Genomic DNA, 461373 nt, shown 5'->3' with positions numbered 1-461373 from the left:
GCAAACGTGCCGTGCGCTAGAAAGTTCCGGGATCAGAGTAAGTGCCGAACACTTCCCGGTAGAGATCGCAACATTCCTGTTCTGTGGCACCGGCCCGGACGGCGTCGATAAGGGCCGGCATCACGTTGTTTTCCCAGCACGGGGGGCCTTCGCATCGACGGCGCAGCTCATCCATGGCTTTCTGCAGCTTGATCTTGTCTCGTCGGGCCTTGAACTGCCGGGTTCTCTCAATCTGGAAGTTTTCCAGCTCGTCGTCAATCTTGAGCACGAACTCCAGATCAGGCCGGGCGCTGGGAAACTTATTTACCCCGATGATGATTTTCTCGCCCTTTTCCACTTGTTGCTGGAAGTGGTAGGCGGCGTCGGCGATTTCCATCTGGGGATAGTCTTTTTCGATGGCGGCCACCATGCCCCCAAGCTCGTCGAGCTTGCGGATATAAACCATCGCTTCCTCTTCCATCTTATCCGTCAAGGCTTCCACAAAATAGGAGCCCGCCAGGGGATCGATCACGTTGGCGACGCCCGTCTCGTCGGCCAGGATCTGTTGGGTTCTTAAAGCGATCCTCACCGCTTCCTCGCTGGGGATCATGTAGACCTCGTCCAGCGAATTGGTGTGGAGCGACTGGGTGCCACCCAAAATGGCGGCGAGGGCTTCTGTGGTGGTGCGGATGATGTTGTTGTAAGGCTCCTGGGCAGTGAGGGAACAGCCCGCCGTTTGGGTGTGGAATCGGCACATCATCGAGCGTGGCTTTTGGGCCTTGAAGCGGTCCCTCATCAGGCGCGCCCATAGGCGCCGGGCGGCGCGCATCTTAGCGATCTCCTCAAAGAAATCAATGTGGGAGTTCCAGAAGAAGGAGAGGCGTCCGGCAAAGTCGTCCACCTTAAGACCCCGCTTGATGCACTCCTCCACGTACGTAATCCCGTCGTAAATTGTGAAGGCCAGTTCCTGCACCGCTGTGGCGCCGGCTTCCCGAATATGGTAGCCGCTGATGCTGATGGTATTCCATCTCGGCACTTCATAGGTGCCGAATTCCACCGTGTCCACGACCAGGCGCAAGCTTGGCTCGGGCGGGAGCATCAATGTTTTTTGGGCGATAAATTCCTTGAGGCAGTCGTTTTGAATCGTGCCACCCAACTTTTTTCGGTCATAACCTTCATTTTCCGCATTGGCGATGTACATCGCCCAAATCACCGATGCCGGCGGGTTGATGGTCATGGAAGTGGTGACTTCCTCCAAATTGATGCCGGCAAAAAGCCGCTGCATGTCATCAATGGTGTCGATGGCGACGCCGCACTTCCCGCATTCACCCCGCGCCAGAGGAGATTCTGTGTCGTAGCCCATAAGCGTGGGAAAGTCGAAGGCCGTGCTGAGGCCTGTTTCCCCGTGTTCGATGAGGTAATGAAAGCGCTTGTTGGTGTCTTCTGCGGTCCCTAAGCCTGCGAACATTCGCATGGTCCAGAGTCGGGCACGATACATGGTCGGTTGGACGCCTCGGGTGAAAGGAAATTGTCCAGGAAATCCAAGATCTTCAAAATAATCTTTTCCCTTGATGTCCAGAGGCGTATAGAGGGATTTTACCTCCATGTCGGAGACGGTCGAGAACCGCTCCAGCCGTTCTGGCATTTTCTGGAGAGCCTTTTCATACTCCTTAAGCCAATCCGCGTATTCCTTCTCCATGCGATCCAATTGCGCTTCCGAAAACATTTTTTGGCCCATAGTGCTTTTCCTCCTCCCACGATGAAAACCAAGGCCCACGGTGCAGATGCAGCGCTGGTGGACGAAGCCTCGACCTACGGTAAATGAACGGCTTCACGTTGCGGGCAGGTCACCCCTCCTTGGCTCACCCCTCGTCCATTAACCTTTGACAATGCAAAAGAGCAGTTTCGGAGCGTGCGGTCAAGGTTTCTTTGGTAACGCTTTGTCATATTAACAACGTTTGGGTTTTGAGGGCACGCGGCGGAAGGCCTTCATGCGGGGATGGTGTCCCTGGGCCTTGAATGGTGTGCGGTTGTGGTGCACCGCGTGCGGCATGGAATGTGCTCGCATTCCTTAAAGGTTGTAACGGGGTGTCGGTGTGCCTGCAGTTTCAAAAACCTATGCTCAACCATTCGGGACCTTAATGGACGGAGTTATGCATTGTCAAACAAATTTTTTTTCTCTTGACCATCCCAAAAATCCTGATGTAGGAAGGACCCGTACGGGTACCAATGACCTAAATGCGCGCGTCTTCACCCACTCTCACGATGGTTCTCTCTGGAGCTCTTGCGCTGCTTCCGCCACATAGACTCCCCTAACGTTGGTACCTCCCTAACACGAAACAATTCCTTCTTCGCAAGCCGTACCCTCGGCGCGCCGGGCATGGGAGCTGCTGCTTTGGCGACTCGGCGAGTTGGTGATGTGGATGCTGAGTGCAACAGACCTTGTCAACGCCTTATTCTCAACGTCCTTTGGAAGGTACGGTCTTCCTATGGTCACCTGACACAACTAGACGATGAATTTCTGCCCCGCAGGTTGTCGGCCTTTCGGGCGACGGCCTGATATGGGGGCACGGGGCGGGTAAGGTGGGGTGGTCTTGTGCTTTTTTTCAAGAGCAGGTGTTTTTTTGAAACGCGTGGAAAGGAGGTGATGGAAAGATTGGGCGTGTTGCCAGGGGTTATGGTGTGGATCGTTTTTACCAGCGAGTGCATAGGAGGTCACAATGTTTAAAGGGATGCCGAAAGTATTCTGGGCTGGTATGGCGCTTCTTTATGGGTATTTTTTTCTGTTTTTTATCTTAGAGATTACGGTCCCGAAGTTCCCTTTAGCAAAATTTTTAGGGGTCCCCGCATGCTATATTTATAACTGGCTCATCGGCCTATGGGTCATCAACTTGATCGTGGCGGCGCTCTTTTACATCGCTGAGGAAGCTCGAGAAGCTCGGCTCGCCAAGAAATAAGGAGGCTAGAATGGGTGCAAATCCAGTCGTTATCATCGGGGCCTTGATCTATTTTGCCATTATGATCGCCATTGGGTACTTTACCCGAAAGGCCGCCCTCAATGCGTCCGATTACTACGTGGCCGGCCGCAAAGTCGGCTCCTTCATCAACGGGGCCGCTTTAGCCTCAACGTATTTGAGCCCCGCGAGTTTCCTTGGACTCCCAGCGTTCATCTTCCTTTTGGGTTACCCGTTCTGGTGGGCTCTGGTCGGCATCATTGGAGGGATGCCCATTGCCACGCTGCTTACAGCGGCTCCGTTGCGTAAATACGCCCCGACATCGTTCACCGACTATTACGCGGATCGTTATGACACCAAATGGATGCGCCTGATCGCCGGGGTTCCCACCATTATTGCCGGATTTGCCTATGTGACCTTGTCCATCGTTGGTACCGCTCTTTTCATGCTCGCCATCTTGAAGCTGAACTACAACATTTCTGTGGTCATCGGCGCTTTGGTCGTCTTTATTTACGTGTTTTATGGCGGCATGGTGGCCACGACCTGGTCGGCAGCCTTCCAAGGTGTCACCATGGCGGTGGCGGCGATAGTGGGTGCCATTTACACTATTGCCCATTTCGGCGGCCTCAATCCCATGACGGACGCCATTTTGAAAGTGACGCCCAACTTTTTTAACTGCCCCTATGTCAGCGAAAAGCCCTCCAGTGCCCTCATGGGCATGTGGACAGGGATTGTGGGTTTCTACTTTACCTGGCACTTTGGTTTCGCAGCCATGCCGTACACCGTGGTGCGCTTCTTTACCGCGCAGGACATCAAGTCGGCGCGCCGCAGTGTCTTCTGGGCCATCTTTTTCGGCGGGTCCATGTATGTGGGCTTGATTATCATCGGCTCGGCCGCGCGCGTGCTCATTGAAACGTTGCATCCCTATATGTCCGTTGAAGGCGTCAAGGATGCCATGGGAGTGCTCAAGCATATGAAGGGCGTTTATGGTGTGGGTGGTGCGGCTGTCACCGACTACTCCATGATCGCCGCCATGGAGGGTCTCAAGAGCCCGTTCCTGTTGGCCGTGATCTGCGCAGGAGGTTTGGCCATTGCTATGTCGACGGCGGCAGGCTGGACCATGGTGCTCAATGTGCTTTTGGGCCGCGACCTTATCGGAAAAGTCTTCGGAAGCAAGTGGCCTGAGGAAAAGCCTGTTCAGGTGACCCGGGTCATGACGGTCATCATTACTGTCATCTGTACGCTCGTGGCCTTCAGCCCTCCGGCGTTGGTCTTGGACATTTCTGGAGCTGCCTTTATCGTGATTCTCTGCTCCGTGGGACCGCCTCTCGTCCTGGGTATTTGGTGGGATAAGGCCAACACCACCGCGGCCGTCATCAACATTATCGTCATGACCGTGCTGTCCACCTATTCATGGATGTATGCCAACACGAAGCTCGGAAGCGCCCATTGGTTCTTCTTGGGTCAAAAAGGTGGCATTGTCACACCGCACCAGTTTTACTGGGTCTTTGTGGGGCTCATTTTCTTTATACTCATCAGTTTGGTGACCAAACCCAACAGGCCTGAAGTCATCCAGAAATACTCTTACAACTTGAGGCCCGAAAACTAGGCGCCTAGTGAAAGGCCGGGAGGGCGACCTCCCGGTCCATCCGTGATCAGATAAACCTCATTGGGGTGAACTTTTGGGGCTGTCCATGGCTGAACATCATCGGAATGAAAGATTGGAGCGCTGGGAACGCCATCGTCGAAGATGGTATCTTTTGTATTTTTACGTGGGTGTTGGAGTCAACCTTTTGCTTTATTTCACGAAACCTTATGGATTCGATCCCAGCGGAAGTCTTTTTTGGGGGTCTTTTTACGGCCTCGGCATACCACTGTGCACCATGTTTCTAGGAGTTTCCATTCATCGAAAACTTCTTGGCGCCTAAATTCTCTCATGAAATTAAGTCCAATGGTTTTCCGATTCCTTCTGATGTGTACGGTCTGGCTTTGGCCCGTGGTTCCCTCCGCCCGAGCGGATATCACTTATGTCCATGAGGTGGAAGCCGAAGACCTGTTCACGGGCAAGAAACTGCTCGCGGTGACGACGAGCTATCGGGCCGATGGGATGTACATGGACCAGAGACGTCAGTACACGGGATCCTGGATGCAGCTTCTTTTCGGAGGAGTGCGAGAGGATCGCCGGACGGTGCATATCTCTTTGGCGACTCAGGATATCCGGGAGGTCGATTGGGGGCGGGATAAATGCCGTATTTTCCCCTTGGCTCGACTGAAGGATCCCGCGTGGATCCGTAGCCTGGAGAAGGCTCAGGAAGATGACCAGCCACTCATGCCCGATCGGTACGATGTACGACCTCCGCAATTGTCCATTACTGCGGATAGGCCCGACGAAAGCTGTGGGAAGTACCGATGCCGCCGGGTCTCAGCCCGTCTCCTCCAGCATACGTACGACCGACTCAGGGAAGCCCACAGCATCACGGAAGTGCAGCAGGAACTGTGGCTTTCGGACGAGGTGCCGGGTTGGGATGAAGGCACTCGGGTCCATCGGGAACTGGGTGCGATTTTGGGGTTGGAGGAGGAGCGTTTGGGTCCCTTGTCTTTTCTCTTGTCCTATTGGCAGGGATCGTTACAGCCGCTTGCCAAGGACTTGGAAAAGATTCGGGGTTATCCGGTCAAGAGTAGGGTGCGCGTGACGGCGCACTACGTCCCCAAAGAAGGGGAATCCAAGAGAGTCAGTCGTGTTGTCAATGAAGAAACCAGTATCTTAAAGGAGGTCATACCCGCGTTTGATCAAGGTCTCTACGAGGTCCCACCCCATTTCACGACAGTTCGTGTTCCTTAGGTGATGGAGTTGTCAACGCAAAGCTTTAATGAAAGGGAGTTGTCCATGGCACGAGAAGACTATTTCAAATGGGCGGAAAGCGTTCTCGATCCTTCCAAGACGTTCGAAAAACCAGAAGCTCTTGCGGATATTAAAATCGTCGAACTGTGCACGTTGATTTTGGGTCCGTCCCTTCCTAGTTACCTTTCCGAACTCGGGGCGACGGTCTTCAAAGTGGAATTGCCCGGCATGGGAGACACCATGAGGTCGCTGACGCCCTTTGCCAAGTTTTTCAACGGCGCGGCCATGGGGTGGCTCAAAGAAGCCCGCAACAAATACCATTTGGCCATCGATGTCCGTGTCCCTGAAGGTGCGGAACTTTTCCGGGAATTGGTCAAACGCTCGGACGTGGTGGTGGAAAATCTCCGTGCCGGAACCATGGACAAGTGGGGTATCGGCTATCGGCAACTGCGGGAAATCAACCCAAGGATCATTTACATCGCCCTAAACGGTTTTGGGCAATGGGGACCGTATCTGGAGCGGCCTTCCTACGATGCCATCGCCCAGTCCGAGTCCGGCGAAGCCTGGATCAGCGGTTTTCCGGACAAGCTGCCCATGAAAGCCGGGATTTGGTTGGCAGATTACTACGGAGGCCTTGTGGGCGCTGTGGGGGTGCTTGCCGCTTTGGCCCATCGGGACCGGACGGGACGGGGCCAGTACATCGAATACTCTCAGGCGGAAAACCTCATGCGCGCGATGGATTGGACGTGGCTCTACCAGCATTTTACGGGCAAATGCCGTGAGCGGTATGGCAATCGGGATGTGAGCATTTGTCCGGCGGATATCGTCCCCAGCAAAGATGGGGAAATGGTGGCCATTGGTGCCGCAACGGACACGCAGTTCCAAGGTTTGTGCCAAGCCATGGGGAAACCGGAACTCGCTCAAGATCCCCGTTTTGCCACCCACCTGGAACGGCTGAAAGAAGAAAATGCCGTGGAACTCCTGGCAATGATCCGCGATTGGGTTGCGGGCAAGACCTATGGGGAAATCGACCAGCTGGCCTGCCAGTATGGTTTTGGCGCCCAAAAGGTGGCTAACGGCAAGGATCACTTCGAGGATGAACACCTGCGCACGCGCAATTTCACTTATTATGTGGACGATCCCATTTACGGAGAGCTCTACGAGGAAGGCATCGCGCCGAAGCTGTCGGAAACCCCAGGTCGCATCAAGTGGGCCGGGAAACCGGTGGGCTTCGACAATGAATTCGTTCTTAAGCGTTACCTCGGCTTGAAAACCAAGAAAATCAAGTACCTCAAAGAAAAGAACATCATCGGCAAATGGGTGGACGTGCCTCCCGGCCGCAAACCGCCCCAAAACTGGGACGGCAAATCCGGCGTTCTCTTGGCATGAGCTTCCACATTCTTACGCGCGACACATGAAGAATAACTCTGTGGACCTATGGAGGATCGCAATGCATATGGAAAAGGAAAAGAGCTGGGGGGATTGGATTCGCGAACTGGACGATCCGGCCAAGAATCGCGAAAAGCCGGAAGCGCTGGATCATATCACGGTTTTGGATGTGAGTTATGCCAACATGGCCGGATGCTTTTGCACGTCCACTTTGGCCGAATTCGGCGCGACCGTGATCCGTATTGAGCCACCTGGGGGAGACCCCGCCCGCACGTTCACCCCTTGGGGCTATATGCACATGGGTACCGGTTTGGGGTATCTGAATGAAGGGCGTAACAAGCTCCATGTGACCTTGAATTTGGAATCCGAGGAAGGGCAGGAGATCTTCAGAAAACTGGCGAAGCGGGCGGACGTTCTGGTGGAGACGTTTTTGCCTGGCACCATGGATGCCTGGGGTCTAGGCTACCGGCAGCTCAAGGAGCTCAATCCCCGACTCATCTACTGTGCCCTGTACACTTACGGCCAGTTCGGCCCCAAGGCGGCCTGTGGCAAGGCCGATGTGGACGTGGTGGACCAGGCCTATTCTGGGGTGGTGTCGGTCAGCGGTGAGCCACCGGAAGATCCGCAAAATCCAAAGCCCTCGGAAGTTCCCACCAAGCAGGGCAATTGGATGGGATGGTACGCTGGTGGTGCATGGGCCGCTGTGGCCATCCTTGCGGCGCTTCACTACCGGGTCAACTCCGGGAAGGGCCAGTTTATCGATGTTTCTCCTGCGGAAGCTTACGGTAGATGTATCAATTATGCCATAACCTATTATTATGGCTTCAAAGACACCATCCCTCGAGTGGGCAATTACGATGTCGGTGTATTCCCTTACACTTATTTCAGATGTAAAGACGGTTTCGCCTTCTTGTCCGGATTCGCGGATCCTAACTGGAAGGCGTTGTGCACCATTATCAACCGTCCTGATCTTCAGCAGCAATTTCCGACCATTTTCGAACGCCTCAATGTGGACAACATGAAAATCATGTACAAAGAAATTGAAAAATGGACTATGGCGCACACTTACGATGAGATCTTTGATGCGGTCATGGACTACAATAAAAACATCGGACAAGGTGTCGTCGTCCCCGGTCGGATTTCCTCGCCCATGGATACCATGAAGGCGGAAAACTGGTGGGTGCGCATGGCCTTGGAAACCATCGACGATCCGCATTACGGCGAGGTCACTATTGCCAATCACGCCCATAAGATGACGGAAACCCCGCCTCGCGTTAAATGGATCTGCCGACCGGTCGGGGCCGATAACTATTACGTTTACGCGAAAATGCTGGGTTATGGCACCAAGCGGCTTGAGGAACTTAAGGCAAAAGGCGTGGTGTGACCCCCCAACCCTTCAATGACAAAGAAAAAGGCCACATGGTGGCCTTTTTCTTTGAGATGCCGAGAGGGGGTGCAGAGATGATTCCTCCAAAGGAATTTTTAAGGAAAATTAAACCATTTTCCTTCCTTTCCGAGGACCATCTGGCCACGTTGACCAGCAGTTTGGACGTGGCCATGTACGGTTCAGGGACGGTGATTTGTTCCAAGGAGGACGTCTGCCCCTACGTTTTTCTTGTCTTTTCCGGTCTTGTCGGTCTCTATGACGATGATGAACTGGTGGATCTCGCCTCCAAGGGTGAGATCTTCGGCTTGTTGTCTGCCATACACCAAACTCCATCCTATTACGAAGCTCGAGCCCTAGAAGATACTATCTGTTATCTCATCGACGCCGAGGCTTTTGATCGGGTGTATCGGGCCCACAGCGCCTTCTCTTCATTTTTCAGCACTTTTATCGAGAGGCGTTTTCGATCCTTTTCCCGATTGGCTCGGGATCAGGAATCCACTCAGGAGGGTGCCGTCGGGGTTTTGGTGGAGACCCTTGTGACCAAAGCGCCGGTCGTCTGCGGCCCTTTTCAGACCATGGCGGAAGCCGTAGCCATTATGGACACCCACCACGTGGGATCCGTGGTGGTGACCGAAGGCGGCAAACCCATAGGCATCCTCACCAACAGGGACATGCGACGGGTCCTCCTGCAAGGAAGCCCGAACAGTTACGTCAAGGACTTCATGTCCGCTCCAGTCATCACCATAGATCGCCAGGCTTCAGTTCTGGATGCCTACACCACCCTTCTTCGCACCGGCATCGACCATTTGGTGGTCGTCGATGAAGATCGCGTGCACGGCGTGATCACCAGTAAGGACGTCCTGTCTCAACTGGAGCCCTCATCGTCCATCCTGGCCTTGTATCGAAAGATCCTCAAGGCTCTGGACCTCGACGAACTGCAGAGCGCATTTCAAGCCATCCGGGTGGCCGTTTCGGAAATGGCTTTAAAAGGGACCCACTTTTATCAGCTCTCCCGCATGATTACTTCCGTGTATGACACCGTTGTCGTCAAAGTCATCCAAAAACACACGGTTTCCGGCGAACCGCCGGATTTTCTATGGGTTCATGTGGGCAGCTCTGGCCGGAAAGAACAGATTCTTACCACGGATCAAGACAGCGCGCTCATTTGCGGCGAGTCGGGGGGATGCCTTGGCGTCGCCGAGGCCATTACGAGGGATTTGGATCGCATCGGCATTCCCCGGTGCCCTGCGGACTACATGGCCTCAAATCCTCGTTGGCATTTGTCGCTTGAGGAATGGAGGGAAAACTTTCGGCGGTGGTTTTTGGAACCCATTCCGGATCACGTGCGGTATTTGACGGTTTTCCTCGACTTGAGGGCGATTTATGGCCATGGTGAGTTGCTCGGTCGGCTCCTCGACGGGATTCATGAGTCCGTGACCAACCAAGCCGTGCGTTTCCTCGCTTACGATGCGGCACTGCACGAACCCCCCATTGGCATTTTCGGAATCAAACATCGAGACCGAGGCATCGATTTGAAACGATTCGGCATCTATCCTATCGCCAACGGGATCCGCGTGATGGTTCTGGCCAACAAGATGCTGCGGATCACCAACACGCGCGAGCGCATCGAAGCCTTGCGCGACGCCGGCGTTCTGGGCAAGGAAACGGCCGGGGATCTTTTGGAGGCCTACGCCTTTTTGCAAGATCTTCGCCTAAGACATCAGGCTCGATCGCTGAAGAATGGCAGCGCAGGGGCCAACCTCCTCATGGCTGACCAACTGGACAAGATGGATTTACTGATTTTGAAAGAATCCTTGAAGGTGGTGGCGTCTTTTCAAAAAAACCTCAAGGCCCTCTATGGTGTGGATCGAGGGCTTTGATGCGGTTAAGCGAAGCAACTTTTATCTCTGTGGATGTGGAAACCACGGGGCTGGACGTGCGCCGCCACGACATTATCGCCGTGGCCCTCGTGCCCATGGCGGGCCTGAAGATCCGTGTTCGAGATGCTTATTATACGCTCGTCAAACCTCGGAATTATCGACTGGAGACGATGAAGTATCATGGCATTGCTCTGGAAGCCCTGCAACAAGCTCCAGCCTTTGAAGAAATCGCCCAAGACCTTCTGGGAAGATGTCACGGCATTCTTTTGGGACACTGCGTTCACATCGACTATCAATTTCTGCGGCGCCACTTTAAGGACCTCGGGATCTCCTTTGAGCGGCAACTGGTGGACATTGCGGAGGTGGAAAAATGGATCGGTCAAAAAACCTCACGCAGGCGCTGTTGCGATGAGCTCAGCTTGGATGCCTTGATCGGTCGTTATGGACTCAAAGAGCACTACCGCCATCACGCTCTGGCCGATGCCTTCTTCGCTGCCCAGATTTTTCAAATTCAGATGACCAAATACGCCGTATCCACAGTGGAACAGCTTCTCAATGTGCTCAAGAATCAGAAAGTCTGCGAAACGCATTTCCTTCTCTAGGGACAGCCCAGAGGTCGCGGTCATTCGTGGGTTCAGAAAAAAGCTTTGTGATGCTCTCCCGTTGTGCTAGTCAAAAAAATTGAAAGGGAGATCATCGACAATTCATCTCGATGGGGTGGGAGACGTTTGGCAAAAGTTTCGAGAAAAGGAGGCGGAGCATGAAACGATGGCTAATGGTTTTGGGAGTTGTTGCGGCAATCGGTTTCGGGATGACCTTTCACGGATGGGCAGCGGACATCGAATTGGCCAAGAAGTCCACATTGGAAGAAATCCTGAAACGAGGGGAGCTCCGTGTGGGATTCGAAGCGGGGTATATGCCTTTTGAGATGACCGATAAGAAAGGCAATTTTGTCGGCTTTGACATCGATATGGCGAAAGAAATGGCCAAGGCCATGGGCGTGAAATTCGTTCCAGTGAACACCGCATGGGACGGCATTATTCCCTCGTTGATTACCGGGAAATTTGACATCATCATGAGCGGCATGACCGTTACACAGGAACGGAATCTCAAAGTCAATTTTGCCGACCCCTACATCATTGTCGGGCAGACGATCCTCTTGAACAAGAAGCACGAAGGCACGGTGAAGTCCTACAAAGACCTGAACGACCCAAAATACATTGTGACGTCCAAATTGGGAACGACAGGGGAACAGGCCGTGAAACGCGTGATTCCCAAATGCACTTACAAGTCTTTCGAAACGGAAACGGAAGCTGCCCTTGAGGTCGTTAATGACAAAGCGGACGCCTTTGTTTACGATTTGCCCTTTTGTGTGGTCTTCTTGGCTCAACAGGGGGCCGGGAAATTGGTGTTTCTCGACCAGCCGTTCACTTATGAGCCTTTGGCCTGGGCCATCAACAAAGGGGATCCTGATTTTCTGAACTGGTTGAACAACTTCCTGCGCCAAGTGAAAAACGACGGCCGATACGATCAAATCTATAACAAATGGATCAAAAGCACCGATTGGATCCAAGATGTGGCACAATAAGATCGAAGGTCTTCCGGATCCGACGGTTGCAGGATAAACGGCTTTTCTGAAACCGGCCTTTTGGGTCCAGGAATGTGGGAGCTGGCGTGTCGGCCTTTAGGGTTCCGAGCCGGCACGCTCCCTCTGCTGTGCCCCCTCCCCCGTGCATGTGGGCAAGCCCTCTACGATTCCGGCGAAAGGACAATTTCGGATAAGCATTAAGGAAAGAGTCCCATGGCGAGAGCAGTGCAGCACATGACTCGAGGGGCTTACGCCTTTTGGGTCATGGTTTTCTTCATCATGATCCTCGGGGTTTTGAGCGTCCTTTATTACGCGACCCGAAAAGTGGATTATGTGTGGCGTTGGTATCGTGTGCCCCAATACTTCTACTATAAGGAGAAAGTCGAAGTTCGATCGGAGATCCAGGGGCGCGTCGAAGACATCGTCCAATCCGGAGAGAATGCGATAGTACGTGTCTCGGGGGATGGGGAAACGGCCCAATACACCATCCCGACAAAGGGGATTCGGGTGGACGCGGGGGATACCGTCTATCCCGGAGATGTCTTGGGTGTCTCTCAGCGATGGAAAGTGGGCATTCTCATGCAGGGTTTGTGGCTGACTCTCAAGGTCAGCGTGATTTCCATCCTACTGGGAATTCTCATCGGCCTCGTGGCCGGACTGGCGCGGATCTCCTCTAACCCGGCACTCAAGTGGTCGGCCGTGACCTATGTGGAGCTCATCCGGGGGTCTCCGCTCCTCGTCCAGATCTTTATCTGGTACTTCGTCCTAGGCACAGTGATCAACACCCTTTTGGCCAAGAACGGACTCGAACAGCTCCCGCCCATTTGGTATGGCGTGGCGTCTCTGGCGTTTTTTTGCGGTGCCTATGTGGCCGAGATCGTCCGCGCCGGCATTCAGTCCATTCATCGAGGACAGATGGAAGCGGCACGATCGCTGGGGATGAGTTATCCCCAAGCCATGAGGCACGTGATCTTGCCCCAAGCTCTCCGGCGGATCCTGCCTCCTCTGGCGGGACAGTTCATCAGTCTCATCAAGGATTCTTCATTGCTGGGTATCATCGCCATCCGGGAACTCACGAAAGCGACTCGTGAAGTGGTCACGACGAGCCTGCAACCCTTTGAGTTATGGTTCATGTGCGCCCTGCTGTACCTCGTGCTGACGTTCGGTCTTTCGATGTTTGTCCAGTACTTGGAAAGGAGGACGGCGGTCTCGTGATCACGGTGGATAAGGTTTCTAAAACCTTTCATGCCCCTCATGAAGTCAAGGCCTTGCAAAATGTTTCGTGCCAGGTGGCCAAAGGCGAGGTGGTGGTGATTATCGGCCCGTCGGGGTCCGGCAAGAGCACACTGCTGCGGTGCCTCAACCGCTTGGAACATGCGGACACGGGCCACATCTACATCGACGGCGTGGACATCATGGACCGCAAGACGAACATCAACAAGGTCCGAGCCGAAGTGGGCATGGTCTTTCAATCCTTCAATCTTTTTCCTCACAAAACCGTGCTGCAAAACGTGACTTTGGCCCAAATGGTGGTTCGCAAGAGGGCCGAAAAGGAGGCCGTGGAGAAAGCCATGGCCCTTTTGCACAAGGTCGGTATTCCAGACAAGGCGTCGGTGTACCCAGATCGTTTGTCCGGCGGCCAGCAACAACGGGTGGCCATTGCCAGAGCTTTGGCCATGGATCCGAAGGTCATGCTTTTTGACGAACCGACCTCGGCACTCGACCCTGAAATGATCGGCGAGGTTTTAGATGTCATGAAAACCCTTGCCCGAGAGGGCATGACCATGGTGGTGGTCACCCATGAGATGGGCTTCGCCCGGGAAGTGGCCGATCGGGTCATCTTTATGGACCAAGGCTGCATTGTGGAAGAAGGCACTCCAGAGCACTTCTTTACCAATCCAACCCACAAAAGGACCAAGCTCTTTTTGAGCCAAATTTTGTGATTTGGGGGGGAGAAACGCTATGGAAAAGCATCTCCTGATCACCGTCAGCGACGAGATGTCCCATCTGTTCGGCGTGCGATTCGTGGCAAAGTTTTTTCAGCATAAAAAGCCCTTTCGCTTGACGCTCCTTTATGTGGCCCCGACGCAGATGAGTGGGGATTGGAAAAGCGGCAGACCTTCCACAAAGGCCAAGGTCCCAGAAGAAACGCGGATTCGCGGCGAAAAAGCTTTGGAGTACAGTGCCCAACTCCTCATGGAAGCAGGGTTTTCCCAAACCCAGATCGAATCCAAACTCATTCCCAAGGAGATGGAGACGGTCAAAGAAATCGTCATGGAAGCCCGCCGTGGGCGCTACGACGCCGTGGTCTTAGGCCGACGGGGCTATGCCGCCTTTGCGGGGGTCTTTTCCACCAGTGTCAGCACAGAGGTCTTACGGCAGCCCTTGCCGTGCCCTTTGTGGATTTGTCGCAATCCGGGATTGGAAGGGGAACGTATTCTTTTATGCGTCGATGGATCCGAAGCGAGTGAGCGGATCACGGATCACGTGGGTTTCATGGTCCAAGATGAAAGCCATCAGATTTGTCTTTACCACGTCATCACCGATCAGGGCCGGCACACCCGTGAGATTTTAGACCGGGCCAAGACCGTGCTCGGTGAAAATGGGGTGGCTCCCGAACGCATTGATTGGAAAATCATGGTTTCGCAAGATGTTGCCGAAGCCATCATCGACGAGTGCCGGGAATCATCTCCATCGGTCATTGCCATGGGCCATGAAAATGACGGCGGCAAGGGCTTTTTCGGCGGGATCTTTTCCGGATCCGTCTGTTCAGGGGTGCTCAAACGGTTCGAAAACGGCGCGCTCTGGATATCGAAATAGAAAGATTGCCCGTTGCCGTGGCACAAGGGCCGTTGAACCGGCGCGGCTAGTTTCTTCAAAGAAAGGCTTTATCCCAACCGGAAGCGTGTGCGGAGTCTTCGGCTCAAGGCCCTGACTGCCTCAAAGGCATTTTCGACGGTTTGCGTTCCATCGGGGTTCACCAGGCAGCAGGTCGCCGGGGACAAAAGGCTGCGCTCGATCAGTTCCTCTTGGTCGATGCCTTTTCGGCTCAAAGAGTTCCAAAGCCCGAGCAACCGAGCCTCCAGGGAGTCTAAGGACTCGGCTTTGAAAGGTTCCACATTGGTGGGCACCATGCCCCACACCACAACACCCCCCCGCTGCAAAAACCGCCGGATGGCCTCTGCATAAGACACAAAAATCTCTCCGTTGGAATACACGTCGAGGGACAACACGTCGAGATCCAGATTGAGGAGGAAATCCCAATCTGGGTTTCCGCACAGGTGGATCCCGCGGGGTCTTTCGATCATGGCGAAAAAGGCTTCCAAATCGTTGCGGGCGGCGATGTGGTTGTAGCCGCTCAAGGCGCTGAAGATGAATTGAAGACCCGGCTCGTCCACAAACATAAAAGCGTTAGCATTCAGGGTCTTAAGCCGTCGAAGCTGCACATTGACCCGCTGGGCCATGAATTCCATAAGAAAAGGGCGGACCGAGTCATGAAACAAAATGGGGCGCTCGGATTCGTCTTGGACGTTGAAGCCGAAGCTGACAGGCCCTTCCAATTGCCCACGGATCGCGGGCCGTTCTGAAAAATCCATTTGCAAAAACCGGTGATAGACTGCCGAGTATTGCGGGCTGATATCGAACAGCAATGGATCGTCAAACCGTTGAAGAACCGCTGGGAGATCTTGGATGAACTTCTCGGTGGAGAAACGCAGTGTGCGTTGCTGCATGTCCAAGATGATCCCGGGAAAATTCTCGGAGGCCTGGACATACATGTCTTCGTAATAGCTGAGCAGGGGCAACTGCGGCCAGAACGGGATATCCAAAGATAGAGCCAGGGCGAGGGCGCGATCCACGTCGCGATGGGGCATAACCGCCATGGCAGTTGTCATGAGATTTCCAGGTATTGGCATAAAACCCTCCCGAGGGTGTCCAGGCGGTCCTGCGATGCACGGGGAAGCTCTTTTCCAGGTCAGCTGGGCGCCAGGTCAATGATTGCCCCGTCCCATCGCACTTTAAACAGGGGTTTATCGAAGGGGTCGGCAGCCCGGTCCTAGCCCGGACTGCCTCTCCTTGCCAGATCCACGTTCCTTGTTGCAGGAACAACGTTCTTTTACGCGCCCAGAATGGCCTTCAAATCTTCCTCAGGGGTGCTGATGGGCTTGATGTCGAAGTTCTGCACCAAGAACTGGAGGACGTTCGGGCTGAGGAAAGCCGGCAGCGACGGCCCGAGCCGGATGTTCTTGATGCCCAGGTGCAACAGACTGAGAAGGATGGCCACCGCTTTTTGCTCATACCAAGAGAGCACCAAGGAAAGGGGCAGTTCGTTGACACTCACATTGAAAGCTTGAGACAGCGCCAAAGCGATTTGCACCGCGGAATAGGCGTCGTTGCATTGGCCCACATCCATAAGTCGGGGCAGTCCTCCGATGGTTCCCAAGTCTTTGTCGAAGAACCGGAATTTGCCGCACGCCAGTGTGAGGACAACGCAGTCTTTAGGGACGAGTTCCACAAACTGGGTGTAATAGTTCCGGCCAGGTTTTGCCCCGTCACATCCCGCCACCAAGAAGAAGTGGCGGATGGCTCCGTTCTTGACGGCCTCAATGACCTTGTCGGCCACACCAAGCACGGCGTTTCGGGCAAACCCCACCATGACGTGGCTGCCGTTGCTATCTTCAGCAAAACCAGGGAGTTCCAAGGCCCTTTGAATGACCGGCGAAAAATCGTCCCGATTCACATGGCGCACGCCGGGCCATCCCACCACCCCGCTGGTGAAGATGTTGTCCTTGTAGCTTTCTTGGGGCTTTTGGATACAGTTGGTGGTCATGAGGATGGCCCCGGGAAAGGCGGCAAATTCTTTGGCCTGATTCTGCCAGGCGGTGCCGTAGTGGCCGTAGAGATGCTCATATTTTTTCAACCCCGGATACCCATGGCACGGGAGCATCTCCCCGTGGGTGTAGACGGTGATGCCTTGGCCCTGAGTTTGCTTGAGGAGTTCTTCCAGATCCTTCAGGTCATGACCGGAAACCAGGATGGCTTTCCCCTTTCGGTGACCCAGAGGCACTTTGGTGGGCACAGGGTGGCCGTACGTGTTTGTGTTGGCGGCATCCAAAAGTTCCATCGCGCGGATGTTTATTTCACCGACCCGCAGCACCCGCTGGACCCAATCGTTCAAACCGAGATCGGCACGGACGGTGTCCGCAAGAATCTCTTGGATGGCCCCATAGACGGTTTCGTCTTCCTGACCAAGAATGTGGGCATGATGTGCGTAGGCGGCCACGCCTCGCAGCCCGAAAATGGCCGTGTGCTTCAATGATCGGATATCCGGGTCGGTTTCCGGATCCTTGTCAAACCCTACCGCTTCTCCCTGGCGGACGAGCTCGCCCAGTGTAGCTCCCGGCTGAAAAGACGCGGGACCCTCCCCGAAATCCACCCGTCCTCCGGCCGTGTGCACTTTTCCTTTCAAAGTCTCCCGCAATCTCACGGTCTCTTGGATGAAACGGACCAGATCGTCTGGGTCGAAATTGACGTTGGTGAGAGTTGTAAAAAGGGCTTCGCAGGTGAACACGTTGGCGGTAGGATCTTGCACGCCGACCTTTCGGCCTTCTACGGCGATTTGGCTGAGACCCTTGAGGAGGTGAGTGAGGAGATCCTGAAGAGCCGCCACATCGGGCTGCTTGCCGCACACGCCCAGCTTCGTGCATGCTTGACTTTTGGCCGTTTGTTCACATTGATAGCAAAACATGGATGCCTCCTTTGTCTTTTTTTCCTGAGGTCTGCCATCGAACAGTTCCTTCTTCCATGGCCACACCTTAAAGAGCAGCGGCCCCCAAGTCCTTGACCTAGGTCAAGAAACCCTTTTTTAGAGATATTGTCCTCCCAGCTCATCAATCACCACGTCGATGGGCTTTCCGGTTTCCTGTTCCAACTCTCGGCGGGCTCTCTCCAAGCGCGAGCGGTAAGCCGGCAGGTCATCCACACCGCGGAGGGCCCCTCCGTAACGGCCCAAACGGTACAAGATGCGATCGTCTTCGGGGAGAGACAGATACTGATCGATAGTGCCCAGCATTTTGTTTTTATCTTGGGGGAACGTCCCTTCGAGGTCTTCCAGCAGGTTGCGCATGTGGTCTGAGGTGAGTGTGCTTCGGATGTTGGAGAGATTTTCGATCAGCAGCCGGATTTCTCTTACCGTGTCGTCGTCCGATAGGGGCTGGAAAGCTCCGGACTGGAGATGATCCCACAGCGGTGTGTGAGGCGGGACACGCAATGTGCGGAGCCTGATAAAATGAGGGTCAATGGCTTCGAGCACTCGAGCAGTTTCCAGGGCATGTTCCCTGGACCACCGGGCGCCTCCGAGTCCCGGCATGATGTACTCCGATAGGGTCATGCCCGCCTCTTTGACTTTAATTCCCGCCTCGATGTGTTGGGCGGCGGTGGCTCCCTTCTCCATAAATTTCAATACCGCATCGGAGCCGCTTTCCAGCCCGATATGGATCCGGTCCAACCCCGCTTCATGAATTTCCCGCAGTTCCTGCACGCTTTTTCGTGCCAAGGTGGTACTGCGCCCATAGGAGGTCACGCGCCTTATTCCAGGCACTTTCTCCTTGAGGTAGCGTAAAGCCTCCACAAGGTCGTGGGAGCGCATGACGGGGTTGTTGGCATCTTGGAGAAAAACGGTGCCGTCCCCGTGATAAAGCCAAACGGCCACATGCCGGTAGCAGCCGCTGGTGGTCGGATCTGTAAGAATTCGATTGATGACCGGTGGACTGACTGCACCCCCTTCCCCCATGGACCAGGACAAGGCTTTGACATCGTCTACAATGGCGCACACCGTGTCGATGTCTGCCTTAATCTCAGCGAGGGATCTTCGGCTGAAAGGCCGTCCTTTGTAAACGGGGCAAAAGGCGCACCGGTTCCACGGGCAATTGCGCGTCCAGCGCAGGAGCAAACTCCGCGATTCGCTGGGTGGCCGAATCGGTCCTTGTTCGAAATGAAAACGCATATGGCAACCTCCCTTTCCGCACAGGTGCCGCCGTGTGATTGTGTTTTGTGGTTCAGGTCAGTATATTTTATAAAGTCATTGAGTTTGAGGAAAAAAGGCCATTCAGGACGAGGAGTTGAGTGCATGACGGAAGAGAAGTTTACGGCTGTTTACCTCATGGTCAGGCAGAATGAACTTCGGCCTGAAGACCAAGGATCTTACGAGAAACCCCTCGCCGCTCAGCGCGAAGCCTGCCTTGCTTACATCAAGGAAAAGCTGCCGCCGGAAGAGCAGGAGCCGATCAGCGTTTACACCAGCCGGTCTCAACTTTTTATGGACATCGATCGCAAGAAGGTGAAACGTGTGGTCGTTTACGAGCTGGAACGCCTGGCGGCCGATCGGAATGAGCTGGAAGGGATTCTCTTTGAGTGCCGTTCCGCCGGGGTACCCATACTTTCCGTGCGGTAGAAACGCAAAAGGCCGGTGGGCCACCACCCACCGGCCTCCTTAATGCCGTGACTTCATGCGGTCTTGACAGTCACCTTACGTGGCTTTGCCTTGTCCACTTTAGGCAACGTCAGGGTTAAGACCCCGTCCTTCATCGCCGCTTCAATTTTATTCTGATCGATGATGCGGCCGAGTGTGAATTGTCGAAAATAATCCCCCACGCCGTACTCACGGAGCAGCATTGTTTCGCCCTCGCGCTCCAAGGTCACGGTGCCGCGGATGGTCAACTGATCATCTCGAATGTCGATGTCCACATTCTCCGGCGACACCCCAGGCATATCGGCCACTAATGTGAGAGCCTCTTCGGTCTCATAAATATCGACAGCCGGAACATAGACAGGGATATTTCGCGTGGTTTCCGCCGGCGTCTGCACTTCCTGCTTTTCTCTCACCTGAATATCTTTGTCGGCCATGATCGTCACCCCCTTGTGGCTTCAAGACGTGAAGATCTTCGATTTTACACAGTCTTGACCGTGATTTGTTTCGGACGAACCTCTTCCGCCTTGGGCAGCGTGATTTGGAGAATACCGTTCTTGAAGACTGCTTCCACCTTGTCCACGTCAATGCGCGTCGGCAAGGTCAAGCTTCGGCGGAAACGGCCGAATTCCCTTTCGCGGCGATGGAAGCTGACATTATCCCCCACCTCCGCGCTCTTCCGTTCGCCCCGAAGTGTGAGCGTATCTCCTTCCACCGAGATTTCAATGTCACTTGCCTGGATACCCGGCAGCTCCGCACGGATATAGAGATTGTCCTTATCTTCGCTGACGTTCATCAATGGGAACACCCCGAAACGCAGGGGACGGAAGCCACGAAAACCACTGAAGAGACGATCCATTTCCCGACGTAGACGATCCATTTCCCGTTCCATTTCCTCAAAAGGTCGGAAGAAATCCCCTTGGTCGGACCAGCGGATCAGTGCCATGGCGATATCCTCCTTAGTTGTTGATTTTACAACATAACTTGTTCTGTTTGTTCCGACGAAAAACTAAGTTCCCTGGATCACCCTGTCAAGGGATCCCCATGGTCGTTGACAACCCGTGGGGATTCTTTTAGGTGTCCTCCTGACACTCGATTCAAGAAAGGAGGATGAAGCCGAGTGAGAACGTTCGAAAAGGAGGATCCACGACTGGAAGGAATCGGCTGGGTTGCTGATTCGGGTCCATGTTCCGGGGCGTATATCTTAGGCGGAGGGCGTCTGCTCATTGACACGGGCAACATGCTGGGACTTGTGGATGAGATTGAGGAAATGGCCCCTTTGGAGAAACTGGAAGCCATCGCACTGACCCACACGCATTTCGATCATGTGGGGGGCATGGCAGAAATTTATCAGAGGGTTGCCCCAGACGTCTTCTTACATCCAATGGCGCGAGAATACGCACGATGGCTGCGGTCTCCGTTTCCGGAATTCTTTCAAAGCTTGCAAGACTCAGGGAAAATCCATTACGTTCAAGACGGCGGGGATATCGCAAACTTCGGACTTCAGGCTCTCCATCTGCCAGGGCATACGGCGGGAGATCTCTGTTTCTACCTCGAAGGCGCTCAGGCGCTTTTCAGCGGAGACGCCGTCCTTCCCTATCAGTTGCGCTTTGCGGCCATCCTGTCCAAGCCGGATGAAGTGTGTGGCGGCCGGATCAAGGATAAGATGGACAGTCTTCGAAGGCTTCTTCGTCTCCCCATCAAACATTTGTTTCCAGGTCATGGCGAGCCCGTGCTCCACAAGGGGGCGCACCAGATTAAAATCGCATTGCTGACCCTGTACCAAGCCCTCTACGAGGATCCACCGGAAAAGGCGTGGCTCCTGATGGCAAAAGATCTGCTCGCTGCGGACCAGCCAGAAGAAGCCCGGGAGTGCCTCAAAAAGGCGCGCAGCATCGCACCGAACTCGGAGGCCGTAAACCGGTTTGCCGAAAAGCTCCGTTAGCACGCCGGTTTAAAGCCCAAAAACCGCTGTCTTATCCACTGTGTCTTACGAATTCTTCAAGAATTCATCTCCGCGAGGGCGCAAAGCGGGTAGCGTTTAATGCACAATGCCTTAGTTGCCGGTTCCCAACAACAAGACGATCTGGGTTTTCTCTGCATCCTTACCAATGACCACGTGCAACATTTTATCGCTTTTCTTCCAATGCCCTTGCTGACCGTCTTTGTGGGTCATCTCCATCTGGGCTTCCCAGCCGGTCTTGGTCAAGCTTTCTTTATAATAAGAGTACACTTTCTCTGCGGGATCGGAGGTGGTCATGACCACGTGGGAGCCTTGCTCGGTTTTCATGGCCATTTCGACCTGGGCACCTGGATACGGGGCCACGACATTTTTGAGATCGGCGGGGTAATCCACTTGGGCCGCGGCGGGAAGGACGAGGAACAGACAGCCCAACAGCGCAAACACAGTCCAGAGCCGAGGGTTCATGCGATTCTCCTGTTTCAAGGGGTTGGGAATCCATCATGGAACTGAGGGCATCGGTCGGGCATAGCCAACACATTTTAGATTTCACATGAAACAGCGGCAATGAAAAAATGTATGAGGGAAGGCCTGATTCGTAAAACGCGGGAGGTGAGGGGGCTGGATCAATGGCGGCCGGATCATTGTGAGATTTTGGGGCGCCGAAGCGCCCCTTACCGGCCACCGAATGCCCACGACCGCGCCGCCCATGGAAGAAAGGAACATAGCTCTCCCATAGGGGCGGCACTGGTGGGGCTTGAACTATTTCCAGCCGAGGTCGAAACGATCGAGATTCATGACCTTGTGCCACGCCGCGACGAAATCCTGCACAAATTTTTCCTGTCCGTCATTGCAGGCGTAAACCTCTGCAATGGACCGAAGTTGCGCATTATGGCCGAAAATCAAATCCACCCGTGTGGCTGTCCACTTGATTGCGCCGGTGGCGCGATCCCGTCCTTCAAATACATGGGCATCTTCCGAGATGGGGTGCCATTCCGTGCCCATGTCGAGAAGATTGACGAAGAAGTCATTGGTCAAGGCCTCCGGGCGATTCGTGAAAACTCCATGGGGGGACTGCTGGTAATTGGCATTGAGGACGCGCAGGCCACCGACAAGTACCGTCATTTCCGGGGCGGTCAGTGTCAACAGCTGGGCCTTATCCACCAGGAGATGCTCGGCAGGCACACTGTATTTCGCCTTGAGATAATTTCGGAAGCCGTCATAGAGCGGCTCGAGGACGGCAAATGAGGCAACGTCGGTTTGTTCCTGCAGCGCGTCCATCCTTCCTGGGGAGAAGGGGACCGTAATTTGGAAACCGGCATTGCGGGCCGCTTGTTCCACAGCCGCGCAACCTCCAAGCACAATCAAATCGGCGAGGGAGATCTTCTTACCTCCCGTAGCGGTGGCATTGAACGCTTTCTGGATTCCTTCGAGCACGTTAAGCACTCTGGAGAGTTGCTCGGGCATGTTGACGTCCCAGTCCTTTTGCGGCGCAAGACGGATGCGCGCGCCGTTGGCTCCTCCGCGTTTGTCGGATCCGCGGAAGGTGGACGCCGATGACCATGCCGTATAGACGAGCTGGGGCAAAGAAAGACCCGATGCCAGGATCTTGGCTTTAAGGGCAGCGATGTCCTCTTGGTCAACCAGCGGGTGGTCTACCGGTGGGATGGGATCCTGCCAGATGAAGACCTCCGAGGGGACGTCAGGGCCGAGATACCGTGAGCGCGGGCCCATGTCTCGGTGGACGAGCTTGAACCACGCCTTGGCAAATGCGTCGGCAAACTCTTCCGGGTGCTCCATGAAACGCCGAGAGATCCTTTCATAAACGGGATCGTATCGCAGCGAAAGATCCGTGGTCAGCATGGTGGGTGGATGCTTCTTGTTGGGGTCATGGGCGTCGGGAACAACTGCCGGTGCTCCCTTGGCCACCCATTGGTAGGCACCCGCCGGGCTTTTGGTGAGTTCCCAATCGTATCGGAACAAGTTGAAGAAGAAATTGTTGCTCCATTTGGTCGGGGTGACGGTCCAGGTGACTTCTAAGCCGCTGCTGATGGTGTCAGGGCCTTTGCCTGTGCCAAAGGTGCTTTTCCAGCCCAAGCCCTGCTGCTCGATGGGGGCCGCCTCGGGTTCCGGCCCCAGGTGTGATGCCGGACCCGCTCCATGACACTTGCCGAAGGTATGACCGCCGGCAATGAGGGCGACCGTTTCCTCATCATTCATCCCCATGCGTGCAAAGGTTTCTCGGATGTCCTTTGCAGCGGCCACCGGGTCTGGATTCCCCCCAGGACCCTCGGGGTTGACGTAAATCAGCCCCATCTGCACCGCGGCAAGAGGATTTTCCAGGTCACCCTGGGCGGTGTGTCGCTTGTCCTGGAGCCACTGACCTTCTGAGCCCCAATAGACACTCTCATCGGGCTCAAACCAATCTTCGCGCCCTCCGGCAAACCCGATGGTTTTGGCTCCCATGGATTCCAAAGCCACGTTCCCGGCCAAGATCATTAGATCTGCCCAGGAGATCTTGCGGCCGTATTTTTGCTTGATGGGCCATAGGAGTCGCCGCGCTTTATCGAGGTTGACGTTATCCGGCCAGCTGTTGAGCGGCGCAAACCGCTGTTGGCCGGACCCGGCGCCCCCGCGACCGTCGCCGATACGGTATGTGCCGGCACTGTGCCAGGCCATTCGGATGAACAGTGGTCCGTAATGACCAAAGTCCGCCGGCCACCAGTCCTGGGAGGTGGTCATCAGTTCTCGAAGATCCTTTTTGACAGCCTGCAGGTCGAGGGACAAAAACTCCTTGGCGTAATTGAAGTCTTCGCCCATGGGATTGCTTTTCGGGCAATTCTGGTGAAGCATTTTCAAGTTAAGCTGGTTCGGCCACCAGTCTTGAATGGATTTGGTTTCGGCAAGGCTGGCGGGGGACACGGGGTTCTTAGGGCGATCGTGTTCCATGGTCGCTCCTTTCATGGATGTCTGGGGTGAGCGGGGATCAGCCCTCCCGAGAAGAACGATCCTTCTTAGGGAGATTTTCTCTTGGAAGGGCTACGGGGACACCTAGGCATCGTGCCGATCACGGCAGGTGGGGCAGATGCCGAAAAAATCAAGCCGATGAGTAACGATTGTAAATCCCGTCGTGCGGGCAATTTCCTCCGTCAAATCCGCCATGCTGACCAATTCAGGGTCTAAGATCTTCTTGCACTGAAGACACACCACATGGGGATGGGGATAAGGCTTCAAACCATCGTAGCGATTACCCATGTTCGGAAAACCCAACTCCAAAACCTCATTGAGTTCTTTAAGTAGGGACAAGGTCTTGTAAACCGTCGCGAGACTGGTGGTCGGAAACCGGCGGTGCACCTCTGTGTAGATTTCCTCGGCACTAGGATGTGTTTCCGTGGAGACTAAAACCTGGACGATGGCCAGTCGCTGCGGCGTCATGCGCAATCCGTGATCTTTAAGCTTATCGACCATATGGCGAAAACGCTGATCCGGATCAGGTGATGCGGCAACGGGAACCATGCGACGGATTCCTCAATAAAGGTCGTGAGCAGACTCTGGAAAATGGTTATTAACAAATACAAAACATTTTTAAAGAAGGAAAGTCAAGAAAAAATGATGCCTGTTGGGGTGAAGAATGGAAAAATGGTTTGCAGGCAAATAATAAGAATGCTAAGGGGAATGAGCTCTTCCCGATGAGGATGGAAAGGATGAGTCATGCTCTTCAAAGACTGCCTATGCTTCCAATTGTCCTCCCTCAGTCGATCCATGGCGCGGCATTATCGAGAGCGCATCGCCCCGTATGGATTGACCCATACCCAATTTTTTATGCTCATCGCCCTATATGAGGAAGAAGGCGCCCCGCCGAGTGCCCTTGCGGACAAAACCCATTTAGACCGGCCGACGGTCACGGGGATGATTGACCGTCTGGAAAGGGACGGATGGGTGGAAAGGCGGCCGGATCCTCACGATCGTCGCTCATTTCGCGTTTTTCTCACCTCCAAAGCTCACGAGCATCGACAGGCGCTTCTGCAGATTTACTACGACGTGAACGGGATGCTTCTGGAGAAGTTTGGCCGAGACGAGTGGGAGCGTTTCCGAGCGTTACTCGAGCGGTTTCGGGATAGCGCGGACTCACAAAGTTCTGAAGGACCGTAAAGAGGTCTGACCGGCTTTGTTCTTGAAGGGGGGGGTAGGGTCTTTCATGCGTTGGGAACACCATGGTCCCATGGCCCTTGGTGGAAAGGAGGACATCCGATGAAAATTCTTGCCATTAACGGGAGCCATCGGAAAGGACAAAACACGGCCACCCTGCTTCGATTGGTTTTGGAGGAATCGGAAAAAGGTGGTGCAGTGACGGAGTTGGTGGAACTCGTGGACTATCGGATCGACTACTGCCTGTCCTGCAATCGGTGTCTTCGAGAGGCGCGTTGTGCCATCGAAGACGACGACATGGCCCTGCTGGCCGAAAAAATGCGTTCCTCGGATGCTCTGGTTTTGGGTTCCCCTGTGTATTTCGGAAACGTCACAGGGAGACTCAAGGTTTTTATGGATCGGACACGTTGGCTGCACATGCGGGAGAACCTTTTGGCAGGCAAACTCGGGGCCGTTGTGACTCATGCGGCACTGCGTAACGGCGGCCAGGAAATGACCCAGATGATCCTCGAACGTTTTCTCATCTCCCACGGCTTCCGGCTCGTGGAGCCTCGAGAACCCGGACGACCGATCTACAACGGGGGTGTTTCGGGCACAATGTTCGGCTCCCTGGATCAGGGGCGTTTTCAATGGAAAAGTCGTGTGTTGGAGGACGAAGTTACTGTGGAAATGTGCCGGGCTCTCGGCCGAAATCTGCTTCGATACCTAGGCCGAGGCTCCCTGTAAGCTTGTGGGCGTTGGAGGCCGTTGTCATGGATACGTTATTCAATCCCTCATCGGTTGCTGTGGTTGGGGTATCCACGTCTACGGAGAATCTGGGCAAGAATATCGTCAAGAACCTCGTGTCCTTCGGGTTTAAAGGGAAAATACATCCTGTGGGGCCACGAGGCGGCACGGTGGAGGGGCTCAGCATTTGCCCCTCCGTCGGAAAAATCGGCGAGATGGTTGACATCGCCGTGATCCTGACCCCGGCACGGACTGTCCCGGAGATTGTGGCTGAGTGTGGCGAAATAGGAGTCCGGTGGGCTGTCATCCAGGCCGGTGGTTTTCGGGAGTCAGGTGCCGAAGGGATTGAGTTGGAAAATAAACTGCTCGAAGTGGCAACCCGTTACGGCATACGATTTGTTGGCCCAAATTGCCTCGGGGTGATTGACACGACCACAGGGTTTTCCGTTCCGTTCATTGCCTTGCCGACTGTGTACCGCTGCGGCCGCATGGCGATCATGGCCCAAAGCGGTGGAATGGGCTTATCTTTGGCGGAGAGACTTACCACAGCCGGGGTCGGGTTCGGCAAGTTTGTCAGTTTGGGGAACAAACTCAGCCTGGATGAAGTGGATTATTTAACCTATCTGATGAACGACTCGAAGACGGACATCATTTATTTTTATCTTGAGGATTTCAAAAGGGGGCGTGAGTTTTTCGAACTGGCCGCCTGCAGTCCCAAGCCGATCCTCCTTCACAAATCCAATACCTCAGCTCTCAGCCGCACCATAGCGCAGTCTCACACCGCCGCGCTTGCCGCCGATGATCGTCTGGTAGACCATTTGGCGCAGGAGGCCGGGGTTGTCCGGGTTCGGTCTGTGTCAGAGGCCGTTAAACTGGCCAAAGGATTTTCCTTACCGCCGCTGCGCGGACGCAGGTTGGCCGTGCTTTCGCGATCCGGAGGACACGCTGTGGTGGCAGCCGACACGTGCGGGGAATTCGGCTTCGAATTTCCTCCTTTGGGTGAGAACGTGCTGGAAACCATTCGACAGCACGGCCGCGCTGGTGTGATCCGCCTGGGAAATCCTTTAGACCTTGGAGATATCTACAACCTTGATGTCTACTCCGGCGTGGTGGAACGGGTCCTGGAACAGTCGGGCATTGACGGTGTCGTCCATATCCATGTGTCCCATATGCGCGTTGAAAAGGACGCTACCCGTAGATTGCTGGGCGAGCTCAAACGCTTGACAGAGGCTTTCGGGAAACCCGTTGCCGTCGTCGTGGAGGTTCCCTTGAGCGATCGTGTGGACTTGGAGAAAGAGGCTTCTTTCCCGTTTTTCATGGATGTTCGGGAAGCCGTTGAGGCTTTGGGCCTCCAAGTCGCTTATTTTTCTCGCCCACCGAAGGTCTCGACATCCGGGGCGCTGAAGGAAAGCCGACCGACATGGTTGGAGTCCGCTGATGCGTGGGTTCGGGCACGGGAAGGCGACGGGCGCCAGCCCGCGATTCACGAATGCTTGGAACTTCTTGAGATTCTTGGTGTTCCGACGGCTCCTTGGCGGGTGGTGGGTTCTTTACCCGAGGCACACGATATTGCCCGGGCTATGGGCTATCCCGTCGTTTTGAAAGCCGTGGCGAGTTCTCTTTCGCATAAGAGCGACAGAGGGGGAGTGGTTCTGGGCATCGAGGATGCGTCGGCCTTGGATCGAGCATGGCAGATCATCATCGGACGGGGTTTTAAACTGGAAGGCGTGGTGGTGCAGCAGATGATCAAAGGAAGCCGGGAGATGATCGTGGGGGCCTACCGGGATTCCATCTTTGGACCAGTGGGCCTGGTGGGGATGGGAGGTGTGCTCGTCGAGCTCCTCCGGGATGTTTCCTTCCGCTTGGCGCCTCTCGCCTCCCAGGAAGCTCTCGAGATGATTCGCGCTTTGCGGTGCGGGGCCGTGTTCGGGGCGTATCGAGGCATGGAGCCGGTTGATTTGGCAGGCGCCGCGGAGGTGCTATCTCGTCTTTCCTTGTTCGTTCATCATTTCCCAGTGGTTCACGAAGTGGACATCAACCCGATTCTGTTCGCCGATCACGGGGGAAAGGGCGTGGCTGTGGATGGGCGCATCCTTCTCGCCCACGCGTAGGTGCCCGACGTTGCCGTCGAGGTCATATTTGGGAAAAAGAGACAAGGAGATGCAATAAGGGATGTCAACCCTGAAGCGACATCACCTATGTGGGCTGACTCCTGTGCTGGCGAATGCCCGCGCCTGCGAGCCGCCGGCCCATCGCGGCACGGATCGTCTCGTCGTGCTCGCCCGCGTCAAGGGTGCGCTCGCTGCGCTCGCCGGCTTTGCCGCCCTTGACACGATCTGTGCGCGACGAGCCGCCATTACCGTGGGCGATGGGCATACGGGTGCCTCCGGCGGGGGCTCCGGGCTCCAGGTTGCCTCGCCACTGTTAGGGTGCTATCCTAGAAAAGCGGGCGGTCCGGGACCTCGAGTACGCCTGCGGGCCTTTACGGCGCGTCAGGATTTCTCCAATGGGGCATGGAGCGCCCGCAACCTGTTTCTACGCGGCCTTGACCATGGCGGCGGCTTTGCGCATGCCGCGCATCGCCTTGTGGGCCGACCACGGCTCGTTGCGTACCAGCAATGTGAACACCAGCTCCGCCAGCTTGCGCGCGATGGCACCCCCGGCGGCCTTCTTGGTCTTGCCGCGGGCCCGCAACCGCTCGTAGAAGCTTCCGATGACCGGGTTGTACTGCCGGGCGGCCGCCGAGGCCACCAGCAGCGTCATCTTCAGCATCCGGTTGCCCTTGTACGTCATGCGATAGCGGCGCTTCGCCTCGCCGCTCTCCCACACAATCGGGTACAGACCGCAGTAGCCCACGAAGTCGCTCTTCGTCTCAAAGCGTGCGATGTCGCCCACCTCGGCGAGAATCGCCGCCGCCGACACCGCGCCGATCCCCGGGATGGACGTCAGCACCTGGTCGGGAAAGACCCGCTCGAGCAGTTCGGAAATGGCACCATCAATCTCCACGAGCAGGGCATCCAGGTCGAGAATCCGCCGCGCCGTCATCTCCACGAGCATACGCGTGACCTTGGCAAGCTCAGCACAGGGTGCCTCTGCCGCCAGGGCGTGGAGCTTTTCAGCGAAGGCCGTGCCCACGCGGTGCCTGGGGCCGTAGCGCATCGCGGCCAGATCCTCGACGCTGCGCTCGATCAACAGGTGCGGCGAGCCAAACTCGGCAAGCACGACCAGCAGGCGCTTGGAAAACGTCTGGATGCCCAGCACCTTCCGGTAGCCCGGCAGGTGGTAGCGCAGCAGCTTGTGGAGCCGGTTCTTGTGGTCGGTGCGCTCTTCGACGAGACGACGCCGCGTCCGCGTGGCCTCCTTGAGCTCCTCGAACAGCTCGGGCTGGACGGCCTGCGCCCTGGGCTGCATCCGCAGCAGGAACAGCGCGATGAGATGACTGTCCAGGCGGTCGGTCTTGGCGTCCTTGAGCAGTGCCTTGCCGAAGTGCTTGACCGCCCGCGGGTTCAGCACGTGCACCTCGACCTGCCGCCGCTTCTCGCCACGCAGGGCCTGCTCCAAGCGCTTGTGCATGTTCGAGGTGGACTCCATACCGCAGACCACCTGCGCCTTCGGGCCGACCAGAGCACTGGCCGACACGATGGCAGCCCGCAGCTCTGTCCAGCCCTGCTGATCGTTCACGTAGGTCGAAGGTTGGCGCACTGTGCGCCCCTCACTGTCGACAAAGGAGGCGTCGATCTTCGCGTTCGATACGTCCAGACCCACGCACAGTTTGTCTCCATTCATCGCATACCTCCATGTGCAAACTGTTACCACCGGCGAGGGAAATCCCCCAACGCGCCAGCCCCGCTTCGCCTCCTGAATTGCGCGGTCGTGCCGCAGGTTGCAATCAAAGCTCCGGGCCGGGCGCCGAGGGGTCAGTCTCCTTGTCGCGCTCGTAGCGCACGGACCATGACGACCTGGTTCCCGACGCCGTGGCCCGGACAACTTAACCAACCACAAACCGCCTGGTCCACACGTCCGAGCGACCCACACTACTTATAGGAGAAGGCCATGCATCGTGAGCGTCAGGACCAGAGTGAAGTGTTCGAGGCCATGTTTCATCCGCGGGCGGTGGCAGTTGTCGGTGCGTCAACCCACGTGGGCAAGGTGGGGAATTTCGTTCTGCGCTCGGCTTTGGCATCTCAAGCGGAGAAGGTTTATCCTGTCCATGCTGGAGGGGCGCAAGAGATTTTGGGCGTAAAAGCCTACCCTTCGATTGCGGCGATTCCGGATGATCATGTGGATCTTTTTCTTTTCGCCATTCCCCATGAACACATCCTGCCAAACTTTGAGGCCGCCATTCATAAGGGATGCCGGGGAGCGGTCATCTTCACGGCGGGTTTTCGTGAAGCGGGAGAGGATGGGCTGCAAAAGCAATTGGCATTGCGCCGCATGGCCGATGAGGCCAATGTGAAAATCATCGGGCCCAATACCATGGGGTTTTATCGTGCCCACAGCCGGATGAACGCCACATTCATGCCGGTGCTTTCTGACTTTTTTCAAAAGAAAGGAAAAATCACCGTCATCAGCCAAAGTGGGGGGGTGGCAGGGTTTGCGGCCATTCGGTTCCTTGAGGATCACATCCCCATCGGGACGCTGGTTTGCCTGGGCAATCGGGCCAATGTGGAATTTGCCGACATGTTGGACTTTTGTGCGCAAGACGCCGAAACGTCCGTGGTCGCCCTCTTTATCGAGGGGTTGGACGATGTGCGACGTTTTTATGAGTCGGCGGTGCGTTGTGCGTCCCGAAAGCCAGTGGTGGTCCTTGGAGCAGGTTACACGGCGGCAGGGAGTCAAGTTGCCCGATCTCACACGGGAAGCATGGCCCAGTCCGAAGCGATCTATGAAGCCACCTTCCGCCAGGCCGGCCTGGTTCAGGTGCGCACGGTGGAAGAACTGGTGGACACAGCCAAAATCTTGGATCTTGCGCCCCCACCGCGGGGCAACAGGGTTGCCATGATTACCCATACGGCCGGCCCCGCGGTGCTGGCGTCCGACGTGATTTCGCGGAAAGGTCTTGTCCTTGGGGATTTGAGTGAAAAGACCAAAAAAGCATTGGTTTCACGGAACATGCTCGCGCCTTTCATGCCCCCGGGCAACCCCGTGGATCTCACCACATTCGGCTACCTAGACCGACGCCTCTACGTGGATGTCTTGGAGCTTTTGGGGGCGGATCCTGGAGTGGATGCCGTTCTGGCCATTTGCATCTCGGGATTGGGAGATCCCGGAGTGGTTCCCTTTCCCGTCGAAGCTTTCGGACGAAAAGCCAGAGAGTCAGGAAAGCCGGCCGTTTTTGTCTGGGGGGCTCCGTCCGGGGCGAAAGAAGAGTTTCAAGCGTGGATGCAGGCCGGTATTGCGGCGTATCCCACGGCGGAGCGGGCGGCGGCCGCCTTGGCCAATCTCTATGCGGCGAGCCGACACGTGGCCGAGGTCCCTTTGTCGGACGCGTCGGAAAGGTTTTCCAGAGAATTGAATGCGTTGGTGGATGATCTCCGAGCCTCCGGCGCGCCAATGGTTTTGGAAGCCGAGGCCAAACGTGTCCTGGAGGGGGCGGGGCTTAGGACGGCCCGCACTTTTGTGGCCAAGGACGAGGAAGAGGCGGTCGCCGCGGCCCGAACGCTGGGCTTTCCCGTGGCGATGAAGATCGCCTCTCCGGATATCGTGCACAAGAGCGACGTGGGCGGAGTAAAGCTGGGTATCGGAGACGAGGCAAGTCTGAGAAGGGCCTTTCGGGACATGATGGAACAGGTCCGGAGCGCATGTCCCGGCGCGCGCATCCTCGGCACGGCCGTTCAGCCCATGGTGCCGGAAGGCACCGAGGTCATTGTGGGCGGTTACAGGGATATCCAGGCTGGTCCCGTGGTCATGTTCGGTTTGGGTGGGATCTGGGTGGAAGCTCTTAAGGACGTCGCCTTCCGGTTAGCTCCCGTGTCGGAAACGGAGGCCCGCCGGATGATCGAAGAAATTCGCGGTGCAAAAGTCTTGGATGGGATTCGTGGCAAATCCCCCGTCAACAAAGAGGCATTGGTGTCTCTGATTTGTACCTTGGGCCGGCTCATGGATCAGCTCCCCATTCAGGAAATCGACTGTAACCCGGTCATCTTCCATGGAGACACCTACACCATCGCGGATGCCCGCATGAGTTGGCTTGAGGATAAACGTGACAGCCGAGAGTGATCGGGACGGCGACGGCGCGAGACCTTCTGGGCGTCCTGGGGGAAACAGCCTTTCTGTTCGGATTGCTTTGTCCGCTCGACACGTCAGCAGCGAGTCCTTCTCCTGGTCGGGACCGTTCTCCAGCCGAAAGAACGGGGGGACGAAGGCCTTCGAAGCGTTCCCGAGGGACCACAGCCTGAGGAAACGCATGGGGAAGATCGAGCCGAAGCTCACGACTTGGAGAACGATATTCAGGTTCAAATCACTGGATCAAAATGATCGTCAGACCCACAATCGGTGGACATGTCTCGTCCCCACCTTTTGTAACTCGGTTGAATCTCATCCTCGGTCTGTAAGGAGGCACTGGAGTACAGTTTTTGGGGAGGTTCAAAGGCCGTTCCATCGAGCACGGTAAAGGTCAAGAAACGCGAGCCAAGGACTGCGCCCATGTGAAATCGGCGCGGGGTCCAAGGCATCGTTTTCGACCTCTGGAGTGACTTTGGCTTGAGGGGATTGTCGTGCCACCGATTCGGTTGCGTATCATCGACAGGCGACTGTGGATCGGTCTCTGGGTGCGGCCAGGCCGAGCTTGTGTGGTCCGTGTTCACGGACACCCGGCTGTGGCCGAGATGGGGACCGAGTATCACCGGCGTCCTCGTCGATGGACCGAACATTGTGGTCCACAAAGGAATGCGGGGTCGCGTGCGGACGGTACTCGGTTTCTCTGCGCCTTTTGAAATTGACCGCGTCGAAGCGGGAAAGTTCTGGAGCTGGCGGATAGGGCCGTGGACGGCCACGGGGCACGAGGTTCATGATGACGGTCCCCGTGCCTCGTGGATTGTTTTTACTGTGCCCCTTTGGGGATTTTTCTATGTGCCGGTATGTTTGATGGCGGCGTGGAGGATCTCCATTCTGGTCCGCCGCCTCCCCGTGGGGCCGAATCACGCCGCGCCGATCAAAGGCAATTCTTTTTCGATGGTAAAAAATACGGCAAATTCCTGCGCCCCCACTCCTTCCGATGTGGACGGGTAACTTTTTCTCCGCAGAGATTCGATGAGCTCCGGATCTTGGGATTCCCTGACCTTCTTCAAGAAGAAGCGCTTGCCTTTATAGCCGCCGCCATCTTCCCTGAAAAGATAAGCCGCCCGAGGGTTGGACTGGAGGTTGTGGTGCGTCAGCCGATCCTTCATGATGAAGACCAGACTTCCATCGTCCATCACATGCGGCCTCGCGTAGACCGCTGCGTCCACCCGACCCTCCGAGTCGGCTGTCGCGAGAACGCCAAAGCCTTTTGTCTGCTCGAAATACTCTTTGAGGTTCATGGCCTGCTCCTTTTGTATATCAACCCGTTTAAGCGCCTCATGACGCATCCATTGCGTTGACTCGACGTTGAACGCACTTAATCTAAGGCGGTTTTGGAAATCCGCCATGGATCGGTGTGCCGATCCACGGGTTTTTCATGAAAGCTTTCGCCGAGCCGATACGGGTTTGGATGGGAAGGATCTGAAGCCGCCGTGAGCCGAGTCCATGGTGAGACCGGGTGGACCCCGGTGAGCCATAAATGACCTCCATGGGTCAACGCCGCGTGGGCTGAATCGCGACCGTCTGAGCCGTCCCGGATCAGACGGAACGTTTGAAAACCGAAGGGTTTTCAGCCACTCGGCGATGCCTCCTTTGGCTGAATGTCCTAGGGTGGGGAAAGGCCTCGGGGTTCCGTAACCGGATATTCAAAGTCTACTCCAAGGACGTGCCGATCTATTCCACCTCGATAGGAGTCGCCTTTTTCTCTCGGTGCCTATCTGATTTTTTCTTTTCCAAACTGTCGATCCGTTCATCAATCAGGCTGCGCACCGCGCGCAAGACTTCAATGCGGGCATTGGTGAGGTGATCCCAGAAAGGTCCGCCGGGACCTTTGGCCTTGCCCACAACATGCATCATCTGGCACATGGGACAGCGGCACCGGACATCCTTCGGCTGATCCGATCCCTGAGCATGTTCATCATCACGACTCATGACCCCCTCCAAAGGTTATGGTCAAGGTTTCATGTTCCAGTCGAGCCTTCTCCGGGTACAGGCGGGCAAAGGCTCGAGGCAGAACCAAATTTTTCTTGAAGGCCCCCATGCGGATGATGAGTTCGTCACCGACCTTGGTGAGGGCGATTTCTTCCCGGCTGACGAAAGGAAAGTGGATGCGGACGCTGTGCGATCCGTTCTCGCAAACAAAGGTGACCGGCTGGTGATGATAAAGAATGTCATGCGGCGGTGTTTCGCCATACAGGGCTCGGGCCAGCTCTTTCAAACGGTGATAGCCGAGGGTTTCCTGCTCATAGTAGGGTGCTGTCAGCACCGGAATGGGCTGGAAGGATGTGGTCACCAACTTGAGGTATTTTTGCTGCTGCTCGAGCAGCGCCGTGAGAAAAGGATCGCGGGCGTCTGCGGACAAGACACGGTTGACCACTACCGCATCAATGCCCAATTGGTGCAGAGAAAAGAACATGAAGCTTCTCTGAGTTTCCCGAATGACCATTTTTTCCAGATTGGTTACTAGGCGGACCGATGTGGTCTGCGTGTCGGTCAAAACGGCATCCACGCCGCGCAGCTTCTGGAAAAGGTTTTCGATGGAGGCGAAGTAGGCGTCTTCCGGAAGAGGCACATCGGACAAACGCCGCACCACGGGGCGGGCGACGCGGAATAGGTTCCTTTCCATTCGGAAAATCTTTTCCATGTACCATTCGAGAGCTTTGGGGACGCTGACGAAACGAATGGATTCCGCCGTCGGGGCACAGTCCAAAATGAGCACGTCATAGGCGTTTTCCCGGACATAACGGTTCACATAAAGAAGAGCGCTCACCTCCTCCATCCCCGGTAGCACTGCCAATTCCTCGGCAAGCACTTGATCGAGACCGGAGATGTTCAACAAAAGGCTGAGGTAGCGGTGAACTTCCCCCCAATGTTTTTGGATCTCTTCATGGACGTCCAGTTCCTGGATCCATAGGTTGTCGGCGACGACTATCGGCTGACCTCGGTTGACATCCATGAGCCGCCGATCCAAATCAAAGGCATCGCTCAGGCTGTGGGCGGGATCCAGGGACATGACCAAAGTCTGCAGTCCCTTCTCCGCCAAAAGCACTCCCGTTCCTGCAGCTATGCTGGTCTTGCCTACACCGCCTTTTCCTGCGAAAAGAAGAATGCGCATTGCCGTTGTCCGATCCGGCTTTGTTCATCGCGGGCATTGCTTTGATTCTATGCCTTCCCATTAAAATCGATATGCCGCTGAGTTTCAAGTCCAACAGGGACGCCTTGAACCGGTTGCACAGGGAAGGATGTGGGTGTAGAACCCAAACACTGAAACCTATTTGTGGTCAGAGGAAGGACGGTGTCCGAGACGACTCACGCATCACAATCTTTGGCCCCCGTGGATCTGTCCATTGTGATTCCGGTGTACAACGAAGCCGATAACGTGCTCGATTTGGCCGTGGAGATCGAAGAAGCCTTAAAGGGCTGTGGCATGCGTTGGGAGTGCCTTTGGATTGATGATGGGTCAACGGACGGGACGTGGGACCGGCTGCTCATGGTCGCCGGGCGAGGCCCGACAGGAACTCATCGTGTGTATGCCCTGGAGAAAAATACCGGACAGTCGGCCGCACTGTGGGTGGGATTCCAGAGGTCTCGTGGGGCCTTGATTGCCACGTTGGATGGTGACGGCCAAAATGATCCTTGTGACATTCCCCGTCTCGCGAAAATCCTGTCGGACGGTGACTGGGATTGTGTCCAAGGATACCGGGCAGCCAGAAAAGACGGATTCCAGAGGCGGGTGGCTTCTCGCATCGCCAACGGTTTTCGAAACCTGATCACGGGCAGATGCGTTCGTGACGTGGGCTGTTCGACGCGTATTTTCCGCAGGCAGTGCGTGCCTTATCTGCCGCCATTCAAGGGCTTGCATCGGTTCCTGCCAACGCTCATCCTGTATCAGGATTTTCGAATTACGGAAGTCCCTGTCAATCACAGACGCCGGCGTAAAGGGGTCACTAAATACGGGATCTTCGACCGCCTTTGGGTTGGGATCTTCGATCTCTTCGGGGTCTATTGGCTCCGTCGGCGGGGCTTTCGCTATCGAATTCAAAAAACCTTTCCGGAACAGGAATCGCCATGAATCCGGAAAAGATATGGTTGGGTGTCGGATTTTTTGCACAGGGTCTCTTTTCGGCCAGGTTTCTTGTCCAGTGGATTGCCAGCGAACGGGCGGGACGGAGCATTGTCCCCGTGGTTTTTTGGGTTCTCAGCCTGTTCGGTGGAACGCTTCTGTTGGCTTACGCCCTGTGGCGTCGGGATCCGGTCTTTATCGTCGGGCAAGGGGCGGGGCTTGTCGTCTACAGTCGGAATCTCTATCTCATTCATCGGGAAAAGCGTTTGAGGGGGAAGACCGGGAGTGTCTGAGGGAGATTGGCGAACCGGCGTGTTTTGGTGGGCCATCCTGTGCGCCGTCCTTGTCGCCGTGGCCTTTCAGGGGAGTCGAGGCCTATACGATTCCACTGAAGGCCGATATGCCGAATGCGCCCGTGAAATGCTCGTTTCCGGGGATTTTCTTCGTCCCACACTGGATTTCGCCCCCCATTGGACGAAACCTCCTTTGACCTATTGGGCCATTGCGGCCGGTGTTCGGGTTTTCGGTCGGAATGCATGGGGAGCCAGAGCTTATCTCGTTCCGACCTTTGTTTTCACGGCTCTTGGGGTCTTTTGGTTAGCCCGATGGTTGTGGGACCGTCCTACGGGAGCCATTGCGGCTCTCCTCTATGCCACCATGTGGGGACCCGCAGGGGCGGCCTTCACGGTCAACTCGGACTCCCTCCTCACATTGTGGGAAACTTCAGCGCTCGCCAGTTTTTGGTGGGGAGTTCGGAGCCGCCGCAAATTCGCTTTTATCCTAATGTGGCTCTTTTTCGGTTTGGCTTTCTTGACCAAAGGCCCGCCGGCTCTGCTTCCGGTTGCCGTCGTGGTGGTCTTCCGCATCCTTGGGCGGAAGACGATCCCCGAAACAATCAAACCTTTCGTTCCAGCGGGCATCGGTCTGGGGCTGGTTGTCGGCATGTGGTGGTACGTGTGGGCTGTGGCGCGCTATCCGGGGCTTCTTTCTTATTGGGTGAAGCACGAGATTGTTGGCCGGGTGGCTACGGAGGAGTTCTCTCGGCATCCCCATTGGTACGAAGCATTTACGGTCTATTGGCCGTTTCTATTAGGGGGGTCGCTCCCATGGCTTGCCGTGGTGTTCTGGCTTGAGCGCAGGACCTTCAAGGAATGGCTCCAGGGAGTGAGGAGCCGAGGGTTTCAAAGTGCCGTGGACCGCTTTCAATCCACTTTCCGGAACATGTCTCCTGAGACTTCGTTTTTGACGCTTGCTTTCTTCGTGCCGCTGGTCGTCTTTTCCATCAGCCGTTCAAAACTGCCCCTCTATGTCCTGCCTCTTTTTCCCGTAGGGTGCTGCACTCTAAGCCGCACAATAAGCAACTTCGCCGCTCGCGGTATTCTGAGTCGAAAAGGTCTTTTGACTCTCGCTTTGGCGAGCAGTGCGGTGATCGTTTCGGGAAAAGGCGTGCTGGCGGATTGGCCTTCCAAGAGGGATATGGGAAAAGTCGCCTGGGCTCTCCAATCTGCATGGCCTGAAAAGGAAGGATCTGACCGGCCGCCGTTGTACATTTTTTCTAAGAGTCCATGTTGGGGGCTGCAGTTTTATTGGGGTGATCCGGTGATTCGCGTGTATCCGGAACCTGGGGCGATTCCCCCTCCGGGATATCTTCCGTCTTCGGCTCTGACGACGGACAAGGGAAACTTTGAAACTCCCGCCGGGGTCCCGCGGAGAATGGTATTGACGAGAAAAGAGAATGCCTCCCTGCTGGAGAACATTCTTCGACAAGAAGGCCATAACGGGATGTCCCGAGAACTCACCCGACATTGGGTTCTCGTGGAAATGACCGTGGGATCCTCAAGTTCGGCCTCCTCGCAGGTGGGTGCTGGCAAGATCACCCCAGGATTTACTGCGAAAAATTGAACCTTGTCCATGTCTTGTGGAACGCCGGCGGTTGAGGCGGGACTCCGCACGCAGGTGGGGCCGCATTTGCCGGTACCGGGGCGTGGGGAACCACACCCCGGTCGGCCTTCACTTCTTATTTACCAGGACGCATGGGCATGAAACCTGGGCCCGAAGGACCGGCGGCGCGTTCCTCCAACCATGCCTGCACCTTGCCCCTCTGTTCATCGGTGAGCAGACTCATGACTTCTCGACGGACCTTGGAGCGCAGAACGGCCAAATCTTCTTGAGCCGATGCCACACTCTTGTGCGCTTCTCGAATAGCCGATTCCGTCGCATTGTCCTGAGCGATGGTGTCATTTAACTTCTGATGGGCTTCCGCCATCTTTTTCATGGTGTGCTGAAAATCCTCTCGATGTTTTCTGAGCACGCCAAGGATCTTTTCCTGTTGATCCGGGGTGAGTTTCAGCTCCACGATTTTTTCGAGGAACTGAAAGAACATGCCGCCGCGTTCCCCCACAAAGGGTCCGGGTCCACGGCCTGGAACGTCAAAGGCACGGCCTTCGGCCTTCAGGGCGAGGGTGAGACTCAAAGCCGTCAAAAACACTCCCAACAGTAGCTTAGGGGCACCGTTTTTCATCGAACACTCCTTTCCTCACCAGTTGTTGAGACGTGTGGCAGATTCCTCGATCATGTCAGGCATCGACGACTGCTTCAGGCGATGTCTTTTGAAGAAATTTCACCTCCTTTGCTCAGGTTTTGGGGAACGCAGTTTTTCTCCGGCACGGGCTCCCCTCAAAGGGGGCGGCCGATGTCACACGCATGGATGGGATAGCCCGTTCATTTCTGAATGTGTGTGAAGATTCGGCCAAGAACAGAAAAACATTGTAAAGGGCTCCGAAGAAACCTTTACAATTCTTGACATGCCCCCGGGCGTTCGGTGCGATAGGCTGAAACATAACAAAACAGCCTGAAATCCATGCAGGTGGTGGAAATGGAAAAGGGGATCCGCGTTCTTGTCATCGATGATGACTGGGAGCTGTGCTCACTCTTGGAAGAGTACCTTGAGCCTTTAGGGTTTTCGATCACGAGTGTGCACGATGGAGAAAGAGGAGTCCGTGCCCTCGAAGAACGGCCGTTCGATGTGGTGATTCTTGATGTCATGCTGCCCGGGCGCGACGGATTGGAAGTCCTGAAATCCGTCCGAGCTCGAAGCGACGTGCCGGTGATGATGCTGACGGCTCGGGGGGAGGATGTGGACAGAATCGTTGGGCTGGAGCTCGGGGCTGATGATTACCTGCCTAAACCTTTCAACCCTAGGGAGCTTTTGGCCAGGCTGCGGGCTCTGCTTCGTCGCGTTCATCGAGCCTCTTCGGAAAGGACTCCGGCGGTATCGGAAGAATCGGGTTCGTGGGCCGATCCCCTTGTGATCGGTGATGTGGCCTTGTCCCCGGCCACACGCACGGTAACGTGCCGAGGAAAGATCGTCCCGTTGACCACGGTCGAATTCAATCTTTTGGAAGTCTTGATGCGATCGGCAGGCCAGATCGTGTCCCGGGAGGACCTCAGTATCAAGGTGCTTGGCCGCAAGTTGCATCCGTATGACAGAAGTCTCGACGTCCATGTGAGCAATTTACGAAAAAAACTGGCGGATTCACAGCATGGGGTCGAGAGGATCAAGACGGTACGGGGCGTGGGGTACCTCTATGTGTTCTCGGGATGAAACGAGTCCGGCCTGGTGTGAGGCCGGCACAGTTCGTGCCTGGGTTGAGGAACCGGGATGAGAGGGGTCTTTGGAAAGATTTTCTTAGCCTTTTGTGCCAGTATTTGTGCGGGAGCGTTGTTGTCCGCAGTGGTGCTGGGGTGGATGTTTCCGAGGAGGAATTGGCTCGAGGGCTGGCGGGAGGCCACGCGACACACGGTGAGGTTCGTGGGAATGACCGGCATAAAGATCTACGAGGAACAAGGCCCAGGAGCTCTCGCCCGTTTTGTGGACCAAATGGAACAAGACCTCTTGGTTCGCTATTTTTTCCTCGACGCCTCAGGCAGAGAGCTCATAGGACGTCCCGTACCCGAGGTGCCACGGACTTCGCCATCTTCTCGAGTCCCGAGTCCGTGGCGGGGCGTCCGACTGTTCCCACCTCCCCTTGAAGTCATGGAACTCACCGGACCTTCCGGAGCCCATTACACGCTTGTGCGCCACCTTCTTGCGCCGGTTCCTCCTCGACCTCCTTCTCGTCTCATGGTGCAAGGGGTGACTCTGGGGGCGCTCCTGTGTGCTGCCGGTGTTTTATGTCTGTTTCTCGCCCGACATTTTGTGAAGCCCCTGAAAGCCCTGCAGCACACGGCCCGTCTGTTGGCGCAAGGCGATTTCGGCGTCCGTGTCGGGGAGCAGATTCGCCGCCGAAAGGATGAATTCGGCGCTTTAGCTGGGGACTTCGATCACATGGCCGAGCGTTTGGGACGCCTCGTGGAATCCCAACGCCAGATTCTTCGGGATATCTCTCATGAACTTCGCTCCCCGCTGACACGCCTTGGAGTGGCTGTGGAATTGACTCGAAAACAAGCCCCGGAAGAGCTTTCGCCCTTTTTCGACCGCATTGAAAAGGAATCGGAAAGACTCAACACGTTGATTTCCCAGCTGCTCACGTTGGCACGCCTGGAGCATTCCGGGCCTCTATGTCTCGAAAACCGTGTGGCCTTGGATCGACTTGTGGAAGAAGTGGCTCGGGACGCGCATTTCGAGGCCCAAGGAAAAGGGTGTGCCGTGCACTATGAGCTGGAACCGGCGGATGTTCTCGGATCGGTGGATCTCTTGCGCAGCGCCGTGGAAAACGTCATTCGAAATGCGGTCCGGTATTCTCCCCCCGAGCGCACGGTAACCGTAACCTTGAGGCGGAATGCAGAAAGAGGGGAACATCGGGTGGTCATCCTGGTGGAAGACGAAGGTCCCGGCGTTCCGGAAGGACACCTGGAAGAAATCTTTCGACCCTTTTATCGGGTGGGCGAGGATCGGGATCGTAGGACGGGAGGATCGGGTTTGGGTTTGGCCATCGCGCAGAAGGCTGTTCAAGGCCACAAGGGGAAGATAACCGCCTGGAATCGGCCTGGAGGCGGGCTGTGCGTTGCCATGGAATTGCCCGCCGCACCACACCCTCAGGATTCGGGGCGCTGATACGGCGACGTTAAGACCCCGTTTGACTTGTCCAGGGGAGCGGCCGTATCAATGCAACCGCCGGCCCCACGAGGATGTGGGTCACCGATGGGGTGAGATGCCGACAGGCGTCATGCTTGAACCGAAAACAATGGGGTTTCTGCGAGGTGTCTGAAAGCATGACCCACCACCCTGGCCCGTTTGAGAGGCAAAACCGTTGCCGATTGACTTTTGAGGTCGGTCGCCCAGAGAGTGGAAGTTGCTTGTGTCCTCAATTATATGCCAACCGTACCGGGGACCTCGTGGGGGAGAACACGTCGTCGGGTGAGTGCCACAGAAAAATTACCAGCGAGACGGGCCCTTTGCCCACCGTGAATCCGATGAGAATAGGGAGCCCTTCGACTCGTCTTGGCGAATGCCACCCCGGCGGCTTGTCGAAGATCAGCGACGGATGTCATCGGGCACCCTCGGTGGCCTGGCTCATCCCAACAAAAAGACGCTGTGATCGGACGGCTGGACATGTTAAAGATGGAATAGGCGGATCAGCGCCGTCGGTACCAATACCATGCAGACGGATGACCTTTTTCTTCCCCGATGACATACTTCTCTCTGACGAAGGACGCTCCGAAAAGCGCCTGCACCTCCTCAACGGAAATGCCCCAGAAGCCGCCTCGCCATGGGCGTGGAAGCCAGGCGTACAGCATGTAACACGCCTGAGGCGCGGTCAGCCGTTCCAGTTCTCTGGCGTAACGGATCCGCCTGGCATTGCTCAAGGCAAATAGGCAACCAATGTCCAAAACATAATTATAGGGTCCCTGGAGCATGGAAAGATTTGTGACATCGGCGACGTAGAAGGTAATGGAAAGTCCTTGGGAATCGGCCTTCTTGCGCGCCCGGCGGATGGCTCTTGGGGAGAAATCGACTCCGGTGACGTCCCAGCCGTGCCTTGCCAGCGTGACGGCGTTCGTTCCTGTGCCACATCCCAAATCCAAAGCTTTCCCGGGCGGGTTTTGCGCGAGGAATTCCATGACTTCCGGAGGTGTGACCCCCGTATCCCACGGTGTCTGACCGCGCAGGTAACGCCATTCGAAGGCCCAACGGCTTCTCATGAGCTGATCTTTGAGGCGCTGCCACATGCTCAATTCCCTCGGCAAATGGTACGAGCTCATTTTGTCATAGGATGCTCCGTTAAAAAAATGATCTCACGAAACACCACCTCACACAAGTTTGTTCAGGAAATGCGGTGAGCTCCACGGGGTTCACAATAAAGCGGGTCTGTGACATAGTGGCCTGCGCAGTATCTGCCGTTTTGAGGTCAAATCGTGGGAAGGAATGGGGTTGTGCACGTCCGGAAGTGGGCTTTTGTGACTGCGGCACCGCAGAGCGGTTCGGGAAAAACAATAGCCACGCTGGCCATATTGGCGGCGCTTCGACGTCGCGGTTTTCAGGTGCAGGCGTTCAAAATCGGCCCTGATTTCATTGATCCCGGCCTGCACAGCCGCGTGACCGGAAGGGTGTCTCGGAATCTGGACGGATGGATGCTTTCCCGGGAGACCAATCGGGCGCTTTTTCGGCGTTTTCTGCGGACTGCCGACGGAGCGGTCGTTGAGGGTGTCATGGGCCTTTTTGACGGCTATGACGGCAGGACGGAGTCGGGGAGCACTGCCGAAATGGCCAAATGGCTGGGGCTGCCGGTCATTCTTGTTGTGGACGCCCGCAGTATGGCCCGAAGTGTCGCGGCTTTGGTCCATGGGTTTTGTACTTTTGATCCGGAACTTGCCTGCGCGGGCGTCATTTTCAACCGAGTGGGCAGTCCAGCTCACTTGGATTTTCTTCGGGAAGCCATGTCCGTATCTCACCCGCATCTTCCGGTTCTCGGAGGGTTGCCGCGGGATGAGCTTTTGCGCCTTCCAGAACGTCATTTGGGACTCGTAACGGCCGAGGAAAGTCAGCTGGATGAGGCGTTCTTGGATCGATTGGCCCGCACGGCCGAAGACCATTTGAGTTTGGATCGACTGCTGACCCTGACGACATGGGAACCTGAGGAGGCTCAGGAGGCTTCTTCTGTTCCCCAGCCCCTGTTTTCGGCAAGCCGGGATCATTCAGGGACACCTTCACAAATGAAGGTATGGGGAAATCTGTCGACATGCGGGAAACCGCCTTTGCCGGCGTGGGGTATCGGGCAAGAGGGTGTCCCTGCAATGGAAGTCCGTCCGGGCCCGGGGAGTGAGCAAAGGCACGTCGCACCGGACATGCTCTCAGCCGGGGGGGCTCATGGGGAGCTTGACCAGGGTCCGTTGATTGCCATCGCGCGGGATGCGGTTTTTTGTTTTTATTATCAAGACAACCTCGACTTTTTGGAAGCGTTCGGAGCTCGGCTCCGTTTTTTTTCTCCCCTTGCCGGAGAAACCATTCCTGAAGATGCGGCGGCGTTGTATTTGGGTGGGGGGTATCCGGAAGTTCACGCAAAGGATTTGGTGCAAAACAAACGCTTTTTCAACGATCTTCGAGCGTTTGCCGTCAAGGGCCGTCCCATCTACGCCGAATGCGGCGGTCTCATGGTTCTCAGCCGGTATATCGAGCTGCTGAGCGGGGAGAGGGTGCCCATGGCGGGCATTCTTCCTTTTGGTACTCGGATGTTGCCGAGGAGGAAAGCCTTGGGCTACGTGGAGGTTGAGCTCACCCGTTCGTGTGTGTTGGGTGAACCCGGAATGCAATTGCGCGGTCATGAGTTTCATTATTCAGAAATCGTCGAGCCGGTGATGCCATCGGTCGTTTCCTACTGCTACCGCCTTAAGGCACGAAAATACCGTCTCGACCAAAACGAAGGCTATCAAATGGGATCGGTGCTTGCCAGCTATGTCCATCTTCATTGGGGCAGTGCTCCGCATGCTGCGGCCTCTTTTACGGCGGCCGCGGGAAAGGTTTCCCGCTCATGAAGTCGCGGCGTGCCAAAACTCTCATGTTTCTCGGGACCGGCTCGGATGTGGGCAAAAGCGTTCTTGCGGCCGCCTTTTGCCGCATTTTGAAGCAAGACGGCTATGCCGTGGCGCCTTTCAAAGCCCAAAACATGGCGCTCAATTCCTACATTACGCCGGAAGGCGGGGAAATGGGTCGAGCCCAGGTCGTCCAGGCGGAAGCTGCCGGGGTCGCCCCTCATGTGGATATGAATCCCATTCTTCTCAAACCCACATCCTCCATGGGATCCCAAGTCATTGTCCTTGGGAGGGCCGTGGGCAATTTTTCTGCAATGGAGTATTACGCTTACAAGAAAAAATTGGTTTCAGTGGTGCAAAACGCGTTTGACCGGCTTGCTGCCCGCTACGATGTGGTGGTGCTGGAAGGGGCGGGGAGTGCCGTAGAACTCAACCTCAAGGAGCACGACCTAGTCAATCTGGCCATGGCCCGGCTGGCTCAAGCCCCCTGCATCCTTGTGGGAGACATTGATCGAGGAGGGATTTTTGCGGCCCTGCTCGGGTCCCTCATGCTTATGGAGGAGGAAGAGCGGAAACAGATCGCGGGCTTCATCGTCAATAAATTTCGCGGTGATCCCGAGCTGTTCCGCCCTGGGGTGCGTATTCTTGAAGAGCGTTCGGGGCGACCGGTCTTCGGAGTGGTGCCTTTTTTTCAAGACATTGCCCTCCCGGAAGAAGACAGTGTGGCTCTCAGAAAGCGAATGGCGAAGAGACCGGAAGGTGACGAGGCGTGCGAGCTGTGGCGGATTGGAGTGGTTCGGCTGCCTTACGTTTCCAACTACACGGACTTTGACTGTCTGGAGCGGGACCCCAGGGTGCACTTGGCCTACTTCGACAAGCCCGCCGAGGTTTTCGGCTATGAGGCCGTCATTCTTCCAGGAAGCAAGAACACGATCGAGGACATGCTGGCTTTGAAACAGTCCGGCATGGCCGATGCTCTTCGCGCCTACCATAAATCCGGCGGAGTTCTTGTGGGGATTTGCGGGGGCTACCAAATGCTGGGGCGTCGCATTATTGATCCTTATGGGGTGGAAAGCCGACATAGGGAAACGGAAGGACTCGGCCTGTTGGATGTGATTACGGAGATGGCACCGGAGAAAATCACCACCCAAGTCACCGCCCGCCTCTTATATCCCAACCCTTTCGGTCTGGAACAAGACTTGTTTCCCCTTGCGGGCTATGAAATTCACATGGGCCGGAGTTTTTTTAAAGGGGAGGGGGAAGGCCGTCCCTTGTTTGAGATCGTCCAGCGAAACGGCCGGGATGTGCCGCGCAATGAGGCGGCCGATGGAGCTTGGGCCGGCGATGGTCGGGTGTGGGGCACGTACATTCACGGCATCTTTGATAACGACGCCTTCCGGGACATTTTTCTCACCTCTCTTGCCATGCGGAAGGGTGGGAGCGTGGAAAAGATCACCCCGCCACCTTTTCGTTTTGCGCCCTGGAAGGAGCAGCAGTACGATGCATTGGCGGATTTGGTCCGCCGGCATTGCGATGTCGACCGTGTCTACCGTGTGATGGGCATAAAGTAAGGACGACCGTGACGGACTTTCCTTATCTTTCCTCTGCTTCTCTCCTTGCTGCTTTTATATTGGATCTGATTCTGGGCGACCCGCCCAAGTGGCCGCATCCCGTGCGATGGATCGGTCAAGCCATTGAGGCGACAGAACCTGTTTTCTACGGAAAGAACGCTGGGGCGGCGGGACAAAGGTTTCGAGGGGTCCTTTTTTGGTGCTTTCATGTTTTTTGGGTCGTGGCTGCTGTGACGGTCCTTCATGAGCTGCTTTCGCGGATCCATCCCACATTGACCACGATCTGTGCCGTCTGGCTGGCTTACACGACACTGGCGACACGCAGTCTTTACGACGAGTCCAAGGTCGTGGCAACGGCTCTGGAATCGGGTCAATTGGAGGAAGCCCGTCGAAGGCTTTCCCGGATTGTCAGCCGAAACACAGAGCATTTGGACGAAGAAGGCGTCTGGAGAGCATTGCTCGAGACGGTATCCGAAAACTTCTCGGATGGTGTGATCGCCCCGCTTTTCTATCTGGCGTTGGCGGGTCCCGTGGGGGCCATGGGCTACAAGGTCGTGAATACTCTGGATTCCATGGTGGGCTACAAGAACGACCGGTATTTGAACTTTGGATGGTGGGCGGCCAGAGCCGATGATGCCTTGAACTGGATTCCTGCCCGTCTCAGCGCCCTTCTGCTCCTGGCGGCCGGGGCCGTGTGGGGCCTGGATTGGCGGCGCGGGTGGGCGGTGATGCAACGGGATGCTCGGAAAACCTCCAGTCCCAATGCCGGGTATCCCGAGGCCGCTGCGGCCGGGCTCTTGGGGGTGATTTTGGGGGGTCCTGCAGTCTATTTCGGCAAACCCGTGGAAAAACCGACTTTGGGAGACCCTTTGAAGGCCGCGGACCGGGATGCCTTTCAGCGCATGACTCGCTTACTTTTTGTCGGTGCGGCTTTCGGGATGCTCTTGGCCACGGCCGTCCGATGCGGAGTGTAAAGACAAGGAGCCTTCTTTGACGGGAAAGGAAAATCGCGACGGGTCGTGGACTTCGATCCATGGAGGCAACGTTTTCGAGACGGCGCGTCGTCTTGGGTGTGCTCCGGAAGACATTCTGGATTTCAGCGCGAGCATCAATCCCTTGGGTCCCCCGGAGGGACTCGTGGACATCCTGACGAAGGCGTACCGTTTGCTGTTGCACTATCCGGACATTGCCGTTCGTGCCTTAGGGGAAGCCATTGGCCATCGGTTCCAGGTGGACCTGAACCGAATTGTCGTCGGCAACGGGTCCACGGAGCTGATCTATGCCCTGCCCATGGCCCTTCAGGCCGACCGCGTGCTGGCCGTGGTGCCGACGTTCAAAGAGTATCTCAAAGCCTTCGCGCTTCATGGGTGCAGGGTGGAGTTTTGCGTTTCCGAGGCGGCCAATAACTTTCAGCCCACGGTGTCCCAGCTGCGGCGGGCCCTGGAAATCGTGGACCCTCAGGTACTTTTGGTGACCCACCCGGGAAGTCCCAGCGGTGCCCTGATTCCTGAGGACGTCCGGCAATTTCTGTTGGATGAGGCCCGCACTCGAGGTTTGGTCCTGGTCGTGGATGAAGTCTTCATTGACTTTTGCGAAGAGGCGTCGTTTCTCGAAGCTTTAAGAGACCACGAGCGACTGATTCTTATTCGCTCCATGACGAAATTCTATGGCATTCCAGGATTGCGCCTGGGGTATGTGCTCACGTCCCCAAAATGGGCCGAAGCCCTACGACGTTACGTGCCGCCGTGGTCGGTGAATACTTTGGCGCAGGCCGCCGGGGTGTTTTGCCTTCAGCAGGAAAAGTATCGTCGCGAAACCCTGGCGGTGGTTTCTCAGGAACGAGCGAAGCTCCGCACCGCTCTAGCCCGGATGCCTGGGTTGACCGTCTTTCCTTCGGCGGCCAATTACCTTCTTGTTCGGCTCGGCCGAAACCTTCCACCAGCGTCGGCGCTCAAGGAAGACCTCCTGCAGCGCCATCGATTGTTGATTCGGGATTGTGCCAATTTCGACGGCTTGACTTTCCAGGATTTTCGCATTGCCGTGCGTTTACCCCAAGAAAACGATCGACTCCTTTCGGCACTGGCCGAATGGCATCGGAGCCTCCCTGTTTCGCACACAAATTGAAAACTTTCCCGAATCCGTACCATCCCCGCCATCGCTGTATTGTCTTGTGGGCATGATAGGCAATCGATGCCGACCCTGAGCAAAAATGCCCTGGGGGGCAGGCCCCCGTGCCTGGCCTGAATCACTGCGGACCACCGGATCAGGGCGACCACGGGAGGTCGCCCCGACGAGGACAACACTCCCATAGCTGTGTTTTGGCATGACGATAAACCTGAATCGGTGGAACGAGACGGTGTGGGCTGACCTTCCGAAATCCGAACGGATGCCCCTGCCAGGTGAAAATGTGGCAGAAGATCCTAAGGCATAAAAGTTACGGACGTTCAGCACGATATCTTCGATTACACGGTTTTATTCTTAGAGGCTATCCCATGGATTTAGAGACTTTGAAAATCATGGCACGGAAGGTTGACATGCGCAAATCCGGGTGAGCTGTGGAGCGTGGGCATCGAAAATCGGGCGCGGGGGCCGGCGCTTTTTGCGGCGCCGCCCCCAAAATGTCGGTCCATTCTCTGGCAAGCGGTTCGGCTTCAGTGGCTCTCCGTCTCCTCCTTAAGGAAATACGCATGATATTCTTGGTCGGTGAGATGTTTACGCATGAGAGTGGAGAGCATATCGAAAAGACCGGTCATTTCATCGTTCGAAAGGCGAGGGACGAGAATCTTTAACAGACCGTCATCGGAAAATTTCTGCAGATAGACCATCAAGGATTTCTCGTCCACCTCCCGCGAGAATCCAAAGGCCACCATGCCGTCGTAGGTTTCCACAAAGCGGTGGGAATGTTTTGCCCCCATGCCGCGTCGCCTCCGTTACTGTCGTTTAGGAGAGATCGTTCATGTAATAGTCCAGGCCGAAGTGGGTGATTTGTTCTTCGCCCATGAGGTATCGCAGGGTATTTTTGAGCTTCATCAACTGGATGAACAGATCGTGTTCGGGATAGAGACCTTCTTTGTGCATTGGGCTCTTGAAGTAAAAAGACAGCCATTCTTGGATGCCGTACATGCCCACGCGTTGGGCCAAGTCTGTAAAAAGCACCAAGTCCAAGCATAGAGGAGCGGCCAGGATACTGTCTCGGCACTGAAAATCCACTTTGATCTGCATCGGGTAGCCCAGCCAACCGAAAATATCGATGCAGTCCCATCCTTCCTTATTGTCTCCGCGGGGCGGATAATAATTAATGGTCACCTTGTGATAGTAATTTTTGTAGAGGTTCGGATAAAGTTGGGGCTGGAGAATGTATTCCAGTACAGACAGTTTACTTTCTTCCTTGGTCTTGAAAGAGTCTTTGTCGTCCAGCACCAACCCATCCCGGTTGCCCAAGATATTGGTGGAATACCAGCCTTCCAGGCCCAGCATGCGCGCTTTCAGGCCTGGGGCGAGGATGGTCTTCATCAGGGTCTGTCCGGTCTTGAAATCCTTGCCGGCGATGGGAACCTTTTTCTCCTTGGCCAAAGCCACCATGGCGGGGATATCCACCGTAAGATTCGGCGCCCCGTTGATGTAGGGGATGCCGCTCTCCAAGGCTGCCAAGGCATAGATCATGCTCGGGGCAATGCGAGGGTCGTTTTTTTCCACGGCGTCCAGCAAGGCTTCCAGCGATTGATGCGGTTCATCCGGCCGGAGATAGACTTCCGTGCTGCCGCACCAGATCATGATGCACCGATCGATGCCGTGATCCTGCTTGAAGCGGGCGATGTCTTCCTTGAGCGCTTCTGTCAGGGCTCGCAGACTGGTTCCCGACTTGATGTGGCTTCCATCAAGGTTTTTGACGAACCGTCGGTCAAAAACCGCTTTCATGGGTTGGATGGTTTGGAGGAAATCCCGGATAGGATCCAAGTGTTCTCTTCGGAGCACTTTGGCAAACAGGGCGGCATCATATCCATTGGCTTCATAAATGTCCCAGCCGGCGAAAACAATGTCATCAAGGGGCGCCAGAGGGACGAAGTCCTTGATGCGGGGAATGCGGTATTCGTGGCGTTTTCCCAAACGAATGGTGCCCATTTGCGTGAGTGAACCGATGGGTTCTGCAAGGCCGCGGCGGACAGCTTCCACGCCGGCGATGAAAGTCGTGGCAACGGCACCGCCGATGCCCGGAATGAGCACCCCCAGTTTCCCACGGGGCGGTTCGATATCTCCTTTGCGCTTGAGGTCTTTTTCCTGCACGGTGTCCCTCCGATTTGCTCGTAGATGTGGTGTGTCCCCGGAATGGCCGGAGCAGGGTGCGTGTTGAATTTGCTGCCCTTATCCGGGCGGATTCCCTATAGGCTTCGGGTCAATCACGTGTCAAGGGAAACGCCCGGTCTCCTGATGGAAGAAAAGGCGCAGATCCATGACACGGCCACTTGTCTCGCTCTGGCGGCTTCCAGCGTTGCTTTTTTGAAAACTGTTGGATGTTGAGTCATTCTACTTTTTAGCCCGATTTGTGCGGCAGACAGCCCTCCAAGGTGAGCAGTGCCCTTTTGATGTGGAGCCCTCCGGTAAAGCCTCCCAGGGAGCCGTTTCGACCGACGACCCGGTGGCAAGGTACGACAATGGAGGTAGGGTTTTTACCACAGGCTTGCCCCACGGCCCGTGCCCCCCGAAGGCGTCCCACCCGGCGGGCGATGTCCCCATAGGAAACGGTTGTCCCGTAAGGTATTTGGCACAATTCCTTCCAGACGCTCTGCTGGAACGATGTGCCGAAAGTCCAAGAGAGCGGAATGTCGGGGTGTTTCCCCGAACCCTGGAAGTATTCCGCTAGGCCTTTGCGGGCGGCCAACGAAAAGTCATTGGGTTCCCAAACCAATTTCCCGTCCGGGAACAGTGTGTGGACAAAACGATCCGCCGCCTTCCACACTTCCGGAGGATACGATTTCTCCTCGGATTGCCGGGAATCGAGAGTCACCACATGGCAGGCGCACAGGCCTTTTGTGGTGGCTCCCGTGAGGATCCATCCCCAGGACGGTTGACAATACAGGTCCACCCAGATGCGTGTCATGGCATTTATCCTCAGTCGTCCGTGAGAAAATCCGTAATATAGGGGTTGGTTTGCATTTCTCGGCCTATCGTGGAGGTGGGTTGGTCCCCGTAGTCGTGCCCTGGCCAGACGATGGTTTCCGGAGGAAGCCGAGTGAGTTTTCGCAAGGATTCGAGGAGCTGCTCAAACGAGGCTCCCGGAAGGTCCGTTCGCCCCACGGCGCCCACAAAAAGAGTGTCCCCCGTGAAAAGGTGGCCGTCGATCAAGATGCAGCACGCTCCCGGGGTGTGACCCGGGGTGTGGATGAACTGCATCGTCAACGTCCCAAAGGTCAAAGTGTCCCCGTCGTGAACGCGCACATCCGCCGGCGGGCTGATGGGAAACCCCATGGCACGGGCAAAAGCCTGATTTTCCGGCATCTGAAAAAAATCATCGTCCAAAGCATGCATGACGATGGGGGCTCCGGTCAGTTCCTTCATGCGCTGATTCCCGCATGTATGATCCGCATGCCCGTGAGTGTTGACAATGTAACGGCAAACCGCTTTATTGGCTCGAAGCCAGGCTGCCACTTCGTCCTCGTTACCCGCTGGATCAATGAGGATTGCGTCTCCTGTGGCTTCGTCAATCACGAGATAGCAGAAGACTTCCATCATCCCGACCGGTTTTTGCAAAATCTTCATCATGCCCCCCTCTTTGGAGACCGCCAAGGCCCGGCACAATAACCGTTCTGGACTGTCTGTATTTCCCGGAAAGGTCATTACAATGGCTCAGGATGACCAGAATGTCAAAAGATCTGCACGACCTCTGACTCGACAACCACCTCTTGGTGACAAAAAACCTCCGCACCGACTTTATGTCCTGGAATGCCGGATGGAGCCCGGCGGACATTGGGATATTGCCTGTGAGGGGCTCGTGGGGTGTTGGCGAGAACCGCCTTATGTGTACCTTTTTTTGGATCGGTGGGCCGCGGAGCCCATCGTGGCATGTCTTGAGGCCAAAGGGGCAAAAGTCACGGGACATTATGAAATCAGCTATGCGCAATGGCAAAAAATTCCCGGTCGTATCTTTCTTGTGGGCCCGTTTCGGATCGTCTTCGACCCTGCGGAGAAAGAATCGGTTCCAGATTGCCACAAAACCATCGTCTTGAACCCCGGTTTGGTTTTCGGCTTGGGTGTGCATCCAACAACCCGGCTTTGTCTTAAGCTCCTTGGGAAGGTCTTTGTCCCGAACCTCATGGAAACGGTCGTTGATTTAGGCACAGGCACGGGGATTCTGGCGCTGGCGGCGGCTCGATTGGGCGCCCGTCGCGTTTTGGCTCTGGATGTCAACCCTCTCGCAGCTCAAGAAGCGGCAGGCAATATCCGGAGAAACCGGCTGCAACGGCGGATCTTTCCCATCGCCGCCGAGAATCTGGATGCCGTCGGCGGCTTCGGCACTTTGCTTCTCATGAATTTGGAATGGCCGAGCCTCTTTTCCGTATTTCAGTCTCCAGGCTGGAGGCGTTTCCGTTGGGTGTTGTGCAGCGGTTACCTGGAGGGACAAACCCGGACGGTCCAAGACGTCATGTCACCGACCCACATCATGGAGGCGGACATGCAGATGGAAGGCTGGGTGGCATCCTTCTGGGGTCGCCGATCATGAACCTCACCGAACGATCCCAAGATTCCAGCCGGTGCGACGTATAATTTCACCCCCAAAGATGAAAAGACCTCAGATCCTGCCATCCTGTGGGGTGTCGTCCCATTCTGTTCAGGAGTCGATGTCCCCCTGATGCTCACCCGTGGCGCAGGTGTTCCGGCGGGTGATGAGGACGGGTTGTTGGAAAGTGGACGAGATGTTCTCTCGGTCGGAACAGCATTTCGTGAAGAAAATTTCTTCAAGTGTTCGTTATTGACAAACTTTGGGTGGTCAAATAAAAACAATTGACCCCGATGGCTGAAGATCTCTCCTGTTCGCCCTGCCTTCCCTCCAGTTCCTGCGGCTCCAGCACCGGGATCCACTCCGCTCATGTCTCAACTGGCCAACCCTGGGTGGAGCGTTGAGCTTTTTCGATTAAATGTAGTCGGGCTCGTTTTGGAAGATCGACGGGTTTATTCGGGTGAGACGAGGAGGTTCCCATGGATTTTCAACTGACTGATGAACAGCGCATGATCAAGGAAACGGTCTACAAGTGGTCTGTCAACGAGCTGGGACCCATCCAGGAAAAGGTGGACGAGGAAGATTGGTTTCCCCCGGACTTTTTCAAGAAATGCGCAGAAATCGGAATCCTCGGCATCACGATTGACGAAAAGTACGGCGGTCTTGGGGGCGACGTCCTCATGCAGACCCTGGCGGTGGAAGAGATGAGCCGCATTTGTCCCGGTTTGGCCATGACCTACGCGGCCCATTCCAATTTGTGCATGAACAACATTCATAAGAACGCCAGCGAGAAGTTGAAAGAGAAGTATCTGCCCGCCATGGTCCGCGGTGAGAAGATCGGCGCCTTGGGCCTCACCGAGCCCAATGCGGGTTCAGACGCCATGAGTTTGCGCACGAGGGCGGAAAAGAAGGGGGATAAATACATCCTCAATGGCACGAAAATGTTCATCACCAACGGTCCCATTGCGGATGTGATCCTGGTGTATGCCAAGACGGCGCCGGAAAAAGGGGCGAAGGGGATCAGCGCGTTTATTGTCGAGAAAGACTTTCCCGGTTTTTCGGTATCCCGAAAGCTCAAAAAGTGCGGGATGCGCGGTTCTCCCACGGGTGAACTGGTTTTTGAAGACTGTGAGGTCCCGGCGGAGAATCTGGTGGGCGAAGAAAATATGGGTGTTCACGTCATGACCAGCGGGCTGGACATCGAGCGCATAGTTTTGGCCGGCGGGTCCATCGGGATGGCGCAGCAAGCATTAGATTATTCCGTGCGTTATGCTGCGGAAAGGGAACAGTTCGGCCAACCCATTGGCAAGTTTCAAATGATCCAGCAGAAGTTGGCGGACATGTATGCCCGCACGGAAGCGGCCCGGCTCCTGGTTTATCGTGCGGCGCAAGTGGCGCAGAACGCGCCTCGGGGTGGCAAGGGCACCGAGTTGACCCGCCAGGCGGCAGCGGCCATTCTTTTTGCTTCTGAGACCGCCACCTGGGTGTGCAATCAGGCGATTCAGATCCATGGCGGCTACGGCTACTGCCTCGAATTTCCCGTCCAGAAACTCTGGCGTGATGCCAAGTTGTATGAAATCGGGGCAGGGACGAACGAAATCCGCCGGATTGTGGTGGCCCGGGAACTTCTTCGTGAGGCGTTCGCCCGCGCAGGAAAAGCCTAAGATTCGGCCTTTTGTCTCCAGGTCTCTGGAAAATGTCCTCGTGGGGTGCTGTGGTTTGGAAAGTTGAGGGAGGGGGGTATGGATCAGCCCGTGGTTTTGGAAGAACGCAGAGACCAAACTGTAATTCTGACGCTGAATCGACCGGAGGTGATGAACTCGTTCAATTTTGCCATGCTCCGTGGGCTTCAGGAAAAAATCGAGGCCTTACGTTTCGATCCGGAGATTCGCGTGGTGATCATCACGGGGGCCGGGGATAAAGCCTTTTGCGCCGGAGCGGATCTGAAGGAACGGGCGACGCTCTCAGAGGTTCAGGTCAAGGAGTTCATTTTTACGATCCGAAACCTTTTTACCGCCATTGAAGACCTCCCCAAGCCGGTGATTGCCGCCGTGAACGGCGTCGCGCTGGGCGGGGGAACGGAATTGGCTTTGGCCTGCGACATTCGCATAGCGTCGGCTACGGCGACCATGGGGCTGACCGAGACGCGGCTGGCCATCATCCCCGGCGCCGGCGGTACCCAGAGGCTTCCTCGACTTGTGGGGAGGGGTAAGGCAAAGGAGCTCATCTTTACAGGGCGACGGGTTGGCGCCGAAGAGGCGTTTCAGATCGGGTTGGTGAACAAGGTGGTTCCCCTGGAAAAACTTTTGGAAGAATGCCTGGCCATGGCGGCCATGATCTGTGAAACCGGCCCCATTGCTATTCAGCAGGCCAAGTACGCCATCAACTACGGACTGGAAACGGACCTGCACACGGGCCTGGCGATTGAATCCAACGCCTATTGGATCACCATCCCAACGGAGGACCGTCTGGAAGGGCTTGCCGCTTTCCGCGAAAAGCGCAAACCCGTTTACAAGGGCAAATGATAGGGCGCTTGACCGACCCAATCCTTCGGGAAGGAAAAAGGTGACGCTATGAGCGATGCGCGAGCGGAAAACAGGGCTTTTTGGGAAAACGAAGAGCTCAAGCTGGACGAAAGGGTCTACGAAGCCATGTGGCCCGGAGGGGAGGCGGCCGTCCAGCGTCTGGCCAAACAAGGTAAACAGCCGGTGCGGCAGCTCATCCAAAAGCTGATTGATCCCGGCACGGAATTTTACGAGCTCAGCCGTTTAGCCGGTTTTGGCATGCATTATCCTGAAGTGGACGATGTGCCCTGTGGGGGTATCGTTACGGGAATCGGCAAGATCTACGGCAATTGGACCATGATCATTGCCAACGACAGCCGGGTCAAAGCCGGAACTTACTTTCCCATCACCCTGAAAAAACATCTGCGGGCTCAGGCCATTGCGGAACGGTGCGGCCTCAACTGCGTCTACATCGCCGATTCTGGAGGCGCTTTTCTGCCGATGCAGGCGGATGTGTTTCCGGACGACGGCCATTTTGGATCCATGTTCTACAATATGGCTCGCATGTCCGCCAAAGGGCTGAAGCAGATCACCCTCAGCACGGGGGGCAACACGGCCGGGGGCGCCTATATCGTCTTTATGGCCTGCCAGGCTGTGATGATCGAAAAATTAGCCTATTCCTTTCTCGGCGGCCCACCTTTGGTGAAGGCGGCGACCGGAGAAGTCATCTCCGCGGAGGATTTGGGAGGCGCCCGTGTCCACACCCAGATCTCGGGGGGTGCCGATCATTTCTGCCGAACCCAGGACGAAGCCATTGAAAAGGTTCGAGAAATCCTTTCCCTGGAACCTCCGCAGAAGCTGCATATCCATCGCTATGCCGAATCGCCCCCGGTGATTCCGGTGGAAACCATTTATGAAGAACTCCCGGCCAAGATTCATCAGGGGATCAATGTGCGGGCGGTGATCCAGGCCTTTGCCGATGACAGCCACTTTATTGAATACAAAAAGAATTATGCCCCCGGTCGGGGCGACAATATCGTCACGGGAAAAATACGGCTCAAGGGCATACCCGTCGGAATCATTGCGGCCAACGGTTTGGGGATAATTTTTGTGGAAGCGGCTCGCAAAGCCACCGAATGGATCGTGCGGTGCTGCCAGGAAAAGGTGCCGCTTCTCTTTATTCAAAGTTCTCCAGGATACATGGTGGGTTCGGAATCGGAACACATGGGGATCGGCAAATACGGCGCGGATATGGTGCGTGCCGTCTCCTGTGCCCAAGTTCCCCGGGTCCAACTGGTCATTGGGCCGGACAATGGTGCGGCCAACTATGGCATGTGCGGGCGGGCGTACAGGCCGCATTTTCTGTTCGCCACCATGAGAGCCCGGACTTCGGTGATGAGCGGGCGTTCGGCCGCCGAGGTCCTTCTTTCCATTGAGGAGCGCAAGAGGGCGGCGGAAGGCAGGCCCATGAGCGATGGAGAAAAGCAGGCTTTCCGCATGCAAATGATCGACAAATATGACGGGGAGGCCCATCCGTTTTTCTGCGGGGCCAGACTTCTTAACGACAGGGTTTTGAAGTTTCGAGAAATTCGGGACTGGCTGGCCATGGCTTTTGAGGTCAGTCTGCTTCAACCAATCGGTGATCCGGCTTTCGGCAATCTGAGGTTCTAAGGTGGGACTGAGTGTCCGAAAATGTCGGGATGATCCCGCATGGAGCCGGCGACTCCCTTTAGGGTGGGGCCACCGGAGGCGGCGTGTGTGGAGAACCGGTGGGACACGCGCCGCGGTTCGCAAGCCGTGGGGGACAGCCGATTGCACCGAGGGAACCTTTTGCAAGATGCCGAAGGTGTGAAACCGCCTCACATGCCGCCCAACGAAGGAAGCTGTGTATGGCGACCCGATCCAATCCCAATTCGATGTTCAAGGAGGACACAATATGGCAATCATGAATTATCCGAAGAAAGTGGTTTTGGGCGACATCACCGTTCGAGACGGCTTCCAACACGAAGAAAAATACATTCCTCTTGAAGCCAAGCTGTGGGTGGCCGAACAGCTGGTGCTTGCAGGTTTCCGACGCATCGAACTCACGAACTTGGGGAACCCCGCCGGAATGCCCCAGTTCAAAGACGCCGACGAGCTTTTGAAGCGTTTTCGAAACAGCAAGAAAATCGCCCACCTCCTAAAGGACGTGGAGGTCACGTGCGTGACGATCCGCGAAAAGGCCGTAGAACGCGCCATCAAAGCTCGGCAGGAAGGCTATGGCCCGGACCGGATTCTTTTCATGGTCTCCACCAGCGAATCGCACCACAAGAAGAATTCCGGGACGACTCTGGCCGAGTACTGGAAAATGTGCGAAGAGTACATCCCTAAGGCCCATGCCGTAGGGATGAAGGTCTGCGGTACGGTGAGCACCATCTGGGGCTGCCCCATCGAAGGTCCAACGGAGCTGAAAAAAGCGGTGGAATTTACCCAGCGCTGGCTGGATATCGGCGCGGACGACATCGAGCATGCCGATCACGACGGGTCGGCGCCACCCAATAAGGTTTACGAGTATTTCTCCATGATTTTGGACGCCATTCCGGATACATCCAAGCACATTGCCCACTTCCACGTGACCCGCGGCTGGGGTCTGGCCAATGTGCTGGCGGCGCTGCAGGCGGGCATCACCCATTATGAAGGCACCATGGGCGGCATCGGGGGACAGCCGGCGAACTTTGTGGATGGCGTCCCCGTCGCCGGCACGGGTTCCTATTACTACGTGGATCCCTCCATTGTCGGTTTGGTGTGCATGGAAGACATGGTGGTCATGATGGACGAAATGGGAATCGACACGGGGCTTGATGTGGACAAGGTCCTGGAAATCGGCCGCTGGGTGGAAAAGATTGTCGGCCGGCGTCTGCGCTCCGAGTGTGTGCGGACAGGACGCATTCCCAAATCCATGACCGGTCGCGGCTAGACTGAATCACTTCTCGGGGGGAGGGCGGCCCAAGTCACCTTCCCTCCTGTTTTCCATCCCATCCCGCACACCGATTCCGTTCCATAGAGGTTCATCCCGCTCTGCCGTCGTTCCCTCAAAATTGCCGTTGCCTCCGTGACCTGCCGTGCCGTATTGATGGCACGGTGACGCATCGAAGGGGGCATCCATGGATTACGGTATCCGGCGCTATGAGTCGACCCAGCGGTTGTGGTGGTTTGCTTTTCTACTCTTGTGCCTCGCGGCGGGACTACCGCTCTCCACGCAGTTGCGCTCGTGGTGTGCCGCTCCGCTTGTCACAGAATCCGTGAAACCGAAAGAAATCCTGCAAGGACTGTCCTTTTGGCTCAGCACGCCCTGGGCGTCTCAGGGTTTCATGGGACCGGCGATTTTCTACCTGGCCGGTGTGTTGGCGGCCTGTCTGATTTTTCGAAGCATATGGTTGATTTTTCAAGTGGTGGGTACGGCGCAGGTGTCTCTCGCCCTGAAAAAGCACTTGGGTTCCGGTCCCCAAGGGCGGAAACCGGCCCGGCCCGAATGGTTCATGGAAAATCCCGCCGGGGTCTTGCCTGTGGAGCGCCTGGCCAGCGAAGCCGCTCAAATCCCGTGGTCTTTTTTCTCTTTGGCGCACAAGCGTCTGCGTCTCCTGGTATCGGACGGCCGCGGGGTCCCCTCTTCCGATGAGATGGTCCATCGGGAACAGCGGCTGGAGGGCGTGGATTGGCACCTGGTGAGCTCATCTTGGAATGCGTTTCGGTCCATCAATCGGGCGCTTCCCCTCGTAGGCTTCGTCCAGTCTGCGTGGGTGTTCTACCTCTGGCTCCAGCCCGTGATGGACGGCACCCATGACGTCAGTCACAGTGCCGTCGCCGGCATCGCGAGCCTGCTCGCCCTGGTCCAAACGGTGGGGGCGGCCCTAGCCTTTGCTCTCGGCTCGGGTCTTCTGTCTCGCCTGGAAAGTCTTTATCTATCGAGGTTGGACGGGCTTTTCTACGATCAACTTCTTTCCCGTGTCCCCCTGCACAATGCGGATACCCTCCTGATTCTCAGAACCTTGGCGACCTACTTCCAGGAGATCCAGGAACGCCTCGGGAAGCTCGAAAAAGCCTTGTTGCGGGACCGTTTCTGAAACGTTCGGGACCCCGACATTCAGTGTAAGATGTCCGGCGACGATTCATCGATGGGCATGATGCCCATTTGACGCAGAAGCCGTCGGTCTCGAGGGCTTTTGGTTTTCAGCCATCGTTCGTAAATTCTCAGGATCCCTCCTGCGTGCTGTCGGCCTGACGCGTCTCCGATTTCAGCGAACAAATCGACGAGGCGCAAGAACTTCTCACTGAGCTCCTGAAAGACCCCTTCAAAGCCCCAGTCCACGATGCGAGCGGCCAGCAAAGCCTCCAAGGATCGATAGGCCGTGCTGCCGATGGCTGCGTAATAATCGATATCCACCAATCGGCGCTGAAAACTGTCGGAAAAGAAACCCGAGACGAAAAGCGTGGTATCCCCGATTTGTCTCAAGATGCGGGCCCTTTTTTGGCTGGAGACCCCATAGCTTTCCATGAGGGCTTGGGCGAAGGGTTTATCCCTTTCTCCCCATTCCGGTTCCCGAAGCGGGGTGCTTTGGGTGTATCTCGACAGCAAGTCCACTAGGTAAAATTGGGCCAGTTGGGAGATCTCCACATGGAGATCCTGCGAAGCCTTTTCCACGGCATCCTTAAAATATTCCAGGAGACTGCGGGTTTCCAACATGGACATGTGAACCTCCTTGCCGAAGACGCCTCGAAACATTCCCAAAAGGTCCCCGAATCCCTTGTGTTTCCTTACCCATGACATCGGCGGTTCGGTCACTGTCCTAAAGACTTCCGTTCTGTTTCGTGCCGACGCCTGGGGCCGCATGAGCCACTACCCCCTCACGTGGGGAGCGGGGTGCTCCACCAGCGGGTCCCTGAAAATCATGTTCCAAAAGGATGCATGGAATTACGGAATGAACCTACAATGCCCTGAAGCGCCTAAGCTGGTTGTCGTGATTGTCGAATAAATTATGACAAATGACAGGCTGGGGGATCAAGGGTGGAGCGCCCGATGTGCCACGGTGCGGAGGAAAAGATGTTTCCGTTCACCGAAACACCCTTTTCCCGCGCCTGGGGACGGCGCCCTCGGATGCACTGGGAACCGGTGTCGGACCCTCACCACGACCCACTGGGGAATGCATGCCCGGAAAGACCGGCTTGCGGAAGGCGGGGAGTGCATGGCGTGGAGCCGCCGGAATAAAGAGCTCAAGGCGTACGGTTCGGCTCGTGCGCGGCTCCTCACGTGACTGTCTTTGAGATGGGTAAGCACTCCACGAGGGGACGTGCCCCTAGGAAAAGTGAAGCCCCGTGTTTTTTTTGCGGCGCTGTCGGCCCATGATGAGACCGATCACCCAGCCGCTCAGGAGGACCAAGGCCCCCGTTAAAAACCATTTGATGTTCTGCGCGAAACGGAGACTCTCATTTTCCTGGGCCAGCCTTTTCGCCAATGCCTGGCTTTCCGCCAAGGCGGCCTGGGTCTTGTCGAATTGTTCCTTAAGACCGAGATAATCGGCCGAACCTTCTCGAAGAGCCTGATATTCCTTCTTCAGGGTCTCCAGTTCGCGAGTCGTTTTTTCCAAGGTTTCCGTAAGCTCCTTTTCCCGCGTCTGGTAACGCAACCATTGGGAATCGGATCCTGTCAGCGCCGATTTGATGGCCGTGTTTTCTTGGCGCAACTGGGCAGCCTGTTTTTCCCACGGCACCCGTTCCATGAGGTAGCGGCTGATGACCCAGCCTTCTTTGTCTTTCGCCGGGCCGTCCAAAACGCGGACAAGGACCCAGCCGGCATCATTCTTCTGCAGCACGCGGACTTCCTGGCCCGAACGGAGCATGGCGATAATCCTATGGGAACTCGAGGGGCCGCTGTGGAGTGTGATTTCAAAGGTATCCGTCACATAAGCCGCCCACGCCGTCCCCCATAGGAGGATCGTGACAGCGGCCCAAACGAGGCCACATTTGCGAAAGAGGCGATAAGAGCGGTGCACGGGGTTCCCCCTGTTGTTGTCATCACGGCACAGCCAAAAACTTCCACCGACCAGAGGCACTATAGAGGGTGCGCGGGCTTTCCCGCAAGGGAAAGGAAAGAGCTGTGCAGAGGAGCACAAAAAAGTGACAAAATTGTTCTCCGATACTGGCATTCCGTCGAGGGATGATTAACTTCACTGAGGAATGCAACCCACTGAAAAGGCTTCCTTTTGGGTTAATTTTTCACTGCAGGAGGCAGTAAGACTATGGCAAGAGCAGTCGGCATTGATTTGGGCACGACCAATTCAGTGGTGGCCGTATGGGAGAACGGGAAAGCTACGGTGATTCCCAATGCTGAGGGTTCCCGCACGACCCCATCTGTGGTGGCCTATATGGAAGACGGCCAGAGGTTGGTGGGACAGGTGGCCCGCCGACAGGCGATCCTTAACCCACAGGCCACGATAGCCTCTGCCAAGCGCTTCATCGGGCGTCGTTGGGACGAGGTGGAGGAAGAGTCAAAGATTGTCTCGTACAGGGTTGTCCGCGGTCCCAACGATGCGGTGCGGTTTGATATCCGGGGCAAACTGGTGGCGCCGGAAGAGGTGTCTGCCCAGGTTCTAAGAAAGCTTGTGGATGATGCTTCGAAATACCTGGGGGAAAAGGTCACGGAAGCGGTCATCACCGTCCCCGCGTATTTCAACGACGCCCAGCGGCAGGCAACGAAGCAGGCCGGAGAGATCGCCGGTTTAAAGGTCCTTCGCATCATCAACGAACCCACGGCGGCCGCTTTGGCTTATGGTCTCGAAAAGAAAAAGAACGAGACCATTCTGGTGTTCGACTTGGGAGGCGGCACTTTCGATGTGTCCATTCTGGACGTGGGTGACGGAATCTGTGAGGTTCGGGCGACGGCAGGAGATACGCATCTGGGGGGTGACGATTTTGACAAACGCGTGGTGGATTGGCTGTCCGAGGAGTTCCTGAAGGACACGGGAATCGATCTGAGAAAAGATCGGCAATCGCTGCAAAGGCTTTACGAAGCGGCGGAAAAAGCCAAGTGTGAGCTTTCTTCGACCATCGAAACGGAAATCAATCTGCCGTTTATCACGGCCGATGCCACAGGGCCGAAGCATTTGGTCAAGAAGCTGACCCGAGCCAAGTTTGAGGCCCTCACCCAGGACCTGGTGGAACGGTGCATGGGCCCGGTCCGACAGGCCCTTGCCGATGCCAAGCTCACGGCCAGTGACATTGATGAAGTCATCCTTGTGGGAGGCTCGACCCGCATTCCGGCCGTGCAGGAGCTGGTCAAGCGGCTGACGGGCGGGAAACAACCCAATATGAGCGTCAATCCGGACGAGGTGGTGGCTGTTGGGGCCGCCGTCCAGGCGGGGATCATTAAAGGGGATGTGGACGATGTGCTCCTGCTGGATGTGACCCCTCTGTCTTTGGGCGTGGAGACCTTGGGTGGTGTTATGACCAAACTCATTGAGCGGAACACCACCATCCCCTGCCGTCGCGAGGAGATCTTCTCGACGGCGGAAGACAACCAGACTGCCGTGGATATCGTGGTTCTCCAAGGGGAGCGGGAGATGGCCCGGGACAATCGCGTGCTCGGCAGGTTCCGCCTGGAAGGTATTCGGCCGGCGCCGCGCGGCGTGCCGCAAATCAAGGTGACCTTCGACATTGATGCGAACGGGATTTTGCACGTCACGGCGCGTGATGAAGACACGGGCAAAGAGCAGAAAGTCACGATTTCCGATTCCACCAATTTGGAAAAGAGTGAAGTGGAGCGCATGCTGCGGGAGGCTCAGGCGCATGCCGCCGAGGATCGTCGGCGCCGAGAGACCGTCGACGCGCGCAACCATCTGGATTCTCTGGTTTACCAGCTGGAACGCACCCTGAAGGATCTCGGCGACAAGGTGCCGCTGCATGAAAAGGCCCGATGTGAACGGTTGATTGAAGATGCCCGTAAGGCTGTTGCTGATGAGGGCTTTACCAAAGAGGGATACCAATCTCTGGCAGGTGATGTGCAACAAGCGTTGCACGGATTGGCGGCTTCGGCCTACCAGAAAGCCAGTGCATCGGCTCAAGGGGCTGACTCTCAGGGTGCAGCGAAGGCTCGCTCGCGGGCTAAGGACGACGACGTCATCGACGCGGAATTTACGGAAAAATGAGGTGTCCGGAGACAGTGAGCCGCCGGAGGTGGCGTGAACCGGGGCGCACCACCGTGCGCCCTGTTTTTTCGCCTTTTTTTCTTTAGAGTGATAAAGAAAAGCTTAAAGACAAGATCTTGGCCCGCATCGGGCTTATCCTGCAAGAACGAACAAACCGAGGTGGCATCCCATGGCTGTCAAGTTTCGAGATTACTACGAAGTTCTCGGGGTTTCTCGAACGGCGAGTCAGGAAGAGATTCAGCGGGCCTATCGGAAGTTGGCGCGCAAATACCATCCGGACGTCAATAAGGATCCAGGCGCCGAGGAAAAGTTCAAAGAAATCAACGAAGCCTATGAAGTTCTCAAAGATCCGGAAAAGCGAGCCAAGTACGACCAATTGGGGAGCCATTGGCGTGCCGGTCAGGATTTTCGGCCACCTCCGGGCTGGGAGGCGCATTTCGATTTTGGCGGCGGGCCGGGGCAACAGGAGTTTTTCTGGTCCGGAAGCGGAGATTTCAGCGACTTTTTCGAGATGCTTTTCGGGGGGCAGACCTTTCGACGGGCGCAAGCGGCCGGACGCTCTCGGGCCGGTGCCACATGGAGACAGCCGGGAGCCGATCGCCACGCGACCCTGCGCATCTCTCTGGAAGACGCTTTCTGCGGCGCCACCCGAAGCATCACTTTGCAGGGAATGAGCACGGCCATCGATGGGAGTGTGCGACCCGAAGTCAAGAATCTCGAGGTCAAGATTCCCCGAGGTATTCTCCCCGGGCAAAAGATTCGACTCGCCGGGCAAGGGTTTGAAGGCGTAGGCGGGGGACCCTCAGGGGACTTGTACCTTGAGGTCGAAATTGAACCCCATCCCGTGTATCGGCTGGAGGGTCGGGATCTCTTCATGGATCTCCCCGTGTCTCCATGGGAAGCGGCTTTGGGGGCCGAAGTTTCCGTGAAGACTTTAGGGGGAGCTTTTTCCCTGAAAATCCCCGCGGGTTCGCAGTCCGGGCAGAAGTTGCGTCTGAGAGGAAAAGGCATGCCCAATCCTAAAGGCGGTGCGGGGGATCTTTACGCGGTCTTGAAGATCGTTGTCCCGAAAAAACTCACCCGTGAAGAAAAGGTTCTCTTTGAAAAACTGATGGAGACATCGACTTTTGACCCTCGAGCTTAACGCAGCGCAGCACCGGCGTGGTTATTTCCCCATGCCCCTGAGGTTTTTATCGGGGGGTGAAAAGATCCACGGCGAAAAGCTGCACCTCCTGTTTTGCTCGAAACCAGGGGGTGGGCTGTTGTGAGGGTGTGGGCAACAACGAGAGGCGAAAGGATAGGGTGGTCAACCGGGCTCAGGATCCCGAGGTGGGTATCCGGGCGATATTGTGAGGAGGCGGCGTCATGGTGGAAAGACGCTACGGCATTGTGCTCAAGAAGTGGCCCCGAGATCCGGGCCTGTGGGAACTGACCTTGCCACAGCTGGCATCCTTGTGTGGAGTCCATCCGGATCTTATCGTTCGATTCGTCAAGCTGGGGCTCTTGGATCCGTTGGAAGAGCAGGCCGGAGTGCCACGATTGTTCGAGCGGTCCGCGGTCGACGTGGTGCTCAAAATCCTTAGACTTCGTCGGGACTTAGGGATCAATTACGCGGGGATCGGCGTGGTGCTTGAATTGATGCACCGCATTGACGTCTTGGAGGCTCGAGTTCGCGAGCTGGAAAGTCAAATGATCGGCCGGTGTTCGGACCGGCCGTGGCCATAAAAAAAATGAGGAGGAAAGCGATGGACCTCAACAAATTCACCATCAAATCTCAGGAAGCCTTGCAATCGGCTCAGACAAAGGCCGTGAAATACGGACACGTGGAAGTGGACGGGGAACATCTCCTCGTGGCACTTTTGGAACAGCCCGAGGGGTTGGTGCCTCGAGTGCTCAAAAGGATGGATGTTTCCCTGAACGCCGTCGTCGAAGATTTGGTCAAGGAACTGGAAAAAAAACCGAGGGTGAGCGGCCCCGGGGCAGAACCCGGCAAAGTCTACATCACCCAGCGACTCAATAAACTTTTGGTCAAGGCGCAAGAGGAGGCCCGTCATCTCAAGGACGAATACGTTTCGGTCGAGCACCTTCTTCTTGCTTTCGTGGAGGAAGGCCCGACGACGCCCGCTGGGCGAATCCTCCAAAAGCATGGGGTAACCCGGGACGCCGTGCTCAAAGCTTTGACGGCCGTTCGGGGGCATCAGCGGGTGACCTCGGCGGCACCGGAATCCACTTACGAGGCCCTTCAGAAGTACGGTCGGGACTTGGTGCAGGAGGCGCGCAGCGGCAAACTGGATCCCGTGATCGGTCGTGACGGCGAAATCCGGCGCGTCGTTCGGATTCTCAGCCGAAAGACAAAGAATAATCCTGTGCTTATCGGTGAGCCGGGTGTGGGCAAAACGGCCATCGTGGAGGGTTTGGCCCACCGAATTGTGCGCGGTGACGTCCCCGAAGGGCTGAAAGACAAGACGATCTACGCTTTGGACCTCGGGGCTTTAGTGGCCGGGGCCAAGTATCGTGGTGAATTCGAAGAACGCCTGAAGGCCGTACTCCAAGAAATCAAGGAATCTGAAGGGAGGATCCTGCTCTTTATCGATGAGCTTCACAACATCGTCGGTGCCGGAAAGGCGGAAGGGGCTATGGATGCCGGCAATATGCTCAAACCCATGCTGGCCCGCGGCGAACTCCATTGTATCGGTGCCACGACTCTGGATGAATACCGCAAGTACATTGAGAAGGATGCCGCCTTGGAGCGCCGTTTCCAGCCGGTTTTGGTGGATCAGCCTTCGGTGGAAGATACCATCTCTATTCTCCGCGGCTTAAAGGAGCGTTTCGAAGTCCACCATGGTGTGAAGATTCAGGACAGTGCCTTGGTGGCCGCGGCTGTTTTGTCCAACCGCTACATCACTGAACGGTTCTTGCCGGATAAGGCCATCGATCTTGTGGATGAGGCCTGTGCCATGATCCGGACCGAAATCGATTCCATGCCGGCGGAGCTGGACGAAGTGACTCGGCGCGTGATGCAGCTGGAAATCGAAGAGGCGGCCCTGAAAAAGGAACGGGACAAGGCCAGTCAGGAGCGCCTGGAGAACCTTCGGAAGGAATTGGCTGACCTTCGGGAAAAGGCCAACGCCATGAGGGCGCAGTGGGAGGCGGAGAAAGAGGCCATTAAGAGGGTTCAGGCCCTCCGGGAAGAGATCGAGAAGGTCCGTCATCAGATCGAAATCGCCGAACGTCAGTACGACCTGAATCGTGCGGCGGAACTCAAGCATGGCCGGCTGCCGGAACTCGACCGCCAGCTCAAGGCCGAAGAGGAAAGATTGAGCGCCCAGCAAGGGGGCAACAGGCTCTTGAGGGAGGAAGTGACGGAGGAAGAGATTGCCGAAATTGTCTCCCGATGGACAGGGATTCCGGTGACCCGCCTTGTGGAAGGTGAACGGGAAAAGCTGCTCAAGCTCGACGCCGTGCTCCATCGACGCGTGGTGGGGCAGGACGAAGCCGTTCAGCTCGTGGCTGACGCCGTGCTGCGAGCCCGCTCCGGGATCAAGGACCCGCGACGTCCCATCGGTTCGTTCATTTTCCTTGGGCCCACCGGCGTGGGCAAAACGGAGTTGGCCAAGACATTGGCCGAGGCTCTCTTCGATTCCGAAGACAATTTGGTCCGGATCGATATGAGCGAATACATGGAGAAGCACACGGTGTCCCGCCTCATCGGGGCGCCGCCGGGATACGTGGGCTACGAGGAAGGCGGCCAGTTGACCGAAGCCGTGCGTCGCAAACCGTATAGCGTGATCCTTTTCGACGAAATCGAAAAAGCCCACCACGATGTGTTTAACGTGCTCCTGCAAATCCTCGACGACGGTCGCCTGACGGACGCTCAGGGCCGCACAGTGGATTTCAAGAACACGGTCATCATCATGACAAGCAACATCGGGTCCCAATATCTCCTGGACGGCATCACAGATCGTGGGGAGATTCGAGAGCACGCCCGCGAAAAGGTCATGGCGGATCTGCGTCGCCATTTCCGGCCCGAATTCTTGAACCGGGTGGACGACATCGTCCTTTTTAAACCTCTGACCTTGGAAGAGGTCAAGAGCATCGTGGATTTGCTCACCAAAGACCTGGAGCGGCGCCTCAAGGACCGTCGCATTCGTCTGGAGATCAGCGATTCCGCACGGGAGTGGCTCGCCCGGACGGGCTACGATCCGGTCTATGGCGCTCGGCCGCTCAAGAGGCTTTTGCAGCGAGAGTTGGAAACCCGGATTGGGCGGGCTCTCATTGCGGGCGACATCTTGGAAGGGGCGACCATCCATGTCAATGTGGGAGACGGCGGCTTGGTTGTCTCCCACACCAACCCGGTCAACGCCGATGCTGCGTAAATGCCGCAACGTCATGGGAAGGTCCGGGCGGTTTCGGCGTTCTGATGGGTCTGAACGCCCGTTCGCGGGGGGCTGGTCATGAAAGATATTTCCGTGGCGATGAATGCCCAATACATTGAAGAGCAATACCGGCGATGGAAGGCGGATCCTCAGAGTGTGCCCGAAGACTGGCGATGGTTTTTTCGAGGTTTCGAGCTGGGAGCGGCCGGGGAAGCCGTAAAGGAGGCGGCCCCTGCCCCCAGCCCCGACGATATCCTTCGTCAGGTGCGTGTCGCGGAGCTTGTCCGACGCTATCGGGAATTGGGCCACCTTCTGGCTTGTTTGGACCCTTTGCTGGAATCCTGTGCGCTGGAACATCCCCTGCTGGCCTTGGAAGCGTTCGGCTTGGAGCCGGCGGACTTGGAAAGGGTTTTTCACATCCCGGACATTTTCTTTGGGGGGGCTCCACCGGCAAAAGACGCCGTGCAGGAGGGCAAAGACGATGACCCCCGGCAGACGACCGACGCCCAGGATGACGTCCTTTCCAGAAGCGTGGGCCGCGGTCTCGGGACCATGGCCGATCAGGTGTCCTCTCCCGACCTCCTCGGGAACAGACTTCCCCTTCGGGACGTGGTGGCTTTCCTGAGGGAAACTTACTGCGGTTCGGTGGGCGTGGAATTCATGCACCTTCTTGATCCCGACGAGCGTCGATGGCTTCAGGAGCGCATGGAGTCCTCCCGGAATCGGCCATCCATGTCGGCTGCAGAGCGCCTTCGGATTCTGGAAAAACTTTGGCAGGCAAACCGTTTTGAGCAGTTTCTGCACAAGACCTACCTGGGGCAAAAGCGTTTTTCGCTGGAAGGGGCGGAGACCGTGGTCCCCATGCTGGACGAGCTCATCCGACACGCAGCGGCCCAGGGGTGCGACACCATGGTCTTCGGCATGGCCCATCGTGGCCGGCTCAACGTGCAGGTGAACGTTCTGGGAAAACCGCCTGCTGCCGTTTTTTCGGAGTTTGAAGAAAGCTGCGATACAGAATCGCAAACGGGCAGCGGAGACGTCAAATATCATAAAGGATTCAAGGGGTGGGTGGACGCCTCAGGAGATGGTGCGAAAAAGGTCAGGACGATCCTGGTCCCCAACCCGAGCCATTTGGAATCCGTGGACCCGGTGGTGGAGGGCTTGACCAGAGCGCTCCAGGATGTTCGCGGACAAGAAGGCACCCGTCGGGTTCTTCCCGTGCTGATGCATGGGGATGCCGCTTTCGCCGGCCAAGGGGTGGTCTACGAAACCATGAATTTTTCCCAGCTCCCCGGATATCGCACCGGTGGCACCATTCACATCGTCATCAACAACCAAATCGGGTTCACCACCGTCCCCGAAGAAGCTCGGTCCACACGATACGCCACCGATGTGGCCAAAATGCTCCCGGCTCCCATCTTCCACGTCCACGGGGAAGACCCGGAGGCCGCCCTGCATGTCATTCGGTTGGCCTGCGATTATCGGTACCGGTACGGAAAGGATGTGGTCATCGACGTGGTGTGTTATCGCCGCTACGGGCATAACGAAGGGGATGAACCCTATTATACGCAGCCGACCATGGTGGAAAGGGTCCGCAAACGTCCTCCGGTCAATGAGCTGTACGGCGCGCGGCTGCAAAAGGAGGGCATAATCACGGCACAAGACGTCCAAGAGTTGGATCGAAGAATTTTGTCCGCCTTGGAAAGTGCCCTGGCGGAGGCTCGAAGCGTCGGCTGCGTCCTGGTTCAGGACGAGCCCTTAGAAACCTGGACGGCACCGGCGGCAATGAAGCCACAAGGGGTTTCCCCGGGCACAACCGGGGTATCTTCGGAAAGGCTTTTGGCCATTGCCCGGGCTGCGCACACCTACCCGCCGGGATTTCATGTGAACCCGAAGTTGGAAAAGATTCTCGAAAAACGGCGCGAAAAAGTAGAAGAGGGCAAAGATTTGGATTGGTCCACAGGGGAACTCTTGGCTATAGGATCCCTTCTCCTGGAAGGCCATCCGGTGCGTCTGAGCGGTCAGGATAGCGCCCGAGGGACTTTCAGCCACCGGCACGCGGTCTTGTACGATGTTCGGACCGAAGAAACCTATGTGCCCCTTAATCACTTGGCTCCCGATCAAGCCTTCTTCGCTGTGTACAATAGCAGCCTGTCCGAATACGCCGTTTTGGGCTTTGAGTATGGATACTCCCTGCGTGATCCATCAACATTGGTTCTGTGGGAGGCTCAATTCGGAGACTTTGCCAACAATGCCCAAACCGTCATCGATCAGTATGTGAGCGCTGCGGAAGCCAAGTGGCGGTTGCCCAGCGCCCTGGTCATGCTTTTGCCCCACGGTTATGAAGGGATGGGTCCGGAACACTCCAGCGCTCGTTTGGAACGCTACCTCCAACTGTGCGCCCAAGACAATCTGCGGGTTTGTCAGCCCACCACGCCGGTTCAGTTTTTCCATCTGTTGAGACGGCAAGTCCACCATCCCGAAAAAAAGCCCCTGGTCGTCATGACGCCCAAAAGCTTGCTTCGTCACCCCAGAGCGGTCTCCGACTTGGCGGCGTTTGTCCAGGGACGTTTTGAACCGGTCGTGGATGATCTTCAAGGTTCTGCATCGGCTGTGGTCGGTGTCTTGTGCACAGGGAAAATTTTCTATGACCTGGAGGCGCATCGGGAAAAACTCCAACGGGACGACGTCGTCCTGGTGCGGGTAGAGGAAATCTATCCCTTCCCGGAAGAGGCGCTGACTGCTGTTTTCTCCAAATACAATGGCGTGCGGCACTGGGTTTGGGCGCAGGAAGAGCCGCGAAACATGGGCGCGTGGGCGTTTGTGTGCCCGCGGCTTGAAAAGCTTCTCGGGGATAAACCGATTTATATCGGTCGGCCGGCATCGGCCAGTCCCGCGACGGGGTTTCATCGACGCCATAAAGAAGAACAAGAGCACCTTGTGGCCGAAGTTTTTCGAAGGCCATGAACATTTTCCCCCAAGACGGGTTTGGCGCCGACAAAGGAGGTCTTGGGGGATCGGGGAAAGGCAACGCGTGCGGGGACGGTGAGTGACAGCCGTGGACTGCATTGGGCACGACCAAGGAGTGGGGCATGCATTATGACATCGTCATTCCGGAAGTGGGGGAATCCGTTCGAGAGGCTCTATTGACGGAATGGTTCGTGAAGCCGGGAGAACGGGTGAGCAAGGGGACCGTGCTCTTTGTTCTGGAAACGGACAAAGTTACCCTGGAAGTTCCTGCGGACGCGGAAGGTGTTGTGGAGATTTTGGTGCCGGCAGGAGAGAAGGTGACCGTGGGAACCGTGGTCGGACGCCTTCGCACAGAGGCGTCGGTGACAGAATCCCCGCCGCCTGCGGAGCCGTCGCCCATAGAAAAACCGGCACCGGCCCCACTCCAGATGGAAAAGGAACCCTTAAGGTTTCTCAAACCTCAACCAAGTGCCGTCCCCCCGGCCCCGCTCGACGTTTTTCCCTCCGTGGCTCAACTGGCCTTGGAAAAGGGAGTGGATCTCGCGACAGTGAGAGGCACGGGCCCCGGCGGGATGATCACGCGGGGAGACGTGCTGCTGTTCCTCGAATCCCAAGGGGTTTCCAAGCCGGCCACGCCCATGCCGTTCGCCGGGACCCATGGAATGGGCAAGCCGGTCCCGGCGACACAGGAGCCTTCTGGGATCACCGGCCGTAAAGCCATTCCGGCAGGCTCCCCCGGCTCCGGCTCCGAGGGCGTTCTAGAAGAGACACGAAAGCCCATGAGCCCCATCCGGAAACGGATTGCGGAAAGACTCTTGCATGCGAAGCACTCCACAGCCATGCTCACCACATTCAACGAAGTGGACATGAGCCGCGTTATAGAGTTTCGGCGTCGGTTCAAAGATGCCTTCAAGGAAAAGTACGGGGTTTCCCTCGGATTTATGAGCTTTTTTGTCAAGGCCTGTGTCCAAGGGCTTCAAGAGATTCCTGAGGTCAATGCTTTTATCGACGGCGACGATATCGTCTATCACTCTCATGTGCACATGGGGATTGCCGTGGGAGCCGAACGCGGTTTGGTGGTGCCGGTCATACGTTATGCGGACACACTGAGCTTTGCCGAGATCGAGAAAGCTATTGACGACTTTGTCCAAAAGGTTCGTGAAAATCGCTTGCAGTTGCGGGACCTGGAGGGCGGCACTTTCACCATTACCAACGGCGGAGTTTTCGGATCGCTTTTGAGCACTCCCATCTTAAACCCTCCCCAGAGTGCCATCCTAGGGCTGCACAAGATTGAGGATCGTCCCATCGCACTGGGAGGGCAGGTGGTCATTCGTCCCATGATGTACGTGGCCTTGAGCTATGATCATCGGATCATTGACGGTCGGGAAGCTGTGACGTTCCTGAAAAGAGTCAAGGAGTGCATCGAAGATCCCGAACGGCTGCTCGTGGGGATCTGAACCGGGAGAGGAGCCATGGAGACGGCGAGATGACAGCCGAAAATCGTTACGACCTAGTGGTGATTGGTTCGGGCCCCGGCGGTTATGTGGCCTGCGTGCGCGCGGCCCAATTGGGCATGAAGACAGCCTGCGTGGAAAAGGACGAACGCCTCGGCGGGGTCTGCTTGAACGTGGGCTGTATTCCCAGCAAGGCCCTTCTGGATTCCAGCGAACTGTATCATCTGGCGCATTTTCGCTTTCAGGATCACGGGATCCGTCTTCACGGGGTGAGTCTGGATCTCGGGGCGATGATGGCCAGAAAAGACAAGGTGGTTCAGGAGCTGACCGAAAACGTTCGTAAGCTTTTGGAAAGGCATCATGTCACCGTTATTCACGGGACAGGTCGGCTGGCCGCGCCGAACCGGGTCATTGTGGAGCCAGCCGCGCCGGAGGGCGGAGTTCTTGATCTGGAAGCGGGGTCGGTGCTCCTGGCCACTGGAAGTGAACCCATTGCGGTAGCTGGCATCCCAACCGATGGGAAGTTGGTAGTTTCCTCAACGGAAGCGCTGGCGTTTGAGGAAGTTCCCAAGCGTTTGGGGATTGTCGGCGGGGGCTATATTGGGCTGGAGTTGGGGGCGGTATGGAAACGCCTGGGATCTGAAGTCACCGTCATTGAAATGCTCCCGAGGATCGCCTCCCTGCTGGACGGTCAGGTATCCCGGACTTTGGAGCGCATTTTGCGTCGGCAAGGCTTCCGTTTTCTCTTGGAAAGCCGAGTTTTGGAAGCTTCCGTGGATCAGGGGGAGGTTGTCGTCAGGGTCGAGACCCCAAACGGGGAAGAGCGACTCGTTTTCGACCGCCTCCTGGTGGCCGTCGGGCGTCGGCCGCGCACCCAGGGCTTGGGCTTGGAAACCGTGGGCGTGGCCACCCATCCTCAAACCGGTCATATCCTCGTGAATACCCGGTATCAAACCTCTGTTCCCGGCGTCTACGCCATCGGGGATCTCATCGCCGGTCCCGCTTTAGCCCACAAAGCGTCCGCGGAAGCCATCGCCTGTGTCGAAGGGCTCGCAGGAAGGGCCAGCGAGGTGAATTATGATGCGGTCCCCGCCATTATCTATACGTCGCCGGAGGTGGCCATGGTGGGGAAGACGGAAGAAGAACTCCGGGCCCTCAACGTCCCGTATTGTGTGGGCACTTACCCCTTCTCAGGGGCAGGGCGTGCGCGGTGCATGGGCGAAACCGACGGGTTCGTCAAAGTTCTCTCCCACGCCCTTTCAGGCCGCGTCCTCGGCGTGCACATCATCGGCCCACGAGCGTCGGACATGATCGCGGAGGGTGTGCTCGCACTAGAGTGCGGAGCCACGGCGGCCGATATCGGTCGGATCATGCATGGCCATCCAACGTTCGCTGAAGCGCTTCAGGAAGCCGCCCGGGTAGCCACAGCCTGCGCCATCTACGGGAAGGATTGATTTTGGAGAAACGCCACGGCGCGTTTTTCTGACCACAGGGTGCCGTCGGAGGACATTTCCCAAAATCCGACATGGCTGCCCCGTGCCGGGGTTTCCAAAGTCAGGTGCGGATTCCGATAAGCTTCCCGATAAGGAAAACATTCCGGACTAAGGAAAGGATCGTCCAAGGCGTTCACGAGCAAGGTCGGAATGGCGATTTTTTCCAGAAAAGGTTTGCAGGAGGCTTTGGTGTAGTAGTCTTGTGCGTTGAGGAAGCCATGGAGTGGGGCCGTGTAGCGGTTGTCAAAGTCCTCCAAGGTGCGGAGGTTCTCATAGCTGGCCGTGCTCAGCAGATCAGGGAAAAGAGGCCTTTTGGCCTCGATTTTTTCTTTGAGCATGCGGAGGAACCGCTTGAGATAAAATCTGTTTCCGGGCTTTGAGATTTCCCTGGCAGAGGCACCAAGGTCGCAGGGCACCGAAAAGGCCACAGCCCCAAGGATCCGAGAAGAGAGGGTGTTGCTCCGTTCGCCGACGTATTTCAGCACCAGGTTGCCCCCCAGACTAAAGCCCACCAAAGCAATCCCATGGTAGTCCTCCGATTTCAGGACGTGATGCACGACGGTTTCCACATCCTCGGTCATGCCGCTGTGATAGAAAAAGGGCTTTCGATTGGGTTCCCCGCTGCATCCCCGGAGATTCATGGCGCACGCGTCCCAGCCCGCCCTGTTCATAGCCCGAACCATACCCAAAACATAAGGTCGTCGGGAATGCCCTTCCAGTCCGTGGCAGATCACTGCGACGCGCCGAAAACCGCGACGCGCCCAATCCACGTCCAAGAAATCGCCGTCAGGGGTGTCCAGCCGTTCACGGTGGTACGCGACCCCCGGGACCAGCCGCATTCGGTTGGCAAGAATCATGTGCACATGAGGGTTACGGACCCCGCGGGGCGTTTTGTAAGAGCACGGCTGCACCATATTCCACTCCTCCCTCCATGAAGCTTGTGGACGGTCTCTTCCAAGGCGGTCGGGTTCATCCCATACACTGCGATCCCACGGGAACACAAGCGTCTTGGCGTCTGAGTCGGCATGAGGTTTTGCCAGCCCTGTTGACTTTCACCGAATATTCACTTATGAAGTCCATCAAGAGGGAAAGCAGGGTAGTCAAGGAGGTCGAGAATGCAACTCACGCCGGCTCAAAAAAAGGTGCACGATTTTCTCCACACCTACATGGCCGTGCATGGCCATGCCCCGTCCTATGAGGAAATCCGCAAGCACTTGGGATTCCGGTCCCTGAACGCCGTGTATAAGCACCTCAAGCAGCTGGAAGAACGCGGATATGTGCGAACCCTCGGGAAAAACCGAAAACGGGCCCTGGAGCTTGTGGAGCTTCGCCCGGCAGGGGCATCGATTCCTTTCCTGGGTGTTGTGGCTGCCGGAACACCCATTGAGGCTGTGGAAGTGCCGGAAACGGTGGACGTTCCGGAAAGCCTTCTTGCGGGCGGGGAGCACTTTGCCTTAAGGGTTCGGGGCGACTCCATGATCGAAGAAGGGATCCGAGAGGGGGATATCCTGATTGTCAAAAAGCAACCCACGGCCGAAAACGGCCAAACGGTGGTGGCGTTGGTGGATGGGGAAGCCACCGTGAAAAGATTCTATGTTCAGGGAGACTTTGTAGAGTTGCGTCCCGCCAACAGCACCATGGATTCCCTGGTGGTTCCCGCGCACAGGGTGGAAATCCTAGGGGTGGTGGTGGGTTTGGTGCGCCATTATCGGCATCGATTGGGGCTATGACGCACAACACACCCACGCTTGGGCATTATCGGTGCATTTTGCTCCCGGAAAACCGTATGGGCGTGACGTCCCTGGATTCGCGAAGGCCGAGGAATTCAAAGAAAAACGGGATACGCATGTTCCGGCATGAGGATTGCCTTTGAAGAATGCGAAAAATTCGCATCGGTGAAAGGAGGATGGACTTATGCCGGCAGGAGACGGAACAGGACCTTTGGGAAGAGGCCCTCGAACGGGTCGAGGATTGGGATGGTGTTCTGCGCCCATCGCGGAAGGCGCCCGGCCTTACTTTGGAGGTTTCGGCTTAGGCTGGGGGTGGCGAGGCCGGGGAATCTGCAGGGGATGGGGTCCGAGAGGCGGTGTCCCCGGATTCGGCTTTGGGCCGAGATGGGGATGGCGTGCCCTTGGGCCCATGAGTCGTGAAGAAGAGCTCCAGTGGCTTAGAGGCTATACGGCCAACCTAGGACAAGCTCTGGAGCAGGCCCGCAAACGGATGGCCGAACTGGAAGGAGAAGCCCAAACGTAGGGCGGAATCATCCAAACCCACGACGTAGTGGGATCGGCACAGGCAACGAGAGGACGGAGGCGGCCTCGGCGAGTGTCCTGGGCCGATCCTTTCGGTTCTCGATCTCGAAGAACTTTGGGATGCCCCGGGGCATGACAGACAGCCCTTTTCCTGCTATAGGAAAAGGGCCTCGCGTTTATAAGGGCCCAGATTGATCCACCTGAGCCGTCGCAACTGGCCGTCCGATGCCCGATCATCCATTGGACCGAAACATCGGTCTGTTTGTCGCGTATCGCGTTCTTTTCAATCTGCGCTTCTACTATCCCGTTTTCGCCCTCTTTTACAGAGACGCCGGGGTTGGTCTGGAGGAATTTGCGTGGCTCCAGGGGCTGTGGTCGGTAAGTATCCTTGTTTTCGAAGTGCCTTCTGGGATGCTGGCCGATACCTTGGGCCGGCGCACCACCCTGCGGTTGGCCGCGTTCTCCGCGGTGCTGGAGATGATCGTGTTCGCCATGGCTTCGGATCTTTGGGGTTTCGCCTTCAACCGCGTTCTCAGCGGCTTGAACGAAAGTCTGGCTTCCGGCGCCGACTCGGCTCTGCTTTACGATTCTCTCAAGGTTCGCGGTCGTGCCGAGGAATACAAGAAATGGGTGGGGACGGCCCAGTTTTACGGTCTCGTTTGTGGATCCTTGTCCACTGTCCTGGGAAGCTACATCTATTCTTGGGGAATTCGGTATCCCATTTGGGCCACAGCTGTGTGCATGGGAGCATGTGCGGTGGTGTCGCTTTTTTTCCGCGAACCCACTGTTGCCGCACATCGGCTCACGTGGCGTGATGAAAAGCAGCTGTTGAAGGACAGTCTAAAGGAGCTTGCGGGCTGTCGTGCCCTGCTTTTCCTGGTCTCCCTGATCGTCGTGGCCGACTGTGGAGCTCGGATTGTTCTTGTGCACAATTCCCTCTACTACGAGGAGCTGCTCATTCCCATCGTGTGGTTCGGCGTTGTGGGTGTGGGGGTGCGTCTCATCACCTCTGTGGTCTCCAAGAACGCCTATCGAGTGGACCGCAAACTGGGTTTTTTCCCATCATCGGCGCTCATGTTGGGGCTGATGACCTTTGGATTGTGGGGTATGGCCGCCATGATTCCTTTCTATGGCATCGCATTTGTTCCCGTGGTGACTTCCGGCATGTATTTTTTGACACTCACTGTTGAAGGGGAAATCAACCGAAGGATTTCCAGCGATCGGCGCGCCACAGTTTTGAGCCTGAAAAACATGGCCCTCAATATCGCCTTCGCCGTGGGCATGCCTGTGTTCGCTATGGCATCCCGTGGTGGCCTTCAGCGCGGATTCCAGAGCCTCGCTGTGGTCTTTACGGTGCTCTCCGCGCTGGTTCTTCTTTCTTCATGGTGGTTATGGAAACCTGCAAACGGAGCGGCTCAAGAAATCGAAGACGACATCCGTTGAATGGTTGTGGGCGATTTTTCATCGGCGTGGCCGCTTCAGATGGGGATGAGTCGGTCTGAATGCCTCATCTGGGTGGGCCGAGGCCGCGGTCCCGTGATCGAGGGCGCAAGACGGGCCAAAACTGTTAGGGGCGTGAGCCCTCATGGCGCCGTTTTTTCCCGGACCCTCGACACGTGGGGCAGACGGCATTGGCATAATCCACGCAGCATGCGCCCGGCGTGATGACTGGTTCGGTACCGCACACGAGCCCTGTGCCACAGCACTGAGGGCAGACCTCGTCGGGGTGGCTCACATTTTTGGAAAGGGATGGGCCGTTTTCCTCTGTTTTCATGACGTGTGATCGCTCTTCCACGCGCCGTTCCTCCTCGGCAACCGACCCGTGAGGCATCGGGGGGTCTTGAAGCGGGAGCACCTTTCAGCTTCGGTCTAACCGAGTGGAAAGGATTTTCTGCCGTTGTCAATTTCAACCCATGGCACGCAGCCTTTTCTTCCGTCCGATTTCCTCTGTGTTCAGGCCGTCCCATTCAAGGAACTGCGCTTTTGAAAGCTTCCCCATTCTCCAAGCCAGCTTAGAATCTTCGGTGTGCCGGACGAACACCGGCAGAACTCGGGCGCCTTTTTTCGATGGACTTTTCGAACTGCCGCCTTTCCAAAAAAAATCTGGCACGTTAATAAAGGCAAGGCAAGACATTTCCCTGAGAAGGGTGACTTTCGATCCAGAAGAGGTCTGGTGACGGTGGGGATACGAGCGCCGAAAGTGCTTTTTGTGGAGGACGATGCCTCCCTGCGGCTCACCCAGAGCCTCTATCTTGAGCAGGAAGGATTCGCGGTGGTGCCCGCCTCCAGCCGGCTGGAGGCGCGTCGAGCACTGCGCGAGAACTCCTTTGATGCCGTCGTGACGGACCTTCGCCTTGGCGATGCGAGCGGGCTCGACGTGCTGGCCGATGTGCAATCCCTGAGGCCCGATGCGGAAACTGTGGTCATTACCGGCTATGGCTCCGTGGAAACTGCCGTGGAAGCCATGAAGAGAGGTGCCTACGACTACCTCACCAAGCCTGTGGATCCCGAGCTTTTGGTCCGCATTCTGCGAAAAGCTCTGGAACGGCGGAAACTGCGCCGCCAAGTCGATTCCCTCGCTCGGCGCTTCGCGGAAGAAGCCGGGCTCAATCGAATCGTGGCGGAAAGTCCCGCCATGAAGGCGGTAATGGAACGGCTGGACAACGTCGCGGCCACCGATGCGCCTGTTCTCATTGAAGGAGAAAGCGGCACGGGGAAAGAACTTCTGGCCAAATGGATTCATCAGCGTAGTCCTCGGTCCATGGGGCCTTTTGTGGGAATCAACTGCGGTGCCGTCCCGGAGACATTGCTGGAAACGGAACTGTTCGGCCACGTGCGGGGAGCTTTTACCGGAGCGGTTCAGCCCAAGAAAGGTCTTTTCGAGGCGGCCGACGGGGGGACGCTCCTCTTGGACGAAATCGGCGAAATATCGCCGGCTTTCCAAGTCAAGCTGCTGCGGACCCTTCAAGAAGGGACGATCCGTCGTGTGGGGTCGGTGAAGGAAACCCCTGTGGATGTCCGGCTCATTGCCGCCAGTAACCAAAGCATCATGCGACTCGTTCAGGAAGGCCGCTTCCGTCAGGACCTCTATTACCGCATCAATGTCGTGCCCATTGTTTTACCGCCCTTGCGGGATCGCCGGGAAGACATCCTGCCTCTCGCTCGCGCCGTGTTGGAACGGCTGAGCCGACGGATGGGGAGGAAGGTTCCGGAACTTACGGAAGCAGCGCGACGACGTCTTTTGGACTATCCTTGGCCGGGCAACGTCCGTGAGTTGGAAAACGCCTTGGAGCGCGTGCTCATTTTCAGCCGGTCCGATGTCCTTGATGCGGGTGATCTCCAGCTGGAATTTTTGGGGCAAGGACCTGGAAAACTTTCGGCCATGGGGCAGGCGGGGACTTCTGCCCTCGGGCCTCGGGAAGACGGTCTCGGGAACCCGGCCTGTCTGGAAATGAACCCCCATGTGGAAAGGGCATCCTTCAAAGAGCCATCGGATATCGAAGGGACCAGGGGTGGCGGCGATTGGGGCCTTTCGCCCGATTTGCCCTTGGCGGAAGTGGAGCGGCGCCACATCCTCGCCGTTCTCTCCCGCTGCGGGAACAACAAGACAAAAGCTGCCGCCATTTTGGGCATCGGGACCAACACCCTTTGGCGGAAATTGAAAAAGTACGGCCATGAAAAGCCCGAATCCTCGTGATCGCACCGCCCTTGACAGGGAAAGCCTTCTCGCCATGCTCGACAGCATGGAGGATCGGATCTACGTGGTGGACCGCACGTATCGCATTCGTTTCATGAATTGGTCTTTACGGAGCGAGATGGGGGACGGGGAAGGAGCCCGGTGCTACGAGTTTTTCGGGCATGAGCCGGAAACCTGTGATGAGTGCCAGCATGGGATGAGCTCTTTCGAACCGGAGAGGCGGCGGGAGTGGGTTTCACCCAAAGACGGTCGGGTTTACGAGGTGTCCGTGTCTCCGCTGCACGGGCCGGACGGCAGTATTTTTCGGCTCCACATCATGCGGGACATCACGGAACGGAAAGCCCTGGAAAGGGAACTCCACGAACAAGCCCGGTGCCTCGAGGCCAAAGTCAGAGAACAGGCGGAAATCCTCTTTCGCCAAGAACGGCTCTCTTTGCTGGGAGAAATCGCGGCCGGACTGGCCCACGAACTGCGCACACCTTTGGGAGCGATCCTCACGGGCGTGAAACTCTTGGAAAAAGAGCCTAAGGATCCGAGCCGCGAGGCGATGATCCTGGATCTCATTAAGAAGGAGACTGTGCGCCTGGAAAGAAAGCTTTCCGAGTTTCTTCGGTATGCGCGGGGGCGGCGACCGGAAAGAAGGCCGACGCTCGTGAGTGCCCTCTTGGAAGACGTTCGCAACGTGCTTATCACCGATGATTCCGTGCGTGGCCGTGTCTCGATTCACGTCCATGCCGCCCCGGGCACGGATCCCTTCCCTTTGGACCCCGACTTGATCAAAGAAGTGCTTCTCAATTTGGGCCAAAATGCCCTCCAAGCCCTTGGAGGCTCGGGAGAACTGCGCCTGGAAGCCAAGCCGACAAATGAGGGTTTGGAAATCCTTGTCAAAGACAACGGCCCCGGCATTTCCTCCGCGGACATCCCGCATCTTTTCAAGCCTTTCTTCAGTCGCCGGTTGTCCGGGACAGGACTTGGGCTTGCGGTGTGCAAGGAGATCGTCGAAGCGCATGGAGGCTGCATCAGCGTCTCCAGCCTCCCGCAGGTTCAGACCACCTTCCGCATCGTCCTCCCTCGGTAACCATTCCACTTTGGTAACATCCACCGCGGTGTCTTCCATAATGGAATGAGCCTTTATCCAAGATGGAAGATCTTCGAGGTGGATGGACAACGGACACTAGGCGCCCAAGTCCCGGTTCCGCTGCGGCAGGTGACTTTCCTACCGTGCCGAACTAAAGACTGTTGCTCTCATATTCGTTTTCTGTGCGACCGGATCGCAAGGTTTTTCGAGGCTACGGAAGTCCTTTTCGGCGACAGGCCCCATGGGGGAGCGATCAGACCGAGGGGGCATGTTATCCGAGGAGATCTCGGAAATGTTTTTTGGCACGGACTTTGTCTCTTTCACGGGAAGACATTGCGGGAGAACTCGTCGGGCGTGCGTGTCCATCGGTGCGCACGCCGACAGAGGAATCACAAATTGTCGGGCTGACGACAACCATGGAGGACGATGATGGCCGAGGAAAAAGAGAAGAAGCAGAAGGCGTATAATTTCCGGGAGTTTTCGACGTGTGAGGCGACCATTCAGATGCTGCAGAAGGCGGCGGCGGATGGTGTGGAGACGGCGTTTCAGCGGGCGGCGGAGATGAAGGCGTGCCCGATTGGGGCGGATTCGGCGTGTTGTAAGCACTGCGCCATGGGGCCGTGCCGGTTGAACCCGAAGGATCCGTATTCGAAGGTGGGGGTGTGCGGGGCGACCATAGACACGATAGCGGCGAGGAATTTTGCGCGGATGGTGGCCTCGGGGTGTGCGGCGCACACGGACCACGGGATGGCGATGTTGGATGTGTTTCGTGAGGTGGTGAACGGGAAGATTACGGACTACAGGATCAAGGATGAGGAGAAGCTGCGCAGTGTGGCGCGCAGTGTGGGCATAGAGGTGGAAGGTCGCGAGACCATGGAGATCGCGAAGGATCTCTACAAGGAGTTGGAGCGGACATACACGCAGGTGGAGGGGGAGATTCCGTTTGTGAGCCGGGTGCCGGCGAAGACGTTGGAGACGTGGCGCAAATACGGGGTTGTGCCACGTGGGGCGATGCGGGAGATCATGGAGATCATGCATCGGACCCATATGGGGGTGGACCAGGATTACGAGAATTTGGTGCGGCAGTGTTCTCGGACGGCGTTGGCGGACGGTTGGGGCGGGTCGATGGTGGCCACGGAGATTTCGGACATTTTGTTTGGGACGCCGAAGCCTTTGGTGGCCGGGGTGAACATGGGGTTTTTGAAGGAAGACCATGTGAACATCATCGTGCATGGTCACGAGCCGAATTTGTTTGAGTCGATGATCGATTCGGTGAACGATCCGGAGCTGGTGGCGAAGGCGAAGGAAGCTGGGGCGGCGGGGATCAATTTATTGGGGATGTGCTGTTCCGGGGCGGAAGTGCTTTCTCGGCACGGGGTGCCGCATGCGGGCAATTTCATGAGCACGGAGGCGGTGATCGCCACGGGGGCGGTGGATGCCATGGCGGTGGACGTGCAGTGCATCAAGCAGGCTCTGGTGCAGATGAGCGAGTGTTATGGGACGAAGTTTTTCACGACGAATCCTCGGGCGAAGATCGAGGGGGCGCAGCACATCGAGTTTCATGAGCATCATCCGCGGGAGTGCACGAACAAGGTGGTGGAGTTGGCCATTGAGCGGTTCAAGAACCGTCCTGGGCGGGTGGTGATTCCTCAGCGACGGGACATGGGGGTGCACGGGTTCAGCCATGAGTACATCAACTACATGTTGGGCGGGACGTTCCGTGGGAGCTACACGCCGCTCAATGAGAATATCATCAACGGTCGGATTCGGGGTGTGGCCGGGGTGGTGGGGTGCACGAACCCTCGGGTGAAGCAGGATTGGGTGCATGTGGAGTTGGTCAAGGAGCTGATCAAGAACAACGTGCTGGTGGTGCAGACGGGCTGTTCCCAGATTGCCCTGGCCAAGGCGGGGTTGATGAAGCCGGATGCGGCGGTGTTGGCTGGGGATGGATTGGCGGAGGTGTGCGAGACGGTGGGGATGCCGCCGGTTTTGGGGTGTGGGTCGTGTGTGGACAACAGCCGCATTCTCATTGCGTGTGCGGAGATGGTGCGCGTGGGGGGATTGGGCACGAGCATAGCGGATCTTCCCGTGGCGGGGGCGGCTCCGGAATGGATGAGCGAGAAGGCCATCAGCATCGGGCAGTATTTTGTGGCCTCTGGGGTGTACACGGTCTTTGGGGTGACGTTCCCGACCCTGGAGGGGACGAAATTCCACAAACTCTTGTTCGAGGGTTTGGAGGAGATGGGGTTTGGCAAGTGGGGGTTTGCGACGGATCCGTATGAGATGGCCCACATGATGATCGCCCACATCGACAAGAGGCGGGAAGCTTTGGGGATCATGGGCCCGCGCGAACGCAAGCTCTTCGATATGGCCGATCGGCGCGCTTTGGACTAGCCGCTTTGTCGGATAGCGGGAACGCGGAGGCCGAGTGCCAAAGGGGATGTCTGGATGGGCAACCCGCACTCGGCCTCAATGGGACGGGCCCCGTTCTCGAGGTCCGGCGGGGAGTGGAGGAGCGGGTGGCCCTGAAGGAGCCCGCCGGACTCCGAAATCTCTGACAAAATCCCGTCTTCGGGCCCGAAGCTTGGAGGTCTCAAGGGAGTTTTCGCCTTCTAGACAGCCTTTCACGCCGGCGGGCGTGGACCTACCGGCAGGTAGATTTCGAAGGCTGTTCCGAGGCCGGGGATGGAGCTGGCCAAAATTTTTCCTTGATGATTTTCCACAATGCCATAGACCACGGAGAGCCCAATCCCTGCCCTTCTGCCGAAGGGCTTCGTGCTGAAGAAGGGCTCGAAAATCTTCTGTAAGGTTTCGTGGTTCATCCCTATGCCGGTGTCGGCGACCGTGAGCACGGCATAGGTGCCCGGCTTCAACCCGGCCGCCGGAAGATCGCTTTCGTGGTGGAACGTCCGTTGTTCCAAGAGGATCGACAGCGTTCCCCTGTCCGGCATGGCGTCCAAAGCGTTGGCGATGAGATGCTGGAGCATGCGCTCCACTTGCCCGGGATCGGCCCTAACCCAAACAGGGGTGGCGGGCACGGAAAGGGTGAAATGGATGTCTCGGGGCATTGTGCCCGCCAGCGTGTCTTGAAAATCTCGGAGTTTCTCGGCCAGGTTCAGGATCTCAAAAGTGGATGCGTGGTCGCGACTGAAGGCCAGAAGCTGTTCCACGAGCTGTCTGGCTTTGAGCGCTGCTTCGCAAATGGTTTTTGCTTGTCGTTTCAGCGGGCTGGCATCGTCCAGAAACCGGGAGAGCATGTCCCCATAAGCAAGAATTGGAGTGAGCAAGTTGTTGAAATCGTGCGCGATGGCTCCGGCCATCCGCCCGACGGATTCCATTCTCTGGGCGTGCCGCAGATGCTCTTCCAACCGTTCCTTTTCCTCCTGAGCCCGGAGTCGCGCCGAAATATCTCGAGCCATCAAGAACAGCACGGGCTCTCCCCGTACAGTGAGCGGCTTGGCGCTGATTTCCACCGGGACCGTGAGGCCCTGTCGGGTTCTGAGGTAGCCTTCCACGAGGCACGCGTCCCGCTCGTTGAGCTCGGCAAGGCATCGGTCCACCAAGTCTTCTGTTTCTGAAGCATCGATCATGCCGTCCCATGGGGTGTCCACCAGTTCCCTTTTGGAAAACCCCAAAAGATGAGACGCCGCCTGATTGGCATCGACAATTCGGCGGTCGCTGATGCGCACCACCAAAAGGGCATCTCCGGCCAGCTCGAAAAGCGCCGCATATTGCCTTGTGGATTCTTCCAGATCCTGCCGGGTGCGGATGCGTCCGAGGGCGTTCCCCAAGTGGGCTGCGGCGGTTTCCAGAAACGTTTTTTCGCCCTGAGAGATGACCGTTCGAGTGCGCGATGCCGCGTTGAGGCAGCCGACCACCCGACCTTCGTAGTGGATGGGCACGACGGCTATGGCTTTAAGGCCTTCCCTCGCTTGAGGATCGGACTTGATAACGGGCAATTCTTCATAAGTGGTGTATAAGGGCCTGGCCATGACCAGCTTCATAGTGGGGGAGTCCGAAGGGTAGGTCCCAACGGCCTTGACAAAATCTTCAGACACCCCCTGGTGACACACTAGCCGCAGTATGCCGTTTTTCTGATCCAAGAGATAGATGCCGCCGCATTCCATGTCCACCGTCTGGAGGATGGCATCGAGCACAAGTTGGATACGCTCATCCAAGTGGGTCATCGTCGAGAGAAGCGCGGCGATCCAGCGTTGCATGTTTTCCCGACGTTCTCCCTCCTTGATGCGCGTGATGTCCGTATGGGTGCCGATCATTCGCAGGGCTTTCCCTGAATCGTCCCTTTCCACCGCCATGCCCCGGCCGAGGATCCATTTCCAGCCGCCGGACTTGGTCCGCATGCGGAATTCGACGGCGAACTGCTGCACTTCGTTGTCGATGCAGCGCTGGTTTTCTCTCAGGGCCCGTTCACGGTCGTCAGGATGCACTCTTTCCAGCCATTCGGTGAGATTTCCGCTGAACTCCTCAGGATCGAAGCCGAGCATGCGAGTATACGCAGGGTTGTAGTGGACCCGATGAGTCCGTACATCCCAGTCCCAGATACCGTCGGACGTGGCTTCCATGACCAAACGGTAACGCGTTTCGCTTTCCTGCAACGCCTCATGGAGCGCATCGATCTCGGCTTTGCGTGAAACCGTCTTTTTGGACCTGTTGATCATATTCGAACCTTCCCTCATCGGATCGTTGGGGCGGATCGAATCGTTCCACCGTGACGGCCGGTTCCGGCCCAGGACCGGCCGCAAAGTGAAGATTCGATCGGCATGTTGCCGAAAGAGATCCAGATGGTGGTGACTGATGACCAGGACCTGAAACCCGAGCTTGTGGGCGATGGTGTGGACAATACGCATCAGGCGAGGCACCAGGTCGGGCCGAAGCCAGCAGTCCTGCTCGTCCAGCACAAGAAACCGGCGGTGTTCACACTCGTCCAACTCGGACAGGGCGATGAATCGAAGCCCCACGGAAAGAACGTTGCAGACCGATCTCCCTTGTCCGCGCAGAATATCTTCCGGTTTGCCGTCGCGTTCAATGCCGAAGTGAATGTGCACCTTGCCGAATCTGACTTCTCGGGACGACACCACCCGAAGATCCTGTCCCAAGATGTCCTGCAAGGCATAGGTCAGGTTGGTTTCCACCGCGTGCAGAATGCCTCCAAAATATCCGGTGGCGAGTTCTTCCAGCTTGTCGGCGACTGCCGGTTGCATTTTGAGGAACTCTTCCAGGCGCTGGAGAGCCTCCTCTTTTTCGCGGATCTCCTTTTCCATGATCTCGGCGCGAAACTTTAGAGCGGTGAGGCGATCCCGCAGCGTCTTGAGCTCGGACAGCGCCTCATCGGTAAGGTCGTGGTGTAGTTGTCCGTTCACGCCGCCGTCTCCGCTTCCGAAGCAGCGTCAATCTCGTCCAAAGCCTCCTTGATGGAACGGATGTGTTCTTTGTACTCGGCGACTTTGCGGGCGTTTTCTTTTCGCCATTGGGCGAGCAAAGTTTTGAGTTCCTCCACGTCGCTGGTGCCGTATTTGGCTTCGGCCTCTTTCCTCAGCTCCTCTAAACGTTCTTTCAGGTTTTGAAGCGTCGTGTCGGTCTCGATTTTTTTCCTGTGAAGCTCTTCGTATTCTTTTCGGAGACTTTCTAAACTTTTTTGAATTTCCTTGTCTTCCTGAGAAGCCGACAGGTTGGGCATGCGTTCAGGCTCTGGGGACATTTTTCATGACCTCCTCGTATAGATCCCAGATAATGGGCGTCACAGGGTCTCCAGGGTTGAGATTTTCTTCAAGAAAAGCTTTCAGCCCGATGCCTTCTGTGGTCTTCCTCAGGGCGAGGTTTTCCAGGCCCCGGATGAAACGCGAGACATCCAGAGGACCATCTCCGGGGGGGAATGTCGCCTCCAAAGGTGGGAAGACCGCATGGAAAGGCTCGTGAGGCACCTCAATCCTGGAAGGTTCGACATTTGGCGGAGTCCAGACGGCCACGGCGGGCCGCAGGTTTTTTGTGATCTCGCTTCGGGTGATCCGCGTGAGGCTTCCTGGGTTGATCCAGAGCGTTTGCCCGCGTTTTTGCGGTGGTTTGGGCGTGTGGATATGACCGTTGACCAGGAGGTCTACCCCGGGAATCTCCCGTAGGGCGATCCGGCCGGCCTCGTAATCGGGAAAGCTGATATTGTGGTGCGTCACCCAGACCACCCAGTCGTGCCCGTGACGGTCAACAGCCGAAGGGATTTCTGTCCAGTCAGGGGATGAGCCTATAAGGACTCGTGTGTTTCCCATTTGGAGGCTCGCGACTGGGCCCGCTCGGTCCAGGAGAACAATGACGCGGGCAGCGTTGAGAACGGCTAGAGATACGTCCGGAGTCAAACGGGCCTCGTGTTTGTCGTGGTTTCCCACCAAAACCCATGGGCGCACCGTTCGAAACAGATCCATGAGCTCCACGAGAAGACTGTTGGGATTGTCCCTAGGGACGTGAAAAAGATCTCCGAGAATTACGGGAAGGAGGCCGTTTTCTTGGGCTTTTTCAAGACAGAAAGTCAGCTTTTTGAGGACGGTGGCCCGGTAGTCGTCCATGCGGTGCCCTGGTGGATACGCCGCCACATGGGGGTCTCCGATGAACATGAAGCCGCAAAATTCCGTATATACCGGCAAAGCGTCCTTAGGCGGAGCCGCCAAAAGAGTTCGATCAGACATGACCAGCCTCCAGGAAATGATCCGGGTCCATGGGCTGTCGACAGAAGGGGCATATGGGCAACTTCTTCATGATCTCTTGCACCGCATGGCGTCTGAGTTCCAATTCATCTTCCAAATGGCGCTGTTCGTCTCGGAGGCGGCTGTATTGTTCTTGACTTTGCGTCATGGCGCCCACCAGCTGCAGGAGCGGTTCCAGGTCGCGCAGACCTGGCGGCGGCTCCAGACGTTCCAGTCGACGGCGCTTTGATTCCCCCTCCTTTATTATTTCGTGAAGATCCTTTAGTGCCTGGAGTGTTTGAAGAAGTTCCGCTGTGGGGTGAAGCTCCGGTGGAGGAGTAAGCGAAATCAATTGTTCATGCCTGGCGCCGGTATTTTCAAAGCTGGACTGTATGGCGCTTAACGCTCTGCAGGTGGATTCGAGCCCCTGGACACCCTGAAGCTCGGGAGGCGTGCGAAGATTGTGCGCAGCCTGGTTTCGCTTTCCCTCCACTTGCAGGCGCCTGAGCGCGTCATCCAGGCGTTCGATCACATTTGTTAATATCTCCGTATCCATGAGCTGGGGTGGCTCCTTCATCCGACCGTAGACTTGCGAACGACGGGAATCGCGATCGATGGTACGGCCCGTGCCCTCGAGGGCACTGACTAAAGCGTCCAGTATCGCGGCATCCTCGAGTTGAGGGGGACGACGCAGAGGTGTGAGGCATGCGGAAAATCCTTGGGTTCTGTGGATGAGACTATCGATTTTTTCCAATGTGTGGGTGATCTCCTCCAGGGGTGTGAGATCGATCAGTGGGGGAGGGTTCCTCAGATTTTGGAGCTCTCGGGATTTTTTGGAAAACGTTTCAAGACGACGCAGAAGACTTTGTTCCTGATCGATGAGGGCTTTCAGGGCGGGGATTTCCCGATGGGCGGCCTTAATCTGGTCGGACAAGTTCTCGGCCTTCTCCATTATTTGGGCAGCGGCCGCCAAGGATGCAAATCCGGCGAGTTCCCTCTTCCGCTGGCTGATGTCATTCTCTAAGCGCAGACGTTCTCTTTGCGCATCGGCGGTGCGATCCCTAAGAGCCTGCTGCATGGCCAGCAGATATTCGGCTTCTGTGGAAGCGGCAAAGAATCCGGCGGCTTGGCTCCCCGATTGATCCAGCAAAAAAATAGGGGTTCGTTGATTCCCGATATGGATATCCACGGAGCCTTCGTTCGTCCTCAGGCTGCGAATGCGAAGGATGGCTCGTATCTCCTCCGGCACGTTGCCGCGGCCAAATTTGGCGTAGGTTTCTTCTCTCCCGTCGGCAAAACGCGCCTTGTAGAGCGCCGAGCTCGCCGTGCGTTCCCACTGGACCCACGAGCCATCGTCCAGTTCCAGGCGCACAACGGCTTTTGACGCTCCATGGCGGATGAGTTGGGGCGAAGGCGGGTTTTCGGTGAGACAACGTAAAGCTTCCACGACTGCGCTCTTTCCCGTATTGTTCGGTCCGGTCAGAACGTTCACATTCCGGTGGAGTTCCAGGACCGTGTGTTTGTGCGTCATGAAATTTTCGATCACCAGACGGCGGATCATACATTTCCCCAAGACGTTGTGTGGTTGGATGCCAATGCTTTTGACCTTATACTTGTTCCGGAGGTTTCCTGTAAACTCACTTTTACCTTAATCCATGCGACCGCGTCTGTTTTAAAGGATATATCATATTGAATGTGCCTATTTTGTATACTCTCGGGTATCCCATCAAATTTTCACCTGGTAGGTTCATCCATTCGGATGTCGGAAGGCCGTCCCGCTCCGTCCCGTTCCACGGATTCGGGTTTATCGTTATGTCAAACCCCGCCATGTCACTGATATTCTTATAGGGTCGCCCCCCGTGGTCGCCCCGATACCGAGTCTCACCCTCATCCAGCGGACTGCAGCGATTCAGGGCAGGCACGGGGGCCTCCCCCTACGGCATCGTTGCCCGAGGCCGGCATTGATTCCAAATCATGACCAAAAGCTCATATCCAATGGCGGCATGCCACGGATTCGGGGGGATGCCGATGCTTTTGACTCTATACTTGTTCCTGAGGTTTCCTGTAAACTCACTTTCCAATCGGCATGGCGTCCAAGGTGAAGGTGAACCCTTTTCCCCTTAGATTTCGGCGGAAAGGTTCGTGATGGATTCCAAGAGTTTGCGCCCATACGGAAGGAACGAAGTCCCATGGAAAATCTAAGTCCCGGCAGGAGGCCGTTATCGTTCACTCAGCCGAACGAAGACATCGACCCCCTCATCGAGGAGTTGATCACAAGGGCCGGCCAAATCCAGCACCGTTCCCTGGTGCGCGAAATGATTTTAGCGGCGCTCAAAGCGGGCCAGGAAAGCCAATCCATCCTCGACCTCAAACTCATGAACACCACCCTGAAGGAAATGCGCTTCACGGCCAAAATTTTTTCGCCCTACCGTCATGTCCGGAAAGTCACCGTGTTCGGATCCGCCCGCACCTCTCCTGGAGAACCCATCTATGAAATGGCCCGGTCTTTTGGCAAGAGCCTTGCCGAGGCGGGTTTCATGGTCATCACGGGCGGTGGGCCTGGGATCATGCAGGCGGCCAATGAGGGCGCCGGGCCGGACCGCTCTTTCGGCGTGAATATTCGGTTGCCATTCGAGCAGGCCGTTAATCCGGTCGTCGGACAAACACCCCGATCCATTACATACAAGTATTTTTTCAATCGAAAGGTGGCTTTTCTCAAGGAAGCCGATGCAGTGGCCCTCTTTCCCGGAGGGTTCGGCACCCTCGATGAAGCCATGGAAACCTTAACTCTGCTTCAGACGGGAAAGCATAATCCCATACCTTTGGTGCTCCTCGAAGAACCGGATGGGACCTACTGGGTCCGATGGACCCAATTTCTTCAGGATGAACTCTTGTCTCGCGGGCTGATTTCCCCGAGCGACTTTTTCCTCTTTCGACGCATTCCATCAACGGATGGAGCGGTCGAGGAGATTCGACAATTCTACCGGCGCTACCACAGTCTCCGTTATGTCAAGGAAAGCCTGATTCTCCATTTGTCCGAACCGTTGCCCGTTGGCGCCGTGGATCGCTTGAGCGAATCGTTCCGAGACATTCTCCGGCCCGGCGGGACGATCCGCATTGGGCCGCCTCATGATGTGGAAAAAGACGATCCCGCGTGCATGCGTTTGACGCATCTGTACGTGGATTTCAACCGCCGGGACTTCGGTCGGCTGCGGCAGCTCATTGACGCCGTCAATGCGGCATGAAGCCGGTTTTTCAAATACATTTCCTGCAGGACATGGCGAAACGGTCTTCCGCTTCTCATGATTCCCGCATGGGCTCCACCACAGGATAGGAGCTCCCGAGTTTCTGAAGAAACTTGCGGACTTCGGCCCAGGTCTCCATCGCCTCGCGTGGGGCTCGGCACCGCACGCACACCGTCGGGCCTTCCTCCGTGATGCTCGGGTAGAGACCGATGTCCACTTCCGTGTGCTCGGACGCGAAGCGCTCGACCTCTTCGGCGATCTCTCCTTCAGGGATTTTTAGCGTGATTTCCAGCACCCGGGTCTTGGGCCCGTCATCCGGTCCGAAGAGACGGGTCAAAGTTGCCTGCGCCATGGGGTGGAGCATCTCAGGAAATCCCGGGAAGGCATACACAGGGTCGACGAAAAACCCGGGTGCGCCGATGGGATTGTCGATGAGTTGGGCTCCTTCGGGGAGCCAGGCCATCCTTTGGCGTTGGGCCGTGAACTTGTGCCCGTAACGCCTAGCCAGTATCTGAAAACATTCCTCGTGTTGGACCAGGGAGCGTCCCAAAGCTCGGGCGACACCCTGTCGGGTGCGATCATCGTGGGTGCCGCCGATGCCCCCGGATACGAAAATCGGACGGTAGCCTTTGTGAACGAGTGTCGCGACATGATCCCCGATGGCAATTTCGTCGTCGGGCAGAACCATGGCCACCTCGGCGGGGTGGCCGAACCGCGCAAACGTCCGAAGCAACCAAAGAAGGTTGTCGTTCGATCTTTCCCCATAGAGCAGTTCCTGCCCTACAGTTGCGACGGCAGGCCTCCAAGGTTGCGTCTGTTCACCCATGGGAAATCCTGATTGTGTCCCTTGTGATTCGGGTTCTAGACGACAAGCGGTATGTGCCGGTCCCATGACCTATGAACTGGCTGAATCATTTCCACCATAAAAAATCCTTAATTCTTTTTCCAGAACCTTCCGATGAGGCATACCAAAGGCGTCTTGAGGCATTCCATTTGGCTTGAGAGGGAGACAAGTTATGACAGACGGCGCACAAGTTTTGACGGGTCGGCGGGTGTTAGCGTTCTGGCTTTTGTTTTTCGTCATGGGGATGTCGTCCGCTTGGGCCAAGGACTATAAACAATGCGTTCTCCTAGACGTTCAGCAGCCATCGAACAAGATTGTGTTTGAGTCAGACAACACGACAAACAGTGTGGTTCTTGATTCCAAAATGCTCTTCTTCAATACCGGCGACAGTTTCAACGTGAGCGTCACCAACAAATGCAATGACCCCGGGACGCTCTATGTGACCGTTCAGGTTCCTGAGCCCGGTGGGGGGGCGAGCCGCTATTATCACAGTTTGAACACGGACAGTCTCTTACCGGTCATTGAATTAACGGAGGAGAAAAAGGCCTATGCCGAGGATTTCCCCAAAGGGGCGACCACCTTGTGGTCATTTGTCGTCAGCGAAGAACTCCATTTTCAAGGGCCTGTGATCTTCGAAGCTTACTTGATCAAAGACGGTCAGACCGTCGGCTTCGATTCCAAGACGGTCTACATTAATTTTGACATTACCGATCCCTGAGAATTCACCCCAGGGGTGGGATGCCGGCACGGCCCCCGAGGCGGCGGGCAACCTGGGCCGCCGCCCAAGATGCCCATCGAAAGCGCTTTTCCACGGGCCAAGCTTCCAGTAGCCCGTAGACGTAGGCTCCATGGAAAACATCTCCACAACCGGTGGTGTCCAGCACGTCGACCGCAAAAGCCCCTTGGAATTTCATCTCGCCATCGGCGCAATAGAGACTCCCCTTCGGGCCCAAGGTCACCGCCGCGATCTTGGGCCCGAGAGCGGCCAGTTTTCGGCAGGCTCCTTCTGGATCGTCACCCCCCATAAGACTCCGGGCAAAGGTTTCCGAAGCGATGAAATGATCGCTCCATCGGGCCAGCTCCAGCATGCCGTCCCGGAGGGAACCGGCGTCCACCACGACGGGTATTTCCCAGGCTCGGGCTCTTTGGGCGAGAGCCACGGCTGCCTGGATGAACAACCCATCGGTCAGGATGACCCGGCACCGGCACACGGCCTCCCAGGGTATTTCATCGGGCTGAAGGGGTGCTCCCGTCGGCCGCCGCCAAAAAATGGTGCGCCGTGCCGAGGCGGGTTCAGCGACGATAAAGGCGAATTGCGACCCGCACCCTTCCCGCACCCGCACCCCTTCTGTCTGGATCCCTTCACGTCGGAGTGATTCCACGATTTCGGCGCCGAATGCGTCATCACCGACAAGCCCGCAAAAAAAGCAGCGTTTCCCCCAGCGGCTCAGGGCCACCAGAGCCGTGGCCACGGGGCCGCCTCCCTGGACGGTCAAATCCCGAAATTCACACTTTGTGTCCGGTTGGGGAAACCCATCGATCACACCAAGGTAGTCGAGAGAACATTGACCCAGTCCAAAGACGTCCCACTGCGGATCCTCAAGTCTTTTCTCCGGCTCTTCAAGCACCTCGCCGAACTGTTCGTGGGGTGAGGCCATAAGAGGGAGCTCCTCGGAAGGGAACCGGGCGCCCGAGACGACTCCTGTCGGACAAGCGGCTCGGGGGCTGACACCTCAATGCAAAATTTGGCTGAGAAAGAGTTTGGTGCGCTCGTGTTTCGGATTGGAGAAAAACTCTTCGGGAACGTTTTCTTCCACAATGCGGCCGCCGTCCATGAAGAGAATGCGATGAGCGACACTTCGGGCGAAGCCCATCTCGTGCGTGACCACAAGCATGGTCATGCCTTCCTGGGCCAATTCGATCATGACGTCCAAAACCTCCTTGATCATCTCTGGGTCCAGAGCCGACGTCGGTTCGTCGAAAAGCATGACTTTGGGGTTCATGCATAAGCTTCGGGCGATGGCCACGCGTTGCTGCTGGCCGCCGGACAATTGTCCCGGAAACTTCCGAGCTTGATCGGCGATATGGACCTTGTCCAGATAATACATTGCGGTTTCCTCGGCCTGCTTTCTCGGGACCTTGCGCACCCAGATAGGGCCTAAGGTGAGATTTTCGAGGACGGTCAGGTGCGGGAACAGATTGAAGTGCTGAAAGACCATACCCACTTCCGAACGGATCTTCTCGATGTTTTTGATGTTGTGGGTGAGTTCGATGCCGTCCACGATGATGCGACCCCGCTGGTGTTCCTCGAGTCGGTTGATGCATCGAATGAGGGTCGATTTCCCTGAGCCTGAAGGGCCGCAGATGACGATCCGTTCCTTGGCGCGCACTGTGAGGTTGATTCCGCGAAGCACATGGAATTCGCCGAACCACTTGTGCACATCCATCATTTCCACCATTGGCGTGGCGTCGGGGGGCGGTTGTTGTGGCTGAGGTTTCGTCATGAATGGAGATCCTTTTTGTGGCCGTGCGGGGTTCAGCGGTCCGTGGAAAGCTCCCTTTCCAGCTTTCGGCTATAGTGGGACATGGAAAAGCACCCGGTAAAATAGAGGAGTGCGAGGAACAAATAAGCTTCCCGGCTGAAACCCATCCATTCCGGATTGGACAGCACGGTTTGGGTTGTCTTGAGCACATCGTACAAGGCGATAATAACCACGAGAGAGGTGTCCTTGAAGGCCGAAATGAGGATGCTCACCGTAGGGGGGATGACAATCTTCAAAGCCTGGGGAAGCACCACGAGCCGCATGGTGAGATAGTAATTGAGCCCGAGGGATTCGGCGGCTTCGTACTGACCTCTAGGGATGGCCTGAAGTCCGCCACGGACGACTTCGGCGATGTAGGCGGCCGTAAAAAGGATGATGGCCGCCTGGGCTCGCAGAATCTTGTTGATGGTGATGCCCGCAGGCAGAAACAAGGGAAAGATGATGGAGGACATGAAGAGCAGGCTGATGAGCGGCACACCGCGGATGAGTTCGATATAGACGATACAGAGGGTTTTCATGGCCGGCATCCGGGACTGTCGGCCCAAGGCCAGCAAGACTCCCAGCGGATAGGCCGCAGTGAGGCCGAAAACGGCAAGAAGAAGGGTGAGCGGTAATCCCCCCCACTGGGTGCTTTCCACGCGAGCAAGGCCCGGAACACCGCCGGCCATGAGGGTTCCCATGGCGGCCAGGCCGACGATCCAGGCATAGGCCAAAGTTTTGGTCCAAAACCTGCGTTCCCTGGAAAAAAACAAAAGCCCCACCAGGATAATCATGGCCACCGTCGGGCGCCATTGCTGATCGTAAGGGTAAAAGCCAAAAAGGATGAACCGGATGTTCTGACTGATGATGGACCAGCAGGCCCCATCGGCCTGTCGGCACATGGCCGACGGCGTGGCCCAGAGGGCCTCTGCGAAGGCCCAACGCACGAAGGGTGGGACCGTTTTCCAAAGAAAAACGAGGGTCAGTAGTGTCAATACGGAATTGAACGGGCTGCTGAACAAATTATGGCGCAGCCAGCCAAGGGGGCCGACCGTGGTCACCGGCGGTCTCACCGCGTCAGATGCGGCCGCATCGCGGCTCGGGATCGTCTGCCCGGATCCGCTCATCGTTCCACCAATTTTGCTTTTTTGTTGTACCAGTTCATGAAAGCCGACGTGGACAGGCTGAAAAAGAGATACACGATCATGATCAAAGCCACCCCTTCGATGGACTGCCCCGTCTGATTGATGGTCGTGTTGGCGACGGAGACGAAGTCCGGGTATCCGATGGCCACGGCGAGGGAACTGTTTTTGGTCAGGTTGAGCATCTGGCTCGTCAATGGGGGGATAATCACCCGAAGGGCTTGCGGGAGGATGACCAAGCGCAGCACCTGGGCCGGTCTTAAACCCAAGGACATGGCCGCTTCGCGTTGGCCTTTCCCCACGGCTTGAATGCCGGCTCGAACAATTTCCGCCACGAAAGCCGCCGTATACAGCACCAATCCCAGCAGCAAGGCCGTAAATTCCGGACTGAGAGTTTTCCCGCCGGCAAAATTGAACCCCTGCAACTCAGGAAGTGTGATCGCCCGGGGGCTGCCAAAGGCCCACCAGGTGAGGACGGGACTACCCAAGAGGAGAGCCACAGAGACCCGAAAGACGGGGAAGGTGCGACCTGTGCGGTCTTGACGCCTTCGAGCCCAGACACGTAAGCCGATGACGGCAAGCATGGCCGCCACGAACGCAAGGATCATGAAACGCCAGGCCGGGTGAGGGTCGACCGAGGGGACGATCAGACCGCGGTTGCACAGGTACACGCCTGTGAAGGGACTTAGGGCGTGGCGCGGCCCCGGAAGCATCTCGTAGAACAGAGCGTACCAAAAGAAAAGTTGGAGCAGGACCGGAATATCCTGCAAAACCTCAATGTAAACCGCCGCAAGGCGGGCGACGAGCCAGTTGGAGGAAAGCCGTGCGATGCCGATGAACGTCCCGAGCACAACCGTCAGCAGAATCCCTAAGGCGGCGACTTTGATTGTGTTCAGGGCGCCGACGAGAAGAGCTCGCGCATAGGTGTCCGCCGCGTTGTAGGGGATCAGCGATTCACCAATCTCAAAGGCCGCCTCTTTTTCAAGGAATCCGAACCCCGTGGCAATCTTTTGCCGTTGGAGATTTGCCACGGTATTGCTAATAAGATACCAAGCCAGAAGGGCCACAGCCGCCAGCACCAATACCTGAAATAGCACGGCCCGGAATCTCGGATCCAACCAGAAAGGCTCGTGGGGACCAGAATCATGGGTGGATCCTTTGGAAAGCGGATGCAAAATAAACCTCCGTCCACTGGCAAATCGGGCTTCTAAAAAATACCGATGGACTCCCCCGCAGAGGCTCGTTTTCGACTGGCCTCAGTCCTGATGCGGGTGTCTCCGCTCAGCCCGAAGCCCCGTAAAACCGCTGACAATTAGAAAACCACCCTCCGGCATGGTGTTCAATCGTTCAGTAGACCAGGGGGAGCATCGTTCTCCCCCTGGAGTCACGGGTTTCATTGTCCACAAGCGCGTTTTTGCCGGTATGACGGGTCCCACCCGTGGTGTCTTCCATGGGCGGCCCTGGAGCAAGTTTCCCGGAGAAGGCCGGCGGCCTATGGAATCAACGGAAAGGTGCGGCATACATGAGGCCGCCTTTGTTCCAGAGGGCGTTCAGGCCCCGTTCCATGGCCAAGGGTGTCTTGGGGCCGACATTCCTCTCAAAGATTTCCCCATAATTGCCCACCTGTTTCACGATGTTATAAGCCCACTTGTCGTCCAAACCTAAGGCGGCGCCGAGTCCGGGGGTCACGCCCAAAAAGCGTTGGATTTCCGGATCGGGGCTCTTGAGCATCTCATCCACGTTTCGGGATGTAATCCCGAATTCTTCCGCCTGGATCAAAGCCATGACGGTCCAGTTGACGATGTCGAACCATTGGTCATCCCCGTGGCGGACCACCGGCGCTAGAGGCTCTTTGGAGATGACTTCCGGAAGGATAATGTAGTCTTGAGGATTGGGGGCGACGGCCCGATGGCCGGCCAACTGGGAGACATCCGAAGTGAGACAGTCGCATCGGCCGGAGAAGAAGGCTTTGTTCAATTCCGCATTCTGTTCGATGACCACGGGTTTCCATTGAAGGTTGTTTTTGCGAAAGAAGTCCGCGGCGTTCAATTCCGTGGTGGTTCCGGGAAGAACGCACACCGTGGCGCCGCTCAACTCTTTGGCGCTCTTTACCCCTAGTTTCTTGGGGACCATGAACCCTTGTCCGTCATAGAAATTGACGTGGGCGAAGTTCAGACCGTTGGTGGTTTCCCGCAGGAGCGTCTGGGTCGTGTTCCGGCACAGGACATCCACTTCTTTAGACTGCAGGGCGGGAAGCCGCTGGACGGCCGTCAAGGGCACGAACTTGATCTTGGTCGCATCCCCGAAAATGGCTGCAGCGATCGCCCGCGCCGTATCGACATCCAAGCCTTTCCATTCTCCTTTTTCGTCAGGCATACTGAAACCGAAGACCTGGCCGTTCACGCCTACGGTGAGGTATCCCCGGGCCTTGACCTCGTCCAGGGTGCCGGCGGAGGCGTTGATGGCCCAACCCGCGAGCACTGCGATGACCAAAAACCATCTGGCTGTCTTCATAAAGCTTTCCTCCTTGCTGTGTCGGTTTGCGTGAAGCGTGGCCTCTGCTTCCTCCCATCCGGTGCCGAGGGCCACTGCTGACCCACCGGCATGACCGTCGTTTCCGGGATCACGCTCCCGTGAAACGGTTTTCCGTAAAGCTTCGGAGGACTCCTCAGGTGTTCACCGGCGACGTGCCTCACGACAACGGCCCGGTGAGGCAAAACCGCCGTTCGTGGCCCCTTGCGGGCACGGCCGGCCGGTTGTTGGGTTTGCGTCGTTTCGTTGGGCCCGGAGCAGGGAGGCAAAGGCGGGATTCCATGAAATGGCACAGGGCCCACTCTTATATACTGCGACAGCCGATCTTCGCTCAATGATTTTTCACTCCCTGCGCCGTGGAATCCGGCTAAGAGCTTGTGCTATAAGCCGAAGGGGCAAAGACGACGTGTGGGCGTCGCTCTTTTTCCCGCGGGCGGATCGGTGCCGGGCTCGAGCGCACCTTGCCGTCCTTGCTCCGAAAAGGATTCTTCCAGAGGCTCGGCCGAACTCCGGTCCGCCGCCCAGAAAACACGCTGCGGGAAAGGCTCTGTCCGAACAAGGGAAGACAGCACAGGCCGAAGAAAAAAAGAGGTGACTTATGGGTTTGACGTTTTTGGACGGCAATGAAGCGGTGGTCCGTGGGGCTGTGTATGCGGGCTGCCGTTTCTTTGCAGGATATCCCATCACGCCGGCGAGCACCATTCTGTCGGGCATGTTGGAGGCCCTTCCCCCCTTGGGGGGGATCGTCCTCCAGGGGGAGGACGAATTAGCCTCCATTGGAGCCTGCCTCGGCGCCTCCATGGCCGGACTCAAAGCCATGACAGCCACCTCCGGCCCGGGGATCAGCCTGTATAGCGAAAACATTTCCTTTGCCGTCGGCAGCGAAATTCCCCTGGTCATTGTCAACGTGATGCGTCAGGGGCCGTCTACGGGGGCGGCGACACGCGGCGCCGACGGCGATGTCCAGTTCATGCACTGGGGGCATTCTGGAGGGCTTCCTGTCGTCGTGCTCGCGCCCACATGTCCGGCGGACTGTTTCACCTTGACGGTCCATGCCTTTAACTTGGCGGAAAGACTACGCTGCCCGGTTTTTGTCGCTTCCAGTAAAGAGATTGGTATGACGCGGGAAACGGTGGCCTTCGATGAGGTGGAAAAACCCGAGGTGGTCCATCGAAAAGCCCATGTCGAGGGGCCTTATCTTCCGTTTGCGGCCGGTCCCGACGGTGTGCCGGCATTTCTTCCCATCGGCGGGTCGGTGTGCGTCCGCCAGACCTCTTCCATGCACGGTCCTGACGGTTACCTCACCAACAGTCCCACGGTCATGCAGGCGGTGGTGGAACGGTTGAAGCACAAGGTGGAATCCCAGATCGAATCGTTTTCCTTCTTCGATTGGGACGATCACGCAGGGGCCCGCACCCTGATCGTCACCTACGGCGTGACGGCTCGATCGGCACGTGCGGCCGTCTCGCGACTCCGCGCTCAAGGAAGGGCCGTGAGCCTGCTGATCCTCAAGACATTGTTCCCCGTCCCGGAAAAGGTTCTCCGTGCGGCCGCCGAGCCGGTCCGAAAGGTGCTCGTTGTGGAAGCAAACCTTGGGCAGTACGTGGATGAGGTCAGGCGCGTGGTGTGTCCCAAGGTGGTCGACTTTTTCGGACTCATGTGTGGCCGCATGATTCAACCCGATGAGATTGTTCGGGAGGTGATCCGTGCCGAGTCTTCTTAATCCGTCGCGTCCCCCGGTTTTTTGTCCTGGGTGCTCGCACGAGCGGAGTCTTCATGCGTTGGACAGGGCTTTTCAGCGGCTGGGTCTGGCGGCTCATGAGGTGGTCATCGTGAGCGACATCGGCTGCTCTGGGTTATTCGATGTCTTTTTTGCCACACACGCGTTCCATGGCTTGCATGGCCGAGCGCTCACCTACGCAACAGGCATCAAGCTCGCCTGTCCCCACACCACGGTCGTGGTCGTCATGGGGGACGGCGGCATAGGCATCGGAGGGGCTCACCTGCTGGCCGCATGCCGCCGCAATCTGGATTTGACCCTCCTCGTCCTCAATAATTTCAACTTCGGCATGACGGGCGGGCAATACTCATGCACGACGCCTCAAGACGCTCGAGTGGGATCGGCCTTTCTGAACACGTTGGAGATTCCATTGGACTTGTGCCGCACAGTCGCTGCGGCGGGGGCTCCGTTTGTGGTGCGTCGTTCCATCTACAGCCAGGACCTCTCGGACAAACTCGTTCAAGCCCTGCGATACCCCGGATTTTCCGTTGTGGACATCTGGGGAGGGTGTCCCGGCCGATATCTTAAAGCGAACCCCATGTCACCCGAGGATTTGCAGACCTTGGTGGAAAAAGCTGGACTGTGGGACGGTCCTGTCCCGGGCAATGAAAGGCGGGAGTACGGATCCACCTACGCCGAACATTTGGGGAAGGCCGAGCCCAGGTGGGAGTGGGCAGGGACACCACCTCAGAGCCGTGCAAACCTCTTTGGCCGATACGGGACAATCTTTTTGGGCGCCGCCGGAGAACGGGTCCTTTCCGCAGGGTATCTCTGGGCGATGACGGCCGTTCGAGCGGGTCTTCACGTCACTCAGAAAAACGATTACAACATCACGGTCATGCGGGGCCCTTCCATTGCAGAAGTGCTTTTGTCCTCCGACCCCATTGACTATCCCGGGATCGAACATCCCGATGCGGTGGTGGCCTTGGCGCGTGAAGGTGTAGAGCGATTGGCGGACTCGTGGGGGCATGTCACCACGCGGACGGTGGTCATCCACGCGTCGGACGTGGACGTGCCGGCCCATGTGGGGCAAACCGTTGTGGTGGATTTCAAGAAAGCGGAAATCGGAAGAAAAGATCGAGCGATGGCCTCTTTGGGGATCTTGGCGAGGGTGTCCGGAATCTTTCCTGTGGATGATCTCATCCAAGCCGCGGCATCGACATTGGCGCCGTCCCAGCGCGAGCAAGCGTCGAACCTCATCCGAAAGGGATATGCACTAGCCGCAGGGTGATTTGAAACGCCTTTTCGGAAGACCTGACGAAGACAATGGCGAAAACATCGGGTTCCAAGACTGACGGCAAGCCCAGGATTGAGAGCGCGCGTAGGGTTGGATCCAGGCTTTACTGGATGCGGTTTTCTCGGCCCAGGGGATCTCTCATCGAGGATCAAGGAGTTTTGAATCGCGTGGCTGATGCGGCTCTGTCCCCGCGCCTTATGAAAGAAAACGTTCCGCGGCGTTCCCCCGGAGATCCAGAACGCCACCTCTCAAGGCACCGATGGTCTCCTTCAGGCATTTCCGGACACCGTTTCAGGATGTCTGGCCATGGACTCCTTGGGTTGCTGCTCCACGCATGGATCGCGTTTTTCATGGTGGGTTCGCCGAGTTTTGCCCTGACCTTGGAGGAGGCTGTCAGAGAAGCTCTAGCCACGCATCCTCTGGTGAAAGCCGCCGAAGAGGACCTCCAGGCGCGAAAGGCACTGGAGCGATCCAGCCTCTCACCTTACGTTCCATCGGTGGATTTTTCCGGATCTGTGAACCAGATTTCCAGAGATGACATCGAGGACCGCAGAGATCAGTCGTCCCTAGAAGCGGAGTATCTTCTGTTTGATGGCGGGACCCGGTATGCCGACCGTTCCGTGGCCAAGATCCAATTGGCGCAAGCGGAAGAATCGTTCCGCGCCTCGAGACTCGATGTGGTTCGCAATGTGTGTGAGGCTTTTTTCCTCGTGCTGGCGAGAACCCGCATTCTGGCGGAGCGCACGATCCAGGTGGAAGATGCACGCAAGGATTTGGAAATCGCCGAAGGGCGCTACCGGCTGGGCGTGGCCATGAAATCAGACGTTCTTCAAGCTGCGGTGCGCTATGAAGAATCCCTTTACGAGAAGAGCGGTGCCGAAGGCGATCTGTCCACGGCTCGGGCGACCTTGTGGTCGCTTGTAGGCCGACCGTTGGATGCGGGCGAGGAAGCCGAGGGGGCTCTCGAATACCTTGGCACCCTCAAAGACCGCGAGGCACTGCTGGCCCTGACGGAGGCGCAACGTCCCGAAGTGCGGCTGGCCCGGCTGGGAGTGACCTTGGCCGACATCCAGTATCAGAAAACCCGTTCTCCTTTTCTCCCCAAAATCGCGGCACAGGCGGCCTACACGAGCAACGACGGGACCGGCGTTTATGCAGAAGTCTATGATGAGAAGCGGGTCGGTCTGACCGCCTCATGGAACCTCTTCCGTGTGGACAAGTTTTACGATCGCAAGGCGGCTTCGGCCCAACTGCAGGCGGCGAGGGAGCGCCTGTTGGAAGCCCTTCGGCAGGGCCGTCTGGAGTGTTACAGTCGTTACGACAAGGCGCTGACGGCGCGTCGTAACGTCGATCTCGCCAGGTCGGTTCTTGTGCAGGCGGAACACAATTACCAGCAGGCACTGGGGGAATACCGTGTCGGCAAAGGGGATGTGTTGTCTCTTGTGCGGGCGGAAAGTGCGTTGGGGACGGCTCGGGTTCGGCTCCAAGAAGCTTTGGGCGCCTGGAACGTGAGCTTGGTTGAACTGCAGCGGGCCGTGGGTGCGGAGCGACTCGACGAGCTGATGAAAGCGGAGTGATCTGCCTTGAAGAGATGGTTGATTGTGGTGATTGCCCTTGGGCTCGTGGCGGCAGGTGGTTTCGGATACCGAAAATGGCGGGCACCCGCGGCGGTGCAGGTCCTGGAAACGGCTGTGGTCGAAAAGGCGTCCATACGCGAGGTTCTGGTGGCCACAGGCATGATCAAGGCCCAAGTCGGGGCGTTGATTAAAGTGGGTTCTCGGGCCACAGGGGTCATTGAAGAAATGCGGGTCCGCGTGGGCGATGTGGTGAAGAAAGGGGATCTTATCGCCCGGATCGACGATCGCGAAATTCAGAAAAGCCTCGCCGTGGATCGGGCTGCTTTGGAAGCCGCCCGAAACACGCTAAAGGAAGTGCAAAGCACGTATCCCCAAAAAATCCGGGAGGCAGAGGCTCGATTTCGTTTGGCGGACATCAACCTGCGCCGGGAGAAGGCCTTGATTGCCCAGGATTACACGACCAGGGATGCGGTGGACCGGGCGCAGTCGGAGTACGATGCCGCCCTTGCGGTTCTTCAAAGACTGCGCCAGGAATGGGAGACCCAGCGGGCCGTGGCCGCAGCGAAACTGCAGGAGGTTGAAGCCAGGCTCAAACAGGATGAGATTCGCCTGAGCTATACCCGGATCCACGCGCCCATCGATGGGGTGGTCACCGATGTGACGGCGCAGCAAGGGGAGACCATTGTTACAGGTCTGCAAACGGCGAACCTTGTGGTGATCATGAATCCATTCCAGCTGGAAATGCAGATCTATGTGGACGAAACGGATATCGGGCGCGTGCATCCAGGTCAGTCCGTAGAGTATTCCGTGGATACTTATCCAGATCGCGTTTTTGCGGGAACGATTACAGATATTTACCATCAGCCCGTCATCCGGGATAACATTGTTTATTATTTGGCCATTGTGAAAATCCGTCAGGAAGATGCCACGGCGCTTCGACCCGAAATGACCACTTATTGCCGGATTGTTCTCACGGAAAAGGCAGAAGCTGTGTCCGTGCCCAATGCGGCGATCAAGTTCGAAGGAGGCCGCCAACTCGTCTATGTGGTGGACGAAAAACACAAAATCCCCGAAAAGGTTCAGGTGACCGTGGGGGTTCGCGGAGAAAACCGCACAGAGATCTTATCCGGAGTGACCGAAGGGCAGGTTGTGGCTACAAAAATCATTCTTCCTCAGAGCCCGACCAGTGCGGGCCAGGGACGGCGTTAGGTGATGTGGGTGGCCCGCCCGTCCCGGCGGAGGCCGGGTGGGAATGGTGGAGCACAAATGGCACGCAGGGACTGGCCGGAGGCCTCGGCCATGAGCCGAGGCCTGTTCATGGTGCAGCGCCGAGTTCGGGAGTGACGTGCTCATGAGCCTTTGCGTCCTAGAAGACGTAAAGAAAACTTACATGATGGGGGACGTGCGCGTGGACGTACTCCGGGGGGTGAGCTTCACCATTGAACCCGGGGAATTGACGGCCATCATGGGTCCGTCGGGTTCGGGCAAGACGACTCTGATGAATATCTTGGGGTGCTTGGATGTGCCCACCGAAGGGCGCTATATCCTCTCGGGAAGAGAAGTCACCCACATGAGCGATGATGAACTGTCCCGGATGCGCAGCGAGCACATCGGATTCATCTTCCAAAGCTTTCATTTGCTCCCCTATGCCACGGCCCTTGAAAACGTCTTGCTGCCGACGTTGTATCTCGATCGAAAACTAGACGGCCGTCGAAAACGTGCCATGGAGCTTCTGAGCTTGGTTGGATTGCAGGATCGGGCGAACTTCAAGCCAAGCCAATTGTCGGGGGGGCAACAGCAGCGTGTGGCCATCGCACGGGCACTCATGAATGCACCGCGCCTGGTCTTGGCGGACGAACCCACAGGCGCCTTGGATTCGGCGACAGCACAAGACATCATGGAGCTGCTCACAAACCTCAATGCCCAAGGGACCACGATTGTGGTGGTCACGCACGATCCGGAAGTTGCCGGCTACACTCGACGCATCCTTCGAATGCGGGACGGTGTGATTGTGGAGGACGCGGCTCCCGTGGCCAAAGCTCAAGGTGGTATTCCAGCAGTTTGTCTGTGAAGGGGCGGAGGGATTTTTCCGGCCTCCGAAGCAGTAGGAAAAGCGACCAAGGCCACCGCTGAAGTTTCGACCTTGCGGAATCTCCAAGCGTTGGTGAGCCATAGCGTTTTTTACAGAAGGAGAGTTTTTAAAGGAAGTCACAGGCAAGCGGGAGAGGACGGCGCGGACGGACTATGGGACGAATTTGGCTTCAGATCGCCGACGCGTGGCGGGCTGTGCGGGCTTATCGACTCCGCGCCGTGTTCTGCTCTCTCAGCGTGGCCTTGGGTGTGGGAGCCATCACAGTCATTGTGGCGGCCACCGAAGGTGCCTACAAGCGGGCTTATGACATGGTGGACCGATTCGGCCCAGACGCCATGCTCATTTTTGGAGAAGGCGAAGAAGCCAGAGCCGTCGGACGGCGGGAAAAAAACATCACCGTCGACGACGTGGAGGCGCTGCGCCAGGCGTTTCCTACGGCGTATCTGGTGGTGCCCATGAGCTCCCGGGGGGATATGATCGTCGCCTACCGGAATCGGAAACATCAGACCCGACTTACCGGGACCACGGCGGGGTACAGCCAGAGCTGGTCATGGCCGGTGACCGACGGACGGGACCTCACCGAACAAGATGTCAAGGGGATGCGCAACGTGGCCCTCATCGGGCGCACCATTGTGCAAGAACTCTTTCCCGATGAGGATCCCATCGGCAAGTCCATTTTTGTTCGCAACCTGGCCGTGCAAGTCATTGGCATCCTGGAGGAGCGGGGCTCGACGGGGCCGGGACACAACTTGGATGATCGCATCGTTATGCCCATCACTACGGTGATGAAAAAGATTCTCAATGAGAGAGACCGGATCCAGGCCGTGCGCATGCGTTTTGTGGACCCGACCCGCATGGATCATTTTGAGGCCGAGGTGCGTGCGTTCATGCGGAAACGTCACAATCTTCAGGAAGGCCAACCGGACGATTTCCGCATTGTTTCCCCAAAAGAAATCATCAAGTTCCTGGTGGCTCTGACCGGGTCCCTGATGGTCTTCATCGGTGTGACGGGGGTGTTGTCCCTTGTGGTGGCCGGCTTTGTGCTTGCGAATCTTTTTCTGCTCTCCGTCAACGAGAGAATCCCGGAAATTGGCATCCGGCGCTCGGTGGGCGCCAGGCGCCATGATATCCTTGCCCAATTCCTTCTGGAGGCGGTCACTTTGACCGCAGTGGGCGGACTGATCGGGTTTGGCATTGGGGTATTGGGCGGCCCGCTGCTCAAGACGGTGGCCGAATTTCCCCTGCATTTTTCTTGGAAAGCTTTCACGGTCGGCATGGTGATGGCCACGCTGGTGGGGGTCATTTTCGGGATGCAGCCGGCGCGAAAAGCCGCTGCGGTCCAACCCATCGAAGCGGTGCGTAAAGGATCATGAATCATGACCCTGCGACGTGTCTTGCTCAATCTCAAAATTGCGCGCCGTTCCCTGGCGAACTTCAAACTCAGGACCGTCCTGGCCGTGCTTGGGGTTTTTTTGGGGACGCTGTCTTTGGTGACCGTATCCAGCCTTTCTCAGTCCATGGCCCTGAAGACCCGCCAAGAAACGGCGGCCTTGGGGGAGAATTTGCTCATCGTGCAGAGCGGCACCGTCCGGACCTTCGGCATGCGCACGCAACTCATTTCTCAAGCCACAACCTTGACTCAGGAGGATGCCGAGGCCATCCTGAGCACCGCACGGTTTGTGGAGGATGTGACCCCGACTTCGGGCAAAAGCTTTGTTGTCAGAGCCGGCTCGACGGTGCTCAAAGATGTCATGGTCACGGGAGTTCGCCCCAACTTCCCGCAGATCCGCAACTTCCATCCGCGTCTTGGGCGTTTCGTTTCCGCGGAAGATGAAAGAAAGGCCGCTAAAGTCGTCGTTCTGGGGCAAAAGGTGGCGGCCAAACTCTTTGGCGGGGAGAACCCCGTGGGCCAAATGGTTCTCATCCGCCGTGTGCCGTGCCAGGTCATCGGGGTCATGGAAGAAAAAGGCGCCGACATTTCTGGATTCGATCAAGACAACCAGATCTTTATGCCGCTGAAGACCTTTCTTCATCGCTTCGTGAACAAAACTTACATTTCCACCATTTACGTGCGGGTGATGAGAGAAGATTTGTTGTCGGCCTCCAAAAAAGACATCGAGGATCTCTTACGGGTGCGCCATAAGATCGGGCCCGGCAAGCAGGATGATTTTTCCGTCGTGGATATGCGTGATGTCATGCATCTTAAAAGCGAAGCGATGACCATGATCACCCTGTTGGGACGCATTGCCGCGGTGGTCTCTTTCGCCATCGGGGGCATGGGGATTCTGTCCATCATGATTCTGATCGTCAACGAAAGGCGCCTGGAAATCGGGTTGCGACGTGCGGTAGGGGCAAGGCGGAGGGACATCGCCACGCAGTTTCTCACGGAATCCTCAGCCATCGCCCTGTTGGGGGGCTTTTTGGGCAGTCTCATCGGAGTGTTGTCCAGTGGGGTGATTTTCACTGTGCTTCGGTATCCTGTCGTCACTTCCTGGTTGGGATTGGTGGGTGCCTTTGCTGCGTCGGTGGCCGTGGGGATTGGGGCAGGGATTTATCCGTCGCGAAAAGCCCTGGCGATCCAGCCGGTGGACGTGATGCGATCCGAAGCCCGATAGACGCTAGACGCCGGATCATGAAAAAAGCGCTGGTGGTTTTCCTGATCACAGTTCTTCTCGGATCGGCCGCCTGGTGGTTTCGGCCTGGCCGGGCTCCTTCATTTGAGGATGTGGCCCAGAAGGCCGTCAACAAATGGGGCGCCGTGAAAAGAGCCGCCTGGAAAACGGCCAAAGGGCCGTCTGGCGAAAAAAACCTCTCCTCACTCCCCGAAGGGGAAGACGGCCAACAGTGGGTCGAACCCACCACGGGCATGCCTTTCGTATGGGTTCCAGGTGGATGTTTTCCCATGGGCAGCGAGGAAACGGAACAGGGTCGGGATCGTGACGAGGGGCCGCTCCACGAAGTGTGTGTCGATGGGTTCTGGATGGGCCAAAGGGAAGTCACCCGAGGCGAATTTCGCCGCTTTGTGGAAGCCGCCGGGTATGTCACCGATGCGGAAAGGGAAGGCTTTTCGTGGGTCTATACCGGCACGTGGGAAAAAGAGGGGGCTATTCGTGGAGACGGCCCGGTTTCCATCAAGACGACACTCACCCGGTGGTCCATGTGTCTTTGAACGATGCTTTGGCGATGGCAAAATGGATGGGAGAGCAGGTGGGTGCATCCTTCGGGTTGCCCACGGAAGCTCAATGGGAATACACGTGCCGGGCCGGTCGGTTGGAACCCAGGTTTTGGGGTGGGGATTCCCAGGAGGCATGCAGTTACGCCAATGTGGCGGATATGACAGCGGCCAAGGAGTTTCCGTCATGGGTGGTCCATGGATGTGCCGACGGCTATGTGTTTACGGCGCCGGTCGGGACGTTCCAACCCAATGGGTTTCGGGTGCACGACATGCTGGGGAATGTGTGGGAATGGTGTACGGATGCCTACGATCCTTTAGGTTATCGGAAGCATGGGGTGAAGAATCCCGTCCTCAGCGATCCGCCTCAGGGAGCACGGGTGATCCGGGGTGGCAGTTGGTACAGCCGACCGGACCATGTGCGTTGCGCAAAGCGCGACGCCCTCAGCCGACCCGATCGGCGCAGCCAGGATTTGGGATTTCGACTCATCCGCCAGTAAGTCTCCGCGGTTTAGGAAAAAAGCGGCCTCGTGGAAGCACAATGAAGCATAGAGACTTGACGATCGAGGGAAGGAAAAGCGAGGGTTAGACGTCCTTCAAAGGGAGCCGAGCCATGAAAAGGCCCACATTCCCGAAAGCTTTCCTGTGGCTTTATGCGTTCTTGGTGGCGGGCTGCGCCGTGAATCCCGTGACCCACGAAAGCCAGTTATCACTCATGAGCCCGCAGCAGGAGGTGGCCACCGGACAAGAGCTGTACCCTGTGTACACCCAAATGTCTTATGGCCTTTTTCAGGATCCCGTCGTGCAAGATTATGTCCAAACGGTGGGCAAACGCCTGGCCGCCGTCAGCCATCGTCCCAACATGCCTTATGAATTCAACGTGGTGAACGGGTCTGAAATGAACGCCTACGCCCTTCCGGGCGGAAAGATATCCGTCACCCGCGGCATGCTGACCAAACTCCACAATGAAGCGCAACTCGCGGCGGTCTTGGCCCATGAAATCGGACACGTCTCGGCGATGCATCACGCCGCATTCTACACCCGCCAAACGGTGGCGGGACTGCTCATGGGCATCGGATCGTCCATTTTGCAAGCCTCAGGGATCAGCGGCGCCGACCTGATCTCTCAAGCAGGGCTCTTGGCAGCGAACCTGGTTCTCATGAAATACAGTCGGGATCAAGAACGCCAGGCGGACGAATTGGGTATGGAATACATGGTGCGCGCCCGGTATAACCCTGCCGGCTATGTGCAAACCATGGCCATGCTTGAGGAGGAAGGGAAAAGGCAGCCGTCGCTTTTGGAGAGCTTCTTTTCCAGCCATCCGCTGACGACGGAACGCATTATGGCTTCGAACCAACGGTTGGAAAAATACGGCTCGGAACTGCGCACCCCGGAGGCGCTTCGACAGGGTCCGTTTCAAGAACGGACGGAATATCTTCGCCAGGTGGCTCCCGCCTACGCTCTGATGGATGCAGCCAAGGAAGAACTTTCCAAAGGAAATGGTTCCCGGGCCCTCTCACTCCTGAAACAGGCGACCAGTCAAGCTCCACGGGAAGCCCTCATTTGGGTCTATCGTGCGGTGGCGGAAAAAAAAGCTGGGAACGAAACCGAAGCGATTGCCGCGGCGCGCCGTGCGGTGGATCTTTACCCGGAGATGTATCACGCTCGGTACGTCGCCGGCGTGATTTTGTTTGAAGAGCGCAGACACCAAGAAAGCCTGGAACAGCTCAGCGCAGCCAACAAGATCGTTGCCGACCAGCCCTCGGTCATCTTTTACATGGGGCGCAACTGGGAAGCCATGGGTCAGAGGGACCGGGCGGCCCGCGCCTACTACGCGGTCCTCAAAAAGGTGCAAAAAGGCCCCATGGCTCAGTACTGTTACCAGCGTTTGGTCTCCTGGGGATATTTGCGTTAAAGATTGTTCAACACGGCCATGGCGTGATCGATTTCTTCGTCCGTCGTACACCAGTGAGGCGCCAGTCGTAAGTAGCCTGCCCGTGCCGAAACGAACACAGCCTTTTGCGCCGCTTCCTTCATGACCGCTTCCGGCGGTCGGTGGCTCAAAACGGACAGGATGCCCGATCGGTGGACCTGCGGGAACAGCACAGGGGTGTAGCGGTTGGGATCGAGGGATTGGAGGATTCGATCCTGAAGTCGGAAAATTTCTTGCTGAATCCTCTCTATCCCCACGGGCAGGACGGCGGATTTGAGGCTTGCGGCGAGAGCGGCCGCGAGAATGGTCGGGGATGTGCTGTATTCAAAGCGGCGGGCGCTCACGTGGGGATTCCAGCTGTGGTTGAGATAATCCTCGCCCTGGACCATGCATTCCGCGCCGACGAGAACGTCGCTGAGTTTTTTCCTGAATGCTTCCGCAGTGTAAAAAATCCCCGTGCCTGTGGGGCCGAAAAGCCATTTCCATCCGGAAGCCGCCAGAGCCGAGATATGCCAACGTTCCGGTTCAATCACGAGGCTTCCGAGACTCTGCGCCGCATCGACCACGAGATCGATCCCGTGATCCTTGCAGTAGTTTCCAAGTTCCTCCAAATCCGCTGCAAAACCGCTGGTAAACTGGACATGGCTGACGGCGATCATCCTCGTGCGATGGGTGGTCAGGCGGCGAACGTCCTCCATGCTCCAACCGCACGGACGCCCTTGTGAACAACGAAGCCCCACGGGCCGATCCGGCAAAAGGATAAGCCGTACGCCTCTCTTTTCCTGAAGCCGCCAGGGATAGTGGTTCGCGGGGTATTCATGAATGTAGCTGAGGATTTCATCGCCCTCCTCAAAGGGATAACCGTTGGCGATCATGCCCATGGCTTCCGATGTATTTTTGACGAAAGCCACATTTTCCGGGCTCGTTTTCAGGAGCTCGGCCGCAGCAGCGCGCAGCTCTTCCAGCGCATGTCGATAGGCATTCAGACCAAAACCGCCCCGCCGCATCTGGTGCGCGGAAACGTCCATGATCGCCTCATAGGACGGCCTCGGCATGGGGGACACGGCGCAATGAGCCAGGAAGACGCCTTCATTCTTAACGGGGAAAAGTTCAGGAGTTTTGGCAATCATCATCCACCATCCTTTCCTCAATGGAGCGCCTGATGGGGTGTTGCTTCCACGGATACCCGCTTTCCACCATGCCACTTTTTTTGCCCCTCCGCCACTGCGCAATGGCAGAGGGATGATCGGCGGTCCATTGACGTGCCATGGGTCGTTGGTTAGTAGAAGACAAATGACCGAAGGTGCTTCGGCGCGGCAAAATAAGGAGCATGTCATGAAAAGTCATGTGCACGCAGCGGCCTTTGCTTTAGGGCTTTTGGTTCTGGCGATGTTCTTCGGTTGCGCTTCCACAGGGGGACCGAAAGCTTGGGAACCCGGTGTTCCCCCCGGTCCACACCCGCCCAAAATTGAAGGGGCCTTCGCCGTCTCCTCCATGTGGATGGGCAAAATCTGGGAAATTTACATTGAGGGTTCAGATCCTGACGGGGATATGGACTACATTTGGGCGGAAGTCTCCCAGCTTGGCGGTCACATGTGGGACCAGCACCTGATTCGCCTCAAAGGTCCGGATCAATCGCGGTTCAAGGGGGTCATCACGTTACCCACGCCGTCTTTTCAGTCGCGAAAGATTTGGGAAATCCTCCGGGTGACCCTCCGGATCCGCGACCGTGGGGGACACTACAGCGATCCGGTCACGTTGGAAGTGGAGCTGGGAAAACCCACACAGGAACCCATTCCAGAGTCGTGGCTGGAAGTACGGAAAAAGCGTTTGGGGGTCATCTTCTTTGACTTTGATCTGGACCGGGCGGAAGGCACCACGGATTTCAAATCATGGTAAAGAATGGACAAAGGGCTGAGGTCCTGCCCTTTGTCCAGCGTAGGGCGTTTGATCTGGACTTCTATGTGGCGCGGTGCTCATTCTGGAAATTTGATCGTCACGGTTTCTGCGCCATCGTCCTTGTCGTATTTGACCTTGAGTTCCATGCTACTCTCACGAAGGCCCAGCGCCAGAGTCGATTTGCCTTTCTTCTCTTCCAATCCTACCATATGTTTCAGGATGTCGATCACCTTGGCCCCAATGTGTGCACCCGGGGACCTCAAGGGCGCTTCTCGATATTTCGCGCTTACGGCCACGTTGCCGTCGGCACGCCGCGAAATTTTGATCTTTTCCGCACCCGCGGTGACGCCGTGAAGCACGGCCAGGGCGACCCATTTCAAAGCGGCTTCGTCCTCATCGGGTTCATGGGGAACTTTCGCCATTTCCCTCAGAGGATCCGTGGTGGCGAAGCAGTCACAGAGCTCTTGAACCTTCTGATGTAGGTTACGCTTGTCTTTCATAGCCGAACCTCCCTCCTGTAGGTTTCTGATGTCTTGAAATTAAGACACATGTAAGCCTGATCAAGACGGGGGTTTCAAACTTCAGTGCATAAGGATCTTTCGATCATTCTTCTCGACGCACGGTCACAGAATCGTCGAATTTCTCCGAGCTGCGTCTTGCCGAAGGGGAGTGCCCCATGTTAGCCGAAACGTTAACATGCCCGTGGTTTGTCCAAGAGGGTTTTTCTTGTAGGGTCGGGGTTTGGAAAAGTTTTTCGTCAAAAAAGGAGTCCGTTATGCCGCGCATGCCCTTGGACGTGGACAGTCCCTTGGAGTTTTTGGCGATACTCGATGAAAATGGTGTCGTCGACCCGGTCCTGGAGCCGAATCTTTCGCAAGAGCTGCTTTTGCGGCTTTACCGATTCATGGTGCTGGGTCGGCGCTTTGATGAGCGGATGTTGCAGTTGCAGCGCCAGGGCCGGATTGGGACTTTTGCCCCGATCAAGGGCCAGGAAGCCTCCCAGCTTGGGGCCGTGGCCGCCCTGGAACCTCGGGATTGGATGGTGCCCTGTTTTCGAGAGACGGCGGCACAACTGTGGCGTGGCACGACCATGGAGAGCGTTCTTTTGTACTTCGGCGGTTTTGACGAGGGCGGACGTATTCCCGACGGGCAAAAAGATCTTCCCGTGGCTATCCCTGTTGCTTCACAACTCCTGCATGCCGTTGGGTTGGCCTGGGCGGCCAAATACCGAAAAAGCGACGAGGTGGCCATGACCTTTTTCGGTGACGGGGCCACATCGGAAGGTGATTTTCATGAAGCCCTCAATTTCGCCGCCGTTTACCAGACACCCACCGTCTTTGTGTGTCAAAACAATCAGTGGGCCATTTCCGTGCCTCGATCCAAGCAAACCCGTTCCCGCACTTTGGCGCAGAAGGCTTTGGCCTACGAGATGCCGGGCATTCAGGTGGACGGAAACGACGTGCTCGCCGTCTACACAGCGGCCAAGGAAGCCGTGGATCGGGCTCGACAGGGTGGCGGCCCCACATTCATTGAATGTGTCACCTATCGTATGGCCATGCACACCACGGCGGACGACCCCGGCCGCTACCGTACTCAAGAGGAAGTGGACCAGTGGGCTCGAAAGGACCCCATCGCCAGATTTGAAAAATACCTGACCCAAAAAGGCCTACTCAACCCACCGTTGATGGAAACCTTGGCGCGGGAGGTGGACGCAGAGATTCAGAAAGCTGTCAAGCACTACGAGGAGCTCTCGCGAACCCTAGGAAACCCTCTGGAAATGTTTGACCATCACTTCGAGCAGCTTCCTGGCCATTTAGTGGAACAACGCGAAGAACTGCGGGGATATCTTGAAGACGAACCGGAGGAGGCCCGCCATGCCTAAGATGACCATGGTGCAAGCATTGAATTTGGCGCTGCGTCAAGAGATGGAAAAGGACGATCGCGTCATCGTCATGGGCGAAGATGTGGGAGTCAATGGGGGTGTGTTTCGGGTCACAGAGGGGCTGATCGACCGTTTCGGACCGGAGCGTGTCGTGGATACGCCATTGGCGGAATCGGCCATCGTGGGCACGGCCATCGGCATGGCGGTCTATGGACTACGACCCGTGTGCGAGATCCAGTTTTCCGGTTTCAGCTACCTCAACTTTCATCAGATCGAATGCCACGCTTCGCGGCTGCGTCACCGATCCCAGGGGCGGTTTACCGTCCCGATGGTCATGCGCACCCCGTACGGGGGTGGTGTGCGGGCCTTGGAACATCATTCCGAGAGCCGAGAAGCTTTTTATGCCCACATGCCGGGCCTCAAGATGGTGATCCCCTCCGGCCCGAGAAATGCCCGGGCGCTCCTCGTGAGCGCCATTCGGGATCCGGATCCTGTGATCTTCTTCGAACCCAAAGCGAGCTACCGTGCTTTCCGCGAAGAAGTGCCGGAGGAGGAGGAAACCTTTCCCATCGGCAAATCGGTCCTTGTGCGCGAAGGCCGTCATGTGACCCTTGTGAGCTACGGAGCCATGATGCGGCCGACTCTGGAGGCTGCCGAGCAGCTTCACCAGGACCATGGGATTGAAGCCGAGGTGATCGATCTGCTGACCTTATCGCCTTTGGACGATAGTCTGATGGTGGCTTCGGCCAAAAAGACAGGGCGGGTGGTCCTTGTCCACGAGGCTCCGCGAAGCTACGGCCCCGGAGCGGAGCTGGTCGCGCGATTGGTGGAAAAGGCGTTCTACTATCTGGAAGCGCCGGTGCGCCGTCTCACCGGATTTGACCTCATCATGCCGCTTTTTGCCCGAGAAAAAGCCTACTTGCCCAACGCAACGCGGATCGTGCGTGCGGTCAAAGAAACTCTCCATGCGGCAGCCTGACACGGAGGATCGAAATGGCCAAAGTCTTTCGATTACCCGACTTGGGGGAAGGTATACACGAAGGCGAGATCGTGGAGGTGCTGGTCAAGGGTGGGGAAACTGTCGCGGAAGGCCAGCCTCTGCTTATCGTGGAAACGGACAAAGCCAGTGTGGAGATCCCGTCACCTTTTACCGGGGTGGTCCAGACCGTGCACGTGAAAGCGGGTCAGGTGGTGCGCGTGGGCGATCCCTTGGTGACGATTGTCGAACACGAAAAGCCGTTAGAAATTCCACAGCAGGAAGCCCCATCCGAGCTTCCAGCGCGTGAAGAACCTCCGGTGCGGGCAGGGGAAGCGCTTGCTGTGGCAGCATCTCCGGCAACGCGGCGCCTGGCGAGAGAATTGGGTGTGGATTTACGGAGCGTGCGTCCCAGCGGTCCAGGCGGGCGCGTCACCATGGAAGATGTGCGTCAGGCGGCTGAGGCACTCAAAAAACATGAAAAAGCGGTGGCCGAGCTCAGGGAAGGTGCCCCAGAGGTCAAAGCGGAGCTGCCAGTAGAGAAGGTGGCGCAGATAGAGGTTCGCGAGCCAGTGAGCGTTGAGCCCGTCACACCCGCGGATCGCCGTGTGCCGTTGCGGTCCGTCCGGCGCGTCATCGCCCGCCGTATGGCTGAGTCCTGGGCCAAGGTGCCCCACGTGACCCATCACGAAGGGGTGGATATCACGGATCTGGAACGATTCCGGCAGGCACTGAATACCGAGACGGCCGACGCCGCACAGCACCTTTCCTTCACCCCGTTCCTCATTAAGGCCGTTGTGGCGGTCCTCAAGGAGTTTCCGGCTTTCAACGCCAGACTGGATGAAGAGCGCCAGGAAATCGTCCTGCACGGACAGTTTCATGTGGGTGTTGCCGTGGATTCGCCTCGGGGCCTCGTGGTTCCCGTGCTAAGGGATGCGGACCGAAAGAGCATCACGGAACTGGCCTCTGAACTCAGGCAGGTTGCGCACAAGGCTCGCTCGGGTCAACTCAGCCCGGAAGATATCTCTGGAGGGACCTTCACGGTGACCAATATTGGTCCTTTAGGAGGCCGCGGCTTCACCCCGCTCATCAATTATCCCCAGGTCGCCATTTTGGGTGCCGGCAAAGCGCGGCTCGAACCCGTGGTGGTGGGCACGCTGGAAGAGCATACCATCGCGGTTCGGCTCATCTTGCCCGTGGTCCTTGCTTTTGACCATCGGGTCGTGGACGGGGCGGACGGTGCCCGCTTCGTCAACCGCCTGAAAACGCTCTTGGAAGATCCCAAAAAACTTTTGGTGGCCTTGTAAGTATCGTGAGAGGCTTTTCGTCGAGGATTCATTGCAAGAAGGCCGGAAGGATTCATGCCATGGTGATGGGGGAATTGAGTCAGGAAACGGAAGTGGCGGTGATCGGCGGCGGACCTGGAGGCTATGCGGCGGCTTTTCGCGCTGCCGATTTGGGCCTGGAGGTGACCCTGGTGGAAGCGGAGTCTCGGTGTGGGGGAACGTGCCTTCTCCGGGGCTGCATTCCTTCCAAGGCGCTGCTCCAGACGGCCGAAATCATCTGGGATGCCGCGGAAGCCGCCCGGCGTGGGGTGCTTTTCGACAAGCCGCAATTGGATCTGGAAAAGCTTCGAAGCTGGAAGGACGGCATTGTCCAAAAGCTTGCCGCTGGGCTGGAACATCTTGCCACGAAGCGAAACATTCAAATCCTTCGGGGGCGGGCCTTTTTTGAAAACGATCACATGCTGCGCTTGGAAGATTCGGAAGTGACCCACCTCAAATTTCGCCGCGCCGTCATTGCCGTTGGATCTGACCCCATTTCCCTGCCCGGTGTTTCACCGACCCTGGAAGGGCGTATCATGGATTCCACGGGTGCCCTGGCCCTGAAAGAAATCCCGCAGCGGCTTCTTGTGGTCGGGGGAGGTTACATTGGGCTGGAACTGGGTTGTGCCTACGCCGTTTTTGGGAGTCGTGTCACGCTGGTGCATCGAGGGGACAGGATCTTGGGAGGCGTGGACGACGATCTGGTGCGTCCTCTGGCGAAAAGAATCGGCACCCTTTTTGAATCCGTACGGCTGGAAACACAGGTGATGGAACTGCGGGAAGAAGAGGACTTCGTGGAAGCCGTTCTTCAAGGCCCTGCGGGAGCGGTTCGGGAGCGGTTCGATCGCGTGCTGATCGCCATCGGCCGGGCTCCCAGAAGCCGCGGGATAGGCTTGGAAAACACGTCCGTTGTCGTCGACGATGGTGGCTTCATTGCGGTGGATGACCAGCGCCGCACCTCAGTTCCTCATATCTACGCGGTGGGCGATGTGGCGGGCCAGCCCATGCTGGCCCATAAAGCCATGCGAGAAGGCAAGGTGGCGGCCGAGGCCGTTGCGGGAATGCCTTCAGCCTATGATGTCCAGGCGGTGCCGGCCGTGGTCTATACCGACCCGCAAATCGCCTGGGCCGGATTGACAGAAAACGAAGCCCTTCGAAAAAACATTCCCGTGAAAATCGCGCGGTTTCCATGGGGAGCCTCCGGACGGGCGCTCACCATGGGCGCGGCCGACGGTCTGACGAAAATCCTCTTCGATCCCGATTCCGGCCGCCTTCTGGGCATGGGCATCGTGGGTCGAGGTGCCGAAACCATGATCGCCGAGGGGGTTTTGGCCATCGAGATGGGCGCTTCGGCCGAAGATGTGGCCCTCACGGTCCATGCCCATCCCACGCTGTCGGAAACTGAAGGCGAAGCGGCAGAGGTTTTTTTGGGCAGTGCCACGCACCTTTACGTGCCTCGTGTGGCCGAGGGAAAGGGCAAACATCCATAAATTTCGGCGGGAGCGGGCGAGATGATTCCCCAGGTCGAAAACGGACCCCCACAAGGGGTGCTCCAGCAGGGATCGTGTCTTTGTGGAGGCCCGCACAATGCGAGGATCGGCATGCCCGCCTCGCCACGGATTTCAACGGACGAGAGAGGTGGGAAAATTTCAGAGATGCCCGATCGAAAGAGGCCTTCGTGCCCACGGCATAGATGACCAACGGAGCACACGGCGGATGAGTCCTGGCGGCCAGGTACCCATGATAACCGACAGGGTGTGCGAGAAAGGCCAGGTCCTTTCCGTCCGACAGACTTCCGAGCCGGAAGCGACCCATGGCGGCCATGATCAAACCTTCGGCTGTCCTCTCCGCCACGAAAAAGGGTGGCGAGAATCCGATGAAAAATTCGTCGTGAAGAGCTCAAGACTACAATCTAACAATATCAATAAGTTAAAATTAAAAGCACGCAGGACGACACACGGTGATGTCTTTTTCGGTCGGGGTTGGGGCTGGGACGGGTCCCATGGGCTTGACATCATGTCCTGCCAGTTGGAGTCCCATGGGATTTCCAGGTTGGGAGGCCAGGTGAGCCTGCCGCGAACGTGGACGACCAAAAACCCAGGTGGACTCGGCCGGCCCATTATAAGGCTCGAAATGCATCCGCCTGGACTTGGGTCACGCCGGCCACCTGAAAGCCGGACATGTGGAGGTCTTCAGAAAAGTCGGACGATTTTGCTCATGATACCTTGGATCCAGGAGCGGTCGGGGCGTCGGTGGTGATCAGCCGCAGTCCTTGTGCATCATGGGCGGCCAAGATCATGCCATGTGAGGCCACGCCCATGAGCCGCGCGGGTTTGAGGTTGGCCACCAGGATAACCGTTTTCCCCACCAAATCTTCCGGGGCGTAATGTTCGCCGATGCCGGCCACCACCTGCCGGGTCTCGCCGGTATCGACGAGGAGCCTGACAAGCTTTTTGGACTTGGGCACCCGCTCGGCGGCTTTCACCACGGCCACGCGGAGGTCGAGACGTTGGAAGTCCTCAATCCCGATAAGACCGTCTTGTGAAGCCTTTTCTGCAGCCTGCGCGGTCTCCCGGGCATCGGATGATGACGGGGGTGGAGCGGGTTGCTTTCCAGGGCTTTCAGAGGCTGAGGTTTTTTTCCTCACATCCACCCTTGGGAACAGAGCCTCCCCTTTTTCTACTCGAACGCCTTCGGCCAAACTCCCCCAGACGCCGTCTCGGTGCAGCCGCACGTCCAAAGCCCTCAAACCGATGCCGATCCGGCCGAGCATCTTTTCCGCCGTTTCCGGCATGAACGGCGTGATGAGCACGGCCACGGTCTTATTGACCTCCAAGAGGGTGCGGATTACCCGCTGCAATCGTCCTCGATGTGCGGGATCTTTGGCCAAATCCCACGGGGCTGTGCGATCGACGTACTTGTTGGCCGCGTTGATGACCTCCCACACCGCCATGAGCGCCTTGTGGAAGGCGAGCTGCGGGATTTCATCGGCGTAGAGGCGGATGACCTGCTCGACGTCCGTTCGGAGTGCGGCGTCTTCCGGTTGTTCCGGATCCCCGAAGGAGGGGATGATGCCGCCGAAATACCTCTCGGTCATGGCTAGGGTGCGGCTAAAAAGGTTCCCCAGATCGTTGGCCAGGTCGGCGTTCAGCCGTTGCACGAGGGCCTCTTCGCTGAAATTGGCATCCAGCCCGAAAACCATTTCTCGAAGCAAGAAATAACGAAAGGCATCCAAACCATACGCAGGGGCCAAATCCAAGGGACGGACGACCGTTCCCCGGCTTTTGCTCATCTTTCCTTCGTTGATTTTCCAGTAGCCATGAACGTTTAGATGCCGATAGGGGGCGATGCCTGCGGCTTTAAGCATGGTTGGCCAATAAATGCCGTGGGGTTTGAGAATGTCTTTGGCGATAAGATGTTGCGCGACGGGCCAAAATTTCTGGAAGAGCTCTCCATCGGGGTAACCCAAGGCGGAAACGTAGTTGATCAAGGCATCGAACCACACGTACGTGACAAACCGATCGTCGAACGGCAGCGGAATGCCCCAGCTCAGGCGTTCCCGAGGTCGTGAGATACACAGATCCTCCAAGGGTTCCCGAAGGAAAGCGAGAACCTCATTCTTGTAACGTTCCGGCCGGATAAAATCCGGATTCTCTTCGATGTGGTCGATGAGCCACTGCTGGTAGGCACTCATGCGGAAGAAGTAGTTGGCTTCTTCCCTTTCCACAGGCGGTGTGTCGTGGTCGGGGCATTTGCCGTCCACCAGCTCGCGGTCCGTGATGAACCGTTCGCACCCGACGCAATAGCGCCCACGGTAAGTATCGAAATAGATATCCCCCTGGTCATAGACCTTTTGCAGTATGTACTGGACAACCCGAGTGTGGCGCGGCTCCGTGGTGCGGATAAAGTCGTCGTGGCTGATATTAAGCTTCGGCCATGTTTCCCGGAAAAGACCGCTGATGCGGTCGGCATAGCTCTTGGGATCCATTCCCGCAGCGTCGGCCGCCTGAACGATCTTGTCCCCATGTTCGTCGGTGCCTGTGAGGAAATAGGTGTCATAGCCCATCAGGCGATAAAATCGGTTGAGCACGTCGGCCACGATCGTCGTGTAGGCGTGACCAATGTGGGGTTCCGCGTTGACGTAGTAGATCGGCGTGGTGACATAAAAACGGTTATTCATGCTTTATTCCTCATCTTCCTCGTCCTCGAGACCTTCATCACCGGGTGCATGAGCGCCTGCCTTCGGGTTTTCAGGTTTTGTGTGACGGCCCGGAACAGGTCCGGACGGCGTTTCCGGAAGCGGCCCGTAGGATATGTCCAATTCCTCGCCGCTTTCCAAAAGCACGGTGATGGTGCGATCCATCACGTTTTGACGGATGACTTTTCCTCGACCCTTGGGCGTGTCGACCTTCTTGCCCAGTTTGGGCATTCCCTGCTTGTATTGGCGATAAACGTCATATTCGTATTGGAGGCAGCACATGAGGCGCCCACAGGCACCGGAAATTTTCCCCGGGTTCAGGCTCAGGTTTTGTTCCTTGGCCATCTTGATGGACACGGGATGGAAGTTTCGCAGGAACGTGGCGCAGCACAGAGGTCTTCCGCACGTGCCCAGACCTCCCACCATCTTGGCCTGGTTTCGGACCCCAATTTGGCGCAACTCCACCCGGGTGCGGAAGCGACGCACCAGATCCTTGACCAGCTCCCGAAAATCCACACGGGTTTCCGACGTAAAGTAGAAAATGATCTTGGACCGATCGAAAAAACATTCCACATCCACCAAGTTCATGGGCAGGTTTAATTCCTGAATGCGTTCCAGGCAGAACTTTTCAGCTTCCTCTTCATAACGCATGTTGTCGAAATGTTTTTCGATCTCTTCTGGATTGGCGGGCCTCTCAATGGGCTTGATATCCTTAGGGTGCACATCGGGATTTTTCATGAATGGACCTTCCACAACTTCTCCCAGCCCAATCCCTTGTTCCGTGTGCACCACCACGTAGTCTCCCTTGTGGACATCCCAGTTTCCCGGGTCAAAGTGATAGATTTTTCCTCCCTCTCGGAAACGGATACCGATGACCTTTTCCACCTTCTCCATAAACCACATCCTTGATCTTCAAGCACACGGCTTCCAGCAAAAGCTGTTTGGCTGCGTGCGCCCGATGGTGCTGGACGGCCGTTTCAAGCACATCGAGAATGTGCAGCAGATTTTCGGGATGAAGTTGCCCCCACGGAGCCTTCATGGCTTCAGGACCTGCCGCACCTCTTCGTTCAGGGTCAATGGCCAGTTTGTTCAACAAAACTTCGCGCACGGCGAACTTAATACATTCCAAGTCCTCTTCCAAGTCCTCCGTTTCTTTCACCCATTGGGCCAGGTCCTGGAAAAAATCGATCATGGGGCTGTGGAGGGCTTTTTCCAGCCGGCGCAGTGCGGTATTCATCCGTTCTAAACGGTTTTGACGAACCCATGCCCGGGCGAGTTCCAGGCTCCCAAGGCTCAGGTTCGCGATCCGTGCGGCGGTCTCCGGGTCCACTGACATTTCCCGCTGAAGGATTAAAGCCACCGTGTTCATGGGGAGCGGCCGACATCGGATGTGGCAGCATCGGGATACGATGGTGGGCAGCAGGCTGGATGGTTCAGGGGCCAGGAGGATAAAGAGATTGGACGCGGGAGGTTCTTCCAGGATTTTGAGCAAAGCGTTGGAGGCTTCTTCGGTGAGGTCTTGGCTGTCTTCAATAAGGATCACGCGCCTTTTGGCTTCATAGGGATGAAGCCGGCAGCGGTCTTTGACGGTGCGGATCCGGGCGAGTTTGATGGAGGTCCCCTCTTTACCGACGATGAGGACATCGGGATGGACCCCACGTGAGATTTTGGCACAGGCGACGCACCTCTGACAGGCCATATTTGTGGCTTCGAAAAGTCCTTGGGGTATCTGGGCCGAGCCTTCTCGGGAGGGCTCTTCTTCGGAAGATTGGCGAGCAAGAGATGCCTTCCCCAAAACATGGGGCGTGTCGGTTGGCGCTTCACGCGAGATCATAGGAGATTCCAAGCAGTTCACCGCCTTGGCGCATTCCAAAGCGAGAGCCTTTTTGCCGATGCCGGGCATTCCCGTGAAAAGGAGCGCGTGGGGAAGCTTTCCCTTTTGAATCATTCGCGCGAGAAGGCGCTGTGCCTGGGGTTGGGCTGTAAATCCTTCCAGCGCCGTCATATTTCATCCTCGACAAGAGAATTGCCCACCCCTTCGCTCCAGGAAGGCGGTGAGGGCCGCCGTCACGTCTTGGAGTACCTCTCCCAGAGTTTGTGCGGCGTCAATGACCACAAAACGTCGGGGTTCCTTCCGAGCCAGTGTGAGATACCCCTGCCGGACCTTTTCCATGAACTCTCTCGCCTCTTGCTCTATTCGGTCCTTGGACGCCGAGCGTTTCGACACACGGTTCCATGCCGTCAACACGTCGCAGTCCAAAAGGACCGTGAGATCCGGGAAACAGGAGCCCAGCACGGTCATCTGAAAATCCCGAACCCGCTCTTCCCCGAGATCCCGCCCCCAGCCCTGGTAAGCCACGGTGGCATCACGGAAACGGTCGGCAAGAATCCATACCCCCTTTGCCAGCGAAGGGAGGATGGTTTCCCAGATCTGTTGGGCCTGACTGGCTGCATAAAGGCAGGCTTCCGCCCACGGGGCTATAGGCGAATGGGAAGGATCCAGAAGAATGGCTCGGATTTTTTCTCCAAGAACCGTGCCTCCGGGTTCCCTGAGGACCTGCACCGGATGGCCTCTGAGTTCGATCCAGCGCTGCAGATGCTCCACAACCGTGGATTTACCAGCCCCATCGATCCCTTCCACGCTGATGAAGAAAGCGCCCGCCCACGATTTAGAAATCGTCATCGAGGTGGCCTTTCTGTGTCTCGGCGGGCCAGAGCGACAACTGAGGGGCGTCCTGGATGCCGGAGCCCAGTCGAGGGGCTATGGGCTCTTCCACGACCGGCATCCGTTTTCTTTGCCCCTTATAGAAGTATCTCTTATAAAGGTTATGAAATTCAGTCCACGTCGAATCGGGATTCTCACTCTTGGATATGATCTCGTCCACACTGTTTATCTTGGCGTCCAAATCGTCCGCGAAGTGTAAGGCAAAAGCCTCTCGAGTCATGGGCAGCTGGACGGCGCCGTAGTCTGTTTCGCCGTGATGGCTGAGGATCAGATGTTTGAGTAACATTCCAGTTTCTCGGGGAAAATTTTGGCAGACCGCCAGCTTCTCATCGAGGATTTCCACGCCCAGGACCATGTGACCCACCAATCGGCCGACGTCGGAATGGTCAATGACGAGATCGTAGGTGAATTCATGGATTTTTCCGATGTCATGGAGGAACGCGCCCAAGAGAAGCAGGTCTCGGTCTAAAGATGGGTATTGGGCGGCGATCAGGTTCGTCAATCGCATGACGCCGACGGTATGTTCCAGAAGACCGCCCAGGTATGCGTGATGGATGGATTTTGCCGCTGGAGCCTTCACGAAGCGTTGCATGAGGCTTTTATCCGACAAAAAACAGCGGATGAGGGTGTGATAGGGGGCGGCCTTGATATTTTTGAGCAGGTTTTTGCATTCGTTCCACAAGACCTGACGATCTCTGGGGCAGACCGGGAGAAAATCGGAAGGGTCCACGGACTCCACGGGTACCGGGTCAGCTTTATGGACATGGATTTGGAGTTCGTCCCGAAACTGTTCACTGCGCCCCTGGATCCGAAAGACTTTGTGGTCGGTGAAAATCTGCGCGGCTTCGGCGGCGTTTTCCCAAAGGCGGGCCGTCAAGGAGCCCGTTTTGTCGCGAAGCGTAAGGGTCAAAAAAGGCTTGCCGGTCTTGGCCCTCCGTAATTGCTTCTCTTCCACGACGAAAACGCCGGCCACGTCCTGGTTCGGTCTGATGTCGGCAATGCGCAACTTCACTGGGTCCTTGGATCGTAAAGATTCTTTCTCCATCAATTGTGCGCCTCGTGCCCTGAGTCTGCTAAACTGCCCCCTTCCGCTGTGGCTGGTTCGATACTACAGGAACGTGGTTTTTTTTCAAAGACGCAGTCTACGATCTGAGGGATCGTGTCTTGTCAGAGGTTCCCACAGGCCCTAGGATGAGGTGAACACAAGGAGATGCAATAAGGGATGTCAACCCTGAAGCGACATCACCTATGTGGGCTGACTCCTGTGCTGGCGAATGCCCGCGCCTGCGAGCCGCCGGCCCATCGCGGCACGGATCGTCTCGTCGTGCTCGCCCGCGTCAAGGGTGCGCTCGCTGCGCTCGCCGGCTTTGCCGCCCTTGACACGATCTGTGCGCGACGAGCCGCCATTACCGTGGGCGATGGGCATACGGGTGCCTCCGGCGGGGGCTCCGGGCTCCAGGTTGCCTCGCCACTGTTAGGGTGCTATCCTAGAAAAGCGGGCGGTCCGGGACCTCGAGTACGCCTGCGGGCCTTTACGGCGCGTCAGGATTTCTCCAATGGGGCATGGAGCGCCCGCAACCTGTTTCTACGCGGCCTTGACCATGGCGGCGGCTTTGCGCATGCCGCGCATCGCCTTGTGGGCCGACCACGGCTCGTTGCGTACCAGCAATGTGAACACCAGCTCCGCCAGCTTGCGCGCGATGGCACCCCCGGCGGCCTTCTTGGTCTTGCCGCGGGCCCGCAACCGCTCGTAGAAGCTTCCGATGACCGGGTTGTACTGCCGGGCGGCCGCCGAGGCCACCAGCAGCGTCATCTTCAGCATCCGGTTGCCCTTGTACGTCATGCGATAGCGGCGCTTCGCCTCGCCGCTCTCCCACACAATCGGGTACAGACCGCAGTAGCCCACGAAGTCGCTCTTCGTCTCAAAGCGTGCGATGTCGCCCACCTCGGCGAGAATCGCCGCCGCCGACACCGCGCCGATCCCCGGGATGGACGTCAGCACCTGGTCGGGAAAGACCCGCTCGAGCAGTTCGGAAATGGCACCATCAATCTCCACGAGCAGGGCATCCAGGTCGAGAATCCGCCGCGCCGTCATCTCCACGAGCATACGCGTGACCTTGGCAAGCTCAGCACAGGGTGCCTCTGCCGCCAGGGCGTGGAGCTTTTCAGCGAAGGCCGTGCCCACGCGGTGCCTGGGGCCGTAGCGCATCGCGGCCAGATCCTCGACGCTGCGCTCGATCAACAGGTGCGGCGAGCCAAACTCGGCAAGCACGACCAGCAGGCGCTTGGAAAACGTCTGGATGCCCAGCACCTTCCGGTAGCCCGGCAGGTGGTAGCGCAGCAGCTTGTGGAGCCGGTTCTTGTGGTCGGTGCGCTCTTCGACGAGACGACGCCGCGTCCGCGTGGCCTCCTTGAGCTCCTCGAACAGCTCGGGCTGGACGGCCTGCGCCCTGGGCTGCATCCGCAGCAGGAACAGCGCGATGAGATGACTGTCCAGGCGGTCGGTCTTGGCGTCCTTGAGCAGTGCCTTGCCGAAGTGCTTGACCGCCCGCGGGTTCAGCACGTGCACCTCGACCTGCCGCCGCTTCTCGCCACGCAGGGCCTGCTCCAAGCGCTTGTGCATGTTCGAGGTGGACTCCATACCGCAGACCACCTGCGCCTTCGGGCCGACCAGAGCACTGGCCGACACGATGGCAGCCCGCAGCTCTGTCCAGCCCTGCTGATCGTTCACGTAGGTCGAAGGTTGGCGCACTGTGCGCCCCTCACGGTCGACAAAGGAGGCGTCGATCTTCGCGTTCGATACGTCCAGACCCACGCACAGTTTGTCTCCATTCATCGCATACCTCCATGTGCAAACTGTTACCACCTGCGAGGGAAATCCTCCAACGCGCCGGCCCCGCTTCGCCTCCTGAATTGCGCGGTCGTGCCGCAGGTTGCAATCAAAGCTCCGGGCCGGGCGCCGAGGGGTCAGTCTCCTTGTCGCGCTCATAGCGCACGGACCATGACGACCTGGTCCCCGACCCCGTGGCCCGGACAACTTAACCAACCACAAACCGCCTGGTCCACACGTCCGGGCGACCCACACTACTTATAGGAGGCGGGACCATGGAAATTATCGCCCGGCTTGGATCGCTCCTCGGTCTTTCCTTTATCAGCGGTGTGAACCTTTACGCCACCGTGGCCATCGTCGGCCTGTGCCTTAAGCATGGGCTGGTCCAGGGGTTGCCGCCGGAACTTTACGCGTTGGCCAGCGATGCGGTGATCTTCGTGGCGTTGGTCCTCTACTTTGTCGAATTCGTCGTCGACAAGATTCCCGGTTTGGACACCCTCTGGGATACGCTTCATACCATCGTGCGTCCGCTGGGCGGTGCGCTGCTTGCTGTGATGCAGGTTGGCGAAGGATCCCCCGCTCTCGAAGTCATCGTCTTCATGATCGGGGCCAGCCTGGCATCGGCAACCCATTTAACCAAAGCCGGCACTCGGCTTCTGGTGCAACTGAGTCCGGAACCGTTCTCCACCATGATCCTCAGCTTCGGGGAAGACATTTTGGCCATCGGCTACACTTACCTGACCCTGAGGCATCCCCGATGGTCCTTTTTCCTCACGATCCTTTTGGTCGCTGGAGTCGCGGTGTCCCTTCCCATATTGTTTCGAACGGCATCGCTGGCGATTCGAGGCGTGGGGTACCGGATCCTTTCGGCTTTCGGCGTCGGGTTGTCACGGAACTGTCCTCTGGATCTCCCATTCCCCGTGCAGTCGGCCTATGAGGGGCTTCGAGAAGAAGGCGAGGAAATCCTTTGGGCAGGAAAAGTCTTTGCCGTGAAGCTTCCCGGGGTCCCCCGTTATGCGCCGGTGTATATGGTTCTGTCTGATCGAGCGGCCACATTTTTCTACCGGCGGTTTTTCCACAGGCGGCATAAGACACTGCCCAAAGCCGAAATTTCCCGGACCGCCGTTTATCCACGAAAGCTGCTGAGCCTGTGTGTGTTTTACCATGCCTGTGTACCGTGGACGGTCGGTGTGTACCGCTCTCTCGAGCGAACCTTGCCGTCCCTTTGGTTTTCCGGGATTTCGTGATGCATGCCCCGCAGAGAATCACAGGGGGAGACGGGTCGGGTGGGCGAATGATATGAACGTGCCCAAAGGCGTGGACAGGCGGTCCACAGCGGGGAGTGGTTCAGAGCCATCAAAAGAGAACACATGATTTCCGATAACGACTTTGCCAAGGCTGTCCATCAGGACCCGGGGCTCGATGGTGTGCACGTTCCGGGGTTCACAGAGGAAGGACTTCGGATCTCGGACACCCTCAGGGGGCTCGTTCGAGAACGAAACCTCCTCGACTACAAGGGGAAAACCTCCCTTTTCTGGATTTTTTTTATCGGGGGAACGGGGACCGGCAAATCCACGGTGTTCGATGCGGTTTGTGGGGTTACGGTGAGCGCCGTTGGCGCAGAGCGACCCAAGACGGCTGGCGCCATCGGTTTTGTCCATGCGCGGGTTTCGGTGGAGGAGGATTTCCCTTTTCCAGAGTTTCGCTTTGTCAGCCATCAGAGGTTAAGTTCCCTCCCGGATTCGCCGTTGATCGGGGAACCCGGCGTGATTCACCTGTGGCGCCACGACGATCCCCAATGGAGTTCCGTGGTTTTGGTGGACACTCCGGATGTGGACAGTGTGGAAGCCTCGAACCGCTATCTGGTGGAGACCTTGTGGCGTCTGGCGGATCTGGTGGTTTTTGTGACGAGTCAAGAGAAGTATGCCGATGATGTGCCCTCCAAGTTTCTGAGAAGAATCGTCGAGGACGGCACCGACGTTTTGGTGGTCTGCAATAAGGTGGGCGGGGAGACCCGGGAGGAGGACGTGCGGGAAATCCTGAACCGGGAAACGTCTGTGCCTGAAGGCGCTTTATGGCTCTTGCCCTTTGTGCCGTCTAACCCCGTGGAGACGCTCCGGGTGACTCCCGTGTTCCACTCCTTTTTTTCGGTTTTGGCAAAGAAGGTGGCGGACCCGCAGGTTGTGGAAAAACGTGGGGCCCGCTTGGCCCAAAGGAGAAAGGCCCTCGGGGATCGGGTTCGAGAGGCGCTGAACGTCGTGACCAAGGAACTCTTGGAGGCCCAACGCTGGAGAGAACGGCTGGCCCACGATGCGCAACGGGCTGTGGACGCAATCATTGAGGATCAGCAGCGTCGGTATGCCTCAGAGACCCGATCCTATCTTCAGGCGGAAATCCGCAACCTGTTCTCGCGCTATGATGTTCTTGCCGGCCCACGGCGATGGATATCTCGGGTGGTCACGGCGCCTCTGCGGTTTCTTGGATTGATGTCCTCCACACCTTATCCCGATCGTGGCGAAGCCCTCCGGCGCATCAAGAATCGCATTCACCTCACCGAGATCCAGACCGCGGTGCAGCACTACGGGCGTCGGGTTTTAGAACAAACGATGAGAGATTGTCCCGAAAGCCCGATCGCTCGAGCTGTCACCCGCCCGGGGGTGCTGATGACCCCCGAAGAAGTGGCGGAGCATGTGTATCGAGAACAAGAACAGCTCATCCAATGGCTGGAGAAGGTATTTGCAGAATTGTCCCAAGACATTCCTAAGGGGAAGAAATGGGGTATTTATTCCACCTCGATTTTGTGGGGGGTGCTCATTCTCAGTCTTGAGGTCACGGTCGGGGGGGGGCTCAGTGTGGTCGATGCCGTCATCGATGCGGCTGTCGCACCCTTTGTGACAAAAGGGGCGGTCGAGCTTTTCGCCTACACCGAGATTCAAAAGATCGCCAAACAGTTGTCGGAAAAATATCGTGCAAGCCTCGTTTCGGTGGTGGAAGCGCAACGACGCCGCTTTGAAGTGTGCCTGGATCCCCTGTTGCCTTCAGAAGACGGGGTGAAGACCCTGCGCCGGTGGGCCGAATCCGTGGGGTGAGGCGGTGTGTGAAACGTTTTTTTGGGGAAAGGCGGCGTCCCGTCGTAGATCACGGAGTCTGTCGGAAAAAGATGTGGCCCGTTCGATGGGTGAGGGGCGAATAACCCGGAGACCTTTGGTCCGGGCCGAAAATACAGGACCGTGGGGCTCATCCTGGAACATCGGCACGTGTTTTTCCCGGGGGCAAGCCACACCCTGTCATTGACGAAGAAAAGGTCCGGGTGCGGACAACCTGGGCACTGAAACACCAAGAAACTCCTGGTGAAGGAATCACGCATGCTTAAATGGGAAACTGCCGCGACCGGCGTTGAAGACCTCGATCGCCGGGTGCGCGCCGTAGAGGCCGTACTCACCTCGGGGTCCTTTTTTCCCATAAGTGAGGAGGAACGCCAGAGTTTATGGAGTCGCGCTCAAGAAATTCGGCGCAAGCTCCACCAGCTGGAAGAGGGCACATTGCTGATCGGACTTGTGGGCGGCACAGGTGTCGGAAAATCCACCTTGATGAACGCATTGGCCCAGGACCCCATCGCGTCTGTCAGCCACAGACGGCCCCATACGGACAGAGTCTTGCTTTATCGCCATGCTCGATGTGCTGTGCCGACATCCCTCAGAACCGCAGGGAACGGCCTTTTCAACGAGGTGGTCCACGAGGCGGAGGCCGTCCGGCATGTGATCATGGCCGACCTCCCCGATGTGGACAGTTTGGTCCAGGAACATCGGGAACGTGCCCTGCGGTTTATGGAGCATTTGGATCTCGTGCTCTGGGTCACAACTCCGGAAAAATACGCCGACGGCCGCTTTTACGACGTCCTTCGGGCTGCGCCGAAGGCTCGAGAAAATTTCGCCTTTGTGTTGAATAAAGCGGATATCTTTTTCCCGGGGCCGGAGGGGCCGGGAAGTTTGGGTGACCTGGAAAAAGTGGTTCACTCATTCCGTCGACTCGTGCGCGAAGCCGGTGTCCCCGAGCCGATGATCTATGTCATTTCCGCTCAAGAGGTTCTGACGGAAGCCTCCACCTCACCCTGGAACCAATTCCCTTTCCTGCGCCACTGGGTTTTCCAGGAAAGGGATGCCAAGGAAATCCGGGCGATCAAAGAAGCCAATCTGGATGTGGAGTTCCATGCTCTAGTCGTGCGTTTGCGCGAGGGGCTGGCCCAACTGGAAAATGCGATCCGTTACTTGAAAGTTCTTGAGTCTGCCCTTTTGGATCCACAGCGCTTTGGAAATTCGGCGCTTTTAGCGCGGCGAGGGGTGCAAAGCTTACCCACTCTTGGCGAAAACCTCGCCGAGAGCCTGTACAACCCTGAAGATCTGAGCGGGGCATCGGCTGTGCTGGCGTGGCTGTCCCGCATGGGATCGAACCCACCGGCGCCGTCCCATGCAGTGTTCCATTTAGCTCGGGAGGTTTCGACAGAGTTGAACGAACATTTTCAGGAATACATGGCCGCCTTCCGGGAGTATGGCGCCGCTTTGGCGTTTCAGGAGGGATTGATGGACCCTCTTCGGGCAGAACTGCTGGGCAGGTTGCAGCGGTCCTTCGAGAACATCTCCGTGCGGGAACAGACCGAGGAGATGCTCATGACCGTCATGGCGCAGGCGCAACGCCGAGGCGAGACCTCTGTGCGTCGGCGGCAACGCACGGTGAGCGTTGTTATCACGGTGCTCCTGCTTTTTGCCCTAGGAGGACGGGAAGGCTGGCGGGCGGTCACCGCGGAACCGGGGGTGGCCCAGTTTGTGGGACTGTGTGCCGCCGTGGTGGAAAAGCTCTTTAGCGGGCAGGGCCTGGCGGCACTCGGCACCTGGGCGGTATTGCAGCTTGTGCTGGGCGGGCGGTTTTATCGCGAATACAAGAAATCCTTGCAGCGGCGCGGTGAAGCGATTATAGACTCGCTGCAATCGGCTCTGGAGCAGGTCCTGCGGCAGGCTTTGGAGCAAATCGTGGAGGTCATCCGGCAGTGCCGGAAAGAAATGGAAGACAGAATGACCGTGATGGAGCTTCTCGGGAAATCGGGTCCGTTTAAGGATGCGGTCCCCTCATGAAAGGTGGATGCCTGTGCCGCTGAAGATCCTCATTCTGGCGACGATTTTTGTGCTTCCCATGGTTCCCACCTTCTGGGCCATTCAGGAGATCCCGAGGCGCCAATTTCGCACCCGGAGAAGGAAGATGGTCTGGTTCGCCGTAGTGGCCACTATCCCCTGTCTCGGAGCGATTCTGTATTGGATTGTGGAGAGGCGCCACACGACCCCGATAATCCCTGCGTGAAGGAGGACGTTCCGCTCATGCTCACGGTGTTTCGCGAACATGCCGGCAGTTGGATCATCAAAGCCGCCCTTTTTGCCATCATCGTGGTTTTCATCTTTTGGGGTGGATACTCCTACAAATCCATGCGTGCCAGCCGCTTGGCCCGGGTTGGGGATGTCTATGTGACCTATGCCGAATACAACCAGGCTTACGACCACCTCCTGAACATGTACCGACAGCAATTCGGCAATCAGTTGACCCAAGAGATCTTGGATCGCCTCAACATGAAGCAGCAGGCGCTGGATCTTCTCATCAACCGGATTCTCATCACCCAAGCGGCCCACGCCATGGGGTTGAACGCGGGCTTAGAGGACGTCCAGGCCGAGATTCTTTCCTTCCCCGCGTTTCAGGTGAACGGGCAGTTCGACCGCCAACGCTATCTGGCCGTCTTGCAACACAATCGGATGACTCCGCAGGCGTTCGAGCAGCAGTTGGTCCAGGATCTCACCCTTCGACGTGTGGAAGCTTTCGTCAAAGGCCAAGCCGTGGTCAGTGAAGCGGAAATGGTGGCAGATATGCACTATCGATTGGGTCGCATCCAAGTGGCCTACGCCCAGTTCGACCCCAAGAGCTTCCAGGACAAGGTGGTTGTCGACGAGGCACAGGTTTCGGCTTTCTTTGAAAAGAACGCCGATCGGTACAAAGAACCGGAGAAGAGACGGCTGGTGTATGTGCCTTTTGTCCTCGATGATTTTCTTGGTTCGGTTTCCGTTGGCGACGACGAGATCCGCACGTATTACGAGGACCATCGCGACAAATTCCATCAGGAAAAACAGGTGAAGGCCCGTCATATTCTCTTCCGCCTCGGTGCGGAAGCCTCGGAAGACGAGGTGAAAAAAACGGAAAAGGCTGCACGGGCGATCCTTGAAAAGGTGCGCAAAGGTGAAGACTTTGCCGCGCTCGCCAAAGCTCATTCCCAAGACGGATCCGCCCAAGCTGGAGGCGATTTGGGCTGGTTCACCAAAGATCGGATGGTTCCGGCCTTCGCTGACGCCGCTTTTGCCTTGAATGCCGGTGAGGTGAGTGATTTGGTGCGGACGCCTTTTGGCTTCCACATCATCAAGGTGGAAGATGTGCGCCCTGAAGAAACGGTCCTGTTGGAACAGGCCAAGCCCCAAATTGAGCTGAACCTGAAGCGGGAAAAGGCCCGCGATGTGGCTTATCGCAAGGCCAGGGAATTCGCCGATGCGGCTTACGCGGACGGGGATGTGGCCAAGGCCGCCGAGCGAGGGAAACTGGCCGTGGAGGCCCCGGACAAACTTTTCGCCGCAAGCGATATCCTTCCCAAAGTCGGCAACGCTCCCGAGGTCATGAAAAGCCTATTCACTTTGGCCGAAGGCGAGGTATCCGACGTTTTGGAATGGCCCAACGGCTTTGTGGTCGGGCAGGTCAAGGCGGTTCAGGCGCCTCAGGTTCCACCCTTGGAACAGGTGAAAAGCCGTGTCCAAGAAGACGCCAAGGCGCAGCGAGCCCGGGAAGAAGCGGAAAAAGCGGCGAAAGCCTTTTTGGAACAGGCTCGCCAGGCGGGCGGTTTGGATAAGACCGCACCGCCTGCCGGTGTAAGCGTCCAAGTCAGCAGCTGGTTTTCGCGAACGGAACCGGACGAAAAATTAAGGCTGTGGGGTGAAGCTGCTGAAGTGTTGTTCCAGCTCCAAAAACCCGGGGATATGCCGGACGCTCCCCTGGCATCGCAGGGGGCTTTCCTCGTCTGCCAGTTGCTCGGTCGCCAAGACCCTGCCCCTGAAGTTTTGGACAAGGAACGGGAAAACACCCGGGCGCGACTCACCCAAGTCAAGCAGAACCAACTCTGGCAGGCCTGGCTTGCCAAGCAGCGCTCTGTCATCGAGGTGGAAATTCTCCACCAGCTGTAGCCCATAAAGCTCCCAGCGCAGGCCCTTTGCGAAGAGACGCCGCGGGCTTTCGGCTCGCGCGTTACGGCCGATGACCTGTGGAGGAAGACCCCATGCCCGCCAGGAGTTTTTGAGGCGGCACGGGGTTCGCGTCGGCTCCAGGCTGCCTGCACGGTTCCGGCTTCACGAGTGTTTCAAGAATTTCGGGTGTGTATCGGGAAGCGGAACGCATCGCGCGAAAACACACGCCCAGGCATTCTCGGAGACACGGACGGGTGAGCCTCAAGAGTGCTGCAGGCCCGCCTTACTCCGCCAGTCGGTCCAGCAGTTTTTCGAGCAACATCTGTGCCTGAGGGCAGAGTTTGGGTGCCAGACGCCGGATGGTGGCGGGGTCCTGAACATAAGGGGCTTCCGTGATTTCTTCGGCGCAATGTCGAAGCAGGAGTTCGACGCTTTCTTCGGTGGATTCCAGGTGGAACTGTAATCCCACCACGCGGTCCTGGTAAACGAAAGCTTGGCTTTCACAGGCGGCGCTTCGAGCGATGTGGGTGGCGCCTTTGGGCATGGCGAAAGTGTCCCCATGCCAGTGGAAGGCCGTAAAAGACGCCGGAAAATCTTGGAACAGGCGGCAATCGGCCGGTGTTCGCACCATGTGCACGGGATACCAGCCGATTTCTCGAAAAGTACCCGGTGAGACAGGCGATCCCAAAGCGTCTGCCAAGAACTGCGCTCCCAAACAGATGCCAAGGATTTTCTTGCCCGATGAAAGCGCTTCATAAATGAAACGCCTCTCAGTTTTCAGCCAGGGATAGGATGCATCGTCGTAAATGTTCATGGGGCCGCCCATGATGATGAGCCAATCGAAGGCGTCCAGCGCCGGCAGCGCCTCGCCTGCATCCAGTCGGGTTCCGTGGAGTGCGTGGCCGCGGTCGCGAGCCCAGGCGGCGATATGAGCCGGCCCTTCAAAAGGCACATGCGTCAGGACGTGAAGCCTCAGCATGGGCAATCCCTTTCTTTGAAGGTGAAGACGTTGTCGGCTGCCATGGAAAGCCCATAAAGACGGTCACCTCGTTGCCTTTTTTGACAGCCTGACCGGCCGGGCGCACGGCGTTTCCAGGGTTTCCGCGGCGTCTGTGGAGGTGATGAACATCTCGGGGGTCCCATTTGGCGTTTCGGGCTCGCTGCACAGAATTTTGAGGTCCATCAGACCGGCTGAAGGGCCTGATCCAGGTCCTCCAGGAGGTCTTCCGTATCTTCGATGCCCACGGAAAGTCGGATGAGGGTGTCGCGGATCCCCATGATTGCTCTCTGGTCAGGGGGAACGGACGCGTGGGAGGTTTCCACGGGAAAACAGGCCAGGGATTCCACACCTCCGAGGCTTACGGCCGGCTGGAACAAAGTGAGCCTTTCCATGACGCGGTGGGCGGTTTCAGCGTTCCCTTTGGGTTCAAAAGAAAGCATCCCTCCGAACCCCCGCATTTGCCGGGCCGCGATGGCGTGCCCGGGATGGTCGGCCAGCCCGGGATAGTAAACCCGTGCCACGCGAGGATCCTGAGCCAGAAAGTTTGCTATGGCCATGCCGTTTTCGTTGTGCCGGGTCATACGGAGCGCCAGCGTTTTGAGCCCTCTTTCCAGCAGGAAACAATCGTATGGGCTCAAACTGGGGCCGTAAAGCGAAACCATGGGTTCTACAGCCGTGATGAGTTCGGCTCGGGTGATGACCGCGCCGCAACACAGGTCGCTATGTCCGTTCAGGTACTTCGTGCCGCTGTGGACCACAATGTCGATGCCCAAATCCAGGGGATTTTGATTGATGGGCGTGGCAAACGTATTGTCCACCACCGTGAGGACCCCCCGGGCGCGGGCGATTCGGGCCAACGCTTCCAGATCCAAGACTTTCAGGAGCGGATTGGACGGGGTTTCCACGTAAATGAGGCGGGTTTCAGGGCGAATGGCTGCCTCAAACGCTTCTATGCTCTCGGAATTCACCCAGGTGACGTGGATGTTGCGGCGAGGCAACTCTTTTTGGGCCAGTCCGAGGGTTCCGCCGTAGAGGTCCCGCTGGAGGACCACATGGTCCCCGCTCTTGCAAAAAGCGAGGAAAACACAACTGATGGCCGCCATACCTGAGGCGACAACGATGCCGGCGGGCCCGTTTTCCAAAGCGGCGATTTTCTGTGCAACGGCGACTTGCCCGGGAATGTTCTGGTACCGCGGATAAACGACTCGACCCAATGGGCCGGGCACCCGATAGGCCGACGATGCAAAGATGGGCGTGTTGACGCCACCCGCCACAGTGTCTTCGAAGGTGCCCGCATGGACGCATCGCGTCGACAGTCCCATCTCGGAGTTCTTCGGTTCTTTTGGCATTTGTCCACCTTCTCTTCAGTTTTCCTTGGAAAATCTTTTTAGCGAACGGTGCGGCTCATGTCTGCAATCGTCATACAGCACATCTTCCCTCGTCTCCACAGGATGGAGCGGATCTGTCACGCCGCTCGGCCGGCTTTTCCCGAAGAGACCAGCTCAAGTCTCCCGAGGGGGATGTGGACCCGGCGTTTATGCCACGGAGCGTTCCAGAACGCTCAAGGCCGTGTCCACCACATTTTCTACAGTAAAACCCAATCGCTTCATGACCAGCGATCCCGGAGCCGAGACCCCGAAACGATCGATGCCGATAACTGCACCATGACATCCGATCCAGCGGTGCCAGCCCAGGGTGGACGCGGCTTCGACGGCGCAACGGGCGGAAACTTCTGGGGGCAGGACGGCGTCTTGGTAGGTTGGATCCTGCCGCTCAAAGATTTCCCACGAGGGCATGGAGACGACCCGGGTTGGGACACCCTTTTCCCGTTCCAGGACTTTTTGAGCTTCCAGAGCGACATGGATTTCGGATCCAGTGGCAATGAGGATGAGCCGAGGAGACCCGGAACTTTCCGCCACCACATAGGCCCCTTTCGCCACGCCGTCAAAGACTTTTTCCCGGGGGATGCCGAGCACCGGCACGTTCTGGCGCGTCAGCGCCAAGGCGACAGGTCCATCCGATTCCAAGGCGATCTTCCAGGCCGCTGCTGTTTCGTTGGCATCCGCGGGTCGAAGGACCGTAAGGTTGGGAATGGCCCGCAATGAGGCCAGGTGTTCTACGGGTTGGTGTGTGGGGCCGTCTTCGCCGACCCCGACGCTGTCGTGAGTGAAGATGAAAATCACCTTCGTTTTCATGAGCGCCGCCAAACGGACGGCCGGACGCATATAATCGGCGAAAACAAGGAAGGTCCCTCCATAGGGTCGCACGCCGCCGTGCAGGGCCATGCCGTTAAGGATGGCTCCCATGGCATGTTCGCGCACACCGAAGTGGAGATTGCGGTTTCCGCCCTTGGTCAGGAACGTTTTGTTGGACGGAGCCAAGTCTGCGGATCCCCCGATGAGGTTGGTGACGACCTGGGCTATGGCGTTAAGGATGGCGCCCGAGGCGTTGCGAGTGGCAACGGAACCTCCTTCAGGATCGAAAGACGGCAGGGATTGTTCCCAGCCCTCGGGCAGCTTCCCGTCCAGGTAATCCTTCAAAAGGGCGGCGTCTTCAGGGTACGCGCCGGCGTACCGCGTCATCAAGGCTTGCCAGCGCTCCTGAAGCCGCAAACCCTCCGTTACGGCCTGTCCCATGGCTTGACGCACATCTTCCGGCACGTAGAACGCCTCGTCTGCCGGCCACCCATAGCACGCCTTCGTTTTTTGAGTGGCGTCCGGGCCGAGCGGCTCTCCGTGACAGGCCGGGTTGTTCTCCTTGGGGCTGCCGTATCCGATCACCGTCCGGACGGCGATCAGCGACGGCCGATCCGTGACGGTCTTTGCCCTTTCGATGGCTCCATGGATGGCTTCCAGGTCGTTGCCGTCGGCGACCCGTTCCGTATGCCATCCGTAAGCCTGGAAACGGGCCAGGACGTCCTCGGTGAAGGTGAGGGCCGTATCCCCTTCGATGGTGATGTGGTTGTCGTCATAAAGGTAAATGAGCTTACCCAGTTTCCAGTGACCGGCCAAGGAAGCCGCTTCAGACGCCACGCCCTCCATGAGGTCGCCGTCGGAAACGAGACCGAACGTGTAATGATCGATGATAGGGAAATCCGGCCGATTGAAACGATCGGCCAGCCACTTTTCAGCCAGCGCCATGCCGACTCCCATGGCAAAGCCTTGCCCAAGGGGCCCTGTGGTGCATTCAACCCCTGGGGTGAGACCGTATTCAGGATGACCGGGGGTTTTGCTTTCCCACTGCCGGAAGTTTTTTAGTTCGTCCAAGCTCAGATCGTAGCCGGTTAGGTGCAGGAGCGCGTACAACAAGGCCGATCCATGCCCTGCCGACAGGATGAATCGGTCTCGATTGACCCACGACGGATTCGAAGGATTATGGCGCAAATGGCGGCTCCACAGCACGTAGGCCATGGGGGCTGCGCCTAAGGGCAGCCCTGGATGGCCTGATTTCGCCCGCTCCACCATATCCACTGCCAAGAGCCGAAGGGTCGTCACACACCGTTCATCCAAATTGTCCGCTGGCATCGTTTGCTCCTTGTCGAAAACTTTGAGGTCTGTGCTCTCCCTGAGCTTGATGGAATGAAAATTCCTCGCACTGGTGCCTCACATGGCCCGCGATGTCAAGTCGTCAGTCACGGATTCGGGGCCTGAGGCGGCGACCGCGGGCGGGCCCGCTTTTTTCGTTCTTGTTCCGTTTTCCTAAGCCATGGAGATCATCACCCAGGAACACACCGAGCACGGTGAGAAGCTCAGAGGGATCACCGGAAGCCATGAGGTCGGTGTCTGTCTCGAGACCCGTTTCGGGGGAGTACTTCAAGAATGAAATCCGCTGAAGTTGTAAAGCCGGCGGCCTTGAGCTTAGTGTCCGGATTTATGATTCACGGCTTTGAAGAGACCCGCATGCAATATGTCCATTTTGGCCTTCTCCATCCCCATGTTGGCGATACCAGGTAACGGTGGGCGGCCATCAGCCGCCGTGGTGGTTCGAGCTCTGGCGTTGCGGGAAATTTCTCCTCGAGACACCCTCAGAGTTCTGCGGAAGGACTTCAAACCGGCCGTTCTGCTCGCTTCCGCTCTAGGACTGCTTTCTTGGGCCAAGATCATGTTTTTATCCTGGGGACCTGATGTTCCAGAGGCGACGAGCTGGGAACGATCGGAGCCGTCCCTGCTCAGGTACAGAGTCTCCGAATGGTCACGGCGTATTCTTGGGGCGATGCCGGCGTTGGCTGCAGGGAGAATGAAGTAGGGCCCGACGGTGGTGGTCAGCCCCGCGGCGACCACCACCGCGGACATTACCGGCCTGCTGATCTCCTGCAGCCAAGTGATCATTAGGCCCTGAAACCGTGAGATCGCGTCGATGTATGAAACTCTCTTGCCGAAGATATCATCATAAATTTTCGTCTCTTTTACGCCATAGGCTTTCCGATCATACTTTTACCTGGGAGGTGCATCGATTCGGAAGACGGAAGGTCAGCCCACGCCATCTCGTTTCACGGATTCAGGTTGATCCTTATACTAGACCCCATCCACGGGATTGTTGTCCTCGTCGGGGCGATCCCCCTGGGGTCGGCTTCATAGCGGGCTCCAGCGTGATCCCTTGGACCGCGCCGATTCAGGGCAGGCACGTGGTCCTGCCCCTAAGGTGTCGGTACTCGGGGTTGGCACCGTTTCCAGACCATGACCATAAAACAATGTCCACGTGGCGGGGGACGCACGGATTCAAAAGGTTTTTTTGAGGACAGAAGCGCTTTTCCGAGGGAACCTGGCGCCCATGACGGCAGAGGGGACGACGATCAGAGAGGACCACCATTATTGACAACATCTCTGCCGATAGGCATAAACTGTTACGCTCTGTGTAGAGATCCACAGGCCTTTTTCTCTTCAAAGCTGGAGATCACGCAATGGGCGTAGCGCGTCGAAGGGCCGATTGGCGGATCGCAGGAAGATGGTGGGCGCTTTTCTGCACCTTGGGGATCCTGGCGGTACCCATCCTTGCAGGATCGTGGGCGTGGGCGGACGGAGAAACCCCGCTTCGAGTTGTTTTGGATGATAATTATCCTCCTTACATCTTTCGGGACGACAAAGGTCAACTTCACGGGATTCTGGTGGACCGATGGGCCCTGTGGGAAAAGGCGACCGGTCGCCCGGTGCAACTTCTCGCCATGGATTGGGGCAAGGCCCAGGAAGTGTTTCTCCAGGGCCACGGCGATGTCATTGACACCATCTTTCTGACGCCGGAACGGACCCAATACTACGCTTTCGGGGAGCCTTACGCGGAGCTGCCTGTGGGTATTTTTTACCACGAGACCATCTCGGGCATTCCAGACGTTCATTCACTCAAGGGTTTTGCCGTAGCCGTCAAAGAAGGCGATGCCACCATTGAGGTTTTACGCCACAAAGGGGTCACCACATTTTTGCGTTACTCAAGCTATGAAGCCATCGTGCGGGATGCCGCTGCGGGTAAAGTCAAGATTTTTTGCATGGACGATCCCCCTGCCCATTACTACCTGGCGAAGTACGGTCTTCTTCAACAGTACAAGAGAGGTTTTACGTTGTATTCGGGCTGGTTCCACCGCGCGGTGCTGAAGGGCCGGGAAGATCTACTTCAGACCGTGGAGCAAGGTTTTGCGTCTCTTTCCCCCGAGGCGCTCCACGCGATTGACCAAAAGTGGATGGGGACACCGTTGGGAAGGCGGATCCCATGGCGCATGATTGTGTGGACATTAACCATAACGGGTTTAGTGGTCTTGTCGAGTTGGGCGTGGATCGTGCTCTTGAACCTTCGAGTGCGCCAGAAAACTCGGGAGATCCGAAGGCTCCTTGAAGAAAGCCGCAAACACGAAGAGATTTTACGCGTCACCTTCCAGAGCATGGCCGAGGGCGTCATCGTGACGGACGAGCGTGGGGTGATCCGCGAGGTGAATCCTTTGGCGGAAAGCCTGACGGGGTGGAGTCTTCTCGACGCTCGAGGGCGTCTTGCGTCGGAAGTTTTTCGAATTGTGAACGAACAGACCCGTGTTCCCGTAGAAGATCCCGTGGCTCTCGTTTTGAAGCATGGAAAGTCGACTGGATTAGCCAACCATACCGTGCTGATCGCCCGGGATGGTACTGAACGACCCATCGCGGACAGTGCCGCCCCAATGGTCGATCCTGCCGGGCGGGTGATGGGGTGCGTTTTGGTTTTCCGGGACCAGACAGAAGAACGTCGCACGCTGTCGCTGCTCCATGAGACACTAAAAAAATATGAGCTGGCACTTGAGGCGGCGGCCATGAGTTCCTGGGATTGGCATATTCAGGAGCAGCGCGTTGAGCGGGATGAGCTGTGGGCCGAACGAAGGGGTCTCGACCGAAAGATCCATCGGGTCGACCGAAAATCCTGGTCGGAAGCCGTGCACCCGGAAGACCGCCCTCGGGTGCTCAAGCGCCTCAGGGAACACTTGGAAGGGCAAACCCCTTATTATGAAGCGACCTACCGCGTCCGGACGGCCGGCGGGGCGTATGCATGGATTTTTGACCGCGGCAAAATCATCGCTCGAGACGAAGCGGGAAACCCTGTGCGCATGATCGGGATCGAAACGGACATTACGACCCAGAAAATGATGGAGGCGCAGATTCGGCTGCTTACGCGCGTGGTGGAACAAAGTCCGTTATCTATTCTGATTACAGATTCTTCGGGTGACATTCAGTACGTGAACGAACGTTTCTGCCGCATGACGGGCTACGACCCCCATGAAGTCATCGGTAAGAATCCTCGGCTACTCCAGTCCGGCAGGACCCCTCGGGAAACATACGAGGCTTTGTGGAAAACCATTACACGGGGCCAGGTGTGGCAAGGGGTTTTATGCAACCGAAAGAAGGACGGGAGCTTGTTCTGGGAAGATGCGGTGATTTGCCCCATTGTCAACGAATCCGGCCGTATCGGCCATTACGTGGCGATCATCGAAGACGTGACGGCCAAGAGACAGTTGGAAGACCAATTGGCTCAGGCTCAGAAACTGGAATCCGTGGGGCGGCTGGCGGGCGGGGTGGCCCATGATTTTAACAACGCCTTGCAGATTATTATGGGATACGCCGAGGTGGCGTTGGGATTTGTGAGTTCCGAAGATCGGCTCCATCGGATGCTCAGCGAAATCCACAAAGCCGCTCAACGCTCCGCCGGCGTCGTCCGTCAGCTGCTCACCTTTGCCCGAAAAGACATCGTCCGCCCCGTTGCCCTGAACCTCAACGAACACCTCCTAGAGACCCATCGCATGCTCCAAAGACTTATCGGCGAAGAAATCACTTTAGAACTTCGCCCCGGAGCTGATCTGTGGCGGGTCCTTTTGGATCCATCCCAGGCGGATCAAATGGTCGCCAACTTGGTCATCAACGCGCGGGATGCCATTGAACGGGTGGGAACCATCGTTCTTGAAACGGAAAACGTGGTTTTGGACGGGAGGCGGAAGGCCGGCCCGGTTTTTATCCCCAAAGGCGAGTACGTGCGGTTTTCGGTGATCGACACGGGCTGCGGTATGGACGCCCAAACCCTGGAGCGCATCTTTGAGCCTTTTTTTACGACGAAGGAGGTGGGCAAAGGAACCGGTTTGGGGTTATCGACAGTTTATGGCATCGTCAAACAAAATCGAGGCTGGATAGACGTGTCCAGTACGCCGGGTCGGGGAACCCGATTCGATCTTTTCTTTCCCCGCCTCCGCGCGGAAGGCGACGGCCACGCCAAGGAAGATGGCCCTTCCAAGGGCGAAGAAATCTATGGAATGGGGGAAACGGTCCTCGTCGTGGAGGACGATCCCGTCATCTTGGAGCTGACGCTGTCCATTTTGGAAAACGGCGGCTATCGCGTTCACGCGTTTTCCAGTCCGAAATCGGCGCTCCGTTGGGCCCATGAGAACCCCGGTCCAGTGCATCTGCTCTTGACCGATGTGGTGATGCCCGAAATGAGCGGCCGCGAATTGTGGGACCAATTGAAAAAGTCGCACCCCGACGCGGCCTGCCTCTTCATGTCCGGTTACACGGCGGATATGCTCATGCACCGAGGAGTCGGGGCCACTGGCTCCCATTTCATCCATAAGCCCTTCACGGCGGACGCCCTCTTGTGGAAAATCCGCGAAGTCCTTTACTCCAGATGATCCCACACGCCGGAGTTCTGTAGAAAAAGTCTTGCAGGGAAATCGCCGGGGGTCTTTGCCGGACATCGGCTTGACTCGTGGAGAAAGGCTGCTTTATAACCCTGTGGGTATTCGGCCGTGCAGCACACTTATCCCTTGCGTTGTCTTTTTTTAAAAAAAGCTGGAGTGGGGGAGGTCAGCACCGCGGCCGATCCCGTGGGGTTATTCCTGTGGAATATTGAGCGGATAGGGAGAAGAACAATGAACTCGAACGGCAGCGGCAACCCAATGGTCGGGTCGGTCCTGGTGGTCGGCGGCGGGATTGCGGGGATGCAATCGGCCTTGGACTTGGCGGAGATGGGCTATTATGTGTACGTGGTGGAGAAGGAGCCGTCCATCGGCGGCGCGATGGCCCAGTTGGACAAGACGTTTCCCACCAATGATTGCGCCATGTGAATTATCTCGCCCAAACTGGTCGAGGTCGGCCGGCATCTGAACATCGAGCTTTTGACGTTGAGTGAAGTCGAAGAAGTCCAGGGCGAGCCCGGGAACTTTCGGGTCAAGGTTCGGCGAAAGCCCCGTTTTATTGATCTAGACAAATGTACCGGATGCGGGGAATGCGCCCGGGTGTGTCCTGTGAGTTTGAAAAATGAGTATGATATGGGTTTAAGCGAGCGCCGGGCGGCGTACCGTCGGTATGCTCAAGCCGTGCCCGGGGCCTTTGCCATTGAAAAGCGGGGGACGTCCCCGTGTAAGGCGACCTGTCCAGCCCACATTTCCGTCCAAGGGTATGTGGCTTTGGCGGCCCAGGGGAGGTATCGGGAAGCTTTAGAATTGATTAAAAAGGACAATCCCTTGCCGGCCATCTGCGGCCGGGTGTGCCATCACCCCTGTGAGACGGCGTGTATGCGCGGGAAAGTGGATGAACCGGTGGCCATCGACTTTATCAAGCGCTATATCGCCGATCTGGATCTCAAGGCGGAGACCCGTTTTGTGCCTGAGATCAAGGAAAAGCGGGACGAGAAGGTGGCCATCATCGGCTCCGGCCCGGCGGGGCTCTCCTGTGCATACTACTTGGCGCTGGAAGGCTACAAGGTCACGGTCTTCGAAAAGCTTCCGGTACTCGGAGGGATGCTCACCGTGGGCATTCCCGCCTATCGACTGCCTCGCGATATCATCGAGGCGGAAATTCAAGTCATTCGTGACATGGGCGTCGAATTCAAAACGGGGGTGGAGATCGGTAAAGATTTCACCATTGGCCAGCTCCGCCAGCAGGGCTACAAAGCGTTTTTTATCGGCATCGGCGCCCACGAGTGCAAAAAGCTGGGGATCGAAGGCGAAGACCTGGACGGGGTCTATCCTGGGGTGCAATTCCTCCGGGAAGTCAACCTCGGAAACCGGATTTTCTTGGGCGATCGGGTGGCTGTCGTGGGAGGCGGTAACGTGGCCATGGACTGCGTCCGCACGGCCCTGCGCACGGGTTCCAAGAAACCTTTCATTGTGTATCGGCGCAGCTTGGCGGAAATGCCGGCCAATGAAGAAGAAATTGAAGAATGCCATGAAGAAGGCATTGAAATCCTCACCCTCACAAATCCGGTCCGTGTGATCGGAGAAAACGGCAAGGTCAAGGCCATCGAATGCGTGAAGATGGCGCTGGGAGAGCCGGATGCCAGCGGACGGCGCCGTCCGGTGGAGGTCAAAGGGTCCAACTTTATCATAGAAGTGGATGCCGTCATTGCCGCCATCGGTCAGGAAACGGATTGGGCCTGTTTGACACCCGAATGCGCCTGCAGCTTGAGTGATTGGCGGACCCTCAAGGTGGATCCGCTCACCCTTCAATCGGATGACCCCGACATTTTTGCCGGTGGAGATGCGGTGACGGGACCGCGCACTGTCATTGAAGCCATTGCAGCAGGGAAAGAGGCCGCGATCTCGATCCATCGTTTCTTGCGTGGGGAGGATCTCCGGCAGGGCCGCGAGAAACGCTGGGAAGCGATCCAAAACGTACCCACGGAAGGCTATGACCGAATCCCGCGCGAGCGGATGCCGCGCCTGACACCGCCGGAGCGCCAGGGCAACTTCAATGAGGTCCAACTGGGGTTTACGGAAGAGCAAGTGCGTCGGGAAGCCCAGAGGTGCTTGAACTGCGGCGTGTGCTCGGAATGCTATCGCTGCGTGGACGCGTGTTTAGCCAACGCCGTCGTCCACGACGATCAGGAACAGGTTCAGGAACTCCATGTGGGCGCGGTGATTTTGGCCCCCGGTTTTGAACCCTTCGATCCCAGCATTTATGAAACCTACGGCTACAGACGTTTGGCCAACGTCATGACGGCCATGGAATTCGAACGGCTCCTTTCGGCCTCGGGGCCGACCATGGGCCACGTGGTCCGCCCTTCGGACCACAAAGAACCCAAAAAGATCGCCTGGCTCCAATGTGTGGGATCGCGGGACATCCACCACTGCGACCATGCGTACTGTTCGGCGGTCTGCTGCATGTATGCCATCAAGGAAGCCGTGATCGCCAAAGAACATGCCGGGAAAGAACTGGAAACGGCGATCTTTTTCATGGACATGCGGACCCATGGGAAAGATTTTGAGAAATACTACAACCGGGCCGAAGAGGAGCACGGGGTGCGCTTCATCCGTTCGCGCGTCCACAGTTTGGAAGAGGTCCCGGGGAGCGGCGGTGACGTGGAAGTCCATTACGTCACGGAAGACGGCCAGGTGGTGTCGGAAGTCTTCGACATGGTCGTGTTATCCGTGGGGCTGCAAACGCCTGCAGAGGCCAAGATGTTGGCCGAGCGACTCCACGTCCAGCTCAACGATGACCTCTTTGCCGAACATTCCTCTTTTGAACCGGTGGCCAGTTCCAGACCCGGCGTTTTTGTCTGTGGGGCTTTCCAAGGCCCCAAAGACATTCCCCAGTCGGTCATGGAAGCCAGTGCTGCGGCTGCCGCCGCGGGAAGTCTGTTAGGCGCCGTGCGGGGAACCCTCGTCAAGGAAAAGCACGTCCCGGCGCAGCGGAACGTTTACGGCGAGCCGCCCCGGATCGGTGTTTTTGTCTGCCATTGCGGGATCAACATCAGCGGTGTGGTGGATGTGCGCGCTGTCGCTGAATACGCCAAGAGTCTGCCTTACGTTGAATATGTCACGGACAACTTGTACACGTGTTCGCAGGATACCCAGGAGGTCATGAAAAAAGTCATCCGCGAACACCAGCTCAACCGCATCGTGGTGGCCGCGTGCACCCCAAGGACTCATGAACCCTTGTTCCAAGAGACCATGGCCGATGCGGGGTTGAACAAGTACCTGTTCGAAATGGCCAACATCCGCAACCACGATTCTTGGGTCCATGGGGCGGATCCGACCAAGGCGACGGAGAAGGCCAAAGACCTTGTGCGCATGGCGGTGGCCAAGGTGGCTCTGTTGGAACCTCTATCGGAGCCGGAGCTCTCCGTGACGCGGCGTGCTCTGGTGGTCGGCGGCGGGGTGTCGGGGATGACGGCGGCCCTGAGCCTGGCCGAACAGGGCTATCCTGTGGACCTCGTGGAAAGCGGTTCGCAATTGGGTGGCCAAGCGTTGAGACTCCACAGGACCTGGCGGGGAGAAGACATCGGCCGCTATGTGGCCACGCTGCGACAGCGTGTGGAAGATCATCCGCTCATTTCAGTCCATCTGAACGCGAGTTTGGCTCAGGTGGAAGGTTTTGTGGGCAACTTTAAATCGCGCATCCAAAACGGGGCGGAACCGGTGACGGTGGAGCATGGCGTCGCCATTATCGCCACGGGTGGCCGGGAATGGAAACCCAAGGAGTACCTCTATGGGCAGGACCCGAGGGTCCTGACGCATTTGGAATTGGACGAAAAACTCAAGGCCGATGACCCGGTGGTGCAGCAGGCCAAGTCCATCGTGTTCATCCAGTGCGTGGGAAGCCGCGAACCTGAGCGGCCTTATTGCAGTCGGGTGTGCTGTACCCATACGATCCAAAGCGCCTTGGAGATCAAGAAACGCCAACCCGACACCGATGTCTACGTGCTCTATCGAGACATCCGCAGTTACGGGGAGCGCGAGAGGCTTTACCAGCAAGCCCGCCGGGCCGGGGTTCTCTTCATTCGGTATTCTTTGGAAGACAAACCCAAAGTGGCCCAGGGTGATGGCGCCCTGAGCGTGACGGTCACCGATCATATTTTGCGTCGGCCGGTGATTCTTCCGGCGGATCTCGTCACCCTGGCGACGGCCATCCTGCCCAATGCCGATGAAGCTCTGGCCCAGTTGTTCAAAGTGCCGATGAACGAAGACGGTTTTCTCGTGGAAGCCCACGCCAAGCTGCGGCCCGTGGATTTCGCCACCGACGGAGTTTTCCTCTGCGGTCTGGCCCACTACCCCAAGCCCATGGACGAAAGCATCGCCCAAGCTCAGGCGGTGGCGGCTCGTGCGGCCACGATTCTGGCTCGGGATCGCATTCATTTTGCCGGAACAGTGGCGAGAACCAATCCTTTCCTGTGCAGTGCCTGTGGCACCTGTGTCGCCATTTGCCCCTACTCGGCCCCACGGTTCAATGAACGAGGCGCGGCGGAAATCAATCCTGCACTGTGCAAAGGATGTGGACTGTGCGTGGCTTCGTGCCGCTCTGGGGCGATCCAGCTTCAAGGCTTCGACGACGCCCAAATCTTTACCATGATCGACAGTCTCTAAGACAGGACAGTGGGAGCCAATGTGATGAATTCCTGGGAACCGAAGATTATCGCTTTCCTGTGCAACTGGTGCTCTTATGGCGCAGCGGACTTGGCTGGTGTAAGCCGCCTTCAGTATCCTGTGAACATTCGGGTGATCCGTGTCCCGTGCAGCGGTCGGATCAATCCTAAGTTTATCTTGGCGGCTTTCCGTCATGGTGCCGACGGAGTGTGGGTTTCCGGCTGTCATCCCGGAGATTGCCACTACATCGAGGGCAACTATTATGCGAGGCGCAAATTTGCTGTGCTCAAAAACCTTCTGGAACATACGGGCCTGGAACCGGGGCGCCTCCATTTTTCGTGGATTTCTTCGGCGGAAGCCTCCAAGTTCGCGGAAACGGCTCGAAAGGTGGTGGAGGCGGTGCGGGCTGTAGGGCCGGCGAGGCACTTTATCAAGACACAACCGACATGGGACGACATCGAGGCTCCTCTTCAGGCGGCCTGTCGAGCTGAGGTGGGTTAGATGCAGGCATATACGAAAATAATTCGAGAATCGGCCCAGCGGCTTTTAGCGGAAAAGAAGGTGGATGGGGTGATCGGGTTTCGCCAGGGGACCATTCCCATGATGAGTGAACCGGTTTTCATCCGAAATGTGGATCACGTGGACCAGCTTGTCTGGAACGGATTTTGCGGCGTCAACCTCGCCAATTACCTGGTCAAGCGGAAAGACCGTGTGGCGGTTGTCGCCAAGGGCTGTGACAGCCGAAATATCGTGCTCCAAATTCAGGAGAATCAGATTCGGCGGGATCAGCTCCACATCCTTGGGGCGCCGTGTCACGGCATGGTGGATCGCCGAAAAGTGTGGGCTTTTCTCAAAGGCCGGGAACCGCTCCAGGTTACGGAAGACGGCCACCAAATCCGAGTTTCTGGTAAGGACTTCGAAGAGGTTTTAGATCGGCAGGTATTCCTTCAGGACAACTGCCGCATCTGCACGCACCGAAACCCGGTGATTTATGATGAGCTTTTGGCCGACCCGGTGGCGGAACAGGCGGATGTGGACCGGTACGAAGACGTGCGCCGCGTGGAAGCCATGGGAACCGAAGATCGCTGGCGTTATTTTGAAGAGCTCATTGCCCCATGCATTCGATGCTACGCATGCCGCAATGCCTGCCCCATGTGCTATTGCCCGACGTGTTTTGTGGATGAATCGCGACCTCAGTGGGTGGGCAAGACATTGGATCCGACAGACACCCGCACGTTTCATCTGCTGCGCGCCTTCCACCTGGCCGGACGCTGCACCGACTGCGGGGCTTGTGAAAGGGCGTGTCCCGTGGGGATTCCCGTGCGCCAGTTCACCAAAAAACTCGAAAAAGACGTCAAGGAACTCTACGGCTACGAAGCGGGTGTGGTGGTGGAAGGACGACCGCCGTTGGATACGTACAGACCGGATGATCCGCAAGACTTCATCAAATGATCCGCACGTGGAGCACGGATCGGGCGAGAACGAACGCGACAGAGGATAAGGATCATGCTGACAATTTTTTTGGAAAAGCAAGAATTGCCCCGATTGATCGGTCGGGTGATGGAAGGGGCACGGGTTTTTGCGCCGGTCAGAGAAGGGGACGCCCACCGGTTCCGGCTTTTAGACAGGCCGGAAAAAGCGGATTTCTCTTTCCAAAACACCCGCCTTTCTCCCAAAGAGCTCATGCATCCGCCGGCGGAGATCATGTTTTCCTACAGCCTGAGGAAAGAAGACCCCAAGGCGGGCATTCTCGAGGAGGTTTCCAAGGCCTTGGGGAAACGCGTCGTGTGGGGGATCCGCCCGTGCGATGCCAAGGCGTTCCAGTTGCTGGACGTCAATTTCATCACGGCCGAATATGTGGATCCCTGGTGGCAGAAACGCCGACAGTCGACAGTTCTTGTGGGCTTGGGGTGTCATAACCCGTGCAGCACCTGCTTTTGCACCTCTGTGGGGACAGGGCCGTTTGACCGCAGCGGCGTGGATGTGCTCATGACCGAACTGCCGGAGGGGTATCTGTTGGAGGCCGAGACAGAGGCCGGTGAGGCGTTGCTGGTGCAAGGGGCGGTCGGTGGGAGGGCTTCCGAAGAGGTGCTGGAAAGGGCACGGTCTATTGCGGACAAGGCTTCCAAGAGTGTGCCGCGCCTGTTCCTGCCCGACCCGTTGCGGGACAAACCCATGACGGAGCTCTTTCAGGCCGCTTTTTGGGAAGAGGTGCAGTTTGCCTGCATCAACTGCGGCACCTGTACTTTTTTGTGTCCCACGTGCTGGTGCTTCGACATTCAGGATGAGGTCCACCAACACGAAGGCGTGCGGCTGAGACTTTGGGATTCGTGTATGTTTCCGCTGTTTACCCTCCATGGGTCCGGACACAACCCGAGAAACCAGAAGCTTCAACGGGTGCGCCAGCGCTTTATGCACAAATTCAAGTACTACGTGGACAAATACGGCAACGGGCCGGCCTGCGTGGGCTGCGGTCGCTGTGTCCAGTATTGTCCCGTCAATATCGACATCCGGCGCGTCGCGGGCATGATGACGGCTTCCTGCGTGTGCCCGACTTAGTGCGGAGGACTGACGTGAAGAACCCTTATTTGCCTTATCCGGTCAGGATTCAAGAAATCATCACCGAGACGCAAGACCGCAATCTCAAGACGTTCAAGCTTGTCTTCCTGAATCCGGAAGATGAAGCGTCGTTTGATTACATGCCTGGGCAATTCGCCGAATTATCCGTCGCCGGCCAAGGGGAAGTACCCATCGGGATTGCTTCTTCGCCCACCGAGAAAGGGTTCCTGATGTTTACCGTGAACAAGGTCGGGCGAGTGACGAGCTATCTCCACAACATGAAGCCCGGTGAGATCATGGGGGTGCGAGGCCCTTTGGGCAATTGGTACCCGTGGGAGGAAATGAAAGGCAAGAACGTGGTGATTATCGGTGGCGGATTTGCGTTCACGACGCTGAGATCCTCTATCGTGTGGATGTTGGATCCGGCCCATCGCAAGGATTATGGGGACATCACGGTGGTTTACGGAGCACGCCACCCCGGCATGCTGCTTTACAAAGACGAACTGGTGGCTTGGGAAAAACGTGACGATATCACCATGCATTTGACCGTGGATGCCACGGATGATCCCGGATGGAAGTACAACGTGGGGTTCGTGCCGGCGGTCACCAAGGAAAAGGCCCCTAGTGCGGACAACGCCTATGCCATCGTGTGCGGGCCGCCCATCATGATCAAATTCACCTTGCCCGTTTTGGCGGATTTGGGATTTCCCCCCGAGCGCATCATCACCAGTCTGGAAATGCGCATGAAATGTGGGATTGGGATGTGCGGCCGATGCAACATCGGCACCGAATACGTGTGCAAGGACGGCCCCGTGTTTTCCATGGAGAAACTGGCGAGCCTGCCCAACGAATACTGAGGGAACGGTTAGGTCATTTTAGGAAAAATTTCTTTTAAGCACGCAAAGCTTGTGTTACGTATAGGAGGAATCAATCAAACGGGAACCGAGTCAGGGGAGAAAGCTATGGAGCCGTTGCTGTTGACCAAAAGAGAGAGGCGCAAGCTGGCGAGCCAGTACGCCGAGCTGTGCCTGACGTGCGGCACCTGTGCCGGCGGGTGTCCCGTCACAGGGGTGGACGGCCTCGATGTGCGCAAGGTGGTGCGCCTGGCCGTTCTGGGCCTGGACCAGGAGGTGGTGGATTCCAAATTCCCGTGGGTGTGCACCCTGTGTGGGCGATGTGAGCATGCATGCCCCATGAACATCGACCTCTTAAAGTTGCTCCGTTCGGCCCGCAGCATGAGAGAACGGGACAAGGTGCCGGGGGTGCTCCACAAAGGCGTGGAAATGTGCCTTAAAACGGGAAACAACGTGGGGATTCCCGAGGAAGATTTCCGATATCTGCTGGAAGATTTGGCTGCGGAACTGGCTGAGGAGCTGCCCGGCTTTGAAATCCCCATTGACAAAAAAGGAGCGAAATATCTTTTCACCATCAATTCCAAGGAGCCTTTCGCGGAACCGGAAGACATGATGTTTTGGTGGCGGATCCTGTATGCTGCCAACGAATCCTGGACGGTGGCTTCCAAGAACTGGGAAGGTGTCAATTGGGGCTTGTTCACCGGTGACGACGCCGCGATGAAGGAAATTGTCGGGCGGATTGTTCAGAACTACAAAGAGCTCGAATGCGAGTACCTTGTCTTACCCGAGTGAGGCCACGCCTATTATGCGACCAGGCTTGGTCTGCAAAATTGGTTTGCCGATGAAGGTGTCAAGTTCGTCAGCGTCCACGATCTCCTGAAGCAGTACCTTGAGGAAGGTCGGATCAAGGTGGACAAATCCATCCACCATGAGCTGACGACGTACCATGATCCGTGCAACTATGGCCGGAAAAGTGAACGGGCTTTCGGCCACGGCTATTACGAAGAACCCCGTTGGGTGGTCCAGCAGTGCTGTGAGCATTTCGTGGACATGTACCCCAACCGAGCCAACAACTATTGCTGCGGCGCGGGGGGTGGGGCGTGGGCCGCGCCATACGTGGAGGAGCGCATCTTTTATGGTCGCGTTAAAGCGAAGCAAATCAAGGACACGGGCGCCAAGCTTCTGATCGCGCCGTGCCATAACTGCCGCGATCAGATCATGAAAAGCCTGCGCAAGGAATACGATTTTATGGACGTGGAAGTAAAGTACCTCTGGGAGCTCGTGGCGGATTCACTCATCATCGAGCCCCGGGAGGAGGGGGCGGAGGAGGAGTAATTTCCCCGGATAGTGCGCCATGGAGCCCCGGAAACGCAAAGACGTTTCCGGGGCTTTTTCTTTGCCCGGAGGTTCTTTAGAATGACCTTCATCGTGTTGGAGGAAAACCTCGGGGCGCGGAGGTTTCGCGAGGCGAAATCGGAACGTCCACGAATCGGCAGGGGATGGGAGAAGCGTCATGAGCAAAAAGAAGAAAGGAAAACCAGAAATCCAGGCGGGGCTTTCCGAGAGCGAAAAGCAGGAGGTGAGTTTTTTCATGGATCGGCTGCGCATGCAGGATCCCCAGGGGGTGAGCCTGGAAAACTGCCTCAAGAGCCTCAAACAGGCCTTGGTCCAGCGCGAAGCCCTGGCCGCGGCCTTGCTGGAAGCGTTGAGCCTGGAAGGCGGCCCGGTGTGCTTTCGGGCGTTCTGTGAACTGCAAGGTATCGTGCGCGATAAGCGGCTTGCAAAAATTGTCCGCCGAGCGGCCTATCGCTTCCGCCAAAAAGGTTTGAGTGTCCCTTCCGAATCCGCCCCTGCGGCCGAATCCTCCCCTGTGGTCCTCATCAGGGCGGAACCGATAAAAAATGAAGCCTACCTTGCCGTGAATCCCAAAGAACACATCTTTCAGTACGGCGCCTACGTCCATTCCAAGGACGAGGATGGATACGCCACGGTGGTTCTGTATGTCGGGGAGCTCTTTTCGTGCCAGGGCCTTGCCGTTTTTTCTGAATCGAGAAAGGGGTTCAAAGACTTTCTGCGCAGCGGAGCGGAATGGTTGGAAAGCCGAATGCACGAGATTCCGCCGGGACATATCGGTGGAGTGCTTCAGGCTCTGGCGTCCTTGGGACGGATCCCATCGCAGGAAATGAGGGATTTCGGCAAGGCGCGTCGGCTTTTAGAGCCTTATCGTCTGAAGGATCCGCAACCTTTGTTTCTTCAGCTCCGTGACCAGAAAAGACTTGGTCCGATAAGGGAGCCGTCCCCGGCCGATCTCTGCCAGTTCTTGACGGAAAGAGCCGGTCTCATCCCCTTTGACGGGGTCTTTACGAATACAGCGGCACTCCAAGCGGTGTTCACGGAACTGGAGACGATCCAGAGCGGTGTGATCAAGGTGCCGGACTATATTAAACAGGAGCGGGTGAAAGACGTTCTGGCATCAGCGACACGACGTTTTCTCCCGGCGGAGCTGTGTCGAGCGTTGTCGAAACACTGGGAGGAACTCGCGCTGTGGGGGCTTTTGGACCATGAAGATCCGACGGACGCCGAAATGATCTTTGCCTTGGCGGAGCATGCCGGCGGTGTGGAAGACCCCGGCTTGAGTCCCGTGATGACCAGAATTGTGGAATTGTCCATCCTGATTACTTACGATTTTGCAACGAGCGCACTCGAAGCGGACCTTCGCCGTCTTGACCGCGACCAGGGCAACGAACCGGAAGCGGTTCAAACGGCCGCCGGCCTTTATGTGCCTCGGCAATGGGTCGAGTAAAGAATAGGGAGGATCTTATGGAGGTCATGACCTTTCAGGTGTCCACATCCGCACGAAGCGACGCCGTAGACATTACGGCCTCGGTGGCCCAAAAAGTTCAGGAAAGCGGCCTCGTTGATGGGATCTGTTTTGTCTACGTACCCCATACCACCGCAGGTGTGACCATCAACGAGGGCGCGGATCCGGCGGTTATGGACGACGTCCTTCGCACGTTAGACGGCCTTGTTCCGTGGAAAGCCAATTACCGGCACACGGAAGGCAATGCTGCGGCCCATATCAAGACGACACTCACAGGCTCTTCCGTTTCGGTGATCGTCCAGAAAGGCCGGTTACTTCTCGGGACATGGCAACGGATCTTTTTGTGCGAATTCGACGGACCGAGGACGCGCAAGGTCCACGTGGCCGTGTGCAAATAAGAACAAAGGGCTGCGTCGAATCATCTTGGAGAGTGCCCCCTCACCTGCAGCTTTTTACGGAGAAAACATGGAACGATTGGAAGCGATTTTTTCGCCGAGCTCCATTGCCGTGGTCGGGGCGTCCACCGTCCCCGGCAAGGTGGGGCACGATCTTTTTGCCAACATCTTGCGCGGGGGATATACGGGAACCTTGTTTCCGGTCAATCCCAAAGCCCGGTCGGTTTTAAGCGTCAAATCCTATCCGAACCTCACGGAGATCCCGGATCCGGTGGAATTGGCGATCCTTGTGGTCCCTCCCACCGCAGCCCTGGCTGCTGTGGAGGAAGCAGCGCACAAGGGGGTCAAGGGTATCGTCATTGTCTCCGCGGGGTTCCGCGAGGTCGGGCCGGAAGGGCGGGCCGTTGAGGACAAGATCACGGCACGATGCCGCGAAGCAGGCATACGGCTCGTGGGGCCGAACTGTCTGGGGGTGATCAACCCCCATCCGTCGGTGCGCATGAATGCCAGCTTTTCCAACCGCATGCCGGCTCCCGGTCATATTTCCTTTATCTCCCAAAGCGGCGCTCTGTGCACATCCGTGCTCGACTTTGCGGCGGAGAGGAATTTCGGTTTTTCCAAGTTCATTTCCATTGGGAACAAAGCCGATGTGGACGAACTGGATCTCCTGCGGTACCTCCATCACGACCAAGACACCCAGGTCATCATGATCTATTTGGAAGAACTGCGTCGGGGTCCGGAATTTATCCAGGAGGTCAAAGAGATCACCTCCGGTGATCGGCCTACGCCCATCCTTGTCATCAAATCGGGCCGCACCGTGGCCGGGGCGAGGGCTGCGGCATCCCACACCGGGTCATTGGCCGGATCAGAGGCCGTCTACGATGCCATTTTCAATCAGTCGGGCATTATCCGGGTGGATTCCATCGAGGAGCTTTTCAACTTCGCTGGAGCCTTTGCCAGCAAAAAGACCCCTTTGGGCAATAAGGTGGCCATCGTGACCAATGCGGGTGGTCCCGGCATTGTGGCCACCGACATGACCGTTTCTTCGGGACTCGAACTGGCCCGGTTCCACGAGGAAACCGTGGAAACCCTCCAAAGTCATCTCCCTGTCACGGCAAACCTCCATAACCCTGTGGACGTCATCGGGGATGCCACCCAGGAAAGATACGAAAAGGCCCTGGAAGCCGTCATCAAGGACGAAAATGTCGACGGCGCCGTGGTGATCCTCACTCCCCAATCCATGACCAACGCCCTGGAGACGGCCAAAGCCATCGTGAAGATCGATCAAAAGACCCAGAAACCGATCCTGTGCTGCTTTATGGGGATTTTCGACGTCTCGGCCGGGGTCAAGGTGCTTCAGGAAAACCGTATCCCCGTTTATCGTTTTCCCGAACATGCGGCCAAGGCCTTCGGCGCGTTGTACCGTTACTCCCGCTGGCTCAACCGGCAGAAGTTGGCCCAGTATACGCTCGTGCATGATAAGGAACGGGCTCGGCAGATCATCCGGGACGCCGTGGAGCAGGGCCGACGCTCTTTGACGGAATGGGAAGGCGGGGAGCTCTTGCGCTGCTACGGTTTTCAAACGTTGCCGTCCTTTGTGGCCAAGACACGTGAGGAGGCCGTGGAGTATGCCGTCAGCCTCACGTTTCCTGTGGCGTTGAAGATCGTCTCCCCGCAAATCCTTCACAAAACGGATGCGCACGCGGTGCGGCTCAACATCACTTCGCCTCAGGACGTGGCGAAAGCGTATGACGCCGTGGTGGCCAATGCCAAAGCGTATAACCCGGCGGCGGACATCGGGGGAGTCTTGGTCCAGAAGATGGCCCTCCCTGGGGAAGAGGTTATCCTCGGCATGACACGCTACCCCATTTTCGGGCCCTTGCTGATGTTCGGCCTCGGTGGGATTTTTGTGGAACTGTTCAAGGACGTCAATTTCCGCGTGGCGCCTATTGGACGCAATGAAGCGCGGCGGATGATCCGAGGGATTCGAGGTTACCAGCTTTTAAAGGGAGTGCGTGGACGGCCTGAGACGGACACGGCGGTTTTGGAGCGTTATCTAGTGTGCCTTTCGGATCTCGTCCTAGACCATCCCGAAATCCATGAGCTGGATTTGAACCCGGTGATTGTCCACGAAAAAGGAGCGGGGGCTACGGTGGCGGATGTCCGCGTCCTTTTGGAACCGTGAAGAAGCCGCGGAAAAGAAAGCCCGATGGTTGACGATCTCCGGGGTGAGGCTTAAAGTTACTTTCAAAATTCAGCAGCGCGAAGTTATGGAAGGCGTTCGAACCAGGAGTCCCACTGCTGTCGACCAGACAAAGGAGAGTGTCCATGGGAGAAAGAGCCGGCGCAGTGACCATGAAGGGTTTGCCCCTGACTCTCGTCGGGTCCGAAGTTTCCGTTGGAGATCGCGCCCCGGATTTTGAAGCCCTGAACAACGATTTGCAACCTGTGCGGTTATCCCAGTTCGCAGGAAAGACTGTCATCTTGTCGTCCGTGCCCTCACTCGACACCCCTGTTTGTGACATGGAAACTCGGCGCTTCAATCAAGAAGCTGAAAAGCTCGGCGAGGACGTGGTGGTTTTGACGATCAGCATGGACCTGCCCTTTGCCCAGAAGCGATGGTGCGGAGCCGCCGGCGTCACACGGGTGATCACCTTATCGGATCATCGAGATGCCTCTTTCGGCCAGACCTACGGGGTCCTCATAAAGGAACTGCGCCTGCTGGCCCGTGCTGTTTTCGTCGTGGGTCCAGACGGGGTGATCAAACATAGCCAACTCGTCAAGGAAATCACCCAGGAACCGGACTACGCGGCGGTCTTAGACGCGGTCAAGAGCAAATAAATCGGGCACAAGTGAGCTTGGATCAAGCGTGAGGCTACCGGTGGAGTCATTCCCTTGCCGGTGGTGGCCCAAGGACGTCATGCGTTTCATGGAAGGGCCGGCGGACAGCCTGTCCCACCGAGCTCCGCGGCTTAGAAATAATGGCCGCGGGGACCGACGACATTCCAAGATCCGAAAAATGGAGGTATCGACAGATGGCTGAGAGACGTGAAGTGTACAAGTGCGAGCTTTGTGGAAACATTGTGGAAGTTCTCTGGGGCGGCAAGGGCGAACTCGTCTGCTGCGGTCAACCGATGGTGCTCCAGAAAGAAGGCGTTGTGGACGCCTCCAAAGAAAAGCACGTCCCGGTTGTGGAAAAGACGGCGGAAGGTTACAAGGTGAAGGTGGGCGGTGTCCCTCATCCCATGGAAGAAAAACACTATATTCAGTGGATCGAATTGGTGGCGGACAACATCTCCTACTTCCATTTCCTGAAACCCGGCGATCCTCCGGAGGCCGTCTTCTGCGTCAAGGCGGAAAACGTTTATGCCCGAGAGTACTGCAATATCCACGGTCTGTGGAAGGGGTAAACAATCATGCTGAGTGAAACGATGGTGAAGGCATTGAACGACCAACTCAATGCCGAATTGTATTCATCGTACCTCTACTTTGCCATGGCGGCCTATTGCCGCGACAAGGGACTGAATGGGTGTGCTCGGTGGATGGAAGCCCAGGCCCTGGAGGAACTGTCCCACGCGGTCAAGTTTTATCATTTTATCGCCGAACGGGGAGGACGGGTTTCGTTAGGCGCGATCGAGGCCCCGCCGAACAGCTGGGCTTCCCCGCTGGCCATGTTCGAAGACGTGGCCAAGCATGAAAGCAAGGTGACGGGTCTCATTCATCACTTGGTCGATCTGGCCATTGCGGAAAAGGATCATGCCACCAACAACTTCCTGCAATGGTTTGTGTCGGAACAGGTGGAAGAAGAGGCCAGTGTGGGTGAAATCGTCCAACAAATGAAGCTCATGGGTGAAGCCGGTGGCGGCCTGTTTATGCTTGATAAGGAATTGGGCCAACGGGTGTTTGTCTTGCCGCCGGGAACGACGCTGGTGGCTCCGGCTGCCAAATGAGCGCAGGGGAGGGCACCCCCCGGTGTGAAGGGGGGTGCCCGTTCTGTTTTTGGGCACGCCTTATGCACATTGAGCCCCCCGGTGAGCGGAATTGGGGCTGGTGATCCCAAGGTGGAAAGGTCGCCATATTCTTCAAGGACGTCGGGAAATTTGTCCACAACGTGGGTACTGGGGAAAAACTGACGGGAGGATAGTGCGCGGGCTCGCCTTTCCGGAGGGCGCAGGGAGTGTGAGGCGACGCAATCGGGTGAGGCGGCCTCAGCGGCATGGGAGCGCTTTGAGATGCCTTCCTGGCCGTGCAGAAACACAGCTTTCATGTGCGGGCTTCAGTACAAGGACCACGGCGCCCCCCGCCCCTTATCCTTTTCGTGTGGAAGGGGCAGCCCTCTGGGGGCTCTGTTCGAGCCGGCCTGCTCCAGGACGTGATCAAAGGAGAACTAGTCATGGGATCGGCAGGTGACGCACTTTTGGATCTTTTGTGCAGTGCTTTGGAACTGAAAGCCAAGAAGGAAAAAGTTTATGAAGAAGCCATGGCGTCCTGTTCGGATGCTGTGGGACGAGAGACGTTTCGGATCCTTTACGAGGCGGAAAAAGAGCACGAGAAGGCTTTGGCTCAGATTCAAGAGGGACTTAAGGCGGGAAAGGATTGGGCGGCTGCCTGTCGATATCGACCTCCTGAGAAAGACCTCTTCGGCCGCCTTGCTGAAAGCATCTCTCTGGATAAGGACAAGCTCCCGGAGGCCTGTACGGACGAGATCAAAGCGCTGGATGCCGGCATCCAGTTGGAAGAGGCGTGTATCCGACTGTTCGAAAACAAACTCCAGGATCTTTCGGATCCTTCTCAGAAAGACTTCCTCCGAATGCTCTCCGCCGAGGAGCGGGAACACCGGCGACTGCTTCAGGATTTAAAGTTCTATTACACAGATCCCCAGGGATGGTTCATGGAAAAGAGCCGGGCACGGTTGGACGGGGCCGGCGCAGTGACTTAAAAGGTTCGTGCGGGATTGAACTCCCCGTGGAGAGGATGTGGGACGCTTTCAGCAGTTGGCCTCCGGTGGCGCAGGCACTTACGGCAACATTTTTTACCTGGCTGACAACGGCCGTAGGGGCGTCGGCCGTCTTCTGGCGGCGTGCCTTCTCCCAAAGATTTCTCGACGCCATGTTGGGTTTTGCCGCGGGGGTCATGATTGCCGCCAGCTATTGGTCGCTTCTGGATCCTGCCCTCAAGTTGTCGGAAGGGCTGAATCTGCCGTGGGTGCCTGCTGCCGTGGGTTTCCTTGCGGGAGGACTTTTTCTTCGGGGCATCGATGCCCTTCTTCCTCACCTCCATGTGGGCTTTCGAACAGAGGAAGCCGAGGGGCTGCCCACGCGATGGCGCCGCAGTGTTTTGCTGGTTTTGGCGGTGACGATTCACAACATTCCGGAAGGATTGTCCGTGGGGGTGGCTTTCGGCGCAGTGGCCACCCAGCTTCGAGAAGCGACCTTGTCCGGCGCTTTGGCCTTAGCCATGGGCATCGGGTTGCAAAACCTTCCGGAGGGTGTGGCTGTGTCGGTTCCCCTCCGCCGTGAGGGTCTAGGGCGGTTCAAGAGTTTTTGGTACGGACAGCTCTCAGGGGCGGTGGAACCTGCGGCGGCGGTGTTCGGTGCAGCGGTGGCGTCGTCTTCTCTGGCGCTTCTCCCCTATGCATTGAGTTTCGCCGCGGGAGCCATGATCTACGTGGTGGTGGAAGAAGTCATCCCGGAGGCTCAAAGGGGTGGTCACACCGATGTCGTCACCATGGCGTGCTTATTGGGCTTTGTGTCAATGATGATTCTGGATGTGGCCTTGGGATGAAGCAGGAGGATCTTTGGTGAAAACGCCGCACTTTGCGCTCGGTCTCGGACTGGGGTTGATTCTCTGTGGGGCTTTTCCTTTTGGCCTCTGTGCAGCGCCGCACAGTGCCGACACGCAGGAATGCCTGGCTTGTCATGAACAAGCCACCCCGGGGATCGTCTCAGATTGGCAGCGGAGCCGCCACGCCCAGATCACGCCTTCCGAGGCCATGGCCGTAAATCCTTTGTCTCGCAAGGTGAGTTCCTCTGACGTCCCCGAAGATCTCAAAGGCCACACGGTGGGGTGTGCGGAATGCCATACGCGGCGTGCCGACGCCCATAAAGATACAGTGGACCACAATGGGTACAGGATATACGTGGTGGTCAGCCCCCAGGACTGCCGCACCTGCCACCAAGAGGAGGTAGGACAATATCAGCAGAACCTCATGGCTCACGCTCATGACAATCTTATGAAAAACCCCCTGTATCTCCAGATGGCCGGCGCCGTCAACAGCCTACAGGTTTTGGAGGAGGGTTCCCTCAAGGCCACGGAGCCCATGCCCCACACCATCGGCGATTCCTGCCTGAGCTGTCACGGGACGGCCGTGCACGTTCAGGGAATCGTCTCTCGGAGTACAGATTTTGGTGACATGGATTTTCCCGTGCTCACCGGTTGGCCGAACGTGGGGGTTGGCCGCTTGAACCCGGACGGGTCCAACGGGTCGTGCGCTTCATGCCACGTCCGTCACGGCTTTTCCATCGAGGTGGCCAGAAAACCGGAAACATGCAGCCAATGCCACAAAGGGCCTGATGTTCCGGCCTACAAGGTTTACGGCGTGAGTAAACACGGCAATCTTTATGGATCCCTCAAGGACAAGTGGAACTTCTCCAACGTGCCGTGGGTGGTCGGAAGGGATATCAACGCCCCGACGTGTGCCACATGCCATGTGAGCCTGGTGGTGGACGAATTGAACAATGTGGTGGCAAAACGCTCCCATGCCATGAACGACCGCCTTCCGTGGCGCATCTTTGGCCTTGTGTACGCTCATCCGCATCCCCGGGATCCGCAGACCTTTACCTTCACGAGTGCGGACGGACTCCCCTTGCCCACCAATCTGGACGGATCGTGGGTGAGGCAAGGTGTGATCGGTAAGGAAGAACAAGACGCTCGGCGGAAAACCTTGCAGGGCGTGTGCCTGGCGTGCCATGGGACCCACTGGGTGCGGGGCCATTGGGAACGGTTTGAAAAGACGATCGAAGAGACCAACCGGATGACCCAGACGGCGACGGCCCTCATGACTCAAGCGTGGAAGGAAAAGCGGGCCAAAGGCCTTCCGGATAATCCCTTTGACGAACCGCTGGAGAAACGGTGGGTGGAGCAGTGGTTGTTTTTCGCCAATAGCATTCGGTTTTCGTCGGCCATGATGGGTGCCGATTACGGAGTTTTTGACAACGGGCGATGGTACCAGTCCAAAGGGCTTCGGGAGATGGAACGGGTCAAGAGCATTCTACCGCCTGGGCATCACGGGAGGTGATTTCATGTGCCGACGGAAGCGCTTAGTTTTATTTATTTTGCTCGTCGCCATGTCCTTGGCGCCGGGATTTGGGCGTTTGGCAAAGGTGCGTGCGGAATCAGGGATCCCCAATGTGGGTGGGAAATTTCCTTCCATCGCTTTGGCGGCGCCGAAGGATCCGGCCATGAGAACTTACCTGGGTATCGGCGATGCCCAGACATTTACTGTCGACCAAGTGGACGCGGACGTGGTCGTGGTGGAAATCTTCAGCATGTATTGCCCTTACTGCCAAAAGGAAGCGCCAACGGTCAACGCGTTCTATGAACTGGTCCAGAAAAGAAACCGTCCCGGAAAAACGTTAAAAATTTTGGGCATCGGCGCGGGAAACTCCCCCGTCGAGGTGGACGTTTTCGCCAGGAAGTACAACGTCCCATTTCCGCTGATTCCAGACACGGACTACACCGTGCACCAGACCTTGGGGCAGGTGCGCACGCCTCATTTCATTGCGATTCAAAGGGGAGCTGACGGAGCGCGTAAAGTCATCTATTCGCAACCTGGAACTTTCGGGACCCCTGAAGATTTCTACCGACGCCTTATGGGCCCCTAGAGATGGGGCTCTGAGAAGACGCCGTGGAGAGATGGGACGCCGGAGCATTCCGAGCAGCGACCAGGGGGCATTCCTTCCCGGGGACACGATGGGCCAGGACCCGGGGTGGTGTCGTCGAACCGATGCTCATGATGGAACACCGGGCGGGAGGAGGTTTCCCGGACAGGAGATGGCCGCTCCGATGCCGCGAGGTATTTTCAGATCACCTCGAAGCCATTCACAGAGGGCATAGACAACCGGCCGCCCCCATGGGCGGAGCACGCGGACGGCAAAGGACCCGAATAATGAGAAAAGACCTTATTTTTTGGCTTCATATTGTGAGTGCCGTGAGCCTGGCCACTTTGAGCTTCCCTCAGGTTCCGCCCGTGCACGCAATGTCTGAAGCTTTTCAAGGCAAGATTTACGTCCCCGGCGCTCTGAAGCCCGTGGATTCTCAATTGAAGGTCCGCCTCGGAGACCCGGCCCCGGATTTTACCCTCCCGTCCGTTAAGGGTGAGAAAGTGCAGTTGTCCCAGTTTCGAGGGCGGAAAAACGTGGTTTTGTCTTTCGTTCCGGCTGCGTGGACTCCGGTGTGTTCGGACCAATGGCCGGGTTACAACATCACGCAAGACCTCTTCGAAGCCCACGAGGCGATTCTTCTCGGCATCACTGTAGACAATATTCCCACCCTGTTTGCCTGGACTCAGGAAATGGGTGGGGTGTGGTTCCCTGTCTTATCGGATTTTTGGCCCCACGGAGCTGTGGCGGCACAATATGGAGTGTTGCGGTCGGACGGGATGACCGAGCGGGCCACCTTCATTATCGACAAGCAAGGGGTCATCCGATTTATTGATGTCCACGATATCAACGAAAGACCTCCCCTGGACATGATTCTCAGAGAATTGGAGAAGCTGAAAAAGCCTTAAAGGGTCCAATGGAGTGCGTCGGATAATCGGCTGACGGTCTCAGGAGCAAGGGAGCCCTCGAGTGAACAAAGTTCTCTTATGTGCGTTTAATGGGGAAATCATGTGTTTTGTCCATGTGCTGCTGAATGCGCTGGATTTTGCCGGGCGGGGGCATGAAACCGCCGTGGTGGTGGAAGGGGCGGCCGTGAAGGCGGTGGCCGAGATCGCGATGCCGGATCATGCCATACACGGTCTTTACGCGGAAGTGAAGACGGCGGGGCTCATCCACGGGGCCTGTCGGGCGTGTTCGGCCAAATTCGGCGTGGTGGATGCCATGGAAAAAGAGGGTTTGACGCTGCTCGCTGACATGAAAGGTCATGCGAGCCTTGCGAGGTACGTGGACTTAGGGTTTCAGGTGATCACTTTTTGAGAGGAGGAGGGTGAGACATGACCAAGAAAAGGTATACGGTGCGGGGGCAGTGTCCACAGTGCGCGTGCGGTGATGTGACGTTTTTGGGTCCGGAAAAACTGAGGGAGAAATACATCGGTCCGGAAGAGGAGATGGAGATTCTATGCCCGACGTGCGGGACCAAGCACAAGGGCAAAGTGGTTCAAGTGGAAGAGGTCAAGGAATAAAAGCCGAAAAGGAGATGGCTTGTGGCCAAGGCCCTTGTCATTTACGCGACACGCACGAACCAAACCAAAGGAATTGGGGAGCTCATCGCGGAAGGCATGCGCGATGCGGGCCTCGAGGTGACCGTGCTGGGGGTTCAGGAGTTCGAAAGGGCGGAGCTGAACCCTGAGGATTTTGAAGCCATTGTTTTGGGGTCGGCGACCTACCATGGCGAGATGATGCAGCCCATGAAGACCTTTCTCTTCAAGCTGGAACAATACAATTTGAAGGGAAAAGTCGGTGGGGCCTTCGGGGCGTTCGGGTGGAGCGGGGAAGCTCCAGGGCGCATATTCGAGACCATGAAGAACATCTATCAGATGAATATGGTGAGCGGTCCACTGAAACTCAAGTCCGGAGCCCTAAGCGGCGGGGGACAAATGGCGCGGCGCTATGGGCAGGAGATCGCCCACAAGCTGATGGCCGGCGCCTCCTGACCATCTGAAAGGTGGTGTGGTTTTCAAGAAGTCTCCACGTTGGTCAATGAGGCGAAGATGTTACGTGAACAACACTTTTGAAAAGAAAGGAGCCCATCATGACAACGCCGAGACATTGTCCTGGTTTTGAACAGTTCAAAGACCTTCGTTCCTTTATTTGTAAGTGCGATGGCTGCGGGACCGAAAAAGAAATCTTCTCCGACGAGTTCGACAAGAAACATATTTGCTCAAAATGTGGGAACCCCATTGACTTTACGAAATGCACCGTATACGCCGGCGGACAGGACGAGACGCCGCGATAAGGACTCTGCATGGCTAACAAACTGGCCGGGGAGAAAAGCCCCTATCTGTTGCAGCACGCCGAAAACCCCGTGGACTGGTATCCTTGGGGCGAAGAGGCTTTTGCCAGGGCGCGGCACGAAGACAAGCCGGTGTTCCTGAGCATCGGATATGCCACATGCCATTGGTGCCATGTGATGGCTCATGAATCCTTTGAGGATGATGAAGTTGCGCGATACCTCAACGAGCATTTCATTTCCATCAAGGTGGATCGGGAAGAGCGCCCTGACATCGACGGCGTCTACATGAGTGTCTGTCAGGTGATTTCCGGTCATGGGGGGTGGCCGTTGTCTGTCTTCCTGACGCCGGAAGGCCTTCCGTTTTTCGCCGGCACCTACTTTCCCAAGACAGCGCGTATGGGCATGCCCGGCTTCATGGATCTTTTGCGGGAGATCGTTCGGTTGTGGCGTGAGGAGCGGGCCAAATTGACCGAGACGGGCCAAAAGATCCGTGAGGTGCTCCTGCGGGCATCCCAGGGGGAAGAGTCGTTTTTGGACGAAGGGGATCTGGACCGTGCGTTCAATCAACTTCGAGGGGCTTTCGACCCGAGGTGGGGCGGATTCGGGGAGGCCCCCAAGTTTCCCACCCCGCACCAGTTGACCTTCTTGCTTCGCTACCATGCGCGCACAGGCAATCCTGCGGCTTTGGGCATGGTAGAGGAAACCCTCATGGCCATGCGTCAGGGGGGCATTTTCGATCAACTCGGCTATGGGTTTCATCGCTACTCTGTGGATGCCCGGTGGCTGGTGCCCCACTTCGAGAAGATGCTCTACGACCAGGCCCTCCTGGCCATGGCCTACGTGGAGACCTTTCAAGCCACAGGGAAGGCTTTTTATGCCCATGTGGCTCGGGAAATCTTTGAATACGTCCTCAGGGATATGACCGATCCGGATGGAGGAGGCTTCTATTCGGCGGAGGACGCGGATACAGAAGGTGAGGAAGGGCTGTTTTACACGTGGAGGCCGGAAGAGATCCGTGCGGTATTGCCAGAAGACGAGGCGCGCCTGGTTTGTCGCTACTTCGGCGTGACGGAAAAGGGGAACTTTGAAGGCGGCCGCAGTGTTCTTCACATCTTCGAAGACCCGGAACTTCTGGCGCAACAGTTCTCCATGACGGTGGAGGACGTCCTGAATCTTTTGGAAAAAAGCCGGCGGCTGCTCTTCTTGCACCGAAACACCCGCCCAAGACCTTTGAAGGACGACAAAATCCTCACCGCATGGAACGGCCTGATGGCGGCCGCCTTGGCCATGGGGTTCCGAGTCCTTGAAGAACCCCGGTATTTGGAAGCCGCAGCGAAGGCAGTGCAGTTTGTCTGGGACACCCTGCGGGATGCGCACGGCCGCCTCTTTCGCCGTTTTCGGGCAGGTCATGTGGCCTACCCCGGTTACTTGGATGACTACGCCTGTCTAGGGTGGGCGTTACTGGATCTCTTTGAGGCATCTTTCGATCCGGCATATCTGGAGAAAGCCCTTGGTGTTCACGAAGCGATGCTGGATCTTTTTTGGAATAAAGAAAAAGGCGGATTCGATTTCACTGCCAAGGATGCAGAACAGCTCATCATCCGAGAACGTGAAATTTACGACGGGGCGGTGCCATCCGGGAATTCCGTGGCCTTGACCTCTTTGGCACGGCTTGCGCAGATTACCGGGGATCCGCGCTGGGAGAAGGCGGCGGACGGTGTCGTGCGATCCTTTGCACACGAAGTCAAACAGTACCCTCGAGCCTACACCCAGTTTCTCAACGGTGTGGATCGGCTGTTGGGACCCGGATGTGAAGTCGTGTTGGTTGGGCCCGTCCAGGAGCCTGAGGGGCAAACCATGCTGAGTGAAGCCAAGCGGGGTTTTCGGCCCCGTACAGTCGTCATGGTCAAGCCCGTGGAGGAAACGCCCAAGGCCGTTTTCGAAAGGCTGATTCCGTTTTCGGCGTCCATGGAGGCCATCCACGGCCGGATGACAGCGTATGTGTGCCAAGGCCGACGCTGTGATCGGCCGACTACGGACCTCAAGGAATTTGCGGCCCTTCTTAAAGAGGCGCGGTGAAAAAAAGGAGGGGATGAGAAAGGAGTGGTCATGAGTCCCAACCAAGCGGTCATCAAAGTGTTCGAATACGCGCTCAACCAGGAAGAAACGGGAAAACTTTTTTTTCAAACCGCCCTGCACCGTTTGGGAATTGGAGCGGCGGTGAGCGCCTTCAAGAGGCTCATCGCAGAAGAAGAAAAACACATCGCTTTCATCAGCCGGATTCTGGACGAGCTGCGCCAGGGCAAGGAAGTGGATCCCGGGCAGCTTCAGGATCTCATCCTGGAACCGACGGACTATTTCGATGAGCGGGCAAAGAGAGAGTTTCTGGAAGAGTGCGTGAAAGGGTCCATGGTTCCAGATGTGACCGTGTTCAACACGGCATGGCTTATCGAAAAGGACCTGAGCGAGTTCTACGCCAACATGGCCCAAAAGGCTGCCGGCAAAGTCAAAGATGCTCTGTCCATGCTTTCCCGATGGGAACACCAACACGAGATGTTTTTCAGGCAATTTCGCGACAAGCTCAGCGAAGCCTATGCCCAGATGCCATGGGGCGGATGATGCCGGAGGAGAGTCTGCCTCTGATGGGCTTGTCTTGATCCCCTCGCTTTCGCAAGCGTTGAAGCAACGGATACGGGGGTGATTGCCATGAGGTGGACGGGCGCGGCGCCCAAGACCCCAACGGGGTAAAAGATTCGGACGCCCTTTGTGGCCGGCTGAGGCTGGAGGAAGGACGCACGTGGGGATGAGCGATTTCCGGTATCATGAGAAAACCGTGTACCGGCGAGGAGCCTTGGGAGGAGGGTTCCTGAACTGGAACAGTCGCCCAGAGGTGTTCAAGACTTACCGCGGGCTGCCGTCGGTGACTCTTGCAGCAGAGATCCAGGGGGGGCACAAGCCCTTTTTCCAGGTGCTGTGGGAGCATCCCCAGGCGGGTTCTCCAGAGCTCGATGTCAAAAAACTCAGCCGGATCCTTCATTTGACCTACGGAATCACGGCCCGGAGCGGGCAAGGTCCCGATGCCTTTTTCTTCCGGTCGGTGCCTTCAGCTGGGGCCCTTTACCCTTGCGAAGTCTATGTCGCCGTCCAAGACGTGTCCGGCGTCGAGGATGGCCTTTACCACCATGACCTCGCCCGGAATCGATTGGTGCGGCTGCGTTTCGGGCGGTTCCTCCCCTCGACGGGAGCGTGGGGCGCGGCATTTTTCATCACGACTCTTTTTTACCGCAGTTCGTGGAAATATCGGGATCGAGCCTATCGCTACTGTTTACTGGATGCAGGGCATCTGGTGGAAAACGCTCTGCTGGTCCTTAAATCGGAAGGACTGGAGCCCCACCTTTTCGACCTCTTTGCCGACAAGGACGTGAACGCCTTCTTAGGGGTCGATCCTCAAAAAGAAGCCTGCGTGGCTGTGATATGTGTTCCCCGTGAAGTGTCCTGGAGCTCTTCTCCGGACCTGGGGGGACCGCAGGAATTTCATGGGCTTGAAGCGGTGTCCCGGGTCGATCCGGTGCAACCGGAAGCCTGCGCCATGAGCCTCTCGGATGTGGTGCCTCGGGATATCTTGGACGCTCATCGGGCCACCGAGCTCGGTGTGTTGGGCACCCTCAAAGGGAAATCCATCGCGGGGCAGGATACCGTTGCGAGGGATGGGATGGAGGCCGAGGGGATGAGAATCCCGCGCCCTGAAAACGTCCCTGAAAGCCTGTCCTTTGAAGAGACCATTCGGCGCCGACGATCTCATCGCAACTATGTCTCGAGTGCGGTGTCCGGTCCCATATGGAAGGCCTTGTGGAACAGCCTCGATCTTCAGCCCGCTTTGTGCTCTTCTCTGGAACTGTTCATTGCCTGCGGTGGAACCGAGGGATTGCCGGCCGGCATCTACTCTTGGAATGCCGCCGAGGGGGAGGCCCGAATCGTCCAGACCGGGGATTTCCGAAGAGCTTCGACGCGGGCATGCCTCGATCAGGAATGGCTTCGGCAGGCTCTCTTTCATTTCGCATGGGCTGTGAGATGGGAAACCGTCTTCAGCCGCCACGGGCCCCGAGGGTATCGTTCCGCCATGTTGGATGCCGGTCGTCTAGGGCAGAGGGTTTATTTGGCTTCTACGGCACTCGGTTTGGGATGTTGTGGGATCGGCGCTTTTTATGACGAGGAACTGCGGGATGTTTTTCAACTGAGGCCAGGCTGCGATGTGCTCTATCTCACGGCTGCGGGACCTGTCAAAAAACTGAGGAGTTGATGAGCTGTGGATCGGTTCGAGTATTCCATTACCAAGCACCCGGCGGAGACGTTTCGAGAAACCGTGTATTTCTGCACCGAACAAGGCACGTGCAGCGTGGAAGACGTGCCGGTGGATCAGGTGCGTTTCTTGGAGAATCTGTTAAACGAACGGGGCAAGCAAGGCTGGGAATTGGTCCAGTTGGCTTTCGGCAGAAACGGTGTGCTGGCCTTTTGGAAGCGACGGATGGTGGACGGGTAAAAAACCATCTTGAGGACGTCAAAAGAACTTTTCCGGTTCAGGTGACAGTGTGCAAGGAAGGCTCACGACATGACGCAAACGTTGAAGATTAAAGGGATGTCCTGCGGGCACTGTGCGAAGGCGGTGGAGAAAGCTTTGGGAGAGCTCCCGGAGGTCCAAAGGGTTCAGGTGGATTTGGCGGCCGGAACGGCCACAGTGGAATCGTCCGCTGCGTTGGATATGGAGCTTGTTCGGCAAAAAATCCACAAGGCAGGATACGAACTCATTTGAGCGCGCCATGGCAGATCGACAGGAGACCGGTGGGGAACTTTCGCAGAGTCGGCAATCCAGCGGCAAGACCATCATTTCCATTGGCGGCATGAGCTGTGCGGCGTGCGTGCGCCGGGTGGAAAATGTTCTGAAAGACCTGCCTGGGGTGTCGGACGTGGTGGTCAACTTGGCGACGGGGAAAGCCGTGCTTGTGCACGGGGACGGACTTCCCGATCCAGAGGCCATCCGGCGGGTGCTTTCGGAGGCGGGATACGAATCCTTGGGGGTGGTGGAGGAAGACCGGCGGGACGACCCTTTGGAAGTGCGGCGCCGCCAAGAAATGGGCGATTTGAGGCGCCGAGTGGTTGTGGGATGTGGGCTTTCGGTGGTGGTCATGGCGCTTTCCATGAGAGCCCATGTCCCGGGACTGAGTCGCCTCCCGGCGCATGTTGCCGATGGCCTTTTGATCCTGCTGACAACCCCCGCGGTTTTCTGGGTCGGGAGCCGCTTTTTTGAGGGCGCCTGGAAAGCGCTCCGGCAAAAAACCTCGGACATGAACACCCTGGTCGCCGTGGGTGCCCTATCTGCCTATGTGTACTCCGTGGCGGCCGTCCTGATTCCTTCATTTTTCTCAAAATCTGGTGTCCACCCGCACGTGTATTTCGATAGTGCCGCCATGATCGTCGCTTTGGTTCTTCTCGGACGGTTGTTGGAGGCTCGCGCCCGAGGGAAGACGTCTCGAGCTATTCAGAGACTGCTGGAGTTGAAGCCGACGACGGCATGCCTCATCCGGGATGGTGAGGAAAAGATCGTTCCCATTGAGGCTGTGCAGGCCGGTGATGTCCTTCGCATTCGCCCAGGGGAGCGCATTCCGGTGGACGGGGAATTGGTGGAAGGCACCTCGACGGTGGATGAATCCATGCTCACCGGAGAAAGCCTCCCCGTGGACAAGGTGCCCGGAGACCGGGTGTTTGCCGGCACCGTCAACGGGTTTGGAGCCATGACTGTGCGGGCGACCCGGGTCGGAGCTGACACGTCTTTGTCGCGCATCATCCGCCTGGTGGAAGAAGCTCAAGGGTCGAAGGCTCCGATCCAGCGACTGGCGGACCGGGTGGCCGCGGTCTTCGTCCCTGTGGTGATGGCTATCGCCGTCCTGACGTTTGCGGTCTGGGCCTTTGCGGTGCCGGGATCCGACTGGGGCAGGGCGGTACTCAATTTTGTCTCGGTACTTATCATTGCCTGTCCCTGTGCCATGGGACTGGCGACCCCGACGGCCGTGATGGTGGGGACAGGGTTAGGGGCTGAACTCGGCATCCTCATCAAGAGCGGCGAAACTTTGGAAAAAGCCCATAAAGTGGACATGGTGCTCTTCGACAAAACCGGCACGCTCACTCGGGGTCGTCCGGAAGTGACCGATGTCATGGGAGTGGCGGGGATGGCTCCAAGGGACGTGTTGAAGCTCGCCGCATCCTTGGAGGCCGCTTCTGAACATCCATTGGGACGCGCGATTGTGGACCAGGCCGATCGTGAAGGGGTTTTGGGGGATGAGGTCTATGGCTTTGAGGCCATTTCCGGACTTGGAGCCAAGGGGGTTGTGGGCGGGCATGTCGTCATGGTGGGCAATCGGCGTCTGCTTGCGGAGCACGGTGTCGATTTGGGAAATCTCGAGCCTCACGCCGACACATGGGTTCGCGAAGGCAAGACCATTGTCTATGTTGTTCGGGACTTCGTGACCGTCGGCATGGTGGCTCTGCGGGATAACCCCAGAGATTCTGCCCGGGAGGGAGTCCAAGCCCTGAAGGGATTGGGGGTTCGGGTGGGCATGATTACGGGCGACAACCCAGAGACGGCCCGCGCTGTGGCGGCCCTTGTGGGAATCGACGACGTGGCGGCGGAAGTGCTCCCGGAACGCAAGGCAGAGGTTGTGCGCGATGCCCAGCGTCAGGGGCATGTCACTGCCATGGTGGGGGACGGAATCAACGACGCGCCGGCCTTGGCGGCCGCCGATGTGGGGATTGCCATGGGAAGTGGGACGGATGTGGCCGTGGAAGCCGGCGATATTGCCCTCATGCGCCCCGACATCCGCTTGGTGGCCGAAGCCATGGTCCTGTCGCGCCTTACACTGAGGACCATCCGGCAAAACCTGTTTTGGGCTTTTTTTTACAATTCGGCAGGCATTCCCATAGCCGCAGGTCTCCTGTACCCCATATTCGGCATTCTCCTTAATCCCATGGTGGCCGCGGCGGCCATGGCCTTCAGTTCCGTGTCGGTGGTGGGCAACGCGTTGCGATTGCGCCGCTTGTGGGAAAAACACCGGGCAAGCGTTGCAATCCAAGGGAAATGAATTATAGTGAGCCGATATGAGGCTATTCGTTGCGCGGTTGAGCGCGGTGTTGCGCTGAAAAGTGCGGTCTTGAACATCAATGACACTGACAGAAAAGGAGGATTTTATGGCTCGTTATGTATGTCAAATCTGCGGCTATATCTATGATCCTCAAAAGGGCGATCCTGATAACGGTGTGGCCCCGGGCACGCCGTTCGAAAAACTTCCCGACGACTGGACATGCCCGGTCTGCGGGGCGTCGAAGAGCGATTTCGCCAAAGAATAAATTTTCGGCAGGGAAGACGTTTCAAGGAGAAACTTCATGATCTTCGGATTCAATGCCGCGGAAGTCTTCCAGATTGCGGTAGAGATTGAGGAAAACGGCAGAGCCTTTTATGAAAAGGCTTCAGAGAAAATCAACGACGCCGAAGTGCAAGCTATTTTCAAGGAGTTGGCCCTCCAGGAAGTGGAACATAAAAAGAAATTCATGGAATTGAAAGCGTCGCTGCCGTCGCAGGCATCGGCAGCTACGGTCTTTGACCCGAATAACGAACTTGCCCACTACTTGAAAATGATGGCCGACGGCCATGTGTTTCGGAAAAGTGAAAGTGTGGACGAGAAGATCGCTCAGGTGAAGGACGCGGTGGATGCTCTGCGCATGGCTATGGAGTTTGAAAAAGACTCGGTGATCTTCTTTCTCAGTATGCAAGATGCCACAGAAGAGGAAAAAGGGCGGCGATTCATCGGGCTTCTGGTGAAGGAAGAGCAGGAACATCTCAGGCGGCTGGCTCTTCAATTGAAGAAGATGACGCATTAGGCGCCGGCGAAGGAATGCCCGGGCCTTGGGACCTGAGCTCCCGGCCGCTCGGAGTTCCTGTCGCGCATCAATGTCCACCGGATCCACGTGACGTGCGGGAACATCCTCCTTCTTGGAAACAAGATGGCCCCCAAGACAAGCGGCCCTCCATAGGCGAGTGGCAGGCCGGATCTTCATGGATCCGGCCTTTTTACTCAGTGGGACTCGAGGACGCATGGCCCGATAAACCGAAAAGCGTCTCTGGTGTCAAAGGAGCCGAACTGAAGATGCGTCGACCTGTAGTGGACCTCAGCGGCTGTGTGGACTGTGACGGGTGCGTCAGCCTCTGTCCTGAAGTGTTTGTCCGAAATGAGGCGGGATATATCGAGGTGCAGGAGTGCGAGGTCTATCCCGAAGCGTTGGTGGACGAAGTCATCATGATGTGCCCGTCGGATTGCATCTTTTGGGAAGAAGATGAGGAGTCCGCATTGTGAGCGCGGTTGAAAGGCGAGGGCAAATCCACAAAAAACGGGTGGAGGAGCTGCTGCTCGACCCCGATTTTGCCGTGAAGACCCACCTGTGGCGTTCATTTCCCGCGAGAAAGGTCATCAATCCCCTTTTATCGTTTTTATGCGCCACAGACGAAACCCTGCGATGGCATGCCGTGACGGCGGCCGGGATCGTCACAGCGTCTTTGGCGGAAAAGGAACCGGAATCAGCTCGGGTGATCGTCCGTCGGTTCCTTTGGCAGGTCAACGAGGAATCCGGAGGCATCGGCTGGGGGATTCCGGAAGCGCTCGGGGAGTCTTTGGCTCGAAGCCGAATGTTGGCCCAGGAATACGGCCGACTTTTGCTCGCCTTTGTCCGGGAGGACGAAAACTATTTGGAGCACCCGCCCTTGCTGGCCGGGGCTTTATGGGGTCTGGCCCGTGTGGTCAACGCGCATCCCGATCTCCTCAAAGAAAGCGCTCTGGATTTTTCCGCCTACGCCGATCATCCCACCCCTCTGTTTCGGGCCTTGGCCTTATGGGGTTTGACCGCCGTCGGCGACGCTTCGAGTTTCGCTCGGCTGGAGGTCCTGGCGACGGATACGACGCCGGTGCGGCTGTACCGCGACGAATGTTTTCATCCAACGACCGTGGCCGCGTTAGCCCAAGAAGCTCGGTGTGCCATACGTGCCCGGGCGGGTGTCAGCTCGTCTCCAGGGGCAGCCTGATAATAAAGGTTGTGCCTCGGCCCTCCTCGGTTTCGAAGGTCAACTCGCCCTTGTGTTTCTCGACCACAACGCTGTGACAGATGGCCAGGCCTTGACCGGTCCCTTTCCCCACTTCCTTGGTGGTGAAGAAGGGATCGAAGATCCGATGCCGAATCTTTTCCGGAATGCCGGTGCCGGTGTCGCTTATGCGGATCTCGCACCAATCGTCCACCACCCGCGTCTTCACAGTGATGGTGCCTTTGGCCCCGGGCCGTTCCCGAATGGCATCCTTGATGGCATGGGCGGCGTTGACGACGATGTTGAGAAAGACCTGGTTCACTTCGCCGGGGAGGCATGGCACCGGCGGCAAATGGGGATCCATGTCGGTAATGACATCGGCGACGTATTTCCATTCGTTTCGGGCGACCGTCAGGGTGTTTTCCAGGGCCTTGTTGATGTCGGTGGGAACTCTCTCGTCTTGTCCTGGATGGGAAAACTCCTTCATGGCTAGCACGATTTTGGCCACCCTCGCGACGCCTTCCAGGGTCTGCTGGATCGCCTTGGGGATTTCCGCCTTGAGATATTCCAAATCAATGGCCTCGGCCGTCTCTTCAGCTTCGCGCACCGCTTCGGCAAGGTTTTCCACCTCCCGAGCCTGTGCCAATATTTCTTGGTGCTTTTCTAAAAGTTCCGCCAGGTCTTGAAAAGCCTCCTGGAGGAACCGTGAATTGTCGCCGATGAACTGCACGGGCGTATTGATTTCATGAGCAATGCCTGCGGCCAGCTGTCCGATGGATTCCAATTTTTGCGCCTGCGCCAACTGGGCCTCGAGCAGCTTCTTATGGGTGATTTCAGCCCCCATCAGGAGAAACCCGATCTGATCCTCGTGGTTCAATCCGATGGGGTTGATGGTCAAACCAAGGAAGCCCGGCTGGCCGTCGGGGCGCGTATAGCGAAGGTCGTCCACCCGCTGAGGCTTTTTCTTCCGTCGGCACAACTCCATGGCCGATCGCAGCCGCTCCCATTGCCATTCGATGGGAAGCTGGGAAAAGGGGCTGTGGAGCACCTCCGAAGCCCGTACACCGAGGACGTTTTCTGCCACGCTGTTCCATCGGATCACCCTTTCCTGGGGATCCAGCCCGATGAGAACGGACGAAATGGCCGAAACCAGCTGTTCCAACTCCCAATGGGCTTTTCGGACTTGTTCTTCGACTTTTTTAAGGGCGGTGATATCGTGGGCGACAGTGATGCATCCGGCCTGAGCCCCGAGGCCGTCGAAAATAGGGGCGTTGGTGACGCGAAAATAGCTCCCCAAATGTTCGTTGTAGACCTCATGCTCCATAGGACCTCCGCCATGGCCGATGGTATCCTGAAGACACTTGGGGCATTTTTCAGCGTGCCCGTGGATGACTTCCCAGCAAAAGCGATCGATGATCTTTTCTCGAGGTAAACCGATCCGGCGGGCCAATGCGGCATTGACTTTGGTGATACGTAAATCTTTGTTGGTCACACAGATGAGGGCAGGCACGGCATCAAAGGTTCGTTCCCATTCTTCTTGCGCTCGCTGGAGGGCCTCTCTGCCCTTCTTGCGTTCCGTGATATCAAAGAGAACCCCTGAGAAAGAATCGAATTTCCGGTCTGAGGTGAAGACAACGCGGCCTCGATCCTGAATCCATCGAGTTTGCCCGGAAGCATCGATAATCCGGTATTCCCGAATATATGCCCCGTCTCGGCTCAGAGCCTCCTTCACAGTGGTGATCACGTTAGGGATGTCGTCTGGAACGATGCATTCGATCCAACGTTTCTGCCCCGAGAGGAACACCTCGGGCGGATAGCCTGTGACGTCTCGAATCTGTTTGGAAACATAGACAATCGTCCAGTCTTTGAGGCCCTTGTAGACGACGCAGGGCAGATTCTCGACCAAGGCCGCGTAATCTTGTTGCTGCTGTTGGAGTTGGCGTGTTCTTCGCTCGACCAGCTTTTCCAGGTCCTCGCGATACCGGCGGTGTGCGATCTCCAGTTCCCGCCTTCGCAGGGCCCCCTCCACATCGATCCGTAAGGCGGCGATATCGAAGGGTTTAATAATATAGCCATAGACGCCCACATCGAACGCCTTATGGAAGACGGCTGGGTCGTCCAGGACAGAAAGAATGAGAGTCGCCGTATCGGGATACTCTTGAACGACGAATGCAATGAAATCCATGCCCCATTCTCCGGGCATGTTCAGGTCGGAGAGGACAAGGTCGAACGTCTTTTCCTTCAACAGGGCTCGGCCGGCGGCGGCGTCCGGCGCACTGATGCATTCATGGCCGAAGCTTGTCAGTGCGGCGCAAACCAAATGACGGATGGCGGCTTCGTCGTCCACCACAAGGATGCGTGCCATGGTTTTCACCCCTTTTGCGGCCTCCATGAAAAATGACCTGAAAATCCCACGCATTTGTTCAATCGGCAGCATTCATGTCCGACTTGAAAAATGCCGATCTCCAGAATGAATGACCCCGACGAGGTGTTTGAAACACCTCAGACCGACAACATCGAAACTGGAAATGGGGGCCTATGAAGCAGGAAGATTACGTGGTTTTCGACATTGAAGGGCAATGGTGTGCGGTGCCCTTGGCAGCGGTCCATCGGATTGTCCGGGCGGCGGCGGTGGCACCGGTGCCCTATGGCCCCGCGGGACTCTTGGGCGTACTGAACCTTCACGGCGGTCTCGTCCCAATTTTCGACCTGAGGTTCTTTTTCGGTCGAGCGGGAAAGCCCCTGTCCCCTGCCGATCGTTTTCTCATTGTCAACAACGGCGCAGGGCAAGTGGGCATCTGGACCGACGCGGTCCAGTGCATCGGTTCCATCGAAGTGGAAGGCAATGTCCCGTGCGGGCAAATTTTCGAGCAACACCGCGGGCCGTTTTGTGGGGTGGGGAAGTGGGATGGAAACACGGTCTTGATCGTCAAAACAGAATCTCTCGGCAGATCTTGGGAGAGTTTCGCTGACGGCGTGAAGAACAACGGCCAAGGTCTCAAGGAAATGCCACCGCATTGCTCGCCTTGGGTTTTCGCTTCCCGGGGCCTCCAGCCTCACGAGCCTCGATGCCATGGTGCCATGACGGCGGGGCTGTTGGCTGATACCGGCGAATAGCGTTTTCTTCTAACTTGTTCGGTTTGCCGAGGGCAGCGCACATGGATGTGATTCATGAAGTGGTACGGTGGGCAGAGGAACACCTTGGCTTCTTCTGCGATGATTCGGCACATGCCGAAATGCGCCGGAAATTGACCTCAGCCGCAAGAGAGAAGGGTTTTGAAGATGGTGCAACTTTCGCCCGTCATTTTTTTCAGGAACTTTCATCCGAAGAGCGGATCCGCGTGTTGGCGCCCCTTCTGACGGTTGGTGAAACGTATTTCTTCCGAGAGCACGAAGCGCTGCAAGCTTTTGTGGACGAGGCCCTACCGGAAATCCTTCAGTATCGGCAAAATTGCAACGACCGAAGGATTCGTTTGTGGAGCGCAGGATGCAGCACGGGGGAGGAAGCCTATACAGTGGCGATGATCATGACGGAAGCCTTGCGGGGGCATCCTGCCGGAGGTTTTTCTCTTCTCGCTACAGACGTCAATGAAAAAGCCCTGGAAACGGCACGCGACGGTCGGTACCGTCCCTGGTCCATTCGTAATCCTGTGCCGGCCCGTTACGCCTCACATTTCATCCAGGACGGTGGCGGAACAATCCGAGTGCGAGAGGAACTCAAAGACCGCATTCGTTTCGAGGCGCTGAACCTCATGGCTGGAGGTTACCCGTCACCTCTGAACGGGACGTGGGATCTCGATGTCATCTTCTGTCGAAACGTCCTCATGTACTTTCACTCCCGGGGCCGCCGAGAGGTCTTGAGTCGCTTCTACCGCAGCTTGCGGGAGGGCGGATGGCTGCTCCTCAGTCCTTCGGAGATTCATGTGGCCGATCCAACTTTCTGGGAAACGGTCCGCACCCCACAAGCCATTCTTTTGCGGAAAAGATCCCCAAATGTGCAATCGGAAGAAATGTCCAGAAATGGCCTCGTATGGGGGCGGATGGATCCTGCGGCGATGATGTCGACGCCGGCGGAGTCCGGCCGAGAAGGCCATCGCGCGCCAGTTCTAGCGACATTGCCGGGTCCGCGGAGCACCCCACGCCTTTTTAAGGGACCGGCATTCCACGATCTGCGGGCTCCTTCCGCATCCCGTCCATTCGAAGGATCGCTCGGTTGTCAGCCTGAGAGGGGCGTGGCCTGTTTCGGCAAAGCATCTTCGGTTTCCATGCCAGGACGTTCGCTTCCGCACGCATTGGCAGAGGATGCCGCGGCCGAATTTTCTCGCCTGGTTTCTCTGGGATTGTTAGAGGAAGCGGGGCATTTCGCCGAAAGACTCCTGAGAGAACCACAGGAGAACATTCAAGGTTTTCGAGACACCTTGCTTTCTCTGATTCAGGCCTTGGTGAGCCGATCTGAGGCGGAAAAGGCGTTACGTCTCATCGATGCCGCCTTGACCGTCCACAAGTTTGACCCGGCTCTTTATCATCTGAAAGGAGCGATCCATGCCGACCGGGGGGATCTGGGAGTCGCTGCGGCTGCTTATCGACAAATGCTCTATGTGGCCCCCGAATCCCCGCTGGCCATGTTTTCCCTGGCGATGATCTGCCGACGGGAGGGCCAGAACGATGCCGCGCGCCGCTACCTGGATGGCGCTAAGAAAGCCTTGCAGTCTCAACAGGAGAAAGACGAACTGCCTTTCAGCGAGGGTTTATCCGTCGGTCATCTGCGCCGCATGATTGAAAAGTGCTTAGAGACGCTCGATGCCAATGGGCGGGAGGAGACGCTGTGAGCGACGGTGAGGATAAAGATCGCAGCATCTTGGAAGACCGAGCCCGGGAGCTGGCCAAACCGCTGGAGGAGCAGGTTCAGCAGCAGGGGCACGATGTGGTGGTCTTTGATCTCGGCGGGGAGCGTTACGCGGTAGAATCGGCGGTGGTGCGTGAGATTCGACGGCTCGGCGCCGTGACGCCCCTTCCAGGAATCCCATCATTTGTCTTGGGGATTGTCAATGTGCGTGGGGAAATTCTTTCCGTTCTCGACTTGGCAAAAATCCTGAATTTGCCCGAAAGGCCACCCACCGAATCGGCCTACATGCTGGTACTGACCGATGGAAGTATGACTTTCGCCATCACAGTTCACGGACTCCGAGGCACAGAGCGACTTTCCCTCGATGGACTGCAACCCGCTCCTGGGGCCGAGGATGGCATAGCAAAAAAAATCATCCGAGGCGTACGGCCGGACCGCCTCATTGTCATAGACGGTCGCGCCCTCCTGTCGGAAAAAGCGCTGATCGTGGGTTACCACGAGAAGTAGTTGTCTTGGGCCTTCGGGCGAGAGCGAGGAGAAGAGGTTCATGATTGGCAAGCTGAAAAGGTCTCTGGCGTGGAGAATGGCTTTTTCCTTTGGGGCCATCGTCACCGTTTCCCTCCTCATTTCAGCGGTGGTGAGTTTTTTTTATGAAAAACGGGATATTCAGCAAGATGTTCTTGGGAGACAGGCGATCTTCAGAGAAATCCAGAAAGAACGTCTTCAGGAGTATTTCACCGAACGTGCCGGTATGGTCCGTCTCCACGCCAAGTCATTGGAAATCTCACAAATTTTGGCCTACACCAACGAAGCGCAAGCCGCCGGCTCCGGGGGAGCAACGGAAGAAAACTCATCGCGGCGATACGGGTTGATGGCTCAGAAAGCTCACAAAAAACTCAGTGCGGACATTCATGACGAGGGTTTTGAAGAGCTTTTGATCCTCGCTTCGGATGCTTTGAGGATCCTCTACGCGTCTCGGGAAGGCCTTGGCGTGCCGTCAGGCGATCGAGCGGAAAAACGAGCAAAGGCTTTAGCTCCGGTATGGAAGAGCGCTCTCAAGGAAATGGGCGTCGTGTTCGGGGACATGGTTTACTACGAACCGGCGGGCGGCCCATGCTTCTTCATCGCCGTCCCTGTGATGGAAGAAGCAGGCGTGCCCATGGCGGTTGTTGTGGCCGCAATCAGCCCTGGCCAGTTGAAGCACATCATCGAGGCGCGTGCCGGCTTAGGCGTCACCGGCGATACCTATGTGGTGGGACAAGACGGCGTTCTCCGCACACCGTCCCGGTTTCTGGGTGACACGGACGTTCTGAAAAAAAGAGTGGATACAGAGGCGGTCCGTCGTGCCGTGGCTGGAGAAGTCGGCCAGGACATCATCGTGGACTACAGGGGGACAAAAGTTATCAGCACCTACACGCCCATCGGGCTGAGCGAAGTTCTTCATGCCGACACGGATTGGGCATTGCTCGTTGAGACGGATGTCGCCGAAGCTTTTTCAGCCGTCCACACACTTATATTCCGCTATGCGGTGTTGACGGTGATTCTCGCATTAAGCGGTGTGCTTTTGGGTTTTGTGACCGCGCGCGGAATGATCCGCCCCATCCGAGAACTGATTACCGCCATTCACGAGGTCACTCAAGGAAATCTCAAGGTCTCCATAGAGGGGACTTCCCGAACAGACGAAGTTGGGGAATTGAGCCGTGGATTTTCCATGATGTTGGAGTTTTTGAAGAGACAGACCCATCAGGTTATGGATGGGGTCAATCATTTGGCCGCCTCCATCAGCCAAATCTCGGCCACGGCAGCGCAGTTGGCGGCGAGTTCCGCAGAAACGGCCACATCCATCAGTGAGATCACGGCTACGGTGGAAGAGGTCCGCCAAAGCGCGCGGTTGTCCCATGACAAGGGCAAACAGGTTGCGGAGAAATCGGAACTCTTGGCTCACATTTCCCAAGAGGGACGTCGGGCCACCGGCGATGTCCTCGGCGGACTGCAGCGGATTCGGGAGGAGATGGATTTCGTTGCGGAGAGCGTCATGCGCTTGAGCGATCAGGGACAGAGCATCGGCGACATTATCGATGTGGTTCGGGACCTGGCGGATCAAGTGAACCTCCTGTCGGTGAATGCGGCCATTGAGGCGGCCAAGGCGGGAGAACACGGCAAGGGATTCGCCGTGGTGGCTCAAGAGATGCGCTCCTTGGCCGATCAATCCAAGGAGGCCACGGAGCAAGTCAAACAGATCCTCTCGGAGATCCAGAAGGCCACCAGTAGCGCCGTCATGGCCATTGAACGCGGCACGAAGGCCGTAGCAGCCGGACTGGAATTGGGGCAACGCACCGGAGAGGCCATTGAGCGTTTGGGTCAAGGGGTGGAGGAGGCGTCCGATTCGGCTCTGCAGATCGCTTCATCGAGCCAGGAACAAGTGGTGGGGATGGAACAGCTGGTCCTGGCGGTGCAAAACATCCGGGAGGCGAGCGCTCAGAACACCGAGGGGGCGCGTCAACTGGAAGGGGCCGTCAGGGATTTGGAGCGTCTGAGTGTGAGTCTGAGGGAGGTATCGTCGCACCTTCGCGTGTGACCGCGTTGGATCCAGAAAAAACCTGTCGGCCTTTGCCAACGAAGACACGATCAGTTGAGACATCGGCCGGCGCCGGAACTCCGAATGGTGGCGGGAAGTTTCTGTGGGAGCCCTCATGAACGAAGCAGAACTCATGGAAAAGCTTCGGCATGCTTTTATGGGTGAAGCCAGGGAGCGATTGGATTCCCTGACATCACACCTCGATGTTCTGGAAAAAGATGCCGATCCTGTGCGCCGTGGAGATGCTCTGGAGGTGGCCTATCGGGAGTTCCACAGCCTTAAAGGGGCCGCTCGGGCTGTGGGATTTTCTGATGTGGAATCAGTCTGTCAGGCGGCCGAGAGCCTGCTCTCAGCTTTGAAAAGGGAAGAAGTCCCCCTGTCCCGCGAGGTGATCAGGGTCTTGTCCCAGGTTTTAAATTTTGTAGAGCGGATCGTTCAAGGAGAAGCGGGGGAAGAATCTGTTTCAGGACTTTGTCGGCGTTTAGAATGCATGCTCCATGGGGCAAAGGAAAGGAATCCCTCAACAGAAAATGACGCAGGCCGAAACCTGCCGGCATCAGTAAAGGAATGCGGGTCCGGAGACGAAAAATCTCCTGCCGTGCCGGTTTCCACGGAGTCCGCTCACACCCGGCGAGATGCTCTTGACGCCTCATACGGGATTATTCCGGTGGACGTTCCCGATTCTCTTGGGGCAGCCGCCCATGGCGGATCAGGTTCTGTTCCCGGCTGGGACGTCAAAGACACTCGGCATCGTCAGCCCTCATCTCAGCCGGTCTCTCGATCGGGTCAGCTCGTTCGGGTGGACGTCCAGCGGCTGGATGTTTTCCTCAAAAGGGCGGAGGAACTCATTTCGGCAAAATTGGCCATGATGGAGCACCTCCGTCTCCTTAAGAACCTTCATCGCCGCTATGAACAATCGAAACGGTTATACTCCTCGGGATTCGAAGAGTTCAAAGCGCTGAAAAGCAAAGCCCCAGATCTCAGCACGCCATCACTCCCCCCTGCCGGCAAAGATCTTATGGAGGTTTTGCAGTTCGTTGGAAATCATCAGACCGCCTTGCATGAACTCGGCGGGGATATGGCTCGAGCGCTGGCTTCGGCCGAGGAGACGGCCCGCACCTTGGCCATCCTCGTGGAAGAATTGATGGAAGGCGCGAAGGATGTCCTACTGCAGCCCTTCGGTTTGGTGCTCAGAGGGCTTTCCCGGATGGTGCGTGACATCGCCGATCAGCTAGGGAAAGACGTCTCATTGATCATCGAGGGCGACGATGTGGAAGCGGACAGAAGGATCCTGGAAGAATTGAAGGATCCTTTGGTGCACTTGTTAAGGAACGCCGTGGACCACGGTCTTGAAACGCCTTCAGAGCGGCTGCGCCTGGGGAAGGCACCCCAAGGGACCATTCGAATTCGGGTGGTTCAGGACGAGGCGCGCACAGTGACTTTAACCGTTGAAGACGACGGAAGAGGGATTGACGCTCAAGCACTTCGGGAGACCGCGGTCCGCCGGGGGATCTTGAGCGCCGAAGAAGGGCGTGAACTGAGTGATGAGGCGGTCCTGCAGCTTATTTTCCGATCGGATTTTTCCACAAGTCCCATGGTGACGGAACTGTCCGGGCGTGGTCTGGGCATGCCCATTGTCAAAGAAAAAGTGGAAGGCCTCGGCGGACGGGTGCGGGTGGAAACCCAAGAAGGGCGAGGCACCCGAATGATTTTGGAATTGCCGGTCTCTTTGGCAACATTTCGCGGGATTTTGGTTGGCGCCGGTGGGCGTCATTTTGTGGTGCCGACCCATGCCGTCGAAGCGGTCGTAAAACTTCGGGAAGGCGACTGTCAACGTGTGGAAGGACGGGAAACCCTCGTTCACGGCGGGCGGGTGATCCCCTTGGAAAACCTGGGACGGGTGCTCGATCTTCCGGAAGCCGACACGCCTTCATCGAAGGACACGGGGCGGCGAAGGGCGGCATTGATTTTGACAGGGGGGGATCGAACGGCGGCGGTGGAAGTGGACTCTGTCCTCGGCGAACAAGAAATCTTGATCAAGGGCCTTGGGCCTCAGCTTCAGAAGGTGATGCACATCTGGGGGGCGACGATCCTGGGATCGGGTCAAGTGGTTCCGGTTTTGAACGCCGTCGAAGTGGTCCGGTCTGTGGAAAAATCGACGCCGAGAAGCTTTTCACGAACACTTCCCGTCGCCGCGGGGCAGATCGGAGCGGCTGCGGACAAGAGAAAGCGTGCCGTTCTTGTGGCGGAGGATTCCGTCACGTCGAGAACACTCCTTAAGAACATCTTGGAGACTGCCGGCTATTCCGTGCAGACGGCCGTGGACGGCCAAGAAGCGCTGGCGTTGCTTAGGGAGTACACCTTTGACGCCGTGGTTTCCGATGTGGAAATGCCACGCATGAACGGTTTCGACCTGACACGTGCCATCCGTCAGGACGAAAAACTCAAGCATATGCCGGTGGTGCTGGTGACCAGCTTGGATTCTCGGGAACACAGAGAAGAAGGCCTCGAAGCCGGAGCGGACGCCTACATCGTCAAGAGCGCTTTTGATCAGAGCACCCTCTTGGATGTGCTCGAGCGCTTTACGGGTTAGATCGGAGAGCGTCCATGGCGGAGTCGAAACGCGTCCTCATTGTGGATGATTCACTGACGTGCCGGGAATATCTCCGTTTTTTGTTGGAAAACGAAGGGGGATTCCAGGTGGTTGGTTTTGCCGTGGACGGCACGGACGCCATCCGCAAGGCCTTGGACTTGAAGCCTGATCTCATCACCATGGATATCCACATGCCCGGAATGAGCGGGATCGAGGCTTCGCGGAAAATTTTAGAGCATCTTCGTGTCCCCATCGTCATGGTCAGCGACGTGTGGCAGACGGAAGACGTGCAGAGAGCCTTCGAAGCCATGGAGATCGGCGCGGTAGGGGGTGTGCAGAAGCCTCCGGGTCTGGGCCACCCGGACGCGGAGCTTTTCGCGCGAAGACTGGTGCGCACGGTGAAGCTCATGGCCGAACTTCCCGTCATCCGGCGGACTCCCCGAATAAGTCCGAAGAGGGACACACCCGAAGCCGTTGAAGGGCGCTATCCCCCCTGTGTGGTCAAGAAACCGGTGCGTCTGGTGGCCATGGGGGCGTCTACGGGAGGTCCCCCTGTGCTCAAGGACATCCTCAAAGGCCTGCCGACCAACTATCCGCTTCCGGTCCTGGTGGTGCAGCATATCAGTCCGGGGTTCCTCTACGGGATGCTGGAGTGGATGCAGCGCGAATGTGCCGTCCGCCTGCGTATCCCCGCCCACGGAGAAAGAGCCCTCCCGGGTACGGTTTACTTTGCCCCCGATGGGGTTCACATGACCATCGATCCGTCCGGCGTCCTCTTGCTTTGTCATCAGGCGTCCGAACACGGGGTCACACCGTCCGTTTCCGTCTTGTTCCGATCTGTTGCCGGATCCTATGGGGCGGCCGCGGTTGCCGTCTTGCTTACAGGCATGGGTAAGGATGGCGCGAAAGAAATGCTAAGCCTGCGCGAAATGGGGGCGTTGACCATTGTACAGGACAAAGACTCATGTGCGGTCTTCGGCATGCCGGGGGAAGCGGTACGCCTCGGTGCGGCCCAATGCGTGCTTCCCCCCGAGGGCATTACGCGTGTCCTCCTTGAGATTACCCGAAATGTCGTGACGCACGAGTAATCCAGGCCGATTCAGGCGCATGGAGAGGATTTTTAGCATGAATGGTAAACTGTCTCTTGTTCAAGAAAAGGTCCATATCCTGATTGTGGAAGACAGTCTCACCCAGGCCGTTTACCTTCAAGACTTTTTGGAAAAGAACGGCTGTGAGGTGACAGCGGCTCAAAACGGAACGGAGGCTTTGGAGGCTCTGCGGACGATCCGGCCGGACATCATCATCAGCGACATCGTGATGCCAGAAATGGATGGTTACGAATTCTGCCGACGTGTCAAAAGCGATAAGAATATGGCGGACATCCCCGTCATTTTGGTGACACAACTTTCCGAGCCCGAAGACATCCTCAGAGGTTTGGAATGTGGGGCCGATAACTTCATCACCAAGCCGTACGAGGAAAATTTTTTGCTTGCCCGAATCCAGTACATCCTCATTAACCGCAAGCTGCGTCATCGTGTGTGCACGGAAATGGGCTTGGAGGTGTATTTTGCCGATCGCCGCCATTTCATCACATCCGATCGCATCCAGATCCTTGACCTCCTCTTTTCGACATACGAGAGCGCCCTCCAAAAAGCCCGCGAATTGGAACAGGCCAACAAAAAGCTCCAAGAGGCTTTGGAAACCATCAAAACACTGGAAGGGATCCTTCCCATTTGCGCCGGTTGCAAGAAAATCCGGGATGAATCGGGGGAATGGCAGCATTTGGAGCGCTACATCGGCGATCGTTCCAAGGCCACGTTCAGCCACGGCCTATGCCCCGAATGTGCGCGGCGGCTCTACCCGCAATATTTTGAACAGAAAGCATAATTGGTGATGGGGGAGAATCTGCATGAGCAATGAACGGCGGGTCCTCATCGTGGAAGACAGCGTGACCCAGGCCATGCGACTCCAGTCGGTGCTGGAACCTTTGGGCTATGTGGTGCACCATGCGAACAATGGCTTAAAGGCTCTGGATTTACTGGACCACGAGTTCTGCCCTCTGGTCATCACGGATTGGGTGATGCCGGAGATGGACGGGATCACCTTCTGTCACACGGTGCGATGTCGATCATATCCCGGGTACGTCTATGTGATCCTGCTGACGGCCAAGGACGCCATCGATGACATCGTGGCAGGATTAGAAGCGGGGGCCGACGACTACCTCGTCAAGCCGGTGCATCCTTCAGAACTTGCCGCGAGACTGAAAACCGCCCGGCGCATATTAGACCTGGAAGCGACACTCAAGAAGCGTACGGAAGAGGTGGAGCGTTTGTCCATTACCGATCCCCTGACGGAGCTCTACAACCGTCGGTACTTCAATGAACATTTCCCTAAAGTCCTGCGGGCGACCCGTCGGCACGGGCGCCCTCTTGCTGTGGTTATGGCGGATATCGACCATTTCAAAAAGATCAACGACACCTACGGACACCAAACGGGCGATCAGGTGCTCCAAAATTTCGCCGCTCTCCTGCGAGGCTCTCTTCGGGCGGGTTTGGACTGGGCCGCCCGCTTCGGTGGTGAAGAGTTCGTCGTGGTCCTCCCGGAAACGAGTGTGGACCAGGGGGTCATCGTGGCCGAGCGGTTGCGGCTCTTAGCCGCCCACACGACGCTGGAAACCCCAAAAGGACCGGTCCGCCTCACGGCGAGCTTCGGGGTGGCCGGCATAGCGGCCGGCATGGCTGACGGTGTGACCCTCGAGACCCTCGTTGCCGCCGCGGACGCGGCGCTGTATCGTGCCAAGGAAAACGGGAGAAACCGCACCGAGGTCTACTCGGGCTGATTTTTGTCACCCGGATGCTCTGGCGAGAGAATGGTATCCATGATGTGCTGAATGCACGCCTCGACAAAAGCCTCTCTTTCCGGCTGTCCGTCCACGTCATCCAAAGAAAAAGCCAGGCTGGTGGGACTATGAACGGACAGCAATTCCAAGCCGGTTTCCAGAGCGTTGCGCACCCAAAGGCGGAAAGCCTCTAAGGCCGAAGACCTCCGGGTCAGAAGGTCTTCCACGGTGAGGGATACAGTTTGGCCGGCCCACTGGAGGTCCTCACGGATGGCTTCGACAAGGTCGGCGTCCAGACGCGGCCTGCGGACAGGAATACATTTCGCGATGACATCCACATAAACCTTGAACGGATCCTCACCGCATCGGTCTGGACGACACACGAGGCAAAAGTCGGTGTCATGAGGAATGGAAGCGTTTTCCGCGAATCGGTTGGTTCGGGCTATGTCCTGGAAGTGGCGGATCGTCATCTCACGGGCCGTGGGGGTGTCCTTGTCCATGTCATCTTCCTTCTTCTGCGAAATTCACTAAAATATGCTCTCGACAGGGTGAGACGATGCAAGAGGCCATCCCCGCATACATTCGCGCACTCCATTCGGGTACCCTGCAAGCCAAGGCGGCGGCTCTCAAAGAGCGGCTCAAAGCCTGTGACCTTTGCCCCCGCCGCTGCGGGGTGGACCGACTGTCTGGGCAGCTGGGTTTCTGCCGCACGGACGGGCGTCTCAAAGTGGCGGCCGTCAGTGTGCATCCTTGGGAGGAACCGCCCATAGCCGGCACCCGGGGGTCGGGCACGATCTTTTTCTCCGGATGCACCTTGCGCTGCCTTTTTTGCCAGAATTATCCCATCAGTCAATTGGGCGTCGGCCGGGTGATGTCCCCGGAGGAGCTGGCCGAAAAGATGCTTCGACTCCAGCGCCGCGGCGTTCATAACATCAATCTGGTGACGCCCACGCATCAGATGCCCCAATTTGTCGAGGCCCTGATCATCGCGGCACAGCGGGGTTTGCGGCTTCCCGTCGTGTACAATTCCAGCGGCTACGAAAGGGTCTCTCTGATCCGCGAATTGGAGGGCATCATCGACATCTACCTGCCGGACATCAAATTCGCTTCTGCGGAAGCGGCGGCACGGTGCTGTGGCCGAGCTGACTATGGGGTGCAGAACCGGCGGGCCCTCCTTGCCATGTGGCGCCAGGTAGGGCCGTTGCAGTGCAACAGCGACGGTGTGGCCGTGCGCGGGCTCCTGGTCCGCCATTTGGTTTTGCCAGGGGATTTGTCAGAGACTGTGCAGTGTCTTTCATTTCTTCGCCGAGCTTTGGGCAAGGAAGTGTGGGTGAGCCTTATGGACCAGTATTTCCCCGCCCACAAGGCTCTGCAGACTCCTCCCCTGGATCGCAAACCCAGCGCAGAAGAAATCCAAGCGGCCTTGGACACGGCCTGGCGTTTGGGGTTGCGCTTCGGGTTCACGCAAGAAACCTGCCCGTGCGGCACCTGAATGAAGCGTCGGTGTCCGTTGCCAACCGCTCATTCCCGGGGATCTGGGATGGGCGGCACAACCGCCGCTGAGGTCACCCGAGTTCAGGACGTGCGGCGCCGGATGCTGAAAGCCGTGTGGCCAGGTTCGCCGCCAGGAGGGCGCAATTCTTCATATCGTGAGGTGTCCCTGCCCCTTTCACTTCCACAATGGGTTCCACGACCTCAAGGGATAATTTTTGGGCGAAAGCCTCCAAAGCCTTGCGCGCGCCGCCCGCCCAAGCATAGCTCGTCATAATGCCCAAGAGCCGATGCTTCAGGAGCTTGTTTTCCAACAACGCCAAAAGGGATTCCATGGGCGGGAACAGGCCCGTGTTGTAGGTCGGGCAGGCGAGGAGCAGACCTTTGCATTTCCAAATGTCCGCAATGACGTATGACGCATGGGTTCGTGCGACATCGTGCACGATGGGCGCATAACCGTGCTCCGTCAAAGCCCGTGCCGCAGCCTCTACGAGTCGATACGTGTGGCCGTACATGGACCCATAAGCCACCACAACGCCCGGCTCCGCTTCTTGGGCGCTCCACCGCCCGTAAAGCGCGATGGGCAGCTTCGGATCGCGGCGCCATACGGTGCCGTGGGTCGGGGCAACCACAGTGATGGAGAGACCACGCAGTTTGTCGATGGCTTTCAGGACCATCTGGCCGTACCTGGCAACGATATTGGTGAAATAACGAAGCAGTTCACCTTGCATGAGATCGAGGTCAATTTCATCGTCAAAAAGGCCCTGATCCACCGCGCCAAAGCCACCGAAAGCGTCACCGGAGAAAAGGACGCCTGTGGTGGAATCAAAAGTCATCATGGTTTCGGGCCAGTGCACCATAGGCGTCAAATGGAACTGAAGCTTGTGGGTCCCCAGATCCAAAACCTCGCCGTCTTCCACTCGAAGGCACGGGTTTCCGGAGCCGTAGAAAGCCTCCAGAATTTCAAGGGTTTTTCTGTTTCCCACGAGCGTCATTTCCGGAAACACGGAGCGCAGAATCTCCACGGCGCCTGTGTGGTCGGGTTCCATGTGGTTGATCACCAAATAGTCCACGGATTTTCCCGAAGGCAAGGCGTCTCGGATTTTCCGAAGGTGTTCTGCGAGAAAATGACCTTTGACGGCATCGATCAAGGCCACTTTGTCGTCCACCACAAGATACGCGTTGTAGGAAATGCCATAGGGAAGAGGCCACAGGGCTTCAAAGAGATCGGTTTCATGGTCGTTAACCCCGACCCAGTAAGTGTCGGAAGCTATGAGGGGCGATCCAATCATGGGGTGCTCCTTTCCATTCGAGTGCAGGTCTCATGGGCACTTCACGTCCTCTTAACATATGCCGCATGGGGAACAAAGCGCCGATGCGGGACTCTGCCGAAAGGTGGGACGGCGTTCCCGCCGCCTGCAAAATGGCCGGCATGATTTTGTCCGGAGGGGCCGCCATGTTTGGAGCCATGCCCGGCACTGGACTTGCTAGCTGTCCGAACAACATTTATGTTTGTCAGGCGACATTCCGATTTCAAAGATGAAGCGGGATTTTCACGCGCCTCTACCGAATGCGGGAAAGGATTTCAACATGCGCCGTGTCACGTGGATGACCATGTCAATTTTCTTGCTCTGTGCCGGAGTGCACTCCGGCCACACCATGCAGACCGCTGCGGATCTTTTCGAAAAGGCCCGCAAGGATTCCATCATGTATCGTCGAGCGGCTTTGTACTCGGAAGCCTTGGCTATGGACGCCGGCTTGGTGGAAGCCCTCAGGGAACGCGGCACCATCTACTACTACCAGGGAAAGCTTGAAGACGCCAACGCCGACCTCACGGCTTATTTGGAAAAGGGGGGGCGGGATGTTCGCGGCTTGCTTTTTCGCGCCCTGGTTTCCACAAAACGACAGCAGTGGGAAAGGGCGTTGGCCGATCTGAATCAGGCCGAGGCCTGGGAACCCCGTCGGAGCGACATTCTCGGTTATCGGGCGGAAGTTTTCTATGAACTGGGGCGCGTGGCGGAAGCGGAGCGGGATGTGGCTGCGGTGCTCAGCCTTCATGACGATCCCGCTGCCATGGCCCGTGCTCTTTCGGTGCGGGGGAAGATTTACGCCGACCGTGGTCACCAAGAATTGGCCAGGGAAGCTTACCGTCAAGCGGCAAGCTTGGATCCCACGTGGGGAGTCCTCCGCACATGGGGGGACGTCCTCAGTCCGGAGCAAGTGAGTCGGATCGGCCTCTGGGGTCTCATCGTGCTGCCGGCCTTGCTCATCTTTCGGATCACCCTCCCGAAACCCAGACGAAAAGACGGCCGGCACGCTGACTTTGGCTTGCGGGTGAGCACATACGCCGCAGGGACTAAGGAAGGCCTTCGTGTCCCTGCGGCTGACGTTTTGAGGGTTCAGTCGTGGATTCCCTGAGGCCAGCGCACGATGGGGGTGCCGGTCGCGTCGGTGATGGTGATGCGGATGGCCGGATCGCCGTCCAGGCGATGGGTGGCGCAGGAAATTCAGGGATCGTAGGCTCTTACCGCCATTTCCACGCGGTTTAATAACCCCTGATCCACAGCGCCTTTATGGATCAGGGACTTCGCCGCCTGCTTCACGCTCAGGTTCATGGGGGCGATGTTGTGGGTCGTTCCCACGATGAGATTCGCCCGGGTGATCAAGCCATTTTCGTCCGTCGAGTAATCATGAATGAGGGTTCCGCGCGGGGCTTCGACACTCCCGACGCCGCGCCCGGCCCGGGGCTGCACCTCGGTTCGCACGTGAGGGTCACAGATCTGCGGGTCTTCCAACAATTGGATGGCGTGTTCGCAGGCATAGACTTCTTCGATGAGTCGGGCCCAATGATAAAGCAGGGTCGCTTGAGCGGGCCGGCCGAATTTTTCTCGAAATTCCTCCAATTCCGCTTGCGCACGGGGTGTAGCGATGCGGTCTGCCACATTGATCCGCGCCAACGTGTTGGATCGATAAATCCCTCGGGGTTGGGTCTCGTCCAAAGAGAAGCCCTCATTCCAGACTTTGGCGTACGGCATTTTGGCATAGGAATAGGGTTCCACGTGCTCGCCCAGAAATTCGGCGTAGTCTTGCACGTCGAACTCGTGGAAGCTCCCGTCGGGTTTCATCAAACGGATTCGCCCGTCATAAAGGTTCAAGGCACCCGTGTCGTCCACCGTGCCGATGAATCCGGTGCGGATGACGCCTAAGGACTGGATCGTCTCCATGTAAGGCGGGAAAACTGTGGTCTTGGCGAAATCCAGGGTGAACAGGGCAAAATCCAGAAGCTCGTGCATTTGGGCGAGGATTTCCCTCCGCTCGTCTTCCCGCATGGGTTTGGAAAAACCTCCCACCACACCCGCGATGGGATGAATCGCCTTTCCGGCGAATCGTTCCAGAATCATCTTGGCGCGGTGCCGCATCTGGACCACTTTCTGGGCCAGTTCGGGATGGGCTTTCGCGATACCGATGACGTTTCGCACCGAATAGTCGGCATCGGGGCCGATAACGAAATCCGCCGCGGCGAGGAAGAAAAAGTGCAAGAGCTTGTCTTCCGCATGGGCGATGGTCTGCATCAGTTCCCGCAGTTTTTGGGCGGCCGGTGGTGGGGTGACGCCGAAGCACCGATCCACTGCCTTGTTGGAGGCCAGGTGATGCATCCAGGGACAAATGCCGCAAATACGGCTGACGATCCGGGGGACTTCTTCAGCGGGTTTTCCCTCGATGAATTTCTCGAATCCCCTGAGAGACATGATGTTGACCCGCGCATCTCGAACCTCCCCGGCATCGTTCAGCTGAATCTGGATGGAGGCGTGCCCTTCGATGCGCGTGATGGGTTGAATGTGGATCTCTCGACTCATGAGCTAGATCTCCTTTCGCCGCTTTGATGGACGAAGCAGACGGTGACCTCCCGCAAAGCGCAGGAGGGAAGGGAATTCGGGCAGTGATTTCACGTCGATGCCGTTGGATGCCAGGGCGTTGAGCATGTCCAGCATGGGATTGCCGTCATGGCGCACCGGTCCATAACAGCCTCGACAAGGCACCCGAGCCGCAATGCACCGTGGGGTGATGCCGTCCCCTCCGCAGCCGGCCCGAGTCACAGGCCCCATGCACAAGAAGCCCTGTTCCAAGAGGCAACGCATCCTGTCTAAGGGTTCGTCCGGGCTTCGGTAATGCACATTTTGGAGAAAACGCCGCAGCGTGGTGAGTTTCCCCTTGCCTTCGCGCACCGTCGGGCAGGTGTCGCAAACGCTCTTTGAGGGAAGATCCGGTGTTTTTCCCTGCACCAGAGCCGTGAGCGCCGAGTAGAGCTGATCCGGGTGAGGTGGACATCCCGGGATGTAGAGATCCACGGCAATATGCTCGTCCAAGGCGGAACAGACGTCCAGCAGCTGAGGCACAGGCGCTTGAAAGGTCCGCGGGTTCTCATCGGTGGTTTCGGTGCTGAAACACCGTTCCAGAAGATCGCCGACAGGGAAACTGTTGGCCAAAGCGGGGATGCCGCCATGCGTGGCGCACGTTCCCAGAGCGATGATCATCTTGCAGCGGGATCGCATGTGGGCGGCAATTTCTTTGTGCTCCTCGTTTCTTATCCCCCCGCTGATGATCCCGACATCCGCTGCAGGGATGTCCACGTGGCCTTTTTCTCCAGTCTGGCCGAAATACTTGTGGTCCAACAGAACGGGGATGTGGACAAAATCTACAAGATTGAGCACATCCAGGAGTCGTTCTCCCAAATCGACCAGGGAAATTTCACATCCTGAACATGAATTGAGCCATTCGCTGGCTACGGTCACTGGCATCGGTGGTCCTCCTCGTGGGCATGGCCCGACGATTCACAGCGCGACAATCACAGGCTTACCCAATTCTTGGCGATGGACTCTGGCTTCGGCCCGCTTGCGCGCCGCCGCCTGCATCACGGCTTCCAGGACTTTTTCGGACACGGCGGGATCCTGCCGCCGATCCATCTCTTCCAGAGATCGACCGCGGGCATCCAGGTAGGCCGCCCTGCCTTTCGGTGTTCGTGCAAGATATGCGGTCCAACCTTCCGGGGCCCCCAGTCCGCCGAAAGAAATGTCCGCAAATTCCGCACTGTAGTCCTCACAATAGCGACACGCATGACGTTTGAGAGGCTCTAAGACATGCAGGTCCAAGCGCCGAGTCGTGCCGTCTTTCAGGTGGACCTGAAAGGTTTCTTTGACGTTGATCTTCAGGACATCATCCCAGGAAAAGCGGCCGCATCGAGCCAGTTGCTCACGATGAACCGCATCGAAAAGAAAATTTCCTGAGCAATAGAGGCCAAGGCAGATGGCTACGGACTCCGAGGGCATAACCCCTAAAGTCTCCATACGTCGGAAAGCTTGAATCTGGCAGGGGGTGCCCACCAAAGCGACTCGGCGCAGCCCCTTGGTCATGAGCGGCTTCAGGGCTTCCACGCTGGATCGGGCCATGTAGGCGTCGCCGAGCCCCACAATCCCATGGCTGGTATCGAAAAAAAAGCCGGCGCTTTCCCTGATCTCTTCGGGCGATGTGGCCAGAAACGGTTCCCGCTCATACCGTCCGGTTTGCCTGGTGACGATGGCCCCGTCGATGTGACCCGTATGAAACAGATGGAGCAAAAGGGCTGTCACCAACCCGCCGTCCGCGGCATGGCGGCGCACTTCGGGGTCGAGGGCCCGCCCGACTCCCGAGCTGAGCACGCGCCCGATGGGAGCGCTCCAACTCAGACGGTGGCGGGTTTCCGGGTCCAGTTCGAGGATTTCGGGGCATACGGCATGGCACAGCCCGCATTCGATGCACTTTTCCACGTCTTTATAACGGGGCCGGCCGTCTTCGCCGATCTCCAAGGCGCCGTAGTTGACCGAGGTGCACACAGAAACACATCCGCCGCACCGATGGCAGAGTCCCGGCTTGATCACCTCTTGGAGCAAATGGAAAAAGGTTTTCATCCTCGCTCCTCCTCTCAGGCGGACTGGGCAGAGCTTGCCGCGTGCCCTCTTAGGGGATTGGGGCCGAGAGCTCGAATTTTTTCAATGAACCGCGTCACCAGCTGCGCGAAGCGTGGTGCTTCCGCCGAAGAGACCCATTCGATGGCGAACCTTTCGGGATCGATCCCGAAACTCTCCAAGGCGATGCGAACGGCATGACTTCGGGCCAAGGCTTTATGATTACCGTCCAGGTAATGACATTCGCCCAGGTGTCAGCCCATGACCAGGACGCCGTCGGCCCCTTTGAGCAAGGCCTTGGCGATGAGGTCCGGATGGACCATACCGGAACACATGACCCGGATGGGCCGCATGTTCGGGGGATACTGGAGGCGAGACACACCGGCCAGATCGCCCCCTGCGTAAGCACACCAGTTGCACAAAAACCCCACAATGATCGGCTCGAAATCGTTCATGGACACTCTCCTCCCAGCGCCTAGGCCAACAGCGCGTCGATTTGGGCTTCCAATTGGTTCAGAGTGAACCCGTGAACCAACACCCCCCCTTTGGGGCACGTGGCTTCACAGAGGCCACAACCTTTGCACAAGGCGGGATCCGTGCGGATCCGTTTTCGGCGGATGGATCCCTCCACAACATCCTCCAAATGAATGGCCTGATAGGGACACACGTCCAGACACAACGCACAGCCGTCGCACTTTTCCGTGACGTACGACTTGATGGCATCCAGCTCCATCTCCTCTTTGGAAAGCACGACGGCGGCCCTGGAAGCGGCGGCTCGTGCTTGGGCGATGGTTTCATCCAAGGGCTTCGGGTAGTGACACAAGCCCGCCACATAGAGACCGTCTACCGTCAAGTCCACCGGACGAAGTTTGGGATGGGCTTCCGTCAGGAAGCCGTCGGCGTTGACGCTGCACTTGAAAAGATCCACCAGCTCCTGCGAAGGGGCGGGGTCTACCGCAGCGGCGAGGACCACGTAGTCGGCGCAGAGGCGAAGGTTCCTCCCGAGAATCCGATCGAACACATCGATGTGCAGGGCGCCGTTACCCACAGAGACCTGAGGCTTGGTGTCCAAGGAATACCGGATGAAGAACACACCCAGGGCCCGAGCCTTTTGGTAAAGTTCTTCCCGCATCCCGTAAGTACGCATGTCGCGGTACAGGACGGTCACATCGAGATCCGGATTCAAGGTCTTCATGCGGATGGCGCTTTTGACCGTGTGGGTGCAGCAGAGCCGGGAACAGTACGGGCGCCTCGGTTCCCGGGACCCCACGCACTGGATAAACACCACACTTGTTGCCGTGCGGATCTTCTCGGGATCTTGGGCGAGCAGGGCGTCACATTGGAAATGGGTCATCACGCGATGGTCCCGGCCGTAAAGGTACTCGTCCGGTTGGGCCTCTCGGCCGCCCGTGGCCACGACCGCCGCCCCGTAAAGAATCTCAAGCTCTGTTCCGTCCACCTCCACGCGACTTCGGAAGCTCCCGATGGATCCCTCCACCGATAGGAGACGAGCCGATTTCAGGACTGTGATCCGCGGATGCGCTTCCACACGCCGGATGAGATCTTCCAACATGGGCCGAACCGGCTGCCCTTGGTCGTTTTCCAAAAGATGCCAAGCATTTCCCCCCAAACGTGCACCCTTTTCCACCAGGACAGCATCAAAGCCTTGGTCCGCCAAGTAGAGGGCCGCATTCATGCCGGCGACTCCCCCGCCGATCACCATGGCCCTCTGGATGACGTTCACCCGTAGTCGACTCAGGGGGGCGTTGAGCGCCGCTTTGGCAACGGCCATCCGCACTTGATCCTTGGCCTTTTCCGTGGCTTTCCCAGGATCCTGCTGATGGACCCAGGCATTTTGGTTCCGGATGTTGGCCATTTCCACCAGAAAAGGATTGAGTCCTGCCTCCCTCAGAGTGTCCTGGAACAAGGGTTCATGGGTGCGGGGTGTGCAGGCAGCGACGACGATACGGTTCAGGCCCAATTCCTTGATCTTTTGAGCGATCAGGGTCTGGGTGTCCGCAGAACACGTAAAGAGATTGTTTTCCACGTGGGCCACGTAGGGGAGCGTTTTGGCGTATTCGGCCACAGCTTTGACGTCCACCGTGTTGGCGATGTTGATGCCGCAGGAACACACAAAGACGCCGATTTTCGGCTCCAGATTCCCCACGTCATGCTCGGCCGGGTATGTTTTGGTGCGCGCGAGACGTCCCCGGGCCGGCCGCAAGGCGCGGGCAGCTTCCGCCGCCGCAGTGGACGCCTGTGTGACGGCATGGGGTATCGCTTTTGGTCCGTGAAATGCCCCTGTGGCGTAAATCCCGGGTCGATTTGTGGTCACGGGGTCGAATCCGCCGGTTTGGGCAAACCGGTGGGGGGTGAGCTCAATGCCGAGGGCTGCGGCGAGGGATTCGGCGTCTTTGGGGGCTTCGAGGCCGACGGAAAGGACAACCAAGTCAAAGAACTCCGTGACCGGATGCCCGTCCTCATCCACGTACTGGATCACTGCCCCCTTGTTGTGAGGTCCCGGTTCAATGCTGTGCGGCCGAGTCCGCACAAAACGAAGGCCCCTCTCCTGGGCGTTCACGAGATAGCGCTCGAAATCTTTCCCATGGGTGCGCATGTCCATGTAGAAGACCGCCTGCTCCAGGTCGTCACCGGTGCAGTGTTCCGCGGTGACCAAAGCCTGTTTGATGGCATACATGCAGCAGACACTGGAGCAGTAGGCGTTGCTGCACTGATGGATATTTCGAGAACCCACGCATTGGATCCAGGCGATCCGGCGAGGTTCGGTTTCATCCGATGGACGGACGAGGTGGCCCATGTAAGGACCGTTGGAGGCCAGGAGACGCTCGTATTCCAGACTGGTGACCACATCACGGATGCGACCATAGCCGTACATTTCCAAACCGGAAGGATCGAAGGCCTCGAATCCCGGGGCCACAATGACGGCTCCCACATCCACGGTGAAGGTTTTGTCGGTGTCCTGAAAATTGATGGCGCCCGTGGGGCAGAACTTCTCGCACGCCCGGCATTTGCCTCGGGTGAGGTAAAGACAGTGGGCGGCATCGATGGCATATTTCAAGGGCACGGCTTGGCCGTACTTGATGTAGGCGGCTTTGCGTTTCCCGCGACCCATGTTGAAAGGGTCATCCACTTTTTTCGGACATTTTTCGGCGCACAGCCCGCAGGCGATGCACTTGTCCATGTCCACATAGCGCGGCTTTTGATGGACGGTGACCTGAAAATGTCCTAGAGAACCGGAAACTTCGGTGACTTCGGAGAGGGTGAGGAGTTGGACGTTGAGATGGCGGCCGACCTCGACCAGCTTGGGGGCGATAATTCACATGGCGCAGTCATTGGTCGGGAAGGTCTTGTCCAACTGAGCCATGACCCCGCCGATGCCCGAGGTTTTTTCTACAAGTATGACCTTGTAACCGGAGTCGGCCAAATCCAGCGTGGCTTGAATGCCGGCAATACCGCCTCCAACGACCATGATTGATCCAATGGGCTGTTCCTGCATGCGCTTTCCTCCCTGTGCGTCTGGAGTTGGGAACCGGTGAGGCTTTTGCGGAGGCTCGCACGAGCCCCCGTGGACCAACGAAGCCTGCCGGACCAAAGGGCGCTCCGGTTCAGGAGCTCTTGCGTCACCCCCTGAAGACGGCACCACGCTGAATTTGGCCCGTGCTCCGCCGCTCGGACCACGCGCGCGCCCCCAGGGTTGACGGCCGACGCCGTACTCACAGAAGTGGACCTCGACACCCCACAAAGGTGGCCACGTCCTGTTTTCGGTCGTGTGCCCGAAAGCTTTTCGGGGACCGTCTTTAAAGGGGGTCGGATGAACGCGGGCTGAGGCTTCGCAACGGCCCGTTGGGACGCGTCCACGGCGACCAGCGGAGGAGCGGTTTTACTGCCCGTTGCCCGCGATCTTTCGAACCCCAAAAACCCCGCTTCGACGGTCCCGAGGGGGGAAGGCATCGCCCACGGCGGTCATCCTTGGGAGCGGGTGCATACCGGCAAAGGGGGGCATCGCGAAGGCGACCGGGGCTCCGCTGGACCCTGCGGGGTGCACCTTAGATCGCCCGGAATCATTGTGCAAGTCTTTTTTGCACAAAATGCACAAATCATGAAACGCTCCCCCGCCAACGCACGTCCAAAGCGTTGCGCTCCGGCAACCGACAATAGGTGACCTCGGGATACCCCGCCATCAGGCATCCCAAGATCCTGTGATCCTCAGGAAGCCCCAAAAACTGCGCGAGCTCCGGGCCTTCCGCGGCAAAGACGTTGACGTATCCCGCCCAACAGGTCCCCAGGCCCAAGGCGGTGGCGTAGAGTTCCACGTATTCCAAAGCAAGAATGGAGGTCACACGGGCCGCCCGGTGGCTGTGAGGTGCCGAGGCGGCAATTAAATGAGGCGCATTCCTCAGAATGGGATCGCCGCCTCTTTCGGCAGTGCGAAGGATCCCCGCCATGTGCCATTCCTTGGCCAGGGTCGAACCGCCTTCCACAAGACGGCGCATCCACTGGACCACCATGGCCCGCACGGCGGCCATGGCTTCCGCAGATGTGACCACCGTAAAGGTCAGTCCTTGGGAATTATGCCCCGATGGCGCGTAGCGAGCCGCTTGAAGAAGCTTTTCCAAGAGATCTTGAGAAACGGTTTCGGATCGGTAGCAGCGGATAGATCGCCGCGAGCGAAGAAAAAGGAGCGCCGTATCGGGGTCGAGGACGGGAAAGCGGGGGAGCGGACTTTGGGCCGCCCGAGGTGCCCTCACATGGTCCAAGGCCCCATTGGGGCACACGGCCACACAGTGGCCACATGCAATGCACAACGGGGCCATACCCCGTCGCACTTTGGGTCCCGATTCCGGATCCACCGCAAGGATCCCCACGGGGCACACCCGCGCACACGTTCCGTCCCGATCACACCTGTGGAGATCCACCTGAATCATGGCCATGATCGCCTCCTTTCCAAGATTGGTCCCATTGAGTTGCCTTGGTCTCCGGTAAAGATGTTGAGAAAACATAACATGGAAGAAGAAAAAACTACCGGTGGGATGACCGCCCTGAGCCGCATGCGGGAGGGGGAGGGGAGCGGGGAGCGTCTTCCGGGGTGGAGGAAAAGTTGCCGGCGGGCCAGCACGTCATGGGCGGTCGGGTTCGTCGTGGAAATGGAGGCGAGGACGGGACGTGGGCGCAATCTTTTTCCAAGGTCGCCGGAACCGATTTCCGCCGGTGTCTATGTGGGGATGGAGCCTGAGTTGATCGACGGCGGAACGACTGATCCTCTGAAGGGAGGGAAGTCCCGGGGCGACGCCCCGGGACGCATCAGGCGGGGTGAAATGTCAGTGATAGTCATGGGTGCCGAGAATGACCGGTACGCCGAATTTGCTCTGGAGCATTTCGGCCATCTGCTCCGGCGTGGCATAGGGGCAACCGGGTTTGGCATTGGCCAGGCACGAACTGAGATAAATGACGTCCGGTTGAATGTTTGACATCTTTATGGCCACCCCGACATTAGGAACTGTCGATCGACCGGGGCATTCGCAACGAACGAACGACGTCACATGGACCGGTTCGTCAAACTTTCCTTCACCCAAGGCCGCTGCCTTGAGACATCGCCACTCCCCCGAGCAGCCGTAACCGCTGTCCATATAGGCGCCGCATCCCACAATGGTCACTTTTTTCATCGTCTACCCTCCGTCGTATACGGAACTCCACCCAATGGCCGACGTCCTGCCGCGGTCTTTGAAGAGGCCGGCCGGATCGCCTGCAGATTTTTCCACATCGACGAACATGAATCAATGATTTTCATGAAATCGGATAAAGAGTGAGTCTAGTGACAGGTGTCCCTTCGAGAAAGTTCAATATGGAGGCTCGGCCTGCCGGAGTGCCGATCCGTGGGCTCGAGCCCTGGGACCCGGAGCCCGGATGACCTCTGCGGAAATCTTGTGGTCAGCGCGAAAGACCTCTTCCCGTAGGATCTTGTGCAGGAATGCATATCCCCCCGGGGCATCCCCTTGGATCCTCTGAAGCCGATTTGTGAGATCACACGGATTGCGGCGTGCGCCCATGCGGAGCGACCGAAGGGCCCCTGAGCGGGATCGTCGTGAGTTTTATGGAATCTCTTCTTTTGTGAGAGGCTTTTTTTCATCCCCTCTGATCTTGAAATCACCCAATGTGTTGACTTGTGTTTTCACCGAACGTCGCCCCCGTGGGATGCGTTGACCGGGGACGAGCGCCCTTGGTAATGTCCGGGGCACACGATTCGAGCCGTTCGGGAATCTCGCACCTGGGTTGTGGACTCAGCGACCGGGCGAAACTCCAATGGAGAGAGCTCCAGCTCATCGCGCGCATCGGGATTTCCCCCGGAAGGCTCGGGAGCGGCGGATTGCTCCCACGGCTTTTGTGCCAATAGCATGGCGTCATCGGATGAAGACTCATGAGGGGGGTGGCATGCTTCGCATCCAAAGCGCCGTCGGTCTCGGGGTTTTGATGCTGATAGCCTGGAGTTTTTCGGAAAATAGGCGCCGAGTTGCCTGGCGGGCCGTTTTGGGAGGTCTTCTCCTGCAGCTGGCCGTCGCATGGGTGATGATCCACCTGCCGGCGGTTCAAAAGCTGTTTTTCATTCTACACCGTGCGGTGGACGTTCTTTCCCGGGCGACAGAAGCCGGAACGACCCTCGTGTTCGGGTATCTCGGAGGCGGGCCCCTTCCCTTTGAAACCGCGTCGCCGGAGACTGCCTACATTTTGGCCTTTCGCGGCTTGCCGTTGGTGATTGTGATGAGTGCCTTGTCGACCTTGTTTTTCCACTGGGGGGTAATTCCGGCGGTGGTCAAAGGTCTGGCGTGGTGCCTGCAAAGGACCACGGGACTCGGTGGAGCGGAAGCCTTGGGCACCTGTGCGAACATCTTTGTGGGCATGGTGGAGGCGCCCGTCCTTGTCCGGCCCTACATGGAAGGAATGTCCCGCAGTGGTCTTTTCACGTTGATGACCGCGGGCATGGCCACCATCGCCGGGACGGTGATGGTCTTGTATGCCAGCCTTCTGGAGCGGGCGATTCCCGGCGTCATGGGCCATCTGCTTGTCGCTTCCATCATGAGCGCCCCTGCGGCGGTGGTGGTGAGCAAACTCATGGTGCCGCCAAGCGGTGTGGCGGCGGACACCGCGGGAGAAGCGGTAAAGATGCGCTCTGAAGCCCGCGGCGCCATGGATGCGATCGCTCAAGGCACCATGGCGGGCTTGTCCCTTTTCCTCAACATTCTGGCCATGCTGATTGTTTTCGTGGCTTTGGTGCACGTGGTCAACGCCGTTTTGGGCCTTCTCCCGTCGTGGGGCGAAACCCCTTGGACGCTCCAGCGCCTGCTGGGGATCGTCATGGCGCCGTTGACGTGGTTGATGGGGCTGTCGTGGGATGAAGCCCTCGTAGCCGGACGTCTTATGGGAGTGAAAACGATTCTGAACGAGTTTCTCGCCTACCTGGATTTGGCCCACGTTCCGGCCCAGACATTGACCTTGCGAGCTCGACTCATCATCACTTACGCCTTGTGTGGTTTTGCGAACATGGGTTCTCTTGGAATCATGATCGGCGGGCTCGGGGCCATGGTCCCGTCGAGACGTTCCGAAATTGTGCAACTTGGAATGCGATCCATTGTCGCAGGCACCTTGGCGACCTGCATGACCGGAGCCGTGATCGGCCTCTTCTATGGACCTTAAAAGGCAAGGAAAGATCAGTTCATGAAGCATATCAGAAATTTCAGCATCATCGCCCACATTGACCATGGCAAGTCCACGCTGGCCGATCGGCTCATCCAAGCGGCAGGCCTTGTGGAGGAGCGGGAATTTCGGGATCAGATCCTGGATACCCTCGACTTGGAAAGAGAGCGTGGGATCACCATCAAGAGCAACACGGTGACCCTTCCTTTCACGGGAGCCGACGGCGAGACGTATCAGTTGAACCTGATTGATACTCCCGGCCACGTGGATTTTTCCTACGAGGTCTCGAGGGCTCTGGCGTCCTGTGAGGGGGTTCTTCTTGTGGTGGATGCTTCTCAAGGCGTGGAGGCCCAGACCTTGGCCAACCTCTATGCGGCGATGGAACATGATTTGACCATTGTGCCCGTCATCAACAAGATCGACCTGCCTTCGGCCGATGTGGACCGGGTGAAGGAAGAAATTGAGAACGAACTGGGTCTGGATGCGGACAAGGCCGTGCTCTGTTCAGCCAAGGAGGGGCTCGGGATCCATGAGGTGTTTCAGGCCATTGTGGAGCGCATCCCGGCGCCTCAGGGCGATGCCTCGAATCCTTTGGCTGCCTTGGTTTTTGATGCCCAGTACGATCCCTTTCGGGGGGCTGTGGTGGCCTGCCGAATTTTCAACGGCTGCGTCCGGACGGGGGATCGTATCCGATTTCTTTCCAACGGCGCCGTGTACAAAGTGGAAGAGGTCGGCTTTTTCCGGCTGAAGCGGGAACCCCGTCGGATTCTAGAAGCTGGGGAAGTGGGCTACATCATTGCCGGCATCAAGACGGTGAGCGATGTGCGCATTGGGGACACGATCACGTCGGATGACCATCCCGTGTCGGAACCTTTGCCGGGATTTCGGGAAGTTAAACCCGTGGTTTTTTCCTCTATCTATCCCGTGTCCTCGGACGATTATGCGTCCCTTCAGGATGCCTTGGAAAAATACAAACTGAACGATGCGGCGCTGGTTTACCAAAAGGATTCATCGGCCGCGCTGGGACAAGGTTTTCGCTGCGGTTTCCTGGGATTGCTCCACTTGGAAATCGTTCAGGAACGGTTGGAGCGCGAGTACGACCAATCCATAATCATGACCATTCCCAGCGTTCAGTACCGATTCACACTGGACACGGGAGAGACGGTCACGGTGGAGAACCCGCAGTACTACCCCGATCCTGTGCACATCAAGGCTACGGAAGAACCGTTTATTCGAGCAAGCGTGCTGTGCCCGGATCGATACATGGGGGCGGTGATGAAGTTGTGCACGGAAAAGCGAGGCGAAAATCCGCGGTTCAGTGTTCCCAGTCCCGGCCGGGTGGAAATCGTCTTTGACATGCCTTTGGCGGAAGTCATCTACGATTTTTATGATCGGCTCAAGACGGTCACCCAGGGGTATGGATCCTTCGATTACGAATGGATTGGCTACCGATCCAGCGACCTCGTGAAGCTGGACATTTTGGTCAACGGCGAAAAGGTGGACGCCTTGTCCCTCATCGTCCATCGGGACCGGGCCAGGCCATGGGCCGTGCAGGTGTGCGATCGGCTCAAGGAAGAAATCCCCAGACATCAATTTAAGATCGCCATTCAAGGGGCTGTGGGCGGAAAGATCATCGCCCGCTCGACCATTTCTCCCTTCCGCAAGGATGTCACCGCCAAATGCTACGGCGGGGATATTACGCGAAAGCGCAAGCTCTTGGAGAAGCAGAAAAAGGGGAAAAAACGCATGAAAATGGTGGGCTCGGTGTCCATTCCCCAGAGCGCTTTTGTGGCCGTGTTGAAAACGGACAAAGAGTGAGGGGGAGGTCGACGTCCGTGAAAGACTGCGCGGGGCTTTATGTCCATGTGCCTTTTTGCCGAGGCAAATGCGCTTACTGTGGCTTTTATTCCACGGTGCAGGAGAGCTGGATTCCGGCTTACGTCGAAGCGATGTTGCGGGAAGCGGATCGATTCCGAGACCGTTTCGGTCCCTTTGATACCCTTCATTTGGGCGGTGGGACGCCCAGCCTGCTTTCCCCGAACGTCCTCCAGCGGCTTGTCCGAGGGTTGCATGAGCGGTTTTCCTTTGCTGTGGATATCGAACTCACGCTGGAGGTCAATCCGGAGGACGTAAGTCGGGAATCGGTATCTGTGTGGTTGGACGAGCACATCAATCGGGTAAGTGTGGGGGTGCAATGCCTGGACGATCCTTTGTTGGAGATCCTGGGGAGGCGACATACGGCCGGCCGAGCCCTGGCGGCCCTCGAGACCCTTCGTCGAGGGGGCTGCCATAACCTCACAGTGGATCTTATGTGGGGCCTGCCGGGCCAGGACCTCTCCCGGTGGTGGAAGACGCTCGAAGAGGTTCTTGCTTTCCGCCCGGAACACATTTCGTGTTACGAGCTGACTCTGGAGCCGGGAACCCGGCTCGCCGGTCTTGTCCGTACCGGCCGAGTGCAGCTTCTGGATGAGGAAGCGGCACGCGAATGGTTTGAAAAGACTTCCGATTTCCTGCAGGAAAAAGGCTACCTCCACTATGAAATCTCCAATTACGCCCGGTCGGAGACCTGGGTGTCTCGACATAACACCAAATATTGGAGACATGTGCCCTATCTCGGATTGGGTCCCGGTGCCCATTCGTTTGACGGGAGGAGACGTTGGGCGAACGTGAGATCCGTTTCCCGCTACGTGACGAGCCTTCGGGACGGGACGCCGTGCGTTGAATTCATTGAGGAACTCTCCCCTGAACAGAAGCGTTTGGAACAACTGCTCCTTGGTTTTCGAACCCGAGAGGGGGTTCCCTTGGACGTGGCGGTTTGCGGTGAAGCGACCGCCCGCGTCGTCCACACCATGGAGGCAGAAGGTCTGGTGCGAAGGCACAACGGTTTCTTAACCCCGACGCGCCACGGATGGCTTGTTGCGGATCACCTGCCGTTCCTCTTTTCCTGAGACTTTGCTATAAAGGGCCAAAAACCGATACAAAGGGGGGCACTCGTGGACCTGCCTTTCAAGCGTAAATTGAACATACGGCAAAAAATCGCTTACGGCCTCGTAGCCCTCACCGTATGTGTTGTGGTGCTCGGAGGTCTATCATACAAGTATCTCCTTGATATCGAAAAAAAGATCCATTTTGTCGAATTTGCTGATGACCTCAGCAATGCTATTCTAGAAATGCGCCGTTATGAGAAAAACTTTTTCCTGTACCAACTCGAAGACGCCTTGCAGGAGAATGAAGATTACCTGAACAAAGCCCTGACGATGATTCACACGTCGTCCCCGGAGGTTCCCAGACTGCACGGGGCGGTGCACGTGGAGGCCATCCATCGGGAACTCATGACCTATCAGACTTTAATGAAACAGCTTCGAGAAAACGGCTCGCAGAGCGATCTGGAAGCTCTGGAGAACGGCATCCGAGACAGCGGTAAGAAACTCGTAGACCTTGCCAATGAATTAGTGGCTTACGAGAGGCAGCGGATTTTGGCCATTATCCGTTCCTTGAAAACCCAACTGGTGCTTTCTCTGACCGTCTTAATCGTTTTCAGCCTATTTCTGATGCCTTTGGTCAGTCGAAAGATTATCAAGCCGTTGCGCGTTATCGAACAAAGCACGATGAAAATTGCCCATGGAGACTTCCGGCCTGTGGAGGTGCCTCAGACCCATGATGAGACCCAGCAGGTTCTAGAGGCTTTCAACCGAATGATCAGTGAGCTCGAGCGTAGACAAGACCAACTGGTGCAGACAAAGAAGCTTGCCTCCCTGGGGATTTTGACGTCCGGGATTGCTCATCAGTTGAACAATCCGCTCAATAACATCTCCCTTAATCCGTGAAATTGCGCCTATACATAAAACTATTTTACTTTAGGTATCTCATTGGATTTACATCTCATTTATGCTATAGTGCCTCCTGTCACATTTTCACCCGGCAGGTGCACTCATGAAGAAAATTGAGATCGAACAATCTTCGAAGGCTTTCTACAGCGGGCAGGCAGGCTTGGCCCTTGTGGGGAATCTGATCAACGGCTACACGAGCCTGTGCGAGCAGTTGGAAAAGCAAGTGCCAGGGCGACCGATGATCTCGCACGCGGATGTGGTCAAGACCTACTTGGGGCTTCTGTGTCTGGGCAAGAGTGACTTTGAAGCGGCTGCGGGCGTTTCCGGAGATGACTGGTTCAAGGAGGCTCTGGACATTCAGAAGGTCCCTTCGCAAGAAACTTTGCGGCAACGTTTGGACAAGCACGCGATAGTTTTCGAACGTGTTGCCGGCGCAAGTAGCGTAGAACTGCTTGAGAGGACCCAAGTTCCCGTGACGGCGCTTTCCACGGGGCACGTGCCTTTGGACCTGGATGTTTTCTGCCTGGACAATTCCGACACAAAGAAAGAAGGGGTTTCGCGGACGTACCAGGACTATGACGGATATGCGCCGATCGGGGCTTACCTTGGCCAGGAGGGATGGTGTGTGGGCCTGGAGCTTCGCCCGGGGTCTCAGCATTCTCAGAGCGGATTTGTTGACTTTTTGCGTAAGGTGTTGGTGCATGCGCGCAAGGTGACCTGCAAGCCCCTTTTGGTGCGAACGGACGCGGCTCATGATGCCCTGGAAACGCTTGTGGAGCTTCGCCGACACCCCAAGCTGAGCTTTATCATCCAATGGAATCCGCGCAGGGCCGACGTCCTTTCCTGGCGTGATCGGGCCTTCAGGGAAGGCCGTGTGAGTGAGCCCCGGCCCGGCAAGAAAGTGGCGGTCTTCAGCACGTGGGTGACGCGACACCATGAAAAGAGAACCTATCGGTTTCGGCTGGTGATCCGGGTCACCGAGAGGATATCGGATAGCAAGGGACAAATCTTGATCCGGCCTGATATCAAACTGGAGGGCTGGTGGACGTCGCTTTGCGTCCCTGAAGATGAAGTCATCGGGTTGTACGAGAATCGGGGTCTGAGCGAGCAGTTTCACAGTGAGATCAAGTCCGACCTGGACTTGGAACGATTGCCGTCTGGAAAATTTGCCACCAATGCGCTGGTGTTGACCTTGGGCGGACTGGCTTACAACATTTTGCGCATCCTGGGGCAAAACGGGCTCCTGGACCATTTTTCGCCCGTACGGCATCGGGCCAAGCGACGTCGTATAAAGACCGTGATCCAGGAGCTGATCTATATGGCAGCGCGCGTGATCCGAAGCGCTCGTCGGCTCAAGCTCCAGTTTGGTCGGCATTGTCCCGCTTTTCACGCTTTTCGGAGTGTTTATCTCAAATTTTGCCCGGCGTAGGGATCGCCGCCGCAAAAGCCTGAAAGCTCCTTTGGCCATAAGGGGGTGAAGTGTGTCCGAAAATGTCTGAGATGGCATCGTCATGAGGGCTTTTCAGGCCTTGAAAAGGCGATGAGCCGAAAAAGTGGCTGAATCAGGGCATCGGTGCCCTCCAAAATGGGTTCCGAATCCATGCTCGTCAGTCCACCCAATCACACTTCACTGATTCAGGATCTCCACATCGTGCCAGATCGCTCTCGAAGAATTGTCCTCCGGGGATATGGATTTTCTGCGTCGGCTTTTGGTCAACGTGGAACAAGAGGTGGGTCGAGCCCGCGATATCGTCCGAGGGCTGTTGGAATTCGCCCGTGTCAAGGAATTCACCATCATTCCGACGGCGCTCAAGGAATTGGTGGAGCGCACGAGGAAACTCTTGTCCAGCCAGGTGCCGGCCGGGATTTCCATGGAAATGGATATTCCCGAAGACTTGATCGTGCCTTTGGATCCCCAGCGGATGCAGCAGGTTTTGTTGAACCTTTACATGAACGCGATTCAGGCCATGAAAGAGGCCACGGGTAAGATCACCACCCGGGCATGGACGGATCCGGAAAGGGAAAAGGTCTACATCAGCGTCGAGGATACGGGCTGCGGGATTCCGCCGGAAAATCTCAGCAAGATCTTCGATCCCTTCTTCACCACCAAAGAAGTCGGTTCGGGAACCGGCTTGGGTCTTTCCATCTGTTACGGCATTGTGGCGCAGCATCATGGATTCATCACGGTGGTGAGCCACGTAGGCGAGGGCACTCGGTTCACTATGACCTTGCCTTTGAAGGCTCCTGCCGGGCGTGAGGGTGACAACGCATGACGCCGGCGAACATCCTTGTCGTGGATGATGAACGCATCGCCCGAGAAAACCTGGCCCATGTGCTTTCGAAGGAAGGCTATCGTGTGGTGTTGGCCGAAAGCGGAGATAAGGCCTTCCGTGAATTGGAAAAACAGACGTTCGATTTGGTCTTGACGGATCTTCGCATGGAGAACCTCGGGGGCATGGCGGTGCTCGAGCGCTGTAAGGAATTGAGCCCGACGACGGAAGTGATCATTGTCACGGGCTTTGCCAGCGTGTCTTCGGCGGTGGAGGCCATGCATAAAGGAGCCTATTACTACCTGCCCAAGCCGTTCAAATTGGACGAAGTCCGCCACTTGGTCCGTAACGCCTTGGAGCGGCGACGGCTCCACCAAGAAGTCCAGGAGCTGCGGCGACAGGTCGCCGAAGGGGCGACCAAGGTGGCTTTGGTGGGCAGGAGCTCGAAGATTCAAGCGTTGCAGCGGATGATCGAGCAGATTGCCCCCACGGACTGCAACGTCCTGATCCTCGGGGAGACGGGCACAGGCAAAGAGCTGGTGGCGCGCGCCATCCATAACTTGAGCCAGAGGGCGGGAAAACGATTCATGGCCGTCAACTGTGCCGCATTTTCTGAAGAACTCCTTGCCAATGAGCTGTTCGGCCATGAAAAGGAGGCGTTTACCGGGGCCCGCAGTGCCAAGCCGGGGCTGCTCGAGGCCGCTTCGGGCGGGACGATTTTCTTGGACGAGGTGGGCGATATGCCCTTATCCATGCAAGTGAAGCTCCTTCGGGTCCTCCAAGACAAGCGGCTATTGCGTGTTGGTGGTACGGAAGAGATTCCTGTGGATATTCGGGTTGTGGCCGCGACCAACAAGGATTTGTCCAAAGAGATGGCAGCCAAGAGGTTCCGCCAGGATCTTTACTATCGTTTGAATGTGGTCACCCTCTATGTGCCGACGCTTGCCGAACGCAGAGATGACCTCCCTCTGCTCTGTCGACATTTCTTGAAAAAAGCCGCCACGGCCCAAGGTAAAGAGGTTCACGATATTTCCCCGGAAGTGATGAATATCTTGTGGCGCTACGAGTTTCCAGGGAACGTCCGAGAGTTGGAAAATATCATCGAAAGGGCGGTAGCCTTGGCTCAAGGCTCCACGATTCTCCCGGAACACCTCCCCCCTGATCTCCAGCAAATCACCCTCAGGGTGAGCCGACCTCCCTTCCGCGAATTCCTCACCCTGGAAGAAGCAGAGAAGGAATACATCCTGTGGGTATTGAAAAAGGTTCGAGGCAACCGCACACGCGCCGCCGAGATCTTGGGCATCAACCGTGCCTCGCTCTGGCGCAAGCTCAAGACGTATAATATGAGGGAATAGGCACCCCGACGTTTCGACTCAAAATCCCACGTGAGACGATCATCTTCCCCGGGGTTGTCCCGGGACCGATTCCATCACAAGGACATGGGGAATGGCCTCCAGGATTTCTCCCAGTGTGATGATTTCCAGCCCTTCCAGAACATCTTTGGGCAAGGTGTGAACTTCGGGGAGGTTCCCCTCCGGCAAAATCACGACGCGCAGACCCGCCCGCTGGGCAGCCAAGAGCTTTTCTCGAATGCCGCTCACGGGAAGCAGGCGACCGCTCAAAGTCATCTCCCCGCTGATGGCCACATCGTTACGTGCCGGCTGTTGGGTCAGTAAGGAAACCAACGCCAAACAGATGGTCGCGCCTGCCGAGGGGCCGTCTTTGGGGATGGCCCCTGCGGGGATGTGGATGTGGATGTCCGTCTCTTTGAAAAAGTCCGGATCGACACCCAAGTCTCTCGCGGAGCTTCGGACAAAGCTCAGAGCGGTTTGCGCAGATTCCTTTAAAATGCTTCCCAAAGACCCGGTGAGGATCAGTTGGCGGGATCCCTGCATCCGTGTCGCTTCCACAAAAATGATTTCTCCGCCGGTTTCGCTCCACACCAATCCCGTGGTCACGCCGAGCCGCGGCTTGGCCGCGGCGACCAGAGGCTGGTAACGGGGTGATCCCAACAGTTCGCGGACGGCGCTCTCGTCGATCACTCCCGGTTCTCCGAGGATCCTGACTTCCTGAACATAGGCGCGGGCAAGCTTGCGGCAGATGGCCGCGATTTCCCTTTCCAGCTGCCGGAGCCCCGGTTCCCTCGTATAATCTCGAATGATGGCGCGCACGGCGCTTTCGGTGAAATGCACATTGCACCCCCACAAGGCGTTTTCCCGAAGCTGTTTGGGAATCAAATGATGCTGGGCGATTTGAAGCTTTTCTCTTTCTGTATATCCTGAGAAATCAATCACTTCCATTCGGTCTCGGAGCGGCCCCGGGAGTCTTTCCACCACGTTGGCCGTGGCGATGAACATCGTTGCCGAAAGGTCAAAGGGAACGTCAAGGTAGTGGTCCATAAAGAGGGTGTTCTGTTCGGGATCGAGGATTTCAAGAAGCACGGAGGCTGGGTCCCCCCGAAAATCCTGCCCGATTTTGTCGATCTCGTCGAGCATGAGGACAAAGTTTCTCACACCCAGCCGTCGGATTTCCTGAATGATCCGCCCCGGCATCGCTCCCACATATGTGCGCCGGTGCCCTCGAAGTTCCGCCTCGTCCCGCAGGCCGGCAAGAGACATGTGGGCGAAGCGCCGTCCGAGGGCCCTGGCGATGGAGCGTCCAATAGAGGTTTTCCCCGTTCCGGGCGGTCCTGAGAAGCACAGAACCGGACCCCGGGCCATTTGCATATGGCGCTTCTTTTCCTTGATGGATCGCACCAAAGTGCGCAGTTCGTCCAGATTGACGGGTTTGGAAAGATAGTGCACGGCGCCCTTTTTCAACGATGCAACGGCGGAGTGCACCGTGGCGTAGCCGGTGATGACGATGGTTTCCGTCAGTGGGGCTTCCCTGCGGGCGTGCTCGAGAAGCTGCAGTCCATCCATTTTTTCCATCTTGAGGTCTGTCAAGATGAGGTCGTAGCCGCGGCTTTTAATCTTTTGGAGGGCTTCTTCACCGTTGGCCGCCGTATCGACTCCGTAGCCCTCTTTGCGCAGGATGTACTCCAGGTTTGTTCGCGCAATCTGTTCGTCATCGACAACGAGGACACGAAACTGCTGGATGGAACACAGCGTCCGAACCGCCAAGTACTCTAGGATACGCTCCTTGACGTGCTCAAGGCCGTAGTGGTCGGCCGTCAGGACGTCCTGCACATGGTCCAGCCGCAAATCATCTTCCGTGAATTGGGACCACGGTAAGGAGATCAAGTAGTCGAGGTAAGTCACCCCGATGCCGTATTCCGCTGTGGAAGGGTCCAAGTTTTCCAAGAGGTCCAGCTCTCTGAGCACGACACGCTCCACGTGCTCCGGAAGATTCACCTTTTCTAAGGCGGCGCGGAGCGTCTCGAGCTTTGTCGTTTGCCCCTGTGAATCGTCCTTTGTCTTGCGAAAAAAAACCATGACGACGTCCTCTCCTTTGCGTCGAACCCGAGCCGATGCTGCCTGACCTCCGCGTTGAACGTTCTCGGGAAGGCAGTCCGATGCAATATGCAACAAACCATTCCCCTGACGCAACATCCTATAAGATACCGTTTCCACTGACTTTTATTGGGGTTCCATAAAAAGAGTTGCATCATGCAACGCTTTGGCTCCATGAGCACTTGGTCGAACCATATCCAATAAGGCGAATAAAAACAAACTGTTAAAGTCAATACCCCCCTTCCGGCACAGTCCTTGAGTAGGCATCAAGACAACGGAAGCTTTTACGGACCAGGGCGATGGACCCTCGAGGAGAGGAGGCGGTCATGAAAGGGTGGAAAAAAAAGTTGGAAGCCATGGCGGCGGCGGTGTCCTTTGCCGAAGCCGGCGATTGGAAGACCGCAGAGGAATTGATGCAGGAGGCGGTCGACAAGAGGCTGCATGATCAGCCGAAGAAACGGTCTCGCACGACGGACCGCCCGCGAGCTCGAGTGTATCGAACCTAGGCGTAATCTGCAAGGTCCTTATGGATCAGGAAGCTAAAGGGAGGATGAAGATGTTCAAGAAGATCAAAAAATTTGTGGGTGGAAGCGTTTCCAAAAAGGGAAAACCTGCCGTGGAACAGAGGGATCTGATTCGGGAGAAGGTCGAGGAACAAATGGTGGCGGTGACGTTTGCCGAGGCAGGTCTGCCCCATGAGGCTCAGGCACTCCTCCGCGAGGCCCAGTTGGCACGGCGCAAAGTGTTGCTTGTCGCCCGAGAAGACAAGATTTCGGACCCCGTGATGCACTACGCGGTGGGATTCGCGGAGCGCATGGGCTATGACCTCGTCGCCTTGAGCGTGATCCCTCTGCCTCGACACGCTTCGGGCAACCCGGCAGGGCTGGAAGAGATTGTCCAGGAATACGCGAAATCTTGTGCCGCTGCCGTTAAGAAACTGGAAGAGATGTGCAAGGCTCGTGGTGTTTCTTGTATGCACGTTTTCAAGACAGGTTCGGTGGAAGACTGCGTGTGGGAAGTCCATGACGAGGTCAAGCGGATCGAATTTGTCATCAGTGAACCGGATATCCCGCAGGAAGCCGTGTCTCGTGGAGAACCTTGGGTGATCCCAGTGTATTCCTTGGCCCACTAAAGTATCCACCATCTTTGCCTCCACGGAAGCTTCTCCTGGAAGGCGGGCTCTTTTTCCACAGCACGAGAGAAAGAAACCGAACTTCCAGGAAGCCGTACCTCCCGATGCTCGGAGGGAGGCCGGATGGATATGACGTGTTCAGTTGGATGAGGGAAGAAGGGGGACACAATGGACGGCCACTTTCTACTTTCTGTGTGTCTGGTGGCTACTGTTTTGATTGGTTGTTTTGTTTTCCGTAAAGAAAATCGAAAGGGGTGAACGGGGGAGCTCATCGGTCGGGCAGCCTAAGGAGGGTCTATGACGCAGGATATGATTCTGACATTGCTGGTGCTCTTTTTGGCGGTGTTTCTTTTTGTCTCGGAATGGGTTCGGGTGGATGTAGTGAGCATCATCATGATGGTCATTCTGCCCCTCATGGGTCTTATCAGCCCCAAACAGGCCTTCGAAGGTTTAAGCAGCAACGCTGTCGTGTCCATTATTGCCGTGATTATCATCGGTGCCGGTTTAGATAAGACAGGCGTGATGAACAAAGTGGCCTCTCCCATCATTAAGTTCGGAGGGCGCAGTGAGACGCGGATCATGTGCCTTGTGGCCGGCATGGTCGGTCTCATTTCCAGTATGATGCAAAATATCGGGGCGGCGGCGCTCTTTATGCCGGCGACTCAGAGAGTTTCCAAACGATTGAGCATTCCCATCTCGCGATTGCTGATGCCCATGGGTTTTTGCGCCATCATCGGGGGAACCCTGACCTTGGTGGGCGCCAGCCCGACGATTCTTTTGAACGATCTCCTTGTCCTCAAAGGTCAGAAACTGGAACCCTTTGGGCTTTTCACACAGACGCCCATCGGAATATGTCTCATGACCAGCGCGTTGGCATACTTTGCGCTTTTGGGCCGAAGGATTCTTCCCGCCGGTCAAGGCGAGGATGACGTGGACATTACGGCCCGGTTGATTCGGGCGTACAATGCCTTGGATGTGCCTTACGAAGTGGAGGTGCCGGAGACTTTCTCTGGACCGCAGAGCCTTGCCACCCTACGCGTTCGGCAGGATTTTCTTGTTTCGGTGGTTGCCATCGGAAATCCGCGCACAGGCGCCCGACGCATGGCTGTTCGTGGCCGGGACGCCGTGGGCCCGGGGGATGTCCTTGCGGTTTTGGGCGAAAAAGACCGAGTGCTCAAAATGGCCGCCTACTATGGGTGGAAAGTGAAGCCGGCTTTGGAGTTCTTTGCGGACGATCTGGCCCGAACCAACGCAGGTTTGGCGGAAACCATCGTCTCCCCCAGATCCGAACTTGTCGGCAAGACCTTAAGCGAGGTGGACTTTACGGAGCGGTATCGGCTCAATCCCGTGGCGGTGCAGACCAAGGACCGTATCTACTATTCCGGGATCAACCATGTGCGTCTCAAGGCAGGGGATATCATTCTGTTGCAGGGCGCGTGGTCGCGTTTCCATGTGCTTCGCAACATGCCGCAACCTCGGGCACTGACCTTCGCCACGCCGCTGGAAGGTGAAATCCTCCGACCGGAAAAGGCCAAGTGGGCCGTCTTGTGGCTGGCCGTCGCTTTGGGCCTGACTGTCTTTTTTGACGTCCGCCTTTCGGTGGCGCTCATGTCCGGCGCTCTTGGCATGATTCTGACCGGTGTATTGAGCATCGATGAGGCGTATCAATCTGTGGACTGGATGACAGTCTTTCTCCTCGGTGGACTCATTCCCCTGGGTGTTGCTTTTGAGCAAACGGGGACGGCGGCTTATATTGCCAACAAAATCTTGCAGGCGGTCGGCCATGTCCCTCCCATTGGGTTAATGACCTTAGTGGCGCTCTTGACCACGTTTTTCACGCTGGTGATTTCCAATGTGGGTGCCACGGTGTTGTTGGTGCCGCTGTGCATGAACATGGCTCTCATCTCGGGTGCTGATCCTAGGATGACGGCCATGGTCGTGGCCCTATCGGCATCGAATAGTTTCATCTTGCCGACCCATCAGGTGAACGCTTTGGTCATGCGACCCGGAGGCTACCGCACCGCGGATTATTTAAAAGCCGGCTCCGGCATGACAATCCTTTACATCGCGGTGATGTTAGTCATCATCAAGATCTTGTACATTTAGCGTCCTCTGCAGCCGACAAGACCTCATCTCAACGGCGTCGAGACAAGCGTCTTGACGCCGTTTTTTCAGGCCTTTTGCAACCTGTTTGCCAGCGAGCCGAAATGTCCCTGCAACACCTCCCCCGGGCTCTCTTTTTCTGCGATCATAAAAACCATGCACCATGGAAGACGCAGATAAAACGAAACCCTGGCGAGTGGGCAAGGATCGCCTGGGACATTGCCCATCGGGGTGATATCCATGTGAAGGATGAGCCTCTCGCGTCAATGGGGTATCGGCCTTTTGGCTGGTCTTGCCGTGCAGAGATCGCTATGATTTAAATGTTACAGGTGAGCTCCAGGAAAGAGGGCGGAAAACCGGCGTATTGGGACTCAGGACGTAAGGAGGGCGGCATGGGCAGGGCGAAAACAATCCTGGTCATCGACGATGATCCCGAAATTTGCCAGGCTATGGAGAGCATTCTTTCGGACAACGGTTATGAGGTCATGACGGCCACGGACACGGTTCGCGGGGAGGCCCTCTTGCAGCAAAGGAAGCCGGATCTGCTCATTCTGGACATCATGATGGCCACCATGCAGGAAGGCCTGGATTTTGCCGCGAAAATTAAGAAGAAAGAGGGCCCTTACGGCCTCCCGATTCTCATCGTTTCGGGGAGACCGGCTTCGGAAAAGGGATATCAGCGTTCTGTGGACGAAGATCTGGATTGGATCGCAGCGGATATCTTTATGGAAAAACCTGTAGATCCCGAGGATCTGTTGCGGAACGTGGAAAGTCTTCTGTCGCGGCCGAAATCTTAAGAACGCACCCAACGCCTGTGGCTCGTGAGGTGGCTCATGTCGCTGCGGCTGTTCGTGGAAACCTCCACCTGCTCCTGAAAATCCTCTCTTTTTTCAATTTGTCGGCTTGTGGCTTCACCCATTCCCTTATACCACCGCGACTCTTGGCCCGTGAGGTGGGGACCCATGTGGTACCGATCCCTCGGCTTTAAACTGATTTTTGTCGTCGGGGCTGTCACGGCTTTGGTGTTCGCCGTGTTCTTCTACGGGACACTGCGGACGCAAAGCATGGAAACACTTGACGAAATGGTGCGCAGCGTCCATCTGGCGAGCGAAATCGTGCGACGTTCCCTGCGTTACGACATGTTGGAGTACCAGCCGGAGCGTCTGCATCGCGCCATCGATACCATTGGAGGGCATGAGCGGATTGAAAAAGTACGCATCTTCAATGCCATGGGCCAAATAATCTACTCCTCGGACAAAGCCGAAATGGGTACCTACTTGGACAAGTCGGCGGAGCAATGCTACGCGTGCCATACACGGGAAGAACCTTTTGAACGGCTGGACACTTCGGAGAGAACGCGCATTTTTCGATCCGAAGCCGGCTATCGTGTGCTGGGCATGATCAATCCCATCTATAATGAACCCGACTGTTTCAACGCATCCTGCCATGTGCATCCGCCGGACCAAAAAGTGCTCGGGGTTTTGGACATCGATGTGAGCCTGGAAGGCATGGACCGGGCTTTGGAGCGCATGCGCACCCACATGCTTGTTCTGGCGGGCAGCGCCGTGGTGGCCGTTGCCGTGGTCATTGTCTTTCTCATTCACCGGTTTCTCAACCGACCTCTGCATCACCTCCTGCAGGGGATTGAACGGGTGGGGTCTGGAAACCTCACCACGCCCATCGTGGTCCATTCCAGCGACGAGATCGGTGTCTTGGCCAAGGCTTTTAATGTGATGACGGAACGGCTGCGGGCTTCGGAAAGGGAGCTGCGGGAATCCGAGGCCAAGTACCGCTCTCTGTTTGAAAACGATCCCAATCCCATCTTTGTGCTGGACCTTGAGACCTTTCAGATCTTGGATGTGAACATTCGAGCCGTGGAAACCTACGGCTACAGCCGGGAAGAATTCCTGAGCATGTCCTTTTTGGATTTGGCGGAAGAAAGGGAGGCGCGAAAGATTCAGGAATTGGCGACCCAAGCGTGCATTTTCCTTCCGCGGGTGCGGCATCGACGCAAGAGTGGTGATTACCTTTACGTGAACATTCATTCCTGCCCACGGCTGCATCTCGGCCGGGATGTCATCATTGCCAATATCGCCGACATCACCGATCGCGTCCAGACCGAAGCCCAGCTCATTCAGGCGGCCAAGATGGCCACTTTGGGTGAGATGTCCGCGGGAGTGGCCCATGAACTGAACCAGCCCTTGAACGCCATTCGCATCGGGTGTGAGTTTCTGCTTAAGAAGGTGCGTCGGGCCGAATCCATAGATCCCGAAACCATGACCAAAGTGGCGACCCAGATGGTGGAGCAGGTGGAGCGTGCCTCCGGCATCATCAATCATCTGAGAGAATTCGGCCGAAAATCCGATGCCTTTGAAATGGAACCTGTGGACATCAATCGTCCCATTCAGGACGTGTTCACAGTGCTCGGGCAGCAGCTTCGATTACGGCAGATCCGCGTGGAGTTGGATCTCGCGGAGGGACTGCCCCCTGTTCTGGCTGTGGCCAACCGTCTGGAACAGGTGTTTTTGAACCTGGTGATGAACGCCCGAGATGCCATAGAGGAAAAACGCCAACGAGGCGAGGAAAAAGCCGGGGATATGGTCCTGTACATTCGAACCTTTCGGGAAGGGGATAAGATTGTGGCGATCGTCCGGGACACGGGCACAGGAATTCCCGAGGGGGTACGGGAGCGCATCTTCGAGCCTTTCTTTACCACCAAGGAGGTCGGCCGGGGGACGGGCCTCGGGCTTTCCATCAGTTACGGCATCGTCAAGGAATGCGGCGGAAGCATCGAAGTGGAAAGCGAAGAAGGGCGAGGCACAAGCTTTCGTCTCGTGTTTCCCGCATGCCAAGAACCGGAATCTTGGATGGGGTGGCGGGCCGTGTCTCGTTGAGCGGGCGGAGTGGGCCATGAGAAAGGTTCTGGTGGTGGACGACGAAGAGAGCACGCGGGAGTTGTTATCGTTGAGCCTGGAAAGCGACGGCTATGCGGTTGTGTGTGCGGAAGACGGCTTCAAGGCCGTGGAGATCTGCGCCAACCACCCACCGGACATCGTGGTCACCGACATCAAGATGCCCGGCATGGACGGGATAGAGCTCCTGCGCCGCATCAAACATCTCAATCCCGACATTGAAGTGATCATGATCACGGGACATGGCCAGATGGAGCTGGCCATTCAGGCCCTGCAGCTGGAGGCGTCGGATTTCATCAACAAGCCCATTCGCGATGAGGCCCTGAGTGTGGCGCTTCGGCGGGCGGAGCAAAAAATATGGATGCGTGAAAAGCTTAGGGAATACACGGAAAACCTGGAATGCATGCTCAAACAGGCTACCGATGAAGTCCGCAAGCGCTACGACTTTGAACACCATCTCATTCATACGTCCATGGACGGCATCATCGTCAATGATCGTGAAGGCAATATCATCCTCTTCAGTCAAGGGGCGTCGCGCATATACGGGTACAGCCGGGAGGAGGCGGTGTGCGGGCTCAAAGTGACGTCGCTTTATCCCGAAGGGGAGGCGCGCCGCGTCAAGAAATTGATTTATTCGAATCAATACGGGGGGCCCGGATATTTGCTCAACTACGAAACCACGGCGCGAACTAAGGACGGGCGGCTTGTGCCCATCCTTCTTTCTGCGGCGATTCTTTATGAAGACGGCGAGGAAGTGGGCACCGTGGGTTATTTCAAGGATTTAACGGAGGTCAAAGAGCTCCAAGCTCGTTTGCTTGAGCAAACCCGACTGGCGGCCATGGGCGAGGCCATGGCGGAAGTGGCTCACGGTGTGAAAAACATCCTCTACGGCATGAAGCTCGGCGCCTACATGGTGGAAAAGGCTTTGGCTCAAGGAGAGCACGACAAACTAGAAAAAGGCTGGCAGATCGTGCGCAAGAACATGGATCGCATTGCCCGTCTGAGCCTGGAGATGTTGGATTATTCGCGAGGCCAAAGTCGGCGCCAGGAAACCATCTCTGTGAACGATGTGGTCAACGATGTCTGCCAGGAACTGGGAAAACGTGCCCAAGAGGAAGGCATTCAGCTGGACCTTGACCTTGTTTGTGATCTTCCTTTTATTTTTGGAGATACAGAATGCTTTCATTCCTGTGTGTTGAATCTCGTCAGCAATGCCATGGAATCGTTTGGTGAGGAGAGTGCGGAGAAGCGAGTCATCGTAAGGACTTTTGTCCAAGAAAACCGATGGATTTGTCTGGAAGTGGAGGATACGGGACGAGGTATTCCGCTTGAAGTGCAAGACAAAATCTTTCGCCCCCTTTTCACCACCAAGGGAGCTCGAGGCACAGGACTCGGATTGGCTATTGTCGAGAAAATCGTTCACGAACTGGGCGGAGTGGTGGATTTTCACACCACGCCAGGTCAAGGCACGACCTTTAGATTGCGCTTCCCTCTTCCCGCAACCGAATAACAGCCGGCACCCCAGGCCTTTCCTGCGACGAGTGAGGTCTCGAAAATGCTGATGCACCACCCATGATGTGACGGCTGCCCACGGTCATTCCCCAGGTTCAGGTTTTGAGTACGGCCTTTACTCAAGAGGAGAACATTTCCTCTGCGCCTCTTTTCGGTTCAACGAAAAGAAACCTTTTCGACGAGCGCATTGGTCCTGTGTTGTTTCGAAGACATTTCCGTCTACACAGCACCACCCGAGCCTTTGGCATTTTTGTATGGCTTCGTTTCGATCCAATGAGAAAAACCCTTGACGACGAGCGCATTTGTCTTGTGTTGTTTCGAAGACATTTCCCTGTAGACAGCACCAGCCGAGCCTTTGACACTTTTGCATGGCTTCGTTTCGATCATGTGAGAAGAAGCCATGGTTTCGTTCGCAGTCCTGACGCGATGTCTGTGACAGTTTGCCGTAGGCGCAACACCAGCCTTGATCTGAAGTCGGAATATTTGGAAAATGAAAGCGATGAATCCATGAAGGGATTTCCCGAATTTCTTTGTCACTCATCATTCTAGGGCCTTCAACGATGTTTCCCTTGGAAAAGACGGCAAGTTGTTTTGACGTGAGGATAAGGCCCGCAGGGCGATGAATGTGCGCCCCGCCCTCAATCAGGGCGATGATTGTTTCCTGATCTCCTGTGATTTTGAAGTTCGCCTTGCTGTTCATAATGCCCGCCACATCGGGCGTGTCAAAACAGACATCGTGTTTGTACATATATATTTGACCGAATCCCACACGAACATGGAGGCACTTTTTCCCGGTCACGGGATCTCGTCCAATGCTGAACCAAGGGTCTGTATTTTCGTCCAGTTGGCAGAAGCCGCCGTCCGCAAATCGAATGCGCGCGCTGCTTCCCAACCCCGTGGAAACATGGGCGCCGTCAAAAATCTCATCCCCGGACCGCCCTTGTCTTCCATCCACATAAACTTCGGGGCCGGACACTTCGATGATGCCGAGGCGGCCAGGAGACGTCACGTATAGGGATGGCGGAACACACGATGACGCGCATATCGTCACCCAGAGCCACCTGAAACAGAAAGCGGCTCGAACCATACGGCGCAGTGTTTGGGTTTGTGAGAACATTAGTCCTCCTTGGGGTGGTTGTCGGTATTGAAGAAAAGGGATTTCATACCGATAACTTCCACGCTCTGGACGCCACCGGTTGGTACACAATAGACCTTCTTTGCGACTCCATCCCAGAGCACCAGTTCATCATTCGTTTTGTTCAGTAAGGAAAACCCGGACACCTGAGATGCCCCAACCTGCCCTTTCCAACTCATGATCACGACCGGGTACTTGGTCGGGCGCACCAAAACACCGTAGGCCATGAGGGTGAAAAGGGTGTAGAGGACCGCGATGAGCAGGAAGGGCAAAATCAACCAAGGACGAAGGGTCGGTAACACCGCCGTGGCATACCAGGCCAGGGCGAGCAACACCAATGCCAGGGATTCCCCTTTCAAGAGGTGGAGGAAATAGTCGCGTAACGGCTCGAGGTTGCCGTCCAGGAGCCATTTCTCCAAATGACCGACAATTGTGTCGTTCGCCAAGGTTGCGGAGGACTTGTAGATAAGGTTGGATATTCCAAGAACGGAAGAAAAATCATTATAATAATCCAGGAGTCTAAAAATCAAAACGTAACCAAGAAAAAAAACCACACAGGATGATGTCAACCTTCTTTTGGTTTCGAAAAAACCTTTGAACAAAGTGAAAATATGAAGGCAACGCTCCGGAATCTGTCGCCGCTTCAAGGCAAAGCACAAGCCGACCAAGGTCACTCCCAGAAGGAAAAGGCCGGTGAGCAAATACAGACCGAGAACAAACCAAGGCAGCAGTTCGGCAATGACCATACCAGCCAACGCCGTGAAGAATTTGCCGCCTTCCTGAAGGTAACGTTCTTTTGGAAAGTCAAACAGGCCGAAGAGACCGAGCATGTTGAAATGGGATCGTGCCACAAGGTAACCGCAGGCGTAAAAGATCGCCGCAATACCCGCAAGGGAACCTGTCAGGCGACCGATGAATGCGGATATGTTCTTAAAGAAATCCATAGGAGGTCAATCTCGGGAGGTTTTCGCCTCACGAAATCATGGGTTTGATGCCCCGAGTTTTTTAAGACATTTTTCCTATCCAAGACCGAATTGTTTTGTATCGACCCACGCCATACTGAGAAGGGACCAGAAGTCCAGGGCGAGTTTGGAGAGGACGTAGTCGTAAGGCAGCCAGCCGTAACCTTGGTTGCCCCAAGAGACACCCCAGGAATTGCGGATTAGCAGTGCCCCGGTGGTGGTCTTATTGCATTTGGTGTTTTTGATCTTCTTACCGTCGTCGTAACCCACGGCGACGATGGCGTGACCCCACTGCGCCTTTTCACCTGGGCATGGGAATGGAATACCGCCTTTGACGTCACAATCATTGAACGAGGGAAACCCCCAGAAACCGAACATGGATGGAATGCCGGCCGCGAGATATTTTTTGACGCCGGCCAGAACGTCGGCACTGCTGGAGTTGGTTGCCATGGGGTCGTGGCAGAAGTAATTGAGGGCTTCGTAGTTGTCGGCTACAGCGTAAACGAAGCTGGGAGGTTCTCTGTCAAAATCGGGTTGGACATCCGTATAGGGCCAGTATTTCTCATCGGGCACCCCGCACAGTCTTAAGGCGCCCATGGTATTTCGGAGCCAGGCGCCCGTATCCCCGGTGACTTGCATGAGGTTACGTGTCGTTTTGTAAACGAACAACCTGGATCCCTCAATGTGCTTTCCGTACGCCCGCTTCTGAAAAAATTCCACCACGCCTACGGCTGCATGGGCCGTGCACGACCCCAGGCTCTTCTGATTTTCCACGGGTGTACACCACGGTCGTAAATCCGTGGTGGGCGGAAGGGCCTTCAGGTTTTCGGCTTTGTGTAGGCCTAACTTTTTGGCGAATTCCCTGATCCGTGGGTCCCCCTCTGTGTAGTCTCGAAGATCCGGCAGCGGGGGCAGCCAGCCGGTGCCAAAAACTTCCTGAGACTCTTTGATAAAGACGGGTTTGTAAAGGGTATACATGGGAATACCTCCTGGACTTTGGGGGTAGTGCATGCGCCACAGATAGAGCGACGGGATCGAATCCCATAGATTCTTGACTGCTACCCGCAGTCCATCACAGAAGGATCACCACGGCATCACGGTGCCTTATAGATTAAGGGTGCGTTGCTTCTGTATGGGCGGCACGTTCGGGGGGAACGAGGGGCTGTCCCATGGAGGCTCATGGAGCCACAGGAGGCCGGAAACAGTCAATCCTGGATAATCTCTCTGCAAGAGAGTCCGTGACGTTTAAAGTCCGCCGAAGTCCACTCGGAGCTTCTTTTCCAGGTGATTGGCCAAGTGGATCAGAGGATAGCAGATCACGAAGTACAAGAATCCCACGAGTCCAAAGACCAAGAGTCCTTCAGGGATACGCTGCACGGTGAACCAGCCCACGCGGGTTACGTCGGTCACACCGATCACGGACACCACTGATGAATCTTTGATCAGCAGAACATATTGTCCCACTAAGGGCGGCACAATCGTCTTCAAAGCTTGGGGAAGAACGACGTGACGCATGCGTTGGAACCAATTGAGGCCCGAGGCCTTGGCTGCTTCCGACTGACCCGGCGGGACGGCCAAGATGCCCCCGGTCACGATCTCGCAGATGTAGGCCCCTGCATACAGAGTGAGGCTCAACACGGCGGCGGCGAAGGCTCCCAAGTGGAGTCCCCACTCGGGCAGGATGAAAAAGATGATGAAGACCTGGACCAGGAACGGGGTGCCCCGCATGAAATCCACATACGTAAAGAGAAGTCTCGCGAGCACCGGCACCCGGGAAGCACGAACGATGCCCGCTCCAAATCCGATAAGTGTGCCCATAACAAGGCTCAGGCCAGAGACGGCCACGGTCATCCACAAACCCTTCAAGAAAAAAGGGAAGGTCTCAATGAGTTGCTTTAGGTAATAAAGCCACACGGTTGGAAATGTCCGCTCCTATGCCGGTTGAACATAGATGAGCCTCTTTTGCCACCAGGTGGAAAACGCTTTAAGTCCATAGTAAATCAGCAAGTAGAAGAAGGCTGTCGTGAAAAAGCCCTCGGCGGGCATGAACCGCTCTGAAGTGATAATCTGACCGGCTCTGGTGAGTTCGAAGACGGAGATGAGGGACAACAGAGCGCTGTCCTTGACAAGCACGATGGCCTGACCCAGAAGCGGCGGGATGGTCATGCCTAAGGCCTGGGGGAGCACGATGGAGCGCATCCGCTGAAGATAGGTCAGGCCGGAGGCCATCCCCGCTTCGATTTGTCCCCAGGACACGGAAAGCACTCCAGCTCTAATGATTTCAGCCATATACGCTCCGCTGTTCAGCGATAAAGCCACAATGCCCGTTTGGTATTCGGGAAGCCGAACCCCGAGGCTCGGCAGCCCGAAGTAGAAGAAATAGAGTTGTGCCAGGAGGGGTGTAGAACGAATGGTTTCGATATAGGCCCCCGACAAGACCGAAAGAAAGCGCAGGCGTGACAATCGAGCGCCGCAGGCCAAGGTGCCCACCATGAGGGCGCCCAGGAGGGACAGCGCCGAGAGCCACACCGTGGCCCATAGTCCCTTGAGGAAGAGCGGCATGTAATCGAGGAGCACTCGAAAGTTGAAGGCTTCCAGCATGCCGGTCTCAGTGATCCTTCTTCCAATCCAACGATTTTACCCAGTAATTGATGTTTTGGTCATACCGGCCGTCTTCGCGGACCCAGTGAAAGAAAAGGTTGATCCACTGCAACAGGTGCGTGTCTTCCGGCCGCACGGCGAAGGCCAAAGGTTCTTTGGACAGCCGTATGGGAAGGATCTCGATACTGCCGGGAGGGAATTCCTGCATCTGGCCTACCACAGCGGTTTCGTCGTTCACGCCGATGTCCGCATGCCCCGCCAGCACGGCGTTGATCAGCAACGGACCGCCGCCCTTATAGGATTTGATCTGAGCTTTGGGAAAGAAGCGTTTGGCTTCCCCTTCCCCGGTGCTTCCCAGAAGGACGGCGATGGTCACGTTTTCCTTGTTGCAATCTTCAATGGTTTTGAAGGTGCTGCCTTTTTTGGCAAAGACGACCGCCCCCGTGTAGTAGAAAGGATCGGTGAAGGACACCTTCAGGGCTCGTTTCAGGTTGGCCGTCATATCGGCGGCCAGGAGATCGGCCTTTTTGGAAAGCAGGGCGGGAATGAGGCCGTCCCAGTCATAGTCCAGGAAGGTGACCTTGACTCCCATCTCCTGAGCCATGAGCTTGCAGAATTCCACGGAACTCCCGGTGCGCACGCCGTTTTTATCGACGAAGCTGAAGGGAGGTCCTTGGGTTTGGACGGCCACGCGAAGCTCGCCGCGCTGAATGATTTCCTGAAGTGTGTCGCCCGCCGCGGGGGCGCTGAGCCCACAGAGAAACGCCGCCACCATGCCCAACATCCAGAGCCGTGTTCCCCATTCTTTCATGATCGCCTCCTCGTTAAGGTTAGGTTGGGATCTCGCCGGCAATGAAACGCCGACATTCTTCGGCAGGATCATTAAAGCTTGGCAGCCGAGCGCATCTGCGGACTGGAAAAGAACTTGAAGCGCCCGAGCTCACATATGCTTTATGGCCTCTTGGGGAGGCATCCAAGGCCGCTGTTGGAACTCAGCCGCCTCGTGCCAGGTCAGCACCCCGTTCATGGCTGTGACGCCCTCCAACAAGGGCGGGTAGCGCCGGAACGCTTCAGGGATACCATGATCCGCAAGGGCCCTCAAGTACGGAAAAACCTCCAGAGCCAGAGCTTGGGACGCCGTTTGAGCCACCGTTCCCGGAATGTTGGTGACCGCGTAATGAATCACCCCATCCACGTCCCAAACCGGATCGGTGTGTGTGGTATAGCGATCGATGGTCTCTACCGCTCCTCGAAGGTTCGCCGTCACATCCACAATGACGCTACCCTTTTTCATGCGTCGCACCAAGTTCCTGTCGATGAGATGGCGTTCGCTGTGGGCAGGCACCGTGGCCGTATTGATGACCATATCCGCCGCTGTCACGTAATGGGCCGGATCCACGACATTTGTGTTGTGAATATGGATGTTTTTCGGGGCGTTTTCCGCAAAAGCGCGGATGGTCCGTTGGTTGATCTCAAAGACGTGCACTCGGCATCCCAGGGCCGCGGCCACTTGAGCCGCCTGGCGTCCCGATTCCCCTGCCCCCAGCACCACCACCACGGGTGTGTCCAGCCCGGGATAAGCCACCAGGCTCTTGCCCACGCCCCCATAGTGATTCCAAAGAAAGCGCATGCCCTGGAGGACCGCCTGCTGGCCTGCGATGATGCTCATGGGGCGAAGCAACGGAAAAGACCCGTCCGATTCCCGCACGTTTTCGAAGGCAATGGCCGTCAGATGCTTTTGAAGAAGCATATCCACCAGTTTGGGCCGCGTCTCGCTGTGGAGGTAGCAAAAGAGGATCTGGCCGGAGCGAAAGACCCCAAACTCCTCCTCCACCGGCTCCTTGACCTTGACCAGGAGGTCCGCAGCTTCGCTCACTTCCACGGCGGTGGTCACCACGCGGGCACCCGCTTTTCGGTAATTCTCGTCACTGAACCCGGCACCGACGCCCGCACCGCTTTGCACCGTGACCTGATGCCCGACTTGCACCAGTTCCGAAACATTTGCCGGCACCACCGCAACGCGGTACTCCTGAGGCTTGATTTCCTTTAGAACTCCCACATGCATTGGCTTTTTCCCTCCTTCACCCGTCACGTACACCACAATGGACTCCACGGCAAACAAAAGCCTATGGAAAAGATCCAGTGTCTGGAATACCTTTCCCTTTTTTCCGCACCAAGACGCCGAGTTTACAGAGGGACGCTTGGGGTCTCCGGGCTTGTGCCGGATTTTTTCGATGACGTGGGGTCATTCTCACGGCGGATCAGGATAAGATCGACAACGTTTCATCAAACTGGCAGTATGGGATGGGTGAATCGGGTGACCCAGGCGCCTTCCTCAGGGATGGACAAGGATACGGAAATGGGAACACAGAAACCGGATGTTGTGGTTATCGGCGGCGGCGTGATGGGCCTCACGACCGCCTATTATCTTATCAAAAAAGGGGCCAGGGTGACCGTGCTGGAAAAAGGGCGCGTGCCGGCGGGGAGCTCTTACGGCAACGCGGGCCTCATCGTTCCGAGCCATCTTCAGCCTCTGTGTTCGCCGGGAAACGTCAAGGAAGGCTTGCGTCACCTTTTGAACCCCACGGGGTCCTTTTCCATCAGCCTTTCTCCGAATCCCGAGCGCCTGGTATGGCTCGGCCGTTTTGTGCGTCACAGCACGGCCGATCACGTGAGGTACGCCGTGGGTGTTTATAGGAGGCTGGCGGACCGCAGCCTGGAGCTCCACGACGAATTGGCTCGGCAGGCCGGTGCGGCGTATGAATACGCTCGGGACGGGCTCTTGTGCCTCTATGAGACTCAAGGGGCGTTGAGGGCGGCAGCCAAGGAGGCCGAAGAATTGTCCCGAGTGGGACGCCCCGCCCATGTGCTGGACGCCCGAGAGGTTCGGGAAAGAGTTCCTGCCGTGGGGCCGTCCATTATCGGCGGCGTGCTGCAGGAGCCTGACGGTCGCTTGAATCCGGCGGCTTTCGTGGCCTGGCTTGCGGACACGGTCCGTCAGGCCGCGGGACGCATTATGGAAGAGACCGAGGTTTACGGGGCGATCTTTGCCAACTCGACGGTCAAGGAACTCAGGACCACCAGAGGCCCGGTAAAAGCCGACCAGTTTGTGCTGGCGGCAGGAGCCTGGACGGGACGCCTGGCCGGCATGTTCGGCCACCAGCTGCCCGTGGAAGCCGCCAAGGGATTCAGCATCACGTACGAAAAGCCTCCCCGCATGTCCTCCCTGCCAATGCTTCTGGAAGAAGCTCGCGTGGCCGTCACCCCATTTGCCGACGCTCTGCGGCTTGCGGGGGTTTTGGAATTATCCGGCTTGGACGATCGGCTTTCGGCTCGACGCATCGACGCCATGGAACGCGACCTTTTGAGAACTTTGCCGGGAATCGGGCCTCTTCGGGTGAAAGAAATCTGGCGCGGCTTTCGCCCCTGCACGCCGGACGGCCTGCCTTTCGTCGGCCGGCTGAGGCGCCCGACCAACGTCGTCGTGGCCACGGGACATGCCACCAAGGGCATATTTCTCGGGCCGGTCACCGGCGAAATAGTGGCCGGAATGCTTGCCAACGAGAGTCAGGATCCTGATCTGCTCAAAGCCCTGAATCCTCACCGGTGACGGCGACTCCGACAACAGGAGTCGCCTGCCTTTTGCCGCACGCACGGATGACGAAGTCACGCTCTGGAACAAAAGATCCTTGCTTTTATCAACAGTTAGGGTTTTAATCGTTAAAAATTTTTGGCTTTTTTACCTTTCCAAAAGCCAGACCCGCCATATGTGGATTGGCCGTTCCTTACCTTTAAGGGATTTTTCCGGCAAGGAGTCCACATGGAGCATTTGTCGGTGCGATTTTTCGGCGGCTTTCACGTGCAGCGCGATTTTCCACCGCAGTCGCTGCACTTTACCAGAACCGCACAACACCTTCTGGCTTATTTGCTTTTGCACCGACGCCAATCCCATCCCCGTGAAATCCTCGCCGGAACGCTCTGGGGTGAGACGGACGACGAAAAGGCCCGAGCATGCCTCAACACAGCCTTATGGCGTCTTCGAAGAGTCCTGGAGCCTTATCCCACGGCCAAAGGCAGATTCCTGGTTACCCTCGCCAATGGTGATGTGGGAATCAACCCCGAGGCCCCATTGAGACTGGATGTGGCGATATTTGAGGAAAAGACAAGAGGGGTTTTTCGATGGGATGCCCATGGACCATCAGCTTGCGAAGTCGGCGAAGTGGAAAAAGCGTTGACGCTGTACAAGGGCGAACTGCTCCCAGGCTTCTATGAAAACTGGATCCTGGAGGAGCGGGAGCGCCTGCACTGTCTGCATATCGATGTCCTCGGTGCCCTGATGCACGCTCACCATCACCTTGGCAATGTGGCGCAAGGTATCGAATTCGGCTTGAGAATCCTCAAGGAAGAACCATTTCGCGAGGACGTCCACCTTACGGTGATGCAGCTCTACCGCGAGGCGGGCCAAATGTTCATGGCGCTGCGCCAGTATGAAAAATGCCGCAAGAACCTTGAGGACGAATTGGGCATTTCCCCTTCCGAAAAGACCCGACGCTTTTATGAAAGCATTCTGCCCGCCGGCCGTTCCTCCCGCAAGCCCTCCTCGCCTCCGCCCCCGCCGGACGACAGGCCATTCCGCCAGGCCCTGGCCACCCTGCAAAAGGCTTTGGATACTCTGGAGCGGGTCCATCTCGACGTGTTGAGAGCCGCCCGCATGGTTTCCCAAATCCTTGAAGAAAGCGGCCGGAATCCGCGCGATGGCTCGAGAATGCCGCCCGGGACTCCCGAGTCTTTCTGATGGGCGGAGCGCCTGCATGACTGCTCAAAAGCGCCGTCGGCATGGAGCGCGGTGGAAACCCTCGTTTTCCTAGGCTAGGGACCTCTGCCAGCACCGAAGATGCTGGAAAGCCAAAACAAACGAACGTCTGTGAAAAACCTCAGAGGATTCAACATGTGTTCCGCCATCAACGGTCGGAAGGCGGATCTATCCTTGAACGAGCGCTGCGGGCTGCGGTCCATGAGCACTGAAACGATAGGAAGGTAAGATGAAGAAAATGCTTTCTTTCTTTGTCCGGACTCGGTTGGTTTTTGCCGGACGTGTTTCTGCATTGGATGCGGCGCTCTATTCGGAGGCCACAGCGGATGAAGGGGGGAGCCAGAAATCTTGCGAGCCGGCCAAGGCGGCAAGCCGGACGATTAGAGCAACTACAGTTTACACGACCCGGAGTCTTTCCAAGAGGTCGCCGCCGTTTACAAAGACAAGGCCAAAGAACACACTAGTTGATAAACATCCGGGAGCTCAGGCCAACCGAAGAAGTGCGAAAATTATGAATTTTGAGAGGCCTCTTTTATCTTCGACGAGGTGGAAGACCTTTCCGGCGCCAAGCGATGGGCCAAGGGACAACGACCTCACGCAGCCGATACGGTCCGCGACATCATAGCCATTGTGGTCACGGAGAAAAAACAGCATACCCCTGTAGAGTCCCCGTGGTGGGAAACGCTGCGGTGATCCCCTGCCTGAAAAAACATTTTCGCGTGAGCCAGTGGTGAGCCCACGGTGATTCGGTCGGATTAAAGACACAGCACGTCCGCAAGCTATGGGCAGCGTATCGGCTTTCGCTCATGAGACGCGGGTTCCGGTGGTTCAGCGTCGGGGGATTCGGTGGCCAACATCTCCGCCATCCATTCGGTGGGGGCTTCCATCGCCACCTTTTTGGATAGGGCTTTTCGAGCTCTGCCTCGTGAGGTTCGCGAACCGCACGCGTGCCGCTTCCATGTCTTTTCCAGTAACGAACTGGCCAGGCTCCAAGAGGGGGACGTGGAAACCACCGTGGGCTTTTATCTTTATCGCATCACCAGGAATGAACACCGCCGAAACCTTCACAACATCACACCATTGGACCGGGGACGCTCACCGATTCTTCTGGACCTTCACTATCTGGTGACCTTCTGGGCGGACAGCCCGCTTACCGAGCACATCTTGGCGGCTTGGGTCGTTCAGACCTTGGAAAACTATCCCATGCTGGACACATCCATTTTGTCTCCCGAGGCGGGCTGGAACGTCGGGGACCAGCTGCAGGTGGCTCCTGAAGACCTCTCTTCGGAAGACATGATGCGCATTTGGGACGCCTTGTCTCCTTCGTACAGACTCTCTTTGGCGTATGTGGTTCGGCCCGTGCCCATTGAGATGCCAGCCCATGAGGAGGGCCGTCCCGTGGTGGCCACTGCATCGGGTTTCACGGGGAAGGAGGCGCACCATGCCGGGGTCTAGCGTTGATCCCCGCCTTCTGGAAACGGCGCGCTCCGTGGAATGGCGGACTCGGAGGATTCTCGGCGGTATGCGGTTCGAAGACCGGACCACCCGGGAGCTCGTCTCCAATCAGTTGCGGGTTCGCATCCCCGGCGTGAACCTGTTCTGGAATCGCTCTGGACACCTCATCCTGTCCCAGGCTCCGGGCCTGGAGTCCTACACGCGGGGCTTTCGTTCTGTTCCTCATCTTTCTTCCGAGGACTCACTTTCCTTTGTCGGGACGGTGGAAGACCTTACGGGACGCTATCTTTCCCGCTCGTTTTCCTTTCGGCTGCCCAGGGATCCCGACCCGACACGTCACGAGTCCTCCGATTCGCTCTTTCAGGCCGTTTCCGTAGCGCTTTTTCCTTCACCGATCGCTTCTGCTTCTCATCCCTTGTGGAGCCAGGTGAGAGTCTCGCTGGCCCGATCCCTTCATGGAGCCATTGAACCTCTTTCCGAAGCATTTGTCCGTATTACCGACGCCTCAGGCACCTCCGTGCTCGGCAGCGGACTCACCGATTCACGCGGCGAGGGGGTGATTTTCATTCCCGGCGTCCCCCTGGCTCGATCCGCGGAAGGCGCACACGAGGACGAAGAGGAGCCCGTGGTGGTTTACGATCTCCCTGCCCGAATCCAGGTGGTGTGGAAGCCTTTGGAAGAGAAGCCGCCCGATCCCGACCACCTGGAGGAGGAGCGAGCGGTTTTGGTTCGCAGTGACGAACCCCTCTTTCTCAAGGCGGGCCGGACGGAGAGGATACGAAGAACGCTGACCATAGCGTAACCTCACCACCAAATCAGGAGGCGGAACTATGCCGGAATACCTTGCCCCTGGCGTGTACGTGGAAGAAGTGAGCTTTCGTCCCAAATCCATCGAAGGGGTCGGGACGAGCACCACGGCCTTTGTCGGTCCGACCCGAAAGGGCCCCCTGATGGAATCCCCCGTGTTGGTGACCAGCTTCGGGGAGTTTGAGCGTATTTACGGAGGCTTGGAAAATCTATCCTTTACGGCCTCTACGGACACGGATCCTCCTGTGACGAACTTCATGGCCCATGCAGTGCGCCTCTTTTTCGACAATGGGGGAGTCCGCCTTTACATCGCCCGAACTTTTGTTCCCCGAACCGATGGGGGCGGCACGGTGGCTTCTGGTGGTGTGGCCCAATCCGATGCGGTGGTGAGTGCGGGCGGAACGCAGGTTCGGTTCACGGCCCGCATGCCTGGTTCCGGCTTAAATGGCCGGATTACGGTGACGGAAAAGACCATTCCTGTGACTTTGGCGACCCTCGCCAAAGCTCCCCTGGGATCTCTTCTGCGCCTGCGAAGCACCCAACCTCAGGCGGCCGTCCTTTTGGGCGGAATGCCGCCATTTCGATTGGAGGACGGGGATGCACTCAGCCTGACCACCTCGTCAGGAACCGCTGGCATCACCTTTGAAGGTCGCCCCGCGGAGGTCCAAGCCGATCCCGTTTCTGATCCCCTGACCATCCCGGCGGACACGGTTCTTCAGGTGACCATCGGGGGCATGGCCCAGCGGATCCCCGTTCCGGAAGGGACCGTGACTCTTTCTGATCTCGCGGCGCATGTGAATACACGTCTTCGAAGGGGGTACGCCCGAGTCCAAGGAACCGACCGGCTGGTGCTGGGAACGGATGCTCGGGGTACGGCAGCTGCCGTGAGCGTGGCAGCTCTGCCGGCCGTGGGCTTTTCCAGCGATCGATCGGCATTCGGCACGGGAAACGTGGCCAATCTCGATAACGTCACCCCGGAAGAAATCGACGGGCTCCTTCAAGCGGCGGGCATTCCGGTCCGCGCCACCGTAGATCCCGCCACCGGTCGTTTGGTGCTCAGCACTACCCACACCGGTGAGAGCGCGCGGTTGCAGGCAGCGGACACCTCCGCAAGGATCAACCTGGGATTTCCCGCCGATGAGGCCCGAGGCCGAGCCGCCTTGGGCACCCTTTATTACGTCAAGGCAAGCCATCAGCCCGACGGTTGGATGGGCGCGGCCGACCGGGCCACCGCCCTTAACACGGCCACGCCCCTTCCCACCGGCTCCGTCTTGGTTCTCATGAACCTGGAAACGAGGGATGCGGATAACAACGTGCGCCTTTACGAAGATGTGGGCTTTTCGCCGCTGCATCCGCGCTGGCTGGGTTCCGTTTTCGCCTTCTCACCCACGCGGCGTTCTGAAGCCCTTCAGAATCCTTATGCCGTGGACGTTCAAGGATCCGTTCATCCTTTTGACCTGCGGGACGGCCTTCTGGGTTCCTCTTCCAGTCGGACCATCGCGCTCACCGGAGGCAACGACGGTGCGGAGCTTTCAGAAAACAGCACCGTGGAAGGAGCGGTAGCGTACTCAGATGCCATCAGGCTCCTGGAAGACGTGGAAGACGTGTCCATCCTGGCTGCCCCTGGTTATTCGGCTCTGTCCCGCTACGCCGGAATCCAACAGGCCTTGATCACCCATGCGGAGAACATGAAGTATCGGATCGCCGTGCTGGACAGTCCTCCGGGGGCAGACTTCCAAGAGGTGCGGGAAATTCGGGGCACCATCGATTCCGCCTACGGCGCCTATTATTACCCTTGGGTGATGGTGTCCAATCCTCTCGCACGTCCGGGCAACGATCGCATTCCCCAGGAGATCGCTCTGCCGCCCAGTGGCTTTGTGACGGGCATCTATGCACGAAGCGACGTCCGGCGTGGTGTGTGGAAAGCCCCCGCCAACGAAGTGCTCCGAGGTGCGGTCCGCATGGAACGGGACATCAACCAGGCTCAGCAGCAGGTCTTGAATCCCCTCGGCATCAATTGCCTCCGTTTCTTCCCCGGGAGGGGCTATCGCATTTGGGGCGCCCGCACCACTTCATCCGATCCCGAGTGGAAGTATGTGAATGTGCGCCGTTATTTCATTTTTTTGGAACATTCCATCGACCGTTCTACCCAGTGGGTGGTTTTTGAGCCTAACGGCGAACGCTTATGGAGCAATGTGCGGGCTACCGTGTCCGCCTTTCTTTACAACCAGTGGGTCAGCGGCGCGCTGTTGGGATCCCGGCCGGAGGACGCCTATTTCGTCCGCTGCGACCGGTCGACCATGACCCAGGACGACTTGGACAATGGACGCCTCATCTGCCTGGTGGGAGTGGCCGTTTTAAAGCCGGCCGAATTCGTCATCTTTCGAATCGGGCAAAAGACGGCCGACGCAAGGCAGTAGCCATGGGAGCCGCCCAAGCCGTCACGGACAAAACATCACAGACAGGGGAGGGGGACGATGGCTGCTGACAGGACGGTGCCCTACGGTGCCTTTAACTTTGTCGTGGAAATAGATGGCCTTTCCGTAGGTGGCTTTTCCGACGTGTCGGGACTGAACACGGAAATCACCGTGTCGGAATACCGGGAAGGGAACTACCCCATGAATCACGTGCGCAAGATTCCCGGCATCTACAAAGTGGGCGATGTGACCTTGAAACGCGGGATCATCGATTCCCGGGAGTTCTGGGACTGGGTTCAACAGGTGCGACGAGAAGGAGTGGCGGCGCAGCGCAACATGTCCGTTGTCCTTTTGGATGAGAGCCACAACGAGGTCCAGAGATGGAACTTTCGAGGTGTGATTCCGCTCAAGTGGACCGGCCCGACTCTCGCGGCCAAGGGAGGAGGCGATGTCGCCATGGAGGAACTGGTGCTTTCGGCGGAATATCTGGAACTGGATTGAGACGAACGCCATGGCGGCTATCTGGTTTGGAGAAAAAACGCCGGATCTTTCGGCCGACCCTCACCGCATGGATGTGGTGTTTTTTGTAGGGCTGGCACCGGTTCGGCCTCGGGATATTCTGCCGGAACCCTTGGACCGGTGGTTTCGGGAACGAGGCTGGCACGAGCGGGTGGAATCGACTCCTGGTGTGATTTCGCTGAGAGATGTGCCCGTTCCGGTGGATTCCTGGGAGACTTACGGACGGTATTTTGCCTGGCCCTGGGACGCGGACGGCGGACCGCCGGAAATTTACCCCCTAGGACGTGCAGTCCAGTCTTTCTTCGCCCAGGGAGGCCGAAAGGCATATGTGGTTTCCATGGGGGATCCCATTGGAGAAACGGCGGATACGCGGCAACGGGTACAGGCTTTGGAACGGGTGCTCTATGGCGTGGAAGGGTTACTGGGATCTGTGACCACGCGGGACGAGCTCGCCGTCCTAAACTTTCCGCCCTTAGATTTTCCGGAAGCCGACCCCGACACCTGGCATGCCATTCATCACGGCACGGCCCTTGGGGATGTGGCCTTGGTGGCCTACCCAGATCTTCCCTATCTTGTGGCGTCCTTGCCCGATCCAGTGCCCGTGGCGATGCCGTCCAGGAAGGACCCGGAAAGCTTCGTAGAGTGCTTCGGGGAAGAGCTCCCCGCCAGCCCCTGCCGAGTGGTGATTTCCAGAGCTCCTCGATGTGACGGTATCGGCCTTCGGGTTTGGAAGCAGGCGGTTCAGACAATCCTTCTGTGGATGCAACAAAACGCGAGGGAATGGGTTCTCGTGGCCGCTCTACCTTTGCCGATGCCAGAGCTGGACTCTTCATGGTGGGCCGTGGCGCTGCAGGACGTGTTCGGTGTCCGGCCGGAGGAGGGCGGGTGCGCCAGCGCTTTTTTTCAGTGCGTCTTTCCGTGGCTGGTGGACCCATCGGAAGCTGGTGCCTTGCTTTCTCCCGACGGCCCGCTTTTGGGACTGCTCGCCGCCAACGCCCTGACACGAGGGACATTTCGCAGCGCCGCCGGCCGTTACCCCGTGGGTGTTTCAGGGATCGTCCCCGTCCTTTCCTTGGCGGAGCGGCAAAAAGCTCCCGACCAGGCTCACACCATGGAACGGCGCCTCTGCCTATTTCACAGCACGCCGAATGGCGTTGTTCTCGCATCGGACCGGACCACCAGCCTGGAACCTTCCCATGGACCGGGTCCGGTAAGTCGCCTTCTGGGGTTCATCTTCAAGGCCGCCCGCAGGCTGGGCGAGACTATGGTGTTTGAGAATTCGTCGCCGCGAACCTGGAACCAGCTTCGGCGAGTGCTCGCGAACCTGCTGGAATCGATCTATCTCGCCGGAGGTCTGGAAGGCGCGCGTCGCCAGGATGCCTTTCACGTCATGTGCGGGCTGCACACCATGACAGGGCAGGATGCGGACTCGGGACGCCTCGTGGCCCACATTCAGGTGCGGCCGGCGATACCCGTGGAGACCCTGCAGGTGGTTCTGGCTATAGAACCCAACGGAACCGTCCGCATGGACTAGGGAAGCATTGATGATGTCACCGCATTCCACCCATCCTCTCCCCATTTTCCGGTTCCGCGTGGATTTCTACGTCAGTCCTTCGGAATCCGACGGCGGAGGAGAACCTGTGCCGTTGTGCAGTGGGCAATTTGCGGAATGCTCCGGCTTGGAAGCTTCCATGGAACCCAAGGCCATCAAGGAAGGCGGACGCAACTACGGTCCGGTGCAGCGCGCCGGACGGGTTTCCTTTGGCACGGTGGTTCTTCGCCGCGGGGTCACCACCACCCAAGACTTGTGGCGATGGTTTGAACTGGTGGCCTGTGGAGGTTACGCCTACCGGCTGGACGTTGTGGTGAGCATGTTGGAACCGGGCTCGGATCCGGACTCTCATGACGCCGCTCTACGGTGGCGGATGCACCGAGCCTTGCCGGTCAAATTCAGGACCGCGGATTTGAACGCTCGATCCTCGGACGTGGGCATCGAAGAGCTCCATTTCGTTCATGAAGGGGTGGAACTGGAGAGGAGTTGACAATGCCCGAGCTCACCAAGGCGTTCCTCACGCCCCTTACCGACGATGACGGTCGCAACTTGTCCCAACAGGACCAGGAATCCCGGCGCGTTGAGGTGCACTTTAACCCGGAATCCCTACAGATGTCATTGACCAACCGGGTGCAGCAGGGTCGGGGGTGTCAGGCTGCACAGCATGTGACGGACGCGACGGCTCAGATGACCGTGGACCTGGTCTTTGACACCACCTTGGTGGGGACCGACGTCCGAGAGGACACTCAGAGGATCGGCCGGATGATGGATCCGGTCCTGAACCGGGGTGCCCGCCGAGCCCGGGATCGGAGCCGGAAGATTCCCGCCGTGGTGGTCTTTGAGTGGGGCACGGTAAAGTTTACGGGCTACATCTCCAGCTACAGAGAAACGTTGGACTTTTTTTCCCCGGAGGGGATTCCGCTTCGGTCCTCGGTGAATCTCACGATCCATCAGCAGGAGCGGGTTTTTGAGGAGGGTGAGGTGAGCCAAGAAGCGCAAGACGCCCTTCGGGAGCGCACCCAGGCGACCCTTATGAACCTCGGTCCGCAAGAAAGCCTCACCCAGGGCGCCGCTCGGGCGGGGGATCCACGGGCGGCCAGAGATCTGGCCCGGTCGAATAACGTGGACAGCTTGAGACATCCTGGCGTGGAAACGATTGCCGTGACGGCCGGCCTGCGTCTTCAAAGGGGCGTCTTGGCAAGTATCCAGGTCGAAAGTGGAGCGGGGTTCGGCGTGGGGGGGCGAGCTCGGGCTGCGGTCGAGGCCGGCTTTCGAACAGATGTGGGAGCGGGCACGAGCCTGAAGGATCGGATTCGATTTGAAGAGGAGTAAACGGTGGCCATTGTTTTTGATGAAGTGATCGCGGAAGCGGCCGAGACCCCCGGGACCCCTGATCGGTCGGAAACCCGGGAGCGTCCCGGGGCAACTGTGGAAGACGAACTACGTACTTTCAGGCGCCTTCAGGCTGTGGTCCAACAGCGCGCCGCGCGCCTTGCGGCAGATTAGGAAACTGGCCGAGAACGGCTGCAGGGTTTTGCGCGCGGACGGCATCCCCGTCGTCCTCCCGGTCTTCCGGAGTGCTGCCCGTATGGGAATCTTGATGGGGATCTGGCACCAAACACGCGATGGCACGGAGGAGGTCCCTTGAAGAACACCCATTTTCCACATTTTCGGGGAAGCTCCGGAGATTTCATTAGGTGCAGGATGAGATGAGTCCATGAGTACGGAACGGGCCGTGAGCCGAACCGCCTTGTACGCCGCCCGCCCGACCCTCAGGGTGGATGGGCGGCGCTGCACCTTGGCTGACGAGTTGCTGCTTGCCGTGTCCGCTCATGAGCAACGCGACGGTCTGGCTTGGGCAGAGTTTCGCTTCGCCAATGTCTCCCGTTCCACGGATCGAGGCATCGGCTGGGCGTTTGAGACCCCTCAGGACAGTCCCATGGGTTTGGGAGCTGCATTGAGCCTTTCCATGGGAGACGAAGCGGCGCCCACAGAAATCTTTCAAGGCGTGGTGAGCGGTTTGGAAGCGGTCTTTGGGCCGGATCATCCCCCGGAACTGATCGTCCTTGCGGAAGATCCCCTGCAAAAGGCCCGAATGAAAAGGAGAACCCGCACTTATTCCGACACCACTCTGGGGACCTTGGTGGAAACGCTGGCCGCCGACATGGGCCTTCAGGCCCGGGTAAGCGGCTTGGATCATCCGATCGGAATCCAGGTGCAGATCAATGAGACGAACCTGGGATTTCTGAGGCGTCTTCTGCAGCGCTACGACGCGTGGTTTCGGGTTTGCGGCGGGGAACTCCACGCGGCAGCGTGGGGCGACACACCAGAGAGGGAAATCACGCTGGAGTTGCACAGTCGGCTGCTGCGAGTGCGTTTGTTGGCGGATCTGGCTCACCAGGTGTCCGCCATCACCCACAATGGGTGGGATGCTGTTCAGGGCGCACCGATTCGGGTGGAAAGCGACGAATCCATCCCTTCGGGCCCGGGGTCGGGTCGCACCGGACGTGAGATCCTGGAAGAAACATTCGGACCTCGCACAGAACACGCAGGTGCTTTGCTTGCCGCCGATGAAAGGGAAGCTCGGGCTCTGGTTCAGGCAGTTCATATGGGTCGAGCTCGGCGTTTTGTGGTGGCAGAAGGGTGCGCACAGGGGCATCCCGAGCTGCGAGTAGGGAGTCGAGTCCGGCTTGTGGGAGTAGGTCCTCGCTTTGAAAACACGTACACGATAACGCGCACCTGCCACCGCTTCGATGTGGAAAACGGCTACGAAACGGATTTCGAGGCCGAAGGGGCCTATTTCGGAGGTTGACCATGGACGGATCTTTGGGCTGGCGCCCTTCTGTCTGGCTCCAGTCCCACTTGGCCCAGGTGGTGTCGGTGAACGATCCCGAAGGACGCCATCGCGTTCAGGTTCGGCTGCTCTCCTTTGACGGCTTCGACAACCAGAACGGGCCGGTGTGGGCTCGGGTGGCCGTGCCGTGTGCCGGATCTCGGCGGGGGGCCTTCTTGCTTCCGGACTTGGGCGACGAGGTGGTCGTGAACTTTGTGGGCGGCGATCCGCGCTTTCCCGTGGTGGTGGGGTCCCTCTGGAACGGCTCTGCTCCGGCACCCGAAACCCTGGGCGGAAGGGGTGAGGCAGTGGATCGCTGGACCCTGGTGGGCAAGGCAGGCACCCGCATTGCCATCGAGGAACCCGCTTCCGGAAGCCCCACGGTGAGGATCACTACACCGTCGGGCATCGAGGCGGAACTGACCGACGCCGAGGGGGGAAAGATCGTGTGTCGCGCTGTCGGAAGCACCATCACGATGGACCCTTCAGGCGTCTCCATTCAAACTCCTGCCACCGTGAGCGTGGAGGCCTCCCAGGTCCACGTCAGTTCAGGCATGGTTCAAGTGGATGCCGCCACGGCCACCTTTAGCGGAGTTGTCCGATGCAATACCCTCATCACCACGACGGTGGTAGCTTCCACTTACACTCCGGGAGTGGGCAACGTATGGTAGGCGTCCAATACTCTGTCCGACTCATGGGCCCTTCCATCACGGCGACACCCGGCGTGGATCTTCGGCCGTTGATTCTCCAATACCAAGACGCCGATTGCCTTTCCAGGCTTCTTGAAACCCTTCGGCAGACAGATCCCAGGGAAGGACTAACCCGGGCAACCGCTGGTGTTCGATCCTTGGAAAACGTGTTGCGGCTTTTTCAACCCGTCCACCGAGTGTTTCACGTGGTGCTGGTCCATGCCGCCTGCACACAGCCTGGGGAACCCCGTCTGGATCCCGCTCGGGTGGAAAAGGCGGGATTCGTCGTGAGGCGCCTGAGAAACGGCAGGGTTCAAGGGTGGTTGCGCCAGAAAGAATTCCCGGTGGGCTGGATGGATCTTCCCCAAGAGGCGGTCCTGGACGAGACAAGTTATGACCCCGATCCTCTTGTGCGACAACAGCGGCTTTTGGGAAGTAACCATAAGTTGCTTTCCCTGTCACCCCCTCGGGACCCGCTGGAAGAGCGCCAAGAATCTTTTCTCCCACTGTTTGCCGCCCCTCCCGACGTTTGTCGTGCCCAGGGAAAGACGTTTTTTTACGGCATCCTGACCCTGACAAGCGACGAAGCCGCTTCCGGCACGGCTCCTCCACCCTTCAATGATTCCGTGGTACGGGAGCGTATTCCACGCCTGCTTCAGGCGGGGGATGGTCGGGAAGATGTGATGCGCACAACCAAGGAGGAGTTCTTGGCTCTTTTGCGGTTCCTGGAGCGGGATGTGGGGGCTTTTACGGGATCGCATGAAGGAACACGTATTCTCATGGATCTTCAGACCATTGCCATGCCTGCCGAATACCCGGGCTTGACGGTGCGCACCGTGGTGGAAAAGGCCTACCAAGAAATGACAAGCGGCGGCGAAAAGGGGCTTCGCTGGATTCCTTCCATTTGGCCCGTTCCCAATAAGAAACAAGCTCAAGCGATTGAAACGGCCGTAAAAACGGCGATGAGGGCACGATGGCGGGAAGTGGCTCCCCGTCGAGAGCGTTTCGATGATACCGATGGGCTCTACGAGCTTCGAGCTTTTCTCCGCGTTCGAGGGGCAAATGGCTGTCCCTGCCGAACGTTATGGAGTCTTTCGTCGGAACCGTTCCAGATTGTTCCGTGGTATGAAAGCAGCGGACAACCTCCCGTGCAGGTATCGCTCCCCACCCTGGACCGCCAGGCCCTTTCCCGCCTCAAACCCAATGTGGCTTTTCGGGTGCCGCCGTCGCTACGAAAGACTCTCGAAAAACTGGACATGAAGAACCTTTTGGAGGGTTCCCACGAAGAAGGATCGGGCCATTTCGGCATGATCTGTGGCTTCAACATTCCGATCATCACACTGTGCGCCTTCATCGTTTTGCAGATTTTTCTCGTCCTTTTGCACATCGTATTCTTCTGGCTCCCTTTTGTGCGCATCTGCATTCCTTTTCCGGGCTTCGAATCCGAGTCCGATTCGGAGAGTTAGCAGATTCTCCGAGTATCCCTAACCCCCAGAACGGGGGCCGTTCTGCCGCTTTCGAGGCGGGCAAAAAAGGGCCCGCTATCCCAGGAGAGAACACCGGTGAGCGTGTCAGCCGGCCCGCCTTGAAAAGTTCGGAGGGAGTGTTGGACATGGCAGGAAAAAGCGGTCATCTGCCGCCTGCGCCGATCAGCTGGCCTCTGCTCCCTGTTCCGGATGGGCACGGGCAGCTCGGCTATCCTTCCCTGGAGGAAAGCGTTCGCCAGTGTATCCGCATCATTTTGTTGACCAGGCCTGGGGAGCAGCTCATGAGGCCGGACTTTGGGGCAGGCCTTGGGCGGTTTCTTCATGAGCCCAATACCCTGACCACGCGCCGCCGCATTCACGACGTGGTTTTGGACGCACTGGACAGGTGGGAACCCAGGATTCAGGTGGATCAAGTGCTGGTGGAGCCTGTTGTGGACAGGCCGGATCAGATCCGAGTGGAAATTCGCTATCGGATGCGACGAAACGGCGGCCCGGGCCGGGCGACGTTGACCATGACCTTGGAGAGTTGAGCCATGCCGTTGACCGTTCCAACGCTGGATGACAGGACCTTCGAGGATTTGGTCCAGGAGCTGCTTGCACGGATTCCGGGACACACGCCGGAGTGGACCCACCCGGCCCCGGGAGACCCGGGCCGGACACTTTTGGAGCTGTTCGCGTGGCTTGTGGATACGCTTCTTTATCGAGTCAACCGGATTCCGGAACGGCAGCGTCTGACCTTTCTCAAATTGCTGCACATTCCGGTTCGTCCTGCGACAGCCGCCCATGGGTTACTCGTCTTGGATTTGGCCAACCCCAAAAAACCGGAAATCGTGCCCGTTGCCGTGGGCACGCCAATCTCTGGGCCTGTTCCTTTCGAAACCGCCGGGGAGATCATGGTCTGCCCTTTGGAAGGCGAAGCCTACGTCAAACGTGTCCCTACGGCGGATGAGTCGGTTCGGCTGGGCAAGGTCGTGGAGGCTCTGCAATCGGTTTACGGCCTTAGCGCGGCTGCGGATGCGCCGGCCGTCCTCGCCTATATCACTACGCCCGTTTTCGTCGATCGAAAAGGGGACCCCTCGGGGTTGGACATTGCGACCACCGTGGATGGGTGCTTATGGATGGCGCTTCTTTCCCCTTCGGGAGCGGACCCTGGAGCGGTTCGGCAGTCCCTGGCCCGACAGGCAGCGGATTCTCGGGTGCTCAACGTCGGGTGGTGCCCTGCTCATCACGTCTCCGGGATCCAAGAGATCCTCGGGCCGAGGGGCGCTGTGGTCCACGAGTGGGAAATCACATCGAGCCGGACCATGCCTTCCGGGGAACCCGAGTACCTCACCTTGGAGGTGGTGCACGACGGCACGCTCGGCCTGCTTCAAGAAGGTGTCCTTCGGCTTCTTCTGCCGGACATGGATGATGTGGGCGCACCGGAAAACGACCTGGAAAAGGACCTGTTCGCGGGTGTGGGAAACCGGCCTCCTCGATTGGACGATCCCCAGAAGGCGTCGCGCCTCATCGCGTGGCTCCGCCTACGACCGACGCAGCCCGTGCAACATCTGCCGGTGACCTGGGTTGGAATCAATGCGGTTGAGATTGATCAGAAACGCACACTTCGAAACCTGATGATCGGCGTCTCCGACGGGACAGCCGATCAGGAGTTCGGCCTTCCGGGGACCTCCGTGGATTCCGAGTCCCTGTCCCTTCAAGTGGAGGACGGCGACCAGGGTTTTGTCACCTGGCAGCGGACGGTTGACCTGACCACCGCCGGACGTGACGACCGGTGCTATGAATTGGACTCGGAGGCCGGCACAGTTCGGTTCGGAGACGGCGTGCGAGGGCGCGTCCCTTTGGCGGGAATGCGGATTCGTGTGGAAACCATGAGATTTGGGGGCGGCCGACGCGGCAATCTTCCGGCTGGTTCCCTCACGGCCGTGTCCCATCCCAAATGCAAGGCCTGTCAACCCTTGGCGACCGGAGGCGGCGAGGATCCCGAAAACCTGGAAGAAGCGGAGAAGCGCATCCCGGCCTTTCTTCGCCACAGAGACCGGGCCGTGACCCAAGAAGATTACCGTCAGCTCGCTGCCGAGACACCGGCGGTGCGCCTTGGCCGTGTTGAAGTCCTGGCCCGATTCAAGCCGCAGCAAAGGCGTTTTGATGTTCCCGGGGTGGTGAGCGTCCTTGTGCTTCCCCATAAGGAAGAGATCCAGCCCCCATGCCCCAGACCGGATCGTCTCTGCTTGGAGCGCGTTTATGGGTACCTGGATAGCCGGCGTCCCCTAGGCACGGAGCTCTACGTGATCGGCCCCGAATACAAGGGCGTGGCCGTGAGTGTGGCCGTGCGCATCCGGGAAGGGCATCGCCGGGACCAGGTCCTGCAGAACGTGCGGCAGACCCTGCGCCATGTGTTCTGGCCCCTGCCGCCCGGGGGCTTTGACGGCACCGGCTGGCCGCTAGGCGGAACCGTAGTGGACAAGGACCTGGAGGTGGCCGCGGCCAGGGTGAACGGGGTACGCCAGGTGACGGGCGTGCGCCTTTTTTCATTGGATGCGAAGGGCTGGAAGCTTCTTAGCCCCGCAACCCAGGGCATGCCGGTGGTTTTTGTCCTGGAGCCCTGGCAGCTTCCAGAACTCCTTCAGGTGGTCTGTCAGGAGGGAGATCGGGCCTCCGAGAGCATGAGCCGATCTCCTTGGGATCACCTGGAGCCGGGCACACCGGTGTTTCCCATTCCCGTGGTGCCGGAGGTGTGTTGATGGACAGCAACGGCTTGAAATTCTGGATGGCTGCGGACGCTCGAGACTGGATCTTGGATGACAACGCCGCATGGGACGAAACCCGGCGCGTGGTCAGGCTCGTATCACGCCGGGCTGTGCCCCCGTCCGTTCAAAACAAGGTTACGGCAAGAGCTGCAGCCGATCGCTCTCGAGCGACCCTAGATGCCTTCGGCACCTGGGCGATGATCTCCCCGACGGGAAGACATGTGACGGCTGCCGGAGCCTTTCCACAGCCTGAGGACATTTGTCAGGTGGATACCGACGAAAGAATCCTCGATCTGGCTGCCGGCCCGAACGGGGTCTTGTACATGGCGGTGGAGGGATCATCCGGCCGACATCATGTGCTCCTGGTGGACCTGCTGCGCCGTTGGCCCCCCGTAAAACTCTTCCATCCCGAACTTCAGGTCGATCGTATTGTGGCGCACCCTTCAGAAGGGGCGTGGCTTATCGACCGCAAACGCAAGATGGTGGCGCGGGTCAACGGCGTACCGTTTCCTGAACACATCCAACGGGAATTTTCGCCGCGAGTTGGGCGCCCTTGTGAGGAAAACGATCGACCTCCCAAGATCCACGATCCCGTGGTTCTTCCCGTTCCTGCACAGTGGGAGCTGATCGCGGCGGCGCCGTCGGCCATCGGCCGCTTCGCGTTTCTCTTCTGGATCCAAGACGCTGACGCTCAAGTCCTCATCTGGGATGAACACACTTTTTCCCCGCCGGACAGCGTGTGCGGCCTGTCGGCTCCCTTTTCCATCGGGTGGGTGGAGGGGAACCGGTGGGCTTTCCTTTTGGAAGGCGCACGGGATGCTCCGGTTTTTTCCCTTCCTACGGGCGAGGGGAAGGGGGTGTCTCCTGTGGGAGCCCTTTATCCGCTTCCAGGCTGGGATGGAAGCCCGTTCTGCAACGGTCCGGCAAGCCCAGTTCATTTTCTGCAAAAGCGGACGTCCTTAGCGACAGATCTCAACGGCCAGGTGCAGCCTAAGGCCCTTCAGCCCTTGTCGCATGCCTTTTTGGCGTCCCACGCTTCGGTGCGTGCAGCGCGAGTTTTGGACAGCGGTGATTCCCGGACCGTCTGGCATCGGCTGTATCTGGAGGGGGTGATTCCACCGGGTACGGGGATCCGGTTGCGGCTCGCCGCATCAAACGCGCCGGATCCCCCTCCGCGGGAGCGCTATGTTCCCGTTTATTTTGGAACCGTGCCTCCAGAGGCAGACTTGACCCATTCCGGAGCCGTTCCCCGGGGCTGCTGGGTTCCGAGCGCTTCAGAAGTCCCTTTTCACAAGGGATTTCTCGACTGCACGAGCCAAAGAGACCGGGCGGGACTTTTCACGGCGCTCATCCAGAAACCTTCGGGGCGGGTCAGGCGCGTGGAAGGACGATTCCTTTGGGTGGAGATGGACTTGTGGGGAACCGGTCAGGCAAGTCCAGAAGTCGCGGCACTCAGAGTGTATGCCCCCCGATTCTCGTACCGGGATCGCTACCTTCCGGAATTATTCCAAGAAATGGTTGGAAGCTTGGACGCCGAGACCGACGGCGTGGCCAGTGGAGCCGACTTTCTGGAACGGTACCTGTGCCTTTTTGAAGGTCTGCTGACACCCTTGGAAGACCAAGTGGCGGCTGCCCATGGGCTTACGGACCCGAACGCGACACCACCGGAGACTTTGGATTGGCTGGCGTCCTGGATCGGAATCAGCCTGGAACCGGCCTTTTCCATCGCCTCGAGAAGGCGTCTCCTTCGAGAAGCCATGCTCCTTCTTCGTGAACATGGTACGCCGGCGGGCATGGCCCGTGCCCTGGACATCGCCACGGAAGGGGCTATCCGGCACAGGCGTATGGTAGTGGTGGAGGATTTCAGGCTTCGCCGCACGTTTTCCACGATCCTGGGCGCCGCTCTCGACGAGGCCCAGGATCCGCTGACCCTAGGGGGTTCCGCGGAAGGGAACAGTCGAGTGGGGAGAAACCTCTTTTTGGGAGCCCGAGAACAACGGGAATTCCTGGCCCTGTTTCGCCCCGATGTTTTGGAGGGGCACGGCGAAGAAGCAGAGGTGATCGCTTTTTTGGATGATTTTGCCCATCGCGTGACGATCCTGGTCCACGAGGAAACCGACCCGGACACGGTGGCACTGATTCGCCGCGTGGCGGCCATGGAGGCGCCCGCCCATGTGCATGTGCGCATTGCGGCCGCGACCGAAAATGTGGTGTTAGGCATCGCGTCGCTCCTGGGGGTGGACACCGCACCCGGAAGACGAGCGCCCCTGAGTGCCGTCTGTGAAGACACCTCCCGCCTTGGCCGCGACTCTTCCCTTGTGGACACACCCAGCCTGGATCCACGGTACGATTAAGGAGGTTCGCCATGGAGCGTTCCACTGATCCGCTGACCCATCCCGTCCCTCCCGACCGTCTGCATTACGAAACGGGCATGCTCCTCGATGTGGAAGACTTTCAAGATGAGCAAACCTATCACAGGAGCCGGCTTGCCCGCCTGGCAGCGTACCTGCACGGACATGGCACCGTGGCCGGACTGGAGGTGCAATGGCTTCCCGCTTTGGAAGAGCGGACCTCCCCGCCCCGCCCTGCCCGGGAAGAGCAGCTGGTGGTGACGGCTGGGCTTGCCCTGGACCGATTGGGAAGACTCATTGAAGTGCGTCGTCCCTTGTGCTTGCGGCTGGGTGTATGGTTCGAGCAGCAGGCGGAGGACCCGGTTGGACGAGATCGCCTGTCAAAAGCCCATCACTTTGCCGCCGCCGGCCTCCCGGAAGGAATCTGGGTGGATGTTTTTGTCACTTACGTCCCCTGCCGTCACGGCACGCGGCCGGTCTTTGCTACGGGAAACTTGGACAAACTGGATGGGGTGGCCCCTTCCCGGATCCGCGACGGAAGCCGGGCAAGCCTGGTTCTTCGAGAGGAGTCTGTCCCCCCGAGACCTCGTCGGCTGTTTCCCGATCTCAGCGGACTGACGGATCCCGAGGAGCAGCGGCGTCGCATCGTAAACTACAAACTTCGCGAGGCGTGGTTTGAAGAAACCCAGTGGGAAAACGGAGGCGATCGTCTGTCTCCTCTTCCAGAACACACACCGGATCAGGACGGCACGGAACTCTTTCTCGCCCGTGTCGTCCTCCCGGCCACACCGGGGCCACCCGTGGCGCGGGACATGACCCGGGACGTGGAAGTTTTCAACGATCTTCGGCTCTTTTCTTTCTCTACGGCCGAGCTGGCCTGGCTGGCCGGCTATATGAGGTGACAAGCCATGGCGGAATGGATCCCAAAGATGGGGCGTGTCCAGGTGGACGCAGAAACCCTGAGCCGCCTTTCCCGGTCGGGACTGTTGATGACCGATACCCGGCGCAGCCGGCCCTTGTGGTTTGACGGCCGATTCCTCACGGCTCAAGACCTGCAGCGCGAGCAGACCTACTTTCTCGTTCGGCAGGCGGATCTCGCTCAGGCCGCAGGGCACGGGGTCGTGCGTGGGCTGTGGGTGATGCCGGGTTCCAAGGCGAGCCATCTTCACGTGGAACAGGGTTTTGGAATCGCTCTCGGCGGTGAACGCATCGTTCTGCCTCGGGACGTGGAAGTGGACTTGGGAAATCTGCCTTTCCTGGACCAGCTGAACCGAACGCTCGGTTTGTCCAAGGAGCCGGCTCCACCCTTACGAACCCTTTCGGGTCTCTTCGTTCTCGCAGCCCGGCCCGTGGAATTCACGGCCAATCCTGTAGGCGCCTACCCTTCCCGGCTGGGAGACGACCAGCGTGTGGAAGATGGCGACATTGTGGAAGCCGTCGTATTAACCCTTCTCCCCTACACCTCGACGGAGGTGGCCACACCGCCTTCGTGGCGACGTGCAACGGCCGCCCATGAACTTTTCGTTCGCGGTGCTGGTTACACACCGCCTCCTTCCACCCTTCCTCTGGCCATGGTGGAGCTGGACAGAGGGTTCGTCCAGTGGGTGGACCCGCCCATGGTGCGCCGGGAGATGGGGCCTTCCCCCCTTGATGTTCTCGGATTGGGCACGGTCCCTCAATGGGTTCGCATCTCACATTTCCTGCAAACCCGCAGGATGTTCGGAGAAATTGTGGAAAGTCGACGCTTGGCGGGGCTGCCGCCTGCCTTTGCCGCTTCGGACTATTTCCTTTCCTTGCCTTCCGCGGGTCAGCTTCCGGCGGCGTGTATCGACCCCAAGGCCCTGACCCAAACCTACTTTCCCCCCGCCGTCCAGGTGGACCTCTCTCTCATTCCCGACGATGAACTGCCCTGCTTGGTGGAGGAAAGTCTCCAGCTTCCGCCCTTGGATTTGGGTGCGTCGGAAGAAATTCTGGCCGCGACCTCGGTTCTCGTCCTGCTTCCATTGGCGAGGAGCATCTACCGACAGATGGCCGCAGAACTCGGGACCAGCGAAACGGCGCTGCGTGCCGCCGGCACCCGAAGGGTCAAGAACGTGAGGGCGTTGACGTCGGGGATGGAGCCACGAACGCTTTTTTCTGAGGCGGCGGTTCAGGAAAACAGGCTGTCCCGATGGCAGCGGCTCCTGAATCAAAACCCCTCGCTGTGGTATGTGCGCCGACGAAACCTTCACCAGCGGGAAGACGTGGTGGGAGCCAAGATTCCCGTTCTGGCCGATGAATTCCGGGACGAAAGACAGATGCGGGCGTACCTCAAGGAGAAAGGCCTAGCCAACAAGTACACGCGCCTCAAGGTTCGGGCCAGTGCCGAGGCGGACCTTATCATGGCTTCCATGCTCACCTCCAGAAAATTCCAAGAATCGGACACATTGCTCAGAGCCGCCGTCCGGGAATTGGAGAAGGCCAAACGGCTGGATGCCTCCACGGCGAGAGAGATCATGAAACGCTACGACGCCGAGGCTCTCGGCGAAGGCATTCGAATGGTCGAACAAAAGATCCTGGAACCGGAAACCACGGGGGACGGGATCCCTGACACGGAAGCCATGAAGAAAAATGAAATGGTCCGAAAGAAGTTGGCCGAAGCGCAGGTGGTTCCCGAAATCGATGAGATCATGCGGCGTATCAAGCCCGAAGCTCGGGAAAAGTTTTTGGAAGACCTAAACGCGCTGGTGAAAGACCCGAGCGTCAAACCGGCCGCCCTGGTCGAGTTCGTTCATGGGACCTCGAGGAGTCTAGCGTCATGAGGATCTTTCCGCTCAGAGGTTGGGAGAGGGACGAACGCGCTGTTCTCATCGAACCCGTGCCGGCGATTCGAATCGCAGAAGGTTCTCGGCGTCTCCATCATTATGCCGGCCGGACTTTGACAAAGACGGCGTTAGACAGGGAATCCGCCCACCGTGATCGACATCTTGCCCTGGCTGGTTTGGAGCGGTCGGCGGGGGTGGTTTTCGGTTTGCAAGTGGACGTGGAACCGCCGCCAGAGCCACGCAGTGAAGGGGTTCGGGCTGACACGATGGAAGAAGGGGATGAACCGAAGGAGCGTCTTTCCACATCGCAAGGGAACTGGGTCATGACGCTCTCACCGGGTCGGGGCCTATGCTTAAACGGAGAGGATGTCGTAGTGCCGCGCCCCATGAGAGTCGCCTTGGACCACATCCCCACTTGGGGAAAGGATAACTCGGAATCCCCGCCGCCACGAGGGGTGGGGGTGTTGATCCTGGAGCCGATCCTTGCCCGAATGCCAGCCGATCCAGACGATATGGACCCTTGCGAACTGCATCCCGACGAGGAAGCTTTTGTGGACTATCAATGGATCGACGGATGCCGACTGGTGTGGATGCCCTGGCCCACGACGGAGATTCCTCTGCCGGCGTCTGAAGTTCGCTTCAGAAACGAGCTGGCGTATCGGATCTTCACTCATGAGGCCGCTTCCGACGGATCACCTCCTGTCTTTCCTTGGGAACAGGTGGGGGTTCCCGTGGCTCTAGTCCAGATTGCCGAGGACGGCGCTGTGGTCTTTGCGGACCGCTTCGCTGTGGTCCGCCGTGGCGGTGTCCCCCGACACCAACGGCCGATCTTCCCCTCAAGGGGCTCTCCCTTCCTCTGGCAGGCACGCATAGAGCAATTCCACGAACATCTTCGGGAGATTCTGGCCTCAGGGCGGCCAATGGAAAGAGCCGCCGATTCGTTCCGTTATCTTCCCCCTGTGGGGGTATTGCCCATGGAGGTGCTGGACCTGGAACACCGACGCATCGGCTTTTTCCCGGGAAACTACCGGCTGGAGGCGACTCCGGTGCCGTTGGAGCAGGTGGAGTGGATCGTGGAAGGTAGCGTATCCCTGAAACCACTAGACCTCTTCGGTGCGGATGCCCTCATGGTCTATCTTCCCGTGCCTCAAGAGCTCTACGAGCCCCAACTGCTGCAGACCGAGGAACCGGATCCCTCCCTTCAGCAGACCGTGGATGCCCTTTTAAAAGAGATCGGGCTGTGGTTGGGCCGGCGGACGGATCTGAGATCCCAAGCGCCTGTGGTCCTGGGCAGTATGGACGTGGCAGCCATTCCCACCTACCCGGATCCGGACCTGGACGCCCAGCCGGGAGAGCAGGCCCTGTGGAGTGACGGACAGCAAGACGAATACAAGAAAAAGACCCTGGAAGTTCTCGTCCGGCTCGTCGATCATACCTTATCGGCCTATTCTCTCACCACGGAAGAAAAACAGTGCTTAGAGCTGCTCAAAACCGGCAGGCAGGAAAACTCTGACTACAAGGATCTTGGCACGTTCATCGAAGAGTTGGACGACAAGATTCGGCGGAGCGACGATGCGGTGGACCTAGGATTTCTCAAGGTTCAGACAGACATCTATCGAGTGCGTCAGATTCTGCTGGGGGATGAAAAAGCCACAAGGCTGGCCACAAGCCCCGTGTTGGCGGACATTGCCAGAGGTGAAACAAGCCGGGCCACTGAGGTTCAGTTGAAAGCTTTTTTCGAAAAGGCCAAGGGGATGCAAACGACGACGGGTGCGGCGGTGAAGCCATCGAACAATCCCACCGAGAGGGTCTCGGCAAGCCCCACCTGGACAGTCTCCAAGACGATCCAGGACCTTACCGCGGAACCTGTTTCTGTGGAGGCGGCGACAGCCGCCGACATTCAACTGAAGAATCCCATCGTGGGCAGGATTCTCGATTTTCGAAGCACAACGGTGGTGGAACGTATTACCGATCCTTTGGCCCCAGAAGCCAAAAATTACGCCGTGGCGACCAAGGCGAGCGTCTTGGAAAGCCTTCTGAAGATCCCCATCGAAACTGGGGATGTGCGTGGACCTCTGTCCGATGGAAGTATCGCAATCTTTTCCAAGGAGGATTTCGCCCGGTTTGCCGCAGATTACCGGCAGGCAGTGAACCTGCTTCAAGAGTGGAAGTGCATCCATGAGCAGGGCGCATACGTGCTTGTGCATCTCAAAGGGCTTTCCGCCGAGCAGCAGAGTGTGTTGGGGCAAGCCCTCCGGATTTTATTGGATCATCGGGAATGCGATCTGAGGGATCCGGGTTTGCCTTATCTGGTCATGGCCGGCGTCTTTGATCCTGACCCCACTGTGTTCGATGAAGCAGCGTACCTTGCTTCGGGCGTCTCTGCATTGGAGAGCGCGGTGGGGATCCTTCGCCGCATGGAAGCCCGAATCTTGGATTATCGATCCGTTCGGGACAAGTGCTTGGAATGTCTCAAAGAGCTGAAAGACATTGCAGACCGATGGGCCCACGCCTTGAAGATAGTGGACGACGAGCTGGCGGAACGGCGGCACGATCTCGTGGTGGCCCGATCGCTGCTCGAGGAGGAAAAAGCCAGAGTGGACGCCGTCAACAGACGCCGGCGGGAGATTCTGGAAAACCATGTGCCCTTCCTTATCTATGCCCGCCCAAGAAGATGTTCCATCACCACCCATGCCGTGCCATGCCTCTCCCTGTATGGGGTGTGGAGACCTCCGATACCCACGTGCCTGGAAGAAGAACACCAGGCTCCGGAGGAGTTGGAAGTGATGTTCGGGCACCTGCGAGCCTTGCCGCTGGCGTGGTTCCCCTCACTGCAGAAGCTTCTGGACCGGCTGGACCACCCTCGGCGCATACTGGATGTTTTGGGGACGGCACAAAAGCGCGCCCAGACGATGGCTGTCGATGAGGAAAAACTCGGGAAGCGCGGTGGGGGAGTTGACGGACTCGGTGTCTCATTTCTTCAGAACGCCATCGAGGGCATCATGGGGGCCCATGCCCAAGCCGATGACGCCCGATGGGGCAAAAAAGCGCTGTTGGATCTAGGTACCTTGCAGCGCCTCTCCTGGAAAGAGCTCAAAGAGAAGGCTCAGGAGATCTTGTCTGTGGAGGATTTTCTCAGTGGGAAAATCGGCCGGTTTCAGGCGACAAGCCAAGCCTCCAGGCTGGTCCAGGAAATGGAGGATGTCGCCGTGTGCTTGTATGTCAGGGTGGGTCGGGTACCGCCGGCTATACGCTTGGAATGGGCACGGCGGATCAGCCAATTCGACAAGCCCGTAGACCTGAGGCGTTTCACCATTCTTCTCCGTTGGGGGGAGGTCTCCCTAGAGCTTCGAAAGGATCTGCAGAGCCTGATTGACTGGCTGTTTGCCCAAGTGGACCCCGGCATTCAGGAAGCCGTGGATTTCATGAATGATGTGATTCGCGTGGCCGTGCTTTTGGCCAGCCATGCTCCAGTGAACCAGATCGTCGCCGGCCACGTGCCCGCACCGGTGACGGGCAGGGCGGGGGACTGGCTGGATTTGGTGATCGATAAAGGGTTGGTCCGCATTGGGATGCAGGTTGCCATTGAAGAAGCCAGTGGAAGTGCCGTGCGCGCCGTGGTGGAGGACATCAGCGGGGCTGAAGCTCGTGTGAAGGTCACGTGGGCCGAAAAAACCACCTACCACATTCCCACAGGAGCCAAAGCCCGATTTCTCTAAAACCACAACGAAAAGGTCGTGGGATCCCATTAGATCACTCCATCGCTGTGGGCCACGAACCGATGCCGACATAATGGAACATCCGGCGCACCATAAAATCGAGGACGGCCTTGAGTGCTGTCCGAAACGGATTGATGGGGCGCTCGGAGATCTTGGGGGCGGGAACCTAGGCAGGCTCTAGGTTCGGCAGAAGGCAAGGTATGGAGTGTCGAGTAAGAAAACTGCGGATTCGGGCGGGCCGGGGTGCACCCGTATCCCATGTGGTCCAGTGCCTGGAAAACACTCTCCGCACCGCATCCTTTCCGGGCATGAATTCCAGTGCCTTGATCGTGGTGCGCTCCATTTCCCTTCGCCTCGGCACAGCCCCCATGAGTTTTTTTTCCGGATCCAGGCTTGTGGATTCCATGGTCGCCAATCTTGCCCTCCAGGCGGTGCCGGCATGGACTTCAGGTGCCGCTTTGGCGCCCGCCGTCTGGTTCCGGGACACCTTGGAAGCTCCGGCCCTGTTGGCGTTGCGGCTCGTTGTCTCCCATCGGGCCGACGAATGGTTCTGGAGAGGAGCCATAGTCGGCTGGTGTGACGATTTCGAATACCCCAGTGGCTTGCCGCTCGTGGTCAAAGCGGCCGCCCGCCTGCAACCTTCCCGTGCTGCGGTTGCCCGGCTCGTCACAACCCTCATGGACGCGGGCCGACTGGATTCGCTCCTGGAAACCCTCCATAAGGCAGACGGTGAAGAACTGCTCACCCATTTCGGCCTGCCGAAGGAGACGGCCACTTGCAACCCTCCGTGGGGGACCGGCCAAGTTCGGTCCGTCGTCTCGCGGCTTCACGACCGATGGGGTCGTCTTCTGGTCCGCTGGGCCGCTCGCTGGGGTGACGAAGATCCTCGCACGCTCTGGCTCGCGGCGGTGGCCCTGTGGCTTCACGGGCCTATACAAATGGAAAACACCCTGCATTGTGCTTGCGGTGCATCGGCGGTGACACAATCACTCCCTGAGACTTCCCGGCAACGTTTTCAAAACCCCGTGGGGTGCGATGACCCGCTTGCCTTCTCCGCCATGCCGCCTTGGGACCCACTTGAAGTTTGGGACACGGGGTCGGTGGTGGTTCCGTTGCCACGTTCGATCAGCAAAGTTAACCGCGCACCGGAAGATCAAACCACCGATGCCGTATCCTTGAAGAGTGAAGGGGCGGAGGCCTTTCGCCACCGGGGTGCCGGCGAAAAATGGAGAGAGCTCAATGAAGCCGACCTGCGTTTCACCTCAGAATCCATGCGGACTTTGGAAAAAACCATCCCTCCCCGCTCTGGTGCAGTGCCTCAGGGGGGCAAAGCTCCTCAGCAGCGCTCGGCTCAAAACACCCCCGGAAGTTCACTCCCTCAAGGAAAAAGTGTTCACCCTCGAAAGACGGACCCGCCGCCTTTGGACACCAAAGCGGAAATGGGGCCTGAGGCCATGGTTCAGGAAAGCGGGCATGGGGAACGAAGCGTGCCAGGCACCTGGGTGATTGGGGATTCGTCAAAGCGTCCCCGATCCCTCAATGACGAAGAACTCGAAGACGCTCCGAAAAAAACCGCGCTGCCCCTAGAAAAGCCCCTGCTTTCCTCGAAGACCCGGATCGATATGACAGCCGGCGCCACCACGGTCCAAAGGGTGGGATCGGCACGGGAATCCCGGATAATGCCTCAGCGGGTGCGAAATCCGAGGTCGTTGCCTCGCGGGCCATCTCTTTTGGCGGCCGACAATTCTCGCGCCGACCGGGCTCAACCGTTCGCGGCCCCGTTGTTTCTGGATGCGCAATGGAGTTTCGTATCAGGTTTTCTTTTTCTCCTTGGCCTCTTTCGATCTTTGTCCTTTGAAGAGCTTTTCTGTCGACATCCCTGTTTTGCGGCGATGGTCGCGGGAGTTCGGTTTCTTGAGTACATGGGACGTCTGTTGCCATTGCCCGAGGGCGACCCCCACCACCGAGTGTTGTCATGGGACAGGCCTCTGGACGAAAAAAAGAGCGTTGACAAGCCCTTCAATCACTTCTCGACTTTATCCTCCGCAGCCTTTTCTGATCTTCAAAGCCGATTTCGGGGACAAACGCCTGCCTTCCTCGTCTCTCCAGGAACTCAGCACGTTCCCCTTTTTGAACCGCCCGCATCGTGGCGGCGTCTTTTGGCGGAGCGCCCTCAGACGCAAAGGCGCTTAGGTCTCCGGATTGTGCAACCGAGGCAAGGACTGCGTCTGCTGGTGGATCGTACTGAACGCCTTGTCTTCGGCGTTTCGACGAGCCATGGAAAAACGTTCGATTCAACCGGCTCAGCCCCCTGGGTGCAGGCTCCTGTACAAGATGGTTTGCAAGACAGAATCCTCCTAGGTCTTTTCAAAGCGGCGCGACTCGTCACTTCGCTTTTCCTTTGGCGTCGGGAGGGGCTGACGTTTCAGGGGTTAGCCCGGCGGCCTGGCCGCATGGTTGTTGGGCCCACCCATGTGGACGTCTTTTTTCGGCTGGATCAGACGGATGTTCGTATCCGTCGGCTGGGTTTGGATGTGACCCCGGGTTGGGTGCCGTGGCTTTCTCGGGTGATCACCTTCCATTACGGGGACTGAAGGCGGAATTCGGCGTGGTCCACCGGAGACCGATTTGCCTAGTCCCCAAAAACCCAAGTGTTTTGGTGCACTCGTGCCCATGACACCCGACTCGTGATGCAAGAGGGGGAGAAGAGCGGTGGGGACCAAAGGGATGCCGTTGTGGGAACAGGTGTCCCATGAGGCTCAGGGAGCCATAAGGCTATCCTTGGCTGTGGCGGCGATTTGGCCTGCGTCGTTTTTCTATTTCAGGGATACGGAACGCTCTTTGGCAAGGCCGGAAGGAGCTTTCCTGCATGCCGTGTGGCGGAAGATAGGATCGGTTCATCTTTGGCATCAGGCGGTTGAGGAGTCGCTGCTTCGCCCGGCAGCCCAGGATGCCCGCCTTGTGGGATTGGCCCGCGCCCTCTCCCTGAGCACCATGGAAATCCTCACGACAGCTTTGTGCCTAAGCATCGAGGAGGATTCCCTCATGGCAGCCGTGGTGACCCATATCCAGCCCAACACGGGATCGCCGCGTCCTACGGTGGGTCTCATGGCCGAAACCTTGGGGCCGTTTCTCAGGGAGGCTGCGGAAGCTTCCCCAGGGTGTCTTCTGACCACGGGAACAGCCGTGAGGACAGGACTTCTCTACCGACGCAACGAAAGCGCACCGCTTTGCGACCAGCAACTGGCAGTGCCTTTTCCTCTAGTCCTTTCCCTTCGAGGAATTTTGCAACCCTGGCCCGGGACTTCTTTCGGCGGCCTTATGGAGACGGACCGCATGCCTGAAACCTTGCGGCGTGATGCCAACGCGCACGCCTCGGCCTTGAGCGAAACCCACGGAGCCCATCTCGTCATTCGTGCGTCGTCTTTCCGGGAAGCGCAATTGGCGGCTTTTCTGGTCTGTAAGGCGTTGAACCGGGGTCCGCTTTTGGTTCAATCCTCCGAAGCCCCTTTGGCGGGCTTGGGATTGTACTGCGCTTTAGATCGTCTGGTTCCGGTCTTTGTGCTGGAGACATCTCCCGGCCAAGTGAGCCATCTTCCCGGCGTGTTGGGTTACACAGGGCCTGTTCTGGCGCTGGCGGGTCCCGACGGAGCTGTGGAAGCTCTTGATGGGACCGTTATCCAGTGGCGGGTGCCGCTTCCCAGTCCTGAAGAAAGGTGCCGGCTGTGGCTAGGTATGGTGGGCGATCCCGGTGTGGCTCAAACCCTGAGCACCGGTCATCTTCATGGGGTGGACCGCATTCAAAACCTCGCCTTTTTGGCACGCATCAAAGCCCGAGTGAACGGTCGACTTCAGGTGGAATTCCAAGATGTGCGTCGCGCGGCCTTTGAGGTGGGGAAATTGGAGACCCTGGCCCAGCCTGTAGCGGAGGAAGTTCCTGAAAGCGCACTCATTCTCCCGGCATCCACCCGAAAAACGCTGGAAATGCTGGAAGCCCGCTGTCGGCACCGAGAGGATCTGCCCCGGCATCTGGGGGTGACCGTTCAAGCATCCTACAGGCCAGGGGTCCGTGCCCTTTTTGTGGGGCCGTCGGGAACAGGAAAAACCTTGGCAGCATCGTGGCTTGCCGCTCGACTTGGCTTTGCCTTGTATCGCGTGGATCTGGCCGCGGTGACAAGCAAGTACGTGGGTGAGACGGAAAAAAACCTGTCCACGCTGCTCTCGGCCGCCGAAGACGCCGACGTGATCCTTCTTTTCGACGAAGCCGATTCCCTTTTCGGGAAACGCACGGAAGTCCGGGATGCCAACGATCGCTTCGCCAATGCCCAAACCAACTACCTTTTGCAGCGCTTGGAACACTATCGAGGCATCGTGCTCCTTACGAGCAACAGTCGGGCCCGCATGGACGCCTCCTTCAGCCGCCGCATCGACCTGGTGGTGGAATTTCCCGCACCTGGTCCCGAGCAGAGGCGCGCGCTGTGGAAATCTCATCTAGGCACCGATCACGAGTTGCAACCTGGGGACATGAATCTTTTGGCTGCCCATGCTGATGTCTATGGAGGTCACATTCGAAATGCGGTGTTAGCCGCCGCCGTTCGGGCTCTGGAAGCGGGACGGCGGGTGCAATGGGAAGACGTCCTCGAGGGGTTGAAGCTGGAGTATGTGAAATTGGGCCGCCAGATACCCGCCGAGCTCCTTGTTGTTCCTTGAATGTGTGCAGCACTCCGCCGCTTTTTCATGCGACGGGATAGAGAGGTGCCTATATGGATGGATCGAAGACGGCAGGCCGGGAAGAGCGCGGCCGGGAAATCCGCATCGCTTTGGTGCTCTACGGTGGAGTGTCTTTGGCCGTTTATGAAAACGGGGTCAGTCGAGCCTTCTTTGACCTGGTGAGGGAGAACGGCCCGTTCAGGCTTCTTCTGAAAATCCTTGACGCCAACGCGGTGGTGGATGTGGTCTCGGGGACGTCCGCAGGCGGCATCAACGGGCTGTTTCTTGCCGCAGCCCTGGAATCCGGCGGAGACTTTACCAAGACATCAGATTTATGGAGAAAACATGGAGATCTGGGTGCGCTTCTTCGCCCCGTGGCCGCCTCCGAGAATGCCGAGTCGCTTTTGGACGGGGAAGGATACTTTCAAAAGCGTTTGGAAGAGGCCTTTCTCAGCATCCTCACTCCGACCTCCGAGCATGAGTCCACCCCGGGAGAGATGGATGTCTTCATCACTGGCACCAACTTGGAAGGGATCCTGACCACCTCTTGGGATTCCTTGGGCGCCCGTATCGACGACAAGACGCATCGAACCGTCTTTCGACTGCAACATCGGCCGGGGCGGAAGGCTTTGGGGTATGCGGATTCCGGGTCCAAAGGCTCCCTGCGGCTTCAGGCCTGTATCCTGGCTTCCATCGCGCGGATTACCTCCACCTTTCCGGTGGCTTTCCCACCCTTTTCGTTGGAGCAAATTCCCCGCGACCTAAGGGAAAAGGTGAAAGAAGCCCTGGAGCGAACGAGTCGCACGCGGCCGACGCACCACGTGTACGTGGACGGCGGCGTGTTGGACAACAAACCCTTCGGGCCCGCCCTGGAAGCCATCTTCTACCGTATGCCCCACAAGCCGGTGGATCGACGACTGTTTTACGTGGAGCCGGATCCCGAGCACCTCACGCCCTTGACTGACGACGAATCCAAGCGCTTGAGAAACCCTTTTCGGGTAGCCGCGGCCTCCCTGAACACCATTCCATCCCATGAAAGCATTGGTGAGGACTTGGAAAAACTCAAAGCGCACAATGCGAGAATTCGCTGGCTTCAGCGCATCAAGAAAGACTACCCGGCCAGGTTCCGTTCCCATGAGACGGCAACCTCCGCCAGTCCGGACTGTTGCGCTCCAGACGGGGAGATTTACCGACGGGTCCGTGTCGACAGCCTATGCACCCTTATGGTTTCGGATACCGACGACGTCCCTTCGGCCAAGACGGAAATCGCCGATCCTGAACGCGTAAGGCTGTTCGATTCGCTCCGTCAAAAGCTCTTGGCGTTGATACCGGTCAAGGGGACGACCTCAGAAGTCACGGGCAGCGTGACCGACTGGCTCCATCCCTATGACGTGGAGTGGCATATGCGATGTGCTTTCCACGTTCTTTACGAGCTTTACACCTGCGTGGACGATCCGAAACAGTCCACGCACGAGGACTTGTTGGGAGCCGTCCGCGCCACAGGAAGGATCATCAAAACGCTCAAGGTGATCCGAAACGGTCTGGCTCTCACCCGAGACAATCTCTTTCAACAGACAAACGGGGGTAAGCACCTGGAGCCGGAGCTGCTCCTAAAATCACTAACGACGTACTTGGAGCCGGAAAACGAAGTCTGGGGTACATTGACACAAAAGTTGGCGGCGGAAACGGGTGCCTCCAAGGGCGCCTCTTTTCTTCGAAAGCTGCAAGACCGCGCTGATGGGCCCCTTGGGTCTTCCGTGCTCACCGAGACATCCTTGCAGGCGTGGCAGTGGAGCTCGGATGTGGGCGTAGATCGTTTGGGGCCTCGGACTCTTTCTGCAGCGCCCCAAAGGACAATCCTGACCATACTGCACGATGCTCTAAAGGAAGTGGTTCAATTCACCGCAGATAGAGGCAACCTCATCGAGGATTTCGTCCTCCTCGATCGAGCTTTTTATCCCTTGGAGTTTGCCGCTGGCATCCATGAGCTGGATGAAATCCAATACGTGCGCATCAGTCCTCGAGACGCCCAAACGGGCCTCAGTGCCGTGGCACCGGGACTCAAGGTGACCGGAGACGATCTGGCCCATTTTGCCGCCTTTTTCCGTCGGGACTGGAGATCCAACGATATTCTGTGGGGCCGCATTGACGGCATCTGCCAAATCGTTCGGGGCCTTCTGGAGCCGAAGGTTCAGAAAAGGCTGTGGCACAGGCGATGGAGCCTGCCCGATGGGATCACCATGGAATCCCTGGATGACCATTTTTCCGGGTGTCCTTTGTCTCAAAAAAAAGCCCTGCTTCGGTCGTGGCGGGACCTCATGGACACGCGGCCTCCAGCCTCCTGCTCTGATGACGATCCCCAGGGAGTGGAGTGGTTCCAAAAGCTCGGGGCCTTCAGGGACCGGTTCATTACGGCGGCGCAGTACCACGCTGTGTCCCAGGACCTGGGAACTCTCTACGAAGACGTCTATTTTCAAGAAATCGTTTGGGGCACCGTTGCCGATGATGTGGGAGTGGGGCCACAGAGCGGGGAGGCCATCATAGCTGCCCGAGCCCGGGAAAGAGGGATCGCGGCCCGCAGCTCCGTCAAAGACTGCGGATTGGACTTTCAAGAAATGGCCCTTGGATCCCAGACGGTTGCCGGACCCAAAGGAGCCGTGCCCGCCCACATCCTTACGGAATACACCTGCCAAGTTTACCTGTTGGTCTGGTGCCTGATGCAGACGGCATTAAAGGGGCATAAGCGCCTTTCTGGTTTCTTTTCGCGTCGAATGCTTCGCTGGACTCTGCGCATACCCATCGCTTTTGTCTACCATCTGGTACGGACCCAAAGGCTTCAGCCCCGGTCTTTTCCCATTCTGGGAGTGAGCAGTGTCGCGGCTTTGCTGGCCTGCGGGGCTACAGGGCTTTTTTTGGGAAATTTGTGGTTCATGCTGCCCATTGCGGCGGCCTTGGCTGTTATGGCCATCGCGACCTGGCTGAAACGAACAAGGCAATGAATGCGCCGGACAATTCCCCAGAGGGGTCCACATGGTCACTTTGATCCACGCGAAGAAACCCAGGGGGCAAATGGGCGAGAAGGCGTCTTCATTATGCCGAAGCGCCCGCACGACTTCTCGCGACACGTCGCGCCGTAGGATCCAGCGTTCCCCGGACAACGGCCCGGAGAGTGTTTCGGCCTCATCTTCCTCTCCGCGGCTTGCATTGGGCGGATTGTCCCTTTTCACGGGATCCAGCGTCTTTTCCCGTCTAAACCTTGGTATGGAGCCTCTGGAGCTGCATTTGGATCCCGAGATCGAATGGCGAATCCAGGAGATCCTGACCACCCGATTGGATCCTTCGCTCCTGCACGGCCTGATCCAGGAAGCGGCCGCCCGCGTGGAAACAGCCCCGCATCTTCCGCCCCGGCCCATGGCCCAGGCAGCCGAACCGGCGTCCACCTCAGCCTCGACCGTCGTTACCACTCCCCCTCGTGAAGCCTCCATCGGGGATGTGGCACGGGCCTTGGCCGCTACGGAACCGGTGGCCGGAATGCTTCGACGCCTTCAGGAACAGGCCCGTGATGAAGCCTTGCATGTTTGGGGACGGGCCGCATCAGGAGAACGCGCCCTTTTGGTGAGCTCCTTTGCACTTATCGGCGGAAGCGCTCTAGCGGGCATCCTTTCCAGCCCTTCGGCCAGAAGAACCATTCTTCCGCTGCTCAACGGACGCTCTCTCCCTATTCCCGGTGTGGATTGGCTCCGCGTGGAGATCTTTACCGATGAAAACAGTGTGATGTTTGGAGTCCACCTCGATATCGGCTCCCTGCTGCCAGCGCTGTGGGGGTTTGGGCCGGCATCTCCTCGAGCTCTCGGTGGTCCGCCGTCTCCGGGACCTTTTTCGCCGGTGCAGCGAAAAGAGGAGGCGACGAGCGCCTCGGAAACACCGGTTTATGGAATCGGCGCACATCTTGAGCGATCCCGAGGCAAGGGACGGGGTCTGGATCCGGAGGTCCGAACCCGAATAGAGCGAGAGCTGGGGGCCGACCTGTCCGCCGTGAGAGTCCACGAAGACACCGCGTCCCATCTGCTTTCCCGGTCCCTGGGGGCCAGAGCCTTTACCTGGGGAACGGATATCTTTTTCCGTCACGGTGCCTACAACCCTCAAAGCTCGGAGGGCCGGAGGCTCATCGCCCATGAGGTGGTTCACACGCTGCAGCAGGAAGAAGGGCTGACATCGGTCCATTCTCAAAGGGAAAACTCGGTGATGGCCTCTCAAGAAGATTCCTTGGAAAAGCAGGCCGAACAGATCGCGCAGTCCCTCCCCCTAGACAGCCCGATGCCGTCTTACGACACAAATTTCCCGATGACATCGGTCCTCACGTGGCATTCCCGGCGCTTGAGCATGCCCGGGATTTTCAGGGATACCGGACGTAGGCGGGGAACACGGCAGGACGTGCCGAGAGTGGACGTCCAGGAGGTGCTTGGCCGAGACTTCGCTCATTTAATGTCCGTTCTTTCCACGGATCAAGTGCGGCAGATTCAAACCGTTTTGGATGCCCGACGGGAACTGGAACGACTGGGGCGGCTCCTCGAACCCCTTCGGGGCTCCATCCTTTCCGTGGACGTGAGGCGTCGCGAACGGCTTGAGGAGCGCTCCCGTCGCCAGTGGGACATTGTGCGTGCACACCAGTCTCTCTCGGTTTCTACCGACCGCGTTTTGGCCAATGATGTGCTCATGGCCGAGCGGGACGATCCATCGGAGGTGCATCTTTACAAGCAGCGCCTATACCGCCAAATGATTGCTCATCCCATGATCGTGACAATCACTGAAGGGTACCCGCCACGGCCTCTCCTTGTCTATCTCTGGGGGCCCGGCCGTTGGCGAATTCCTCACCAAAATGGCCTGGTTCGTTTCCAAGATTTGATGACCATTCAGGTTTTAAATCTGGATTACCAAAGAGTTTTGCTCCGCGGCATGACGGAAACGCTTGGGGAGATGTTGGAACTCAGGCGCGAGATGGGGGGGATGGTTTATAACCCCAGAGGTCGCGTGGTGGGAGAAATCGAAGGAAGGCTTTGGAACACCACGGTCCGGGTAGGATGGGAGATCGGCCGTCTAAGCGGCTATTACAACGACGGTCGGGGCCGCCACGAAATGCTGGGCCATTTGTTTCGCCTACGGGGCGCCCGAATCGTTCTACAAGCCCCAGACAATTGGCTGCATATCTATGAATTGGATCCTCAGGTGCACCTGAGGGACCTGACCAGCCCCCGGAACGACAGGTACGGTTACCTTATGAGGCGTGGTACCCAGGTGCAGGTCCATCAGATTCTCACGTCCGATGGCGCCTGGCTTGAAGAGACCACGGCCGGATGGCGCCATGAAAGATACTCTACAGGTCTAAACGTAGTGGAAGAATTCGCCGTAGGGGCTATCTTTGGGGATTGGTACAGGGAACCATCCACGGCCGCCACTATCGGGCAGATCCTCACTGGGTGTATCCCCATTGTGGGGCAGATCGCCGACGCTCGGGATGTAGCGGCGGGCATTCATCGCATGTGGGAAACCGGGGGGCGAGACGGCAAGCTTCAAACCGTGCTGGCCCTGGTGGGCTTTGTTCCCCTGCTGGGCGATGCCATTAAGCGGGCGGGGCGAGCTGGAGGCCGCAGAGCCGCTGCAGAGACTTTTGAAAACGCCGCCCCGGACATTCAAAACCGTTTATCCCGTGAGTTGATGAGAGATCCTGAGGGAGTAGCGCGCCACTTTCCAGGATTGTCCCGCCCTGGGATGGCGGCGCAGATGGCGGACAACGTGGACCTTTTGCAGCGTGCGCTGAGCGGAAGCGCCGGGGCCGTGCAGGAATACACGAGCCGAGTGGCGCGCCAGCTGGAAGAAATGGGTGGAAACGCGGGGGCGGTGATATACCTTCACGGAGGCGAATGGTCGAGAGTGGCCCAAGCTCTGGCACGGGGAGGAGATGAGGGCAGTCGACTCATGACCCGGATGCAGGCTTGGCGGATTCGGCAGTACGATCTCCTGGGGCAGGAAATGCACAACGCGTTTCGCGAAATGGGTTCCGGCTTTTCAGAAAGAACCCTCGGCCCACCACAGCTGCATCGCACCGGCACCGACGCCATGACGAGCGATATGGACATAAGTTTCCTGGGGCGCGACGCCACGTTCTATCGCAACTACGCCATTACCGTGATGGAACGTCGTTACGGGCCTGGGTGGCGCAGACTGATCCATGCCGACATATTCGCCGACCCAAGACGGCTTCATTTCTTTGCGGAACTTCCCGATCGAACTGCCCGGGAAGTGGAGCAGCGCATGGTTCGGGAAACGGAGCTCAACGTGCTGGCGCGGATGCTTCGGGAAGGCACGTCACCCGAGACCGTGGAACGGTATGCTCGGGAAATACACGTCCCCATGGCCAGGGTCACAGAGCGTCTGGAAGAATTGCAGCGGATCGCCTCCGATCCCACCCTGCGCCGCCGACTGGAACTCCAGATGGACGATCTCCACCGCCAGTTTGTGGGGGAAACGGACCCGGCGAGAAAAGCGGCCCTCGCCGAAGAGATGGCCCGGACCCAGTCACGCATCAATGCAGCCACGGATGGGGCGTACATCGGTCCAGGAGGGGCGGCGCGGCACGTGACGCGCCGGGACGACATCGGTGGAGTTCGGTCGGGCGCCTACACTCCCCTTTCCCCCGCCATGAACTACATGGCCTTTCTGGATGATCTGAGCATGGTTTCCCATGTGGTCACCGAAGCAGCGAGGGAAGGCTTCAGCGGGAGCACCGCAAAAAACCTGATGAAGTATTGCCAGCGGCTTCTAATGGAGGCGGGGGCCAATGGTACCGACCTCAGACGCATTCAGTTGGCCCAGGCGCTCTACGAAGAGACATGGTACCTCCTGGCGGCGGCCCGTCGGGATCCCCAAAGCACCTTTGAGCGGGCCCGTCACTTGGTTCGACGTGCCCAGGAACAACTCAGCGGAGCCCTAGATGAGTTGATTGCGGCTACCCGCGTCAACGCGGAACGTTACATGGCCTCCGCGCTACCGGGTGAGAGCAGAAGTCGCGTCCTGGAGACTGTGGAAAGATCCGCCCGAGTACTCCGTTCACAAAAGGCGAGCCTTGCTCGGGTGACGTCCATCCTGCTCCGACGCCAAGGGGTCATGCCACGGGGTGAGATCACCGGGCCGGAAACCGTGCATGCGCCGACCATGACTCGCCCTTTGGCACGCTGAGCGACCCTTTAGACCCCCCCGATGATTCCTCGGGATTAGAGTTGATCGTTGTGAAACACAGGGACGGCACCGTATGCTAGCCTGAAAAGCTTCTGTCAGAGTCCATGGCGACTTCGTTGAAAGTGGAGGAGGACAGGCTGATGTTGCCGACGTCCTGACCAACACCGCCATTGATCTTGCGCGGTCGGCCGCCGGCACCGTTGAGGACACATGGGTTGTGTGTGAGGAATGAGGGGCGCGGAGTTCAGTCTGTATATGTTTCGCGCATGAAGAAGGTGCAGGCGAGGACTACCAGGGAAGAAAAGAAGAGACAGGACAGCAGCACCGTGTAGGCTTCCAAGGGATAGCCGAAGGCTTTGGAACTGCCCGCCTTGAGGTCCAAAATCCATCCGAGGAAAGGCATGGCTACGGCGCCCCCGAGAAAAGGAAAGAGGTTGAGGGAGCCCAAGGCGGTTCCGGCGATTTCGATGGGGAAGAGCTCCTTGACGGCCGTAAAGGCGACGACCACGGTGGATGAGGAGCTTATGGAAAAAAGCAAAAAAAAGAGCATCAAGGCCCACGTGGGCAACCCCGAGGGAAAGAGCCGCAAAAGGCCCAGTTCCACGGTCATGGCGAGAGCGCAGGCCATCAGTGGTTTCTTGCGGCTTTGAAGGACGTGATCCGAAAGAAAACCTAAAGCCGGACTTCCAAAGATCATTCCCCACGCGATAAGGCTCAGCACTGATCCCGCCTGTTCTCGACTCATCCCATAGACATGCATGAGATAAGGCCCGCTCCATAGGGCCCCAAAACCGAAAAAGATGCCATAGTTTGTAAAACACCACAGGGAAAAGAGCCAAAATTGGGAGGATGCCAAGACGCGGGCTATGCCCTGCCGAAGGGTGCCGATGCTCGCAGGGTTTGGCGTTTTTTCCGGTGCAGCCGGGGTGACGAGAGGGGCCCAACCTTTGGCTTCCGGTCGGTCCCGAACCACGGCCCAGACCAAGACCGCAATGACCAGGCTGATACCCCCGATAAGCTCGAAAGAAAAGCGCCAGCCGAAGGCGGTCGTGAGACGAGCGAGGAGCCATGTGGCTGCGAGAATGCCCAGCCCACCCACAGCGTTAAGAATGCCGGAAACAAAGGCAAACTCTTTCGGCCGAAACCATTGGGACAGGATCTTCATGGTGGGGATGAAAACCACGGCAGCACCGAGGCCGACAAGAAACCGGCCGGCAAAGGCCACCCGGACATCCGGTGCCAGGCCGAATAAAAGACTCCCTGCCGCCGCCACCACGGTAAAAGCGCTCACGGCCTTGCGCGCCCCGATGGAATCAGACAAAAGCCCTGCGGGGAATTGCATGAAGGCATAGCAGTAAAAGTAGACGGACCCTAGAAATCCCAAGGTCCCGGCGGACGTGCCGAATTCCTTTGCCAGTTCCTCGGCAACCACGGAAAGGCTGAGCCGGTGGAAATACACAAAGAGATAGGCGAAGGCCAGCGTGGCAAAGATGAGCCATCGGTACCGAAGGAGCCTCTTGAGCTCTTCTCGCGCCACGAAGGACTCTCCGGAGAATCTTTGTCCATGCTTTGGTGCAAGCCCCAGCCGAGGCATTGTGAGCGTCAAGCCAATCCACAAGTCGACCCACGCATCCTAGCATAGGCACCGAAGCCGTCAAGGTCCATGGCTGTCCATTCCCACCCTCCCCGGAGCCTCTCTCTTCCGGAATAAAAAGGTGACTTCGTCTCGATTTGTGTTAGAATGCGTTACAGAGAAGCGCACTTAAGGGGGCCGCCATGAAGACGTATCGAGGAGGTCCGGACTCTCATTCGAAGCACTACTTCGGATGCTACGTTTCGGCAAAAGACCGGGAATGCATGGCAGCATCTTTTATCCGGGAGGGGCTCCTGAGCGGCGAGCACGCCTTGTGTCTTGTGCCGGATCCCCAAGGGATGGCGGTGCGGTTCCGGGATGCGTGTCTTGTGGACGGCTTTTCTCCACCGCCGACACCTCACGTGACTTTCCACCGTTCGGAGACCATTTACATTCGAGATGGTGCGTTTGACCCTGATCGTGTGCTTTCGCTTTTGGTGTCTTATGTCCAATCCGCCTTGGAACTTGGGTTCACAGGAATGCGCGTGGTCTCGGACGCCTCCTGGCTTTTGGAGCATCCCCTTGGCGCGCATCAAGTGGTGGAATATGAGCATCGGGTCAACCGAGTCGCTCAGGGGATGCCTTGTTCGCTTCTATGCCTTTACCCCGGCAAAGCCCTGCCCCGAGCCTTTCTCACGTATGTTTTTCTGGCGCACCCCTATGTCTTTAAAAGGGATGGGTGTTTTTTTAATCCGCACTATGACGACTTTGACATCCTCATGGAACGTCCATTCCAAAAGACCACTTACGAGACCCTTCTCGAAGAGCTTGAGCCTTTGTAGGCCGAGCGGGCGACCAAAAGTCCTGCCTATCCATGTTTTTTCCGTGCATGTGATTTTCCTAGGGCTTTAGTGGAACGACTTCCCTGACGCGTCTCGGGTTCGAGTTCCCGAGGAGACCTTTGACGAACCCGTGGGTTCAGACCTGGGGTGGAAGGTGATTCCATACTGGTGTTGCGTTCGGTGTGGCAAGCCGAATGCCGTCGGATCGGCTCCATGGGGTGGTTTCCCCGCGGATTCAAGGGCCATGGGCTTGTAGTGAAAGGATAAGGCGGATAGAGTCCCACGGGGCAGCAAGACTGGGTGCGATCGAAAGTTGCGGGGATGAACCATCGGAGCGTGGTGCGCACGGTGAAAGGTGTGGGGAAAGTGGGGACGTCGAGCGGCACGGTGGTGCACGTGGGAAAGTATTTCCCTCCATTTAAGGGAGGGATGGAAAACTTTCTCGCCGACCTGGTTCGGGCCCAGGCGGCGGAGGGGTCGTGGCGACCTGTGGTGTTGGCGCATGGGCGGAAGAGGCGGGATCTGCCGCCCTATGTTCGGCTCGTGCCGTTCTTCGGGGAAGTGAGCCATGCGCCGGTAAGCCCTGGGTTTCCTTGGGTTCTTAACCGCATCCTTCGCCGGGAAAAACCCGACATCCTGCACCTGCATTTGCCCAATACCAGTGCCTTATGGGTGCTGCTTTTAAAACGCGCGCGACACATTCCGTGGGTGGTCCACTGGCATGCGGACGTGGTGCCTTCCAAGCTCGACCGACGTCTAGCGGCGCTTTATCGAGCGTATCGGCCCCTGGAACAGGCCGTGCTTCGACGGTCTGCGGCCGTCATTGCTACGTCTCCGGAGTACCTGAAAGGGAGTGAACCCCTGCGTGCGCACCGCGCCAAATGCCACGTGGTGCCCTTGGGAATCGATCCCGAAAGGCTGCCGTCCCCAGAGCGGCTTCCGTTGGAGCGGGCAGAAGCACTGTGGGGGGCACGGCGGCATCTTCGCGTCCTTGCCGTAGGGCGCCTGAGCTATTACAAAGGTCACGAGGTGCTCATCAGGGCCGCCGCACGCGTTTCCGGCTGCCGGGTGATTATTGTCGGAACCGGTGAGCGTCGGCCGGCTCTGGAAAGGCTCATCGCTTCTGCGGGCTTGGCGAAGCGTGTTGCTCTGGTGGGCTCTCTTGCCGATGAGGATCTCTGGGCGCTTTTGGCTACAACCGACGTCCTGTGCCTGCCGTCCCTGGAAAAGACGGAAGCCTTTGGCGTGGTGCTTTTGGAAGCTCTACGCTACGGTGTTCCCGTTGTGGCCAGCGACATTCCCGAATCGGGGGTGGGCTGGGTGGTGCGCACCGCCGCCTGTGGTTTTCTTGTGCCGCACGGGAATGTCGAAGCCCTCGCGCGGATGCTTTCAAATCTTTCGAAAGATCCTTCTTCTCTGGAAACGGTTCGTTCACGCCTCTTGGGAGGGTTTCCCGCAGATTTTCATATTTGCCGCGTTGCCGAGCGCCTTGGGCGTATTTACGCCTCTTGCCTCACCGTATAAGGACAAGATCGTGGCGACGACGCGTGGTCTCTTTCCCGTGAGATGAAAGATGTTCCGTGATTCTGCATGGGATGAGCTTGACCGGAATCCGTGCGGTTCCCGCCGTTGGGATGTTCTGTCACGGTTTTGAATTGACGCCCAACCTCGGGCTAAGATCATGTAGCGGCAGGCTCCCGTGCCCGTTCTGAATCGGTGCGGTCCATTGGATCAGGGCCGTGCCCGGTGTCAGGGCGACCACGGGGGCGCCCCGACAATGACAGCTGTGGCATGGATGGCGCTTGGTTTAACGATAAAACTCAATCCATGGAACGGGACGGGCGGGCTGAGCCTTAGACATCCAAATCGAAGCAGTTGCTTGGTAAAAATGGGACAGGACGTTCTATAGCATAACAGAGCGTTAAATACACTATGACAGCTGCGGTAAGATAGTTTTTCTAATAACGCAGTTTCACGAATTAAGGGTTGAATAAAAGACCCCGTTGCTTGATTGCAAGAACCGTGGCTCGACTTGGACGCGGCGCATGAGTCCGAGTCCGAAAGGGTCCGACGGACAGCGGCGCCTCGGTGACCACAGCGGCGCTGCACGGAGGAAAAGCGAAAAATTCAACGTAACTTAGGTCTAGGGTGCACTGATGAAAAGATCAGAAGAAGTGTGGCAAGCATATCATTCGCTGCTCCGGTATTTTATCAAAAGAAACCTTTCCGATGATGCAGCCGCCGACGATATCCTTCACGAGGTGTTTTTGAAAATGCATTCCAGTTTGGCCACCCTCAAAGATGATACAAAGCTCCACCAGTGGATTTACCGAATGGCACGAAATGCTATCGTCGATTATTTCAGGTCGCGGAAGCCCACTGTAGAAATTCCTGGAAACCTCGCTGTAGGTGAAACGGACTCCACGGAAAATGTCTATCAAGAACTCGCGGAATGCTTGCAACCGATGGTTAAAGCGCTGCCCGATAAATATAGAGAGGCGATCATTTTGTCGGAATTCAAGGGCTTGAAACAAAAGGAAGTGGCTCGGCTCCAGGGGATTTCCATTTCGGGCGCCAAATCCAGGATCCAGAGAGGACGTGCGCTGCTGAAACAAATGCTGTACGAGTGTTGTCGGCTTCAGTTCGATCATCGTGGTCGGCTCTGTGGTTACGAACGCAAGGAGGGAGACACCGGGATGTGTTGAGCGCCGGCGACTGCGGATCGTTTGCGTCCTTTTCAGTCTTTTTTCGTCTATGGAGTGAACGACGTGGACGACCACACATGCTTGAGAGGAGGCTTTTCATGGACAAGTTAAAGAATGACGAGATCCGCAGCGCTGTTCGGAAAAATTACGCACAGATTGTTGCATCGGAAAGCGCCTCGTGTGGATGTTCCCCCTCCTGTTGTGGAACACCCAACGAGGGAAAACCGGCCGATATGGCGCTTCGCGTGGGGTATTCGACCGCGGATTTAGCCGCTGTGCCCACAGGGGCCAATTTGGGCCTGGGGTGCGGCAACCCGGTGGCCATTGCATCCCTTAAGCCTGGAGAGGTTGTGCTGGATTTAGGGAGCGGCGGGGGATTCGATTGCTTTTTGGCCGCCAAGGCCGTGGGCGATACAGGCAGGGTCATTGGTGTGGACATGACGCCGGAAATGGTTGCCAAGGCTCGTGCAACGGCCGTGAAAATGGGGTTTGGCAATGTGGAGTTCAGACTGGGTGAGATTGAACATCTGCCGGTAGCAGACAACAGCGTGGATGTGATCATTTCCAATTGCGTAATCAATCTCTCTCCCGAAAAACAAAGGGTTTTTCAGGAGGCTTTTCGCGTTTTGAAATCAGGCGGGCGGCTGGCCATTTCCGACGTTGTGGCGACGGCTGAATTGCCTGAGCACATCAAGAGTGACACGGGCATGCATTGTTCGTGTGTCAGTGGTGCATCGTCCATCCCGGAACTTGAATCCATGTTGCGGCAGGCCGGCTTTATCAACATACGTATTCATCCGAAAGATGAGAGCAAAGTTTTTATCCGTGACTGGGTTCCCGGAAGCAAGGTTGAAGAATATATCGTTTCGGCGACGATCGAAGCCCTCAAACCATAGGCCCATGGGAACCCAACCGGGTTATCGGGGCGATGCATCCCGTGCCACAGGGATTTTGCCCGCGTGATTGCGAATGATGACCGGGGGACGGCCCACCCTGTGGGTGAGCGAAAGCCCATGGGGCCGTCCCCCGGTTCTCGCCGGACATCGTCAAATCCAAATGCCTGTGGGCCTCGGATGGAAAAGACCGGAGGGCGGTTTTCGCTCTTTTGGGTGACCGACCTGCTGTGCCGTAAGCCCGCCGTCGATATGGATGAAAACATTGCCACCGAAGCGGATCTCGAGGTCCTTCCCTCTACAAGTTCGGACGATGTCCGGTGGACCCATGGCGGTTTTTAGATGTTCCAAAAGTGCCACAGCTGATGACTCAGGATAGCCCGTGCGGGACCGTTTGGACGATTCGCGAAGCGAGGGGGGCTTCCAGGGTCTTTTCGGCACGCAGAAGGGCGGCAGGACAAGCCATGGAAGAGTGTATCGAAAATCGATTCCACGAGCGTTTCAAAGAGGATCTTCAACAATTGGCCGCCCCGATCGCAAAGCAAGGCTGCATCCCAAAGGACGAACATTTTTGGGCGCATCGGACGGCGTGGAGAAATACAGCCTCTCGTGACCAGCTTTTTCAAAATTTCAGTCGAATAAAAAGACGGTTTGGCGTCAGAACTTTCATGAAGCCTCAAGAATAAACAAAGTCTTTTGAACCGATTATCCGGCCGCCGACCTGCCCGCACCGGTGAATTCGCACTCACGCTGATCGCTGAAACTCCGTCCGGAATTTCGGCCACATGGGCTGTATCCTTTCCCTGGTCTCAGACCTCACGAGAAACCGTGACAAATTTATTCAACTCTCAGGGGCGATCTGCCGATAACACAATGTGTATTAGGGAGTTTGCGCCATTCCGACGATGTTTTGCGCGCAGTTGACACGTAGAGGGAGGAGCCATGCATAAGCGATGCGTCGTTACAGTCGCAATGCTTTCGGTCATGATTTGGAGCGGCCTTGCTCCTCGAGCTCAAGGCGATTCAAAGCACTACGTGGGGATTGAAACATGTGCCCAATGTCATGAGCAGGAATACCAACGATTTACCGCCCATTCAAAGAAGCATCACTCCTTCAGGAGCATCGAAAAACTTCAAGACGGCTTGACTGCTGCGGAGATTCAAAAGTGTTACGGCTGCCACACCACCGGTTTTTGGCAACCCGGCGGTTTTGTCGATCCTTTGACCACGCCGGCGATGAAAGACTTGGGGTGTGAATCCTGCCATGGACCGGGTTCGCTCCACGCGACAACCGAAGATCCCTCACACATACGGAAAAATGTGACCGTGGAAGACTGCCAGCAGTGCCACAACGCAGAACGGGTCCGAGCCTTCAACTTCAAACCGCTGACTCATGGCGGGGCGCATTAGAGAGCCAGGGAGGGGGGCATGGGTCGTTTTCACCACCGCCTTTTCAGTCTTCAGGGCAAAGTCTTGGTTATTGTCACCGCCACGGTGTTGGTCGTGTTTGTTGGCATAGGGTGGACAAGCTGGTGGACACAAAGGCAGAAGCTCCTTCAGCAGGGTCTGGAAACGGGACGCCTTCTCGCCGACTCGGTTTATGCGTCCATCAAACACCCAATGGCCACGGGGGCCGAGGCCGCCTTGGAGCAGCAACTGGTGGACATTGGAAATAAATTCTCGAATCTTGAGATTTATATCTATGATTTTGCCGGGAAAGTCACCTACGCCAACCGCGAACAATTGTTGCGAAAGGATCTTCGTTCCCTTGATATTTCCTCGGGCGTTATGAAACACATCGAGGATGCGCTCTCCGAAAAAGCTGTGGAGCAGAAGGTGGCTTTGGAAGACGTCTCTACACGACCGAGAATCACCGTCATTACCCCCATTCTCAACGAACCCTCTTGCTATCACTGCCATGGATCATCTCGTAAAGTGCTCGGTGGTCTGCTGGTCCGGCAGGATGCTTCGGCGCTTTTCGCCTACTTAAAGAACGTCCGCATATTCACCGCCGCGGGGAGCCTGCTTGGAACCATCGTGCTGGCCGGGGCACTGGTGCTTATTCTTTCACGTTTTGTGACCCGGCCACTGGAACGTATTGTGGCCGGTATCCGACGTTTGGCCGAGGGGGATCTGACCGTGGAGCTTGCCCACCAAAGCCGTGACGAGTTGGGTGAGCTGACCACCTCTGTGAATTATCTGTCCGAGAGTTTGCGTGGGACCATTGACCAAGCCCGAGAAACCGCCCTTCGTGTGAGCGAGGGCAGCAGTCAGCAGGCGGCCTCCATCGAGGAGACGTCCGCATCCTTGGAGGAGATCAGCTCCATAATTCGTCAGGGTGCGGAAAAATATGCCGAAGCTGACACGATGATGCGCGACAACGAAGGGAAACTGCTTGAAGCCGACAGAGTTATGAAAGCCTGCATAAGTTCGCTCGACGAAATCGTCACCACTACAGAAACCATGGCCAAGATTATTAAGGACATCGAGGAGATTGCCTTCCGAACAAACCTCTTGGCCCTCAATGCGGCGGTGGAGGCGGCTCGAGCCGGAGAGGCAGGGCAAGGGTTCGCCGTGGTCGCCGACGAAGTACGCAGCCTGGCCCGCCGCACAGCGGAAGCAGCGAAATCCACCGGCGATCTGATTCGCACCGCGCAGCTGAAGACCCAGGAAGGTCGCACCTTGGTTCAGAAAACAAGCGCAGCGTACGAAAAAGTCGCCATCCAAAACAAGAAGATAAGCCAGCTCATCAAGGATGTGGCTTCCAGCAGCCGGGAACAGTCTTTGGGGGTGGAGCAAATCAGCCGAGCCGTGCATGAACTGGATCAGGTGATTCGAGGCTTCACGGCCGTCAAGGATCAGCTCACCCGGGTCATAGGTTTTTTCAAGACCAACGGCCGTGAGGATCCGCCAAGGACAATGTCCCCGGTACTACAGGAACGGCGTCCTGAGGTTCCCATCGTGGCAAAATTTGAAAACAGGAGGACAGGACGCAGCTTGGAACACCAAGAAGAGGGCGAGTCAAAATAGTTTGTTTTTTTGCATACGTCCGCGTTTCGGCCGCTGTGCCAGAGTCTTCGGTGGCAGTCGGTCGGTGGAGAGGATCTCGAGGCGAACAATCGTGGGCCGATGAGACGTTGGGACACGAATGCCGGTGTCGGGGGCTTTTCTACGCTGGGGAGGGGCCGATAGAGGTCTTTGCCGTTCCCGCTATTGGACCCCTGGCTTCGGAGGATAACCTCATCCTCATCCGCCCATGATTTTATTGAACACCCTCCGGAAGCCCCCATCGACCGGATAGGGTAGTTCCGCTGTGGCTTTCCTGCCCGGTGCGTCCAATGCCGGGGGCTTTCCAAGGAGCGGCGCCAAGCCGCTCCTCTCTTCAGACGGCAACGGTGATTATTCCCGGATGCGTCTTGTCAATTGTCGCCCGTAAAGGGGCCACCGATTGTCGGCCAAACTGGTCCACTTTATAAAGTGGCGCTAGGGCGATTCCTCGTCGTTTAGAAAGTGACGATCGAGTCCATCTACTTGATGGAACCACCTTAGAATGGGGATTTTGACGGGCTCCACAATGGACGCCCGCAGCTCACTGACATCGGTTCCGATCGTCCCCTAAAGGGTGACAAACTTTCTACCCCTGAACTCTTCTTGCCTCCTTTCCGGGGTTGTTCAGAGTGGCCGCGCTTCCAATACGCCTCAAAAGTATCCGCGAACACCCTGGCGTGAGCCGCGCAGGGCCGGCGAGAATGGGCCAACCGGTAGCTCGTCGGAGGCGGCCCGGAGCGGCGGTTCCACAGCATAAAAACCATACTTGGTTTCATGACTCCACCTCCTTGGCCCAGAGGCGGGGCTCTTTCGCTCGGTAACTTGATCCGGTAATGATCAGCATCGAAGCCCCATGGGTCAGTCGGTCCAGGGCCGCCGAAGCGAGCAGCGGGTTGCCAAAAAGATCCGGCCGTTCCTGAGGTGCTCGATTGCTGGTCACTACGATGCTTCCCTTTTCGTAACGCTCATTGATGACATCATAGAGGTCCTCCGGAGCCGGCGGGTGCAGCGCCTTGAGGCCGAAGTCATCGAGGACCAGCACGTCCGGGCGAAGGTACGTCTGAAGGCGGCGCTCCAAGGTGTTGGTTGCGCGGCCGGCGTTGAGATGCTCAAGCATCCGGTAGGTATTGACAAACAGCGCCGCACAGCCTTGCCGACAGGCCTCATGGGTGAGGGCTTGGGCCAAGTGGCTCTTGCCCACCCCGGCCGGTCCGCAAATAAGAACATTCCTTTTTTGACGGATAAAGTTGCACGTGGCCAGATCCAGAACCTGTTGGCGATTGATCCCCGGGTTGAAGGAAAAGTCAAATCCTTCCAAGTTCTTGGTCGTATTGATGGCGGCTCTGCGGATACGGAGGGCGAGCTGTTTTTGAGACCGCCGTTCCACCTCGTCTTGGAGCAACCTCGAGAGAAACTCCACGGAGCTCCATTTGCCGTCGATAGCTTGCTGGTTTCGGGACTCGAGGGTGTCGAGAATTCCAGACAGGCGCAAGCGTTTCAAAAAGGAAGTCAGCTGATGAGTCATTGCCATGAGACACCTCCCACGAGCGCGCCGAACAGCTCGTTTGCCGAGCGCACGAAAATCTCCGCGGGGGGTGCCGCTTTCCTGACCGGGGCAGGTTCCGCTTCCAAGCCCTTTTTCAAAATGAGTTTGATCGTTTTATAGGACGTATCACCGAAACGGATCGCACGAGAGCAAGCCGCTTCCAGGCGCTCAGCCCCAACCTGTTTACCAAATCGCAACAGGCGGGCCGCGGTATGGAGCCGGTCCTCGGGCCGGTGCTCCAGGTAACTTGCTACCACCTTATGGGTGCACGTGCCGATGGCCTTGGCCTCTTCCAGGCAACCCGCACGCGTCACGGTGAGCCCCGGCACTTTGTGCGGTGGCAGATGGTCCACATTGGTGACGCGCTCTCCCGCCTTGCGGGCGCGACAATGGGTGGTGATCAGTTGGTGATCGGCGCTATAAACCTCGACCTTGTCAAGGCAACCACGCACCCACACGGATTGTCCAACCAACCGAAAGGGCACGGAATAATAGGCTCTATCGAAATGCACATAGCAGTCACGGCCCACTTTGAGCTCTTTCCAGACCGCCACATCGTACCGACTGCGGGGAAGTGGGCCGAGACACTTTTTCTCCACCTCAAAGCGTTCCAAGGGCACCTCTTTCGTGGTCCCGTGCTTTCGTCGCCCTGCGGTAGTGTTGCACCAGGCAAGCACATCCTCGTTGGCCTTTTGTAACGTTGTCGGCTCACGCCCCCCGAGGAAATTGCGTTTGACGTAGTGAACCCCGCCCTGTTCCACTTTTCCTTTGTGTCTCGGAGTCCTGGGCCGGCACGGAGCAATGAGAAAATCATAGTGCAACGCACACTCGCGGCAACTCTCCTGGGCCAGCGGCTTGTGCCAACAAGCGTGCACAATGGCCGCTTTGAGATTGTCCGGCACGATGCGCCTGGGTACACCTTCGAAAAACTCCAATGCATGGCGATGGAGATTCAACCAGGTCTCGATTTTCTGATCATGCACGAACTCCACATATTGGTGCCGGCTCCAGCACAGGCTCATGACAAAGACCCAGCTTTTGCGCCACTTGTCCAATTCCGGATCGAACATCATCCCGGCATAGCCGAAGTCCACCTGGGCCTCTTCGCCCGGGGTCGTCTCCACTCGCACCATCGCATCCGGCTCATGGGGCTCCAGGGACCGAACAAACCAATAAACCGAGGAAGGGCTCCCCTGGTATCCCCGTTCCCTTAGCCCAAGTTTGCCATTTTTGAGGGCCATTTTTCAGAAACCGCTCAGATGAGCGGCACTAAGTTCTTGAAAAGAGGTTCCGCAAAGACGGAAAAATCCACTGTAGTGGCAGAATATGGAAAGACATATTGACTCCCCAGTTGATATCTGCCAACCTGCTGCCACTATGTTTATCCGAAGAGCGCGAAAAAAAGACCCCCAAACGGGCAAAACCTACTTCTACCACCAGCTGGTCGAGTCCTACAGGACTCCCAGTGGGCCCAGGCAGAGGACCCTCCTCAACCTGGGCAGACTGGATCTGGACCCCAAGGAGCTCAAACGCCTGGCAAATCGTATCGAAGCCCAGATGAAGGGCCAGTCTGGCATTGCTCAACCCAAACACATCGAAGAACCGGCCCTCCATTTTGTCTCGCTTTTGCGTAAGAAGCGAATCCAAGCCGCTCAGGCCGAACCGGAAAAGCAGGGGGATAAATGGCAGCCAGTCGATATCGATTCCGTCCGGACGAGCGATGTGCGCACCGTCGGAGCCGAGGCCGTCGGGGTTTGGGCCTATGATCGGTTGCAGATCACCAAGGTTCTAAAGGAGTGCGGCTTCACCCAGGCCGACATTGACCGGGCCAAGGTGTTGATTCTTGGAAAGCTGATCCATCCCGCAAGCGAACGAGAGACCCACGCGTGGTTTCACCAAAGGAGCGCTCTTGATGAGGTGATGGGCATCAACGCAAAAGACGTTTCTCTGACCAGCCTGTATCGCACCTGCGATCGATTGCTGTCCCGCAAAGAAGACATTGAGGCCTCTCTTGTGAACCGGGAAAGGAGCCTTTTCGGACTGGGCGAAAAGCTGATTGTCTATGATCTGACCAACACCTACTTTGAAGGAAATCCCAACGCACAAGAGGCTCAGCGGGGCGCTTCCAAGGAAAAGCGAACGGACCGGCCCCTTGTGACCTTGGGACTGGTGCTGGACGAGGAGGGCTTCCCCAAGACCAGCAAGGTCTTTGCCGGAAATGTCTCAGAACCGGCGACTCTGGAAGCCGTTGTGGAGGAGATGCTGCTCCATCGCCCACGGCAACTCAATTTACACAGCCCGAGACCCACGGTGGTCATTGATGCGGGTATCGCCACGGAGGCGAACCTGGAGATTCTTCGCGCCAAAGGCCTGGATTACATCTGCGTGGACCGACGACGGGTTGAAGATCTTCCGGAGGGCGATCCACACGTTGTCCATGAAGATCCTTCGGGAATCGTCAGGGCGCTGCGAAGTGCAGACTCTCGTGAGGTCTTCTTGTTTTGTGAAAGCGAGGGTCGAAAAAACAAAGAAGAATCCATCAAGAACCGATTTCAAGTGCGCTTTGACCAGGATCTTCAAAGAATGGCCGATTCTCTCCAAAAAAAAGGCGGCATCAAAAAGTACGAAAGGGTTCTGGAGCGCATCGGTCGTCTCAAGGAAAACTACCGGATGGTGGCCCGATTTTACGAGATTCGGGTGGAACAAAAAGATGGTCAGGCGGTCAAGATCTCATGGAATCTCAAGGATAAGGAGGGCCTGGAAAAGAGGTTTGCCGGGCGCTATCGCCTACGGTCTTCCCGAACGGATCTTTCGGACAAGGAACTTTGGAATCTCTACAACATGCTGACCCAGGTGGAAGCCTCCTTTCGGAGCCTTAAAAATGATCTTTCCCTACGGCCGGTCTTCCACAGCCTATCGCGCCGCATTCACGGACACCTCTTTGTGGCCGTGCTTGCTTACCATTTGCTGTGCGTGATCCAGCGAGCCCTCCATGCCGCTGGAATCCGCCACCGCTGGTCCACCCTGCGAACCCCACTGAGCGGACAGGTGCGGGTGACCACCACCATGATCAACGACAAGGGACAAATGATCCACATCCGAAATACTTCTGAGCCGGAGCCGATCCATGTGGAAATTTACAATGCCCTCGGACTTCCCCGCAGCCCCTTGAAAAGGGTCCTGAGCATTGATTGAAAATTTGTAGTGAAGAACGAAAAGCCACATTCTAAGAATAACAATAACTTACGCAAAAAAGTGACAAACTTGGGATAGGGGGAATACGACCCCCTGCCAGCAAACTCAGCGCATCAGCCGGGGAGAGCTCTTGGCGTGAAAACATACAATTGAGGTACTCATCACACCATCCGTTGCGAGTTGAATCCACGTACTGCACGAGGAGGTTGCCGACCGCTTCGACCTGGTTTGACTACCATTTTTTGTAGTGATTGTGCCTTTCTACTGGCGAATTCAGAGCGGCGGCAAACTGTAAGCCAAGGACCTTGCGCTTGTTGAGAGACCTCCGTAAGATTTCAACAAATTTGTGGAATAATCTCCTGGAGAACCTCTTCCCGAATTTCGCCCAGCATTGAGTTCAACTTTTCAACCGCCGCTTTACGCATCTTGTTCAAGATCTTAGCAGTGGAGCAATTTTCTGCGAGGAGTGTCAACCGCTGCTCAGAGAGAGAAACTCCTTCTGGGTCGCGCAGGAACACGTTCGCCGATACCAGGCTCAACAAGGCATGTTTAACCGCCTCAGAGGAAACTTCGCCGCCTAGACCTGCGACAGTAGCTTCAATGGCCGAGCCGATATCAATCTGGTGCACCGGATGCTGGACCAGCCAAGATACCACCGCGTAGAAATTACTCGCCGAGGGTAGGCGAAAGATTGGGCTTCCCGTGGCTAGGGCGCTCCGATAGGTCTCCGGGGTGTGCACCTCGCGACTGTCGATATCCGGCAAAATTTCCGTCCCTTTTTGCACCGCATCGCGGAGAGCAAGTACGGGTTGCGAATTCAAGGGACGGGCTATGCAGAACTCGGTTCCTTTGGAGACATACTGCATGTACTCGATGAATTTGGAGAATCCGAAGCGAATGGGTTGAAAACCAGGAACTGCGTATTTGATCGCTTCTTGAACGACCGAAAGGTAAATACCGTTTTGCATCAAGTTTGCCTTGGATGTAGTGTCATGGGCATACCATTCCAGGATCTCGCGCGTTTTAGCCACAATCCCATCCGGTGTTAATGTCTTCAATGGCAGGATCCGCTGAGCCAGCCGCACATTGCGGGGGTCGTAGACCTCGGCTGGTGAAGAAACGCCAGCAGATGCAGAGACCGCTGCCCGTTGCGGACGCTCTTCATCCCCTTCTTCTGGGTCATTGATCAGGACGAAGGCATCACACACTGCCTGAAATGTCTTGTTTGTAGCCGTGCGATAGGCACAACCCACCACCACCTTACCATACTCATGCAATTTCTTTGCCAAGGCTGCAAACCCACCATCACCGGAAACAATGACAAAGACCTCTAGGGAAGGACGCACATGGGCCAGATCGATGGCATCAATCGCCAGTTGGATGTCAGCCGCATTTTTCTTCTGATCCAAAGAGAAGCCGAAAACTTGGATCGGATCGATCCCTAACTCGTTGATTTCACTACGCATGATCGCTAGCCGGCGATCACTCCAATTGGCATAAGCCCGTTGCAAGGCAATCTGCCCAATTTTCCGGTCTGTCGTACACTCTCCAAAATGTCCTTCAGAGACAGGTTTGCCGCCATCTGCTGGCTGAAACTATATCCTTTGAGAAGATTCTCAACGTCGTAAAAAACGGCTGTATTAAACCCAGTGTTGTTCTTCATATTCCTCCTCGCGCTCTGAGGATGCGGATTACAGGGGCTGGTGCAACCAGCATGATTTCAAAAAATACCTTAATGTGGTTCTCAGGTCCTAAATACGTAAGGTGTCGTTGGGCGAGCTGATTTTCGGGCATGGCAGGCCTTGTCGGAAGATCGAGTCACCGGCGGTGAAAAAGAGGTCATAGGGGTGCCGTTTCAGCTTTTGTCGAACACGCTTCGCCCTTCGTTCAACCGTGAACAGAGATCGCTCCGGGCATGTCACATGACTGTCCTTTATCCGTGCCTGGACAAAACTTAAGGCAGACGCTGCGAAATGCCTGAAAGGCTGGCCGAGGCTGGCCGAACCGCGGCTCCCGTCGACGGTCACTTCTGATCACATGTGCCGCCAGATGAATGAGTACTTCGGTAACGGTTCTCATACAACGCTGCTTGACCAAATGCCGTCCCAACAATATGGAGGCAAAAGCCTTTCTCGCCCCAGGATGCGCAGGATGTTGTCAGCCCATCCGCCAAGGGTCCACACTATCACATTGGCGGCCGACTTTCCAGACGGGGCCATTGCTCCAAGTCCGGACAGGAGCAGATCTCGACGAGATACTGACCGCTTCGACCCCGCTTATCATCTAAGCAGATCATGTGATCCTCATCCATGGAAAGCGACGTCCCCCTGCCCTCCGGATAGACATCGGGCTGGATCAGCGTGTGCCCCCTCGCATTATGTATCCTCTCGGTGACCAGGATCAACTGCCGAAGCTTATGGGTCTCCCCTTGATCCCGGCAAGCCACCCAGGTGTTCATTACCGCCTCTCTCTTATTAGGCCGGTCCCCAGCGAGGGCGCTTAGGACGGCAATAGCTTCAAGGCAGCACCTCAGGCTGATTTTCCCGTGTTCCGGCAGACTCAGACTCCTTTTGGGGTGAAACGGGATTGAAAGGGCCTTCGTGAGCAGCTGTCATGGATTCGCGGAAACCTCGCCGGACGATGTGGGTGCGGCGACGCCGTGCAGCTCTTGCGGTGGACCGTCTTGGTTCCGTTCCGTGAGAATCCGGACAGTCTCGGCGATTTCCTCCGCTGTCACACTTTGCCGCAGCCTTTCCATGTTCTCCATGATGCCGGCAAAGCGCACCGCCTCGGCGGCACTGACCCACGCCAGCTGCAGTCTTTCGGGGCGAATGCCCAGCTTTTCCATTTTTCGGCGCACCTTTTCGATGCGTTTTTCCGTCCAATGATTGGCATTGATATAGTGGCAGTCGCCGATATGGCACCCGCTGACGAGAACCACCGGAGCTCCCTGACGAAACGCGTGCCAGATAAAGGATTCAGCGACCCGTCCGGAACACATGGTCCGAAGAAGGCGCGCGTTGGGGGGGTACTGAAGCCGAGAAACCCCCGCCGCGTCGGCCCCGGCATAGGAGCACCAGTTGCACGCAAAGGTGAGGATTTTCTCCTGCGGTTTCTCCGCGAGCAGGGTTTCGATTTGATCCAGAATCTGCGCGTCGGTGAAATGGTTCATCACGATGGCGCTTGTGGGGCATTCAGCGGCGCACGTGCCGCATCCGGCGCAGGCCGCCGAGGTGACCACGGCCGCCGTTTTCTTTTTCTTGTCCACGGTGATGGCGTGGTAAGGACACACTTGGGCGCACCGTCCGCAGGAGATGCACTGTTCCGCCACAACCTCGGCGGTGATGGGTTCCGTGAGGATTTCACCCCACTGCATGAGGCGCATGGCACGGGCCGCCGCCGCCGAAGCCTGCGTCACGCTGTCCTTGATGTCCTTGGGCCCTTCGGCGCAGCCGGCAAAGAAAATGCCTCGGGTCGCAGCATCCACGGGTTGCAGTTTGGGATGGGCTTCAAGGAAAAAGCCCTCGGAGGTGAGTTGCAGCCCGAGCATTTCTTGGAGCTTTCGGGTGCTCTCGGTGGGCTGCATCCCCACGGCCAAAACAAGCATATCCAGTTCGTGAAATTCCAGGCGCCCTGTGGCGGCATTTTCCACGGCGACACGCAGACTGTTGTTCGGCAGCTCCTGGACGGTCCCCGGCAGGCCTCGAATGTAGCGCACGCCCAAACGACGGCTCCTGGTGTAAAGATCTTCAAAACCTTTCCCGAACGCCCGGATATCGATGTAAAAGACTTTGATGTCCACGTCGGGGTGATGCTCCTTGAGGACCAGGGTGCTCTTGACAGTGTTCATACAGCACACGTTGGAACAATAACCGTGGCCTTTTCGGGCGGAGCGCGATCCGACACATTGGATGAAGCCCACCGACCGCGGAGGTTTGCGGTCGGAAAGACGGACCACCTCACCCTTTGTCGGCCCTCCGGCGTTGATCAGACGTTCAAATTCCAACGAGGTGAGCACGTTTGGAAAGCGGGTATAGCCGTATTCGTCCAATTCCGTAGGATCATACGGTTCCATGCCCACCGCGACGATGATGGTTCCGACACTGACCTCGATTTCTTCATCGGACATGTGGAAATCGATGCAGCCTTTTTCGCACACGGCGATACACTTGGCACACACCGCGGGGTTATGCCCGAGACACTCGTTGACGTTGAGCACATAGGCGGAAGGGACCGCCTGGGGAAAAGGCGAATAGATGGCTTTGCGGGAGGACAGGCCCTGGTTGAATTCGTCCGGGCGCACCACAGGGCAGACCCGTGCGCATTCGCCGCAGGCCGTGCAGGCTTTTTCATCCACATAACGGGCTTTCTTAAGAATCTTGACCCGAAAGTTCCCCACATAGCCCGAGATGTCAGTGACTTCACTGAGCGTCAAAACAGTGATTCGAGGATGCCGACCGGCATCCGCCATTTTCGGCCCAAGAATTCAAATGGAACAGTCCATGGTGGGAAAAGTTTTGTCCAGTTGAGCCATCATGCCGCCGATACTGGGCCGTTTTTCCACCAACACCACCTCAAAGCCGCTGTCGGCGAGATCCAGTGCCGCTTGGATGCCGGCGACGCCGCCGCCGATCACGAGGGTTTTCTTGGTCAAAGGCACACGTTGGGGATAGAGCGCAGTGAGCCGCCGCACGCGAGAGACCGCCATGCGCGCCAGGTCCGCGGCCTTGTGCGTGGCGGCAAGCGGGTCGTGCATGTGGACCCAGCTGCACTGTTCCCGAAGATTGGCCATTTCCAACAGGAAAGGGTTCAGTCCGGCGTCGCGCATCATCTGCCGAAAGGTGGTCTCATGCAGTCGAGGCGAACAGGACGCCACGACCACGCGATTCACGCCAAGATTTTCAATGTCCTGTTTGATCGTTTGTTGGCCCGGTTCAGAACATGCATAGGAGACTTCCCGGGCGATCACCACATCGTCCATGTCTTGGACGCTGCGCACGACGGCGCTGCAGTCGACCACTCGTGCGATATTCAGGCCGCAATGGCAGACATAGACACCGATCCGCGGTGGGGCGGACAGAAAGCCGGACGCATCCATGGCTTTTTTCTCCTCATTACTCCCACTGAATGGTTTTCGCGAGAAGCGAGGTGAGGTCAATCATTTCCACAGCGATCTCTTCCCCGAGGAACGGATCTTCCATGGCACAGCGCAGATGGATTTGACATTTAGGGCAAGCCGTCACCAGCACGTCGCTTCCTGTTTCCTTGGCCTGGCGCAGACGTTTCAACTGGAGCGCCTTGGTGTATCGGTCACATCCGGTCCAGGCACAGTTGCCGCAGCACAAGGCGGACGCGGCCCGGTCCACCATTTCCTCGAACCCCTTGAGGTTGAGCCGTTCGATGAGTTTTCGGGGCAGATCCGCCTTTTTGGCCAAGCGGCTCAGCCGACACGGATCTTGAAAAGTTATCTTGTGATCAAAGGGTTTGAAGCCGACGGCACCCTTGCCGACCTCCCGATCGGCCACTTCGAAAATGTGGCTTACCCGACAGGGCAAGGAAACGCCGTGTTCGGGGTAGTGATGGGCCAGGGTGTAGTAGCATTCCGGGCACGCCGTGATAATTTCCTCCACGCCTGCGTCTCGAAAGGCCTTCGCGTTCAACTGAGCCAGCTTGACGAAATTTTCTCGGTCCCCCGACCACAGGAGGTCATGTCCACAACAGCGTTCATCGCTAAGGAGGCGCGGCCGGATATCGAAGAAGTTCAAGAGACGCAGCGCGTCATGGAGAATGTCCTGGGTGTGCACGTCCCGGAACCGTGTGAAGTACATGTCGAAATATGGGGCGCATCCTCCGAAGAAGAGCACGGGGCTTTGGGGATCGACCTGGAGGTCTGCCTCGAGATCCTCCCAGCGCCGAGGTTTAAGATCGGGGGAAGTCATGGTGCGCATCAGGGATTGAAAGAAGCCCCCGTGGGCCAGAGGCCCCGATCCGTTGTCCGAATGGTGCAAGGCGCGAAGATCACGGATAAAGTCCGGAAAGTGAACCCCCGAAGGACACCGGTCGTCACACAAACCGCAGGTGATGCAGCTCCAGAGATCGTTGAGAACTTCCTGCGCCTTGATTGCTCCCGTCATGAGATTCGTTGCCATGCTGCGCGGCGAGAACGGCTTGCCGGTCAAGGTCAGCGGGCAGGCGGACGAGCATTTGCCGCAATCCTGACAGGCGTAAATATCGTGGTTTTTGAGCAAGGCGGCCACGCTGGTTTCTGTGACCGGATGAGGCTCGGTGGGACGCGGCGGGACGACCGGAGTTTTCCCGAGGGCGCGGATCTCGTGACAGAATCCCTCCATAAAAGCGAGCAGTCCGGACGCATCGTCAGGGAGGAATCCTGCCCATTGCAGACGGTCTTCTCCGATCCCGAGGATCTTCAGGAGGCGGCGCATGTATTGGATTCGGGTGAGAGCCGCAGAATTCCCCGTCCCGTAGCGGCATGATCCGGGTTCGCAGCCGGCAAGCACGACACCATCCGCTCCCATTTCAAAACACTTGAGGATCAGGGCCCGCGTGACCCGACCGCTGCACGGCACGCGCACCATGCGGATTTCTTCAGGGATAGGGGCCTTGCCGTCTTGGAGGCTCTGGAAAGCGGCGTGGGGTCCCCAGTTGCACAGAAACAGGACGACATTGAGCTTATTCATGACGGTTCACCGTGACCCTAAATCGCTTCCATCAAGATTTCCTGAATCAAATGTTCCAAGACGGCACGGTCTCGATAAGGGCTATCTGCGGCGTTGGACGGGCAGATGGCGATGCAGTTGCCGCACCCCTTGCACAGGGCTTCGTCGACGCACGCCGTGCCGTAACCCCACTCGTTCTGACGAAAGCTGATGGCATGATGGGGACACACTTCTGCACATCGCCCGCAGCCTCGGCACCGCGACGCATCAACGGTCACCGTGTAGCCTTTGCTGTGCCGGGGACGCCTCGGCATAACGCACGCCGCGAGAACCGCCGCCGCCGTTCCTTTAATCCGCTGAGACGCTTGAATGCCCGGTGGGTTGGCCAAGAAGAGTCCGGGGACGGAGGTCGCTCCGGGATAAAAGAACGGAACTCCGGCCACCCCCCTGCGCTGCATTGTCCACTTGATCGGTCGTGGCGGCAGATTTTCATCGGGGATGTAAGGAATGGTCCTCCGTGATCTTTCGCCCAGGATGACCGCTCCGGCATGAAGGACCTGTGAGGTCCCGTCCACTGTGGCCATGAGCTGGAACGCGCCGATGGTCCCTCGGAGCCCCTTGATTTCGGTGCGGTGGAAGACGTGAATGTTTGGATGGCTCGGAATCTCAACGGCCTGATCCTGCGGGCCGGTGAAAAGAAAGACCTCCATGCCGGATTGCGCAAGAGTCAGAGCGCTTTTCACGGCGGCCTCTGAAACGCCGATGACCGCCGTGGTGAAGTTGTACGGGCGGGCCGGAGCCGGCATGCTCTTGAGCTTGCGGGTTCGCCCGATGGATCGTTCGAGAAGACCTTGGAACCGTGCCAGCGCGACGTCTTCCCCTTGAGTGAAAAACCGAAGGGCTTCTCCCCGAAGGTTACAGGTTTCGACCATGGCCCGGCTGATCCCGGTGGCGTTGAAAAGAGCAGATTTCAACCGGCTGCGTTGGTCCGTACAGGCGCTGCACACGAAATCCAGGGGGCAGCACACACATGAGGCCAGAACGACCCGGGTCAGCCCTCTCTCCCGAATGGTCTGGACCAGGGACCTCGAACCTTCCGGACTGCAGGCAGACGGCACAACCTCGGCATGAACGACGTCGGGTCGGGAAAGGAGAGACGCCACGTAGTCCGTCATTGCCTGAGACCACCCCAGGGAATCATGGCAACGGCAGGCGAAAACGCCGATCCGCACCTCTGGAGATAACGGCGGATCTGGAGGGGGAAAGGACAAACCGTGCCCTTTCATTCGCTGGGCATTTTCCCCAAGAAGAATCATGGCTTCACCCGCCGCAGCAAACCCTCTGACAATCATGGCGTAAACATCGTCTTGGGCAGAAGACTTCGTGTTATACGCCCGAAGGACGTCTTCCCCGCGGATGGGCGGGGCCAGATGAGGATCGGCTAGGATGACCACCCCGGCCTGTTCGATGACTTCCAAAGGCTTCTGCCGATGATCCACGGCCCCACAGCTGTTGCAGGCTTCAAGGCATTGGAGACACTCCGAGCACACCCCGCACTGAAGGCACCTTTCGGCCTCAGCGCAGACCTGGGCTTGGGAGAATCCCAAAGAGACCTCGGTGAACCCGCATGTGCGGCGGGACGGATCCACATGGGCGGCCATGGGACGGCCACAGTAGACCAAATTCTCCACGATCGGCCGAAGATCCGCGTCGTCGGGTCGACAGGCGGCCGCCATGGCTCCTTCGCCGCTCAAGGCCGCATGCACCGATTGGGCGACCCGGCGCCCGGAAGCCATGGCATGCACCACGGACGACGGGCCGGACACCGCATCCCCCGCGGCATAAATGCCGGGCAGGGATGTTCTGCCCTGTGCGTCCACAACGAGCAGCCCCTGTGCCGTCATGGACAGACCCGTTGAGCCGTCACCGAAAACGGCCGGGTCGGCCTGCTGGCCGATGGCCACAAAGGCTCGTCGGCACGCCATGAGATAAGATTCGGCACCGGGTTTAGTCACAGGCCAAGGAATCCCTTTGGCGTCGGGTGGCCCAGGCACCGTTTCGACGCATTGAAGGTGGGTCAAGCGACCGTTCTCTCCCAGGAAAGCGGTCACCCGCGTGCGATCGATGATCCGGATGCCTTCCAGACGAGCCTCGCGGACTTCTTCGGGGTCCGCCGGGATAAGGTCCTCGGGAAACCAGGAAAGGATCGTCACACGGGCGCCCAAGCGCACCAGGATCCGGGCAAGATCGAAAGCGGCGTTGCCGTCGCCGATGACCACGACGTCCTCAGGGAGGGCCGAAACTTTTCCCCGGTGGACGGCGGTCAAAAACTCCACGCACCCTTCCACTCCCTGGAGATCTTCCCCGGGAACGCCCAATTTTCGGTCTTTCCAGGTCCCGACGGACACAATTACGGCGTGATAGTCCTGCGTCAGGCTCTCCAATCGGGCCAGATCCACAGGATGGGACGTGACGATCTCCACACCCAGGTGTTCGATCCACCGAATTTCACGGTCCAGGACATCCCGAGGCAGGCGGTGCGGGCCGATGCCGTAACGGAGCAGGCCGCCGGGTTTATCCTCCTTTTCCAACACGGTCACCGCATAACCCCATCGGGCGAGATCTGCCGCCGCCGCAAGGCCCGCGGGACCTGAGCCGATGACGGCGATCCGTTCCGGCCGTTTTGCCGCCGTCCTCTGGATCTGCACCGGATCGGCATGATCGGCGAGATACCGTTTGATTTCTTTGATGCTGACGCCGCCATCCAAACCTGAGCGGCGGCAGGCGGCTTCACACGGGTGCGTGCAGACCCGGCCGCAGACGGCGGGGAGCACGTTGTCTCGGCGGATCAGTTCGAGGGCTTTGGCGTAATGTCCCGCACGGGTGAGCGCCAGGTAGCCTTGGACGTTGACCCCCAAAGGACAGGCCTCCTGACACAGGGGGGTGCGGCGTTTATCGATGACCGCTCGTCCAGGTACCATGTACCGGCTTTCCGCATGGACGGCCTTGCTCCCGTCAGGATTCGTCACGGGGCAGGCCTCCAGGCAGCGGCCGCATAAAATGCAGCGGTCGGCATCCACATAAGTGGGATCGACAATGATGCGGGCGGCAAACCCCTGGGACGAGTGCTTCAGGGAGGCGATGCGCGCGGGCAGGAGGCATCGGATTTGAGGGTTTCGTAAAATACGGAGCAATCCCGGACGGTGGGCGAAATTCAGGGGTAGCCCCGAGGCGAGCCGCCACTCGTGGCGAGCCAGCTTGGCGTTCAAGTCCGGATCCGGATCCACCAATGTTACCGGAACACCCATCTCCCCGAGCTTGTTTGCTGCAGCCACACCCGCCGGATTCGCTCCGATGACCAGCACCTTATGCAGACGCTCTTTGGAATTTTCCTTCATGCCATGTCTTTCTCACCGGACTCTTTCTTGCGTCGGCCTTTCAAGACGGCCAGGCCGTATTCATAACCCTTGTCAAACGCGGCCGAATTCATCTTCTCCGTTCCCTTGGGGACCAGGGCGAGGACGGTGTCTCGAGCCGCCTGGGCGGAGACGACCTGAGTGACGGCGGTAAAAGAGCCCACCATGACGATGTTGGCCATCATGCGACGTCCGAGCTCTTCGGCGAAACGCGTCGCCGGGATGGCAAAGCGTTCCCCGTGCCATTCCCCGTGAGGGCGGACCAAATCCTGGTCAAAAAGCAGGAGGCCGTCCTTTTTGAGAAGAGGGATGTATTTTTCGTACCCGCCTTGGGACAGGCACACGAGGATGTCCGGGTGCCTGACATAGGGGTAGTGGATGGGCTTGTCCGCGATAATCACCTGGGCGCTGCACGCGCCGCCTCGTGCCTCGGGGCCATAGGATTGGGTTAACGTGCTTTCCCTGTGATCGCGCAAACTGGCCGCCCGTCCCACGATCATCCCGGCCAACACGATGCCCTGTCCGCCAAATCCGGTAAAAAGGATCTCCCGATAGATCCCCTGACCTGTGGTTTTCATGGGGTCTGGTCCTCTTTTCAGCCCACGACCGAATCGGACAGGCGGCATGTTCGGTCGTACATCTCAATGCACGTCGGGCGATGCTCTTCCACAAATTTGCCCAACACAATGCCTCGCTCAAAGTCCATGGCCGCCTCCGCCGGGTTGGCGCCGTTTTTGACAATGGTGCGGTTTTGGTAAAGCTTGAGGGTATCCAGAGGGCGTTCCTTGTTGCGTCGGCCGTATCCCGTGGGGCACGGCGCAAGGACTTCGATGAAAGCGAAGCCCTTGTGATGGAGGGCTTCTTGAACCGATTGGGTGAGGTCCCGCGTGTGAAGGATGGTCCATCGGGCCACATAAGTGGCTCCCGCCGCGTAAACGAGATGGGGCAGGTTGAAAGGCTGCTCGGGATTCCCTCGCGGTGTGGTGGTCGTCTTGGCCAACGGGGGTGTCGTGGCGGCGACCTGCCCCCCGGTCATGCCGTAGTTCAGGTTGTTGACGCACAACACCGTGATGTCGATGTTGCGGCGGGCCGCGTGAATGATGTGATTCCCGCCGATGGCGAACAAGTCGCCGTCTCCGCTGAAGACGATGACATGGAGTTCCGGTCGCGCCAGTTTCATTCCCGTGGCAAAGGGAACGGCGCGACCGTGGGTCGTGTGATACGAATCCAAGCGCGTGTAGCCGGCGGCTCGTCCCGAACAGCCGATGCCGGACACCATGACTGTTTTATCCAGGTCGAGACCGCTGTGGGTGAGGGCCATGAGGCACGCGGAAAAAGCGGTGCCGATGCCGCACCCGGGACACCAGATGTGAGGGACCCGGTCGGTGCGAACCAAAGGATCCAAAGGATGGACCGGGGACGCTTTGGGTTTTTTCATAGCGATTCCTTCATGGCGCGGACAATCTGTTCCGGAGGGATGACGCTTCCGCCGGCATGCCCCACGAGATGACAGGGGACTCTGCCCCGGGTGCACCGTTCCACTTCCAGGTGAATCTGCCCCAGGTTGATCTCCACGGTGAAAATGGCTCTGACTTTCCGGGACAGCGCCGCCACGGCCTCTTCGGGAAAAGGCCACACGGTAATGAGGCGGAGCAGGCCCGCCTTGATGCCGCGCTCACGGGCTTCGTCCACCGCCGCCAGGCTGCTGCGGGAAGAGACCCCGTAGGAAATGATGGCCACGTCCGCATCCTCCAGCCGATACGCCTCCGTCTGTAGGATGTCTGCCAGATTGCGCCGAATCTTTCCGGTGATTCGGGCGACCATTTCCGCATGGCATTCCGGGGTCATGACCGGATAGCCGCGTTCATCGTGGGTCAGACCCGTCACATGGATGCGATAACCATCCCCGGCATCGGCCATGGGCGCCACCCCATCCGGGCCGGGATTATAGGGCTTGAACCGGTCTTTGCGGCCTTTGGGGCGGCGTCGGGTCACCGTGCGAATGGCCGACGCCTCGGGGATCACCACCCTTTCACTCAAATGGCCGATGACTTCATCGCTCATGATGAGCACGGGAAGCCGATACTTCTCGCTGAGATTGAAGGCGGTGATGGTCTGATAGAAGATCTCCTGCGGAGAGGCCGGTGCCAGGGCGATGATTTCGTAATGCCCATGGGATCCCCAACGCGCCTGCATCATGTCGCCTTGGGCCCCCAACGTGGGGAGGCCTGTCGACGGACCGGCTCGCTGCACATTCACGACCACACATGGGGTTTCCGTGCAGATCCCGAGACCGATGTTTTCCATCATGAGGCTGAATCCAGGGCCCGACGTGGCCGTCATGCTCTTGACGCCGGCACACGAAGCCCCAAGGACCGCGGCCATAGCCGCGATTTCGTCTTCCATCTGAATGTACGTGCCGCCCACATCGGGCAGCCGGTCCGACATGTGTTCGGCGATTTCCGTCGCCGGGGTGATGGGGTAGCCGGCAAAGAATCGGCATCCTGCCGCCAAAGCCCCTTCGGCGCAGGCGACATCCCCGGTGATGAAATGCTCACCGGTCCACACCGCTGGTTTCATATATCACGCTCCTCCTTGGACCTTACGAGCTTGCGGACCCGCTGCGGACAGGAATCCCCGACTGGGTGGATTCCGCCGGGATTTCCACGGAATAGATGGCCAGGTCCGGGCAGATGATTTCGCAGTAGTGGCAGTTGACACACGCCTCCGGATGCTTGACTTCGGGTGGATGATAGCCTTTGGCGTTGAACCGTTTGGACTCTTCCAGGACATCCCGGGGACAAAACGCGATGCAGTAGCCGCAGCCCTTGCATCGATCTTCAAGGATCACGACCCGGCCCTTGGAGATGTGGATCTCATCCACATCCAGAGGAGTTCTCCAGAATTTCATAAAAGGCCACCTCAATGCTTGTTCCGTCCATGATGAACCGATCCCGTTGCCGAACAAAAGGGGGAGCCGTCCCCTGTACCGGGAACCCGGGCGACCAGAAACCGCACTAGAAAACAGGCCCCATGCACATGTCAAGAGATTTTCTTCTCAAGGAGAGGCATTCTAGGCATCCCCCCCTGCATTTCGGGGGGGAATTCCCTGCGGGGCTCGAGAAAAGACCCAGGAATCCTTCTCCTACCAATGGTTCCCTATGGCTTTTGAGTGGGCGGACCCAGCGCTCAGGCCTTTCGGGTGCACTGAGCCTGCCTTCCCCCCTCAAGATCGGCTGGGGGAAATATCAGTGTGGGTGGAATGGGAACATTTCGGTGCATGTCTCCTTCAAAGGCATCATGGGTGTCCTTCGGGTCGTCTGTGGGATCAAGGCTGCAGACGGGTTTTTGCAGGACCGAGGTGGCGAAGCCTTTCAGGTGGGAAATCGTGATAAAGGTGCCCGGGAGTTTTCCTTCGGTGCGGCCTGATGGAGTTAAAAACCTTCCAGGATTTTCCCCGTGGCCGCGTGGAATCGCACCCAGGCGTTTTCTAAGGAAATTCGGCTTTGGGCAAGCTGACTCTGGGCTTGCACCAGATCTCTTTGGGCTTGGGTCAGGCGGACCAAAGAGGCTTGGCCTGCGGCGTATTCTTTTTCGACGAGATCCCGGGTCCTTTGGACCAAGGCGGCGTTTTCCAACTGGAGCCGGACTTGCTCCTGAGCCCCGAGGATCTGTTCCACAGCTGCCTTGACCTGGGAGACGGCTTCCACGGCGACATTTTCCAACGTTTTTTGAGCCTCCCGCTGAGACTGTCGTGCCTCTCGGACCCTGAAAAAGTCCTCTCCGCCCGAAAACATCGGCACGACTACCGCGACCCCGAGGGATGAACCGAAATCGTCCTGTTCCAGACGTGCGTCATGAGTCCGTGATCCTTCCAGTGTACCGAAGAGATTCAGGGATGGAGAGAAGCGTGACCTGGCCGATCCCACCGCCGCTTGGGCGGCGCGAAGGGTGAATCGAGCCTGCTGAAGGTCTGGACGGTGGTCCATGGCATAGGTGACGGCGTCGGCGAGGGAGGGTGGGTTCAAAAGGCAAGGGTCGAGGTCGGCTAAAGGGGCCAGTGCGGTCTGATTGTCGAAGGCGCCCTCGGGAAGGCCAAGGAGAGCCGCCAGGCCTGTAAGGGCGACCCGGTATTGCTCGTCGGCTTGGATCTTTTGGGCCCGGGCCAGATTCACCTGAACCTGAAAGTTCAAGACGTCGCTGAGAGCCCCGGCCCCAAGGGCCTCTCTGGCCTGGGCGTCTTTGAGCTGCCGCGTGTTGAAGGCTTCGTCGGCCTCGGCAATGTTACGCCGTTGCCGGGCCAGTTGCGCCAAAAAATAGCTGTCCGCGACGGCTTCAAGAAGCACGCGCCGGGCTTCGCGATAGGCCTCTTTGCTTTCCTCTTCGTGAAACCGCGAGGCGGCCAGCGAAAATTCCCGATAAAAGCCGTCAAAGAGCGTCAGTGTGGCGCTCAAGGAGGCGTTGTAAACGTCTTCCCGCATTCCCGGATAAAGTCCCGGACTGATCGAGGTGATCCCTGAGGAAGAAAGGGCGCTGCCTTGGCTTTCCGGGGTGCGCACATGGGTGGCCCGCGCCGATCCTTCGATGCGCGGCAGATACCGTGACCAAGCCTGCCGGACCCTTTCTCGGGCTTGCGCCGCCCGAGCCTGGGCGGCACTAAGCGACGGATTGGCTTCCAAAGCGAAACGTTGCGCCGTCTTCAGGTCCAAGAGGCAGGCGGGCGAATCAGAGGGACGTGATCCTCCGGGCTGGCATCGGATTGAATCGCCGGGGATTGGGCGCCGGCGACGGCTGACATCAATAAAAACCAAAGAAGGACGAGCCACGCCCGTCTCGGCATCCGTTTTTGACGCATGGGACATCTTCCTCAACGTCTATGTTGGCGTTAAAGCGTTTTTCACGTTCACACCGTTTTTCCATCGCCGCTTTAGGCGGCAAGGGCGTCCACCGAATTGACCGGCTTTGTGTCGAGGCCGTTGTTTTTTCGGCGTTGTGCGGGTTCCACATCTTCGCGACGTTGGGGCCAACGGCCGTTCCGTGCACGATACAGCACCAAGCGGATATCGTTCAGGATGGCAAAAAGCGCTGGAATCAAAACCAAGGTCAAAACCGTGGCGAAAGCCACCCCGGCGGCCAGGGTCACCGCCATGGGAATGAGGAAACGTGCTTGAAAGTCCGTTTCCAGAACCATGGGCATGAGGCCCCCCACGGTGGTCACCGTGGTCAGAACGACCGCCCGGAATCGACGTCTTCCGCCTTCCACAACCGCGTCAAAAAAGCGCATGCCTTCCGCGAGGTTTTCGTTCACCCGTTCGATAAGCACAATGGCATCATTGACGACGACACCCGTCAAAGCCACCATCCCGAAGAGGCTCATGATGGAGATGTCGAATCCCATGAGGAGATGGCCGACCACCGCCCCGATGAGCCCAAAAGGGATTGTCACCATGATGATCACGGACTGAACGTAGGACCGAAAAATTGTCGCGATGATGATGAATATGCCGAGCAGTGCTAAAGGGAAACCCACTTTGAGACTCGACAGGGATTCGCGCATTTTCTTCTTTTCCCCTTGCACCGCGATGCGCAATCCGGGGTAGCGTTTTTCCAGATCGGGGAAAAAGCCTGCCGAAAGCTCTTGAAAGATTTCCTGAGCATTGGCTCGGTCGCTGTCCACGGCCGCACTCACGGCGACGCGGCGCATGCCGTCCGTTCGGGTGATTTGGGCATATCCCGGGGCGGATTCAAGGGAGGCCACCGATCGCAAGGGCACCTCGGCCCCCTGAGCGGTTCGAATGCGAACGTGGTCAAGCTTGGACAGATCGCGTCGTTCCTCTTCGGTGTAGCGCACCTTGATGCGGATATCGTCCCGACCCCGCTGTATGCGAAGCGCTTCTTCCCCGTAGTAGCCTGCGTAAATCTGGCGGGCCAAATCCTCCACGGTGAGCCCCAAGGCGTGGGCTTCCGGTTTCAGCCTCAGTCGCAGTTCTCTTTTCCCTGCGGCATAATCGGACCGGATCTGGTACACGCCGTCGAAACGCCTGAGCCGTTCCATGAGCTCTTCGGAGGCCGCCACGATGTGGTTCATATTTTCCCCTTGGATCCACACCTCGATAGGCGCACCCGGTGGCCCCGCCTCCATGCCTTCAAAAGTCAAAGATTTGATGCCGGGAATTCGCCCCGTTTCCTTCTCCCAGGCCACCATAATGTCCTTGGAGTGGATACCCCTTTTTTCCGAGTCCAGGAGGATGGCCTGAATGGCACCGAAGTGCGGGCCCCGAGAGGGCACCTGGCCGAGGGTTTGACCGACCAGCACCAGGCGGTCCACGAGCAGCGGCTGTCCCGTGCGGGTTTTGAGACGCTCGTTGAGACGGAGCAAAGCGTTTTCAACCCGGCTGACAGCCTCGTGGGTGACGTCCACCGGCGTGCCCTCCGGAAATTCGATGGTCGCGTTGATGACGAACCCGTCGATTTCGGAAAAGACGATGAACTTCACGATGCCGCCCTGGATGACCCCAAGGCTGATGAGCAGAACCGCGATGGCCGCGCTCAGTCCGATATAACGCCACTTGAGAAAGAAACGAAGGGACGGAAGATACACTCGCTCGATGAACCAGTCCGTTCCCCACTGGACCTTCCGCTGTATTCCGTCGAGAAGTCGACGAAGGGTGGCGGGTTTTGATTCCCGATGATTGGGATCGGGAAGATCGTTGAGATGAGCAGGCAGCAGGGTGAGGCACTCGAGGAGAGAGACGCTCAGACAGGCCACAACCACCTGTGGGAGAATGGCAATAAACTTTCCCATGATGCCACCGACAAAGGCGAGGGGGATAAAGGCGACGATGGTTGTCGTCACGGCGGCCACCACGGGGAGCCCCACTTCCCTCGTTCCCTCGACAGCCGCCCTGAGCGCCGGTTCTCCTCTCTGTCGATGGACGAAAATGGCTTCACCGACCACGATGGCATCGTCGACGATGATTCCCACGACCATGATCAAGGCGAAAAGAGAGATCATATTGATGGTGCCACCGAGACCCCACACGATGGCCAAAGCCCCTGCCACCGAAACCGGGATGCCCATGCCGGCCCAGAAGGCCAGACGAACGTCCAAGAAGAGCCAGAGGAGGACGAGCACCAGGAGGAGGCCGTACAGGCCGTTCCTGAGGAGAAGGTGAATGCGGGCCCGGAGCATGTCCGTGGTATCGTAAAGGATCTTGATGTGCAAGGAATCCGGCAGCTCTTTTGCCTTTCGTTCGACAAACCGGGTCACGGCGCTGGAGATGGCCAGGGCGTCCTCCTGGGATGTCTTAAACACAATGAGCATCACGGCCGGCTGCCCGTTCACCGAGGCTCGGATCGGATCCTCCGTGAATCCGTCCACAATCCGACCGACCCGACCCAAGGGGATCATGGCGCCGTCCGGTGTTGCGAGAAGGACAAGGGAGGCCAGCTCTTCACCTGTGTAGCGGCGTCCCACGGTGCGCACCCGAATTTCCTCCCCTTCGGTGCGAATGGTTCCCCCGGCCAGGTTGAGATTGCTCCTGCGCACGGCGTCCGCCACTTGGGCGAAAGTGAGGCCGTAGCGGCGCAACGTTTTTTCCGACACTTCGATATGAATTTCATAGTCCCGGGTGCCGAAGGTTTCCACCTGGGAGATTTCGGGCAGGGCCTGGAGTTCGTCTTTGATCCTTTCGGCCCATTCTTTGAGACGCCCTTCGCTCATGTTTCCCGAGAGGTACACGAGGGCAATAGGGCTTCGCAGCGTCACATCCGTAATGACCGGTTGTTCTGCGTCCACCGGGAAGGTGGACACGGCATCAATTTTCGCCCGAACTCGATCCAGCACGACGCGAAGATCGGCGTTCTCCATGACCTCGATGGTTGCCGTTCCCACGTTTTCTTGAGCCTGCGTGATGATCTGTTTGATGCCTTCCACCCCTTCCAAGGCTTCTTCGATCTTGCGACAAATCCCTTCCTCCACCTCTTCAGGATCAGCTCCGGGGTAAGGCACGGTGATGGTGATCATGTCCAAGGAAAATTCGGGGAAGTTTTCCTTGATCATGAACACGCCGGCCATGATGCCCGCCGTGAAGATCAAGACCAGGACGATGTTGGCAAAGACTTTGTTCCTGGCGAAAGCCGCCAGCAGGGATTTCATGGCATGGATTCCTTTAACGGCCGGGAATGGGTTTCCCCAAGGTCGAGGAGCATATTTTCCAGTGGGTTGACGAGCCGGGTTACAATGACCCGGTCGCCCGCGTGGATGCCCTCCGAAACGAGCGCTTCTTCCCCTTGGAGGCGGGCCACGCGGACCGGGACCGTCTTCAAGCGGTTTTCCACGGCCACATACACTTTGCTGTCATAGGTCACCGCCCATTGGGGTAATCGCACCACTTGGCGCAGGGTCCGTCCGGGGATATCCACGGCGCAGAACATGCCGTCGACCAATGGCAGCCTGGCGGCGTCTTTGGGAGAGGAGAGCCCTCCCGGGACGCGGACCGCCACCGTCAGGGTGCGGCTCGTGCGGTCAAAGGCCACGACTCGGTGGAGGAATCCTTGCCAGGTCTGATGCTCGGGATCTTCGGTCCAGCGCACAACGCATGGCACTTGACGGAGTCCTTGAAACCACGCCATGTCCCCAGGATGCCTGTCCGCGTCGAACAGAAGCCACCGGCGCGCGTCTTCACTGTCGAGAGGCACGAGGATCTCCAGGAGGGAATCGTCGGCAAACGTCACGGCGGGCGCGCCGGGAGTGAGGAACTGCCCGGGTTCCACGGATTTTGTCGCGATGCGGCCCGTAAAGGGCGCCCTCACTGTGCATCGCTCACGCTGGGTCAGGGCCCGCTGCTTTTGCGCCCGGGCCGCCTCTAAGCTGCTTTGGGCTTCGCGCAGCCGCATGGGATACACCGCGAGGTTTTGTTCCACCAACTGGAGCTGATCCAGGGCCTGATTATAGGCTTTTTCGGCGGCTTCCACCCCGGAGCGTGTCCCGACTCGACTTTCGTCGTAGAGACGTTGCAGTCTTTGATATTCTGTGAGAGCGAGATCCCGTGTCCGTTGCAGGATCGCGAGGCGCCGCTTTTCCAGTTCCCATTCTTTCTGGAGCCGTTGGACCGTGTTTTCCAGTTGCGTGACCTGAGCCTCCGCCTGTGCCAACGCCGACTCATAGTCCCGGGGATCGATCTGAAACAAGACATCCCCTTCAGGGACGATTTCCCCGACGAGCAGACGAGGATGCACGGCCACGACCATTCCCGAAACTTCCGGGGACAGGATCACGCTGCGGATGGAATGGGCTTCGCCATAGCCCGTCAGGACCACAGGCGCATCTTCCGGCCGGGCCTCTCGGATCTCCACCTTGAACGCTTGTTCTTGATAAACGGCTTGCGCGGGAGGTTTCTTCAGAGACGCCAAAGCCGCCATGGCGGCGATCCCGGCGAGAAGAATGGCGCTGGAGACGATAATCGGAAACCAAATTCTGTGATGCCCTGGTCCGACTTTCTGAGAGTCCATAGTGACGGCTCGCGCCTTCGGGGTCTCATCGCAGAGATTGACCCCGAAGATGTTTTGGAATTATGGCCACATCAGGCGGTAGCGATGGTGAATTTCCGCCTCCATATCTTCATGAAGCAGCTCCACGGGGCGGGCCCCATGGGGGCACAACACGTTCGGTGTTGTCCCAAATAACCGACAAGTGAACGGGCGCACCGGGTAGATCGTACAGCCGTGATCGGCAAGGTACGGACAGGTGGTTCCGTGAGCGGTCAAAATCTTTCGCCCTTGAGCTTCCAAATAGGCCCGGATACGGGCGTCTTCCTCACGGGTGCGGGAAGGCACCCCGAAGAGGCGGCAGCAGTCCGTACATCCGGGCAGACACTGCATAGGGGGAATGAGGGCATAGAGATCGTCCAAAGTCATGGGGCTTTCATCGGCACCGTGCATGGTTTCCCTCCGGGCTCTCCTGATGGGCTTTGCCTCCAAAACTTGCACAATAGCCTCTCACCATCGTATTCTTCCGACAAAAGGCGATATCGCCCCTCGGGCGTGTCGGACTATAGGGCCGAAAGATACGGAGTGCAATAAGATCACCGAGAGGATGCCAGGGAGGAGATAACATGACGGATTGTATTTTTTGCCGAATCGTTTCCGGCGACATACCTTGCGCCAAGGTGTATGAAGATGAGCGTGTGCTGGCCTTCTTGGACATCAACCCTCTCATGCCCGGCCACACTCTTCTCATTCCTAAAAAACATTCGGAAACCCTGTTCGATATGGATCCGGAAGATGCGGCGGCCTGTGGGGCCGCCTTGCAGAAGGTGGCCGCTGCCGTCTTTAAGGGGATGGATGCTGAGGGGATGAACGTCCTCCAAAACAATTACGAAATTTCAGGACAGGAAATCTTCCACGTGCATTTTCATCTTATGCCTCGCACAACCGGCGACGGGTTCAAGGTTCCATGGCCGGCAAAGAAGTACGGACCCGGTGAGATGGAATCTGTGCTCCAGCGGATTCTGCAAGCCTTCTAAACGCCTCGGCCCGGACAACTCAGCTGCGGTTTCCCTGGAGCGCATGATGGGCGTGTACGGATGAAGACGAGTTGGAATGGGCGCCCGCCGAGTTGCTTTTGGCTAACGTGAGAGCCCACGAAGCCTCCTCGAGTTTACCGCGCTTGAGGCAGCCCGCGGCGTAAACGGCCGCTTTGTGTTGAATGATGCGTTCGACATGCTCTCGTTGGGTGGCACTCAGGGGTTCTGTCTGCAGGAGCTTGGCCAAGGCGCGAAGACGAAAGCGGTCCAACGCGGGGACCGTGGCCGAGAGCTGATCCCCGTGGCCACCCCTTTTGATCACCAAAGCCTTCGGGACAAGCCCCATAGGATAGCGGCACCCGATGCGCAGCCATAGGTCATAGTCTTCACAGGCTAAGAGGGATTCGTCGAAAAGCCCGACTTCTTCAAAAAGGGTGCGATGGACCATCACCGCCGACGGGCTGACAAGGCAGCGCTCCAGCAGCCTTTCAAAACACCATCCGGACGGTTTCGCGTGATATCGCCTGGGATTGCGGCGTCGGCCGTTCTGCACCCAGATTTCATCCGTTTGGCAGATTCGCATTTGGGGATGCTCGTTGAAATACTCCAACTGAGCGCGGAGCTTCCCCGGAAGCCACAAATCGTCGGAATCGAGAAAGGCAATCCATTCTCCTCGAGAAGCTTGGATCCCGGCATTCCTCGCCGCACTCACGCCGCTCGGGCGTGCGAGGCGGATGGTGTGCACAGCTTCTCCGTAAGCGGCGAGCATGCGCGGCGTGTCGTCTTCGGACCCATCGTCCACAACAATGAGTTCGAAAGATGCTTCTTTCTGCGCGAGCACTGATTCCACGGCGTCCCGCAGCATAGCCGCACGGTTTCGTGTGGGGATGATCACGCTGGTCAGATGTGGCACCATGGCCCACGTCCGGTTTTCACAGGCTCATCAGCCGGGTCCAGAAACACCCGAGAAGTCCCAGCCCCACGAGAACCGACTCAATGAGGGTTTCCAGGAGGGCGGCGTCTTTGAGACGACGCCCTCGGGAAAAACGGAAAAACACCCTGTAGGTGAGAGCGGCCGCCGCGAAGAAAATGCCGAACGATGTCGACAGTCCGACGGAAGATCCAAGGAGCGAAACCAAAGCGAGGAGCGCCAACACAAACACGATGAACCGGCCGGATTTCTGTTCTCCCCACAAAACGACAATCGTTTCGCGGCCTACCAATCGGTCGCCTTGAATATCGAGGCTGTCCAAGAGCGCCGTGCGGACAAGCACCAGCAGGAACACCAGCGCAAAAGCGTAGAGCAGCCGTCCGAGGCTGTCTCCCATGTGATGGAAATGGGGAAGCCAAACGGTGACGCTCGCCCAGGCCAACGGGACGGTAAAAGTTTTGGACCCAGGAATGTCCTTGATCTTCAGCACACTCGCTCGATGAATCCAGCGCGGTTGAAAAATAGGGACGGCATACAGGGACCCGAAAGCGAGCATCACGACCATAAAAACCCCTGGGAGGATCCCTTGGGCGGCGGAGCTGACCAAGGCGAAAACGGCGGCGGCGATGCCCGCCGTGGTAAAGGCGACGCGGTTTTTTTCGTAATAAGATGCCCGCTGGGGGTCGTTCAGTTGAAGGGCTTCCCGGTCGATGTAGCGGTTCAGCGTGTGCATGGCAAAGGCGTAGGCGGCAGCCATGAGGACATGCGGAAAGCCGATGGGAAGATTCGTGAGCGCAGACACCGCCTCCGTGAGAAGACCCGCCGCGGCGGCACACGCGACGTTGTTGTAGGCCAGCTTTTCCAAACGATGGCGCCACCGGGTGGTCCTTGAATCGTGTGGATCCGGCGTGATGTTTTCCAAAAATCGCACCACATCCCGGATCATCCAATTCGGTGTGGACGCTCCGGCCGAAACCCCCACCCTGTGGAATCGGGACATCTCCCGGAGATCCAAATCCTTTTCCGTCTCCACGTGATATGTGGGAACACCGCATTCTCGAGCCGTCTGCGCTAACCGAATGGTGTTGCCGCTGTGCGTCCCTCCCACAATGACCATGGCCTCGACATGCTGACAAAGGCGCCGCACTTCGTTTTGGCGTTCGTGGGTGGCCCCGCAGATGGTGTTTTCCACAATGCCGTGGGGATACTTTTCTCGAAATCGGGCTTCGATGTTTCGAAACACCTCTTCATTTTGGGTGGTCTGCGCCACCAACAACACGGAAGACCAGTTGGTGGGGAGTCGCTCCAGATCGTCGGGCGTCTGAATGACCACACCCCGTCCTTCCGTATAACCCATGAGGCCGATGACTTCTGCATGATCGGGATCTCCGGCGATAAGAGTATGAAAGCCTTTTCGCGCGTACTTGCGGATGATGGCTTGAACTCGGGCCACGCGTTTGCACGTCGCGTCAATGAGTCCTCGGGAAACCTCTTTCAGGCGGCGCCGCTGATCCGGTGGGATCCCGTGAGCGCGGATGACAACCCACCGATCGCGACAATCTTCTTCCGTGGCGGCTTCTTCCACACCGCGCTCCTTGAGCATGGCCAGCACCTGACGGTTGTGAATAAGGGGCCCGAAGGTGCACAAAGGCATTTTGTCCCTGGATCGTAGCGCTTCCAAGGTCGTTTCCAAGGCCGTTCGGACGCCTTCGCAAAAACCTGCCGTTTCGGCCACGATGACTTTCATGGGTGCTCCTGCGTCATGAGGACTGGACCGGGATCCCGGACCTTGCAGGTCAGCAGGTCGGCCTCTGAAACGGCCAGCTCGGAAACGAAGGTTTCAAGAAGATCCAAGATGCCGGCAAGGTCCGGGGCGTGCATGAGCCGGGCCCGCCATGTGGAAGAATTTGGGCACCCTTTCGTATACCACACGAGATGCTTTCGAAGGGCGCCGACGGCTTTGGGTTTTTCCTGAATGAAAAGGTGAGCGTGGTCGAACACGGTCTTTCGGAAGTCTTCCCAGGTCGGCCGTCGGGTCAGAGGGCTTTGAGGCGTGAGGTGCTGGGCGATGACGTGAAAAAGCCAGGGGTTTCCCAAGGCACCACGCCCGATCATCACCGCATCACAGCCCGTTTCCTGCTTCATGCGGAAAAAATCGGAAGGTGAGGTCACATCGCCGTTTCCGATGACCGGAATGGTAAGCTCCTGTTTCAGTGATCGAATCCACTTCCAGTCGGCCCGTCCCGCATAGACTTGGCGGACGGTGCGGGCATGGAGGGTCACGGCGTCCGCTCCAGCCTCCTGGATCCTTCGGCATAGGGTGAGAACATGAATTTCCTGCCGATCCCAGCCAAGGCGCGTTTTGACGGTCACCGGGACGGACACCGCCCGTTTGACGGATTCCACAATGCGGCAGAGCCGATCCGCATCCCTGAGCAGAGCGGCCCCTGCTCCCTGTCGCACGATTTTCCGGACGGGACATCCTGCATTGATGTCAACGATGGCGGCCCCGCTATCTTGTACGGCTCGAGCGGCTTCCGCCATGGCGTTCGGGTCGGCACCGAAAATCTGAATGGCCAAGGGAACCCTCACCCGTGAGGGGATATCCAGAATCCTCAGACAGGAAGGGTCCCGGCGCCGAAACCCCTCGGCGCTCATCATCTCCGAGGTGGCTAGACCTACGGCAAATCGCGTGAGCACGGCAAGGAATGGGCCGTCTGTCACACCTGCCATGGGAGCCATGACCACCGGAGGATCCACCTGGACCGCCCCGATTTTCATTGCGCCGTTATGCGAAAGGTCTTGTTTCCCCATATGGTTCTCGCGCTCAAGGTCCGGTGAACAGGGGAGATTTCTCACGGAGCTTGAGGATCATGATTTTGAATCACCGCTTCATAAAGGAGTTTTCGATGAGAAGTCAACCGCACGAACCGGACTGCCTTGACGTTGACAGGGGTTTTGCCCCTTTGTTAGGAGCTTGTCCGAAAATGTTCCACCCTTCTGGATGGAACGGATGGAGGGGCCGGTCTGTTCCGGGGGTCCGGAGGTGTCGGCTCTACCCTGTGTCGGGGACGCTCCGCCGAGGGGGGACGATGATCACCCAAGGGGTAAAAGAGTGCATTTTCGGAGCCTGGATCTTTTGATCGTCAGCGCGGTGCCCTCCGAAGTCGACAGGCTGGTCGGTTGGTTTGAGACTGTGGAGTCCTGCGATGCGGGGTGGACAACAATCCAGGCTGGCGGGTTGGGACGCCTCCAGGTCGGGCTGGCCTGTCTCGGGATCGGTAAGGTCAATGCCGCCGCAGGGGCGGCAGCCCTCATCGAGCACTTCCGACCCGCCATGGTTTGGGTGATTGGGAGTGCAGGAGCGTACCCCCAAGGGCCCCTTCGGCTAGGCGACGTTTTGGTCTCCTCTTCGGTGTCTTTGGGGGATGAGGGTGTTTGGGAGAGACACGGCATTCGCGGCATGGACACTCTCGGCTTTCCTGTGGGGATCGAAAGGGGAAGCCCCGTGTTTGACCGCTTTCATTTGAGCGAAGATCCCCTCTGGAAAGCTGTCGCCCAACTGACACCCCCGGGATTGTATTGTTTGGGTGAAGCGTTGAAAGGATTACCGGTCGCACTGCCTTGTGCAGTGGGGTCTTCCTCGAGGTCGGCCGTCCAGGAGCCCCCTATGGGGGAGCCCCCTACGGGAGCTTTTCAGGTGCTTTTCGGGCCGTCGGTCACCGTGAGCATGTCCAGCGGTGATGAATGGGTCGCCAAAGAGCGTTTTACCCGGTATGATGCGTGGGCTGAGGACATGGAAGGAAGTGCGGTGGTGCAGGTGTGCCGCCGATATGAGGTTTCCGTGGTTCAATGCCGAGGGGTGAGCAATTGGGCGGGGCTGCGGGACCGAAGCACGTGGTGCATGAAGGAGGCGATGGCCCACGGGCACGCTGTGCTTGGGACGTGGCTTGAGACAATACGCCGGAAACCGGAGGATTTTTTTTGTCCGCCGAAGGAAGGTCTCCGGCGATGATCGAGGGGTGGTGCATGGAAAGAGCGACATGCCGTCCCGCATAGGGAGGCATGAGCGCTCTGCAGGGGAGGAGGCGCTTGCCCGAAATTCTCTCTCTAGGATATTCCACGTGCCCAAATGACACATTCATCTTCGGGGCATTGGCGCTCGGTGCCGTCCAACCCACCGGAGTACGCTATGAGCCGTTTCTCGCCGACGTGGAAGTGCTCAACCGCAAGGCGAAAGACGCTCGACTGGATGTGACAAAGATCTCTTTCCACGCTGCGGTCTATTGCCTCAAGGACTACTGGATCCTTCGTGCCGGGGGCGCTCTGGGCCGAGGGTGCGGTCCCATCGTGGTGGCCCGGAAACCATACGGCCCGGGTGATTTGGCGGAGGCCACCATGGCGATTCCCGGCCGCATGACAACGGCGAACCTTCTTCTGGAGCTTGCCGGATTCCATCGGGGACCGCGTGTGGAGATGTCTTTCGAAAAAATCCTGCCGGCGGTGGCCTCGGGCGCTGTGGACGCCGGGCTTGTCATCCATGAAGGGCGGTTTACCTATGCCGGATTAGGGCTGCACTTGGTGTTGGATCTGGGAACGTGGTGGGAGGAACACACGGGATGCCCCCTGCCGCTCGGATGCATCGTGATTCGCCGGAGTTTGGGGCGAGAGATCGCGAAAATTACGGATCGGGCCATTGTGGAAAGCCTCAACTGGGCCCAAAGCCATCCGGAGTCCGTATGGCCGTATATCTGCAAACACGCGCAAGAAATGGAACCTGATGTCATTCGGCGTCACATCGAGACATTTGTCAACGAGTTCAGTCGAGATGTGGGTCCGGAGGGCGAAAAGGCCGTGCGCCGGCTGCTTAAGGAAGCTGCCCGAATTGCCGGCATGGTTCTTCCTGAAACTCCACTTTTTTGGACGGATTCTTCATCGGAAGACGAGGTGGCGTAAATGCAGCAGACGAATGTCCGCCCGTTTCTTTTTCCTCACAGTGTATTGCCGGAAACCGCTGCCCGGTGCTTTCTCACCGTGTGGCCGTCTCTGGAGTGTTTACGGTCTGTTGAGCCGGCCCATGTGCCGCAGTGGGCTGCACCGTACTGCGCCCAACGTGTCTTGACGAAGGATGAAACATTTTGGGCTCGCGTCCGAGGTCTTCTCAAGGGCTATCGAGAATTGGGCTCACGTGTCGGGGAAGATGGATTGATGGCCGTTCTCAGTCGGGATTGGGCGATGGATGCCGCTCCCGAAACCCGGGGCCACATCCAGTCAATCCTCAGGGGGATGAGCCCGGATCCACCCAATCCGGCCGATGGCCTCCTGACAGAGGCGGCGGTCTTTCTTGAATTGGGCAAGGAGTTGGATGTCCGAGAGCTGGACCTGTCACGAAATCTCGAGGATGTCGGCCGGTTGGAGGAAAAACTGTTTCAAGCCCTAGGGGCCGATGAAGAAGACAGCGCCGAATTGCAAAAAGCTTTGGAAACGAGCAATCCCCCTTTGAGTCCAGAATGGGGGCATTTCGGATACCTGTTGCGGCAGCGCATCGGCTTTTGGTTTCGTTTGTTCAGCCAGATGACGTTTTCCGGCGAACGGGTTGTGTTGGCGGCACTGAGCCGGGACGTGGTGGAAGAGGCGCTGGATGCGCTCCAAACGGCAAAGGAAAGGCACGGCGACCAGTGGGACCCGGGGGAGACGGCGTTGTTCACCTTTCCCCGAGTGGATAGTTTGAGCCCCGAAGAGCTGACCCACTGGCTCAGCGCCGTGGACAGCCTGGAAAGTCGGCAGCGATTCCGACAGGATCTCGAGGCATTCATTGATGAGCCGACCCGGCCCGAACGGAGGCGTGACCTTGGGCAAAGCGCCCAGGAATTTGAGAATGCTCTGAAAATCCTGTGGGCTCAATGGGGTCGAGATGCCCAAGGGATCCGTGGTTACCGGTTCGTCCTCACTGCTCCGAGGGATGTGACTTACCAAGATATCTGGTGGTCCCTGGACCGAGCGGGGGCACAGACGCTCGGTCCGGGATCGGTCAGCCGGGATCCCGTCGTGTTTTTTCACCTAGAGTGAGAACGGAACGGGCGGAAAGGGGAGCGAGGCATGCAGAGCGGAGTTTCTTTAGAAGGCCGTTTGGGGGAATTGGCGGAGCCCGTGCAGGCCGCATTGTCGCGGATTCAGGCGGAACGGGTGGTGGCTCGGATTTGGAGCGGCGATCACACGGTCTGGAAGCCGGAGCCCCGGGAAATCACCAATCGTTTGGGATGGCTTCGAGCACCCACCCTCATGGAGCCACATTGGGATGAGATCCACGAGTTTGCTCAGGAGATTCGGGGGAGCGGTTTCCAAAGGGCCGTGCTTCTGGGGATGGGGGGCTCGAGCCTTGCCCCGGAAGTTTTATCCCGGATGTGCCCTCAGCGGGACGGTCTCCTCACCGTCACGGTTCTCGATACCACCCACCCTGACGCCATCGCCCGGATCCGTGACTCCTTGGACTTCGCCAAGACGCTTTTCATTGTGTCCACAAAGTCCGGCGGCACGGTGGAGACCCTTTCGCTGTTTAAATATTTTTACCGCCAGGTCTCGGCCCTTTTGGGCCCGCACAAGGCAGGGGATCACTTCTGTGCCATCACCGACCCGGGAAGTGGATTGGAAACGTTGGCCCGGTCGCTTCGGTTCCGCAAGATCTTTCAAAACGATCCCAATGTGGGCGGGCGCTATTCGGCGTTGACCTTTTTTGGGCTCGTGCCCGCGGCGCTCATGGGGTTCGACGGACGATCCATTTTGGAGCGCGCCGAAGCCATGGCGGAACGTTGCCGAGGGGAAAACGGCCGTGCCCAGGGTGGCAACCCCGGTCTATGGCTTGGGACTGTCCTGGGTACAGCGGCCCTGCACGGTCAGGACAAATTGACGCTGTGGACCGATGCCGCGTTTGGCAATCTGGGCGACTGGGTGGAGCAGCTCATTGCCGAGAGCACCGGGAAAGAAGGCAAGGGTATTGTCCCGGTGGTGGACGAACCCGTTGGGGAGACTGCCGCCTACGGTCCTGATCGGTTGATTGTGCTGACCGGTGTCGGGAAAGATCGTGGTGGGGCCCGGCCATTGGATTGGGGTTCCGATTTTTTTGGGGCGGGTATTCCCCAAGTGAGGGTGCAGACCGAGGGACCGCAGGAGGTAGGAGCTCTGTTCTTTTTATGGGAGTTTGCCACGGTGGTGGCAGGCCACCTGCTCGAGATCAATCCTTTCGACCAGCCCAACGTGGAATCCGCCAAGGTCCAGGCGAAAAAAATGTTGGCCGAATATTCGGCATCAGGGCGCCTGCCCCATGTGCCGACGGCTCTCCAGTGGCGCAATGTGGATGTCATCGGGCATGCGGCAGGATCTACGGTAAGGGAAGCTTTCCATGCCTTCGTCGATGCCGTGCCGGCGGCCGGCTATATCGGCGTGCACGCGTATGTGGCCCCTTCAGCGGAAGTCACGGCGTCGTTGCGAGAACTGCAGAAAACTCTTCGAGACCGCACCCAAAAAGCCGTCACCGTCGGCTATGGACCGCGGTTTCTCCATTCCACGGGGCAGCTTCACAAAGGCGACGGGGGCAAAGGGGTTTTTATCCAAATCACGGACGAACCGCAAACGGATCTTCCCATTCCGGACGACCCCGGTGGAGAGACGTCGACGGTCACCTTCGGCACATTGATCGCGGCGCAAGCGCTCGGCGACAGGGAAGCTCTGCTGGCCGCCGGTCGCCCCGTGCTTCGGCTCCACATTCGGGGGGATGTGGCCCAGACGGTTCGGGCTCTCGCCCAGGAAATTTAGAGCGCTCCTGTTTGACAAAGAAAGGTTGTCGGCGGTCTCCTTGGGACTCGCCGTTTGGGTATGATCCCAAGGAGCTTCGGGTTTCGTGTCCCGCCCTTTTATTCTCGGATGGTATTTTGGGAAAATGAGCCCCGAGTTTTGAGGCGTCGGAGGAGCGCCACCCGTGGATTTCCCGGGTTCAGCGGCTGCGTTTTCCTCCGATGGTCGAGGTGGGCTTGGCCACGAGGCGCTGAGAACCCCTTCCCTCACAAGGGGCGTGCCGTCCCCGAGATTCCCGTCGTCGTGCCGTGAGCGTTCACGGCTCCGGCTCAAGAATCCCCAAAAACTCGCTGAAAAATGGCATCCACGTGCTTCAAGTGATAGCCGAGGTCAAAAAGCCCGTCGAGTTCCGCTGCCGTAAGGTGTGCGGCGACTTCGGGGTCGGCGTGGAGATGGGTCTTGAGGTGGCCGCCCTCCTGCCACACTTTCATGGCATTTCTTTGCACCAGCCGATAGGCCTCTTCTCGGCTCAGGCCCTTGCCCACCAAAGCCAACAGCACCCGCTGGGAGAACAGCAAACCCCCTGTGATTTCCATGTTTCGGCGCATTTTCTCCGGGTATGCGACGAGTTTGTCCAGAACCCGCGTCAGACGGTTCAGCATGTAATCCAGAAGGATCGTCGAGTCCGGGCCGATGATCCGTTCCACGGAGGAATGGCTGATGTCCCGTTCATGCCACAGAGCCACATTTTCCATGGCCGCTAAGGCGTAACCTCGAAGCACCCGTGCCAACCCGGACAGGTTTTCCGAAGCGATGGGGTTGCGTTTGTGAGGCATGGCCGACGAACCTTTTTGGCCCGGGGCGAAGTATTCTTCCGCTTCTCTCACTTCGGTGCGCTGCAGGTGGCGGATCTCCACGGCGATCTTTTCCACGGTGCATCCGATGAGGGCCAGGGTGGTGAAATACTCGGCATAACGATCCCTCTGGATGACCTGCGTACTGATGGGCGCGGGTTCCAGGCCGAGGCGCCGGCACACGCGGCGTTCGACATCCGGATCGATGTTGGCGTAAGTGCCGACGGCGCCGGAGATTTTTCCCACCCTCAAGGTGTCTCGAGCCCGGACCAATCGTTGGCGGTTGCGTTGCATTTCCGCATACCACAGGGCCCATTTGAGACCAAAGGTGATGGGTTCCGCATGAATCCCGTGAGAACGGCCCATCATGACGGTGTCTTTGAATTCGAAGGCACGACGTTTCAGCACGTCGAGGAGCCGGTCCAGATCGTCCAGGAGCAGATCGGAAGCTTCCAGGAAGAGCAGCGCGTTGGCGGTGTCCAGGACGTCCGAGGAGGTGAGTCCCTCGTGGATGAAGCGCGAGGCCGGTCCCACGTGTTCCGCCACACATGTGAGGAACGCGATGACGTCGTGTTGGGTTTCCTGTTCGATTTCATCGATCCGCTCGACGCTGAAGGCCGCCTTTTCTCGAATCTCTTTGATGGCCCAGGGGGGGATTTCACCGCGTTCGGCCCGCGCCTCACACACGGCCAGTTCCACGTCCAACCACTTGCGATATTTGTTTTCCAAAGTCCAGATGCGGCCCATTTCCGGCCGTGTGTATCTCATGATCATAAAAAACCTCTCCACATGTTCGGGTCTTGAGGGAAAAATTTTCGGGGCATCATAATACCCGACTCCAACCTTTTTTTTAAAGCGGGATGTTTTTGTGGAGTCCCATGACCGCAGAGGATCCACGTTCCGGTGGGCGTGTTACTTAATCTTGGCTCCGGGCGCTTTTGGTGCTATAGAAAGCGGGCTCCTTTTTGAGAGCAAGGGTATAGTATGAAGGTCTGGTGAAGACGCTTGGAAGGATATTGGTTATGCCGGTAGCACCGAATGTCAAGATGGGGAAAGGCGTTCATATTCATCATCCTGATTTGGTGAATTTGTATGGCTGTACGATTGGTGATGGAACAAAGATCGGGGCTTTTGTGGAGATTCAGAAAAACGCTATTGTTGGATCCTATTGTAAGATCTCTACACATACGTTTATTTGTGAGGGAGTGACCATTGAAGATGAAGTCTTCATTGGGCACGGCGTTGTGTTTGTCAACGATCGTTATCCAAGAGCCGCGTGCGAGGGGCGATTACAAACGGAGGACGACTGGACCGTCATCCCGACATTGGTCAAGAGGAAAGCCTCCATCGGCAGTGGGGCCGTCATCTTGTGTGGAGTGACCATTGGTGAAGGGGCATTGGTGGGCGCTGGGGCCGTTGTGACTCGCGATGTGCCGGATTACAGTGTCGTCGTTGGAGTGCCGGCGCGTTGCCTTCGGAGTATCACAGAGAGGCTGGGTGAGGGGGCGTGACGAAACAAGCTCTCTTTTTCATCGTGCTGACAGCGGCCACAACAGCCGGAGCGAACCTGTTGATGAGGGAAGGGATATTGAGGGCCGGAGGGATTCAGTTCGGTCCCGAGACCTTGTTTGGGGACCTCTTGAGGTTGTTCAGGCAGCCTCTCTTGGACATCGGGGTCATTCTCTATGCTGTTGCCTCGATTATATGGTTTCGAGTGATTTCGACGGAGAATCTCAGTACGAGTTACCCCATACTTGTGGGAATGACGTTTTTATTTGTGACGTTGGGTTCCCTCATGTGGTTTGATGAATCTTTGACGTTGGGGAAAATTCTGGGAATGTGTTTCATCCTCATCGGGATTTTGGTGGTGAGCTCAGGATGAAGGAAGGGGTAAGGAGAGGGTGATGATTGGAATCGGTGTCATTGGCTATGGGTACTGGGGGCCCAACCTGGTAAGAAACTTCGCCGAAGCTGCGGGCGCCAAGGTGGTGGCGGTTTCTGATTTGCGCCAAGAGCGGCTCCGTCTTGCCAGCATCCGTTATCCCGGCATCAAGGTGATGACGAATCACGAAGAGCTCATCGTGGATCCCCAGGTCGATGCGGTAGCCATCGCGACCCCGGTTTCCACCCACTACGAATTGGCCCGGACAGCTCTTGAGGCGGGGAAGCACGTCTTGGTGGAGAAGCCGTTGACCGCCTCATCCCAGCAGGCGGAGCATCTCATCGAAGAGGCCGCACGTCGCAACTTGGTCTTGATGGTCGATCACACGTTTGTTTATACGGGGGCTGTGCGTAAAATAAAAGACTTGGTGGAGCATGGCGAACTCGGAGAAATATATTATTACGACTCCGTGCGGATCAACCTCGGTATTTTTCAGCACGACGTGAACGTTATATGGGATTTGGCGGTCCATGACCTTTCGATCATGGATCATGTCTTGCCAGTTCCACCCATCGCAGTGTCCGCCACGGGAATGAGCCACGTGCCCGGGAGTCCTGAAAACATTGCTTATATGACGCTGTTCTTTCACGGAAATCTCATAGCTCACATTCATGTCAACTGGCTGGCTCCCGTCAAGTTGCGCTCTACCCTTATCGGTGGAAGTCAGAAGATGATCGTGTATGACGATCTCGAACCGAGTGAAAAGGTCAAGGTATACGATAAGGGAATTATGGTCGATAAGAATGGCGAAAGCTTGTATCAAATGCTCATTGGTTACAGAACCGGGGATATGTGGGCCCCGCGGCTGGATCTCACCGAAGCGCTTCGAACGGAAGTCATGCACTTTCTCCAGTGCATTGAAAACGCTGCCCGACCCTTAAGCGACGGAGAGGCAGGGCTCAGAGTCGTGAGAATGTTGGAAGCCGCCACAGAATCCATGCGGGCGCAGGGCCGACTCGTTCAGCTATGACGGGAGATGCCGATGATGATCCCTTTCGTAGATCTCAAAGCCCAGTACGTAACCCTCCAGCACGAAATCCAAAAGGCCGTGAGTCAGGTTCTGGAGAGCTGCCAGTTTGTTTTAGGCCCCCACGTCAGCGCTTTCGAAGAGGCTTTCGCGGCCTATTGCGGCGCTCGATATGCCGTCGGGGTGAATTCCGGGACAAGCGCATTACATTTAGCGTTTTTAGCGGCAGGAATTGGGCCGGGGGATGAAGTGATCACCGTGCCCTTTACGTTCGTGGCCACAGTGGCGGCCATACGCTACACGGGTGCCCGAGCCGTTTTTGTGGACATCGATCCTGTCTCTTTCACTTTGGATCCGAAACGGCTTGAAGAAGCGATCACACCAGCCACGAAAGCCGTGGTTCCCGTCCACTTGTACGGGCAACCCGCAGAGATGGATCCCATTCTTGAGATTGCCAGGCACTACGGCCTTGCCGTCATCGAGGATGCGGCGCAGGCGCATGGGGCCGAGTACAAAGGCCGTCGAGTAGGCACCTTGGGGGACATGGGATGTTTCAGTTTCTATCCCGGAAAGAATTTGGGAGCTTATGGAGAAGCGGGGGCGGTGGTGACTGACAATCCTGAGTACGCCCGTCTGATTCGCATGCTTCGGGACTGGGGTGCGGAAACCAAATACAATCATGTGCTCAAGGGATATAATTACCGCATGGAAGCACTGCAAGGGGCGATTCTCGGGGTCAAGTTGCGTTACCTGGAAGCCTGGACAGAGGCGCGACGAAGGCATGCAGCTCTCTATGACGCCTTGCTCACTGACTCGGCTGTGGAAACTCCACATCAAAGGCCTGAAGTGAAACATGTCTATCATATTTATGCAATCCGTACATCGCAGAGGACTTTCTTGCAAGAAACTTTAACCAAGGAAAATATTCATACGGGAATCCATTATCCTATTCCCGTTCATTTGCTCGAAGCCCATTCAGACCTGGGGTACCGACGTGGTGATTTTCCATGCAGTGAGGCCGCGGCGGAACAGGTCCTTTCTCTGCCCATGTACGCGGAGCTTTCGGACGCAGCGATCCACAGGGTCGCGGAGGTTGTGAGAAGGGCACTCGATTAGGACGTTGACCGAGGGGTTTGGAATGCATTGCCTTGTGACAGGTGGAGCGGGCTTTATCGGTTCGGAGCTGGTGCGGCAGCTCGTCAGTCGCAACCTGAAAGTGACCGTGATTGATAATTTGGTCAACGGAAAGGTGGAAAATCTTCAAGGGCTTCCTGAAGAGCGGATGTCTTTTGTCCAGGCTGACATTCGGGATTACCCGCGAATGGCGGAGTGCATGGAACACGTGGATATTGTGTTCCACCTCGCGTGTTTGGGAGTTCGCCATTCGATTCATTCTCCCATCGAAAATCACGACGTCAATGCCACCGCGACGCTCCAAATGCTGGCCATGGCGAAGAGACTGGGAGTGAAAAGATTTGTATATGTGTCCAGTTCCGAGGTTTATGGAACGGCCCGGTGGGTACCCATGTCCGAGGAGCACCCCACCTTTCCACACACCGTTTATGGAGCGTCGAAATTGGCCGGGGAGTGTTATGCCAGAGCCTTTTACGAAACCTATCGGTATCCCACAGTGATTGTGAGGCCCTTTAACGCCTACGGGCCTCGATGCCATCACGAGGGGGACAGCGGGGAAGTGATCCCTAAATTTTTGCTGAGATGCATGGCTCGACGGCCTATGGTGATCTTTGGGGACGGACATCAGACCCGTGACTTCACTTATGTGGCGGATACGGCCCGCGGGATTGTTGCGGCCGGCATGACCGACGAGGCCATAGGTCAGACCATCAATTTAGGGAGTGGCGAGGAGATCAGCATCAAGAGTCTGGCCATGAAGGTAGCGGAGCTGGAAGGTCAAGCCCCTGCAGAGATCCTCTACGAGGAGCCGCGTCCGGGGGATGTGCTCAGGCTCTGCGCGGAGACGACCAGGGCGAAAAAGCTTCTCCACTTCGAACCACAGGTAGGGCTGGATGAGGGGCTCAGAGCCCTACGGGAGTGGTATCTCAGCACAGGACTCTCTCCGGAAGAGCTATTGAAACAAGAGGTCGTTCGCAACTGGCAAAGGAGCGTCCCGTGATTGAAATCCCCGTTGCGAAACCTTGGACCGACGCACGTGAAGTGGAGGCTGTGGAGCGTGTGATCCGGTCCGGTTGGGTGACTCAGGGGCCGGAGGTGGCGGCTTTTGAGAAGGAGTTTGCCTCTTTCGTCGGGGCGCTTCATGCGTGCGCTGTCTCCAGTTGTACCACGGCGCTTCATCTGGCGCTGTTGGCTGTCGGTGTGGCTCCTGGAGACGAGGTCATTACCGTCAGCCATTCCTTCATCGCGACCGCCAACAGCATCCGATACTGCGGCGCCATCCCCGTTTTTGTGGATGTGGAACCAACCACCTTCAATATGAACCCGTCCCTCATCGAATCGGTCATTACCCCCCGGACGCGTGCCGTTCTGTGCGTCCATCAGATGGGAATGCCCTGTCACCTTGAGGCGGTCTGTGACGTGGCCAAGCGCCACGGCTTGTTTGTCATCGAAGATGCGGCCTGTGCGGTGGGAAGCGAGATTTTATGGCAGGGTCGATGGGAGAAGATTGGGAAACCCCATGGAGATATTGCCTGCTTTTCTTTTCATCCCCGAAAGATGCTGACTACTGGAGACGGCGGCATGCTGACCACGAGCCGTGGGGAGTGGGATCAAAAGTTCCGCCTTTGGCGTCAGCATGGGATGACCGTCCCCGATGCTGTTCGCCATGGCGCGAGAGAAGTGATTTTCGAGTCCTACGCGTCTTTGGGTTTCAATTACCGTATGACGGACATTCAAGCGGCTTTTGGTCGAGAACAGTTAAAAAAGCTTCCCGAGATGATCGCGAAACGGCGCGATCAAGTGCGGCGCTACAAAGAGCTTCTCCAAGATATCCCCGGACTCGTGCTGCCCGAAGAACCGCCTTGGGCACGAACCAATTGGCAGAGCTTTTGTGTCAGACTGCCGGAGAGTGTGAATCAGCAGGCGGCGATGCAGGCCCTTTTGGACGAAGGGATTGCCTCGCGTCGGGGTATTATGTGTGCGCATCGGGAACCGGCCTACCTGAAAGAGGAGTGGTCATGCGGCCTCGGGCCCGGACCCTGTGGGTGCCCGCAAAATGCCTGCGCCCGGTTGCGGGAAAGTGAGCAAGCTCAGGATCATTGCGTGATTCTTCCTCTCTATCACGAAATGACCGAGGAAGATCAAATCCGTGTTGCCGATGCCCTGAGGAAAGTGTGCCATTCATGAGCTGCAGATCGAGCGCGGAAGTCGCTCAAGGGGCTTCAGCCGAAATGACCGAGATCACCCCTGGGACAACAGGGACAACATTGATTTCCGTGGTCACCCCAGCCTTCAACGAGGCTGGAAACCTCCCCGTTCTCTATGAGAGGCTGCATCGCGTCTTCACAGAGTCACGCGTCCATTGGGAGTGGATCGTCGTCGATGATCACTCTGCCGACGAAACCTTTGAGGTTCTGCGAGCTCTATCGACTCGGGACCGCAGGGTTCGCGGCTTTCGGCTCTCCCGTAATTGCGGCTCTCACGTGGCTTTGGTCTGTGGCCTCCATCACACAAGAGGTCAATGTGCGGTGGTTCTCGCGGCGGACTGCCAAGATCCCCCAGAGTTAATTCCGCAAATGATCAGGCAATGGCTCAATGGCGCACAGGTGGTTTGGGCTGTTCGGAACCGTCGTGAAGGTGAAAAACAGCGGACTATCACTTTCTCAAGATTTTATTACTTCTTGATGCGAAGGCTTTTCGGGCTGAAAGAACTGCCGGCCACCGGTGCCGACTTCTTTTTGGCCGACGCGCGTGTTGTGGAAGCTCTGCGGCAGTTCCGGGAGCGAAATGTCAGCCTTATGGCGTTGCTGACGTGGATGGGTTTTCGGCAAACCTCGATACTCTACGACAAGCAGGCCAGGCTTCATGGACGATCGGGATGGAATTTGAGTAAGAAGCTAAAACTTTTCCTCGATTCCGTAACCTCTTTTTCCTATTTGCCCATAAGGGTCATGGCGGCTGTGGGAATACTCATTTCTTTTGCAGGGTTTTTATACGCGTGCGTTGTGATCGCCAATGCCCTCACGGGATCTCCACCTCAAGGCTGGGCGTCTCTTATGGTGATTGTTCTTGTCATCGGGGGCGTGCAGATGATCATGATGAGCATCCTAGGTGAGTATCTCTGGAGGGCTTTGGATGAAGCCCGACGGCGACCACAGTTCCTTGTCGAATCCTCCACTGATCATGAAAATCTCAAGACCTAGCCAGGCGTTGCCCACGTGTGGCGTCATCACTTCGCATGGGGCCATCAACGACCCGTTCGGGTTGTTTTCTGCAGTTGTTCCATGGCCTTGTTGGGCGCTAAGAGGATCAGAACATCTTCGGCATTGATGACAAAATCAGCCTTGGGGATAAATGTGAGCTTGTTGTCGGGTTCCCGCCGGACGGCAAGGACCTGGGTGCCATATCGATTGATGAGATCCAAATCTCTCAAGGTCTTGCCTATGAAATCGGGCGGGGCCTCCAATTCGAAGATCCCGTGGTCGCCGATAAACGGGAGATACTCCAGGATATTCGGATTGGCCAGACGTCGAGATAGACTGATGGCCATGTCCTTTTCGGGAAAAAGGATATGATCGGCGCCGACGCGTTTGAGAATCCTTTCGTGCTCCTCGCTCAGGGCTTTCGCGTAGACCTGCGGGACGCCGATCTCTTTCAAGAGAAACGTGGTGAGGATGCTTGCGAGCATGTTCGTTCCAATGGTCACCACGGCGACATCCGCTTCGGCGATCCCGAGGTCGAGCAGATTTTCTTTCACTGTGGCGTCTGCCGCTACCGCGACAGTCAAGTCGTTCTTGGCGTGCTGGACGGCGTCTTTTCGAATGTCCAACCCCAGCACGTCAAATCCTTGTCGGGACAGTTCGCGGCCGAGGTAAAAGCCAAAGTTCCCTAAACCGATGATGGCGATACGCTTCACGTTGGATCCTTTCAGCCGATCATGACGGGTTCTTCGGCGTATTCGTAACGACTGGTTTTCTTTGCCGGCTGAATAGCCATGGCGAGCACCAGGGGTCCGAGCCGGCCGATGAACATCAGACCGATGACGGTGATTTTTCCCCAAAAGCTCAGCGTGGGGGTGGCGCCAAGGCTAAGGCCGACCGTGCCAAAGGCGGATGTGGCTTCAAAAAGGATTTCCAGAAATCGTCCCCGACTCTCCTCCGCACCCAAGTGCCCTAACTCTGATCCCAACAAGCACCCAGTTCCCATGACCACGACCACGGCCGATAAAACGAAGACGGAAAAGGCACGCCGGAGGGATTCATCGGGAATGCTTCGTCGAAAAGCATGGACGCAGGGGCTTCCTTTCAAACGGGCCCGACTGAGGGCGGCCAAGACGGCGACGGTGGTGGTTTTTACCCCGCCTCCCGTAGAACCTGGACAGGCCCCGACGAACATGAGCAGGATGGTTCCCAAGAGGGTCAAATCTTTCATTCGGGCGAAGTCTAAAGAGTTGAAACCGGCCGTGCGTGTGGTGACGGATTGGAAAAATGAGGCCAAGATCTTGCCGCCGGGGGAGAGATCGGCTAGAGCCGCGGTCCATTCCATGGCAAGGAAAAAGACCGTGCCCGAAAGGATGAGGAAGACCGTTGTGCTGACGGACAGCTTCGAGTGGAGGGATAGTCGTTTCCATGGTCTGGGACTTCTTGCGGCCCGCACCGTCTCGTGCAAAACTAGAAAACCAATGCCGCCGAGGATGATGAGGCCCGCCATGACGAGTATAACCAGGGGCGAATTCTGATAGCCCATAAGAGAATTCGGGAAAAGAGAAAACCCCGCATTGCAGAAAGCGCTCACACTGTGAAAAACCGCATGGAAAAAAGCCTGGCCGGGAGGCATTCGATCCAAAAACGCACCGAAAAGCAAAGCAGCCCCCGTGGCTTCGATCGCGGCGGTATAGAGCACGACATGGACGATGAACGTCCATAATTGGACACTTCGCCCATAGGTGTATGTGTCTTGGAGAAGAAATCGAGATTGCAGAGAAACGCGCTGCCCAAGGACCATGAGCAGCACCGTGGAAAGCAGCATGATCCCAAGCCCACCCACTTGGATCAAGACGAGCAGGATCCCTTGGGCCCATGGGGTGAACTGACTCCCGATGTCGTAAAGGCTCAGGCCCGTGACACACGTGGCCGAAGTGGCCATGAACAGCGCGTCAATGAAAGGAATGCGGCCTCCGGCTCGAGTGGGCAGGATGCGCAATGCCAAGCTTCCCACAAAGATGATCGCGGCGAAGCCCGCGACGGGAACCAAAGGTGGGGGTAGAAGATTTTTTCTACGATGCGACACCATAGAGCCTTTTTTCCTCAGCCCGTGCCGGCCGTCGTATAGCACAGTCGAAGAAGACTGTCCAAAAGCCTTTTGCCCGAAGGCCGCCAAACGCCGCCGAGGTTTGACTCTGAGTGTTCGGTGACTATAATCAAAACACTTTGCGGACGGTCTCACGTGCACCACATCTTAGTAGCCGATCCAGGACGCACCATGCTCGATGATTTGATCCAATCAGTCTCTTTAGACTTTACCGCTTTCCCGGGCCAGGGACTGATACCCGCCGTTTTCCTCTCTCGACCTAACAGGTTTCTTGCCGAGGTGCTCATGGAGGACGGCCGTCGGGAAAGAGTTCATTGCCCCAATTCGGGATCCATGAGAGGGTGCCTCGAAGTGGGAGCCGCGGTGCGTTTGTCCAAGGCGGTTGCCGCTCAGGCGCGCAAAACGGCTTACACGTGGGAGATGATTCACATCAACGGCGGCTGGGTGGGGATCAACACGGCGGTTCCCAACCGTTTGGCGGTTCTCGCCGCGGAAAAGCGCGCCCTGCCGATCTTTCAAGACGCGCTTGTGGTCCGGCGGGAAGTGTCCGCCGGAAACCACAGCCGCATGGACCTCCGCATCGATACCCCTTCCGGGCCGCTTTGGGTGGAAGTCAAAAACGTGACCCTTGTGGAAAAGGGGGTGGCCTATTTTCCCGATGCGGTGACGGCTCGGGGAACCAAGCACTTGGACGTTCTTGTGGAAAAGGTCCGTTGTGGAGAACGAGCCGCCATGCTCTACGTGGTGCAGCGGATGGATGCAGAAGGTTTCGCTCCGGCGGATCACATTGATCCGGTGTATGCCCGGCGCTTCCGATGGGCTCGGGCCCAAGGTGTTGACGTGTGCGTTGTCCAGGCGAAGGTGAGTCCGGAAGCGATCCGGCTGGAAAGGCTTTTGCCGTGTGCCTCAGGGGAGACGGAGACTTTTGAGTGGGGCGAAGGGCGGGGAGCCATGGAGGCTCCGGCCCGAGCAGAGAAAGGGGGGAATCCATGAGCGAAATCATTTCGGTACGGGCGAGGGAAATCCTGGATTCTCGAGGAAATCCCACGGTGGAAACAGAAGTCATTCTGGAATCGGGGGTGATGGGACGGGCGGCGGTGCCATCCGGAGCATCGACGGGCTCCCGGGAAGCTTTGGAATTGCGTGACGGTGACCCCAAACGGTATCTGGGCAAAGGGGTCCTCAACGCGGTTCGGAACGTCAACGAAGAGATCGGCCCCAAAATCGTGGGCATGGATGCGCAAGACCAGGTGGAATTGGACCGATTTATGATCGCTTTGGATGGGACGGAAAACAAAAGCCGTCTGGGGGCCAACGCCATTTTGTCGGTGAGTATGGCCATTGCCAAGGCGACCGCAGAGGAATGCGAGCTGCCTTTGTATCGATATTTGGGGGGCGTGTCCGCGCGGATGCTTCCGGTTCCCATGATGAACGTCCTAAACGGCGGGGCACACGCGGACAACAACTTGGATATCCAAGAATTCATGATCGTTCCGGCAGGGGCGCCGACCTTTCGGGGTGCCTTGCGCATGGGCGCCGAAATCTTTCAGCATTTAAAAAAGGTGTTGAAGTCCCGCGGCTACAACACGGCCGTCGGCGATGAGGGCGGCTTTGCCCCGAACCTACGCTCCAACGAGGAAGCCCTGGAACTCATTATGGAAGCCATTCAGGCCGCAGGGTATGCCGCCGGCGATGATGTGTTCATCGCTCTGGATCCGGCGGCCAGTGAGTTTTACGAAAACGGGCGCTACATTTTGAAAGCGGAAAAGAAACCGGAGAAGTCCTCGGCCGAAGTCATCGATCTTTACGAGAGCTGGGTCGAGCGCTACCCGATCTTGTCCATTGAAGACGGTTTGGCCGAAAGCGATTGGGATGGCTGGAAAGCCATGACTCGACGGCTGGGTGATCGGATCCAAATCGTGGGCGACGATATTTTTGTCACCAATACAAAAATCCTCGAGCGGGGGATCGACGAAGGGGTGGCCAACGCGATCCTCATCAAGCTCAATCAAATCGGCACGGTTACGGAAACCTTCGATGCCATCGCCATGGCCTACCGTGCCGGCTATCGGGCGGTGATTTCCCACAGGTCCGGAGAAACGGAAGACACGTTTATCGCCGATTTGGCCGTAGCGGCCTCTACCGGCCAGATCAAAACCGGGTCACTGTCCCGTACGGACCGCATTGCCAAATACAATCAGCTGCTTCGGATTCAGGAAGATTTGGGAGACGCGGCCCGATATGCCGGCATCGAAATCTTTCGCCGGTGATGCGTCTGTGGCGGCTCAGGAGCGTCCCCTGCGGATCGCCCTCACCGGCGGGATCGCCTCCGGGAAAAGCACCGTGGCTCAGATGCTTCGGGAAAAGGGGGCCGTGGTGCTGGACGCCGATGAGGCGGCCCGCCGTGCCGTGTCGCCGGGCCGACCGGCCTGGGTCAAGCTCAGGGAGATTCTCGGCCCCGATTTTTTTGACCCCTCCACAGGGGAACTCAAAAGAAGGGAACTGCGAGAGCGAATCATTTGCGACGAAAATCTTCGCGCTCAGGTGAACGCCGTGGTTCATCCCGCAGTCCTTCAGGCCATGGAGGCGGCATGGCGGGAATGCTGCGCGCGGGAACCCGACCGTCCTGTGATTTTCGATATCCCTTTGCTCTTTGAAGTGCAGATGGAGGATGCCTTCGACTGGGTGATTCTGGTCTATGCAGATCCGGAGACGCAGGTGGTCCGTCTGTGTCATCGCGACGACGTTTCTCCCGACCAGGCGCGGCAAACCCTGGGGATGCAGCGCCCCATCGGGTGGAAACGGGAACGCGCTCATGTGGTCATTGATAATTCCCGGGACTTGGAAAACACCCGCCGACAGGTGGACGCTCTCTGGGAAGCCATTGTGCAAAGGAAACCTCTATGCCGGAAAAACACATCCACGACGTCGTGATTGTGGGCTCGGGACTCGCCGGGCTGAGGGCGGCCGTGGAAACGGCCGACCACCTGGATGTGGCCCTCATCAGCAAGGTCTTTCCCACCCGGTCTCATTCCGGAGCCGCCCAGGGGGGGATTGCCGCCGCCTTGGGCAACGAGGAGCCGGATTCCTGGGAATGGCACATGTTTGACACGGTCAAAGGCGGGGACTACCTCACAGATCAAAACGCCGCCGAGGTGCTCGCGCAAGATGGGCCGCGTGCCGTCTACGAACTGGAACACATGGGTGTGCCTTTCAACAGGAGGTCCGACGGAACGTTGGCCCAGAGGGCTTTTGGAGGGCATACGCGCAATTTCGGGGAGGCTCCTGTAAAACGCGCGTGCTATGCAGCGGATCGCACCGGTCGGGTCATTCTGGACACGCTTTATGGCCAGTGTGTGCGCAAGGGCATTCATGTCTACCCTGAGCACGCCGTCGTGGACTTGGTGGTGCGGGATGGTGCCGTGTGCGGACTCATCACACTGGATTGGGCCACCGGAGAGCTCCACGTCTTTCACACCAAGGCCGTGCTCCTGGCCACAGGAGGGTTCGGCAAGGTTTTCAAGACGACGTCCAACTGCTTTGCCAACACGGGAGACGGCGTGTTCCTCGCCTATCGCCATGGATTTCCCCTGCAGGATATGGAATTTGTTCAATTCCATCCCACCGGCATTTACGGTCTGGGGGTCTTGATCAGTGAGGCGGCCCGAGGGGAGGGTGGGATTCTCAAGAATCGTCTAGGTGAGCGTTTCATGGAGCGCTACGCACCGACGATCAAAGACCTTGCCGCCCGAGATGTCGTCTCACGGGCCATCATGAGCGAAATCCAGGCTGGACGCGGCATCGACGGACGAGATTTCGTCCACCTGGATTTAACTCATCTGGGAAAGGCTCGACTGGCCGAAAAACTCTCAGATATTTCTTCTTTCGTGCGCATTTATCTCGGGATCGACCCGGCGGAGGAACCCATTCCGGTTCAGCCCACGTGCCACTACATGATGGGCGGTATCCCTACGGACGTGGACGGGAAAGCCGTGGACACGGCCAACCGGCCAATCCCGGGCCTCTATGCCGTCGGGGAGTGTGCCTGTGTGTCTGTCCACGGAGCCAACCGCTTAGGATGCAATTCCCTTTTGGATCTGGTAGTCTTCGGGCGACGAGCCGGCCGGGACATGCTGACCCGTGTACCTGGGATGGACCGTGTGCCTTTGCCTGTTCGAGCCGAGGAGCCGGCTCAGGAGCGGATAGCCCGTCTGAAGGAAAAAACCCGAGGTGTTCGGGCGTCGGTTCTGCGGGAACGCATGCAGCAGGAAATGATGGATTTCTGCGGGGTGTATCGCACCGAGGCCGGCCTGACAAGAGCGTTGGAAACCATCCGCGGGTTGCAGGAAGCATACCGTCGAGACGTCTTCCTGGATTACCTTGGGGCCCGCTACAATGCGGATTTGATGGAAGCGTTGGAATTGGAATCCCTCCTCACCCTCGCCGAGGTCATTCTGGTGTCTGCATTGGCACGCCGGGAAAGCCGCGGCGCTCACAGCCGGGAGGACTTTCCGCACAGGGATGACAGCGCCCATTTGCATCACACCTTAGTTTTCCAGGACAACGGAAAAATCCAGCTTGGCGCCAAACCCGTCGTTATCACTCGATTCCAACCGAAACCGAGGTTTTACTGACATGGAACTCACCCTCAGAATCTTTCGTTTCGACCCAGAGACAGATTCCCAGCCGCGGTATCAAACCTATCGCGTCACGGCGGATCCCACGGAACGGATCCTGGATTGCTTGAACCGCGTCAAATGGGAGCAGGACGGCAGTTTAAGTTTCCGGATGTCGTGCGGTCACGGAGTGTGCGGTTCCGATGCGGTACGGATCAACGGCCGATGCGCTTTGGCGTGCCAGACCTTGGTCAAGGAGTTCGATGGTGTCGATGAGGTCCTGGTGGAGCCCTTGCCTTCTTTCAAGGTGCTCAAAGACTTGGTCGTCGATCTGGAACCCTTCTTTGAAAAGGTCCGTTGGGTCAAGCCCTTTCTTCTGAACCAGAGTGAAGCTCCGGAACGGGAAAGGTGGCAGGACCCGGAAGAGAGGAAGAAATTGGATCATGTCATCCGGTGCATCCTGTGCGCCTGTTGTGTGGCGTCATGCCCTGTGTCGGCGGAAAACGAGCGGTTTCTTGGGCCGGCGCCCCTGGTTTGGGCGTTCCGTTACATTTTCGACAGCCGGGACACCGCCGCAATCGACAGGTTGCGAGCCGTGGATAGCAAGGACGGCGCGTGGGGATGTCGAAATCACTTCGAGTGCACTCGGGTATGCCCTAAGGAAATCCCCGTGACGAAAAGCATTAACGTGATCAAGCGAGAAATTGAAAAGGTGCTGCGTTAGACAGGAAAGGAGATCGAGCATGTTCCAGCAAAAAGACGTGGAAGCCAAGATCAGGGAACTTTATCCGGACATTGACAAATTCGGGATTTTTGTCACGGTGAAAAAGGACAAATTGGTCGGTGCCACAAATTATGCCGTCCAATTGGAAAAAGACACCCGTACCGCTACCTTTAAGCTCGGCATCGAAGACGTCCAACAATGCATGGCGGGAAACCGTTGTGCCCTCATCACCGCGGAGCTTGCGCAATTCATCAAACGTTTCATTGATGAGAATTACAGCATCGCCGAAGCGGGCTAAATCCCCAACCCATAAACACATCTGATGGACTCCAGAGCGTTGGGGGGCGTGGAACGAACCCTAACGAGGGGGTCCGCATTGTGTGATGACCGACAAAAGGAAAGACTCCCATGCTCCATTGGCTTCCCGGACCGTTAAACGGCTTGTTTTCGGTGGTGTGGCTTTCGACCAACACGATTTTCTGGTTTGTGCCTCTGATTGTCGCCGCCGCCTTGAAATGGATGCTCCCTTTGTCTCGTTGGCGACAGGGGTGCGACCGAGTGCTCAACGCCATCGCCCAAACCTGGGTGAAACTCAATAATGTGGGATTGGCCCTGACCAAGAAGATTTCCTGGAAAGTGAGCGGTCTGGATCATTTAAAGGAGAACGGCTGGTATCTGGTTTTGTCGAATCATCAGAGCTGGACCGATATTGTGGTTCTTCAGAAAATCTTCCATCGGCGCCTTCCTTTTCTAAAGTTCTTCCTGAAAAAAGAGCTTATCTACGTGCCCTTCCTCGGCTTGGCGTGGTGGGCTCTGGATTTTCCTTTTATGAAACGATCCTCCAGGGCGGCTATCCAGAAAAGGCCCGAGGTGCAGACCCGGGATATGGCCGAGACCCTGAAAGCCTGCGAAAAATTCAAAAGGGTGCCCATTGCGGTGATGAATTTTGCTGAAGGCACACGCGCCACTGTCGCCAAAATCCTTGAGAAAGGTTCCCCCTACACCCATCTTTTGCGACCGAAGGCCGGGGGGGCTGCCGTGGTGTTGGCGGCCATGAGGGAACGGCTCCACGCCATCGTGGATGTCACGCTGGTCTATCCGGAAGGGCCGGTGAGTTTCTGGAGTTTTTTGTGCGGCAAAGTCCGAGAGATTTGGGTGCATGTGGAGACCCATCCCATTCGGCAGGAGCTTTTGGGGGACTACTTTCATGATCGCGAATTCCAGAAGCGATTCCAGCAGTGGATGAATGAGCTGTGGGAGGCGAAGGACCGGCGGATTGAAGCCATGAAACGGGAGTGGCGCCAGCGAGTTTGTTCGGGACACACGGACCCTGGCAGTTTTCCACACGGCGGCTGGGATGAGTCCATGGCGTAGCACGGGCCCACGTCCCGTCCTGCGGCCGGAGGCGGAGGAATCGGCAGCCGGCGCTGAGATGAAACGGGCGGGGGCGCAGCGGACCACCGGGTGCAGAGTGTTTCCAGAATAGAGAAAAAACATTTGGGGAGACAAAAAGCTGTCCCATGGCGGCGGACTCCCGGTGATGCGAGGCTGACGGTTCAAGCCGTCGGAACCTGGAGGCCGCCGTTCCGGCATCCATGCTCCACACGGGCGTTGATGGAGCGATGATGTCTCAGAAATTGTTGAAACAGCTGGGTGTGCTGGACATTTTCTGTATTGCCGTGGGCACGATGGTGAGTTCCGGGATTTTTGTCCTACCGGGGGTTGCCCACGCCAAAGCCGGTCCTGCTGTGGTGTTTTCGTACTTTTTGGCAGGCTGTCTCATGACGGCTGCAGCCTTAAGCACCATCGAGCTGGTTTCGGCCATGCCCAAAGCAGGGGGCGATTACTTTTTCATCGCCCGAGCCATGGGGCCGGCTGTGGGCACGGTTCTGGGTTTGCTCAGTTGGTTTGCCCAAACGCTCAAGAGCGCCTTCGCCCTGGTCGGGATCTGGGCGTTTACCGAGAAATTTTTTCCTTTCGACACCCGCTTGCTCGTGGTGGGCATTGGTGTCTTTTTCACGTTTTTGAACTTTTGGGGCACCAAAGGATCCAGCCTGTTTCAAATCATTTTTGTCCTCATCCTTCTCAGCCTCATGTCCCTCTACATTTCCTTGGGGTTTCCTCATGTGCGCGTTCAAAATTATGTGCCTTTCGCGCCCTACGGATGGAATGCCGTGGTGGCCACCGCGGGTTTCGTCTTTGTTTCTTACGGTGGGTTGCTTCAGATCTCCGCCCTTGCCGAGGAAGTCAAGAATCCTTCGCGAACCATCCCGTTAGGGCTCTTGTCGGCCGTTTTGGTCACTATCGTGGTCTACTGTCTCATGGTGTTCGTCACTTCGGGCATTTTAGGCCCCGAATCCTTGGATCGCTCCTTGACGCCCATCAGTGATGCCGCCGCCGTTTTTATGGGCCGAACCGGAGAATCGGCGTTGACGATGGCGGCCATGACGGCTTTTCTGACCACAGCCAACGCAGGTATTCTTTCGGCATCCCGATATCTCCTGAGCCTCAGTCGGGATGAACTTCTCCCCACTCTCTTCGGTCGCGTGCATCCGAAAAGGAAAACACCCGTGGTGTCCATACTCGCCACGGGAGGCTTCCTCATCGGTCTCTTTTTTCTCCCTTTGGAATCATTGGTCAAGATGGCCTCAATGGTCGTTCTCCTGACACAGGCATTGACCAGTGCCTGCGTCGTCATCCTCAGAGAGAGCCGCATTCAGAACTACCAACCCACGTTTCGAGCCCCATGGTATCCGTGGCTTCAAATCGCCAGCCTTGCCGGCGTGGTGCTCCTGCTCGTTGAAATCGGCCTGCAAATACTTCTGATTGGTTTGATTTTCGTCACGTCGGGCCTCGTTTTCTTTTGGTTTTACGGGCGAGTCAAACAACAACGGGAGTACGCGCTCCTGCACGTGTTGGAAAGGCTTTCGGCGCGCAAAGTGGTGCGCTATGCCCTGGAGTCTGAGCTCAAAGAGATCATTCGCGAACGGGATGAGCTGTGTTTAGACCGTTTCGATCATATCGTTGAGGCGGCTGAGGTCATTGACCTCAAGGAGGCTGGAGACCTCAAGGTCCTGATCGAACACCTCAACCCGATCTTGGTCCGGCGAGGCCTCTCACGTCGTCTTGAAGCCGGCGAGGATTTCGCAGGAGAAGATCCCACCGTAAGGTTGGTGGAAATTTTCCCGGGGATCGCCGTGGCCCAGGTGAGCGCGAGTCGGCCGGATCTCTTTGACGTCGTTTTGGTGCGCAGCCAGCATGGGCTGCGGCTTCCGGGGCTGGAGAGCCCCATTTATGCTTTGTTTCTCTTTTTTGTTGGGGCTGATGAGCAAAATTTCCACTTGAAGGCTGTCGCCGCTTTGGCCCAAATCGTTCAGGACCCGCAATTCGACGCGCGGTGGCGTCATGCACGGGACGCTCAAGCCCTTAAAGACATCCTCGTGCTGACGGATCGCCGGAGGGTTTGTTCGTTCGAACCCCGCCCATGGGAATTGGGCAGGGATTGACGGCTGCACCCCTGGGATTCAATAGGCCTTGTGAAGCACGTAAAGGGCTTCCTCAAAAGTCATGTCCTCGGGATTGAAGAGCAGGGCCCCGTCGTCCAAAGCTGTCCTGGCGATGCTTTCCAACATCGCCGACGGGACGTCGGCGTCCCGCAACCGTGTGGGCAAGCCTGAGAGCTCGTGGACGCGGGCCTGAAATCGCCGCACGGCCTCGATGGTTCTTTCCGCACGGGCTCCGGCCGGTGTCTGGGCATACGTTTCGGATCCGGTCAAAGGCAAGAGCAGTTCCCCGATGGCGTCCCGCCGTTTGTCCAGATTGTATTCCAGGCCGTGGGGCAGAAAAATGTTCATGGCCGTGCCGTGATGGACATGGCACAGGGCCCCTGTGGCGTGCCCGAGAGCGTGCACCATCCCGACCATGGCGTTGGAAAAAGCGATACCGGCGAAACATGCCGCATTGGCAAGGGCCAACCGCGCCGACGCATCCGACCCGTCACGTAAGGCGCCGGGCAGATTTTGAACAATGAGCCGCACGGCGGTCGTCGCATAAGCGTCGCTCAAAGGGTTTTTCTGAACCGAGATGAAGGCTTCCACGGCATGGGTGAGGGCGTCCATGGCGGTGGCGGCTGTGAGTGTTTTCGGGAGGCTGAGGGTCATGCGGGGATCGAGGATGGCGACGTGAGGATAAAGATGGCTGGAGGCGAAAGCCATCTTGACCTTCCTGCGACGGTCGGCGATGACGGCCACCAGAGTGACTTCCGACCCCGTCCCGGCCGTCGTGGGGATGACAATCAGGGGCTTGAGCGGTCCGTGGATTCGGTCAGCCCCGGAATACTCCAACAGTTGTTTTCCCCCCGTGCTCACCAGAATGTTCACTGCCTTGGCCGTGTCGATGACCGATCCGCCGCCGACGGCCACCAAACTGTCGCAGTGTCCGCGGTGGAACGCGTCTGCCCCTTCCTCGACGATGGTCACTGACGAGTCTGCCGGAACCTGGTCGTAAACGGCTGCGACGACCGCTTCCGAATCATCGAGCGTGGCCGTCACGATGGGGAGAAGCCCGGCTTTGGTCACGCCCGGATCGGTGATGAACAAAGGACGTGACGCGCCGAGCCTTTTCAGTTCATAAGGCAGATTTTCCAGGGCGTTCGGACCGGAAAGGATTTTGACCGGGCAGTGAAATTCGAAATAAGAGGCCGTCATGGGATGCTCCTTTTCAGACGCCCAAAGGGATTCCAAGGAAATACAGCCAAATCCGTTTCCACATCTTCTCGTGAAACGGCATCGGCCGCACCCGTTTGACCACACGTTGAGCGATCCATTGAGGGTAAAGCAGGCATTGGACGCGATCCAGCAAGCGTGTGAGCTGCATGGCCACAGCCAAATCGCCCACCACACTGAGACGGTTTTGGGCGAACCCGTCCACCGTGCTCAAACGGGCGGTAAGCATCCGGTAGGCTGTGTCCATGTTCTTGAAGCCGATCGTGAGGTCCGCCTCTCTTTCCGAAACACTGTCACCCAACGAGCGGAGCCTGTGGTGACGTTCCAGCCGTAAAGCCATTCTCGGCCCAAACGGCATCACCTTGAAAAGCACCGTGAAGCCTTCCGGCCAGGACGCCAGCTCGTTTCGGAACACGGCGTCCAGTCGCGAAGCCGACTGAAGGGCGCGGCCAAGAATGAAGAAAAAGGCTCGAACGACGGCGGTTTTCCACACGGACCGCCCGGGAAAAGCGGTATCGCGGTGTGCCGTCTTTACCGGAAGCCGCAGACGGCGGACCGTTTCTTTCGTGGGCACGCCGTTCCTGTTGTAACCTCGGAGCAGGTAGTAAGCATCCAGCATGGCGTCAAGGGCGATGAGGTGAGGTTGTGGAACGGGGTGCGGTGTCCGGGGGCAGCCAAATCGGGCGAGGCGCTGCCATAGGGGCTCTTTCTTCTGATATGCGGTGAAATCGCAGGGTCTCGATTCCGTAAGGAGCCTCTCGGGCAGGGTATCGTCTTTCCGACTCACTCCTTCCATGACATTGAGCATGCGTTCCAGGGTGACGATCCGGTCGCCTGCCCTCAGGAATTGTTGCTGGCTGAGCGGGATTCCGTAGAGGGTCTGAAAAAGTTTGGTGAAGATACGGAGGTCCATGAGTCGTAGGGCCAGGACAGGGAAATTTCGCATGGTCCAGGCTAAAATGGGCGGGGGCGTAAGACGGGCGACGGGGGCTTCCAGAAGATAGGCGTATGTGGTGAACACGCATGTGGGCAAGGAGTTGATTCCGGCGTAGAGGCTTTCGAAAAAGCGCACATAATGGGCTTTGGCTTTTGGGGTGCGGGGCTGGAGGAATCCGAGAAAGACTTCCAAGGGGAAAAGTGTCGCCGAAAGGTGGTCTCCACCCCGATTGGCCACGGCGTAGGCCAGCCCTTGTCCCCAGGAACCCCGAGGGTCGTACGCCGGCAGCTCCAATCCCTTGACGTGCATGGCAAACGATGCGCCGCCGAATTTCATGGAAAGACGGCGCACCCCCTGGGCCATGTCGTCCCCCAATCCTCGGCGATAGGCAATCGACTCGATGGCTTCAGCAACGCCTTCTGTCGACCCGAAGCGCAGAGGGGACTCCAAGAGGCCCTTTTCGGAGGCTTCCATGACATAGGCCAGCACACCTCCACAGGAGATGGTATCCAACCCCAAGCGCCCACAGAGTTCATTCCAGGCGGCAATCGCCTCCGAGTCGAAGATGCCCAGATTTGTCCCTAACAACCCGACGGTTTCGTATTCGGGAAGCTGGCGCGTCTTGTGGTCTGAAAAGACGCCTTTATGTCCGCACAAGATTGTGCAAGGTCGGCACGTGCTCGGCTTGGCGCCGTAACGATCCCGCATGGTCCAGCCACTGACCAGAGAAGACTGAGGAGCTTGCCCATCTTGGAAATTGCGGATAGGAAGGATCCCTCCTGTATTGCATAAATCCACATGGCTGGCCGTGCCGGCGTTTCGGTAAAGATTTCCGGTGAAGCGATTGCGATGGAGATACGCTGTGGCGCGCCGACATGTCTTTTCGAAACCTTCAGGATCCGCAGGCAGATATTTGACCGTGCCACCTCGGGCGATCACCGCCTTGAGCTTTTTTGATCCGAAAACGGCGCCGAACCCCCCTCGGCCCAAAAACCGATGGCCGGAAGCGATATTGGCGAAAAGCACTAGGTTTTCTCCGGCCGGTCCGATAACCAGGGCGCCGTCTTTGCCCTTGAGATCCAAAGCGTCTTGGGTTTCCTGGGTATCCCGCCCCCAAAGATGCGCCGCATCCAGGAACCGGACGCCGTGAGCATCGATTTCCAGAACGACGGGTTCGGGAGATTGCCCTGAAATGATCAGGCCTTCATAGCCGGCCGTCTTCAGGGCGATCCCGAACGGACCGCCGCAAGAAGAAGAAGCCACAAGACCCGTGAGAGGAGACTTCGTCACGGCCGAAAAACGGGCACTGCACGGGGCTCCTGAAGCGACGACGACACCGGCGAAAACGGCCATGACATTCTCTGGCCCCAGAGGAGCGATTCCCGGCCGGACGCGCTCCGCAAAATACCTTAATGCCAGCCCTTTCCCGCCGAGATACTGTACCCGGTCGCGCCCCGAAATCTCAAAGGTCGTGGTCGTCTGACGGGACAAGTCCACCTCAAGCACACGGTTGCCGCTCCCTACCCATTCCGTCATGTCCCCTCCTTTTCGTCCGCAAACCCCGTGCCCTTATAGGTCATTTTTCTCTTTTTCCGTGCCGACGGGGAGCCGTGTCCATGGGAAACGGCCATCGTCAGGGTCTCGTCGCTCTTCTAGCCGCCACGGCCACATGGGCATACGCGGAAAAGAACCTGATTGACTCCCCGTGGAGCTCAACGGGAAAAATCTCTATACCTCCGTTTCGCTCTATGGCCTTGAGGTCCCTTCCATTTCCGAAACCCAGTTGACGACGATTCGGGCCAGATTTTCGGTCATGTCCACAATCCTCGGGCCGGCTCGACAGGTGAGCCCGCACGGGAGTTCATACACTCTGCCGGTCCGGACGGCGGAACAGTGCTTCCATCGAGGGTCCTCGAACAAAAGGGGTTTGATGGTGGGCTCACAAAAAAACACGATGTCCGGATTCCATGCGGCCGCCTCCTCATGCGGCACGGCCCCATAGGGAGGATCCCCGTGGGAGAACAGATTGACCCCTCCTGCGCGGTGGATCACGTCGTATTGAAAGGCTCCCGGCCCCACAGTGATGAGGGGATTCCACTGCATAATGCGAAAGATTTTCGGGCGCCTGCCCTCCGGAATGCGGGCCCTGTGCCGATCGACCGCCTGCAGACGGGCTTCCAAGCGGGACACGAGCCGTTCCCCGGCGTTGGGCCGGCTGAGTCGTTGTGCCACAAGCCGGATAGACTCCAGGGATTCGTCGATCGTGGCCGGTTCACTGTGAAACACCGAAATGCCCTGATCTCGTAACCATTGGGCGATCTCTTCTTGGTGCCGACCAAAGGTGCACACGAGATCGGGAGATTCTTCGCGCACGGCCTTCAGATCAGGGGAGGCCCAACTCCCGTAGGTTTTGAGACGAAGCACGTCTTCCGGGAAATCGCAGTCCTCGGTGACTCCCATGAGGACATCGAGAGCTCCAAGGGCCGCAAGGCTTTCCGTATGGGTGGGTGCGAGGGAGATCACTCTCATCATGTCTTCCCGTGGGTCGCGGCAACGAGACGGCATCCGCCTGAAAAATCCCGCCCGTTATGCTATCTTTCCAGTGAAGGCTGGAAAGGTGGGTTTCGGGACCTCGGCGTGTTCTTCCGATAACACAGTCCCCGAAGCTGTGTCGACGGCGATGTCGTCGGGAACGGAATCGGCACCGTTGGCGGAAGCCTTGATTTGGAAGTTCGGAAGCCGCTGTGTGCCCCGGGCCTCGGCAGTGTTCATGACGGGACCGTGGATGCCCTTCGGTCAAGGGGCAGGACTATAAATTGCAATTATTTCGGAGGATCCTCAGACAAGCCATGAAGCGATGGGTGGATTTCTATGCCGGTCGGCGGATCTTGGAAATGGTCAAAGACGAAGGCTTGAGGTGGGACCGCCTCTGCGGAATGCTCGGTGCGGCCGGAGGCCCGAAGTGGCTGGTGCTTTACGGCATAGACCGAGCCCTTTGCCGCGAGGGACTGGTGCATCTCCAAACGCCCGTGGATTTTCTCGGAGCGTCCATCGGCGCATGGCGTTTTGCCGCCTACTGTCAGAAGGATCCGGCTGCGGCATTGGACACGTTCTTGGAGGCGTACCGAGGCCAGGCGTACAGCATGGCGCCGAACCCAGAGGAAGTGAGCCGGGTGCTGAGACGGGTGTTGCGGTCCTTTGTTTCAGAGGAAGCGGCTCGACAGATTGCGGGGCAGCCTCACCGACGCCTGCACATTGTGACCGTGCGCGGCCGAGGCTTGTTGAAGACGCACGCTTCGGCCATGGTCGCCTTGGGTCTTGCGGGAGCCTCCCTCGCCAACAGCGTGAACCCCAGGTGGTTACGGATCGCTTTTGAGCGGACAATTTTCACCCACCCGCAGAGCTCTCTTTTCGACGAGGTGGAAAACGGAGCCTGGCCCGCTCGACGTGTTCCTCTTCGGGAGGATAACGTGATCCCGGCACTTCTGGCTTCAGGATCCATACCCATGCTCATGGAGCCCGTCAAGGACATTCCCGCAGCCCCACCGGGTGCCTATTGGGACGGAGGCTTGATGGACTACCATGTGACCGTGCCCCTCCGTTCGTCGGCAGATCGTATGCTGCTCTACCCGCACTATACCCACCGGCTCGTTCCGGGATGGTTTGACAAGAAGTTTCCTGGACGCCGGCCGCCCCTTCACAGTTTGGCCGACGTCCTTCTCGTCGTCCCCTCCTCATCCTTCATCGCGTCGCTTCCCTATGGACGGATCCCGGATCGAAAAGATTTTTGGACCTTTGCGGGAAATGATTTTCAGCGCCGGCGATTCTGGGATACAGTGATTTCAAAATCCATCCGTCTTGGGGAGGAATTTTTGGAATTGGTCCTTTCGGGAAAAATGCGGGAACACGTCCAACCCATGGACGCGTTGTGGGTGTCGTCATGACCCTCAAGTTCCCGCAGATGCGGAGCATTCCATGGTCCGACATGCCGAATTCAAGGATCTTGAACGGGTTGCGGAAATCGAAAGGCTCTCCTTTCCAAATCCTTGGACGCCCTATTATCTGGAAAACGCCCTTAAGGATTTCTTTCTCGTCTATGATGACGGAGTCACAGTGCAGGGCTACCTCGCGGCCACATGCCGTGAGGAAGACCAAAAGGCGACCATTCTCAAAGTGGCCGTGCATCCCGAAGCTCGTGGCCGGGGCATCGCCTCCATGCTCGTCCAAGGCGCCCTGGCAGCTTTCGAGGAACGGGGCATCAAGAACGTGGAATTGGACGTCAAGATTATCTCGGCGGGGGCCGTGCACCTTTATGAGAAGTTCGGGTTTCGCATCCAGCGCATGGTCACCGTGGACGTGGACGACACGAGCTTCCTCGTCATGAAGAAGAAAATCTAGCAGAATCGTCGGCTGACCTTCCGACATGCGAATCGACGGAGCTGGCTTCAAAAAGCTGATGCGAGGCCGTAACGCACAGACGAGACGTCAATGCACCACGATATCTTTGTGAAGACGGTGGGCATTGGTGCGATCTCATGGATCAAGGGAAGATTCTAGAGGATCCAGGCTGCAGCGGCGGGTCTTCTGGAGGGCACCGAGGATCCGTTCGAACCGGAAAGGCTTTTCCACAAAGTCGGCCGCTCCCTTGGCAAGGAGATTTTCCCGCTTCTCAGGGTCCAGGTACCCTGTAGCGATGATGACGGAAAGACCCGGGTGTCTCTGGAGCATTTCTTCCAGGCATCGGGCGCCTCCCATTCCTGGCATATTCAGGTCCAAAATGACGGCATCGGGCACCTGGGGCAGGGTGTCCAAAAGAACCAAGGCCGTCTCGCCGTCGGGTGCCGTGACCACCTCCAGTCCATAACTTTCCAAAAGGTTTCGGCCAATCTCTAAAAGATGGGGCTCGTCGTCCACCAAGAGGATGGACAAGCCTGTGAGATTCACCGGGACGGTGTCTTCTTCCTTTTGGGGAGAAACCATCGTCTCGGCCGACGTGACGGGGAAATAAAGATGAAATCGAGCGCCTTTGCCCGCTTCGCTCTCGCACTGGATGCCGCCGCCGAATCGTTTGATCACACTGTAGACAATGGCCAGCCCCAACCCCGTTCCTTTGTCCGGAGACTTGGTGGTGAAGAAAGGTTCATAGATGCGCTCTTGGATCTCAAGGGGGATGCCGGGTCCGGTGTCCGCAATGGTGAGTCGTACGGCGGGTCCTGTGCGGACCATCCCCAACTTCTGGGCCATGAGGTCGCCGACGGTTGCGGGACCGGTTTCAATGCTGATGGTGCCGCCGTCGGGCATGGCGTCCCGGGCGTTCATGACGAGGTTGAGGATGACCTGTTCCAGTTGATTGACATCGGCCGCAATTTTACCCACATGGCTGTCCAGGTGCAGGTTGAGTTGATAGGTTTTGGGGAGGACCCGCTCCAGCATTTCACAGACCCGCAACGCGGCGGTGTTGATATCCACGGGTCTGACTTTTTCGTCGGTTTTTCGGCCATAAATCAAAAGCTGTCGGGTGAGATTGGCCCCTCGATCTACCGTCTGGAAAAGCTTATCCAAGAAGACACGGTCGGGATGGTCGGAATCCATGCGCTGAGACAATATCTGCAAATAGCCTTGGATCATTTGTAAGATATTATTGAAATCGTGGGCGATGCCTCCGGCTAAGGTGCCGATGGCTTCCAGTTTCTGGAGCTGCACCAGCTCCTGTTCCATCTGCCGCTTGTCCGTCACATCGCGCACGATGCACAACAGGGCCGGCCGTTGTTGCCATTCCATGGGAACGACGTTCATGTCCGCCCACATGAGGCGCCCCGAAGGATGCGTTAGACGCAGCGTCATCAAGGGAGGAGTGATCTGCGGATTGAGTTCCAGAGACTCGAACAGATGCATCAAGACGTCTTGGTCTTCCGGGGAAATGTATTCCAACAGCAGCGTTTCCTCGATCTCTTCCAAGGGGCGACCCAAGAGGGTTTGTGTGCGTGGGTTCGGGAACCGGATGCGTCCTTCCTGGCAAATGAAGATGGCATCATTGGCGTTTTCGATGAGGCGCCGATAATTGGCTTCCGTTTCCTCCACAGAGGATTCCAATTTCTTGGAATATTCCTCCAGTTTGGCGCGGGTTTCCGCCAGTTCGTGCCGAAGAAGGAATTCCCGCCACCTGTGCCGGTGATCCATATGGGCTGCGATCAAAATAATGCACAAGGTCGTCAGGATAAACAGATTATGGGCGAAGAACGTGTTCAATGTCGGATAGGGATCGAACCCTAAAGCCGCTCCTATATAACACCCATAAAGCACAAGACAATGCAGGGCCAATCTCTTGACAGGAACGGGCAAGACCACGCAATAGGTCAAAAAGACGAGGTTCAGGCCGGCATAATAGGGGGTGTGGGTCCCGCCCGTGTCCACAATCATGAGCACAATGCATAGGCCGACGACGTAAAAGCCGATGGTCCCCAGAGCAAAGCTGTGCACCGGCCAGCGGCTTTGCCGATTGACCAGATAAAGGACCCAACAGGTGATGGCGGCAAGGGTTCGATAGAAAATGAATTTTTCGAAAAGACCAGGGAAGAGCAAGGCGTCCAGAATGCCGAACAAGGGCACCAAGGTGCCTCCAATGACCAGAACGACGTTCACCCGAAGGCGTAGGAGCCCTAAAATTTCCTTTCGGAAACCTTCTTTCAGAGCCTGGGAAGGAACCGGCTCAGGCAGGGGCGATGTGGTCTCCAGCCCCCAGAGTCCGCCGAGGGGATGATTGTTGCCCGGCATATTTGTTTTGTTTTCCATCGCTTCGTCGAGCGACAGCCGACCATGTCAGGACGCTGTCGGGTCCCGATCCGCCACCGCAAAAAGATTGATCCCTTCCGGTTCGGCAAGAAAAGTCACCTGTCCTCGAAAAGGCGTTTGTTGAAAGATGTCTTCCAGGTCTTTTTCGTTCCTGTAAATCAATTTCCATCGCAAGATCTGGTCCATGATAACCCTATTGGGGTTGTTCGGGGAGAAATTCCCGACAATGAGGCAGCCTCCCGGTTTCAAATGTTCATAGCAGCGATTCACCAGGGCGATGAAAAGCCGACGATCCAGGTAGTCGGTCAAGCCGGCGGAATAAATGATATCCTGCGGATCAAGACGCTGGCGGCTTCTGCCCAGAGCCCACCGCACGGCGTTGTCATTGAGATACCTGATTTTCGCCCTGTGGGGGAAAGTGTTGACCACGGTGTCTGTGTAATGCAAAGCTTCCGTGTCGGCATCCATGCATGTGGCTTCGAGGCGATGGTCTGCGTCACAGTTCTTGATGAAGTCGAACAATTCCCGGCTGGAGCCGCATGCCAGATTCAGGATGCGGATGGGATCCTGTGAGGCGCAATGCCTCGTGCTGCGCCGGAGAAGTTCCCGGGCCAGCAAGGATCGCCGTCCGCGCACTGCGCGGGATGCCGGGGCATTGAGGCACCATGCATCCACAAGCGGGCCCAGCCTGCCTTCCCCTTCCGGCTCGTTCCGATAGATCATTTCCATCATCACAAAGTCCCCGGCATACCCTTTGGGCTTGTAATAGGCCCGTTCCGCAAATCGACTCCTCATGAAATACGGAAAAATCTCCCTGAAGATATAGGCCCACCCTTGCTCTTGAAAATCACTTTGGCCGATAAGAGGCTCCAGCTCCTGAAGGCTTCGATTCAGCTCATCCAAGATGGCGGTGCAACGCTCCTGAAACCCATCCTTCTCATGTCCGTTCCCCTGATTGTGCAGCCTGTAGCTGAGATGGAAGAAATCCCTTTTTGTCTTTTCCACCAGGTCATAAACCAGGGTTCCCTGCCACGTACGAAAGAATTCCTCGGGCACCGGCCGCGCTTCGTGAAATTGCCTCTGCCCGGTGGACAGGGATGCCGCATAGGACGTGAGGGGTTCCCGCTCGTCGAGCACGCGGCGGAATTTGGCGCACACCGATCGGGCCACCTCCGTAATGAAAATGCTGTATCGGTGGGGATCGTGGAGGCGCAAAGCCGCCATGGCGTCCCAATCGAACACACGCAGCACGCTTCGCTCCGTCGCCCGAACGTTGCGCATCCTGGACATACCGTCGAAGAAGCCCGTTTCCCCGAAGAATTCCCCCGGCCCGATATAGGCCACCGCGATCGTTGTTCCATTTTGACCGAAGGCGACTTCGACGGCGCCCTCCTCCACATAATAGAGGCATCGCTGTTGAGCCCCTTGGACAAGAACCTTTTCGCCCTTGCCGTAGACCACTTCCTGCCCCAGGGATCGGAGCATATCGTCCGTCATTTCCATTCCAGGCGGCCTCCCGTGACAATGGCTGGAACGTCGTCCGGCCCAACTCCACACTCTATGGAATCCATCGGAAGAGAAGAGGTTTTTCTTGAAGGTTTTGATGGCGGCTCTGGTTCGAAAACATCCAGGTGAATCATCTGAAACCGGCAAGTTGGATTTTTTTGATCCAGATAAAGTCTCTTCAACCCAAGAGCCTCCAAGAGCCTCAGGCGGACATTCTTCGCAGAAATGGCCTTTATCTTCTTGTTTTTTCAAGGGAAAGTAGTCTCTGGCCGATTCCGCCTTTGAAACGTAGAGATCTGGCACAGCCATTGCCTTTTACAGAAAGCGAAAGCCGTGAGCTTTCGGCGCCACGGAGGTGTCACGGAGGATCAACCACAAGGGACAGAAAGGAGTTTCTCATGAAAGGTGTGCAGTGGATTTTGGTGGTGGGTTTGGTTGTGGCGGCGGCCGTCCCCGTGTGGGCGCGCGGACCTTATGGGGCGGGCATGGGACCCTGCTGGGCCCAGTCGACCCCGGAAGGGCAGGCCTTTGCTCAAGAGGTGGCCCCACTTCGACAACAACTCTACCAGAAACAATTACAGTATCATCAGATGCTCAATGATCCCAATGCGGATCCTACAGCCCTCGGCACCCTCGCCCGGGAAATGCAGCAGATTCGGCAGCAGATCTGGCAAAAGGCTCAGGATGCGGGAATGCCCTGCGGTTATGGCCCACACGGTCGTGGCATGGGAGGGGGCATGGGGACCTGTCCGTGGGGAGCGGGTCAAACCCAGTAAAGGGATGGAGGTTGGGTTCACGTGAAACGCCCAACCTCCTCCCCTGACTTAACGCGTTCAAAAGCCGGCGGCCTGTTGCCGGATGAGGGCAAGAGGCATGTCGGCGATCATTTTCTGGAGTTGCGCCGAGGAAAGTCCGCAGAGGCGAATGGCCGACACCACCGGGGCAGGGTCGAGCCGCTCCATTTGAGCCCCCGCCAGGAAACGGTTCGTGATGAAATCGGCCACAGTGATCAAAGCCACCTCTTCCGGAGCGGCATGGCTTCCGCCCGGCTCCATGCGGTGGTGCCCGGACACCACATCAGCCACGTCCGCCGGAAGATTCCAATGAGCCGCCAACAAAGCCCCCACCTCGGGATGATCCATACCGAATAGATCCTTTTCAATCTCCTTGAGCGGACGGTTGCTGAGGAGCGCCCGTCGGTAAAAAAGCGGCGCCTCATCGGCCACGAGCTGGTCGAGGACGACTTTGCCGATGTCGTGCAGCAATCCGTAGGTGTAGGCTCTTCCCTGAGGGACGTTGAGTCTGCGGGCGATGAATTCGCCCACGAGGGCTGTAGTGACCGCGTGTTGAAACAGGCCGCCTTTGCAAAGGGAATAACCGCCGAGTTTGGAAGGAAAAACGCCGGATAGAAAAACGGAAAGGGCCATCTGGAGGATGCGCCTTTCTCCAAGAAAGACGAGGGCCCGATCCAGGGAATCGATCTTCTCCGAGGCACCGTAAACGGGGGAGTTGCACAAAGCCAAGACTTTGGCCGCCAAGACCTGATCCAATCGAATTTCTCGACTGATTTCGCCCATGTGGTAATTCTCGGAACGCAAAAGGGAAAGGATTTTGAAAGCGGTCTGGGGGATGGGCTTGACGTGGCGTATGGCGGTTTCCAAACCCTCCCGGTTGGGCTTGTGGATCTTTTCCGAAGTTTCGGGCCGAAACAAATGGCTCCCGACAGGAACGATTTCCGGGGTCCAGTTCTGGCAGTTGAGCCGCAGACAGCAGGTGAAGGTCCCCCCGGTTTCGCTGCACCGAATCGGGATGCGCATACTTCTGAGGAAAAGTTCGACGCGTTCCAGCGTGCGGGCCCCGATCTGCAAATCCAGCTCGATTTCTTCGTGTGGCCCCACGATGGCCCCTCCGGCCACGGCGGCCTCCATCCGCGGCGGCCTGGCCCCTTTTTCTTCCAGGGCTTTGAGGAACAAAGGAAGGCCGGTGGAGGCATAACGGAGAGGTTCCGGCGGGACGCCGCCCGAAACGAACGGTTCGGCCAAGAGGGCATGAAACAGTCCTCCAACCCCCGCGTCCTGATCCCACAGGGCGACCCCCACACAGGTGCCCAAATAGGCCTCCAAAACCTCGGGACCGTGAGAACACACGCGCATTTCCCCTGACGGCACGATCACGTAATGCACCTCCTTGAGATGATGTCTTCCGAACATCGGCGGAATCCATCCGTTTCTTTAGACACTCTGAGGACATGACAATGAGATTTCAGCCCGCCCATGAACGAATCCGGGATCTGACATCCTCGGGCGGACCCGGGGCGATATTTTACTTTGTCGTGATCAAACTCTTGATAGCCTCATACTTCTTATCGCCGATTCCTTGGACGTTTTTGATATCTTCCGGATTCTTAAAAGGGCCGTGGGCTTGACGGTGTTGCACGATGCGCTCGGCGATGGCGGGTCCGATTCCTGGCAGCGCTTGGAGCTGTTGGGCATCGGCGGTGTTGATATTCACGAGATTCGGTGATTTTCCGGGGGCCGGGCTCTGCTGTTGGCTCAAGGCGGGGGGCGACCATAGGAGGACAAACACGGCCGCGAAGAGGATCCACCCTGTTGCCCGCGGCCGAAAGGTTGAGAAACGGCGTGCTCTCATCTCTCACTCCTCATCTTGGGTCAAGGGCGTCCGCCCGAGGATGTCCTTTGATGGTCTTTCTTCCATTACATATCCGGACGGAAGGGGCGCTGTCGATAGGAAAATGTCGGAGGAATCGGAGAACAATGTCGCTTGATGCTCAAGGCGGCTCGTGGCAGACTACATCCCACGGGATTTCATCTGGAGAGAGGGCGGCCTATGAGAGAACTTGTCGAGCTGACCAGAAAACTCATGACATTTCCCACCATGCATTCGCGGCGGGGAGAGATCCATCGCTGTGCGGATTTTATCGAATCCTATCTTAAGGAGATCCCGGTGGCGGTGACCCGCATGGAGTGCGACGGGATTCCCTCCTTGTGGGTCGTTCCCCTTCAGGGAAGGGTGCCGGTACTTTTCATGAGTCATATCGACGTGGTGGATGCTCCCGAGTCCCTTTTCGATCCGGTGGAACGGGACGGCCGCCTGTATGGCCGGGGCAGTATTGACGACAAGTACGCGGTCGCCCTGTCAATGATGCTCGTCAAAAGCCACATGGACGAACTGGCGGCTCAAGGCAAAGGCCAAGAATCGCTGCCCTTTGGCATCCTCATCACGGGCGATGAGGAAATCGGGGGATATCGAGGTGCACGGGCCGCGCTGCCTCATATTGCGGCCGATTTCGCCATCGCCCTCGATGGGGGCAGTCTTCGCGAAATCATCGTCAAAGAGAAAGGAATCCTGCGAATTCGCTTGACCGCTCGAGGGAAAGCCGCCCACGGCGCCCGCCCATGGCTTGGCCAAAACGCCATCGAAATCCTCATGAACGACCTGAACGCGATCAAGAGCCTATTCGATGTCCACACGGAAGACCACTGGCACCGGACCCTGAACATCGGTATCCTCCACGGGGGCCGCTCCGTGAATCAGGTGCCGGACACAGCGGAGGCGCACCTCGACATCCGCTACACCGAAAACGACGATCCGGACATCCTGGTGCAGGCCATCCGTGAAAAGGTCCGGTCCCAAGTGGAAGTCATGGAGCGGGAACCCTTGTTCTTTGGGGAAACGGGCGGTCCTGTGCGCACCCTTCTCCACATCGTTCCGGAAGCCCGGTTGGGCCAAGCTCATGGGGCCTCGGACGCCAGATTTCTCTCCCAATTCGGCATCCCAGGCATTGTGTGGGGCGCCGATGGGGAAGAAAGCCAGCATGCGGAAACCGAGCACGTGGTTATCGACAGCATGGTGCAACTCTACAGAGCCTTGGATCGCTTTGTGCGAGCTGGACGCTGTCGCTGAGCCTTCGGAAAAGACCTCGCCTCGAAAAGACAAAAAAGGATTTATTATGGATCAAAGCCCTCGGTTGCTTGTGTGGAACTTTACACCTGAAGAAAAAGAGAAACTGGACCGCATGCTGGAACTGGTCAAAGCCCCTCCGGCCTTCACCATTTCTCCGTACCAGGGCCATGTGGTGGTTCGAGAGATCCTCCATTCCAATCCAATCGGTGACCAACCCTTTGAATGCGACGAAAAAATCGTTCTTTTTTACAATATCCCCCAGAAAGGGATCTTTTTTCTGATCCAGAAATTCAAGGACGCCAATCTCCCCAAGCCCATCTTTGCCGTTATTACGGAACATTCGATCAACTGGCCGTTCAGCGAGTTGGCGGCGCACCTCATCGAGGAGCGCCGTGCGGCGCGGGCACGCAGTGCCGTAGCCTTGGACGAAGAAAGCCCGACGTGAACGACCTTGTCGCCATGGGATGGAAGAAGAGCGGCTGGATCCGGGCCGTCTGGAGTCCGCTCGGCGGGGCGAGCCTGCGGGATACTCTCGAGGGAGGAATCGCGCGGGCTTGGGCCGCCGGGTCGGCGCTCCCAGGACCGGGCGGTGGGCCACGGCGCCCGCGGGGTTGCGCCGCCGTGGATCCGGCAGCTGCCAACGACGCCGAGTTGTCGAAGGCATGCCGCCCACGACAGCGATCGGTTCCACCTCGGGGATGAGTCCCGGACAATGTGAGAAACAGGGGAGGGAAGAATGAAGACGCGCAGCGCGATGATCTTATGGGCCGCCTTGACCGTGTGGGCTGCGGCCGATCCCGGTCAGGTTTCAGCCCTTGTGCAAGAAAGGACCGTCACGGTCAGTCAGAGCGGCGTCGCCTTGTTCCGGGAAGTGGACCAAGTGGCCGTGCCCCCGGGACGTCATACCGTGATTCTGGAGGGTTTTCCCCAAACTATGGATCCGGAAACACTCACCGTAAGGCCTCTGACCGAGGTGGAAAACCTGATTCCCTACACGCTGGTGGCCCATTTTCGGCCTATTACGGAAAACCAACTCCTCAAAAGCTATGTCGGTAAACAGCTGGATGTGGTCATGACCAACCCCAAGGGCAGTCTGGACGCCCGAATGGTGCGACGCGTTCAATTGGTCTCCGAGGGGGCTGAAGGCGGATCCCCGGTGTTTCTGACGGAAGAAGGGGTGTACACGGGCGAATATCATGGCATCTTTTTCCCGGCTTTGCCGGAAGGGTTGAGCACGACGCCTTCAGCTTACTGGGACGTGGAAAACAAGGGGAAAGCGCCGGTGGAAGTGCGTGCGGAGCGGCTTTACGAGGCCGGCGGATTGCATTGGAAGGCGTTTTATGTCCTTTACATGAAACCGGAGGCGACCGAGGCGGCGTTGGAAGGTCGAGTTGTTCTCCACAACACCACGGAAGTGGATTTTCCAGGAATCAAAGTGGTCCTCCTGGCCGGGGATGTGCGCCGGGCAGGCCGGCGTGACCGGTTGCCCCGGGCGCCCATGGCGGAGCTGTCCAAAGCCGCCCAAGCCGCTGCGGTGGAAGAGTCCCCGGCGTTCGAATACCACTTGTATCGCCTTCCCGAGCCCATTGCATTGAATGCGGGGGATCCCGTGCAAGTCCTATGGGTGAAAGCCCCGGCGGTGCCCATTCAGAGGCGGCTGGTGAGCACGGGGGACGGGTCGGGAAGCGATTGGGGCGTTGAGCGCGCGGAAAGCCGCATGCAACCGGTTCGGGCCGTGATCGACATTCGCAACGAGGTGGCCGGAGGGTTAGGGGTCCCGCTGCCGGCGGGGGTCGTTTCCGGACGTCTCATCACAGAGCAGGGCGAGGCCATCCCTCTAGGAGAGGATACCATTAGGCACACACCTGTCCACGGAACGCTCCATCTGGAGTTCGGCCGTTCCTTTGATGTGCAGGTCGAGCGGATTCTGGAGGACAGGAAAAAAGTGGGCCAACAAGGGCAACGCCTGCGTTGGGTCCTCACGGTGAAGAACAGCAAAGGGCACCCCGAACGCGTTCACCTGGAAGACACGCTCCCCGGCGATTGGAAGATCGTTCAATCCAGCCAGCCATACGATAAGGTTCACGCCGGGCTTGTGCGCTTTCCCGTGGATGTGCCGGCTCAAGGTCAGGTGCAGGTGACCTACGACGTGGAATTCACCGCACGCTAGGGCCTCGGCCACCCCATCTTCCCGTGGGATGGGCTCATGGGAAAAGGGACGGGTAAAGCCGCCGGGCGAGATCTTCTGCGGCCTCCACAGCCCGAGGTCCCGGTCGGGAATAAAGGGCTTCTTCCACCATGAACACCTGTCCGGATCGTACCGCCCGGAGCGCCTCGAAATGGGGACGGTGGTGAGGGGGAACCGGCTGGGGATTCATGGGGCCTTTCTGGACAATATAGACGTCCGGGTCCATGGCGAGGAGGTTTTCCACCGACGTTTGGACGATGGCTTCCGGCAAGGAGACGGCGTTCACGGCACCGACGGCGTCCATGAGCGCCTGCGGCATGCCGCCGAGACCGGCCACGGCCAGAGGTTCCGCCCGGATTTCAAAAACGAGCCTGGGCCGATAGGAAGCCTGCCGACAGTGGGACCGAAGGGCATCCAGGCGCCGGCGTAAGGCATCGACGCGGGTGCGGGCCTCTTCGGTTCGGCCGGTGAGGGTCCCGAGCCGTTCCATGGCGGAAAAGATGCCCTCGAAATCCTTGGGAGCAAAAATGACCACGGGAATCCCGGCATCCGCCAATCGAGCCGTTTCCGGAGTGGCGCTTCGACGGCTGGCGCTTTGCACGACCAGATCTGGTTTCAGGCCGATAATCATTTCCACATTGGGGCGCATGTGGGTCCCGACGGCAGGCAACTGCTGGATTTCCGGCGGGTAGATGTCGGCATGCGTGCGCGCGGCGACGACCGGCCCGGCGCCGATGGCGTAGAGCATTTCCGCGAACGCCCCGTAAAGCGGCACCACTCGTCGGGCCGGTGCCTCAAGCCGGACGGTTTGGCCCATGTCGTCGATGACTTGGATGATGGTCTTATCGGATGCTGACGATTTTCCAGAAAGGATGAAAATCGCGAGCCCAATGACCCATAGGGCATGTTTTCGTTGGATCATGGCCGAACACCTCCGTCTGGAAAGCGCGGATGCCGGATGGTCCGACATCCTTTGCCGACCCGCCTGGAACTTGTGAACCCCCTGAGTCGGAGAGATCGAGTCGATCGGGAAAGCTGCATTGCCGCAGAGATCACCGTGGACTTCAGCGTCTTCCATGGGAGGGGGGACTCCGGGGGACGGTGTGACCGGGCAGCGGCATCCGTTGTGCCAGTGAAGTTTGTGTCCCATTTTCAACCAGCGGGTCCGTGGATCCGGGTGTCTGAAGGTCAGCCCATGCGGTCTCGTTCCCCGGGATCAGGTTGACCATCGTACCAAACCACCTCCGCGTGCGTCTTGTCCTTATGGGGGCCCGCCGCTCTGGGCGCGGCCGTGATCCAAGGGACCGGACCCATTCCGGGCAAGCCCAGGGGCCTGCCCCTCCATTGCCCTTGACTGAGGGGTGGCACCCCTTCAAGACCATGCACGGCACACCGTGTCCCGGTGGCCGGGATTGCCCGGATTCCCGCGACTTTTGTCGGTACCCTGGGGCTGTGACCTTCGTGCTCACCGATAACCGACGGAGAGGCTCCGGTCCAGGTGGAGCGGCCCCAGGATCATCGTATCGCTCGGGCGGTTTCCAGAGGTTCCTTTGCGGGAAAATAAACCTGGCGCACCCCATGGTGGCCAGGCACGTCATAAACGACGGCCGAGGTGTCATAGACGGCTTCCAGAATCTTGGGATCGAGAACGTCGCCGGTGGGTCCGTCCGCGACAAGGCGTCCGTGTTTGATAAAGACAAGGCGTCGGCAATAGACGGCGGCCGTATTGATGTCGTGGAGCACGGCGACGATCGTCCGCCCTTCTTTTTCATGCAACGTTTTGAACACATGAAAAATATGGAGCTTGCGGTGGACATCCAGGGCCGAGACGGCTTCGTCCAGGAGGAGGATGGGCGTGTCCTGAGCGAGGGCTTTGGCGACAAAGACCCTCTGGCGCTCCCCGCCGCTGACCATGGTGATCGGCCGCTCGGCCAAGTGCACGGTATCCGTCCACTCCATGGCCCGACGGATCGCCGCGGCATCTTCAGGGGTTTCTTCGCCGCCGCGCTTCTGGTGCGGGTATCTTCCCATGGCCACCACATCCCGGCACGAGAAAGCATAGGGCACGTGGACATCTTGAGGGACGACAGCCAGGCGCCGGGCTCTTTCCCGATGGGGCAGGGTTTCCAAAGGGCGGCCGTCCACGCGGATGCGCCCCGACGACACGGGCAGGACGCCGCTCAGGGCCAGGATCAGAGTGGTTTTCCCGGATCCATTGGGCCCCAAGATGCCGACAAATTCCCCCGACCCAATCGTCACGTCAATATCGTGAAGAACCTTTCGATCCGGATAGCCGCAATGGACGTGTTCGATCTGGATCACAGAGCGACAGCCTTTTTTTTGTGCACCAGAAGGTAGGCGAAAAAGGGTGCCCCGAGGATGGCCGTCACGACCCCAAGGGGGATTTCCCGCCCGCCGGAAAGTATCGTTCGGGCGAGGGTGTCCGAGATCAGCGTGAGCAGGGCGCCGAGGATCATGGAGGCGGGCAGGAGGTGCCTATGGGCGGGCCCGAGACACAGGCGGGCCACATGGGGCACCACCAACCCGACGAATCCCACGACACCGCTGACGGCCACAGCGGCGGCCGCCACCAGGGAAGCCGCCGCCAGAAGACGTCGACGCACGGTTTCCGTGGCCACCCCGCTTTGAAAAGCCACGGCGTCTCCAAGGGCCAAAAGGTCCAATTCCCGGGCGTACACAAAAATGATCCAGGAGCCGACGAGCAGATACGGGGTCACGGCGAGCACATGACGCCAGCTCCGCCCTGCCAGGCTGCCCATGATCCAAAACACGATGGTCGAGAGGGATTCTTCGTGAAGGCTCTTGAGCAGGCTGATGCAGGCCGACAGGAATGTGGAGACAATGATCCCGCCGAGAACCAAGGTGGTGGGATGGATCTTGCCCTGAAGTCGGCCCAGGAGCATCACCACGCTCAGGGCCCCGACGGCACCCCCGAAGGCCGCCACCGGCAGCAGACTCATGCCCGCCAGCTTCCAGGACGCCCACCCGAAGAGGATGGTCACCGACGCCCCGAAAGCCGCCCCGGTGGAGACGCCCAAGGTGAAAGGGTCGGCCAGGGGATTGAGCAGAATGCCCTGATAGACGGTGCCGGAAAGCGCCAAGGCGGCCCCCACGACCATGGCCAGGACCACTCGGGCCAACCGGAGGTGGACGAGGATGTATTGGGCCGTGGCGGCATCTGCAGTTCCGGGGTTGGGGGAAGACGAAGAAAGCAAAGGGCTGACGGCGCGCCACAGGGCACCGGCGTCTATGGGAAAGGGTCCCACGCTGACGCAGAAGACGGAAATGGTCGGAAGAACACAGAACACCGCGGCCCAGAAGAAACGCCGCCTCCGCCGCTGCCTCTGGGACAGGGGCGGAACAGAAGCGGCGAGGCCCGGATCGCGGGGCATGGAAAGATCCGCCGTGGGGTGCGCTTGTGCGGGGGCCACCGGACTATTCCCCATGGGCTGCCGTCGACCGGCCGGGTTTCTTGACGATGAGAAGGGACAAGTAGTGGGGGGAAAGGTTCTGTAACGCGTGGAAGTCCCTGACCACCACCTGGCCCTCCAAGCCGCATCGGCTCACAAAGCACACGGAATCTTCCAATCCCAGATTCCGGATCTGCTGGAGGATTTGAGGGAACTGCTTATAGGTTTTCATGAGGACCACGTTGTCGGAGAATGGAAGGACCTCGGGGAGCCGTTCCCCCCCTTGGCCCCGGAGATGACCGTCAGGGTTTCTTCGGCCTCCGCCAAAGCGACCCCGGCGCAGGCCGCCGCCGCCTGGTAGGATGTGATCCCCGGGACGATCTCCACGGGGACCGAGAGCAGACGATGACGAATCTTTCGCAAAAGATAAATGAATGTGCTGAACGTCATCGGATCGCCCAAGGTCAGGAAAGCCACGTTCACGCCCGCAATGAGCCGTGCCGCCACCGTGTCGCAATTGGTCCGCCAGGCCTCTTCCAGGCGGTTCTTGTTGAAGGTCATGGGAAAATCCAAGAAATCCACGGGGACGCCTTCGGGAAGATGCTCCCGGACGATCTCCAGGGCCAGGCTGTAATCGTTGGATGACGACGACGCGGCAAACACATGTCCGACACGGCCGAGGACTTTCACTGCCTTGAGGGTGAGCAAGTCCGGGTCTCCGGGACCCACACCGATGCCGTAAAGAGTTCCCAGCATGGGGATCTTCCTTTCTCGTTAAAGCTGACGCCGGAAATGGCCGGCCTGCCGGAAGACTGACCGTTCACGATCGCTCATTTTCATGACGGCCTGAACCACGGGCCAATTCCAAGAGAGCATGGAGGATGGCCACGGCCACAGGGCTTCCCCCTTTGCGGCCGAGCACGGTGATGGACGGCACCTCCCGGCATTGCCACAAGGCCTGCTTCGCCGTATCCGCCTGCACAAAGCCCACGGGGACGCCGACGACCAACGCCGGGCGGATGTCCTCCTGCGCAATGAGGCGGAGGGTTTCCAACAGGGCCGTCGGGGCGTTTCCGATGGCCACGACGGCTCCATGGAGTTGTGGTCCAATGCGGCGAAAAGCGGCGGCGGAACGGGTAAGGCCGTCCTTTTCCGCCGCGCCTTGGGAGTCGGGGTCCGATGCCGGGACCTGGACGGCGTTGCCGAACCAGCCGAGTCGCGTTGCGGAGAGCCCCACGAGAATCATCCGCGTGTCCACAAAGATGGGAACCCCCCGCCGCACCGCGGCGCATCCCTCCTCGACCGCCCGTTCATGAATGCGGATAAGCTTCGCGAATTCAAAGTCCCCCGTTGTATGGATCACCCGGCGGACGATGGACCACTGATCCCCAGGAAAACTGTGCGGCCCCATTTCCGCATCGATGATGCGAAAACTTTCCTCTTCGATAGCCTTTCCCGCCGAAACGAGCGCAGCCGGCCCATCGTTCGGTTCTTCGTGTGCCCCCTTCATACGCCGCCGCTCCTGAGCAACAAAAAAATCCTTGGAACTTTCTCGTTCCAAGGATTGCACCCTGTTTCCTTCATCCCCATGTTCGCGTCAGGACCCATTCCACGAAGTCCATCCGCGGGGAGAGGCCTTTGCCATCGGCATCTCTTCCCTCATGGCGTCAGGCAGGTCTTCTGGCTCACGGATCATCCTCATGGCCGCCCTTCCCATCCCATGGTCATGGGACAGTGGGATTCTCGGCCTTCGTCCCCGTTCACAGCGGCGGGACCGCGACGGAATTCCACCGTCTTCCCTTTTGAACCCGCATTCGGGTACCTGACCCCTCCGTCTTGTCAGAGAACAATGCCTTGCCGCTCTTGTAGAGCAAAGCTGTGGGACCGTCAATAGTGGAACGGCACTCCCATGTCCTCAGCCCCAGCCACGGCGCGCTGAACCGTTTTCCGTGGGCCGCTTTCAAACGATGAGCCCTCGCCGACGCCCCTCGTCTCGGGCCATCCACATGCCCCCGGGGAAGATCGGACGCCGCATCCGGCCGGCCGGAGATGTCTTCGTCGGGCGCCCTGGACGCGGCGTCCTCACCCGTGACGCAGTCATCCCCCGTTTTTCCGGGGGTGCGGAAAGGTTTTCCCGAGACCGGGGGCCTGCTGTGGGACAGGGGTTCGCCGAGACAGGCTCAGCCGTCCTGATGTTCACGGTCTTCCAAACGAATCATCCCTGTCTTCTTGATGGCCGCGACCCCCCCTTGAACGTTCACCGCGTTCATGATCCCGGCCGCGCGCAACTGGAGCAACGCTTCGTAGGAGCGCACCCCGGAATTGCATACGACGAAGAGCCGCTTGTTTCTGGGGACGGCATCGAGCCTCTCGGTCAAGGTTTCCTGAGGGATGTTCAGCCAACGGTCTCCGAAGGCTTGAACAAAAGGTGCGGCGTTTCGGGGGCCGCGCACATCGAGGCAGACCACGTCCGGGCCGCCGTCCTGAAGAAAGCAGGTTTCGAAATCGTCGGGGTCCGCCGTCACGTTGTAGCCGTCCAGGATGTTTTCCGCGGTGTTTCCCAAGGCGTTCACAATGTCCATAGCTGCGGCGAAGGGAGGCGTGTAGGCGACTTCGAGGTTGGACAAATCCTCGACCGTTCCGCGACGGGCCAAAAGAGCCGCCACGGCGTTGATGCGGCCGACGAGCGCGTCGCCGTTTCGGCTGACCCCCTGGATGCCGAGAATCCTCCGAGTCTTACGGTCCACCACGAGGGCCAAGGTCATGAGATCTTGGGTCGGATAGAAGTGCGCCCGGTCGGCTTGAATGACCAAAGCCTGGATCGCATCGTAGCCCTCCTCTGTGGCGGTCTTTCGGGAAATGCCCGCCGTCGCCACCGCCAGATCAAAAATCTTGACGGCAAAAGAGCCGACAGAGCCTTCGAACCGCGCACAACCGCCGGCGATGTTCGTCCCGATGATGCGCCCTTGGCGGTTGGCCAGGGACCCTTGGGGGAAGTGAAAAGGCTTGCCCGTCACCAGGTGCATGACTTCGATGCAGTCACCCCCGGCGTAAATGCATGGATCGGAGGTCTGGAGGCGCTGATTGACCACGATGGCGCCTCGGCTGGAGACGAGCAAGCCGGCTTGCCGGGCCAACGCGCTGTTGGGTCGGACGCCGACAGCCGTGATGACGATGTCCGCTTCCAATTCCCTTTGAGTCGTCCGGACCGTGAGGGTGTCCCCGTTCCCGTCGGCCGCCACCTCCCGGACCGTCTCCCCCGTGTAGACGGACACCCCGCGTTCTTCCAGATGTTGAGACACCATGCGGGCGAGCACGGGATCGAGCACACCGGGAAGGACATGCGGGGCGATTTCCACCATGGCGGTCTCGACGCCCCACATGTCCGTCAAAGCCTCGGCCATTTCGCACCCAATGGCCCCCGCTCCGATGATCACCGCACGGCCGATGGCCCCTTTGCTCAGCATCTCTTTGATGGCCGCCGCATCGTGGAGATTGGACACCCGCATGACCCGAGGATGATCGGCTCCGGGAATGGGCAGCCTGTGGGGAAGGCTCCCTGTGGCCAATACGAGGTCATCGTATGGCAGTTCCTCCTCGGTGTTGGATTCCAGACGATTCACCCGCAGCGTTTTCCGTTCCCGGTCAATGGCCACCGCCCGGGTTCGCGTCATGACCCGCACCCCCTTGGCTTTTTCAAAGAATTCAGGAGTGCGCAACATGTGGAAACTGGTGCTCATCAGCGCGGACAGATCGCTCACGTCGCCGGAAATGTAATAGGGGATCCCGCACCCGCCATAGGAAATGTATTGGTCCTGATCCACCATCACCACGTCGAAATCTGGGCGGAGTCGCTTGATGCGGCAGGCCGTTTTGGGTCCCAGAGCCACCGCCCCGACGATGACCACGCGTCGTGTCGCCATAAATCCCCGTCTCCTTTTCGTCACTGATTGCCAAAACCGCGAACGGCCCCACAGTCTGGACACGTCCACGTGATGCCGTTACAGGTCATTCCCCAAAAATTTTCTTCCATACAATCGTTGCAGATCATGAACCCGCATGGGCACGTCCAGCAAAAGGGCTGTTCATGCCCACAGGTGGTACAGATGTAGCGATCGGGGCGTCGGCGTTTTCGAACCGTCCCGTGGGCGCCCTCCGGGTTTCGCTCGGGAGGCGGAGGGATTTCAGACACTCTCTCTGAAGCCATGGCCTGGAGACCTTGTCCTAGGGTCCGTCATCGATGCCGATCCATGTCCCGCAACCGCCCCGCCCGGACCTCTTTCCCCCGGGTCCATGGCGGGCGGGGGTTTTTTTCTTTTGACCGTGGTCGTATAGCATTCCGAGCTTGACAACGACAAGAGCGCCGGGGTGGTCTCGGACCGATGCGTTCTCAGGGGATTGTCGGTCGCCGTCCTACGGCCAGGTCGTGCACGGGGATGAGAATGTCGGCCATCGCCCGAACCCTTTGGATGCTGTCGTAGGCGGCCAGCGCATCGGTATGCACGCCGGGCGTCACGGCAGGCCCGGTTGGTGGAAAGTTCTTGTCGTTACAGCAAAAACCCGTGATCACGGCACGCCCTGCAGCGGTGTTCACCACCACGGACTGGCCGCCTGGGGTATGCCCGGGTGTCCAGACCAACTCAATACCGTCGCGAAACCGCACATCTCCTCGAACCGTCTCGATCTTGAGCCCATCCAAAAGGCCGGGGATATACCGATGGTCCAACGGGTGGGGGTTTCGGTAAAAATCATACTCGGCTTCCTGGACCACCACCACGGCGTTGGGGCACTTTGCGTCGTTTTCGCAGTGATCGTTGTGCAAATGCGTGTGGATGATCACATCCACATCTTCCGGTTTCAGACCGACGCCGGCCAAAGCCTCTTCGAACTCCTGAATCTTGAGCCCGGTGGTTTCGGCCACATGGTCGGGCACCATAAACTCCTCGAGACCGGTGTCCACCAGAATGGTCTCTTCCCCACCTTCGATGACGAACATATAGATGGGAATCCAGATGCGTTTGCCGTAATCCTTGAGGTACGTCATGATCCCCTGATCCGTCTCGTTGGCTCCCACAACAAGCGGTCGAATCCTGTATTGGCGCATCATCCGTTCTCCTTTCCCGTGGTGCACGTGAACCCGCTTCTCGCACACGCCGATAAAAAATGACTTGCCCTCAGCAAAGACATGTCATGTGAAAAAAGTCAAGAACGGTCGGCTTCTCTTCAGGCTTTCATCGGCGACGTTTGTTGAGGATCCACTCAATGACGCGTCCCGGATCGGGTTGGGGGATAACGGCGGAGGACGGCCGGGACGGTGCCGAGCCGTCGGTGGGCGGGCTGGTAGAGGCGGTTTCGCGGACCGGTCCGGCCGCGGATGGGGCGGGCAGGGACCCACTTTTCCGGGTCTGCGTCAGGCGCACCATCTCCGGGTCGATGGCGTGGGACGGGAGGAGTCCGCTCGTCGGTTCAAAACGGGACCAGGACCCAGCCGGCTGGTCTTTTTCCAAAATGGCGAGTCCTGTCGACGGCCGGGGGACCGGACCGGACCTTTCCCCGGAGCGCACCGAAGCCCGAGGATCTGGAGGAGACCCTGGCGTGGGCTTCATGGGTTCGGTGTGGGGCTTGGTGTCCCGAGGCGGTGTCATTGCGGAGCTGTCCCGTGCCGGAGCGTTTTCTTGGGACGGAGAAGATACGGGATTTGCCAAAGGAAGGGGTTTCACGATGCGCTGCCCTTCCGCGTCCGGCCCAAGGGACGATGGGCCCGTTGTGGGAGGGGTGGTCCTCGAGCCGTCCGGACCGCGTGCCTTCTCGCTTGGGTTCACGGAGACGCCATCCACGCCACCGCGCCAGCTCTGGACGCGTTGTGCGCCTTCCTGGACCCATGTCCATGCGGTACGGGGGAGCTGGGGCTGCCACAACACCACTCCGGCCAAGGCGGCCACGCTCAGGCTTGCCGTGATCAGACGTTTTATCGACCGGGATTTGGGATGGGGCCGCCCTTCAAGGTCGTGGATCACTTCCCGAACGATTTTCGGGGTGATGGTCTTCCGCCCGTACCCAAAGCCCGTAATAAAGGCGTTGTCGCACAGGATGTTGATCTTGCGGGGAATGCCTTGAGCTTCCTGGATGATGAGATCCAAGGCTTTTTGTGTGAACAGCTCTCGGGGCTCGGTCTGGACGAGCGACAACCGGTGGCGGATGTAATCGGCGCTCTCTTTGGGGGTCAACGGCCTGAGGGAGGTGCGGATGGCAATGCGTTGTTTGAGCTGTCGCAGTTGCTTGAGGTTTAGAAGGTTTTCCAATTCCGTCTGGCCGATGAGGATGATTTGAAGAAGTTTATCCTTGGTGCTTTCCAGGTTGGAGAGCATGCGCAAATTTTCCAGAGTCTCCACGGGCATGTTTTGGGCTTCGTCGATAATGAGCACGACGTTCCAGCCGTCTTGATATTCCTTAATGAGAAGGGTGTGGAGCTCGTGGACCATTTCATAGGGGTCCAGATCCGGGGGATCCAAGCCCAGTTCCCTGTAGATGACGCGCAGCAGCCCTTTGAAAGAGACATTGGCGTTGAAGACCAACACCGTCTTGATGCTCTGGCGGTCGTAACGTTCAAGGTAAGTGCGCACAACGGTCGTTTTCCCCAGGCCCACCTCCCCGGTGATGGTGATGAACCCCTTGCGCTGCTGGACGCCGTAAATGATGGCCGCCAGGGCTTCTTTATGGCTGGGGCTGAGATACAGAAAATCCGGATCCGGTGTGATGTGAAAAGGTTCCGCTCGGAACCCGTAAAAGTCCAAGTACATGAAAAAACTCCTTTGCGGGACGGAGACCCCCCGGAGGGGGGTCCAAGCGTCCCTCGGGCGTGCCCTCAGGCTACGGAAGCCCGTTGAGATACGCCCGGTTTTCCTCGGAGAGGGTGCCCGTTTCCACACAATCCCAAATGATTTCTTGGATTCGGGATTGCGCCAGCCCGTTGAGGGTCTTCCCGTAGGTCAATTCCACGATGTCGTAGAGACACTGAAGGCCTGTAATCCCCCCCGCAATGTAGGGGTCACTTTCAGAAGGCGCCGAGCGATCCGCCGCAAGGCAATAAGTCGGTACACAGAATGTAGACTGTCCCGGTGGAAGCTCATACGGGAGTGTGTGAAGCACCATCATGGGCTGAAGGTCACCACTCATCGGGGAAAAAACCATTCCCGGAGGAATGCGGAATTCTGCGGTCTCCGGCGATTCATTGAGAAAGGTGACCGCGAGATAGAAGGTTAATCCGAAATCCGAGGGCAGACATCTGAGCATGCAGTCCGGGTCTGTCCCGCAATTCTGCATACACTGGACCATTTGTTGAATGCCGGCCGGATCCAAGGTCTCGATGTTGAGGCAGCTCAGACCGCCACCGTTTACGCTTTCAATACGGACAGGGAGCGTTCGAACCCGAGCCAACTTCCAGTAGGCCCCGGAGGGGTCTTCAGGGATAAGAGTATACGCCAGGTCGATGTCGTAGGGGACGCCTTGATACAAGACCACGGCGTTCAAAATGTTCCAGGAGGAATCCAGAACACCGCCTTGAGGACCCGACATGGGAGTCAGCCCGGCCCAGTTCAGTTTCCAGTAAATCCCGGCAGGATCTTGAGGCAGCGTCACAAAATCAAAACGAGCTCGATAGTGGTCCGTTCCTACAGTGACATAGGGAAGGGTGAGCCGCAAGGCCTCGTCGGCGGTGCCTCCAACACCAAAGACCGGAAGCGTGGAAATGACAGTCAGGAACCATGCCATTGCCAGGATGCCCATTTTCTTGTGCATCGTCATTCCTCCAAAAGTTAAAAAAGGTCTCTGATGACCTCCAAAACGGGATTGACTTCCTTGGTGTCCGGGACGTCTCGAGGGCTGATGCTCCCAAAGGTCTTGGGGAGGCAGGAAGATTTCTCCCAACCGGGAAGGGAAAGGGAGAAATCCACAGTTTTCCATTTGGGATGGCCATGGGTTCTGAGCCACTGCTGATGTTCCTCGACGATTCGCGCGAACCGGCCGATCTCAAGGCATTGCCCCAGCCGGTAATCGTAAGTGATGAGGACGGCCTTGACGGCGGCTGTGGTCACGGCGGCCTTTTGCCATGGATAGGTTCCGGCAGGGATGACGGCTTGGGGATAGAATTCGAAGACATGCTTATGGACAATAGGGATGAGCCGCAGATGGTCTTCGGCCTTCACATTGTCCTGAAAGAGCTTCACCGGCGCGCCGGCGACAAGGAACATGGCATCCAATGCGCCCGCCTTGATGCCCTGTAAGGCGTCTTCCGGACTCATAGAAACGAGCTGGGCTGGTTTTATCTGCGTCATTTCGCAGAGAAGTTTGGCCGTGAGCGCCGTACCGCTCCCTTCTGCGTCGATGGCGACCCGTTTCCCCTGAAGGTCCTCCAAGCTTTGGAGGGTGTCTTTCCCCAGCAGGTGGATTTCCTCATCATAAAGAGGGTAGACGACCTTGATCTTTTGGGCGATGCGTCTCAGTGCAGGATTCGTGCGCACCTTGGCCACAAGAGCCAGGACATCGGATTGGACAATGCCCAGATGGACACCGGCCCTCTGATAGACGGCGTAGATGTTTTCCACGGACCCTGCGGACGGGTGAACCGCCACGTCCACGCCTTGGGACTTCATCAATTCCTGGAGGTCCAGACCACATTGGTAACCTGTGCCCGTCGGCGGGCCGGTGATGAGGCCCAAGTTCATTGCCAGGGCGGGCGAGACGAAGGCGGCGGCCCCCACGGCCGCCAACCAGGCCGTCCATTTCAGGCGATACCGGTATTTCACGAAAAGCTCCTTGATTTCCAAATCGACTGGGCGTGTGTGCGCATTGTCGACCTTTGGGGGATGAGCGGGAATAACGGCCGAGCGGCGGACATCGGTTCCGGCGCCGTGACGGCCCCTTTGGGTTGTATTGAATGTCCCAAGTATCTCAGAACCCTTCCTGGGGGGCAACAGGAGATTTTCGGGCTCGCCCTCGGAGAGCCTAGCCCTACGGCCGAACTTGGGATACGGCGTAGGATGGCAAAGCTGTGCCTCACACCCCCCCTCATGAAAGATCGGAATCGGCTCTTGACATCATGAATTTTTGCCTGTCCTCCACCTCCAGGCGCTGTTGAAAAGGAACGGAGACGAACCACAGACCTTGAGGTTCCGGGGATTTCTTGAATCCGAGGCGATGGAGTTCGGAAGTGAACCACGGGGGAGTCCGGGAAACCTGGAGATTCAGGTCAGGGGCGCTCAACGCGCGCCCACGCCGATAAAGTCCATACGGCAACGCCGAGGGTGCTCGGGATCCACAAACAGATCTCGAACCTCAGCACGATGGTTCTTTTCTCGACGACCTTGGAGGCCACGGCATGACCGAAACGCCTAGGAACATCGAGCCCCATGGCTTTTGTGCCGTGATCAAAAGGCTGCACCTGACGAACCGTCCAGGAAGCTGAGATGCATTCCCCCATGAAATGCTGGGGTCTCATTTTTAGGCTTTATGGATTCGGGCGATCTCAGTATGGTGATCAGGCCCTGAAGGGGCTGTGGAATCGACTGTCCGGTCACTGGCATATATCCTGCTAGCCACGTTGCACCGCGTTTCCCTGGATTTGGGTCGGGTTGTGAAAGACGTGTGAACCAACGGGATCCATCGAACAGCTGTCTTTCAGAGGTGAAACGGGGTTCTGGCGCTTCGTAGCCGTCCGGTCAATGGAGGTGGACAACACGTGTGGGGGAGGTTGGCACGGAATGAGAGACGGGGAGGGTAGGCCCAAGGGAGCGGTGCTGATCACGGGAGCGGGATCGGGTATCGGTGAAGCTGCCGTGGGCGCCTTCACCAAGGCAGGATTTCATGTTTTTGCCGGGGTTCGCAAAGAAGGCGACGCGGAGAGGCTTCGAACGAGATGGCCCCGAGGGGTGACCCCTGTGATACTCGATATCGTGAAAAAGGACGATGTGGCCAATGCTGCCTCTTTGGTGTCCAAGGCCATCGGGGAGAGCGGGCGGCTCAGAGGCCTGATCAACAACGCAGGGATTGGGATCGGGGGACCCTTGGAATTCCTGCCCGTGGAAGATCTTCGGCTTCAATATGAAGTCAACGTCCTCGGGCACCTCGCAGTGACCCAAGCGTTCTTGCCACTGTTGCGCCGTTCGAGGGGGCGGATCATCAATGTCGGATCCATGGCGGGGCGGGTCTCCTTGCCTTTTTCCGGACCTTACGCGTCCTCGAAAGCCGCCCTGGCCTCATTGACGGACGCCTTGCGCCGGGAGCTTTCTTGGTGGAATATCCCGGTTATCCTTTTTGAAATCGGATCCGTCAAAACGCCCATATGGGACAAGGCATTTGCGAGCGCCGAAGAACGAGCCCGCCGCATGCCTGCGGAAGGACAAGTGTTGTACGAGAAGCCCTTGGCGGCCATGAATGGGTACATGCACCAGTTGGTCAAGTATGCCGTTCGGCCGGAAAAAGTGGCCCGCGTTCTTGTCAAAGCGATGGAAGCCCCCCGCCCCAAAACGAGGTACTTCGTGGGGTTGGATGCGTACCTCGGGCTCTTGACCCGGTTCCTTCCCGACCGTTGGGTCGATTGGTTGCTGCGAAAAGAACAGGAACGTCGGATGCCCATTTCCCGATGACCCCCTGCGGATGAGGCGCGAGCGATGATTTATTTTGATTTTGGTCGATTCTTTAAGACGTTGTATGTATCTGTCAAGAAGCGCAATGAATTTCCAGCGCCGTTCGATTTCAAGAGAGTTTTGTTTCTACTGTCTTTTTTTATAGGGTATCCACTATTTCAGTTGTTCAATCGATTGTGTTTCATTCTGGACGATATTTTTTACAGAGAATGGAGAAAAGTGGAGCTAAAGCCTCCTGTTTTTATTGTCGGCAATCCACGCAGCGGGACCACTTTTATCCACCGTGTGATGGCACGGGACACGGATCAATTTTTCTACTTCAGAGCCTGGGAAATTTTTTTCCCCGCCATTGTTCAGAAAAAAGCCTTGGCGGCTCTCGGTGCCCTGGACCGGCGGCTGGGGAGCCCCTTGGGAAAACTCGTTGTTTTCATTGAGTCTCGAGTTTTTAAAGACTTCAACAAAATGCATCATTTGAGCCTGTTTGCTCCGGAAGAGGACGACAAGTTGACGCTGCACATTTTTTCTTCCCTCGACCTTTTGTGGTTTTTCCCTTTCCAGGAATTGACCATCGATTATGCGTACTTTGACCAAAGAGTCGATCACCGCAATAAGCGGAGGATTCTCGGTTTCTATGCGGACTGTATCCGCAGACAAGCGTTCTACAAGAAGACTCGGGGACGGCTTCTATCGAAAAACCCTGTGTGCCCGCCAAAGATCAAAAGTCTCATGGAATTTTTTCCGGGTTGCCGGTTTATCTATCCTGTGAGGAACCCTCTGGAAGTGGTCCCTTCGATGGTGAACATGGCTCATGCCATGTGGCGGGCGACCATCCGTATCGCCCCCGGTTTTCCCCTGCAGGAACAGATTTATGAAACGTTGAAACACTACTATCTTTACCCGCTCAGATGCTTTGAAGAGGCGCCGGAGGGGTCTTACGTTCTCGTGAAGTACGATGACTTGGTGTCTCATCCTAAGGCACAAATCGGGCGCATTTACGAGGCTCTCGGCCTGACCCTGTCAGAAAATTTTCGGCAAATCCTGGAGGAGGAGGAGCGCAAGGCGCGGGGGTACAAGAGCGAGCACGACTACTCGCTCCAGGCCCTGTCGATTCCTCCTGAGCGGATTATTTCAGAGCTTAAGGAGATTTTTGAACGATTCGGGTTCTCCGTTGTCGGGGGGGAAGAAAACGGGATTTCTCAACCACAGAAGGCCGTCGGCGGCCGCGCACCATGAAGGGTCCACATGTCGTTTAACTCGCGCAACTTTTTTCGGCTGATTTACCTTGTCCTGACGCGATGGGAGGAAACGGGTTTACCCAGGACACCTCGCCGCGCGCTCGCACAAATGGCTTTTTTCAGCCTTTATCCCATCTATGAGGTGTTCAATCATCTATGTTTTTTTCTCGATGATGTCTTGTATCCAGGCTGGAAGCGGACGTCTCTCGAGCAGCCGGTCTTTATCATCGGCAATCCGCGCAGCGGGACAACACTGCTCCATCGCATCATGGCCAAGGACACGGAGCATTTCTTCACGTTCCACACCTGGGAGCTTCTCTTTCCCGCCATCAGCCAGAAAAAATTTTTGCTCGGGTTGGCTCGGCTGAACCATTTCACCAAGGGCGCCCTCGAGAGAAAACTGCGTCAAAAGGAAACAGAATTTTTTGGGGAATTCAATAAAATTCATCGCATCGGTTTGTTTTACCCCGAGGAGGATGACAAGCTGCTCTTCCACCACTGTTCTTTTCACGGTCTGGCGTGGTTGTTCCCTTTTGAAGAAATCAAGAGATACCACAAATTCGACGTGGCATTACCGGAGGACGAGAAAAAGCGCATCCTTGAATTTTATGAGCAGATGTTGCGGCGCCAGGCTTTCTTTACGGGGGGACGCAAGCGTCTCCTTTCGAAAAATCCGGCCTCTTCCCTCAAAGTGCGAGGACTTTTGCGGACGTTCCCCAATTGTCGAATCATCTATTTGGTTCGCCACCCTCTCGAAGTGGTGCCGTCAACCATCAATATGGCCCATGCTCTGTGGCGCCGGATGGCCGGAGTGGAGCACGGGGCGTACCCTTACCTTGAAGGAGTCTACGAAATCGTGCGGGCTTTTTATGAATATCCCATCAGGGTGTTGGATGATCAGCCGAAGGATTCCTACCGGTTTGTCCGTTATGAGGATTTAGTGCGAAAACCAGCCCGTGTCGTCCAGGATCTGTATAGGTGGTTGAATATAGAGATTTCTGCGAGTTTTGATCAGATCCTCGCTGAAGAGGAACAAAAGGCTCAAGCCTATGTGAGTCAGCATGTGTACTCCTTGGAGGACATGGAGATTTCCCCTGCGCGAATTGTGCAGGATCTTGATTTTGTTTTCGAGAGGTTCGGTTACGACGTGAACTCACGGCATGGACACACAGAATAGAATCGACACACGGTGGAGGATGAAGCCGACACTTTTCGTCAACAGCGATGGGGTGCCAGGGCCGGCGATGCGGCGGTTCTGGAGGCGCCAGTATGTCCGGCTGCTTAGGGCGACCTGGGAAACCTTTGGCTTGAGCGACGTTTTCTTCCGAATTCTCTGGGGAAAACCTACGGCCTTTTGCCTGGACACCCTGTTTTTCGCTTTGGACCCGTGGATTTACCCCGACTGCGTGAAACAACCCGTCGTGAAACCGGTGTTCATTATCGGTCACCCCCGCTCCGGCACCACAATGCTCCATCGGTTTATCAATTCCACGGGGGAGTTTGCGTGCTTTCAATCGTGGGAAATGATTCTCAGCGCCCTGACGGCACGAAAACTGTTCGGCCGGCTGTTCCAGGCGGCCATGCGTTCCAAGCGGAACGTCCTCGTGCCTGCCGAAGCCGGACACGAACAAAGGCTGGACTCCGTCGAAGAAGAAGAGCTTTTGTGGTTTAAGTACTTAAGTACACAGTTCGTGTACGTGTACACGCCTTTGGGTTTTTCCGAGGAACCGTGGGACGACGTCGTTTTTAGAGATCGTCAGGACGCCCGGTTGAGACACGAATGGATGGCCTACTTGAAGGGATGTTTTCAAAGGCATATTTATTGGAAGAAAAAACATCGCATTGTCGCGAACATGAACTACATGGGTATGGGAATCAAAACCCTTATAGGAACCTTTCCGGACGCACGCATCATCTACGTGGACAGACCTCCTGAAGAAACGATCCCCTCACACTTGACTTTGGATTTCAAAGTTTTGGACTATTTATGGGACTTAAAGAGAATTCCCGGCAAGAAAGTTAGAGAATATCTTAGAAAACGTTATATGTACGATGTTCATTATTATCGATATATCAATCAGTTGAGACACGAAGGATTTTTCGACGTCCATGACATTCTCCAGGTGCCGTACGAAGATATTCGAAAGGATTTTCGACGAACAATATGGAGGATTTTAGAGTTCGCGGAACTACCCGTGAGCGAGTCCATGCGTCGGAGGATTGAAGAGCAGCATGAGAGGCAATGGCATTATCGACCGGTGCACTCCAACCTGAAGCTTGAGGATTTTGGTTTTTCCTTGGAGGGGCTGGCCAAGGATTTATCGGGTGGGGATCTTTCCCACAGGTGAGGGAGGGGGTCAAGCATGTGCGATCAAAAAAGACTTTGGCGGGTGGGCCTGGCCACCGTTGTTCTTTGGATCCTCTCGAGTCCGGTTTTGGCGCAACAGAGCATTTCCACCCCACTTGAACTCTATGCCTTCTGGTCCACGCAATATTATCACTGCCGGAATGTCGAGGCACCGACCCTAAACCAAACCTTGCTCCTTAAAGCGCCCATTGACGAGTGTTTTTACTATATCGGCAGCCCGCTGAACAGGTATTTGGCCGAATCTTGTGAAGGCGGGCAATGGAAACGCAACGGGGGGCAGGTCTGGGCTTTGACAAAATGGGAGGAGAAGCTGTGGATTGGGACGAGAGAAAACCCTTTATGCACGACGATGGGTTTTTCCGGCCAGATCTCCCCGGTCTTGACCCCCTATGCCGTGTGTGAATTCGGCCAGAGTGCGTGGGTGCCTCCTTTGCCCAATTACCTGGGGGACTGGCGCCCCCCGTCGGTCTATGTGTATAATACGAACACAGGGACTTCGCGGCGTGTGGCTTATCTGGAGCCCGGATCCATGGGAGGGTTGCCTCTTCTTCAGGGGGTCCGGGGAGCGGGGGCAAAGGATGGAATTGTGTTTCTCGCCGCCCTGGCGGGAACAGCATCGGACAATGCCTCCCTCGTCTTGCTGGCCTACAACTCACAGACGGAGGAATTCTTAGGCTGGAAGGAAATGTACGGGCCGGACGGCGTCCGTTACAAGAACACCCGCAAATGGCTCAATCACAATGGGCACCTCTACGGCACGGCGTGGGTGGAAGGGGGAGGACGGATCCTACGATGGACGGGCGATGCCGCGGCCGTGAAAAAAGGGGATCTGTCGACCCTGTGGCATTTCGAGGAAGTGGGGCGGCTAAGCCAAGCTCCCGCGAACATCGCCGTCTATGATGGAAAAAGGCTGGCCGTCGGCACACGGCCTCGGGATACCCAACAGGTCCTTCGAGGAGGAGAATTATGGCTCAGCCCTGAGTTTTCGGACCACCTGAGGGCCGAGGATGCGGACAACTGGCAAGTGGTTTGGAGTGCAAGCCGTTACGATCCGGATTTTGTGACCGCCGTGGCCACGGCGATCGGGGATTTAGCTTTCTTTGACGGGTATCTCTGGTGGGGCACAGAAATGGAAGTGGAGCAGGCGTGGGGGCTTCATCGAACACTCTTCGCCAAGCTCATGCCAGGGTATCCCTCCGCGGATGAGGACGTGGCAGCCATCTACGGCACATGGCGCCCAACGAGCCTTTTTCGGGGCAGGAAACTGGAAACTTCCACTCCGGAAATCGACGTCGTCTATGGATTCAGTCGGTTGCCTGCCTTTCAATATGATGCGGAAACAAACCAAGGCCGATGGGTGATCGTTCCCAACCGGATGTCCAAGGATCCGCTCCACGGCCTGGGAGGATTCTGCAATTGGTTCCAACTGCAGACATATTCCATGGCCGTTTTTCAAAACAAGCTCTATGTGGGCACGGCGGAAAATGGTCAGAGGATGGCAACCGGATTTTTTTCCTTCCCTGACTTCCCGAGACCCCAGGAACCGACCCGAGGCCTGTGGGGAGCCAATCTGTGGCGTTTTGAAACCGCCGATGCTCCCGGTGTCCCCGAAAGTTTGAATGGAATGGGAAATTATCTCAACGCGGCCGTAAGAAACATGATCGCCGAGGATGCTCTTTACATCGGTACCGGAAACACCAGCAACTTGGCCACAAACCCCAACGACTACATTCCGGAAGGGGGGTGGGAGCTGATTCGGCTAAGCCCGTAACAGGCTCTTCATTGGACCTCAAGACTGACCTGGGAAGTATCGCGAATCCTGAAAAGGAGCAAAAGATGAACAGACGTATCGGGATTTGGGCCGTAATCGTCATGGCGGCCGCAGTGTGGACCTTGGTGGCCGCTGGTGGCCTCGAAGCTCAGGCCATGGGGAAAAGACCTGGACTGACCCAGTCGGAAATCAAAGATAAGGGACATGAGGCTCAACAGAAGGCGAAAACACGATGGGAATCCCTCACGCCGGAAGAACAAGCCTACGTCGCTGAAAAGGGCAAGCAGCGAGCCGCCCAAGCCAACATGACCGCCCAAGAGTACTGGAATTCCTTGAGCGCAGAGGAACAGCAACGACTCATGGAAGGCAAGGAATGGGTCACGGAAAGAGCTCGAGACCGGTGGCGGAAAAAGCCTCAATAAGGGACAGTCCCGGAGAGCTATGAATCCCACCCGAGGAATTGAGGCGGCCGATGCCACTTGGAAAGCAAAAAAGGGGGACACCGTGAAAAAAACGTTAGGGATTGTGGTGACCGTGTTTGTGGCCTTGGTGTGCCTGGTCGGCGCCGGCCCCAGCGAAGCCCGACGGATGCTTCGTCCGGGCTTGAGCCAATCGGAACTCAAGCAGAAGGGCGTGCAGGCTCATGAGAAAGCGCGCATCCGTTGGGATTCTCTGACGCCTGAGCAACAGGCGCACATGCGCGATGTGGCTAAGCAGAGGCAACAACAGGCTCATCAGACGGCCGAGGAATTCTGGAACTCGTTGACGCCGGAGGAGCAAGAGCGGTTCGTTGCGGGCAAAGAGCGGGTCACGCAGCGTGCCAAGTCTCGGTGGCAAGCGAAACCACAATAGAAAAATGATGAGGTTTTGTTGACCTTGCCCGGGCGGAAAGTGAAAACCATGACAGCAGCGGGTGTTGCCGGAGCTGTGTTGCTGGCCCTCACGTTGGGACTGATCGGATGGGTGAGTTGGAAGCAATCTGCTTTTCCCTGGCAAGCGTTGCGGGACGGCCTGATGGGATTCGCCTCTGTGGCTCCGATGATGTTGTTGTCGTTTTGCTTGGCTGCGCTCATGACTCGGCTGGTTCCTCACGACACGTTGGTCCAATGGTTGGGTCAAGGTTCGGGGTGGCGAGGCATCGGCATCGCCACCCTGGCCGGTGTGGTGACTCCCGGGGGACCGTTCGTCCAGTTTCCCATTGTCGCCGTTTTGCATAAGCAAGGGGTGGCCGTCGGTCCTTTGGCGGCTTATTTGTCGGCATGGGCTCTCTTGGGAGCCCATCGTTTTGTCATTTTAGAGGTTCCTCTACTGGGGTGGAAGTTCTCCGTGTGCCGATTTGCCTTGAGCGCCGTGTTTCCGCCGACGATCGGCTGGGTCATCCAATGGGTGTGGCGCCGCTGGCTCACTTGAAGTTGGGTCGAAACAACCAAATGTGGTCAAATTCAACCCAAGGAGCCACGGCACCAGGCCCCCGAAGAGAGGAATCGTGGAGGTGGAACATGAACAGGCGTTTTTTGGCAATCGGCGTCGCGGCGATTGTGTGGCTTGGGTGGGCGTCGACGGGGCGGAGTGAGAATTATTGCCATCATCCGTTGTTGCCTATTGTTGTGGGAGCCCAATGGTTTTACGAGGGGGAGTGGACGGAAGAGGAGCAGGGCTACGGGGTGACCGTACAGACGGTGTTGACCCGAGGCACCACGACCAACGCCATTCTCAATCTTGCACTGGATATTTTGGGGGCAGCGCCTTTGCCTGTGCCTTTGTATTGCACCGCCGCGGAAGGGATTCGGTTGGTGGAACTCAAAGGGTTCGCGGTCCCGCTTCCCGGCGGATCGCTGCTCAGCTTGCAGTTTAAAGAGACCGCGGGGGTCATCCTTCCACCCATGGAAACAATCACCTCGGGAGCCAGCTGGCCCTTTGTCATCGACTTTACGGGGGTGCTCACCACCAAAAACGAAAAAAATTTCAATATTTCCTTGCGCATGGAGGTGATGTCCCACTTCGCCGGCACCACCCAGATCGAGGTGCCCGCCGGAACATTCCCCAACGCGTACAAAATCGAGCAGGATGTGTTGATGACACTGTCCTTTGGGGAAAGAATGTCCAAGCCCTTAACCTTCGAAGGAAGGCGGACCTGGTACCTGGTTCCTGACGTGGGCATGGTGGCGGCTGACTTCAGAAGAGCACACACCGAGCTGATGAGTTTTTCCATCCCGGCGACCGTTGAGTAGGCCGTTGATGCGAGTTTTGGGGATGGCACTCAAGGGGACTCGAGGAGGGGACGCATGGGCGAGGGGTTCGGCCCCGGGAGGGAAAAGAAATTTAAGGTCTTGGTTCTCTATTACTCCCAGAGCGGACAACTGGAAAATATCGCCAGGTGCCTGACCAAACCTTTGGCCCAGTCCCCACAAATCGAGGTGCAGTACACGGCTTTGGAGCCTGAAAAACCGTACCCGTTTCCGTGGCCGATCTATCGGTTCTTCGATACGCTGCCTGAGGCCGTGCTCATGGAGCCCCCGCCCTTGAAACCTCTGGATTTTTCAAGTATCGGCAGACCGGATTTAATTCTACTCTTTTATCAAGTCTGGTTTTTGTCTCCGTCCTTACCCGTTTCCGGTTTTTTAAAATCCGATGCGGCCGATGTCATGCGCGGGGTCCCGGTCATCACGGTGGTGAACGCCCGGGATAAATGGGTGAGCGCCCAAGAGCTCGTGGCCGCGTGGGTCCAGCGGCGAGGGGGGGTCTTGGTGGATCACGTCACCGTGGTGCATGCGGGGTCGGCCCTCGGAAGCCTTGTGAGCACCTTGCGGTGGCTGTGGACGGGAAAGAAGGAAGGATTTTGGCGTTTTCCCGATGCCGGGGTGCCGATGGACAAGATCGTCGCCACGGAACGCTATGGCAAGGCCATCTTGGACGGCTTGCTCGACGGCCGGATCCTCGAAGGAAATTCTGTACTGGAGCCTCTTAACCCCGCGCCGCAGGATCCGGATTTGGTCCGCCAAGAACGGGTGGGGCAGGCGATGTTCCGCCGTTGGGCGCGACTGATCCGCTGGGCGGGACGTCAAGGTCAACGCAGGCGCGCCCCGCTGGTCATGCTGTTCATGATCCATTTGGGCATACTTATTGCCCTGTCTTTCCCCATCGGTCTTTTCATGAAAGGCGTCGTCGAGCCGCTGCGCACGCGGGCGCATTGATCCAAGAGGTGATCTTCATGGCCGGAGAGGGCTTCAATCAGCACCACCATGCGGTGGCCATCACAGGGATCGGGCTCATTTGTTGCCTGGGAGCCGACAGAGAAACCTGTTGGCGGCGTCTCGTGCAAGGACACTCGGGAATCCACACCATTCGGCGGTTCGACGCCTCAGGGTGTGCCACACGGATTGCCGGCGAACTGCCTCCCGAATACTACCAGCGGGAACAGGAGGCATTTCCGAAAAAGGCGTTGCGGCAGAGTACCCTCTCGTCTCGAGTGACCATTCTTGCGGCCCGTGAGGCTCTAGCGGATGCGGGGGTCGACCCCAAGAGCATGGATGGGGAGAACGTGGCCGTGATTACCGGCTGTGGGGGGTCGACCTATGGGGATGAAATCCAGTATGCCCAGGAAGGGGATCGGCCCAAGCGCCGAAAGGTGCCCATCGTCTCCCATGGAATGCTCAATGCGCTGTCGGCCTGCGTCACCATAGAGTTCGGGTTTAAGGGGCCGTCTTACAATGTGGCCACCGCCTGTGCGTCCGGGGCGCATGCTGTGGGGCACGGCTTTGAGTATGTGAGAAGCCGGGGACACGCCTGCCTTGTGGTCGGCGTGGACACCCTTGTGTATGAAGAGAGCATCCGGGGTTTCAATGCGCTGATGGCGCTGTCGGAAAGCAACGACGAACCGGAAAAGGCGAGTCGGCCCTTTGATAAGCTGCGCAACGGTTTTGTCCTCTCCGAAGGAGCGGGTGCTCTTTTCTTGGAGCCTGTTTCCACGGCCAAGGCTCGGGGGGCGAGGATCTATGCGCTCATTTCCGGGTATGCGGCCAATTCGGAAGCGTACAATATCGTGGCTCCGGACATGACGGGCGGGGCCATGGCCCGGGTCATGGAGGCGGCCCTGGCTCGCTCCGGGGTGCCCAAGGAAAAAATCGGTTATATCAGCGCCCATGGCACATCCACCTATCACAACGATTTGGCGGAAACCCGAGCCATCAAGAAGGTGTTTGGAAAACAGGCCTGGCGACTGGCCGTGAGCTCACAGAAATCGATGATCGGCCATTCCATCGGAGCGGCCGGGGCCATTGAAGCGGGTGTGTGTGCCATGACGCTTCATCGGCAGATTCTCACACCGACAATCAACCATGAGGTGCCCGATCCTGAATGCGATCTTGACTATGTGCCCAATGAAGCCCGCAAGGTGTCCGGCCTGGAGGCGGCCTTGAGCAATTCTTTCGGATTCGGGGGGCACAATTGTGCTCTCGTTTTCGAACGCTATTCAGACTCTGGCGCATGAAGTGCCGGCAGTTTCCAGACCCCGTCTCGGGAGCGACGTCACCCACCCGCGAGAGGGCTTCATGGGTTCGATGTGAACCTGGGGTCGGCTCGAGGAAGGTGATTGCTTCCTGCAGTGGGCTCCACTTTTGGCAAATCCTCAAGGGCGTCGGCCCGAAAAGGTCCTGGCTGAGCGGTGGTGGACCATCGGGCAAGGTCTTGATCACGCGATGACCATTCTCTAGTTGTGTGGAGCTGGGACTATGGAACTGCCCGCGACCCGAGCTCTTGTTCTCACTTTGGACGACAACGGCATCCTCACGGTGGCGCTCAATGATCCTCCGGACAATCGTTTGAAGCGGGCGATGTTTGAGGATCTCGCGACCTGCCTCAAGATCATGGCTGCCGATCCGGTGCGGGCGGTGGTGATCAAGGGCGTGGGGAGAAACTTTTCCAAAGGTGCCGATCCAGAGGAATTGCGTGGGGCGGATGTGGCGCAGCAATCGGCCTTGCTGCACTACGGCAACGAGATTTTTCAGGCGCTTTCCCAATTGACAAAGCCTGTCGTGGCGGCTATAGACGGCGCGTGTTTCGGCGGCGGTCTGGAATTAGCCCTTTCCTGCCATTTGCGAGTCGCCTCGGAGAGAGCTCGGCTTGGCCTTCCGGAATTGAACCTTGGACTTGTCCCCGGTCTCGGTGGGATTCAGAGGTTGACACGGATCGTTGGAGAGGCGGCGGCTTTGGAAATGGTTTTGCTCGGGGACTTGATTCCCGCATCGAAAGCCTTAGAGCTTCGTCTCGTCAATCGTGTTTTTCCCCGCAAAGAATTTGAGGAAAGGACCATCCTGTGGGTCCGGACGATCCTTTCAGTCCCGCACCGGGCGATTCAAGAAGCCCTGAAGCTTTTTGTGCAGGCACGAGGGCAAAAGGAGCGCCAGTTGATGGCGTTGGCGAGCGAAGCGTTCTTGAGACTTCTGCCCGAAACCTCTCTAGCCTCAACGTCTCCCCTGGGCACTCTATAATCTGGAAGAGCTTGGGAATCGCCGTGGCACCCGCGCCAAGCTCTTTTCGTTGTCCTGATTTCCAGCGGGGGTTGCATCCCAGAGAAATTCAGGAACTGGAAGGAATTGTCAGTGCCAAAAGGGCCGGGGAATGGCTGGCCGCCAGGCGGGCTCTGAAGTATCTGGCATGCAAGATGCTCAAAGCCCAGTGTCCCGATGACGCGTATGTGGTCAAGAATCGTTTCGGTCTTCCCCGATTGCGGGTGGTTCGCTGGGGCGAGACGGAGGTCTTTCCCTGCAGCTTGTCTCACAGCGGCGGTTTGGGAGCGGCCGCCGTGAGTGTGGGTCGAGACGGGCTTGTGGGGATCGATCTGCAGATGGTGACCCCAAAGTTGGCCCGTTTACGCAAGGCGTTTTCTGGGACCGGTGATCATCTGGGCGTGCCCCTCGGCGGCTTGTGGCGCTGGACCGTCCTGTGGGCCTGCAAAGAAGCGGCGGCGAAAGCCCTTGGGATGGGTTTGGCTGTGGATTTGACGAGCCTGAGCGTTCAAGGCACGGGAGGAGGGCGTTTTGTTGTGCGGGCGCCCGCGTTCCATGCACAAATGAAAGGCTATTTCTGCATAATACCCCCATTGTGGATCTGTTCTGTGGTGTGGACTCCACGGGATCCTTACCTCTCCGTGGGCCCGCCACGGCTCTTCGCCGGCCGCGAGAAGCCAGGCTGGGCGTGAGCGTGGACCAGCAGGTGATGCGCCCCTCCACAAGCTCGCTGGTGGAGAGGGTGAAGTCGTTTCTCTAGGAAATGAGGGAGAGTGAGTCTATGGGACGTGTGGTCAGCCCTGAAGAACGTCAAAGGATTTTCGAAGATATCCGCCAATTCCTGGCCGACGAACTTGAGGTGGATATCGAGCAAATTACCGAAGAAACGGACGTGGTGAATGACCTTGGCGGGGATTCTGTGATCTTTTTGGAAATCGTGGAGGAGCTTCGAGAAAAATACGGTATCCAGGTGGAAGTGAGAACGATTGGGCAATACATGCTCCGCAAGGCCATCACGAATATCGGACAGGCCGTCGACGCGTTGTGTGAGGTGATCGAAAAAGGAGAAGCGTTGGTGGCTGCCGACTTAGACGCTGAAATGGCTTCGTAAATGGACACACGTCAGATGCCGCGGCGTGGTGTGGTGATCACGGGTCTCGGCATGGTCACGCCCCTGGGGATGTCGGCTCCGGAAACGTGGCAGGCCATGCTTCGAGGGCATTCAGGGATACGGCGGATCACGAAATTCGATCCCTCGCATTGCCTCACCCAGTATGGGGGGGAATTGCCCGAGGAATTTGCTCGGTGGGAACGGGAAAACATTCCCAAGAGGGTGTTCAAGCAAACCGTTCGGACCAGCCGGATCATCATGAAAGCGGCGGAAGAAGCTCTGCAGGACAGCGGAATTGTTCTGGAGGAGATCAACTCGGATCGATGCGCGGTGGTGATGGGCACGAGCGGTTCCAGCATTCGCAGCCCCCAGGATGCGCCGGAGCCTGGAGCCGAAAAATTCAAGATTATTCGAGAGATGATCAATGCGATTCCTGCCTGGGTCACTCTGAAGATGCAGCTGCGCGGGCCAAGCTATACGGTATCGGCGGCGTGTGCTTCCGGGGCTTATGCCATCGCCAATGGGGTGGACTTGATCCGATCCGGCGCGGCGGAGGTGGTGATCGCGGGAGGCGTGGACACGCTGTTGACGGAAAACTCCATACTTCGCGGCAATTTCTTGCAGGTGCTCACACGGGAAAACCACCCAAAGGCGATGCGTCCGTTTGATTTGAGACGAACGGGATTTTTTCTTGCCGACGGGGGATGCTGCGTGATTTTGGAATCCGAGGAGCATGCCCGGCAGCGGGGGGCTCGGTGGTATGCCCGAGTGGCGGGATATGGCACCATGTCCGAGGCCTACAACATCTTTATGCCGGCGCCTCATGGTCAGGCGATGGCCCGGGCCATGGAAAAAGCGTTGGAAGATGCAGGGCTCACCCGGGAAGCCGTCGACCTCGTGTGTGCCAACGGGACGGCGACTATCATCAACGATTACTATGAAACTCAAGCCATCAAGACGGTCTTTGGGGATCATGCGTACCGTTTGATGGTTCCCGCCATAAAGGCCATGACCGGCCACACGGTGGGCGCTTCGGGGGCCATAGCTGTGTCTGTGGCGGCCTTGGCCCTGGAGAGCGGCTGTGTTCCCCCCACAATCAATTATGAGTGTCCCGATCCGGATTGCGATCTGAACTACGTCCCGAACGAGGCACTGAAGGGGTGCACCATGCGTTCCGCCATGGTGAATGCCTTCGGGTTTGGCGGCCATAATTGCTCATTGGTGCTCGTGGCAGCCCATGGGCCCATAGCCTGAACGGAATGGTCCATGGCGCTCATTGAAGTGATCGATGTCAGCAAGGAATACGTTTTTGGAGAAATGACGGTCCCTGCCCTTCGAGGTATCGACTTGACCCTTGAGTCAGGGGAATTCGTGGCGATTTGGGGACCTTCGGGATCGGGAAAGACGACTCTGTTGAACATCCTGGGGCTCATTGACGAGCCGAGCCGTGGGGTATATCGGCTTGACGGGGTCGAAACGGCCCGATTGAGCGACGATGCCAAGTGCGAAATGCGCAATGCCCGCTTAGGTTTCATTTTCCAGCATTTCAATCTCATCCCTGTGCTTTCGGCTTTGGAAAACGTGATGCTTCCCCTCCAGATCCGCGGTGTGGCGTCCGGGGAAGCGTCCCGAAGGGCCAAAGAGCGTCTCCGGCAGTTGGGTCTCGAAACCTTTGTGCATCATAGGCCGGATAAACTCTCCGGCGGGCAGCAACAGCGCGTGGCCATCGCCCGGGCCTTGGTCACTCAGCCCCAGTTGATCATTGCCGATGAGCCGACAGCCAACCTCGATTCGGAAAACGCCTTGGCCATTGTGGATCTCATGCGCCGCCTCAATCGTGAGGAGGGAGTGACTTTTGTCTTTTCGACCCATGATCAACGCCTCTTAGACATTGTGGACCGTCGCATTCGACTGGCCGACGGCCGTATTCAAGATCAAGGGATCTGACGTGGCCGCCTGGTTGAAAATAGCCGCGAGAAATCTCGCCAAAAACAGAAGGCGTTCCCTTTTGACCATGACGGCCATCGCCTTTGGGTATGCGGCGGTCAACCTCTTTGGGGGGTTTACGGCGTATATGTACGAGGGGCTTCGGGAGGGTGCCATATATGGCACCATGCGCGGCCACCTGACGGTTTTCAAGGCCGGTTTCTTGGACAAGGGGCAGTTGGATCCCACGGCCTATTTGTTGACTCCCGAAGAACTGGCCCTCATGGAAACCGTCTGGAAAAGCACGCCCCACATCGTGATGGCGACCCCTCAACTGGGCTTTACGGGCCTGATTTCCAACGGAAAGGTTTCGACCATTTTTATCGGCCGGGGCATCGAAGCGGCAGCTTTGGATGAGTTTTGGAAACGCCGGTACTTGACTCGTGTGCAGGAATTTGACGGACGTCCCTTGAGTGACGCGCAGCCCGAGGGTGTGGCCTTGTCTCGGGGGTTGGCGCGCCTGGTGGATGTGCACCTTGACGGGATGGCCGTTGTTTTGGCCAACACCGTGGACGGACTGGTCAACGCCTTGGATGTGACGGCGGTGCAGTTTATCGACGTGGGAGCCAGTGCTTTGGAGGACAAAGTCCTTCTTGCCCCTCTGGGGCTGGCCCGCAGCCTTTTGGACACGGCGGGAGCCGATCGTGTGGTGGTGTTGCTGGAAGATGAGCGGTGGACGCAGACCGTCAAACAAGGGCTTCTTGACGCTTTTCGGGACAAAAGGCTGCCGGTGGAGATCAAGACCTGGATCGAGCTCAGTCCGGAGTACACTCGGACCCGGAACATGTTTAATACGATCTTCTTGTTTGTTTTTTTCATCGTTTTTTTCATCGTGATCATGAGCGTGGTCAACACCATGAGTATGGCCGTCTTCGAACGCACCCGAGAAATCGCCACCCTCAGGGCCCTGGGGCTCAAAAGACGGGGGGTGATGCGGCTTTTTGGGCTGGAGAGTCTGCTCTTGGGGATCTTAGGAACCCTTGCGGGGGCGGTCCTGACTGCCGGCGGGTGGCTTTACGTCAAACTCGCCCAGCCCATGTGGACGCCGCCGACCATGGTCCGTGCAATTCCGTTGAAGATTTTGATCATCCCCGAATACCTTCTGCTGAGTTGGCTGCTCATGGTGGGGTTGTGTCTCGTGGCGTCATTACTGCCCGCCCGTCGTGCCGCCCGACAAAATGTGGTGGAGGCTTTAGGCTATGTGTAGATTTCCCAGACCATGGAAAGAACGGGCTTGCGTCCTTGGCATGGTGGGGTTGCTTACGGGGGTTTTTCTTCTTTGGAGCGGATGGACGCCGTCGTGGGCCTTGTCCCACCAAGAGATTTTACGTCAAGCGGATCGAGCGAGGGGGAATCTGGAAGGTGTCATCTGGCCCCTTTCCATCGAGTCCAAAGAAGAAAGGGAGCGGGAAGAGCGGCATCTGGAGGTTCAGGCTCGAGGTTACGACTTCTTGGCGGTTATGTCGGATCCCCCGAAAGTGCGCGGGCACAAGCTGATGATGGTCAACCACAACATGTGGTTCGCCAAGCCCGGTTTGAGCAAGCCCGTGCCTGTTTCGCCTCGGCAGAAGCTCGTCGGGGGGGCGTCTTACGGCGACATTGCGGCCACAAACTATGCGGAAGACTATGAAGTGATCGGCGTTTCGGAAGATATGGTGCACGGGGAACCGTGCTACGTCTTCGATCTCAAGGCGGTCCACAAAAAGGTGACCTACGACCGCATCAAGTATTGGGTCAGTCGCGAGAGGCTCGTGGGTCTGCGGGCGGAGTATTACACCCTCTCGGAAAAGAAATTCAAAGAAGCGGAGTTTGAATACACGCACAAGCTGGAAAATCCCGACGGCTCAGCGCAGCCCTTCATTTCATCGATGCACATCGTGGAAACTTTGACCTCGCAGAACGTGACCACATTGCACTTTGGTGCTCCGCGTCTGGAGAGCATTCCGGCCTCGGTGTTCAACGTCAATACCTTGATGAGTCGCTGAGGCGGGGAGACGTGGAGAAGACCTTCATAGGCGGTGGACAAGGGAATCATCATAGGAGGGGGCCGCGTGTGGCCGTCGCTGTCCTGGCGTGGTTTCTTTTCCACGCGGTATCCCCCGCGGCGGCGTCCGCGGAGGAGGCGCGCTCCGTGCCCTCCGCCTTTCGGGAGGGATGGAGGTGGCTGCAGGACCGCATCGACGTTCAGGGATCCATTATCGGCTATGGAACCGCACAACGGGCCCGCACGGAACCTCAAAACCCGGGCAACCTCATTCTCAATGTGCCCCGCTATGTGGGTGCCGTGGAACTCCGACCGGATTTCTTTTCCCGGTGGGGGCCCGTGGAAGCGGCCGTCAAGCCACGGTGGCACTTCGAAAAAGCCTATTGGGACGAGGGGCGGAATCCATCGTCGTGGGATGGGGATGAGGAGGCCTTTGTCAACGAATGGTGGCTGCGGGTTCACCCGAGCCCCACATGGGTCGTGTCTTACGGGCGGGAAAACCTCCAGTGGGGCCCGGCTTATTTTCTTTCGCCCACCAATCCATTCTTTCGAGACAACGGGAAGGCAAATCCCAAGGACGAAGTCGACGGCGCGGATTTTTTCCAAGTCTCCTGGTTCCCGTCCCCCTCATGGACGGTTACCCTTATGGCCAATACGGATGAAGGCCGCCAGGAGGGGATACGCGATTTTGAAAGGACGTATGCCGTCAAGGTGGACTGGACGGGTTACCGAAAGTATGTGAGCGTGATAGCATCCAAAAGAGAAGATCGGCGGGCGCACGGAGGGGGCTACGCGGGGGTCACGGCCAGCGACGCCGTGCTTCTTTATGGGGAAGTGGATGTGACGTTGGGCGGTTGGGGACTCTACCCGGAGCAGGATCCTTCGGCCCCCTTCGGATGGAGCCTGACTGCGTCGCAAAAGGACTCCCATCGACTGATGCCGGTGGCTCTCGTCGGGGCCTCTTATACCCTTGAGGCCGGGCCGACCCTTGTCGCTGAGTATCTTTATCACGGTCCGGGCTACACAGATCATGAAGCCGAAGGCTTTTTCACCCTCGCCGACGAGGCGGCCGCCGCCTTTGGGCAACCCACGGCGCTGGGTGCAGCGGCGGCTGGGGTCCTTGCCCGTATGGTGGATCCTGGGCTCAGGCTCTTGCGTCGGCATTACCTGCTGGTTCAGTACCAACACCGGGACCTCGGGGGGCTGTGTGATCTCGTCTTCCGGACGGTGGTCAATATGGACGATGGGTCCATGCGCCTCAATCCCATCGTTGAAGGGGATCTTGGGGATCGCTTCCGGTGGTTTCTTTTGGGAACGCAGACGGTGGGGTCGGACTGGGGAGGCCTTCGATCGGGTGCAGACGCCAACCGCACGGAATTTCGGCGGCTTGGGGACTACAGCTTTTGGACGGGAATCGAGTTCTTCTTCTAAAACGATAAAGGAAGGCGCCATGGAACTCCTTGCGGGCCGGAAGGCCTTGGTTCTCGGGGTAGCCAACAAGATGAGTCTGGCGTGGGCCATCGCCCGCGCATTTCGAGAGCACGGGGCGCAAGTGGCTTTGAGTTGCCTTGAGAGCAGCCGGCGAAAGGTGGAGAAATTAGCGACGTCGTGGAATTGCGGCCCGGTGCTTGTGTGCGATCTTCGTCGCGATGAAGATGTGGTGCGCCTTTTTCAGGATGTGGGTCGGCACTTTGAGGGCACTCTCGATATTCTGGTCCATTCCGTGGCGTACGCGGATTTGAATTTCCTGGGTGGAGAATTCATCAAGACGCCCCGGGCGGCATGGAACGAAGCTCTGGAGATCAGTGCTTACAGTCTCGTGGCCTGTGTCCGTGAGGCTCGAACGCTCCTGAAAGCCTCGGGGCACGGCAGCGTGATCACCCTCACCTACGCGGGGTCCCAGGAAGTGGTCCCCGGCTACAACATCATGGGAGTGGCGAAAGCCGCTTTGGAATGCAGTGTGCGTTATCTGGCCTATGACTTGGGACCCGAAAACATTCGGGTCAACGCCCTTTCGCCGGGACCGGTGCGGACCATTTCCGCTCTGGCCGTGCAGAATTTTGAACTCGGTTTGCGGATGGCTCAAGAGCATGCCCCTATGCTTCGCAACATCACGGCGGAAGAGGTAGGGGCGGCGGCCGTCTTTTTGGCGTCGAATCTGGCGGCTCCCCTCACGGGCTGTGTGCTCCCTGTGGATGCGGGGCTGCACATTCTCAGTCGGCCGTCCATCGCGCGCTCGGACCTCAAGCTCTAATGCGACACGAGGAGGAGAAGATGTTCCAGGATTCGGCCTATCTTATCGGGGTGGGTTCCTATTCTCCCGGTGATCCGGTGCCTTTCGACAAGATCGAAGATGTTTTGGGTCATTTGGAAAATGTTCCAAAAAAATTGGAAAAAAGGCTCCATCGGCTCCGTTCCCTCCTCCGGGATATGCTTGGGGTGGAATATTGCCATTACGCCTATGATCCGCAGACGAAGACGTTGACGGACACCAATGTGAGCATGTGCGAGAAATCGGCGCGCGTGGCCTTGGCTCAGGCAGGTCTGGAACCTCAAGAGGTCGCGCTGATCGTCTATGCGGGGATTCTCTATGACGTCATGTGTCCCCCGAGCAGTGTGTTGGTCCAGGAAGCCTTGGGGATTCCTTACTGTGCGGAGCTTTCCATTCATTCCAACTGTACGGCCATTTACAAGGCCCTGCAGGTGGCCTGTGATTTGGTGCGCGTCGGGCGCTACCCGAATGCCCTGATTGTGACGTCCCAGCTCTCTTCGGCCTTTTTGAATGCGGATTATTTCAACCCCGAAGCGGTCACCTTGGAACAGGTGATTTTACGGTGGTTTTTGAGTGACGGCGCGGGGGCGTGGGTGATTTCCCGTGAACCGGGACCTCGGCTGGCGCTTCGAGTGACGGAAACTTATCTTGAGTCTGTGGGGTTGGGTATTCCTCCCAGCATGCGCATGATGGCAGGAGCTTTGCACAGCAACCTCAGGGAAGTTTATGCCCAAGGGATCCACCACCTGGAGCAGGACATCAAAACGGTGTCGGAGCTGGCACCCAAGCTTTTCAAACAAGGTTTCGACACCATGCGGGCGAAAACGGGACTGGATGTGCGAGACATCACGTGCTTTTTTGCCAACATTCCCACAAAGCACATGATGGATCTGCTGGTCAACGGGTTGCGGCGCGATTTTGATTTTCCAGACCTTCAGTTCTACACCAAGTTGGCCCATCGGGGATATCCAGGGGCCCCGGCGGTGGTCATTGCGTTGGACGAATATTTGAAGGAGACCCCCTTGCGCCCTGGGGATCGTTTGGTCAGTTTTGTGACCGAATCGAGCAAATGGATGCATGCGGGGTTTATTCTCGATGCCTGCTCTCCCTCGAGCCTCTGAGGTGGGCGTGCATGGACAAGGGGCGACGTTTTCGGGTAGTAGTTACAGGTTTTGAAATGATCACCGCCCTGGGACTGGATTGGCCTAGCACGTGGCAGGGCCTTCTCGAAGGGCGGAGCGGGGTGAATGTGATCCAACGCTTTGATGCCTCGGGGTATGAAACGTGTATCGCCGCGGAGGTCCCCCGCAGTTTCGAAGCGTATGGACGGAGTTTTTTCAAGGGACGCCGGGCACGGCAAATGGCCCGGGCGACCCAGCTGTGCTACGTGGCGGCGCGTAAAGCCGTGGAATACAGCGGGATCGATTTCGACGCGGTGGATCGGGACCGGTGCGCCGTTATCATGGGGGCCGTGGATACCGGACATTGCTGCCTCGACGACGATGAATTCTGGGTGCTGCGAACGATGCCTCATGCCTTGTCCGCGTGGATTGCCCTGGATTTGAAGCTCAGCGGGCCCAACTACACCGTTTCGGCCGCCTGCGCCTCGGCGGCCTTTGCCATTGCCCATGCCTATGATCTCATTGCCTACGGCAAGGCCGATGTGGTGCTCACGGGAGGTGCCAGTGCCATCGTGAACCCCGAACATGTGCTCGGGTTCAACGAGCTTCAGGCACTCTCCACGCGGAACAACGATCCCAAAGGCGCAAGTCGCCCTTTTTCCAAAGGTCGGGACGGTTTCGTGATGGGTGAGGGGGCGGGGGTGCTGGTGTTGGAATCCGAGGAGTCCGCCCGAGCACGGGGCGCCCGGATATGGGCGGAGATGCTTGGCTACGCCCTCACCAGCGAAACCTACAATATCATGGCCCCCGCTCGAGACGGCGTGGGCATGGCCCATACCATGAGATCGGCTCTGAAGCACGCAGGCATCGGCCCGGAAGATGTGGACTATATTAACGCTCATGGAACGTCCACCCCCTTTAACGACCGCTATGAGACCATGGCCATCAAGGAAGTCTTCGGACCTCGAGCCTACAGGATTCCAATCTCCTCGACCAAATCCATGTTAGGGCATACGGCCGCCGCCGCCGGGGCCATCGAGGCGGTGGTTTCAGTGTTAAGTGTCTATGAAGGCAGGATCCATCCCACCATCAATTGGGATCCAGATCCGGAGCTGGATCTCGATTATGTGGCCGGCGTCGCGCGGCAGGTGTCCCTTCGCACGGTTCTTTCCAATTCGTTCGGATTCGGAGGGGTGAATGCGACGCTGGTGTTCGGCAAGGCTTCGAGCGGTGGGGTGTAGAAAAGGAGCGGGACCATGGGGCGACCCGTGACGGCTTTCGTCTTTCCGGCTTTTGAAATGAAATATGCCTCGTTCGATGTTCGTAGTGTGGAAGGCTTTGAACAGCGGCTCGCAGAGGCGTTGACGGTTCTGGGTGACCGATGTTCCTTGACTGCCGAGAATGTCTTCGATGCCTATGCCTCCGCCGCCCGCTATGCGCAGCTCAGCGACGAGCAAAAACATCAGTTGTGTTACGTCAGCAGCGGCGTTTTGGTCGATCTTTTAAAGGCGAGAGGCGTCACGGCGCAGTGGGCGGCGCCGTACAGTATGGGCCTTTTTGCATCCGTTTATGCCGTCGGGTGCTTGTCTTTCGAGGACGGCTTCGCCTTGATGAAGCATGTGTGCCGGACGGCCCATGAGGTCGGACGGCATCGTCAAGGGTACGGCATGGCGACGGTGGTGGGTCTGAGTCGACAGCGGTTGGAAAACCTGATCAGGCTCTACGGGCCGGAAACGGCGCTCTCAGACGAAATGTCGGAAAGGGTCCTCATCGTCTCGGGCAAAAGGGACCAGCTGGAAACCATTGTGGCCAAGGCCTTGGCGAACGGGGCCTTTCATGCGAAGCTGCTGGCGGTGGAACTGCCGTACCATTCGCAGATGATGGCGGAAGCCAAAGAGGCCATTGAAGCTTTTGCGACGACCCTGCCCCTAAGGCCGCCGCGCATACCGCTGGTGTCCTGCACGGACCAAAAGATTCTCCGGACTCCAGAAGAGGTGTTGGGCGAAATTTGCCACAACGTCATTCGTCCGTTGCGTTGGCGGGCCACGGTGGAGGTGCTCTTGCAACTGGGGGTCTCCCGCTTTGTGGAATGCGGTTTTTGCGAGAACTTATCAAAAATGCTTAAAATGACGGATAAATCCGTTCAGGTGTTCCATCCCAAAAGGTTCAACCGGCTTGATGACGAGGCGGTGAGTCAACCGGCAGGGGTGGGCTCCCAGGGCCCGACGGTGACGCCATCCGCCCATCATCCCTCGATGCTGTAAAGACCTTTCGGCCGCCACCCTGGACTTTTGAGGTCAAAATCATGGAAGATCAGGCGGAAGGCGTGCAATCCCGGCGGGAAGGACCCGTGGGGTGGATTGTCCTGTGCCGGCCGCAGAAGGCCAACAGCTACACGTCTTCCATGTTGGAGGCCTTGGATGAGGCCCGAGGCGAGTTGGAAAAGGACGAGCAGGTGCGGGTGGTGGTGGTCACAGGAACGGGCGCCCGAGCCTTTTGCGCCGGCGCCGACCGTACAGAAATGGCCGGCAGCGATTACCGCCGGGCTTTGGATTTGAAAAGCCATGCCGTTTTTGCCCGCCTCGCCGCGTGCCCCAAGGTGACCATCGCGGCGGTGAACGGCGCGGCGGTCGGCGGCGGGTTGGAGCTGGCCTTGGCCTGTGACCTGAGGATCAGTGTCCACGAGGCGGTGTTCGCCATGCCGGAGCCATCCCTGGGAATCCTGCCCGCAGCCGGCGGTGTCCACTGGCTCCCGCGGGTTGTGGGCACGGCCGGGGCGAAGGCGCTTATTCTCGGAGGGGCCACCTGGAACGCGGAAGAAGCTTTTCATTATGGGTTGGTGCATCGCGTGGTGCCGCGCGAGCGACTGCCGGAGGAAGTGCGGGAGTGGACCACCCGGATTGCCACGCGCGATCCTCTGGCGTTGCGCTTGGCCAAGGAAATGTTGAACGCTGCGGGGACCTGGCCCCGTGAAGCGGAAAAAATCGCCCAGGCCCTTCTCTATCAACTCAAGCGGGAACGTTCCGCCCAAACCAACGGATGCGCATCATGACACCGTCCAGACCCGGTCCGGCCACGCTGTCCCCAAACACCCCCCGAATCGTCTCCGTAGGAACTGCCAATCCTCCCCGCCGTTACACGCAGGAGGAAGTTCTCGACTTGTACCAGGAAAAGGATTGGAAAATCCGTTCCATCTTCCTCGGAGGGCACATCGCGACACGTCATCTCTATTTGCCCGAGCCGGTCAACGGGTCCATGCCCGAGGAGACCAACCAGGACCTGATCGACAAACACCTTCGCGGGTGTCTGGAGATCGGCCCGCAGGCCATCGAGGACTGCCTGAGCCCTCTCGGCATGGGACCCTATGAGATCGATTTTTTGTGCTGTATCAGCAGCACCGGCTTTCTCTGCCCTGGCATTACGGCGCACCTCATCAAAAAAATGGGCTTCCGAGAAAATATTCGGCGAGCCGATATCTTGGGCATGGGGTGCAACGCAGGGCTGAACGGGCTCCAGGCGGTGACGGATTTTGCCAAAGCGAACCCCGGCAAATGGGCCCTCCTGGTCTGCCTGGAAATCTGCTCGGCGGCCTATGTCTACAATCGATCCCTCAGCACGGCCGTGGTCAATTCCCTTTTCGGGGACGGGGCCGCGGCGCTCTTGGTGTGTTCCGATCCGGCTTTGACGTGGCATCATGGCCCTCAAGTGGTGGATTTCGAGCCCCATATCATCCCTGAAGCCATCCGCGCCATGCGCTTTGACCTCGAGGACAACAAATTGTCCTTTTATCTTGACCGGGACATTCCCTACGTCATCGGGTTGAACGTCCGCAAGCCCGTCTCCCGGCTCTTGGGCCGTCATCAGATCAAACGGCGCCACGTCCAACATTGGGTGGTGCATTCCGGAGGCAAGAAAGTCATCGACGCCATTGCGTATAACCTCGGCCTCACGCGCTACGATTTGCGCCATACCGTGAGTGTTTTGAGAAATTACGGGAACCTGTCGTCGGCGTCATTCATCTTTTCCCTCAAAGAACTGAACATGGAAAACGTGGTCCGGGAAGGGGACCTTGGGGTCATGATCACCATGGGGCCCGGAACGTCCATCGAAACGGCTTTGGTGGTTTGGTAAAGGGGATAGCCCATGAAACACTACGACACGTTGAAGGTGACCCAAGAAGGCAATGTGGTGACCGTGGCGCTCCACCGCCCCCATGTGCGCAACGCCATCAACATGCAGATGGTTTACGATTTAGTGGACGTGGTGGACATCGTGGCCGATGCTTCCGATGTGGCCGTTTTGGTTCTGAAAGGCAGCGAAGGCGTCTTTACCGGCGGCATCGACCTCAGAGATTTCTCCCTGGAAAAGCCTCCGGACATCTACGGACTGCAAAAATGGGAAAATATGTGCCGCCAGATCGAACGGCTCAACAAGTTCACGGTGGCCGCCGTGGAAGGCGACTGCATCGGGGGTGGGGTTCAGCTGGTGCTTCTGTGCGATGCCCGGTTGTCGGAAAGAAAAGCCGTTTTCCAGCTCAATGAGGTCAAGCTCGGATTTTTACCCGGCATGGCCCTGTTTCGTCTGGCCAAATACGTGGGCCTGGGCCGGGCCAAGACCCTGGTGTTGCGCGGGAAACCCTTCACGGCCCAGGAAGCCTTGGAATGGGGCATTCTGGATGAAGTGTGTGACAAAGTAGAGTTTGAAGACACCTTGGAGAGAACCGTGCGGGAGCTTCTTCCGTTCCATCCGGATGCCTTGGAACTTGCCCGCCGCCTGCTCCTGGAGTGTTACGCGTCGGAATACGAAACCTATATCGGCCACTTTCTGGCGGCGCAGCATCGGGCCATCAATTCTGAGGCGTTTCGCGAGCTCATCCTGAAAGCGACACGGCCCAAAAGAGCAAAAAACGCTTTGGGGGGCGGCGCGGACGGCACCTGATCTGTGGCTGATCCCCAAGGCACATGGATTCGAGAAGAGACCCCATGCAGAGCCGGGACGAAAGACCGAGTGGGAGACGGCACGGACGGGTGTGCGCTCGTGGCATGGAAGGGTGTCCGGCGAAAGATCGCCATATGCCCAAGGTTTATCGGTAACGGTGCTTCAAGCGGGTTGAAGGGCGGATGGCGGTGCGCGGGGTGCCGCCCAAGTCTGCAGAGGGAACACCATGCATGTGGGGATTGTGGGGTATGGCAAGATGGGACAGTCGGTATGGCAGCTTCTGCGCCGACTGCCCTATCGAGTGAGCGTCGTGGTGCGGACGGAACAACAAGCACAGCACCACCGGCAGCAATTCCTCAATAAATTGGACAAGGCTCTACGGCGCTCGGGGATGAATGAGGCGGAGCGGGCAGAGCGGCTGGCGCACGCGGATGAGACATGCCGATTTAGCCATAGGCTGGAAGCTCTTCGGGATGCGGATGTGGTCTTGGAGAACGTCACCGAGGAAATGGAAGTCAAAACGCGGTTGTTGGCGGAGCTGGAGGCTGCACTTTCCGGGGGGCAGGCCCTTGTGTTCACCAACACATCGTCCATCTCCATAGACACCATGGCCGGTGTGTTGCGTTCCCCAGAGAGATTCGCCGGGCTGCATTTCTTTCATCCCATGGCCATCATCCCTTTGGCCGAAATCATCACGGGATCCAAAACGTCGCCCCTCACCGTGGAGGCCGCCTGCCGTTTTGCCACGGCTTTGGATCGTGTGCCCATCGTGGTCGCCGACGGTCCGGGATCGGTCATCAACGGGGTCCTTGTGCACTATTACGCCGAAGCGGTGTATATGCTGGAGGAAGGAGCGGCCGGTGCGGGGTGCATTGACGAGTCCGCTCGAAAGCTTTTCTACGTCGGTCCTTTGGAATCCGTCGATGTCATCGGGCTCGAACTCCTTCTGGCCGGCTTGCGCCATGCCCCGCCGTTTCCCTCGGCGGTCCCCATTCGCATCGGCCCGAAAGACGCCGAGGGGGATATTGGGGAATCGCCGGGAACCCGCCCGGGCTATCGCTTTCCTCCGCTTCTGACGAAGCTCCACGCCGATGGGCGTTTGGGCAAGAGCGCCGGGAAGGGGGTTTTTGTGTACACGGGAGGGAAACCCGTGGAGGATGATCCGTCGTATTACCGCTGTGCTTCCGGCGAGGTCCGTGGGCAAGCGGCGCCCCTGGACCAGGAGGAGATTCTCCGCCGATTGCTCTACGCAGTTTTCAGCGGATGTTTGTGGGCCCTCCACTTGGGGTTGGCCTCGGTGGAAGCTCTGGACGTGGGGGTCCGGGAAATCCTTCAAATGAAAGACGGGCCCTTCAGCCTTATGCGCCGAATAGGGCATGGGGCGGTGCTCCGGAATTTTCACGAACTCGCCGCACGGTGGGGACGGAGGTTCGATCCGTCGGGTTTGGAGAACCTTGTCCCGGACGGCCCAGGAGACCGTGAGGCCCAAGCGCCGGGGTCCCAAACCTCGGGAAGTGTCCCGTGAGGACAGGCCCTTCAGGAACCGACGGCGTTTTCTCTTTGGGAAACGCAGGCTGCGCGGGCACGGACCTCAGGGGGGCGGAGTCACGGGCATTGAGCCGAAAACCATGGGGGTGCCACCGAACCGACGGCACGGATGCGGCCCCATGCGGATGGTTTCTCCAATCCCCGAGGCGCTGCGGTACCCGACCCCGAAGTTTTCCCGGGGACCTTCAGCATCGGGCGGTGTTAAATCTTCCTTTCACACCAAAGGAGCAGAGGCTATGAGGTCGGTTGCTCGGTTTGTGAAAACCACGGTTTTTTTCCTAACCGTATGGATGGTCGCCGTCCCCCCATGTGCGGCCACGGAATCGGCCGACGCCGTGTTTTGGAAGACCTCCGAGAAAGCCTGCCATGGGAATCTTCAGTGCATGCGCCGTGTCGTCCAAGAAGTTCCCTTCACGGCGAAGCTTCGCGGCTGGAACGATCCTCAGGCGTTGGTGCAGGCGTTGAAGGCGGTTGGCCGTTTCCGGGAACTGGGCTTAAGTGACGAGGAGGGGGAAATCCTAGTCCGAGAAGTTCTTGGGGTCCGGGAATCCCACGGACCGCAGACCGTGGGCGAAACATCCACGGGGACATCCGTGTCTCCACAGTTCAGTCCGCCGACGGAACCGACTTTTTCGTACCGGGCGCCCGCGGAGTTCGAGCCCATTCAGGCGGTGCTCCTGCGGTGGCCGTTCGATTGGACGCAAGTGGCCCCGGCATGGGAAGAGATGATCCGGATTTTGGCCGATGCGGGGGCTCGGGCGGCCGTATGGGTGAACACACCGAGGCAGCGTGATGAAGCCCTGGAAAGGTTGCAGGACCGGGGCATCCCCACCCATCACATCCGGTGGGTGGTTGAACCCACGGACTCTGTCTGGATCCGCGATTACGGTCCGCAGGTCATCCGTGCCCTGGAGGGTTCCCAATGGGGTGTGGTGGATTTCCACTATTACGACGGGCGCCGAAAGGATGACAACACGCCCCTCGTGGTGGCCTGGGGACTCCAGGTGCCCCTTGTGGACCGGCAAAAGACCGAAGTGGTCTATACGGAAGGGGGGAACCTGAATCATGACGGCCTCGGGTGTGTGGTCTATTCCCAACGGACTTACAAGAATAACCCTGGAGTGGACCCACAAGAGATCGACCGCAGAATCCTCAGCGCCTTTCAGGCCGTAAAGAACCTTGTGCCCCGGGATCCCCGGTTGGACGGCACGGGCCATGTGGACATGTTCATGAAGATCGTCGGTCCGAATACGGTCATCGTGGGACGCTACGGACCGGATCAGGTGGACTACGACGTTCTGGAAGAGTGCGCGGCGCTCTTCGCCAGGGAAACCAACGGGGCCGGGGAACCGTGGCAGGTGGTCCGGATCGTCCAACCGGACGTCTATTACACCCAGTTTGTCGTCCCGGTGGTCCGGACGTATACCAATTCCCTCATTGTGAATAACGCGGTCATCGTCCCCGTGTACGGGATTCCGGAGGACGAACAGGCCTTGGCGGTCTATCGAGAACTCTTCCCCTCCAAGACGATTGTGCCACTCAACGCCGAAGCCATCATTCCCTCAGGAGGGGCGTGGCACTGTGTGACCATGGAAATGGCCACCACACCGGGACCTTGAGATCGTCCACGGGCATGGCCCATGAGGCCAAGGGGCGCGCCGGAGCGCGTCCCGTCACAATAGACCGACCCGCGCGCTCACGCTCGCGCCGGAGCACGTGGAGAGGCTAGGGTTATCGTCCACGCGACGCACAGGACACAGGAGGGCGCCACAAAACCATGGAAGTCTCGTCCCCGTTACGACCGGGGCTCATTTTGGAATTGACCAAGCGGGATTTTACGGAACGGTTTGCCGGCTCCACCTTGGGAGGAATCTGGGCCTTCATCTGGCCCGTGGTGAACCTCATGGTTTATCTCATCATTTTCAGCAAAATCATGGGCGCGCGGCTGCCCGGGGAGTCCAACGTCTATGCCTATGGCGTCTATCTCACCTCGGGACTGCTTCCCTGGATGGCTTTTTCCGGCACTTTCGGCCGGTGGCTGGCATTTTCATCGAAAAAAAGCAGATCATTTCCAAGCTCCAGGTGTCTCTTCCCAGTCTTCTGCTCTATGTGAGTCTTGCAGAAACGGTGACGTTTGTCATCAGCATGGGGTTTTTCGGTATCTTTCTCGCGCTCACCGGATGGTCCGTGACCAAGCACCTGATCCTCGTGCCTTTCATCTACGTCGTCCAGCAGGTCCTGGGGTTCGGCCTGGGTCTTCTCTGTGCGTCTCTGGTCGTCTTTGTGCGGGATCTCAAGGAAGTCGTGGGCGTGTTGCTCCAGTTGTGGTTTTGGTTCACGCCCATCGTGTACGTCAAGGACGTGGTGCCCGCGTGGCTCCAAAAAGTCATGATCCTCAACCCTGCCTACATCTTTACGGACGCCTACCAAAAGATTTTTGCCTACCGAACGGTTCCGGACCTCGGCCCGCTCATCGCGGTGACCCTGGCGGCCCACGTCGTGGTCGCCGGAGCCTATGCGGTTTTCCGGGCGCTCGAAAAGGACATCCGGGATTTCTTATGACGCTGTTTCTGACCCTGTTCATCGTGTGGACCGCGGCAGCGGCGGCGGCCGTCTACGGCTTATGGCGGAAGGTGACCACGCATCGCAAGGTCTATGGACTCATCGCGGTGCATGCGGTATACAGCGCAGGCGTTTTCTTTTTGTACGCTCACCTGGTGGGCCCATAAACGTCGATAGGGGGCATGCGGCGCCATGCCGTCATGACAGCGTGCTGTCACGACGGTGTGCCGTGATGACGGTGTGCCGTAATGAGAGCGAGCTGCCATGACAGCCCGCAGAAAGTTTTCACGCAAACGGTTCGAGGACGAACGGCCCATGCGCCTTTTGGTGAACGCCTTGCCGCTCTTGGGACTCCAGACCGGTATCGGCCGGGCCATGCGTAATCTCTACCAGGCCGCTACATCTTTCCATGACGGCGCCCCTCGGGTGCGCATCGCCTATTTTGACGGGATTGGGATCCGCCATGAACTGCCGCAGGCCGCCGATCCCCGACGCTGGATGGCGATGACGGATGCGCTGTGGAAACTTCCCGATGCGGCGGTCCTCGCCCTGAGGATTGCGCGGCAGATCCACTATGACCTGCGGTTGCGACAGGCGTGCCGCGGCGGCGGTTTCGACGTCTATCACGAGACATCCTTTTTCCCGTCGGCGCAAAACCACACGCCCACGGTCTTCACCCTGTTCGATTTTTCCTTGGACCGATTCGCCCAGACCCACCCGAGGGAACGGGTGTGGTTTCATCGCCTGTTTTTTCGACGCCGACTTCGGTATGCCCACCACGTGGTGACCATTTCCCACGCCGTGCTTCGGGAGGCGAAGGAGCGGCTGGGTTGGGGGGAGGATCGCCTGAGTGCGGTGCCCCTGGCCCCCGACGCCGTGTTTTTCCCGCGGCCGGCCGAAGCCGTGGCGGCGGTCCGTGGGCGCTTTGGGCTGGACGGTCCCTATGTGCTTTTCGTGGGGTCCTTGGAGCCCAGAAAGAACCTGCGGCTCGCCTGGCAGGCCCTGCGTCGGCTCAAGGCCGCCGTCCCGCTCGTTTTGGTGGGTTGGACGGCGTGGGGGGATAAGTCCTGGCTTGCCGAGGCGCTCAGCCGCCGGGATGCCCGATCCCCGAAAGTCGTTCTCACGGGCTTCGTGGACGATGAAACGCTGGCCGCTCTCTACACCGGAGCCGCGGCTTTGGTGTACCCCAGCCTGTATGAAGGTTTTGGGCTTCCCGTGCTTGAAGCCATGGCCTGCGGGTGTCCCGTGGTGTGCTCCAGAATCCCGTCTTTGGAAGAAACTTCCGGAGGGGCGGCCCTGCTCGTCGACCCTCATGATCCCGAGGAAGCGGCCGACGCGCTGGGCCGCCTGCTGGAAGACGCCCGGCTGCGGGAGGATCTTAGCTCTCGGGGCCTGGACCGGGCCAAGGCCTTCACGTGGGAGAAGACGGCGCGGGCCATGCTGGACGTGTTTGCAAAGGTGGCGGAAAGGTGGTCATGCCGGTCATCGTCGTGAAAGATCTCGTCAAACGCTTCAAATGTTACAGCTCCCCCGCCGATCGACTCAAAGAAATCCTTTTCCGAAAGCCGCGGCACCGTCTCTTTACAGCGCTGGACCACGTGAGCCTCACCCTGGAAGAGGGGCAATCCATCGGGGTGATCGGCCGCAACGGTTCGGGCAAATCCACCCTGCTGAAAATCCTTGCGGGCATCGTGCTCCCGGACTCCGGGCACGTCGCTATCCACGGGCGGGTGACCGGCCTTTTGGAACTGGGCACGGGGTTTCATGGGGAATTCACCGGCCGGGAAAACATTCGGCACAATGCGGCCCTTTTGGGCATGAGCCGTGAAGAGATCGCCGAGCGGATGGAGGCCATCGAAGCCTTTGCGGAGCTGGGCCCTTTTCTGGACGAGCCGTTGAAAATCTATTCTTCGGGCATGGTGTTGCGCTTGGCTTTTTCCGTGGCCATCCATGCCGATCCCCAGGTGTTTATCATCGATGAGGCCCTGGCCGTGGGCGATGCCTATTTCCAGCAAAAATGCACGGAAAGAATCCGCAGGTTTCGGGAAAAGGGAGGGAGTCTCCTGTTTGTCTCCCACGACATGACCTCGGTGAAGCTCCTGTGCGACAAGGTGCTCGTGTTGGATCGGGGGAAGGCGGTCGGGTTCGGGGACCCGGACCCCATGGTCCAGTTGTACAATTTCATTCTGGCGCAGACGGGCACGGGGGAGGACCGCGTCGTCGTGGAGCCCGCGGCCGGAGGGGGCGTCGGGTACGGCTCCATGGAGGTGCGCATCGTGGATGTGCGTCTGAGCCTGGAGGGGGTGGAGCGGGCTGAGGTCATTCCGTCCGGGGAGGCGGTGACGGTCCATGTGGATCTTTTGGCTCAGGCGACGGTGGAGGAACTCACCGTGGGGATCATGATCCGCGACCGGTTCGGCCAGGACGTGTTCGGCACGAACACCTACTTGATGGGGGAGCGGCTGTCGTGCCGGGAGGGGGAGCGTCTGGCGGTGCGTTTCCACTGTGCGCAATGGAACCTGGGCCCGGGTCAGTACAGCCTCACGGTGGCGGCCCATCGGTCGCGGGCCCATATCCACGGCTGTTATCATTGGATCGACGGGGCCGTGACCTTTCAGGTGGTCATGAGCGGCGGGTTTGAATTCGCGGGTATGGCCCGCCTGCCGGTGACGCTTTCCGTGCTGCGGGACGGCGGAGGCGGCGGCGACCGGCCGGATGACGCCCCAATGGGAAAAAATCTCCGGCCCCCCTGGGCATGACCGCCGGAGTGTCCACGGCCATGGGCTGCCGTTACGGTCCGGCGGTGAAGAGTGCGCCGGTTTCCGTCCTGTATCCGTGCGGTCCGGGGGGGTACCCCTTGGAAAACTGGGCGGATTTCAAAAACACAGAGAGTCCGTAGGGACTCTGGACAAGCATCCCCCCGGGGTGTAAAAGCACATGGCCGATACAGGATGGAGATTCGTGCCGCATGGAAATCCGGCCATGGGCCGCACTTTTGAAGCCGACCACGGGGGACCCTCATCGATGATGACGAAAAAAGCGCGCTTCCGGCCGATCCGAACCGCGATCCTGATAAGTGGGATGATGGTCATGATCTCGGCCGGGATGAGCCGAGGGGCCGAAGAGGCCCTCGGGCTGGTGGAGGCGCTCCAGCTGGCCAAAGCCAACGATCCCACGGTCCGCAGCGCCTATCACGAGTATCAGGCGACGCGGACCTTGCCCGACCAGGCGAGATCCGGCCTCTTGCCCACCGCCCAAGGTTCCGTAAACCTCACCGACGTCGCTTTTGTCCAGGCCCCGCCGGGGTATGAGGATTACTGGGCGGAATCGGAAAGCCTCAGCGTACGGCAGCCCCTATTCAACGTGGGGGCTTATGTGGGCTATGACCAAAGCCGCAAGCGGGTCCGCGCCGGCGAAGCCCGCTATGAGGAAACGGCCCAGAACCTGCTCTATCGAGTGGCATCGGCGTATCTCAATGCGGTGTATGCCGAGGAGCACCTCGCTGTGGTCCGAGAGCAGGAACGGGTTGTGGCGGAACAGGTGGTCATGGTGCGACGGTATTTTCAGTCCGGTGAGGCGTCCCTGAGCGATGTGCACGACGCGGAAGCCCGGGAGGCGGACATCCGCTACCAGCGCATTGACGCGGAAAAGCTGGTCACGCTCACCCGCAACACCCTGGAATCCGTCATCGGACGGCCGCCGGGGCGGCTGCTGCGGCTCAGTCCGGGGTGGATGCCGTCGCCGCCGGATCCGCCGTCTGTGGACGCCTGGTTAGATGTCGCCCGTGCCCAGAGTCCGGCGCTGCGCTACCATCGGTTCACCATAGATGTGGCGGAAGATGAAATCCTGAAGGCGCGAAGTTTGCACCTCCCGACACTGGATTTCCAGGGTTCCTACGCCCGGCGGAATACCGTGAACGACTACGTCCGGACGCCGCCCACGGAATGGTACTCTTTCGGGGTGCAACTTACGGTGCCGGTGTTTTCCGGAGGCTATGCGGCGGCCAAGACGCGGGAGGCGGTGGAACGTCGGGCGCAGAGCGAGGAAGAGTATCGGCGGGCGCTCACCGAGGTCACCCAAAAAGTCTTGGACGCCTTTCGGGGGATGGAAGCGTCCCAGGCCAAGATCGAAAGCCTGGTCCAGGCCGTGCGGGCCAATGAAACGGCGGTGGTGTCCACGCGCAAGGGCTTTGAAGCCGGATTGCGGTCCATCGTGGACGTGTTGAACGCCCAAAGCCGCTTGTATCAAGCCAAGGCCGATCACGTGCGGGCCCGCCATGAATATGTGCTCAACCGGGTGGCGCTCCACTTTTACACCGGCACCTTGGCCGATGCCGTGCTGGAGTCTGTCGATGAATGGCTGGATCGCCACGGGGCCGACAGCGGCTAGAGCGGCTTGGGGATCGCGGTCGGAAGTCCGAACGAACCGACGGCGGTCGATGCGGGAAGCCGTGTGGGTGGGCCCGCCGAAGGTGCGGACGGCGCCTCGGGGTCCCGGCCGTCCTGAAGGTGGGCGAAGTCGGAACGCTCCTCCGGGCAGCGGCACAGCCCGCAAGAGCGGTGCGGGGGCTCGGACACCCGGCCGCCGAAATCCATCGACAGAGAGGAACAGCATGTGAATACCGCCATACAGAGACTTCTTCGACGCCATGTGCTGAAACAACCCGGGGAGCTCCATCGCGTCCTGGGGACGTATCGGCGCGTCCTCGTTTTTCTGTTTTTCTTTTCCTTTTTTTTGAGTGTGCTGTCCATTGTGCCGGCGCTCTACATGTTCCAGATCTACGACACGGTGCTCACCGGCCGCAGCACCGTCACTCTGCTCATGCTCACCCTCATCGCCGTCTTCATGTACCTTTACATCGGCGCGTTCGATTGGGTCCGTTCCCAAGTTCTCGTGCGTCTTTCCTGTGACTTTGACAACAAGCTGCGGGGACGTCTCTTTGACGCCGTTTTGGAAAGTGTTCTCCAGAGTCGTTCCATCGGAGCCTCCCAGGCGTTCGGGGACTTGACGAACCTGCGGCAGTTCTTGACGGGCACCGGGCTTTTCGCCCTCCTGGATACCCCGTGGATTCCCCTCTATCTCGCCGTCATTTACCTCATCCATCCCATGATCGCCGTGTATGCCCTGGTGTGCATGGGAGTCATCCTGGGGGTCGCCGTGTGCTCGGAAAAGCTCACGCGGGCCCCCTTGGAAGATTCCAACCGGCAGTATCAGCGGGCCATGGGGTTCGCCCAGGCCAATCTGCGTAACGCCGAAGTCATCGAAGCCATGGGGATGCGGGAAGCCGTACGAGCCCATTGGTTCGAGTTTTACGGGAAGATGCTGGCCTTGCAGATGGAAGCGAGCCGCCGGGCGGGAACGCTGCAGGCCGTCTCCAAGGCCGTGCGCATCACCTCCCAGTCTTTGGTGCTCGGCGTTGGGGCCTACTATGTCCTGCAGAACGACATTACCCCCGGCCAGATGATCATGGGCAGCATTCTCATGGGGCGCATGATGTCCCCCATCGACATCGCCGTGGGGGCGTGGAAGCAGTTTGTCTCGGTGCGTCAATCCTGGGTGCGCCTCAACGATCTTTTCACCGACTACCCGCCGCAACCTGTGGTCCTTCCCTTGCCGGCGCCCCAGGGAGCGGTGTCTGTGGAAAACCTCGTGGCCATTCCGCCCAACAGTCAAGTCCAGGTGCTTCGCAACGTGAGCTTTGCCGTGGCGCCCGGCGAAGTTGTGGGAATCATCGGCCCGACGGCTGCGGGGAAATCCACGCTGGCAAAACATCTCGTGGGGGTGATGCGTCCCGCCGCCGGCGGCGTGCGCCTGGACGGCGCCCGGCTGGATCACTACAACCGACAGTCTCTCGGCCGATACATCGGCTATCTTCCGCAGGACATCGAACTCTTCGCGGGGACGGTGGCCCAGAACATCGCCCGCTACGGGGAACTGGACGGGGAAGCGATCGTGGCGGCGGCCCGAAAGGCCGGTGTCCATGAGATGATCCTGCAGATGCCTCAGGGCTATGAAACGCCGGTGGGCGAAGGCGGGGCGTTCCTTTCCGGAGGGCAGCGCCAGCGGGTGGCGCTCGCCCGGGCCCTTTACGGTGACCCGGTCCTCGTCGTCCTCGACGAACCCAATTCCAACCTGGACGAATCCGGGGAAGCGGCCCTGATGAAAGCCATTGTGGACATGAAGGCCCGCGGGGCCACGGTTTTTCTCATCACCCATAAGACGAACATTCTCAGCCTAGTGGACAAAATCCTCGTGCTGGCCGGCGGTGTCGTCCAGATGTTCGGCCCGCGGGACGAGGTGTTCGCCATGCTGCGGGAGCGGGCCAAGGAAGCGGGCCGATTGAGGGAGGTGAAGCATGGAAGCCACTAAATTGCCGGCCCTGTCCACGGGGGATGTGGCTTCGGATTATTGGAAACCCGTGAGGATCGGCGTGGGCCTGGTCGGCGCGTTTTTTTTGACGTTTGTCGTGTGGGCCGTGTGGGCCCCCATCCAACTGGGCGCCGTCGCCCCGGGGATTGTCACGGCCGAAACCCAGACCAAGATCGTCCAGCACCAATACGGCGGGACGGTGAAGGAAATCCTTGTGCGGGACGGGGACGCCGTGGAGGCGGGACAGGTCCTCGTGCGGTTGGAAGACGCCACGGCGCGGGCGCAATTCGCCCAGGTGACCAGTGACTATCTCCAGGCTTTGGTGGTCCGGGCGCGCCTGGAAGCGGAAAAGGCCGACGCGGACCGCATTGTCTATCCGGAAGAAGTCCACCGCATGGAGCACGATCCCGTGATCCGGCGGGTCATGGCGGCCCAGGAGGAATTGTTCCGCGTCCGTCGGGCGAAGCGGGCCGATGAGCGGGAAGTCCTTCAGCGGAGTTTGGAAGGTTTTCGGGAGGCGGTGCAGCGGCTGGACACCCAGGCCCGGGCCTATGAACGGCAGGCGGCGGTGCTGCGGGAGCAGATCGAGGCGGTGCGCGGGCTGACCCAGGAAGGCTACTATCCGAGGAACCGCCTGCTGGATTTGCAGCGGAATCTGGAAGATGTTTTGGCGGACTTGAGCGGTGTGGTGGCGAGCCGGGCGCGCATGGAATCGTCGGTGAAGGAAACGGAAGCCCGGCTGCAGGCCCTGGACAGCGAGCATGCCCGTGAGGTGGGGGACCAACTCGCCGAGGCGGTGAAGCGACTTGTGGCGTTGCAGGATCAATTTGCGGCGACGAAGGACCATTTGGAAAAGACGGACATCCGCGCCCCGGAAGCCGGCATGGTCATGAACCTGCGGGTCCGGTCGGTGGGGGCGGTGATCAGCCCTGGACAGCCCATTTTGCAGATCGTGCCGCGGGACGCCACGTTTGTGGTGGAAGCCAAAGTGAGCCCCGCGGACATCGAAGACGTGCAGGTGGGTTCCGAGGCCGTGTTGCGGTTTCTTGCCATCGATCCGAAGAAGAGCCCGACCTTCGACGGCCGGGTGTATTACGTTTCCCCCGACGTCCAGTACGACGATGTCCACAAGGTGTCATATTATGTGTGCCGTGTGAAGATTCCTCCGGAGACCCTCGAAAAAATCGCCGCCATGGGCAAAGAAGTCATTCCGGGCATGCCCGTGCAGGTCACGGTGAAGAAGGCGTCCACCACGTTTTTCGCGTGGTTGTGGAAGCCGTTCACCGACCGTTTGGCCGTGGCCTTCACGCGCTGATCCGGCCTTCGGCCCGCCCGAAACCCTCCCGACGCCCCGCGGGCCGCGGCCTGAGCGGCCGCGGGCCGCCCGCATGCTGGAATGCCGTCGATTTAGCGGGATATCGGGTGCCACCCGCAAAACCAGTGCCCTGTAGGGGCGGCCCCCGTGGCTGCCCGCATGGCGGTGGGATTGTGCCGTGGGCGGGACCGAGTGCCTCCACACACGACGATATTTACGCACACCCCCATTCGGGCGCCCTCGCGTACCATGCGGGGCTGTTTGCAGGCACACGGACGTCTTTTCGCGGGCAGGCACAGGGGCCTGCCCCTACAGTGTCGTTCCCGACCATTGGCGGGCCAATAAGGGCCGGCCCGTCGGCCATCGGACGTTCACGCGGATGGAACCGGTGTAGGGGCGGCCCCCCGTGGCCGCCCGCATCCCGTGCGGTGGGATTGTGCCGTGGGCGGGACCGAGTGCCTCCACACACGACGATATTTACGCACACCCCCATTCGGGCGCCCTCGCGTACCATGCGGGGCTGTTCGCAGGCTCACGGACGCCTTTTCGCGGGCAGGCACAGGGGCCTGCCCCTACATTGTCGTTCCCGACCATTGGCGGGCCAATCAGGGCCGGCCCGTCGGCCATCGGACGTTCACGCGGATCCAGCGGGTGTAGGGGCGGCCCCCCGTGGCCGCCCGCATCCGACGCCCGGGGGGCGGTTGTGCTCCGGGCGGGGCGGATTTCGGCCAGGTGCGGCGTCATTCGCGGGCAGGCACAGGGGCCTGCCCCTACATTTTTGTACCGGGGTGCTGGACAACGGTTCCGGGGCACGCAAAACATCTGCCCGGATGATTTTCGGGCAGGCACAGGGGCCTGCCCCTACATAATCGTTCCCGACCATTGGCCTGCCATACAGGGCCGGCCCATAGGCCATAGGACGTCCACGCGGATCGGACCGCTGTAGGGGCGGCCCCCCGTGGCCGCCCGCATCGGATGCCCGAGGGGCGGTTGTCCTCGGGGCGGGGCGGATTTCGGCCAGGTGCGGCGTCATTCGCGGGCAGGCACAGGGGCCTGCCCCTACATTTTTGTACCGGGGTGCTGGCCAACGGTTCCGGGGCACGCAAAACATCTGCCCGGATGATTTTCGGGCAGGCACAGGGGCCTGCCCCTACAATGCCGTTCCCGACCATTGGCCTGCCATACAGGGCCGGCCCATAGGCCATAGGACGTCCACGCGGATCGGACCGCTGTAGGGGCGGCCCCCCGTGGCCGTCCGCATCGCATGCCCGGGGGGCGGTTGTCCTCCGGGCGTGGCGGATTTCGGCCAGGTGCGGCGTCATTCGCGGGCAGGCACAGGGGCCTGCCCCTACATTTTTGTACCGGGGTGCTGGCCAACGGTTCCGGGGCACGCAAGACATCTGCCCGGATGATTTTCGGGCAGGCACGGGGGCCTGCCCCTACAATGCCGTTCCCGACCATTGGCGGGCCAATCAGGGCCGGCCCATAGGCCATAATAGGACGTCCACACGGATCGAGCGGGTGTAGGGGCGGCCCCCCGTGGCCGCCCGCATCGCATGCCCGGGGGGCGGTTGTCCTCCGGGCGGGGCGGATTTCGGCCAGGTGCGGCGTCATTCGCGGGCAGGCACAGGGGCCTGCCCCTACATTTTTGTACCGGGGTGCTGGACAACGGTTCCGGGGCACGCAAGACATCTGCCCGGATGATTTTCGGGCAGGCACAGGGGCCTGCCCCTACAGTGTCGTTCCCGACCACTGGCGGGCCAATCAGGGCCGGCCCATAGGCCATAGGACGTCCACGCGGATCGAGCGGGTGTAGGGGCGGCCCCCCGTGGCCGCCCGCATCGGATGCCCGAGGGGCGGTTGTCCTCCGGGCGGGACGGATTTCGGCCAGGTGCGGCGTCATTCGCGGGCAGGCACAGGGGCCTGCCCCTACAATGCCGTTCCCGACCATTGGCGGGCCAATAAGGGCCGGCCCATAGGCCATAGGACGACCACGCGGATCGAACCGGTGTAGGGGCGGCCCCCCGTGGCCGCCCGCAACCCGCATCCCGCAATCCGATAAATGCACCGGGGTGCCGCATTGCACCCGTCGAGGGTTAGGAATCGTCCGTCGGTTCGTTGAGGTGTTTGAGCAAGGTGCGGAACCGACCGCGGCTCAGCCGCAGGAGCCGGGCGGCGCGGCTTTGATTGCCCGCCGCGAGGTCCAGCGCCTGCTGGACCACGGCGCGCATGAGGGCGTCGAAATCCAACCCTTCCGGCGGAAACTCGATGAGCTCGGTCACCTGCCGGCGGGGCTGTTCCGGCTGAAGAAAGGCGAGGTCGTCCGTGGTGATGGGCGGGACACCGCCCCGCAAGATCATGGCCCGTTCGACGACGTTGGCGAGTTCCCGCACATTGCCCGGCCAGGGATATTCCTTCAGAATCCGCACGGCCCCAGGCGTAGCGGCATCGGCGGGGGCGCACGGTTTTTTGGTGTACCGTTGGATGAAATGGACCACCAAGGGGACGAGTTCCTCGGGGCGTTGCCGCAACGGCGGAACGTGGATGGGAAACACTGCCAGGCGGTAGAACAGGTCTTTGCGGAACTGGCCTTCTGCCACGGCCCTTTCCAGATCCTTGTTGGTCGCCGAAATGATGCGCACATCCACGGGAATATCCTGGTTGCCGCCCACCCGCTGGACGTGTTTTTCCTGAAGAGCCCTCAGCAGCTTGGCCTGGACTTCCAGGGGGAGGTCCCCCACCTCGTCCAAAAATAGCGTACCCCCTTGGGCGAATTCCAGCTTGCCTTCCCGGCGCCGATCCGCCCCCGTGAAGGCGCCGCGTTCATGACCGAACAGTTCCGATTCCACCAGACTGGGCGTGATGGCCGCGCAGTTGACGGGCACAAATCGGCCCTTGGCCCGCGGGCTGGCCTGGTGAATGAGGCGCGCAATGACTTCCTTGCCCACACCGGATTCGCCGGTAATGAGCACCGTGGCGTCGCTTGCGGCCACCTTGAGGGCGGTTTGGCGCACCTGTTCCATGGACGGTGAGGCGAAAACGGGCGCCTGTTCGGTGCCGTCTTCGAGGGCTCGGCGCAGTTGGATGTTTTCGCGGATGAGGCGGCGCAACCCCAGCGCCCGTTCCACGGCGATGAGGATATCGCGTTCTTCGTACGGCTTGACGACGTAGTCGGCGGCCCCCAACCGCAGGGCTTCCACGGCCGACTCCACCGTGGCGTAAGCCGTGATGAAAATGACCGGGCAGCCCAGTTCCCGCTCTTTGACGTGCTGGAGCAGGCTGAGGCCGTCCATGCCGTCCATGCGGATGTCGCTGATGACGAGGTCGACCATGTGCTGGTTGAGGATGTCGAGAGCCTCCGTGCCGTCGCCCGCCTCCAGGACCTCATGGCCTTCGGCGTTCAACAGCATCTTGAGAAGGGTGCGCACCTTGTATTCGTCGTCAACGACGCAAATCCGTGCCATGGGATGTTCGTCCGCTCCTTCTGTGGAATGGTGCATTCGAGCGATCCCGCCCGTCGGGATGCTGGACGTTTCGCCCGTTGGGGTTGGGCATCCGAGCCGTTACGGCCGTCGCGACGGGATGCTGTGGTCATGGTTTTAAAGGGATGCGTGTCATTCGGCAAGCGTCATGTCGCGCAACGGCCCCCGTGCCTGCCCCAAAACCATCCGGGGGGTCCTGCCGTGCCCCCGATGGGGTGTTCAGCGGCCGGGAGCATTATTGTAGGGGCAGGCCCCCGTGCCTGCCCGCGAAAAGGCGCCCGTGCCTGTGCGAGCTGGCCTGTGCCTGCGCGAACGGCCGGGGGCCCCAACGCGGGTGGACCCCAATGGGGTGTGGCCCAATCGGGGTGTGCCCCAATCGGGGTGTGCCCAAATGGGGCTTGCGTGAACACCGTCGTGGGCGGCCGCAATTCACCCCCCCCGGGATGATGAAGACCCCCGGGCGTTGGAGGCGGGCGGCCACGGGGGGCCGCCCCTACAGGGGCCATGGTTTTCCGGATGTTATGTGCCATCCTGGGGAACACACAGTCCCATTGACGCCCGTCGCGCAGATACCAACGGTTTTGCGGATGCCAATCGGCACCACCGTGAACACACACACCCACCGGACCCGCACCGGACGCGCCAACGGTTTCCCGAATGCCATGCGGCACCGCCGCCGATCCATGGATTCCGCTTTTATCTCAAACGCGCCAGGGCCGGCTCCGGGGGCGATCAAAAATCCAGGCGCCACTCCACCCACGCCCGAAAGGGCGGCCGTTCCGCCGGCCCGAAGATTCCCGGAACACTCCCGCCCTGATCCAGCACATTGTCCGCGACGACCTGGATCACCGACCCTTTGGGCCCCACGTTGCGCAGGGTGAGTGACGCCCGCACATGCTTTTCCCCGGCAAACTCTTCAAGGGTCCGGCCCTCGTCGTAGGTGGCGCTCCAGGGTCCGGTCACCAGCCCTTGGACGACAAAACCGAAATCTTTCGCCGGGTGCCAGTGCAGTCCGGCCGTGGCGCTCCATTCCGGCCCGCAATCCAAAAGCGAGCTCCACGTCTCCTCGATGGGAATCCGGGTGCCGTCCGGGGCGAGGTAAAACGCCCGAAGCACTCGGTACGCCACGTTGTCGTCCGTCACCCCCACGGCCGCCGCCGACCCGAAAAGGTCCAGGGCGGCATGGACGGCCCAGCGCCCCCAAAGCTCCGCCCCGGTGAACCGATGATGCGACGGCCGGGACAGCCCGCCGTAAGGATCTTCCTGCAAATGGTCGGACACGGTGCTGTGATACACCGTGAAGGATACACTCTTGTCGGCGCCGGGGTTCCAATTGAGTTCCACGGCCGCCGTTTCGATGCTTTCGGGATCCAAGGCCCTGTCGGCGTAAAGCTGCGCGGCGTACGGCGTGCGGTACGCCGTGCCGTAGGTCGCCTTGATCCGCCAGTCTTCATGGAAATGCCAGGCGGCGCCGGCACTGAAGGACGTCGTGGACCGATAGGCGTCGGGGTCGTCCACGCGCAGCCCCAGCCAGACGTCCACAGGGCCGATCCGGCGGCGCACTTGGCCGTATGCGGACCCCATGGCGTTGTCAAAGTCGGCCTGGAGCAGCGGGGGGACAAAGACACGGTAAGGCGGCTTGAGGAAATCGGGCAGGAAGCCGTCCCGCACGACGGCATCCTCGGTGCGGTCGTGGCGGTATCCCGCGCCGAGCGTTATCCCGCCGCCTTCACCCCACGGACGGTACCACAGGAGATCGGCGGCGAAGACGTTGTCGTCCTGTCGGCGGGAGACATCGGCGTCCGTGAGGGCAAACGGCACGTGGGAAAAGGACGCGGTGAGGGATAGGTCGGATGAGCCGATGCGCTGCAAGGCCGAGGCTTTGAGGAGCGAGACGGGTGCGCGTTTTTCCCCGGCCCAGGTGATTCCGTCCGTACTGGTCATGGTGTAACGGCTGCGGGCGTCGGCGAGCCGTCCCGTGAAGGACAGGCGGTCCCCCACGGTGACGGTCCCCACGGTTTCCCACGCATAGGAGTCCTCCAGTGTGTCCGTCGGCCCGGGGACGGCCGCGGCGGGAGCGACGCCGGCCGCCGGAGGGTGCAGGCTCGGATAGGTGTCGTCCCACGCCCTGTAGCTTTGGCCGCTCACCGTCAGCCTCCCGGATACGGTTCCGCGGCGCCCCTTGAGGACACATCCCGCGCCCCTAAGGTCTTCGGATCCGCCCCACACCCGCACCCCCATCCCGTCGGCGTCCACGGTTCGGCGCGGCACCACGTTGACGATCCCCGCATAGGCATCGGGACCCCACAAGACGGATCCGGGACCCAGGACGATTTCCACTCGATCCACGTCGGCCAAGGACAAATCTTCATCCAAAGGATGGACGCTCTTGGTCAAGGGCGACCGCATGGGCACGCCGTCGTACAGGAAAAGAATGCCGTCGCGGACGCCGCGAAGGTACGGGGTCGACCCGCGTTCTCCGGGGCGGATGACGAACCCGGCTTCATGCCGCAGGACATCCGCCAGGGTGCGGAAGCCCCGCACGAGGATGTCTTGGGACGTGATGACACGCACCGTGGCGGGGGCCCTCTGGGGCGTTTCAGGGCGGCGGGAAGCGACGCTCAGCACGGAAAGGTCTTCACCGGCGAAAAAGACCAGAGGGTCCACCTCCTGGGCCGCCGGAACAACCGCCGGGGCCGACAAGGCTTCCAGAGCCAGGCAGAGGGCGAGCAGGCCTCGGAGTCTTCCGGGAACGCCTGCCCGACGGCGACGACTCATCCCTTCCTCCTCATTGCCCGTGACAGCGGCTCGCCACCTTTCCGGCACCGCCGTCCCACCCCTTTCCGATCCCCGTCTTTCATGGCGCGTCCTCCGCCAAAGGCACGCACAGGACAAAGCGCGATCCCGGCCCGTCCGGGCGGGGTTCCCAGAAGACCGTACCGCCGTGGCTTTCCACGACCCTCCGGACCATGGCGAGGCCCAGGCCGCTGCCTTTGGCCTTGGTCGTAAAGAACGGTTCGAAGATCTTTTCCCGGTGTTCTTCCGGAACTCCAGGGCCTTCGTCCGTCACGGCGAGGCACCACCGGGGCGGGTTCGGGCGGCCGCCGGCGGGGTCATCCCGTGCCGGAGCGGGCCCGCCGTTGCCATCGTCGTCGACCCAGGCTTCCAGGTGGACGGCGCGGCCGGGGGCGGCTTCCAGGGCGTTGCGCACCAGGTGGCCCAGGGCGGTTTCCATGAGGGCGGGGTCGAACCGTGCGGGGCACGGCTCCTCGGGGGTGCGGTCCAGGATCACCCGCTCTGCGCCGTCGGCCATAAGGCGCATTTTTTCCACCGCGGTGTGCAGCCACCGGTTCCAGTCTCCCGGCCGTTTATGCGGGACCACCGGTTTGGCAAACAGGAGAAAGTCGCCCACAAGCCGATCGATGCGCAGGGTTTCTTCTTCCAGGAAGCGCAGCACCGTGGCGTGGGCCTGCCCTGTGGGGTCGGGACGGCGCAGCGCCTGGAGGCTTCCCCGGATGATCGTCAGGGGGTTTTTGATTTCGTGGGCGACCATGCTGGAAAAGCGCCCCACTTCCGCCAGGGCTTCCCGGCGGGCGAGCCGGGCGTTGAGCTGTTCCAGGTCCTTTTCGCGTTGGGCCAAGGCATCGAGCATGGCGTTGAACATCCGGGCGACCTGATCGGTTTCGCGAAGGCCGCCTTCCGGGGCGCGCACGTCCAAAAGGCCGTGGGCGACGTCATGGGCCGTGGCTTCCAGGCGCCGCAGGGGGCGCGTGAGGCTTCTCGCGATCCAGCCGTAGATCACCACGGAAAGAAGGATGACGGCCATGGTGAACAGGGCGAAACGGGCGCTGAGTTTCCACAGCAGGTCCTGGAGAACGTTCAGGCTGTAGCCCAGGCGCACCGTGCCGATGAGCCGCGCGGCCGTGCCGGTTTCCACTCCGGGGGCGGCTTCGCGGATTTCCCGGGTCCATACGGGCGCTTCCACCCACAGCGGGGTGTCCACGGCGCCCTCCGGCCGGCGCATGTGGACGACAAGGGCCCGGCCTTGGGCGTCCTGGACGGTCAACCCCACCAGGTCGGCCCGTTCCGGCAGGGCCTCCACGGCTTTACGAACCATCTCGGGATCCTGAAGCAGGATGCCCAGTTCCGTGTGCATGGCCGCGTATTCCGCAAGGACGCGCAGGTGTTCCCGATACCGTGCCGTGAGAAACTCCGCCGTGGTTGTCGCGCCGAGGACGGCGACGACGGCGGCGGCAAAAGTCAACACGGCTGTGCCGGCTACCGTGAGGCGCCACACCAGGGAACGGCCTCGGCGGGGCCGGACGTCCGGCGCCTTTCGGCCGTCGGCGTCACGGCCCAGGCCGGGCGGGGATGCGGCCGCGACACCGTCCCAGAGGGCCGCGGGCGCCGAACCGTCCTGGGGTGTCCTCGTCACGGGCTGTGCAGCGTCCTCCCTGATGCCGTCGGATGGGGCGGCGTTCATGGGGTCATTCCACCTCCACGCCTTCGGGAACCGGATGGGGCGGCGCCATCCCGAGATGCCTCAAGGTGGCCGCCTTGAGCCGCAGTCGAAACGGGGCCGCCTGGACGAGCGGTTCTTTGCCGAACCGTTCCCAACGGAGGAGTTCCGCGGCGCGGCGCCCCGTGTCCACGGGATCGAACACAAAGGCCGCACCGGCTCCCGCTTCCAGGAACAACCGATTATACCCTATGGGGAGCAAATGACGAAGCACGGCTTCGGCGACCACATGGCGGATGACCGTGGTGGATCCCAGGGTGGGTTCGGGAAGGAACAGAACGGCCCGGGCCCCCTTGGCGGCGGCGGTGTCCAAAACGCGGGACCATGCCGGAGGGTCCTGCAGCGGCAGGGGGAGCACCCGGCCGAAAGCCGCCGTGCGCACGGCCGCCAGCGCGCGGTGCACGGCGTCCTGGGTGCTTTCGGACCCCACGGGGACGGCGACAAGCCCCAGGTCCGGGAAGACTTCCTGGAGGCGCCGGAGCTGTTCTTCCAAAGGAATGTGGAGGACCAGGGCGGACGGGGCGGGGGAATCGGCGGGCCATGGGGGCACGGCGACGACCATGACAACCAGGGTGGGTGGGCCGGCGTGGACGGTGGCGAGAAAATCGGCGGCTTCCGGACCGACGGCCACCACAGCGCCGGGGGGTTTTTCGGGGTCCCGCACGGCGGACTGGATGCGCACCGGCCCGTCTTCCACATAGACCCGGGTGACGGGCCGGCCGAGAGAGGCTTCCAAGGATTCCACGACGAGGAGATACGGTCGGATTTCGCGGGAAATCACGGCGAGGACGGATGCGGGCGAATCCGCCGTGCAGGTCGCCGCCCAGAGCGCCGCACCCATCAGTGTGGCCAGGCCCAGCCGGAACCGCAAGCTCCGCCCCTTTTCCAACGCTTCCTGAAATGACGAAAGGGCCTTGCCTGAAGGCCCGGCGGAAAACAGCCGCTCATGGGCGAAAACGACCGGTGCGCCCTAGAAGAAGAGGTCCAGCCACACGTGGGTTTCCCCGGCGACGGTCTCCCCGCGTGTGAGGACGTCCCCTGTGATGGGGTCCACGACGTCGATGAGCACCGGCGACCCCGGGGCCGCCGCAGGGCAGCGGAAGCCCCCCAAAGGGTCCGTCAGGGCTTCACTCCACAGGGCGGCGTCCGGCGTGCGGCAGCGCACGCTGGGGGTTATGGGGAGCACCGCCCACGGGTCCAGGAAAGGGCCCGCCGCCTGGGCCGGGCGGACGGACCCCACGACCATGGGCAGAAAGAGTTCGGGTTTCCCGAAGTCGCAGACGGCCACATAGGCGTTCACCAAGACCCCGTCCAGGACGACGGTCACCGCCTGAAGGGCCGGTCCCACGTCCGTGGGCCACAGGGCGAAGATCCTGCGGTCTTCCGGTCGGGCCGCCGTGATATCGGCGATGAGCCACTGACGGAAGATGGTCCAGACGGCTTCCGGCCAGTCCACAAAGGTGAGGACCCCCAGGAGCCCGAGGGTTTCTTCCACGGCCAGGGGCGCATAGCCGGCGGCCGTGGCACGGTCCCAGGGTCCCAGACCTTCGGGGCTGACGGAGCTGTAGTAGAGGCGCCGGACCATGTCCTGGAGATGGCTTTGGGCCGATGCGGCGAGCTGATCGTTTCGGGCGAGAGGCGGCAGGCCCGTATCGAAAATCCACGCCGCATCCGGCATGGCGTCCCGGGCCCAGGCCGGGTCGATCCCCGCACGTTGGAGCATGGCCGTCGGGGCGACGCGGGCTTCGTTGATCAGGCGCAGAAGATAGGCCGCCTCCACGCTTGCGGAGGGGGGTTCCTGCCCGTGGGCCCACGGGGCCGAAAGGATGACGAGGCCGAGCACGCCCCACAGAATCTTTGCCGCCTTCTTGATGTCCGCCACAACGTCCCCCTCGAAGCTTTCGGCAACAGCCCCGCGTTTCCCGGCCTTTCCCGAGCCCCGGCGTTTGTTCGGAGAGTTTCCCAATACGTATGCACTTACCATAAACCGTGCCGAATCTTCACCTGCTCCGCGCCGCGGTGGACGCTTTTTTTCGGGGCTGACCGCCGCCCCGGGTTCGCTCGGCCAGGGGAGGACACGGGGTCCAGGGCGCCCGGCGGCCCGTGGTTCAAACGAACCAACAGCGGTCGAACGCAACCATACCCCCGCGTCGGCCCACCCCCCCATGCCCGCCCCAAACATTCCTTGCCCAACCCCCCCTTGTCCGTCCCGGCGCGAAACGTCCCCCGCGTAATTATGTGGGGGCCGGCCCCGTGCCGGCCCGAAAATCATCGCCCCCCAAACTTCCCGCCCCCCCTAAAAAAAAGCTGTCCCTGTCCGTCCCGGCTCTTGTGCCGGCCTGATAACAATGCGCCTCCAACGGCCGGCCCGCCCCTCATTCCCACATCCCGCGTTGCCGTTTCCGGCCTGCCTGCGGCCGTCAAACGCCCGCGACCAATCCCCATTGTCCGTCCCGGCCTTTGTGCCGGCCCGAAACGTCACCCGCCCTTCTGTCTTCCCCACTTTGTGCCTTCCTTTCTTGCCCCAGCCCTTGCCCCTTCTTCGGCCCCCCGCCTTCACGCCCGCCCTCACTTGACAACCCCGGGCGCTCACTCTTCGCGGCGGCCCCAAAACGCGACGACTTGGCGCGAGTGAAACGCCCCCACGCCGTGCCCTCACTTGTGCTCCAACACCGTTCGACACTTCGGCACGGGCTTTGCTCATGAACCGGTGTCGGCAAGCTCCGCACGCGGCGGCGGAGATTTTTGACTTGACAGGGCTTTGTCCGTGCGGCACAAGCATTGAGAAACTATACACAACGGCCATATTACGCAGAAGACTCAGTACGTTGAAATCCACGGATAAAACTGACGAGAAAGGGGGTGTAAACGAAACGGCCCGAAGATCACCATTTGGGGGGCAAGGCATGGGGTGCGTGAAATGCCTTGCCGGCATGCAGCGTTTCCGAACATTCGTTTCATGAACGCGAGGAGGAAAAGATGAGTCAACTGACGAACAAGCAATGGATTGAAGCGTTTTACGTGGCATACTTTGGCCGTCCCGGCGATCCCGCAGGTGTCGCCTACTGGCTTAACCAGGTCGAAACCGGTGCGTTGGACCTTGCCGGTGTGGCTTCCAACTTCGCTCTGCAAGCCGAAGCCCAAGCCGCCTACGGGTTTTTTTACGCTTATAGCCTCGGCTACCCGATTTCCGATGCCATGTACGATCAGTTTGTCACGGCCATTTACCAAAACCTTTTTGAACGCGCGCCGGATGCTGCGGGAAAAGCGTACTGGATCGACCAACTGAAGACGGGCGCCGCAGACCCGGGCTCTTTTATTGCGGACGTCATCTATTCCGCTTTTGCCGGTCAGGAAGGGGCGAGCGCGGACGATTGGGCCACGCTGTATAACAAGGCTCTGGCCGCGGAATATTTCACGGACTACCTCGTCGAAAACAGCATCACGTGGACCGAGGCGCTGAGTGACGAGGTGGAAGCCATCATCAACAACGTGACCAAGGACAGCACCCTCGCGGACGTCTATCAACAGATTGAAACCGCCGTGACAACCGAAGAGCAGACCGGCCAAACCTTCACGCTCACTAAGAGCACCGTTACCGGTACGTTCGATAACTTCACGGGCACGTCTGGTGACGACACATTCCAAGCCGGCCCGGGCGCGGCTGAAACCGGTGATGTTCTCAACGGTGGGGCAGGCACCGATACCCTTAAAATTCAACAGGCAGGTGGCACTGCTGTCACCATCGCTCCGACCCTCAACAGCGTTGAGAAGGTCATGCTGAACGAACCGACCAGCGGTAATGACGGCATCGACACCACCCTCTCTCTGGTGAATGCAACTGGCGTGACCGAAGTGTGGGCCGATCGCGTTACCGACGCTGACGGCGGTGCTGACGACGGCGTGGAATTCACGGGCTTTGGCAAGGCTGTTCAACTGGGTATCGTTTCCGGTGACACCTCTGCTGCTGGCGCCAACCGCGCAGATGTCACCTTCACGCTGAACGATGTGACCGGTACCAGCGACTCTGCCACTTTGGTGTTGGACGGTGCCTCGGTTGACGACGTCACGATCGCCGGCGTCGAGACCCTGAACATCAAGGGCCAGACCGCTTCTAGCCGCATTGACGGCACCCTGAATGCTGCTGCAGCGACCAAGCTGGTCTTCACTGGCGATAAGGACATCCGTATTGATGCAACCGATATCAATGAAACCAACAGCTACACTGTGGATGCATCCGCCTTTACCGGCAATCTGACCATTACCCTGGAAGATCAGGCGGCCGGTAAGTCGACCACCGTTACGGGTGGGTCCGGTAATGACAAGATCTATCTCGGTACGGGGCTGGATGCCAATGACTCCATCGATGGCGGAGCCGGGACCAACACCATCGGCTTCACTGACGCTGCCGATCTGACAGCTGCCACGGGAGCCAAGCTCAAGAACTTCCAAATCTTCGATGCTGCGGGCGCCGCGGTGGGCACCTACGACATGGACCTTATTACCGGTGGTGGCACGTCGAGCACTATTACTGGTGTCGCGGTCTCCGCTGACCTTGGTGGCGCCGTTACGATCGACAACCTTGTCGACACTGGCGCAGTCGCGATTAACGCTACCATGACGAGTGCACTGACCATTCAGCAAAAAGGGGCTGGTGCAGCTGGCTCGAACGCAGATACGCTGACCTTTAACCTGTCGAGCGCTACAGGTAATATCACGGTTGCCTCCTTGGTTGCCGCCGATATCGAGACGGTGACCATCAACTCGAAAGCAACGACTGGTGTTACTACTGGCCACACCATTACTGCTACCACCTTCGCGGACGCTACGACGGTCAAGTTCACGGGGGATGAGCAACTGACCGTGACCACGCTGGGTGCTGTTGCTGCCACTAATATCGACGCCTCGGGCATGACGGACAAGTTCATCATGACCAACGCATCGAGTGCCGCAACCGTGCTCCTGCTGCAAGGTGGTTCGGCTGGTGACACTCTTAAAGTAAGTGCCACTCAGTTGGCCGGTACCGTGGTTCAGGGTAATGGTGGTGCTGACACCATTGATCTTGGTGCTGGCGCCGTTGCCATGACGGTCAAGCTTGCAGCGCGGACGGACTCGACCGCAACCGCCTTTGATAAGGTTAGTAATTGGAATGATGGTGAAGACCTGATTGATGTTTCTGCATTCGCCTTCAGTGCTGCAGCTCAGGCTGTCATCAACAACACCAGCAAGGTGACGATCACGGGGGCCGGTGCTAACGCGACCTTCACCATTTCTGAAGCGGACGCGGTGGGCTTCTTCAACAACGGCGCTAACCGCGCTATTAGCTACGCTGACAACGGTACCGACACATTCGTGTTCATCGACGCGAACAAGGATGGTAACTGGTCCGCTGCTGATGACTGTGTGATTTTGCTGGTTGCCAACACAGGTAGTACCTTTACGACAGCAGACTTCATCTTTGCCTAACCTGGCTCCCAGCCGATCTACTGCTTTGGGGTAGCTGCTTGAGCAGATAAAGCCCTGTCCCTCTCATGAGGGGCAGGGTTTTTCCATTAAGCCGTGCGCGTGGACAGGGTCTTTATGGAAGAAATGACAAGGAGCCATTTGTGCGGATGAAAAAATCCTTGGTCGTGAAAACATCCGGCCAAAAAGTCACATATTTCTCGTGTAACCTAACGGCATCAAAAGAGTCGGGTCGGTGCCCTCGACCAAACTTGAGCCACGCGGGATTCTAACCTCAACAATCGAAGTCACGGACTGACCTTCAAGTACTAGATTAAAATGATATTTCGTTCCCTATGGTTTGATGACGGGTTCATTTTATTTGGGAATACTGAAATCGGTAGTGTCAACCGCTTTGTGTAAATTCATTCCCCCTCCGACTGTTTCCAAAGTGGCAGATTTTTAGCGACTTTTCCGAGAGGATTGGACCTCCAGTGGAGCTCCATCTTCAATGCAATGAATGCAGGGAGTGTGGAGCAGGACTGTTCACCTGCCATGATCTCCAACGGCCTGGTTGTTCTGCGAAACTCTTTATTGAGCCTCTCGATGATGTTGGTGGTTCGAAGAGAGATCCATTCATCTTCAGGGAAGTGGAAGAAGGTCAGGCACGCATCCAGGCTCTTCTCCAGACATTTCACCGCGGATGGGATAGGCTTTCCCCATCTTTCCTTGAATTCCTCGAGGAACTCCCGGGCCTTGTCCCGAGAGGAGGCATAAAAGATGGACTTCATCGCGTCTGCCACCTCTTGTTTGAACTTCTGGGGAACCTTGGCCGGAACGGTTCAGGCCACATGAACCTGGCAGCGCTGGATCTTTCCTTTGGGAAACTCTTCCTTTTCTCTCCCGAGGGACCTGGGTCAAAACGTCCCCTATCCCCTTGAGAGGCAATTTTCTTTCGTCAGAGCCGTTTCCGGAGTTGGCGGCTCCCGGCTCCCCCCGCCACCATCTTTCCTCTCGTAGGGCTCTCTTGCGAGGAAATGGGTGAGCTCGGCATTCATCATCTCGGAAAGATCCCGTCCAACTCTTTCCTTTACATCCAGCCGAACCATCCGGAATATCTGCTCCGGGTTGTGCTGAGCCTTTTTGAAAATGCTGACCACCTTGGGGACACCGAGCCCGATTCCCATTGGGCGCATTTCCTTTCTTTGAAATTGTTTTGGGCAAAACCCTCTCTTAACGGAAAAGCGCCATTGTTTCTACTGCTTGGATTTTACACAAAAATCTTACATCACCACACCGATGCGGAGTCGCTCATCGGCAGCGTGCCCATCGAAGATCGTTGCCAACCCCCGGGCAATGACCCTGTAGGGGCAGGCCCCTGTGCCTGCCCGCCATCCTTTGCGCCCGACCCCGGGGCCCTTGGTCTGCTTCGAAGAGCCGGCGCCGGGCCTGGCTCCCTGATATGCCGCCGAGCCGGGCCGAGCTGATCAAAGAAGCCGCTACGCCCACTCGACTCGCCGTCATCACCCGTTCTGATGTTCACGTTGGTGCGCTCACGAATCAGCGTGAGGCGCTTACGGCGGCCGGCCGAGATGTGGCGGGCAGGCGTCCTACACGACCGAGTGTCGAGGAGCTCGAGCCTTGGCCTGAAAAAACCCGCCTTGGGCAACTGTGGACGCGCGATGAGAGCGGAGGGTCCCGATGGTAAAGCTCTGCGTGCTGGGTAATGGGTACAGTAGGCGGTGCGAAACGGGGGTCGTCGCGCTATAAGATCGGTTGTTCCGAGCGGGCTCGCCGTGTCGTCGGCTTTACGGAGTTTCTCGACAAAAGGATCCGATTTCGTGGCTGCGGAAAGAAACGACTCGCCCTCGATTAGGAAAATGTCGTCATGCCGTCCCACCTGTGGCGACTTTCGGGGCCGAAAGGCGACGCGCCGCTCAAGACAACGTCGTCGGCGCTGGATTTATTGTCCGAAGAGCGCCATCGCTTCTTGGCTAAGGCTGGAGACGCATGGACCGCGACACGTTGCTGTCGCGCTTTCCATTCAGATCAAGGCTTCGAGGCCTTTGCGATCAAGAAGGTTGAGCAGCTTCTGCGTTGGGCCGCTAGGGTGCTTCTTACCCCGCTCCCACTGACGAACAGCGGAAAGGCTGGTATTGAGCAGAGACGCAAGCGTGCTCTGACTCAACTGGTAGCGTTCACGCAAGGAGCGAATCTTCTCGCTGTCATACTCAGGAACCGGCTCCAGGCACAGTGCGTCATACTTGCGCATCCTGTGCTGGTCGATGAAGCCTAGGCGATGCAGATCCGCCGCCGTCTCATGCACAGCCTCCAGGATTCGGCTTTTGGCCTTAGTCTTCGCCTTCATGGCAGATCTCCTCCAAGGATTCGTCCTCGACCTCTGCATCGAGTTCCATGCCGGTGAGGGAAAGCAGATCCTGGGCAATCATTAGCAACGCTTCTTTTTCTTTCACACTAATGTCGGCCCGTTCGTTCTTCTTGAAACCGAACACGAAGAACCATAAGTCATCCTTATTGGTGACCACCAATGTTCTGGCACCACCACGCTTGCCCCGACCGCAGGCCCCACCCGTTTCTTGACCACACCACCGCCGAGTTCTGCGTCGATGAGTCCCCGCAGCATCTCGCGCACGGCATCACACAGAGCCTCGTCGGTCAGCCCAGCCTTCCGCATCCAGCGACTGAAGTGGCGGGTTTTGAAAACTCGATTTATGATCGGACTATACCACGTAGTCCCATCCCCGGAAAGACAAACTGAAACAACCTCACTGTGACTCAAACTGGTCAAGCTAAGGGACACCCACGGACTTTCACTTACTTTGCTGCGCAACGAAGTTCCTGAAGCAGTTCGGCGTAGCCGCGGACAAGCCGGCGGGAGCGGGGGCAGCGAAGTTTCTGGGTGGGAAGACATCCGCTCGCCGGCGGCCGGACTTGCCCTCCGGAACCAGAAGACTGACCGGCGCAGACAAGAGACTCACCTGCTGAATCCTGAACTGCGCGGAAGCAACCACAAAACCGACCGTAAGTTGCGCGAAGCTTTCCGGCAGCCGAAACGATTGGGCAATCGACCGTGGCAGTTCGTGCAGGGCATGGTCGAGCCAACCATGGTGCGGGTCTTTCAGGCTCGAGGCATGCCGGTGCATCGGGTGTATCCGAACGCGGCGGCACGCGATACTGCGGGGCACACAGTGATGGAGTTCGACCTGCCGTTCATGAACGGGGAACACGCCATTGTGGCGGAGTGGCGTAGCCGCTTGAGAACGGATGACGTCGATGACAACCTGGTGAGGCCGGCGAAGTTCAAAGTGTTTTGCCGAGCATGCCGACAGGCTGCGGTGGAGAAGTGGACAAACAAGGACCTGTCGAATAAGCCGGTAAAGTATCTGTTCGTCGACGGGGTCAACTTCGACGGGGTTCGTTGTCATTGGAGTGACCGAGCAGGGGTCCCGGTTTGTGTTGGGGCTGCAGACGGGACTCGGCGAGATTCTCGCCGAGAGGCGAAACGTCCCCAAGCGGTACGCGGCCCGGCGCGCGCATCCGCCGGGCGGCACCGCGCGCGTGTGACGATGTCTCCGTGGTGCGGGCTATGGAGCGCGTACTGCTGGCTGAGCTCGCGGCGCGCGGCCATGCCGCGGCACAAAGGCTCCTGCCTCAGCACGAAGCCGTCTATCCCGAGCTGCGTTATCGGCCCGGGGATCGTGAGCGCGGCATACCCGGTCGCGTCAAGGTCCTGCGTGGGGCACCGCTGCGCGCATCGCGATCCCCCCACGTCCCCTAGGGGTTCAGCCCGATGGACGAAAACCCCATCACGTGTGCCCCACAGCCTGCGTGCCCACCTGCAGCCCGCGGGCCCACCCCACATTGTTGCCGATCCCCGGGCCAACGACCGTGTAGGGGCAGGCCCCTGTGCCTGCCCGCAATGCGGGCCGCCGGGCGGGAATGCCCCCATCGGTGCAGGATCTCGCGTGGGCACCGAACATGTCCCCATTGCGTGCCCGCAATGGGCGGGGTGCGCGCGATCCGAACCGGTCGGCCTACGGGCGGCCACGGGGGGCCGCCCCTACAGGGGGAATGGATTCCCGGACGTCATGGGCCATCGCCGTGAAGTCTACGCATCACGGCCGTGATTGTTTCATTGACACGGGTTTGAATGGATGCCGCCCCCCGGGATTGATCCTGTAGGGGCAGGCCCCTGTGCCTGCCCGCAATGCGGGCCACAACCAGAGAATGGGCCCATCGCTCAAGAATCCCGCGCCTGCGCGGAAGGCGTCGCCAGGGCGCACCCGCAATGGGCGGGGTGTGCGCGATCCGAACCGGTCGGCCTACGGGCGGCCACGGGGGGCCGCCCCTACAGGGTCCACGGATTCCCGGACGTCATGGGCCATCGCCGTGAAGTCTACGCATCACGGCCGTGATTGTTTTATTGACACGGGTTTGAATGGATGCCGCCCCCCGGGATTGATCCTGTAGGGGCAGGCCCCTGTGCCTGCCCGCAATGCGGGCCACAATCAGGGAATCAACCCATTGGTGCAGGCCCCTCGCCTGCGCGGAAGGCGTCGCCAGGGCGCACCCGCAATGGGCGGGGTGTGCGCGATCCGAACCGGTCGGCCTACGGGCGGCCACGGGGGGCCGCCCCTACAGGGTCCACGGATTCCCGGACGTCATGGGCCATCGCCGTGAAGCCTACGCATCACGGCCGTGATTGTTTCATTGACACGCGTTTGAATGGATGCCGCCCCCCGGGATTGATCCTGTAGGGGCAGGCTCCTGTGCCTGCCCGCAATGCGGGCCACAACCAGAGAATGGGCCCATCGGTCAAGAATCCCGCGCCTCTGCGGAAGGCGTCGCCAGGGCGCACCCGCAATGGCCGGGGTGCGCGCGATCCGGACCGGCCGGCCTGCGGGCGGCCACGGGGGGCCGCCCCTACAGGGTCAACGGATTCCCGGACGTCATGGGCCATCGCCGTGAAGCCTACGCATCACGGCCGTGATTGTTTCATTGACACGCGTTTGAATGGATGCCGCCCCCCGGGATTGATCCTGTAGGGGCAGGCCCCTGTGCCTGCCCGCAATGCGGGCCGCCGGGCGGGAATGGGCCCATTGGTGCAGGATCTCGCGTGGGCACGGAACATGTCCCCAGTGCCTGCCCGGAATAAGCGGGCTCCGTGCGATCCGAACCGCCCGGCTTGCGGACGGCCACGGGGGGCCGCCCCTACAGGGTCAACGGATTCCCGGACGTCATGGGCCACAACCGTGCACCGGCGGTATCCCGCCCGACGTTGTTTCATGGTCCACGGATTCCCGGAGGTCATGTGCCCTGACCGTTGAACGCCGGCATCCCGGCGGTCACTGTGTCATGGACACGGGTTTGATGATATGCCGACCCACGGCACGCACCTGTAGGGGCAGGCCCCCGTGCCTGCCCGCCATGCGGGCCACAACCAGGGAATCAACCCATTGGTGCAGGCCCCGCGCCGGCGCGGAAGACACCCACGCGCCAGCCAGAAATGGGCGGGGCAGGTGCGATCCGGACCGGCCGGTGGACGGGCGGCCACGGGGGGACGCCCCTACAGGGTCCACGGATTCCCGGACGTCATGGGCCATAACCATGCACCGGCGACATCCCGCCCGACGTTGTTTCATGGGCAACGGATTCCCGGGTGCTGAATCCGCCCGAACATGAACGGCCCGGCGGCGTGGATTGCGCTCCCGAAAAAGGCGCCCCTGCCCCTGGAACGGAAAAATTCGACAGGTGCCCCGATAGCATACAGAGGATGATTTGACAAGTTCAAGGCTCCCGTGCTAGCTCGGTGTCACCGAACGCACACCAAAAGACTCCTCGCTGGAGGGGGGATGGTATGAACGACTGGACCGCCGGCTATGTCGCCGACATCACCTACACCTACGGCTATTATACGGAACTCAACCCCCTGCGGATTCGACCGGCCCTTCTTTTCGCCGGGTTCGTCCCGCCGCCCGTGACCACCGCCTGTGAACTGGGGTTCGGCCAAGGCATGAGCATCAATCTCCATGCGGCCGCATCGACCGTTTCCTGGTGGGGCACCGACTTCAACCCGAGCCAGGCGGCTTTCGCCCAGGAACTGGCCCAAGTGGCAGGCTCCGGCGCCCACCTTTTCGACCAGGCCTTCGCAGATTTTTGCGCCCGTGAGGACGTGCCGGACTTCGACTACATCGGCCTTCATGGGATTTGGAGTTGGATTTCCGACGAAAACCGCCGGGTCATCGTGGATTTCGTCCAGCGGAAACTCAAGGTGGGCGGGGTGCTCTACATCAGCTACAATACGCACCCCGGCTGGGCGGCATTCGTGCCCCTGCGCGAGCTGCTGACGGCCCACGCCGAGCTCCTGGGGGCGAAGGGTGCGGGGATTGTGCGCCGGATCGACGGCGCCCTCGCCTTCGCCGAACAGCTCTTTTCGCTGAATCCCTTGTTCGCCCGCGCAAACCCCCCGGTTGTGGAACGCCTCAAGAAGATGAAAGAACAAAACCGCCACTACCTTGCCCACGAATTCTTCAATCGGGACTGGCACCCCATGAGTGTCCGGGACATGGGAGAGTGGCTTGCGGCGGCCAAACTGAGCTTTGCGTGTTCGGCCCACCTGCTGGATGCCGTCGACGCTATCCACCTCACTCTGGACCAACAAAAACTCCTGAACGACATCCCCGATACGATTTTTCGGCAACTGGTGCGCGACTTTTGCGTGCATCAGCAATTTCGGCGGGATTACTGGATGAAAGGCCCCCGCAGGCTTTCCGTCCTGGAACAGGCCGAGGTCCTGCGCCATGAACGGGTCATCCTGATCCAACCCCGCGCGGACGTGAGCCTCAAGGTGACGGGGTCCTTGGGAGAGGCCACACTGCAGGAAACCGTCTATGGCCCAATCCTCGACGTCCTGGCGGACCATAAGCCGAAAACGGTCGGCGAAATCGAACGCACACTCAGAGGCGGCACCGAGGCGGCCCGGGCCGTCACCTTCGCCCAACTCGTCCAAGCCGTCACAGTGCTCATGGGGAGCGGCGCCGTCGCCCCGGCCCAGGATGAGGCCACTATCCAGAAGGTGAAAAAACGGACCGACCGGCTCAACAGGCACCTCATGCAGCTCGCGCGGACACGACACGAACTGGGTTACCTGGCCAGTCCCGTGACCGGCGGCGGGATTGCCGTCCCGCGCTTCCACCAGCTCTTCCTGCAGGCGCGGAGTCAAGGCCACAAGGAGCCCCAGGACTGGGCCCGGGAGGTCTGGAATCTGCTTGCGGCTCAAGGGCAGCGCCTCGTCAAGGAGGGCAAAACCCTGGAGACCCCCGAAGAAAACCTCGCGGAACTCACGGCTCAGGCCGCGGCCTTTGCGGAAAAGCCGCTGAGGGTCCTGCAGGCGTTGGGGATTGCCTGAAAGACTTCACACGGGGATGCTGGGCGGGCGCTTTCCGCGCCGCAGTGTGCGGCAGGGGTGAAAGTGCGGCTCGAGGGGGGGCCAGAACAGCCGCCGGCCCGGTGGCGCGCGGGCGGACAAAAACCGTGGAGTGCAGAAATGCCGAAATTCCAAGCCATCACTAAGACCCATTTTGTCAACCTTCGCTGGAGGCGTGTGGAGAAGTACCATTTTGCGGCCCGGGATACCGTGGTCCCCGTTGTCGCGCAGGAACTGCCCCGCGCGTGCATGAGTCTGCCCCTGGCCTTTTTCCTGCAAGGCCAAGACGTGATTTGTGTGGCCGTTTTGGGGTTCCAGCCCGGGCGGAACCTCTTTGTCACCGCCGACGGGAACTGGATCGGCCCGTACATTCCGGCCGCCTACCGAGGTTATCCCTTTGCGGTGGCCGATACCCACGACGGCGCAATGGCGCTGTGCGTGGATATGGAAAGCGGGCTGGTGGATGCCGGGCCCGGCGAACCGTTCTTTGACGACACGGGCGAACCCACCCCGGCCGTCCAGAAGACTCTCGCCTTTTTGCACCAGGTGCGGACCAACGAGGTCGCGACCCGAAGGATGTGCGCGGCGCTCCATGCGGAAGGACTCATCGTGCCTTGGTCCATTGTGGTCAAGGATGGGCAGGGCGACCGGGCGGTGGAGGGGCTCTATCGCATTGACGAGGCGAAACTCCACAGCCTCGACCGGGACGCGCTGTACCGCCTGCATCAGGCCGGGGCGTTGGCAGCGGCGTTCTGCCAGCTCCTGTCCATGCAGCACTTGCCCACCTTGGGCAGGCTCGCCGAGGCCCATGCGAGGGCCGGCGTCAAAGAGTCCCTGCCTGTCACCGAAAGCGGGGAGCTCGACCTGAGTTTCCTCAATGAGGGCGGCACCATTCATTTCGGATCCGATTAGTCCGAAGCCCGGCATGGAGGGGACCTCACCGTCCGGGGTTCTTGGCATGGAACGTGCTCGGAAGAACCCCGTGGGATTGGAGGCGGGGGGGATCTTGCCTTGAGGTCCTCAACGGGTACCCGCCCTGCATCCGTGCCCACCCCCGGCAACGCACCTGTAGGGGCAGGCCCCTGTGCCTGCCCGAAATGGGCCGCCCGTGGGCGACGGCCGCGTGCCGGCACAGGGCCTTGTGCCTGCCCGAAATGGGGAGGGTCCGTGGGGTTTTGCGTGGGTGTGGGTCTGGGGCACGTGGGTTACGGGCGACCACGGGGGGTCGCCCCTACAGGGTTTATTGGACTGCGGATGGAAGCGGCGTCACCGTGAGGCCGCCGGGTCCCGGCCTTTATTGTTGCATGGACATGGGTTTGGATGGATGCAGACCCACGGGCATGGACCCCGTGTTTGGGCAAGCCCCTACCCGCCCGGGGACATCCCCTCGGCAACGGGCCTTGTAGGGGCAGGCCCCTGTGCCTGCCCGAGATGGGCCGCCCGTGGGCGACGGCACCGTGCGGGCACAGGCCCCTGTGCCTGCCCGAAATGGGGACGGCCCATAAGGTTTGGGGCGCGCGTGGGTCTGGGGCGCGTGGGTTACGGGCGACCACGGGGGGTCGCCCCTACAGGGTTTATTGGACTGCGGATGGGAGCGGCGTCAACGTCAGGCTGCCGGATCCCGGCCGTTGTTGTTTCGTGGACACGGGTTTGAATGGATAGTGAACCGCGGTTAAGGACGCCGTAGGGGCAGGCCTCCGTACCCGCCCGGGGACACCCCCCCGGCAACGCACCTTGTAGGGGCAGGCCCCTGTGCCTGCCCGAGATGGGCGCCCCGTGGGCGGCGGCGCCTGTGCCTGCCCGAGATGGGGACGGCCCATAAGGTTTGGGGCGCGCGTGGGTCTGGGGCACGTGGGTTACGGGCGACCACGGGGGGTCGCCCCTACAGGGTTTACTGGTGTGCGGACAGGACCGGCGTCACCGTCAGGCCGCCGGATCCCGGCCGTCATTGTTTCGTGGACATGGGTTTAAATGGATAGCGAACCGCGGTTAAGGACGCCGTAGGGGCAGGCCCCTACCCGCCCGGGGACATCCCCTCGACAACGGGCCTTGTAGGGGCAGGCGGCTGGGCCTGCCCGAGATGGGCCGCCCGTGGGCGACGGCACCGTGCCGGCGGCGCCTGTGCCTGCCCGAAATGGGGAGGGTCCGTGGGGTTTTGCGTGGGTGTGGGTCTGTGGCGCGTGGGTTACGGGCGACCACGGGGGGTCGCCCCAACAGGGTTTACTGGTGTGCGGATAGGAGCGGCATCACCGTGAGGCCGCCGGATCCCGGCCGTCATGAGGAGGGAAACCATGGCCGAGGATGTGCGCCTGGGAGAACGCCCGGACGCGGCCGAACTGGATCGTTTGATGTCCGTGTATCGTTACGGACGGTACTTGGAAAATCCGCGGATTCCTCCGGAGCGCAGCCGCGCCCATGAACGCGTGCTCCTCGAAGGGCTCCTCGCCCGGGACGACGCGACGGTCTTCAGCCTCGGACCGGCGGACTGGCTGCGCGGGGTGCTCATCGCCCGGGACAGCGCCTGGGACCGGGAGCATTTCGGCTACGGCGTGGCGGTCATCGAGACGATCCTCACCGCCGAAGAAGGCTACCCCCGGGATCGGGCCGTGGCGGAGCGTCTGCTGGAAGCCTTTCTGGACTGGTGCCGCAGCCGTGCGGTCCGTTTTGCGTCCATGCGCCTGTCCAGCCGGCAGCTTCCCGTGATTCATGCCCTGGAAGCCGCCGGATTTCGTTACATCGAAAGCTACATTTACAATGTGGTGGATCTGGATCGCGTGCCTCCGGCCGCCGAACCCGTCGCCGCCCTTCGCCACGCCCGGCCGGAAGATCAGGAGTATATGTGCCGATACGCCCACGGGGCGTTCACGACCCACAGGTTTCACGCCGACCCCTTCGTGGACCCGGCGAAAGCGGAATCCCTCTATTTCAAATGGATCCAATCCGCTTTTGCCGACCCCGGCCGGAAGGTCCTGGTCATGGATCAGGACGGTCGTCCGGCCGCCTTCATGGTGTATCGGGACGAAGATTGGCGGCACACGCTGGGGCTGCGTTCCGCGTCGCTCAACATGGGGTTGTTGGATCCGGAGGCACGCGGTCGGGGTCTCGGCACACGATTTTATCACGCCCTTTTCGAGCACTTCCGGAAGGAAGGCTTCCATATTGTGGAATCGGGCTTGTCTTTGAGAAACCAGGTGTCGCTCAACTGGCACAACCGGACCGGGTTTCGCGTGGTGAGCACCCATGTGACCCTGCATCGGTGGTGGGAAGGGGGCCCGTGAACTCAGGAACCCTCGGAACACAGGAGACGATGGATCCATGAAAAGGAGGATGGTGTCTGCGATCGTGACGGCGATGGTTGCCTTGTGGACGGTTGCCTCGGCCGCCGTCGTTCCCCCACAGGCCTTGTTTCCGTACTTCGGGCATGATGTGGCCCTGCCTCAAGCGAATGCGGACATGGTGGTCCGCCAGCGCCTCGTGGTTTTCAATCCGGATGTGGGCGCGCTGCAGCCTGGGGAGGAGTTTTTTCTCCCTCTCTTCGAGGACACGGCCCTTTCGGCTCGGGTGAAATCGGTCGCCCCGGATCCTCTGGGCAGCCGGCTCCTCTTCGTCGAAGATCCCGAACATTCCCAGATGGACGGGGTTTTGGCCGTGGGACCGGAGACACTGGCCGGTTCGGTCCGGGTTTCCGGAAGAGTCTTTCACATCCGCCCCGTCGCCGGATCGGTCCACGTGGTCCGGGAGCTTTCGCCCGCGGTGCCGCTCGCCGCAACGACCACTCAGATGACGCCCATCTATTTCGAATGGCAGACGGCGGCGTTGGTCAACATGGAACGGCGGATCAACAAGCTCTATGATCTTGCGTGGGACGATCGGCTCTTTGCGGCCGCCCGGGCCCATTCCGACGACATGGCGACTCAGGATTATTTCAGCCATACGAGCCTGGACGGACGCACCCCCGGCGACCGCATCACGGCGGCCGGCTACCCGTGGAACGCCTGTGGGGAAAACATTGCGGCGGGATACAGCACACCGGAAGCCGCCATGCAAGCGTGGATGAACAGCCCCGGACATCGCGCGAACATCCTCAGCAGCACGTTTTGCGACATCGGCGTGGGCTATGCCTACGCTCCGCCGACCACCTACCAGCACTATTGGACGCAGGATTTCGGCCGTAAGACGGGCGTTTCGGTGTGCCCGCCCGCGGTGAATGCCCCGTACCCCGGCACCGACGGGCTCAACGCCATCGGATGGGTGGCCTCGTTTTATGTGGCCTATTGGGGGCGGTGTCCCGATCCTGAAGGTCGAGCGTACTGTCTGGATTTGATCAATACGGGTGTGTTGACCGCCGTGGGTGTCGCCGAAAACTTCGCCCTTTCCGCCGAGGCCAAAGCGCTCTATCCGTATTTCAATAACCCGCAAGCCGCGACGGACGCCGATCGTCGGGCTTTCGTGCGGGATGTGTACCTCCATTTGCTCAACCGGGAGCCGGATCCGGCGGGCCTGGACTATTGGGTGTCGGCGCTGAGTACCGGTCTGGCGACACCCGGGCAGGTCATCGCCCATCTCATCAACGCCGCTATGCAAGATCACGGATCGGACTGGGCCGTGATCCGCAACAAGGTGGATGTGGGCCAATACTTTGCCGACCGGGTGGCGCAGAAGGGATTGGTCTGGAACGATACCTTACGAGGCTACGCCATGGCCGTTTTGGTCGATGTCACGGCGGATCCGGCCACCGTGTCCGAGGCCATGGCCCAGGTGGATACCTTGTTGGGGGGCCGTCCGGGACCCACTTGGCAAATCTATTGACAGACCGGATCGTCGAGGTCGGCCGGCTGGGGGTGCGGGGGCGACCCGAGTGCCGGGCGGCCGCGACGGAGCCGAAGGCATCGTCAAAGCGGGTGGATACTCGCCTCCGGATGGAGGCGGCGGACTGTACGTCGACCCCATAGTTCCGCCGGGCGTTCCACCCCGTCAGGCGCCCGGGGGCGGGAGATCGTCGTTGAAGATCTCCTCATCCGATACGGACGCATTCACCAGCAGGGCCCGGAGCACCCGCTCCATCCTGTCCGCCAGGGCAGGCCAGGCGTTGTGGACGATCCAGCGCTGCTGGGCTTCCTCACGGGAGGCTCTCTTTTCGGCATCGGCCAGAAGCTCCCCGATGCCTTGGGCCAACGCCGTGGGGTCGGTTCCCGGAAGCGTATGGACCACCGGGGCCACATCGTCAAAGATGCGCAGCGGTGTGCAGGCTGTCGGACGGCCGGCGGCGATCCCGAACCGCACGGCCGCACTGGACGATTCCCCCGTGTACTGATACGGGTACACCACGAGATCCGCCGCCTGCAAAAGGGCCAATGCCGCTTCTTCCTCCAGAAAATCCTCGAGAAAAAGAACGCGCCGCTCTAAACCCATGCGATGGATGGCCTGCCGGACTTCTTCGGCATGGCGCGCCGAATCGTCCGTGGGGTATCGGGCGGTGGCCAACACCAAAAAGAGATCGAAAAAGCGCGCCAGGAGTTTTTGGAAAGCTTGGAGCAGTTCCAACACACCCTTGTGGGGCATGAGGAAGCCGAAAGTGGCCAGCACGGTGAACCGTTCCAAACCGAAGCGCCGTTTGGCGGCTTCCACGGACTGCCGAGGGACCAAAGGCAGGCCGTGAGGCCACAAGACGGTGTTGTCGTCGAGACCCGCCTCGCGAAAGAAATTGACGTCGTCCACCGTATGCACGGCCAGTCGGGCGGCTTTTTTCAGGACGTCGGCGCCGCCGCGGAGCACCTCCGCCACGTAGTGCACGGCGTGGAAGGTGACCCAGACGAGGATTCCCCGACGAGAAAGCGCGTCCACCAGGGCCAACAGGCGGTCTGCGTCGTAGAACGCCGGATGATATTGGATGACGGCGACGGCGGCCCCCGTGTCTTCCGCTCCCGCAAGGACGCTGTCCACCACTTCCGGGCCTTGGGGACACCGGCGGACGAAAGGGGGGTCGGGGACCAGGGGTGATTCCCACGACGGGGCGAGGACGGTGGCCTTGACGGCTCCGGGGCGAGAGAGCATGGGCGTCAAAAGGTATTGCGAATACCGGGCGATGCCGCAGCGGCCGCCCCAGGTGGACACCCACACCAGCGGAATGGGACGATGGCGCCAGGGCTGAGGCCGCTGAAAAACTTCGACGGCCTGTTCCGTCCGGCGGGCCCAAGCATCCCAGGTCATGTGACGGGTCACGAACTGTCGGGCCGCCTCGCAACGCGCCCGGACCGCCTCCGGACCGGCGGCGGCCACAGTGCGCATGGTTTCCGCAAGGCTGTCAGGGTCCGGCTCCAGCCAGAGAGACCCGGGGCGACTGAGGTGCGAGGCGGCGTAGGTCCAGCGGGCCGGGACACACCACGCCGTGCGCGGCGTGCAAAAATCGGCTTGACCGCTTCCGTCCGTGACGATGACCGGCAGCCCCTCCAGCATGGCTTCCGCCATGGGCAGCCCGAAGCCTTCCCCTCGGGTGGGTGCCACAAAGGCATGGCATCGGCGGTAAAGGTCCCGGATCATCCCGTCGGGAAGATCGGCGTCAATGACAATGACCCGCGGCGGGTCGGGGTGCCGTTCCCGAAACGCCCGAACCCAGTCGTGGACCCGATTGTGGGGGTTGGGGAAGGTCTTGATGACCAAGGTCACGTCGTCGGCGCCGGTGAAAGCCTTGCCGTAGGCGTGGAGGAGGATGTCCACGCCTTTTCGCGGAAATCCCGACGAGATGTAAAGAAAACGAAAACCCCGGCCCAGATCCCCGTCATAGGGGATGGGGGAGGTGCGCGTGATATGGTCGACCCCAAGGCCGCTCACCCGGATCGGCAAGGGCAGGCCGTTGTCGATGAGGATTTTTCGAACGGCCCGGGACATGACCGTCACGCCGTCCAGGCAGCGGGCAAATCGGGCGATGTACTCCTGGGGATAGACGGTTTCTTCCCATCCGTAGCTATGGAGAACGTTCACCAACCCGGGGCGGCCGGCGACATAAGGGGGATAAGAGTTCCACAGAACGACCCGGGCGGCCGGCGCGGTGTGCCCTCGATGAAAAAGGTCCGCGAGGTCCGGGTGGCGATCGAGCCCCCCTGGAGTGAGCCGGGGATGCGCTTCAGGACGGCCCAAGAAATCCAGCCCCACCCGTCCCGGATGGCGCCGTTCCAGAGCGCGGGCGCCTTCTCGATTGACCAGCGCCAAACTGTAGCTCGTCTCAAAGGGACCGTCCACAAGATAATCGAGGCACATTGGGGAAGTGTGGTTGTGCAGGTGCTGGAAACGCCGGAGTTGCGCTTCGGCGGTCCGGCGACGCAGGGATCGGTCCGAAAGAAACACCCGCAGAATCGCCAGCGTATCCAAAGGCTCGCCGGTCTGGAGATGCACTTCCGCATCCCCGAGCAGTCCACGGACGGCTTCGGGGGTTTTCGGGCCCGTGAGGACGGGCACTTGAAACAACGCGGCCTGCATGAGCCAGGTTTCAAGGTAGGGCGAGGGCCAGAGCGCGAGAAAGGCATGGGCGCATCGGAACAGGGCGGCCGCTTCGGCAGGGGTGGGGTGGACGACGATCCCTTTTTCCGGCGATGCCTGCCCCCGGAGACGGCCGTTGGGGAAAAATCCGCCGGGAGAGGGTGCCCCACGGGTTGTATGAGCGTCGCCATTGGAAGGATGAGCCGTCGGGCCCTCGCCGACCGGAGAAACCGGCCCGGGACTTTTGAGACCGTCAGCCAAAATCACCACCGGACACGGGAGCCCCAGAGCCGTGGCGACGCCGGCGGACACCGAGGACACGAGCTCCTGGACCCCGTCCGACCACGCCGATGCAGGCATCGGGGCAAGGAGCAGGGCCGTGTCCCGATAACGGAGGGCCGTTGTGTCGTCGTAAGGGGAAGCCCCGGGAAGGGAATCTTGGCGCAGCTCGGAGGCCGATGTCATTGCGGGATTCATGAGAGTGCGCGGTTTCTCTGCCGTCCTCACACGGTTGGTTTTTTCGTTTTGTGGAACACCATGAAGCCGTGGCCACAGGTTTCCTTTTTTGACGGGATGCCCGACACAACTTCCCCCATTTCCCTTATGCCGACGAGGGCGGCCATCCTTGCGTCGGGCGTTTTCAGGCGCACTATAGCGGGAAGGCATGCCCTGGTGCAAGATTTTGCCGGACGGCGGCCTAAGGACGGGGTCGGGCATCCGCGGCCCATGGGGGTGGGGGGATTCAGGTGCGAAGCGGGCCGGAATTTTTTGCCTTGTGATGGAAAAATCCTCCTGCAGTGCCCCGTGAAGGGCGTGCCGGGGATGGGGGAATACCAGCGTTTCTTCAAGGGTTTTTCGGACGGAACGGACACGGCGGCGTTCATGGGGATTGAGGCACGAGAGTTGCCATACATCCGACCGGCGCAAGCCGACTACGGGAAGTATGGGGAAAGGTGCCGAGAAGGGCCGATCCCCAGGCCACATCGTCCATGGGGAGGTGTCATCATGATTATTACCAGCCCTGAAGAATTGATCCATCTGTGGGAACAGATTCTCACCGGAACCTATGATTCTTCGACCGCCGTGTCCACGGCGGCTCCTGCCGAAACATCTTCGGAATCTTTTGAAACGGTTTTGGAAGAAGAGAGCGCCGTCGAATCCACAACCGTCGAGACTTCCGAGGACGTGTCCACGGCCCAGGGCCCGACAAAGTCGGAAATTTTGGCCACAGGGAGAACCATTCTGGGAGCTGCCGTCGCCTTGTGGCAGTCTTTGGACGAGACGGTCCAGGAACAAATGCGCATTCAGGCGAGCGCCGTGGCGCAGCAGGCCGCCGTTCGCGCCAAGAGCTACTGGAATGCCTTGAGCCCGGAAGCACAGGCGGAGGCGCAAGCCAAAGCGCAAAAGGCCGTGGATAACGCTCTTGAGTTTTGGCAATCCTTGCCGGCCTAGCTGCCGGTATCGGCACGCTGAAAGATGCGCCGCGCCCTGATCTGCGGAGGTGCGAGGTGTGCGCCGTGGGCGTGGGCGGTTCCTCGGGACCGGGAGGGGCGAGGTTCGTCCCCTGCGCAAAATGACCAAAGGCCCTCGGATGTGCCGGGTCACGGGCGAGGTGTCCGTGCCTTGCTGCGGGATGCCGATGTGCCGGCGGATCCGGCGGTGCCGCGAAAAGCGAGAAGCTCACCCACCGGGGCGTCGGCCCGACAGTGTCCCTCAGAGCGCATGCCGGCACGGGGGTTTGTACCCGATGACGGCGTAATCTTCTTCCGCGAAAAGCAGTTTTTGGAGAAGCGGGGGGATACCGTGCATTTCCTGGCTTTCCGGGGGGCGGACGCGGGGAGGCCGAACGATGGCGACATCACAGAAGCCTGCGGATTCCAAAAGAAAAACGGCCACGGGCGGCGGAATGGGGCGCCGATGCGTGGGGTCGAGATAAAAAGAGTACGAAGACACGATGAGATTTTCCGGATTGGGGGTTTCGCAGAGCAGCATCCCTCCGGGCACGAGACATTCATAGGCCGCGTCCACGAAGCGAATGAGATCTTCCAGCTCCAGGTGCTCGATGAGCTGAAAAGCCGTCACCGCCCCCGTGCCGCCCGGGGGAAGTTCTTTGAGGAGGCGGATGGCGTCGGCTTCGACGGCGTTGAGGCCTTTTTCCCGGCACCGAGCCACCATGAGGCGGTTCGTGTCCACCCCCAAAGCCTCGTAACCTTCGGCCCGAAGCAGTTCGAGCCATTCGCCGCGGCCGCACCCGGCGTCCACCACAGGGAGCGGCGCGAGATCCAGCGGGAGCTTTTGAAGATAAGGCAGGTAGAATCGAAGCCGGTTTTCAATGTCTTTGGAATCTCCGCGGAACGCTTGTTCCAGGGAAGTGTAGAACGCGTCGAAAAGCCGCTCTTGGACGTCGCGGGCCCGTGCCTGAAGGGGGAGGGCGGTGTCTTCGGGGGTCTCGTCGGGTGTCGCCTGGGCTGAGTCCGCGGGAGTCCTCGGCGTTGCTTCGGTCACCGAAAGAGCGCCATGAGGGGCGCTCCAGCGTTCCGCCCAGGACGCCAAGCGCCTTTGGTGATCGGCCAGCGCCTCCCTCACCTGGGCGATGGCTCGGGCATGGTTTTGCAGGTGGCCGATGGGATCCTTGCTCAGGAGATCCTGGAGGTTCCTTTGGAGGGATTCCACCGGCGGCAGGAGTTCCGCGCGCAGGGCGTCCACGGCATTTTTGAGGGCTTCCAGGCGGGGGTGGACCACGTCCTGGAGTTGAGCTGTGAGGGCACTTTGGGTTTCCAGGGCGTTTTGGAGGGCTTCCAAACGGGGATGCACCACGTCCTGAAGGTGGGCCGTGACGACACTCTGGGTCTGGACGATGGTGTTTTGTCTCGCGCAGAAGGATTGCATCTGCGCGGAAAATTCCTCCAGCTGTCGGGTGGTGCGATGGGTGAGGGCATCCAGATGGCGCAGGATGCGGCCGAAGATGGGGATTTTGCGAAGCGCCGCCCGTGCCAAAGCCGGCAATAATCCTTGGATACGCACACCGTGAGTGCGTCCTTCGGGGCTCCACCGCAAACGAGCCACCACTTCCGCTTTGGTGAGACGGCCGGTGCACAGGGCCTCCAATCTATAAGCCAGCCCTTCCGGGTCCGGAGCTCGACCCAACACCGTCCGATAGGCGAGATCCACAAAACGCCCGGCCCAATGGGCGTCCAGATCTCGAAAGTCCACAACGGCTCCGGGCGGCGTTTGGGGCAGGTCGTCCGACAACGCCGGAGAGGACACCTCGGTTGTAGGACAGGCTGTAGAGAAGACTTGGGTTTCCACAGGGGGACTTTCGGCAGGGTCTGCCTTGGGGCCGGAAGCGTCCCCCTCTGGGGGCGTCTCGTGGAGACGACGGAGCTCTTCTCGGACATGCTTGACGAGGGTTTCCAGATCGATTTCAGGAATCCGCGTTTCGATCAAAGAAGATGCCTCCGTGAAGGTGCGCAGGGACCGCTGGCGTGCCGCCGTTCCATGGGCATCTTGGCGTGCCCATGAAGAGAGGCGGGTGCGGACGTCGGCACGAGCGGCCGGCTAAAACCGCAAGGCTTGTAAAACCCCTCTGGCCGCTCGATCCATATCGGCCCGAACCATCCGTTCCACCAGTTCGTCAAAGGTCACTTGCGGCCGCCATCCGAGGATCCGGTGGGCCTTGGTTGCATCGCCGCACAGGTGATCCACTTCAGCCGGGCGGAAATAATCCGGATGGACGCGAATGAGGGTTTTTCCGGAACGTCGGTCGATGCCTCGGGTCTCCACCCCTTCCCCTTCCCATTGGATGTCAAAGCCGACGCATCGGGCCGATTTTTCGCAAAACTCCCGCACCGTGTGGGTTTCTCCGGTGGCCAATACGTAGTCGTCCCCGCGCGGCTGTTGGAGCATGAGGTACATGCCGCGCACATAATCGCCCGCATAGCCCCAATCCCGGGCGGCGTCCAAGTTGCCCAGCTCCAGAACATCCTGTTGCCCGTAATAGATTTTGGCCAATGAAGCGGTAATTTTGCGAGTGACGAATTCCCGACCCCGCAACGGGGATTCATGGTTGAACAAAATGCCGCAGGAGGCGTGGAGCCCGTAAGCCTCCCGGTAATTTACGGTCATGTAATGCCCGTAAACCTTGGCGACCGCATAGGGGCTGCGCGGATGAAACGGGGTGTTTTCGTTTTGCGGCGTTTCCCGGACCTTGCCGAACATTTCCGACGTGGACGCCTGGTAGAACCGGATGGAAAGGTCCGTGGTCCGGATGGCTTCCAAGAGATAACACACTCCGATGGCATTGACTTGGCTGGTGTAGACCGACTGTTCAAAAGAGATCCCAACGAAGCTTTGAGCCGCCAAGTTGTAAATTTCCGTCGGACGGACCTTTTGGACCACCCGGACGATGTTCGTCAGCTCCAAAAGATCCATGGGGACCAACTCGATCCGGTTCAGGATGCCCATTTCTTCGAGCCGCCACATGTTGGAGGAGGCGGTGCGGCGGTAACAGCCGACGACGTCGTAGCCGCGTTCCAAAAGAAACTTGGCAAGATAAGCGGCATCTTGTCCGGTGATTCCCGTAATGAGGGCCTTTGGGTGACTCATGTCGTCCTCCGAAAAGGAGTCGGTGCATGGGATCGCTGCCGATGGAAGCTGCCATGCTAAAAAGAGTGGGGAAGAAGGTCAAGGAGAAAGCCACCGCGGCGGGCCGGCGGCCGGTCCTTTTCCGAGCGGGATCCGGGATTGACGGACTTGTGTGGAGTCGGTACAAGGTGTGGAAGATCAGTGGCGAGAGACTGGAGGAGTCGGCGCTCTCAGGCGGTTGCCAACAGGCCGGACCCAGGGGGGTGCTGCTTTCCGTGCGGACGCGCGGCGGAGTCCCCCTTGCCGGGACATGGCTTGATTTCTGGGGAAAAACGCTCTACGCTTCCCGGAAACAATGAACTCCATGGGGTCCTCTCACAAAAGGAAAAGCCGTGAACAACCGAACGACGATTGTCTGTGTGGTGATGTGGGCGGCCGTCATCTTGTCGCCCTTAGGGGCGCTGTCGGCGGACTTCCAAGAGATCCTCATTCGATTTCACGATCACAAGGGGGTCCACGACGTCCAGGACGGGGTCATCTTTGATCGTGATCAGCAGCAGAGTCTGGAATCCTTGGGAGTCCGTCTGGGACGGTGGTATCCTTCGGCCAGGGTCTTTCGGGCTCACGTGTTGCCGGGCCGTTCCCCCGAAGCCGTCCTCAAAGCCGTTCGGCGCCATCCGGCGGTGTTGTATGCCGAACCCAATTATCGGCGGGAACGGCTCTCGGTGGTTCCCAACGATCCCCGCTATTCCGAGCAATGGGCTTTGGAGAAAATCCACATGCCTGAGGCCTGGTCGCTCACCACGGGCGACGCCGGCACACTGCTGGCCATGGTGGATACGGGGATCGACAGGAACCATCAAGACTTAAGTGCGAACGTGTGGAAGAATCCCGGGGAAATCTGCGGAGATTTCGTCGACAACGATGCCGACGGTTACGTGGACAATTGCTACGGAATCAACGTCATCGAAAGCTCAGGGGACGTCCGGGACGATGAAGGGCATGGGACGTTCGTCAGTAGTGTGGCGGCGGCTCTCGGCAACAACGGCGTGGGCATGGCGGGGGTGACGTGGCGGGCGTCGATCATGGCGATCAAGTTTCTCGGAGCCTCGGGAGGGACGGTGGCGGATTTTTTGGAGGCCGTGGAGTTTGCCCGATCCCGCGGGGTGCGTGTGATGAACCTGAGCTTCGGCAGTTATAGTTACTCTCAGGCGGAAAAGGACGCCATCGCGTCCAGCACGGACATGTTTTTCATTGCGGCGGCCGGCAACAATCGTTTCAATAACGATATTTACCCAATGTATCCCGCAGGATACGAGTTACCCAACCTTGTGGCCGTGGCGGCGTCCGATGAGTCCGACCTGTTGGCGACCTTCAGCAACTACGGCATCGGAAGCGTCCATCTGGCCGCACCTGGGACCGACATCCTCGGGGCGGCTCCCGGCAACGCCTACGAGACGGGGTCCGGCACGTCGGCGGCCACGGCCGTGGTCAGCGGAGCCGCAGCGATGGTTTTGAGTGTTCACCCGACTTTGAAGCCGCCGAAACTGAAAGAGCGGCTGTTGCGCACGGTGGATGTGCCGGACACGCCCCTTAAGGTGATGACGGGGGGGCGGCTGAATGTGGATAGGGCCCTGAGGGAGACCATCGCCGGACCGTACATCTACCGTGTGGTCCCCGTTACGGCGCCTCAGGGGGCGGTGATCACGCTCTACGGGGCGTCCTTTTCCAGCACGCCCGGCGTGGTCCGGTTCTCAGGAAACGTGGCCGGAGAGGTGGTGCAATGGACAGATGAGAAGATCACCGTCCGTGTGCCCAAAGGGGCGGTGAGCGGCCCCGTCTCTGTGGAAACCTCGGAAGGCGTCAGTCCGCCGGTTCTTTTTAATGTGGCCGGGGGGCCTCCGGGACTGAAGTTCCGATTCGCCGAAGTGAAAGCCCATGCGGACGATAAGCCCGTGTTGATCCTCTCCAACCCCCTCCCGGAAGGAACCTTCGTCACCGTGGCGCTCATCGAGTCCACTTCCGGGGAGGTGACGTGGAAATACATTTTTCTCTCAGGCTTTGAGAAAAGGTTTCTGTGGATCGAGGAGATGGTGCCCACGCAGCCGCCGCCTTCGCTCATGGTGGAGGTTTCTGCAGAGAGCTCGGTGGGCTCTGCGGTTGTGAGCATCACGGACGATTTTTCTCACATCGAGGTCATGCCCCATGTTGTGGCGAGGTGAGTTCCGGCACCGATTGTTCCGTGCGCAGTCGTTCCTGATTCTTCCAGCAATCTTGGCCGTTCTGACCGCTTCGTGCGCATCCCTTTCCGGGGGGTCTCCGGCCGATGCCGAGAGCTCTCTTCGACAGCGGGTCGAAGCCTACTGGCGCGCGCAGCAGATGGAGGATGCCGAGGCGCTGCGGGATCTTGTGGATCCCGAACTACGCGAGGCCCGTGCCGAGACCATCGAGCGCATGGGGAAACGGAATCCGACCTCGCGCATTCTTTCGTGGTCTATTCAAGGCGTGGACATTCGGGACTCCACGGCTTCGGTCCACACGGCGGTCACGTCCCTTCTCCGCCACCCTTTGCTGGGCCCTTCGGAACAACAGATCCAATCCACGGTGAGGACATCGTGGGTGTGGAAAAAGGGCCGATGGTATGTGGTTGTGGAAGAACCCAGCCTGGAAAAGCTCCTGGAACAATACGGCAAGCCTCCAAAGGGTCCGTGAAAGGGTGTGCCGTCCGACGAAAGGCTGGGACGATGCAGCGGTTTGACGGCGACGCCTGAAAAGGCAGAAAGGGGGGCCGAACAAGCAGCGGACAAAGGAGGAGGCCTGTATTTTTCGGGGGGCTCGACCCCTGGCCCGCCGGCATGCGCCGGGCGGGACCACAAGGCACCGTCCGGTCTTCGGACGACGAGACGGGCTCCTGGAGACGCCGAGGACGCCGTAGGTCTGGCCAAAGTTACAGCCGACGCCATAGGCGAGAAGAGCCCATGAAAGACAAGGCCTCCGGCAATGACGGGGAAAGCGACGGACCAACAGGGACAAAGATTCTTTATGAAACGATCCCAAGGAAGGAGCGACCCATGAAAAAAATGATCGTGGTCTTGGCGGCCCTGAGTGTGTTTGCGGCGGCGGGATATTGCCAGGCAGGCGAGAGCCGCATTCCGCAGCATTTTCAAAGCCAGTACGAACAGGCCACGGGATCTTCGGCCCAGCTGGTCAACCAGATCTGGTTTCCCATTGTGCCTGAATGGAGTCCTTATCAGTGGGACAACATTTTGATCATCTCCAATTTCAACAACTTTACGATCAGCGTCTCATGTTGGTTCACCACATATTCCCAGGAGCAGACTCAGAAGGTGTATACCCTGAGATTTTTTGAAAAGAAAATTCTCCCGTTAGATCAGAATGGCTTTGGTGACGAACTTTATGATATCTACTGCGCCAGCACGGACTTGTTCGGCGCGGCGGTGCTTTTGCTCGAAAACGGCAAAATCGTGACGGCATGGCCGCCGATTTACTAGGGCGCCGTCGGAAGCTTTGAGATCGGCGGGACGCGTTCCGCGCTGTTATCGGGGGTGCCGGCGAGCCGGAAGCCGCCCCGTGGCGGGAAAGCGTCCCGGCGCGGAGGATCTCGCCCATCGCCGGGCCGTGGAAGGGCACGAAACGGTTGGGACATAGGACGGAGGGGGGAGAACACCGATCCCTCATTTCCGGAGGGGGCCCATTTTTCTGGACAGTCTTCACAACGAAGAGAGTGACGGTTGAACCGTGAGGATGCTTTCCTGGCGAGAACTGCTGGCGAAATGGCCTGGACTTTCGGAGAAATTCCGACAGACGACCGGGATCGGGCCCGATGAGCCTCCGCTCCCTGAGGCCGAGCCGACGGTGCCTGTGGCGGAAGAGACGGATTTCCCGGATGCACCCCCGTCGTTGAATCCCTTGCCTTTGGCGTACATGAAACACTACGGCGTCGTGCCTTTTGAGGAATCGGCGGATCATGTGAAGGTGGCCATGGCCGATCCATGGGATTGGGCGGCTCGGGAGGCCGTTCGGAATGCCTACGGCAAGCCGCTGCGGGTGTATCGAGCCGACGCCGGGGTGATCCTTCGGTTTTTGTATCAATGGTACGAAGCGGATGTGGACCTGGAGGAGGCCGAGGAAGAAGGGGAGGCGACGGCCGACCTGGACGAAAGCCTTTGGGATAACCCCGAACAGCTTCGAGACATGGCGTCCGAAGCGCCTATTGTACGCTTGGTGAATCGCATCATCAATCGGGCGGTGGAATCCGGTGCATCCGATATTCATGTGGAACCGACCCGGCATGTGGTGAAGGTGCGCTATCGGATTGACGGTGTCTTGCACGATCAAGAGGATATTCCCAAAAGATTTCAGGCGGCCATTGCGTCCCGAATCAAACTCATGGCCCGCATGAACATCGCCGAGATGCGTCTGCCCCAAGACGGGCGCATCAAGTTCAAACTGGCCAAAAAAGACATCGATATCCGCGTCTCCAGCCTCCCGACCATCTTCGGGGAAAGTTTGGTTTTGCGGCTGCTCCAGAAGGAAGACATCCTTCTGGATTTGGACAAACTGGGATTTCCCGAGGATTTGTTGGAGCAGTTCAAACGCACGGTGACGCTCCCCTACGGCATCGTCCTGGTGACCGGTCCCACGGGTTCCGGGAAAACCACCACCCTCTATGCGGCCCTCCAGTATATCAACACGCCTGACCGCAAAATCGTCACGGTGGAAGATCCCGTGGAATACCAGCTCGACGGGATCAATCAGGTCCAGGTTCAGCCCAAGATCGGCTTGACCTTCGCCCACTGTTTACGCTCTTTCCTCCGGCAGGACCCGGACGTCATGCTGGTGGGCGAGGTTCGGGATTTGGAGACGGCGGAGATTGCCATCCAGGCGGCTTTGACCGGTCATATGGTCTTTTCCACATTGCACACCAACGATGCCGCCGGAGCCATCACTCGACTGGAAGACATGGGGGTGGAGCCGTTCATGATCACGTCGGCGGTGGTGGCCGTGCTGGCCCAAAGGTTGGTTCGCCGCGTGTGCCGCGCGTGCATCCACGAGATCGCCCTTGGAGAGACGGAACGGCGCAATCTTGCCGATGAATTTCAGGTGCCGGTGGAAGCCGTGCCGTCTCGATATTTCAAGGGTTCCGGCTGCCCTGAATGTGCCGGCACGGGCTACCGCGGACGCATCGGCATCTTTGAATTCCTTCCCATGTGCGACGCCGTGGTGCGCGAAATCCTCAAAGGCTCCGACCGGACGGCCTTGGTGCGCACGGCCACGGCGCTGGGGATGCGTACACTCCGTCAAGCGGGCTTGGAAAAAGTGCGCATGGGGGTGACGACACTGGAAGAAGTCCTGAGGGTGACGCGCTGATGCCGCGGTTTTTTTTTCAGGCGGTGGATCGCACGGGACGGCGGGTGAATGGTTCGGAGGAGGCTCTCGACCAAGCGTCCCTGGTGGTTTCCCTCCAGGCCAAAGGCCTGTATGTGGTGCGCTGGTTGGACGGGCCGGCACCGCCTCGGCGCCTCTGGCCCCGGGCCGGTCGGCGCATCGGCGCGACGCAACGGCGCGAATTCATCACCGAGTTGGCCCAGCTGCTCAAGGCGGGCGTTCCGGTGGATCGAGCCTTGCGGATCATGGCGGATTCCACCCGGTTTCAGGTAGTGCGGCGGTTGGCCTCGGAGATCAGAGAAGCGGTCCGGGCAGGGGCCAGCCTTTCCGAGGCGGTGGCCCAGCGGGCGCCGGAGTTCGGGGAATTGACGGTAAGCATGATCCGAGCCGGCGAGGTGGGCGGTGTTCTCGACGAAGTTTTGGAAAAGCTCGGGAACTTTCTGACGCGCAGCGAAGAAATCCGCAAATTCATCCTCACGTCCTCCCTCTATCCCATGCTGTTGCTCGTCATGGGCATGGGGTCCGCAGCCGCCATCTTAGGGTTTGTCATTCCAAAGTTTGCCGTGGTTTTCCAGGATTTGGGCGCCAATGTGCCTTGGGCGACCCGAGCCCTCATGGGGGTCAGTGCCGTCTTTCGAAAAACGTGGTGGATGGGACTCATCGGGTGCGCGGCGGCCGGACTGGCCGCGAGGGCTCTGCTCACGCGGCCGGCCTATCGGGTGACGGGCGACCGGTGGCTCCTTCGCCTGCCCGTGCTCGGGCCATTGATCCGCGATGTGGAACTGGGCCGATGGGCCCGCACTCTGGGAACCTTGCTGATGAGCGGCGTCCCGCTCCTCAAGGCCCTCGCCGTGGCCCGAGACGTCGTCCGCAATCGGGTCCTGCAGGACGCCCTGACCGTGGTCTATCAAAAAGTGCAGCAGGGCAAACCCATGAGCGCGCTTCTCATGGAAACCCAGGTGTTTCCGGCACGATTAGTGCACCTTTCGGCCATCGGCGAAGAAACGGGGCGGTTGGGAGAGATGCTCCTGTCCGCCGCCGACGATCTGGACGGTGTGGTGCAGGTGAAAACCCGCGCCTATCTGGGCCTGCTGGAACCGGTCATCATTGTGGGCATGGGGGTTCTCATCGGGGCGATGGTCATTTCCATGCTCGTGGCGGTCATGGGTATTCAAGAGATTTCGTTTTAGACCGGCCGTGGCCCGACATGGGGGAACAAACACCGTGGAACATGGTTCCCGTGGGTTTACGCTCTTTGAACTGTTGGTCGTGCTGGTCATTGTCAGCATCGGGGTGGCTTTGACCGTCGTGGGGGTAGGGCGCGGCGTGGCGGGCGACCCGACCCGGCGGTTTGCCTTGGAATTGGCTCGCTTGGCTCGGGCGGCCAAGGTGAGAGCCATGAATGATGGGGTGCCGGCACGTCTATGCCTGGATCCCGGGCTCAGGCGGGTATATGTGTCCGGCGAGCCCGAAGCGTTCACCCGGATTCCCGAAGACGTGCACATCGAGGCGGAAGGGGTGCTGCAAAACGCACAGGGTCAGGCCTGTGTGTTTTTTTATGCAGACGGCAGCGCCACCGGAGCTCGGTTGAAGGTGAGCCGGGACAACAGGGTGGTGGCGCGCCTGCAGATCGACGCCGTGACCGGGACTTTGGTGCGCTACCGTGTCGGAGGAGAGCCGCGTGCGCAGCCCTAAGGGTTTCACGCTCATGGAAGTTCTGGTGGCTCTGGCGGTTTCCGGCATCTGCCTGGCGGTGGTCTTCCAGGCCTTTTCTCAGTCCACCCGATTGCGGGCGAAGGCCGAATCGGTGATGGATGCGGCGCACGTGCTCCGGGAACTGGTCGACCAGCCGGGTTTTATCCGAGGGGTGCTGGAACGCCGAGGGGGATCCGGAAGGGTCCCCGGAACGGACGACTGGGTTTTCGAAGCGATCGTCGAACCGGTGATGTATGTTCCGGAAGGGACGAACCAGGAGCGGGAGCTGGCGGATATGGTGGCGGTGACCGTGTGTGTGCGAGGTTCTTCCGGCGAGGGGGGGCGACGCTGTATCACAGGCTGGTATCCGGCCCTGTTTTAGGCGGAAAGAAACGGAAAAGGCGTGTGGACACCGGAGACACCTCGGGGGTCTTCGGACGGCTTGACGGAGGGATGCCATTCTTCCTGTGCTTGACATCGCCCCCGGAAAGTTTTTTGTCCGGGGAAAGTAAGGAACCAAGTGGGTGCGGTTCCATCACGGAACGAGGAGCCTGTGAGGGTATGGGGGAGCACAAGGTGACCCCAGGGGAAAACGAGCCCGCCGAGGCGCGGCGGCCCGCCGCCGCGGCCGGTTTTACCCTCATGGAAATCCTCGTGGCCATGACGCTCACGTCCCTTCTGATGCTTGTGTTGGCATGGGCGTTTCGGGGCGGTGTGGACGCATGGCGGCGCCTGGGAGAAGATCCGGCAGGATGGGAAATCCTTTCCTCGCTTCCTGCCGCTTTCGAGCGCGATCTGGAGTTTCTGGCGGCGACACGACCTTTGGGCACGGGGGTTGGCGCACGGCCGCTGCCGCTGTGCGGTGCCCCGAACGCCGTGGCTTTTTGGACGCGCTACGCTCCCGAGGGTTCGGCCGTTCAGGGAGTGCATCTCGCGGCCTACATTCACGATCCCGTCAACGACGAGGTTCTCCTGTGGCGCGTGAAACCCCCGTTCGACGCAGATGTACGCGTGGAGACACGACAGATCCTCCAGCTTCTGCAGACCCCTGTGGAACCTCTGGGCCGAGTTCCCCATGTGTCGCTCTTCGAACTGAGTTACGAAGCGCGTCCACAAAATCCTGCGGAAAACGAGGAAGGTGTCTGGACACCCGAATGGCCTTGTGAGGGAACGGAAGAATATCCCCGTCGTGTCCGGCTGAGACTTGAGGTGACGCAGGGCCGGCGGACGCTGGGGCGGACCTGGACTTTCGTTCTTGGACTCCAGAGCTTGAAGGCCCAGGGATTGTAGGGCGCGGACCGATGAGGGAAAGGATCCCGCGGCCAGGGCAACGGCGGGATAGACCTGTGGAGAAAATGTGCGCTCACGGCGGCGTTGCGGCAAGGATGGGCGGTGGATGCGATGACGGTCGGCGCTCAGGGTTTTCCACGGAGGCGCCCCGCCGTCCCCTCAGGAAGCCCCATGAAGGCGGGAAGGATGGACTGCTGTGGGCCCAAGGTTTTTTGCCGATGTTCGGCGGCGCGTCCTTGGCCATCGAGCCCGATGTTTGTCCTTTTGTATGCTTGGGGCATCCAGGGGGACGGGTGGGCGGCGTGCGTCTTTCCAAGGACGTTGGGTGATCGCAGCGATGACGGGCGTGATCCAATCGGCGAAAAGAGCGCCTCGGGCGCTGTCCCATCGGCTCTTCAGGCACAGAGGGTGGGCATGGACACGGGCGGATCCCGGAGCTGTTTTGGTCTACACGCTGTGGGTTCTGGCAGGGGTGTCTTTTCTTGCCATGCAGGCCGCGGAGCTTTCCCGGTATCGCGCTGTTGAGGTGCGCTGGGTTTGGGATGAGGTCCAAAAGCGGGAAGCCATCCACTCGATGATCCGGTTGACGCTGCATTCCCGGGAAGTCCAGGGTGTGCTCCCGTTAAATCGTTGGGTCACCTGTTCTTTGGGGGGCATGTCCTTTCAGGTCCGTCGCGAAGAGGAAAGGGGTAAGGTGCCTCTGAACCAATCGGACCCTTCTCGGTTACGGGAAGCCGTGGAGCGTGTCTTGGGGCCTGGGGCGGAACCCATTCAGGTGGATCGGGTGGTGGATGCCGTTTTGGATTGGCAAGACCAGGACACGATGAAAAGGCTGCATGGCGCAGAAACGGAGGACTATCTGCGCCTCGGGCTCCCGCCTCCGGCCGACGGTCCCTTTACCAGCCTCTGTGAACTCCGTCTCGTCGTAGGGGTGACACCCGAAATATTGTGGGGTCGTCCGTGGGAAGAGGCGGCGAGGGAGGCGGCGGATCGAGAAGGGGTGACGAACCTGGAACAGGTTCCCAGAAGTCTTGCGGGAAGCGTCTCGGCCGTGGGAGGGGCGGGAACGCGTCTGACTTTTCTTTTTCCCAGATCGGATCAGGGCTATGATGTGGAGCTCGTGGTCTTTGCGGAATCTCAAGCGACGTGGGCGCTTTTGGACCGGTGCCGTGGGTATGTGGGCGTGTTCTGACGGGGACGCCGGGGGTTGGTTTTGAAAACGATGCTTTCCATGTTGCGGCGTGGCCCTCGAGAGCTGGTGGCTGTTTCCTTTTCCGAGGAAAGCGTGGAGACGTTCTGCGTGGTGAGGCGGTGGGGCCGGTGGCGTCCCGTGTCGGTCGCCGGCGGGTCCGTCCTGGAGAAAAAAATCACCAGCCCGGGCCTCCGGGGGCTGGAAGAATTCCTGCGTGATCTGCCGCCACGCCGGGATCGGGCGATTCTCATCGGATTGCCGCGGGACAAGGTGTTCGTTCGAGAGGTGTTTCTTCCCCCCATGGCGCTGGAAGACGCCTTGGAAGCCGTGCGGAACGCCTCGGCGGTCCATTGTCACCTGCCATTAAACGAAGTTTTTCTGGATGTGCGGCTCCATCGACTCCGCGATGCGTCCGTTCAAGCGACGGTGGTGTACACGCCCAAAAAGAACCTGGAAGCAATTCTCGCGGTGATGACGGAAACAGGGCATGGGCAGGAGCTTGGGGGACTCTTTCCGGTCTCCTTCGGCTGGATGTCATGGCTCCGCCGCCTTGGCATGGAGCCGCCCATGGCCGTGGTGTGGTCCCATGGCGAATGGGTGGAAGCGGTCATTGCGGATTCCCTCGGCCGGGTGCATGCGTGGCTGGTGTCCCAAGACGGCGGGGAGCCTTTGTCGCTGCAAGAACTCAAGGGGCACCTTCATCACGCCGGAATTCCTCCGGACCGCGTTTTTTCTCCCGACGCCGCCCACGGGCTTTCCCTGCCGCCGCCTCGAGGTCCATGGGTGGGCTGGCCCCATCCCTTGGACAATCGTGCGGTGTTGGCGGCGGCGGTGGCTGTGGACGGCCGGTTTGACTTTTGCCTCAACGGAAGTCCTCCGCATGTCCGCATCTTTCACCCCGCCAAGGTGGTCCTTCCGGGCATGCTGGTCCTGTTGCTCACGGGCTGGATCCTCACCGCCGATACCGAGCGCAAGGTCCATAAACTGCAGAACAGGATCGAGAGGACGAAGACGACGATCCACGGGTTGGAACGAGAGTTGGAGCCGTTGAAGAAAAACGTTGAAGAGATGCAAAGGGTGCGCACATTGCTCGCCGGAGCGGAAGGTTTCGTGGGGCAGAGGCCGAATTTTTATTCTTTTTTCAACGATCTGGCGACTCGAAGCCCCGAAGGGACGTGGGTGTCCAATGTGCGCTACGACCAGACGCAATTTGTGCTCCAGATGGTAAGCCCGGATTCCCTCAAATTCTTGGAGGCGATACGGACCTCCCCTTTTGTCAAGGATGTGCAGATTCGCGGCGCCGTGAATCGTCGCCCCGATGGGAAAGAAAATTTTCAGCTGGTCATTGAGTTGAAAAAATGAGGTTTTTTTGGGGAAAAAAGTGGCGTTCATGGGGTGTGATCGCCGTTCTCGCCGGCACGGCTTTTGTTCTTTGGATGTGGGTGGACTACGTGCCGGTGGCGGCCGAGAAGGCGGCGTTACAGACACAGCTGGAGGCGTTGCGCACGAAGGAGTCCGCCTTGAGGCGGCATCTGGTCAAGCTTCAGGAGGATTTGGCCCGGGGCGGGTTGGTGGAACAGGATGTGGCCCGGATCGAGCGGATGTTGTTGCCGGCCCGCAGCCTGGAAGAAGCCGGTGCCAAGATGCAGCAGATCCTCCAAGAGGTTTTTGAGAAAAGCGGGGTGACCGTTCAATCCTACAGTGTTTTGGGTCCATCGTCGTGGGAAGGCATCCCCATGGCGGTCACGGAGTTCCGGTTGAACGTGACCCCTGAGGGGTTGGCGGCGGTGCTGCGGTTTTTGGAATCCGAAGAAAAATTGGTGCGTGTGGAAAGCCTTTCCATTGTTTATCGAGGGGCGCAAGGGGTGCCGCTTCTTGTCACCCTCCGTGTGGGAACTCTTTTTGTGGATGTGGAGACGCTCAAGAGATATGTTTCGACACGCAATTGAGAAGAGGTGGGGCACTGAGGTGGGGCGAGAGGTCGGAGGGGCGGTCTGCGGGATGGGCGGCCGGAGAGAAGGCGCGGGTCCCGAGGGGCGGCGCCGCGGTTGCCGGAGAACGAGCGCGTGGGTCGTGCTGACCGTCATCGCTGTAGGTCTCAGCCTGACCGCGTGTTCTTCTTCAAAAATGCACACACGCCCGTCGCCTTCGCCTCCGGTGTCCAGCGCGGCTGTTCCGCAGCCCACCGTGAAAACGACGGTGGCCGACGACACCGGGAGCCCCACGGGGGGAGCCATTACCGTTCGGTCGCCCGAGGGCGCTGACGGGGACAAGAACGCCGCCCGGCGGCCTCTGTCATATACGGCAAGCCCGCCCCGCCGCGGTCCGGCCACAGGGGTGCGCCCCGGGGGGGCGGCGAAGCCCGAAGTGCCCGAGGAAGAAAAAATCGCGTTGGATTTGGCTTTCGATGCTGCCGACATCTATCAGGTGTTGGACGCAACGCTCTATCAACTCTTCCACACCCCGTACATTGCCGATCCGAGTCTGCAGGCGAAAGTCACTTTTCGGCTCAAGGGAAATTATTCTCGTGCCGAATTTATAAATGTTCTCAGTGACGTGCTCCAAGTGAGCGGGTTGGCTCTCGTTCCCGGCCCGGGCCGGATGATCAAGGTGGTTCGCAAGGATCAGAGCGCGGGCCTCGCCCGTGGTTTGGAACCCGGCGAGCCGGGAGAGGCTCTGGCAGAGGTCACGCGCATGGTGCGCCTTTTGTACCTGGACGCGACCACGGCGGCCAACAACGTGCGTCCGTTTATGTCGCCCGGGGCGGTGGTGGTGCCGGAGACGGCCGGCAACACCCTCATCCTCACGGACACCCCGGCCACCATCGATCGGGTCGTGGGCCTCCTGGCGGCCATGGATGTGGATTACATTCGTGAGGTCTCATGGAAAATCTACCCCCTGAAACATGCCAAAGCGGAACAGGTGGTGGAAGAACTCGGCAAAATCCTCAGCGCTCAAGGCCTCTACGTGCGCCAGGGCGCCGAAGCGGGGGCTTTTCAGCTGTTTCCCATCAAAAGTTTGAATGCGGTCATGGCGGCCTCCCGACTGCCCTCGGTCCTGGATCACGTCCAGAGGTGGATCCCGTTTATTGACCAACCGGGCGGCGGCGGGCAAAGCGTCCATGTGTATTTCGTGGAAAACGGCTCGGCGGAAGATTTGGCCAATCTCATCGGCCACATCTATGGGATCGCCACGACGAGCCTTCGCCAACGAGACGAATCCCGAATGAAAAGCGTGGTGACCCCGTCCACAACTACTGGAACCTCACCCACTCCGACCACATCCTTGGGGTCGGGAACATCGGCCACGACGTTGGGATCCCGAACTTCCGGGAGTACCCCGACGGCTCCCACCGCCATAGGAGGAAAGCTCACGGACGAGGTGTCCCTGGTGGCCGATCCCACCACCAACGCCGTGATTATTCGAGCCACGGAAAGGGACTATCAGGAAATCCTGAGCGTTTTACAAAAGCTGGATATTATTCCGCGCCAAGTGTTGATCAGCGTGATTATCGCCGAGATCAGCCTTTCGGGTTCTGTGGAATACGGCATCGAATGGTTCCTCCAGGGCCATTGGGACAAATACACCGGTCAATGGATTCTGGACGGCACGCGCAAGGCCCCGCAGGCCTTAGGGGCCGGCAGTGGGTTCACGGCGGCCGTGCTCGACGGAACGGAATTCCTCAGAGGCCTTATTTACGCCTTGGGGAAGGACTCCGAAGTCAATATCTTGTCCTCTCCCAACATCATGGCCAGCGATCATAAAGAAGCCTACATCGAGGTGGCCGAAGAAGTGCCGTTGGTCACGGGGGAAACGACCAGTCAGGAGCTCACGGCAACAACGCGGACTATCCAGTATCGCAAAACCGGCATTATTCTCAAAGTCACCCCCCACATCAGCTCCAAGGGGCTGGTTCGACTTGATATTTCTCAGGAAGTCAGCGAAAGAGGAGAACGGGACGTGGAGCTGAAAACCACCTCCATTGTGAGCCGCAGAGCCGAAACGTCCCTGGTCGTCCATGATGGTCAGATGATCGTGATCGGCGGTCTGATGCGGAACCGAGATGCCCTGAGCCGTTCCGGGGTGCCTGGGTTGCGCGATATGCCCGTGTTGAAATACCTCTTCGGCGCAAAGAGCAAAGACAACGCCAAATCCGAGCTGATTATTCTCATTACGCCGAAGGTGGTTCGAAGCCGGGCGGAAGCGGATATGGTCACGGAAGAGTTTTACGGGAAGGTTCAGAAACTTCGCGATCTGGTGGAAAAACAGAGTCCGTAATCGGCGGGAGGCGGTTTCGCCGAGCGCGTGACGGCCTTGACCTCGACCCGAGGGAAAACAAGGGAGGAAAGCCATGGGTCACTGGGGGACACGAGAATGGCGGGGGGTGACGGCGCTGCTCTTTTTCTTCGTGGCGGCTTTCTTGAGCTGCGGGGCGTGGGCGGGCGTTTCCGTGGAACCCCAAAACGTGTCGTTGGGTCCGTATATCCTCGGGCCCGGCCAAACGTTGGGTCCGCTCCAATTCAGCATTTCGGTCGTCGGCACAGACAATGGGACAACAAAATATGTGGCGTCCGGCAATGCACCATGGCTGGTCCTGGATCCCACCAACGGCGGCATACCCGGTGTCATCACGGCCAAGGTTACCGTATCGGCCACCATGGTCACAGGCACATATTCGGCCGAAATCACGGTGACCGGTGTGAAAGAGGACGGCACCGGCACAGGCGTTGCCAAAATTCCTGTGACCTTGACGGTCACGCGGACGACCGGGGTGGGCCTGACGATCTCCCCCAATTTTGTGGATCTGGGGACCATCCGCCTGTTGCCCGGTGAAAAGTTCGGTCCCTCTAGCTTTTCGGTGTCCATCAGTGGTGGTCCGACGCCTGCGGAGGGCAAGGAGACGACCTTTTCCGCCGCCAGCGATCAGCCATGGCTCCAGATCAGTCCCACCACGGGGAAAGTGCCCGGCACCGCCACGGTGAGTGTGACCATTTCGGAAAAAATGGTGGGGGAATTTTTGGGCACCGTGACCATTACCACGTCCACACCCACGGTCACGGGTGACCAAATCACCGGCTCGGGAACGGTCATCGTGACGTTCACCGTGGAGCGGGTGATCGGGAATCTGCTGACCGTGTCGCCTTCGGCGCTGGATGTGGAATTCACCACCAACAATCTCTCCCCCCAGGTCTTTCCGCTCCAGGTCCGCAACGCCGATCCCACATGGAACGAATACGACTGGTCGGCGGAGGCTTTGGTTCCGTGGCTTCGAGTGGATCCGGCCTTCGGGCGCGGTAACACCACGGTGACCCTCACCGTGGATCCACGACTCGTGCCTTTGACGTCATCGGTCAACACGGTGGAGGGCGCGATTGTTTTTCGCTCCAGTTTGAATCCCGAACCGGTCCAGGTGTCGGTGCGGCTTCGCGTTGTGGTGGTTTCCAACGAGACATTGTCCGTATACCCGTCGTACCTCTATTGGAGTCTGCAAAAGTCTGCGGAAGGTTTTCTCGAGACGGCGAGCGAAGAAGTCCTGAATGTGGCCTCCCAAAACGACGGCTGGATCGTCTGGACCGACGTTCCTTATCTTGTCCTGACAAATCTGGATGACGCCGCCGGCACCCTGACCGGCTCGGGCGTCGGCACCCGGGTGAGCGTGCGGTTGGATCTTTCGGTGTTGAACGGGTATGGTTACGGCCGCTGGGAAGGGAGTGTCAAGGTTTCCAACCTGAGCGGAACGGCGCTGCGCGTGGTGCCGGTGGTGGTGGACATCCGCAGGCCGGGCGAACCCGTCACGCCTCCGATACCGCCGAACCTGGTGCTCCAGTCCAGCCCTGGATATGTTTTGGTGGAAGCGGTGGATACGGCGTGGTTTGAAATGCTCCTGAGTGCTCCACAAACGGTGGTGCGCTATCCATCGGCGCTGAGCTGCCAAACGGCAGGAGGTCTCTGGATCGATCCCGATGGCTTTCCCGGAACTCTGGACGAAATGTGCAGTTTGGACGAGAAGGTCTACGTGCTGGCTGCAGTGCCGGACGCCATTCCGGGCCGCGTCTATGCCTTATCGGCCCATTGCCCGGGAGGGATCACGGATGTCTTGGTGAACGGTGTGCCCCTGCCCGGCGCGGATCAATGGTATTACGCCGCCGGGCCGGTGCCCTACATCCCTATCGGACCTTTACAGCTGCTCGGCCTTTTCGGAAGAATCCATGTGAGTGTCCGTGTGGGTTCGGATCTCTCGTCCACACGGGAAGTGCAAAAGGTCCAGATCAATGTGCGCACGGTGGAAGGAACGTGGCTTGTGACGGAAACATACCAAGGGGCGCAGTATTCTTATGGACCGGAGCGACCTTTGGTGCTCAAACGTCAGCCGGGGACGCCGATTTATACGGGCACATGGGACGGATCGGCCGTGACCTGCCGACCCGGGGACGGAGTGCAGCAGCTCTATGTGATGGATTTTGTCGAAAAAGGTGTGCAATATCAGTATGAGATCGAAAGGATGACGGCGGACAAAATGAGCGGCCGTTGGCGATTTGCCTACGACGGTCGGTGGTCGGCCTGGGAGAAATTTGAGGCGAGCCGTTGGGCGATTGTTCCCTGAACGGTGCCGAAATGCCTTGCGATCAAGGGGGGATACCATGAGATCGAAAATTTTTCTGATCTGTGCCCTGATGGCCCTGAGTGCGGGATGCGGCACCACGGTGGTGGAAAATGTGGCGCCGGTGATCCGGCAATCGGCGGCGGGAGCGGCTCAGCGGGTCGTGGTCATGCCGTTTTCCGATTACACCACCGACGATTCCCTGTATGAATACTGGCTCCGGAACGTCCTCGTCAACGAAGCGCTCAGTGATGAACTGAACCGCTACGGTTTCAGCGCCGCTGTTTATGAAGACGTGGTCGCCTACCTCTTGGAAAAAGGGTTCATCAAAGAGGCGTCCCCGCAAGGGCCCCACACGCCGGATATGGAGGTTCTCGAACGGGAGCTGGCCAAGGAATGGTCCCCGGGGATGAAAGCGGAATTGTTTCGGGCCTTGTATCTCACGAGTGCCGGCAAGTCCTCTCAAAAGACGGAGAGCGGCCGGGGCTATTGGGAGGACGAGAAACGCATGATTCTCGACACGAAGGCGGTACGGGAACTGGGGCGGTATTTTGCGGCGGATTACGTGTTTCGGGGCCGGATCGTGATGTTCAAATCCGGCCAAGAGGACAGTTTCAACCCGTTCCAAACGGGGATTTTGCCGTTCCTGTTCAAGGTCGGTCAGCGCACGGTATTCGGGGTGGCCCAGAGCGATGCCTATGAAATGATCGACAAAATGGCCATCGGCGGCCTCTTGGGGGCGGCCATTGCCCCGGACAACTGGCCGCTCAAGGATGACGACAAAAAGGTCACCGGGCACCCGCGCTTTGGGGGACAAGTGGTGAGCGAAGAGGATTTTGCCGAGTGGAACGCGGCGATTTGGGGAGCCACAGGAGCCGGACTGGCTTTCCTCGCCCACAAGGGTGGGCGCGTAGACAGCGTGATCGTCCAGCTGCGTGTCATTGCTCAGGATGTGCGCACCGGCTACATCGTGTGGTCCAATCGAGCCGAGATCAAGGTGACCCCGAAAACCTTTTTCGGCGACAAGGACGTGGACACCTTGACATCCCAAGCCATTCAGCATGCCGCCGGACGCCTCATGGACAATTTTGTGGCCACGTTAACGGGGCGCGAAGTCATCCGGAGCCGAGTCGACGGGTCCTTGTATGTCACAGCCGCCGGAGGGACCTTGGCTCCTGAAAAGACCCGATACGGCACAATCTATGTCGGTCCTCCGGCACCCGAGGCGGCCGTGAGGGAGCCGTTGGGCGACACGTAGCCGCGGCTCCCCGCCCTGGGGGATTTTTACGGAGCGGACCGTTTTGTCTCGTGAGGCCCTCTTCGGTCATGATGGAGGCCAAGAAAACGAGCCGCCGGGGATGGTTACGGCAGGAAACAGGTGGACGGTGAGGACGCCGTTTCCTCCACCAGAACGTCACCGCACCCAGAGGTTCGTTCCGCCGGGGTGGTCGTCCCGGAAGCGGCCCACCCCCACGGGCGGGGTGATTCCGTCCATATGCCGGAAGTCAATGATTCCCCCTGAAGGGGCGATCCTCGGGTGATACGGTATCGGAGAGAGACTTTGCCCGCACCGACAGATCGGATCGGGGAAGATCAGCATACGCCCCGTCCCACCCAATCCCTTCCTCGTGCCCGAAGGGTTCTCGTTTTTGCTCCACATCCCGACGACGAAGTCTATGGATGCGGCGGAACGCTGTGCCTCTGGGCCCGCCGGAATGTGCCCATCACGGTCGTCGTCTGCACCCCGGGCGGCGAGGCCGCCGATCCCCTGATTCGCAAGGAGGAATCCCGCCGCGCGGCGAACATCCTCGGATACGGTCCGCCTGTCTTCTGGGATCTTCAGGACCGGCAGCTCCGTTACGGGGAAGGTTTGGTTCAGCGGATCCAAGGGTTTCTCGAGACCACCGAGGCCGACTGGATTTTCGTTCCTTCCCTTTCGGAAAGACACCCGGACCATCAGGCCTTGAGCTTGGCTGTTGCGGAAGCGGTTCGTCGCAGCCAGGGTAATCGGACCTTGGTCTTCTATGAGGTCAGCGCACCTCTGGTGCCGAACTGGCTTGTGGATATTTCCAGCACCATCGAGGCCAAAGATCAGGCCATGCGGTGCTTTGCCTCGCAAGAAGCTTTGAACGCCTATCGTGAGCGCATCTTGGGTCTGAACCGCTACCGGGGGTTCGGCGGAGATGCCGACTGTGGATGGGCCGAGGCCTTTTTCGTGGTGGAACAATCGCAGTTGCACCAGGGCTTGGGTGTGATTTATCGAACCTTTTTGGACCAACGGGCGGAGGCCGGCGCTGCGGTGGACGCTTCGGGGCTTCCCTTGGTGAGTGTCATCGTCCGCAGCATGGATCGCCCCTGTCTGAGGGATGCCCTGCAATCCTTGGCCGATCAGATCTATCCGAACATCGAGTTGGTGGTGGTCAACGCCAAAGGGGGCCCGCATGGCCCTGTGACCCCGTGCCGTCCGTGGTGGAAGGTCGTTGTGACGGAGGACCGAGGACCCCTCGGGCGAAGCCGAGCGGCCAACGTGGGTTTGGACCATGCCCAAGGGCGCTATCTCATGTTCCTTGACGATGACGATCTTTTGCTGCCGGACCATATCTCTCGGTTGGTGGAGCGGCTGTCTGCCGCCGACGGTGAGGTCCTTGCGGCGTACGCAGGGGTTCGCGTCGTGGACGAGGCGGGACGGGTTCTTTTGGAGTATGACCAGCCGTGGTCCTTTGCCCGACTTCTCGCAGCCAACTATATCCCGAACATGGCCCTGCTGTTCGACCGACGCCTTGTGGACGAAAAAAAGTGCCGGTTTGACGAGTCTTTGGAGGTTTTGGAGGACTGGGACTTTTTTCTTCAACTGGCCGCCCATGGGGATTTTTGTCATGTCCCGGGCATTTCGGCAGTCTACCGATACGGCTTGGGAACCTCGGGTCTTTCCCGGCAGCGCCAGGAAGACTACTACCGTGTCCATAGAGCCCGCGTGATCGCCAAATGGGTGGAACGGCTCGGCATCCCCTCCATTGATGAATCCCTCTATGTGCTTTCCCAGCTTATGGATCACCTTCGGGCGGAAAGAGACCAGGCCCGCGCCGAAATCCAGGCGAAAGAAAGCCTTCAGAAAGCCCTTAGCGAACAGGTGGACGCGCTGACAAGCGGAAAAGCCAGCTTGGAACAGCTCGTGCAGGCGCTCCAGCAGGAGATCGCCGAAAGGGCCAAGGCCCAGGAGGAACTGACGCATGGGCTCGATGAAGCGCACAGGCGGCTGGCCGAACTGGAGCAGCGCGCACAATCGGCGGAGGCGCTCCTTCGGGAGATTTACAATTCCAGATTTTGGAGAATCACCCGGCCCCTTCGGGAAGTGATGCGTTTCGGCCGGTCCCTCTTGAAGCCTTTTTTTCCGCATTCTTCTTGAACCTTGGGATGGCGCGCCCCATTCGTTTGGCGCAAGATGGCGTTGATCACGGAGGGTCTGGCAGAGATCATCGGATCCTCTTTGTGCGGCAGAGCGGCCCGTCGCATTTTCACACGGCTTCAGCCCACGCCGTCTCGTTCCACGAATTGAGTTTAATCATTACGCGCTAGCCCCATCGGGGGGTCCTTTGTCCGTCGGGGTGCCCGCCGTGGTCGCCCCCGTTACCGGGCGGGGCCATGATCCGAAGCACCGCGTTGGATAGGCAGGATGAACTGCCGTTCCCCAAGGCGGGCATCGGTTCCCAATCATGACGGCAAAGCAGAGAGCCACGGCAGGGATCGCGGGGATTCAGTCTATTGTCAAAAAAGGTCCGCATCCGCCATGGTGCTGTAAAAGTGGCGGGCCGCTTCACGGGGGGAGAGAATCGGTGACAGCGGCCGCTGGACGTAGGCTGGAACGATTTTCAGCGCTTCTTGAGCGGGCCGGAACCCGAGACCCAAAAACAACTCTTCAAGACGAGCGTGCTGGGGAACCCAGGCTTCGAAAGCCACCGTGCCTTCGGACATCAAGTCCGTGCAGCTCCGATGAACCAGCGCCATGGCCACGTCGTCTGTCCCATCCCAGAAAATGTCCACAAGGGTGGCCTGCCGGTCCGTGATTTTCCAGACCACATAGCCGCGCAGGCGGCGTTGCCAAAGCCGCCGGCAGGTCCAAACATGGTAGCCTCCCCGTGGATGGTGGAGAAAACGCCAGCGAAAATAGGCCGCATCGCGACGCACCGAAAAAGGGAAAGCCTTGCCGGCCAAGCCGCAAAGGGTGTGGAGGTCCTCCTCGGTGGGGATTTCCCGGGCGATACGCCACCATGGGAAGGCTTTCTTCGGTGTCCTGCCGGAACTGAACTGCAAGGGGACCAAGGACCGGGGCAAGGGTTCATAGCCGAGCATGAGGTGCCCCAGGCGGTAATGTCTTTCCCCGGGGTAGCCGTAGATGAAAGCAATGTGAGCCCCCGGGGCCTCATGGGCCAAGAAATGCTCCACAAGCCGGACGAAGAGACCCTTGCGGCCGGTGAGAACACCCCGATACCTCGGATGGGACATGTTGTCCACGGCGTGGAGAATGCGCAAGGGGCGGCCATGATAAAGGGCCGGATAAGGAATGCCGCCGAAACAGGCCACAGGATCGCGGTTTTCGGCGTAACAGAGGGTCATGAGCACGCCGAAGGGGTTGTTCTCCAGCTTCCAGCGCCGAACCTCGGGATCCAGCGGGCGACCGAAGGCGCTCTCCCACAAGGCGCTGAACGCGTCGACCTGTTCGGGGCCGAAAGGCCGCAGCCGAAAAACGCCTTGGGGTGTGTCCAAAAACTTGTCCTCCACGAGAGTCTCCGCAGCCTTGTCCGGCAATGAAGAGGGTTTTTTACGGATGGCTATTTTTTCGTCCATTCCCAGACCGCAAGGGTGCCGAACTGAGGGCTCCTGAGGCGGCAAAAATAAGTTCCCGGCGCCAAATTCACCCAAATGGATTCCGGAAACGTGAAAGTGTCCCCGGGGAAGTCGGCTTGAGCAAAGGGGATGAAAAGAGGTGACACGGCAAATTCCAGGTAGAGGGGCCGGGGGACGTTTTCCGCTACAGGGCACGAAAAGGTTGGGGGGACGGTGGTTTGTTCCCAACGAAAGACAGGGGGCTGACCAGGCCTTCTCAGGGCGCTCCATGGAGAGTCCACACTCGTGTCGGCGTCGGGTCCTTTCCCGTAAGGTAGGTTCGCGGGGTCCTTCGCCCGCATGATGGCGTCGACGGTCGATCCGGGAGGATCAGCCCGATAGTGCTTGGCATAGAACGCTCGATGGGCGGCGGCCATCAATGCGGCTTTGGGGGTTTCCGGTTCGGGCGACTGATTCCAAAAATGCACGGCTTCGGCTCGAGGGTCACACAACGGGGCATGGGCCGCTTGTAAAGCTCTCAGGCTGAGGTCAGAGTCTTCGTAGTACAGGAAAAAACGCTCGTCAAACACGGCTCCATCCAGGGAAGCCAGGGCGGCTCGGTCCACCATCATGAGGGCTCCCGACAGGAAAGGTTCAGGAAAAGGGGCCTTTTCCGACCAGAACCGATCGTGGCGCATGATCCAATACCATTGCAGGATCTGAGCGTCGAGGGGGTGGTGTCGGGCGAAACGCACGGCGCAATCCCACCAGAGACAGGCTCCGGTCGCCGGAGGAAGACGAAATCGTTTGTCCGGATCCCAGTAGAAGCGCGGGCCCACGAGAGGGGCGTTGAGTGTGCACGCCGTCTCGTACAGCCGCCACACACACGAAGCCTCCGGGCGCACATCGGGGTTGATGACCGCCACGTGACGATGGGCGGCGCGCCGGATGCCTTCGTTGACGGCGGCGGCAAAACCCATGTTTGTCGGAAGAGGCACGTACCGGAGATGAGGGCCGACAAAGGTCTTCGGATCTGTGGGATCATTGGAACTGTTGTCGACGACGATGATTTCGCGGACCGACGGATCCTGAACCAGATGGGGCACCAGAGAGGCCACCAGAGCGCCGGTGCGGTAATTGACGACGAGGGCAGTGACACTCATGTGTCTTGTCTTCCTATAGGGGCGACCCTTTGCAGGGACATGCAAAGGGTCGCTTGGTGGTGTCGTGGTCGCAGCATATCCCCGGGGTTCGTTTCACTGCCAAGGGCATAAGTCTTGCCCGAGCAGCCGAGCCGGAGGCGCGAGAGCGCTCCCGTGCAAAAAGATTTGCCGATCCCCATGCATCATCCCTTCCTGTGCAAAACGCGTCGTGGAGGAATAGGCTTCTGGTCTTCGCCCCGCGCTCGATCATTCAGAACGCTCGTCCGCGCGATCACAATGCTCCATGGGAAGGGCCCGCGTCCTTTCGGAACCTTGGCCCGCGGTCTCAAAGGGTCGCATCTGCCGCCGCCCAGGCGAGATGTCTGGAGGTGTTCGGCCTCCCTTGGGGGAGGATCGTCCTCGACTCCACGATTTGTCAAATCCATGGTCGGCCGGCCGGTGCCGATCTGTCGCGTGCTTGACATGACCGCCAAGAGGAGGTCCGCCGTCCACACCACGCCGATGCACCAAAAAACAAAAAAAGCCCCACGTCGCAAGCATGAATACCGCCCCCTTGGGGAGTCTCCTAAGGGGCTGTTCGCGCGCGAACCAAAAACCCATCGGTGCACAGACTCTCCTCGTGAACCTCAACACCTCGCAGCGCTTTCAAACTCTCAAGGAACGCTCGGCCTTGCGGGGTAGGTTCGGGCCGGCGTCGGTGGAAAACATCGATGATGAAACCGGCCTCGACCAAAGCTTCCCGCAAGCTTTCCTCCGTGAACCACCGCAGATGTCCTCGACTCAAAAGGCCCTCGGGAACATAAGTCCAAATTCCTTGGAGCAACGCACGCACCACCGTCCAATGGCCGATGTGAGGAACACTCAGAACCAGGAAGCCTTGGGGTCGGAGTAGGGTGCGAATTTTTGCCAAAGACGTCCAAGGATCCACCAAGTGTTCCAAAACGTCTCCGCAGTTGACCAGGTCAAAAGGACCGTCCTCGATGACGGCCTGTTCAAAAGACTGTTCATAGATGCGGTCGTAACAATGGGCCGCCGCACGAGCCTGCTGCGGATCGGGTTCCACCCCCACGAGATAGAGGGAGGATCGGGACTGCCGAAGGGTTTTGCCATAGAGCCCTGTGGCGCAGCCTACGTCCAAGATTTTGTGCACGTGGGAGGGGACCAAGGCGGCCAGGTCCTCACGCGGCCGGTCATGGGTCGGGCCGAACACATGAAAAAAAGCGCCAGCATCCACCAAGCCGCCGCTCCCGACCACAGTGAGGAGCAGGTCGGTGACTTTTGCGGAGGGGGCGGCGCGGCTTGCCGCCTCCAGGACCTCCCTCGGGGTGAGGAAGCATCGCCCGTCCAAGACGGAGACCCTCGGCGCAACCTCGTCTGTCTGAGCGGCCAAGTGCTGAGCGACTTCCCAATAGGTGGGGAGGTCCCAGTAAGGGAATGGAAGCCGGACGATTTGAGGCGGCCGGCCGTCGGAAAAAGCCGGACCGATGGTGGACGCCGATTTTTCGGCGGTCTCAGTCAGACGGTGAAGACCAAAGGGGTTGAGGAGGATCGTAGGGTCGGCGACGCAGAGGACCAAGGATTGGCTTGTTTGGGCGAGCACCGATTCGGCTGTCGTGGCTGCGTCGTAGAAGAGCCATTGAGCCGCAATGGGGCCGGATTCCGTGGCTTTTCGGCTTTGCTTGAGGCAGAAAGACATGGTGAAGGCGTCGGGCGCCGCCAAAGAAGAATGCAACTCTCGGGGCCACCACACACTGAAACGGGGTGTCATGCCGGCGGGATCCTTTCGGGGCGGAAGAGGCGATAGGCAGGGGTCCGCACCGTGAATGTGGAAATGTCTCCGCGCAGGTGGTGGCCTTCTTCCAAGGGGATTTCCGCTCCCCACACGTCGCATTCACGGCACAAAGGCAGGTTTGTGAGATCTCCTCTGAGGTGGGCCGCACGATGGGCCACAAGGTCAGGCCCGTGCCGGAACACATCCAACACGGACTCTTGATCGAGGCTCCCTACGGGGACATCTAGATGAATATCCTCACAGCACAACCCCATACGACCGTCCCAGGCAATGACGACCTGTTTCCACAAAAGAGCGCAGGGGCGAAACGGAGGCGGCTGTTGAGACGGAGGCCAGAGTCGGCGCGATCCGATGGGGCGAAAGGTAGCCAACGTAATGGTTTCCGCATAGGGAAGCCAGCGGTCCACAAAATCGTCCGCTTGTTCCACCACGTGGGGATAGAGGACCATGTTCAGTGAAAGAGAGGGTTTGCTGGAACCGGTCTGACGCTTGCGGTCGATGAGGTGTCGCACATTGTGTTCGATGAGTTCCAAGGAGGCGTTACGCCGGACCGCATCGTGGGTTGCAGGGACAACCCCGTCGATGCTCAACGCCAAGAAGTCCACCTGGAGGTCCAGAAGTTTTTCCGCCCACGCGGCGTTCAGCAGCATCCCGTTGGTCATGAAGCCGACTTTGATGTGAGGCAGCCGTACCGCGTGAGCGAGGAGATCCTCCAAGTGCGGGTACAGAAGGGGTTCGCCGGCGCCGTGGGTGAGGAGATCGACGGGACGAGACCAGTGGGCCAGCTCATCCAAAACTCGGCGCCACAGCCGAGGGCTCATGAACCCGATGGGGCGGCGCCTCGGGGCACCCTCTCCGTGGAAATGGCAGTGGAGGCATCGAAGGTTACATGCGTTCGTCACTTCGAGGATGACCGCTTCAGGATACAGGTCGGCATGGGTGGATAAGGGCTCGTTCATCGGATTCGCTTCAAGTATCCGTAAGGGTTGAAGGTCAAGCCGAAACGTTCCCGGCGTCGATCCGGGACAAATTGGGGGTGATTCCGCAGGAAGATCCGCACGGCCTCCATCGGACCCGGACCGAAATCCTCCAAAACCGGGTGACCGTTGATGTTCGTGTCTTCCACGATGAGGTAGGATCCGACGGAGACCAAGGGGGCGTAGAGTTCAAGTTCTTTGAGGACGTGGTCCTGACGATGATCGGAATCCAGCAGAACCAGACGCCGGGTGTACGGATCCACGAGTTGGGCGACCTGGGCGACCGTTTCGGCGGAGGTGGAGTCGCCCGTGAGGTAAGTGATGCGCGGGTGCTTGGGGCGTTGGTCATAAGGGCGGATGTCCACGGAGAACACGTGACCGTGCTTCATGGCCTCACACACGGTGGCCAAATACAGGGCACTGCCTCCATAAGCCGTCCCACACTCCACAATGGCCTCCGGGCGGGTTTCCCAGAGAATTTCCTGATAGACCCACAAGTCCAGCGGGCATTTTAGAGTGGGGACACCAAGCCAGGTGCACTCATGCCAGGGACCCGGGGCTTCCGGTGGACGACCGTAGAAAAGTCGGGCGAAGGCAAAGCGAACGCCGCGGGTCCACAGTGCGCCGATCGTCCCGCTTTCCATTATTCGATGAAAGGTCTTGAAGAAGCCGGATCGCGTCCAACACGGAGAGGACGGCGGGGCGGCATCCGCAGAAGGGTGACTCAAAGACGACAAGCAATTTTTACGCATCACATCGAAATTCCCAATGGCGGTGGAAGGTGAACCGGCCGATACCCCTTTCACTGTCGGCTATCCGCACAGAACTTAAGTGTTTCGCTTCATACCACAAGAGCCCGGCTGTGTCACCCACGGCGCCTGTAATGCGGTAAACACCTTGGCGCAAAGGCAGACAGGGGACGCGAAGGCGCACAAGGATACGTTGGCCTGCGTGAAATGGGCCGGGGTGGACGCGATCGTGATGGGTGGCCGCTGCAGCGAGGATTTCTTCGGAAGCATCGACAATGGCGAAACCGAATTGAGGCGCCGCGCCGTCTCTGAGACAACGCACGCGCATGCAGAAAGTCATTTCCGCCAATGGGATCAGCACCTCAGTGGGTTGGCCGGAGGCGTCTTCGATCCAGAGGGATTCGATGAGGCAGTCCACGCCGGCCGGGACTTCGGCCGGCCTCTCGGGCGGATGCTGATCTCGGATTCCGGCGGGACGTGAAGAGCGGCTGTGTTCTTCATAAGCAGAAACCACGGCGCCGGTTTCGCCGATCATGCGCACGCGCCCTGCATCCAGCCACAGGACCTGATGGCACAATTCACGGACATGGTACATGGAATGGCTGCAGAAGACGAGGGTTTTGCCTCCGGCGCGGAAATCCAGCATGCGGTCGATGCACTTGCGCTGGAATGCGATATCGCCCACGGCGAGGGCTTCGTCAATGACGAGAATGTCAGGGTCGGCGCTAACGGCAATGGAAAATGCTAGACGAACAACCATACCTGAAGAATAGGTTCGCACGGGGCGATCGATAAACTCCCCGAGATCGGCGAAGGCGAGAATATGAGGTTCGAGGGTGCGGATGTCATCGGGCCGGAGGCCGATCAAGGCCCCGTTGAGGGCGATGTTTTGCCGTCCGCTGAAATCGGGGTGGAACCCTGCCCCGAGTTCGAGAATGGATGTCACGCGGCCGTGCACCTGGAGAGAACCTCGGGAGGGAGTCAGGGTCCCGACGATGAGCTTGAGCAGCGTGGACTTGCCCGCCCCGTTATCCCCGATCACCCCAAGACAGGTTCCGGAGAGGACGGAAAAGGTCACATCATCCAAGGCTCTGTAAAGCTGATGGCGCGGACGACGAAAAACGGCCTCCCAAAAGCGATGGGATGGATGCGCATAAAGCTTGTAGTCCTTGGAAAGGTTTTTAGCCTGGATGCGGATCATGGTCTGTGAAAAAATACCTTTCACGCCTTGAGGGCTGGCAAGGAATCGGCGGAAACAAGAAAAGACGTCATGGTTGTTGTCCGGGCATGGTTAAAGCACGTCCCCGAAAGCGTTCTTGGATCGACGAAAGAAAAGGAAACCGGCGACATAACTTACGGTGGCAAGGCCCACGATGCCAGCCACAAGACGCCATGGAAGCGAAGAAAAGAAAAAGATGTGGCGATAACAGTCCACAAAAAACGTCATGGGATTGATGTGAAGAAAAAGACGGTAGCCTTCCGGGACAAACGAGAGAGGATAGAGGATGGGTGTCGCGTAAAACCAGATGGTGAGGGCGATGCGAAGGATTTCATGAACGTCCCGGAAGAACACGGTGAGGGCTGAGAGGATGTACACCAATCCCGCAGTGAATAAAACCTGAGCCGTAAAAACCAATGGAAGAAAGACCCAGACGCTTGACACAGAGCGGGCCCAGGCAAGGTAAAGAGCAAGGCACAGGAAGCCGACACTGTTCAAGATGTGGGCGGCAATCGTGGAGGAGAGGGGCAAGAGCTCCGAGGGAAAGGCCACCTTCGTCACCAAGACGGCGTTATCCAGGATACTTCGGCACCCTCGCTCGAGGGATTCTGAAAAAAAGAGCCAGGGAAAGAAACCCGTAAGAAAAAAAAGGATGAAACTGGAAGTTCCCTCCGTGAGCTCGTTGAAGCGGACGCGAAAAATCACATGAAAAATGAAGCTGTATACGGCGATCTGCGCCATCGGATGGGCGAAGGTCCACAGGAGGCCGCCCATAGAGCCGGCGTAGCGGCTCGACACCTGATGGGCGATAAAAGCTTTCAGAAGGGAGGTCTCGCGAACCGGAGCAAGCAGGGAGCGGATAAGAGCCGATAGTGGGGATCCAAAAAGGGGCATCAATACAGGGGGCGAGGGAAGCGGCCGCTTGGCCGCTTCCCTGCAGATGTCTTATTGGACGGTGATGTCAAAGCCGGTGTTCAGACCGGGGTCTGCATCCCAGCCGACCCAGGCAGGATCCGGAGTGCCGTCCCACGGTGTACGGATACCATCGTATGGAGCGTAGTCACGATTGGTGACTGAAGGCACACCCACTGGGAAGTCGGCGAAGCTGAACCGGTTGAACGGACCAGGATCGACGGCCGTCTGCAACGAGAAGAGGCCTTGCGGTCCGACATTGATCACGAACGGAATGACGGGCGGATAGAAACGGCCCGCATTGTTCAGTGACGCAAAGGAGTAGCGGATCCAGCCCTCGGGGAACGGGATGATAGAAGGGAGTGCTTCGACCCAGAAAATCTCAGTGCACATGCTCGTCACAGGGGCCGGGGAGAAGACGCTGAACTTCTCGGTCAGGTCAAAGATCTTAGCAGAGGCGTCGGCGCAGTTCCTGGGAGCGGTCGCACCCAAAGGATACCAGAAACCGCCGTAAACGGCTCTCTGTCCAGTAACCTTGGTCGGGAAGGTGAAGAAATGGAACGTATGACCTTTTTCGTCATTGTTATAATAAGGCAATCGGACCGTTCTCTTGGCCAAGAGGTCTTCCAAGCGCAGAAGGCCCATGGAGCTCTGACCAGGCAAGCCTAGCCACGTTTCTTGGCCGGCGTCGATCCACACTTTATTCTGATAGTTGTTCAGCGCGACAGGCTTCAGAGCGAAGCTGTCTGTCGTGCCTGCCCAAGAGACGTCGGCATAGCCGGTAAGGATGTTCCTTGGGTAAGCCGCAGGGGGCAATGGGGCATTGTTGCGAGCCACACTGCCATCGGCCAGCGTGAGGTTGTAATACCAGTTGAACGGTTTACCTGTCACTCCCGGGGAGGACGGTGTCGGGTTCGTTGCCGCGTTGATCACGTAAGCGTAACCGAGAAAGTTGTTGTCAGCTTTGTCGGTCGTAGGGACGAGTGCCTTCACCATGGGGTTTTGCGCAGAAGCAAACACGCCGACTTCCACAAGGACACTGTCGTCCGTGCTCTTCATCACGACAGCTCCCATGGCGGGGTCGTAAGACAAAGTTCCCGTCCAGACGTCAGCGGGGGATAGGAAAATCAAGAAGTCCAAAGTCTCCTGGCTGTTCTTCCAGCTGCGAATCACGAGCTTGGCTACGGTGCTGTACATTTCGCTGGTGTTGATGACGGTGAATTTTGTGGACCAGCCGCCATCAAGGGCGACATAAAGCGGGAAAATCAGGGCGTCGCCTTGTCCCGACGGGGACACGTTCATGGCAAAGGCAGGCGTCGCCAGCATAAAGGCCAAAAGCAGTGCCACCGAAAACTTTCCAAATCTTTGCATCTCTTACCTCCTCGATTGCATCCAAAATTCGATCTTGTCCCCTCGTCGTACCGTCGCTGTTACTCTTCTCGGAAGACCGTTCGGTCCCACCTCCTTTCGTGTTGAAAATGAACGGAATGACACATCAGACCTGGCAGCACCAGCCGGGCGCTCACGACCCCGGGAAAGCGATGGGGTCGCGAAGCAGATGATACCATTGCCCGGAAACCTTAACCCAGCGGTCCTTCATTCCCACCCGGACGATCTCACCGTTGTCGTCCTTTTTGATGAGCCACATGGGCACTTCGACAAAATCGGGGGTCCGCTGTTCGATGGAGAAAACCTCCACGCTTTCCAAACGGAGCTTGGTGACCACGGACCAATAGGCCCCATAACGGCCGAGAGAGTGAAGATAACGGAAATGAGGGGCTTCGGCATTATAACAGAAGTCCCGCTCCCCTCTTTGGAAAGCCTTCCAGTACTGCGCGAACCTCTCGGCAAGGTCCTTTTCGGGCCATGTGGCCTTCGATGCGCCGCCCTGCGGCTCGTGGTAGACAATAAACGGTGTTTCTGAGGCATAAACGAAAGACGCCACGAAAAGGACAACTAGCCCGCTCAGCGCGATGGTGTGAGTTCTTTTCCGTATCCCTATTCTACTCACGGGCGCCCCTTTCCGTGACGGCATATTTGCTTTTCAAATCCCGGCACAGGGAAGATGCAATCTCCGCTTGTTTCATTTGAAGCAACTTCTCTTTCACCCTCTCGTGGACCGGCGGCAGCAACTCCGCAGTTCGCGAACTGTTGTCGGAAGTAACCCCCTGCGTGAGATCGTTAAAGTCTTCAAAATGCGCTTTATAGTACGATTCCACAACGAGTGGGTCAAGCACATAATTTTTGAGGGCTTGATCGAAATAGGCCTGGGCTTTGGCCAAAACCGTATGGACCGGCGCCACGGGGCGAAAATCCTGGGGCGTGGACAAATGCTCCCGGTCCGCCTCCCGGGCCAACAGATAGGCACACACGGTGTAGCTTTTGATTTCTTCGTCCGGCGCCTCAAAGGCCGTATGTTCCGTGAAAAATTTCTTCATTTCCTCGACCTGCGCCACCGTGACGGTAAAGCCGTCCGGCGCGGAAGCCACAACATCCGATGAGGCTCCCTCACCGTTCGCGCAACTGAGTGGAAAAGCGAAAGCTATGATCAAAACAAACGCAAAAACTCCAAAGCACGCAAACGAGCTCCGCAACCACAACCGCTCGATACCCAATGGGAACACCCTCCTTTGCTCCTGCGCCGGCGCGGCGATCCGACCCGGCGGGAAACCGTGTCACATGCGACAGTGAGCAGCGTTTGCACATCTCATGCCGTGTCCAACCTGCGGGATGCCTTCCGAAGCGGCAGGCGCGACCGACCTTTCACCGAGCATCACCTCATCCCCCAGACCTTTGTTGCGTGCAGAACGTAACCACTTGGTTCGATTGAACCAGTGATGCCCATTTTTGACCATATTCCGAGCTCACTTATGGCTGACGCTCTTCCTGTGCCCCAGGGGGCGAAAGTTTGTCAAGATAAAAAGAGACGCGCTCATCTTGGGGATGCCTTTCTTTTAAAAGGCGTAAGATCGCCATGGCCTCTTCCCCATGGCGGGCGTCCATGAGCAGAACCGCTTTATGAAGGAGCGCCTCAAAGTTTTCAGGCTCCAAGTTCAGAGCCTTTTCTACAGCTTCCAGGGCCTGGGAATGCCGTCCTTGCGCTCGGAAAACCAAGGAAAGGTAGTAAAACGACTTGGCGTTTTTGGGGAAGCGTCGGGTGAGGTCCTCCAGGATCTGCCGTGCCTCCTCATATTGACCCGCCTGGTAGGCGAGAGCCGCCAAGTTCATGGCCGGCCCCTGCATTTTCGGCGCATGGAGGAGCGCGGCCTCGTAACACTCTCGAGCGCGATGCGCCATCCCCATGCGATGGAAGGTCATACCCAGGTGCTGATAGAAAGCCGCCTTGCGGGGATCCAAGGCAATGGCCGTGGAAAAGTACGAAAACGCGGATTCGAGGCGCTGCGTCCGGGCGGCCACCATTCCCAGGTTGAAATACACGTTGGGTCGGAAGGGATCCACGGCGAGGGCCCGCACAAGGGCCTTTTCGGCCTCCTGCAGCCGGCCGGCTTCGATGAGATGTCTCCCCAAGTTATTCAAGGCTCGGGCGTTCCGGGGGTTGCACGCCGCCGCCTCGTTCCACAAAGCGACGGGATCCTGCCAGACGCGATTTCTTTGATAGGTGGCCGCTCCCAGGAGGACCAACACGGTGCATGCCACGATCACAGGGATGCGATGATCGGACCCATAGGGTCGGCTGAGGATCCACGCCAGGATCCACCCGAAGCCGGCGACGGCCAGATACAACCGGTGTTCAAACATGGCATCCCGAATGGGGATGATGGAAGACTCCAAAGACAGGGTGGAAAAAAACCACAGGACGCCGAGACTGACCAAAGGGGCCCGGCGGCGGATCCACCATGCCCCCGTGAGAAGACCCACGAGGAGTCCCGCGGCCGGCAGAGTCCACCCCTCGAAGAACCGATGGACGAAGGGATGCTGAGGATCCACACACTGATGCAACGGCACGAGCACCAGGCCGATGTAGCGGCACAGGACGGTGAGTTGTGTATAGAAATAGGATGTCCGGGAGACCCGCAGGGTTTCTCGACTGAATCGATCCACATCCTCGAGGAGATCTCGAGCGGCCCCGTGGGTTCCGGAGAAGAGGCCGACATTCCACAGGATCCCCACCAAGGCGAGTGAAGCCGGCATAAGGATCCACGGCCCCCAGCGCACCCAAAAGCGACGGTGCCCGGTGAATAGGAGGACCTCCATGGCGAGCAGGCTCAAGGGGAGCGTCAGGGCGTTTTGCTTGCAAAGAAAGGCCCCATAGGCGCATCCGCACACCAGGATGCCGAAACCGAGACGGCCGTTTTCACGAAATCGAAGGAAGGCCCACACCGCCGCCAAGTAGAACAGGGCCATGAGTGAGGTGTATCGCTGCGTGATGTAAGTGACGGCTTGGGTTTGGACCGGGTGGAGCAGGAAGAAGGCCGCGGCGACAAAAGCGGGCCACAACGTGACGGGACTCGTCACAGGCAGTTCTTTTTCCCGACCGGCTGTCAGATGAAAAAGCCTTCCGGCCACAAAGTAGGCGAGGATGCCGTTCACGCAATGGATCAGAAGATTGACCCCATGAAAAAACACGACACGTTGGCCATGCAGGTGCCATTGCAGGGCGAAGGTAAGATCCACGAGGGATCTGGAGCGGGTCAGAAGGGTTTTCCCCAACAGCTCCCGGAAATTTTCTATGATGGGGTTTCCGATGAGCACATGGTAATCATCGAACACGAAAGGGACGTGGAAGCTGTTACTGTAGGCGATGACGGCTGCGCCCACCAACCCGGCCAGGTGAACCGTTGGGGAATTCGCCCATGACCTCCAGAGGGGTTTGGCTCGCGGCTGTTCGGACATTCCAGACTGTCATCCACCAAAGAGTTGTGGGGTGTCGTACGATCCCGCCCCGGTGCCGCCTCAAAGGACCACAGAAGGTTCTTCCTTGTCAAGCCGGCGGGATGGTGGTAACAACCTTCAAAATTCACAGCCACAGCTGAAAGCACAGGCTGACGAGAGGTGAAACCGAGGCCCGTGAGGTTCCCATCATCAGCACGCACATCTAGGGAAATGATGCTCTTGACCCTCCTCGGGGTGGTCTTGGGGGCTCTTGTGAGCGGATCGATCTGGGCTCTGGACACGGAACCCCCTCCCATGGTGGTGAAGAAGATTTTCGATCCCGCTTCCGGCGCTCTTCCGGCAACACCAACTCCCCGCGGACCGGAAACCACACAGACTGTAGTGGTCACCGGCATCATGCTGGTCGGAGAGGAAAGAAAAGCGTTGATTGTGGAAAAAAAGTCCCCACAGACGGGTGGGACGTCGGCCTCCGGACCGTGGTTTCGTGAGGGAGACACGGTGGGGGGGTCGTTGGTGGAAAAGATCACGGACACGGGTGTGGTCTTAGCCGCAGGGGCGCAAAAAGTTTTCATCCCTCTGTTTGGGACGGCCAAGGATCGGCCTCAACCGGTGACCGTATCAAGGCCGGCCGGCGGCCCCGGATCGACGCCCGGTCCGATGGGGGCGCTTTCGGGGGCCCAACCGAAAGAGCGGCCCATACCAGGGGCGCCCACAGGGCCGGAGAGACCGTCAGCTCCCGGGGAAGCGGAACAGACGCCCGCAGCGCCTCAGGTGCGGGAGGGGTCACCGGTTTTGCGCGAAGCGAGACCCTCGGCTGAAGCCCATCCGACGGGATTTCCCAATCCCTTCCTTGAAGCCGTGCAGAAAGCCCGCCAACAGCAAGAGTCTCAGACACCCGGTCACGGGATCTCGGGTTCCCCGTCCCAATAGGATGGAGATCGGCATGGTCACGCGGTCCGCGGCGGTGGATGTCATCGTCGTTTGTTACCACAGTGTGCCTTTTTTGGTCCGTTTTTTGGATTCTTTCGAGCAGCACGAAGGAAACCGGCCGGAGTGCCTCATTCACGTGGTGAATAACGGCCCGGCGGACCCCAGGTTGTTCCAATGGGCCCAAAGCGGGAGGATTCGACTTTACCAGAACTCCACCAATCTAGGCTACGCCCGGGCCATCAACAAGGTGCTTGCCTCGACACAAGCGCCTTACGCTTTGATTCTCAACCCAGACGTTCTCTGGACAATGCCCATTGTGGACAAAATGTGTGCTCTCATGGAACAGGAGGTGAGGGTTGGGATCATCGGGCCGAAAATCCTCAATGAAGATGGAACACTTCAAGGATCCGCCCGGTCTTTTCCGACCTGGAACACAGCCCTTTTTGGTCGGACGACCCTGATGACGCGTCTTTTCCCGGGCAATGCCTTTTCGCGGGCCAATGTGCGCGACGAGGACCTGTCGAAGCAAGGCGGCTATGCCTCTGTGGATTGGTTGTCCGGAGCCTGTCTGTTCGTCCGGCGGCAAGCCATCCAGGACGTGGGAGGCATGGACGAAGGATTCTTTCTCTACTGGGAAGACGCGGATTGGTGTCGACGCATGTGGGCGGGCGGCTGGCAGGTGATCTATTGGCCGGAAGTGTCCGTGGTGCATACGAGTGGTGTGAGCAGCCGGGTGAGGGCCTTCGGCGCGGCGACGGCGTTTCATCGCAGTGCCTGGCGCTACTTTCTGAAACATCGTCCGCGGCACTGGCAGTGGGCGGATCCCTTGGTGGCCGGCGCTTTGGGATTGCGACTTTTAGGCGTCCTGGGGATAAAAACCGTTCAAACATGGCGGGCACGGTTAGGGGCCAAACCTCGGCACTGAAAGGATACGGCGTTCATCATGAGGGTCGCGATCACAGGTGGGGCGGGTTTCATCGGATCTCATTTGGTGGATTATTTCATGGCGCGCGACGCGGAAGTTTGGGTCGTGGACGATCTCTCCACAGGAAATCTCAAGAACATTGCCCAGCACTTCGGCAATGAACGATTTCATTTCGAATTGGGCTCCGTGTTGAATGAGCCGCTCATGGATCGAGTTGTGTCCCAATGCGATCACGTCTACCATCTGGCGGCTGCGGTCGGGGTCAAGCTCATCATGAATCGCCCTGTGGAAACCTTGGAGACCAACGTGCGGGGCACGGAAGTGGTGCTGCGATGCGCCAACAAGCACAAGAAAAAAGTTTTGATCACGTCGACCTCTGAGGTTTACGGGAAGGCCATGGACGACAACGGGGGAAGTCCGCTCAGGGAGGACGACGATCGGGTTGTGGGGCCGACCACAAAAAGACGGTGGGCCTATGCCTGCTCGAAGTCTTTTGATGAATTTCTGGCCCTCGCGTACTATGAGGAAAAAAAACTGCCGGTGGTCATCGTCCGGCTGTTTAACACGGTGGGGCCGCGTCAGACGGGACAATACGGCATGGTGATCCCCAACTTTGTGCAAAAGGCCTTGCTGAATAAGCCCATTATTGTCTATGGCGACGGGACGCAGTCGCGTTCGTTTCTCCATGTGTCGGATGCGGTGGAGGCATTGGTGCGTCTCATGGCGGAGCCGCGGGCGGAAGGGCAAGTGGTCAATGTGGGCAATCCCCAAGAGGTGACCATTGCCGAATTGGCACTGATGGTGAAAGAAATGACAGGAAGCAATTCCCCCATTGAATACCTGCCCTATGAAAAGGCCTTCGGTCCCGGCTTTGAGGACATGAAACGGAGGTGCCCGGAGATTTCCAAATTAAAAGAACTCACAGGATTTCAACCATCCTGGGATCTCCGTTCCATCATCGAAAGCGTGATCAACTATTACCAAAGCTGATGGAGAGACGTGATGCCCATGGGCTGGGATCAATTTCGGTGGCTAGGCGCCGCGGTGGTGCTCGTGTCCTTCGTGCTGACGGTGGCGGTGATTCCCCTTGTCCGAAAATGGGCTCAGGCTGTCCACTTGGTCGCCAAACCTCGGGAAGACCGCTGGCACTGTAAGGCGACCCCCCTCATGGGGGGGGTCGCCATCGGCATCGTGCTCTGGAGCGTTTTAGGGGGTCTATGGGCCTTGGGATGGATGAATGAAGACCTTGAGCGCATGTGTGGCTTGTTTTTGACCACAACCGCCATGGGTCTCATGGGCCTTCGAGACGATAAGAAACCTCTCCCTTCCCAAACGAAACTGATCTTTCAGATCATTATTGCGTCCATAGTGGTTTTTCTGGGTTTTGAAAGCCAATGGTTCGTCTCCAAGACAGCGAACCGTTTTTGGAGCATCCTGTGGATCGTGGCCATGACCAACGCGTTCAACCTGTTGGACAATATGGATGGCTTGAGCGCCGGCGTGGCATCGCTTGCCTGCTTTTTCCTTCTTGCGGTGGAGGCTGTCAGCGGCCAAATGTTTCAGCCCGTGCATCTCGTCCTTGCGGGATTGCTTGGGGCCCTTCTCGGGTTTTTATTGTACAACTTCCATCCCGCCTCCATCTTCATGGGCGACTGCGGAAGCCTGCAGGTGGGGTTCCTCCTGGGAGTGGCGACGACGCAAAACCATATGTCCCAGCAGGGGTCCCTGTTACCGGTTTTGGCGGTGCCGCTCTTCATCTTTTGTCTCCCTCTTTTTGACATGCTCTTGGTGGCGGTCATGCGCCCTCTTTTCGGTCGCTCCATCAGTTGCGGCGGTCGAGACCATACGTCTCATCGATTGGTGGCCATCGGGTTCTCGGAACCCAAAGCGGTTTTGTTCCTCTACGGTTTTTCAGCGCTTGGCGGTTGCCTTGGGCTCCTTATGGCCGTTTCACCGATGCCGACTTTGCCCTGGGCCGTGGTGTTTATGCTCTTCTGCGCGTTTCTTGCCATGCAATTGGCAAAAGTGCGCACCTACGGTCCGGGGGAAAAGAGCCTCCTGGAGAAAAGTGACTCGTTGACCGTTCTCTGGATCCAGTGGACGTATAAGAAAAGGGTTTTCGAAGTTCTCTTGGATGTGTTTTTGGTGGCCTTTACCTATTGGCTATCCTATTATCTACGCTATGATCGAGCCGCTTATGAGGCGGCTTTTCCATTTTTTCTTAAGTCCCTTCCTCTGGCCATTATCTGTTGCATGATTTCCAATATGGCTTTGGGGTTGTATCAAGGGATATGGCAATACACAGACACGCAGGACTTAATGCTCCATGCCGCCACCGTGACCGTCGGTGTGGGGATGACCATTCTTGTTCTCGTTTTTCTTTACGATTTCCACGGCTACTCCCGAAGCA

At 58.3% G+C, this 461373-nt stretch carries 368 protein-coding genes, 1 pseudogene and 1 riboswitch (1 of these 370 only partly in view); of the genes and pseudogenes, 243 read left to right on the top strand and 126 right to left on the bottom strand.

From position 1 onward, the window contains the following. Window positions 1-16: 16 nt before the first annotated feature. Entirely contained in the window at window positions 17-1705 is a 1689-nt protein-coding gene (locus ACZ5K9_RS06690; protein WP_464273936.1) for an acyl-CoA mutase large subunit family protein, read from the bottom strand. A gap of 994 nt (window positions 1706-2699) precedes the next feature. Between ACZ5K9_RS06690 and ACZ5K9_RS06685 the strand changes: the two genes are divergently transcribed. From ACZ5K9_RS06685 to ACZ5K9_RS06630, 12 genes are all read left to right on the top strand, one after another. Further along, window positions 2700-2936, top strand: coding sequence for a hypothetical protein (locus ACZ5K9_RS06685; protein WP_464273652.1), 237 nt, complete (start codon window positions 2700-2702; stop codon window positions 2934-2936). Between the two features lie 10 nt (window positions 2937-2946). Then, on the top strand, window positions 2947-4542 hold the full coding sequence (locus ACZ5K9_RS06680) for a sodium:solute symporter family protein (protein WP_464273651.1): 1596 nt from the start codon (window positions 2947-2949) through the stop codon (window positions 4540-4542). A gap of 85 nt (window positions 4543-4627) precedes the next feature. Continuing rightward, on the top strand, window positions 4628-4861 hold the full coding sequence (locus tag ACZ5K9_RS06675) for a hypothetical protein (protein WP_464273650.1): 234 nt from the start codon (window positions 4628-4630) through the stop codon (window positions 4859-4861). An 8-nt stretch (window positions 4862-4869) separates the two neighbouring features. Continuing rightward, the gene (locus ACZ5K9_RS06670; RefSeq protein ID WP_464273649.1) at window positions 4870-5775 is read left to right on the top strand and encodes a hypothetical protein; all 906 of its coding nucleotides are present in this window, start codon (window positions 4870-4872) and stop codon (window positions 5773-5775) included. Window positions 5776-5820: 45 nt separating this feature from the next. Then, window positions 5821-7164, top strand: coding sequence for a CaiB/BaiF CoA transferase family protein (locus tag ACZ5K9_RS06665; RefSeq protein WP_464273648.1), 1344 nt, complete (start codon window positions 5821-5823; stop codon window positions 7162-7164). Between the two features lie 67 nt (window positions 7165-7231). Then, a complete protein-coding gene (locus ACZ5K9_RS06660) occupies window positions 7232-8548 on the top strand; it encodes a CaiB/BaiF CoA transferase family protein (protein WP_464273647.1) in 1317 nt (438 codons plus the stop codon). A gap of 77 nt (window positions 8549-8625) precedes the next feature. After that, entirely contained in the window at window positions 8626-10431 is a 1806-nt protein-coding gene (locus ACZ5K9_RS06655; protein ID WP_464273646.1) for a DUF294 nucleotidyltransferase-like domain-containing protein, read from the top strand. Continuing rightward, the gene (locus tag ACZ5K9_RS06650; RefSeq protein ID WP_464273645.1) at window positions 10431-11033 is read left to right on the top strand and encodes a 3'-5' exonuclease; all 603 of its coding nucleotides are present in this window, start codon (window positions 10431-10433) and stop codon (window positions 11031-11033) included. Before ACZ5K9_RS06655 ends, ACZ5K9_RS06650 begins: the two co-directional genes overlap by 1 nt. A 173-nt stretch (window positions 11034-11206) precedes the next feature. After that, on the top strand, window positions 11207-12019 hold the full coding sequence (locus ACZ5K9_RS06645; RefSeq protein ID WP_464273935.1) for a transporter substrate-binding domain-containing protein: 813 nt from the start codon (window positions 11207-11209) through the stop codon (window positions 12017-12019). A 213-nt stretch (window positions 12020-12232) separates the two neighbouring features. Then, the gene (locus tag ACZ5K9_RS06640) at window positions 12233-13234 is read left to right on the top strand and encodes an amino acid ABC transporter permease (RefSeq protein ID WP_464273644.1); all 1002 of its coding nucleotides are present in this window, start codon (window positions 12233-12235) and stop codon (window positions 13232-13234) included. Beyond that, window positions 13231-13962, top strand: a complete 732-nt coding sequence (locus tag ACZ5K9_RS06635; protein ID WP_464273643.1) for an amino acid ABC transporter ATP-binding protein — start codon at window positions 13231-13233, stop codon at window positions 13960-13962. Before ACZ5K9_RS06640 ends, ACZ5K9_RS06635 begins: the two co-directional genes overlap by 4 nt. Before the next feature lie 19 nt (window positions 13963-13981). Further along, entirely contained in the window at window positions 13982-14839 is an 858-nt protein-coding gene (locus ACZ5K9_RS06630) for a universal stress protein (RefSeq protein WP_464273642.1), read from the top strand. Window positions 14840-14907: 68 nt separating this feature from the next. Here the strand turns inward: ACZ5K9_RS06630 and ACZ5K9_RS06625 are convergent, their stop codons facing one another. The 3 genes from ACZ5K9_RS06625 to ACZ5K9_RS06615 form a co-directional block, all read right to left on the bottom strand. Beyond that, window positions 14908-15933, bottom strand: coding sequence for a uroporphyrinogen decarboxylase/cobalamine-independent methonine synthase family protein (locus ACZ5K9_RS06625; RefSeq protein ID WP_464273641.1), 1026 nt, complete (start codon window positions 15931-15933; stop codon window positions 14908-14910). Between the two features lie 200 nt (window positions 15934-16133). Next, a complete protein-coding gene (gene hcp / locus ACZ5K9_RS06620) occupies window positions 16134-17765 on the bottom strand; it encodes a hydroxylamine reductase (RefSeq protein WP_464273640.1) in 1632 nt (543 codons plus the stop codon). A 117-nt stretch (window positions 17766-17882) separates the two neighbouring features. After that, a complete protein-coding gene (locus tag ACZ5K9_RS06615; RefSeq protein WP_464273639.1) occupies window positions 17883-19022 on the bottom strand; it encodes a radical SAM protein in 1140 nt (379 codons plus the stop codon). A 123-nt stretch (window positions 19023-19145) separates the two neighbouring features. Between ACZ5K9_RS06615 and ACZ5K9_RS06610 the strand changes: the two genes are divergently transcribed. Next, a complete protein-coding gene (locus ACZ5K9_RS06610) occupies window positions 19146-19469 on the top strand; it encodes a recombinase family protein (RefSeq protein ID WP_464273638.1) in 324 nt (107 codons plus the stop codon). Between the two features lie 53 nt (window positions 19470-19522). Here ACZ5K9_RS06610 and ACZ5K9_RS06605 read toward each other — a convergent pair whose 3' ends face one another. Together ACZ5K9_RS06605 and ACZ5K9_RS06600 are read right to left on the bottom strand one after the other, a co-directional pair. Next, window positions 19523-19921 carry an Hsp20/alpha crystallin family protein gene (locus ACZ5K9_RS06605; RefSeq protein WP_464273637.1) on the bottom strand — a complete coding sequence of 133 codons (399 nt, stop codon included), beginning with the start codon at window positions 19919-19921 and terminating at the stop codon, window positions 19523-19525. Between the two features lie 44 nt (window positions 19922-19965). Continuing rightward, window positions 19966-20430 carry an Hsp20/alpha crystallin family protein gene (locus ACZ5K9_RS06600; RefSeq protein ID WP_464273636.1) on the bottom strand — a complete coding sequence of 155 codons (465 nt, stop codon included), beginning with the start codon at window positions 20428-20430 and terminating at the stop codon, window positions 19966-19968. Between the two features lie 174 nt (window positions 20431-20604). On the opposite strand from ACZ5K9_RS06600, the gene ACZ5K9_RS06595 reads away from it, so the two are divergent. After that, window positions 20605-21429 (top strand): MBL fold metallo-hydrolase, encoded by an 825-nt coding sequence (locus ACZ5K9_RS06595; protein ID WP_464273635.1) that lies wholly within the window; start codon window positions 20605-20607, stop codon window positions 21427-21429. 111 nt (window positions 21430-21540) lie between these two features. Here the strand turns inward: ACZ5K9_RS06595 and ACZ5K9_RS06590 are convergent, their stop codons facing one another. The 3 genes from ACZ5K9_RS06590 to ACZ5K9_RS06580 form a co-directional block, all read right to left on the bottom strand. After that, window positions 21541-21912, bottom strand: coding sequence for a hypothetical protein (locus ACZ5K9_RS06590; RefSeq protein ID WP_464273634.1), 372 nt, complete (start codon window positions 21910-21912; stop codon window positions 21541-21543). Between the two features lie 294 nt (window positions 21913-22206). After that, window positions 22207-24393 carry a catalase/peroxidase HPI gene (katG, locus tag ACZ5K9_RS06585; RefSeq protein WP_464273633.1) on the bottom strand — a complete coding sequence of 729 codons (2187 nt, stop codon included), beginning with the start codon at window positions 24391-24393 and terminating at the stop codon, window positions 22207-22209. 102 nt (window positions 24394-24495) lie between these two features. Further along, window positions 24496-24960 carry a Fur family transcriptional regulator gene (locus ACZ5K9_RS06580; RefSeq protein WP_464273632.1) on the bottom strand — a complete coding sequence of 155 codons (465 nt, stop codon included), beginning with the start codon at window positions 24958-24960 and terminating at the stop codon, window positions 24496-24498. A gap of 195 nt (window positions 24961-25155) precedes the next feature. On the opposite strand from ACZ5K9_RS06580, the gene ACZ5K9_RS06575 reads away from it, so the two are divergent. From ACZ5K9_RS06575 to ACZ5K9_RS06565, 3 genes are all read left to right on the top strand, one after another. Then, entirely contained in the window at window positions 25156-25596 is a 441-nt protein-coding gene (locus tag ACZ5K9_RS06575; RefSeq protein WP_464273631.1) for a MarR family winged helix-turn-helix transcriptional regulator, read from the top strand. A 99-nt stretch (window positions 25597-25695) separates the two neighbouring features. After that, window positions 25696-26319: a flavodoxin family protein gene (locus tag ACZ5K9_RS06570; RefSeq protein ID WP_464273630.1), complete on the top strand. Its 624-nt coding sequence runs from the start codon at window positions 25696-25698 to the stop codon at window positions 26317-26319. A 26-nt stretch (window positions 26320-26345) separates the two neighbouring features. Continuing rightward, a complete protein-coding gene (locus ACZ5K9_RS06565) occupies window positions 26346-28430 on the top strand; it encodes an acetate--CoA ligase family protein (protein WP_464273629.1) in 2085 nt (694 codons plus the stop codon). Window positions 28431-28854: 424 nt separating this feature from the next. Here ACZ5K9_RS06565 and ACZ5K9_RS06560 read toward each other — a convergent pair whose 3' ends face one another. Continuing rightward, window positions 28855-30105: an IS110 family RNA-guided transposase gene (locus ACZ5K9_RS06560; protein ID WP_464271789.1), complete on the bottom strand. Its 1251-nt coding sequence runs from the start codon at window positions 30103-30105 to the stop codon at window positions 28855-28857. Between the two features lie 267 nt (window positions 30106-30372). On the opposite strand from ACZ5K9_RS06560, the gene ACZ5K9_RS06555 reads away from it, so the two are divergent. After that, window positions 30373-32538, top strand: coding sequence for an acetate--CoA ligase family protein (locus ACZ5K9_RS06555; protein ID WP_464273628.1), 2166 nt, complete (start codon window positions 30373-30375; stop codon window positions 32536-32538). Between the two features lie 920 nt (window positions 32539-33458). On the opposite strand, the gene ACZ5K9_RS06550 is transcribed toward ACZ5K9_RS06555, so the two are convergent. The 3 genes from ACZ5K9_RS06550 to ACZ5K9_RS06540 all read right to left on the bottom strand — a co-directional run bounded on the left by ACZ5K9_RS06550 (window position 33459) and on the right by ACZ5K9_RS06540 (window position 35713). Next, complete coding sequence (locus tag ACZ5K9_RS06550; protein ID WP_464273627.1) at window positions 33459-33839, bottom strand: pyridoxamine 5'-phosphate oxidase family protein; 381 nt, start codon at window positions 33837-33839, stop codon at window positions 33459-33461. A gap of 433 nt (window positions 33840-34272) precedes the next feature. Then, complete coding sequence (locus tag ACZ5K9_RS06545; RefSeq protein ID WP_464273626.1) at window positions 34273-34530, bottom strand: hypothetical protein; 258 nt, start codon at window positions 34528-34530, stop codon at window positions 34273-34275. Next, a complete protein-coding gene (locus ACZ5K9_RS06540; protein WP_464273625.1) occupies window positions 34520-35713 on the bottom strand; it encodes an ArsA family ATPase in 1194 nt (397 codons plus the stop codon). Before ACZ5K9_RS06540 ends, ACZ5K9_RS06545 begins: the two co-directional genes overlap by 11 nt. Window positions 35714-35893: 180 nt before the next feature. On the opposite strand from ACZ5K9_RS06540, the gene ACZ5K9_RS06535 reads away from it, so the two are divergent. The 3 genes from ACZ5K9_RS06535 to ACZ5K9_RS06525 are packed head-to-tail and all read left to right on the top strand — an operon-like array spanning window position 35894 to window position 38563. Further along, window positions 35894-36670 carry a glycosyltransferase gene (locus tag ACZ5K9_RS06535; RefSeq protein ID WP_464273624.1) on the top strand — a complete coding sequence of 259 codons (777 nt, stop codon included), beginning with the start codon at window positions 35894-35896 and terminating at the stop codon, window positions 36668-36670. Beyond that, the gene (locus ACZ5K9_RS06530) at window positions 36667-36954 is read left to right on the top strand and encodes a lipid-A-disaccharide synthase N-terminal domain-containing protein (protein ID WP_464273623.1); all 288 of its coding nucleotides are present in this window, start codon (window positions 36667-36669) and stop codon (window positions 36952-36954) included. Before ACZ5K9_RS06535 ends, ACZ5K9_RS06530 begins: the two co-directional genes overlap by 4 nt. Before the next feature lie 19 nt (window positions 36955-36973). Beyond that, window positions 36974-38563 (top strand): ArnT family glycosyltransferase, encoded by a 1590-nt coding sequence (locus ACZ5K9_RS06525; RefSeq protein WP_464273622.1) that lies wholly within the window; start codon window positions 36974-36976, stop codon window positions 38561-38563. A 115-nt stretch (window positions 38564-38678) separates the two neighbouring features. Here the strand turns inward: ACZ5K9_RS06525 and ACZ5K9_RS06520 are convergent, their stop codons facing one another. Next, the gene (locus ACZ5K9_RS06520) at window positions 38679-39182 is read right to left on the bottom strand and encodes a Spy/CpxP family protein refolding chaperone (protein ID WP_464273621.1); all 504 of its coding nucleotides are present in this window, start codon (window positions 39180-39182) and stop codon (window positions 38679-38681) included. A gap of 354 nt (window positions 39183-39536) precedes the next feature. On the opposite strand from ACZ5K9_RS06520, the gene ACZ5K9_RS06515 reads away from it, so the two are divergent. Further along, window positions 39537-40265 carry a response regulator gene (locus tag ACZ5K9_RS06515; protein ID WP_464273620.1) on the top strand — a complete coding sequence of 243 codons (729 nt, stop codon included), beginning with the start codon at window positions 39537-39539 and terminating at the stop codon, window positions 40263-40265. 57 nt (window positions 40266-40322) lie between these two features. Next, the gene (locus ACZ5K9_RS06510) at window positions 40323-41717 is read left to right on the top strand and encodes an ATP-binding protein (RefSeq protein ID WP_464273619.1); all 1395 of its coding nucleotides are present in this window, start codon (window positions 40323-40325) and stop codon (window positions 41715-41717) included. Between the two features lie 521 nt (window positions 41718-42238). Here ACZ5K9_RS06510 and ACZ5K9_RS06505 read toward each other — a convergent pair. After that, the gene (locus ACZ5K9_RS06505) at window positions 42239-42865 is read right to left on the bottom strand and encodes a class I SAM-dependent methyltransferase (protein WP_464273618.1); all 627 of its coding nucleotides are present in this window, start codon (window positions 42863-42865) and stop codon (window positions 42239-42241) included. 171 nt (window positions 42866-43036) lie between these two features. Here ACZ5K9_RS06505 and ACZ5K9_RS06500 point away from each other — a divergent pair, with 171 nt between their 5' ends. The 4 genes from ACZ5K9_RS06500 to cobD are packed head-to-tail and all read left to right on the top strand — an operon-like array spanning window position 43037 to window position 48327. Continuing rightward, on the top strand, window positions 43037-44635 hold the full coding sequence (locus ACZ5K9_RS06500; RefSeq protein WP_464273617.1) for a cobyrinate a,c-diamide synthase: 1599 nt from the start codon (window positions 43037-43039) through the stop codon (window positions 44633-44635). Further along, window positions 44632-46203, top strand: a complete 1572-nt coding sequence (locus ACZ5K9_RS06495) for a cobyric acid synthase (protein ID WP_464273616.1) — start codon at window positions 44632-44634, stop codon at window positions 46201-46203. The genes ACZ5K9_RS06500 and ACZ5K9_RS06495 overlap by 4 nt, the downstream gene beginning before the upstream one ends. A gap of 8 nt (window positions 46204-46211) precedes the next feature. Further along, complete coding sequence (gene cbiB, locus ACZ5K9_RS06490; RefSeq protein ID WP_464273615.1) at window positions 46212-47177, top strand: adenosylcobinamide-phosphate synthase CbiB; 966 nt, start codon at window positions 46212-46214, stop codon at window positions 47175-47177. Window positions 47178-47193: 16 nt separating this feature from the next. Beyond that, window positions 47194-48327, top strand: a complete 1134-nt coding sequence (gene cobD, locus ACZ5K9_RS06485) for a threonine-phosphate decarboxylase CobD (RefSeq protein WP_464273614.1) — start codon at window positions 47194-47196, stop codon at window positions 48325-48327. A gap of 527 nt (window positions 48328-48854) precedes the next feature. Here the strand turns inward: cobD and ACZ5K9_RS06480 are convergent. The 4 genes from ACZ5K9_RS06480 to ACZ5K9_RS06465 form a co-directional block, all read right to left on the bottom strand. Beyond that, a complete protein-coding gene (locus tag ACZ5K9_RS06480; RefSeq protein ID WP_464273613.1) occupies window positions 48855-49118 on the bottom strand; it encodes a cytoplasmic protein in 264 nt (87 codons plus the stop codon). Window positions 49119-49143: 25 nt separating this feature from the next. Next, a complete protein-coding gene (locus ACZ5K9_RS06475; RefSeq protein WP_464273612.1) occupies window positions 49144-50487 on the bottom strand; it encodes an inositol-3-phosphate synthase in 1344 nt (447 codons plus the stop codon). A 247-nt stretch (window positions 50488-50734) separates the two neighbouring features. Further along, on the bottom strand, window positions 50735-51301 hold the full coding sequence (locus tag ACZ5K9_RS06470) for a methylated-DNA--[protein]-cysteine S-methyltransferase (RefSeq protein WP_464273611.1): 567 nt from the start codon (window positions 51299-51301) through the stop codon (window positions 50735-50737). Window positions 51302-51312: 11 nt separating this feature from the next. Beyond that, window positions 51313-51963, bottom strand: coding sequence for an MBL fold metallo-hydrolase (locus ACZ5K9_RS06465; protein ID WP_464273610.1), 651 nt, complete (start codon window positions 51961-51963; stop codon window positions 51313-51315). A 187-nt stretch (window positions 51964-52150) separates the two neighbouring features. On the opposite strand from ACZ5K9_RS06465, the gene ACZ5K9_RS06460 reads away from it, so the two are divergent. From ACZ5K9_RS06460 to ACZ5K9_RS06435, 6 genes are all read left to right on the top strand, one after another. Further along, on the top strand, window positions 52151-52921 hold the full coding sequence (locus tag ACZ5K9_RS06460) for a 50S ribosomal protein L11 methyltransferase (RefSeq protein WP_464273609.1): 771 nt from the start codon (window positions 52151-52153) through the stop codon (window positions 52919-52921). Between the two features lie 476 nt (window positions 52922-53397). Then, window positions 53398-54582: an acyl-CoA dehydrogenase family protein gene (locus ACZ5K9_RS06455; protein WP_464273608.1), complete on the top strand. Its 1185-nt coding sequence runs from the start codon at window positions 53398-53400 to the stop codon at window positions 54580-54582. A 78-nt stretch (window positions 54583-54660) separates the two neighbouring features. Next, entirely contained in the window at window positions 54661-55443 is a 783-nt protein-coding gene (locus ACZ5K9_RS06450; RefSeq protein WP_464273607.1) for an enoyl-CoA hydratase, read from the top strand. A 48-nt stretch (window positions 55444-55491) separates the two neighbouring features. Beyond that, on the top strand, window positions 55492-57093 hold the full coding sequence (locus tag ACZ5K9_RS06445; protein WP_464273606.1) for an acyl-CoA carboxylase subunit beta: 1602 nt from the start codon (window positions 55492-55494) through the stop codon (window positions 57091-57093). A gap of 265 nt (window positions 57094-57358) precedes the next feature. Then, window positions 57359-58378, top strand: coding sequence for a beta/alpha barrel domain-containing protein (locus ACZ5K9_RS06440; RefSeq protein WP_464273605.1), 1020 nt, complete (start codon window positions 57359-57361; stop codon window positions 58376-58378). Window positions 58379-58565: 187 nt separating this feature from the next. Continuing rightward, window positions 58566-59525, top strand: coding sequence for a hypothetical protein (locus ACZ5K9_RS06435; RefSeq protein WP_464273604.1), 960 nt, complete (start codon window positions 58566-58568; stop codon window positions 59523-59525). A 20-nt stretch (window positions 59526-59545) separates the two neighbouring features. Here the strand turns inward: ACZ5K9_RS06435 and ACZ5K9_RS06430 are convergent, their stop codons facing one another. Together ACZ5K9_RS06430 and ACZ5K9_RS06425 are read right to left on the bottom strand one after the other, a co-directional pair. Next, entirely contained in the window at window positions 59546-60151 is a 606-nt protein-coding gene (locus ACZ5K9_RS06430) for a hypothetical protein (protein ID WP_464273603.1), read from the bottom strand. A gap of 604 nt (window positions 60152-60755) precedes the next feature. After that, window positions 60756-61451, bottom strand: coding sequence for a TIGR04211 family SH3 domain-containing protein (locus tag ACZ5K9_RS06425; RefSeq protein ID WP_464273602.1), 696 nt, complete (start codon window positions 61449-61451; stop codon window positions 60756-60758). Window positions 61452-61697: 246 nt separating this feature from the next. Here ACZ5K9_RS06425 and dnaK point away from each other — a divergent pair, with 246 nt between their 5' ends. The 7 genes from dnaK to lpdA (ACZ5K9_RS06390) all read left to right on the top strand — a co-directional run bounded on the left by dnaK (window position 61698) and on the right by lpdA (ACZ5K9_RS06390) (window position 73856). Continuing rightward, on the top strand, window positions 61698-63602 hold the full coding sequence (gene dnaK / locus ACZ5K9_RS06420) for a molecular chaperone DnaK (RefSeq protein ID WP_464273601.1): 1905 nt from the start codon (window positions 61698-61700) through the stop codon (window positions 63600-63602). Window positions 63603-63771: 169 nt separating this feature from the next. Next, window positions 63772-64746: a DnaJ C-terminal domain-containing protein gene (locus tag ACZ5K9_RS06415; protein WP_464273600.1), complete on the top strand. Its 975-nt coding sequence runs from the start codon at window positions 63772-63774 to the stop codon at window positions 64744-64746. A gap of 221 nt (window positions 64747-64967) precedes the next feature. Continuing rightward, a complete protein-coding gene (locus ACZ5K9_RS06410; RefSeq protein ID WP_464273599.1) occupies window positions 64968-65327 on the top strand; it encodes a chaperone modulator CbpM in 360 nt (119 codons plus the stop codon). 20 nt (window positions 65328-65347) lie between these two features. Continuing rightward, the gene (gene clpB / locus ACZ5K9_RS06405) at window positions 65348-67978 is read left to right on the top strand and encodes an ATP-dependent chaperone ClpB (RefSeq protein ID WP_464273598.1); all 2631 of its coding nucleotides are present in this window, start codon (window positions 65348-65350) and stop codon (window positions 67976-67978) included. Between the two features lie 78 nt (window positions 67979-68056). Further along, window positions 68057-70945, top strand: a complete 2889-nt coding sequence (locus tag ACZ5K9_RS06400) for a 2-oxoglutarate dehydrogenase E1 component (RefSeq protein ID WP_464273597.1) — start codon at window positions 68057-68059, stop codon at window positions 70943-70945. Window positions 70946-71070: 125 nt separating this feature from the next. Then, entirely contained in the window at window positions 71071-72405 is a 1335-nt protein-coding gene (gene odhB / locus ACZ5K9_RS06395) for a 2-oxoglutarate dehydrogenase complex dihydrolipoyllysine-residue succinyltransferase (protein ID WP_464273596.1), read from the top strand. A 29-nt stretch (window positions 72406-72434) separates the two neighbouring features. Then, window positions 72435-73856: a dihydrolipoyl dehydrogenase gene (gene lpdA / locus ACZ5K9_RS06390; RefSeq protein ID WP_464273595.1), complete on the top strand. Its 1422-nt coding sequence runs from the start codon at window positions 72435-72437 to the stop codon at window positions 73854-73856. Here lpdA (ACZ5K9_RS06390) and ACZ5K9_RS06385 read toward each other — a convergent pair. Beyond that, a complete protein-coding gene (locus ACZ5K9_RS06385; protein ID WP_464273594.1) occupies window positions 73841-74809 on the bottom strand; it encodes a YheT family hydrolase in 969 nt (322 codons plus the stop codon). The two genes, lpdA (ACZ5K9_RS06390) and ACZ5K9_RS06385, sit on opposite strands and share 16 nt — an antisense overlap. Window positions 74810-75010: 201 nt before the next feature. Here ACZ5K9_RS06385 and lexA point away from each other — a divergent pair, with 201 nt between their 5' ends. From lexA to ACZ5K9_RS06370, 3 genes are all read left to right on the top strand, one after another. Then, a complete protein-coding gene (gene lexA / locus ACZ5K9_RS06380; protein WP_464273593.1) occupies window positions 75011-75625 on the top strand; it encodes a transcriptional repressor LexA in 615 nt (204 codons plus the stop codon). Window positions 75626-75809: 184 nt separating this feature from the next. Continuing rightward, window positions 75810-76148 carry a DUF5320 domain-containing protein gene (locus ACZ5K9_RS06375; protein WP_464273592.1) on the top strand — a complete coding sequence of 113 codons (339 nt, stop codon included), beginning with the start codon at window positions 75810-75812 and terminating at the stop codon, window positions 76146-76148. Between the two features lie 224 nt (window positions 76149-76372). Next, the gene (locus ACZ5K9_RS06370; protein ID WP_464273591.1) at window positions 76373-77590 is read left to right on the top strand and encodes an MFS transporter; all 1218 of its coding nucleotides are present in this window, start codon (window positions 76373-76375) and stop codon (window positions 77588-77590) included. Between the two features lie 124 nt (window positions 77591-77714). Here ACZ5K9_RS06370 and ACZ5K9_RS06365 read toward each other — a convergent pair whose 3' ends face one another. After that, complete coding sequence (locus tag ACZ5K9_RS06365; RefSeq protein ID WP_464273590.1) at window positions 77715-77942, bottom strand: hypothetical protein; 228 nt, start codon at window positions 77940-77942, stop codon at window positions 77715-77717. A gap of 378 nt (window positions 77943-78320) precedes the next feature. Between ACZ5K9_RS06365 and ACZ5K9_RS06360 the strand changes: the two genes are divergently transcribed. From ACZ5K9_RS06360 to cooS, 3 genes are all read left to right on the top strand, one after another. Continuing rightward, window positions 78321-79844 carry a sigma-54-dependent transcriptional regulator gene (locus ACZ5K9_RS06360; RefSeq protein WP_464273589.1) on the top strand — a complete coding sequence of 508 codons (1524 nt, stop codon included), beginning with the start codon at window positions 78321-78323 and terminating at the stop codon, window positions 79842-79844. Continuing rightward, complete coding sequence (locus ACZ5K9_RS06355; protein ID WP_464273588.1) at window positions 79822-80922, top strand: two-component system sensor histidine kinase NtrB; 1101 nt, start codon at window positions 79822-79824, stop codon at window positions 80920-80922. Before ACZ5K9_RS06360 ends, ACZ5K9_RS06355 begins: the two co-directional genes overlap by 23 nt. A 426-nt stretch (window positions 80923-81348) precedes the next feature. Next, window positions 81349-83316, top strand: coding sequence for an anaerobic carbon-monoxide dehydrogenase catalytic subunit (gene cooS, locus ACZ5K9_RS06350; protein WP_464273587.1), 1968 nt, complete (start codon window positions 81349-81351; stop codon window positions 83314-83316). A 230-nt stretch (window positions 83317-83546) separates the two neighbouring features. On the opposite strand, the gene ACZ5K9_RS06345 is transcribed toward cooS, so the two are convergent. From ACZ5K9_RS06345 to ACZ5K9_RS06330, 4 genes are read right to left on the bottom strand one after another with little or no spacing between them, the layout of a single operon-like run. Further along, on the bottom strand, window positions 83547-86303 hold the full coding sequence (locus tag ACZ5K9_RS06345) for a PAS domain S-box protein (protein ID WP_464273586.1): 2757 nt from the start codon (window positions 86301-86303) through the stop codon (window positions 83547-83549). After that, entirely contained in the window at window positions 86300-86641 is a 342-nt protein-coding gene (locus tag ACZ5K9_RS06340) for a hypothetical protein (RefSeq protein WP_464273585.1), read from the bottom strand. The genes ACZ5K9_RS06345 and ACZ5K9_RS06340 overlap by 4 nt, the downstream gene beginning before the upstream one ends. Further along, window positions 86625-87617, bottom strand: coding sequence for a metallophosphoesterase (locus ACZ5K9_RS06335; RefSeq protein WP_464273584.1), 993 nt, complete (start codon window positions 87615-87617; stop codon window positions 86625-86627). The genes ACZ5K9_RS06340 and ACZ5K9_RS06335 overlap by 17 nt, the downstream gene beginning before the upstream one ends. Next, complete coding sequence (locus ACZ5K9_RS06330) at window positions 87610-89175, bottom strand: AAA family ATPase (protein WP_464273583.1); 1566 nt, start codon at window positions 89173-89175, stop codon at window positions 87610-87612. Before ACZ5K9_RS06330 ends, ACZ5K9_RS06335 begins: the two co-directional genes overlap by 8 nt. 628 nt (window positions 89176-89803) lie before the next feature. Here ACZ5K9_RS06330 and ACZ5K9_RS06325 point away from each other — a divergent pair. Beyond that, entirely contained in the window at window positions 89804-90859 is a 1056-nt protein-coding gene (locus ACZ5K9_RS06325; RefSeq protein WP_464273582.1) for an LOG family protein, read from the top strand. A gap of 55 nt (window positions 90860-90914) precedes the next feature. Here ACZ5K9_RS06325 and ACZ5K9_RS06320 read toward each other — a convergent pair whose 3' ends face one another. Next, on the bottom strand, window positions 90915-91685 hold the full coding sequence (locus ACZ5K9_RS06320; protein ID WP_464273581.1) for a competence/damage-inducible protein A: 771 nt from the start codon (window positions 91683-91685) through the stop codon (window positions 90915-90917). A 190-nt stretch (window positions 91686-91875) separates the two neighbouring features. Here ACZ5K9_RS06320 and ACZ5K9_RS06315 point away from each other — a divergent pair, with 190 nt between their 5' ends. After that, window positions 91876-92421: a hypothetical protein gene (locus tag ACZ5K9_RS06315; protein ID WP_464273580.1), complete on the top strand. Its 546-nt coding sequence runs from the start codon at window positions 91876-91878 to the stop codon at window positions 92419-92421. Between the two features lie 4 nt (window positions 92422-92425). On the opposite strand, the gene ACZ5K9_RS06310 is transcribed toward ACZ5K9_RS06315, so the two are convergent. The 5 genes from ACZ5K9_RS06310 to ACZ5K9_RS06290 all read right to left on the bottom strand — a co-directional run bounded on the left by ACZ5K9_RS06310 (window position 92426) and on the right by ACZ5K9_RS06290 (window position 97881). Further along, entirely contained in the window at window positions 92426-93361 is a 936-nt protein-coding gene (locus tag ACZ5K9_RS06310; protein WP_464273579.1) for a PfkB family carbohydrate kinase, read from the bottom strand. Window positions 93362-93436: 75 nt separating this feature from the next. Next, window positions 93437-94207: an amino acid ABC transporter ATP-binding protein gene (locus ACZ5K9_RS06305; RefSeq protein WP_464273578.1), complete on the bottom strand. Its 771-nt coding sequence runs from the start codon at window positions 94205-94207 to the stop codon at window positions 93437-93439. 32 nt (window positions 94208-94239) lie between these two features. Further along, window positions 94240-95352 (bottom strand): amino acid ABC transporter permease, encoded by a 1113-nt coding sequence (locus tag ACZ5K9_RS06300; protein ID WP_464273577.1) that lies wholly within the window; start codon window positions 95350-95352, stop codon window positions 94240-94242. Continuing rightward, window positions 95349-96542 carry an amino acid ABC transporter permease gene (locus ACZ5K9_RS06295; protein ID WP_464273576.1) on the bottom strand — a complete coding sequence of 398 codons (1194 nt, stop codon included), beginning with the start codon at window positions 96540-96542 and terminating at the stop codon, window positions 95349-95351. The genes ACZ5K9_RS06300 and ACZ5K9_RS06295 overlap by 4 nt, the downstream gene beginning before the upstream one ends. A gap of 325 nt (window positions 96543-96867) precedes the next feature. Then, a complete protein-coding gene (locus tag ACZ5K9_RS06290) occupies window positions 96868-97881 on the bottom strand; it encodes an amino acid ABC transporter substrate-binding protein (protein ID WP_464273575.1) in 1014 nt (337 codons plus the stop codon). Between the two features lie 616 nt (window positions 97882-98497). Between ACZ5K9_RS06290 and ACZ5K9_RS06285 the strand changes: the two genes are divergently transcribed. The 10 genes from ACZ5K9_RS06285 to ACZ5K9_RS06240 all read left to right on the top strand — a co-directional run bounded on the left by ACZ5K9_RS06285 (window position 98498) and on the right by ACZ5K9_RS06240 (window position 109672). Beyond that, entirely contained in the window at window positions 98498-99622 is a 1125-nt protein-coding gene (locus ACZ5K9_RS06285) for a transketolase C-terminal domain-containing protein (protein ID WP_464273574.1), read from the top strand. A 58-nt stretch (window positions 99623-99680) separates the two neighbouring features. Further along, window positions 99681-100910: a thiamine pyrophosphate-dependent enzyme gene (locus ACZ5K9_RS06280; protein ID WP_464273573.1), complete on the top strand. Its 1230-nt coding sequence runs from the start codon at window positions 99681-99683 to the stop codon at window positions 100908-100910. Window positions 100911-101266: 356 nt separating this feature from the next. After that, window positions 101267-102493, top strand: a complete 1227-nt coding sequence (locus tag ACZ5K9_RS06275) for a TolC family protein (RefSeq protein ID WP_464273572.1) — start codon at window positions 101267-101269, stop codon at window positions 102491-102493. 6 nt (window positions 102494-102499) lie between these two features. Further along, window positions 102500-103702: an efflux RND transporter periplasmic adaptor subunit gene (locus tag ACZ5K9_RS06270; protein WP_464273571.1), complete on the top strand. Its 1203-nt coding sequence runs from the start codon at window positions 102500-102502 to the stop codon at window positions 103700-103702. A 142-nt stretch (window positions 103703-103844) separates the two neighbouring features. Beyond that, window positions 103845-104564 carry an ABC transporter ATP-binding protein gene (locus ACZ5K9_RS06265; protein ID WP_464273570.1) on the top strand — a complete coding sequence of 240 codons (720 nt, stop codon included), beginning with the start codon at window positions 103845-103847 and terminating at the stop codon, window positions 104562-104564. 173 nt (window positions 104565-104737) lie between these two features. Then, complete coding sequence (locus tag ACZ5K9_RS06260) at window positions 104738-105958, top strand: ABC transporter permease (RefSeq protein ID WP_464273569.1); 1221 nt, start codon at window positions 104738-104740, stop codon at window positions 105956-105958. 3 nt (window positions 105959-105961) lie between these two features. Continuing rightward, the gene (locus ACZ5K9_RS06255; RefSeq protein ID WP_464273568.1) at window positions 105962-107200 is read left to right on the top strand and encodes an ABC transporter permease; all 1239 of its coding nucleotides are present in this window, start codon (window positions 105962-105964) and stop codon (window positions 107198-107200) included. Between the two features lie 17 nt (window positions 107201-107217). Continuing rightward, window positions 107218-107754 (top strand): formylglycine-generating enzyme family protein, encoded by a 537-nt coding sequence (locus tag ACZ5K9_RS06250; RefSeq protein WP_464273567.1) that lies wholly within the window; start codon window positions 107218-107220, stop codon window positions 107752-107754. Then, on the top strand, window positions 107655-108257 hold the full coding sequence (locus ACZ5K9_RS06245; protein ID WP_464273566.1) for a formylglycine-generating enzyme family protein: 603 nt from the start codon (window positions 107655-107657) through the stop codon (window positions 108255-108257). The genes ACZ5K9_RS06250 and ACZ5K9_RS06245 overlap by 100 nt, the downstream gene beginning before the upstream one ends. 113 nt (window positions 108258-108370) lie before the next feature. After that, window positions 108371-109672 carry a M48 family metalloprotease gene (locus tag ACZ5K9_RS06240; protein ID WP_464273565.1) on the top strand — a complete coding sequence of 434 codons (1302 nt, stop codon included), beginning with the start codon at window positions 108371-108373 and terminating at the stop codon, window positions 109670-109672. On the opposite strand, the gene ACZ5K9_RS06235 is transcribed toward ACZ5K9_RS06240, so the two are convergent. Beyond that, window positions 109669-110823, bottom strand: a complete 1155-nt coding sequence (locus ACZ5K9_RS06235) for an aminotransferase class V-fold PLP-dependent enzyme (RefSeq protein WP_464273564.1) — start codon at window positions 110821-110823, stop codon at window positions 109669-109671. The two genes, ACZ5K9_RS06240 and ACZ5K9_RS06235, sit on opposite strands and share 4 nt — an antisense overlap. A 202-nt stretch (window positions 110824-111025) precedes the next feature. Between ACZ5K9_RS06235 and ACZ5K9_RS06230 the strand changes: the two genes are divergently transcribed. Further along, window positions 111026-111589, top strand: coding sequence for a hypothetical protein (locus ACZ5K9_RS06230; protein ID WP_464273563.1), 564 nt, complete (start codon window positions 111026-111028; stop codon window positions 111587-111589). Between the two features lie 77 nt (window positions 111590-111666). Here ACZ5K9_RS06230 and ACZ5K9_RS06225 read toward each other — a convergent pair whose 3' ends face one another. After that, on the bottom strand, window positions 111667-112089 hold the full coding sequence (locus tag ACZ5K9_RS06225; protein ID WP_464273562.1) for a hypothetical protein: 423 nt from the start codon (window positions 112087-112089) through the stop codon (window positions 111667-111669). Window positions 112090-112364: 275 nt separating this feature from the next. Here ACZ5K9_RS06225 and pdhA point away from each other — a divergent pair, with 275 nt between their 5' ends. Genes pdhA through lpdA (ACZ5K9_RS06205) form a run of 4 tightly spaced genes read left to right on the top strand, consistent with a single transcriptional unit; the run spans window position 112365 to window position 117262 of the window. Further along, window positions 112365-113471, top strand: a complete 1107-nt coding sequence (pdhA, locus tag ACZ5K9_RS06220) for a pyruvate dehydrogenase (acetyl-transferring) E1 component subunit alpha (protein ID WP_464273561.1) — start codon at window positions 112365-112367, stop codon at window positions 113469-113471. After that, window positions 113464-114450 carry an alpha-ketoacid dehydrogenase subunit beta gene (locus ACZ5K9_RS06215; RefSeq protein WP_464273560.1) on the top strand — a complete coding sequence of 329 codons (987 nt, stop codon included), beginning with the start codon at window positions 113464-113466 and terminating at the stop codon, window positions 114448-114450. The genes pdhA and ACZ5K9_RS06215 overlap by 8 nt, the downstream gene beginning before the upstream one ends. 14 nt (window positions 114451-114464) lie before the next feature. Further along, window positions 114465-115754: a dihydrolipoamide acetyltransferase family protein gene (locus ACZ5K9_RS06210; protein ID WP_464273559.1), complete on the top strand. Its 1290-nt coding sequence runs from the start codon at window positions 114465-114467 to the stop codon at window positions 115752-115754. A gap of 59 nt (window positions 115755-115813) precedes the next feature. Continuing rightward, window positions 115814-117262 (top strand): dihydrolipoyl dehydrogenase, encoded by a 1449-nt coding sequence (gene lpdA, locus ACZ5K9_RS06205; protein ID WP_464273558.1) that lies wholly within the window; start codon window positions 115814-115816, stop codon window positions 117260-117262. Window positions 117263-117987: 725 nt separating this feature from the next. Here lpdA (ACZ5K9_RS06205) and metG read toward each other — a convergent pair. From metG to ACZ5K9_RS06175, 6 genes are all read right to left on the bottom strand, one after another. After that, on the bottom strand, window positions 117988-119952 hold the full coding sequence (gene metG, locus ACZ5K9_RS06200; RefSeq protein WP_464273557.1) for a methionine--tRNA ligase: 1965 nt from the start codon (window positions 119950-119952) through the stop codon (window positions 117988-117990). 3 nt (window positions 119953-119955) lie between these two features. Further along, the gene (locus ACZ5K9_RS06195; protein WP_464273556.1) at window positions 119956-120864 is read right to left on the bottom strand and encodes a PSP1 domain-containing protein; all 909 of its coding nucleotides are present in this window, start codon (window positions 120862-120864) and stop codon (window positions 119956-119958) included. Next, a complete protein-coding gene (locus tag ACZ5K9_RS06190; RefSeq protein ID WP_464273555.1) occupies window positions 120800-121975 on the bottom strand; it encodes a DNA polymerase III subunit in 1176 nt (391 codons plus the stop codon). Before ACZ5K9_RS06190 ends, ACZ5K9_RS06195 begins: the two co-directional genes overlap by 65 nt. Before the next feature lie 3 nt (window positions 121976-121978). Next, window positions 121979-122653: a dTMP kinase gene (gene tmk, locus ACZ5K9_RS06185; protein ID WP_464273554.1), complete on the bottom strand. Its 675-nt coding sequence runs from the start codon at window positions 122651-122653 to the stop codon at window positions 121979-121981. Further along, window positions 122640-123740 (bottom strand): 3'-5' exoribonuclease YhaM family protein, encoded by a 1101-nt coding sequence (locus ACZ5K9_RS06180; RefSeq protein ID WP_464273553.1) that lies wholly within the window; start codon window positions 123738-123740, stop codon window positions 122640-122642. The genes tmk and ACZ5K9_RS06180 overlap by 14 nt, the downstream gene beginning before the upstream one ends. A gap of 540 nt (window positions 123741-124280) precedes the next feature. After that, window positions 124281-125531, bottom strand: a complete 1251-nt coding sequence (locus tag ACZ5K9_RS06175) for an IS110 family RNA-guided transposase (protein ID WP_464273552.1) — start codon at window positions 125529-125531, stop codon at window positions 124281-124283. 269 nt (window positions 125532-125800) lie between these two features. Here ACZ5K9_RS06175 and ACZ5K9_RS06170 point away from each other — a divergent pair, with 269 nt between their 5' ends. From ACZ5K9_RS06170 to ACZ5K9_RS06150, 5 genes are all read left to right on the top strand, one after another. Then, entirely contained in the window at window positions 125801-126772 is a 972-nt protein-coding gene (locus tag ACZ5K9_RS06170) for a DUF4126 domain-containing protein (RefSeq protein WP_464273551.1), read from the top strand. A gap of 123 nt (window positions 126773-126895) precedes the next feature. After that, window positions 126896-128614: a GTPase family protein gene (locus ACZ5K9_RS06165; protein ID WP_464273550.1), complete on the top strand. Its 1719-nt coding sequence runs from the start codon at window positions 126896-126898 to the stop codon at window positions 128612-128614. A gap of 276 nt (window positions 128615-128890) precedes the next feature. Further along, complete coding sequence (locus ACZ5K9_RS06160; RefSeq protein WP_464273549.1) at window positions 128891-130654, top strand: GTPase; 1764 nt, start codon at window positions 128891-128893, stop codon at window positions 130652-130654. A 13-nt stretch (window positions 130655-130667) separates the two neighbouring features. Further along, the gene (locus ACZ5K9_RS06155) at window positions 130668-130877 is read left to right on the top strand and encodes a PLDc N-terminal domain-containing protein (RefSeq protein ID WP_464273548.1); all 210 of its coding nucleotides are present in this window, start codon (window positions 130668-130670) and stop codon (window positions 130875-130877) included. 17 nt (window positions 130878-130894) lie between these two features. Next, entirely contained in the window at window positions 130895-132787 is a 1893-nt protein-coding gene (locus tag ACZ5K9_RS06150) for a SurA N-terminal domain-containing protein (protein WP_464273547.1), read from the top strand. Between the two features lie 283 nt (window positions 132788-133070). On the opposite strand, the gene ACZ5K9_RS06145 is transcribed toward ACZ5K9_RS06150, so the two are convergent. The 4 genes from ACZ5K9_RS06145 to ACZ5K9_RS06130 all read right to left on the bottom strand — a co-directional run bounded on the left by ACZ5K9_RS06145 (window position 133071) and on the right by ACZ5K9_RS06130 (window position 138115). Next, on the bottom strand, window positions 133071-133766 hold the full coding sequence (locus tag ACZ5K9_RS06145) for a type 1 glutamine amidotransferase (RefSeq protein WP_464273546.1): 696 nt from the start codon (window positions 133764-133766) through the stop codon (window positions 133071-133073). Between the two features lie 203 nt (window positions 133767-133969). Further along, window positions 133970-135136, bottom strand: a complete 1167-nt coding sequence (locus ACZ5K9_RS06140; RefSeq protein ID WP_464273545.1) for a trans-sulfuration enzyme family protein — start codon at window positions 135134-135136, stop codon at window positions 133970-133972. 186 nt (window positions 135137-135322) lie between these two features. After that, complete coding sequence (gene tkt, locus ACZ5K9_RS06135) at window positions 135323-137311, bottom strand: transketolase (RefSeq protein WP_464273544.1); 1989 nt, start codon at window positions 137309-137311, stop codon at window positions 135323-135325. A 333-nt stretch (window positions 137312-137644) separates the two neighbouring features. Then, window positions 137645-138115: a hypothetical protein gene (locus ACZ5K9_RS06130; RefSeq protein ID WP_464273543.1), complete on the bottom strand. Its 471-nt coding sequence runs from the start codon at window positions 138113-138115 to the stop codon at window positions 137645-137647. 572 nt (window positions 138116-138687) lie between these two features. On the opposite strand from ACZ5K9_RS06130, the gene ACZ5K9_RS06125 reads away from it, so the two are divergent. From ACZ5K9_RS06125 to ACZ5K9_RS05975, 31 genes are all read left to right on the top strand, one after another. Then, window positions 138688-141912 carry a PAS domain S-box protein gene (locus tag ACZ5K9_RS06125; RefSeq protein ID WP_464273542.1) on the top strand — a complete coding sequence of 1075 codons (3225 nt, stop codon included), beginning with the start codon at window positions 138688-138690 and terminating at the stop codon, window positions 141910-141912. Between the two features lie 240 nt (window positions 141913-142152). Next, the gene (locus ACZ5K9_RS06120) at window positions 142153-146586 is read left to right on the top strand and encodes an NAD(P)-binding protein (RefSeq protein WP_464273541.1); all 4434 of its coding nucleotides are present in this window, start codon (window positions 142153-142155) and stop codon (window positions 146584-146586) included. 24 nt (window positions 146587-146610) lie between these two features. Further along, window positions 146611-147087 (top strand): hydrogenase iron-sulfur subunit, encoded by a 477-nt coding sequence (locus ACZ5K9_RS06115; RefSeq protein WP_464273540.1) that lies wholly within the window; start codon window positions 146611-146613, stop codon window positions 147085-147087. Next, on the top strand, window positions 147088-148038 hold the full coding sequence (locus tag ACZ5K9_RS06110; RefSeq protein ID WP_464273539.1) for a 4Fe-4S dicluster domain-containing protein: 951 nt from the start codon (window positions 147088-147090) through the stop codon (window positions 148036-148038). A 54-nt stretch (window positions 148039-148092) separates the two neighbouring features. Next, on the top strand, window positions 148093-149145 hold the full coding sequence (locus ACZ5K9_RS06105; RefSeq protein WP_464273538.1) for a 4Fe-4S dicluster domain-containing protein: 1053 nt from the start codon (window positions 148093-148095) through the stop codon (window positions 149143-149145). Between the two features lie 14 nt (window positions 149146-149159). Further along, complete coding sequence (locus ACZ5K9_RS06100) at window positions 149160-150002, top strand: FAD/NAD(P)-binding protein (RefSeq protein ID WP_464273537.1); 843 nt, start codon at window positions 149160-149162, stop codon at window positions 150000-150002. 105 nt (window positions 150003-150107) lie between these two features. Continuing rightward, window positions 150108-151334, top strand: a complete 1227-nt coding sequence (locus ACZ5K9_RS06095; RefSeq protein WP_464273536.1) for a (Fe-S)-binding protein — start codon at window positions 150108-150110, stop codon at window positions 151332-151334. A 178-nt stretch (window positions 151335-151512) separates the two neighbouring features. Continuing rightward, the gene (locus ACZ5K9_RS06090) at window positions 151513-152802 is read left to right on the top strand and encodes a hypothetical protein (protein WP_464273535.1); all 1290 of its coding nucleotides are present in this window, start codon (window positions 151513-151515) and stop codon (window positions 152800-152802) included. A gap of 26 nt (window positions 152803-152828) precedes the next feature. Continuing rightward, window positions 152829-153218, top strand: coding sequence for a secondary thiamine-phosphate synthase enzyme YjbQ (locus ACZ5K9_RS06085; protein ID WP_464273934.1), 390 nt, complete (start codon window positions 152829-152831; stop codon window positions 153216-153218). A gap of 67 nt (window positions 153219-153285) precedes the next feature. Next, window positions 153286-155400: an acetate--CoA ligase alpha subunit gene (gene acs / locus ACZ5K9_RS06080; RefSeq protein ID WP_464273534.1), complete on the top strand. Its 2115-nt coding sequence runs from the start codon at window positions 153286-153288 to the stop codon at window positions 155398-155400. A 143-nt stretch (window positions 155401-155543) separates the two neighbouring features. Then, entirely contained in the window at window positions 155544-156056 is a 513-nt protein-coding gene (gene tpx / locus ACZ5K9_RS06075; RefSeq protein ID WP_464273533.1) for a thiol peroxidase, read from the top strand. 194 nt (window positions 156057-156250) lie between these two features. Next, window positions 156251-156625 carry a desulfoferrodoxin gene (locus ACZ5K9_RS06070; protein ID WP_464273532.1) on the top strand — a complete coding sequence of 125 codons (375 nt, stop codon included), beginning with the start codon at window positions 156251-156253 and terminating at the stop codon, window positions 156623-156625. Window positions 156626-156631: 6 nt separating this feature from the next. Continuing rightward, on the top strand, window positions 156632-157165 hold the full coding sequence (locus ACZ5K9_RS06065; RefSeq protein ID WP_464273531.1) for a ferritin: 534 nt from the start codon (window positions 156632-156634) through the stop codon (window positions 157163-157165). Window positions 157166-157608: 443 nt separating this feature from the next. Continuing rightward, entirely contained in the window at window positions 157609-158154 is a 546-nt protein-coding gene (locus ACZ5K9_RS06060) for a ferritin family protein (RefSeq protein WP_464273530.1), read from the top strand. Between the two features lie 35 nt (window positions 158155-158189). Beyond that, window positions 158190-158999, top strand: coding sequence for a ZIP family metal transporter (locus ACZ5K9_RS06055; RefSeq protein ID WP_464273529.1), 810 nt, complete (start codon window positions 158190-158192; stop codon window positions 158997-158999). A gap of 16 nt (window positions 159000-159015) precedes the next feature. Next, window positions 159016-160512, top strand: a complete 1497-nt coding sequence (locus ACZ5K9_RS06050; RefSeq protein ID WP_464273528.1) for a multiheme c-type cytochrome — start codon at window positions 159016-159018, stop codon at window positions 160510-160512. A 4-nt stretch (window positions 160513-160516) separates the two neighbouring features. After that, window positions 160517-161098 (top strand): redoxin domain-containing protein, encoded by a 582-nt coding sequence (locus tag ACZ5K9_RS06045; protein WP_464273527.1) that lies wholly within the window; start codon window positions 160517-160519, stop codon window positions 161096-161098. Window positions 161099-161472: 374 nt separating this feature from the next. After that, a complete protein-coding gene (locus tag ACZ5K9_RS06040) occupies window positions 161473-162003 on the top strand; it encodes a peroxiredoxin (RefSeq protein ID WP_464273933.1) in 531 nt (176 codons plus the stop codon). 61 nt (window positions 162004-162064) lie between these two features. After that, entirely contained in the window at window positions 162065-162412 is a 348-nt protein-coding gene (locus ACZ5K9_RS06035; protein WP_464273526.1) for a cytoplasmic protein, read from the top strand. Window positions 162413-162429: 17 nt separating this feature from the next. Then, window positions 162430-162618 (top strand): hypothetical protein, encoded by a 189-nt coding sequence (locus ACZ5K9_RS06030; RefSeq protein WP_464273525.1) that lies wholly within the window; start codon window positions 162430-162432, stop codon window positions 162616-162618. Window positions 162619-162639: 21 nt separating this feature from the next. Then, window positions 162640-163089 (top strand): flavodoxin domain-containing protein, encoded by a 450-nt coding sequence (locus ACZ5K9_RS06025; protein WP_464273524.1) that lies wholly within the window; start codon window positions 162640-162642, stop codon window positions 163087-163089. A gap of 311 nt (window positions 163090-163400) precedes the next feature. Then, the gene (locus tag ACZ5K9_RS06020; RefSeq protein ID WP_464273523.1) at window positions 163401-165467 is read left to right on the top strand and encodes a thioredoxin domain-containing protein; all 2067 of its coding nucleotides are present in this window, start codon (window positions 163401-163403) and stop codon (window positions 165465-165467) included. A 30-nt stretch (window positions 165468-165497) separates the two neighbouring features. Next, complete coding sequence (locus ACZ5K9_RS06015) at window positions 165498-166007, top strand: hypothetical protein (protein ID WP_464273522.1); 510 nt, start codon at window positions 165498-165500, stop codon at window positions 166005-166007. Between the two features lie 184 nt (window positions 166008-166191). Further along, complete coding sequence (locus tag ACZ5K9_RS06010; RefSeq protein ID WP_464273521.1) at window positions 166192-167688, top strand: SagB/ThcOx family dehydrogenase; 1497 nt, start codon at window positions 166192-166194, stop codon at window positions 167686-167688. A 6-nt stretch (window positions 167689-167694) separates the two neighbouring features. Beyond that, window positions 167695-167928, top strand: a complete 234-nt coding sequence (locus ACZ5K9_RS06005; protein WP_464273520.1) for a hypothetical protein — start codon at window positions 167695-167697, stop codon at window positions 167926-167928. Between the two features lie 69 nt (window positions 167929-167997). Further along, window positions 167998-168198 carry a heavy-metal-associated domain-containing protein gene (locus tag ACZ5K9_RS06000; protein ID WP_464273519.1) on the top strand — a complete coding sequence of 67 codons (201 nt, stop codon included), beginning with the start codon at window positions 167998-168000 and terminating at the stop codon, window positions 168196-168198. A 7-nt stretch (window positions 168199-168205) separates the two neighbouring features. Next, on the top strand, window positions 168206-170521 hold the full coding sequence (locus ACZ5K9_RS05995; protein WP_464273518.1) for a heavy metal translocating P-type ATPase: 2316 nt from the start codon (window positions 168206-168208) through the stop codon (window positions 170519-170521). Window positions 170522-170627: 106 nt separating this feature from the next. After that, the gene (gene rd / locus ACZ5K9_RS05990) at window positions 170628-170786 is read left to right on the top strand and encodes a rubredoxin (RefSeq protein WP_464273517.1); all 159 of its coding nucleotides are present in this window, start codon (window positions 170628-170630) and stop codon (window positions 170784-170786) included. A gap of 36 nt (window positions 170787-170822) precedes the next feature. Continuing rightward, a complete protein-coding gene (locus ACZ5K9_RS05985) occupies window positions 170823-171317 on the top strand; it encodes a ferritin-like domain-containing protein (RefSeq protein ID WP_464273516.1) in 495 nt (164 codons plus the stop codon). A 266-nt stretch (window positions 171318-171583) separates the two neighbouring features. Continuing rightward, entirely contained in the window at window positions 171584-171790 is a 207-nt protein-coding gene (locus ACZ5K9_RS05980) for a ferredoxin (protein ID WP_464273515.1), read from the top strand. Beyond that, a complete protein-coding gene (locus ACZ5K9_RS05975) occupies window positions 171787-172512 on the top strand; it encodes a DVU0298 family protein (RefSeq protein WP_464273514.1) in 726 nt (241 codons plus the stop codon). The genes ACZ5K9_RS05980 and ACZ5K9_RS05975 overlap by 4 nt, the downstream gene beginning before the upstream one ends. Here ACZ5K9_RS05975 and ACZ5K9_RS05970 read toward each other — a convergent pair. Beyond that, on the bottom strand, window positions 172487-174874 hold the full coding sequence (locus ACZ5K9_RS05970; protein ID WP_464273513.1) for a PAS domain-containing sensor histidine kinase: 2388 nt from the start codon (window positions 174872-174874) through the stop codon (window positions 172487-172489). The two genes, ACZ5K9_RS05975 and ACZ5K9_RS05970, sit on opposite strands and share 26 nt — an antisense overlap. A gap of 173 nt (window positions 174875-175047) precedes the next feature. Between ACZ5K9_RS05970 and ACZ5K9_RS05965 the strand changes: the two genes are divergently transcribed. From ACZ5K9_RS05965 to ACZ5K9_RS05930, 8 genes are all read left to right on the top strand, one after another. Continuing rightward, window positions 175048-175626, top strand: coding sequence for a chemotaxis protein CheW (locus ACZ5K9_RS05965; protein ID WP_464273512.1), 579 nt, complete (start codon window positions 175048-175050; stop codon window positions 175624-175626). A gap of 41 nt (window positions 175627-175667) precedes the next feature. Beyond that, window positions 175668-177338: a CheR family methyltransferase gene (locus ACZ5K9_RS05960; RefSeq protein WP_464273511.1), complete on the top strand. Its 1671-nt coding sequence runs from the start codon at window positions 175668-175670 to the stop codon at window positions 177336-177338. Next, window positions 177335-177862 carry a chemotaxis protein CheW gene (locus ACZ5K9_RS05955; RefSeq protein WP_464273510.1) on the top strand — a complete coding sequence of 176 codons (528 nt, stop codon included), beginning with the start codon at window positions 177335-177337 and terminating at the stop codon, window positions 177860-177862. The genes ACZ5K9_RS05960 and ACZ5K9_RS05955 overlap by 4 nt, the downstream gene beginning before the upstream one ends. Before the next feature lie 40 nt (window positions 177863-177902). Next, window positions 177903-179933 carry a methyl-accepting chemotaxis protein gene (locus ACZ5K9_RS05950; RefSeq protein ID WP_464273509.1) on the top strand — a complete coding sequence of 677 codons (2031 nt, stop codon included), beginning with the start codon at window positions 177903-177905 and terminating at the stop codon, window positions 179931-179933. Window positions 179934-180048: 115 nt separating this feature from the next. Then, entirely contained in the window at window positions 180049-182526 is a 2478-nt protein-coding gene (locus ACZ5K9_RS05945; RefSeq protein ID WP_464273508.1) for a hybrid sensor histidine kinase/response regulator, read from the top strand. A gap of 14 nt (window positions 182527-182540) precedes the next feature. Next, the gene (locus ACZ5K9_RS05940; RefSeq protein WP_464273507.1) at window positions 182541-183614 is read left to right on the top strand and encodes a chemotaxis protein CheB; all 1074 of its coding nucleotides are present in this window, start codon (window positions 182541-182543) and stop codon (window positions 183612-183614) included. A 37-nt stretch (window positions 183615-183651) separates the two neighbouring features. Next, window positions 183652-184413: a response regulator gene (locus ACZ5K9_RS05935; protein WP_464273506.1), complete on the top strand. Its 762-nt coding sequence runs from the start codon at window positions 183652-183654 to the stop codon at window positions 184411-184413. 22 nt (window positions 184414-184435) lie between these two features. Next, a complete protein-coding gene (locus ACZ5K9_RS05930; RefSeq protein WP_464273505.1) occupies window positions 184436-185365 on the top strand; it encodes a diguanylate cyclase in 930 nt (309 codons plus the stop codon). On the opposite strand, the gene ACZ5K9_RS05925 is transcribed toward ACZ5K9_RS05930, so the two are convergent. Then, window positions 185353-185865, bottom strand: coding sequence for a hypothetical protein (locus ACZ5K9_RS05925; RefSeq protein WP_464273504.1), 513 nt, complete (start codon window positions 185863-185865; stop codon window positions 185353-185355). The genes ACZ5K9_RS05930 and ACZ5K9_RS05925 overlap by 13 nt on opposite strands. 56 nt (window positions 185866-185921) lie before the next feature. Here ACZ5K9_RS05925 and ACZ5K9_RS05920 point away from each other — a divergent pair, with 56 nt between their 5' ends. Continuing rightward, complete coding sequence (locus ACZ5K9_RS05920) at window positions 185922-186857, top strand: radical SAM protein (protein ID WP_464273503.1); 936 nt, start codon at window positions 185922-185924, stop codon at window positions 186855-186857. A 73-nt stretch (window positions 186858-186930) separates the two neighbouring features. Here the strand turns inward: ACZ5K9_RS05920 and ACZ5K9_RS05915 are convergent, their stop codons facing one another. Continuing rightward, complete coding sequence (locus ACZ5K9_RS05915) at window positions 186931-188148, bottom strand: FprA family A-type flavoprotein (protein WP_464273502.1); 1218 nt, start codon at window positions 188146-188148, stop codon at window positions 186931-186933. Window positions 188149-188446: 298 nt separating this feature from the next. Between ACZ5K9_RS05915 and ACZ5K9_RS05910 the strand changes: the two genes are divergently transcribed. Further along, window positions 188447-189274, top strand: coding sequence for a tetratricopeptide repeat protein (locus ACZ5K9_RS05910; protein ID WP_464273501.1), 828 nt, complete (start codon window positions 188447-188449; stop codon window positions 189272-189274). Between the two features lie 89 nt (window positions 189275-189363). On the opposite strand, the gene ACZ5K9_RS05905 is transcribed toward ACZ5K9_RS05910, so the two are convergent. From ACZ5K9_RS05905 to ACZ5K9_RS05875, 7 genes are all read right to left on the bottom strand, one after another. Next, window positions 189364-190713 carry a Ni/Fe hydrogenase subunit alpha gene (locus ACZ5K9_RS05905; protein WP_464273500.1) on the bottom strand — a complete coding sequence of 450 codons (1350 nt, stop codon included), beginning with the start codon at window positions 190711-190713 and terminating at the stop codon, window positions 189364-189366. A 3-nt stretch (window positions 190714-190716) separates the two neighbouring features. Next, window positions 190717-191655: an NADH-quinone oxidoreductase subunit B family protein gene (locus ACZ5K9_RS05900; protein ID WP_464273499.1), complete on the bottom strand. Its 939-nt coding sequence runs from the start codon at window positions 191653-191655 to the stop codon at window positions 190717-190719. 33 nt (window positions 191656-191688) lie between these two features. Continuing rightward, the gene (locus tag ACZ5K9_RS05895) at window positions 191689-192801 is read right to left on the bottom strand and encodes a Coenzyme F420 hydrogenase/dehydrogenase, beta subunit C-terminal domain (protein ID WP_464273498.1); all 1113 of its coding nucleotides are present in this window, start codon (window positions 192799-192801) and stop codon (window positions 191689-191691) included. A 14-nt stretch (window positions 192802-192815) separates the two neighbouring features. Continuing rightward, window positions 192816-193253 (bottom strand): hydrogenase iron-sulfur subunit, encoded by a 438-nt coding sequence (locus ACZ5K9_RS05890; RefSeq protein WP_464273497.1) that lies wholly within the window; start codon window positions 193251-193253, stop codon window positions 192816-192818. Between the two features lie 20 nt (window positions 193254-193273). After that, complete coding sequence (locus ACZ5K9_RS05885; protein ID WP_464273496.1) at window positions 193274-196315, bottom strand: FAD-dependent oxidoreductase; 3042 nt, start codon at window positions 196313-196315, stop codon at window positions 193274-193276. Window positions 196316-196916: 601 nt separating this feature from the next. Beyond that, the gene (locus tag ACZ5K9_RS05880) at window positions 196917-197750 is read right to left on the bottom strand and encodes a nitroreductase family protein (RefSeq protein ID WP_464273495.1); all 834 of its coding nucleotides are present in this window, start codon (window positions 197748-197750) and stop codon (window positions 196917-196919) included. A gap of 387 nt (window positions 197751-198137) precedes the next feature. After that, window positions 198138-198482, bottom strand: coding sequence for a CGGC domain-containing protein (locus tag ACZ5K9_RS05875; RefSeq protein WP_464273494.1), 345 nt, complete (start codon window positions 198480-198482; stop codon window positions 198138-198140). Between the two features lie 766 nt (window positions 198483-199248). Between ACZ5K9_RS05875 and ACZ5K9_RS05870 the strand changes: the two genes are divergently transcribed. The 7 genes from ACZ5K9_RS05870 (at window position 199249) to ACZ5K9_RS05840 (ending at window position 207963) form a co-directional block, all read left to right on the top strand. After that, window positions 199249-200508, top strand: a complete 1260-nt coding sequence (locus tag ACZ5K9_RS05870; RefSeq protein ID WP_464273493.1) for a NupC/NupG family nucleoside CNT transporter — start codon at window positions 199249-199251, stop codon at window positions 200506-200508. Window positions 200509-200529: 21 nt separating this feature from the next. Beyond that, window positions 200530-202326: a translation elongation factor 4 gene (gene lepA, locus ACZ5K9_RS05865; RefSeq protein ID WP_464273492.1), complete on the top strand. Its 1797-nt coding sequence runs from the start codon at window positions 200530-200532 to the stop codon at window positions 202324-202326. Window positions 202327-202343: 17 nt separating this feature from the next. After that, window positions 202344-203456, top strand: coding sequence for a radical SAM family heme chaperone HemW (gene hemW, locus ACZ5K9_RS05860; RefSeq protein ID WP_464273491.1), 1113 nt, complete (start codon window positions 202344-202346; stop codon window positions 203454-203456). Between the two features lie 45 nt (window positions 203457-203501). After that, window positions 203502-204335 carry a HAMP domain-containing protein gene (locus ACZ5K9_RS05855; RefSeq protein ID WP_464273490.1) on the top strand — a complete coding sequence of 278 codons (834 nt, stop codon included), beginning with the start codon at window positions 203502-203504 and terminating at the stop codon, window positions 204333-204335. 106 nt (window positions 204336-204441) lie between these two features. Beyond that, window positions 204442-205767 carry an IS1380 family transposase gene (locus ACZ5K9_RS05850; protein ID WP_464273489.1) on the top strand — a complete coding sequence of 442 codons (1326 nt, stop codon included), beginning with the start codon at window positions 204442-204444 and terminating at the stop codon, window positions 205765-205767. 259 nt (window positions 205768-206026) lie between these two features. Further along, window positions 206027-206611 carry a sensor histidine kinase gene (locus ACZ5K9_RS05845; RefSeq protein ID WP_464273488.1) on the top strand — a complete coding sequence of 195 codons (585 nt, stop codon included), beginning with the start codon at window positions 206027-206029 and terminating at the stop codon, window positions 206609-206611. After that, window positions 206608-207963, top strand: a complete 1356-nt coding sequence (locus tag ACZ5K9_RS05840) for a sigma-54-dependent transcriptional regulator (protein WP_464273487.1) — start codon at window positions 206608-206610, stop codon at window positions 207961-207963. Before ACZ5K9_RS05845 ends, ACZ5K9_RS05840 begins: the two co-directional genes overlap by 4 nt. A 39-nt stretch (window positions 207964-208002) precedes the next feature. Here the strand turns inward: ACZ5K9_RS05840 and ACZ5K9_RS05835 are convergent, their stop codons facing one another. Then, the gene (locus ACZ5K9_RS05835; protein ID WP_464273486.1) at window positions 208003-210042 is read right to left on the bottom strand and encodes a S16 family serine protease; all 2040 of its coding nucleotides are present in this window, start codon (window positions 210040-210042) and stop codon (window positions 208003-208005) included. Between the two features lie 344 nt (window positions 210043-210386). Here ACZ5K9_RS05835 and ACZ5K9_RS05830 point away from each other — a divergent pair, with 344 nt between their 5' ends. From ACZ5K9_RS05830 to ACZ5K9_RS05800, 7 genes are all read left to right on the top strand, one after another. Beyond that, window positions 210387-210566, top strand: a complete 180-nt coding sequence (locus tag ACZ5K9_RS05830; RefSeq protein WP_464273485.1) for a hypothetical protein — start codon at window positions 210387-210389, stop codon at window positions 210564-210566. A gap of 50 nt (window positions 210567-210616) precedes the next feature. Beyond that, window positions 210617-211192, top strand: a complete 576-nt coding sequence (locus ACZ5K9_RS05825) for a hypothetical protein (RefSeq protein ID WP_464273484.1) — start codon at window positions 210617-210619, stop codon at window positions 211190-211192. 297 nt (window positions 211193-211489) lie between these two features. Next, a complete protein-coding gene (locus tag ACZ5K9_RS05820; protein WP_464273483.1) occupies window positions 211490-213298 on the top strand; it encodes an SLC13 family permease in 1809 nt (602 codons plus the stop codon). A gap of 389 nt (window positions 213299-213687) precedes the next feature. Next, window positions 213688-214092, top strand: a complete 405-nt coding sequence (locus tag ACZ5K9_RS05815) for a response regulator (RefSeq protein ID WP_464273482.1) — start codon at window positions 213688-213690, stop codon at window positions 214090-214092. A 165-nt stretch (window positions 214093-214257) separates the two neighbouring features. Continuing rightward, entirely contained in the window at window positions 214258-216189 is a 1932-nt protein-coding gene (locus tag ACZ5K9_RS05810) for an ATP-binding protein (RefSeq protein WP_464273481.1), read from the top strand. A gap of 16 nt (window positions 216190-216205) precedes the next feature. Further along, window positions 216206-217717, top strand: a complete 1512-nt coding sequence (locus ACZ5K9_RS05805; RefSeq protein WP_464273480.1) for an ATP-binding response regulator — start codon at window positions 216206-216208, stop codon at window positions 217715-217717. 621 nt (window positions 217718-218338) lie between these two features. Continuing rightward, complete coding sequence (locus tag ACZ5K9_RS05800; protein ID WP_464273479.1) at window positions 218339-218734, top strand: hypothetical protein; 396 nt, start codon at window positions 218339-218341, stop codon at window positions 218732-218734. A gap of 101 nt (window positions 218735-218835) precedes the next feature. Here the strand turns inward: ACZ5K9_RS05800 and ACZ5K9_RS05795 are convergent, their stop codons facing one another. The 6 genes from ACZ5K9_RS05795 to ACZ5K9_RS05770 all read right to left on the bottom strand — a co-directional run bounded on the left by ACZ5K9_RS05795 (window position 218836) and on the right by ACZ5K9_RS05770 (window position 224482). Beyond that, on the bottom strand, window positions 218836-219798 hold the full coding sequence (locus ACZ5K9_RS05795; protein WP_464273478.1) for a hypothetical protein: 963 nt from the start codon (window positions 219796-219798) through the stop codon (window positions 218836-218838). Window positions 219799-219873: 75 nt separating this feature from the next. Continuing rightward, a complete protein-coding gene (locus tag ACZ5K9_RS05790; protein WP_464273477.1) occupies window positions 219874-220794 on the bottom strand; it encodes a C1 family peptidase in 921 nt (306 codons plus the stop codon). A gap of 267 nt (window positions 220795-221061) precedes the next feature. Then, window positions 221062-221730: an amino acid ABC transporter permease gene (locus ACZ5K9_RS05785; protein ID WP_464273476.1), complete on the bottom strand. Its 669-nt coding sequence runs from the start codon at window positions 221728-221730 to the stop codon at window positions 221062-221064. Window positions 221731-221748: 18 nt separating this feature from the next. Further along, window positions 221749-222417 (bottom strand): amino acid ABC transporter permease, encoded by a 669-nt coding sequence (locus tag ACZ5K9_RS05780; protein ID WP_464273475.1) that lies wholly within the window; start codon window positions 222415-222417, stop codon window positions 221749-221751. A gap of 7 nt (window positions 222418-222424) precedes the next feature. After that, window positions 222425-223228, bottom strand: a complete 804-nt coding sequence (locus ACZ5K9_RS05775; protein ID WP_464273474.1) for an ABC transporter substrate-binding protein — start codon at window positions 223226-223228, stop codon at window positions 222425-222427. A 129-nt stretch (window positions 223229-223357) separates the two neighbouring features. Then, window positions 223358-224482 carry an alanine dehydrogenase gene (locus ACZ5K9_RS05770; RefSeq protein ID WP_464273473.1) on the bottom strand — a complete coding sequence of 375 codons (1125 nt, stop codon included), beginning with the start codon at window positions 224480-224482 and terminating at the stop codon, window positions 223358-223360. 294 nt (window positions 224483-224776) lie between these two features. Here ACZ5K9_RS05770 and ACZ5K9_RS05765 point away from each other — a divergent pair, with 294 nt between their 5' ends. From ACZ5K9_RS05765 to ACZ5K9_RS05655, 23 genes are all read left to right on the top strand, one after another. Further along, window positions 224777-226027: an NAD(P)/FAD-dependent oxidoreductase gene (locus ACZ5K9_RS05765; RefSeq protein ID WP_464273472.1), complete on the top strand. Its 1251-nt coding sequence runs from the start codon at window positions 224777-224779 to the stop codon at window positions 226025-226027. 210 nt (window positions 226028-226237) lie between these two features. Next, window positions 226238-227212, top strand: coding sequence for an AfsR/SARP family transcriptional regulator (locus tag ACZ5K9_RS05760; RefSeq protein ID WP_464273471.1), 975 nt, complete (start codon window positions 226238-226240; stop codon window positions 227210-227212). 864 nt (window positions 227213-228076) lie between these two features. Continuing rightward, window positions 228077-228685 (top strand): Pvc16 family protein, encoded by a 609-nt coding sequence (locus ACZ5K9_RS05755; protein WP_464273470.1) that lies wholly within the window; start codon window positions 228077-228079, stop codon window positions 228683-228685. Further along, window positions 228672-229487, top strand: a complete 816-nt coding sequence (locus ACZ5K9_RS05750) for a hypothetical protein (protein ID WP_464273469.1) — start codon at window positions 228672-228674, stop codon at window positions 229485-229487. The genes ACZ5K9_RS05755 and ACZ5K9_RS05750 overlap by 14 nt, the downstream gene beginning before the upstream one ends. Window positions 229488-229515: 28 nt before the next feature. Further along, window positions 229516-231912 carry a phage tail sheath family protein gene (locus tag ACZ5K9_RS05745; protein ID WP_464273468.1) on the top strand — a complete coding sequence of 799 codons (2397 nt, stop codon included), beginning with the start codon at window positions 229516-229518 and terminating at the stop codon, window positions 231910-231912. A gap of 57 nt (window positions 231913-231969) precedes the next feature. Continuing rightward, entirely contained in the window at window positions 231970-232410 is a 441-nt protein-coding gene (locus ACZ5K9_RS05740) for a phage tail protein (RefSeq protein WP_464273467.1), read from the top strand. Beyond that, window positions 232358-233962 (top strand): hypothetical protein, encoded by a 1605-nt coding sequence (locus tag ACZ5K9_RS05735; protein ID WP_464273466.1) that lies wholly within the window; start codon window positions 232358-232360, stop codon window positions 233960-233962. Before ACZ5K9_RS05740 ends, ACZ5K9_RS05735 begins: the two co-directional genes overlap by 53 nt. Window positions 233963-233972: 10 nt before the next feature. Next, the gene (locus ACZ5K9_RS05730; RefSeq protein WP_464273465.1) at window positions 233973-234470 is read left to right on the top strand and encodes a phage tail protein; all 498 of its coding nucleotides are present in this window, start codon (window positions 233973-233975) and stop codon (window positions 234468-234470) included. Between the two features lie 2 nt (window positions 234471-234472). Continuing rightward, complete coding sequence (locus ACZ5K9_RS05725) at window positions 234473-235312, top strand: CIS tube protein (protein ID WP_464273464.1); 840 nt, start codon at window positions 234473-234475, stop codon at window positions 235310-235312. A gap of 3 nt (window positions 235313-235315) precedes the next feature. Then, the gene (locus ACZ5K9_RS05720; RefSeq protein WP_464273463.1) at window positions 235316-235486 is read left to right on the top strand and encodes a hypothetical protein; all 171 of its coding nucleotides are present in this window, start codon (window positions 235316-235318) and stop codon (window positions 235484-235486) included. A gap of 211 nt (window positions 235487-235697) precedes the next feature. After that, the gene (locus ACZ5K9_RS05715) at window positions 235698-236792 is read left to right on the top strand and encodes a phage late control D family protein (RefSeq protein WP_464273462.1); all 1095 of its coding nucleotides are present in this window, start codon (window positions 235698-235700) and stop codon (window positions 236790-236792) included. A 2-nt stretch (window positions 236793-236794) separates the two neighbouring features. Further along, window positions 236795-237484, top strand: coding sequence for a phage baseplate assembly protein V (locus ACZ5K9_RS05710; protein ID WP_464273461.1), 690 nt, complete (start codon window positions 236795-236797; stop codon window positions 237482-237484). Beyond that, window positions 237478-238968 carry a hypothetical protein gene (locus ACZ5K9_RS05705; protein WP_464273460.1) on the top strand — a complete coding sequence of 497 codons (1491 nt, stop codon included), beginning with the start codon at window positions 237478-237480 and terminating at the stop codon, window positions 238966-238968. Before ACZ5K9_RS05710 ends, ACZ5K9_RS05705 begins: the two co-directional genes overlap by 7 nt. Before the next feature lie 146 nt (window positions 238969-239114). Further along, window positions 239115-239519 carry a GPW/gp25 family protein gene (locus ACZ5K9_RS05700; protein ID WP_464273459.1) on the top strand — a complete coding sequence of 135 codons (405 nt, stop codon included), beginning with the start codon at window positions 239115-239117 and terminating at the stop codon, window positions 239517-239519. 3 nt (window positions 239520-239522) lie between these two features. Then, window positions 239523-241733, top strand: a complete 2211-nt coding sequence (locus tag ACZ5K9_RS05695; RefSeq protein WP_464273458.1) for a putative baseplate assembly protein — start codon at window positions 239523-239525, stop codon at window positions 241731-241733. Then, the gene (locus ACZ5K9_RS05690; protein ID WP_464273457.1) at window positions 241733-244093 is read left to right on the top strand and encodes a phage tail protein; all 2361 of its coding nucleotides are present in this window, start codon (window positions 241733-241735) and stop codon (window positions 244091-244093) included. The genes ACZ5K9_RS05695 and ACZ5K9_RS05690 overlap by 1 nt, the downstream gene beginning before the upstream one ends. An 11-nt stretch (window positions 244094-244104) precedes the next feature. Further along, on the top strand, window positions 244105-244992 hold the full coding sequence (locus tag ACZ5K9_RS05685; protein ID WP_464273456.1) for a hypothetical protein: 888 nt from the start codon (window positions 244105-244107) through the stop codon (window positions 244990-244992). A gap of 6 nt (window positions 244993-244998) precedes the next feature. Next, window positions 244999-246891, top strand: coding sequence for a hypothetical protein (locus ACZ5K9_RS05680; protein ID WP_464273455.1), 1893 nt, complete (start codon window positions 244999-245001; stop codon window positions 246889-246891). Further along, on the top strand, window positions 246888-250613 hold the full coding sequence (locus ACZ5K9_RS05675; RefSeq protein ID WP_464273454.1) for a hypothetical protein: 3726 nt from the start codon (window positions 246888-246890) through the stop codon (window positions 250611-250613). The genes ACZ5K9_RS05680 and ACZ5K9_RS05675 overlap by 4 nt, the downstream gene beginning before the upstream one ends. Window positions 250614-250813: 200 nt before the next feature. Beyond that, complete coding sequence (locus ACZ5K9_RS05670; protein ID WP_464273453.1) at window positions 250814-253207, top strand: hypothetical protein; 2394 nt, start codon at window positions 250814-250816, stop codon at window positions 253205-253207. Between the two features lie 118 nt (window positions 253208-253325). Next, on the top strand, window positions 253326-255323 hold the full coding sequence (locus ACZ5K9_RS05665; RefSeq protein ID WP_464273452.1) for an ATP-binding protein: 1998 nt from the start codon (window positions 253326-253328) through the stop codon (window positions 255321-255323). A 53-nt stretch (window positions 255324-255376) separates the two neighbouring features. After that, on the top strand, window positions 255377-258322 hold the full coding sequence (locus ACZ5K9_RS05660; protein WP_464273451.1) for a patatin-like protein: 2946 nt from the start codon (window positions 255377-255379) through the stop codon (window positions 258320-258322). A gap of 31 nt (window positions 258323-258353) precedes the next feature. Then, entirely contained in the window at window positions 258354-262559 is a 4206-nt protein-coding gene (locus ACZ5K9_RS05655; RefSeq protein ID WP_464273450.1) for an eCIS core domain-containing protein, read from the top strand. A 244-nt stretch (window positions 262560-262803) separates the two neighbouring features. Here ACZ5K9_RS05655 and ACZ5K9_RS05650 read toward each other — a convergent pair whose 3' ends face one another. Then, entirely contained in the window at window positions 262804-264096 is a 1293-nt protein-coding gene (locus tag ACZ5K9_RS05650; RefSeq protein ID WP_464273449.1) for an MFS transporter, read from the bottom strand. Between the two features lie 239 nt (window positions 264097-264335). Here ACZ5K9_RS05650 and ACZ5K9_RS05645 point away from each other — a divergent pair, with 239 nt between their 5' ends. From ACZ5K9_RS05645 to ACZ5K9_RS05615, 7 genes are all read left to right on the top strand, one after another. Continuing rightward, the gene (locus ACZ5K9_RS05645) at window positions 264336-264974 is read left to right on the top strand and encodes an MEDS domain-containing protein (RefSeq protein WP_464273448.1); all 639 of its coding nucleotides are present in this window, start codon (window positions 264336-264338) and stop codon (window positions 264972-264974) included. A 321-nt stretch (window positions 264975-265295) separates the two neighbouring features. Then, window positions 265296-266498: a glycosyltransferase gene (locus ACZ5K9_RS05640; RefSeq protein WP_464273447.1), complete on the top strand. Its 1203-nt coding sequence runs from the start codon at window positions 265296-265298 to the stop codon at window positions 266496-266498. 632 nt (window positions 266499-267130) lie between these two features. Continuing rightward, complete coding sequence (sigZ, locus tag ACZ5K9_RS05635; protein WP_464273446.1) at window positions 267131-267679, top strand: RNA polymerase sigma factor SigZ; 549 nt, start codon at window positions 267131-267133, stop codon at window positions 267677-267679. Window positions 267680-267777: 98 nt separating this feature from the next. Then, window positions 267778-268575 carry an arsenite methyltransferase gene (locus ACZ5K9_RS05630; RefSeq protein WP_464273445.1) on the top strand — a complete coding sequence of 266 codons (798 nt, stop codon included), beginning with the start codon at window positions 267778-267780 and terminating at the stop codon, window positions 268573-268575. Window positions 268576-268752: 177 nt separating this feature from the next. After that, entirely contained in the window at window positions 268753-268914 is a 162-nt protein-coding gene (locus ACZ5K9_RS05625; protein ID WP_464273444.1) for a hypothetical protein, read from the top strand. Between the two features lie 600 nt (window positions 268915-269514). Then, window positions 269515-269982 (top strand): multiheme c-type cytochrome, encoded by a 468-nt coding sequence (locus ACZ5K9_RS05620; RefSeq protein WP_464273443.1) that lies wholly within the window; start codon window positions 269515-269517, stop codon window positions 269980-269982. An 18-nt stretch (window positions 269983-270000) separates the two neighbouring features. Then, entirely contained in the window at window positions 270001-271602 is a 1602-nt protein-coding gene (locus ACZ5K9_RS05615) for a methyl-accepting chemotaxis protein (RefSeq protein WP_464273442.1), read from the top strand. A gap of 790 nt (window positions 271603-272392) precedes the next feature. Here the strand turns inward: ACZ5K9_RS05615 and istB are convergent. Both istB and istA read right to left on the bottom strand, forming a co-directional pair. Next, window positions 272393-273151 (bottom strand): IS21-like element helper ATPase IstB, encoded by a 759-nt coding sequence (istB, locus tag ACZ5K9_RS05610; RefSeq protein ID WP_464273441.1) that lies wholly within the window; start codon window positions 273149-273151, stop codon window positions 272393-272395. Continuing rightward, complete coding sequence (istA, locus tag ACZ5K9_RS05605; protein WP_464273440.1) at window positions 273142-274407, bottom strand: IS21 family transposase; 1266 nt, start codon at window positions 274405-274407, stop codon at window positions 273142-273144. Before istA ends, istB begins: the two co-directional genes overlap by 10 nt. A 136-nt stretch (window positions 274408-274543) precedes the next feature. Between istA and ACZ5K9_RS05600 the strand changes: the two genes are divergently transcribed. Continuing rightward, the gene (locus ACZ5K9_RS05600; protein WP_464273439.1) at window positions 274544-276361 is read left to right on the top strand and encodes an IS1634 family transposase; all 1818 of its coding nucleotides are present in this window, start codon (window positions 274544-274546) and stop codon (window positions 276359-276361) included. A 335-nt stretch (window positions 276362-276696) separates the two neighbouring features. Here ACZ5K9_RS05600 and ACZ5K9_RS05595 read toward each other — a convergent pair whose 3' ends face one another. From ACZ5K9_RS05595 to ACZ5K9_RS05535, 13 genes are all read right to left on the bottom strand, one after another. Further along, the gene (locus ACZ5K9_RS05595; RefSeq protein ID WP_464273932.1) at window positions 276697-277878 is read right to left on the bottom strand and encodes an NYN domain-containing protein; all 1182 of its coding nucleotides are present in this window, start codon (window positions 277876-277878) and stop codon (window positions 276697-276699) included. A gap of 668 nt (window positions 277879-278546) precedes the next feature. Beyond that, a complete protein-coding gene (locus tag ACZ5K9_RS05590; protein WP_464273438.1) occupies window positions 278547-278819 on the bottom strand; it encodes a hypothetical protein in 273 nt (90 codons plus the stop codon). A gap of 153 nt (window positions 278820-278972) precedes the next feature. Further along, complete coding sequence (gene hdrA2 / locus ACZ5K9_RS05585; RefSeq protein ID WP_464273437.1) at window positions 278973-281459, bottom strand: CoB-CoM heterodisulfide reductase HdrA2; 2487 nt, start codon at window positions 281457-281459, stop codon at window positions 278973-278975. Between the two features lie 16 nt (window positions 281460-281475). Further along, window positions 281476-283059 carry a hydrogenase iron-sulfur subunit gene (locus ACZ5K9_RS05580; RefSeq protein WP_464273436.1) on the bottom strand — a complete coding sequence of 528 codons (1584 nt, stop codon included), beginning with the start codon at window positions 283057-283059 and terminating at the stop codon, window positions 281476-281478. A 17-nt stretch (window positions 283060-283076) separates the two neighbouring features. Next, window positions 283077-286436 (bottom strand): FAD-dependent oxidoreductase, encoded by a 3360-nt coding sequence (locus tag ACZ5K9_RS05575; RefSeq protein WP_464273435.1) that lies wholly within the window; start codon window positions 286434-286436, stop codon window positions 283077-283079. Further along, a complete protein-coding gene (locus tag ACZ5K9_RS05570; protein WP_464273434.1) occupies window positions 286433-287032 on the bottom strand; it encodes a 2-oxoacid:acceptor oxidoreductase family protein in 600 nt (199 codons plus the stop codon). The genes ACZ5K9_RS05575 and ACZ5K9_RS05570 overlap by 4 nt, the downstream gene beginning before the upstream one ends. Window positions 287033-287049: 17 nt before the next feature. Then, complete coding sequence (locus ACZ5K9_RS05565; RefSeq protein ID WP_464273433.1) at window positions 287050-287892, bottom strand: 2-oxoacid:ferredoxin oxidoreductase subunit beta; 843 nt, start codon at window positions 287890-287892, stop codon at window positions 287050-287052. Then, the gene (locus ACZ5K9_RS05560) at window positions 287889-289034 is read right to left on the bottom strand and encodes a 2-oxoacid:acceptor oxidoreductase subunit alpha (RefSeq protein WP_464273432.1); all 1146 of its coding nucleotides are present in this window, start codon (window positions 289032-289034) and stop codon (window positions 287889-287891) included. The genes ACZ5K9_RS05565 and ACZ5K9_RS05560 overlap by 4 nt, the downstream gene beginning before the upstream one ends. Before the next feature lie 22 nt (window positions 289035-289056). After that, on the bottom strand, window positions 289057-289365 hold the full coding sequence (locus tag ACZ5K9_RS05555; RefSeq protein ID WP_464273431.1) for a 4Fe-4S dicluster domain-containing protein: 309 nt from the start codon (window positions 289363-289365) through the stop codon (window positions 289057-289059). A 523-nt stretch (window positions 289366-289888) separates the two neighbouring features. Beyond that, window positions 289889-291280, bottom strand: coding sequence for a TolC family protein (locus ACZ5K9_RS05550; protein WP_464273430.1), 1392 nt, complete (start codon window positions 291278-291280; stop codon window positions 289889-289891). A gap of 101 nt (window positions 291281-291381) precedes the next feature. After that, window positions 291382-294612 carry an efflux RND transporter permease subunit gene (locus tag ACZ5K9_RS05545; RefSeq protein WP_464273429.1) on the bottom strand — a complete coding sequence of 1077 codons (3231 nt, stop codon included), beginning with the start codon at window positions 294610-294612 and terminating at the stop codon, window positions 291382-291384. After that, the gene (locus ACZ5K9_RS05540; protein WP_464273428.1) at window positions 294609-295967 is read right to left on the bottom strand and encodes an efflux RND transporter periplasmic adaptor subunit; all 1359 of its coding nucleotides are present in this window, start codon (window positions 295965-295967) and stop codon (window positions 294609-294611) included. Before ACZ5K9_RS05540 ends, ACZ5K9_RS05545 begins: the two co-directional genes overlap by 4 nt. Window positions 295968-296027: 60 nt before the next feature. Further along, window positions 296028-296396: a YkgJ family cysteine cluster protein gene (locus tag ACZ5K9_RS05535; protein WP_464273427.1), complete on the bottom strand. Its 369-nt coding sequence runs from the start codon at window positions 296394-296396 to the stop codon at window positions 296028-296030. Window positions 296397-296569: 173 nt separating this feature from the next. Between ACZ5K9_RS05535 and ACZ5K9_RS05530 the strand changes: the two genes are divergently transcribed. Then, window positions 296570-296980, top strand: a complete 411-nt coding sequence (locus ACZ5K9_RS05530) for an HIT family protein (RefSeq protein WP_464273426.1) — start codon at window positions 296570-296572, stop codon at window positions 296978-296980. Window positions 296981-296999: 19 nt separating this feature from the next. On the opposite strand, the gene ACZ5K9_RS05525 is transcribed toward ACZ5K9_RS05530, so the two are convergent. The 3 genes from ACZ5K9_RS05525 to dusB are packed head-to-tail and all read right to left on the bottom strand — an operon-like array spanning window position 297000 to window position 300725. Beyond that, window positions 297000-297896, bottom strand: a complete 897-nt coding sequence (locus tag ACZ5K9_RS05525; protein WP_464273425.1) for a glycosyltransferase family 2 protein — start codon at window positions 297894-297896, stop codon at window positions 297000-297002. Between the two features lie 16 nt (window positions 297897-297912). Then, on the bottom strand, window positions 297913-299658 hold the full coding sequence (gene ispH, locus ACZ5K9_RS05520) for a 4-hydroxy-3-methylbut-2-enyl diphosphate reductase (protein WP_464273424.1): 1746 nt from the start codon (window positions 299656-299658) through the stop codon (window positions 297913-297915). After that, window positions 299655-300725 carry a tRNA dihydrouridine synthase DusB gene (gene dusB, locus ACZ5K9_RS05515; protein ID WP_464273423.1) on the bottom strand — a complete coding sequence of 357 codons (1071 nt, stop codon included), beginning with the start codon at window positions 300723-300725 and terminating at the stop codon, window positions 299655-299657. Before dusB ends, ispH begins: the two co-directional genes overlap by 4 nt. Before the next feature lie 301 nt (window positions 300726-301026). Between dusB and ACZ5K9_RS05510 the strand changes: the two genes are divergently transcribed. From ACZ5K9_RS05510 to ACZ5K9_RS05495, 4 genes are all read left to right on the top strand, one after another. Further along, window positions 301027-301926 carry a phosphorylase family protein gene (locus tag ACZ5K9_RS05510; protein ID WP_464273422.1) on the top strand — a complete coding sequence of 300 codons (900 nt, stop codon included), beginning with the start codon at window positions 301027-301029 and terminating at the stop codon, window positions 301924-301926. Window positions 301927-302003: 77 nt separating this feature from the next. Next, complete coding sequence (locus ACZ5K9_RS05505) at window positions 302004-302867, top strand: 1,4-dihydroxy-6-naphthoate synthase (RefSeq protein WP_464273421.1); 864 nt, start codon at window positions 302004-302006, stop codon at window positions 302865-302867. After that, window positions 302868-303980, top strand: a complete 1113-nt coding sequence (locus ACZ5K9_RS05500; protein WP_464273420.1) for a hypothetical protein — start codon at window positions 302868-302870, stop codon at window positions 303978-303980. 30 nt (window positions 303981-304010) lie between these two features. After that, complete coding sequence (locus tag ACZ5K9_RS05495) at window positions 304011-305723, top strand: glucose-6-phosphate isomerase (RefSeq protein ID WP_464273419.1); 1713 nt, start codon at window positions 304011-304013, stop codon at window positions 305721-305723. A 308-nt stretch (window positions 305724-306031) separates the two neighbouring features. On the opposite strand, the gene purB is transcribed toward ACZ5K9_RS05495, so the two are convergent. Next, on the bottom strand, window positions 306032-307330 hold the full coding sequence (gene purB, locus ACZ5K9_RS05490; protein ID WP_464273418.1) for an adenylosuccinate lyase: 1299 nt from the start codon (window positions 307328-307330) through the stop codon (window positions 306032-306034). A 248-nt stretch (window positions 307331-307578) separates the two neighbouring features. Here purB and ACZ5K9_RS05485 point away from each other — a divergent pair, with 248 nt between their 5' ends. Genes ACZ5K9_RS05485 through ACZ5K9_RS05455 form a run of 7 tightly spaced genes read left to right on the top strand, consistent with a single transcriptional unit; the run spans window position 307579 to window position 313802 of the window. Further along, window positions 307579-308067, top strand: a complete 489-nt coding sequence (locus tag ACZ5K9_RS05485) for an acyltransferase (protein WP_464273417.1) — start codon at window positions 307579-307581, stop codon at window positions 308065-308067. Then, window positions 308064-308438, top strand: coding sequence for a DMT family transporter (locus ACZ5K9_RS05480; protein WP_464273416.1), 375 nt, complete (start codon window positions 308064-308066; stop codon window positions 308436-308438). Before ACZ5K9_RS05485 ends, ACZ5K9_RS05480 begins: the two co-directional genes overlap by 4 nt. 22 nt (window positions 308439-308460) lie before the next feature. Beyond that, the gene (locus ACZ5K9_RS05475) at window positions 308461-309468 is read left to right on the top strand and encodes a Gfo/Idh/MocA family protein (RefSeq protein WP_464273415.1); all 1008 of its coding nucleotides are present in this window, start codon (window positions 308461-308463) and stop codon (window positions 309466-309468) included. 15 nt (window positions 309469-309483) lie between these two features. Further along, window positions 309484-310581 carry a DegT/DnrJ/EryC1/StrS family aminotransferase gene (locus ACZ5K9_RS05470; RefSeq protein ID WP_464273931.1) on the top strand — a complete coding sequence of 366 codons (1098 nt, stop codon included), beginning with the start codon at window positions 309484-309486 and terminating at the stop codon, window positions 310579-310581. 22 nt (window positions 310582-310603) lie between these two features. Further along, on the top strand, window positions 310604-311599 hold the full coding sequence (locus ACZ5K9_RS05465; protein WP_464273414.1) for an SDR family NAD(P)-dependent oxidoreductase: 996 nt from the start codon (window positions 310604-310606) through the stop codon (window positions 311597-311599). Next, on the top strand, window positions 311596-312786 hold the full coding sequence (locus ACZ5K9_RS05460; RefSeq protein WP_464273413.1) for a DegT/DnrJ/EryC1/StrS family aminotransferase: 1191 nt from the start codon (window positions 311596-311598) through the stop codon (window positions 312784-312786). Before ACZ5K9_RS05465 ends, ACZ5K9_RS05460 begins: the two co-directional genes overlap by 4 nt. Further along, window positions 312783-313802 (top strand): glycosyltransferase family 2 protein, encoded by a 1020-nt coding sequence (locus ACZ5K9_RS05455; RefSeq protein WP_464273412.1) that lies wholly within the window; start codon window positions 312783-312785, stop codon window positions 313800-313802. Before ACZ5K9_RS05460 ends, ACZ5K9_RS05455 begins: the two co-directional genes overlap by 4 nt. Before the next feature lie 44 nt (window positions 313803-313846). Here the strand turns inward: ACZ5K9_RS05455 and ACZ5K9_RS05450 are convergent, their stop codons facing one another. Beyond that, a complete protein-coding gene (locus ACZ5K9_RS05450; protein WP_464273411.1) occupies window positions 313847-314515 on the bottom strand; it encodes a potassium channel family protein in 669 nt (222 codons plus the stop codon). Between the two features lie 11 nt (window positions 314516-314526). Beyond that, window positions 314527-315891: a TrkH family potassium uptake protein gene (locus ACZ5K9_RS05445; protein ID WP_464273410.1), complete on the bottom strand. Its 1365-nt coding sequence runs from the start codon at window positions 315889-315891 to the stop codon at window positions 314527-314529. A gap of 189 nt (window positions 315892-316080) precedes the next feature. Between ACZ5K9_RS05445 and sfsA the strand changes: the two genes are divergently transcribed. From sfsA to ACZ5K9_RS05405, 8 genes are all read left to right on the top strand, one after another. Continuing rightward, entirely contained in the window at window positions 316081-316902 is an 822-nt protein-coding gene (gene sfsA / locus ACZ5K9_RS05440; protein WP_464273409.1) for a DNA/RNA nuclease SfsA, read from the top strand. After that, window positions 316899-318179 carry a phosphopyruvate hydratase gene (eno, locus tag ACZ5K9_RS05435; protein ID WP_464273408.1) on the top strand — a complete coding sequence of 427 codons (1281 nt, stop codon included), beginning with the start codon at window positions 316899-316901 and terminating at the stop codon, window positions 318177-318179. The genes sfsA and eno overlap by 4 nt, the downstream gene beginning before the upstream one ends. Then, window positions 318151-318843: a dephospho-CoA kinase gene (gene coaE, locus ACZ5K9_RS05430; protein ID WP_464273407.1), complete on the top strand. Its 693-nt coding sequence runs from the start codon at window positions 318151-318153 to the stop codon at window positions 318841-318843. The genes eno and coaE overlap by 29 nt, the downstream gene beginning before the upstream one ends. Beyond that, window positions 318813-320543: a succinate dehydrogenase flavoprotein subunit gene (gene sdhA / locus ACZ5K9_RS05425; RefSeq protein ID WP_464273406.1), complete on the top strand. Its 1731-nt coding sequence runs from the start codon at window positions 318813-318815 to the stop codon at window positions 320541-320543. Before coaE ends, sdhA begins: the two co-directional genes overlap by 31 nt. A gap of 1 nt (window position 320544) precedes the next feature. After that, window positions 320545-321249, top strand: a complete 705-nt coding sequence (locus ACZ5K9_RS05420; RefSeq protein WP_464273405.1) for a succinate dehydrogenase/fumarate reductase iron-sulfur subunit — start codon at window positions 320545-320547, stop codon at window positions 321247-321249. 19 nt (window positions 321250-321268) lie between these two features. Then, window positions 321269-321547, top strand: coding sequence for a hypothetical protein (locus ACZ5K9_RS05415; RefSeq protein ID WP_464273404.1), 279 nt, complete (start codon window positions 321269-321271; stop codon window positions 321545-321547). A gap of 110 nt (window positions 321548-321657) precedes the next feature. Beyond that, window positions 321658-322623: an acyltransferase gene (locus ACZ5K9_RS05410; protein ID WP_464273403.1), complete on the top strand. Its 966-nt coding sequence runs from the start codon at window positions 321658-321660 to the stop codon at window positions 322621-322623. 248 nt (window positions 322624-322871) lie between these two features. After that, window positions 322872-324755, top strand: a complete 1884-nt coding sequence (locus ACZ5K9_RS05405) for an amino acid permease (protein ID WP_464273402.1) — start codon at window positions 322872-322874, stop codon at window positions 324753-324755. Window positions 324756-324773: 18 nt separating this feature from the next. On the opposite strand, the gene ACZ5K9_RS05400 is transcribed toward ACZ5K9_RS05405, so the two are convergent. From ACZ5K9_RS05400 to ACZ5K9_RS05390, 3 genes are all read right to left on the bottom strand, one after another. After that, complete coding sequence (locus ACZ5K9_RS05400) at window positions 324774-325955, bottom strand: iron-containing alcohol dehydrogenase (protein WP_464273401.1); 1182 nt, start codon at window positions 325953-325955, stop codon at window positions 324774-324776. 13 nt (window positions 325956-325968) lie between these two features. Beyond that, window positions 325969-328446: an aldehyde ferredoxin oxidoreductase C-terminal domain-containing protein gene (locus ACZ5K9_RS05395; RefSeq protein ID WP_464273400.1), complete on the bottom strand. Its 2478-nt coding sequence runs from the start codon at window positions 328444-328446 to the stop codon at window positions 325969-325971. 210 nt (window positions 328447-328656) lie between these two features. Beyond that, on the bottom strand, window positions 328657-329442 hold the full coding sequence (locus ACZ5K9_RS05390) for an ABC transporter substrate-binding protein (RefSeq protein ID WP_464273399.1): 786 nt from the start codon (window positions 329440-329442) through the stop codon (window positions 328657-328659). A gap of 317 nt (window positions 329443-329759) precedes the next feature. On the opposite strand from ACZ5K9_RS05390, the gene ACZ5K9_RS05385 reads away from it, so the two are divergent. After that, window positions 329760-330854 carry a hypothetical protein gene (locus ACZ5K9_RS05385; RefSeq protein ID WP_464273398.1) on the top strand — a complete coding sequence of 365 codons (1095 nt, stop codon included), beginning with the start codon at window positions 329760-329762 and terminating at the stop codon, window positions 330852-330854. 31 nt (window positions 330855-330885) lie between these two features. Then, window positions 330886-331308, top strand: coding sequence for a GNAT family N-acetyltransferase (locus ACZ5K9_RS05380; RefSeq protein WP_464273397.1), 423 nt, complete (start codon window positions 330886-330888; stop codon window positions 331306-331308). A 135-nt stretch (window positions 331309-331443) separates the two neighbouring features. Here the strand turns inward: ACZ5K9_RS05380 and ACZ5K9_RS05375 are convergent, their stop codons facing one another. Both ACZ5K9_RS05375 and ACZ5K9_RS05370 read right to left on the bottom strand, forming a co-directional pair. Beyond that, window positions 331444-333702: a two-component system sensor histidine kinase NtrB gene (locus ACZ5K9_RS05375; RefSeq protein WP_464273396.1), complete on the bottom strand. Its 2259-nt coding sequence runs from the start codon at window positions 333700-333702 to the stop codon at window positions 331444-331446. 27 nt (window positions 333703-333729) lie between these two features. Next, a complete protein-coding gene (locus ACZ5K9_RS05370; RefSeq protein ID WP_464273395.1) occupies window positions 333730-335205 on the bottom strand; it encodes a cyclic nucleotide-binding domain-containing protein in 1476 nt (491 codons plus the stop codon). 401 nt (window positions 335206-335606) lie between these two features. Here ACZ5K9_RS05370 and ACZ5K9_RS05365 point away from each other — a divergent pair, with 401 nt between their 5' ends. Further along, window positions 335607-335984, top strand: coding sequence for a hypothetical protein (locus ACZ5K9_RS05365; RefSeq protein ID WP_464273394.1), 378 nt, complete (start codon window positions 335607-335609; stop codon window positions 335982-335984). Window positions 335985-336041: 57 nt separating this feature from the next. On the opposite strand, the gene ACZ5K9_RS05360 is transcribed toward ACZ5K9_RS05365, so the two are convergent. Continuing rightward, window positions 336042-337418, bottom strand: a complete 1377-nt coding sequence (locus tag ACZ5K9_RS05360; protein WP_464273393.1) for an HDOD domain-containing protein — start codon at window positions 337416-337418, stop codon at window positions 336042-336044. Between the two features lie 112 nt (window positions 337419-337530). Beyond that, window positions 337531-337857: a ComEA family DNA-binding protein gene (locus ACZ5K9_RS05355; protein ID WP_464273392.1), complete on the bottom strand. Its 327-nt coding sequence runs from the start codon at window positions 337855-337857 to the stop codon at window positions 337531-337533. Window positions 337858-338055: 198 nt separating this feature from the next. Here ACZ5K9_RS05355 and ACZ5K9_RS05350 point away from each other — a divergent pair, with 198 nt between their 5' ends. The 3 genes from ACZ5K9_RS05350 (at window position 338056) to ACZ5K9_RS05340 (ending at window position 341302) form a co-directional block, all read left to right on the top strand. Next, on the top strand, window positions 338056-339132 hold the full coding sequence (locus ACZ5K9_RS05350; RefSeq protein WP_464273391.1) for a M20 family metallopeptidase: 1077 nt from the start codon (window positions 338056-338058) through the stop codon (window positions 339130-339132). Between the two features lie 46 nt (window positions 339133-339178). Continuing rightward, complete coding sequence (locus ACZ5K9_RS05345; protein ID WP_464273390.1) at window positions 339179-339577, top strand: DUF3783 domain-containing protein; 399 nt, start codon at window positions 339179-339181, stop codon at window positions 339575-339577. 291 nt (window positions 339578-339868) lie between these two features. Continuing rightward, a complete protein-coding gene (locus ACZ5K9_RS05340; RefSeq protein WP_464273389.1) occupies window positions 339869-341302 on the top strand; it encodes a DUF4139 domain-containing protein in 1434 nt (477 codons plus the stop codon). A gap of 34 nt (window positions 341303-341336) precedes the next feature. Here the strand turns inward: ACZ5K9_RS05340 and ACZ5K9_RS05335 are convergent, their stop codons facing one another. The 12 genes from ACZ5K9_RS05335 to ACZ5K9_RS05280 form a co-directional block, all read right to left on the bottom strand. Then, complete coding sequence (locus ACZ5K9_RS05335) at window positions 341337-342242, bottom strand: ABC transporter substrate-binding protein (protein WP_464273388.1); 906 nt, start codon at window positions 342240-342242, stop codon at window positions 341337-341339. A gap of 593 nt (window positions 342243-342835) precedes the next feature. Further along, on the bottom strand, window positions 342836-343642 hold the full coding sequence (locus ACZ5K9_RS05330; protein WP_464273387.1) for an ABC transporter ATP-binding protein: 807 nt from the start codon (window positions 343640-343642) through the stop codon (window positions 342836-342838). Next, window positions 343639-344772 carry a FecCD family ABC transporter permease gene (locus tag ACZ5K9_RS05325; RefSeq protein ID WP_464273386.1) on the bottom strand — a complete coding sequence of 378 codons (1134 nt, stop codon included), beginning with the start codon at window positions 344770-344772 and terminating at the stop codon, window positions 343639-343641. The genes ACZ5K9_RS05330 and ACZ5K9_RS05325 overlap by 4 nt, the downstream gene beginning before the upstream one ends. A gap of 4 nt (window positions 344773-344776) precedes the next feature. Continuing rightward, the gene (locus ACZ5K9_RS05320) at window positions 344777-344983 is read right to left on the bottom strand and encodes a hypothetical protein (RefSeq protein ID WP_464273385.1); all 207 of its coding nucleotides are present in this window, start codon (window positions 344981-344983) and stop codon (window positions 344777-344779) included. Further along, the gene (locus tag ACZ5K9_RS05315) at window positions 344980-345507 is read right to left on the bottom strand and encodes an SAM-dependent methyltransferase (RefSeq protein WP_464273384.1); all 528 of its coding nucleotides are present in this window, start codon (window positions 345505-345507) and stop codon (window positions 344980-344982) included. The genes ACZ5K9_RS05320 and ACZ5K9_RS05315 overlap by 4 nt, the downstream gene beginning before the upstream one ends. 64 nt (window positions 345508-345571) lie before the next feature. Beyond that, window positions 345572-346261 carry a precorrin-8X methylmutase gene (locus ACZ5K9_RS05310; protein ID WP_464273383.1) on the bottom strand — a complete coding sequence of 230 codons (690 nt, stop codon included), beginning with the start codon at window positions 346259-346261 and terminating at the stop codon, window positions 345572-345574. Window positions 346262-346404: 143 nt separating this feature from the next. Continuing rightward, window positions 346405-346592, bottom strand: a riboswitch (cobalamin riboswitch). A gap of 339 nt (window positions 346593-346931) precedes the next feature. Further along, window positions 346932-348674, bottom strand: coding sequence for an FAD-dependent oxidoreductase (locus ACZ5K9_RS05305; protein ID WP_464273382.1), 1743 nt, complete (start codon window positions 348672-348674; stop codon window positions 346932-346934). 467 nt (window positions 348675-349141) lie between these two features. Then, complete coding sequence (locus ACZ5K9_RS05300; protein WP_464273381.1) at window positions 349142-349858, bottom strand: N-acyl homoserine lactonase family protein; 717 nt, start codon at window positions 349856-349858, stop codon at window positions 349142-349144. A 124-nt stretch (window positions 349859-349982) separates the two neighbouring features. After that, complete coding sequence (locus tag ACZ5K9_RS05295) at window positions 349983-351551, bottom strand: ExeA family protein (protein WP_464273380.1); 1569 nt, start codon at window positions 351549-351551, stop codon at window positions 349983-349985. Between the two features lie 70 nt (window positions 351552-351621). Beyond that, the gene (locus ACZ5K9_RS05290) at window positions 351622-352548 is read right to left on the bottom strand and encodes a hypothetical protein (protein ID WP_464273379.1); all 927 of its coding nucleotides are present in this window, start codon (window positions 352546-352548) and stop codon (window positions 351622-351624) included. Between the two features lie 17 nt (window positions 352549-352565). Then, window positions 352566-353555 (bottom strand): TAXI family TRAP transporter solute-binding subunit, encoded by a 990-nt coding sequence (locus ACZ5K9_RS05285; protein ID WP_464273378.1) that lies wholly within the window; start codon window positions 353553-353555, stop codon window positions 352566-352568. 443 nt (window positions 353556-353998) lie between these two features. Beyond that, window positions 353999-354229 (bottom strand): hypothetical protein, encoded by a 231-nt coding sequence (locus ACZ5K9_RS05280; protein WP_464273377.1) that lies wholly within the window; start codon window positions 354227-354229, stop codon window positions 353999-354001. A gap of 280 nt (window positions 354230-354509) precedes the next feature. Here ACZ5K9_RS05280 and ACZ5K9_RS05275 point away from each other — a divergent pair, with 280 nt between their 5' ends. From ACZ5K9_RS05275 to ACZ5K9_RS05100, 36 genes are all read left to right on the top strand, one after another. Further along, window positions 354510-355394 (top strand): SDR family oxidoreductase, encoded by an 885-nt coding sequence (locus ACZ5K9_RS05275; protein ID WP_464273376.1) that lies wholly within the window; start codon window positions 354510-354512, stop codon window positions 355392-355394. A gap of 24 nt (window positions 355395-355418) precedes the next feature. Further along, the gene (locus ACZ5K9_RS05270) at window positions 355419-356627 is read left to right on the top strand and encodes a sulfotransferase family protein (protein ID WP_464273375.1); all 1209 of its coding nucleotides are present in this window, start codon (window positions 355419-355421) and stop codon (window positions 356625-356627) included. 9 nt (window positions 356628-356636) lie between these two features. After that, a complete protein-coding gene (locus tag ACZ5K9_RS05265) occupies window positions 356637-357806 on the top strand; it encodes a sulfotransferase family protein (RefSeq protein ID WP_464273374.1) in 1170 nt (389 codons plus the stop codon). Between the two features lie 19 nt (window positions 357807-357825). Next, window positions 357826-358977 (top strand): sulfotransferase, encoded by a 1152-nt coding sequence (locus ACZ5K9_RS05260; protein WP_464273373.1) that lies wholly within the window; start codon window positions 357826-357828, stop codon window positions 358975-358977. Between the two features lie 15 nt (window positions 358978-358992). Beyond that, window positions 358993-360768 (top strand): hypothetical protein, encoded by a 1776-nt coding sequence (locus ACZ5K9_RS05255; protein ID WP_464273372.1) that lies wholly within the window; start codon window positions 358993-358995, stop codon window positions 360766-360768. Between the two features lie 65 nt (window positions 360769-360833). Continuing rightward, window positions 360834-361190, top strand: a complete 357-nt coding sequence (locus ACZ5K9_RS05250) for a hypothetical protein (protein ID WP_464273371.1) — start codon at window positions 360834-360836, stop codon at window positions 361188-361190. An 82-nt stretch (window positions 361191-361272) separates the two neighbouring features. Next, on the top strand, window positions 361273-361620 hold the full coding sequence (locus ACZ5K9_RS05245) for a hypothetical protein (protein WP_464273370.1): 348 nt from the start codon (window positions 361273-361275) through the stop codon (window positions 361618-361620). Between the two features lie 48 nt (window positions 361621-361668). Next, the gene (locus tag ACZ5K9_RS05240; RefSeq protein WP_464273369.1) at window positions 361669-362178 is read left to right on the top strand and encodes a permease; all 510 of its coding nucleotides are present in this window, start codon (window positions 361669-361671) and stop codon (window positions 362176-362178) included. Window positions 362179-362267: 89 nt separating this feature from the next. After that, on the top strand, window positions 362268-362999 hold the full coding sequence (locus tag ACZ5K9_RS05235; protein ID WP_464273368.1) for a hypothetical protein: 732 nt from the start codon (window positions 362268-362270) through the stop codon (window positions 362997-362999). A gap of 54 nt (window positions 363000-363053) precedes the next feature. After that, window positions 363054-363962 carry a dialkylrecorsinol condensing enzyme gene (locus ACZ5K9_RS05230; protein WP_464273367.1) on the top strand — a complete coding sequence of 303 codons (909 nt, stop codon included), beginning with the start codon at window positions 363054-363056 and terminating at the stop codon, window positions 363960-363962. A 17-nt stretch (window positions 363963-363979) separates the two neighbouring features. Continuing rightward, complete coding sequence (locus ACZ5K9_RS05225; protein WP_464273366.1) at window positions 363980-365257, top strand: beta-ketoacyl-[acyl-carrier-protein] synthase family protein; 1278 nt, start codon at window positions 363980-363982, stop codon at window positions 365255-365257. 241 nt (window positions 365258-365498) lie between these two features. After that, window positions 365499-366257: an enoyl-CoA hydratase/isomerase family protein gene (locus ACZ5K9_RS05220; RefSeq protein ID WP_464273365.1), complete on the top strand. Its 759-nt coding sequence runs from the start codon at window positions 365499-365501 to the stop codon at window positions 366255-366257. A gap of 23 nt (window positions 366258-366280) precedes the next feature. Further along, window positions 366281-366967 carry a 4'-phosphopantetheinyl transferase family protein gene (locus ACZ5K9_RS05215; RefSeq protein WP_464273364.1) on the top strand — a complete coding sequence of 229 codons (687 nt, stop codon included), beginning with the start codon at window positions 366281-366283 and terminating at the stop codon, window positions 366965-366967. Window positions 366968-367056: 89 nt separating this feature from the next. Then, the gene (locus tag ACZ5K9_RS05210; protein WP_464273363.1) at window positions 367057-367386 is read left to right on the top strand and encodes an acyl carrier protein; all 330 of its coding nucleotides are present in this window, start codon (window positions 367057-367059) and stop codon (window positions 367384-367386) included. Then, complete coding sequence (locus ACZ5K9_RS05205) at window positions 367387-368640, top strand: beta-ketoacyl-[acyl-carrier-protein] synthase family protein (protein WP_464273362.1); 1254 nt, start codon at window positions 367387-367389, stop codon at window positions 368638-368640. A gap of 12 nt (window positions 368641-368652) precedes the next feature. Further along, window positions 368653-369333, top strand: a complete 681-nt coding sequence (locus ACZ5K9_RS05200; protein ID WP_464273361.1) for an ABC transporter ATP-binding protein — start codon at window positions 368653-368655, stop codon at window positions 369331-369333. Between the two features lies 1 nt (window position 369334). Further along, the gene (locus ACZ5K9_RS05195) at window positions 369335-370579 is read left to right on the top strand and encodes an ABC transporter permease (protein ID WP_464273360.1); all 1245 of its coding nucleotides are present in this window, start codon (window positions 369335-369337) and stop codon (window positions 370577-370579) included. Then, complete coding sequence (locus tag ACZ5K9_RS05190) at window positions 370572-371357, top strand: outer membrane lipoprotein-sorting protein (RefSeq protein WP_464273359.1); 786 nt, start codon at window positions 370572-370574, stop codon at window positions 371355-371357. Before ACZ5K9_RS05195 ends, ACZ5K9_RS05190 begins: the two co-directional genes overlap by 8 nt. A 68-nt stretch (window positions 371358-371425) precedes the next feature. Then, the gene (locus tag ACZ5K9_RS05185; RefSeq protein ID WP_464273358.1) at window positions 371426-372787 is read left to right on the top strand and encodes a hypothetical protein; all 1362 of its coding nucleotides are present in this window, start codon (window positions 371426-371428) and stop codon (window positions 372785-372787) included. A gap of 19 nt (window positions 372788-372806) precedes the next feature. Continuing rightward, window positions 372807-373610: an enoyl-ACP reductase FabI gene (locus ACZ5K9_RS05180; protein WP_464273357.1), complete on the top strand. Its 804-nt coding sequence runs from the start codon at window positions 372807-372809 to the stop codon at window positions 373608-373610. Window positions 373611-373630: 20 nt separating this feature from the next. Then, the gene (locus ACZ5K9_RS05175; protein ID WP_464273356.1) at window positions 373631-374749 is read left to right on the top strand and encodes a hypothetical protein; all 1119 of its coding nucleotides are present in this window, start codon (window positions 373631-373633) and stop codon (window positions 374747-374749) included. A gap of 11 nt (window positions 374750-374760) precedes the next feature. Further along, complete coding sequence (locus tag ACZ5K9_RS05170) at window positions 374761-375990, top strand: beta-ketoacyl-[acyl-carrier-protein] synthase family protein (RefSeq protein ID WP_464273355.1); 1230 nt, start codon at window positions 374761-374763, stop codon at window positions 375988-375990. A gap of 15 nt (window positions 375991-376005) precedes the next feature. Beyond that, on the top strand, window positions 376006-377013 hold the full coding sequence (locus ACZ5K9_RS05165) for an ACP S-malonyltransferase (protein ID WP_464273354.1): 1008 nt from the start codon (window positions 376006-376008) through the stop codon (window positions 377011-377013). Window positions 377014-377054: 41 nt separating this feature from the next. Further along, on the top strand, window positions 377055-377801 hold the full coding sequence (locus tag ACZ5K9_RS05160) for an enoyl-CoA hydratase/isomerase family protein (protein ID WP_464273353.1): 747 nt from the start codon (window positions 377055-377057) through the stop codon (window positions 377799-377801). Continuing rightward, window positions 377798-378880, top strand: coding sequence for a 3,5-dihydroxyphenylacetyl-CoA synthase DpgA (gene dpgA / locus ACZ5K9_RS05155; RefSeq protein ID WP_464273352.1), 1083 nt, complete (start codon window positions 377798-377800; stop codon window positions 378878-378880). Before ACZ5K9_RS05160 ends, dpgA begins: the two co-directional genes overlap by 4 nt. Before the next feature lie 12 nt (window positions 378881-378892). Next, on the top strand, window positions 378893-379687 hold the full coding sequence (locus ACZ5K9_RS05150) for an enoyl-CoA hydratase/isomerase family protein (RefSeq protein ID WP_464273351.1): 795 nt from the start codon (window positions 378893-378895) through the stop codon (window positions 379685-379687). A gap of 226 nt (window positions 379688-379913) precedes the next feature. Then, entirely contained in the window at window positions 379914-381212 is a 1299-nt protein-coding gene (locus ACZ5K9_RS05145; protein WP_464273350.1) for a 3-hydroxyacyl-CoA dehydrogenase, read from the top strand. Between the two features lie 259 nt (window positions 381213-381471). Then, on the top strand, window positions 381472-382854 hold the full coding sequence (locus ACZ5K9_RS05140) for an agmatine deiminase family protein (RefSeq protein WP_464273349.1): 1383 nt from the start codon (window positions 381472-381474) through the stop codon (window positions 382852-382854). 158 nt (window positions 382855-383012) lie between these two features. Next, on the top strand, window positions 383013-383348 hold the full coding sequence (locus ACZ5K9_RS05135) for a hypothetical protein (protein WP_464273348.1): 336 nt from the start codon (window positions 383013-383015) through the stop codon (window positions 383346-383348). Continuing rightward, window positions 383270-383797: an ABC transporter permease gene (locus ACZ5K9_RS05130; RefSeq protein WP_464273347.1), complete on the top strand. Its 528-nt coding sequence runs from the start codon at window positions 383270-383272 to the stop codon at window positions 383795-383797. Before ACZ5K9_RS05135 ends, ACZ5K9_RS05130 begins: the two co-directional genes overlap by 79 nt. Further along, window positions 383794-383964, top strand: a complete 171-nt coding sequence (locus ACZ5K9_RS05125; RefSeq protein ID WP_464273346.1) for a hypothetical protein — start codon at window positions 383794-383796, stop codon at window positions 383962-383964. Before ACZ5K9_RS05130 ends, ACZ5K9_RS05125 begins: the two co-directional genes overlap by 4 nt. A gap of 97 nt (window positions 383965-384061) precedes the next feature. Then, window positions 384062-385291: a glycosyltransferase family 4 protein gene (locus ACZ5K9_RS05120; RefSeq protein WP_464273345.1), complete on the top strand. Its 1230-nt coding sequence runs from the start codon at window positions 384062-384064 to the stop codon at window positions 385289-385291. Next, window positions 385273-386556 (top strand): ABC transporter ATP-binding protein, encoded by a 1284-nt coding sequence (locus ACZ5K9_RS05115; RefSeq protein WP_464273344.1) that lies wholly within the window; start codon window positions 385273-385275, stop codon window positions 386554-386556. Before ACZ5K9_RS05120 ends, ACZ5K9_RS05115 begins: the two co-directional genes overlap by 19 nt. Window positions 386557-386821: 265 nt before the next feature. Continuing rightward, the gene (locus ACZ5K9_RS05110; protein WP_464273343.1) at window positions 386822-388186 is read left to right on the top strand and encodes a TolC family outer membrane protein; all 1365 of its coding nucleotides are present in this window, start codon (window positions 386822-386824) and stop codon (window positions 388184-388186) included. Between the two features lie 225 nt (window positions 388187-388411). Then, window positions 388412-390166 carry a type I secretion system permease/ATPase gene (locus ACZ5K9_RS05105; protein ID WP_464273342.1) on the top strand — a complete coding sequence of 585 codons (1755 nt, stop codon included), beginning with the start codon at window positions 388412-388414 and terminating at the stop codon, window positions 390164-390166. Next, window positions 390153-391481 carry an HlyD family type I secretion periplasmic adaptor subunit gene (locus ACZ5K9_RS05100; protein WP_464273341.1) on the top strand — a complete coding sequence of 443 codons (1329 nt, stop codon included), beginning with the start codon at window positions 390153-390155 and terminating at the stop codon, window positions 391479-391481. Before ACZ5K9_RS05105 ends, ACZ5K9_RS05100 begins: the two co-directional genes overlap by 14 nt. 2096 nt (window positions 391482-393577) lie before the next feature. Here ACZ5K9_RS05100 and ACZ5K9_RS05095 read toward each other — a convergent pair. From ACZ5K9_RS05095 to ACZ5K9_RS05075, 5 genes are all read right to left on the bottom strand, one after another. Further along, window positions 393578-394945 carry a sigma-54-dependent transcriptional regulator gene (locus ACZ5K9_RS05095; RefSeq protein WP_464273340.1) on the bottom strand — a complete coding sequence of 456 codons (1368 nt, stop codon included), beginning with the start codon at window positions 394943-394945 and terminating at the stop codon, window positions 393578-393580. Between the two features lie 750 nt (window positions 394946-395695). After that, complete coding sequence (locus tag ACZ5K9_RS05090; RefSeq protein WP_464273339.1) at window positions 395696-397741, bottom strand: TonB-dependent receptor plug domain-containing protein; 2046 nt, start codon at window positions 397739-397741, stop codon at window positions 395696-395698. Window positions 397742-397820: 79 nt separating this feature from the next. Next, on the bottom strand, window positions 397821-399446 hold the full coding sequence (locus tag ACZ5K9_RS05085; protein WP_464273338.1) for an ATP-binding protein: 1626 nt from the start codon (window positions 399444-399446) through the stop codon (window positions 397821-397823). 4 nt (window positions 399447-399450) lie between these two features. Continuing rightward, window positions 399451-400353 carry a hypothetical protein gene (locus ACZ5K9_RS05080; protein WP_464273337.1) on the bottom strand — a complete coding sequence of 301 codons (903 nt, stop codon included), beginning with the start codon at window positions 400351-400353 and terminating at the stop codon, window positions 399451-399453. Window positions 400354-400452: 99 nt separating this feature from the next. Then, window positions 400453-401364: a CAP domain-containing protein gene (locus ACZ5K9_RS05075; protein WP_464273336.1), complete on the bottom strand. Its 912-nt coding sequence runs from the start codon at window positions 401362-401364 to the stop codon at window positions 400453-400455. 1097 nt (window positions 401365-402461) lie between these two features. Between ACZ5K9_RS05075 and ACZ5K9_RS05070 the strand changes: the two genes are divergently transcribed. Further along, window positions 402462-404948 carry a DUF4214 domain-containing protein gene (locus ACZ5K9_RS05070; protein ID WP_464273335.1) on the top strand — a complete coding sequence of 829 codons (2487 nt, stop codon included), beginning with the start codon at window positions 402462-402464 and terminating at the stop codon, window positions 404946-404948. 401 nt (window positions 404949-405349) lie between these two features. Here the strand turns inward: ACZ5K9_RS05070 and ACZ5K9_RS05065 are convergent. The 4 genes and pseudogenes from ACZ5K9_RS05065 to ACZ5K9_RS05050 form a co-directional block, all read right to left on the bottom strand. Beyond that, window positions 405350-405820: pseudogene (locus ACZ5K9_RS05065) on the bottom strand (transposase); the annotation flags it as partial. Window positions 405821-406968: 1148 nt separating this feature from the next. Next, window positions 406969-407292, bottom strand: coding sequence for a helix-turn-helix domain-containing protein (locus ACZ5K9_RS05060; RefSeq protein ID WP_464273334.1), 324 nt, complete (start codon window positions 407290-407292; stop codon window positions 406969-406971). After that, a complete protein-coding gene (locus tag ACZ5K9_RS05055) occupies window positions 407276-407470 on the bottom strand; it encodes a type II toxin-antitoxin system RelE/ParE family toxin (RefSeq protein ID WP_464273333.1) in 195 nt (64 codons plus the stop codon). Before ACZ5K9_RS05055 ends, ACZ5K9_RS05060 begins: the two co-directional genes overlap by 17 nt. Beyond that, window positions 407395-407619, bottom strand: coding sequence for a type II toxin-antitoxin system RelE/ParE family toxin (locus ACZ5K9_RS05050; protein ID WP_464273930.1), 225 nt, complete (start codon window positions 407617-407619; stop codon window positions 407395-407397). Before ACZ5K9_RS05050 ends, ACZ5K9_RS05055 begins: the two co-directional genes overlap by 76 nt. A gap of 912 nt (window positions 407620-408531) precedes the next feature. Here ACZ5K9_RS05050 and ACZ5K9_RS05045 point away from each other — a divergent pair. The 5 genes from ACZ5K9_RS05045 to ACZ5K9_RS05025 all read left to right on the top strand — a co-directional run bounded on the left by ACZ5K9_RS05045 (window position 408532) and on the right by ACZ5K9_RS05025 (window position 417180). After that, window positions 408532-408723, top strand: coding sequence for a hypothetical protein (locus tag ACZ5K9_RS05045; RefSeq protein ID WP_464273332.1), 192 nt, complete (start codon window positions 408532-408534; stop codon window positions 408721-408723). A gap of 2079 nt (window positions 408724-410802) precedes the next feature. Next, window positions 410803-412353, top strand: a complete 1551-nt coding sequence (locus ACZ5K9_RS05040; protein ID WP_464273331.1) for a methyltransferase regulatory domain-containing protein — start codon at window positions 410803-410805, stop codon at window positions 412351-412353. 138 nt (window positions 412354-412491) lie between these two features. Further along, entirely contained in the window at window positions 412492-413283 is a 792-nt protein-coding gene (locus ACZ5K9_RS05035; protein WP_464273330.1) for a SapC family protein, read from the top strand. A gap of 1379 nt (window positions 413284-414662) precedes the next feature. Next, window positions 414663-415649: an N-acetyltransferase family protein gene (locus ACZ5K9_RS05030; RefSeq protein ID WP_464273329.1), complete on the top strand. Its 987-nt coding sequence runs from the start codon at window positions 414663-414665 to the stop codon at window positions 415647-415649. Window positions 415650-415686: 37 nt separating this feature from the next. Then, window positions 415687-417180: a CAP domain-containing protein gene (locus ACZ5K9_RS05025; RefSeq protein WP_464273328.1), complete on the top strand. Its 1494-nt coding sequence runs from the start codon at window positions 415687-415689 to the stop codon at window positions 417178-417180. Between the two features lie 165 nt (window positions 417181-417345). Here ACZ5K9_RS05025 and ACZ5K9_RS05020 read toward each other — a convergent pair whose 3' ends face one another. Continuing rightward, window positions 417346-420312, bottom strand: coding sequence for a glycosyltransferase family 4 protein (locus tag ACZ5K9_RS05020; protein WP_464273327.1), 2967 nt, complete (start codon window positions 420310-420312; stop codon window positions 417346-417348). A gap of 357 nt (window positions 420313-420669) precedes the next feature. On the opposite strand from ACZ5K9_RS05020, the gene ACZ5K9_RS05015 reads away from it, so the two are divergent. Then, entirely contained in the window at window positions 420670-421299 is a 630-nt protein-coding gene (locus ACZ5K9_RS05015) for a hypothetical protein (RefSeq protein ID WP_464273326.1), read from the top strand. A 261-nt stretch (window positions 421300-421560) separates the two neighbouring features. Here the strand turns inward: ACZ5K9_RS05015 and ACZ5K9_RS05010 are convergent, their stop codons facing one another. Further along, window positions 421561-423294 (bottom strand): methyltransferase domain-containing protein, encoded by a 1734-nt coding sequence (locus ACZ5K9_RS05010; RefSeq protein WP_464273325.1) that lies wholly within the window; start codon window positions 423292-423294, stop codon window positions 421561-421563. A gap of 111 nt (window positions 423295-423405) precedes the next feature. Then, window positions 423406-424452: a GDP-mannose 4,6-dehydratase gene (gmd, locus tag ACZ5K9_RS05005; protein WP_464273324.1), complete on the bottom strand. Its 1047-nt coding sequence runs from the start codon at window positions 424450-424452 to the stop codon at window positions 423406-423408. A 26-nt stretch (window positions 424453-424478) separates the two neighbouring features. On the opposite strand from gmd, the gene ACZ5K9_RS05000 reads away from it, so the two are divergent. The 16 genes from ACZ5K9_RS05000 to ACZ5K9_RS04925 all read left to right on the top strand — a co-directional run bounded on the left by ACZ5K9_RS05000 (window position 424479) and on the right by ACZ5K9_RS04925 (window position 444024). Further along, window positions 424479-424790 carry a hypothetical protein gene (locus ACZ5K9_RS05000; RefSeq protein ID WP_464273323.1) on the top strand — a complete coding sequence of 104 codons (312 nt, stop codon included), beginning with the start codon at window positions 424479-424481 and terminating at the stop codon, window positions 424788-424790. A gap of 33 nt (window positions 424791-424823) precedes the next feature. Further along, entirely contained in the window at window positions 424824-426653 is a 1830-nt protein-coding gene (locus tag ACZ5K9_RS04995) for a S8 family serine peptidase (protein ID WP_464273322.1), read from the top strand. Then, entirely contained in the window at window positions 426637-427143 is a 507-nt protein-coding gene (locus ACZ5K9_RS04990) for a nuclear transport factor 2 family protein (protein WP_464273321.1), read from the top strand. Before ACZ5K9_RS04995 ends, ACZ5K9_RS04990 begins: the two co-directional genes overlap by 17 nt. Before the next feature lie 359 nt (window positions 427144-427502). Next, entirely contained in the window at window positions 427503-427943 is a 441-nt protein-coding gene (locus ACZ5K9_RS04985; protein WP_464273320.1) for a hypothetical protein, read from the top strand. Window positions 427944-428196: 253 nt separating this feature from the next. After that, complete coding sequence (gspE, locus tag ACZ5K9_RS04980) at window positions 428197-429822, top strand: type II secretion system ATPase GspE (RefSeq protein WP_464273319.1); 1626 nt, start codon at window positions 428197-428199, stop codon at window positions 429820-429822. Then, complete coding sequence (locus ACZ5K9_RS04975; RefSeq protein WP_464273318.1) at window positions 429822-431030, top strand: type II secretion system F family protein; 1209 nt, start codon at window positions 429822-429824, stop codon at window positions 431028-431030. Before gspE ends, ACZ5K9_RS04975 begins: the two co-directional genes overlap by 1 nt. A 34-nt stretch (window positions 431031-431064) precedes the next feature. Next, window positions 431065-431535 (top strand): prepilin-type N-terminal cleavage/methylation domain-containing protein, encoded by a 471-nt coding sequence (locus ACZ5K9_RS04970; RefSeq protein WP_464273317.1) that lies wholly within the window; start codon window positions 431065-431067, stop codon window positions 431533-431535. Continuing rightward, entirely contained in the window at window positions 431522-431917 is a 396-nt protein-coding gene (locus ACZ5K9_RS04965; protein ID WP_464273316.1) for a type II secretion system protein, read from the top strand. The genes ACZ5K9_RS04970 and ACZ5K9_RS04965 overlap by 14 nt, the downstream gene beginning before the upstream one ends. A 179-nt stretch (window positions 431918-432096) precedes the next feature. Next, window positions 432097-432825: a PulJ/GspJ family protein gene (locus ACZ5K9_RS04960; protein WP_464273315.1), complete on the top strand. Its 729-nt coding sequence runs from the start codon at window positions 432097-432099 to the stop codon at window positions 432823-432825. A gap of 325 nt (window positions 432826-433150) precedes the next feature. After that, window positions 433151-434017 carry a hypothetical protein gene (locus ACZ5K9_RS04955; protein WP_464273314.1) on the top strand — a complete coding sequence of 289 codons (867 nt, stop codon included), beginning with the start codon at window positions 433151-433153 and terminating at the stop codon, window positions 434015-434017. Between the two features lie 39 nt (window positions 434018-434056). Then, window positions 434057-435379 (top strand): PilN domain-containing protein, encoded by a 1323-nt coding sequence (locus ACZ5K9_RS04950; protein WP_464273313.1) that lies wholly within the window; start codon window positions 434057-434059, stop codon window positions 435377-435379. Further along, window positions 435376-435966, top strand: coding sequence for a GspMb/PilO family protein (locus ACZ5K9_RS04945; RefSeq protein WP_464273312.1), 591 nt, complete (start codon window positions 435376-435378; stop codon window positions 435964-435966). Before ACZ5K9_RS04950 ends, ACZ5K9_RS04945 begins: the two co-directional genes overlap by 4 nt. A 124-nt stretch (window positions 435967-436090) precedes the next feature. Further along, entirely contained in the window at window positions 436091-438295 is a 2205-nt protein-coding gene (gene gspD / locus ACZ5K9_RS04940; protein WP_464273311.1) for a type II secretion system secretin GspD, read from the top strand. Between the two features lie 73 nt (window positions 438296-438368). Beyond that, window positions 438369-440621, top strand: coding sequence for a BACON domain-containing protein (locus ACZ5K9_RS04935; RefSeq protein ID WP_464273310.1), 2253 nt, complete (start codon window positions 438369-438371; stop codon window positions 440619-440621). Between the two features lie 37 nt (window positions 440622-440658). Then, the gene (locus ACZ5K9_RS04930; protein WP_464273309.1) at window positions 440659-441876 is read left to right on the top strand and encodes a hypothetical protein; all 1218 of its coding nucleotides are present in this window, start codon (window positions 440659-440661) and stop codon (window positions 441874-441876) included. Between the two features lie 279 nt (window positions 441877-442155). Beyond that, complete coding sequence (locus ACZ5K9_RS04925) at window positions 442156-444024, top strand: PIG-L family deacetylase (protein ID WP_464273308.1); 1869 nt, start codon at window positions 442156-442158, stop codon at window positions 444022-444024. 359 nt (window positions 444025-444383) lie between these two features. Here ACZ5K9_RS04925 and ACZ5K9_RS04920 read toward each other — a convergent pair whose 3' ends face one another. The 11 genes from ACZ5K9_RS04920 to ACZ5K9_RS04870 all read right to left on the bottom strand — a co-directional run bounded on the left by ACZ5K9_RS04920 (window position 444384) and on the right by ACZ5K9_RS04870 (window position 457108). Further along, window positions 444384-445397: a GNAT family N-acetyltransferase gene (locus tag ACZ5K9_RS04920; RefSeq protein WP_464273307.1), complete on the bottom strand. Its 1014-nt coding sequence runs from the start codon at window positions 445395-445397 to the stop codon at window positions 444384-444386. 50 nt (window positions 445398-445447) lie between these two features. Then, on the bottom strand, window positions 445448-446605 hold the full coding sequence (locus ACZ5K9_RS04915) for a glycosyltransferase family 2 protein (protein WP_464273306.1): 1158 nt from the start codon (window positions 446603-446605) through the stop codon (window positions 445448-445450). Window positions 446606-447170: 565 nt separating this feature from the next. Further along, a complete protein-coding gene (locus tag ACZ5K9_RS04910; RefSeq protein WP_464273305.1) occupies window positions 447171-448373 on the bottom strand; it encodes a class I SAM-dependent methyltransferase in 1203 nt (400 codons plus the stop codon). Continuing rightward, window positions 448370-449356 carry a radical SAM/SPASM domain-containing protein gene (locus ACZ5K9_RS04905; RefSeq protein ID WP_464273304.1) on the bottom strand — a complete coding sequence of 329 codons (987 nt, stop codon included), beginning with the start codon at window positions 449354-449356 and terminating at the stop codon, window positions 448370-448372. Before ACZ5K9_RS04905 ends, ACZ5K9_RS04910 begins: the two co-directional genes overlap by 4 nt. After that, the gene (locus ACZ5K9_RS04900; protein WP_464273303.1) at window positions 449353-450018 is read right to left on the bottom strand and encodes a CmcI family methyltransferase; all 666 of its coding nucleotides are present in this window, start codon (window positions 450016-450018) and stop codon (window positions 449353-449355) included. Before ACZ5K9_RS04900 ends, ACZ5K9_RS04905 begins: the two co-directional genes overlap by 4 nt. Before the next feature lie 100 nt (window positions 450019-450118). Then, on the bottom strand, window positions 450119-451324 hold the full coding sequence (locus tag ACZ5K9_RS04895; RefSeq protein ID WP_464273302.1) for an ABC transporter ATP-binding protein: 1206 nt from the start codon (window positions 451322-451324) through the stop codon (window positions 450119-450121). A 90-nt stretch (window positions 451325-451414) separates the two neighbouring features. Next, window positions 451415-452236, bottom strand: a complete 822-nt coding sequence (locus ACZ5K9_RS04890) for an ABC transporter permease (protein WP_464273301.1) — start codon at window positions 452234-452236, stop codon at window positions 451415-451417. Window positions 452237-452287: 51 nt separating this feature from the next. Next, window positions 452288-453601 carry a hypothetical protein gene (locus ACZ5K9_RS04885; RefSeq protein WP_464273300.1) on the bottom strand — a complete coding sequence of 438 codons (1314 nt, stop codon included), beginning with the start codon at window positions 453599-453601 and terminating at the stop codon, window positions 452288-452290. 175 nt (window positions 453602-453776) lie between these two features. Then, window positions 453777-454265: a hypothetical protein gene (locus tag ACZ5K9_RS04880; protein WP_464273299.1), complete on the bottom strand. Its 489-nt coding sequence runs from the start codon at window positions 454263-454265 to the stop codon at window positions 453777-453779. Further along, window positions 454258-454743, bottom strand: a complete 486-nt coding sequence (locus ACZ5K9_RS04875) for a hypothetical protein (protein WP_464273298.1) — start codon at window positions 454741-454743, stop codon at window positions 454258-454260. The genes ACZ5K9_RS04880 and ACZ5K9_RS04875 overlap by 8 nt, the downstream gene beginning before the upstream one ends. Window positions 454744-455122: 379 nt before the next feature. Next, window positions 455123-457108, bottom strand: a complete 1986-nt coding sequence (locus ACZ5K9_RS04870; protein WP_464273297.1) for a tetratricopeptide repeat protein — start codon at window positions 457106-457108, stop codon at window positions 455123-455125. 210 nt (window positions 457109-457318) lie between these two features. On the opposite strand from ACZ5K9_RS04870, the gene ACZ5K9_RS04865 reads away from it, so the two are divergent. The 4 genes in view from ACZ5K9_RS04865 to ACZ5K9_RS04850 are tightly spaced (at most 18 nt apart) and all read left to right on the top strand, a layout consistent with a single transcriptional unit that may run on beyond the window. Beyond that, a complete protein-coding gene (locus ACZ5K9_RS04865; protein ID WP_464273296.1) occupies window positions 457319-458038 on the top strand; it encodes a hypothetical protein in 720 nt (239 codons plus the stop codon). Between the two features lie 13 nt (window positions 458039-458051). Beyond that, window positions 458052-458963: a glycosyltransferase family 2 protein gene (locus tag ACZ5K9_RS04860; protein ID WP_464273295.1), complete on the top strand. Its 912-nt coding sequence runs from the start codon at window positions 458052-458054 to the stop codon at window positions 458961-458963. A gap of 18 nt (window positions 458964-458981) precedes the next feature. Next, window positions 458982-459953, top strand: coding sequence for an NAD-dependent epimerase/dehydratase family protein (locus ACZ5K9_RS04855; protein ID WP_464273294.1), 972 nt, complete (start codon window positions 458982-458984; stop codon window positions 459951-459953). A gap of 12 nt (window positions 459954-459965) precedes the next feature. Continuing rightward, window positions 459966-461373: the 5' portion of a hypothetical protein gene (locus ACZ5K9_RS04850; RefSeq protein ID WP_464273293.1), read on the top strand. The gene runs 413 nt beyond the window's last position; 1408 of the gene's 1821 nt are visible here — the first part of the coding sequence; it begins with the start codon at window positions 459966-459968; its stop codon lies beyond the right edge, outside the window.

It is taken from the genome of Desulfosoma profundi (genome assembly GCF_055387865.1).
The sequence above is the reverse complement of the archived record's forward strand: the minus strand, read 5'-3'. Positions and strand labels throughout refer to the sequence as shown.

Bases quoted from the DNA above. Each gene is read 5' to 3' on its own strand.
- ACZ5K9_RS05790 (WP_464273477.1), bottom strand. From the start codon at position 220,794: ATGTATACCCTTTACAAACCCGTCTTTATCAAAGAGTCTCAGGAAGTT.
- ACZ5K9_RS05625 (WP_464273444.1), top strand. From the start codon at position 268,753: ATGGAAAAGACCGGAGGGCGGTTTTCGCTCTTTTGGGTGACCGACCTG.
- ACZ5K9_RS05455 (WP_464273412.1), top strand. From the start codon at position 312,783: ATGAGCTGCAGATCGAGCGCGGAAGTCGCTCAAGGGGCTTCAGCCGAA.
- ACZ5K9_RS05390 (WP_464273399.1), bottom strand. From the start codon at position 329,442: ATGATGAGAGTGATCTCCCTCGCACCCACCCATACGGAAAGCCTTGCG.
- ACZ5K9_RS05700 (WP_464273459.1), top strand. From the start codon at position 239,115: ATGGCAGGAAAAAGCGGTCATCTGCCGCCTGCGCCGATCAGCTGGCCT.
- ACZ5K9_RS05275 (WP_464273376.1), top strand. From the start codon at position 354,510: ATGAGAGACGGGGAGGGTAGGCCCAAGGGAGCGGTGCTGATCACGGGA.
- ACZ5K9_RS05805 (WP_464273480.1), top strand. From the start codon at position 216,206: ATGAGAAAGGTTCTGGTGGTGGACGACGAAGAGAGCACGCGGGAGTTG.
- ACZ5K9_RS05910 (WP_464273501.1), top strand. From the start codon at position 188,447: ATGCGCCGTGTCACGTGGATGACCATGTCAATTTTCTTGCTCTGTGCC.
- ACZ5K9_RS05375 (WP_464273396.1), bottom strand. From the start codon at position 333,702: ATGGAAAACAAAACAAATATGCCGGGCAACAATCATCCCCTCGGCGGA.
- ACZ5K9_RS05760 (WP_464273471.1), top strand. From the start codon at position 226,238: ATGGAGCATTTGTCGGTGCGATTTTTCGGCGGCTTTCACGTGCAGCGC.
- ACZ5K9_RS06600 (WP_464273636.1), bottom strand. From the start codon at position 20,430: ATGGCACTGATCCGCTGGTCCGACCAAGGGGATTTCTTCCGACCTTTT.
- ACZ5K9_RS06230 (WP_464273563.1), top strand. From the start codon at position 111,026: ATGAAAAGTCATGTGCACGCAGCGGCCTTTGCTTTAGGGCTTTTGGTT.
- ACZ5K9_RS06340 (WP_464273585.1), bottom strand. From the start codon at position 86,641: ATGTCCCCAGAGCCTGAACGCATGCCCAACCTGTCGGCTTCTCAGGAA.
- ACZ5K9_RS04900 (WP_464273303.1), bottom strand. From the start codon at position 450,018: ATGGAAAGCGGGACGATCGGCGCACTGTGGACCCGCGGCGTTCGCTTT.
- ACZ5K9_RS04865 (WP_464273296.1), top strand. From the start codon at position 457,319: ATGATGCTCTTGACCCTCCTCGGGGTGGTCTTGGGGGCTCTTGTGAGC.
- ACZ5K9_RS05690 (WP_464273457.1), top strand. From the start codon at position 241,733: ATGGACAGCAACGGCTTGAAATTCTGGATGGCTGCGGACGCTCGAGAC.
- ACZ5K9_RS05365 (WP_464273394.1), top strand. From the start codon at position 335,607: ATGAAAGGTGTGCAGTGGATTTTGGTGGTGGGTTTGGTTGTGGCGGCG.
- ACZ5K9_RS05565 (WP_464273433.1), bottom strand. From the start codon at position 287,892: ATGAAAAAACCCAAAGCGTCCCCGGTCCATCCTTTGGATCCTTTGGTT.
- ACZ5K9_RS06170 (WP_464273551.1), top strand. From the start codon at position 125,801: ATGGAAATTATCGCCCGGCTTGGATCGCTCCTCGGTCTTTCCTTTATC.
- ACZ5K9_RS06330 (WP_464273583.1), bottom strand. From the start codon at position 89,175: ATGATCCGCCGTCTGGTGATCGAAAATTTCATGACGCACAAACACACG.
- ACZ5K9_RS05780 (WP_464273475.1), bottom strand. From the start codon at position 222,417: ATGCTGGAAGCCTTCAACTTTCGAGTGCTCCTCGATTACATGCCGCTC.
- ACZ5K9_RS05410 (WP_464273403.1), top strand. From the start codon at position 321,658: ATGCTCCATTGGCTTCCCGGACCGTTAAACGGCTTGTTTTCGGTGGTG.
- ACZ5K9_RS05085 (WP_464273338.1), bottom strand. From the start codon at position 399,446: ATGAACGCCGCCCCATCCGACGGCATCAGGGAGGACGCTGCACAGCCC.
- ACZ5K9_RS05695 (WP_464273458.1), top strand. From the start codon at position 239,523: ATGCCGTTGACCGTTCCAACGCTGGATGACAGGACCTTCGAGGATTTG.
- ACZ5K9_RS06675 (WP_464273650.1), top strand. From the start codon at position 4,628: ATGGCTGAACATCATCGGAATGAAAGATTGGAGCGCTGGGAACGCCAT.
- ACZ5K9_RS05060 (WP_464273334.1), bottom strand. From the start codon at position 407,292: ATGAAGGCGAAGACTAAGGCCAAAAGCCGAATCCTGGAGGCTGTGCAT.
- ACZ5K9_RS05170 (WP_464273355.1), top strand. From the start codon at position 374,761: ATGGACAAGGGGCGACGTTTTCGGGTAGTAGTTACAGGTTTTGAAATG.
- ACZ5K9_RS05815 (WP_464273482.1), top strand. From the start codon at position 213,688: ATGGGCAGGGCGAAAACAATCCTGGTCATCGACGATGATCCCGAAATT.
- ACZ5K9_RS05535 (WP_464273427.1), bottom strand. From the start codon at position 296,396: ATGCACGGTGCCGATGAAAGCCCCATGACTTTGGACGATCTCTATGCC.
- ACZ5K9_RS05985 (WP_464273516.1), top strand. From the start codon at position 170,823: ATGATCTTCGGATTCAATGCCGCGGAAGTCTTCCAGATTGCGGTAGAG.
- ACZ5K9_RS05345 (WP_464273390.1), top strand. From the start codon at position 339,179: ATGGATCAAAGCCCTCGGTTGCTTGTGTGGAACTTTACACCTGAAGAA.
- ACZ5K9_RS06665 (WP_464273648.1), top strand. From the start codon at position 5,821: ATGGCACGAGAAGACTATTTCAAATGGGCGGAAAGCGTTCTCGATCCT.
- ACZ5K9_RS05240 (WP_464273369.1), top strand. From the start codon at position 361,669: ATGACAGCAGCGGGTGTTGCCGGAGCTGTGTTGCTGGCCCTCACGTTG.
- ACZ5K9_RS06625 (WP_464273641.1), bottom strand. From the start codon at position 15,933: ATGCCAATACCTGGAAATCTCATGACAACTGCCATGGCGGTTATGCCC.
- ACZ5K9_RS06140 (WP_464273545.1), bottom strand. From the start codon at position 135,136: ATGCCAAAAGAACCGAAGAACTCCGAGATGGGACTGTCGACGCGATGC.
- ACZ5K9_RS06455 (WP_464273608.1), top strand. From the start codon at position 53,398: ATGGATTTTCAACTGACTGATGAACAGCGCATGATCAAGGAAACGGTC.
- ACZ5K9_RS06640 (WP_464273644.1), top strand. From the start codon at position 12,233: ATGGCGAGAGCAGTGCAGCACATGACTCGAGGGGCTTACGCCTTTTGG.
- ACZ5K9_RS06480 (WP_464273613.1), bottom strand. From the start codon at position 49,118: ATGGGGGCAAAACATTCCCACCGCTTTGTGGAAACCTACGACGGCATG.
- ACZ5K9_RS05655 (WP_464273450.1), top strand. From the start codon at position 258,354: ATGGTCACTTTGATCCACGCGAAGAAACCCAGGGGGCAAATGGGCGAG.
- ACZ5K9_RS05090 (WP_464273339.1), bottom strand. From the start codon at position 397,741: ATGAGTCGTCGCCGTCGGGCAGGCGTTCCCGGAAGACTCCGAGGCCTG.
- ACZ5K9_RS06215 (WP_464273560.1), top strand. From the start codon at position 113,464: ATGCCTAAGATGACCATGGTGCAAGCATTGAATTTGGCGCTGCGTCAA.
- ACZ5K9_RS05310 (WP_464273383.1), bottom strand. From the start codon at position 346,261: ATGAAGGGGGCACACGAAGAACCGAACGATGGGCCGGCTGCGCTCGTT.
- ACZ5K9_RS05500 (WP_464273420.1), top strand. From the start codon at position 302,868: ATGCAGCAGACGAATGTCCGCCCGTTTCTTTTTCCTCACAGTGTATTG.
- ACZ5K9_RS05025 (WP_464273328.1), top strand. From the start codon at position 415,687: ATGAAAAGGAGGATGGTGTCTGCGATCGTGACGGCGATGGTTGCCTTG.
- ACZ5K9_RS06125 (WP_464273542.1), top strand. From the start codon at position 138,688: ATGGGCGTAGCGCGTCGAAGGGCCGATTGGCGGATCGCAGGAAGATGG.
- ACZ5K9_RS05305 (WP_464273382.1), bottom strand. From the start codon at position 348,674: ATGGCGACACGACGCGTGGTCATCGTCGGGGCGGTGGCTCTGGGACCC.
- ACZ5K9_RS04890 (WP_464273301.1), bottom strand. From the start codon at position 452,236: ATGCCCCTTTTTGGATCCCCACTATCGGCTCTTATCCGCTCCCTGCTT.
- ACZ5K9_RS05905 (WP_464273500.1), bottom strand. From the start codon at position 190,713: ATGAGTCGAGAGATCCACATTCAACCCATCACGCGCATCGAAGGGCAC.
- ACZ5K9_RS05015 (WP_464273326.1), top strand. From the start codon at position 420,670: ATGGGGGAATACCAGCGTTTCTTCAAGGGTTTTTCGGACGGAACGGAC.
- ACZ5K9_RS05315 (WP_464273384.1), bottom strand. From the start codon at position 345,507: ATGCTGGGAACTCTTTACGGCATCGGTGTGGGTCCCGGAGACCCGGAC.
- ACZ5K9_RS06105 (WP_464273538.1), top strand. From the start codon at position 148,093: ATGCTGACAATTTTTTTGGAAAAGCAAGAATTGCCCCGATTGATCGGT.
- ACZ5K9_RS05020 (WP_464273327.1), bottom strand. From the start codon at position 420,312: ATGACATCGGCCTCCGAGCTGCGCCAAGATTCCCTTCCCGGGGCTTCC.
- ACZ5K9_RS06085 (WP_464273934.1), top strand. From the start codon at position 152,829: ATGACCTTTCAGGTGTCCACATCCGCACGAAGCGACGCCGTAGACATT.
- ACZ5K9_RS06150 (WP_464273547.1), top strand. From the start codon at position 130,895: ATGCTCACGGTGTTTCGCGAACATGCCGGCAGTTGGATCATCAAAGCC.
- ACZ5K9_RS05900 (WP_464273499.1), bottom strand. From the start codon at position 191,655: ATGCCAGTGACCGTAGCCAGCGAATGGCTCAATTCATGTTCAGGATGT.
- ACZ5K9_RS05495 (WP_464273419.1), top strand. From the start codon at position 304,011: ATGCAGAGCGGAGTTTCTTTAGAAGGCCGTTTGGGGGAATTGGCGGAG.
- ACZ5K9_RS04990 (WP_464273321.1), top strand. From the start codon at position 426,637: ATGTTGTGGCGAGGTGAGTTCCGGCACCGATTGTTCCGTGCGCAGTCG.
- ACZ5K9_RS06460 (WP_464273609.1), top strand. From the start codon at position 52,151: ATGGAGCCCGGCGGACATTGGGATATTGCCTGTGAGGGGCTCGTGGGG.
- ACZ5K9_RS05415 (WP_464273404.1), top strand. From the start codon at position 321,269: ATGTTCCAGCAAAAAGACGTGGAAGCCAAGATCAGGGAACTTTATCCG.
- ACZ5K9_RS05475 (WP_464273415.1), top strand. From the start codon at position 308,461: ATGATTGGAATCGGTGTCATTGGCTATGGGTACTGGGGGCCCAACCTG.
- ACZ5K9_RS06180 (WP_464273553.1), bottom strand. From the start codon at position 123,740: ATGGAGAAAGAATCTTTACGATCCAAGGACCCAGTGAAGTTGCGCATT.
- rd (WP_464273517.1), top strand. From the start codon at position 170,628: ATGGCTCGTTATGTATGTCAAATCTGCGGCTATATCTATGATCCTCAA.
- pdhA (WP_464273561.1), top strand. From the start codon at position 112,365: ATGCCGCGCATGCCCTTGGACGTGGACAGTCCCTTGGAGTTTTTGGCG.
- ACZ5K9_RS05620 (WP_464273443.1), top strand. From the start codon at position 269,515: ATGCATAAGCGATGCGTCGTTACAGTCGCAATGCTTTCGGTCATGATT.
- ACZ5K9_RS06555 (WP_464273628.1), top strand. From the start codon at position 30,373: ATGCATCGTGAGCGTCAGGACCAGAGTGAAGTGTTCGAGGCCATGTTT.
- ACZ5K9_RS05770 (WP_464273473.1), bottom strand. From the start codon at position 224,482: ATGCATGTGGGAGTTCTAAAGGAAATCAAGCCTCAGGAGTACCGCGTT.
- ACZ5K9_RS05420 (WP_464273405.1), top strand. From the start codon at position 320,545: ATGGAACTCACCCTCAGAATCTTTCGTTTCGACCCAGAGACAGATTCC.
- lepA (WP_464273492.1), top strand. From the start codon at position 200,530: ATGAAGCATATCAGAAATTTCAGCATCATCGCCCACATTGACCATGGC.
- ACZ5K9_RS05035 (WP_464273330.1), top strand. From the start codon at position 412,492: ATGCCGAAATTCCAAGCCATCACTAAGACCCATTTTGTCAACCTTCGC.
- ACZ5K9_RS05320 (WP_464273385.1), bottom strand. From the start codon at position 344,983: ATGAAAACCTATAAGCAGTTCCCTCAAATCCTCCAGCAGATCCGGAAT.
- ACZ5K9_RS05740 (WP_464273467.1), top strand. From the start codon at position 231,970: ATGGCTGCTGACAGGACGGTGCCCTACGGTGCCTTTAACTTTGTCGTG.
- ACZ5K9_RS05260 (WP_464273373.1), top strand. From the start codon at position 357,826: ATGAAGCCGACACTTTTCGTCAACAGCGATGGGGTGCCAGGGCCGGCG.
- ACZ5K9_RS05645 (WP_464273448.1), top strand. From the start codon at position 264,336: ATGAAGACGTATCGAGGAGGTCCGGACTCTCATTCGAAGCACTACTTC.
- ACZ5K9_RS06370 (WP_464273591.1), top strand. From the start codon at position 76,373: ATGCCCGATCATCCATTGGACCGAAACATCGGTCTGTTTGTCGCGTAT.
- ACZ5K9_RS05880 (WP_464273495.1), bottom strand. From the start codon at position 197,750: ATGGCCATGATTCAGGTGGATCTCCACAGGTGTGATCGGGACGGAACG.
- odhB (WP_464273596.1), top strand. From the start codon at position 71,071: ATGCATTATGACATCGTCATTCCGGAAGTGGGGGAATCCGTTCGAGAG.
- ACZ5K9_RS04855 (WP_464273294.1), top strand. From the start codon at position 458,982: ATGAGGGTCGCGATCACAGGTGGGGCGGGTTTCATCGGATCTCATTTG.
- ACZ5K9_RS05045 (WP_464273332.1), top strand. From the start codon at position 408,532: ATGGAGCGCGTACTGCTGGCTGAGCTCGCGGCGCGCGGCCATGCCGCG.
- ACZ5K9_RS05915 (WP_464273502.1), bottom strand. From the start codon at position 188,148: ATGATTGGATCGCCCCTCATAGCTTCCGACACTTACTGGGTCGGGGTT.
- ACZ5K9_RS04910 (WP_464273305.1), bottom strand. From the start codon at position 448,373: ATGACACCCCGTTTCAGTGTGTGGTGGCCCCGAGAGTTGCATTCTTCT.
- ACZ5K9_RS06545 (WP_464273626.1), bottom strand. From the start codon at position 34,530: ATGAGTCGTGATGATGAACATGCTCAGGGATCGGATCAGCCGAAGGAT.
- ACZ5K9_RS06470 (WP_464273611.1), bottom strand. From the start codon at position 51,301: ATGACACGCATCTGGGTGGACCTGTATTGTCAACCGTCCTGGGGATGG.
- ACZ5K9_RS06325 (WP_464273582.1), top strand. From the start codon at position 89,804: ATGGAAAATCTAAGTCCCGGCAGGAGGCCGTTATCGTTCACTCAGCCG.
- ACZ5K9_RS04870 (WP_464273297.1), bottom strand. From the start codon at position 457,108: ATGTCCGAACAGCCGCGAGCCAAACCCCTCTGGAGGTCATGGGCGAAT.
- ACZ5K9_RS06375 (WP_464273592.1), top strand. From the start codon at position 75,810: ATGCCGGCAGGAGACGGAACAGGACCTTTGGGAAGAGGCCCTCGAACG.
- ACZ5K9_RS05580 (WP_464273436.1), bottom strand. From the start codon at position 283,059: ATGAATAAGCTCAATGTCGTCCTGTTTCTGTGCAACTGGGGACCCCAC.
- ACZ5K9_RS06615 (WP_464273639.1), bottom strand. From the start codon at position 19,022: ATGCGTTTTCATTTCGAACAAGGACCGATTCGGCCACCCAGCGAATCG.
- ACZ5K9_RS05070 (WP_464273335.1), top strand. From the start codon at position 402,462: ATGAGTCAACTGACGAACAAGCAATGGATTGAAGCGTTTTACGTGGCA.
- ACZ5K9_RS06055 (WP_464273529.1), top strand. From the start codon at position 158,190: ATGTGGGACGCTTTCAGCAGTTGGCCTCCGGTGGCGCAGGCACTTACG.
- ACZ5K9_RS05800 (WP_464273479.1), top strand. From the start codon at position 218,339: ATGAATGTGCGCCCCGCCCTCAATCAGGGCGATGATTGTTTCCTGATC.
- istA (WP_464273440.1), bottom strand. From the start codon at position 274,407: ATGGCCCTCAAAAATGGCAAACTTGGGCTAAGGGAACGGGGATACCAG.
- ACZ5K9_RS06410 (WP_464273599.1), top strand. From the start codon at position 64,968: ATGGTGGAAAGACGCTACGGCATTGTGCTCAAGAAGTGGCCCCGAGAT.
- ACZ5K9_RS05640 (WP_464273447.1), top strand. From the start codon at position 265,296: ATGAACCATCGGAGCGTGGTGCGCACGGTGAAAGGTGTGGGGAAAGTG.
- ACZ5K9_RS06670 (WP_464273649.1), top strand. From the start codon at position 4,870: ATGAAATTAAGTCCAATGGTTTTCCGATTCCTTCTGATGTGTACGGTC.
- ACZ5K9_RS06580 (WP_464273632.1), bottom strand. From the start codon at position 24,960: ATGGTTCCCGTTGCCGCATCACCTGATCCGGATCAGCGTTTTCGCCAT.
- clpB (WP_464273598.1), top strand. From the start codon at position 65,348: ATGGACCTCAACAAATTCACCATCAAATCTCAGGAAGCCTTGCAATCG.
- ACZ5K9_RS05205 (WP_464273362.1), top strand. From the start codon at position 367,387: ATGGACACACGTCAGATGCCGCGGCGTGGTGTGGTGATCACGGGTCTC.
- ACZ5K9_RS06680 (WP_464273651.1), top strand. From the start codon at position 2,947: ATGGGTGCAAATCCAGTCGTTATCATCGGGGCCTTGATCTATTTTGCC.
- ACZ5K9_RS06660 (WP_464273647.1), top strand. From the start codon at position 7,232: ATGGAAAAGGAAAAGAGCTGGGGGGATTGGATTCGCGAACTGGACGAT.
- istB (WP_464273441.1), bottom strand. From the start codon at position 273,151: ATGGCAATGACTCATCAGCTGACTTCCTTTTTGAAACGCTTGCGCCTG.
- ACZ5K9_RS06175 (WP_464273552.1), bottom strand. From the start codon at position 125,531: ATGAATGGAGACAAACTGTGCGTGGGTCTGGACGTATCGAACGCGAAG.
- ACZ5K9_RS06290 (WP_464273575.1), bottom strand. From the start codon at position 97,881: ATGAAGACAGCCAGATGGTTTTTGGTCATCGCAGTGCTCGCGGGTTGG.
- ACZ5K9_RS06515 (WP_464273620.1), top strand. From the start codon at position 39,537: ATGGAAAAGGGGATCCGCGTTCTTGTCATCGATGATGACTGGGAGCTG.
- ACZ5K9_RS05465 (WP_464273414.1), top strand. From the start codon at position 310,604: ATGCATTGCCTTGTGACAGGTGGAGCGGGCTTTATCGGTTCGGAGCTG.
- tpx (WP_464273533.1), top strand. From the start codon at position 155,544: ATGGGAGAAAGAGCCGGCGCAGTGACCATGAAGGGTTTGCCCCTGACT.
- ACZ5K9_RS04985 (WP_464273320.1), top strand. From the start codon at position 427,503: ATGAAAAAAATGATCGTGGTCTTGGCGGCCCTGAGTGTGTTTGCGGCG.
- ACZ5K9_RS06090 (WP_464273535.1), top strand. From the start codon at position 151,513: ATGAGCAAAAAGAAGAAAGGAAAACCAGAAATCCAGGCGGGGCTTTCC.
- ACZ5K9_RS06415 (WP_464273600.1), top strand. From the start codon at position 63,772: ATGGCTGTCAAGTTTCGAGATTACTACGAAGTTCTCGGGGTTTCTCGA.
- tkt (WP_464273544.1), bottom strand. From the start codon at position 137,311: ATGCCAGCGGACAATTTGGATGAACGGTGTGTGACGACCCTTCGGCTC.
- ACZ5K9_RS06225 (WP_464273562.1), bottom strand. From the start codon at position 112,089: ATGAAAGACAAGCGTAACCTACATCAGAAGGTTCAAGAGCTCTGTGAC.
- ACZ5K9_RS05210 (WP_464273363.1), top strand. From the start codon at position 367,057: ATGGGACGTGTGGTCAGCCCTGAAGAACGTCAAAGGATTTTCGAAGAT.
- ispH (WP_464273424.1), bottom strand. From the start codon at position 299,658: ATGAAAGTCATCGTGGCCGAAACGGCAGGTTTTTGCGAAGGCGTCCGA.
- ACZ5K9_RS06235 (WP_464273564.1), bottom strand. From the start codon at position 110,823: ATGATGATTGCCAAAACTCCTGAACTTTTCCCCGTTAAGAATGAAGGC.
- ACZ5K9_RS05895 (WP_464273498.1), bottom strand. From the start codon at position 192,801: ATGAAAACCTTTTTCCATTTGCTCCAAGAGGTGATCAAGCCGGGACTC.
- ACZ5K9_RS05630 (WP_464273445.1), top strand. From the start codon at position 267,778: ATGGACAAGTTAAAGAATGACGAGATCCGCAGCGCTGTTCGGAAAAAT.
- ACZ5K9_RS06145 (WP_464273546.1), bottom strand. From the start codon at position 133,766: ATGCTGAGGCTTCACGTCCTGACGCATGTGCCTTTTGAAGGGCCGGCT.
- eno (WP_464273408.1), top strand. From the start codon at position 316,899: ATGAGCGAAATCATTTCGGTACGGGCGAGGGAAATCCTGGATTCTCGA.
- ACZ5K9_RS06040 (WP_464273933.1), top strand. From the start codon at position 161,473: ATGTCTGAAGCTTTTCAAGGCAAGATTTACGTCCCCGGCGCTCTGAAG.
- ACZ5K9_RS06165 (WP_464273550.1), top strand. From the start codon at position 126,896: ATGATTTCCGATAACGACTTTGCCAAGGCTGTCCATCAGGACCCGGGG.
- ACZ5K9_RS06465 (WP_464273610.1), bottom strand. From the start codon at position 51,963: ATGATGAAGATTTTGCAAAAACCGGTCGGGATGATGGAAGTCTTCTGC.
- ACZ5K9_RS06315 (WP_464273580.1), top strand. From the start codon at position 91,876: ATGACAGACGGCGCACAAGTTTTGACGGGTCGGCGGGTGTTAGCGTTC.
- ACZ5K9_RS05335 (WP_464273388.1), bottom strand. From the start codon at position 342,242: ATGATCCAACGAAAACATGCCCTATGGGTCATTGGGCTCGCGATTTTC.
- dusB (WP_464273423.1), bottom strand. From the start codon at position 300,725: ATGGGGAAACAAGACCTTTCGCATAACGGCGCAATGAAAATCGGGGCG.
- ACZ5K9_RS06020 (WP_464273523.1), top strand. From the start codon at position 163,401: ATGGCTAACAAACTGGCCGGGGAGAAAAGCCCCTATCTGTTGCAGCAC.
- ACZ5K9_RS06265 (WP_464273570.1), top strand. From the start codon at position 103,845: ATGAGCCTTTGCGTCCTAGAAGACGTAAAGAAAACTTACATGATGGGG.
- ACZ5K9_RS05575 (WP_464273435.1), bottom strand. From the start codon at position 286,436: ATGAAGGAAAATTCCAAAGAGCGTCTGCATAAGGTGCTGGTCATCGGA.
- ACZ5K9_RS05750 (WP_464273469.1), top strand. From the start codon at position 228,672: ATGCCGGGGTCTAGCGTTGATCCCCGCCTTCTGGAAACGGCGCGCTCC.
- ACZ5K9_RS06645 (WP_464273935.1), top strand. From the start codon at position 11,207: ATGGTTTTGGGAGTTGTTGCGGCAATCGGTTTCGGGATGACCTTTCAC.
- purB (WP_464273418.1), bottom strand. From the start codon at position 307,330: ATGATCATGAGATACACACGGCCGGAAATGGGCCGCATCTGGACTTTG.
- ACZ5K9_RS05545 (WP_464273429.1), bottom strand. From the start codon at position 294,612: ATGAAATCCCTGCTGGCGGCTTTCGCCAGGAACAAAGTCTTTGCCAAC.
- ACZ5K9_RS06310 (WP_464273579.1), bottom strand. From the start codon at position 93,361: ATGGCCTCACCCCACGAACAGTTCGGCGAGGTGCTTGAAGAGCCGGAG.
- ACZ5K9_RS05930 (WP_464273505.1), top strand. From the start codon at position 184,436: ATGAGCAATGAACGGCGGGTCCTCATCGTGGAAGACAGCGTGACCCAG.
- katG (WP_464273633.1), bottom strand. From the start codon at position 24,393: ATGGAACACGATCGCCCTAAGAACCCCGTGTCCCCCGCCAGCCTTGCC.
- ACZ5K9_RS05110 (WP_464273343.1), top strand. From the start codon at position 386,822: ATGATGACGAAAAAAGCGCGCTTCCGGCCGATCCGAACCGCGATCCTG.
- ACZ5K9_RS05040 (WP_464273331.1), top strand. From the start codon at position 410,803: ATGAACGACTGGACCGCCGGCTATGTCGCCGACATCACCTACACCTAC.
- ACZ5K9_RS06305 (WP_464273578.1), bottom strand. From the start codon at position 94,207: ATGACGAAACCTCAGCCACAACAACCGCCCCCCGACGCCACGCCAATG.
- dpgA (WP_464273352.1), top strand. From the start codon at position 377,798: ATGACACCGTCCAGACCCGGTCCGGCCACGCTGTCCCCAAACACCCCC.
- ACZ5K9_RS05705 (WP_464273460.1), top strand. From the start codon at position 237,478: ATGGTAGGCGTCCAATACTCTGTCCGACTCATGGGCCCTTCCATCACG.
- ACZ5K9_RS06445 (WP_464273606.1), top strand. From the start codon at position 55,492: ATGAGCGATGCGCGAGCGGAAAACAGGGCTTTTTGGGAAAACGAAGAG.
- ACZ5K9_RS05845 (WP_464273488.1), top strand. From the start codon at position 206,027: ATGGATTTTCTGCGTCGGCTTTTGGTCAACGTGGAACAAGAGGTGGGT.
- ACZ5K9_RS05100 (WP_464273341.1), top strand. From the start codon at position 390,153: ATGGAAGCCACTAAATTGCCGGCCCTGTCCACGGGGGATGTGGCTTCG.
- tmk (WP_464273554.1), bottom strand. From the start codon at position 122,653: ATGACGATTTCTAAATCGTGGGCGGGCGCTTTCTTCATCAGCGTGGAA.
- ACZ5K9_RS05395 (WP_464273400.1), bottom strand. From the start codon at position 328,446: ATGACGGAATGGGTAGGGAGCGGCAACCGTGTGCTTGAGGTGGACTTG.
- ACZ5K9_RS05145 (WP_464273350.1), top strand. From the start codon at position 379,914: ATGCATGTGGGGATTGTGGGGTATGGCAAGATGGGACAGTCGGTATGG.
- ACZ5K9_RS05590 (WP_464273438.1), bottom strand. From the start codon at position 278,819: ATGAACACCTGGGTGGCTTGCCGGGATCAAGGGGAGACCCATAAGCTT.
- ACZ5K9_RS06450 (WP_464273607.1), top strand. From the start codon at position 54,661: ATGGATCAGCCCGTGGTTTTGGAAGAACGCAGAGACCAAACTGTAATT.
- ACZ5K9_RS06685 (WP_464273652.1), top strand. From the start codon at position 2,700: ATGTTTAAAGGGATGCCGAAAGTATTCTGGGCTGGTATGGCGCTTCTT.
- ACZ5K9_RS05960 (WP_464273511.1), top strand. From the start codon at position 175,668: ATGGATGTGATTCATGAAGTGGTACGGTGGGCAGAGGAACACCTTGGC.
- ACZ5K9_RS06300 (WP_464273577.1), bottom strand. From the start codon at position 95,352: ATGAGCGGATCCGGGCAGACGATCCCGAGCCGCGATGCGGCCGCATCT.
- ACZ5K9_RS06260 (WP_464273569.1), top strand. From the start codon at position 104,738: ATGGGACGAATTTGGCTTCAGATCGCCGACGCGTGGCGGGCTGTGCGG.
- ACZ5K9_RS06575 (WP_464273631.1), top strand. From the start codon at position 25,156: ATGCTCTTCAAAGACTGCCTATGCTTCCAATTGTCCTCCCTCAGTCGA.
- ACZ5K9_RS05180 (WP_464273357.1), top strand. From the start codon at position 372,807: ATGGAACTCCTTGCGGGCCGGAAGGCCTTGGTTCTCGGGGTAGCCAAC.
- ACZ5K9_RS06130 (WP_464273543.1), bottom strand. From the start codon at position 138,115: ATGATCACTTGGCTGCAGGAGATCAGCAGGCCGGTAATGTCCGCGGTG.
- ACZ5K9_RS05825 (WP_464273484.1), top strand. From the start codon at position 210,617: ATGTTCAAGAAGATCAAAAAATTTGTGGGTGGAAGCGTTTCCAAAAAG.
- ACZ5K9_RS06210 (WP_464273559.1), top strand. From the start codon at position 114,465: ATGGCCAAAGTCTTTCGATTACCCGACTTGGGGGAAGGTATACACGAA.
- ACZ5K9_RS05710 (WP_464273461.1), top strand. From the start codon at position 236,795: ATGGACGGATCTTTGGGCTGGCGCCCTTCTGTCTGGCTCCAGTCCCAC.
- ACZ5K9_RS06285 (WP_464273574.1), top strand. From the start codon at position 98,498: ATGGGTTTGACGTTTTTGGACGGCAATGAAGCGGTGGTCCGTGGGGCT.
- ACZ5K9_RS05370 (WP_464273395.1), bottom strand. From the start codon at position 335,205: ATGGAAATGACGGACGATATGCTCCGATCCCTGGGGCAGGAAGTGGTC.
- ACZ5K9_RS05250 (WP_464273371.1), top strand. From the start codon at position 360,834: ATGAACAGACGTATCGGGATTTGGGCCGTAATCGTCATGGCGGCCGCA.
- ACZ5K9_RS05360 (WP_464273393.1), bottom strand. From the start codon at position 337,418: ATGTTCGGAAGACATCATCTCAAGGAGGTGCATTACGTGATCGTGCCG.
- sigZ (WP_464273446.1), top strand. From the start codon at position 267,131: ATGAAAAGATCAGAAGAAGTGTGGCAAGCATATCATTCGCTGCTCCGG.
- ACZ5K9_RS05715 (WP_464273462.1), top strand. From the start codon at position 235,698: ATGAGTACGGAACGGGCCGTGAGCCGAACCGCCTTGTACGCCGCCCGC.
- ACZ5K9_RS05675 (WP_464273454.1), top strand. From the start codon at position 246,888: ATGAGGATCTTTCCGCTCAGAGGTTGGGAGAGGGACGAACGCGCTGTT.
- ACZ5K9_RS06320 (WP_464273581.1), bottom strand. From the start codon at position 91,685: ATGGGTGAACAGACGCAACCTTGGAGGCCTGCCGTCGCAACTGTAGGG.
- ACZ5K9_RS05295 (WP_464273380.1), bottom strand. From the start codon at position 351,551: ATGTACTTGGACTTTTACGGGTTCCGAGCGGAACCTTTTCACATCACA.
- ACZ5K9_RS05920 (WP_464273503.1), top strand. From the start codon at position 185,922: ATGCAAGAGGCCATCCCCGCATACATTCGCGCACTCCATTCGGGTACC.
- ACZ5K9_RS05400 (WP_464273401.1), bottom strand. From the start codon at position 325,955: ATGACGGCCTCTTATTTCGAATTTCACTGCCCGGTCAAAATCCTTTCC.
- ACZ5K9_RS06520 (WP_464273621.1), bottom strand. From the start codon at position 39,182: ATGAAAAACGGTGCCCCTAAGCTACTGTTGGGAGTGTTTTTGACGGCT.
- ACZ5K9_RS05995 (WP_464273518.1), top strand. From the start codon at position 168,206: ATGGCAGATCGACAGGAGACCGGTGGGGAACTTTCGCAGAGTCGGCAA.
- ACZ5K9_RS05965 (WP_464273512.1), top strand. From the start codon at position 175,048: ATGAAGCAGGAAGATTACGTGGTTTTCGACATTGAAGGGCAATGGTGT.
- ACZ5K9_RS05685 (WP_464273456.1), top strand. From the start codon at position 244,105: ATGGAGCGTTCCACTGATCCGCTGACCCATCCCGTCCCTCCCGACCGT.
- ACZ5K9_RS06605 (WP_464273637.1), bottom strand. From the start codon at position 19,921: ATGGCCGACAAAGATATTCAGGTGAGAGAAAAGCAGGAAGTGCAGACG.
- ACZ5K9_RS06015 (WP_464273522.1), top strand. From the start codon at position 165,498: ATGAGTCCCAACCAAGCGGTCATCAAAGTGTTCGAATACGCGCTCAAC.
- ACZ5K9_RS06550 (WP_464273627.1), bottom strand. From the start codon at position 33,839: ATGAACCTCAAAGAGTATTTCGAGCAGACAAAAGGCTTTGGCGTTCTC.
- ACZ5K9_RS05220 (WP_464273365.1), top strand. From the start codon at position 365,499: ATGGAACTGCCCGCGACCCGAGCTCTTGTTCTCACTTTGGACGACAAC.
- ACZ5K9_RS05270 (WP_464273375.1), top strand. From the start codon at position 355,419: ATGATTTATTTTGATTTTGGTCGATTCTTTAAGACGTTGTATGTATCT.
- lpdA (WP_464273558.1), top strand. From the start codon at position 115,814: ATGGTGATGGGGGAATTGAGTCAGGAAACGGAAGTGGCGGTGATCGGC.
- ACZ5K9_RS05745 (WP_464273468.1), top strand. From the start codon at position 229,516: ATGCCGGAATACCTTGCCCCTGGCGTGTACGTGGAAGAAGTGAGCTTT.
- ACZ5K9_RS05875 (WP_464273494.1), bottom strand. From the start codon at position 198,482: ATGAAAAAAGTGACCATTGTGGGATGCGGCGCCTATATGGACAGCGGT.
- ACZ5K9_RS05340 (WP_464273389.1), top strand. From the start codon at position 339,869: ATGAAGACGCGCAGCGCGATGATCTTATGGGCCGCCTTGACCGTGTGG.
- ACZ5K9_RS05470 (WP_464273931.1), top strand. From the start codon at position 309,484: ATGATCCCTTTCGTAGATCTCAAAGCCCAGTACGTAACCCTCCAGCAC.
- ACZ5K9_RS05660 (WP_464273451.1), top strand. From the start codon at position 255,377: ATGGATGGATCGAAGACGGCAGGCCGGGAAGAGCGCGGCCGGGAAATC.
- gspE (WP_464273319.1), top strand. From the start codon at position 428,197: ATGCTTTCCTGGCGAGAACTGCTGGCGAAATGGCCTGGACTTTCGGAG.
- ACZ5K9_RS06540 (WP_464273625.1), bottom strand. From the start codon at position 35,713: ATGCGCATTCTTCTTTTCGCAGGAAAAGGCGGTGTAGGCAAGACCAGC.
- ACZ5K9_RS05485 (WP_464273417.1), top strand. From the start codon at position 307,579: ATGCCGGTAGCACCGAATGTCAAGATGGGGAAAGGCGTTCATATTCAT.
- ACZ5K9_RS05200 (WP_464273361.1), top strand. From the start codon at position 368,653: ATGGCGCTCATTGAAGTGATCGATGTCAGCAAGGAATACGTTTTTGGA.
- ACZ5K9_RS05540 (WP_464273428.1), bottom strand. From the start codon at position 295,967: ATGGACTCTCAGAAAGTCGGACCAGGGCATCACAGAATTTGGTTTCCG.
- ACZ5K9_RS05980 (WP_464273515.1), top strand. From the start codon at position 171,584: ATGCGTCGACCTGTAGTGGACCTCAGCGGCTGTGTGGACTGTGACGGG.
- ACZ5K9_RS06065 (WP_464273531.1), top strand. From the start codon at position 156,632: ATGCTGAGTGAAACGATGGTGAAGGCATTGAACGACCAACTCAATGCC.
- ACZ5K9_RS05925 (WP_464273504.1), bottom strand. From the start codon at position 185,865: ATGGACAAGGACACCCCCACGGCCCGTGAGATGACGATCCGCCACTTC.
- ACZ5K9_RS05355 (WP_464273392.1), bottom strand. From the start codon at position 337,857: ATGAGAGCACGCCGTTTCTCAACCTTTCGGCCGCGGGCAACAGGGTGG.
- ACZ5K9_RS05870 (WP_464273493.1), top strand. From the start codon at position 199,249: ATGCTTCGCATCCAAAGCGCCGTCGGTCTCGGGGTTTTGATGCTGATA.
- ACZ5K9_RS06030 (WP_464273525.1), top strand. From the start codon at position 162,430: ATGACCAAGAAAAGGTATACGGTGCGGGGGCAGTGTCCACAGTGCGCG.
- ACZ5K9_RS05125 (WP_464273346.1), top strand. From the start codon at position 383,794: ATGACGCTGTTTCTGACCCTGTTCATCGTGTGGACCGCGGCAGCGGCG.
- ACZ5K9_RS06045 (WP_464273527.1), top strand. From the start codon at position 160,517: ATGTGCCGACGGAAGCGCTTAGTTTTATTTATTTTGCTCGTCGCCATG.
- ACZ5K9_RS05235 (WP_464273368.1), top strand. From the start codon at position 362,268: ATGAACAGGCGTTTTTTGGCAATCGGCGTCGCGGCGATTGTGTGGCTT.
- ACZ5K9_RS05945 (WP_464273508.1), top strand. From the start codon at position 180,049: ATGAACGAAGCAGAACTCATGGAAAAGCTTCGGCATGCTTTTATGGGT.
- ACZ5K9_RS05385 (WP_464273398.1), top strand. From the start codon at position 329,760: ATGAAGCGATGGGTGGATTTCTATGCCGGTCGGCGGATCTTGGAAATG.
- ACZ5K9_RS05445 (WP_464273410.1), bottom strand. From the start codon at position 315,891: ATGGTGTCGCATCGTAGAAAAAATCTTCTACCCCCACCTTTGGTTCCC.
- ACZ5K9_RS04895 (WP_464273302.1), bottom strand. From the start codon at position 451,324: ATGATCCGCATCCAGGCTAAAAACCTTTCCAAGGACTACAAGCTTTAT.
- coaE (WP_464273407.1), top strand. From the start codon at position 318,151: ATGCCGGCATCGAAATCTTTCGCCGGTGATGCGTCTGTGGCGGCTCAG.
- ACZ5K9_RS06655 (WP_464273646.1), top strand. From the start codon at position 8,626: ATGATTCCTCCAAAGGAATTTTTAAGGAAAATTAAACCATTTTCCTTC.
- ACZ5K9_RS06590 (WP_464273634.1), bottom strand. From the start codon at position 21,912: ATGAACCCTCGGCTCTGGACTGTGTTTGCGCTGTTGGGCTGTCTGTTC.
- metG (WP_464273557.1), bottom strand. From the start codon at position 119,952: ATGAATAACCGTTTTTATGTCACCACGCCGATCTACTACGTCAACGCG.
- ACZ5K9_RS04960 (WP_464273315.1), top strand. From the start codon at position 432,097: ATGGGGGAGCACAAGGTGACCCCAGGGGAAAACGAGCCCGCCGAGGCG.
- ACZ5K9_RS05950 (WP_464273509.1), top strand. From the start codon at position 177,903: ATGATTGGCAAGCTGAAAAGGTCTCTGGCGTGGAGAATGGCTTTTTCC.
- ACZ5K9_RS06435 (WP_464273604.1), top strand. From the start codon at position 58,566: ATGGATTACGGTATCCGGCGCTATGAGTCGACCCAGCGGTTGTGGTGG.
- ACZ5K9_RS05940 (WP_464273507.1), top strand. From the start codon at position 182,541: ATGGCGGAGTCGAAACGCGTCCTCATTGTGGATGATTCACTGACGTGC.
- ACZ5K9_RS05830 (WP_464273485.1), top strand. From the start codon at position 210,387: ATGAAAGGGTGGAAAAAAAAGTTGGAAGCCATGGCGGCGGCGGTGTCC.
- ACZ5K9_RS05555 (WP_464273431.1), bottom strand. From the start codon at position 289,365: ATGAAATTCTGGAGAACTCCTCTGGATGTGGATGAGATCCACATCTCC.
- ACZ5K9_RS06385 (WP_464273594.1), bottom strand. From the start codon at position 74,809: ATGGTGCAGCCGTGCTCTTACAAAACGCCCCGCGGGGTCCGTAACCCT.
- ACZ5K9_RS06430 (WP_464273603.1), bottom strand. From the start codon at position 60,151: ATGTCCATGTTGGAAACCCGCAGTCTCCTGGAATATTTTAAGGATGCC.
- ACZ5K9_RS05570 (WP_464273434.1), bottom strand. From the start codon at position 287,032: ATGAAAACCACAGGTCAGGGGATCTATCGGGAGATCCTTTTTACCGGA.
- ACZ5K9_RS06115 (WP_464273540.1), top strand. From the start codon at position 146,611: ATGAATTCCTGGGAACCGAAGATTATCGCTTTCCTGTGCAACTGGTGC.
- ACZ5K9_RS05280 (WP_464273377.1), bottom strand. From the start codon at position 354,229: ATGGGGGAATGCATCTCAGCTTCCTGGACGGTTCGTCAGGTGCAGCCT.
- ACZ5K9_RS05730 (WP_464273465.1), top strand. From the start codon at position 233,973: ATGATGTCACCGCATTCCACCCATCCTCTCCCCATTTTCCGGTTCCGC.
- ACZ5K9_RS05795 (WP_464273478.1), bottom strand. From the start codon at position 219,798: ATGGATTTCTTTAAGAACATATCCGCATTCATCGGTCGCCTGACAGGT.
- ACZ5K9_RS04975 (WP_464273318.1), top strand. From the start codon at position 429,822: ATGCCGCGGTTTTTTTTTCAGGCGGTGGATCGCACGGGACGGCGGGTG.
- ACZ5K9_RS06530 (WP_464273623.1), top strand. From the start codon at position 36,667: ATGAATCCGGAAAAGATATGGTTGGGTGTCGGATTTTTTGCACAGGGT.
- ACZ5K9_RS05530 (WP_464273426.1), top strand. From the start codon at position 296,570: ATGACGGATTGTATTTTTTGCCGAATCGTTTCCGGCGACATACCTTGC.
- ACZ5K9_RS05030 (WP_464273329.1), top strand. From the start codon at position 414,663: ATGGCCGAGGATGTGCGCCTGGGAGAACGCCCGGACGCGGCCGAACTG.
- ACZ5K9_RS06510 (WP_464273619.1), top strand. From the start codon at position 40,323: ATGAGAGGGGTCTTTGGAAAGATTTTCTTAGCCTTTTGTGCCAGTATT.
- ACZ5K9_RS06630 (WP_464273642.1), top strand. From the start codon at position 13,982: ATGGAAAAGCATCTCCTGATCACCGTCAGCGACGAGATGTCCCATCTG.
- ACZ5K9_RS05850 (WP_464273489.1), top strand. From the start codon at position 204,442: ATGAAGAAAATTGAGATCGAACAATCTTCGAAGGCTTTCTACAGCGGG.
- ACZ5K9_RS05150 (WP_464273351.1), top strand. From the start codon at position 378,893: ATGAAACACTACGACACGTTGAAGGTGACCCAAGAAGGCAATGTGGTG.
- ACZ5K9_RS05175 (WP_464273356.1), top strand. From the start codon at position 373,631: ATGTTCCAGGATTCGGCCTATCTTATCGGGGTGGGTTCCTATTCTCCC.
- sdhA (WP_464273406.1), top strand. From the start codon at position 318,813: ATGCCGGAAAAACACATCCACGACGTCGTGATTGTGGGCTCGGGACTC.
- ACZ5K9_RS06355 (WP_464273588.1), top strand. From the start codon at position 79,822: ATGAAAAGCCCGAATCCTCGTGATCGCACCGCCCTTGACAGGGAAAGC.
- ACZ5K9_RS05525 (WP_464273425.1), bottom strand. From the start codon at position 297,896: ATGGTGCCACATCTGACCAGCGTGATCATCCCCACACGAAACCGTGCG.
- ACZ5K9_RS05230 (WP_464273367.1), top strand. From the start codon at position 363,054: ATGGGCGAGGGGTTCGGCCCCGGGAGGGAAAAGAAATTTAAGGTCTTG.
- lpdA (WP_464273595.1), top strand. From the start codon at position 72,435: ATGACAGCCGAAAATCGTTACGACCTAGTGGTGATTGGTTCGGGCCCC.
- ACZ5K9_RS06690 (WP_464273936.1), bottom strand. From the start codon at position 1,705: ATGTTTTCGGAAGCGCAATTGGATCGCATGGAGAAGGAATACGCGGAT.
- ACZ5K9_RS05970 (WP_464273513.1), bottom strand. From the start codon at position 174,874: ATGGCACGCATCCTTGTGGTGGACGACGAAGCCGCCATCCGTCATTTG.
- ACZ5K9_RS06060 (WP_464273530.1), top strand. From the start codon at position 157,609: ATGGGATCGGCAGGTGACGCACTTTTGGATCTTTTGTGCAGTGCTTTG.
- ACZ5K9_RS06565 (WP_464273629.1), top strand. From the start codon at position 26,346: ATGGATACGTTATTCAATCCCTCATCGGTTGCTGTGGTTGGGGTATCC.
- ACZ5K9_RS05820 (WP_464273483.1), top strand. From the start codon at position 211,490: ATGACGCAGGATATGATTCTGACATTGCTGGTGCTCTTTTTGGCGGTG.
- ACZ5K9_RS05765 (WP_464273472.1), top strand. From the start codon at position 224,777: ATGGGAACACAGAAACCGGATGTTGTGGTTATCGGCGGCGGCGTGATG.
- ACZ5K9_RS05405 (WP_464273402.1), top strand. From the start codon at position 322,872: ATGATGTCTCAGAAATTGTTGAAACAGCTGGGTGTGCTGGACATTTTC.
- ACZ5K9_RS05810 (WP_464273481.1), top strand. From the start codon at position 214,258: ATGTGGTACCGATCCCTCGGCTTTAAACTGATTTTTGTCGTCGGGGCT.
- ACZ5K9_RS04930 (WP_464273309.1), top strand. From the start codon at position 440,659: ATGAGATCGAAAATTTTTCTGATCTGTGCCCTGATGGCCCTGAGTGCG.
- ACZ5K9_RS06610 (WP_464273638.1), top strand. From the start codon at position 19,146: ATGACGGAAGAGAAGTTTACGGCTGTTTACCTCATGGTCAGGCAGAAT.
- ACZ5K9_RS06275 (WP_464273572.1), top strand. From the start codon at position 101,267: ATGGTGGGTTCGCCGAGTTTTGCCCTGACCTTGGAGGAGGCTGTCAGA.
- ACZ5K9_RS06505 (WP_464273618.1), bottom strand. From the start codon at position 42,865: ATGAGCTCGTACCATTTGCCGAGGGAATTGAGCATGTGGCAGCGCCTC.
- ACZ5K9_RS06110 (WP_464273539.1), top strand. From the start codon at position 147,088: ATGCAGGCATATACGAAAATAATTCGAGAATCGGCCCAGCGGCTTTTA.
- dnaK (WP_464273601.1), top strand. From the start codon at position 61,698: ATGGCAAGAGCAGTCGGCATTGATTTGGGCACGACCAATTCAGTGGTG.
- ACZ5K9_RS05290 (WP_464273379.1), bottom strand. From the start codon at position 352,548: ATGCACAAGAAAATGGGCATCCTGGCAATGGCATGGTTCCTGACTGTC.
- ACZ5K9_RS05165 (WP_464273354.1), top strand. From the start codon at position 376,006: ATGGGGCGACCCGTGACGGCTTTCGTCTTTCCGGCTTTTGAAATGAAA.
- ACZ5K9_RS05670 (WP_464273453.1), top strand. From the start codon at position 250,814: ATGGAGTGTCGAGTAAGAAAACTGCGGATTCGGGCGGGCCGGGGTGCA.
- ACZ5K9_RS05560 (WP_464273432.1), bottom strand. From the start codon at position 289,034: ATGAAACCAGCGGTGTGGACCGGTGAGCATTTCATCACCGGGGATGTC.
- ACZ5K9_RS06570 (WP_464273630.1), top strand. From the start codon at position 25,696: ATGAAAATTCTTGCCATTAACGGGAGCCATCGGAAAGGACAAAACACG.
- ACZ5K9_RS05835 (WP_464273486.1), bottom strand. From the start codon at position 210,042: ATGGTTTTTTTTCGCAAGACAAAGGACGATTCACAGGGGCAAACGACA.
- ACZ5K9_RS06560 (WP_464271789.1), bottom strand. From the start codon at position 30,105: ATGAATGGAGACAAACTGTGCGTGGGTCTGGACGTATCGAACGCGAAG.
- ACZ5K9_RS05350 (WP_464273391.1), top strand. From the start codon at position 338,056: ATGAGAGAACTTGTCGAGCTGACCAGAAAACTCATGACATTTCCCACC.
- ACZ5K9_RS06495 (WP_464273616.1), top strand. From the start codon at position 44,632: ATGAAGTCGCGGCGTGCCAAAACTCTCATGTTTCTCGGGACCGGCTCG.
- ACZ5K9_RS06240 (WP_464273565.1), top strand. From the start codon at position 108,371: ATGAAAAGGCCCACATTCCCGAAAGCTTTCCTGTGGCTTTATGCGTTC.
- hcp (WP_464273640.1), bottom strand. From the start codon at position 17,765: ATGTTTTGCTATCAATGTGAACAAACGGCCAAAAGTCAAGCATGCACG.
- ACZ5K9_RS04945 (WP_464273312.1), top strand. From the start codon at position 435,376: ATGAGGTTTTTTTGGGGAAAAAAGTGGCGTTCATGGGGTGTGATCGCC.
- ACZ5K9_RS06400 (WP_464273597.1), top strand. From the start codon at position 68,057: ATGAAAGATATTTCCGTGGCGATGAATGCCCAATACATTGAAGAGCAA.
- ACZ5K9_RS06440 (WP_464273605.1), top strand. From the start codon at position 57,359: ATGGCAATCATGAATTATCCGAAGAAAGTGGTTTTGGGCGACATCACC.
- ACZ5K9_RS05120 (WP_464273345.1), top strand. From the start codon at position 384,062: ATGACAGCCCGCAGAAAGTTTTCACGCAAACGGTTCGAGGACGAACGG.
- ACZ5K9_RS05600 (WP_464273439.1), top strand. From the start codon at position 274,544: ATGTTTATCCGAAGAGCGCGAAAAAAAGACCCCCAAACGGGCAAAACC.
- ACZ5K9_RS05140 (WP_464273349.1), top strand. From the start codon at position 381,472: ATGAGGTCGGTTGCTCGGTTTGTGAAAACCACGGTTTTTTTCCTAACC.
- ACZ5K9_RS05255 (WP_464273372.1), top strand. From the start codon at position 358,993: ATGTGCGATCAAAAAAGACTTTGGCGGGTGGGCCTGGCCACCGTTGTT.
- ACZ5K9_RS06010 (WP_464273521.1), top strand. From the start codon at position 166,192: ATGAGCGATTTCCGGTATCATGAGAAAACCGTGTACCGGCGAGGAGCC.
- ACZ5K9_RS04860 (WP_464273295.1), top strand. From the start codon at position 458,052: ATGGTCACGCGGTCCGCGGCGGTGGATGTCATCGTCGTTTGTTACCAC.
- ACZ5K9_RS06000 (WP_464273519.1), top strand. From the start codon at position 167,998: ATGACGCAAACGTTGAAGATTAAAGGGATGTCCTGCGGGCACTGTGCG.
- ACZ5K9_RS05680 (WP_464273455.1), top strand. From the start codon at position 244,999: ATGGCGGAATGGATCCCAAAGATGGGGCGTGTCCAGGTGGACGCAGAA.
- ACZ5K9_RS06160 (WP_464273549.1), top strand. From the start codon at position 128,891: ATGCTTAAATGGGAAACTGCCGCGACCGGCGTTGAAGACCTCGATCGC.
- cooS (WP_464273587.1), top strand. From the start codon at position 81,349: ATGATGGCCGAGGAAAAAGAGAAGAAGCAGAAGGCGTATAATTTCCGG.
- ACZ5K9_RS05935 (WP_464273506.1), top strand. From the start codon at position 183,652: ATGAATGGTAAACTGTCTCTTGTTCAAGAAAAGGTCCATATCCTGATT.
- ACZ5K9_RS06335 (WP_464273584.1), bottom strand. From the start codon at position 87,617: ATGTCTGATCGAACTCTTTTGGCGGCTCCGCCTAAGGACGCTTTGCCG.
- ACZ5K9_RS05095 (WP_464273340.1), bottom strand. From the start codon at position 394,945: ATGGCACGGATTTGCGTCGTTGACGACGAATACAAGGTGCGCACCCTT.
- ACZ5K9_RS05190 (WP_464273359.1), top strand. From the start codon at position 370,572: ATGTGTAGATTTCCCAGACCATGGAAAGAACGGGCTTGCGTCCTTGGC.
- ACZ5K9_RS05115 (WP_464273344.1), top strand. From the start codon at position 385,273: ATGCCGGTCATCGTCGTGAAAGATCTCGTCAAACGCTTCAAATGTTAC.
- ACZ5K9_RS05265 (WP_464273374.1), top strand. From the start codon at position 356,637: ATGTCGTTTAACTCGCGCAACTTTTTTCGGCTGATTTACCTTGTCCTG.
- ACZ5K9_RS05840 (WP_464273487.1), top strand. From the start codon at position 206,608: ATGACGCCGGCGAACATCCTTGTCGTGGATGATGAACGCATCGCCCGA.
- lexA (WP_464273593.1), top strand. From the start codon at position 75,011: ATGCAACTCACGCCGGCTCAAAAAAAGGTGCACGATTTTCTCCACACC.
- ACZ5K9_RS05160 (WP_464273353.1), top strand. From the start codon at position 377,055: ATGGAAGATCAGGCGGAAGGCGTGCAATCCCGGCGGGAAGGACCCGTG.
- ACZ5K9_RS04915 (WP_464273306.1), bottom strand. From the start codon at position 446,605: ATGAGTGTCACTGCCCTCGTCGTCAATTACCGCACCGGCGCTCTGGTG.
- ACZ5K9_RS06255 (WP_464273568.1), top strand. From the start codon at position 105,962: ATGACCCTGCGACGTGTCTTGCTCAATCTCAAAATTGCGCGCCGTTCC.
- ACZ5K9_RS04935 (WP_464273310.1), top strand. From the start codon at position 438,369: ATGGGTCACTGGGGGACACGAGAATGGCGGGGGGTGACGGCGCTGCTC.
- ACZ5K9_RS05135 (WP_464273348.1), top strand. From the start codon at position 383,013: ATGGAAGTCTCGTCCCCGTTACGACCGGGGCTCATTTTGGAATTGACC.
- ACZ5K9_RS06070 (WP_464273532.1), top strand. From the start codon at position 156,251: ATGGCTGAGAGACGTGAAGTGTACAAGTGCGAGCTTTGTGGAAACATT.
- ACZ5K9_RS05225 (WP_464273366.1), top strand. From the start codon at position 363,980: ATGGCCGGAGAGGGCTTCAATCAGCACCACCATGCGGTGGCCATCACA.
- ACZ5K9_RS04905 (WP_464273304.1), bottom strand. From the start codon at position 449,356: ATGAACGAGCCCTTATCCACCCATGCCGACCTGTATCCTGAAGCGGTC.
- ACZ5K9_RS05300 (WP_464273381.1), bottom strand. From the start codon at position 349,858: ATGATGCGCCAATACAGGATTCGACCGCTTGTTGTGGGAGCCAACGAG.
- sfsA (WP_464273409.1), top strand. From the start codon at position 316,081: ATGCTCGATGATTTGATCCAATCAGTCTCTTTAGACTTTACCGCTTTC.
- ACZ5K9_RS06250 (WP_464273567.1), top strand. From the start codon at position 107,218: ATGAAAAAAGCGCTGGTGGTTTTCCTGATCACAGTTCTTCTCGGATCG.
- ACZ5K9_RS05000 (WP_464273323.1), top strand. From the start codon at position 424,479: ATGGGATCGCTGCCGATGGAAGCTGCCATGCTAAAAAGAGTGGGGAAG.
- ACZ5K9_RS06650 (WP_464273645.1), top strand. From the start codon at position 10,431: ATGCGGTTAAGCGAAGCAACTTTTATCTCTGTGGATGTGGAAACCACG.
- gmd (WP_464273324.1), bottom strand. From the start codon at position 424,452: ATGAGTCACCCAAAGGCCCTCATTACGGGAATCACCGGACAAGATGCC.
- ACZ5K9_RS04950 (WP_464273313.1), top strand. From the start codon at position 434,057: ATGTTGCGGCGTGGCCCTCGAGAGCTGGTGGCTGTTTCCTTTTCCGAG.
- ACZ5K9_RS06195 (WP_464273556.1), bottom strand. From the start codon at position 120,864: ATGGAGAAGGTGGAAAAGGTCATCGGTATCCGTTTCCGAGAGGGAGGA.
- ACZ5K9_RS05775 (WP_464273474.1), bottom strand. From the start codon at position 223,228: ATGAAAGAATGGGGAACACGGCTCTGGATGTTGGGCATGGTGGCGGCG.
- ACZ5K9_RS05735 (WP_464273466.1), top strand. From the start codon at position 232,358: ATGTCGCCATGGAGGAACTGGTGCTTTCGGCGGAATATCTGGAACTGG.
- ACZ5K9_RS06190 (WP_464273555.1), bottom strand. From the start codon at position 121,975: ATGACGGCGCTGGAAGGATTTACAGCCCAACCCCAGGCACAGCGCCTT.
- ACZ5K9_RS05050 (WP_464273930.1), bottom strand. From the start codon at position 407,619: ATGCGGAAGGCTGGGCTGACCGACGAGGCTCTGTGTGATGCCGTGCGC.
- acs (WP_464273534.1), top strand. From the start codon at position 153,286: ATGGAACGATTGGAAGCGATTTTTTCGCCGAGCTCCATTGCCGTGGTC.
- ACZ5K9_RS05725 (WP_464273464.1), top strand. From the start codon at position 234,473: ATGCCCGAGCTCACCAAGGCGTTCCTCACGCCCCTTACCGACGATGAC.
- ACZ5K9_RS05615 (WP_464273442.1), top strand. From the start codon at position 270,001: ATGGGTCGTTTTCACCACCGCCTTTTCAGTCTTCAGGGCAAAGTCTTG.
- ACZ5K9_RS05380 (WP_464273397.1), top strand. From the start codon at position 330,886: ATGGTCCGACATGCCGAATTCAAGGATCTTGAACGGGTTGCGGAAATC.